The 352,048-nt window shown below is 65.7% G+C and carries 317 protein-coding genes, 6 tRNA genes, 3 pseudogenes, 1 CRISPR repeat array and 1 riboswitch; of the genes and pseudogenes, 170 read left to right on the top strand and 156 right to left on the bottom strand.

What is annotated here, in order from left to right; all coding sequences use genetic code 11:
- Nucleotides 1–381: MBL fold metallo-hydrolase (locus DES52_RS05810; RefSeq protein ID WP_146237199.1), on the top strand; the 381-nt coding region annotated here is incomplete at its 5' end.
- Between the two features lie 158 nt (nucleotides 382–539).
- Entirely contained in the window at nucleotides 540–1,328 is a 789-nt protein-coding gene (locus DES52_RS05805; RefSeq protein WP_110885819.1) for an IS5 family transposase, read from the top strand.
- Nucleotides 1,329–1,656: 328 nt separating this feature from the next.
- Here the strand turns inward: DES52_RS05805 and DES52_RS05800 are convergent, their stop codons facing one another.
- From DES52_RS05800 to DES52_RS05790, 3 genes are read right to left on the bottom strand one after another with little or no spacing between them, the layout of a single operon-like run.
- Nucleotides 1,657–2,628 (bottom strand): hypothetical protein, encoded by a 972-nt coding sequence (locus DES52_RS05800; protein ID WP_110885818.1) that lies wholly within the window; start codon nucleotides 2,626–2,628, stop codon nucleotides 1,657–1,659.
- A 44-nt stretch (nucleotides 2,629–2,672) separates the two neighbouring features.
- Entirely contained in the window at nucleotides 2,673–3,917 is a 1,245-nt protein-coding gene (locus DES52_RS05795; RefSeq protein WP_110885817.1) for a vWA domain-containing protein, read from the bottom strand.
- 17 nt (nucleotides 3,918–3,934) lie between these two features.
- The gene (locus DES52_RS05790; protein ID WP_110885816.1) at nucleotides 3,935–4,609 is read right to left on the bottom strand and encodes a MerR family transcriptional regulator; all 675 of its coding nucleotides are present in this window, start codon (nucleotides 4,607–4,609) and stop codon (nucleotides 3,935–3,937) included.
- A gap of 230 nt (nucleotides 4,610–4,839) precedes the next feature.
- Between DES52_RS05790 and DES52_RS05785 the strand changes: the two genes are divergently transcribed.
- A complete protein-coding gene (locus tag DES52_RS05785) occupies nucleotides 4,840–5,028 on the top strand; it encodes a MazG-like family protein (RefSeq protein ID WP_110885815.1) in 189 nt (62 codons plus the stop codon).
- Nucleotides 5,029–5,168: 140 nt separating this feature from the next.
- Here DES52_RS05785 and DES52_RS22505 read toward each other — a convergent pair whose 3' ends face one another.
- Complete coding sequence (locus DES52_RS22505) at nucleotides 5,169–5,993, bottom strand: hypothetical protein (protein WP_146237198.1); 825 nt, start codon at nucleotides 5,991–5,993, stop codon at nucleotides 5,169–5,171.
- A 1,402-nt stretch (nucleotides 5,994–7,395) separates the two neighbouring features.
- On the opposite strand from DES52_RS22505, the gene DES52_RS05780 reads away from it, so the two are divergent.
- The 13 genes from DES52_RS05780 (at nucleotide 7,396) to DES52_RS05720 (ending at nucleotide 25,666) form a co-directional block, all read left to right on the top strand.
- Nucleotides 7,396–7,581 (top strand): helix-turn-helix domain-containing protein, encoded by a 186-nt coding sequence (locus tag DES52_RS05780; protein WP_170130912.1) that lies wholly within the window; start codon nucleotides 7,396–7,398, stop codon nucleotides 7,579–7,581.
- Entirely contained in the window at nucleotides 7,578–7,781 is a 204-nt protein-coding gene (locus DES52_RS05775) for a helix-turn-helix domain-containing protein (RefSeq protein ID WP_245900739.1), read from the top strand. The genes DES52_RS05780 and DES52_RS05775 overlap by 4 nt, the downstream gene beginning before the upstream one ends.
- Before the next feature lie 133 nt (nucleotides 7,782–7,914).
- Nucleotides 7,915–9,117, top strand: a complete 1,203-nt coding sequence (locus tag DES52_RS05770; protein ID WP_110885813.1) for a hypothetical protein — start codon at nucleotides 7,915–7,917, stop codon at nucleotides 9,115–9,117.
- Nucleotides 9,107–10,180, top strand: coding sequence for an AAA family ATPase (locus DES52_RS05765; protein WP_110885812.1), 1,074 nt, complete (start codon nucleotides 9,107–9,109; stop codon nucleotides 10,178–10,180). Before DES52_RS05770 ends, DES52_RS05765 begins: the two co-directional genes overlap by 11 nt.
- A gap of 395 nt (nucleotides 10,181–10,575) precedes the next feature.
- Complete coding sequence (locus tag DES52_RS05760; protein WP_110885811.1) at nucleotides 10,576–10,821, top strand: hypothetical protein; 246 nt, start codon at nucleotides 10,576–10,578, stop codon at nucleotides 10,819–10,821.
- Nucleotides 10,822–10,824: 3 nt separating this feature from the next.
- Nucleotides 10,825–12,009: a tyrosine-type recombinase/integrase gene (locus DES52_RS05755; protein WP_110885810.1), complete on the top strand. Its 1,185-nt coding sequence runs from the start codon at nucleotides 10,825–10,827 to the stop codon at nucleotides 12,007–12,009.
- Between the two features lie 190 nt (nucleotides 12,010–12,199).
- Complete coding sequence (locus tag DES52_RS05750) at nucleotides 12,200–14,410, top strand: CRISPR-associated endonuclease Cas3'' (RefSeq protein ID WP_110885809.1); 2,211 nt, start codon at nucleotides 12,200–12,202, stop codon at nucleotides 14,408–14,410.
- Between the two features lie 7 nt (nucleotides 14,411–14,417).
- Nucleotides 14,418–15,083 (top strand): type I-C CRISPR-associated protein Cas5c, encoded by a 666-nt coding sequence (gene cas5c / locus DES52_RS05745; RefSeq protein WP_110885808.1) that lies wholly within the window; start codon nucleotides 14,418–14,420, stop codon nucleotides 15,081–15,083.
- Nucleotides 15,067–16,743 (top strand): type I-C CRISPR-associated protein Cas8c/Csd1, encoded by a 1,677-nt coding sequence (locus DES52_RS05740; protein ID WP_110885807.1) that lies wholly within the window; start codon nucleotides 15,067–15,069, stop codon nucleotides 16,741–16,743. The genes cas5c and DES52_RS05740 overlap by 17 nt, the downstream gene beginning before the upstream one ends.
- A complete protein-coding gene (locus DES52_RS05735) occupies nucleotides 16,740–17,885 on the top strand; it encodes a type I CRISPR-associated protein Cas7 (protein ID WP_110885806.1) in 1,146 nt (381 codons plus the stop codon). The genes DES52_RS05740 and DES52_RS05735 overlap by 4 nt, the downstream gene beginning before the upstream one ends.
- Nucleotides 17,886–18,052: 167 nt before the next feature.
- Nucleotides 18,053–18,730: direct repeats of the CRISPR family, unit length 36 nt; unit sequence CTTGCATCCCCCTTCGAGGGGGATGAGCATTGAAAC.
- A gap of 1,065 nt (nucleotides 18,731–19,795) precedes the next feature.
- Nucleotides 19,796–22,768: an ATP-binding protein gene (locus DES52_RS05730; RefSeq protein ID WP_170130910.1), complete on the top strand. Its 2,973-nt coding sequence runs from the start codon at nucleotides 19,796–19,798 to the stop codon at nucleotides 22,766–22,768.
- A 436-nt stretch (nucleotides 22,769–23,204) separates the two neighbouring features.
- The gene (locus DES52_RS05725; RefSeq protein WP_110885804.1) at nucleotides 23,205–24,581 is read left to right on the top strand and encodes an aminotransferase class I/II-fold pyridoxal phosphate-dependent enzyme; all 1,377 of its coding nucleotides are present in this window, start codon (nucleotides 23,205–23,207) and stop codon (nucleotides 24,579–24,581) included.
- A gap of 224 nt (nucleotides 24,582–24,805) precedes the next feature.
- Nucleotides 24,806–25,666 (top strand): IS5 family transposase, encoded by an 861-nt coding sequence (locus DES52_RS05720; protein WP_110885803.1) that lies wholly within the window; start codon nucleotides 24,806–24,808, stop codon nucleotides 25,664–25,666.
- 37 nt (nucleotides 25,667–25,703) lie between these two features.
- Here the strand turns inward: DES52_RS05720 and DES52_RS05715 are convergent, their stop codons facing one another.
- The 4 genes from DES52_RS05715 to DES52_RS05700 form a co-directional block, all read right to left on the bottom strand.
- Nucleotides 25,704–26,285 carry an IS630 family transposase gene (locus tag DES52_RS05715; protein ID WP_110885802.1) on the bottom strand — a complete coding sequence of 194 codons (582 nt, stop codon included), beginning with the start codon at nucleotides 26,283–26,285 and terminating at the stop codon, nucleotides 25,704–25,706.
- Nucleotides 26,206–26,670, bottom strand: a complete 465-nt coding sequence (locus tag DES52_RS05710; protein ID WP_170130908.1) for a winged helix-turn-helix domain-containing protein — start codon at nucleotides 26,668–26,670, stop codon at nucleotides 26,206–26,208. The genes DES52_RS05715 and DES52_RS05710 overlap by 80 nt, the downstream gene beginning before the upstream one ends.
- 277 nt (nucleotides 26,671–26,947) lie before the next feature.
- A tRNA-Val gene (locus DES52_RS05705) sits at nucleotides 26,948–27,022 on the bottom strand.
- A 14-nt stretch (nucleotides 27,023–27,036) separates the two neighbouring features.
- A tRNA-Cys gene (locus tag DES52_RS05700) sits at nucleotides 27,037–27,111 on the bottom strand.
- A gap of 98 nt (nucleotides 27,112–27,209) precedes the next feature.
- On the opposite strand from DES52_RS05700, the gene DES52_RS05695 reads away from it, so the two are divergent.
- The 6 genes and pseudogenes from DES52_RS05695 to DES52_RS05675 all read left to right on the top strand — a co-directional run bounded on the left by DES52_RS05695 (nucleotide 27,210) and on the right by DES52_RS05675 (nucleotide 31,310).
- Nucleotides 27,210–28,106, top strand: coding sequence for a glycerophosphodiester phosphodiesterase family protein (locus DES52_RS05695; RefSeq protein ID WP_245900735.1), 897 nt, complete (start codon nucleotides 27,210–27,212; stop codon nucleotides 28,104–28,106).
- A gap of 15 nt (nucleotides 28,107–28,121) precedes the next feature.
- Nucleotides 28,122–28,436 carry a GNAT family N-acetyltransferase gene (locus DES52_RS05690; RefSeq protein ID WP_110885799.1) on the top strand — a complete coding sequence of 105 codons (315 nt, stop codon included), beginning with the start codon at nucleotides 28,122–28,124 and terminating at the stop codon, nucleotides 28,434–28,436.
- Between the two features lie 359 nt (nucleotides 28,437–28,795).
- Nucleotides 28,796–28,903 (top strand): annotated as a pseudogene (locus DES52_RS23690) (IS4 family transposase); the annotation flags it as partial.
- 296 nt (nucleotides 28,904–29,199) lie between these two features.
- Entirely contained in the window at nucleotides 29,200–29,547 is a 348-nt protein-coding gene (locus DES52_RS05685) for an ArsR/SmtB family transcription factor (RefSeq protein WP_110885798.1), read from the top strand.
- Between the two features lie 25 nt (nucleotides 29,548–29,572).
- Complete coding sequence (locus DES52_RS05680; RefSeq protein ID WP_110885797.1) at nucleotides 29,573–30,013, top strand: SRPBCC family protein; 441 nt, start codon at nucleotides 29,573–29,575, stop codon at nucleotides 30,011–30,013.
- 154 nt (nucleotides 30,014–30,167) lie between these two features.
- On the top strand, nucleotides 30,168–31,310 hold the full coding sequence (locus DES52_RS05675; protein ID WP_170130907.1) for a radical SAM protein: 1,143 nt from the start codon (nucleotides 30,168–30,170) through the stop codon (nucleotides 31,308–31,310).
- Between the two features lie 13 nt (nucleotides 31,311–31,323).
- On the opposite strand, the gene DES52_RS05670 is transcribed toward DES52_RS05675, so the two are convergent.
- The 5 genes from DES52_RS05670 to DES52_RS05655 all read right to left on the bottom strand — a co-directional run bounded on the left by DES52_RS05670 (nucleotide 31,324) and on the right by DES52_RS05655 (nucleotide 36,000).
- Nucleotides 31,324–32,688, bottom strand: coding sequence for an MFS transporter (locus tag DES52_RS05670; protein WP_110885796.1), 1,365 nt, complete (start codon nucleotides 32,686–32,688; stop codon nucleotides 31,324–31,326).
- A 37-nt stretch (nucleotides 32,689–32,725) separates the two neighbouring features.
- Complete coding sequence (locus DES52_RS22835; protein WP_211317866.1) at nucleotides 32,726–32,881, bottom strand: hypothetical protein; 156 nt, start codon at nucleotides 32,879–32,881, stop codon at nucleotides 32,726–32,728.
- 49 nt (nucleotides 32,882–32,930) lie between these two features.
- Complete coding sequence (locus DES52_RS05665) at nucleotides 32,931–33,647, bottom strand: GNAT family protein (protein ID WP_110885795.1); 717 nt, start codon at nucleotides 33,645–33,647, stop codon at nucleotides 32,931–32,933.
- A 368-nt stretch (nucleotides 33,648–34,015) separates the two neighbouring features.
- Nucleotides 34,016–34,981: a MerR family transcriptional regulator gene (locus tag DES52_RS05660; RefSeq protein WP_170130905.1), complete on the bottom strand. Its 966-nt coding sequence runs from the start codon at nucleotides 34,979–34,981 to the stop codon at nucleotides 34,016–34,018.
- A 59-nt stretch (nucleotides 34,982–35,040) separates the two neighbouring features.
- On the bottom strand, nucleotides 35,041–36,000 hold the full coding sequence (locus tag DES52_RS05655; RefSeq protein ID WP_110885793.1) for a substrate-binding domain-containing protein: 960 nt from the start codon (nucleotides 35,998–36,000) through the stop codon (nucleotides 35,041–35,043).
- Between the two features lie 367 nt (nucleotides 36,001–36,367).
- On the opposite strand from DES52_RS05655, the gene paaZ reads away from it, so the two are divergent.
- The 3 genes from paaZ to DES52_RS05640 all read left to right on the top strand — a co-directional run bounded on the left by paaZ (nucleotide 36,368) and on the right by DES52_RS05640 (nucleotide 40,672).
- Nucleotides 36,368–38,425, top strand: a complete 2,058-nt coding sequence (gene paaZ / locus DES52_RS05650; RefSeq protein ID WP_110885792.1) for a phenylacetic acid degradation bifunctional protein PaaZ — start codon at nucleotides 36,368–36,370, stop codon at nucleotides 38,423–38,425.
- Nucleotides 38,426–38,441: 16 nt separating this feature from the next.
- Entirely contained in the window at nucleotides 38,442–39,284 is an 843-nt protein-coding gene (locus tag DES52_RS05645) for an SMP-30/gluconolactonase/LRE family protein (protein ID WP_110885791.1), read from the top strand.
- A gap of 203 nt (nucleotides 39,285–39,487) precedes the next feature.
- Nucleotides 39,488–40,672: a carboxypeptidase-like regulatory domain-containing protein gene (locus DES52_RS05640; protein ID WP_170130904.1), complete on the top strand. Its 1,185-nt coding sequence runs from the start codon at nucleotides 39,488–39,490 to the stop codon at nucleotides 40,670–40,672.
- Between the two features lie 123 nt (nucleotides 40,673–40,795).
- Here DES52_RS05640 and DES52_RS05635 read toward each other — a convergent pair whose 3' ends face one another.
- Complete coding sequence (locus DES52_RS05635) at nucleotides 40,796–42,019, bottom strand: MFS transporter (protein WP_110885789.1); 1,224 nt, start codon at nucleotides 42,017–42,019, stop codon at nucleotides 40,796–40,798.
- Between the two features lie 149 nt (nucleotides 42,020–42,168).
- A complete protein-coding gene (locus tag DES52_RS05630; protein ID WP_211317865.1) occupies nucleotides 42,169–43,152 on the bottom strand; it encodes a quinone oxidoreductase family protein in 984 nt (327 codons plus the stop codon).
- A 303-nt stretch (nucleotides 43,153–43,455) separates the two neighbouring features.
- On the opposite strand from DES52_RS05630, the gene DES52_RS05625 reads away from it, so the two are divergent.
- The 3 genes from DES52_RS05625 (at nucleotide 43,456) to DES52_RS05615 (ending at nucleotide 46,898) form a co-directional block, all read left to right on the top strand.
- Nucleotides 43,456–44,640 (top strand): sensor histidine kinase, encoded by a 1,185-nt coding sequence (locus DES52_RS05625; RefSeq protein WP_170130903.1) that lies wholly within the window; start codon nucleotides 43,456–43,458, stop codon nucleotides 44,638–44,640.
- The gene (locus tag DES52_RS05620) at nucleotides 44,601–45,284 is read left to right on the top strand and encodes a response regulator (RefSeq protein WP_110885787.1); all 684 of its coding nucleotides are present in this window, start codon (nucleotides 44,601–44,603) and stop codon (nucleotides 45,282–45,284) included. Before DES52_RS05625 ends, DES52_RS05620 begins: the two co-directional genes overlap by 40 nt.
- A gap of 78 nt (nucleotides 45,285–45,362) precedes the next feature.
- Nucleotides 45,363–46,898: a DUF4153 domain-containing protein gene (locus DES52_RS05615; RefSeq protein ID WP_110885786.1), complete on the top strand. Its 1,536-nt coding sequence runs from the start codon at nucleotides 45,363–45,365 to the stop codon at nucleotides 46,896–46,898.
- 36 nt (nucleotides 46,899–46,934) lie between these two features.
- Here the strand turns inward: DES52_RS05615 and pdxR are convergent, their stop codons facing one another.
- Nucleotides 46,935–48,428 (bottom strand): MocR-like pyridoxine biosynthesis transcription factor PdxR, encoded by a 1,494-nt coding sequence (pdxR, locus tag DES52_RS05610; RefSeq protein ID WP_170130902.1) that lies wholly within the window; start codon nucleotides 48,426–48,428, stop codon nucleotides 46,935–46,937.
- 79 nt (nucleotides 48,429–48,507) lie between these two features.
- On the opposite strand from pdxR, the gene DES52_RS05605 reads away from it, so the two are divergent.
- The 3 genes from DES52_RS05605 (at nucleotide 48,508) to DES52_RS05595 (ending at nucleotide 50,187) form a co-directional block, all read left to right on the top strand.
- A complete protein-coding gene (locus DES52_RS05605) occupies nucleotides 48,508–49,008 on the top strand; it encodes a GNAT family N-acetyltransferase (protein ID WP_110885785.1) in 501 nt (166 codons plus the stop codon).
- Between the two features lie 8 nt (nucleotides 49,009–49,016).
- The gene (locus tag DES52_RS05600; protein ID WP_245900733.1) at nucleotides 49,017–49,709 is read left to right on the top strand and encodes a B3/B4 domain-containing protein; all 693 of its coding nucleotides are present in this window, start codon (nucleotides 49,017–49,019) and stop codon (nucleotides 49,707–49,709) included.
- Nucleotides 49,710–49,899: 190 nt separating this feature from the next.
- Nucleotides 49,900–50,187, top strand: coding sequence for a KGG domain-containing protein (locus DES52_RS05595; protein ID WP_110885783.1), 288 nt, complete (start codon nucleotides 49,900–49,902; stop codon nucleotides 50,185–50,187).
- 64 nt (nucleotides 50,188–50,251) lie between these two features.
- Here the strand turns inward: DES52_RS05595 and DES52_RS22830 are convergent, their stop codons facing one another.
- The 4 genes from DES52_RS22830 to DES52_RS05580 form a co-directional block, all read right to left on the bottom strand.
- A complete protein-coding gene (locus DES52_RS22830; protein ID WP_170130901.1) occupies nucleotides 50,252–50,422 on the bottom strand; it encodes a hypothetical protein in 171 nt (56 codons plus the stop codon).
- A 57-nt stretch (nucleotides 50,423–50,479) separates the two neighbouring features.
- Nucleotides 50,480–50,962 (bottom strand): hypothetical protein, encoded by a 483-nt coding sequence (locus tag DES52_RS05590; RefSeq protein ID WP_146237197.1) that lies wholly within the window; start codon nucleotides 50,960–50,962, stop codon nucleotides 50,480–50,482.
- Nucleotides 50,963–51,037: 75 nt separating this feature from the next.
- Nucleotides 51,038–52,375, bottom strand: coding sequence for a multicopper oxidase family protein (locus DES52_RS05585; RefSeq protein WP_110885781.1), 1,338 nt, complete (start codon nucleotides 52,373–52,375; stop codon nucleotides 51,038–51,040).
- A gap of 17 nt (nucleotides 52,376–52,392) precedes the next feature.
- Nucleotides 52,393–53,844, bottom strand: coding sequence for an FAD-binding oxidoreductase (locus DES52_RS05580; RefSeq protein WP_170130900.1), 1,452 nt, complete (start codon nucleotides 53,842–53,844; stop codon nucleotides 52,393–52,395).
- A gap of 260 nt (nucleotides 53,845–54,104) precedes the next feature.
- On the opposite strand from DES52_RS05580, the gene DES52_RS05575 reads away from it, so the two are divergent.
- From DES52_RS05575 to DES52_RS05565, 3 genes are all read left to right on the top strand, one after another.
- On the top strand, nucleotides 54,105–54,962 hold the full coding sequence (locus DES52_RS05575; RefSeq protein ID WP_110885779.1) for a hypothetical protein: 858 nt from the start codon (nucleotides 54,105–54,107) through the stop codon (nucleotides 54,960–54,962).
- A gap of 95 nt (nucleotides 54,963–55,057) precedes the next feature.
- The gene (locus tag DES52_RS05570) at nucleotides 55,058–58,426 is read left to right on the top strand and encodes an ATP-binding protein (RefSeq protein ID WP_110885778.1); all 3,369 of its coding nucleotides are present in this window, start codon (nucleotides 55,058–55,060) and stop codon (nucleotides 58,424–58,426) included.
- A gap of 242 nt (nucleotides 58,427–58,668) precedes the next feature.
- The gene (locus DES52_RS05565; protein ID WP_110885777.1) at nucleotides 58,669–58,878 is read left to right on the top strand and encodes a hypothetical protein; all 210 of its coding nucleotides are present in this window, start codon (nucleotides 58,669–58,671) and stop codon (nucleotides 58,876–58,878) included.
- A 14-nt stretch (nucleotides 58,879–58,892) separates the two neighbouring features.
- Here DES52_RS05565 and DES52_RS05560 read toward each other — a convergent pair whose 3' ends face one another.
- Entirely contained in the window at nucleotides 58,893–60,116 is a 1,224-nt protein-coding gene (locus DES52_RS05560; RefSeq protein WP_110885776.1) for an MFS transporter, read from the bottom strand.
- A 341-nt stretch (nucleotides 60,117–60,457) separates the two neighbouring features.
- On the opposite strand from DES52_RS05560, the gene DES52_RS05555 reads away from it, so the two are divergent.
- Both DES52_RS05555 and DES52_RS05550 read left to right on the top strand, forming a co-directional pair.
- Complete coding sequence (locus DES52_RS05555) at nucleotides 60,458–61,456, top strand: DUF4352 domain-containing protein (protein ID WP_110885775.1); 999 nt, start codon at nucleotides 60,458–60,460, stop codon at nucleotides 61,454–61,456.
- 161 nt (nucleotides 61,457–61,617) lie between these two features.
- Nucleotides 61,618–62,610 (top strand): DUF4352 domain-containing protein, encoded by a 993-nt coding sequence (locus tag DES52_RS05550; RefSeq protein ID WP_110885774.1) that lies wholly within the window; start codon nucleotides 61,618–61,620, stop codon nucleotides 62,608–62,610.
- Between the two features lie 177 nt (nucleotides 62,611–62,787).
- Here the strand turns inward: DES52_RS05550 and DES52_RS05545 are convergent, their stop codons facing one another.
- Both DES52_RS05545 and DES52_RS05540 read right to left on the bottom strand, forming a co-directional pair.
- On the bottom strand, nucleotides 62,788–63,849 hold the full coding sequence (locus DES52_RS05545) for a dipeptidase (RefSeq protein WP_110885773.1): 1,062 nt from the start codon (nucleotides 63,847–63,849) through the stop codon (nucleotides 62,788–62,790).
- Between the two features lie 121 nt (nucleotides 63,850–63,970).
- The gene (locus DES52_RS05540) at nucleotides 63,971–64,567 is read right to left on the bottom strand and encodes a cupin domain-containing protein (RefSeq protein WP_146237196.1); all 597 of its coding nucleotides are present in this window, start codon (nucleotides 64,565–64,567) and stop codon (nucleotides 63,971–63,973) included.
- A gap of 129 nt (nucleotides 64,568–64,696) precedes the next feature.
- Between DES52_RS05540 and DES52_RS05535 the strand changes: the two genes are divergently transcribed.
- Nucleotides 64,697–68,023, top strand: a complete 3,327-nt coding sequence (locus DES52_RS05535) for an ATP-binding protein (protein ID WP_110885771.1) — start codon at nucleotides 64,697–64,699, stop codon at nucleotides 68,021–68,023.
- Nucleotides 68,024–68,041: 18 nt separating this feature from the next.
- The gene (locus DES52_RS05530) at nucleotides 68,042–70,111 is read left to right on the top strand and encodes an ATP-binding protein (RefSeq protein WP_110885770.1); all 2,070 of its coding nucleotides are present in this window, start codon (nucleotides 68,042–68,044) and stop codon (nucleotides 70,109–70,111) included.
- Between the two features lie 35 nt (nucleotides 70,112–70,146).
- Here the strand turns inward: DES52_RS05530 and DES52_RS05525 are convergent, their stop codons facing one another.
- Nucleotides 70,147–70,953, bottom strand: a complete 807-nt coding sequence (locus DES52_RS05525) for an alpha/beta fold hydrolase (protein ID WP_110885769.1) — start codon at nucleotides 70,951–70,953, stop codon at nucleotides 70,147–70,149.
- A gap of 101 nt (nucleotides 70,954–71,054) precedes the next feature.
- Between DES52_RS05525 and DES52_RS05520 the strand changes: the two genes are divergently transcribed.
- Nucleotides 71,055–71,771 carry a hypothetical protein gene (locus DES52_RS05520; RefSeq protein ID WP_110885768.1) on the top strand — a complete coding sequence of 239 codons (717 nt, stop codon included), beginning with the start codon at nucleotides 71,055–71,057 and terminating at the stop codon, nucleotides 71,769–71,771.
- Nucleotides 71,772–71,798: 27 nt separating this feature from the next.
- Here DES52_RS05520 and DES52_RS05515 read toward each other — a convergent pair whose 3' ends face one another.
- Entirely contained in the window at nucleotides 71,799–72,428 is a 630-nt protein-coding gene (locus DES52_RS05515) for a TetR/AcrR family transcriptional regulator (protein ID WP_211317864.1), read from the bottom strand.
- 73 nt (nucleotides 72,429–72,501) lie between these two features.
- Here DES52_RS05515 and DES52_RS05510 point away from each other — a divergent pair, with 73 nt between their 5' ends.
- The 3 genes from DES52_RS05510 to DES52_RS05500 all read left to right on the top strand — a co-directional run bounded on the left by DES52_RS05510 (nucleotide 72,502) and on the right by DES52_RS05500 (nucleotide 76,543).
- Nucleotides 72,502–73,413 (top strand): ABC transporter ATP-binding protein, encoded by a 912-nt coding sequence (locus tag DES52_RS05510; protein ID WP_110885766.1) that lies wholly within the window; start codon nucleotides 72,502–72,504, stop codon nucleotides 73,411–73,413.
- On the top strand, nucleotides 73,410–74,537 hold the full coding sequence (locus DES52_RS05505; RefSeq protein ID WP_110885765.1) for an ABC transporter permease: 1,128 nt from the start codon (nucleotides 73,410–73,412) through the stop codon (nucleotides 74,535–74,537). Before DES52_RS05510 ends, DES52_RS05505 begins: the two co-directional genes overlap by 4 nt.
- A 140-nt stretch (nucleotides 74,538–74,677) precedes the next feature.
- Nucleotides 74,678–76,543: a glycoside hydrolase family 43 protein gene (locus DES52_RS05500; protein WP_110885764.1), complete on the top strand. Its 1,866-nt coding sequence runs from the start codon at nucleotides 74,678–74,680 to the stop codon at nucleotides 76,541–76,543.
- Nucleotides 76,544–76,650: 107 nt separating this feature from the next.
- On the opposite strand, the gene DES52_RS05495 is transcribed toward DES52_RS05500, so the two are convergent.
- Nucleotides 76,651–78,003: a hypothetical protein gene (locus DES52_RS05495; protein ID WP_110885763.1), complete on the bottom strand. Its 1,353-nt coding sequence runs from the start codon at nucleotides 78,001–78,003 to the stop codon at nucleotides 76,651–76,653.
- A gap of 172 nt (nucleotides 78,004–78,175) precedes the next feature.
- Between DES52_RS05495 and DES52_RS05490 the strand changes: the two genes are divergently transcribed.
- The gene (locus DES52_RS05490) at nucleotides 78,176–79,030 is read left to right on the top strand and encodes a hypothetical protein (RefSeq protein ID WP_110885762.1); all 855 of its coding nucleotides are present in this window, start codon (nucleotides 78,176–78,178) and stop codon (nucleotides 79,028–79,030) included.
- Nucleotides 79,031–79,232: 202 nt separating this feature from the next.
- Nucleotides 79,233–80,543 (top strand): multicopper oxidase domain-containing protein, encoded by a 1,311-nt coding sequence (locus DES52_RS05485; protein WP_146237195.1) that lies wholly within the window; start codon nucleotides 79,233–79,235, stop codon nucleotides 80,541–80,543.
- Nucleotides 80,544–80,555: 12 nt separating this feature from the next.
- Here the strand turns inward: DES52_RS05485 and DES52_RS05480 are convergent, their stop codons facing one another.
- Nucleotides 80,556–81,350, bottom strand: coding sequence for a hypothetical protein (locus DES52_RS05480; RefSeq protein WP_170130899.1), 795 nt, complete (start codon nucleotides 81,348–81,350; stop codon nucleotides 80,556–80,558).
- A 73-nt stretch (nucleotides 81,351–81,423) separates the two neighbouring features.
- Between DES52_RS05480 and DES52_RS05475 the strand changes: the two genes are divergently transcribed.
- From DES52_RS05475 to DES52_RS05420, 11 genes are all read left to right on the top strand, one after another.
- Nucleotides 81,424–81,714 (top strand): hypothetical protein, encoded by a 291-nt coding sequence (locus DES52_RS05475; protein WP_146237194.1) that lies wholly within the window; start codon nucleotides 81,424–81,426, stop codon nucleotides 81,712–81,714.
- Nucleotides 81,715–82,176: 462 nt separating this feature from the next.
- A complete protein-coding gene (locus DES52_RS05470) occupies nucleotides 82,177–83,649 on the top strand; it encodes a glycosyl hydrolase family 18 protein (RefSeq protein ID WP_146237193.1) in 1,473 nt (490 codons plus the stop codon).
- Between the two features lie 49 nt (nucleotides 83,650–83,698).
- Nucleotides 83,699–84,169, top strand: a complete 471-nt coding sequence (locus DES52_RS05465; protein ID WP_170130898.1) for a YbjN domain-containing protein — start codon at nucleotides 83,699–83,701, stop codon at nucleotides 84,167–84,169.
- Between the two features lie 99 nt (nucleotides 84,170–84,268).
- Entirely contained in the window at nucleotides 84,269–84,964 is a 696-nt protein-coding gene (locus tag DES52_RS22825) for a hypothetical protein (RefSeq protein WP_170130897.1), read from the top strand.
- 98 nt (nucleotides 84,965–85,062) lie between these two features.
- Nucleotides 85,063–86,148, top strand: a complete 1,086-nt coding sequence (locus DES52_RS05450; protein WP_110885756.1) for a carboxypeptidase-like regulatory domain-containing protein — start codon at nucleotides 85,063–85,065, stop codon at nucleotides 86,146–86,148.
- A gap of 22 nt (nucleotides 86,149–86,170) precedes the next feature.
- Complete coding sequence (locus DES52_RS05445; protein WP_110885755.1) at nucleotides 86,171–86,749, top strand: hypothetical protein; 579 nt, start codon at nucleotides 86,171–86,173, stop codon at nucleotides 86,747–86,749.
- Nucleotides 86,750–86,895: 146 nt separating this feature from the next.
- Nucleotides 86,896–89,001, top strand: a complete 2,106-nt coding sequence (locus DES52_RS05440) for a tetratricopeptide repeat protein (RefSeq protein ID WP_170130896.1) — start codon at nucleotides 86,896–86,898, stop codon at nucleotides 88,999–89,001.
- A 375-nt stretch (nucleotides 89,002–89,376) separates the two neighbouring features.
- Nucleotides 89,377–91,149 (top strand): tetratricopeptide repeat protein, encoded by a 1,773-nt coding sequence (locus DES52_RS05435; RefSeq protein WP_146237191.1) that lies wholly within the window; start codon nucleotides 89,377–89,379, stop codon nucleotides 91,147–91,149.
- A gap of 104 nt (nucleotides 91,150–91,253) precedes the next feature.
- Nucleotides 91,254–91,991: a hypothetical protein gene (locus DES52_RS05430; RefSeq protein WP_146237190.1), complete on the top strand. Its 738-nt coding sequence runs from the start codon at nucleotides 91,254–91,256 to the stop codon at nucleotides 91,989–91,991.
- 20 nt (nucleotides 91,992–92,011) lie between these two features.
- Entirely contained in the window at nucleotides 92,012–92,848 is an 837-nt protein-coding gene (locus DES52_RS05425) for a GNAT family N-acetyltransferase (RefSeq protein WP_245900731.1), read from the top strand.
- Between the two features lie 2 nt (nucleotides 92,849–92,850).
- Complete coding sequence (locus tag DES52_RS05420; RefSeq protein WP_110885751.1) at nucleotides 92,851–93,498, top strand: PD40 domain-containing protein; 648 nt, start codon at nucleotides 92,851–92,853, stop codon at nucleotides 93,496–93,498.
- A gap of 51 nt (nucleotides 93,499–93,549) precedes the next feature.
- On the opposite strand, the gene DES52_RS05415 is transcribed toward DES52_RS05420, so the two are convergent.
- The 3 genes from DES52_RS05415 to DES52_RS05405 form a co-directional block, all read right to left on the bottom strand.
- A complete protein-coding gene (locus DES52_RS05415) occupies nucleotides 93,550–94,056 on the bottom strand; it encodes a PsbP-related protein (RefSeq protein ID WP_146237189.1) in 507 nt (168 codons plus the stop codon).
- Nucleotides 94,057–94,090: 34 nt separating this feature from the next.
- Complete coding sequence (locus DES52_RS05410; RefSeq protein WP_110885858.1) at nucleotides 94,091–95,092, bottom strand: hypothetical protein; 1,002 nt, start codon at nucleotides 95,090–95,092, stop codon at nucleotides 94,091–94,093.
- 84 nt (nucleotides 95,093–95,176) lie between these two features.
- A complete protein-coding gene (locus DES52_RS05405; RefSeq protein ID WP_146237188.1) occupies nucleotides 95,177–96,589 on the bottom strand; it encodes a hypothetical protein in 1,413 nt (470 codons plus the stop codon).
- A gap of 137 nt (nucleotides 96,590–96,726) precedes the next feature.
- Between DES52_RS05405 and DES52_RS05400 the strand changes: the two genes are divergently transcribed.
- Both DES52_RS05400 and DES52_RS05395 read left to right on the top strand, forming a co-directional pair.
- Nucleotides 96,727–97,455: a hypothetical protein gene (locus DES52_RS05400; RefSeq protein WP_110885748.1), complete on the top strand. Its 729-nt coding sequence runs from the start codon at nucleotides 96,727–96,729 to the stop codon at nucleotides 97,453–97,455.
- 401 nt (nucleotides 97,456–97,856) lie between these two features.
- Nucleotides 97,857–98,582, top strand: a complete 726-nt coding sequence (locus DES52_RS05395; protein WP_245900728.1) for a carboxypeptidase-like regulatory domain-containing protein — start codon at nucleotides 97,857–97,859, stop codon at nucleotides 98,580–98,582.
- 56 nt (nucleotides 98,583–98,638) lie between these two features.
- On the opposite strand, the gene DES52_RS05390 is transcribed toward DES52_RS05395, so the two are convergent.
- Together DES52_RS05390 and DES52_RS05385 are read right to left on the bottom strand one after the other, a co-directional pair.
- Nucleotides 98,639–99,361, bottom strand: a complete 723-nt coding sequence (locus DES52_RS05390) for a peptidase associated/transthyretin-like domain-containing protein (RefSeq protein ID WP_110885747.1) — start codon at nucleotides 99,359–99,361, stop codon at nucleotides 98,639–98,641.
- A 56-nt stretch (nucleotides 99,362–99,417) separates the two neighbouring features.
- A complete protein-coding gene (locus DES52_RS05385; protein ID WP_110885746.1) occupies nucleotides 99,418–100,545 on the bottom strand; it encodes a TolB family protein in 1,128 nt (375 codons plus the stop codon).
- Between the two features lie 95 nt (nucleotides 100,546–100,640).
- Here DES52_RS05385 and DES52_RS05380 point away from each other — a divergent pair, with 95 nt between their 5' ends.
- Complete coding sequence (locus tag DES52_RS05380; RefSeq protein ID WP_110885745.1) at nucleotides 100,641–101,495, top strand: DUF1517 domain-containing protein; 855 nt, start codon at nucleotides 100,641–100,643, stop codon at nucleotides 101,493–101,495.
- 7 nt (nucleotides 101,496–101,502) lie between these two features.
- On the opposite strand, the gene DES52_RS05375 is transcribed toward DES52_RS05380, so the two are convergent.
- On the bottom strand, nucleotides 101,503–101,790 hold the full coding sequence (locus DES52_RS05375; RefSeq protein ID WP_110885856.1) for a DUF1905 domain-containing protein: 288 nt from the start codon (nucleotides 101,788–101,790) through the stop codon (nucleotides 101,503–101,505).
- 212 nt (nucleotides 101,791–102,002) lie between these two features.
- Between DES52_RS05375 and DES52_RS05370 the strand changes: the two genes are divergently transcribed.
- The 5 genes from DES52_RS05370 (at nucleotide 102,003) to DES52_RS05350 (ending at nucleotide 108,121) form a co-directional block, all read left to right on the top strand.
- A complete protein-coding gene (locus DES52_RS05370) occupies nucleotides 102,003–102,197 on the top strand; it encodes a hypothetical protein (RefSeq protein ID WP_110885744.1) in 195 nt (64 codons plus the stop codon).
- Nucleotides 102,198–102,294: 97 nt separating this feature from the next.
- Nucleotides 102,295–103,137 carry a hypothetical protein gene (locus DES52_RS05365; RefSeq protein ID WP_110885743.1) on the top strand — a complete coding sequence of 281 codons (843 nt, stop codon included), beginning with the start codon at nucleotides 102,295–102,297 and terminating at the stop codon, nucleotides 103,135–103,137.
- A complete protein-coding gene (locus tag DES52_RS05360; RefSeq protein WP_110885742.1) occupies nucleotides 103,137–103,973 on the top strand; it encodes a hypothetical protein in 837 nt (278 codons plus the stop codon). Before DES52_RS05365 ends, DES52_RS05360 begins: the two co-directional genes overlap by 1 nt.
- Before the next feature lie 85 nt (nucleotides 103,974–104,058).
- Nucleotides 104,059–106,095 carry an ATP-binding protein gene (locus DES52_RS05355; RefSeq protein ID WP_110885741.1) on the top strand — a complete coding sequence of 679 codons (2,037 nt, stop codon included), beginning with the start codon at nucleotides 104,059–104,061 and terminating at the stop codon, nucleotides 106,093–106,095.
- Nucleotides 106,096–106,132: 37 nt separating this feature from the next.
- A complete protein-coding gene (locus DES52_RS05350; protein WP_110885740.1) occupies nucleotides 106,133–108,121 on the top strand; it encodes a BTAD domain-containing putative transcriptional regulator in 1,989 nt (662 codons plus the stop codon).
- Between the two features lie 3 nt (nucleotides 108,122–108,124).
- Here DES52_RS05350 and DES52_RS05345 read toward each other — a convergent pair whose 3' ends face one another.
- On the bottom strand, nucleotides 108,125–108,871 hold the full coding sequence (locus DES52_RS05345) for a hypothetical protein (protein ID WP_110885739.1): 747 nt from the start codon (nucleotides 108,869–108,871) through the stop codon (nucleotides 108,125–108,127).
- Nucleotides 108,872–108,980: 109 nt separating this feature from the next.
- On the opposite strand from DES52_RS05345, the gene DES52_RS05340 reads away from it, so the two are divergent.
- The 8 genes from DES52_RS05340 (at nucleotide 108,981) to DES52_RS05305 (ending at nucleotide 119,057) form a co-directional block, all read left to right on the top strand.
- Nucleotides 108,981–111,962, top strand: a complete 2,982-nt coding sequence (locus DES52_RS05340; protein ID WP_110885738.1) for an alpha-mannosidase — start codon at nucleotides 108,981–108,983, stop codon at nucleotides 111,960–111,962.
- A gap of 76 nt (nucleotides 111,963–112,038) precedes the next feature.
- Complete coding sequence (locus DES52_RS05335; protein ID WP_110885737.1) at nucleotides 112,039–112,728, top strand: N-acetylmannosamine-6-phosphate 2-epimerase; 690 nt, start codon at nucleotides 112,039–112,041, stop codon at nucleotides 112,726–112,728.
- 2 nt (nucleotides 112,729–112,730) lie between these two features.
- Nucleotides 112,731–113,570: a MurR/RpiR family transcriptional regulator gene (locus tag DES52_RS05330; RefSeq protein ID WP_110885736.1), complete on the top strand. Its 840-nt coding sequence runs from the start codon at nucleotides 112,731–112,733 to the stop codon at nucleotides 113,568–113,570.
- Nucleotides 113,571–113,617: 47 nt separating this feature from the next.
- On the top strand, nucleotides 113,618–114,889 hold the full coding sequence (locus tag DES52_RS05325) for an ABC transporter substrate-binding protein (protein WP_110885735.1): 1,272 nt from the start codon (nucleotides 113,618–113,620) through the stop codon (nucleotides 114,887–114,889).
- 72 nt (nucleotides 114,890–114,961) lie between these two features.
- Nucleotides 114,962–115,855, top strand: a complete 894-nt coding sequence (locus DES52_RS05320; RefSeq protein WP_110885734.1) for a carbohydrate ABC transporter permease — start codon at nucleotides 114,962–114,964, stop codon at nucleotides 115,853–115,855.
- On the top strand, nucleotides 115,852–116,742 hold the full coding sequence (locus DES52_RS05315; protein WP_110885733.1) for a carbohydrate ABC transporter permease: 891 nt from the start codon (nucleotides 115,852–115,854) through the stop codon (nucleotides 116,740–116,742). Before DES52_RS05320 ends, DES52_RS05315 begins: the two co-directional genes overlap by 4 nt.
- Before the next feature lie 13 nt (nucleotides 116,743–116,755).
- The gene (locus DES52_RS05310) at nucleotides 116,756–118,261 is read left to right on the top strand and encodes a DUF4127 family protein (RefSeq protein WP_110885732.1); all 1,506 of its coding nucleotides are present in this window, start codon (nucleotides 116,756–116,758) and stop codon (nucleotides 118,259–118,261) included.
- A complete protein-coding gene (locus DES52_RS05305; protein ID WP_110885731.1) occupies nucleotides 118,254–119,057 on the top strand; it encodes an ROK family protein in 804 nt (267 codons plus the stop codon). The genes DES52_RS05310 and DES52_RS05305 overlap by 8 nt, the downstream gene beginning before the upstream one ends.
- A 6-nt stretch (nucleotides 119,058–119,063) precedes the next feature.
- Here the strand turns inward: DES52_RS05305 and DES52_RS05300 are convergent, their stop codons facing one another.
- The 4 genes from DES52_RS05300 to DES52_RS05280 form a co-directional block, all read right to left on the bottom strand.
- Nucleotides 119,064–119,246 (bottom strand): hypothetical protein, encoded by a 183-nt coding sequence (locus tag DES52_RS05300; protein ID WP_146237187.1) that lies wholly within the window; start codon nucleotides 119,244–119,246, stop codon nucleotides 119,064–119,066.
- A 156-nt stretch (nucleotides 119,247–119,402) separates the two neighbouring features.
- Nucleotides 119,403–119,591 carry a hypothetical protein gene (locus tag DES52_RS05295; protein ID WP_110885729.1) on the bottom strand — a complete coding sequence of 63 codons (189 nt, stop codon included), beginning with the start codon at nucleotides 119,589–119,591 and terminating at the stop codon, nucleotides 119,403–119,405.
- A gap of 309 nt (nucleotides 119,592–119,900) precedes the next feature.
- Entirely contained in the window at nucleotides 119,901–120,608 is a 708-nt protein-coding gene (locus DES52_RS05285; protein ID WP_110885727.1) for a DUF6683 family protein, read from the bottom strand.
- A 156-nt stretch (nucleotides 120,609–120,764) separates the two neighbouring features.
- The gene (locus DES52_RS05280) at nucleotides 120,765–121,907 is read right to left on the bottom strand and encodes a peptidase associated/transthyretin-like domain-containing protein (protein WP_110885726.1); all 1,143 of its coding nucleotides are present in this window, start codon (nucleotides 121,905–121,907) and stop codon (nucleotides 120,765–120,767) included.
- Between the two features lie 208 nt (nucleotides 121,908–122,115).
- Here DES52_RS05280 and DES52_RS05275 point away from each other — a divergent pair, with 208 nt between their 5' ends.
- Nucleotides 122,116–124,281, top strand: coding sequence for a tetratricopeptide repeat protein (locus DES52_RS05275; RefSeq protein ID WP_211317863.1), 2,166 nt, complete (start codon nucleotides 122,116–122,118; stop codon nucleotides 124,279–124,281).
- 476 nt (nucleotides 124,282–124,757) lie between these two features.
- Here DES52_RS05275 and DES52_RS05265 read toward each other — a convergent pair whose 3' ends face one another.
- From DES52_RS05265 to DES52_RS05240, 6 genes are all read right to left on the bottom strand, one after another.
- The gene (locus DES52_RS05265) at nucleotides 124,758–125,882 is read right to left on the bottom strand and encodes a hypothetical protein (protein WP_146237186.1); all 1,125 of its coding nucleotides are present in this window, start codon (nucleotides 125,880–125,882) and stop codon (nucleotides 124,758–124,760) included.
- 51 nt (nucleotides 125,883–125,933) lie between these two features.
- Entirely contained in the window at nucleotides 125,934–126,392 is a 459-nt protein-coding gene (locus tag DES52_RS05260) for a GNAT family N-acetyltransferase (protein WP_110885854.1), read from the bottom strand.
- Between the two features lie 13 nt (nucleotides 126,393–126,405).
- Nucleotides 126,406–126,597 carry a hypothetical protein gene (locus tag DES52_RS05255; RefSeq protein ID WP_110885853.1) on the bottom strand — a complete coding sequence of 64 codons (192 nt, stop codon included), beginning with the start codon at nucleotides 126,595–126,597 and terminating at the stop codon, nucleotides 126,406–126,408.
- A 106-nt stretch (nucleotides 126,598–126,703) separates the two neighbouring features.
- Complete coding sequence (locus tag DES52_RS05250) at nucleotides 126,704–128,749, bottom strand: ATP-binding protein (RefSeq protein ID WP_110885852.1); 2,046 nt, start codon at nucleotides 128,747–128,749, stop codon at nucleotides 126,704–126,706.
- A gap of 62 nt (nucleotides 128,750–128,811) precedes the next feature.
- Complete coding sequence (locus DES52_RS05245) at nucleotides 128,812–132,123, bottom strand: ATP-binding protein (RefSeq protein WP_110885723.1); 3,312 nt, start codon at nucleotides 132,121–132,123, stop codon at nucleotides 128,812–128,814.
- A 53-nt stretch (nucleotides 132,124–132,176) separates the two neighbouring features.
- A complete protein-coding gene (locus DES52_RS05240) occupies nucleotides 132,177–132,452 on the bottom strand; it encodes a hypothetical protein (RefSeq protein ID WP_110885722.1) in 276 nt (91 codons plus the stop codon).
- Nucleotides 132,453–132,635: 183 nt separating this feature from the next.
- On the opposite strand from DES52_RS05240, the gene DES52_RS05235 reads away from it, so the two are divergent.
- Nucleotides 132,636–133,463, top strand: a complete 828-nt coding sequence (locus DES52_RS05235; protein ID WP_110885721.1) for an SDR family NAD(P)-dependent oxidoreductase — start codon at nucleotides 132,636–132,638, stop codon at nucleotides 133,461–133,463.
- A 187-nt stretch (nucleotides 133,464–133,650) separates the two neighbouring features.
- Here DES52_RS05235 and glmS read toward each other — a convergent pair whose 3' ends face one another.
- Entirely contained in the window at nucleotides 133,651–135,471 is a 1,821-nt protein-coding gene (gene glmS / locus DES52_RS05230; RefSeq protein ID WP_110885720.1) for a glutamine--fructose-6-phosphate transaminase (isomerizing), read from the bottom strand.
- Between the two features lie 398 nt (nucleotides 135,472–135,869).
- On the bottom strand, nucleotides 135,870–137,177 hold the full coding sequence (locus DES52_RS05225) for an MFS transporter (RefSeq protein ID WP_245900726.1): 1,308 nt from the start codon (nucleotides 137,175–137,177) through the stop codon (nucleotides 135,870–135,872).
- A gap of 140 nt (nucleotides 137,178–137,317) precedes the next feature.
- Between DES52_RS05225 and DES52_RS05220 the strand changes: the two genes are divergently transcribed.
- Nucleotides 137,318–138,490, top strand: coding sequence for a VLRF1 family aeRF1-type release factor (locus DES52_RS05220; RefSeq protein ID WP_110885719.1), 1,173 nt, complete (start codon nucleotides 137,318–137,320; stop codon nucleotides 138,488–138,490).
- 109 nt (nucleotides 138,491–138,599) lie between these two features.
- Here the strand turns inward: DES52_RS05220 and DES52_RS05215 are convergent, their stop codons facing one another.
- Complete coding sequence (locus DES52_RS05215) at nucleotides 138,600–139,781, bottom strand: acyl-CoA dehydrogenase family protein (protein WP_110885718.1); 1,182 nt, start codon at nucleotides 139,779–139,781, stop codon at nucleotides 138,600–138,602.
- Between the two features lie 116 nt (nucleotides 139,782–139,897).
- Here DES52_RS05215 and DES52_RS05210 point away from each other — a divergent pair, with 116 nt between their 5' ends.
- Nucleotides 139,898–141,628: a VanW family protein gene (locus DES52_RS05210; RefSeq protein WP_110885717.1), complete on the top strand. Its 1,731-nt coding sequence runs from the start codon at nucleotides 139,898–139,900 to the stop codon at nucleotides 141,626–141,628.
- Between the two features lie 57 nt (nucleotides 141,629–141,685).
- Here the strand turns inward: DES52_RS05210 and DES52_RS05205 are convergent, their stop codons facing one another.
- Nucleotides 141,686–143,041 (bottom strand): acyl-CoA dehydrogenase family protein, encoded by a 1,356-nt coding sequence (locus DES52_RS05205; RefSeq protein WP_110885716.1) that lies wholly within the window; start codon nucleotides 143,039–143,041, stop codon nucleotides 141,686–141,688.
- Nucleotides 143,042–143,141: 100 nt separating this feature from the next.
- Here DES52_RS05205 and DES52_RS05200 point away from each other — a divergent pair, with 100 nt between their 5' ends.
- The 4 genes from DES52_RS05200 (at nucleotide 143,142) to DES52_RS05185 (ending at nucleotide 148,152) form a co-directional block, all read left to right on the top strand.
- On the top strand, nucleotides 143,142–143,651 hold the full coding sequence (locus tag DES52_RS05200) for a hypothetical protein (protein WP_110885850.1): 510 nt from the start codon (nucleotides 143,142–143,144) through the stop codon (nucleotides 143,649–143,651).
- Nucleotides 143,652–143,739: 88 nt separating this feature from the next.
- Nucleotides 143,740–146,415, top strand: coding sequence for a cyanophycin synthetase (gene cphA / locus DES52_RS05195; RefSeq protein ID WP_245900724.1), 2,676 nt, complete (start codon nucleotides 143,740–143,742; stop codon nucleotides 146,413–146,415).
- 1 nt (nucleotide 146,416) lies between these two features.
- On the top strand, nucleotides 146,417–147,304 hold the full coding sequence (locus DES52_RS05190) for an isoaspartyl peptidase/L-asparaginase family protein (protein ID WP_110885715.1): 888 nt from the start codon (nucleotides 146,417–146,419) through the stop codon (nucleotides 147,302–147,304).
- The gene (locus DES52_RS05185) at nucleotides 147,301–148,152 is read left to right on the top strand and encodes a cyanophycinase (protein WP_110885714.1); all 852 of its coding nucleotides are present in this window, start codon (nucleotides 147,301–147,303) and stop codon (nucleotides 148,150–148,152) included. The genes DES52_RS05190 and DES52_RS05185 overlap by 4 nt, the downstream gene beginning before the upstream one ends.
- Nucleotides 148,153–148,210: 58 nt before the next feature.
- Here the strand turns inward: DES52_RS05185 and cphA (DES52_RS05180) are convergent, their stop codons facing one another.
- Both cphA (DES52_RS05180) and DES52_RS22820 read right to left on the bottom strand, forming a co-directional pair.
- The gene (gene cphA / locus DES52_RS05180; protein ID WP_110885713.1) at nucleotides 148,211–151,021 is read right to left on the bottom strand and encodes a cyanophycin synthetase; all 2,811 of its coding nucleotides are present in this window, start codon (nucleotides 151,019–151,021) and stop codon (nucleotides 148,211–148,213) included.
- 810 nt (nucleotides 151,022–151,831) lie between these two features.
- Nucleotides 151,832–151,996, bottom strand: a complete 165-nt coding sequence (locus tag DES52_RS22820; protein ID WP_170130895.1) for a hypothetical protein — start codon at nucleotides 151,994–151,996, stop codon at nucleotides 151,832–151,834.
- A 125-nt stretch (nucleotides 151,997–152,121) separates the two neighbouring features.
- On the opposite strand from DES52_RS22820, the gene acnA reads away from it, so the two are divergent.
- The 3 genes from acnA (at nucleotide 152,122) to DES52_RS05160 (ending at nucleotide 157,120) form a co-directional block, all read left to right on the top strand.
- A complete protein-coding gene (gene acnA, locus DES52_RS05170) occupies nucleotides 152,122–154,884 on the top strand; it encodes an aconitate hydratase AcnA (RefSeq protein ID WP_110885711.1) in 2,763 nt (920 codons plus the stop codon).
- A 245-nt stretch (nucleotides 154,885–155,129) separates the two neighbouring features.
- The gene (locus DES52_RS05165; protein WP_110885710.1) at nucleotides 155,130–155,810 is read left to right on the top strand and encodes a TMEM175 family protein; all 681 of its coding nucleotides are present in this window, start codon (nucleotides 155,130–155,132) and stop codon (nucleotides 155,808–155,810) included.
- A 164-nt stretch (nucleotides 155,811–155,974) separates the two neighbouring features.
- Entirely contained in the window at nucleotides 155,975–157,120 is a 1,146-nt protein-coding gene (locus DES52_RS05160) for a prepilin peptidase (RefSeq protein WP_110885709.1), read from the top strand.
- A gap of 115 nt (nucleotides 157,121–157,235) precedes the next feature.
- Here DES52_RS05160 and DES52_RS05155 read toward each other — a convergent pair whose 3' ends face one another.
- Nucleotides 157,236–158,231 (bottom strand): malate dehydrogenase, encoded by a 996-nt coding sequence (locus DES52_RS05155; protein WP_110885708.1) that lies wholly within the window; start codon nucleotides 158,229–158,231, stop codon nucleotides 157,236–157,238.
- A gap of 104 nt (nucleotides 158,232–158,335) precedes the next feature.
- Nucleotides 158,336–158,788, bottom strand: a complete 453-nt coding sequence (rplS, locus tag DES52_RS05150; RefSeq protein WP_110885707.1) for a 50S ribosomal protein L19 — start codon at nucleotides 158,786–158,788, stop codon at nucleotides 158,336–158,338.
- A 235-nt stretch (nucleotides 158,789–159,023) separates the two neighbouring features.
- Here rplS and lipB point away from each other — a divergent pair, with 235 nt between their 5' ends.
- The 5 genes from lipB (at nucleotide 159,024) to DES52_RS05125 (ending at nucleotide 164,642) form a co-directional block, all read left to right on the top strand.
- The gene (gene lipB / locus DES52_RS05145) at nucleotides 159,024–159,737 is read left to right on the top strand and encodes a lipoyl(octanoyl) transferase LipB (protein ID WP_170130894.1); all 714 of its coding nucleotides are present in this window, start codon (nucleotides 159,024–159,026) and stop codon (nucleotides 159,735–159,737) included.
- Nucleotides 159,734–160,711 (top strand): lipoyl synthase, encoded by a 978-nt coding sequence (gene lipA / locus DES52_RS05140; RefSeq protein WP_110885706.1) that lies wholly within the window; start codon nucleotides 159,734–159,736, stop codon nucleotides 160,709–160,711. The genes lipB and lipA overlap by 4 nt, the downstream gene beginning before the upstream one ends.
- A 158-nt stretch (nucleotides 160,712–160,869) precedes the next feature.
- Nucleotides 160,870–162,783, top strand: coding sequence for a heavy metal translocating P-type ATPase (locus DES52_RS05135; RefSeq protein ID WP_170130893.1), 1,914 nt, complete (start codon nucleotides 160,870–160,872; stop codon nucleotides 162,781–162,783).
- A 59-nt stretch (nucleotides 162,784–162,842) separates the two neighbouring features.
- A complete protein-coding gene (locus DES52_RS05130) occupies nucleotides 162,843–163,328 on the top strand; it encodes a cation:proton antiporter regulatory subunit (protein WP_110885705.1) in 486 nt (161 codons plus the stop codon).
- Nucleotides 163,329–163,424: 96 nt separating this feature from the next.
- A complete protein-coding gene (locus DES52_RS05125) occupies nucleotides 163,425–164,642 on the top strand; it encodes a cation:proton antiporter (RefSeq protein ID WP_110885704.1) in 1,218 nt (405 codons plus the stop codon).
- A gap of 103 nt (nucleotides 164,643–164,745) precedes the next feature.
- Here DES52_RS05125 and groL read toward each other — a convergent pair whose 3' ends face one another.
- The 3 genes from groL to DES52_RS05110 all read right to left on the bottom strand — a co-directional run bounded on the left by groL (nucleotide 164,746) and on the right by DES52_RS05110 (nucleotide 167,492).
- Nucleotides 164,746–166,386: a chaperonin GroEL gene (groL, locus tag DES52_RS05120; RefSeq protein WP_110885703.1), complete on the bottom strand. Its 1,641-nt coding sequence runs from the start codon at nucleotides 166,384–166,386 to the stop codon at nucleotides 164,746–164,748.
- 53 nt (nucleotides 166,387–166,439) lie between these two features.
- The gene (gene groES, locus DES52_RS05115) at nucleotides 166,440–166,745 is read right to left on the bottom strand and encodes a co-chaperone GroES (RefSeq protein ID WP_110885702.1); all 306 of its coding nucleotides are present in this window, start codon (nucleotides 166,743–166,745) and stop codon (nucleotides 166,440–166,442) included.
- 129 nt (nucleotides 166,746–166,874) lie between these two features.
- Complete coding sequence (locus tag DES52_RS05110) at nucleotides 166,875–167,492, bottom strand: methyltransferase domain-containing protein (protein ID WP_110885847.1); 618 nt, start codon at nucleotides 167,490–167,492, stop codon at nucleotides 166,875–166,877.
- Between DES52_RS05110 and DES52_RS05105 the strand changes: the two genes are divergently transcribed.
- Together DES52_RS05105 and DES52_RS05100 are read left to right on the top strand one after the other, a co-directional pair.
- Nucleotides 167,491–168,213, top strand: a complete 723-nt coding sequence (locus DES52_RS05105) for a GGDEF domain-containing protein (RefSeq protein WP_425451115.1) — start codon at nucleotides 167,491–167,493, stop codon at nucleotides 168,211–168,213. The genes DES52_RS05110 and DES52_RS05105 overlap by 2 nt on opposite strands.
- 67 nt (nucleotides 168,214–168,280) lie before the next feature.
- Nucleotides 168,281–168,724, top strand: coding sequence for a type III secretion system chaperone family protein (locus tag DES52_RS05100; protein ID WP_110885846.1), 444 nt, complete (start codon nucleotides 168,281–168,283; stop codon nucleotides 168,722–168,724).
- Nucleotides 168,725–168,789: 65 nt separating this feature from the next.
- On the opposite strand, the gene DES52_RS05095 is transcribed toward DES52_RS05100, so the two are convergent.
- Nucleotides 168,790–170,625, bottom strand: coding sequence for a S8 family peptidase (locus tag DES52_RS05095; RefSeq protein WP_170130892.1), 1,836 nt, complete (start codon nucleotides 170,623–170,625; stop codon nucleotides 168,790–168,792).
- A gap of 142 nt (nucleotides 170,626–170,767) precedes the next feature.
- Between DES52_RS05095 and DES52_RS05090 the strand changes: the two genes are divergently transcribed.
- The 4 genes from DES52_RS05090 (at nucleotide 170,768) to DES52_RS05075 (ending at nucleotide 175,257) form a co-directional block, all read left to right on the top strand.
- Nucleotides 170,768–171,499, top strand: coding sequence for a MerR family transcriptional regulator (locus DES52_RS05090; RefSeq protein ID WP_110885699.1), 732 nt, complete (start codon nucleotides 170,768–170,770; stop codon nucleotides 171,497–171,499).
- 76 nt (nucleotides 171,500–171,575) lie between these two features.
- Nucleotides 171,576–172,223: a helix-turn-helix domain-containing protein gene (locus tag DES52_RS05085; protein WP_110885698.1), complete on the top strand. Its 648-nt coding sequence runs from the start codon at nucleotides 171,576–171,578 to the stop codon at nucleotides 172,221–172,223.
- Between the two features lie 290 nt (nucleotides 172,224–172,513).
- Complete coding sequence (locus DES52_RS05080; RefSeq protein WP_110885697.1) at nucleotides 172,514–173,905, top strand: TldD/PmbA family protein; 1,392 nt, start codon at nucleotides 172,514–172,516, stop codon at nucleotides 173,903–173,905.
- Complete coding sequence (locus DES52_RS05075) at nucleotides 173,902–175,257, top strand: TldD/PmbA family protein (RefSeq protein WP_110885696.1); 1,356 nt, start codon at nucleotides 173,902–173,904, stop codon at nucleotides 175,255–175,257. Before DES52_RS05080 ends, DES52_RS05075 begins: the two co-directional genes overlap by 4 nt.
- Before the next feature lie 64 nt (nucleotides 175,258–175,321).
- On the opposite strand, the gene DES52_RS05070 is transcribed toward DES52_RS05075, so the two are convergent.
- Complete coding sequence (locus tag DES52_RS05070) at nucleotides 175,322–175,789, bottom strand: cupredoxin domain-containing protein (RefSeq protein ID WP_110885695.1); 468 nt, start codon at nucleotides 175,787–175,789, stop codon at nucleotides 175,322–175,324.
- 102 nt (nucleotides 175,790–175,891) lie between these two features.
- On the opposite strand from DES52_RS05070, the gene mqnE reads away from it, so the two are divergent.
- The 4 genes from mqnE (at nucleotide 175,892) to DES52_RS05050 (ending at nucleotide 178,843) form a co-directional block, all read left to right on the top strand.
- Entirely contained in the window at nucleotides 175,892–177,016 is a 1,125-nt protein-coding gene (gene mqnE / locus DES52_RS05065; protein ID WP_110885694.1) for an aminofutalosine synthase MqnE, read from the top strand.
- Between the two features lie 97 nt (nucleotides 177,017–177,113).
- On the top strand, nucleotides 177,114–177,944 hold the full coding sequence (locus DES52_RS05060; protein ID WP_110885693.1) for a menaquinone biosynthetic enzyme MqnA/MqnD family protein: 831 nt from the start codon (nucleotides 177,114–177,116) through the stop codon (nucleotides 177,942–177,944).
- 49 nt (nucleotides 177,945–177,993) lie between these two features.
- Nucleotides 177,994–178,500, top strand: a complete 507-nt coding sequence (locus DES52_RS05055) for a DinB family protein (protein WP_245900720.1) — start codon at nucleotides 177,994–177,996, stop codon at nucleotides 178,498–178,500.
- 10 nt (nucleotides 178,501–178,510) lie between these two features.
- Nucleotides 178,511–178,843, top strand: a complete 333-nt coding sequence (locus DES52_RS05050) for an MGMT family protein (RefSeq protein ID WP_281268558.1) — start codon at nucleotides 178,511–178,513, stop codon at nucleotides 178,841–178,843.
- Here DES52_RS05050 and prmC read toward each other — a convergent pair.
- The 7 genes from prmC to yedA all read right to left on the bottom strand — a co-directional run bounded on the left by prmC (nucleotide 178,835) and on the right by yedA (nucleotide 183,868).
- On the bottom strand, nucleotides 178,835–179,641 hold the full coding sequence (gene prmC / locus DES52_RS05045) for a peptide chain release factor N(5)-glutamine methyltransferase (RefSeq protein WP_110885692.1): 807 nt from the start codon (nucleotides 179,639–179,641) through the stop codon (nucleotides 178,835–178,837). The two genes, DES52_RS05050 and prmC, sit on opposite strands and share 9 nt — an antisense overlap.
- Nucleotides 179,642–179,645: 4 nt before the next feature.
- Nucleotides 179,646–180,227 (bottom strand): Jag family protein, encoded by a 582-nt coding sequence (locus DES52_RS05040; RefSeq protein WP_110885843.1) that lies wholly within the window; start codon nucleotides 180,225–180,227, stop codon nucleotides 179,646–179,648.
- Nucleotides 180,228–180,341: 114 nt separating this feature from the next.
- Entirely contained in the window at nucleotides 180,342–181,919 is a 1,578-nt protein-coding gene (locus DES52_RS05035; protein WP_110885691.1) for a YidC/Oxa1 family membrane protein insertase, read from the bottom strand.
- Between the two features lie 18 nt (nucleotides 181,920–181,937).
- Nucleotides 181,938–182,159 (bottom strand): membrane protein insertion efficiency factor YidD, encoded by a 222-nt coding sequence (yidD, locus tag DES52_RS05030; protein ID WP_211317862.1) that lies wholly within the window; start codon nucleotides 182,157–182,159, stop codon nucleotides 181,938–181,940.
- A gap of 132 nt (nucleotides 182,160–182,291) precedes the next feature.
- Nucleotides 182,292–182,669 (bottom strand): ribonuclease P protein component, encoded by a 378-nt coding sequence (rnpA, locus tag DES52_RS05025; protein ID WP_110885690.1) that lies wholly within the window; start codon nucleotides 182,667–182,669, stop codon nucleotides 182,292–182,294.
- A gap of 49 nt (nucleotides 182,670–182,718) precedes the next feature.
- Nucleotides 182,719–182,862: a 50S ribosomal protein L34 gene (gene rpmH / locus DES52_RS05020; RefSeq protein ID WP_110885689.1), complete on the bottom strand. Its 144-nt coding sequence runs from the start codon at nucleotides 182,860–182,862 to the stop codon at nucleotides 182,719–182,721.
- 103 nt (nucleotides 182,863–182,965) lie between these two features.
- The gene (gene yedA, locus DES52_RS05015; RefSeq protein WP_110885841.1) at nucleotides 182,966–183,868 is read right to left on the bottom strand and encodes a drug/metabolite exporter YedA; all 903 of its coding nucleotides are present in this window, start codon (nucleotides 183,866–183,868) and stop codon (nucleotides 182,966–182,968) included.
- Nucleotides 183,869–183,966: 98 nt separating this feature from the next.
- On the opposite strand from yedA, the gene DES52_RS05010 reads away from it, so the two are divergent.
- The gene (locus tag DES52_RS05010) at nucleotides 183,967–184,425 is read left to right on the top strand and encodes an Lrp/AsnC family transcriptional regulator (RefSeq protein WP_110885688.1); all 459 of its coding nucleotides are present in this window, start codon (nucleotides 183,967–183,969) and stop codon (nucleotides 184,423–184,425) included.
- A 15-nt stretch (nucleotides 184,426–184,440) separates the two neighbouring features.
- Here DES52_RS05010 and rlmB read toward each other — a convergent pair whose 3' ends face one another.
- Entirely contained in the window at nucleotides 184,441–185,151 is a 711-nt protein-coding gene (gene rlmB / locus DES52_RS05005; RefSeq protein ID WP_110885687.1) for a 23S rRNA (guanosine(2251)-2'-O)-methyltransferase RlmB, read from the bottom strand.
- 18 nt (nucleotides 185,152–185,169) lie between these two features.
- Between rlmB and DES52_RS05000 the strand changes: the two genes are divergently transcribed.
- A complete protein-coding gene (locus tag DES52_RS05000; RefSeq protein WP_110885686.1) occupies nucleotides 185,170–185,808 on the top strand; it encodes a DNA-3-methyladenine glycosylase in 639 nt (212 codons plus the stop codon).
- Between the two features lie 150 nt (nucleotides 185,809–185,958).
- A complete protein-coding gene (locus tag DES52_RS04995; protein ID WP_110885685.1) occupies nucleotides 185,959–187,110 on the top strand; it encodes a coiled-coil domain-containing protein in 1,152 nt (383 codons plus the stop codon).
- Nucleotides 187,111–187,179: 69 nt separating this feature from the next.
- Here DES52_RS04995 and DES52_RS04990 read toward each other — a convergent pair whose 3' ends face one another.
- A complete protein-coding gene (locus tag DES52_RS04990) occupies nucleotides 187,180–188,982 on the bottom strand; it encodes an ABC transporter ATP-binding protein (RefSeq protein WP_110885684.1) in 1,803 nt (600 codons plus the stop codon).
- A 117-nt stretch (nucleotides 188,983–189,099) separates the two neighbouring features.
- On the opposite strand from DES52_RS04990, the gene DES52_RS04985 reads away from it, so the two are divergent.
- On the top strand, nucleotides 189,100–189,324 hold the full coding sequence (locus DES52_RS04985; RefSeq protein WP_146237185.1) for a hypothetical protein: 225 nt from the start codon (nucleotides 189,100–189,102) through the stop codon (nucleotides 189,322–189,324).
- A gap of 83 nt (nucleotides 189,325–189,407) precedes the next feature.
- Here the strand turns inward: DES52_RS04985 and DES52_RS04980 are convergent, their stop codons facing one another.
- Complete coding sequence (locus DES52_RS04980; RefSeq protein ID WP_110885682.1) at nucleotides 189,408–190,724, bottom strand: ammonium transporter; 1,317 nt, start codon at nucleotides 190,722–190,724, stop codon at nucleotides 189,408–189,410.
- Nucleotides 190,725–190,748: 24 nt separating this feature from the next.
- On the bottom strand, nucleotides 190,749–191,126 hold the full coding sequence (locus tag DES52_RS04975) for a P-II family nitrogen regulator (RefSeq protein WP_110885681.1): 378 nt from the start codon (nucleotides 191,124–191,126) through the stop codon (nucleotides 190,749–190,751).
- 221 nt (nucleotides 191,127–191,347) lie between these two features.
- On the opposite strand from DES52_RS04975, the gene DES52_RS04970 reads away from it, so the two are divergent.
- Nucleotides 191,348–192,199, top strand: coding sequence for a M55 family metallopeptidase (locus DES52_RS04970; RefSeq protein WP_110885680.1), 852 nt, complete (start codon nucleotides 191,348–191,350; stop codon nucleotides 192,197–192,199).
- A 3-nt stretch (nucleotides 192,200–192,202) separates the two neighbouring features.
- Here the strand turns inward: DES52_RS04970 and DES52_RS04965 are convergent, their stop codons facing one another.
- From DES52_RS04965 to DES52_RS04955, 3 genes are read right to left on the bottom strand one after another with little or no spacing between them, the layout of a single operon-like run.
- Entirely contained in the window at nucleotides 192,203–193,846 is a 1,644-nt protein-coding gene (locus DES52_RS04965) for an FAD-binding dehydrogenase (RefSeq protein ID WP_110885679.1), read from the bottom strand.
- Nucleotides 193,847–193,882: 36 nt separating this feature from the next.
- The gene (locus DES52_RS04960; RefSeq protein ID WP_110885678.1) at nucleotides 193,883–194,449 is read right to left on the bottom strand and encodes a DUF4126 domain-containing protein; all 567 of its coding nucleotides are present in this window, start codon (nucleotides 194,447–194,449) and stop codon (nucleotides 193,883–193,885) included.
- 52 nt (nucleotides 194,450–194,501) lie between these two features.
- Nucleotides 194,502–195,548: a M42 family metallopeptidase gene (locus DES52_RS04955; RefSeq protein ID WP_245900718.1), complete on the bottom strand. Its 1,047-nt coding sequence runs from the start codon at nucleotides 195,546–195,548 to the stop codon at nucleotides 194,502–194,504.
- Between the two features lie 70 nt (nucleotides 195,549–195,618).
- Between DES52_RS04955 and DES52_RS04950 the strand changes: the two genes are divergently transcribed.
- The gene (locus tag DES52_RS04950) at nucleotides 195,619–196,518 is read left to right on the top strand and encodes a hypothetical protein (RefSeq protein ID WP_110885676.1); all 900 of its coding nucleotides are present in this window, start codon (nucleotides 195,619–195,621) and stop codon (nucleotides 196,516–196,518) included.
- Here the strand turns inward: DES52_RS04950 and pth are convergent.
- Both pth and DES52_RS04940 read right to left on the bottom strand, forming a co-directional pair.
- Nucleotides 196,489–197,109 (bottom strand): aminoacyl-tRNA hydrolase, encoded by a 621-nt coding sequence (gene pth / locus DES52_RS04945; protein ID WP_110885675.1) that lies wholly within the window; start codon nucleotides 197,107–197,109, stop codon nucleotides 196,489–196,491. The genes DES52_RS04950 and pth overlap by 30 nt on opposite strands.
- Nucleotides 197,106–197,507 (bottom strand): hypothetical protein, encoded by a 402-nt coding sequence (locus DES52_RS04940; RefSeq protein ID WP_110885674.1) that lies wholly within the window; start codon nucleotides 197,505–197,507, stop codon nucleotides 197,106–197,108. Before DES52_RS04940 ends, pth begins: the two co-directional genes overlap by 4 nt.
- 40 nt (nucleotides 197,508–197,547) lie before the next feature.
- Here DES52_RS04940 and DES52_RS04935 point away from each other — a divergent pair, with 40 nt between their 5' ends.
- The 3 genes from DES52_RS04935 (at nucleotide 197,548) to DES52_RS04925 (ending at nucleotide 198,695) form a co-directional block, all read left to right on the top strand.
- Entirely contained in the window at nucleotides 197,548–198,024 is a 477-nt protein-coding gene (locus DES52_RS04935; RefSeq protein ID WP_110885840.1) for a DUF1999 domain-containing protein, read from the top strand.
- Nucleotides 198,025–198,053: 29 nt separating this feature from the next.
- The gene (locus tag DES52_RS04930; RefSeq protein WP_110885673.1) at nucleotides 198,054–198,260 is read left to right on the top strand and encodes a heavy-metal-associated domain-containing protein; all 207 of its coding nucleotides are present in this window, start codon (nucleotides 198,054–198,056) and stop codon (nucleotides 198,258–198,260) included.
- Nucleotides 198,261–198,398: 138 nt separating this feature from the next.
- Entirely contained in the window at nucleotides 198,399–198,695 is a 297-nt protein-coding gene (locus tag DES52_RS04925; protein ID WP_110885839.1) for a DUF503 domain-containing protein, read from the top strand.
- A 269-nt stretch (nucleotides 198,696–198,964) separates the two neighbouring features.
- Here the strand turns inward: DES52_RS04925 and lepB (DES52_RS04920) are convergent, their stop codons facing one another.
- Together lepB (DES52_RS04920) and DES52_RS04915 are read right to left on the bottom strand one after the other, a co-directional pair.
- Complete coding sequence (gene lepB / locus DES52_RS04920) at nucleotides 198,965–199,729, bottom strand: signal peptidase I (protein WP_110885672.1); 765 nt, start codon at nucleotides 199,727–199,729, stop codon at nucleotides 198,965–198,967.
- Complete coding sequence (locus tag DES52_RS04915) at nucleotides 199,726–200,604, bottom strand: patatin-like phospholipase family protein (protein ID WP_110885671.1); 879 nt, start codon at nucleotides 200,602–200,604, stop codon at nucleotides 199,726–199,728. The genes lepB (DES52_RS04920) and DES52_RS04915 overlap by 4 nt, the downstream gene beginning before the upstream one ends.
- 100 nt (nucleotides 200,605–200,704) lie before the next feature.
- Here DES52_RS04915 and DES52_RS04910 point away from each other — a divergent pair, with 100 nt between their 5' ends.
- The 4 genes from DES52_RS04910 (at nucleotide 200,705) to DES52_RS04890 (ending at nucleotide 206,022) form a co-directional block, all read left to right on the top strand.
- On the top strand, nucleotides 200,705–201,457 hold the full coding sequence (locus DES52_RS04910; protein WP_110885670.1) for a serine/threonine-protein kinase: 753 nt from the start codon (nucleotides 200,705–200,707) through the stop codon (nucleotides 201,455–201,457).
- A gap of 709 nt (nucleotides 201,458–202,166) precedes the next feature.
- Nucleotides 202,167–203,609 carry an FAD-binding oxidoreductase gene (locus DES52_RS04900; RefSeq protein ID WP_170130891.1) on the top strand — a complete coding sequence of 481 codons (1,443 nt, stop codon included), beginning with the start codon at nucleotides 202,167–202,169 and terminating at the stop codon, nucleotides 203,607–203,609.
- 157 nt (nucleotides 203,610–203,766) lie between these two features.
- Nucleotides 203,767–204,627 carry a hypothetical protein gene (locus DES52_RS04895; RefSeq protein WP_245900716.1) on the top strand — a complete coding sequence of 287 codons (861 nt, stop codon included), beginning with the start codon at nucleotides 203,767–203,769 and terminating at the stop codon, nucleotides 204,625–204,627.
- 51 nt (nucleotides 204,628–204,678) lie between these two features.
- Nucleotides 204,679–206,022 (top strand): multicopper oxidase family protein, encoded by a 1,344-nt coding sequence (locus DES52_RS04890; protein WP_110885667.1) that lies wholly within the window; start codon nucleotides 204,679–204,681, stop codon nucleotides 206,020–206,022.
- A 4-nt stretch (nucleotides 206,023–206,026) separates the two neighbouring features.
- Here DES52_RS04890 and DES52_RS04885 read toward each other — a convergent pair whose 3' ends face one another.
- The 4 genes from DES52_RS04885 to DES52_RS04870 all read right to left on the bottom strand — a co-directional run bounded on the left by DES52_RS04885 (nucleotide 206,027) and on the right by DES52_RS04870 (nucleotide 209,863).
- The gene (locus DES52_RS04885) at nucleotides 206,027–206,485 is read right to left on the bottom strand and encodes a single-stranded DNA-binding protein (protein ID WP_110885666.1); all 459 of its coding nucleotides are present in this window, start codon (nucleotides 206,483–206,485) and stop codon (nucleotides 206,027–206,029) included.
- A gap of 126 nt (nucleotides 206,486–206,611) precedes the next feature.
- Nucleotides 206,612–207,508 (bottom strand): SDR family oxidoreductase, encoded by an 897-nt coding sequence (locus DES52_RS04880; RefSeq protein ID WP_110885665.1) that lies wholly within the window; start codon nucleotides 207,506–207,508, stop codon nucleotides 206,612–206,614.
- A 154-nt stretch (nucleotides 207,509–207,662) separates the two neighbouring features.
- Nucleotides 207,663–209,210 (bottom strand): DUF945 family protein, encoded by a 1,548-nt coding sequence (locus tag DES52_RS04875; protein WP_110885664.1) that lies wholly within the window; start codon nucleotides 209,208–209,210, stop codon nucleotides 207,663–207,665.
- Nucleotides 209,210–209,863 carry a GNAT family N-acetyltransferase gene (locus tag DES52_RS04870; RefSeq protein WP_170130890.1) on the bottom strand — a complete coding sequence of 218 codons (654 nt, stop codon included), beginning with the start codon at nucleotides 209,861–209,863 and terminating at the stop codon, nucleotides 209,210–209,212. Before DES52_RS04870 ends, DES52_RS04875 begins: the two co-directional genes overlap by 1 nt.
- Nucleotides 209,864–209,984: 121 nt before the next feature.
- On the opposite strand from DES52_RS04870, the gene DES52_RS04865 reads away from it, so the two are divergent.
- On the top strand, nucleotides 209,985–210,851 hold the full coding sequence (locus DES52_RS04865) for a DUF4384 domain-containing protein (RefSeq protein ID WP_110885662.1): 867 nt from the start codon (nucleotides 209,985–209,987) through the stop codon (nucleotides 210,849–210,851).
- Nucleotides 210,852–210,940: 89 nt separating this feature from the next.
- Nucleotides 210,941–211,723: an aminoglycoside adenylyltransferase domain-containing protein gene (locus tag DES52_RS04860; protein WP_245900715.1), complete on the top strand. Its 783-nt coding sequence runs from the start codon at nucleotides 210,941–210,943 to the stop codon at nucleotides 211,721–211,723.
- Between the two features lie 139 nt (nucleotides 211,724–211,862).
- On the opposite strand, the gene DES52_RS04855 is transcribed toward DES52_RS04860, so the two are convergent.
- Nucleotides 211,863–211,931 (bottom strand) — tRNA-OTHER (locus DES52_RS04855).
- A gap of 144 nt (nucleotides 211,932–212,075) precedes the next feature.
- Here DES52_RS04855 and DES52_RS23685 point away from each other — a divergent pair.
- The 6 genes and pseudogenes from DES52_RS23685 to DES52_RS04830 all read left to right on the top strand — a co-directional run bounded on the left by DES52_RS23685 (nucleotide 212,076) and on the right by DES52_RS04830 (nucleotide 216,112).
- Complete coding sequence (locus tag DES52_RS23685; RefSeq protein ID WP_110885660.1) at nucleotides 212,076–212,483, top strand: DUF7662 domain-containing protein; 408 nt, start codon at nucleotides 212,076–212,078, stop codon at nucleotides 212,481–212,483.
- Nucleotides 212,480–212,875: a DUF6979 family protein gene (locus DES52_RS22500; protein WP_146237184.1), complete on the top strand. Its 396-nt coding sequence runs from the start codon at nucleotides 212,480–212,482 to the stop codon at nucleotides 212,873–212,875. Before DES52_RS23685 ends, DES52_RS22500 begins: the two co-directional genes overlap by 4 nt.
- An 87-nt stretch (nucleotides 212,876–212,962) precedes the next feature.
- A complete protein-coding gene (locus tag DES52_RS04845; protein ID WP_110885659.1) occupies nucleotides 212,963–214,177 on the top strand; it encodes an EVE domain-containing protein in 1,215 nt (404 codons plus the stop codon).
- A 26-nt stretch (nucleotides 214,178–214,203) separates the two neighbouring features.
- A pseudogene (locus DES52_RS04840) lies at nucleotides 214,204–214,998 on the top strand (IS5 family transposase); the annotation flags it as partial.
- 127 nt (nucleotides 214,999–215,125) lie between these two features.
- Complete coding sequence (locus tag DES52_RS23680; RefSeq protein WP_110885657.1) at nucleotides 215,126–215,434, top strand: GNAT family N-acetyltransferase; 309 nt, start codon at nucleotides 215,126–215,128, stop codon at nucleotides 215,432–215,434.
- A 177-nt stretch (nucleotides 215,435–215,611) separates the two neighbouring features.
- Entirely contained in the window at nucleotides 215,612–216,112 is a 501-nt protein-coding gene (locus DES52_RS04830) for a GNAT family N-acetyltransferase (RefSeq protein WP_245900713.1), read from the top strand.
- 884 nt (nucleotides 216,113–216,996) lie between these two features.
- Here the strand turns inward: DES52_RS04830 and DES52_RS04825 are convergent.
- The 10 genes from DES52_RS04825 to DES52_RS04780 all read right to left on the bottom strand — a co-directional run bounded on the left by DES52_RS04825 (nucleotide 216,997) and on the right by DES52_RS04780 (nucleotide 228,583).
- A complete protein-coding gene (locus tag DES52_RS04825; RefSeq protein WP_110885655.1) occupies nucleotides 216,997–217,689 on the bottom strand; it encodes a helix-turn-helix domain-containing protein in 693 nt (230 codons plus the stop codon).
- A gap of 512 nt (nucleotides 217,690–218,201) precedes the next feature.
- On the bottom strand, nucleotides 218,202–219,095 hold the full coding sequence (locus DES52_RS04820) for a tyrosine-type recombinase/integrase (protein WP_110885654.1): 894 nt from the start codon (nucleotides 219,093–219,095) through the stop codon (nucleotides 218,202–218,204).
- Nucleotides 219,096–219,217: 122 nt separating this feature from the next.
- Nucleotides 219,218–219,294, bottom strand: a tRNA-Met gene (locus DES52_RS04815).
- A gap of 54 nt (nucleotides 219,295–219,348) precedes the next feature.
- Nucleotides 219,349–219,424 (bottom strand) — tRNA-Ala (locus tag DES52_RS04810).
- A gap of 47 nt (nucleotides 219,425–219,471) precedes the next feature.
- The gene (locus DES52_RS04805) at nucleotides 219,472–221,076 is read right to left on the bottom strand and encodes a glycerol-3-phosphate dehydrogenase/oxidase (RefSeq protein WP_110885653.1); all 1,605 of its coding nucleotides are present in this window, start codon (nucleotides 221,074–221,076) and stop codon (nucleotides 219,472–219,474) included.
- A 42-nt stretch (nucleotides 221,077–221,118) separates the two neighbouring features.
- Nucleotides 221,119–222,642, bottom strand: coding sequence for a glycerol kinase GlpK (glpK, locus tag DES52_RS04800; RefSeq protein WP_110885652.1), 1,524 nt, complete (start codon nucleotides 222,640–222,642; stop codon nucleotides 221,119–221,121).
- 268 nt (nucleotides 222,643–222,910) lie between these two features.
- Nucleotides 222,911–224,311 carry a class II fumarate hydratase gene (gene fumC, locus DES52_RS04795; protein ID WP_110885651.1) on the bottom strand — a complete coding sequence of 467 codons (1,401 nt, stop codon included), beginning with the start codon at nucleotides 224,309–224,311 and terminating at the stop codon, nucleotides 222,911–222,913.
- Nucleotides 224,312–224,341: 30 nt separating this feature from the next.
- Nucleotides 224,342–225,445 carry a hypothetical protein gene (locus DES52_RS04790; protein WP_110885650.1) on the bottom strand — a complete coding sequence of 368 codons (1,104 nt, stop codon included), beginning with the start codon at nucleotides 225,443–225,445 and terminating at the stop codon, nucleotides 224,342–224,344.
- A gap of 126 nt (nucleotides 225,446–225,571) precedes the next feature.
- A complete protein-coding gene (gene recQ / locus DES52_RS04785; RefSeq protein WP_110885649.1) occupies nucleotides 225,572–227,773 on the bottom strand; it encodes a DNA helicase RecQ in 2,202 nt (733 codons plus the stop codon).
- Between the two features lie 483 nt (nucleotides 227,774–228,256).
- Nucleotides 228,257–228,583, bottom strand: coding sequence for a hypothetical protein (locus DES52_RS04780; protein WP_110885648.1), 327 nt, complete (start codon nucleotides 228,581–228,583; stop codon nucleotides 228,257–228,259).
- Nucleotides 228,584–228,914: 331 nt separating this feature from the next.
- On the opposite strand from DES52_RS04780, the gene DES52_RS04775 reads away from it, so the two are divergent.
- On the top strand, nucleotides 228,915–229,280 hold the full coding sequence (locus DES52_RS04775; RefSeq protein WP_110885647.1) for a DUF3060 domain-containing protein: 366 nt from the start codon (nucleotides 228,915–228,917) through the stop codon (nucleotides 229,278–229,280).
- Nucleotides 229,281–229,305: 25 nt separating this feature from the next.
- Here DES52_RS04775 and DES52_RS04770 read toward each other — a convergent pair whose 3' ends face one another.
- From DES52_RS04770 to DES52_RS04740, 7 genes are all read right to left on the bottom strand, one after another.
- The gene (locus DES52_RS04770) at nucleotides 229,306–230,478 is read right to left on the bottom strand and encodes a pyridoxal-phosphate-dependent aminotransferase family protein (protein WP_110885646.1); all 1,173 of its coding nucleotides are present in this window, start codon (nucleotides 230,476–230,478) and stop codon (nucleotides 229,306–229,308) included.
- The gene (gene serA / locus DES52_RS04765) at nucleotides 230,475–232,076 is read right to left on the bottom strand and encodes a phosphoglycerate dehydrogenase (RefSeq protein WP_110885645.1); all 1,602 of its coding nucleotides are present in this window, start codon (nucleotides 232,074–232,076) and stop codon (nucleotides 230,475–230,477) included. The genes DES52_RS04770 and serA overlap by 4 nt, the downstream gene beginning before the upstream one ends.
- Nucleotides 232,077–232,119: 43 nt before the next feature.
- Nucleotides 232,120–232,707 carry a leucyl/phenylalanyl-tRNA--protein transferase gene (gene aat, locus DES52_RS04760; protein WP_245900711.1) on the bottom strand — a complete coding sequence of 196 codons (588 nt, stop codon included), beginning with the start codon at nucleotides 232,705–232,707 and terminating at the stop codon, nucleotides 232,120–232,122.
- Nucleotides 232,704–233,735 carry a peptidoglycan DD-metalloendopeptidase family protein gene (locus tag DES52_RS04755; protein ID WP_110885644.1) on the bottom strand — a complete coding sequence of 344 codons (1,032 nt, stop codon included), beginning with the start codon at nucleotides 233,733–233,735 and terminating at the stop codon, nucleotides 232,704–232,706. The genes aat and DES52_RS04755 overlap by 4 nt, the downstream gene beginning before the upstream one ends.
- A gap of 35 nt (nucleotides 233,736–233,770) precedes the next feature.
- Complete coding sequence (dtd, locus tag DES52_RS04750) at nucleotides 233,771–234,208, bottom strand: D-aminoacyl-tRNA deacylase (protein ID WP_110885643.1); 438 nt, start codon at nucleotides 234,206–234,208, stop codon at nucleotides 233,771–233,773.
- Complete coding sequence (locus tag DES52_RS04745; RefSeq protein ID WP_110885642.1) at nucleotides 234,205–234,474, bottom strand: DUF1844 domain-containing protein; 270 nt, start codon at nucleotides 234,472–234,474, stop codon at nucleotides 234,205–234,207. The genes dtd and DES52_RS04745 overlap by 4 nt, the downstream gene beginning before the upstream one ends.
- Nucleotides 234,475–234,597: 123 nt before the next feature.
- The gene (locus DES52_RS04740) at nucleotides 234,598–234,969 is read right to left on the bottom strand and encodes a hypothetical protein (protein ID WP_110885641.1); all 372 of its coding nucleotides are present in this window, start codon (nucleotides 234,967–234,969) and stop codon (nucleotides 234,598–234,600) included.
- A 219-nt stretch (nucleotides 234,970–235,188) separates the two neighbouring features.
- Between DES52_RS04740 and DES52_RS04735 the strand changes: the two genes are divergently transcribed.
- Nucleotides 235,189–235,824, top strand: a complete 636-nt coding sequence (locus DES52_RS04735; RefSeq protein WP_110885640.1) for a C40 family peptidase — start codon at nucleotides 235,189–235,191, stop codon at nucleotides 235,822–235,824.
- A gap of 29 nt (nucleotides 235,825–235,853) precedes the next feature.
- On the opposite strand, the gene chrA is transcribed toward DES52_RS04735, so the two are convergent.
- On the bottom strand, nucleotides 235,854–236,972 hold the full coding sequence (gene chrA / locus DES52_RS04730; RefSeq protein WP_110885639.1) for a chromate efflux transporter: 1,119 nt from the start codon (nucleotides 236,970–236,972) through the stop codon (nucleotides 235,854–235,856).
- 18 nt (nucleotides 236,973–236,990) lie between these two features.
- Nucleotides 236,991–238,127 (bottom strand): glycoside hydrolase family 10-like protein, encoded by a 1,137-nt coding sequence (locus DES52_RS22815; RefSeq protein ID WP_170130888.1) that lies wholly within the window; start codon nucleotides 238,125–238,127, stop codon nucleotides 236,991–236,993.
- Between the two features lie 295 nt (nucleotides 238,128–238,422).
- Between DES52_RS22815 and DES52_RS22810 the strand changes: the two genes are divergently transcribed.
- From DES52_RS22810 to DES52_RS04695, 5 genes are all read left to right on the top strand, one after another.
- Complete coding sequence (locus DES52_RS22810) at nucleotides 238,423–239,400, top strand: hypothetical protein (RefSeq protein ID WP_170130887.1); 978 nt, start codon at nucleotides 238,423–238,425, stop codon at nucleotides 239,398–239,400.
- A gap of 708 nt (nucleotides 239,401–240,108) precedes the next feature.
- Nucleotides 240,109–240,474 (top strand): fluoride efflux transporter CrcB, encoded by a 366-nt coding sequence (gene crcB, locus DES52_RS04710; RefSeq protein ID WP_110885635.1) that lies wholly within the window; start codon nucleotides 240,109–240,111, stop codon nucleotides 240,472–240,474.
- Nucleotides 240,471–241,658 (top strand): exodeoxyribonuclease VII large subunit, encoded by a 1,188-nt coding sequence (xseA, locus tag DES52_RS04705; protein ID WP_110885634.1) that lies wholly within the window; start codon nucleotides 240,471–240,473, stop codon nucleotides 241,656–241,658. The genes crcB and xseA overlap by 4 nt, the downstream gene beginning before the upstream one ends.
- Nucleotides 241,655–241,870 carry an exodeoxyribonuclease VII small subunit gene (xseB, locus tag DES52_RS04700; RefSeq protein ID WP_110885633.1) on the top strand — a complete coding sequence of 72 codons (216 nt, stop codon included), beginning with the start codon at nucleotides 241,655–241,657 and terminating at the stop codon, nucleotides 241,868–241,870. The genes xseA and xseB overlap by 4 nt, the downstream gene beginning before the upstream one ends.
- Nucleotides 241,871–242,184: 314 nt before the next feature.
- The gene (locus tag DES52_RS04695; RefSeq protein ID WP_110885632.1) at nucleotides 242,185–244,170 is read left to right on the top strand and encodes a carbohydrate binding domain-containing protein; all 1,986 of its coding nucleotides are present in this window, start codon (nucleotides 242,185–242,187) and stop codon (nucleotides 244,168–244,170) included.
- Between the two features lie 43 nt (nucleotides 244,171–244,213).
- On the opposite strand, the gene DES52_RS04690 is transcribed toward DES52_RS04695, so the two are convergent.
- Nucleotides 244,214–245,428 carry an MFS transporter gene (locus tag DES52_RS04690; RefSeq protein WP_170130886.1) on the bottom strand — a complete coding sequence of 405 codons (1,215 nt, stop codon included), beginning with the start codon at nucleotides 245,426–245,428 and terminating at the stop codon, nucleotides 244,214–244,216.
- Between the two features lie 47 nt (nucleotides 245,429–245,475).
- Here DES52_RS04690 and DES52_RS04685 point away from each other — a divergent pair, with 47 nt between their 5' ends.
- Entirely contained in the window at nucleotides 245,476–246,159 is a 684-nt protein-coding gene (locus DES52_RS04685; RefSeq protein WP_110885836.1) for a glycosyltransferase family 2 protein, read from the top strand.
- Here the strand turns inward: DES52_RS04685 and DES52_RS04680 are convergent.
- Nucleotides 246,098–247,315 (bottom strand): glycosyltransferase family 4 protein, encoded by a 1,218-nt coding sequence (locus DES52_RS04680; protein ID WP_110885630.1) that lies wholly within the window; start codon nucleotides 247,313–247,315, stop codon nucleotides 246,098–246,100. The genes DES52_RS04685 and DES52_RS04680 overlap by 62 nt on opposite strands.
- A 182-nt stretch (nucleotides 247,316–247,497) precedes the next feature.
- On the opposite strand from DES52_RS04680, the gene DES52_RS04675 reads away from it, so the two are divergent.
- The 3 genes from DES52_RS04675 to DES52_RS04665 all read left to right on the top strand — a co-directional run bounded on the left by DES52_RS04675 (nucleotide 247,498) and on the right by DES52_RS04665 (nucleotide 250,876).
- Nucleotides 247,498–248,706, top strand: coding sequence for a polysaccharide deacetylase family protein (locus DES52_RS04675; protein ID WP_211317861.1), 1,209 nt, complete (start codon nucleotides 247,498–247,500; stop codon nucleotides 248,704–248,706).
- Nucleotides 248,707–248,724: 18 nt separating this feature from the next.
- Nucleotides 248,725–249,330 carry a TetR/AcrR family transcriptional regulator gene (locus DES52_RS04670; protein ID WP_110885628.1) on the top strand — a complete coding sequence of 202 codons (606 nt, stop codon included), beginning with the start codon at nucleotides 248,725–248,727 and terminating at the stop codon, nucleotides 249,328–249,330.
- Between the two features lie 85 nt (nucleotides 249,331–249,415).
- Complete coding sequence (locus DES52_RS04665; protein WP_110885627.1) at nucleotides 249,416–250,876, top strand: ATP cone domain-containing protein; 1,461 nt, start codon at nucleotides 249,416–249,418, stop codon at nucleotides 250,874–250,876.
- Nucleotides 250,877–250,888: 12 nt separating this feature from the next.
- Here the strand turns inward: DES52_RS04665 and DES52_RS04660 are convergent, their stop codons facing one another.
- Together DES52_RS04660 and DES52_RS04655 are read right to left on the bottom strand one after the other, a co-directional pair.
- Entirely contained in the window at nucleotides 250,889–251,548 is a 660-nt protein-coding gene (locus DES52_RS04660; protein WP_110885626.1) for a potassium channel family protein, read from the bottom strand.
- Between the two features lie 124 nt (nucleotides 251,549–251,672).
- Nucleotides 251,673–253,022: a TrkH family potassium uptake protein gene (locus tag DES52_RS04655; protein WP_110885835.1), complete on the bottom strand. Its 1,350-nt coding sequence runs from the start codon at nucleotides 253,020–253,022 to the stop codon at nucleotides 251,673–251,675.
- Between the two features lie 46 nt (nucleotides 253,023–253,068).
- Between DES52_RS04655 and DES52_RS04650 the strand changes: the two genes are divergently transcribed.
- Entirely contained in the window at nucleotides 253,069–254,061 is a 993-nt protein-coding gene (locus tag DES52_RS04650) for a methyltransferase domain-containing protein (protein ID WP_110885625.1), read from the top strand.
- 3 nt (nucleotides 254,062–254,064) lie between these two features.
- Here DES52_RS04650 and ppgK read toward each other — a convergent pair whose 3' ends face one another.
- Nucleotides 254,065–254,802, bottom strand: a complete 738-nt coding sequence (ppgK, locus tag DES52_RS04645) for a polyphosphate--glucose phosphotransferase (protein WP_110885834.1) — start codon at nucleotides 254,800–254,802, stop codon at nucleotides 254,065–254,067.
- Nucleotides 254,803–254,880: 78 nt separating this feature from the next.
- Here ppgK and DES52_RS04640 point away from each other — a divergent pair, with 78 nt between their 5' ends.
- Genes DES52_RS04640 through lepB (DES52_RS04635) form a run of 3 tightly spaced genes read left to right on the top strand, consistent with a single transcriptional unit; the run spans nucleotide 254,881 to nucleotide 256,282 of the window.
- A complete protein-coding gene (locus DES52_RS04640; RefSeq protein ID WP_110885624.1) occupies nucleotides 254,881–255,207 on the top strand; it encodes a PadR family transcriptional regulator in 327 nt (108 codons plus the stop codon).
- Nucleotides 255,204–255,542, top strand: a complete 339-nt coding sequence (locus tag DES52_RS23390; RefSeq protein ID WP_245900709.1) for a permease prefix domain 1-containing protein — start codon at nucleotides 255,204–255,206, stop codon at nucleotides 255,540–255,542. The genes DES52_RS04640 and DES52_RS23390 overlap by 4 nt, the downstream gene beginning before the upstream one ends.
- Nucleotides 255,539–256,282 (top strand): signal peptidase I, encoded by a 744-nt coding sequence (gene lepB / locus DES52_RS04635; RefSeq protein ID WP_245900707.1) that lies wholly within the window; start codon nucleotides 255,539–255,541, stop codon nucleotides 256,280–256,282. Before DES52_RS23390 ends, lepB (DES52_RS04635) begins: the two co-directional genes overlap by 4 nt.
- A gap of 3 nt (nucleotides 256,283–256,285) precedes the next feature.
- Here lepB (DES52_RS04635) and DES52_RS04630 read toward each other — a convergent pair whose 3' ends face one another.
- Together DES52_RS04630 and DES52_RS04625 are read right to left on the bottom strand one after the other, a co-directional pair.
- Complete coding sequence (locus tag DES52_RS04630) at nucleotides 256,286–257,467, bottom strand: acyltransferase family protein (protein ID WP_110885622.1); 1,182 nt, start codon at nucleotides 257,465–257,467, stop codon at nucleotides 256,286–256,288.
- A complete protein-coding gene (locus DES52_RS04625; protein ID WP_110885621.1) occupies nucleotides 257,464–259,800 on the bottom strand; it encodes a glycosyltransferase family 2 protein in 2,337 nt (778 codons plus the stop codon). Before DES52_RS04625 ends, DES52_RS04630 begins: the two co-directional genes overlap by 4 nt.
- A 201-nt stretch (nucleotides 259,801–260,001) precedes the next feature.
- A riboswitch (cyclic di-GMP riboswitch) is annotated at nucleotides 260,002–260,076 on the top strand.
- A gap of 9 nt (nucleotides 260,077–260,085) precedes the next feature.
- Between DES52_RS04625 and DES52_RS04620 the strand changes: the two genes are divergently transcribed.
- Nucleotides 260,086–261,567 carry a glycoside hydrolase family 30 protein gene (locus tag DES52_RS04620; RefSeq protein ID WP_110885620.1) on the top strand — a complete coding sequence of 494 codons (1,482 nt, stop codon included), beginning with the start codon at nucleotides 260,086–260,088 and terminating at the stop codon, nucleotides 261,565–261,567.
- A 68-nt stretch (nucleotides 261,568–261,635) separates the two neighbouring features.
- Here DES52_RS04620 and rplT read toward each other — a convergent pair whose 3' ends face one another.
- The 3 genes from rplT to infC form a co-directional block, all read right to left on the bottom strand.
- Entirely contained in the window at nucleotides 261,636–262,007 is a 372-nt protein-coding gene (gene rplT, locus DES52_RS04615) for a 50S ribosomal protein L20 (protein WP_110885619.1), read from the bottom strand.
- A gap of 3 nt (nucleotides 262,008–262,010) precedes the next feature.
- Complete coding sequence (gene rpmI / locus DES52_RS04610; RefSeq protein WP_110885618.1) at nucleotides 262,011–262,211, bottom strand: 50S ribosomal protein L35; 201 nt, start codon at nucleotides 262,209–262,211, stop codon at nucleotides 262,011–262,013.
- A gap of 179 nt (nucleotides 262,212–262,390) precedes the next feature.
- Nucleotides 262,391–262,978 (bottom strand): translation initiation factor IF-3, encoded by a 588-nt coding sequence (gene infC / locus DES52_RS04605; protein WP_110885617.1) that lies wholly within the window; start codon nucleotides 262,976–262,978, stop codon nucleotides 262,391–262,393.
- Nucleotides 262,979–263,108: 130 nt separating this feature from the next.
- Here infC and DES52_RS04600 point away from each other — a divergent pair, with 130 nt between their 5' ends.
- Nucleotides 263,109–265,013: an amylo-alpha-1,6-glucosidase gene (locus DES52_RS04600; RefSeq protein ID WP_110885616.1), complete on the top strand. Its 1,905-nt coding sequence runs from the start codon at nucleotides 263,109–263,111 to the stop codon at nucleotides 265,011–265,013.
- Here DES52_RS04600 and DES52_RS04595 read toward each other — a convergent pair.
- Complete coding sequence (locus tag DES52_RS04595; protein ID WP_245900704.1) at nucleotides 265,008–266,144, bottom strand: acyl-CoA dehydrogenase family protein; 1,137 nt, start codon at nucleotides 266,142–266,144, stop codon at nucleotides 265,008–265,010. The genes DES52_RS04600 and DES52_RS04595 overlap by 6 nt on opposite strands.
- 117 nt (nucleotides 266,145–266,261) lie before the next feature.
- Between DES52_RS04595 and DES52_RS04590 the strand changes: the two genes are divergently transcribed.
- Together DES52_RS04590 and DES52_RS04585 are read left to right on the top strand one after the other, a co-directional pair.
- Nucleotides 266,262–266,948 (top strand): NUDIX hydrolase, encoded by a 687-nt coding sequence (locus tag DES52_RS04590; RefSeq protein ID WP_110885615.1) that lies wholly within the window; start codon nucleotides 266,262–266,264, stop codon nucleotides 266,946–266,948.
- The gene (locus tag DES52_RS04585; protein WP_110885614.1) at nucleotides 266,945–267,268 is read left to right on the top strand and encodes a hypothetical protein; all 324 of its coding nucleotides are present in this window, start codon (nucleotides 266,945–266,947) and stop codon (nucleotides 267,266–267,268) included. The genes DES52_RS04590 and DES52_RS04585 overlap by 4 nt, the downstream gene beginning before the upstream one ends.
- Nucleotides 267,269–267,307: 39 nt before the next feature.
- On the opposite strand, the gene DES52_RS04580 is transcribed toward DES52_RS04585, so the two are convergent.
- Nucleotides 267,308–267,769, bottom strand: a complete 462-nt coding sequence (locus tag DES52_RS04580; RefSeq protein WP_110885613.1) for a peroxiredoxin — start codon at nucleotides 267,767–267,769, stop codon at nucleotides 267,308–267,310.
- 325 nt (nucleotides 267,770–268,094) lie between these two features.
- Between DES52_RS04580 and DES52_RS04570 the strand changes: the two genes are divergently transcribed.
- The 7 genes from DES52_RS04570 (at nucleotide 268,095) to DES52_RS04540 (ending at nucleotide 272,981) form a co-directional block, all read left to right on the top strand.
- Entirely contained in the window at nucleotides 268,095–268,394 is a 300-nt protein-coding gene (locus DES52_RS04570) for a YbaB/EbfC family nucleoid-associated protein (protein ID WP_110885611.1), read from the top strand.
- On the top strand, nucleotides 268,391–269,005 hold the full coding sequence (gene recR / locus DES52_RS04565; RefSeq protein ID WP_110885610.1) for a recombination mediator RecR: 615 nt from the start codon (nucleotides 268,391–268,393) through the stop codon (nucleotides 269,003–269,005). Before DES52_RS04570 ends, recR begins: the two co-directional genes overlap by 4 nt.
- Nucleotides 269,006–269,069: 64 nt before the next feature.
- Nucleotides 269,070–269,426, top strand: coding sequence for a roadblock/LC7 domain-containing protein (locus tag DES52_RS04560; RefSeq protein WP_110885609.1), 357 nt, complete (start codon nucleotides 269,070–269,072; stop codon nucleotides 269,424–269,426).
- Nucleotides 269,423–269,764: a roadblock/LC7 domain-containing protein gene (locus tag DES52_RS04555; RefSeq protein WP_110885608.1), complete on the top strand. Its 342-nt coding sequence runs from the start codon at nucleotides 269,423–269,425 to the stop codon at nucleotides 269,762–269,764. Before DES52_RS04560 ends, DES52_RS04555 begins: the two co-directional genes overlap by 4 nt.
- A 3-nt stretch (nucleotides 269,765–269,767) precedes the next feature.
- The gene (locus DES52_RS04550) at nucleotides 269,768–270,076 is read left to right on the top strand and encodes a roadblock/LC7 domain-containing protein (RefSeq protein ID WP_110885607.1); all 309 of its coding nucleotides are present in this window, start codon (nucleotides 269,768–269,770) and stop codon (nucleotides 270,074–270,076) included.
- 88 nt (nucleotides 270,077–270,164) lie between these two features.
- On the top strand, nucleotides 270,165–271,814 hold the full coding sequence (locus tag DES52_RS04545; RefSeq protein ID WP_110885606.1) for a methylmalonyl-CoA mutase family protein: 1,650 nt from the start codon (nucleotides 270,165–270,167) through the stop codon (nucleotides 271,812–271,814).
- Between the two features lie 90 nt (nucleotides 271,815–271,904).
- Entirely contained in the window at nucleotides 271,905–272,981 is a 1,077-nt protein-coding gene (locus DES52_RS04540) for a M36 family metallopeptidase (protein WP_110885832.1), read from the top strand.
- Nucleotides 272,982–273,003: 22 nt separating this feature from the next.
- Here the strand turns inward: DES52_RS04540 and DES52_RS04535 are convergent, their stop codons facing one another.
- Nucleotides 273,004–274,110 carry a GTP pyrophosphokinase gene (locus DES52_RS04535; RefSeq protein ID WP_110885605.1) on the bottom strand — a complete coding sequence of 369 codons (1,107 nt, stop codon included), beginning with the start codon at nucleotides 274,108–274,110 and terminating at the stop codon, nucleotides 273,004–273,006.
- 204 nt (nucleotides 274,111–274,314) lie between these two features.
- Here DES52_RS04535 and cysS point away from each other — a divergent pair, with 204 nt between their 5' ends.
- Both cysS and DES52_RS04525 read left to right on the top strand, forming a co-directional pair.
- Nucleotides 274,315–275,754: a cysteine--tRNA ligase gene (cysS, locus tag DES52_RS04530; RefSeq protein ID WP_110885604.1), complete on the top strand. Its 1,440-nt coding sequence runs from the start codon at nucleotides 274,315–274,317 to the stop codon at nucleotides 275,752–275,754.
- Nucleotides 275,755–275,822: 68 nt separating this feature from the next.
- Nucleotides 275,823–276,530: a CHAD domain-containing protein gene (locus DES52_RS04525; RefSeq protein WP_110885603.1), complete on the top strand. Its 708-nt coding sequence runs from the start codon at nucleotides 275,823–275,825 to the stop codon at nucleotides 276,528–276,530.
- Between the two features lies 1 nt (nucleotide 276,531).
- On the opposite strand, the gene DES52_RS04520 is transcribed toward DES52_RS04525, so the two are convergent.
- A complete protein-coding gene (locus DES52_RS04520; protein ID WP_110885602.1) occupies nucleotides 276,532–277,014 on the bottom strand; it encodes a hypothetical protein in 483 nt (160 codons plus the stop codon).
- A gap of 69 nt (nucleotides 277,015–277,083) precedes the next feature.
- Nucleotides 277,084–278,391 (bottom strand): superantigen-like protein SSL4, encoded by a 1,308-nt coding sequence (locus DES52_RS04515; protein ID WP_110885601.1) that lies wholly within the window; start codon nucleotides 278,389–278,391, stop codon nucleotides 277,084–277,086.
- 203 nt (nucleotides 278,392–278,594) lie between these two features.
- On the opposite strand from DES52_RS04515, the gene DES52_RS04510 reads away from it, so the two are divergent.
- Entirely contained in the window at nucleotides 278,595–280,559 is a 1,965-nt protein-coding gene (locus tag DES52_RS04510) for a DNA gyrase subunit B (protein ID WP_110885600.1), read from the top strand.
- Between the two features lie 243 nt (nucleotides 280,560–280,802).
- On the opposite strand, the gene DES52_RS04505 is transcribed toward DES52_RS04510, so the two are convergent.
- Genes DES52_RS04505 through DES52_RS04495 form a run of 3 tightly spaced genes read right to left on the bottom strand, consistent with a single transcriptional unit; the run spans nucleotide 280,803 to nucleotide 282,189 of the window.
- Complete coding sequence (locus tag DES52_RS04505) at nucleotides 280,803–281,306, bottom strand: MarR family winged helix-turn-helix transcriptional regulator (RefSeq protein ID WP_110885599.1); 504 nt, start codon at nucleotides 281,304–281,306, stop codon at nucleotides 280,803–280,805.
- Nucleotides 281,303–281,746, bottom strand: a complete 444-nt coding sequence (locus DES52_RS04500) for a DMT family transporter (RefSeq protein ID WP_110885598.1) — start codon at nucleotides 281,744–281,746, stop codon at nucleotides 281,303–281,305. The genes DES52_RS04505 and DES52_RS04500 overlap by 4 nt, the downstream gene beginning before the upstream one ends.
- Nucleotides 281,746–282,189, bottom strand: a complete 444-nt coding sequence (locus DES52_RS04495) for a DMT family transporter (protein WP_110885597.1) — start codon at nucleotides 282,187–282,189, stop codon at nucleotides 281,746–281,748. Before DES52_RS04495 ends, DES52_RS04500 begins: the two co-directional genes overlap by 1 nt.
- Nucleotides 282,190–282,308: 119 nt before the next feature.
- On the opposite strand from DES52_RS04495, the gene DES52_RS04490 reads away from it, so the two are divergent.
- The gene (locus tag DES52_RS04490) at nucleotides 282,309–282,683 is read left to right on the top strand and encodes a DUF1622 domain-containing protein (protein WP_110885831.1); all 375 of its coding nucleotides are present in this window, start codon (nucleotides 282,309–282,311) and stop codon (nucleotides 282,681–282,683) included.
- 296 nt (nucleotides 282,684–282,979) lie between these two features.
- Here DES52_RS04490 and DES52_RS04485 read toward each other — a convergent pair whose 3' ends face one another.
- The 3 genes from DES52_RS04485 to DES52_RS04475 are packed head-to-tail and all read right to left on the bottom strand — an operon-like array spanning nucleotide 282,980 to nucleotide 284,839.
- Nucleotides 282,980–283,459 (bottom strand): NUDIX domain-containing protein, encoded by a 480-nt coding sequence (locus DES52_RS04485; protein WP_110885596.1) that lies wholly within the window; start codon nucleotides 283,457–283,459, stop codon nucleotides 282,980–282,982.
- A gap of 26 nt (nucleotides 283,460–283,485) precedes the next feature.
- Nucleotides 283,486–284,031, bottom strand: a complete 546-nt coding sequence (gene msrA, locus DES52_RS04480) for a peptide-methionine (S)-S-oxide reductase MsrA (protein ID WP_110885595.1) — start codon at nucleotides 284,029–284,031, stop codon at nucleotides 283,486–283,488.
- 49 nt (nucleotides 284,032–284,080) lie between these two features.
- On the bottom strand, nucleotides 284,081–284,839 hold the full coding sequence (locus tag DES52_RS04475) for a TSUP family transporter (RefSeq protein ID WP_110885594.1): 759 nt from the start codon (nucleotides 284,837–284,839) through the stop codon (nucleotides 284,081–284,083).
- 80 nt (nucleotides 284,840–284,919) lie between these two features.
- Here DES52_RS04475 and DES52_RS04470 point away from each other — a divergent pair, with 80 nt between their 5' ends.
- Nucleotides 284,920–285,324, top strand: coding sequence for a hypothetical protein (locus DES52_RS04470; RefSeq protein ID WP_110885593.1), 405 nt, complete (start codon nucleotides 284,920–284,922; stop codon nucleotides 285,322–285,324).
- 10 nt (nucleotides 285,325–285,334) lie between these two features.
- Here the strand turns inward: DES52_RS04470 and DES52_RS04465 are convergent, their stop codons facing one another.
- Complete coding sequence (locus DES52_RS04465; RefSeq protein WP_245900702.1) at nucleotides 285,335–286,423, bottom strand: S8 family serine peptidase; 1,089 nt, start codon at nucleotides 286,421–286,423, stop codon at nucleotides 285,335–285,337.
- Between the two features lie 377 nt (nucleotides 286,424–286,800).
- Between DES52_RS04465 and DES52_RS04460 the strand changes: the two genes are divergently transcribed.
- A complete protein-coding gene (locus DES52_RS04460; RefSeq protein ID WP_110885829.1) occupies nucleotides 286,801–287,871 on the top strand; it encodes an App1 family protein phosphatidate phosphatase in 1,071 nt (356 codons plus the stop codon).
- Between the two features lie 55 nt (nucleotides 287,872–287,926).
- On the opposite strand, the gene DES52_RS04455 is transcribed toward DES52_RS04460, so the two are convergent.
- Entirely contained in the window at nucleotides 287,927–288,220 is a 294-nt protein-coding gene (locus tag DES52_RS04455) for a hypothetical protein (protein ID WP_110885592.1), read from the bottom strand.
- Nucleotides 288,221–288,320: 100 nt separating this feature from the next.
- On the opposite strand from DES52_RS04455, the gene DES52_RS04450 reads away from it, so the two are divergent.
- Both DES52_RS04450 and rnr read left to right on the top strand, forming a co-directional pair.
- Nucleotides 288,321–289,118 (top strand): exodeoxyribonuclease III, encoded by a 798-nt coding sequence (locus DES52_RS04450; protein WP_245900700.1) that lies wholly within the window; start codon nucleotides 288,321–288,323, stop codon nucleotides 289,116–289,118.
- 183 nt (nucleotides 289,119–289,301) lie between these two features.
- Nucleotides 289,302–293,228 (top strand): ribonuclease R, encoded by a 3,927-nt coding sequence (gene rnr, locus DES52_RS04445; protein WP_110885591.1) that lies wholly within the window; start codon nucleotides 289,302–289,304, stop codon nucleotides 293,226–293,228.
- Nucleotides 293,229–293,304: 76 nt separating this feature from the next.
- On the opposite strand, the gene accC is transcribed toward rnr, so the two are convergent.
- The 10 genes from accC to DES52_RS04395 form a co-directional block, all read right to left on the bottom strand.
- Complete coding sequence (gene accC / locus DES52_RS04440) at nucleotides 293,305–294,642, bottom strand: acetyl-CoA carboxylase biotin carboxylase subunit (RefSeq protein ID WP_110885590.1); 1,338 nt, start codon at nucleotides 294,640–294,642, stop codon at nucleotides 293,305–293,307.
- Nucleotides 294,643–294,710: 68 nt separating this feature from the next.
- Nucleotides 294,711–295,196, bottom strand: a complete 486-nt coding sequence (gene accB, locus DES52_RS04435) for an acetyl-CoA carboxylase biotin carboxyl carrier protein (protein WP_110885589.1) — start codon at nucleotides 295,194–295,196, stop codon at nucleotides 294,711–294,713.
- Entirely contained in the window at nucleotides 295,196–295,753 is a 558-nt protein-coding gene (gene efp, locus DES52_RS04430; protein ID WP_110885588.1) for an elongation factor P, read from the bottom strand. The genes accB and efp overlap by 1 nt, the downstream gene beginning before the upstream one ends.
- Before the next feature lie 26 nt (nucleotides 295,754–295,779).
- Complete coding sequence (locus DES52_RS04425) at nucleotides 295,780–296,736, bottom strand: quinate 5-dehydrogenase (protein WP_110885587.1); 957 nt, start codon at nucleotides 296,734–296,736, stop codon at nucleotides 295,780–295,782.
- A 44-nt stretch (nucleotides 296,737–296,780) separates the two neighbouring features.
- Complete coding sequence (locus DES52_RS04420; RefSeq protein ID WP_110885586.1) at nucleotides 296,781–297,536, bottom strand: SDR family NAD(P)-dependent oxidoreductase; 756 nt, start codon at nucleotides 297,534–297,536, stop codon at nucleotides 296,781–296,783.
- Nucleotides 297,533–298,462 (bottom strand): alpha/beta hydrolase, encoded by a 930-nt coding sequence (locus tag DES52_RS04415; protein ID WP_110885585.1) that lies wholly within the window; start codon nucleotides 298,460–298,462, stop codon nucleotides 297,533–297,535. The genes DES52_RS04420 and DES52_RS04415 overlap by 4 nt, the downstream gene beginning before the upstream one ends.
- A gap of 98 nt (nucleotides 298,463–298,560) precedes the next feature.
- Entirely contained in the window at nucleotides 298,561–299,874 is a 1,314-nt protein-coding gene (locus DES52_RS04410; RefSeq protein WP_110885584.1) for a Glu/Leu/Phe/Val family dehydrogenase, read from the bottom strand.
- Nucleotides 299,871–301,103 carry a Glu/Leu/Phe/Val family dehydrogenase gene (locus DES52_RS04405; RefSeq protein ID WP_110885583.1) on the bottom strand — a complete coding sequence of 411 codons (1,233 nt, stop codon included), beginning with the start codon at nucleotides 301,101–301,103 and terminating at the stop codon, nucleotides 299,871–299,873. Before DES52_RS04405 ends, DES52_RS04410 begins: the two co-directional genes overlap by 4 nt.
- 96 nt (nucleotides 301,104–301,199) lie before the next feature.
- The gene (locus DES52_RS04400) at nucleotides 301,200–302,132 is read right to left on the bottom strand and encodes a polyprenyl synthetase family protein (RefSeq protein ID WP_110885582.1); all 933 of its coding nucleotides are present in this window, start codon (nucleotides 302,130–302,132) and stop codon (nucleotides 301,200–301,202) included.
- 170 nt (nucleotides 302,133–302,302) lie between these two features.
- Complete coding sequence (locus DES52_RS04395) at nucleotides 302,303–304,243, bottom strand: phage tail protein (RefSeq protein ID WP_245900698.1); 1,941 nt, start codon at nucleotides 304,241–304,243, stop codon at nucleotides 302,303–302,305.
- 83 nt (nucleotides 304,244–304,326) lie between these two features.
- On the opposite strand from DES52_RS04395, the gene alr reads away from it, so the two are divergent.
- Nucleotides 304,327–305,406 carry an alanine racemase gene (alr, locus tag DES52_RS04390; protein ID WP_110885581.1) on the top strand — a complete coding sequence of 360 codons (1,080 nt, stop codon included), beginning with the start codon at nucleotides 304,327–304,329 and terminating at the stop codon, nucleotides 305,404–305,406.
- A 3-nt stretch (nucleotides 305,407–305,409) separates the two neighbouring features.
- Here alr and trpD read toward each other — a convergent pair whose 3' ends face one another.
- From trpD to trpE, 3 genes are all read right to left on the bottom strand, one after another.
- Entirely contained in the window at nucleotides 305,410–306,441 is a 1,032-nt protein-coding gene (gene trpD, locus DES52_RS04385) for an anthranilate phosphoribosyltransferase (RefSeq protein WP_281268557.1), read from the bottom strand.
- 67 nt (nucleotides 306,442–306,508) lie between these two features.
- Nucleotides 306,509–307,123: an anthranilate synthase component II gene (locus tag DES52_RS04380; RefSeq protein WP_110885825.1), complete on the bottom strand. Its 615-nt coding sequence runs from the start codon at nucleotides 307,121–307,123 to the stop codon at nucleotides 306,509–306,511.
- 12 nt (nucleotides 307,124–307,135) lie between these two features.
- On the bottom strand, nucleotides 307,136–308,542 hold the full coding sequence (trpE, locus tag DES52_RS04375; RefSeq protein WP_110885580.1) for an anthranilate synthase component I: 1,407 nt from the start codon (nucleotides 308,540–308,542) through the stop codon (nucleotides 307,136–307,138).
- A 238-nt stretch (nucleotides 308,543–308,780) separates the two neighbouring features.
- On the opposite strand from trpE, the gene DES52_RS04370 reads away from it, so the two are divergent.
- From DES52_RS04370 to DES52_RS04360, 3 genes are all read left to right on the top strand, one after another.
- Nucleotides 308,781–309,245: an 8-oxo-dGTP diphosphatase gene (locus DES52_RS04370; RefSeq protein WP_110885579.1), complete on the top strand. Its 465-nt coding sequence runs from the start codon at nucleotides 308,781–308,783 to the stop codon at nucleotides 309,243–309,245.
- The gene (locus DES52_RS04365; protein WP_110885578.1) at nucleotides 309,242–310,303 is read left to right on the top strand and encodes an NADH:flavin oxidoreductase/NADH oxidase; all 1,062 of its coding nucleotides are present in this window, start codon (nucleotides 309,242–309,244) and stop codon (nucleotides 310,301–310,303) included. The genes DES52_RS04370 and DES52_RS04365 overlap by 4 nt, the downstream gene beginning before the upstream one ends.
- A 102-nt stretch (nucleotides 310,304–310,405) precedes the next feature.
- A complete protein-coding gene (locus tag DES52_RS04360; RefSeq protein WP_110885577.1) occupies nucleotides 310,406–310,633 on the top strand; it encodes a hypothetical protein in 228 nt (75 codons plus the stop codon).
- A 50-nt stretch (nucleotides 310,634–310,683) separates the two neighbouring features.
- On the opposite strand, the gene DES52_RS04355 is transcribed toward DES52_RS04360, so the two are convergent.
- The 4 genes from DES52_RS04355 to DES52_RS04340 all read right to left on the bottom strand — a co-directional run bounded on the left by DES52_RS04355 (nucleotide 310,684) and on the right by DES52_RS04340 (nucleotide 315,645).
- Nucleotides 310,684–311,328 (bottom strand): phospholipase A2, encoded by a 645-nt coding sequence (locus DES52_RS04355; protein WP_110885824.1) that lies wholly within the window; start codon nucleotides 311,326–311,328, stop codon nucleotides 310,684–310,686.
- A gap of 346 nt (nucleotides 311,329–311,674) precedes the next feature.
- On the bottom strand, nucleotides 311,675–312,481 hold the full coding sequence (locus tag DES52_RS04350; protein ID WP_110885576.1) for a hypothetical protein: 807 nt from the start codon (nucleotides 312,479–312,481) through the stop codon (nucleotides 311,675–311,677).
- 307 nt (nucleotides 312,482–312,788) lie between these two features.
- The gene (thrS, locus tag DES52_RS04345) at nucleotides 312,789–314,735 is read right to left on the bottom strand and encodes a threonine--tRNA ligase (RefSeq protein WP_110885575.1); all 1,947 of its coding nucleotides are present in this window, start codon (nucleotides 314,733–314,735) and stop codon (nucleotides 312,789–312,791) included.
- 277 nt (nucleotides 314,736–315,012) lie between these two features.
- Complete coding sequence (locus DES52_RS04340; protein WP_211317860.1) at nucleotides 315,013–315,645, bottom strand: YbhB/YbcL family Raf kinase inhibitor-like protein; 633 nt, start codon at nucleotides 315,643–315,645, stop codon at nucleotides 315,013–315,015.
- A gap of 449 nt (nucleotides 315,646–316,094) precedes the next feature.
- Between DES52_RS04340 and DES52_RS04335 the strand changes: the two genes are divergently transcribed.
- From DES52_RS04335 to DES52_RS04320, 4 genes are all read left to right on the top strand, one after another.
- A complete protein-coding gene (locus DES52_RS04335) occupies nucleotides 316,095–317,390 on the top strand; it encodes a thymidine phosphorylase (protein ID WP_110885574.1) in 1,296 nt (431 codons plus the stop codon).
- 121 nt (nucleotides 317,391–317,511) lie between these two features.
- Nucleotides 317,512–318,393, top strand: a complete 882-nt coding sequence (accD, locus tag DES52_RS04330; protein ID WP_110885573.1) for an acetyl-CoA carboxylase, carboxyltransferase subunit beta — start codon at nucleotides 317,512–317,514, stop codon at nucleotides 318,391–318,393.
- A complete protein-coding gene (locus DES52_RS04325; protein ID WP_110885572.1) occupies nucleotides 318,393–319,331 on the top strand; it encodes an acetyl-CoA carboxylase carboxyltransferase subunit alpha in 939 nt (312 codons plus the stop codon). Before accD ends, DES52_RS04325 begins: the two co-directional genes overlap by 1 nt.
- Before the next feature lie 73 nt (nucleotides 319,332–319,404).
- Nucleotides 319,405–319,479, top strand: a tRNA-Asn gene (locus tag DES52_RS04320).
- 78 nt (nucleotides 319,480–319,557) lie between these two features.
- On the opposite strand, the gene DES52_RS04315 is transcribed toward DES52_RS04320, so the two are convergent.
- The 4 genes from DES52_RS04315 to DES52_RS04300 form a co-directional block, all read right to left on the bottom strand.
- On the bottom strand, nucleotides 319,558–320,235 hold the full coding sequence (locus DES52_RS04315) for a 4'-phosphopantetheinyl transferase family protein (protein ID WP_110885571.1): 678 nt from the start codon (nucleotides 320,233–320,235) through the stop codon (nucleotides 319,558–319,560).
- Entirely contained in the window at nucleotides 320,235–320,972 is a 738-nt protein-coding gene (locus tag DES52_RS04310) for a lysoplasmalogenase family protein (protein ID WP_110885570.1), read from the bottom strand. Before DES52_RS04310 ends, DES52_RS04315 begins: the two co-directional genes overlap by 1 nt.
- Nucleotides 320,969–326,320, bottom strand: coding sequence for a thioester reductase domain-containing protein (locus tag DES52_RS04305; RefSeq protein WP_110885569.1), 5,352 nt, complete (start codon nucleotides 326,318–326,320; stop codon nucleotides 320,969–320,971). Before DES52_RS04305 ends, DES52_RS04310 begins: the two co-directional genes overlap by 4 nt.
- 246 nt (nucleotides 326,321–326,566) lie before the next feature.
- Nucleotides 326,567–327,469, bottom strand: coding sequence for a hypothetical protein (locus DES52_RS04300; RefSeq protein ID WP_110885568.1), 903 nt, complete (start codon nucleotides 327,467–327,469; stop codon nucleotides 326,567–326,569).
- Nucleotides 327,470–327,923: 454 nt separating this feature from the next.
- Between DES52_RS04300 and DES52_RS04295 the strand changes: the two genes are divergently transcribed.
- On the top strand, nucleotides 327,924–328,412 hold the full coding sequence (locus DES52_RS04295) for a cupin domain-containing protein (RefSeq protein WP_110885567.1): 489 nt from the start codon (nucleotides 327,924–327,926) through the stop codon (nucleotides 328,410–328,412).
- Between the two features lie 9 nt (nucleotides 328,413–328,421).
- Here DES52_RS04295 and DES52_RS04290 read toward each other — a convergent pair whose 3' ends face one another.
- The 3 genes from DES52_RS04290 to DES52_RS04280 form a co-directional block, all read right to left on the bottom strand.
- On the bottom strand, nucleotides 328,422–330,743 hold the full coding sequence (locus tag DES52_RS04290; protein ID WP_110885566.1) for an ATP-binding protein: 2,322 nt from the start codon (nucleotides 330,741–330,743) through the stop codon (nucleotides 328,422–328,424).
- A gap of 62 nt (nucleotides 330,744–330,805) precedes the next feature.
- Entirely contained in the window at nucleotides 330,806–333,184 is a 2,379-nt protein-coding gene (locus DES52_RS04285) for an ATP-binding protein (protein ID WP_110885565.1), read from the bottom strand.
- Between the two features lie 210 nt (nucleotides 333,185–333,394).
- Complete coding sequence (locus DES52_RS04280; RefSeq protein WP_110885564.1) at nucleotides 333,395–333,895, bottom strand: hypothetical protein; 501 nt, start codon at nucleotides 333,893–333,895, stop codon at nucleotides 333,395–333,397.
- 169 nt (nucleotides 333,896–334,064) lie between these two features.
- On the opposite strand from DES52_RS04280, the gene DES52_RS04275 reads away from it, so the two are divergent.
- A complete protein-coding gene (locus tag DES52_RS04275; RefSeq protein ID WP_110885563.1) occupies nucleotides 334,065–335,027 on the top strand; it encodes an SDR family oxidoreductase in 963 nt (320 codons plus the stop codon).
- On the opposite strand, the gene DES52_RS04270 is transcribed toward DES52_RS04275, so the two are convergent.
- From DES52_RS04270 to DES52_RS04255, 4 genes are all read right to left on the bottom strand, one after another.
- Nucleotides 335,014–337,452 (bottom strand): HD domain-containing phosphohydrolase, encoded by a 2,439-nt coding sequence (locus DES52_RS04270; protein ID WP_146237182.1) that lies wholly within the window; start codon nucleotides 337,450–337,452, stop codon nucleotides 335,014–335,016. The two genes, DES52_RS04275 and DES52_RS04270, sit on opposite strands and share 14 nt — an antisense overlap.
- Before the next feature lie 134 nt (nucleotides 337,453–337,586).
- Entirely contained in the window at nucleotides 337,587–339,104 is a 1,518-nt protein-coding gene (locus DES52_RS04265; RefSeq protein WP_110885561.1) for a class I adenylate-forming enzyme family protein, read from the bottom strand.
- The gene (locus DES52_RS04260) at nucleotides 339,101–339,973 is read right to left on the bottom strand and encodes an SDR family NAD(P)-dependent oxidoreductase (RefSeq protein ID WP_110885560.1); all 873 of its coding nucleotides are present in this window, start codon (nucleotides 339,971–339,973) and stop codon (nucleotides 339,101–339,103) included. The genes DES52_RS04265 and DES52_RS04260 overlap by 4 nt, the downstream gene beginning before the upstream one ends.
- A 1-nt stretch (nucleotide 339,974) precedes the next feature.
- Nucleotides 339,975–341,132 carry an ABC transporter permease gene (locus tag DES52_RS04255; RefSeq protein WP_245900695.1) on the bottom strand — a complete coding sequence of 386 codons (1,158 nt, stop codon included), beginning with the start codon at nucleotides 341,130–341,132 and terminating at the stop codon, nucleotides 339,975–339,977.
- A 200-nt stretch (nucleotides 341,133–341,332) separates the two neighbouring features.
- Between DES52_RS04255 and DES52_RS04250 the strand changes: the two genes are divergently transcribed.
- From DES52_RS04250 to DES52_RS04220, 7 genes are all read left to right on the top strand, one after another.
- Nucleotides 341,333–341,989, top strand: coding sequence for a PIG-L deacetylase family protein (locus DES52_RS04250; protein ID WP_110885559.1), 657 nt, complete (start codon nucleotides 341,333–341,335; stop codon nucleotides 341,987–341,989).
- Between the two features lie 69 nt (nucleotides 341,990–342,058).
- Nucleotides 342,059–343,018 carry an ABC transporter ATP-binding protein gene (locus DES52_RS04245; protein ID WP_245900693.1) on the top strand — a complete coding sequence of 320 codons (960 nt, stop codon included), beginning with the start codon at nucleotides 342,059–342,061 and terminating at the stop codon, nucleotides 343,016–343,018.
- 36 nt (nucleotides 343,019–343,054) lie between these two features.
- Nucleotides 343,055–343,834 (top strand): ABC transporter permease, encoded by a 780-nt coding sequence (locus DES52_RS04240; protein WP_110885558.1) that lies wholly within the window; start codon nucleotides 343,055–343,057, stop codon nucleotides 343,832–343,834.
- A gap of 72 nt (nucleotides 343,835–343,906) precedes the next feature.
- Nucleotides 343,907–344,587 carry an HAD family hydrolase gene (locus tag DES52_RS04235; RefSeq protein ID WP_245900691.1) on the top strand — a complete coding sequence of 227 codons (681 nt, stop codon included), beginning with the start codon at nucleotides 343,907–343,909 and terminating at the stop codon, nucleotides 344,585–344,587.
- On the top strand, nucleotides 344,584–344,925 hold the full coding sequence (locus tag DES52_RS04230; protein ID WP_110885557.1) for a YraN family protein: 342 nt from the start codon (nucleotides 344,584–344,586) through the stop codon (nucleotides 344,923–344,925). Before DES52_RS04235 ends, DES52_RS04230 begins: the two co-directional genes overlap by 4 nt.
- A 28-nt stretch (nucleotides 344,926–344,953) precedes the next feature.
- On the top strand, nucleotides 344,954–345,415 hold the full coding sequence (locus DES52_RS04225; RefSeq protein ID WP_110885556.1) for a DinB family protein: 462 nt from the start codon (nucleotides 344,954–344,956) through the stop codon (nucleotides 345,413–345,415).
- 31 nt (nucleotides 345,416–345,446) lie between these two features.
- Nucleotides 345,447–346,688: an MFS transporter gene (locus tag DES52_RS04220; RefSeq protein ID WP_110885555.1), complete on the top strand. Its 1,242-nt coding sequence runs from the start codon at nucleotides 345,447–345,449 to the stop codon at nucleotides 346,686–346,688.
- Here DES52_RS04220 and DES52_RS04215 read toward each other — a convergent pair.
- The 6 genes from DES52_RS04215 to DES52_RS04190 all read right to left on the bottom strand — a co-directional run bounded on the left by DES52_RS04215 (nucleotide 346,672) and on the right by DES52_RS04190 (nucleotide 351,395).
- Complete coding sequence (locus DES52_RS04215) at nucleotides 346,672–347,349, bottom strand: arginase (RefSeq protein WP_110885554.1); 678 nt, start codon at nucleotides 347,347–347,349, stop codon at nucleotides 346,672–346,674. The genes DES52_RS04220 and DES52_RS04215 overlap by 17 nt on opposite strands.
- A 1-nt stretch (nucleotide 347,350) precedes the next feature.
- On the bottom strand, nucleotides 347,351–348,406 hold the full coding sequence (locus DES52_RS04210; RefSeq protein WP_110885553.1) for a hypothetical protein: 1,056 nt from the start codon (nucleotides 348,404–348,406) through the stop codon (nucleotides 347,351–347,353).
- 77 nt (nucleotides 348,407–348,483) lie between these two features.
- On the bottom strand, nucleotides 348,484–349,917 hold the full coding sequence (gene rimO / locus DES52_RS04205; protein WP_110885552.1) for a 30S ribosomal protein S12 methylthiotransferase RimO: 1,434 nt from the start codon (nucleotides 349,915–349,917) through the stop codon (nucleotides 348,484–348,486).
- Nucleotides 349,918–349,996: 79 nt separating this feature from the next.
- Complete coding sequence (locus tag DES52_RS04200) at nucleotides 349,997–350,521, bottom strand: YfiT family bacillithiol transferase (protein ID WP_110885551.1); 525 nt, start codon at nucleotides 350,519–350,521, stop codon at nucleotides 349,997–349,999.
- Entirely contained in the window at nucleotides 350,514–350,843 is a 330-nt protein-coding gene (locus DES52_RS04195; protein WP_110885550.1) for a nucleotide pyrophosphohydrolase, read from the bottom strand. Before DES52_RS04195 ends, DES52_RS04200 begins: the two co-directional genes overlap by 8 nt.
- 60 nt (nucleotides 350,844–350,903) lie before the next feature.
- Nucleotides 350,904–351,395, bottom strand: a complete 492-nt coding sequence (locus DES52_RS04190) for a DUF4384 domain-containing protein (protein ID WP_110885549.1) — start codon at nucleotides 351,393–351,395, stop codon at nucleotides 350,904–350,906.
- 126 nt (nucleotides 351,396–351,521) lie between these two features.
- On the opposite strand from DES52_RS04190, the pseudogene DES52_RS04185 reads away from it, so the two are divergent.
- A pseudogene (locus DES52_RS04185) lies at nucleotides 351,522–352,048 on the top strand (ATP-dependent zinc metalloprotease FtsH); the annotation flags it as partial.

Raw genomic sequence — 352,048 nt, 5'->3', positions numbered from 1 at the left:
TTCGAGTTGCGCTTTTTCGAGGTGCAGCACCGCGTGCCGACGCTGGCAGTGCGGGTGGAGGGCGGCGGCAAGGTGCTGGCGTACAGTGCGGACAGTGTGCCGTGCGACGCGCTCGTGGCGTGCGCGCGCGAAGCGGATCTGTTCGTATGCGACGCCCTGGTCGCGGAGTCCGACGGGAAGGACGCGGCGCGTCGGGCGGCGGCCCTGATGCACCCGACGGCGAGGGAAGCGGGTGAGATGGCGAGGGCGGCAGGGGCGAAGTCTTTGGCGCTGGTGCATCTGGCCCGCTTTGCCACGCGTGACCGTGTGCTCGCCGAGGGGCAGGCCGCGTTCGAAGGCCAGACGGCGGTTCCGGATGATGGGACAGTACTCCCGGTCTAAGGTGACAAATTAAAGCTTTCGAAGGCCAGACGGCGGTTCCGGATGATGGGACAGTCCTTCCGGTGTAAGGTGACAAATTAAAGCTGACGTGCCATTAGAGGGTGCCAAGAAGGGGATCGTAACGAGGTGTGGTCATTCTGATCAGTCCACACTGAGGGATGACGCGCCGTGCCTACCCCAGCGACCTCGACGACGACACGTACCACTTCGTGCTTCCGTACCTGCTCCTCACTCCTGAGCATGCCGCCCAGCGCAAACACCCGTTGCGTGACGTCCTCAACGCCCTCTTCTGGATGACTCGCACAGGAGCGCAATGGGATTACCTTCCGCATGACTTCCCGCCACCCGAAGTCGTGCGGCAACAAGCGGCCCGATGGTTCGAAGCAGCCTGCTTCGAGAACATGCTGCACGACCTGCGCATCCTGTCACGAGTTCAGCAAGCTCGAGGCGCCGAACCCACCGCGGTGATCATTGACAGCCGTACCCTGCAAAGTACCCCCGAGAGCGGTGCACGTGCCGGGTACGACGGCGCGAAGAAACGCAAGGGGACCAAGGTGCACATCGTGGTGGACACCCTCGGTCACCTACTGGCCTTGATGACCACGCCAGCGAACGAGCAGGACCGCGCTCAAGTGCACGAGTTGTGCGTGCAGGTGCAGGAAGTGACGGGCGTCAAGGTGGAAGTAGCCTTCGTGGATCAGGGGTACACCGGGCAGCAGACAGCGTTGGACGCCGCGAACGGTGGAGTGGAACTGCTGGTGGTGAAGCGACCGGAAGCCAGCAAGGGCTTCATTTTGGTACCTCGTCGTTGGGTGGTCGAACGGTCTTTCGGCTGGTTGTCGAGGTTCAGGCGGTTGGGACGGGATTTGGAGCGGTTGTCTTCGACCTTGCTTGGCTTTCACACCGTGGCGTTTTGCCTTCTGTTGGCGAACAAACTCTTTGCCTGAACTTCAAACCCCTCCTTGGCACCCTCTAGGGCTACTCGAGGGACGTGAAAACTTGATCATGGCCCACAAGTGACGGATTATTGATAATGGCTCGTCAGCTTTGGTCTGTCACCCAGCTCAAGGGCTCTGTTCGCACCGGACGCCTCTTGTTCTGCAGACATCGCTGACAAACCTTTCCTGACACACCAATAACTGCAAAAGTAAGATAAATGATGTCGCACGGCAACTCCGGATGCAGTCGTGCAGGCACTTGCGCGCTGATGACGAGGGCAATCGGACTACGAGCGGAGGGCGGTTGTTACACCTCCCTCCCCACACTCGCACCCGGTCAAGCCGCGTCTTCTATTTTGGTTCCGTGTTTCTTCAAACAGGCATGCATCCTGTTGAGCGCGCGCTGCATGATGCCTTTCGTTGCCTCGAGATCCCTAACTCTCCTCGCGCCTTTGTCATTCAACCGTTTTTCCTCCTCGATCTCGATTTCCAAAGCATTCAGTTGGGCCTCGAGGTTCGTGATGTACTCCTTGGCTGCAGCGTTGCCAAGGAGATCCCGTTGAAGTAGGAGGCTGAAGGTGGTCACGAGCTTCGCCAGTTCGATCAGGGCGCCCGACGGACCCAAGTGTCGAAGCACCTTCAAAATCGTCATTCCCCCTGCCCATGCCACCGCTCCCGTCACGGCCGAGGCAGTCGAGACCAACCAAAGCCCCCCGGTCATGCCCATCCCACCCAACGCCATGCTGCCCCCTCCGAGAAAGGCTAGCCCGCTTGTGACGGCCGCCGCTCCGGACATTCCCGCACCAACGAGCCCGACCAGCACCGGGCCATAGAAGATTCCCAGTGCCGCCATGATCGCCATGCCACCCACGTAAAGAAGTGGAATCCAATTGGGTCCGGCAAGGGCCTTCAAGGCCTCGTTCCTCTCGGCGATGGCTCTTTGTGCGTCTCCACCAAGGAGCGTGAGGGGGGGCGCGACGTCTCGCAGGGCATCCTCGAATACCTTCTGGGAGAACGACAGTTCGTACGGGGAAAACGGATTGCTGAAGGCGAGGTCCACCATCAACCGGAGAGCCTCCGCTGGGGTGAGCTTCGAGCTCAGCTCCCGCAGGCGTTTCTGCACTCGGTAGATATCGGCGGGCTCCGACAGTTCGGCGAGGGCCTCGCGCTTCAACTTCAAGACCGCTTCCATCTTCTGCTTCTGCCCCTTGTCCTTTTCTCGGGCCGCGATTTCGTGCGCGAGGAGGTACAGGGCGAGGATGTAACGGAGGGCGTCATCATTCCGGTTGGGCAAGTTCGACTGTTGCATGCAGTTCGCCTTTCGTGAACGAGGATGTTCATTGCTTCGAGCGCTTACTTGCTGCGGCGGCGCAAGTACGCCTCGGAATCCGCCTTCTTGCGCGCCTTCTCGTACTGCCGGTTGCCCAACGCGTCATGCAGATCCTGGATGGCTGCTTGTTCTCGATCTCGCAAGGCTGGGTCCATGAAGTACGCTGTGATGCCGACCATCGCGCCCATCGTGCTCGACGCGCCCGCGTAGTCACCACGGTCGATTTGCGTCACGGCGAGCGCGCGTTGCCGCGCGAGTTCAAGGTGCGTCACGCGATCCCGAACGTCCGGATCCTCGGGTTGCGCACGTGCGACGTCGGCGGGCAAAACGGGCAACTCCAGCGTCGCGCGCCGCGTCGTCCTCACGCCAGTTTCCGGGTCCGTCCAGGCCAATCGCACGGTCAACGGCTGGACGACGTTCGCCTGCATCCCGGCTTCCGATGGAACGTGCAAACGAACCACGGTGTCGACGCTGCCTCCAGCAAGGAGGTTCGGGAGCATGAAGCGTCCTGTCGGGGTTTTCGGCAGGTCGTTGAGAACATCGACGACCGTCACGTCTTGTGCGCTGTTCGGTTCGAAGCCGAGGCTGACGAGGCGGCCACGCGAGGAGGTGAGTTCGCCCAGCTCCAAGCGCAGGACGGGCTCGAGTTGGTCGAGGTGTTCGACGAAGTGGTAGTTGCCGTCCCCGGCGGTGCTGATGGCGGCGAGCAGTGTCTCGTCGTAGTAATCGCCGATGCCGATGGTGCTCGTGCTGACACCTCGTTCGTTCAAGCCACGCATGGCGGGCGCGATGTCTTCGGCCGTTCGTAGGCCGACGTTCGCGTGTCCGTCGCTGAGGAGGATCACGCGGTTGATGACGCCGTCCTGCTGGTGCAGGGCGACTTGCTGCGCGCCCTCGAGCCACCCGGCGTAGAGTGCAGTGCTTCCCCGCGTGCGGATTGCATCGATGGCCGCGCAGATGCGGTCCGGCTCGTCGACGAACGTGCTTGGAACGGTGAGTTCGACGGTGCTGTCGAACGCGACGACGGCGACGCGGTCGTTCGGCCCGAGTTCCCGCACGAAAGCCTTGGCGGCCTCCCGGGCCGTGTGCATGGGCGTGCCGGCCATGCTGCCGCTCCGGTCGATGACGAGGGCGACATTCAAAGGAGGCCGTTCGATGACCCGTTCCACCGGTGCTGTGGAAATGCGGACGAGCACCTCAAGGGTGACGTCCTCCCCGGACGGGATGGAAGGGCGGAGCGGCTTGAAGGTGATGATCGGTTCGTTCATACGGCCTCCTTGGCGGGTCACTTGCGTTTGTGTTGGGCGAGCAGATCCATGATCAGCTTCGCGATGCGTTCGCGTTCAGCGGGCGTTTTCGGCGATTGGTAGTCGTCTCGAAGGTGCACTTCGAAGCCGGGTTCCAGCTCAACGTGAGTCCAGCGGTGACGTTGGACGGACTCGTCATGGGTGGATTTGGACTTGTTGGCTAGAGCGGCGGCCTTCAAACGGGCTGTTGTTGGGACGGCAAGAGCGCCCACCACGCTGTTCAGACCAACAGCCCCAGCTATCAAGGCGAACCGGCGGTCGTGGTTGGGAGAACTGCCGCCCTGGTGGGTTTTCGGGTCAGGGGTGACGTTGAGCTTCCAGCCGCTTTGCAGAATCATTTCGAGCTCCAGGTCGGATCGGTTGCGCAGCACGTCGCCTGCCGAGCCGGCGGACAATCCGCCAGTCATCAACTTGCGAAGGGTGAGAAGCTGGAGGAGGTGACGTCGGGTATAGCGGGCCTCCCGACCTTCCTTCTGGGGAGGGTCGATCAGGTTTTCGCTCGTGTAGTGCCGGACGAGGCGTGGGTTCACGAGATCGGTGACGCGGGCGTCACGATCGATGTCTGGCATGAAGCGAGGAAGAAGTTGATTGGCTGTGTTGACGAGGTCGTCGAGACTGCCGTAGAAGTCAGGGAAAGAGGTGGGTTCTGACACGCACCATAGTGACAGCGATCATTGAAAATGTCAATAAGTACCTTGGTCTTTTATTCTGATGTACGAGAACAAGCGTAAGTAACGTTGTTTGCCCTCAACCGGTCTCGGATGGAACGCTAGAGGTCCGCTGCTACCCTGCTGTGATGGACTTCCCAGCTCTCCAGTAACGCCTCCTCGAATTTGCACACGAGCGACAATGGAAGGCGTACCACGCGCCGAAGAACCTCGTCATGGCGCTTTTGGTGGAGGTGGCCAAGTTGATGGAGCACTTTCAATGGCTGACCGAAGAGCAATCCCACCAGCCTGAAGCGGCGGGTGCCTCCCTGGAAGCGCTCAAGGAGGAAGTCATGGACGTCCTGATCTACTTCGTGCAGCTCTCCAAGAAGTTGAACATCGACTTGGAGGAGCTGGGACGGTAATGGTTCGAGGCGTAATCATTGCGCATCTGTGATTTCTTCTGGGCACAGCGTAAAAAGATAACGACCCTTCGCAAGCTACTCCCTTTGGACGATACGGCCCAAAAGTTGCTACGCATTGAGTGACATATTTAGCAACATTTTTAGCTTCGTAGGCTTAATTCAATCGAGCAATAGGCCTTCGAAAGCTGCGCCGCATCCAGACTCCCCGAAGGCATATTTTTTAAGCTACGTCGAAAAGTCATTTCAGCATATCTTTCATCGTGAAAATCTGCGTCGTGCAATAAGTCATAAATGTCGCTATAACTAATACCGATACTCGATCTGCTTGAATTAAAGCCGTCACATAGGGCATCAAGAATGTAATTAGCGGATATTTCTACCGCCTCTTCAAATAGATCATCTATAGATTCATCGTCAAAATCAGAATCTTTACGAACATAGTACCAGTATATGCCCAAGTGGGCCTTACTAGGTTCACTGCTTGACAAAAGCTTCTTCCCCTCTAGATCCGTAAGACTTTCTGCGCTTTTTACTTCTAATTTGCCATTTTCCTGTGGGGCTACTCCTACATCTATCGCAGAAATTGATGCAATAGCGGATAAGAATGCATCTCTCAGCTTTCTTTTATTTCCATATTTATGAGCGTAGTGATCTACTATCGCCTTTACTGATCCCGGATCATTCAAATCTACATTGTATAAAACCATAAATACCCAATCGCTGTCAGGGCATCTTACGTCATCCAAACCATCTAGAATCTCTCTCATTAACTTTGCAATGGAATCTGCTGACTTTCTCACTGCTTCCTGGTACGCAAATGAAAGCTCAATACCAGCATCAACAACTTTGACATGATTTTTAAACCAAAGCAGCGCCCCGTTAGAAGTAGCGAGATCGTCACTCCTTAGGGCGTTAATAAGCTGTTGCGACGTGGCGCAGTTGTCCTTCTTAGAGTTTTTTCCCATGGCTTCACCTAAACCTTACTGATTTACAAGAACGAGGACATTCTCCAGCGTTTGCGAGGTCAGAATTTTATCCTTAATAGTATAAATCCACAGCCCTTTTTACTGTACAATCCTATTTGCAGCAGGAAGGCTTAGATGAGTGCGACTATAACATAATCGCATTAATACTACAGCCGCAATATTAGATTTCAGGCAGCCCTATTTCTCGAGAACGACTAGGTAGTTTTTAGGGCAACTTCTAATTCTTTGACTTTGTGTAACAGTTGCTGCGGTATTCAAGTTCGTCAAAGCACAATCGACCATTCTTCAACGTCATTGTTGTAGCTACCGGATTATCAATACCGAAGCCAACCATGCGGTACATCAATAACACTCGTTTACTTGAAATTGCTTCATATTCTCCTATAGGCATCGAAAGTCCACCGGACACGACGAGCAACCTCCCCTTCGACAAGAATTCAAACGTGTTCTGGGGTACCTGAGGATTCACCCACTTACCCGTAAAAGGCGATGACGCAGCACTCGCCATACTCAGCACGGCCAAGACAGTAGGAATCAGTAGCTTGAAGGCTTTCATAACCCCACCTTACGTTGCGCACAAGATGTTGTGGGCGCAAATGCCAGCTCCTCGGACCTTAGGCCTTTGCTGGATAAAATCTGCGACATCGACACTACGTCCATCGCTCTAAAAAATGTGCGTGATCACGGCGTGTACATTGTCGAACGCGCATCTATTGATGACCATGGGGATGGTTCGGAGGTTCTACCTTCGTTACACAAGGACGGGCACGCTGCCTCCCGCTCCACTTCGACCGATGCTATTGATAACCGCGAAAGTCACATGGGTGGCGCGAAAGTCCAGCGGTCCTTGTGAAAGCGCGGGGAGAGGGTGTCTTCCCACGCGACTTCAACCGATGCCAATAATAGGAGCCATCGCCTCCAACGAGGGCTTCAAGGTACAGCTCGGTTTACGACTTCAGAGTTACAAGAGAACGAGGAGTGTCGGTTGTCCATCGACGACGTTCACTTGCAAGTTCGACTCGCTCTCAGAGCGGTTTTTAGCTCCAACAGGTCGCACGCGTATGATTTAGCCCTCAACGCATAATTTGTCGCTCTAGGTGCAGGAAAAACTCGTGTGTAGTCGTTGTTGGACCATAAGTCACGTCCTCCCCACAGCTTCTACCCTGAAGGCGTGAGCGAGAGCTTCATAACGAGCCAACCATCTGCCAATTGGCCCGCCGTCTGCTCACAAGGATACAGCCCACGTTCAGGATTGAGCTGTCGACAACACGACCCAGGCGGGACACGCGACTGGCAGGCGCACCCCACCGCATTTCAGCCGTGGCCCAGCGCATTCAGCCTACCTGCTCGATGCGCTCCTACGATGGAGAAGGAGTACGAGATGGACGAAGTCAGAGAGTTGCTGCTGGTCGGTCAAGCCGCACGAGAAGCAGGCGTCAGCGAGCAGACGATGCGGCGCTGGGTGGACGCAGGTCTCGTGAAGGCCGCTCGCCTTCACCACGTGCGCGTCGTGGATCAACGCGATCTGCGACGATTCCTTCGTGATCGCTCGGAGGCACGCGCATGACGCTCGCGCCCTTCTCCCACCTGATGGTTCTGGATCGAGCGGCGTATGAAGTCAAAGAGCTTCCCGCAGTTCTGCGGTTGGGGAAGAACGCCGTGTACGAACTGCTGCGTTCCGGTCAACTCCGCTCGATTCGGTACGGCAAGAAGTACATCATTCCACGAGAAGCCATCGTGGAATTCCTCAACGGGCGTAAGGCGTGACTCGCGCCTCTCGCCGCCGATGGCAAACCCTCGAGCAGTATCTCCTGTCCGAAATCGCTCGAGGGCGGAAGACCGAAGCCGCGTGGAAGTTACTGACGGACTTGCGACGCATGGGTTACCGAGGCGTTCAGGCATGACGCGCATTCGTGACGCGGTCGAGCAGATCAGCTTGCCTGACTTGATCGAGGACGTGTGCGGCCCGCAACTTGCCTCCGGATGGAGCGTAGAACGAGGCGGCGTGATTCGCGATCCGCGTCCAGGTCACGAGGAGCGTCATCCGAGTTTCAGTGTCTTCCGATCCAAGCATGGATGCTGGCGCTGGAAGCGCTTTGGTGGGGACGACGCGGGCGGGGACGCGTACGACTTCCTCCTGCAATGCGGCTACTCGCCTGCCGAAGCTCGGCGAGAATTGGAAACGCGAGCGAACTTGCCAGGGGCGAGCACGCCCCTCCAGCGAATCGTCAAGCCGCCTTCAATCCACGCCCTGCCCACAGGAGGAGGAAACTTCTCGCCTCTATCCGAGGACGAGCGCCACCGCCTCACGCGTCTGGTCTCGCCGCTTGACGAGAACGACCCAGGCGCCCGCGAACTCGCACGTCGAGGGTTGTGGGGAGAGAGCGCCCTCGACGCTGGGAAGCTCACGCGGCCCTTCCGCACTCGGGCGGGGAAGGTTCTCGCGCATCGAGGCGCGCTCGCGCTGACGGTAGGCGGCCCGGACGGACGTCCATGGGGATTGAAGGTCCGCAATGCCGGCACCGCCGAGGAATTGCGGACGCGGAGCCTGGAGCGTTACGTGTACCGCCTCAAAGGGCACGGCTCGCCCGCGTGGTGCTCCCCCAGGTACGGTCAAGGAAGCGCGTTGCTGCTCGTGGAAGGCGAGCTCAACGCGGTCGCCGCCCACCGAGCCTTACGAGCAGCCGCGCAGTTCGACGTGCAAGGCTTGGCGGGCGCGAGCGCTTGGCCGCACGTCTCGGGGCTCGCGTCGCGGGTCGTGTACCTCTACACCGACGACGACCGAGCGGGGCGGGACGCCCAGGAGCGCCTGGCTCGACTCGCGTACCAAGAGGGTGCTTCGGACGTCCGGAGTCTCCCCTTCCTACCCGTCGGGCGAGACTTTTGCGACCTCCTCGGAAAGGACGGGGTGTCCGTTTTGCGAGCGTGGCTGTTGGAAGCGATCGACGCGTCGGCATCCAGGCAGCCCGGTTCAGAGAGGCACCCCGAGACTGCCTCGAAACGAGCGGCGCCCAGCGGGCAAGACTGGGGTTTGAGGCAGTGGGGCAAACCCGCGCGAGACTGGAGCGTGCGTTCCTGGGAGGCGTTCGACCGTGACGCTTGACCACTTCCGGGACGTGGATCTTCACGCGCCTCTCCAACGGATCGAGTTCCTCGACGAGGACTTGTTCCCCATGCGCAACGTCAGTTTGGTCGCCGCGCGGGAAGGCGTGGGAAAGACGACCCTGCTCACACACCTTCTTTGGCAGGTGACGCGTCCGCCCGGCATCGGTCGCTTCATGGGGCGCGCGGTGCGGCACGGGGGCGTGCTGTACATCAACACCGACGCCCCGGACGACGGTGAGTCGCGCGGCGTGCGCTATTGGCTGGAGCAGCACCGTAACGCCTTTCCCGACGGTCGCATGGAACTCGTTCGTGTGTTGGAGCCGAACGAGCACGGCTTGCTTCAGAACAGTTTCGACGAACTGATTCCCTTCGTGCTGGAACGCGACATCATCGCGGTCGTGCTCGACTCGTTCATGGCAAGCTTCCCGGGGGTGAATCCGAACAAGCAAAGCGCCGTCATGGGACCGATGGTGGCGCTTCGTGAATTGGCGACGGCGACGGGAGCGGCCGTGATCGTGACCGATCACCTGCCGAAAGCCCAAGCGGGCGAGCGGGACGGTGCGCGGGGTGTGACGGGCAGCGTCGCCAAGATGGCACAGGTTCGCGCCGTGCACATCTTGACGGTCGAGGACGCGAGCGTCGAAGGGCATGACGTCTTGCGCTGGCAAGTTCAAAAGGCGAGTTACGCGCCTTCCCGCTACGCCTTCGGGGTGGAAGTCGTCCGCGAAGGCGGGGGCGACGTCGACATTCTCAGCATCGAACTTCACGACTTGCCAGATGGCAAGTCCTCAACGCGAACGTCCCTCGCGTCTATGGCAGTGATGCGGCACGTGGAGCGGAGCGCTGGGCATTGGGTGCGTTACGGTGACTTGGTGAAGGTCGCGATGCAGGCGGGCGCCCTGAAGGAGCGGGCCGCGAAAGACGCGGTGAGATCGGCCGTTCAAACCCTCCTCGTGGAGGGGAAGGTCGAAGAGTCGACGCTGAGCGAACGAGGCGCTCCGAAAGCATACCGTGTCACATCAGCATTGCCCGAGTGCCTCGAATTGCTGGAGTCCGTGTAGGACGAGCTGGAATTCGAGGCAAGCGCTCTTGCCCGACTTCCCTGTTTCGCGTGTGGCACCGGAGGGGTGGGACGACCCCTCCGGTTTGAGTCGGGTCCGCGCAAGTTCGAGTGCATCGGCGAAAGGAGCGACATGGCGCCTGCGGCAGGAGGAATCAGGCGCGTTTCCACCCTCGCGCTCGTTCGCCGTCGACGCAGCATGAACCCGCACGGAGACGAAAGAATGGTGAAGTCGGAAAAAATACACGCGGCACGATTCATCCGAGTGTGGCCGCCTTGGTCCCCCCTACCCCGGTGCTTCTTGTGTTGTTTGCGCATGTGCGCGTTGGCTTGAAGCCAGGGTTCTGATCATGACGATGCCTAGTACTTCTGCTAGAGAAAGGAGTATGGTGAAGCATGGGGAAGCTCGTGTGGAAGCTCGGGAACGTGTTGAAGGCGAACGGTCTGACGGCACGGCAAGTCGAAGTCGAAGCCATCAAGCGCGGGCATCGGCTGGGAGAGAACACGATCTACCGAGTCAATCGAGGTGACGGACCGAAGCGCTTCGATCGCGCCACCCTTGAAGCGTTGATCGACGCCCTCCGCACCTTGACGGGCAAACCCCTCGGAATGAACGACTTGCTGGAGTACCGCGAGGAGTAACACATGACAGACCAGGCAGACAGGAAGAGGCGGGAACGTGAACGCGGCAACGGCTTGGGCAGCGTCCGCAAGTTACCGAGCGGCAAGTGGCAGTGGTCGCTCACCGTCGGGTTCGACGAGCGAGGCAAGCAACGCCGCAAGTCAGGCACGGCCCCCAACGAAACGGCCGCCAAGAAAGCACTTGCCACTGCGATGGCCGCACAAGCCAAGGGTCTGCTGGCCTCTCCCGACCGCATCACCCTCGGGGAATGGCTGGGTCGCTGGCTCGAAGGACGCAAACCGCACGTCAGCGAAACCACGTACGAGTTGTACGCCACGCGCCTCCGCTTGTACGTCCCCGAGAACTTGAAGATGCTGCGCTTGCAAACCGTCAAGCGCACGCACCTCAGGGACCTCGAGACCTTCCTGGCGAGCAAGAACCTCGCGGCGAGCGGCCGAGCGAAAGTCTTCGAGCACTTGCGGGCCGCCTTCGACGAGGCCATCGAGCAGGAACTCCTCGCCGTCAATCCCGCCCGCGGCATTCGCGTGAAGGCGACTGAAGCCGAGAAAAGCGTGAAGAGCGAACGGCGTAAAGCCCTCACGGACGACGAGCTGGACCGCTTTCTGACCGCCGCCGAAGACGACGCCTTGTACCCGCTGTTCTACACCCTCTTCAGCCTCGGCTTGCGGCGAGGTGAAGCGCTCGGCTTGCGTTGGCAGGACGTCAACTTCCACACGGGCGCGATCCGCGTGGAACAGCAAGTGAAGCTCCTTCGCAATAAGCCCGTCATCGGTCCCTTAAAGACTGCCGGCTCCCGCCGGACCTTGTACGGCAGCGCCGACCTCCTCGACGTCCTTGGCGAGCGCCAAGCGAAACAGCAACACGACCGCGCGGCACTCGGTGAAGCGTGGCAGGAGTGCGGTCTGATCTTCACGACGGCGCTCGGCACCCTCATGCACCCACGCAACGTCAATCGAAGCATCGACCGCCTCTGCAAGCGAGCGGGCATTCGCCACTTCGGTTCGCACGCGGGGCGATACACGAACATCACCCACCGGTTGCGCGGCGGAGAAAAACTCGAAGTCGTGTCGGCCATTGCAGGTCACGCTCGCCCGTCCATCACCAGCGATTTGTACCGGGACGTGATGGAAGACGAGAAGCGCCTGTCCGTGTACAGCCTTAAGAATCAACGGCAACAATCCCGCTGAGGCGTTGAACGCACCGAATACAAGTCAAGTCGGCCTGTTGCCGTACTTGGCTCCGATCTGGCGGCGCGCCTTTCACGGGTGAACCAAGCCATAGTGAAGCCTCCTGAAAGCAAACATGCCGATGCTGCTCACGCTCGGGAGTGGGCACCCACATTTGCTGTTGGCGACGCTTATATGAGTGTTAACCTGAATGCAATTTCAATCACGGCAAGCACTCAGGCCATTCACGGGGAACCCCAGTATGTACGCGCACACACCTCGCCCAGGTGAGTCCACCTTCCACAAGCTCACAGAGCACGTAGCGGAAGTCTGCCGCTTGGCCGAATCCTTCGCCGACCGGTTCGACGCACGACAGCACGCTCGAGCGCTTGCCATTTTGCATGATGCCGGGAAGCTCAACCCTGCCTTCCAACGTTACCTTCAAGCGCTGTTCGAAGATCGAGACCCTGACGTTCATCCTTCGCACGCCCGGTACGGTGCGCTGCTCGCCGCCGAACTTAACGCTCAGCACCTCGTGAACGCCTTGCGCGGTCATCACAGCGGCTTGATCAACAAGAGCGCCCTGAACAGCTTCCTGACAGCTGTCCAGCAGGATCCCGCGTATCAAGACATCCGGCAAGCCACTCTGGCCTTGTGGCCCGAACTGCAAACCTTGGCACTCTCGTACCCGCTTCCCAAAGCGCCCACGAACACCCCACAGGGCCGAAGCGCCGAGTTACTCCGCCGCGAACTATGGCAGCGCATGCTCTTCAGCACTTTGGTCGATGCCGACTACCTCGACACGGAAGCGCACTTCCAACCCCACCGCGCTCAACAACGCGACGTCACTCTCCAACCCAACCTCTCCGACCTCCTGACCGTCCTGCAACGCGATCAGGACGCGTTGCAACGCGACGCCGTCGACTCCCCGGTGAACGCCACGCGCAAGGAAATCTACGAGCGATGCCAAGCGAGCGCCCGTTCCGACCGCGGCGTCTTTCGGCTCACCACCCCGACAGGTGGTGGAAAGACACGCAGTGGGCTTGCCTTCGCTCTCGAACATGCCGTGCAGCAAGAGTTGAAGCGCGTCATCATCGCGGTGCCGTACACCTCCATCACAACGCAAACGGCAGAAGTGTACCGGGGCTTGTTCGGTCCTACCAGCGTCGTCGAGCATCACTCCGCCTCACCGGCCGAAACTCCGTTCAGTCGACTTCGCCTTGCGAGCGAAAACTGGGATGCGCCGCTTATCGTCACGACAACCGTGCAACTCCTCGAGAGTTTGCATACCGCTCGGCCAGGCCGAGCACGAAAGCTTCACAACATCGCCAAGAGCGTCATCGTGATCGACGAAGTGCAAACGCTGCCCGTCGCCCTCACCCAACCGACGGTCACCATGCTGCAAGCCCTCGTGGACGACTACCAATGCAGCGTCGTCTTGTGTACCGCCACTCAGCCCGCGCTCGAAGGCACCTCGCCGTACCTCGCCGGCTTTCGATCCGTCACGGACATCGTGCCCGTCAAGGAGGCCGAGCGGCACTTTGAGTTGCTGCGACGCGTCACGTACCACTACCATCCGAACCCCCGCTCATGGCGGGACCTCGCCGATGAAGTGCTGTCCGAACGTCAAGCATTGGCCGTCCTGAACACACGGCGTGACGCCATCGCTCTTCACGACGCGCTGCAAGATCCGGACGCACTCCACCTCAGCACCTTGCAATGCGGAGCTCACCGAGCGGACGTCCTACGGACAGTTCGAGCACGCCTGGATCCTCGCCTCCCCTTTCCGGCAAGGGCACCTTGCCGCCTCACCAGCACCCAAGTCATCGAAGCTGGCGTGGACGTCGACTTCCCGTTCGTGATGCGAGCCCTCGGTCCCCTCGACCGCATCATTCAATCCGGAGGGCGCTGCAACCGCGAAGGCCGTCTCCACTCACCCGGCCGCGTCAGCATCGTGATTCCCGACGAAGGAACGCTGCCTCCCACCGGCGGGTACGGCCTGCTCACGAGGCACGCGCAACGCCACCTGGAACGCGGAGCGAATTTGAACGACCGGGAAACGGCGCCCCGATACTTCGCTGACGTGTACCGCTCGATCGATACCGACGCGAATTGTGTGCTGCAAGCGCGATTGGATCACGCGTTCGCGGACACCGAGGAACGGTACCGCTTGATTCCCGAGGACACCACGAGCGTGTACGTTCCGTACCGAGCGGATATTCACGCGCGTCTCGCCGAACTCGAACGCCATCCCTCTCGCAGGTTGCTTCGGACGCTCGCGCCTTACGCCATCTCCCTCCGAGAAGGCGAGTACCGCAAAGCACAAGCCGCTGGGCTCATCGAGGAACTGCCCTCGGGCCTCGCCGTCTGGATCGGCCCGTATCATCCCGTCTTCGGCGCTCGAGCGCTCCTCGACCTCTAGGAGGACCATGAATCTCGTTCACGTGAAAGTCTGGGGTCCCCTGGCGTGTTTCACTCGCCCCGAATTGAAGGTGGAACGCGTCACGTATGACGTGATGACTCCGTCGGCCGCCCACAACCTTCTCAAAGCCATCTTCTGGAAGCCCGAGTTCGACTACCAAATCACGGAAATTCACGTTCTCAACCCGATCGAGTACGTCAGCATCACCCGCAACGAAATCAAAGACCGGCAGACGCCACGGCAGTCGTACATCGCCGCGAGCGAACGGCGCACACAACGCACGACCCTCGCGCTCAAGGACGTAGCGTACGTCATCAAAGCTCGGATTCACCTTGAATCCCACGCGACCGCGCCCGTGCAGAAGTACACGGGGATGTTCATGGATCGCGTGGAACGTGGCCGCAACTTCCACAGTCCATACCTCGGTCTGCGCGAGTTCCACGCATACTTCACTCGACCCACCGGCAGCGAACGCCCCATTGACGTCACCCGCGACCTAGGGATGATGCTGCTGCGACTCAATTACCAAGAAGACGAGCGGGGACCGTTTACCTTCACGCGTCACGGAAGTGATGGCGCGCGAACAGTGAAAGGCCGTGCCGTACCCGAGTACTTCGGAGCGCACCTCGACAACGGAATCCTCCGCGTACCGGGGCATGACCATGTTCGCTGAACTCCTCGAGTACTACGCGCGGAACGTGGCCGGACAAGACGTGGCTGGCTACCAGCTCGGGCGTCCTGACATCATCGCGCACATCGAAAACGACGAACTTCGCCTTCCCCTGATCGCAGCCGACGAGACGATTCGACCCGTGCTCTTCCCCAAGTTGGCAGCGTCAAGGACAAACCGATCCGTAGCCGCCTTAGCCTGTGATACCGCCGAGTACTCGCTGGGCATTCCACGGGATGCGAAGTCCCCGGACCGGCACCGAGCGTTCCTCGAAAGCCTCGAGCAAGCCGTGCGGGACACGAACCACCCCGCGTTGACCAGTCTCCTCACGGCCCTTCGAAAATTGGAGACGCCGCCGGAACTCCCACAGGGTAGGAAGGCGCAGCAGATGCTGGTGTTCCTGGTTGATGGAAACCACGTGCATGACGACCCCGCGTTGCAAGCGTACTGGCAGCAGACCTTGCAAACGAACGCGCGTCAATTGCCGGACGCCGTGACCGGACAAAACGCCCCCTTCACGCAACGACTTCCAGCGACAACCAAAATACGAGGCGTCCCAGGTGCTCGAGGGAACGGCAAGCGTGAGTCGCCCTTGCTGGCCAGTGCGAACGAGAAAGCTTTCGACTCGTATGGCCTCGAGAACTCCTTCGGAACTGGCTTGAGCACTGTCACGGCCGAACGCCTCGCGAAAGCCATTCAAGGTCTCCTCGACGACACCAAACACCGCGTCTACCTTCGGAATGCGTCCTTCGTTTACTGGACGAACGAGGCCGACGAGCTCTCCCTCGAGGAAGACTTGTTCGCCCCATCCCCGGAGCATGCCCGCCAACTCCTCGCCGCGCCCATCTCCGGGCACCACCCGCCCACCCTGGACGCGGCGGTCTTCCAAGGGCTCTTGTTGGCCAGCAACACGGGTCGCTTGATCGTACGAGGCCGAGTGCAAGAGCATCTTCCCGTGATTCAAGCTCGTGTGCGAACCTTCCTCCGCCGGACAACCGTGCCGTACGCGGGCACCACGATCACGTACGGAATCCGCGGCATGCTCGAGTCCGCCACGCACCAGCCTTCACCTGCCACGGGAAGAAAGTCGTCGCAAGGAAAAGAAATCAAAGGAAGCAAGCTTCCACCACATATGGACGAAGACTTGCTGTCCCACGTCCTGCAAAACACCTTGCTTTCTGCGAGCCTTCCAATCTTCATCTCGACTCGCGCGAAAACTCCGAAGCACATCACGCCGGGCCTCGCGGCCCTCGCTCAACTCACCTTGTTCGCGACCCACGTTCTTTCAGAAGGAGACGCCATGACCGAACCTCCATCCCCTGCGGATCTCGCGTACCGAACAGGGCAACTGCTCGCAGTCGCCGAGTACGCGCAACGGCGAGCCCTCGGCAAGGTAGGCACCACCGTCGCGGACCGCATGTTCGGACTGGCCGCGCAAAACCCAGCGCAAGCCATCGGTTTGATCGTGACGGCCACGCGTCCCCACCTCGCTAAACTGCGCCGCACTTCGCCTGGGCTCGCTTATACCCTGTCACGACGGATTGCCGAGCTTACCGCCGAGTTGACGCCGGACAACGTACCGAGTGCGCTTTCACCAGAGCAGAAGACGGCTTTCGTCCTCGGGTACTACAAGGAAACTCATTCCTCAGGAGGAATCAAATGACCCTGACTTCCAGCTCCACGTTGCCGTTCGAGGACGCCCTTCGTCCTGGTAGCCCACTTCTCGATCCTGGCAAGCGGCACGACTTCGTCCTCGTCTTCCAAGTAAAGGACGGCAATCCGAACGGTGACCCTGATGCCGCCAACCGCCCTCGCATGGACGCGCGGACTGGGTTGGGGCGCGTCACGGATGCCAGTGTCAAGCGGAAGGTGCGGGACTTCGTCAAGCTCGTCAAACAGGATGCCGACAGGTACAGGATTTTCATCGAAAGGGACGCCCCTCTCAACGCGACGCTCCGACGGAATTACGAAGCCAACGGTCTCATGGCCACGCAAGAAGCCGATCAAGTCGTCACCGACGCTCAATTGAACGCACTGACCGAGCTCGTCGAGGAGCTTCCACCTGCATTTAGCCTCGACGAGGACACCCGGAAGCTCACGTATGACGGCTCGCTGGACTCAGAGGAATTGAAGGCATTGTGGTCTGATTTAAAGGGGAAGGCGACGCGTGACACGCTCGACTTGTTGAAGAACCTCGTCAAGCGGGTCGGGAAGAGCAGCAAGAACCGCGAGAGCGAGGAGAAAGCGCGCGAGCACATGCTGCAGCAGTACTTCGACGTACGGATGTTCGGGGCCACCATGGACACGGGAAGTCACAAGGCCGGCAAGGTCAAAGGCGCCCTACAAATCCACATGGGGAACAGTGTTCATCCGATTGAAGCCGTATCCGACAGTTTGGCGCGCGTAGTGGTGACGAAAGAAGAAGACGCTCATAAGCGCACCACGTTCGGGGAACGCTGGAGCGTTCCCTACGGGGCCTACGTCGTAACCGGTCAGTATTCACCTCATAGTGACGCCGCGCCGTTCGTCACAGAGGATGACCTGTCCCTCTTTTGGACCGCCCTCGTGCGAATGTACGACAACCACCGCTCGCACTCGACGGGCACCACAAGTACCCTTCGCGTCGTTGTCTTTACACACGACGACCCACTCGGGAACGCCCCCTCCTTCCTCTTGCACGAAAGTGTTCGAGTCGAAGCGCGAACCGAAACGCCACGAAGCAGAAGGGACATTGAAATTCGTCATCCAGAACCGGGAGCATGGCGGCGCGGCATTACAGTCACCGTGTTTGATCCGGCAAGCTAGTCGCGCGAACCGAGCGTGACGAGCACTTACGGGAAGGTTCGCGCAGTGCTAGATGTGCGCCAGCACGAGTATCATGACAACGAGTCCGGTTTATTGACCTCTCACAGGGAAGGTTCGCGAAAAACACTACGAATACTGTCTGCACAACGAAGTTTTTCGTTGACCCCCTTGCATCCCCCTTCGAGGGGGATGAGCATTGAAACACATCCTCGCCACGCTCGAACACGTCATCCAAAGCCTTGCATCCCCCTTCGAGGGGGATGAGCATTGAAACCGTTCGAGGAGCCGTCCGAGGAATCGTACGAGCGGCCTTGCATCCCCCTTCGAGGGGGATGAGCATTGAAACTTGCAGCAGCGTGTCGACGTACGACAACGCGGAGACTTGCATCCCCCTTCGAGGGGGATGAGCATTGAAACTTCGTGGTGAGGAGGTTCAAAGCGCGATGCACGGCGCTTGCATCCCCCTTCGAGGGGGATGAGCATTGAAACGGGAGCTTATCGAGGATCACGCCGAGCGCCGTCTGCTTGCATCCCCCTTCGAGGGGGATGAGCATTGAAACATTACGCGTCCAGATTGTCTTAAGTTTCCCGCTCGCCTTGCATCCCCCTTCGAGGGGGATGAGCATTGAAACGATGTCCACGCCGCTCGGCACGAGGCCCTCGCTCACTTGCATCCCCCTTCGAGGGGGATGAGCATTGAAACTTCGACGAGCAAGGGTACGACGGGGCGTCGGTGGACTTGCATCCCCCTTCGAGGGGGATGAGCATTGAAACACGCGACCCAAGTGCACCCACATGCCGCGACGCCGCTTGCATCCCCCTTCGAGGGGGATGAGCATTGAAACAAGCACTTCGCCATCGCGTGCGGGCTGGGCTTCCTTGCATCCCCCTTCGAGGGGATGAGCATTGAAACAAGCGCAGGAACGCTGCGTCCGCGACCCGCTCCCCCTTGCATCCCCCTTCGAGGGGGATGAGCATTGAAACAACCACATGGAAGAAGTGTGGGGACCAACCCCGGCCTTGCATCCCCCTTCGAGGGGGATGAGCATTGAAACCACGGCGAGCAGGGTCTGCTGCGCGGCGAGGCGTTCTTGCATCCCCCTTCGAGGGGGATGAGCATTGAAACAAGCACTTCGCCATCGCGTGCGGGCTGGGCTTCCTTGCATCCCCCTTCGAGGGGATGAGCATTGAAACAAGCGCAGGAACGCTGCGTCCGCGACCCGCTCCCCCTTGCATCCCCCTTCGAGGGGGATGAGCATTGAAACGGCTTCAATTACAACAAGATTTTCCCCGTCAAGACCTTGCATCCCCCTTCGAGGGGGGATGAGCATTGAAACCTCGGCGCCGCGCAAAGTATCGCCGGCATCAAAGACTTGCATCCCCCTTCGAGGGAGATGAGCATTGAAACGTCATGGGTTACCTCGAAGGTCATCCGACCGTTGTACTTGCATCCCCTTCGAGGGGGATGAGCATTGAAACTGCTGGATGCGCTCGTCGAGGCTCATGTTGCTGCTTGCATCCCCCTCGAAGGGGGATGAGCATTGAAACAAGACGAACAAACGCACACTTCCATCACGCTGCTCTCTTGCATCCCTCTCGAAGGGGGATGAGCATTGAAACGAACCGAACACCGAAGAGGAAGCGCCCGAGTTATTGATAACCGCAGAAGTTACGCGGGCGGCAGGAGACTGAGGCTGCTGTTATCGCGGAGCAAGTATGCGGTCGGCTCCCGCTTCACTTCAACCGATGTCAATAGCTTCCACTCGCCTTCTCGTGCGCCGCTTGGATGACTGAGCCCCTTCTCAGACGGTCTCTTGGATTTCTACCCCGCTTACAGTGCGGAGCAACCACAAGTCAAATGTGCAGCTCGTTTTTCCGTTTCATGCCACGCTTTTCCCAGCATGTCATCGGTGAACCTGTTCGTTCTCGGCCCACCAGTCGTGCAAGCGCACCCCCCTATTCACGTTACGTCCCGTAAAGCGCTCGCGCTGCTAATCATCCTCGCTCTTGACGGACCTCGGTCACGAGAAGAACTCGCGCACTTGCTGTGGCCCCGCTCGCGCTCCCTCGCTTTGCAAAGTTTACGTGCCAGCCTCATCAAGCTCCGCGGCGCATTGGGAGAGCACGCGCACCTCCTTCACGTCGACCGTGAACACGTCGCCCTCCAAGGCACGTACTTTGAGGTTGACGCGCATCAACTGGACGCCGCCGACGAGCACGAGTTGCTGACGTTGTGGCGAGGGCCCTTTCTCCACGGGTTACGCGTCCACGACAGCGTCGAATGGGACGACTGGGTGAACGACTGGAACGCACGCCTCTTGTCACGCTTTCGATCGCGCGTCGAGGAACTCACCCGTCACCTTCTCCGTCAAGAGCGCTTCGAGGACGCGATTCGCCTCGCTCGGCATAACGTGGACCTCGACCCGTTGTCCGAACCCAACATGGCGTTGCTCCTCAACGTGCTCGTTCACGTGGGTCGCGTCAACGATGCCCAGCAAGCCGCCGTTGCGTTCACCGAACGCTTCACCCAAGAACTCAGCGTGCCGCCCACCTTGCCTCCCCTTCCGGAACTCCCATCCCCTACCTTTTCCGCGAGGACGCGCAGCAACTTGGAGTTCGAGCGTACGAACTTCATCGGCCGCGACGCAGAGCGAGCAACTGTGCGCGCCGCGTTGCAGCACGCGCGCCTCGTGACGCTGCACGGCCCGGGCGGGCTCGGCAAAACCCGCCTTGCGCGCACAGTCGGTCACGTCCTCGCGGACGAAGGCTCGTTCGAGTTCGTCGCGTTCGTTCCCGTGGAAACCCTGCAGAGTGCCGTCGACCTTCCAGTCCGGATGGCTGCCGCCCTCGGCCGCACCGTGATGAGCGTTGACAACGGTCTCGAGGAGCTTGCCAGCGTTATCGGGCACGCCCATGTGCTCTTAATCCTCGACAATTTCGAGCATCTCACGAGTGAAGCGTGGATCATCGACGATCTGCTCGGTCGTTGCCCACACGTGCGCGTCCTCGTGACGTCCCGCGAGCGCTTAAGCCTCAAAGCGGAAACGGTCGTGCCGCTGCTCTCCCTGGCCGTACCGAACGAGTTCACGCCTCTCGACGTGGTTCAACAAGCGGACGCGGTGCGTCTCTTCGTGGACCGCGCGAAAAGCGCGCGCTTCGACTTCACGCCTTCCGAGGAATCGTGGACGCTCGTGCGACGCGCATGCGAACTCGTCGAAGGCTTGCCGCTTGGCATTGAACTCGCCGCTGCGTGGACGAGCACGTGGCCGCTCGCGTTCATCGTGCAGGAACTGGAACGCGACCCGTTGTCGCTCTCCCACCCCTTGCGGGACGCGCCCAGTCGACACGGAAGCCTCCGGACGTCCTTCGACGTGTCATGGCGCTTCCTACAAGAAGAGGAACGTCGTGTGCTCGCGCGCTTGTCCGTCTTCCACGGCGGCTTCTCGTTGGAGGCCGCCCGTCAAGTGGCAGAGGCCACGCCAGAAGTGCTCGCGCAACTCACAAGCAAAGCCCTCGTGAATTTCGACGGCGCGCAGCGGTACGCATTTCACCCGCTCGTGCGCGAGTACGCGCGGGCGCACCTCGACGAGCAACTGGAGGAGCGCGACGTCGTCCTCGCCGCGCACGCCTCGTACTTTCTCGGCGCGCTGCGCAATGAGCGCATGTCGATCGGTGGGGCGGCCTCACCGGAGTTGCTGACGTTCGTGCGGACCGAGGAAGCGAACTTGCTCGCGCTCCTGACCTACTTGCAGGAAGCGCGGCAGTATGCGGCGCTCGCAGCGCTCGCCGAGCCGCTACTGTGGCACTTCCCGGCGTCGACCGGACCGAACGGCTTCACGTTCGCGTTGCGGCTCGCGCAGCGCCTACTCGACGCGCTGCCCGAAGACGAAGCGGACGCAAAATCGGCGCGGTTGGCTGTCATGTCAAGTTACGCGTGGCTGCTGCTGTTCGTAGGAAGCTTGAAGGCATCCGTCTGTATGTACGAAGACGCCGTGCGTTTGGCAAGAACGCTTGGTAACGACGAGGCGTTACAACGCGCGCTTGATGGTCTCGGGCAGGCGTTGTACCGATCGGGGCGGTCCGAAGAAGCGGCCGTGGCGTTGGAGGACGCAGTTCGCCTCGCACAAAGGCAGGAGGATCCGTACCGCTTGTTTCGCGCGTTGAACAACTTGATGATGGCCGCCGGGATGTCCGATGACTTTGAACGCGCGGCGTCCGCCGCCTCGCACGCGGAAGCGTTGCGAACGAACGATGACGTTGCCGACGGCATGGACGTCGTATGGTTCCTGACGAACGAGGGCGCCGTGCACTTGCTGCAAGGGCGCTACGAGTCCGCGCTGTCGTTATGGCAAGAAGGCCTCGACGTGGCAGCGGACACGGGCATGACCGGTCAACGCACGATTATGCACGCCTTGCGCGCGTGGGCGTTCTTGGAACGTGGCTTGCGCTTCGAACGAGCGCAAGACTTGAGCGACGCGGCCGACGCGGCGCGTGAAGCGGAGGTCGTGGCGCGTCACACGGGGGAGCCATTCGCGCTCAATTTGACCATCATGGTGCTGGCACGCTTGCAACTGCACGCGGGTGATGCGGATGGAGCGCTTCAAAACATGCGCGAGGCGCTGCTCGGGTGTTGGCGCAGCGAGAACATTATGCTGCTGGTATGGCTACTGCCTTACTTGGCGGAAGCACTTGACGCGCGTGGCGATGCGACGGCTGTTGATCTGGCCACATTTCTTAGCAAATCACCGCTCGCGAAACAGCATGTCAAGGAGCGAACACGAACGGTACTTGAACGCACCTATCGACACGTGAACTCTTCGAAGGAGCAGCGTGACACTTCCATAATGACGCTTGAGGAAATCGTTACGCATTGCCTGGCTTGAGGCAAGACGGGAAACTGCTAGCGCATGGCATGTCCATTTCGAAGAACTTGGGCGCAACGATCAACAGTCCTTGCTCTAAAGCAGCTGGGTGTAAGGTCGAGCCCGAGCGACGGCGCTGCTTCTATCAAGTAGGAGCTGCAGCAGTAATGCCTCCTGTAGTCCTACGTCAATTTATGAGTGCGCCAGATATGTCTGCATGCTCATAAATTGACGGTCCTTTGACGGCTTCAATGAAAACATAAGCACAGTTCGATAGGAAGCTCGTGCCGCACGGAAGGGGTCGAACAACTCGGGCAGCTTTTCCGTTGAACGAAGGTCGTTTCTCTCTGCCTTCGCATCGTAGGCATCCCTTTTATAGACGTACAGCAGAACATCGTGTACGGCTTGGTGAGCAAACGGGCATGAGCGTTCGCGGTGCCGGCGCACTTTCCGAGTGATGGGAGAGCATCCCTGGTCGACCGCACGACGACTCGAACGATACACAGGAGGTGTCAACATGACCATTGACGAAGGAACGCAAGACCGCGCGCTGAGTGGAAGTGTCGCGTCTTACCGCCGCACGACGGGACGTGATCTGTTGGAGCGCTGGACCGAGCATTACGAGTGGCTTGAAGCTCGCTCGGACTTCGGTGTGGAGCCGTACTCGAAGTACACGGCCAGCCGAATCGCGCCGATCACCGAGGCTTACAACCGACGCGGTGACCTGCTTGGTGGAGGGCCAGCCATCAACTTCGCGTCTCAAGATTACTTGAGCTTGTCCGCGCATCCTCACGTGCTCGAAGCAGCGAAGACTGCCGTCGATTTGTACGGCGTGCACAGCGCGGGGTCCGCCGCGTTGATGGGGGGAACGCACCTCACGCAAATACTTGAGCGCCGTCTTGCACAGCATTTGAGGGTTACGGACTGCACGGTTTTCCCGACTGGCTGGGGCGCCGGATACGGCGTCGTTCGGACGCTCGTGTCGCCGCAAGATCACGTGGTGATGGACGCGATCGCACACGCGTGTTTGCAGGAAGGCGCGCGCGCAGCAACGAAGAATGTGCACTTGTTCTCGAACAACAGTTTCGAGGAAGCTGCGAGAGTGCTGGAACACGTTCGATCGCAGCATCCGGACGCTGGTATCCTGTTGGTGACGGAAGGCGTGTTCAGCATGGACAGCACCGTACCGAACGTGAAAGCGTTTCAAGCGCTCGCACGGCAGCACGGCGCGACTTTGGTCGTCGACGTCGCCCACGACCTCGGCTGCCTAGGAACGCATGGTGGCGGTGTGTTGGAGTTGCAAGACATGCTCGGCGAGGTGGACGTTGTGATGGGCAGCTTCTCGAAAACCTTCGCATCGAACGGCGGCTTCGTCGCAACGAATCACAAGGCCCTCAAGCTGGCGTTGCGGTACAACTGCGGACCGTTGACCTTCACAAACGCGCTGTCACCCGTTCAAGCGGCGTGTGTGCTTGCAGCGCTCGACGTGGTGCAAAGCGATGAAGGCCACGAGCGTCGTGAGCGCTTGATGCACAACAGTCTGCACTTGAGGGAGGCGTTGACCTCATCTGGCTTCGAAGTGATGGGTGAACCTAGCGCGATCGTGCCGGTTGTCTTGGGTTCACCAGCGCAAGCCCGCCTGATGACCCGAGAAGTGGTGAGCCTAGGCTTCCTCGTGAATCTCGTGGAGTACCCTGCCGTTGCAAAGAACGCCTCGCGATGGCGTCTTCAAGTGATGGCAGATCACGAGCAGCAACACGTCGACGCGCTCGTAAAAGCGCTTGGGACCGTACGTGCTGCTTTGCATGAGCAGAGGGCAACATCCTCCGCTTGAACTCGCTGTATTACATATAAGTGTTGCCAAAGCGCGTACTCAACGCAACGCTCGGCACGCTTCAGGCTGTCGGAAACATACGGCAGTACGAGATTCCAGCCGATGCGTTGACGCCTCTTGTCGACCCGCTGCATCGAGAAGGCCCGCGAACGAGATGCTCCATGGCTTTAGAGGGTGTTTGAAAAGGCTGTGCTGGACGATGTAAAAGCACCGTACCATCGTTTATGACACGCTACCCTAGCGACCTCACGGACGCCGAGTGGGTCATCCTCGCACCCCTCCTTCCCCTCCCAGAACACCCCGGACGACCACGTAAGTGGTCCTTGCGCCTCATCCTTGACGGCATCTTCTATTCCTTGCGCACCGGTTGCGCCTGGCGGTACTTACCTGACCACTACCCGCCCTGGCAAACCGTTTTCTACTACTTCCGTGTCTGGCGCATCTCCGGGCTGTGGGAAGCGCTCAACGCGCAACTTCGCGAGCAAGTTCGAGAAGCGGCAGGTCGGCTTGCACAGCCCTCGGCTTGTATCCTCGACAGCCAAACCGTAAAAACCACCGAGCAAGGCGGCGTGCGAGGCTACGACGGCGGGAAGAAAATCAAGGGCCGTAAGCGCCACATGCTTGTCGACACGCAAGGGCTGCTCTTGAAGGTCAAGATCCTGGCGGCCAACGTCACGGACCGACTTGGCGGTGAACTCTTACTTCCGCTCGCCAAGCCGCTCTTCGTCCGGTTGTCACATCTATTCGTGGATGGTGGGTACAAGGGCAAGTGGGTCGAGTGGGTCAAGCAAACGCTGCACTGGACCGTAGAGGTGGTGCAGCGCTCGGATGCCAATATCCGCGCATATTGGTTGCCAGAAGGGCAGGAATTGACGCTCGAGCAGATCAAGACCTTCCGGGGCTTTCGAGACTTCAAGGTCATTCCGAGACGATGGGTGGTGGAGCGGACCTTCGCCTGGACTTCGAGAAATCGCCGATTGGCGAAGGACTACGAGCGCTTACCGGAAACAGGCGAGGCATTGATGTACGCGGCAATGGTCCGCTTGATGCTTGCTCGACTCGCAAACGAGAGAAATGCGTCCTGAACGCATTCAAACACCCTCTTATTGATAACGGTGGAAGTTAGGCGGGCGCATGCTGGAAGAAGGCAGGCACGAGGTTTCGACGACGCACCAACGCGAAGCCCTGCGTCCACCGCCGCTTGAGGTCCTGCAAGTCCTTCGCCACGAAGTTCGCCAGCACGTTCCGCTTGACGTACGCCCACAGCAACTCCACCGGGTTCAGCTCTGGGGCATACGGCGGCAAGTACACCACCCGAAGACGAGGCTGCGCCACCACGAATGCTTGCACCACCTTCGCTCGATGAATGCCCGCACGGTCCAAGATCACCGTGATCGGCCCTGGCACGAAGAACAGCAGATGCTCCAAGAACGCCACGACTTGCACGGCTCGAATCGCATGCGGGTACGTGTTCTGAAACACGCGCCCATCCGACGTGATCGCCCCGATGATGGACAGGCTGTGCCACTTGAGGTGCGTCTTGATGATCGGCGTCTTGCCTCTCGGTGCCCACGTGCTCTTGAGGCTGCTGCCCGTCTCGTCGACGAAGACGAGCGTGCCGCCCTCAAGAGCGACTTTTTTTGATCTCCGGCAGCGTTTCTTTTGCGAAGGTCTCGATCTGCTCGTCGTCGCGTTCGATCGCACGCTTGGTAGGTTTCTGCGGGGTCAGACCCAAGGCGCGCATCTTGGGTCGAAGGCCGTCGACGTGGTACTTGACGCCGAACAGACGCTCGACGACGACGCACACGCGTTTCATCGTCCACTGCTCGGCCGGGAAGCCGTGATGCGCGCAGCCCAAGGCGAGCGCGTCGAGCAATTGTTGTTCTTGCTCGGGGGTGAGTCGCGGAGGACGGCCGCTGGACACGGTGCGCTTGAGGGCGTCGGGACCGCCGTGGTTGTATTTCATGGACCACTTCTCGACGGTGTGACGGTGCACGCCGAGTTCAGCAGCGATTTCAGGTAGGGGGCGTCGGGCTTCGAGCATGGGAACGGCGGCCAGGCGGCGTTCTTCGAGTTGCGGTCGGGTCAAGCGTCGAGGGCGCCACATCGCCTCTCTAACTTACAACGTTGCCAATAGCTTGCATCCCCCTTCGAGGGGGATGCACATTGATGCTGACTTGGCTCGCCCTCCATTGAACTAACAAGTCCAAGTAAGCAGAACAAATCGAGAAAGAGGGGAGCAACTGGAAAGCATGCAATTTAAGGAGGTTTAAACAGCTATAGCGCATGCGTAGCGCATGGAGGCACGACGCAAGCTGGATTGCCTGTACCAATAGAAGAAAAGCCCGTCTAGGACGGGCTTTGCTTGGTAGACTCGAGCGGATTTGAACCGCTGACCCCTACCGTGTCAAGGTAGTGCTCTACCCCTGAGCTACGAGTCTGTGGGGGTACTGCTTGGAGGCGCCGACCGGATTCGAACCGGTGCATAAAGGTTTTGCAGACCTTCGCCTTACCACTTGGCTACGGCGCCGAACTCAGTCGCTTGGAGGTCTGCCTCCCAGCGGAAGTGATAGTAGCACGGGCTCTGAAGTCTGTCAAAGGTCACGAAATCACACGTAGACTGAGCCCATGAGAAAGCGGTGGTGGGTCCTCGGGGGCTTGATGGTCCTCGCGGGCGGGGTATTCGTAGCGTCGGCACTCAACGCGGGAGGCAGCGTGCGCGCCAACGAGTTCGCACGGCGCGGCAAGGTATGGAACATCGCCCATCAGGGGGGCGAAGGGTTGTGGCCGAGCAACACCATGCTGGCTTTCTCGAACGCCGTCAGCTTGGGTGCCGACATGCTGGAGACGGACATTCACGCGACGAAGGACGGCGTCCTCGTCACCATTCACGACGCCTCGGTGAACCGCACGACGAACGGGCGCGGTCTCGTGAAGGACATGACGCTCGCGCAACTCAAGGCGCTCGACGCGGGCTATCAGTGGACGAGCGACGGTGGGAAGACTTTTCCGTTTCGCGGCAAGGGCGTGACGGTCGCGACGCTCGACGAGCTCTTCACGGCTTTTCCGAACATGCCGATGACCGTCGAGATCAAGCAGGACGACCCGCCCATCGCGGCGAAGTTGTGCGAGACCTTGAAGCAACATCGCATGACGGACAAGGTCATCGTCGCGTCGTTCAAGGACAGCGCTTTGAAGGAATTCCGTGCCGCCTGCCCGGACGTCCTCACGAGCATGACGGAAAGCGAGGTGCGTCCGATCGTCTTCCTCAGTCTCGTGAACTTGGCGGGTCTCGCGCGGCCCGCCGGGGAGTCGTTGCAAGTTCCCGTCTCGGCGGGCGGCATCCCGGTCGTGACGAAGCGCCTCGTACGCGAAGCGATTCGCAAGAACGTCTCGGTGCAAGTGTGGACGATCAACGACGAGGTCGAGATGCGGCGTCTCGTCGGCCTCGGAGTGAACGGCATCATGACGGACCGCCCGGACGTTCTCAAACGTGTGCTTCAGAGCTCCACACCTCCTCGCTGAGTGTCAAGATGGCGCATGAGCGAAACGACGCTTCACGTCATCGACAACACCGAAGGTAAACGCTACGAGGCCGCCTTGCCCCAAGGCACTGCCTACATCGAGTATCGCCCGGTCGGAAACGCCCTCATGCTGACGCACACGGAAGTGCCCGAGGCGATGGAAGGGCAGGGGGTGGGCAGCACCCTCGTGAAGTTCGCCCTCGACGACATTCGAGAGCGAAGCATGATGGTCATTCCGATGTGTCCGTTCGTGGCTGCTTACATGCAGCGCCACCTCGAGTACGCGGATCTCGTGCATCCACAGCAGCGCGGCCTGTTCGGCTTGCACTGAGTTTCGTGGGCGCGAAGGGCGGAGCGACCTCCCGCCCTTCGCGGTGTTTCGAGGTGGATGAGCGGGTGCTTCTCGCGCTCGACGAGGTTCCACGTGCTTGCGAACATGCCCCGTCCATCGATCGAACGCCGAGGAAGGGCGGCAAGCTGGGCAGGAACTCGTGGCGACATTTCAAAACGCCGATGCCGGTGGATTCGAGCATCGTGTGGCGGTCGAGGGCGTGCGCGAGATTAGCGTCGTTCAGCGGCTCCGTCATCCTCGACACGTGCCGAACGAAGGCGCGCGGCTCTATAGGACAACGCGAGCTCCTCCCTATATCTACAAAACGAAGAATAGAGCGTCTGGGACATACTGTTCGGGATGCCCGCCGCCTCGCCGTCCTCGCGATGATCCAAGCGCGAAGCGTCGTGCTCTACACCCACAAGAACCATGTGGTGCTCCCCGGCACTCGAACGGTGCGGGACCAAGCACAAAAAGCACGGGGACAGGGAAAGCAGCTACTTTCGCCTCGGCCTCGACGCTCCTCGGGGCCTCCTTACAGCATCTCCTGGCGAGCGCTCGCGGCGCTGATGCCCTCTGCAGGAGGGCAGAGAGGAGCGTGCGTCGTTTCGACGGGATGCCTACGGGAGGGAAATCGAGACGCTGACCTTGTGTGATGGTGCGCCCACTCGTAGCGGCTATAGATCACCTGCCGACCAAACGGGATTGACTTCGTTCTGTCACAGGCGTACTTTACATATATGTTAATTAACAAGGAGTTGAAGTGCCGAGGCCCGACCCGCTGAGCGAAACCTTCGCCGCCCTCGCCGACCCGACGCGGCGCGCCATCCTCGCCCGCCTCCGACTCGGCCAAGCCACCGTGACCGAACTCGCCGAGCCCTTCGACTTCAGCCTTCCCGCCATTTCGCGCCACCTCAAGGTCTTGGAACAGGCCGGGCTCATCACGCGGGGCCGCGACGCTCAGTGGCGCCCATGCCGCCTCGCCGCCGACCCCCTGCGCGAGGCCGCCGAGTGGATGGAGCCTTACCGCCGCTTCTGGAACGACCGCTTCGACGGCCTCGACGACCGCTTGCTCGCCATACGAGACAACCCGCAGGACACCGAATTCTAACGGCACTCGAAACACAGGAGACCTCATGTTCGACGGACTGACGATCACCCGCACATTCAACGCTTCCCGCGAGCGCGTCTACGCGATGTGGACGACGCCCGAGGACTTCGCCGCCTGGTTCGGCACCGAGGCCGTGGAGGTGCCGCTCGACTCGGTTTCGATGGACGTCCGCGTCGGCGGAACGTGGCGCGCCACCATGCGACTTCCCGGCGGTCACGAAATCCAGTGGGGCGGAAAGTACACCGAAGTGGATCCTCCTGGCCGCCTCGCGTTCACCTTGACCGACGACCCGACCACACCTGAAATCGAGCCGGTGGTCGTGGTGCTTCGAGAGGTGGCGGGGGGCACCGAGATGACCTTCACCCAGCCGCGCCACGGCTTCAGCGACGAGCACCTCGAACGGACGCGAGAGGGATACAACAGCTTTTTCGACGCCCTGGAGAAGCGGCTCTCCGCCGTGGCGTAGATTCCTTCGGTAAGACGCCTCACACCGCGAAAAACTCGAGCCCGTGGTTTGACGAGCTCAAGAACGCCCGGATGACCGCGTTCCTCGGTATCCTGGAAGTCCACGGGCGAAGCACCCTCGCGCGACTGTGCGATCATCCTTCGAGCGACCTCTTATGACGACGTCCATATCCGACGCTTACCGCCTCCAGCCCCAAGGTGCCTCGTTCACGCTCAGTCGAGGCGGACGATTCGTGCTGAGCTGCGACGCCGAGGGGCGAATGCTGACGTGGTTCGAGGACGGCACGCTCTACAAGCGCTCGCTCGACTCGCGCGTCCTCGCGCGGCGAGCGGCGCACGGGCGGCGCGAGCGGTGGGCGCTCGACGATCACGAGGCGGCGGACATGTTCGAACGGGTTCGAACCTTCGTGGCGCGAGCCCTCGACGAGCCTCTTCAAAAAACGCTCCTCGAGCGGACGGTGGCGTGGACGCCCGACCGCCTCCTCGCCGAACGAGCCAAGTTCGCCCGCGCGTACGCGCCCGTCGGCATCCTCCCGCCCGACCAGTACTTCAGCGTCGTTCTGCAAGCCACCTTGGGCTGCTCGTGGAACAAGTGCACCTTCTGCACCTTCTACGAGGGACGCCCGTTCACCGTGAAGACGCAAGGCGCGTTCGAAGTGCACCTCACCGATGTGCGCGACTTCCTCGGCGAAGGCGCGACCTTGCGAAGAAGCCTCTTCCTCGCCGACGGCAACGCCCTGATGGTCGCCAACGCCAAGCTCCTGCCGATGATGAACGCCGCGAAGCGCACGTTTCCGAATCGAGACTTCTACGGCTTCGTGGACGTGTTCACGGGACAGCGCAAAACCGTGGAGCAGTGGGCAGAGTTGAGAGAGGCGGGCTTGAGGCGAGTGTACCTCGGCTTGGAGACGGGCCACGATCCCCTGCTGGCGTGGGTGAACAAGCCCGGCGGGCGAGCCGAGTCGGTCGAGCTCGTGACGACGTTGAAGGCGGCGGGCCTGAACGTCGCGCCCATCGTGATGCTGGGCGTCGGTGGAAGGACGTTCGCCGAGGCGCACGTGCGCGACACCCTCGCCCTCCTCGAAGCGTTGCCGCTCGCGCCCGGCGACCTCGTGTACCTCTCCCCCTTCGTGCAGCACGACGGCGGTGAGTACGCGCGACGTGCCGACGCGGACGGCCTCGAGCCGTTGAGCGAACCGGAGAGCGAGCTTCAGTTCGACGTGTTGCGAGACGCCGTGAAGCGCGCCCATCCTTTCGTGCGGGCGGCGCGTTACGACATTCGAGAATTCTTGTACTGAATCAAGCCCTACGTCACGAAGAACGCCGCAGCCGCGATGCGCCCAGCCACGTCATGAGGGACGCGGCGAGCGTCGCGGCGAACGCGAGGACGAACGACGTCCCGAGCGGCGACACGCGGGCGATGAACGCGCCGACGAGCCCCGCCGCGATCGCCGTCATGAGCACCTCGATGTTCGCGAGTTGACCCGACAAGCGGCCCGCCTGCTGCTCGTTCACGCTGCCGAGCGCGAACAAGCTGTTCGCGTTGTAGCCCACGCCCATCGAAAAGCCGCTCAATGCCCACCCCGCGTACGCCGTCCAAAGCGGCGTCACGCCGAACACCGCGAGCGCCGTGAAGGCGAGACCGACCGTGACGCCCGCCATCCCCAACCGGACGCGCCCGATCCGCGACGCTTCCACGGCGCTCGCGTCGAGACGCGACTGCACGAACGACCCCGCGCTCCACGTGACGCCTCCGACGCTGAGCAGCCATCCCGCTTGCGTCAGCGTCAGGCCGCGCAGTTCGTTGAGCGCGAGCGGAAGGAAGCTGCTCGCCCCCAGCACCGCGAACGCTGCGAAGCCGCGCGTCACGAGCGCCGCCGGAAGGCCGGGCAGCAAGCGCCACATGCCGCGCGGAAAGAGGACGCGAACCGACCAGACCACGCCGCCGCCGCCGAGCAACATCAAGACCGCGCCCAGCCCGTCTGCACGGCGAAAGCCCTCGATGAGCGCCCCGGCGGACGCAGCGAGCACGAAGGCGAACCGCAAGCCCGCCGACGCTCGTGACGTCGGCACGGTCGGGCGTTCCTCTCGCAGCGGAAGGACGCACAAAGGCGCGACGAGCAGCACGAGCGGCGCGAGGCCCCAGAACACCGCCCGCCACGACCAAGCGTCCGCCACGAGACTCGCGAGAAGCGGTCCGACGAGCGCGGGCAGCAGCCACGCGCTCGACACGGCGGCGAGCATCGACGCGCGCGCCTCCTCGGGGTAACGCGCGCGAATCACCGCGAACGGCAAGGCGCCCAATCCACCCGCCCCGAGACCTTGCACGAAGCGGCTCAAGACGAACACCGTCATGCTCGGCGCCGCCCCCGCGACGCTCAGCCCGACCGCGAACACCCCGATGCCGAGCGCGGCGGACACGGCGACGCCTCGCCGATCGGTCACGAACCCGGCGAGGACCGCGCCGAACAAGCTCGCGAGCAGAAACGCGCTCGACGCCCAGCCGTACAATTCGAGGCCGCGCAGGTCGGCAGCGACACGCGGCAGCACGGTCGAGACGGCCATGGATTCGAACGCGACGGCGAGAATGACGAGCAGCAATCCGGCGGTGAGGGTTCGGGGCGGACGAGCCTGAGGGCGGGACGAAGACGAGGGCGCGTCGATCACGCGGATCATGCTGCCACGTTTTCGCGCGCCCGTTCGGTCAGGCGCTTCAGGTCAGCGGGTGAAGCGGCGTGACGAGCGCGCCGACACCGAGCAGGCCCATCGCGACGTTCGCGGCGCGCTTCGTGTCCATGTCCTGAAGCGAAGGTATCTTCTCGCGGCTCGCCCGTGGTGCGTAACAGTGCAGTCGCACCAAGAAGGGCACGATTTCGGGCCGGGACGGGTGGAGGTGTCGCTCGAGGCGAGCCGAGCGTTCAATCGATCCACCAATCCTCGCCGTACATCGCCGCGCCGACCTTGCGGGCCACGCCTTGCGAGGCGACGTTCGACCACGACGTGCTGTAGAGCGGCGTTCGCCCGCCTTCACGCACGGCCCTCGCCCACAAGGCGACGGCGGCGCTCGCGTTTCCTCGGCCGCGCGCCGCCTCCACCGTCTCCACGCCCGCTTCCGCCGCGTCCGGCGCGAAGCGGGCGCAGTAGCACAAGGACACGGCCACGCCGCCCTCGAGAGCCGCGACGACCGGACCGAAGCGAAAGCCCGCCCGGGAGTGGCGACGCCTCGGAAAGTGCGCTTCGAGCAGGTGCGCATTGTCGTCGTTCACGAGCACCGCCTCGCCGAGCAACGGCGGATCTTCGGGAATCCAGTACGCGGGCCCACGTTCCTCGGCCGTGACGGGCGCGTGCGACGACAACACCGCGCGCACGGCGGTCGCGCGCACGGGCGTCCTCGTGAAGTCCGACGTGGCGGGCTCGGCGAGGCACAACTCGTCGAGTGTCCGCACCAAGTCGTCGGGAACGTCGTGACGAACACGCCACACGTTGCCTTCGCTCGTGCGCCCCATGAAAAAGCGTGGCGCGGGGTCGCGCTCGCCCGCGAGGTAGCCGGGCTCGGCGACCGTTCGGAGTCGACCGTCGGCGTCCACGTCGAACAAGACCGGAAGTTGTCGCTGCATGAGGTGCAGGGCGTTCATGTCGTGCGTCACCTCCTCTGAAGCCAACCTACAGGACGTACGTGCTCGCCGCGTGTGTCGAATGACGTAGTTCGCTCGACCCCTCGATTCCCTCCCCGCGGGGTGCGCCTCTCGCGGTCGCGGACGGAAATCGAGTCATGTCGGAACTCGCGCTTCCTTCGAAGGCTTCACGGAGGCGCTCGACGGTTGAGCGACCGCCCATTTGCACGAAGGCGGCGTGCCCGACCGAGTTCGCGAGTGCCTCGCGCGCTCTTGCAGTCCGAGGCGATTTCGATTGTCGGCTTCCCGAACACGGCATGACGCGCTGGGGAAGCCAGGGTGAACGCGGGGTTATACCGCGTCATCACATTCGCTTCGCCGAATCTCGGTCACGAACCGACGACGAATCCGCGCTGCTTGTCCCAGGTGAGGATGGGCACCGATTCGTTCTGTCGCAGCGAGCCTGCCGTCTCGCCTCGAATCAGCCAGCGCACGGTCGTCTCGAGAGTGCCCAACTCGTCGGTATCCCATGGGCCGCGCGTGTACACCTCGGCCACGAGGAAGTCGCCGTGTCCTCGTCGAAGCTCGACGCCGTCCGTTCGAAGCCGCTCGCTCATGAAGTAGTCCATGGGGCCCATGCACCCCAGGTAATCGTGCAGGCCTCGGTGCCGCGTCACGTACCACGTTCCTCCCGGCGTGAAGCCCGCGAGAATCCGCCCATGGCTCGGCACGATCTCGTTCACTTCGAAGCCAGCGTACACGGTGCGGATCTTCTCGAGGTCGTGGCGTCGTTGTTCCGCCGAGTCCGTCGGGCGTGGCGGAAAGAAGCAAACAGGCGGGCTGGCGGGCTGCACATCGTGACGTGCCAAGTGTGCCTGGACGTGCTCGAAAGCCTGTTCTCGCGCCGTCTCGATGTGGGCGAGGGTCACTCGGTGAGGCAAGAAGACGAAGGGAGCCGACGAATGGCGCTCCACAGTCACTTGGTATGCCTGCTCGTGCCAAGGGTACGCGAGGCGACGTTCCAAGACGCGAAGTCGGGCGTTCAAGTCGTCCAAGTCGTGCCGAAGTTGCTGAAGTTGCTCGCCGTGCAAGCGGCGCACGCACTCTTCCGTGGGTGCGTACGTGAATTCACGCAAGGCGTCCAAAGGCAGCTGTGCTTGGCGCAGTCGGTGGAGACTTCGGGCGAACGGCAGCTGGTCGGCCGTGTAGTAGCGGTAGCCGGTCTTGTCGTCCACGGCGGTGGGTTTCAAGATGCCTTGCGCGTCGTAGAAGCGCAACGTCGTCGCGCTCATGCGGCTCAGAAGTGCGAATCGGCCGATGCTGTAGAGCGCTCCCGCCGTTTCCTTGCTTCCCATGCGATCCTCCATGCTGTCGGTTCGGCGCGGTCAGCCTTCGAGCAGGCCGCGGACTGGCGCTACCATGCGTCGTCGAGAAGTTGCTCTGCGTTTCGTCGATCGTACACCCGACCCGTGACCTTGATCCAGGAAGCGACGGGTCGGCGGGCGTTGAGATCGTCGAGCACTTTGAACGCCGCCGGCCCGAGATTAGGAGTTTCTTCCGCGACCGCGCCGAGCAGACCCTCTATGACGTCTCGCAAGTTGTGCTTCTCGCCGCCCATGGTGACCACGGTGATTCCTTTGCCCGGCAGCTGACCTCCGGCTATTTGCGCGTAGGCCAATCCGACGCCATTCCACTCAGGCGCGCCGAACGCGGCGTCGATCTCCGGATGCTGCCGAAGAACGGCGGCCACGGCGTTGAACTTGCTCACCTCGTCGAGCAGGAGCCCTGACTTCGTCAATACGATTTTCATCCCGGGCGCCGCTTTCAAGGCATTGCGAAATCCTTGTCGGTACAGGCGCGTCACCGGACGCATCGAATCGTCGAGAACTTCGAGAATGTGCGCCTTGCCGTGCATCTCGCGAATCAACCACTCGCCCAGTACGCGACCCTCCGCCTCGAAGTCGGGGGTCACGAGGCTCGAGTAGTCCCGACCCGGTTTGAGGATGTCGGCGTCGACCAGGGTGTCGAGCAGGATCACGGGGACTCGCTGTGAGCGCGCTTGAGCGAGGACGGGCTTCAACACGTCGGCATTCAGGGGCGCGACGAACAGCACGTCGATGTGCCGAGCGAGCAAGTCTCGCACGTCCTTCGCCTGCTGTCGCGCATCGCCTTTCGCGTTGAGGGTCGTCCAGCGGTACCCGCGTCGTTCGGCTTCGCGTTGCAAGCTGGTCGTTTCCGACCATCGCCATGTCGTCACGTCTGCTTGGGAAAAACCGACGTTCAAGCTTGAGCGCGCCTGGATGGCAGGGCCGCCCAGGGCGAGGACGAGTGTTGCAGCGGCGCAAAGGCGAACGGGCAACTTCGAGTCGAACATCGTGACCTCCTGGCCGGAGCGCTGAGTGAACTGGAACGTAGGCGGTGCGGCACGAGCGCCGAGGCCGATTCGGCCGGGCGCCGCCCTGCGGACGCGGAAACGACGAGCACGGGGCGACCTCACCGTAGAGCTTCGCGTAACTCGAAGGTCAAGTGGTCAGTGCCGTGACTCTCGGAGCGTCGAGCGTGCCCCTCCTCGACTTGGTGGATCCCCCGACGAGGAGGAGAGGTCGCCGATGCCGAGCGTTCCGCGCAAGGACCGCCTTCACGGAGTCGACGGCCTTCCAGTCGTTTGGATCGTTGACCCGTCACAGCGCGCGCGCTACAGTGGCCTAACGAATGTTAGGCAGCCTTCAGGAGGACTCGGAATGACCAGCATGACGACGGAAGTGCGCGCGCTCGGAAGCTACGTGCGAGGCCAGTGGGTCACCGACCCGAACGGCACGGTGATCGTGGACGCCGTGTACGGCCAGCCCGTCGCCACGGTCGGAAGCGGCGGCGTGGACTTCGCGGGCACGCTCGCCTACGCCCGCGAGCGAGGCGCGATCCTGCGAGAATTCACCTTCCACGAGCGCGCCGCGATGCTGCGCTCGCTCGCCGTGTACCTCACGGAGCGCAAGGAAGCCTTCTACGAGTTGTCGTTCAAGACGGGAACGACGCGGCGCGACGCCGTCATCGACATCGACGGCGGCATCGGCACCTTGTTCAGTTACTCCAGCCTCGTGCGCCGAGAGTTGCCGAACGAGACCTTCGTCGTGGAGGACGACGTCAATCCGCTCGGCAAGGGCGGCACCTTCTACGGACGGCACGTTCTCACGCCGCGCGAAGGCGTCGCGCTTCACATCAACGCGTACAACTTCCCCGTGTGGGGGATGCTGGAGAAGTTCGCGCCGAACTTCGTCGCCGGGATGCCCGCCATCGTGAAGCCCGCGTCACAGACGGCCTTCCTCACCGAGGCGGTCGTGCAGGCCATCGTCGAGTCGGGCATCTTGCCCGAAGGTTCGCTGCAACTCATCTGCGGTTCGACCGGCGACCTCTTCGATCACTTGCGCGAGCAGGACGTCGTGACCTTCACGGGTTCGGCGGCGACGGCGGCGAAGCTCAAGACTCATCCGAACATCGTCGCGCGCTCCATTCCCTTCAACACCGAGGCCGACTCTCTCAACTGCATCATCCTCGGTCGGAGCGTGCGACCGGACGAACCCGAGTTCGACTTGTTCGTGCGCGAAGTCGTGACCGAGATGACGGCGAAGGCGGGCCAGAAGTGCACCGCCATTCGCCGCGCGATCCTTCCGAGAGAGCGCGTGGACGACGTCGTCGAAGCGATTCGCGCGAGGCTGTCGAAGGTGACGCTGGGCGATCCCAGCCGCGACGACGTGCGCATGGGCCCGCTCGTGAGCGCCACGCAGCGCGACGGCACCGTGCAGGTCGTGCAGGAACTCAGCCGTGAGGCGCGCGTCGTCATCGGGCACGAACGCCCCGAGATTCTCGGAGGCGACTTCGAGAAGGGCGGGTTCATGGCGCCGACCCTGCTCGTGTGCGACGAGCCTCTGAGCGCGAAGGGACCGCACGAACTCGAAGCCTTCGGGCCCGTGGCGACGCTCATGCCGTACGACACCCTGCAAGACGCGGTGAAGCTCGCGCGAATGGGCGCGGGCAGTCTCGTCGGCAGCATCGTCACGTACGACCGGGCGGAGGCGAAGACGTTGTTCTTCGGCATGGCGAGCGCGCACGGACGCGTGCTGATCCTCAACCGTGACGACGCGAAGGAAAGCACCGGGCACGGCTCTCCCCTGCCGACCCTCGTGCACGGCGGTCCGGGTCGCGCGGGCGGCGGCGAGGAACTCGGAGGACTGCGCGCCGTGACGCACTACATGCAGCGCACGGCCGTGCAAGCCGACCCAACGACGATGATGGTCCTCACGGGCGAGTACGTGCGCGGCGCGTCGGTCGTGGAGGACGTCGTGCATCCCTTCCGCAAAAACTTCGACGAGCTTCGGGTCGGCGACTCGCTCCTCACGCATCGCCGCACGGTCACCGAGGCGGACATCGTGAACTTCGCCAACGTCACGGGCGACTACTTCTACGCGCACGTCGACGACATCGCCGCCAAAGAGTCCCCCATCTTCGGCAAGCGCGTCGCGCACGGGTACTTCCTGATCTCGGCGGCGGCGGGCTTGTTCGTGAGCCCCGCGCCCGGACCGGTCCTCGCGAACTACGGCCTCGAAGACTTGCGCTTCGTCGAACCCGTCGGCATCGGCGACACCATCCGGGCGCGCCTCACCGTGAAGAGCAAGACCGCGAAGGACCCGAAGCCGGGCGAGCCGCACACGGGCGTCGTGGAGTGGGCGGTGGACATCACCAACCAGCACGACCAACTCGTGGCGACGTACTCGATCCTGACGCTCGTGGAACGCGCGAAGTAAGGAGGCGAACGCCAAGGTGAGAGCCGAACAGATCAGCGATCCCGTGATGTTCCACGGAGAAGGACCGGTGTGGTGGCCGAGTTGGGGCGGTCTGCGATGCGTGGACATGCTCGCCGGAGACGTGCTGACGCTTCGGCCCGACGGGACGGTCGCACGGCAAAACGTGGGACGCGTCGCCGCCGCCCTGAGGCCCCGGAGAGGCGGAGGCGCGGTCATCGCCGTGGAACGCGGCTTCACTTTGGAAGACGCCGACGGCACCTTGACGCATCTTCCAGACCTTTGGGACGACGCGGGGATTCGCATGAACGACGGGGGATGCGATCCTCACGGCCGGTTCTACTGTGGCACCATGGCGTACGATCAGCGTGCCGGAGCGGGAACGCTGTACCGCCTCGACGCGGACGGCAAGGGAAGCGTCGTGCACGAAGGCGTGACGATCTCGAACGGGCTGGAGTGGTCGCCCGACGGAACGCGGGCGTACTACAACGACACTCCCACCAACCGCGTAGACGTCTTCGACTACGACTTCACGCGTGGCCTCGTCGGACGCCGGACGTTCGTCGAGGTGCCCGGCAAGTTCCCCGACGGCCTCACGGTGGACGCGGAGGGCGGCGTGTGGATCGCCTTGTTCGGCGAAGGGGAAGTGCGGCGGTACACGCCGAGCGGGAAACTCGACGAGGTGATCGAGGTGCCCGCTCGGCAAGTCACGGCGTGCACTTTCGGTGGAGAGTTCCTCACGGAGTTGTACGTCACGACGTCTCGTGAAGGCTTGAAAGCCGGAGACGACCCGCTCGCGGGCGCGTTGTTTCGCGTCTCCGTGGGCGTACGGGGCCTTCCCGCGCGGACCTTCGGCGGCTGATCCTCACCTCGGTCCTCGACGGCTCGACTTCGAACTCGTCTGGCGCGTTCCGAGCGGCACAACTCAAGGTGGGCGCGGCATCGCACCATGGTGCCGACGCCCTTCGAGACGTGATCACCCGGCAACACCGGCCAGCCATCGTCCTCCGCGTACCTTCGAGGCACGAACGAAGCAACTCGGAGAAGTTGCTCAAGGAGAACGACGTGAACAAACTCCGCCTCATCACCCTCCTGGTCCTGACGACCGCCCTGAGCGCGGCCACCCTCGCCGCGCCCGCCTCCACGACCGCGCCGTCCGCCGCGACGACCTCGGCGACCGCACAACCCGGGTACATCACGGGCGTCGTGACGGACGAGCAGGGAAAGCCCATTCCGAACGTGGAGATCGTCGCGGACAACACGCTGGCGTATGACAGCAACCTCAAGGCGCGCACCGACGCGCAAGGCCGCTACAAAATCGACGTTCGCAAAGCCCCCGTCACCTTCAAGGTCTTCGCGTACCTCTCTCTCTCGCACGACGGCTACTCGGCGACCGTCGACCTCGTACCGGAAAATCCCGACGTCGTGCCCGGCGGCGTGGGCGGGGTGCGCAACTTCGTCTACAAACCCAAGCCCACCACGCGCGACGACCCGTTCGGGAACCTCGGGCTGGTGTACGTGGAGCGCACGGTCGGCGAATACGACGTGGACCCCACGAAAGTCGTCGTGACCCTCACGCCGGTCGGCAAGCTCGCCGACGGCACGACGCCCAAACCGCGTTCGGCGACGCCGCTTCCCAGCGGTGGAGGTCCGGTCATCGGGAACGTCATGTGGGGCACGTACAAAGTCACGGCGACGCTGAACGGTCAGCCCCTCGAAATTCGACGTCGCATCGGCGGATTCGAGCAGTTCGAATGGGGCATGAGCTACACGGGCGGCTTCACGAAGGATTACTACGCCGTCAGACCGAGCATGTTCCTAGAGGTGCGCTCGATGCGCCCCGGTCGCGCGGCGAGCCAAAGCGCGCCGACCCAGAGCACGCAAGCCCAGCTTCCGCCCGCTCGAAGCACGGCGACCCAAAGCGTACCGTCCTCGTCGATCTCCGGTACCTTGCGCGCCGACGTCGACCTCAAGGGCACCGTGGTCTTGGCGTGCGTCGAGAAGAACGGCGAATGCGACGAGACCATGGCGGGCGAGACGACCATCACGACGTCGGGACGAAGCGCTCGGTACGAGATCGAGGGCTTGCAGGCGGGGGTCGCGTACAGCTTGGTCGCGTGGAAGGACATGAACGGCGACGGCGAGGTCAACCCGGGCGACCTCATCGGCATGTTCGGAGCGGACAGCGGCGGGCAAGCCGTCACGGCTCCAGCCTCGGGGCTGGAACTCACCCTCGTCGCGATGCCGTGAGAAACGCTGGCTCGAGCGGTCCGTCCGAGTCGTTCTCGCGCTCGCGTGGAACTCCGCGAGGCGCGCTGCAACGATGAAGAAAGAAGAGGCGTCCTTCGTACGGACGCCTCTTCTTTTGTCGATTCATGCCGGGCTCGGCTCGGGAGTCGTGCGGCGGGCGGTCGCGAGGTACACGGCGAGGCTCGCGAACAGAAGGGCGCCGGTGATGAAAAAGGCGATGCCGGGCACGGACAGGGCGGCGTTCGGTGCGGCGAAGCGCGAGAAGAGGGTCGTGGCGGCGAGCGGGCCGACGATAGCGCACAGAGAGTTCAAGCCGCCTAGGGCGCCTTGCACCGCGCCTTGCGCTTCGGGCGAGGCCCGTCCGGCGACGAGCGCTTGCAAGGGAGGCATTCCCAACCCGCCGAGCGCGGCGAGCGGCATGACGGCGAACAGCATCCAGCCTTGGGCGGCGAAGCCGTACAAGACGCTTCCACTGGCGCCGAGGACGATGCCGAGAATCAAGGTGCGCTCGTTGCCGAGGCGCTCCAGGACGCGCGGCAGCAGCGCGACTTGCACGAAGACGCCGAGCAGTCCGGCGAGTGTGAGCGACAAGCCGTTGGCCTCGGGCGTCCAGCCGTAGCGGACGGTGCCGTGCAGCACCCAGGTGCTCGTCAGGAATTGCTGCGAGAGGAAGGCCAGGACGCACACGGCGGCGAGGGCGGCGAGACCCGGGAAGCGTCCGAGGACGCCGAGGGCGCGCAAGGGCACGAAGGCGCGCGGATCGAGGGGCGCGTCCACGGCGCGGCGCGATTCGGGAAGGACGAGCAGGCCGTACAGGAAGTTCACGAGGGCGAGCGAGGCGGACACGACGAAGGGCAGGTGCAAGTCTCGCCCGCCGAGCAGACCGCCGAGCGCGGGACCGACGATGAGGCCGAGGCCGAAGGCGGCGCCCGCGAGGCCGAAGTTGCGCGCGCGGGTCGCGGGCGTGGACACGTCGGCGACGTAGGCGTGGGCGACGCCGACCGTGGCCCCGCCGATGCCGCCGAGCGCTCGGGCGAGGAAGAGCCAGCCGAGGGTGGGAGCGAGCGACGCGAGAGCGTAGGAGGCCGCGGTGAGGAGCGTGCCGACGAGCAGGATCGGGCGGCGTCCGAAGCGGTCGGACAGCGCGCCGAGGGTGGGCGCGGCGAGGAGTTGCGCGAGCGCGAAGGACGCGACGAGCCACCCGAGGGCGCGGGCGGGATCGACCGTGTGGTCCGCGAGCTTCGCGACGAGGGCGGGCACGACGGGAATGACGACGCCGAGGCCGATCATGTCGATCACGAGGGTCACGAAGATGAAGGGCAGGCCGGGCGGGCGAGGGTGAGTCATGAAGCCTCCGGGAAGCGAGAGGGGGCGGCCTCGGCCGAGCGAGGTCGGCGCGAGTGGAAGTGGGCGGGGGCGTCCCGAAGATCTTTCTTCAGGGCTTCCCGATATTACCCAGGGTAAAACAAGGCGTCAATATCACCCGGGTATTTTGCTTAGTCGGCGCTAGGCATCAACACCAACTTGCCGACATGCTCGGCCCGCTCCATCAAGGCGTGCGCCTCTGGCCCACGCTCCAGCGCGAAACGCTCGAACACGCTCGGCGTCACGTCCCCCCGCCTCAACAGTTCGAACGCCGCGTCCACGGCGCTCCCGACCGCGTGCGGTCGAACTCGCCGCAAATGACCGCTGCTGTAGCCCACCACCGCGCGGCTTCCACGATGCAGAGGCGACGTCCCGACGTTCGCGGACCGCCCACCCGTCTGACCGAAGGTCACGAGTCGGCCGAACTCGGCGAGACAGGTCACGCCGCGCTCCAACGTCTCGCCGCCCACCGAGTCGAGAATCACGTCCGCGCCACGACCGCCCGTCGCTTCCAAGGTGCGAGCCGCGAAGTCCTCGGCGCCTCGGTCCACGACGACGTCCGCGCCGAGCCCGCGTACGAAGGCCGCTTTCGAGCCGCTCGTCACGCCGATCACCGGCGAGGCTCCGAGCGCCCGCGCGATCTGCACGGCCAAGCCGCCCACTCCGCCGCTCGCCGCGTGCACGAGAACGCTCTCGCCTTTTCGCGACCGACCCGCCAGCGTCAGCACGTTGTACGCGGTGACAAGAGCCGTGAGTCCGCAGACCGCCTCGTCGGGAAGGTCGTTTGGAACGGGGTACGTCAAGACGGCGGAAGCGAGCGCGAACTCCGCGTACGACCCGCTCTTCGCGAAGGCCGCCACCCGTTGGCCCACCCGCGACGCCTCCACGCCCTCCCCCACCGCGTCCACGATTCCGACGCAGTCGAGGCCCGGCACGAACGGCACGCTCCGCCCCGCGTCGTAGCCCCCGCGCCGCGAAAGGACGTCGGCGTAGTTCACGCTCGCCAGGGACACCCGAATACGGACCTCGCCCGGACCGGGGTGAGGCGCGGGCCATGCCCGAACCCGAAGGACGTCGCTGCTGCCGAAGTCTTCGACGACCACCGCTCGCATCATGAATCCAGCCTAAGCGACGCGGCGAGGCCGCCCCCGTTACCTCGCGGGAAACAGACGCCCCTTCATGTGCACTGTCACCGGACACAGCGCGAGTCGGCGCACGTCCATTCGCGAACCCGCCTTCTCGGCAGGGGACCGAAACACCCGAACACCTCGGCCTGCACCTCCTTGGCGCCCGAGAAGTCGAGGCGAAGCCGCGAGCCCATGAAGGACGACGGTGCGGGCTCGCTCGGGGCGCGCAGATCGGAGGCGCGAGGCGCCTCGTGCCTTCCGAAGCGGGCGGGTGCGACAATACCGCCAGGCATGCAGTGGTTTCATCGGCTCAGTCCCGCCTCGAAGATCGTGGTGCTGTTCGCGTCCCTCAACGTCGCGCTCGTCTTGCTGTTCACCCTCACCGTCGCGCCCTTCTCGAATCCCGGCGCGCGACTGCCCCTCCTCGATCCGCTTCAAGCGTCGGTGCGCGTCGGGCTCGCGGTCCTCGTGGTGCTGGCAGTGCTGCGCGTCGTGGACCTCGTGCGGCCCTCGTGGCGCTCGGTCGGCGTGTCGGCGAGCGTCCTGACGGTCGCGACGGCCCTGCTGACCTTTCACTACACGCCGATTCTCGCCCTCGCGTACTTGCCGCTCGTGCTGCGCGTTCGCTGGACGTTGCCGAAGACGATTCTCGCGTGCGCGCTCGGCTTGACGGTGCTGCTGCCCGTGTCGTTTCGGGCGCGCGGCATGGACTGGTGGGGCATCGGTCGGCGTGACGTGCTCGACGTCCTCACCCTCACGCTCGCCGTCGGGGCGCTCGGCGCGTACCTGCTGCTGACGTTCGAGCTCGCCCTGCGCGAAGCGCGCGCGCGTCAGGAGATCACGGCCTCGCACCGCGAGGTGAGCCGTCTGCGCGACCTCGCCGTGGACCGCGCGTCACGCGACGAGCGGGCGCGCATGGCGCGCGAGCTTCACGACACGCTCGGCCATCACCTCACCGCGCAGTGGTTCGATCTGCAACTCCTGAAGGAAGATCCGCGCCTTGGCGAAGCCCTCGACCGCGCCTTGCAGCGCAACGCGGACGCCATCGCGGACTTGCGCCGCGCGGTCCACGCCCTTCGCGAAAGCTCGGCGGACGAGAACGTGACGCGCGCCCTCTCCCGACTCGTCGCCGTCTGGGCGCCCGCCGCGAACGTCGAGCTGGCCTTGGACGACGTGTCGGACGCTCTGGACGAGGAAGGCCGCGTCACCGTGTACCGAGCGGCGCAAGAAGCCTTGACGAACGCGCTGAAGCACGCGCCGAGCGAGCGCGTCACGTTGACCTTGAAGCGTGACGGCAACGCGGTTCGCTTCGAAGCGCGCAACGCCCGAGGGGCGCCGCCTTCGCGCGAAGGACAAGGCGTGCGAGGCCTTCGCGAGCGGGCGAACAGTCTCGGAGGTGACGCGGGCCTCGCGTATCATGACGGGCAGGTGCGCTTGTGGATGATCCTGCCCACTCCTTCCAACAAGACGTCGTGACGGTCCTCGTCGTGGACGACCAGCCGTGGGTGCGCGTCGGCCTCGCCACGTTGTTGGAGCGCGACGCACGCTTGAAGGTGATCGGGGACGTCGAGAGCGGCGAGGCGGCCCTCGCGTTCTTCGAAGCTTCACGGGCCGACGTCGTCCTGATGGACGTTCGCATGCCCGGCATGGGCGGCGTGCGCGCCGCGAGCGAGTTGAGACAGCGGCACGGCGCGCGCGTGATCTTGCTGACGACCTTCGAGGAGGAGGACGACATGATCGCGGGTCTCACGGCGGGCGTGGCCGGCTACCTTCTGAAGGACGTGCCGATCGAGACGCTGCGCGACACGGTCGTGCGCGTCGCCGGGGGCGAGCGTTACGTGCAGCCGAGCGTCGCCGAGAAGCTGGCGCTCGCGCTCGCGCGCCGCTCGGAGCCCACGCCGACCCACGCTCCCGAATTGCTCACGCGGAGAGAGCGCGACGTCCTCGCGCTCGTCGCGCGCGGCCTCGCGAACAAGCGCATCGCCTCGGCCTTGGGCTTGTCGGAAAGCACCGTGAAGGTTCACGTGTCGAACGTCCTCGCCAAACTCGGAGCGCGAGACCGCCTCGAAGCGGTGCAACTCGCGCTCTCCTCGGGCTTGCTGAGCAGAAGCGAGGGGTGAGCTCGGACCCGGGCCTAAGCCTCGGGCTAATCCTCCTCGGCGATGCGCTTCAGGCGAGCGCCGCCGCACGATGCGGTCATGTCGGACGCGCCTCCTACCCAACCACCGCTCGCCGCCGTGCCCCTTCCCCGCCCGCGCCTGCCCGTCCGAACGGCGATGCTGCTGTTGTTCGCCGCCCTCGTCCTCGGCGTGGGCGGACGCTTCCTGTTCGACGCGCCGACCTTGGGCCTCAACGTCTTGGCTTGGTGCGGCGCCCTCGTTCTGGTGGCGCTGCTGCTCGCGCGAGCGTGGCGAGCCACCGTGGGCCTCGAAGGGCGCGTGCTGCTCGGAAGCGGGCTCTTGCTCGCGGCGATGTTCGCGTGGCGCGACTCGCCGCTCTTGACCTTCGTGAATTTCCTGGCGGTCGTCACGGCCTTCGCGCTCGCCGCGTCGCATCTGCGCGGCGAAGGCTTGCGAGGCGCGTCCGTCGCGCAGCACACCCTGAGCTTGGTGCGCGGACACCTCATGGGACTCACGGGGCCGTTCAGCGTCGCCTTTCTCGCGCCGTGGAAAGCGATGGGCCGACGATCCTTCCACCCGTCCGTCGCGCCGCTCGCGCGCGGCCTGGTGATCGCCTCGCCGATCCTGAGCGTGTTCGCGCTGCTTCTGACGTCGGCCGACGCGGCCTTCGCGCGCCTTTTCGGCGAGGCGCTTCGCTTCGACGTGACCGCCCTCGCGGCGAGCACCTTCGCGGTCCTCTCTTGGACTTGGCTGGCGCTCGGCTGGCTGTACGGGGCCCTGATCGCCGAACCGTGGACGATCTCGGCGGGGGGCGCGAGCGCGCCGAAGCTCGGCCTCACGGAAGTCGCGGTCGTCTTGGGAAGCGTCGCCTCGCTGTTCGGGGCGTTCATCGGCGTGCAAGCCGCGTACTTCTTCGGCGGCACCTCGCAAATCACGGCGTTGACGGGCTTGACGTACGCGGAGTACGCCCGCAAAGGGTTCTTCGAACTCGTGACCGTCGCCGCGCTCGTCTTGCCGATGCTGGTGGGCCTCGCGGGCCTCGTGCGTGACCACGAACGGCGAAGCGTCGTGTTCCGCGGGTTGTGCGTCACGATCGCCGTGCTCGTCGGCGTGATGCTGCTGTCCGCCACGACCCGCATGCGGTTGTACGTCGACGCGTACGGTTTGACGCTCGACCGTCTGCTCGCGACGACCTTCATGACCTGGGTGGCCCTCACGCTCGTGCTGTTCGTCGTGACACTCCTGACGGACACGCTGCGGCGCTTCGCGTTTCTCGCCGTGCTGTTGGGCTTCGCCACCACCATCGCCCTCAACGCCGCGAATCCGGCGGCGCTCGTCGCGAACGTGAACTTGCCGCGCGCCCTGCGAACTCCGAGCGTCACGGTGAACGGGCGGTCTTTCGCGTCGCCCGACCTCGTGCACCTCACGACCGTCGGTGCAGACGCGATTCGGGCGCTCGTTCCGCACTTGGCGGCCCTTGCGCCCACCGTTCGCGCCGAAATGCAAGGGCGCGTCGAAGCGGCCCTGGGCGCGACGCGGGATCCACGCGCGTGGAACTGGAGTCGTTGGGCGGCGAAGGTGGCGTTCGAGCGAACTTCGCGGGGGCGTGAATAGCCGACACGCCGACGCTTCTCGGCGCGACGACCGACGTCATCCCCCGTCGGCCGTCGCCACCTCGCGAATCACGTCCACGAGCACCCGGGCGCCCGCCTCGATTCGGTCCACGCTCAAGCCGCCGTAGCCCAGCAGCAATCCGTTCATGGCCTCGCCCGCGCTGTAAAACGGCGCGAGCGTGCTCACGCTGACGCCGCGCTCGGCGGCTCGGTGGGCCACCGCCGACGCGTCCACGGCGTCGTCGAGTTCGAGGTGCACGTGGAATCCGGCCTCCAAGCCTCGCACGCGCGCCAAGGACTTCACGTTCGCCAAGGCCCGCACGAGCACGCCACGCTTCTTGGCGTACGAGCGTCGCATGCGCCGCAAGTGCCGCTCCAAGTCTCCCGACGCCAGGAAGTGCGCCAAGGCCCGCTGCACCGGCCAGGACGTGTGGTAATCGGCGATCGTCTTGAGCTCCACGATGCGATCTCGAAGCGGGGGTGGCGCGACGACGTACCCGACGCGCAACGATGGCGAGAGCACCTTCGAGAACGTTCCGAAGTACGCCACGCGCCCTCGGTCCATCGACGCGAGGGCGGGCAGGGGCGGCGCGTCGTATCGAAACTCTCCGTCGTAGTCGTCTTCCAAGACGAGCGCGTCGTGCTCGCGCGCCCACGCCAGCAGCGCGGCGCGGCGCGGCAACGCCAAGCGTGCGCCGAGGGGGAATTGATGCGACGGCGTCGTGTACACGAGAATCGGCGCGTCCGCGCTTCCCGGCAAGTCGGCCACGCGCAGGCCGTCATCGTCCACGGGCACGGGCACGACCTTCGCGCCGCGCTCCAAGAACACTTGGCGACCCAGACGATAGCCCGGCTCCTCGAACGCGACGACGTCGTTCTCGCGCAGAGTCGCGCGGGCCACGAGATGCAGTCCCTGGATGGTGCCCGACGTGATCACGACGTCCTCGGCGCTGCACGAAACGCCTCGGGCGCGACTCAGGTACGCGGCGAGTTGAGCGCGCAGCGCGAGGTCTCCGGCCGCCTGCGCGTACTCGCCCGGCAACGCTTCGGCGGCGACGCGGCGCCACGCGCGCTTCCACGCTTCGTTCGACACGGGCGCCACCTCCGGTTGCCCCGCGCGAAACTCGATGACGTCGTCACGAGCGGCCTCGCTGACATGCGCCGTGACGAACGCGCCGCGAAGCCACCGCGGAGGCGAGACGGAGGCGGGCTCCGCGCCTCGGGTTCGACGGGGCGCGGCCTCGCTCACGAACGTGCCGGACCCGACGCGCCCTTCGAGCAAACCGTGGCTCAGCAACTCGTCGTAGGCGATCAACACCGTGTGTCGGCTCACCTGGAGGGCGCGGGCGAGGATGCGGCTCGCGGGCAGGCGCGTTCCGCTCGGCAAGCGTCCGTCCGTGATGGCGCGCCGCAACTCGCAGACGAGTTGATGAGCGAGCGGAACCCTCGACGTTCGATCGAGGTGCACGGCGACGTCGACGTCGCGGGCGAACGCGTCGTCACCCTTCGTGAATTGGTCGAGTGTTTTCAAGTCGTATTGGTCCTTCCTTCGGTGCCAATTTCACGGCACGATACCAAGACCGAGGTTCACGCCTCGACTCTGGAGCCACATGACCACGATCGTTCGACACGCCAACGAAGCCGACGTTCCGCACCTTCTCCCACTCATGCGCGGTCTCGCCGCCTTCGAGCACTACCTCGACTCTTTCGCCGTGACGGAGGACGTCCTCGTACGGCGAGGCTTTCACAGCGATCCGCCCGACTTTCACGCGCTCGTCGCCGAGAAGGCAGGCGAAGTCGTCGGGACGCTGGTGTACTACTTCGTGCCGTTCACCGCGACGGCCCGGCCGACGCTGTACATCAAAGAACTCTACGTCGCCGAGCAAGCGCGCGGCGAAGGTGTCGGTGAGGCCCTCATGCGGGCGGCCGCCCGGGAAGCGGTGAGGCACGCGTGCGGCGCGATGCGTTGGGCGGTGGCGGAGTGGAACGCGGGTGGGCGGCGCTTCTACGAGCGCCTCGGCGCCAAGGCCAATCCCGTGTGGATCGATTACGGCCTGAGCGGCGACGCCTTGACGACGCTGGCGGCGAGTTCCGGCGAGGAACGCGCGTGAGCGAGTCGATGTCGATCGATCCGCGCGTCGCCGACCGCTTTCCGACGTACCACGCGCTCGTCCTGACCGCTCGCGACCTCACGAACGGCCCGAGCGACGCGCGAAGCGACGCCCTGCTTCGAGAAGCCGAGGAGCACGTCCGGCGGATCTTCACGAGCCTCGCCCTGCCCGAACATCCGCACATCGCCGCGTGGCGCGAGGCGTACCGCGCGTTCGGCGTGAAGCCGCAGCGCACCCTCAACTCGGCCGAGGCGCTCATCTCGCGCGTTCTCAAGGGCGGCGAGTTGCCGAGGGTGAACCGTCTCGTGGACGCGTACAATGCCGCGAGCGTGCGCTTCGTGGTGCCGTGCGGCGGCGAGGATCTCGACCGCGTCGTCGGGCGCGTGACGTTGAAGTTCGCGAGCGGCGCCGAGCCGTTCGACTCCACGAAAGACGGAGCGCCGTTCGTCGATCGTCCCGCTCAGGGCGAGGTGGTCTGGGCGGACGAGCGTGGCGTGACGTGTCGCGCGTGGAATTGGCGGCAAGGCACGCGCACTCGACTCACCGAGGAAACGACGCGCGCGTACTTTCTGTTCGACGCCCTCGCCCCGATGACGCGCGAGGAGTCGGGCGCGGCGGGCGACGCGTTGGAGGAAATGTTGCACGCACTTTCTTCGGGCTGCCGTGTCGAGCGGACGTGGCTCGAGGCGCGCAAAGCGTGACGGCACGGCCAGCGCTCGCGGCGCCATGACAGTTTTGCCATAGGCAAGTGCACAACGGACGAGCGGTGCACTGATGTGCATTTGCACAAACAGGCTTGAATTGTCTCGACAACCGTATTCACGCGCGAAGTTCACACTGACGTCGTGCCCGAGCGGCATGAACGACCAAATCCCCAAGAGGAGGAAGAACATGACGAACCAGGACAAGAACGACGACAAGCGCGGATTCGCCTCCATGGACCCCGAGAAGCAACGCGAAATCGCCAGCCAAGGTGGGCGCGCGTCGCACGAACGCGGAAACGCGCACGAGTTCACCTCGGAAGAAGCGCGCGAAGCGGGCCGCAAGGGCGGCGAGGCCGTCAGCCAAGATCGTCAGCACATGGCCGAGATCGGACGCAAGGGCGGCGAGAATTCGCACAACCACGGCAACGACGGCAACCGTGGCAACGACGACAAGGGCAACAATCGCAACGACTGAGCACGACCACGAAAAGCGAACGCCGCCGGAATTCCGGCGGCGTTCGCTTCTGCCAATCGTCCGTTCAAGCGCCCACGCGCGGCGAGCCTTGCCAGCGAACCGAGGCGAGGGCCGGAAACAACGACGGGCGAAGCGACGAGCTCGCCGAGGCGAGACGGGCAGATGGAGTCGGCGTGGGCCAGACCACGAGGGCGAGGGTCGGAAAAAGGCGGGCGTCGGGACGAGCGGTGTTCATGTCGGTCTCCTCGAGGAAAGAAGTGGGTGCCGAAAACCGGGATGGGTCGTGATCGCTTCAAGCCAGAACGAGGCGTTCCAAGCGGCCTTGGGGGTCGAGTCGGTGCAGGTGGGCGCTCACACCCCTGGCGCCACGCGACCAGTCGAGTTCGAAGCGGTCCGCGTCGTCGGACAAGTCGAGGCGACGCGACACCCGTCCTTCATGCACGAGAAACGCGATGCCGCGCGACCACGTGGACGGTTCGTCGCACGACGAACGCGTGACGCAGGTCGAGTCGAAGCCGAGCGCGTACTCCAAGGCGCCGAGCGACCAGCCTTCGAACATCGCGTGGCGCGCGGCGGTACGTCCGGGCGTCCCGACGTGAGACCCCACGACGAGGTGGGCTTGCTGCAAGTCGGCGCTGTCTTGCACGACGTGATCCAAAACGCCGCGGGCGCGCAAGCGGGCGAGGTGCGTGAAGCGGGCGTCCTTGCGGACGAGGGTGTCGAACGGCAAGTCGAGCGTGAATTCGGGCGGGACGGGCGCGAAACGGATGTGCACGAGCAGAACCTCCGGATTCGAGGGAAACAAAAGTGGGGTGGCTTCAGCATGACAGAAATGAAAGGCAACACACGGTCAGCGAACGTCGACGCTCCCGGTCATGAACGGATGCGGCAGGCAGTGGTAGGCGACGCGACCCGCCGCCGGAAACGTGATGGTGACGTGGCCGTGCGCGGGCAAGTCGAGGCGTTGCTCGGCGCCGTTCAGGCTCACGACGAGGACGTGCGCCACCTCGTCGTCGTTTTGCCACGTGACGCGTCCCCCCGTGGAGACGACGACGTCCTCGGGCCCGAACTCGAAGTTCGAGATGGTAACGGTCGCGCTCGAAGGCGCGGAGTCGCTCGACGAGGCCGCCGAGGTCGCGACGGTCGCGCTCGTCATGCCGTGGCCCGCGTGCGGATTTGTCGTGGCGGGCGTGCCGTCGGCACGAAGAGCGGGGCTTCCGACGACGTCGAAGTGCATGCCGCCCGGGTACACGCCCGCGTTCGTGTTGGCGTTCGCGTTGTGGTCGTGCCAAGGAAAGGTGCCGTCGCGGCCCTTCACGAGGAGGTCGTACCGTTCGCCGGGCAGGATCGGCAAGGTGTCGGCGACGTACGGCAGGGGCAGGTCGTGCCCGTCCTTGGCGATCACGAGGAAGGACGTGCCGTGCAGGTGGAGGCTGTGCGGCTCGCTTCCCATAGCGATGAAGCGCACGAGGTGCGTCTCGCCCGCCGGAATCGCGAGGTCGGGAATGAGCGGGAAGGACTTGCCGTTGACGAGGAAGGTGTCGTATCGGGGCGTGTACCCAGCGCGGGCGGGATCGTCGTGGTGGCTGTCCCACTCGTCGAGGATGAGGGTGTGCTCGGCCGTCCACGGATGGGGATGATCGGGGTCCTCGACGACGAGGGCGCCGTACATGCCCATGTCGAGGTGAACGTTCGTCTGTTCGTGGCAGTGGTACGCGAAGGTTCCCGCCTCGGTCGCGACGAACTCGTACGTGTACGATCCATTGGGCATCACGCGGCCCGAGAGGTGCGGCACGCCGTCCATCTCCTGCGCGAGGGACGTGATGCCGTGCAGGTGAACGGCGTGCGGTTGGTCGTGCGTGTTCTTGAGGGTGATGCGGACGCGCTCACCGAGCTTCACGCGAAGTTCCGGGCCGGGCACGCTGGGCGCTTGCCCCGGAAAGGAGAAGGCCCACTGCTCGACCGTCTCGCCGGGCGCGATCTCGGTCTTGATCCGGTGCACTTCCAAGGTGAACTCGCGCACGCCGCGCGTCGCCTCCGCCAGGGGAACGGTGCCTTCGCGGCGCGACAGGAACGACGAGATAAGGCTGTCACGCGTCGGCACGGCGTCGGAGGCGAAGGTCGAGCCGAGCGTGAGGACGCCCAGCAGGGCGGCTCGCAGGAAGGGACGGACGGTCGAGCGCAGCATTCGAGGTTCCTCCGGACTCAGCGCAGCCACGCGGGCGAGAGCGGCTTCACGTTGGCGTTGCGCGAGAAGACGTTGTCGGGATCGAGGCGGTCTTTGAGGCGCGCGAGGCGGTCGTAGATCTCGGCGCGGAAGGCGAGTTTCGCGCGCGCCTCCTCGCCGCGCCCGAGGAAGTTGGCGTACAAGCCTTGCGAGAAGGGAAGCAAGGCGTTCCATACCGCTTCCGTCGCGGCGAGCGCTTCGGTGGCCGCTGCGGCGGGCACGTCGAGCGGGCACAGGTGCTCGATCATCAGCAACCCTTGGGCCTCGCGGTGCGAGAAGGCCGTCGAGGACGTCGGAATGCGCGCGATCTCACCGCCCAGGACGCGCAGTTGCACGACCGTGCCGGGATTGAAGACGTTCGTCGTGGCGTTCACGAGCGAGTCGAGGAACGCGTCGTCGACGGCCTTGACGAAGTGGGAGCGCACGAAGTGCCGCATGCCGAGCTCGCCGGCTTGTACGTACAGCGGCGAGTTCACGAGTTCCGCGTACGGCACGACACCGGTCATGTCGAACAAAGGCTGCCCCATCGCGCGGAACGCTTGGACGAGGCGTTCGCCTTCGGCCACGTCACCGCTGTGGCACAGCGCCACGATGAACAGCGGCTTGCCGATCATCTCGGCGGGTAAGAAAGGAAGGGGCGGCGCGGCCATCAGGATGCCTTGCGTGGACAAGTCGTCGGGCGCCGTTTTGGCGAGGCGAGCGTACTCGCCGAACAAGTGGCGGGCGTTCGTGCCGTCGAAGGCGATGACACCGCCCGTGACGAGCCCGCCCGGATGCGCTTCGAATTCCAGCGCGGTGATCACGCCGAAGTTCGCGCCGCCGCCACGCACGCCCCAGAACAACTCTCGGTTCTCGGTGTCGGTGGCGCGCAGGATCTCGCCGGTGGCCGTCACGAGTTCCACGGCCCGCAGGCGGTCCACGGCGAGGCCGTGCTTGCGCACGAACCAGCCGACGCCGCCGCCTTGCGTGAGGCCCGCCACGCCGACGCTCGGCACGTCGCCCGCCGTGATGGCGAGGTCGTATGGTTGCAGGAAGCGGGCGACTTCGCCCCACGTCAAGCCGCTTTCCAAGCGAACGCGTCGCGTCGCGGGATTCACGACGATCGACTTCATAAGGCGCGTGTCGATCACGAGGCCGCCTTCGAGGGTGGAGAAGCCCGCGGGGCTGTGACCTCCGCCGCGCACGGTGAGCCGCAGGCCCCGAGCCCGAGCGAAGCGCACGGCGCGTGACACGTCCACCGCGGAGCGCGGACGGACGATCAAGGCGGGGCGGTCGGCGGCGTCGGCGTTCCAAACGGCGCGCAGCTCGTCGTAGGTCGCGTCGGACGGCGTCACGACTTCTCCTTCGAGGGCGACGCGCAAGGTGCTGACTTCCTCGAAGGTCGGGAAGGTCGGCGTGGAGATCGGAGCGGCTTCGTTCGTTCGCATCATGAAAGTTCCTCCTGGGGGTGGCGCTCGTTCGGCCTGGTTCAAGGTGCGCGACGATCCGTGATTCACCCATGATCCGTTCATGTTCGCGCCGGGCACGCGCCGAGAAAGCCGTTCACGGCGCTCCGAAGCCCGCACGCCGCTCACGAAGGCCTCGAAGTTCCGCGTGACGCCGATCCCAGGTGAATCACGGATCGATCACGACCGCCTTCGTAAGGTCAGCCCAGATCGAACGAAGCGAGTTCGATTCAGGAGGAACTCACATGAACCAGACGAAGAAGACGATGCGTACCCGCCTCACGACCTTGCTCGCCGCCGCCATGCTCGCCACGCCGAGCCTCGCGTTCGCCCACGACGGCCACCCCATGACGGTCGACGTTCAAAGCAGCGAGTACAAGTTCACGTCGCCCGACTCCATCCCGGCGGGCTGGACGACCTTGACGCTCACGAACACCGGCAAGGAAGCACACCACGTGCAAGTCGTGCGTCTGCCCGACGGCATGAACCTCCAAGGCTTCCTCGCTAAGCTCAAGGAGAACGAAGGCGCCGCCTTGGCGATGGTCGACATGATCGGCGGCGTCGGAATGCTGTTGCCCGGGCAGTCGCAGAAGACGACGGTGAACTTCACGAAGCCCGGCACGTACGCCGAACTGTGCTTCGTGCCCGACGAGAAGGGCGTGCCGCACCTCGCGATCGGCATGACGAAGGCCTTGACCGTCACGGCGGCTCAAACGGCCGCGGCGACCGAGCCCACGGCGAGCTTCACCGTGCGCCTCCTCGATTACGGAATCGAGCTTCCCAAGGGCGTCACCGTGAAGGCGGGCGTGCAGACGTGGAAGATCGTGAACGCCGGCCCCGAGGCGCACGAGATGGCCATCATGCGCATGGCGCCGGGCAAGACGATGGCCGACGTCGAAGCGTTCTTCAAGAACCCGGTGGGGCCGATGCCCTTCATCCCGGCGGGCGGCGCGCAAGGCATGTCGGCGGGCCGTCAGCAGTACGCCGAGTTCAACCTCACCGAAGGGCAGTACATTCTGCTGTGCTTCATTCCCAGCCCGACGCATCAAGGCGCGCCGCACGCCATGCTCGGCATGGTTCGCCCGTTCACCGTCGTGAAGTGAGCATCTTCGGCGGGGCCGCCCTTCGTTCGTGAGGGGCGGCCCTCGTCCATGTCACTTGTGTAACGCTTCTTACGTTGGTGGTACCATAGAGCATCATGAACAGCGTGCCGTGGCGGTTTCACCTGTTCGAGCCGGTCGTCCTCGAAGGTCCGGACGGCGCGCGCCTCGCCGTGGAGCGCAAGACGGCCGCGTGCCTGGCGTACCTCGCCCTCGAAGGCCCGACGACGCGCGCGCGCCTCGTCGGATTGCTGTGGCCCACCTCGCCCGAAGCGACGGCGAGGAACAATCTCTCGCAACTTCTACGCAAGCTTCGCCTCGCCACGGGGCAGGAGTGGGTCGCGGGCGCCGACATCCTGACCTTGTCGGCCGATCTCGTCGTGGACGCGCTCGAAGCGCGCGACCTCTACACGCGTGGACGTCACGCGGAGTTCCTCGACCGCGCGGGCGGCCTTCTCGGCGGGCTCGTCTACGACGATTGCCCTGAACTTGAAGACTGGCTGCTGTCCGAGCAGGAACGCTGGGCAGAGTGGCGCGCGCACGCGAGCCGCGCGGAAGCCGACCGCCTCGAACGTGACGGAGCGCTCGACGACGCGGCTGTGCTCGTGCGCGCCCTGCTGGACCTCGACCCGATTTCCGAAGAGGCTTGGCGACGCCTCATGCGCCTGCACTACCTGCGCGGCGACCGCGCCGCCGCCCTCAAGGCGTACCACAAGTGCCGCGAGGTGCTGCGGCGCGAATTCGGCGCCGATCCCTTGCCGGAGACCGCCGCGCTCGCCGCGCAGATCGAGCGGGGCACCGTGCCGAGCGTGCACGTCGTGAAGCCGAGCGCCTTGCCGCTCGCCGTGCAGCGCCCTCCGAACTTGGTGGGACGTGAGGCGGAGTGGGCGAGCTTGGAAGCCGCGTGGGGCACCGTGCCGTACATCTACCTGCGAGGCGCTCCCGGCGCGGGCAAGACGCGCCTCGCGCAGGAATTCGCGGCCAGCAAAGGGGAGTTCTTCACGTACGCGGGCCGTCCTGGCGACGCGCACGTTCCGTTCGCGTCCTCCGCCCGCAACGTCAGGCTGGTGCTGGAACGCTGGCCGGACGTGCCGATCGCGGAGTGGGTGCGCAAGGAACTGTCGCGCGTCGTGCCCGAGCTCGCCCGTCCCGACGAGACGCTGCAACCGCTGCGTGACGAGGCCGACGTGTTGCGCCTGCGCCAAGCCATGCAAGTGTTCTTCTTGGAGCGCACGCGGCACCTCGCGTGCGTGCTCGTGGACGACTGGCAGTTCTACGACTACCACTCGAATCAAGACGGCGTGTTCATGTGGACGCAGCCGCCTCCGGCGGGCAGCCAGGGCCGGATGCCGCCGATGCTCGTCACCTACCGCCGAGACGAGGTCGCGCCGGAGAGCGAGGCGCTCATCTTGCGGATCGTGGAAGAAGGGCTGGGCGTGCTGATCGACGTCGAACCGCTCGGCGAGGACGGCCTCGACGCGCTCATGGCGGACGTCGGCGTGCCGAGCCGCGCCGACGTTCGCGCCCGCTTGCGCGCGCACAGCGGCGGCAACCCGCTCTTCTTGCTGGAAACGATTCGCCACCTCATACAGACCAACCAGCTCACCGAGGACCTGCCCGAACGGCTGCCGTTGCCTCCGAAAGTCGGTCAGCTCGTCGAGCGGCGCCTCGGGCTGGTATCGACGCCCGCGCTACAAGCAGCGCGGGCCGCCGCCGTGCTGCAACGCGACTTCGACGTGGAACTCATCGCCGAGACGCTCGGCGCGCCCGTGCTGGACCTCTTGAGCGCGTGGGAGGAGCTGGAGGGAGCGCAGATCGTGCGCGGCGACGGCTTCTCGCACGACCTCGTCGCCGAGGCGGTGCGTCAAAGCGTGCCGTCGTCCGTGCGGCCCTTGCTGCACCGCGGCGCCGCCCGCGCATTGGAGCGGCACGGCGCGCACCCCGCGCGCATCGCCCGCCACTGGCTCGAAGGCGGCAAGCCCGCCCTCGCCGCGCCGCTGCTCTTGAAGGCCGCCGAAGTCGCCGCCGCGCGCTTTCTGCGCGACACGGCCGCCGAGAACCTCGGAGAAGCCGCCGACGCCTTTTGGGCGGCGGGCGAGTTGGACGCGGCCTTCGACGCGTGGAACCGCCAAGGCGAGGCGTTGTTTTACCTGGAGCGCGCCGAGGACCTCGGCGCACTCGCTCGCCGCCTGCACGAATGGGCCGTCACGCCGAGACGTCGCGCGATCGCGCATCGCCTGGAAAGCGCGGCCCTCACCATGGCGGGCGAAGCGGACCGTGCCGCCGAACTCGCCGAGCAGGGCTTGGCGTGGGCGGAGCAGACTGCCGACCCGCGCTTGGAAGCGGACTTGCTGGAAGTGCTGGTGTTCGCTAGCTACCTGCGGCGCTTCGTTCCGAATCCCACCGCGTGGCTCGACCGCATGCTGGCCATTGGCGAGACGCACGGCAACACGTCCTTGCGCGCCAAGACGCACGAACTCTACGGGCTGTACCTCGTTCGCCATCAACCGCGCGAAGCGCTGCAGCACGTCGAGACCGCCGAGAGGCTGTTTCGCAGCTCGGGCGACGTGCAGTCGGCGGTCAGTTGCGCGCAAAAGTCGGCGAGCGTGCAGGTCATGCTCGGTGACGTGCGCGCCGCGCGCGGCGCGCTGGACCGCATGCGCACGGACGTGCGCGCGGGCGCGGACTACGCGACGCAACGCGTCTTCATGCGGCTGACGGAGGCGCACTGCGATCACGCCGAGGGTCGCTTCGCGCACGCGCTTCGCCTGCTGGACGAAGCGAAGGGGATCGAGATCATGCACGCGGCGCTGTGGCAACCGGAGATCGACGCGTGGCGCGCCGTGCTCCTCGCCGAGCTCGGCGCCTTCGACGAGGCGCTCTCGCTCGCGCGCGCCCTGCTGGCGTCGCTGCCCGCATCGGCGAATCAATTGCCCGAGCCGCGCGTGCTCGTCGCGCACCTGTTCACCGACCTCGGCTGCGTCGAAGAAGCGCGCGCCGCCATTCGAGAGGCGGCGCGCGTCGGAGACGTGTCGGTGTGGTGGACGGCGCGGCTCGATCTCGTGCGCGCGGCGCACCTGCCGCCGCGAGATCGCCTCAGCCTCTTGGAAGACACGCGAGCGAAGGCGCGCGAGCACGGCTTGCGCGGCGTGGCCGTGGCGGCCGAGGTGCGCCTCAACGCCGCTCGCCTCGCCCTCGACTTGCCTGCGACTTCCTGGTCGAACGGCGACGAGATCGGCGCGGCGGGCACCATCTCGCTCGCCGAGGAACTCGACGTGCGCGCCCGAGTCGCGGCCGCCACATCACCCGAACTCGGCGCGGCGGCGCGCGACGCCTTCCACGCCTGGGTGCAACGAGCGGCCCGTGAAGACGTGCCGCCCGCCTATCTCGCGTCGTTCTTGAACCAGCCTCGCCTGCGACCGCTCGCCGTCGAGGATCTCGCGGCGCCTCCCGCGTCGACTCGCTGAAGACGCCGCGCGCCGACTTCGTTCGAGCGTCACGGACCACGGGGACATGAAGCGCGAGGACGAAATCGTTTCGTCCTCGCGCTTCGCAAGTTTGGTTGGAGGCGCGCCAGGACACGTTCCACCCGTCCGCCGCGTGGAGCTGGACCTCGGCGGTCGAGTCCGAGCGGCGCCGATCAGGCTGGAATCACGCGAGGCGCGCTACGGTCGCGTCAAGCGAGTTCGCCCGCTGCCGGAGGTCTCTCATGAACGAATACGGTTTCCCCCTCGCGTCCACCACGCACGACATCTACCTGCTGCGCGTCTGGTACGAGTTCGACGGCCCACGCCCCGTGTGGCGCGCGTCCGTCCTGCTGCCGAACGATCCTCGGCGGCGCTACTTCTCGGAACCCGACGCGCTGCTGCACTTCCTCGGCCGACACTTCCAGGAAAGCTCGACCGACGCCATCACGTAGCGGAAACGACGCCGTCAACGGGCGACGGGCTCGTCCACTGCCCGCAAGCCGCCGTCGAACGTCGCGCTCAGCACGCCGAGCGCGAACACGATTGCCATGCCGAGGAGCGTGGCGGAGAAAGACCAGCGCTCCAAGGCGGCGCCTCCGAGCAGCACGCCGAGCGGCGACGCGACGAGCGTCAACGCGCTCGACGCCGCCACGACCCTCGCCCGCAACGCGTCGGGCGTGCGCTCTTGCAGCACCGTCGGAATGAGCGGGCCGTTCGGTCCGGCGATCAACCCGCCGAGGAAGCAAGCTGCGACGACGACCCTCGGGTCGGCGAAGCACGCGAGCGCCACGAAAATGCCGCACAAGCCCCACACGCTCACGAGGAAGGTCGTTCGCCTCGACCAAGCGTGCCCGAACCGTCCGAACGCCACGGAGCCCAGCACCGAACCGAGCCCGAACGCGGACACGACCGCGCCCAATCCGACCGCGCCGCCCGCCCCGCGTGCGAAGACCGGCAGCACCACCGCGAACAAGGCGGCCATGAGCGCGCTGAACACGACGCTCGATCCGAAGATGACGCGCAGAGGACCGTCGGCCCACAAGAAGCGCCAACCTCCCCAGAAATCGGCGGCGGCGCTCCTCGAACCGACGAGGAAAGGCGAGCGGTTCGAGGGAACGGCGAAGGCGACGAGCGCCGCCGACACGACGAAGGACGCCGCGTCGATCCACAGCACCGCGTGCGCGCCGAGCGAGGCGATCAACACGCCGCCCAGCAGCGGACCCGTCCAGCCCGCGCCGCTTTCCGCGATTTCGCCGAGGGTGTTGGCGCGCTCCAACTCCAAGCCGCCCTGACGCGCCAAGTCGGGCAGCAAGCTCGCGCGCGCCGTGTTGCCTGGGCCGTCGAGCACGGCGCGCGCGAACGTCAAGGCGGCGAGCAGCGGAAACGACAAGTGCCCCGAAGCGTACAGCGCGGGCATCGCCGCGACGGCGGCGGCGCTCAGCAAGTCGGCGAGCACGCTGGCCTCACGGTGACCGAGTCGGTCGACGAGGGGGCCGCCGAGCGCGAAGGACGCCGCGCTTCCGAGCAGGCCGCACAACGCGACGACGCCGGTCAAGGTCGGGCTGTTCGTGCCTTGCAGAACGAACCAAGGCACGGCGAGCGACGTGACGGCCGAGCCGTGCCAGGACAAGGCGTTGGCGACGAGCAAGGCGAAGAAGGGACGGCGATCGAACGAACGGGACATCGACATGAAACACTCCACGGCGAAACGTGCCACGAAGGCACGACGAGCAACGGCAGGCGACGGGCCAGCGCGTTCCCCACGAGTTCACCGTGCGCTCGCGAACCGAGGCGTTCGCGGCGAATGAATTGTTCACGGACTCGAGGGGAACTCAGTCCCCGAGGCCGAAGACGGCGCCGCGCGCAGTGCCAGGCATAGATCCCTCCTTCCCGTCGAGCGTACCGAGACTCTCGCCGCGCCGCATCCGTCGAGCGGCTTAGACGCCGAGTTCGGCGCGCAACATCGTGCAGCCACCCTGAGGCCACTAAGGTTGCGTCATCACGACCGAAGAGGTCGCCAGGAGGAATCCCATGCGTGTTCGAATCATTCTGCCCGCCTTGACGCTCGCACTCGCCACCACCGCCTTCGCCGCCAACCCCCCCGCCAAGACCACCACGCCCGCCGTGATGGGCACGACGCAGCTCGACGGGCAAAACGCCAAGATCGGCCAGACCTTCACCATCGGCAAGCAAAGCCCGATCAACATCACGCTGCAACGCGCGAGCTTCACGACGACGCGCTTCGTGATGGGCACGACCACCATCGTGCCGAAGGCGGACGAGAAGCTTCTCGTGCTGCGCTTCACCGCGCACAACCCCAACAAGCAAGACACCGACCTCTACGGCCTGAAGTTCACGGCGGTCGACGTCAAGGACGTCAACCACGTCAGCGAAGGCACTTTCGTCCGCGCCGACACGAACGAGCCGTACAACGCGCGCCTCAAGCCCGCGCAGAAGATCGACGTGGTCGCCGTGATTCGCGTGCCCGCGACGGGCGTCGTGCCGAAACTCATCGTGCAACGCGGCGACGGCCTCGTGCTGCGCTACGACCTGCGCGGTCAAGCGACCGCCGTGCCCGCCCCGTTCACCGATCCGAAGGACACGAGCGGCGCCACGGCCCTCGGAGACGCGCCCGGCGCGCTCGGCAAGACCTACCCGGTCGGGCGTTACGACATGACGCTCGAAAGCGTCGCGTTCTCGACCGAGGCCATGCTGGGCCGCACGCCGCCCTCGGGCAAGCGCTACGTCCTCGCGACGGTCGTCATGAAGAATCTCGGCGCGGACGCCGACAGCCCGTCGCACTACAGCTTCCGCTCCGAACTGCTCGACGCGGACGGCGAACCCGTCGAGTTCTGGCTGCTCGCGAAGGGCAGCCGCCCCGAGGAAGCCATCAACCGCGCCGTGAAGCCCGGCGAGGAGTACCGCGTGCGGCTCGTGTTCGTCGCGCCGGAAGGCGTCGGGCTGAAGTCGCTCGTGCTGCGCGAGCCGAACAGCCACGGCCTCGTGTTCGACCTCAGCGCCGTGAAGTGATTTCGAAAGCGAGAAGCGCCGAGCGATGACGCTCGGCGCTTCTCGCTTTCGAGGATCCGAACGACGCGAGGCGAGACGCCTCCTCGCGCCACACTCGCCAGCCATGCTCGGATCGCTAAGGTTTCGTCATCGCGGCCGACGAGGTCGCCCGGAGGAATTCCATGCGTGTCCCAATCATCCTGCCCGCCTTGACGCTCGCACTCGCCACCACCGCCTTCGCCGCCAATCCGCCCGCCACCGCGCCCGCCGTGATGGGCACGACGCAACTCGACGGGCAAAACGCCAAGATCGGTCAGACCTTCACCATCGGCAAGCGCGACCCGATCAACATCACGCTGGTGAGCGCGTCGTACACGACCACGCGCGCGTTGCTCGGCACGCTCACGATCGTGCCGAAGGCCAACGAGAAGCTCTTGGTGCTGCGCTTCACGGCGCACAATCCTCAAAAGCAGGACACCGATCTCTACGGCCTGTCGTTCACGGCGGTCGACGCGCTCGACGTCAACTTCAGCAACGAGCAGACCTTCGTGCGCGCCGGGACGAGCACGCCGTTCACGGGCAGCATCAAGCCCGCGCAAAAAGTCGAGGTCACGGCGGTCATTCGCGTGCCTGCCAGCGGCGTGGTTCCCAAGCTCATCGTGCAGCGCGACGCCGACCCCGTCCTGCGCTACGACTTGCGCGGCGTCGTGCAGAAGTTGCCCGTTCCGTTCGCCGACCCCAAGGACGCGAGCGGCGCCACGGCGCTCGCCGACGGCCCCGCGAAGATGAACGTCTTCTACCCCGTCGGGCGTTACGACGTCAAGCTGGAGGACGTCACCTTCTCGGGCGAGGCGATGAACGGGCGCGACGCGCCGTCGGGCAAGCGCCTCGTGCTCGCCACGCTGACGATCAAGAACGCCGGGGCCGACGAGGACACGCCGGGCAGCGGCCGATTCTGGCCGGAGCTCGTGGACGCGGACGGCGAGCCCGTCAAGTACTGGCTGCTCGCGAAGGGCAGCCGTCCCGAGGAAGCGACGGGCCGCAGCCTCAAGCCCGGCGAGGAGTACCGCGTGCGGCTCGTGTTCGTCGCGCCGCAAGGCGTCGGGCTGAAGTCGCTCGTGCTGCGCGAACCGAACAGCCACGGCCTCGTGTTCGACCTCGGCGGGGTGAAGTGACAGGAGACGCGTGGGCGGATCTCGGCGGGTGGAACGCTAGAGGGGCGCGGATGAAGCGCGACGTGTGATCCTCGGGCCTTCGTGCGCCGACGTGGTGTTCACGGCAGGCGGATTCAAGAAGGAGTGACTCGAACGAGCGAAGAGAAGCAGCGATGGCCACGCTTCTCTTCGCTCGTTTCACGCTTCGTCACGCCACGTGCGCCGCAACACCCGCCGCCAGTTGCCGCTCGCGAGCTTGCCGAGCGTGTCCTCGTCGTACCCGAACGTCCTCAGGGCGTTCAGCAGCGTCGGCAGGTGGCTCGCGTCGGCGACGGCGCGCGGCATCACCGCGCCGTCGAAGTCCGAGCCGAGCGCCACGCCATCCACGCCAAGGCGCGACAGCAGGTAGTCCACGTGGCGCACCAGCACCTCCACGTTGGTGTCCGGGTCGAGGTGCGCGTCGGGACGCACGTCGTTCACGGCGAAGTTGAATCCCACGACGCCTTCCGATTCACGCACCGCGCCGAGCTGATCGTCGGTGAGGTTGCGCGTCGAGGGGCACACCGCGTGCGCGTTGGAGTGCGTCGCGACGAGCGGAGCGTCCGACAGCCGCGCGACGTCCCAGAAGCCGCGCTCGTTGAGGTGCGACACGTCGATCATCACACCCAGACGGTTGCAGGCCCGCACGAGCGCCTTCCCGTCGGGCGTGAGGCCGGGCCCGGTGTCCGGCGAGCGAGGGTACGCGAAGGGAACGCCGTGCCCGAAGCGGTTCGGGCGGCTCCACACCAAGCCCAGCGACCGCAGTCCTCGCGCGTGCAGGTCGTACAGCAAGGCGAAGTCGGCGTCGATCGCGTCCGCTCCTTCGAGGTGCACCACCATGCCGAGGGGGCCATCCGCGTCGAGGGCGGCGAGTTGCTCGCTCGTGCGCACGATGCGCAGTTGTCCCTCGGCGCGGCGTTCGAGGTGTTCGAGGGCGGCGAGTTGTGCGAGCACTTGCGCGCGGGCACCTCCAGGATCGAGGGGTGGCGCGAGCCGAACCTCGTACCCGCTGGAAGTGATCGTCAAGTCGTCTTCTGGGGGACGCGGCGGAAGGGCCATGAGCGCGAACAAGCCGCCGATGAGGCCGCCTTCTCGGGCGCGGGGCAAGTCGAGGTGCCCTTCGGGGTTGCGAAGCAGGAAGTCCCGTCCGCCCTCGCGGTACTCCAAGAGGTGCTGAACGACATCGTTGTGACCGTCGAAGACGGGCGGCGAGGTTGGCATCAAGACGCATCATGCCTCATCGGTGACGCGCCAAGAGCCGACGTCGCGTTCGTACGCCGAGAGCGACCCGAAGGCCGAGCAGGACTGTTCGTCTGCTCGGCCTTCGGGTCGCTCGGGACGGTCAATCGTGCGCGGAGATCGGGGGGGTGCGGCGAATGCGCTCGACGTACTCGGGATAGCTGCCTTTGTAGCCGAGCGACCGTGCGATCGGGCCGAGCACGGCGCCCATGAGCTTCAAGACGGGTTTGGGCGGACCGCCGACGAAGGAGACGACGTCTTGGAATTCCTCTCCGAACACCACGAGTTGCAGCAAGTTCGGCATGCCCTTCTTGTTCGTCTTGCCGTCCTGCGCGAGCGAGAAGAGGTTGATGACCATCTCCAGGAAGCGGTCGCCCGGCGTGATCTCGGCGCGGATGACCGCGTCCTCGTCGCCCGCGTTCCACCAGTCGTGCACGGTACCCGCCGGGCAGTGGACGGCCTCACCGAGCGGCGCGACCATCTTCTTGTCGCCGATCAGCATGCCGACGTGGCCGCGCAAGACCGTGAAGGTCTCGTCGATGGCGGGGTGAACGTGCGCGCCCGCCACGGCCCCGCCGGGCCGCACGAGAATCTCGACGATCAGCCGTCTGCCGTTCGTGTCGCTCGGCGCTTCGATCACGACGCCACGTTCGCCTGTCACGGGATTGTCCAGCCGGTCTCCTGCTTGCACTCGAATCATTTGGGTTCCTCCTCGTCGAACCTTCAACTGCTCGGAAGGTACCGACTCGCTGGTGATCGTGAGATGTTGCCTGGCAAGCAAGAGATTTTCGCGCGCCTTCACGGTGAATTCTGCTAGCTTGAAGGCGTCATGACCTCATCGCCAACGTGGCGCCTGCAACTCGTGGGGGCGCCGAGACTGACGTCGTCCGACGGGCTGGAACGGGATTTGGACGGCAAGCCGCTCGCGGTGCTCGCGTACCTCGCGCTGGAGAGCAACGTCACGCGCTCGCGCCTCGCGGGGTTGCTGTGGCCCGACCGAGTGGAATCCGCGGCGAGAAACAACCTCGTGCAACTCTTGCGGCGCATGAAAAGCTCGTTCAAGACTTCGCTGGTGCTGGAAAACGATCCCCTGACGCTCGCGCCGAACGTTCGGGTGGACGTGCACGAACCGGTTCACGTCGAGTACGACGCGGAACTGCTCGAACGGGTCACCTTCGAGGAGCTCGACCTCGCCGATTGGCTGGCGGTGCAGCGCGAGCGCTTCGACGCGCGGCGCGCCCGTCTCTTGGCGCAGGCCGCCGACGCGCACGAGGCGAGCGGTGAGTTCGCCCGCGCCGAGGAACTCGCGCGGCGTGTCCTCGATCTCGACGCGTTGTCGGAAGGCGCGCACCGCCGTGTGATGAGGCTGGCGTACCTGCAAGGCAACGTCGAGGAGGCGCGCGCGCAGTACGAGCGTCTGCGCGCGATGCTGCACGACACCCTGAGAACCGAGCCGATGCCCGAGACGCTGGAACTCGCCAAGCTCGTCGAGCGCGGAGACGTCACGCCGAACGTTCCGGCCGTCACGGCGGACGCCGCGCCGCGTCCGCGTCTGCTCGTCGGTCGTTCGAGGGAGTGGACGGCCATGGAAGCGGCGTGGCAGCGCGGGCAGTTCATCATCTTGTACGGTCAGCCTGGCATGGGCAAGTCGGCGCTCGCCGAGCACTTCACCGCCAGCAAGGGACGCGTGCTGTGGCTCGAAGGGCGCCCGGGCGACGCGCTCGTTCCGTACACGGCCGCCGTTCGCAACCTGCGGCGCGTCCTGACGCGCATCGAAGCGCCTTTGCCGCTCGACGCGCGGCGAACTTTGAGTTTCCTGCTGCCCGAACTCGCGCCGCCGGGCGAGACGCCCGCGTCGAGCGCGGCGGCGAACTTGCAGGACACCATCCGCTTCGTGTTCGCGCTCGGTCTGCACGACGTCGACGTGTGCTTGTTCGACGACATCCAGTACGTGGACCAAGCGAGCATCGAAGTGGGCTTCGACCTCATCGGCGTGGCTTTTCCGCTGGGACGTCCCGGGACGTTGCCGCACTTCGTGGCCGTGCACCGTGAAGACGGCCTTCCGGCGGCGACGCGAGCGATCTTCGAGCGGCTCGTGACGGACGGGCAGGCAGCGTGGATTCACGTGCCGCCCCTCGACGCGCGGGAGACGCGCGAGCTTCTCGCGGCGCTCGACGTGCCCGAGGAGGTGGCGCAGGGGTTGGCGGACGCGTCGCACGGGCATCCGCTGTTCGTGCTCGAAGGCGCGAACGCCTTGCGGCAAGGCAGCGACTTCTCGGCGTCCGGCGTTCCTCCCAAGCTCGGTCAACTTCTGGGAGACCGACTCGGACGCTTGCCGAAGGTCGCGTTGCAAGTCGCGCGCGCGTGCGCCGCGTTGAAGCGCGACTTCACGCCGGAGCTCGTCTCGAGCGTCTTGTCGGCGCCCGTGCTCGACGTGGCGAGCGCGTGGAGCGTCTTGGAGGACGCCGGGGTGCTGCGAGACGACCGCTTTCACCACGACCTCGTGGCCGAGGCGGTCTTGACGGGAACGCCCGCCTCGATTCGGCGCCTGTTGCACCGCGGAGCGGCGCGCGCGCTCGAATTTGAAGGTGCGCCGCCGGCGCGCGTCGCGTGGCACTGGCAAGAAGGCGGGCAAACGTTGCAGGCCGCGCCGTGGTGGTCGCGGGCGGGCGAGGCGGCGCGGGCGTCGTTGCGCTTTCGCGAAGCGGCCGCGCATTACGAGGCGGCGGCGCGCGCGTACGAAGCGTCGGGGGACGCCAAAGCGTTCGCGGAGTGGCTCGGACGTGCCGAGGCGATCGGCATGACCGACGACGCCTCGGCGCGGCAAGAAGCGGTGAACGACGTTTTGGAGCGCGCGGGAACGCCGTTGGAGCGCGCGCGTGGCTGGCATCTGCAAAGCGAGCTGTACGCGTCGGTCAGCGAGGGCCGCCGAGCGGAGACGGCGGCTCGGCGGGGTCTGCGCGCGCTCGACGAGCAGGCCGAGCACGCGGTGGTTGACGCCGGACCCGAGGAGATCTCGCTGCGGGCGAACTTGCTGGCGGACCTCGGAGCGGCGCTGTGGGTGCAAGAGCGTCTGCGGGACGCGGAGGACGCCCTGCGCGAAGCGGTGGCACGGCTGGAACCGCTCGGTGACAGGGGCGATCTCGGCGCGAACCTCAGCAGCCTCGCCGTGATCCTCGACCACCAGGATCGTCACCGCGAGGCGCGCGGCGTGCACGAGCGCGCTTGCGCCCTGCTCGAACGGCTCGGGGAGTACGGGCACCTCGCCGTGGCCCTGCGAAACTTGTCGGTGTGCCTCAGCGAGCTCGGGGACGCGCGCGCCGCCTTGAACGCCTTGCGGCGAGTGGAAGCTTTGCGCGAAAGCAGTTCGGGTGAGGACGCGGCGTTCACGCTCGTCCTCGGGTTGGCGTGCGCCGACGTCGGGGAGTACGACGAGGCGGTGCGCTACTTGGAGCGGGTGGAGGCGTTCGAGCTCGACCCGACGGGCTGGCTGCGCGATTACACGCGCGGCTGTCTCGGCGAGGTACTCACGTTTCTCGGGGCGTTCGAGCAAGCCGAGGCGTACTTGGAGCGAGCGCTGGGCGCGTGCGTGCCCGACGTGTACCGCGTCAGGCTGCTCGCCGCTCGGGCCCGCCTCGCGTTCGAGCGGGGCGAGCCGAGCGCGCCTCACCTCGAGCGGGCGAGGACGGCGCTCGGAGAGGCGCCGCGGCCGTTGTCGCTCGGGCGCGTTCGGCTCGTGGAGGCGCTCGACGCGGATTCGGCCTTCGCGCGCGTCGCGGCCGAGGAAGCTTTGCGCGTCGCGCGGCAGCACGAACTCGGCGGCTTGGAGATCGCGGCCCTTTCACGTCTCGCCTCGGCGTTGGTGCGCCTCGGGCGCTTCGAGGAGGCCGCGGCGTGCGCGCGGGAAGCCGAGGAGCGCCTCGAGACGTTGGAGCCGAGCGACGTGACGCGCGGTGAAGTGTTCTTCACGGCGTTCGAGGCGCGGAGCGGCGCGGGCGAGCGCGACGCGTGGCGCTCGCTGGAGCGGGCCGAGCGGTGGCTGGACGACGCTGCCTCGCGCGTTCCGCCCGAACTGCGCGAATCGTTTCGTACGCGACCGCGCGTTCACGGTCGAATGCTGGCCGCGCGCCGATCCGGGGTCACGAGCGAACAGTGACTCGTGCTACGATCGAGCATGCTCGATTCCCGGTTCGCTTGGCGACTCGCCCTGCTCGGCACGCCGAGCCTCTCGTCGCTCACCATGCCGGAAAGTCGCGTTTCGCTCGAACGCAAGACGGCCACCCTGCTCGCTTACCTCGCCATGGAAGGCCCCACGTCTCGCGCCAGGCTCGTGGAGTTGCTGTGGCCCGAAACTCCGGCGGGAGCGGCTCGCAACAACCTCGTTCACCTGCTGCGCCGTCTGCGCGACGCGGTCGGGGCGGAACTCGTGGAGGGCGGCGAGGTCTTGTCGCTGCACGAAAGCGTCTCGGTGGACGCGCGCAGCGAGCTCGACCCCGCCGAGGCGCCCCGCGCGTTCGCCGGGGGACTGTTGGAGACCGTGGATCTCGACGATCTCCCCGAGTTGAGCGAGTGGATTCTCGCGAAGCGCGAGCAGATCGCGGTCGCGCGGGCTCGCCAGTACGAAGCGGCGCTCGCGCGGGCGCGGGCCTCGGGCGACGCGGCCGAGGCGGTGTCGCTCGCCGAGCGCTGGGTGGACCTCGATCCCCTGCACGAAGTCGCGTACCGCGCGCTCATGCAAGCTTACTACGATCTCGGCGACCGACCCGCCGCGCTTCGCGCCTACCACCGCTGCAAAGCCGTGCTGGCGCGCGAGCTCGGCACGGACCCTTCTCCCGAGACGCACGCGCTCGCCCGTGACATCGACCGTGGAACGCTCGGGCGCGTCACGTCCGGTCGCGCGGGGCACGGGCGGGGCCGTCTTCCCCTCACGGTGCTGCGACCGCCGACGCTGGTGGGCCGCGAGGACGTGTGGGCGAAAATGGAGGAAGCGTGGGCGAACGGCTTGGGCATCATGCTTCAAGGCGACCCGGGCTCGGGCAAGTCACGCCTCGCGCAGGACTTTCTGCGGTCGCGCGAAGGACACCAGATCTTGCTCTTCCAGGGACGCCCTGGCGACGTGGACGTGCCGTACGCCACGCACGCGCGCAACTACCGTCAGACGCTGGAGGCGAATCCGGACTTGGAGTTGCCCGAATGGGTCGTGCGCGAGCTCGCACGCATGATTCCGGAACTCGGCGAGGCTCCGCCGCCCATGGCGACGGAAGCCGACAAGCGCCGCTTCTACGAGGCGCAGTACGAGGTCGTGCGTCTCGTGGCGGAGCGCGGGCCGCTCATCATCTGCACAGACGACGTGCAGTTCATGGACGAGCCGAGCATCGAGGCGGGTGCGTACGTCGGGTCGCGCTTCTGGGGTGATACGAACACGTTGCTGCGCTGCTTGTACTGCCATCGCACGAACGCGCTTCCACCGTACTCGGCGGCGTTGCTCGACTCGATGTACGCGGCGGGCGTGATGGTGCCGATCGAGTTGCCGCCTCTCAGCGACGCCGCGGTGTCCACGCTCATCGGCGAGTTGGACGTCGCGAGCGCAGTGAGCGCCGCGAGCGAGATCGCGCGCGTCACGCGAGGCAACGTGCAGTTCGTGCTGGAGACCGTGAAGAACATGGTCGAGCGAGGTGACGGCGACGTGCGGCCGATCGCGGGACCGGACGAGGGCGTGAGCGCCATGATTCAAGAGCGCCTCACGCGCCTGTCGCAAGGCGCGTTGCAAGCGGCGCGGGCCGCGGCCGTCCTGCGCCGCGAGTTCAGCCTCGAGCTCGTCGCGCAAACGCTGGGCATCGGCTTGCTCGACACGGCGAACGCGTGGGAGGAGTTGGAGGACGCGCAAGTCGTGTCGGGCGAGGCCTTCAGCCACGACCTCGTGCTGGAGACGGTCTTGTCGAGCATGCCCGCTTCGGTGCGCCGCGTGCTGCACCGAAGCGCGGCGCGCGTGCTCGCGTCGGCGGGCGCTCCGCCCGCGCGCGTCGCCGCGCAGTACCAGGAAGGCGAGGACGCGCGACAAGCCGCGCCTTGGCTCGTGAAGGCGGCCGAGTCCGCCTTGGCGAACTTGCGATTCGCCGAGGCGCACGAAGCGTACACGGCGGCGGCGCGAACGTACGCGGCGCTCGGTGACGCGGTCGGCGAGGCGAGCGTTCGCCGAGCTTTGGAGGCGCTCGCGAAGCGCGTCGAGCAGACGGCGTCTTGAAGCACGCGGCGAGAAGCGCCGCGTGCTCCTCTAGGTCAGCGAGAAGAAGAGGCCAAGAAGGCGTCGAGGTGCCCTTGGAAGGCCTCGGGGTGTTCGAAGCTCGGAAGGTGCGCGGCGCGCGGCATGACGACGAGGCGAGCGTCGCGCACGAGCGAAGCAAGGCGCGAGCAGCGCTCCTGCGCGTGAGGAAAGTCGAGGTCGCCCACCACGATCAAGGTTGGCGCCGTGATGTCGGCGAGGCGAGGCCAAGCCGGATCGGCGGGCCGTTCCTCGCCGAGTTGGGAAGCGCGCAGGGCGACGCCGTTCATGTCTAGGAACAACGCGCGGAGTTCGCCCGACACGCGCCCCTCTTCTCCGAGCACGCCGTCGAGCCACACCCGAGCTTCCATCTCGTTGAGGCGATCGACGTCTCCTGACTCCTCGGCCACCTCGAGGTCCTCCAGCAGGGCTTCGACTGCTGGGGGAAACGTCTCGGGAGCCGGAGCGCCGCCGATGGAGGGCGCGATCAGCACGAGTCCCTCCACCCGCTCGGAGTGGGCGAGCGCGAAGTCCAGCGCGATCTTTCCGCCTTGTGAGCAGCCCACGAGGGTCGCGCGCTCGGCGCCGACGTGATTCAGCACCGCGAGCAGATCGTCGATGTGAGCGTACGGCTCGTCTTGCGGGCGCGTGTCGCCGAAGCCTCGTCGGTCGTACGTCACCGTGCGCGCCTCGGTCGCCGCGACTTGCGCGCGCCACATTCGTCGGTCGGCGACGCCCGCGTGCAAAAACACCACGGTTCGTCCCTCGCCGCTCACCTCGCCGATCAATTCGGCCTCACCACTCTTGACTCGGATGTCGGTCATGTTCTCAGCTCCATTTCGAGTCGAAGCGTACCGTGGCGGGCATGACCGAGTGATGTCGCGCAACACGCGGGAATCATGCTGCGGCGCCTACGGTGAAGCGCATGAAGACCTTCGCTCGATTCACCTTGCTCGCCCTGATCCTCTCGTCTTCCGCCGGAGCGCTCGACTATCGATTCTTCCTCGACGGCGTTCACACCGACTTGAGCACGGTCGAGGAGGGCGGCAAGGTGTTCGTCGAGGCGAACCGGTTCGGCAAGTACCTCGGGCCGATTCTCGACCGCGTCATCGACGTGAACGCCTTGGTAGGCTCGGTGACGAGCAAAGTCGACTTGGGGCCGCTGAACGGCTTGTTCGGCGGCTTGCTGAACCGCGCGGCGAGCGACGTGAAGTACGAGGTGATTCGCCGCGCCGAGGAGCCGTACGTGGACGTTCAGGCGTTCGCGCGCGGGCAAGGCGCGCAACTCGTGTTCCACCCGTTCGACAAGACGTTCGTGATCGCGCGTGACGCCGCCGGTTTGCAGCGGGGAGAGGAAGCTCGCTTCGTGGCGCTCGGAGAGGTGACCGTGAAGTTGGAGGAGGCGCGCTTGCAAAACGGTCGGCTGGCGTTGCGCTTCACGACGCGTGGAGAGCGTGAGGAGGACGTGCGCGCTTGGAGCTTCGTCGGGAACGGCAAGGTGCTCTCGTCCGAGGTCACGCTCGTGCAAGCGGGCCGCGTGGACGTCACGCTGAGCCTTGCCGACGGCGCCATTCCCGAGGAGCTCGGCGTGCACGGCGCGAACGGCGAGCGCGTCGCGTACAGTTTGAGCTCGCTGCGCTGACGCCTTGACGCCGCTGCCTTCGCGACGTCAGGAACGCGAAGGCAGCGGCGCCGTCAGGTAGTGCTGAATCGTCGGGGCGAGGATGGCGACGAGTTCCTCGCGGTCGAGACTCGCCAGAGGCTCGACGTGCAGAACGAAGCGGGCGATCGCGATGCCGAGCAGGTGCGTGCTCGCGAGGATGGCGCGCATTTCCGGCCGGTCGGTTCCGAGCGCGGGCGCGACTTCGCGCAGAACGCGGCTTTGCAGAAATTCGCGCAGAAGGTCGGCGGCCTTGTCGGTCGTGACGGCCGTTCGGAAGATCGCGCGCACCGGGGCGGCAGTGACGGGGTCTTCCCAAATGCCGAGGTAGGCGCGCGCGAAGCGTTCGCCGATTGTGGCGGGATCTCCGGCGAGCACGGCGGTGGCCGTTTGCACCAAGTCGGGCGGAATGTGCAAGGTGGCGGCGAAGAGGTCGTCCTTGCTGCCGAAGTAGTGGCGAATGAGGGCGGGATCGACGCGCGCGGCGGCGGCGATGTCGCGCACGGTGGCGGCGGTGTAGCCCTTGGCGGCGAACTGCTCGCGGGCGGCGTCGAGAATCGCTTGGCGCGCGCCGCTGTCACCGCGGCGCCGTCCGGTGGGCCGCTTGGAGGGAAGATCGTCGTTCGGAGGCAAACTCACGAGCGCATTGTATCTCCACGTCCGTTGACTTCCTCGCGCGTAGAATTCTACACTTGTAGAAAAAGGAGTCGCCATGCAGGACACGGTCGCCATCCACACCGAGCATCTCTCCAAGCGCTACGGACGCACGGAAGTCATCGCGCCCCTGTCCCTCACCGTCGCGTCCGGCATCGTCTTCGGTTACCTCGGGCCCAACGGCGCGGGCAAGACCACCACCATCCGCATGCTGAGCGGCGTTCTGCCACCCTCGAGCGGCACGGGCACCGTCGCGGGCGCCTCGCTGTCCGACCCCGAGGCCGTCAAGGCCCGCATCGGGTACGCCAACCAAGCGGCGAGCGTGTACGGCGACCTCACCGTCGAGGAAAACGTGCGCTTCAAAGCCGCCCTGTACCTGCGGCCGCGCGACGTCGGCCCCGCCGTGAACGCCACGCTGGAACGCCTCGGACTCGCGCGTTGGCGCGCCCACAAGGCAGCGCAGCTCTCGGGTGGATGGCGCCAGCGGCTGTGCATCGGCACCGCCGTCGTGCACGAACCGCGCGTGCTTTTCCTCGACGAGCCGACCGCCGGCCTCGATCCGGTCGCGCGACGCGACCTGTGGGACGTCATCTACGACCTCACCGCCAGCGGCACCACCGTGTTCGTCACGACGCACTACATGGACGAAGCCGAACGCTGCCAGGAACTCGCCCTGCTCGCCGACGGCCACCTGCTCGCTCAAGGCACGCCGCAGCAACTGCGCGCGCAACTGCCGGGCGTGCGCTACGCCCTCAGGACGCCGCACCTCGCCGAGACGCTGCACGCCGCGCGCGCCCTCGACGGCGTCACCGGCGCGTGGATCATCGGCGACGAGGTGCGCGTCGTCGCCGACGACGCCCGGACCGCCACGGTCCTCGCGCGCCTCGGCGAACTGCGAGAAGTCACGCCGAGCCTCGAGGACGTCTTCGTCGCGTATGCCGGACCCACCCGCTCGGAGGTGAGAGCGTGAACACCTCGAGTTCGCTCGACCGCGTCCTCGCCGTCGCCCGCAAGGAGTTCTTGCACGTGCGCCGCGACGCCGTGCTGCCAAGACTCATCGTGCTGCTGCCGATCGTGATGCTGCTGCTGTTCGGCTACGCCCTCAACACGAACGTCAAGAACATCAAGCTCGGTGTGGTCGACGCGTCGCGCGACCGTGTCAGCGAGCGCATCCTCGCCTCGTACGCCGCCGACGACCGCTTCGAGTTGATTTCCATGCCTTCGCGCAGAGCCGCGCTCGACGCGGCACGGGCGGGACGCGTGCGCGCCGTCCTGGAAATTTCCGAGGGAGCGCTGGCAGCCGCGCGCAAGCAAGAGGCCGTGCCGATTACCCTCGCCGTGGACGGCAGCGATCCGGCGTTCTCCGCGCAGATTCGCGCCGCCTCGGCGTCCGCCATGCAAGACGTCATGGCCGCCCTCGGCGCGGTGCGCGCCGCCACCGGCACCCTCAGCTTGCCCGCGCGCCTCACGTCCGAGATTCTTTACAATCCTGACAACCGCAGCGCGGTGTACATGGTTCCCGGCCTCTCGGGCCTGATTCTGACGCTGATCTGCGTGATGCTGACGGCGCTCGCCATCGTGCGCGAGCGCGAGGCGGGCACCATGGAGGCTCTTATCGTCACGACGGTGCGGCCCGCCGAAGTCGTCCTCGGCAAGTTGCTGCCGTACTTCGCCTTCGGCGCGACCGACGCGGCGCTCGTCCTTGGCATCGGCCACTGGCTGTTCGGCGTGCCGCTCGTCGGAAGCGTGTGGCTGCTCGTGCTGGCCGCGCTGCTGTTCGTGCTCGGCAGCCTCGGGCTCGGCATCCTCATCTCGACCGTGGCGCGCACGCAACCTCAAGCGATGTTCGCCACGATCGCCTTCATCATCCCCAGCATCTTCCTCAGCGGCTTCCTGCTGCCCCTCGAAGGCTTCAACCGCTTCTTCACGGCGCTCTCCACGCTCGTGCCGTTGAAGTACTACCTGTCGGCCGTGCGAGGCATCATGCTGCGCGGCGCGGAATTGAGCGACCTCATGAGCGCCTTCGTCGGGTTGGCGGTCTTCGCGGCGATCACCTTGCTGCTCGCGAGCTTGACGTTCAAAAAGACGTTGTGACGCCAAGTGGACGCGCGATCGTGTCCCCAAGCGGCACCCTTTCTTGGTGAGGATACGCTAAAGGATTGGCGGGCCGTCGGCGATGCCCCGCGTGCACGCGGCCCTGTACAGTTAAAGGAAATCACAACAAGGAGTCCCTCATGCCCAATCTTGCGGCGTCCTTTCGATCACTCAGAACGTCCGTCGGTTTTCTCGGCGCGCTCGCGTTCGGAGTCACCCTGTCGGCTTGTCAGCAGCAGGCTTCTCCCGGCTCGCAGCTCGCCGCGCCTCCCGCTTCCCTGAGCGCGCTCGGCGCCGACGCAGTCGGCAAGTACCGAAATCCGCTGCGCGCCAGCGTGCCCAACGGCACCACCGTCGACACTTGCGCCGACCCGTCCATCATTCAAGGTCAGACGCTCGGCGACACCGCGTGGTACCTGTACTGCACCACCGATCCCCTGAACGGTCAGGACACCAACGCCAACGGAGACTTCAACTTCCGGCTGATGCCCACCCTCAAGTCCACCGACCTCGTGAACTGGACGTACGTCGGCGACGCCTTCACGCAGCGGCCCGCCTGGGTCGACGCGAACGCGGGTTTGTGGGCGCCCGACATCGAGTACGTCAACGGCAAGTACCACCTGTATTACACGGCCAGCAACACGAACGAGGGCGGCAGCGCCATCGGCGTGGCCGTCAGCGACAGCCCGACCGGACCGTGGGTGGACAGCGGCGCGCCCGTCGTCGAACCGCACCCTGCTCCGTGTTGCTCGAACAGCCGCCGCTGGACGTTCGACCCCGACGTGATCCGGGACGCGGACGGACAATTGTGGATTTACTACGGCAGTTACTTCGGTGGGCTCTCCGTACGCAAACTCTCGCCCGACGGTCTCAAGAGCGATCCTGCCACGCAGGTGCAGGTCGCCATCGCCAACCGTTACGAAGGAAGCCAAGTGGTGTACCGCAACGGCTTCTACTATCTCATGGCGTCGGCGAGCGACTGCTGCCGTGGACCGCTCACCGGGTACAGCGTCTTCGTGGGCCGCTCACCGAATCCCACCGGACCCTTCGTCGATCGTGACGGCGTGAGCTTGCTGAGCGGCCGAGTGGGCGGCACGCCCGTACTCGGCATGAACGGCAACCGTTGGGTTGGCACCGGACACAACGCCGTGTTCACCGACGCCTCCGGGCAGGACTGGACGGTGTACCACGCCGTTGACCGCAACGACGCGTATCTCACGAGCGCGAGCGGCCTCACCAAACGCCCCTTGATGCTCGACCCACTCGACTGGGTGGATGGCTGGCCCGTCGTGCGCGGCGGACTGTGGGCCTCCGATCAGGCGATGCCCGCGCCCAGCAGCCTGCGCGGACAGCCGAGCGCCTACCGTCCGCGGCTCGCCACGAACCAGCGTACCGGTACGCTCCTGAACCGCGAGGACTTCGACGGCGACCTGAGCCAGTGGACGTGGGTGCGCCCACCCGACGGCGGCAGCTTCCGCGTCGTGAACGGCGCCTTCCAGTTCGACACGCAAGCCGCCGACTTGTTCGAGGGCAGCAACACGGCTTCCGTGCTCACGCGCCCCGCGCCCAGCGGTGACTACGTCGTGGACGTGAAGCTCAGCATCAACCTTCCCCCGGAAGGCTGCTGCTTCAATTACGTCCAAGCGGGCCTCGTGATCTACGCGGACGACGACCGCTACGTCAAGCTCACGCACGCCTCCATCTGGGAGACACGTCAAATCGAGTTCGCCAAAGAGCAGCCCGCGACGACATCCACCGCTCCCCGCTACGGCAGCACCGTCCTCGGGGCTCCCGCCGACACGCTGTGGTTGCGCATCGTCAAATCCACCGACGACGCCGAGCAGCGCTACACCGCGTACTCCAGCACGAACGGCACGACTTGGACGCGCGGGGGCACGTGGACGAACCAATTGGGTGACAACGCCCGCATCGGACTCGTCTCGATGGGCGGCTCGGGCTTCACGGCGACTTTCGATGAAGTGCGCGTTTCGCGCCTCAAGCCCTGACCCACCGGAGTGCGGTCCGAAGTCGGCGGAGGGCCCGTGGGCCCTCCGCCGACTTCACGGCGTTCTATCGCCTTGCGCGGGTGGGGTGACGCGCCGCTCGTCGCCCCTCACTCCTTGCGGAAGAAAAGATCGCCAGACGACCCGCCGGGACGCAAGACCAACTCCAGCCCGCCGTTCGGGCCTTTCTGAACGCCCGCGAGGTCCGTTTCCGTGGACGGCTTCAGCGCGCCCCAGCGGTTGAAGCTCGGCTGGCAGGTGTCCACCTCGCGAAAAGCGGCGCGCGTCACTTGGAAGCTGAGCTTCGCGCCCGTCACGACGACCTTGCCGACGCGCTCCACCGTCGTGAGGGTCGCACAACTCTCGCTTTGGAAGTCCTGCGTGAACGTCACGGAGCGAAACGACCCGTCGGGCCGGATGAGCAAATCCACGTCCTGCTTGAGCTGCGTCGGCGTCCAATCCCAGCCCGCTTGAACGGTCGCACCTCCGAACACGACACCGCTCGTGAAGCCTTGCGAGAGGCGCGAGACGCGGTTGCGTGTCGTCCAACGACCCGCGAGGTTCGCGACGCTCGTGTTTTTGAAGATGGCGTCGGACGCGGCCGGACGTTTCGCCGATGGCTTGCTCGCGGCGGCGAGTTCCGCCATCGGCGCGAGCGACAAGGTGATGTTGCCCGCGCCGGGCTTCACGAGCTGGAAGTCGTCGCGCGCCGAGTTGAGGTACGTGCCCATGAGGTCGGCCTCGTCCACTTCCCCGTTGCCGTTGATGTCCGCCCACGCGAGAAGTTGATGCCCCTCGTCCGCGAGGCCGTCGACACGCCAGCGGGCGTGCCGACCCGCGAGGTTCACGCGCGACGCGGCGTAGCAATCGTCCGTCTTGAAGCGGCACGCCAAGACGACGACGCCCTTCACGTCGTACCCGAGCGGCGCGATCACCGTGCCGGTGAGGCGTCCGGCGCCGCGCGGCGTGACGTCGAGGTCGCCCGAAGCGCGCGCGAACTTCGCGGGCGCGTTCGGAGCCGCGCTCGCCTCACCCGAAAGGAACGGATCGGCCACGCCGTCCATCTCGCGCATCCAGATCACCGCTCCCTCGTACGGCGCGCGCACCTTCGCCAAGGTCGTTCCGTCGATCGTGTAAGCGCCGTACAAGTCGCCGACGTCCAAGGTGGCGTTGCCGTTCACGTCCTTCCAAGCGACGAGGCCGCGCGGCGCGGTCGGCGCGTTCTCGAACTTGAACCACGCCGAGCTGCCGTCTTGACGCGTGATCTGCTGCGTGACCTGCGAGCCCGACACGCAGTCTCCGCGCGCGTCGAGATCGCACGAAACGACCCACGTTCCACGCACGTCGTGCTTTCCCGGGACGTGCACGGAGCCTTCGAGCGTGGCGGCGTTCGCGCTCGCACAAAGAGCGGCCGTCAAGAAGGTCGGAAGAAGCGAGCGGATGATAGTACGATCCTCGTTCATGCCTTCACGCTAAATGGACGGCCATGACTGCAGGGTGTCGGTCGCCGAACGCCAATCGTTCGTCGATTCGCGCGAGCCTGACACCTCGTCATCCTCCTGCCATCGTACCCTTCTTACACTCCTCCCCAGATCGAGCGGTCCACAGCTTCGGACCTCGACAAGGAGACCCCCCATGAACAGCAAGAAGATCCTGACGACCCTCGCCCTCGCCCTCACCGCCGCCTCCCTCGCGCAGCACAGCCACACCGCCCAAGTCTTCACGCTCGGCGCCAAGGGTGACGCGTTCACGCTGCAAGGACCCGCGAGCTTTGCCAGCGGCTTCGTGACCTTCAACCTCGCCAACACCACCCAAGCACCCTTCACCCCGGTCGTCGCCAAGCTGAAGTCCGGCACGACCGACGCGCAAGTCAAGGCGGCCCTCGGCGCCCTGATGGCATCGCACGGCGAGGACATGAGCGCCATCGCCAACGTCGCGACCTTCGTGGGCGGCAGCGGCGGCGTGATGCCGGGCGCCACCTTCGAGTTCGGCGCGAACCTCGACAGCGGCAAGTACGTCGTGTTCGGCTTCGGCGCTTCCGAGGAAGGCAAACCGCTGTACGACCTCGGCCAATACAAGACCTTCAACGTCACGACCGCCAAGAACGGCCTCGCCTTGCCCAAGGCGGACGTGCAAGCGACGCTGCGCGACTTCAAGGTGGAACTGCCCACGACCGTCAAGGCAGGCAAGTCCACGTGGCAAGTGTCGAACGCCGGCCAGGAAACCCACCACCTCATGCTGATGCGCATCAAGCCCGGCAAGACCATGAAGGACGTCGAAGCCTTCTTCAAGGCGGCCGATCCCAGCCAAGCGGGCGAGCCTCCGTTCGAGGACGCGGGCGGGTTGGAGACGATCTCCAAGGGCCGCAGCGCCTTCGTGACCTTCGATCTCGCCGCCGGTGACTACGTCGTCGCGTGCTTCTTGCCGAGCGCCACGAAACACGCTCCGCACTTCATGCTCGGCATGATGACGAACCTCAGCGTGAAGTAACGCCGACGGGGGTCGGGCGTCCACGCGTGGACGCCCGACCCCCTTGCCGAATGCGCCGCCGACCGTCCTGCTCGCCCGCGAGCCTTTTTTCAAGCGCCTCTCGGCCCGGAACGGGTTCTTCGATTCGCGGAACCCGCTCGGTGACGTCGCGAGCCTTTCGATCCACGCGCTCGACCGCGCCGTCTTTTCGAGGAACACATTCATGAACATCCGCGCCTTGCTGCCTTTCACGAAATGCTTCGCGCTCGCCTCGCTTCTGCTGGCTCCCGCTCCGCTCGCCGCCGACGTTCCCTCGCGAGACGAGATCGTCAAGCGCTTCGTGAACGCGGCGAACGGAACGGTGCCCACGACGAAATTCACGGGCGAGGTGCGCGCCTATACCCTCGAAGTGCACGAAATCGAAACGGAGATCGCGCCGGGCGTGAAGGTCAAGCAGTGGGCCTTCGGCGTTCCGGGCGGCGCGCCGAGCGTGCCCGGCCCGGAGATTCGCGCGAAGGTCGGCGACCTCGTGCGCATCACCTTGCGCAACACCACGGGTCGCGCGCACACCATCCACCTGCACGGCATCAACTCGCTCGCGCAGGAGATGGACGGCGTGCCGCACACGTCGCACGCCGTGCTGCCCGGCGAATCGTTCACGTACGAGTTCGTGGCGACCGAGGCGGGCTCGTTCATGTATCACTGCCACGTCGAGACGAACTTGCACCTCGACATGGGCATGTACGGCGCGGTCGTCATCGAGCCGCGCGAACCGCAAGCGTGGTCGAAAGATCACGTCCTGATGCTCGACGAGTGGGACAGCCGCCAAGATCCCGACGTGACGCCGCACCGCGCCACGCCGAACTACTTTCTCGTGAACGGGCGCGCGTACCCGTTCATCGCGGACTTGGCGATTCCGAACGGCGAGGTGCACTTGCTGCGCTTCATGAACATCGGGTCGGAGGTGCACTCGATGCACTTGCACGGCATGACCTTCCTCGTCGTCGCCAAAGACGGACAGGACTTGGCGGCGCCGTACCAAGCCGACACCTTGCTGCTCGGTCCGGGCGAACGTTACGACGTCCTCGTGAAGGGCCGCGACGGCACCTTCCCGCTGCACGATCACATTCCGCCGCACGGCACGAACGACGGCGTGGATCCGGGCGGCATGCACTTCATGGTGGTGGGCGGCCCCGCCTTGGACGCGCGCGGGCAAGTGGCGCCCACGCACGACCACGACCACGCGGCGGCCGAGACCTCGCTTCCCGAAGTGCAAAGCGGCACCGTGGACGTCGCGATCTCGGGCTTCAAGTTCTCCGCGCCGATTTTGCGGGTGAAGCGAGGCACGAAGGTCGTGTGGACGAACATGGATCTCGCCGCGCACGCGCTTGGCGTGAAAGGCCCGAAGGAAGCGAGTTCGTGGTCGCTTGGCAAAGGCGGACGCTTCGCCGTGACCTTCGACGCGGTCGGGACGTACGACGTGCAGTGTGGTCCGCACCCGTTCATGACGATGAAGATCCTCGTCGAGAATTGACGAGGTCCGAGTTCAAGACGGCGCGGAGACGGCCAAGCGGCGAATTTCTCGCGCCATGGAGTTGGGAACGTCCGCGTGCGCTTCCAACCACGCCAAGATCGCCAGAGCCGAGGCGGCGTTGCCGTCGTAGCCTCGCATCATGTCCGGTAAGGCGGACGCCACGCTCGGAAAGCGCCGCTCGAAGCGCCGCTCGGGTGAAAAGACGTCCGCCGCGCCGTCCACGGGCGGCTGAAGAATCGCCGCGATCGCCAAGACGCGGTCCACGGCGTACTGCTGCACGAAGCGTGTCGCGACGAGGCGTTCTCCGCGCGCGTCGCGGTGCAAGCCCACCAAGAGATTCGTGAGCGCCTCCCCCACCTGCCATGCCAAGGGAGGCGCTTCACGCACGGGCGGCACGGCCGCCGTCGCCCACCGAGCCGACAAGTCGTCGCGCTTCCACACGAAGCGACCCGAGGCGTACTCGGCTCGCGTCAGTTCCTGCGGCTCGAACACCGCGTACTCCACGAACACGCCGTCCTCGAAGAGCGCCTTGCGTCCCACGGAAGTGTTCGGAAAGCTGAACGCGAGCGTGGACACGCCTTCGAGCCAAGCGATGTCGTCCAGCCAAGCCTTCTTCGCGCCCGTCTCGACGATCACGAAGAAGTCCAAGTCGGAATGTTCGTCCAAGCGGTCGGTTTCCGAGCCGCACGACCCGAGCGCGAGCAAGGCCAGCGCGGTGGAACGCGCGCTCACCGCGCGGGCGATGGCGTCGAGGCGGGACAGCAGGCGTTCGGGCGTCGGCAAGAGTTCCTCCGTGGACCGCAGCATGACGCCGCTCGGCGGCGCATGTCAAACCCGGGCGGCGTGGTGCCTAGGCCGCTCGGCCTACATCTTTGGCATCATGCGCCGATCATCCTTTCCCGAGTACCGTGTCAGCATGAACAACCAACTCGCCGAATCGCTCGACGTCCAGTCGCAAGACGTGTACGAAACGCTGTGCGCCAAAGCGCGCGCCCTTTCGCTCGACGCCGAGTTGCAGGCGGTCGCGCGCCGCCCGCGCTTCGACATGGGCGAGGTGCTGCGCTGCGCCCTCGACTTGCTGCCCGCGCTGGAAGTCCTGCCTCTCGACTTGCTCGCGCGTGAACTCGAAACCGTGCTGCGCGGCCCGAAGCGTGGAGCGCGCTTCGCGTGAAACGCCTTCTCGACGTTCGCCGCGACCGCGCCCTTCCCGGCGCGGTCGCCGTCTTTTCGTCGAAAGTCATCCTCGGATCACTGCGACTTTGCTTTCTTAAAGTGGCGTGAACGACGATGCCTGCCAGCCCAGTCGTTCACGCCCTTCGGCGGCGGCTTGCTCGGTCCTCGAAGCCGCGATTTCATCCTAAATCTCCGTCACCCGTCGCGCCGGATCGAGGACCCCGGCGCGTCGAATTTTTCGCAGACCGCGATCCTCTTTCTCATGAAAGATGTAAGCGGTGACACGAAAGGAGTTCGACCCGGAAGAGTGACGATCCCGACCGGACGACCGCTCGTCGTGCCGTGTCCTCTCGGCGATTCATCGAACGCCACGGCGCGCGGTTCGTCGACGAACGCCGCGCCCGCGTTCCTTCCCTTCGTTTCAGCGGCGCCCTTTGCGGGGCGAACCGCCAGGAGTTTCATGTCCCGATTCCGCTTCCTGGGCCTCACGCCCGTCCTGCTCGTGGCGCTCGCCGCGTGCGGCAGTGAGCCGACGACGCTCGCCCCGAGCGCCGCCAAGGCCACGAACACCGCCCCGACCATCACGACCTTCACCGCCTCGAAGACGAGCGGTTCCGCACCGCTCACCACGACCTTCACCGTGCAGGCGTCCGACCGCGAACGAGACGCCCTCACGTGCGTCCTCGACGTCAACGGCGACGGCTACGGCGACCTCAACTTCGGCGACTGCAAGACCTCGAGGACGCAGACGTACAGCTTCACGACGGCCGGCACGACGAACGTCAAGTTGCTCGTCACGGATTCGAAGGGCGCGTCGACGTCGCGCGTCCTCACCATCACCGTGACCGACCCCGTGCCGCCGCCGCCCACGCCGAGCGGCAACGCCTGGGTGATGGGCTACTACGTCGGCTATCTGCGCGACGCGTACCCGCTGGACGCCGTGAATTGGACGGCGATGACGCACATCGTCGTCGGTCGCGCCACTCCGAACGCGGACGGCACGATCAACACCCACTTCGACATCGACACGGTGAACGGCCCGATCTGGGCGAAGTCCGTGGTGAGCCGAGCGCACGCCAACAACCGCAAGGCCATCTTGATGCTGGGCGGCGCGGGCGAGTACTCGGGCTTCGTGGGCGCGGCGAGCGACGCGAACCGCGCGAAGTTCATCGACAACCTCCTCGCCCTCGTCGACTCGTACGGCTTCGACGGCATCGACCTCGACTGGGAGCCCATCCAAGCCACGGATCAAGCTCCACTCAAAGCGCTCGCGGCGGGCCTCAAGGCCAAACGCCCCGGCCTCATCCTGACGCTGCCGATCGGCTGGGTGAACTCCACGTATCCGCAGTGGAACGCCACGCCGTACTACGCCGACATCGCGCCGCTCTTCGACCGACTCAACATCATGAGCTACGCCATGAACGGCGTGTACGACGGTTGGCAGTCTTGGCACTCCAGCGCCTTGAGCGGCCACTCCGCCACGACGCCCAGCAGCGTCGAGTCGAGCGTGAACGCCTACCTCAACGTCGGCGTGCCCGCCGCGAAGCTCGGCGTCGGCATCGGCTTCTTCGGATCGTGCTACACGGGCGTCACCGGGCCGAAGCAGTCGTCGAGCATCATGAAGCTCGTCGCGGACGACAACGTCATGAGCTACACGAACATCATGACGCAGTACTACAACGCGAACGTCAAGCTGTGGGACGATGGCGCCAAGGTGCCGTACCTGTCGTCGCAGACGGGACTCGGCCCGAAGGCGTGCAACTTCGTGTCGTACGAGGATCCCCAAAGCATCGCGCTCAAAGGGCAGTTCGCGCAGTCCAAGGGCCTCGGCGGCGCGATCGTCTGGAACATCAACCAGGGCTACCTTCCCAACGCGCCGATCGGCAGCCGCGATCCGCTGATGGACGCCGTTCGCTCGGCCTTCCTGCCTTGACTAAGCCGAAGTCATCCACGAATCATCCTTCTTCATGCACACTATAGGTATGAAGAAGACGTTGATGTTGGTGACGCTCTCCGCCCTCTCCGCGACGCCCGCGTTCGCCGCCGCCACGGTGTACGAAGCGAAGCCCGAGTCGATCATGACGATTCTCAAGGCCGAAGGCTACAAGCCCGAGTACAAGGCGGGCGACGAGAAGACCAAGCCCTCGATCACCGTGAAGCTCGCGGGAGACAACTACTACTTCTACTTCACGGGCTGCAAGAACGGCGTGTGCCAACGCATCAACGCCGACAACGGCTTCGAGAAGCCCGACAAGGCCGACGGCCTCGCCGAGAAGCTCGCGAAGTGGAACGCCGAGTGGTACAGCCAGGCGTACCAGGAAAAAGACGGCACGATCTACCTCGACTCGTCGTACATCATCACGGGCGGCTTCACCGCCGAGAACTTCCTCGCGTGGCTCGACTCGTACACCAATGACTTCGACGAGTTCTACAAGAACTTGTACGCGAAGTAAGCACGGCGAGAACCACCCCCTCGAGAACGGGCGCTCCTGATGGAGCGCCCGTTCTTCGTTGACACGCCGCGGCCACCGAGCCGCTCGTACCGTGAAGGCATGCCTCGATTCCTGCCTTTGCTGCTGGCTTGTTCGAGCGGCGCACTCGCCGCGCCCCTCGCGACTTTGAGCTTCGACGCCGCCATCCTCGCTCGGCCCGTCCGAGTCGTCGAGCGAACGCTCGCTCGGGACGAATGGACGGGCGCCGTCCTCCCGCCGCACGCGGCCCTCGCGTTCGGCCCACCCGCGAGGCCCTCGGGCGACCTCGACGTGTTCGACGTCGCCGAGCTTCTACAGGCCAACGGCGCCGACGACGGTCACCTTCACTGGTTGGACGTTCCGTGGAATGTGAAGCAACTTCACAAGATGCTGGAGCAACGCGCCGCGACGTCGTCGACTCCCGGTCCCTTTCCCTTCGTGCCCCTCGTGGTCGGTGACCAAGCGGTGCACGCCGCCGTGAAGTACCTCGACTTCGGAGGCCTGCACGGCGTTCGCTACGTCACGGCCTTTACCACCCGCTTCGATCGACCGCTCGACGATCGAGCGCTGCTGTACACCTTTCAAGGCTTCACGAGCGACGGGACGTTCCTCGTGTCGTGGCGGCAACCGCTCGAGCTTCCCGACGTCCTTGCGACCGGCCCCGTCGCGCAATGGGACGCTTACAAGACGGCGACCACGAAACTTCTCGACGCGTTCACGAACGACACGCGCCTCACGATCCTCGACCGCTTCCTGGCGACGCTGCACGTTCGTTGACGGTCGTTGACGGTCACCTTCGCGTCATCGTCGTGTCATCGTCCTCCTCGTACGCTTCGGACACGTTCGCCTCGCTTCGGGGCGCCAGGAGAACCACGATGAAGAACAAGAACACGCTCGCGATCAGTTTGCTCGGCATCCTTTCCCTCGGAGGTCTCGGCCCCGCGACCTTCGGCGCCGCCCTCGCCGCGCCCGTCACGACGACCGCCGCCACGGCCGACGTCGTGAGCGGCGCGTGGTCGGGCCGCTTCGACGACATGATCGACTTCACCGCGCAGCTCAAGTTGCAAGGCGCGAACGTCGCGGGCACCATCACGTACTTGAAGGAGACGTACCAAGTCGGCGGGCGGTGGGACGCCGCCGCCCAACGCCTCAAGCTGACGTACAAGCATCGCAACGGCCTCGTGACGATCGCGGGGGTCGTCAAGAACGGCGCGCTGATCGGCGCGTACGACCTCAAAGGGCCGGGCGCGCTCACCATGAAGCGCGCGGGAAGCGCGGCGAGCACGACCGCGGGCGCCACGGCCACAAACGACTTCACGAAGGCGACGCCGTACGTCCTCAAGGGCACGGTGAAAAATCCCGCCGGGCAACCCGTGGCGGGCGTGGAAGTCTGGGCGGACAACACGCTGTACTACAACATGAACGCCCTCGGCAAGACCGACGCGAGCGGGCACTTCGTGATCCAACTGCCGCAAGGGCAACTCGGCACTTGGCAAGCGGGCGGACGCCTGCGCACGGTGTACCAAGGCGAGTCGATCGAGCTCGACTTGCAAATCGACAAGGACGACGCCTTCACGGCGGACAAGGGCGCGGTGCGCAACTTCACCTTGCTGACGTCGGGACCTCGCGGCAACAGGTACTGGGGCGGCACGATCTGGCCGAACGACGGCAGCGGGTACGTCTACGAGCGCGTCGAGTACACCCTCACGCCCGTCGGACCGCTCGTGGACGGCACCGCCGGACAAATTCTGAAGCGCTTCGCCAAGGGCAACATCATCCCCGACGTGCCCCTCGGCAAGTACAAGGTGACGGCCCGTTACCTTCCGACGGACGGCCCCGAACGGGACATGCAGCTCAAGTCTCGCGACGCGGACGAGTGGGATTCGAGCGTCGTCATCACCTTCCGCCGCGAACCGCAATACGGCCTCATGGCCGACTTCGACATTCGCCTTCCCAAGTAATTTCTCTTTCAGGAGGACTTCCATGAACGTACGCACCCTCGGTTTCGTCACGATGATCTGCGCGCCCGCCATGCTCGCGAACGCCTTTCGACACGACTTTCAGCGCGTCCTCAACGGCCAAGACGACGTGATCGGCAACCTCACGTACCTCGTCTTCGCGATCGGCTGGTTCTGCTCCATGCTGGCCCTGAGGCAGTTGCACGCGACGGGCCACGGCAAGCTCGGGAGCTTCGTCGTGACGCTGCCGCTCGTGACCATCGCGCTCGCCGCGCTGCAAGGTCCGTTCGACATCCTGCACGTCGACATGAACTCGCCTTTGTACGCCGTCACGGACCTCACGTGGCCGCTGAGCATGCTGCTGACGTTCGTCGTGAGCGTCGCCGCGCTGTTCGCGCGCGTGCTGCCGATGCCTCATCGGCTCGCGCCGCTCGCGTGCGGCATCTCGCTGCCCGTCGGCTTCGCGTACATGGCGTTCGCTCGCCTCGAGGACTTGCCGCAAGCGGAGTTCGCGTGGCACACCGCCATCGGTTGGTTCCTGCTGGGCCTCGCGCTCGTGACGCTCGGCGCTCGCCGCTCGGCGGTGCAGGCGCGTCCGGCCTGAGAACACGGCGAGAGAACGGGAAGCGGGAGGGCAAGGCCCTCCCGCTTCCCGTTCCCCGTTCTCTCGTGGAAACGTCTCGCATGGCGGGCGTCCTCTCGCCGCGACCCGACATTCTGCCGCCACCATCGTCTTCGTACCGTACGAGCATGAAAAGAGCTTTGCCGTTATTGGTCTTGTGTTCGGCCGCGCTGTGCTCGACCGCGTTGGCCGAGTCCGCATCCTTGCGCGCGTGGAGTGACGCGCGATCCTTGCCGCCCGAAGCGAGCTTCGCGGCGAAGTTGCCCAGTTTCGCCGCTTGTGAAGGTGCGGACTTCGATCGATCGAAAGTCTCCACGGATGCGTTGAGCGCCTACGACAACATGGTCAAGCTCGTGACGTCCATGAAGGCCGACGACCCCACGCGCCTCAGCTTGGAACCGACGCTCGCTCAGATGCGCGTGAACTACGCGAAAGCCGCTCCGCTCCCGGCCGTGCAAATTCCAGCCACTCTCGCCGAGGCGCTCAAGAACGCTCAAGCGTGGCTGGAGAAGAACGAAGCGGCAGGATGGAGGGCCTTCTCGGCCAGCGAGGACGCCAAAGACGCGAAGAAAGCTTCGCAAGCGGCCCTCGCGGCGGCGATGCTCGGCAAGCCCAACGCGGCCCTGGCGGCCCTTCTGACCGCGCAAAAGCTCGATCCGCAAAACGCGCAGCACCTCGTGAATCTCGGCGGCGTGCTGAACACGCTGGGATTGACCGGCGAAGCGCTCGTCGTGCTCGACGCGGCGGCCAAGGTCTCGAAGAACGACTCGGGCGCGTTGGGTTGGTCGAGCGCCGCGACCCTGAACGCCAACCGGGGCCTCACCCTCGCCGATTTGCGTCGCTGGCCGGACGCCGAGAAGGCCTTGACGAGCGCCGTCGACAGCGAGCCGATGCTCGCCGAAGCGCGGCTCGGACTCGCGCGCGTCCTCACGTGCCAAGGCAAGACCGCGCAAGCCGCGAAGTTCGCGCGCGCCGGACTCCGCCGCTCGCCGAGCGTGACGCCGCCGCCCGCCAAGACGACGGACCCGCAAGCGACCGAACCGGCGACGGTCGAGGTGAGCGAAGCGGCCTCCGCGAAGGACGTCAACGCCTCGGCCCACCTGCCCGCGTCGTTCACGTTCGACCTTTCTCGCGGCCAGGACTTCACGATGCCCAACCTCAAGTTGCCGCAAACGCCCGGCGACGCGCTCGCGCTGCTCGACAAGTACCAAAAGCTCCACGACGATCTTCACGCGCGTTGGGAAAGCTTGCGCAAGCGCAGCGAGGACGTCGAGGCGCGGTTTCGCCGCCAACCCGCCGCGTCGCCGCTCGTGCAAGCCCGCCGGGAAGCGCTTTGGCAAGCATTCCTTCACGTGAACGACGAGCCGACCGTCAAACGTCTCTACGACTCTCATCACAAGTCCGATTGGGAAGTCTCGAAGGCCGACATGGACTTCTCGCACTGCGAGAGCGGCTGCATCATGCCCGAAATCTCGATCAAGGCGGCCACGGCCGAAGTCAAGCGCGCGCTGTGCGTCCCGGCGATGCTGTCACAAAACGACAAGTGGCGAAGCGCCATGCACGCCCACGCCGAGAACCTCGGCGCGTACCTCAAAGCCTCGTACAAGCTTCACACGGCCCTCGCGGCGAACTTCAGCGATCCCCTGTGGCACGAGCGGGCGTCCTTGACCGCCGAGTTTCTCGTGACGACCGAGTTCATGGGGTACGTGGGTGAAGCTCTGCACTGGGCGAAGGACATCCGAAGCTATCAGGATTGCGTGGCGAGCGCCGCGTCGAGCGTGCCCGACAAGGTGGCCGAAGACCTGTTGACGCCTCGCGCCGATCCTTGCAAGGCGGTATTCGACAACATGAGCCTGGCGTTTTCCGTGCACGTCGTGAGCTTCCGCATCTCGTGCGACTCCATGAACGTCACGGCGGTCACGCCCGGCTGGATCGGCGCGTTCGGATCGATCTCGGAAAAGTTCGCCACGAAGGAATACACGGTCACGGTCGGCATTCAAGAAGGCGCGAGCGTCGGGGTGGGTCCCGCCACGGTCGGCGTGAAGTCGCAGCAAGGTGCGTACGTGTCGTGGGGCGCGTCGGGCATCACGGACGCGGGCGTTTCGATCACCACGTCGGCCAAGGCGAACGTGAAGGACGGCGCCACGAGCGGCGCGCAAGACGTGCTGAAGGACGTGTCGGGCGCGTTGAGCGACAAGTGGAGCTTCATCGCCAGTCCCGGCGGCGTCAAGTAATTCGAGCGGCGCGGGCGCAACATTCGCGGGCCATCACCCTTCTCGTACCGTGTGAGCATGAAGCGACCCTTCCTCCTGCTGCTTGCCCTTTCGTCGACGGCATTGAGCGCCTCCGTTCCCTTTCGTGCTTGGAGTGACGCGCGCTCCTTGGCCTCCGAAGCAAGCTTCGAGGCGAAGCTGCCGAACTTCGCTTTGTGTGGTTCCAGCGACTTTGACCGCTCGAAGGCTCCACGGAACTTACTCACGGGCTACGACAACCTGACGAAGGTGGTCTCGGGTTTGCCTGGAGACAGTCCTGTGCGCGCCGAGCTCGAATTGACCCTCGCGCAAATGCGAATGAACCTCGCCAAGGTAGCTCCTGGCACGCCTCGCGCCATGCCAACATCGCTTACCGAAGCGCTCAAGAACGCGCAGGCGTGGCTGGAGAACAACGAAGCCAAAGGCTGGCAAGCCTTCACCGCCAGCCTCGACGCCAAAACTCCCAAGAGCGCCTCGCAAGCTGCCCTCGCCGCCGCCATGCTCGGCAAGCCCAACGCCGCCCTCGCCGCCCTCCTCGTCGCCCACCGCCTCGAGCCGCAAAATCCTCAAACCCTCACCAATCTCGGCGGCGTCCTCCAAACCCTCGGCTTGTCCGGCGAGGCTCTCGTCGTCCTCGACGCCGCCGCGAAACTCACCAAGAACGACGCGGGCGCCTTCGGCTGGTCGAGTACCGCCACCCTGAACGCCAACCGCGGCTTGGCGTTGGCCGACTTGCACCGCTGGAACGAAGCTGAAGGGGCCCTTTCGAGCGCGTTGAAAGGCGAGCCGATGCTGGCCGAAGCGCGCTTGGGCTTGGCGCGCGTGTTGACGTGCCAAGGCAAGACCGCGCAAGCCGCCAAATTCGCACGAGCGGGACGTCGCCGCACCCCGCCTGCCCAAGCAGCGAACGCGACTAGTCCCAGTGTGGCAGACGCCACCTTGCCGACCAACGAGATCAGCGGGGCGACTTCCGGCAACAACGCGAACGCTTCGGCCCACCTGCCCGCGTCGTTCACGTTCGATCTTTCGCGCGGCCAGGACTTCAACTTGCCCAACCTCAAGTTGCCCCAGACCCTCAAGGACGCCGTTGTGCTGCTCGACAAGTACCAGAAGCTCCGCGACGATCTTCACGCGCGTTGGGAGGCGATCCGCAAGCGTAGAGAGGACATCGAGGCTCAGCTTCGCCATCGACCCCAGGCGTCCCCGCTCGTCGAGGCGCGCCGCGCGGCCCTTTGGCAGGCGCGCTTGCATGTCAGCAGCGAGCCGACCGTGAGCCGCCTCTACGAAGCTCAGCGCAAGTCGGGCTTGGAAGTCGCCAAGGTCGACGGGGACTTCTCGCACTGCTCGAGCGGCTGTATCGCTCCCGAGTTCATCAAGAAGGCGCGCACGCCCGAGGAACTCTACGCGCTGTGCAACGCTGCGATGTCCACGCAGAACGACAAGTGGCGAAGCGCCATGCACGCCCACGCGCAAAATCTCGGCACGTACCTCAAGGCGGCGTACAAGCTCGAGACGGCCTTGGCGGCGAACTACAGCGATTCCTTGTTGCACGAGCAGACGTCCTTGGACGCCGAGTTCCTCGTCGTGTCCGAATTCATGGGCTACGTGACCGACGCGTGGCACTGGGCGCACGACGTCAAAGCCTTCGCTTGCTACGAAGGCCCCACGACCGACACGAGCGACCCGATCGCGGGGCAACTCGTGACGCCTCGCGCCGATCCTTGCAAGGCGGTGTACGACGGCATGAGCCTCTCGTTCTCGGTAAGCGTCGTCGGCTTCTCGATTTCGTGCGACGCCATGAGCGTCTCGGCAGCCACCCCCGGCTGGATCGGCGCGTTCGGTTCCTTCTCGCAAAGCTTCGGCAACAAGGAATACACCGTCACGGTCGGCATCCAAGAAGGCGTGAGCGTCGGGGTGGGCAACGTCTCGGCGGGCGCGACGTCGCAGCAAGGTGCGTACGTGTCGTGGGGCGCGTCGGGCATCACGGACGCGGGCGTTTCGATCACCACGGGCGCGTCGGTCGGCGCGACACGCGGCTCGATCGGCGGATCGAAGGACGTCATCACGGACGTCACGGGCGCGTTGAGCGGCAAGTGGAGTTTCATCGCCAGTCCCGGCGGCGTCAAGTGAGCTGAACGCGCCACGCGTCGAAGACAAGCGTGGGACCGCACTCCCGGGAGTGTGGTCCCACGCTGTTCATCCTCGAGTCACCCTGCGGCGCGTACCCTCGCTTCATGCACGCGACCTTGCCGCTCGCCCTGCTTCTCACGACCGCCCTCGCCGCTCCGTCCGCCTCGCCGCGCGTCACGTTCGACGCGCGGCACCTCGGCGTCAAGGCCGTCGTGCGCGACGTGCCCGCCGAACGCACCGTGGACGACCCCCTCGTCTTCCCGGCGCCGCGCCACGTAGAAGCGACCTTCGGTCCGCGCGACGGCGGCGACACGCGCGAACTCGACGTGTACGGCGTCGCGGACCTTCTCGCGCTTCGAGCGAACGTCGCCCGAAGTGAAATCGAGGCGCTGCGAGCCTTGCTCAAGCCGCGCGCCGCCTTGCCGTCGAAACCGGGCGCTTTGCCGTTCCTACCTCGTGTTCCCGCCGCGCAACTCTTGAACGGCGCGGCGAAGATCGTGACCTTCACCGGGGGAAGCGGCGTGCGCTACCTCACGGCTTTCAGCCAGGAACTCGCGCCCGTGACGCGCGCGCAAGTCTTCTACACCTTTCAAGGACTGACGGCGGACGGGAAGTACTACGTGTCGCTGCAATGGCCGGTGTCCCTGACGGAATTGCCGACCGGGTACGACGCGCCCGACACGAAGAAGGTGCTCGCCGAGCTCGCATCCGCTGACGAGACGCGCGCCAACGCCGCGTGGACTGCTTACGTGACGCGCACGAAGCGGGAGCTCGATCGCTTGACGAACGACGCGCGTCTCACGAAGCTCGACGCGTTCGTCAAGTCCATCCGCGTTCGTTGAGACCTTTCCAGGAGAACATCATGACCACCATGTCGACTTCGCCTCTTCGCTCGCTCGGCTACCGCACGGACCTCATCTTCTCGCGCTTCCACGGTGAAGTCGTGGACGTCGAAGGCGCGCTGTGCATACGCAACCCGCGCAGTCCCGCCCACTACTTCGGCAACCTGCTGGTGTTCCGGGAACCCCCGGCGAGAGGCGACCGACCGCGCTGGGAAGCCCTGTTCGCCGAGCACATCGGTCGCCCGCCCGTCACGCCGCACCGCCTGTTCGGTTGGGACGTGCCGCCCACCCGCCAGCCCGACTTCGACGAGTTCTTGGAGGCAGGCTACCACCTGGAGGACAACGTCGTGATGGCCGCGCCGCGCTTGCACGCGCCGCCGCACGTCAACGCGGAGGCCGAGTACCGAGCGCTTCCCGACACGGACGACGCGTGGCGCGAAGCGCTCGACACTCAAGTCGCGAGCCGCGAGGACGGTTACGACGAAGAACCGTACCGCCGCTTCAAGGAATCGCACTTGAACGGCTTGCGGGCGATGACGCGGGCGGGCCTCGGCTTTTGGTACGGCGCCTTCGTGGAAGGACGTCTCGTCGCGGACCTCGGGGTGTTTCACGACGGGGCGGGCCTCCTGCGCTTCCAGAGTGTCGGAACGCACCCGGACTTTCGGCGGCGCGGGCTGTGCGGCTCGCTCGTGCACTTCGCGGGCGAGCACGCCCGCACGCACTTCGGCGCGTCGACGCTCGTGATCGTCGCGGACGACCACGCGTCGGCCAAGCGCGTGTACGCGTCGGTCGGCTTCGACATCGTCGAGCGTCAGCAACTCCTGCTTAGAAGACCGGCGGCGGGCGAGGAGGGCTGATCGTGCGGCGCTTCGCGTTGCCGGGCGTGTTGGCCGCCGCGCTGATGCTGACGGCGGCGGCCACCGCACCTTCACCGACGGTCGTGGAGAAGAACGGCGACCTCTACCTCGGAGGCACTCGCCTCACGACGTACGGACGGAACTTCGAGCCAGTGGTCGCGCCGAACGGGCCGTGGGTGGCGTACCTTTCCTTCCCGGCGTGGGTGGAGGGCGGCGGGTACCTCGCCACGAACGTTTGGCTGCTGAACTTGCGGACGAGAGAGGCGCGCCGTCTCGCCGACCAACCGCTCGGCGCGTCGAACGAAGGGCCGTACGTGTGCCGCGATTTGCTGACGTGGTCGAAGGACGGGCGGACCGTGGCGTGGCTGGAGTGGCGCCTCGCGAGCGACTCCGCGCGGTTCCGTCCGACCTACCTCGTGACCCGCTCCGCCTTCGGAGACGCCCGCCGGGAGGTGCGCGTTCGCCTCGCGCCGAACACGACGGGTTGGAGTGACGACGGCATCTTCCCGGAGTTGCTCGGCGTCGCCTACGCGGCCCGCCTCGAAGGCGATACCTTCTCGCTCACCGTGACGCGCGACCGCACGGACAAAACGCCCGCACTGCGCGTGACCGTGGACGTCCGAACGGGCCTGCTGAGAGAAGTTCGCTAGACGGAAAGGAGCGGCGCGCCGCTCCTTCTTCTCGCCTTCTTTCGCCGAACGTCACCGAGTGGTCTTGAAGCTGGCGAGGACCGCGTCGATCGCTTTCTTGGCGGCGGCGTCCTTCGGCGCGGCGCCGAGGTAGCTCACGGTGTACCCGACCGAGCCCTTCACGATCAGCAGGACGTGGCCGTACATGGCGCGGCCGTTGCGGTGGCCGCCGAAGACGAAGTCGCGCGCGAGGACGCCGTTCACCTTGAGGGTCTTGTCGGAGGTGAGCGTGAAGCGTTGCAGCATGCGCGGCAAGGACTCGGCGGTCGCAGCGGCGTACGCGGCGAGGTTCATGCCGTCGGGCAGGGCTTGCGTCACGACCGAGATTTGGCTGGGCGCGCCCGCGGCGCTCGGCACGGCGATGGTGAGGTCCGTTCCCGCGAAGTTCGCTTGGGCGCTCCAAGCGTCGGGATACGAGAGGGTGTACCCGTTCGTCGGATGAGAGAAGGTCTTGGCGTGGGCGGCGCCCGCGAGCAGCAGGGCCAAAGCCGTCATGGAAAGCTTGTTCATTCGTGTCACGTTCCTCTCGAATTCGTTTCGGTCTTCCGCGCCGTCACTTCGCGTTCTTCACGTCGAAGACGAGGGTGTGCGCGCCGCCGTCCGTGAACGACACGTTGTCCATCGTGGCGTCCGCGGGCACTTCGAACACGTAGCGCACCTTCAGCGTGTCGCTCGGCGCGACTTGCGTGCCGACGAGTTCGTCGCGGCTGGCCTTGAGCACCGTCTTGAACATCGTGCGCTCGCCGTCCGCGTCGCGAGCTTCGGGTCGCAGGGTCTGCAAGCCCACGTACGCGTCTTGCGCGGTCATGTTGCGCAGCGAGACGTTCACGACGAGGTAGCGCTTGCCGCGTCCGGGCGCGTTGCCTTGCATGGCGTCGGTCGTGAAGCGCGCGCCTTCGAAGGTGACGTCGAGGTGCTTCAGCGGGTACGCGACGCCTTGAGCGGCGGTGAGCACGGCGAGGCTCGTCGCGCCCGACGTGTCGGCGGAATCGGCGAACGGCGCGGGCAAGGGCTTGACGCCGCCCGCGAAGTCGTAGCGCAGCACGGGCGCGCTCGCTTCGCGCTGCACGATGAGTTTCGGCACGACGCCTTTGGCGGGCACCTTCAGAACGGCGAGCACCGCGAGTTTCTGCGCGGGCTTGAGGTTCACCGCGACTTCCTCCGCCGTGCCGTCGCGGGCGACGAAGCGTTCGGCGACGTGGTTGACGTCCTGCGCGTCGACCGCCGTGAAGGTGAAGGCGTTGGCGTCGAACCTCACGTCCTTGGGTTGAGGATTGTGCACGGTGAAGCGCACGATCAACAACTTCTCGTCCTTGCCGGGCGCGATCGTCGTCTTGCCGATCGTGACGCGTGACGCGCTGAACTCGGCGCTCGTGAGCGTGAAGTTGAGCGGGCTTTGCTTGCCGACGGTGAACGTCTGGCCGACCTTGGCGTTTTGCCCGTCGAGTTGCGTCGTGCCCAGTACGACGGGCGAGGCGGTGTTGGAGTTGGGCGCGGCGAGAGCGGCGGGGCAAAGGGCGAGCAGCAGGGCGGTCAGCAGGGGGATGGTTCGCATGTCGTTCTCCTCTTCGTCACCTTGCCTCACGCGTGATGGCCGGACGATGGCGCTCGGCAGGGACGGTCGTTCGGCCGCTCGAATTCAGCGTCTCGTCAACGTGAGGGTGCCCGCGCCGACGTCCGCGAACTTGCCGCGCACGGAGCCCGCGTAGCGATCGCCGTCGAAGCGGCCTTGCGCGACGAGTTCGACGGTGTCGTCGCCGTCGGTGAAGTTGATTTGGAAGCCGCCGGTGCCGCTGTCGCCCACGAGGGCTTCGATGCGTGACGTCTTGTACCCGATCGCGCCCAGCAGGCGCGTGCCTTCCTCGTCGAAGGTGACCCGGGCGCGGTACGTCTGGCCGCCGAGCGTCAACGTGGCGTCCCAATCGCCCGCCGCCGTCCACTTCGTCGGGGTGGGCGTCGCCGCGGGGCGCGTCGGCGCGGCGACGCTCGGCTGGGCGGCGCCCGAGCTCGCGGGGGCGGGCGGCGTGACCGCGCCTCGATTCGCGCTCGGGGCGCTTTCGGGCGCCGTGCCGAGCGGACGGTTGAACACCGTGTCGCCGTCCGTGTCGGCGAGCGTGAGAACGTGACGACCGTCGGCTTCGACGCGCACGATCGCGCGCGCGGAGTAAGGCTTCACGGCGTCCGTCTTCGTGTAGATCTTGCTGGGCGTGCAGGTGTAGCCCGTCGAGGAGCTCGTCGTCGGGGTGAAGGTGAGGGTCGCGCCGTTCTGCGCGATCTTGCCCTGCTCGTGCACGAGCAGCTTCGAGGTGCAGCCGTACGTCGTGACGACCAGCAGGCCGGTACGCTCGTACGTCATGTTCGCGTTCATCTTCAAGATGACGCTCGTGCCGCTCGCCTCCGCCCACTTGCCCGTCGCCGTGTTGTAGTACTCGATCGGCGAGATGCGCCCGTTGTTCCACTCGCCGCGCAACTCGCCGGGCAAGGCGCCCGACGGCGTGGAGGTCGGCGCGGACGCCGAGGCCGCGCGGCGCGCCCAGACCGAGACGTCCCCGCCGCTTCCGAACGTCAACTTCGTTCCCGAAACGTGCCACACGTCGTTCGTGACGTCGGCGGCGTTCGGCGCGCGCGTCCTCGTCACGCCCGAGGACCGCTTGCAGCCCGAGTTCAAGGCCGCGGGCGACAAGCCCGTGATGCTGCGGATGGTTTTCGGCTTGAGGGTGATCTTGTCGCCCTGCACCGTGAACGTGCCCTGCTCGGTCGTGACGTCGAGCGACTCGCAAGCGATCAGCAACGTTCCGAAGTAACCGGGCTCGTGACTCAACTTCAGGCCGCGGTACTCGTACGTGCCGTCCTTGCCGAATACGAAGCGCGCGGAGCTCGCGGTCGCCTTCGAAGGTTCGTCGTACGCTTCGTCGGGCAGGGAGGCGCCGCTGAACCACGCGCCGACGAGACCGGCAGGCACCGACGCGCTCGACGCGCCGCAGGAAGCGAGGACGATCGCGGTCGGCAAGGCGAGCGCGCGCAAGTTTCGAATCGAGGTGGATGTCGTCATGAAGTCCTCCGTTCTGAAGTGCAAGGTAAAGGTCCGGCCGTGGCTGACCGATGTCGCTTCGAGACATGCGGCGATCATCGTGGAGCGGGCATTGTGGAAGCGTACGATCGCGCGAAGCTCGCGCGGAAAGGACCTTCATGCCCAACGTCTCGATCCGACCGCTTCTCTTCGCCTTCTTGGCGAGCTCCACCGTCCTCGCCGCGACCCTGCCGCGCCTCACCTTCGACGCGCGCCTTCTCGCCACTCGGGTGGACGTCGTCTCCATCAATGCGGACGAGGCGATGCCCGAGGTCTTCACGCCGCGTCACACGGCCCTCTCGATTGGCCCGAAGGACGACCGCACCGGCTTCCTGGAAGTCTTCGAGATCGCCGAGGTGTTGAAGGCCAACACGAAGAATCCGCAGGTGGGCCGCGAAATCGCGAAGTTGCGCTCGGTGCTCACCGCGAAGACGGCGACGTCGAAGACGACGGACGACTTGCCGTTCTTTCCGCCGCATCCCGCCGACCAAACGGTTCACGCGGCGGTGAAGTACGTGAACTTTCCGGGTGGACGCGGCATTCGGTACGTCGTGGCGCGCGCCTTCGACGTCTCGGTCATTCCTCGCAGCGAACTCGTATTCACGTTCCAAGGGCTCACGAACGACGGCAAGTACCTCGTGTCGTGGTGGCAGCACGTTCCCTTGCCGGAAATTCCGCAGGAGTACGACACGCCCGAGCAGCTTCGTCTCGTGCGCGACGTGGAAAGCAACGTGAACGGCGCGTGGGAGAAACATCGCGCGAACATCACTCGGATTCTCGACGGCCTCACGAACGATGCGCGCCTCACGAAGCTCGACGCGTTCGTCGGCACGCTTCGCATTCGCTGAGACAAGTCCTCGACGTGGCGTGGAAGAACGGCTCGGACGACGTCTCACGTTCCCTGCCGCTTGCCTCCGCGCGTTTGACGCTGTTCCCGAACGTGAACCGGGACGTACGGCGAAGTCTCCCCCACCGCCGTCACGGAGCGCCTCGGACGCGTTCGGGCCGTACGTGGATGCCAACGGCGACCCGAGATGGCTTGGGCAGTTCGACTCGAAGCAGCAGGAGGCGCACTCCAACGGCGTTTTCGTCACGAGAACCTCGAAGCTGCCTCCTGGCGGAAGGGAGTCCGTTTCCCCACCTTGGACGGCGAATTCGTCACGCTTGCGTCTCACGCTCGGCACCTTCCGCGGACGCGCCATCCGCTCGCCATGCGTTCCCGCCTACCTTACACGGCAAGGAGACGCCCATGAACACCGGAAAGACCAAGACGATGTTGCCTTTGCTGTTCGCCGCCCTGCTCGCCGGAGGCACCCTCGCCGCCTCGAACGTGAAGCCCACGCCTTGGGTGATGCAGGGGGTCGTGCGCAACGCGGCGGGCCAGCCGATTCCCGGCGTGAGCGTCGGCGCGGACAACACGTACTTCGACGGCAGCGAGATGTGGACCGTCACCGACGCGCAGGGCCGCTACAAGCTGGACCTCAAGAACACCATGGGAGCGTGGCAGGCGGTCGCGCGCATCAAGCGCAAGTACGCGGACCGGCAAATCGACATGACCCTCGAGCCTGACGACACCCGTCCGTTCGGCGGCAAAGACGGCGCGATTCGCAACTTCACGTGGCGCGTCTCGGGCAAGACGCCCGGCGGCGGGTTGTACGGCGCGAGCTTCTACGCGATGAATGGATTCGAAAGCGAAGGGGATCTCGTCGAGTACGGCGATCTCGAAGTGACGCTCACGCCCGTCGGTGCGCTGCTCGACGGAAGCAAGGGCAAGGCGATCACCGTGAAGTACACGGCGCCCCTGCGAGACGTCCCGCTCGGAACGTACCGCGTGACGGCCCGCTCGCTGTCGGGGGCCGGTTCCGTGTGGGTGCGGGCGCGAGGCGGCGAGTACGCGCCGAGCGCCGTCGTGACGCTGCGCTATGAAGCGGGCACGGGCGAAGTCCTGAGCGTGGACGTCATCCGACCGCGGTGAAGGCGCGTCAAGGCAGGAGGGGGAAGCCCGCGGGCTTCCCCCTCCTGCCTTACACCTCACTTTTGCGGCGTGCGGTACGAGAGTTCCATGCGAATGCCGTACATCGTTTCGCGAAACGTCCCGACCGCTTGCGAACCGTACTCGTCTTGCCCTTCGGCGCGCACTTCGAGCGCCTCGCGCACGCCGTTCGGCGCATGAGACGCCGTGACCTTGTACCTTCCCACCGGCACGTCCTCCATGGTGCTGCCTCTCGGTTTGCGGGTGAACGGCTTGACGGTGCTGCCGTCGATGAGCGTCCCGAGCGGCGTGAACGTGAACTCCAGCGTGTCGGCGTCGACCTTCTCGTCGCCGGAGTAGGCGTTGACCTTCTGGCCCAGCACCCCGCCGTCGAACCGTCCTTGAATGCGCCACACGAAGTCCCTGACCGCTCCGTCGCGCGCCGCGAAGGCCGAGTCGTCGTTGGGGTAGACCGTGAACTTGAAGACTTGGTCGCCCCACGGGCGCCGGATGGTGGCGTACGGCGCCCACGTGCCGATCTCGTGCGGCAACTCGAGGCGGTAGCGGCCCTGCTTGTCGGTCTTGGCGAGGACGTTCATGTTGTAGTAGACGGTGTTGTGCGCCGAGACCTCGACGCCTTCGATCGGTTGACCCGCCGCGTTGCGCACGACGCCTTGCATGATCCAAGGCGTGGCTTTCGAGGCGGCTTGTCCGGCGAGGCTTCCCCCGGCGGCGAGAAGCGAGGCGAGCAGCAAGGCGGTTTTGACGTTGTGTTCGTTCATGGGAACTCCTTCGTGGACTCGATGATCGGCCATGCGGCGTGGCTCGAGGATGGCCTTCACGGCACGCGAAATTCGACGGGCCCCCAGACGAGGCCGTACACGCCGCGGCCCCGCAAATCGAGAATCCGGCGTTCGGTGCGGCCGTCGTGAACGTACACGCCGTCGGCGCGCACGTACGCCGCCGTTCCGTCGGGCGAGAGGGTAACGGTGAGGGCCGTGTCGAAGTCCTCGCCGTAGATTTCGTGCCCGAGGGCGCGGACGTTTTGGCATGACCACTCGCGCACGACGCGGCCCCCGCCGAGCAGTTGGCACCGCAACTCCTTCTCGCGAACGACGAAGCGAATCGACAAGGCGTTCGGAGCACGCGCCGCGACGAGGCGTTCGGGCACGGAAGTCGCCTCGCGTCGAGGCACGAGGCGGAGGTCGGCACGACCGTCGAGGCCGTAGAGCGTGGCGCCGTCGAATCCGGCGAGGTACACCGCGCCGCCTTTGCGGACGAGGTGGCCCGCGCCGTTGGGACTACTCGTGAACGAGACGCGGCGACGAACGCGCCCCGACGTGTCGAGGACGTACGCGCCGACCTCCACGTCACGCCCGGAGCCGATCGCCTGCGCCGAGTCTTGCCGGTACGCGCCGGGAACGCGTTCGATCGGCCCGGGCACCACCAGTCCCGCCGGACTCCACAGCACGCCCGCCGCGACCGGGACGCCGACGTAGTCGAGCGCGTTCGTCGGGGTGACGCGAGTGGTGCCGCTCGCGAGCGAGTACAAGGCGACCGTGTGCGTCGTGGCGGTCGAACTCGTGCTTTTTTGCGTCCACGCGAGGAACTGCCCGTCGGGCGACCACGCGGGCGTCGAGCGAATGAAGCCCTCGGCGGGCGTGGACGTCGTCGGTTGGGCCGTGAGGCGTGCGGCTTTGCGAGAAGCGAGGTCGAGCGTCCAGATGTTCGTGGGGCTCCAGCCCGTGTGGAATGTCTCGGCGGCGCCCGCCGCGACGGACGCGTACGCGACCGTTCGTCCGTCGGGCGAGAGGATCGGCGGGCCGTTGTGCCCCCACGAGGTGAGGCGCGACCACGTTCCGGCCGTCCACGCCCAGAAATCGCCGTCGATGTTCACGACGAGCGGCGTCGCGCGAGCGGCGGACAGCAAGAGCAGTACGAGCAACGAGAGCAGACGCGTCGGCATGACCGCACGATGCCGCGAGGAGGGTGGCGGGCGAATGTCGAGTCATCATCGCTTTACCATGCCGACGCGCGTAAGGTAGCGGACGAGGTGAGGTTATGCCGTTCAAGTTCGTTCGCTCGATTCTCCGCTCTCTGCCCCTCGTCGGCGTTCTCGTGCTCGGAGGCGCGCTCGGCGTGACGGGCGGAGGCTTCGGCGGTCGCTCGCAGTCCGAGCCTCCGCCTTCGTCCTCCAGCACGCCGAGTCCGTCCACGACGGTCGTCTCCCCGACCCCGTCGACATCGAGCGACGAGCCTTGGACCTGGGAAGGCGTGCTGATCGTCGTGGCGGTCGTGGGCGGCCTCGTCGTGTTCGGCGCGTTGTCGGAAGCGCGCGAGGAGCGGCGCCGTGACTCGAAGGCGGTGCGCGTCCAACTTCTGCTGTCGAACGGAGCCGACGTGAAGCGCGCCTTGCGCGACCTCGCCGCTTCGCACGATCCCGACGCGCCGGGCGCCCTCGCGAAGTTGCTGCACGAAACGGCTTCGCTGCTGTTGAGCCGCCGCGCGACTTTCGAGTACGGCGCGTCGAGCGTGGAAAGCGGGAAGTCGACGAGCGACGCGGACGGCCTCGTGGGACGCTGGGCGATCGAGGCGCGCGCGGCCTTCGAAACGCAGACGACGAGTTCGTATCAAGACGGCAAGGTGCGAAGCGGCTTCGTGCACTCGGCGAGCAAGGCGTCCACGCCGCGCGGCGTATGGCTCGCCGTGACGCTCGCGGTTGCCACGAGCGAAGCTTCTCTTCCCGCCGCGGCGGGTGACGTGACGCGGGACGTGGAGGCGTTGCTTCGGTCCTTGTCGGCGTTGGACCCCGCGCGCCTCGAGCGGTTGGAGGTCGTGTGGAGCCCCGACGGGGACGGCGAGTTCCTCGACGAGGACGAGGCGCTGGCGCGGTACAAGACGCTCGCGCCGTTGTGAAGGCGCCTCAGACGCGAAGTTCGAGCCGCACCGTCACGTCGTCGCCTTCCGACAGTCCCTCGGCTTTCCGGACGCTCGCTTTGATGGGCACGAGGTAGCGCCCCTCTTTGGGAAACAACGACGTGGAGAACTCGGTGCCGCCGATGCGCACCCGAGCCGGGATCATGCCCCAGCCGTACGTCACGAGCTTCGACGCGGCCCGCAAGTCCCGGCACGTCTCTTCGGGGACGATGACGAAGAAGTGGGGCGCCGGGCCTGCCCAATGCCAAATGGAACCGCTGAATTCGAAGTGCATCGAGTTCACTGTAACGAAGCGAAGGGTCGCGGGTTCCGGCGTTCCACAGGTACGGCTCAAGGCGCGAAGATGCGAAAGCACGAGGGAGTTCGACGAAGGCCAAGGCGGCGCCGTGGCGACTCGGCGAGGCGCGTCACACCGCGTCATGTTCGGGCCATCGTCGCCGGGCTACCGTACGGCACCGTGATGAGAGGCGGCGAAAGGAGGAAAGCATGGAAGAGGATTCGGGGGCGCAGTTGATCGGCTCGGACGGACGCGTGTACGTGCTGCGCGTGTGGTACGAAGGCCAGACGGGCGTGCGGCAATGGCGGGCGTCGATACGCATCGGCACGAACGGTGAGCGTCGGCACTTCGCGACGATCGACGATTGTATCGAGCACCTGTACGGCGAGTTGTCGAAAAGGTGAAGGGCTTGGCGAGCGGGCACTCCGAATCGGAGTGCCCGCTTCTCATCATCCTTCAACCACGCCCCGCCGCGTACCTTGCGAGCACGGAGGAAGAACCATGCACACGACACGAATCATCATCCAAGCTTTGATCGGACTCGGCCTCACCCTCGGCGCGGCGAGCGCGGCGAGCGTGCCCGCGAATCTCGTGGGAGAGTGGCGGGCGGGCGACACGTCCACCTCGGGGTACGAGAACCTCTCGACGGGGCAGTGGCGCAGCGCGCGCAGCGAAAGCTACCGCCTCAGGCTCGCCGCCGACGGATCGTACGAGTACGTCGGCATCATGCTGATGCAGTCGGCGGGCTGCGAAAGCCGGATCTTCGACACCGAGAAGGGCCAGGCGGTGTTCTCGGGCGGCAAGTTGACGTTGAAGCCGACGTCGGGCGACGTGCAGTATTACCTCTGCGACCCGAAGAACGTCAAGAAGGGCACGTTGAAGGCGTCCGACTGGTCGTGGAAGCTCGGCAAGGACTCGGCGGGCAAGGAGGCGTTGCTGCTCGGAAGCGCGGACGGCAAGGGCAATCCGACGCCGTACTACCGCGCGGCGGCAAGCGCGGCGGCGACCTCGGCGAGCGCCGCGCCCCGCACCATCAGCGGGTCGATCACGGCGGCGGGCGGCCACTCGTTGAAGAACACGGTGATCGTCGCGTGTCCGAAGGGCGACTGCGAATCCGACGGGGTCAAGGGCGTCGCCATCTCGGCGGCGGGCTCGTCGACGACGTTCGTCCTGTCGGGCCTCGACGACGTGCCGTACGCGATTTACGCGCTGCAGGACAACGACGGCAACGAGGACGTGAACGCGGGCGACTGGGTGAACCGCGAGTTTCTCGCCGACGGCGACGTGCCCCTCGTGAAGATCGGCGCGAAGAACGTCAAGCTCGAACTCGTGGCGGTGAAGTGATGCGCCGCGCGCTCGCCGCCTTGCTCGCGTTGAGTGCCTGCTCGCCCGCGTTCGCGGCGGGCGGCACCGTCACGGGCCGCGTGCTGGGCCAAGACGGGAAGCCCGCCGCGAACGCCGAAGTCGGCTTCTTCGACGCCGACCACAGCTGGTACGAGTTCGTCACGTCCGTTCGCACGGGCGGCGACGGTCGCTACACCTTCACCCTCCCGACGCCCGAGGACCAGCCCGCGTGCACGCCGAAGGAAGTCACGATCGGCGGGATGACGTACACGGACTCGAGCGACTGCAAGAAACTCGCGGGGCAGAACACGAAGACGTGGCTTGCGGCGGCCTTCTTGCCCTTCACCTACAAGGGCGCGAAGTTGTGTTTGGAGCTCGACGGGGTGACTGAAACGAAGTTCGGGCAGCGCGAAAATGTCGTGCGCGACTTCAAGTGGCCCAAGGAAGTGTGGGGCGCCGTGAACCTCAACCTCGCCACGGCGGGCCTCGCGCCGCGCGCGAAGTGGACCGTGAAAGTGCGCCTTACGCCCAAGGGGCCGACGTGGAGCGGGTCGAAGAAGGTCGTGGAGGAAACGCTTTCCACCGACGACGTTCGCGGCGGACTCGCGTTGTTCGACGGCATTTGGGTGCCGCTCGGCGAGTACGACGTGCAAACGTGGCTGGTCGAGGCGAACGGCTCGTCGCGCAGCGTCGCCGTGGCGGCGCGCACGGACACGCAGACGAGCTTGTCGAAGCAGACGTACGGGCCTTTCGGCGACTCGATCGTCACGAAGTTCTTTCAGCGCGGCTCGTGCCACGACTCCATCGTGTTCTGGTTCGGAGCGCGCGCGAAGTAAGCCGCCTTTTTCCTCGAACCTTTTCCTTCGAGCTCCTCGCCTCTCGTGGGCGGGGAGCCGCTCTTTTTGCTAGCCTGAACCGAGCATGCAGACGTGGAATTTGCGGCTGCTGGGTTCGCCCAGCTTGACCGCGCCGGACGGACGCGACCTTCGCTTGGAGCGCAAGACGGTGGGGCTGCTCGCCTACCTCGCGCTGGAAGGCGCGACGTCTCGCGCGGCGCTCGCCGAGTTGCTGTGGCCCGACACCGTCGCGTCCTCGGGACGCAACAACCTCGTGCACGTGTTGCGCCGCGCCAAAAGCGCCTTCGGAACGGCGCTCGTCGAAGGCGCGGACGAGCTCGTCTTGGCCGAGGCGGTGCGAGTGGACGCCCGCGAGCTTCTCGGCGAGCGCTTCGCGGGAGACGTGCCGCTCGGAGAGTTCCTGAGCGGCGTGGAGTTCGACGACTTGCCCGAACTGTCCGATTGGCTGTTGGCGTGGCGCGAGGAACTCGGCGCGCGGCGCGTGTCGCTGCTGAGCGCCCGCGCGAGCGAGGCCGAGCGCGAGGGACGCGTCGCGGACGCCCTTTCGTACGCGACGCGCCTCGTGGACCTCGATCCTCTCGCGGAAAGCGCGTACCGCCTCGTGATGCGTCTGCACGCCGCCGCCGGAGACCGGCCCGCCGCGCTTCGCGTCTACCACCGCTGCAAGGACGTGTTGGAGCGCGAGCTCGGCGTGCGCCCCAGCGAGGAAACGGCCCGCCTCGCCCGGGCGATCGACCAAGGAGAGTTGCCGCGAGCGCCCTCGGTGTCGACGTCGCGTCCGCTACCGCTCGCCGTGCTTCGCCCGCCCGTCTTGGTGGGACGCGAGGCGGCGTGGGCGCAGTTGGAGGCGGCGTGGCAGCGCGGACAGACGATTTACGTGACGGGCGACCCGGGCGTCGGCAAGACACGCTTCGTGCAGGACTTCGTGACTTCGAAAGGACGCGCGCTGTACTTGCCGGGGCGTCCCGGCGCGCAGGACGTGCCGTTCGCGGCGGCGGCGCACAATGCCCGCGCGCGCCTCACCGCCGCGCCCGACGTGACGTTGCCGCCGTGGGTGCGGCGCGAGCTCGCCCGCGTGCTGCCGGAGTTTCGCGGTTCGGACGCGCCCGCGCCCATCGACTCGCCCGAAGCGCGCTTGAATTACTTCTTGGCGCACTTGGAGGTCGTACGCCGCACGTCTCAGGGTTTCGCGGCGATCATCAACGACGACGTGCAGTACTACGACGCGGCGTCGGTGGAGCTCGGCGCCTTCTTCTTGACGCAAAGCCGCGAACTTGGCGTGGAAGGCGACGTGCCGAGGCACATTCTGATCTACCGTCGCGGCTCGCTGCCCGAAGCGACGCGGGCGCGGCAAGACGCGCTGGCCAAGGCGGGCGTGGCGGCCGTCATCGAGCTCGAGCCGCTCGGAGAGCACGACGTCGAAGCTTTGCTGGACGAGATTCGCGCCTCGACGACGTTCGAGGCGCCGCAAGGATTGGCGCGCGAACTGCACGGGCTCACGAACGGAAATCCGCAGTTTCTGCTCGAGACGCTCAAGCACATGTTCCAGTCGGGTGACTTTCGCGTGTCGGACGCGCTGCGCGAGCGGGCGAGCGGCGCGACTCGCCTGATCGCCGAGCGCGCCTCGCGCCTTTCGGAGCCCGCGCTTCAAGCGGCGAGGGCGGCGGCGGTGCTGCGCGACGACTTCACGTTGGAGGTCGTCGCGGAGGTGCTGGGCGTCGGCTTGCTGGACTTGGCGAGCGCATGGGAGGAGTTGGAGGGCGCGCACGTCATGCTGGGCGAGCGCTTCAGTCACGACCTCGTGCACGAAGCGGTGCTGAGCGGGACGCCGGACGCGATTCGCACTTTGCTGCACCGCAGCGCGGCGCGCGTGCTGCCGAAGTACGACGCGCATCCGGGCCGCGTGGCGCAGCACTGGCTGAACGCCCGCGATCTCCGTCAGGCGGCGCCGTGGCTCGTGAAGGCGGGCGAGGCGGCCGAGGCGACGTCACGTCCCACGGACGCGGCGGCCTTTTACGCGCGCGCCGCGCAAGTCTTCCGCGAACTCGGCGACGTCGAAGGTGAGCGGGCGGCGGCGGCTCGAGAGCGAACGGTCGGCTGATCTCACCACCCGCGCGAACGCGTTGCTAGATTGAAGCATGCCTTCATCTTCATCTTCCTGGCAGCTCACGCTGCTCGGTCCGCCTCGCCTCGTGGACGGTCGGGGAAACGTCGTGCGATGCGAAGGCAAGGTGCTCGCTCTCCTCGCGTACCTCGCCTTGGAAGGCGCCGCGCCGAGGTCGCGCGTCGCGGGACTTTTGTGGCCCGACACCGTCGAGGGAAGTGCGCGCAACAACCTCGTGCATTTGCTGCGGCGCACCGCCAAGGGATACGAAGCGGACCTCGTGCAGGCGGGCGAGACGCTGTCGCTGGCCGAGTTCGTGCAAGTGGACGTGCACGGCGAGCGCGGCCCGGGCGAGTTGCTGGAGGGCGCCACGTGGCCCGACTTGCCCGAGTTCACCGATTGGCTGCTGGCATGGCGGGGCCGCCTCGACAGCGAGCGGACGAGCGCGTGGCGCGCGCAGGCGCAGGCGCTGGAAGACGACGGTTCGTACGACGAGGCGCTGAGCGTGACGCGGCGTTTGCGTGAAGTCGATTCGCTGTCCGAGGACGCCTTGCGGCGGGAAATGCGCTTGCTGTACCTGCTCGGGAACGCCGCCGAGGCGCTGGGCGTCTACGAAGCGGCGGCGACGGCGCTGCACGAAACGCTCGGCACCCAACCGCTGCCCGAAACGCGGCAGTTGGCGCGCGACATCGGACGCAGCGCCGAGGTGCGCGCTTCGGCGTCCGGCGAAACGCCCTTGCCGGTGAGCGTCGCCAGGCCGCCGACCCTCGTGGGGCGCGCGGACGCGTGGGCCAAGATGGAAGCCGCGTGGGCCAACGGGCAAGGCATCGTCTTGACGGGCGAGCCGGGCGTCGGCAAGACGCGCCTCGCCCTCGACTTCTTGGGAGCGCACGGCGGCGGCATGCGCTTCGAGGGACGGCCCGGCGACGCGGGGTTGCTGTACGCGACGCACGCGCGCACGTACCGTCAAGTGCTCGACGCGTATCCCGACCTCGCGTTGGAGCCGTGGGTGCGCGACGAGCTCACGCGCATCCTGCCGTACCTCGGCGGCCACCCGGCGCCCATCGAGAACGAGGAGCAGAAGCTGCGCTTTTGGCAAGCGAAGGTCGAGTCGCTCGGCGCGGCGATCGCGCGTGGCTTGCGCTACCTGGTGTTCGACGACGTGCAGTTCATGGACGTCGCGAGCGTCGAGGCGGGCGGCTTCGTGTTCGCGAACCTCGGGTGGGGACGGCCCGACGCGCCGTACCGCACCATCCACATCTTCCGAAAAGGAGAGCTCGACGAAACGAAGGCGGCGATGCTGGAGATGATGGTGGCCGCGCAACTCGTGGTGCTCGTGGACGTCGACCCGCTCGGCTCGGACGCCGTGGAGGAGCTCGTGCGGCAACTCGACCTTCCGGGCGGCGGGCAAGTCGCGCGTGAACTCGGCCAGTTCACAGGCGGCAATCCGCTGCTGCTGCTGGAGACGGCGCGCAGCCTGCACGAGACGCACGCCCGCACGGGCGAATTGCCGGACGTGCTGCCGCTGCCCGACAAGGCCACGACCGTGATCGCGTCGCGTTTGGCGCGCCTCTCGCCGAGCGCTTTGCACGCCGCTCGGGCCGCGGCCGTGTTGGAAAGCGACTTCGACCTCGAGATCGTCGCGCAGACGCTCGGCGCGCCGTTGCTCGACACGGCGAGCGCGTGGGAGGAGTTGGAGCGCGCCCACATCGTGCGCGGCTCGCGCTTCGAGCACGACCTCGTCGCCGAGGCCGTGCGGCGCGGCTTGCCGAGCGCCGTGCGGCGATTGCTGCACCGCAGCGCGGCGCGCACCCTGGCGGGGTTGGGCGCGCAACCGGGACGCGTCGCTCGCCATTGGCGCGAAGGCGGCGACGCGCGCTCGGCCGCTCCGTGGTTCGTGAAGGCGGGCCAGGAAGCCGTGCGCGCCTTTCGCGAGCGCGAGGCGGACACGTACTTCCGAGAAGCGCAGCGCGCCTTCGAAGAGGCGGGCTTGGTCGACGAAGCGGCTCGGCTGCGCGCCTGACGTTCAGCGAACTTGCAGCGACTTCACGAAGGCGTCGATCTTCGTGAGTCGCGCGTCGTTCGTGAGGCCGTTCAGAAGCTTCTTCGTGCGCGCCACGTGCGACTCGTAGGCGTCCATGGAACGCTTCGAGTCGCCGGAGTTGAGGGCGTCCGTCACGGCCTTGTTGGTGCCCGAGAAGGCGTCTTTGGGAAGTTCGGCGAGATTCACGGGAAATTGCAGCGACACGTAGTACTTGCCGTCGTTCGTGAGTCCTTGGTAGGTGTAGAAGACTTGAGCGCGCGTGACGGGCGAGACGTCGGACGCGAACGCCACGAGAAAGCGCACGCCGCGACCGCCGCCGAAGTCGAGGTACTTCACGGCGGCGTTGAGCACCTGCCCGGCGTTCGGCAAGGGCAGGAAGGGCATCTCGCCGCGAATCTCGCTCGGCGCGGGGCGCTCCTTGAGGAGGGCGCGCAACGAGCCGATTTCGGTGCGAACGCCGTAGCGCGTCTCGGGGTACTGCGCGATGAGTCCCGCGACAGGATAGACGTTGAGCTCGCGCAGATCGTCCGTTTGAGGCCCGAAGGTCACGGTGACGCGGCGCGGCGGGAAGAACTCCGGCACGTCCTCGCGCTTCACGGCGTTCATGATCTTCTTCGTGGCGGGCAGGCCGAGCGTCTTCGCGTCGAAGGTGACGCTCGGCAAGGTGGGCGCGGCGGCGGAGACGGCGAAGGTGGACACGAGCAGGGCGGTCGGCAGCAGGTATTTCATGCGTCGAGGGTACGCTCGCGAGGGTGATTCGGGCGTGACAGCGCGAGCGCGTGACGGGAGTCGGTGCGGCGTGTTAATGATGAAGCCGTTTCGACTCGAAAGGAGCGCTATGACCCTCGACGTCTCTCAACGCATTCACGCCCTCTCGCGCCTCGTCGCCGTGCTTTCGGCGTGGGAGGTGCGCGACGAGCTTTCCGTGACCGGCTGGTCGATTCGCCTCGGCGACACTCCGGAGGCCGCCATCGCGCACGGCGATTCTTGGACGCCGACGATCGACGACCGTCCGGCGGTCTTTCACGTCTCGTTTCGATTGCCGCGCGAGGTGGAGGACGCGCAGTTGGACCTCGACCTCGGCGGTGAGGGCGACGTGCGCGTCGTCGTGGACGGCCGACTCGCGGCGTCGGGCGGGCTCAATCCGTACCACCGCCGCTTTCCGCTCGGCACGCTTCGCGAAGGGCAAGTGCTGGACGTCACCGTGGAGGTCGTCGCGCGCTCGTTCTTCGGTCGTCCCACGCCGAGGCCCGCTTTGAACGAGGCGCGGCTCGTGCGGATCGAGCGCGAACTGCACGACTTCTTGCTGGACTTGCGGGTGTTCGCGGAGGTGTCGGCGGTCCTCAAGGAGCACGACGTCGCGCCGCACTTGCTGGGGGCCGCCGAGGAGGCGATCGGGCGGGTGGCTTGGCCGAGCGACACGCGCGGCGTGCTGAGCCGAGGCGTGCCCGCCATCGGCGAGTGGTACGCGACGGGCATTTGGCGTCTTCCGCCGTTTCCGTCGCCCGCGCCCCTTTCGGACGAGGCGCGGGCGGCTCTGCCGGGGGCGCGGGCGCACTTGAGCGCGGAGTTGGACCGCTTGCGGCCCCTCTACCCGCCGATCGGGCGGATCGCCGCGAGCGGGCACGCGCACCTCGATCTGGCGTGGTTGTGGCCGGTGCACGAGACGCGCCGCAAGTTGCGCCGGACCTTCCGCACGGTTCTCGCGTTGATGGACGAGTACGAGGCGTTCACCTTCAACCAATCGTCCGCGCAGGTGTATGCGTGGCTCGAAGAGGACGAGCCGGAGCTGTTCGAGCGCGTCAAGGCGCGCGTGCTCGAAGGGCGCATCGAGACGGTCGGCGGCAGTTGGGTGGAGCCCGACGGGCAGATGCCGTCGGGCGAGTCGTGGGCGCGGCAGTTGCTGTACGGTCAGCGGTACTTTCAAGCGAAGTTCGGGCGCCGCTCGCGCGTGCTGTGGTTGCCCGACACCTTCGGTTACACGCCCGCGTTGCCGCAGATCCTGAAGCTCGCCGGAATCGGCGGTTTTTTCACGACGAAGCTGTCGTGGAGCGAGACGAATCGGTTTCCGCACGATCTGTTCGCGTGGGAAGGCATCGACGGGACGCGCGTGACGGCGCACATGTTCCACAATCCGGGCAGTTCGGGCGACGCGACGGGCGGGTACAACGGCGAGTTCAAGGCCCGAGATCTGCACGGCACGTGGGCGAACTTTCGCGGCAAGAACGCGCGCGCGTGGCGAACCGCGCCGCCCTCGACCTTGTTCTCGTACGGTTACGGCGACGGTGGAGGCGGCCCGTCGAGAGAGCATCTGGAGCGCTTCGCGCGCCTGCGCGACTTCCCGGCGATGCCGCGCCTCGCGCACTCGCGCGTCGACGACTTCTTCGAGGGCTTGCCGAAAGAAGGTCTTCCCGTGTGGGTGGGCGAGCTGTACTTGGAGTTGCACCGCGCGACCCTGACGACGCAGGGCCGCGTGAAGAAGCTGCACCGCGAAGCCGAGCATCGCCTGCGGGAAGCGGAGGTCGCGGCGAGCGCCGCGTGGCTGCGAGGGCGGCCGTATCCGCGCGAGCGCTTGGAGCGCTCGTGGAAGACGTTGCTGCTCAACGAGTTTCACGACATCTTGCCGGGGTCGAGCATCAAGGAGGTCTACGACACGGCGCTTCCCGAGTTGCAAGGCGTGGTGGACGAGGCGCGGGCGATCGCGCGAGAAGCGGGCGGCGGAGACGTTTCGCTGAGCGCGGCCACGTTGGCGGTCGTGCACGAGGCGCCGCGCGGTCCGGCGAGCGTGACGGAGATCGGCGACGGATTCACGCTCAGCAACGACTTCCTGACGATCGAGGTGGCGCCCGACGGAACGCTTCGCAGCGTCGTGGAGCGTGCCTCGGGACGCGAGGCGTTGCGAGGAGACGGGAACGTCCTCATGGCGTACGTGGACGTCCCGCGCGAGTGGGAAGCGTGGGACACGAGCACGAAGGTGGGCGACGACGGCGAGGAAGTGCGAGGCGGCGAGAGCGTGCGCGTCGTGGAGGACGGCCCGGGGGAAGTCGCGGTGGAGGTCGCGCGGTCGTGGCGGTCGAGCCGTATCGTGCAGACGTACCGATTGGGCGCGTCGTCGAAGCGTCTCGACGTCGAGACGTTCTTGGATTGGCACGAGCGCCGCGTCCTGCTGCGGGCGCTGTTCGACCTCGACGTGCACGCGTCCTTCGCGACGTTCGAGACGGCGTTCGGCGCGGTGTCGAGACCGACGCATCGCAACACGTCGTGGGACGCGGCGCGCTTCGAGGTGTGCGGACATCGCTGGGCGGACGTATCGCAGCCCGACTTCGGCGTGGCGCTTTTGAACGACGGCAAGTACGGCCACTCGGTTCTCGGAAGCACCCTGGGCTTGAGCCTCGTGCGTGGAGCGATGTTTCCCGACGTGCTCGCCGACGAGGGCGAGCACCGCTTCCGGTACGCGTTGTATCCACATTCGGGAAGCGCCCGGGACGGTCGCGTGGCGCACGAGGCGAGCGACTTCAACGGCGAGCGGCTGAGAATGCCTGCCGCGCCGAGCTTGCGCCTCCTGAACGACTCGGTGTTGGTGTCGGCCTTGAAGAAGGCGGAGGAGGGCGACGCGCTGATTTTGCGCGTCTACGAGCCGTACGGCGCGAACGCCACGCTGGCGCTCGAGGCGCCACGACTGCGCCGGGCGGCGCGCGTGAATTTGTTGGAGGAGCCGCTCGAAGACGTCGCCGTCGAGCCGTCGGGCTTGACGTTGGCTTTGAAGCCGTTCGAGATCGTGTCGCTGCATTTGGAGTTCGAAGAGAACAAATTGGCGTAGTATTTCACCACTTTGGAGCTTGACAAAATAACATTTCAGCCGTACGCTGGCCTCACATCAAGGAATTGAGGTCGAGATGACTGTTGCACACATCCTCGAGAGCCTTCGAGGGGGACTCGTCGCGTCGTGCCAACCGGTGCGAGGAGGGCCGCTCGATCAACCCGCCCACGTCGCCGCGCTCGCCTTGGCGACCCTCGCCGGAGGCGCCGTCGCCCTGCGTCTCGAAGGCCTTCCCGACTTGAAGGCCACCCGCCCGCTGACGTCCGCGCCCATCGTCGGCCTCGTGAAGCGCGACGAGCCCGGCACGAACGTCTACATCACGCCGCTCTTGTCGGACGTGCGCGACCTCGCGCTCGCGGGCGCCGACATCATCGCCTTCGACGCCACCATCCGCGAGCGGCCCGTACCCGTCGAGCGCCTCGTGGCCGCGGTGCACGAGCACGGCAAGCTCGTCATGGCCGACTGCTCCACCTTCGAAGAAGGACTCGCCGCTTGGAAAGCGGGCGCGGACTTCGTCGGCAGCACCCTCAGCGGGTACACGCCGCACTCTCCCGCCCTCGACGGCCCCGACCTCGACCTCGTGCGCGCGCTCGGCAAGGCGGGCGTGCGCGTCATCGCCGAGGGCCGCCTCCACACGCCCGAGGACGCGCGCGCCGCCCTGCACGCCGGAGCTTACGCCGTCACCGTCGGCAGCGCCCTCACCCGCCTGGAGCTCATGACGAAGCGCTTCGTGGACGTCCTGCGCGACGCGCCCGTGGAGGCTTGAGCGTGCCGACGAGCGCCCTCGCGTCCCTGCGCGCCCTCGGGCCGGGCCTTTCGCCCGCCTTGAGGCGCGTCGCCGACTACGCGCTCGCCGAACCCGAGAAGGTCTTGTACCAAACCGTCATGGAAGTCGCAGAGGGCGCCAACACCTCCGAGGCGAGTGTCATCCGCTTTTGCCGAGACCTCGGCTTCTCGGGCTTTCAGGACTTCAAGCTCGCCCTCGCCTCCGAACTCGCCGTGAACCCCACCGAGTCCTTGCCCGTCGGCACGCCGCACACGCCCGAGGACGCCATGGAGCACATGCTGCACCACGCGCGCACCTCGCTGGAGGACACCTCGAAACTTCTCGATCCGCAAGCGGTCGGGCGGGTCGTGGACGTCTTGCTCGGCGCGCAAGTCGTGGACTTCTACGGAGTGGGCGCCTCGGGCGTCACCGCCCAAGACTTCGCGTACAAGTTCTTGCGCCTCGGATACTCCGCGCGCGCCCACCCCGATCCTCACCTCGCGGCGATGTCCGCCGCGACCCTCGGCCCCGGCATGGTCGCCGTCGCGATCAGCCGATCGGGCACCACCCTCGACGTCGTTCGCTCGCTCGAACAAGCCCGCTTGCACGGCGCCTTCACCGTCGCCCTCACGCAGCGCCACAAGAGTCCCCTCGGTCAAGTCGCCCACGAGACCCTCGTCACGTCCGTCATCGAAAATCCCCTTTCGGGCGGGTCCATCAGCGCGAAACTCGGCCAGTTGCTCGTCCTCGACGTCCTTTACTGCCTTCTTCTTCTCAAACGTCCGGGCGCCAGCGAATTCATTCGGCGCACGGCCGCCGCCGTCGCCGACCGTAACGTCTGACCGCCGCCCCGCTTCCAAGCGCCATTTCATGTTCTGGAGGAACAGTTATGAAGAAGAGTGTCAAGAAGGTCGCCCTCGTCAGCCTCGCCCTGATCTCGACCGGCCTCACGTCCAGCGCCTTCGCGCAGCAAAAGACGCAGATCGAGTTCTGGACGTGGTACCTCAGCCCGAAGTTCGACAACTTCATTAAGGGCGTCATCGCCGACTTCGAAAAGCAAAACCCGAACATCACCGTGAAGTGGCTCGACAAGCAAGACACCATCGAGCGTGACTTCCAAGCCACCATCGCCCTCGGGCAAGCGCCCGACGTCGTGAACCTTTGGAACGACTCGACGGCCGCCGCCGTGCAGAACAACCTGCTCGTGCCCATCACGGACCTCACGCCGCTCTCCACCCTCAACCGCCTGTACTACTCCAACGTCTTGAACATCTTCAAGCACGACAGCAAGTTCTACGGCTACCCCTGGTACGGCTACGTCGATCAAGGCGTCATGATGTACAACTCCGAGTTGCTGCAAAAGGCGGGCGTGAGCATCTCGCGCATCCGCACCCTCGACGACTTGCTCAACGCCTCGAAGACCATCAAGGACAAGACGGGCGCGTACGGTTGGCTGCCGCCCGTGTCCGACCCCAACGGCGCGTCCTTCCTCGCGTACTTCTACCTCGACGGCCTGCCCATCACGAACGCGAGCGGCCAAGCGGTCTTCAACTCGCCGACCCACGCCGCGTTGCTGCAAAAGTACGTCGACCTCATGAAAGGCGACTACATTCCGCAAGACCTGCTGCGCAAGGAAGCCTTCCAAGTCACCAACGAGCTGTACAGCCAAGGCAAGGTCGCGTTCATGGTGGGCGGTCCGCAATCGCTCAACCGCGTGCGCGACAGCAACAAGGACATCTACTCCAAGACCAAGATCACGAGCGCTCCGCTCGGCAAGGCGAAGGTGCAGACGGGCGGCGCGTTCAGCCTCGTCATTCCGCGCGCCTCGAAGCACCAGAAGGAAGCCGCGCTGTTCGCGCTGTTCATGACGAACAACGTCAACCAAGTGAAGTTCGCCAACGTCGTGCCGATCGTTCCGACCACGAAGGCCGCCAAGAACGACCCGTCGTTCAAGACGACGTCGCAAGATCCCATCGAAATCGCCACGGCGCGCGTCGCCGGCACGGGCGGCCTCATCAACCCCGGCTTCGCCTCTCCGAAGAACACCGACGTCGTCTACAAGAACTTCAACGACAACATCCAAGCGGCGTTCCTCGGTCGCAAGACCGCTCAGCAAGCCCTCAACGACGCCGTGACCTTCTGGAACGCGAACGCGAAGTAAAGCCTCCCCCTGCAATCCCTCTCCCACGACAGGAGAGGGATTGCAGGTGAGGGGTGACGAGGGATTCCACCCATGAACAAGACCCGAACCACTTTGACCGCTTACGCGATGCTGCTGCCCGCCCTCGTTCTGCTGGGCGTGTTCACGCTGTATCCCGTGCTGTACAACGTCGTCTTGAGCTTCTCGAAGTACACGGCGCTGGAACTCGGCGCGGGCAAGGGGCCGTCGTGGGTGGGACTCGAGAACTACCAGAAGGTGTTCTCCGATCCGCTGTACCAGACGGGCATCGTGAACTCGCTGAAGTACCTCGTCGTCGTGCCGATCTTGCAAATCTTCTCGCTGCTCGTGGCGGTGCTCGTCAATCGCAGCCTTCCGGCCATCGCGTTCTTCCGCGCGGGGTACTACATCCCCGTCATCACGAGCATCTCGCTCGCCGCCGTGATGTGGGAGTGGGTGTACGCGAAGGACGGCATGATCAACGCGGCGCTCCAAGGCCTCGGGGTGCTGTCGAAGACGAGCGCGTTCGGATGGCTCATCAACGAGAACACGGCGTTGTGGGCGATCATGTTCGTGACGTTCTGGCAAGGCTTCGGGTACTACATGGTGCTGTACCTCGCGGGCTTGCAGTCGATTCCGACGGAACTCGACGAAGCGGCGCGGCTCGACGGCGCGACGAAGACGCAAGTCTTCTGGAAGATCACCGTGCCCCTCATGAAGCCGACGCTGATGATCTGCTCGCTGCTCTCGACGCTCGCCGCGCTTCGCGTGCTGCAAGAAATCATGGTGTTCACCGGCGGCGGTCCCGTCAACTCGACGTACACGGCGCTCTTCTACGTGTACAGCAAGGCCTTCAAGGAATTCGACTACGGGCAGGGCGCGGCCGCCGGGATGGGCGTGGCCCTCATCGGCTTTCTGCTGAGCTACGTCAACTACCGCCTCACGCGCGATCAGCAGGTGACCGGATGATCGCCAAGACCCGCGCTCCCGAGCGCACGCGGCCCGCTCCACGGGTGCGCGCGCTGTCCGTGCTGGGCAAGGTCGGTACGTACGCCTTGCTGACGGTCATCCTCGTCTTCGCGGTGTTTCCGTTTCTTTGGACGCTCGCGATCTCGCTGACGGACAAGACCGTGTCGAACGGAGTGTCCATCTACGACTTCCCGGCGAGCCTCTTTCCACGGCACCTCACGCTGAACAACTTCACCGACGTCTACAAGACCTTCAGCCTCGGCAAGTACGTGTGGAACTCCGTCGTGATCTCCACGCTCACGGTGATCGGAACGCTGTTCGTCGCGTCGCTCGCCGCGTACCCCTTGGCGCGCATTCGCTTTCCGGGCCGCGCGATCATCCTGGGAATCATCTTGTCGACTCTCGTGCTGCCGTCCGAGACGAGCTTCATCGTGAACGTCCTGACACTGCGCAACCTCGGCATCCTCGGCACGTACGCGGGCGTCGTGCTGCCCGTCCTCGCGACGGCCTTCGGCATCTTCGTGATGAGAAGCGCGTACCTCGCCATTCCCGAGACGTTGCTGGAAGCGGCGCGGCTCGACGGCGCGACAGAACTGCAGATCTGGTGGCGCATCATGCTGCCGCTGTCCGTCCCGACCCTCACGGCCCTGGCGATCTTCACGCTCGTCGGCAGTTGGAACGACTACTTCTGGCCCAGCCTCGCGCTTATTACCAACGAAGACTTGCAACCTCTCGCCGTGGCCGTCTTGAAGCTCAGAGGCCAATTCAACTACGACCCGTTCAACATCGCCGCGGGCGCCATGATCATGATGCTGCCCGTCCTCGTCGTGTTCCTCGCCGCCCAGAAGTTCTTCATGCGCGGACTCGACGGCGCGGTGAAAGGCTGACCGAACTTCATCCATGCACATCTTGCTGCTTCCCTGCGATTCGCGCCCGCCCACCCTCGACTTGCCACACCAGTTGGCGGAGGCGGCGGGCGTCTCCCTGCTCTCCCCTCCCAAGAATCTTCTCAACGACTGCGCCCGACCCGCCGACACGAGGACGCTGCACGCTTGGCTGCTCGAACACGCGCCGTCGGCCGACGTCCTCGTCGTGAGCCTGGAGATGCTGACGCTCGGCGGTCTCGTGCCCGCGCGCCGCGAATCGACACCGCTGACCGACGTGCTCGAACGCTTGGCAACTTTGCGCGAACTCAAGGCCTCGCATCCTTCCCTGCGCATCCTCGCGCACGGCATCGTCGTCCGCGTGGCGCACGACGACGACCCGCTGGAGGAAAAGCCGTACTACGGCGAGTGGGGCGCACGCCTTCGCGCGGTGTCCGAATGGACGGACCGAAACGAGCGCGCCAACTTCTCCGCCGAGACGAGCGCGCGCCTTCAAGAAGCCCGGAACGCCGTTCCGACGCACGTCCTGACCGACTGGCTGGCGACGCGCGAGCGCAATCACGCGATGCACGAGGCGGCCATCGACTTGCTGCACGAAGGCGTGCTGGAGCGTCTCCACCTCACCTTGGACGACACGACGCCGTACGGTCTCGCCGCCCGCGACCGCCGCGAGTTGGAAGCGAAGCTCGACGCGCTGGACTTGTGGGACAAGGCGGAGGTGTATCCGGGCGCGGACGAAGTGTCGTCGGTCCTGCTCGCCCGCGCCTTGCTCGGCGAGCGGCGCTTGAAGGTCAAGGTCGTGTATCCTTCTCCCCTCTCGGTCGCCGCGACGACGCTGTACGAGGACCGACCGCTCGGACCGCTCGTGCACGATCACCTCAAGGCGTGCGGCTGCGAGGAGGTCACGTCAGGCGAAGCCTTCACCCTCTTCGTGAGCGCGCCCGCCGTGCGGCAAGGACACGCGCAGCCCGACTTCGAGTCGGTGGACACGCCCGCGAGGAACCTCCCGGCGTTCGCCTCGAAGCTCCGAGAAGCCCTGAGCCGCGGCGAGAAGGTCGTGCTGGCCGACGTCGCGTACCCCAACGGCGCCGAGCGACGCCTCATGACTCTGCTGGGAAGCGCGCCCCTCGCCAACCTCACGGGGTACGCCGCGTGGAACACCGCCGGGAACACCCTCGGCGGAGCCATCGCGACGGGCGTGTGCGTCCTGCACGGCCAAGGGCGCGAGCGCGCGCGCGTCGAAGCGCTCTTCTCCCGCCTCGTGGACGACTGGCTGTATCAAGCGGACGTGCGCGCCGAAGTGTGGAACGTCCTGCCCGCTCCGAACATCTTCGATCTCGGCGATCAGATGCCGCTGGCGACGACGGAAGTCGACGCGCGTCTGGCGGTTCGCGCGCGGGAACTTTGGCAGACGGCGTTCGCGCCGCGCTTCGCGAACTTCGCCTTCGAGTGGCACGGCGCGAGCCTCGCTTGGCCGCGCCTCTTCACGGGCGTCTTCCCGTTGACGGTGCGAGATGCCTGAGCGCGTTCTTGCGTTCGACATGGGCGGCACGAAACTCGCCGCCGCCCTCGTCGAGGACGCGCGGGTGGTAGAGCGGCGCGAAGTCGCCATGCCGAAGGACCGCTCGCCATGGCGCGTCGTTCAGGCGTTCGTGGACCTCGGCAGCGAGTGGGCGCGCTTCGCGCCGCGCGTGGCGGTCGCCGCGACGGGACACGTGCGGCGCGGACGCGTGTCGGCCTTGAACCTCGAAACGTTGCCGTGGACGGACGTGGACTTGCAAAGCTTGCTGCGCGGCGCCTTCGCGAAGCCGACGGTCGTCTTGAACGACGCGGACGCCGCCGCGTGGGGCGAGTTCCGGTTCGGCGCGGGGCACGGCACCGAGCGCTTCTTGTTCGTCACGGTGTCCACGGGCGTCGGGGCGGGCATGGTCCTCGACGGACGCCTCGTGGAAGGCGCCGAGATCGGCTTCACGCGCCTCGCCGACGGCACGCCCCTCGAGCTCGCCGCGAGCGGAACCGCCCTCGATCGTTACGCCAAAGCGAGAGGTTGGACCGGCGCGCGCGACGTCGTGCGTCACGCCGCCTCGGACGAGGATGCCGAGGCCGCCCTCGCCCACGCCGCGCGCCTCATCGCCGGAAAGCTGTGGGACGCCGCGAAGCTGCTCGACCTCGAACGCGTCGCAGTCGGAGGCGGCTTGGGGCTCGCAAGCGACTTTCGCGCGAAGCTCGAAGCGCACGTCGGCGTGCCCGGCCTGCTCGCCCCCGCCAAGCTCGGGGTGGACGCCGGACTCGTGGGCGCCGCCCACTGGACGAGCTGAGCGACGTCAAGGCCGCAAGTTGCGGCCGCACTTGCAGCGAAACTTCTGAATCGTCGACGACCACTTGCCCCAAGGCCGCCACGCGGGGCGGCTCCACGGCCAGCGTTTCTCCAGCACCACGACGCCGTGCCCCGACGGAATCCTTTGAAAGCGGTAGGAGCGACCACACGCGCAATGCACGACGTTCACGCTTCGATTTTGCAACGGCGCGCCTCCAGGCGCGACCGAACGACGAATGACACGGCGGTCCGCGCAAACGGGAAACGGGCAAGAAGTTTCACGGCGCGGCGAGAACGCCCCCTCCTGGCATCAGGAGGGGGCGTTCGAGAATCGATTCGGAACGGGTCAGCGGGCGCGGGAATATCTCAGCCGGTCGTACGCGGAGACGCGGTCGTGCGCTTCTTGCTGCGTCACCTTGCCTCGCTCGAGCGCCAAGAGACGCTCCCTCGCTTCCAAGAGCGTCATGCGCCCGTGTTCGTGCGCGCTGAGAATGGCTTCGCGAGCTTCCAGGTACTTCTGCCTTGCGACGGTCATGAGGAGCCTCCAGACCGAACGCGGCTTCACAGTCCTGATAAGCGAAGGCGTTCGAGACGAAGGCAGGATACAAAAGAGAGTCTTACACGGACCTTACGAACCGCACTTCGCGCGAACGTGACGGCGACGGGCAAGCCGCGCGTGAAGTTCGTAGAGGTCCAAGCGGCCCACGCGAAGAACGCCACGCCGAGATCGTCGGGGACCGGGCCGCCTCGATGAGCGTCATCCCCGCCGAAGAAATCGACACCGTCGCGCCCGTGGCGGCGACCGCGAGGGCGGCGCGGCGAAGCCACGCTCGCATGACGTCGTTCACTTGAACTTCAAGCCGCTTGTCGTGAACGTCACGTCGTCGTGGCTGCGGGCGAGCACCTGGTGGTACAGCAGTTCGGCGAGGTCCTTGGCCTGCTGCTCGTACTCGGGGTGGTCGGCCGCTTCCCGCTGAAGGCCAAGGGCGAGGTTCGCCGCGATGACGAGCGATTCGTACAACTCCTGCTTGCGCGCGTCGGGCAAGCCCTTGAAAGTCTGCACCTTCGCGAGCGCTTGCGTGACGCTGCCCAGCACGCCTTCTTGCTGCCCCTCGCTCAACTCCTCGCCCGTCAGCACGAGGTGTCCGACCGTCAGGGCGTACAAGATCGCTCCGGCGACGTTGTTCTTCAGGCGAGCTTCCTGATTTTGCTCGAGCAGCGTGTCGTATCCGTCGAGCAGTTGCTCGTACAACTCGCGCGCCTGTTTCCGCTGCGCGTCGCTGACGTCGGCGAGCCCGCTCGCCATCCGACTCGGCAGGATTCGGGCGCCCGACTTGAACACGCCGATCGTGAGGTCGGCCTTCGCGGCGGCGCTCGACGAGGAGACGGTGCGGCCGAACGCGGAGAGCACTCCTTGGCTGGCAGTCGAAAGCAGGCCGCTCGGCAAGGCTTGAGCGTGAACTCGAGGAGCGAAGGTGAAGCTCGCCAAGCCGATCAGCGCGTACAAGGCGAAGCGGCGAGCGTGAACTCGAAGGAAACGAACGTCGGACATGATGACCTCCTAGCAAGCCGTGGTCGGCGAGCTCGTCGAACGTACAGGCGCGAACGTGACATCAGGATGACAACGGGCCGGGACGGACGACAAGACGAGGAGCGCGGGCAGCACGAAGCGTTCGAGCAGCGACGTCGACACGTTCTCGCCCGACCTTCAACGTGGAAATTGGTACTCGACTTCGCCGAGGGCGCCGCAACCGATGATTCGGTCGAAGTCGACGGTCGTCGTGCGCGCGAAGGCCGAGTTCGCCTTGCCGGTGTCGTGGACCAGCAAAGGCGTCAACGATCCGTCGCTTTCCACGTACGCCAGCGACAGCTCGTACCTACCGAGGGGCAGCTTGCGCAGCGAAATTGTCGTGCTGTCGACGCCGCCCGACTTCGAAGCGACGACGGTGGCTTCGGATGCCGAGGTCGTCGTGCCGTCCACGAGGCGCCCGAGGGGCTTCAAGGACAACTTGAAGCGGTTGACGTTGTTGCCCCCGATGAAGCGAGGACGTTCGGCGGGATTGGTGGAAACGACGAATTCCTGGCGAAGGGTCAAGTCGGCGACGTTCACGTCGATTCTGAAGTGCCGCACCGCGCCGTCCCGATCGAAGAAGAATCCGCCGTTGCCGAAGGGCGCGCCCGGCAAGCACATCGGCTGGTCTCGCCACGTCATGTTCGCGCTCACGACCGCCTTCCACGACACCTCGGGCGTGAGCCTCACCTTGTACGCGCCGTTCGCGTCCGTCTCGAAGGTGCCGAGGGTATTGACGAAGTAGCCGTTGACCGCCGGGTCGATCGTGACGAACGCGCCTCGAAGTGGGCGCCCCAGCGAGTCGAATACTTGACCCGTGACGTAGCCGGGCGAGCCCTTCGTGACGATCGGCTTCGGAGTGACGGCCTTTTGGGAAGGCGCGGGCGAGGTGGAGTCGGGCGCCGCGCCGAGCTTGCCGATCGAGAGGCGCACGTTCGCGCGGGGCGCCTGCACCTTCAACGCCGCGCCGTCGGCACCGGACAGGCGCGCAAAGTAGTCACCGTCGTCGATGTCGCCGTTGCCGTTCACGTCCTTCCAAGCGAGCAGATAGTAGCCGACGTTCGGCTGAACGGCCAATTGAAAGTTCGCTTCGGCGCCCGAGGTGGAAACGGTGGTCAAGACGCTGGCGTCCTCGTCGCACCCGCCGTCCTTGGCGGCACACGCGACGATCGTCGCGCCCTTGAGGTCCACGCCCTTCGGCGCTTGCACGGTGCCCGAGAACGACGCGGCGAGGGCGGTGGAGGTGAGAACGAGGGCGGTCGACAAGGCGATTTTTCGCATGGGAACTTCCTTTCGCGGTCATGAACTGCCGTGCCCGTACCTTGCCGCGAGGCAGGTGATATCCGAGTGACAAGCCGCCGCTCGCCGGGAATGGGAATCGTCCTCGGCAAGCGGCTCGCTCCTCGCGTGAAGCGGGCCGCGCGCTCCGCTCGCCTTGTCACCGTGAAGCCATCGTGCCGACCGTAGCGTGGCGGGCAGGAGGATCACCATGAACACCCTCATTTCCGGCGTGCTGACCGCGTTGCTCGTATCGGGCGCCGCCCTCGCCGCTTCCCCGAGCGAATTCGTCGCTTGGTCGGACGCCGCCCTCGGCCAAGCGGAAAGCGCGCTGCGCTCGCGGCTCGACGTCGAGTACCGGTCCTTGTACGGACCTCCGCCCAGCCTTTCCGTTCGGGCCGAGGCGAGCGCGGCGACGCAAAAAGCCTTGGAGCAGCTTCGCGCCACCCTCGCGGGCATGCCCCCGAACGATCCGAACCGCAAGATCTTCGAGGAAACCCTCGCCGCGCTGAGCGCCCAGCAGACGCGCGCCGCGACCACGCCCGCGGCGGCACCGGTCTCGGCGCCGACGTGTCCTGCTTCCTTGTCGCTCGCGACGGCGTTGAAGAACACGCGCGACTTCGTGGCCAAACACCTCGGCGCGTCGGACGCCGCGAAGTTGCACGCCGCGGTCACCACGCCCGAGCAAGCCGACCGAATCGCCGCGCAGGCCGTGGCCGCGAACCGTCCGCACGTGGCGCTCGCGGCGCTCCTCGAAGGGTACGCGCGTGACGAGCGCGACGCGTCCCAGCTCGTGAACACGGCGGGCCTCGCGGGCGTGCTCGGCTTTCCATGCGAAGCGCTCGCGTTGCTCGACGCGGCGGGCAAGCTTCCGAAGCCGACCGACGACTTGTTCGGAGCGGACGCGCTCGCGCTCAACGCGCGCGGATACGCCCTGCTCAAGCTCGGCCGCGCACAGGAGGCGGAAAGCGTCTTGCGCCGCGCGGTGACGCTCGATCCGTCGCTTTCCGAAGCGCAACGCAACCTCGCCATGGCCCTCAAGGCGCAACGCAAGGACGACGAGGCCATGCGCTTCTACCGTCTTTCCATGCGCCGCGCCGCCGCCTTGAAAGACGGCGCGGCCACGACGAACCCGCCCCCCTCCCAAGCGAGCGGCGAGGGCCACGCCGCGCCCACGCCGACGTGGCCCGCCGCGAAGGACGTGTACGACTTGTCGGGCGGCGTCGGTTGGAAGTTGCCTCAACTCCCGTACCCGAAGCACGTCGGCGAAGGCCTCGTGTTCGAAGCGCGCGTGAAGGAAGTCCAAGGCATCATCGACGCGCGCATGCGCGCTCGCGCGAAGCGACTCGGCGAGTTGGTCGTGACGCTTCGCACGCGCGCGCGGCACGATCCCGGCTCGCTGCTGACGAGCGCGCGCGTTTCCGACATCACCGCGCGCATCGACGCGGCGGAGTTCGACCCCGACGTCCGCGCCGGGTGGGCGCTCGTGAACGAGGAGATGGAACGCGAGGACCGCGCGGTGATGTTCAACGCCTTTCGCGCCGACGCGCCTCACACCCAAGCCCAGGTGTACTACAGCGCCGTCACGCCCGCCGGGATCTACGAGCAGACCATGAAGCTCATCGCGGACGCCCAGACGAGCGCGTGCGCCACGCGGTGCACGGAACTGCAATTGCAAGAATTCGACGGGCAGCGTTGCGACGCCATGGAAACCGCGACGAACGCGTGGCGCACGCGCATGCTGCGCCTCGACGGCGCGGTCGCCGAGGTATTCGACCGCACCTTCCGGCTCATGACGGGCCTCGCCGGAAACATCGAGGATCCCGCCACCTTCGAATTCGCCCGCTTGTCCGCCGAGCAGCACGCCGACATCCTCGTCAGCGGCACGCTCCTACAAGCGGCCGCCGCGCCGAGCGCCTTGTGGCATCAACACGGCAGCCGCGATTGGCACGTCCGCTGCGGCGAGCGCGCCGACGTGGCGTCCGTGAAGTTCGATCCGCCGCCGTCGTTCGCGTGCACCGCCAAGAACCCGAAGCTCAAGTTCGACCTCGTGCTCGTCAAGCTCAACTTGAGCTGCGAGAAGGTCGCGGTGGAGGTCACGCCGCTCAAGACCGGAGTTCTCATCTTCGACGTGGGCGTGTACGGCGAGCTCGAGTACGCGTGGAGTGGACGCATCACCGTGGGCGTGGGCGTCAAGGGTGGCACGAGCGGCTCTCCACTCAGCGTCGGCGTGAAAGGCGGGGTGTACTTCACGGGAGACACGAGCGGGCAACTCATCGACGTGGGCGTGAAGGGCGGCGTGTCTTCAGGCGTGATGATCGGCTCGGCGGGCGGCGACATCTCGGCGACCGGCAAAATCAGCTTCATTCCGAGCTGAGTCTCCTCGAAAGGCGAATTCAGGCGTTCCAAACTAGCCTCGTCGCGTGCCTCGTTCCTTTCGGGCACGCACGAAGCCGCTCGCGGCGAACGCGAAGGGAGAATCCATGAAAAGCGTCATTGTCACGACCCTGCTCCTCTCGACCGTCGTCTTGAGGGCGAAGGTGGAGCGCGGCTTCATCGCGGGCGTCGTCACGACGATGAGGTGACCCGCCGCTTCAAGGGGCAGCACGCTTTCAGCACGCAAAGTCTCCAACGCCTCCGCGTGACCTCGGCCGTTCATGCGAAGGCGTTTCGATTCACCTTGATTCGGCGTGCGCTCGCTTCCATGTCGTCTTCGCTCCTCCTCTCGAAGTTCGGGGCCGCGCCATCGCGGAAGCGCTCGGCGACGTTCGCCGAGCGCTTCGAGTTGTCCTGATGCCGTCGATCGCAACGGCCTCGTACGACGCCTCCTGGGCGCCACTCGGTCGCGGGGGCTCAGCGAACAGGTTTATGGTGCAAGATGAACACCGTGTCCTCGACGTTGCCTTCGATCGTGCGGCGGTAACGCTTCGTGAGTTCGCCGCCTTCCAAGGTGAAGTCGGTGATGGCGAGACCTTCGGTCGCGGGGTTGAAGAACCGGACCTTCTCGTCGTCGTGCATGTCGTCGAAGAACCACTGGTTGTCGGTGGACGTGTGCCCGTTGTACAGCGGGCACAGCATCTTGATCGTCTTCTCGACGAAAGGTTCCACGATGAACAAGACGGGATCGAGGTGCGTCGGCGCGGAACGATTCACGTGGGTGTTGAGTTGCACGTTCATGACCCACATCTCCTGCGCTTCGAGCTTCACGACGGCCATGCCGCACTCGTCGGGCTCGGGCGTGTGCTGCACGTACTGCGCCTGCGCCTTGCCCCACGGGCGAAGCCTCGGGGCGGCCGAGTACATCTTGAACGGAACGACGGCGCGCACGTGGTCCGAAGCGCCGTGTCCCCAGGTGATGCGCGAATCGAACTCCAACTCGTACGTTCCGCAGTTTTCCGCCTTGCGCTCCATCGCCTCGACCTTGCCCGCGAAGTACGGCGAGAGGGCTTGGTTCTTCTCGATCCACGCGAGCCACGTCACCATGGTGCGCAGTTGCACGGCCTCCCCCGCCGAGCATCTCGTGGAGGCGCGGTTCACGCTGGCTTCCACCGCCTTGGCGATGAGGCTCCAGCCTTCGAAGATCTCCGCTTTGAACTTCGCGTCGAGTTTCATGGCGCGAACGCGTCCGCGCCACGCCGAGAATTCGCTCAAAGCCGCGTCCAAGCGAGCTTCGCTCGCGGAAGCGTCCTTCAAGCCGGGATACTGGCGGTCGTAGTCGGCGCGCAGTTGGGGTTCCGTGAATACCAAGGGAGCGGGCTCGACAGGCGGCGGAACGAGCGGCGTGATGAGGTCGTCGTCTCCGGGCGGCAAGACGAGCGGCGCGATGAGGTCGTCGTCGGTCGGCGTGGGCGGCTTGTCGAGTCCGTTTTGACGAATGAGGTCGTTGAGGTGCTGCTGCACGCTCTCGGTGCTTTGGGCGGCGAAGGCGGAGGCGGACACGAGGGACGCGAGGAGGCAGGCTCGCAGGGCGGTCTTCATGCCGGGCACTGTAGAAAAGCGGGCATGGCTGAGGCATGTGGCGCCTCGCCTTCACCCCCGCGTCTTCTCGAATTCGGTGATCGTCAGGCCGGGCGCGACTTCGCGCTCTCCCATCTCGCGAAAGCCGAGGTGGGCGTACAAGCGCTTGGCGGGCGCGTTGAGGCTCCCGGTGGACACGACGAACCGTCGAGCGTCCTCCTCGCACGTTTCGACGAACGTGACGAGCGTGCGGGCGACGCCTCGACGAAAGTACGCGGGCCGCACCATCACGCGGTGCACGTCCACGGTGTCACCGAGACGCTTGTAAGAGACGGCGCCCGCCAACTGCTCGCGCTCGAACACACCGAAAAACGTTTCGCCGCACGCACGCAAGTCCTCCAGCGTCTCGTGGAGCGGCGGCAAGTCCCGCCGCCCGATGAGGGCCGCCTCGACTTCGTACGACTGGCGTTGCAAGTCGAGAACGCGCGCCGCGACGTCCGCCCGGGTGATGTCGAGCGAGCACACGGTCATGCCGACCATCTCTTCAAAAGCGCATGAATTCGCTGTAGAGGTGATCGATGCAATCGTCGACGCTGTCGAAGACGCGGCGTTGACCGTTGGTTCCTTCGCGGACGGTCATGTGGTGCGCGTCTCGTTCTTCTTCTCGCCAGACGCGCAGCACGTACACGCGCCCTCCCTCGGACACACTCGGCGTATCGGACTGTTCTCGTTCCATGATGCCTCCTTCACTTCGGCCGCGTTTCCACGGGCCTTCACCGTAACGCTTCGAGCGTGACTGTCGAATGACGGTCCGACGGTCCACGCTTCAGGGGACGCGGCGTTCAGGAAGCTTGCTCGACGCGGGCGGCCAGGATCGCGAGCGCTTCTCGCGCGCTCGCCGCCGTGCTTTCATCGCCGGTTTCGAGGGCGGCGGCGAGCGCGCGGGTGTACGCCTCGTGCGCCTCGCCGAGCCTCAAGGCCCGCTGCGCCGCTTCACCCGCCTGCACGAGCCACCGAGCGGCTTGACGCGGGTCTTCGCCTGCCTGCCAGTGACCCGCGATGCGCGCGGGAGGCGCGCCTTGCGTCATGAGGACGCGCGCGGCACTGCGGTGCAGGATGCGGCGCACGCCGGGCGGCATCGTGGTGAGCACGCTTTCTTGCACGAGGTCGTGGCTGAACGCTTCGCCCGACACGACTTGCGCGTCCTCCAATTCCTCCCAGGCGGTCGCCGTTTCGAGCAAGCCGATGCCGAGGGTTTGCGAAACGAGTTCCAAGGTGAAGTCGAGGCGCAGCACGGCCGCCGCTCTCGCCGCTTGCAACGCCGAGGGCGAGAGACGCGCGAGCCGTTGCTCGACCATCGCCGTGATGTCGTCGCTCTTGGAGGTGGGCGACTCGGCGACGGTCGAGTCCTCGAACAAGTTCTTGACGGTCTCGAGGACGAACTGGACGTTGCCGCGCGTCGTACGCGCGATCTTCGTTCGGTGCGTCGCGTCGGGCACGTCGAGGTCGGCGAGCAAGGTCGTCACCGCCTGCTCGCTGAGAGGCGTCAGGTGCATCGGGACGATCACGCCCGCCGCCGTCATCTGCGCGACGAGCGACGCTCCGTAAGGCGGAAGGGCCCCGGTGCGGTAGGTGTACAAGGCGCGCAGCGTCGTACTCGGATCGCCCCAGAAGCGCGACCCGACGTACGCGCCCGCCTCGATGCTCGGCTCGTCCATGAACTGCACGTCGTCGGTGCAGATGACGACGGGACCGCGCTCGGCGACGCGCCGCAACACCTCGTACTTCGCTTCGTAGAAGCGCCGCTTGTCGAGTTCCGTCTGCAGAGGCGGCGGGGCCTCGCCAAGTTCGGGCAGCATGCGCGCCAACTCGGCGATCACCCACTCGGGCAACTCCAAGTCCGGATTCGCCTCCAGCGTCTGACGGTAGTTGCGCGCGTGCGTGGCGTACGGCACGTCGGCGTCGCCCGGGCGTCCTTGGAAGAACAGGATCTGGTAGCCTTCGCGCGACCGCAGGAAGTCGCGCGCGAGACGAGACTTGCCCGAACCCGGATCGCCTTCGATGACGATGCCGAGCCCCTTGGCCCACGCTTCCTCCATTCTCGCCCACACGTCCTCGCGGCCCACCAACGTCGGCGGGCGCAACACCGTGAGGGGAATGCGCCTCGGTCGTGGCGCGGCCGCGCTCTCGACCGTGCCGAGGTCGATGGCGCGCGCGAGCCGTTGCGTCTCGGGCGAGGGATCCACGCCGAGTTCGCGGCGAAGCAGCATCTTGCAGCGGTGGTAGGCGCGCAGGGCGGCGGGACGATCGCCGAGGTCGTAGTGGGCGCGCATCAGGGCGCGGTGCGCGTCCTCGGCGAGAGGATCGGCGTCCATCCAGCGTTCGGCGAGCTCGACGGCCTCGCTCGTCTCTCCGCGCGCCAACAACGCCTCGACGGTCTCTTGACGCATCCGCGTCCGCACGACGTCGAGTTCCTCGCGCTTGGCGAGCAGCCACTCGCTGAAGTCGGGCAGGTCGTCGAGCGCGGCCCCGTCGAGGAGACCGCCGCCCTCGACGTGCTCACCGCCCGAGGAAAGCACGTCCAGCACGTCCACACGGACGTCCGCACCCAACGAGAGCACCTCGCCTGCCTCCACGAGATCCACGCCGCTCGCTTCCTTCAAGCGGCGCAGCACGTGCACGAGGTTGTTGCGGGCGGCGCCCGACGGCGTGTCGGGCCACAGAAGCTCCGCCAGAAGAGCGCGTGACGCGCGTCCTTCGAGGGCGAGGTACGCGAGAAGCGCGGCCGTCTTGCGCTCCAACGGCACGGCTCGCTCGGGAGACGTCGCCGACACCAAGCGGGGCGTTCCGAGTACCTCGACTCGCCAGTCCAGACCACGTTGTGGCATGAGAAAGTGTAGCACCGCGTTCACGCGTCGCGGGTAAAACACCTCCACGTCCGAAAGGTGGGTCAATCCGTGGAAGGAACGCGCGGCGTCGAGGCCGCCAAAGCCCGGCCGATGAAGCTGCGCGCCTCGAAGTCCGCGCTCGCCTCGCGCGGCACGTGCCGCAGCGACGTCTCGGTGAACCATTCGCGCGCACGGCGCAGCGTCTCTTCGGCTTCGGCGGCGTTCGTGAGCGCTTGCACTTCGAACGCGGCGAGCAGCACCTCCCCCTTCGACAAATCGGCGGGCTCGTACGCCCGCGCGAGCCGCAGGGCCCGCTCGGCGTGCTCCGCTGCCTCTGGCGGATCGACGCGCCTCAGCAGGGTCGCCAAGCGCGTGTGCGCGCCGAGTCGCAGGCCGGGCAGATCGAACTTCGAGCCCAGCTCGAGCGCTTCTCGCGCCGCGTCCAGCGAGCCGTGCGCCGCCTGCAAGAGGCGCACTCGCCCCAGCAGCAGTGGACGCGGCGTGGCGCCCAGCAAGCGTTCGGCCTCGGCGAGGTCGCGTCCGGGCTCTTCGCCGCGCGCCACTCGTAACCGAGCGGCCCAGAGGTGCACGCGCGCCAAGAACGAGTCCGGCATGCCCTCGCTCAAGGCCCGCTTCAACAGCGTCTCGGCGCGCTCGTAGCTTCCGAGCGTCGTGAAGACGTTCGCGAGCAAGCCGCGAACGTAGTCGTGCATCCAACCGCTCGGGTCGAGGTCGTGCTGAAGCACGCGCTCGAAGAGCTCGATGGCCGACGCGTATTGTCCGAGGTCGGCGTGCGCGGACCCGAGCGAAACGCGCAGCAACGCCGATCCCTCTGCCGCGCTCGCTTCGTGCAGGGCCGCCGCGCGTTGAAGCGCCGTCAAGGACTCGCGCCCGTTTCCGAGCTCGCCGAGGCACACGGCGAGGTTGCACAAGATGACGGCGAGCAGGCTGTGATCGCCGAGACCTTCGAGCAGTTGCGCCGCGCGGCGATGCAGCGGCTCGGCTTCGTGATGGCGGTCTTGGTGATCGAGAAGCACGGCGAGGTTGCTGAGCGCCTCGGCCAGACCGCTGGAGGGCCCGAGCGGTTCGAGCAGCGCCAAGGCCTCACGCACAGCCACCTCGGCGTCGTCGAGACGGCCTTGCGTCCACAACGCCGCGCTGAGGTCGCTGAGCAGACTCGCCCGCAAGTTGGGCGCTTCCTCGTCGCCCAACGCCTCCAGGCCGCGCCGCACCGAGGCCTCGGCCCGGGGGCCCGCGTTCGTCGCCGCGAACAAGCCCGCTTGCAGCAGCCAACCTTCGGCGACTTCTCGCGGACTCACGGCGCGTTCGAGCACGTCGTTCACCGACGCTTGCCGCGCTTCCAAGTCGTCGGCGAGCGCCAAGGTGCGCGCGCGCCGAAGCCACGCGTCGAACGCCCTCGAATCCTCGTGCGCTTCGAAGAGCCGCGCGGCGTCTTCGAAGTGCGCCGCCGCTTCGCGCAAACGCAGCGTCGTTCGCGCCGCGTCTCCGGCTCGCACCAGCCACGTCGCCGCCTCGAGGTCCTGCCCGCCTTCACGCCAGTGCCACGCCACGCGGGCGGCGGGCGCCGCGTCGGCCGTGAGTGCCCGCGCGGCCGCGCGGTGCAGCAAGCGCCGCACCGACGCCGGAATCCCGGCGCTCACGGCTTCCGCGACGAGGTCGTGGTGAAAGCGTTCGCCCGACAGGACCTGCGCTTCCTCCAGCTCGCTCCAAGCGTCGGCGACGTCGAGCAGGGGTGCCGTGAGCATGCGAGAGACGAGTTCCGGCGTGAAGTCTCGGCGCAGCACGGCGCTCGCACGCGCGACGTGGAGGGCAGTCTTGGAAAGTCGCGACACACGGTCGAGAATGAGCTGCCCGAGCTTGGGGGGAACGCTCGGTGAGGTGCTCAACTCCCGTCCGGACGCGATGGCCTTGACGCCTTCGAGCAAGAAGAGGGGGTGACCGTTCGACGCGTCCGCCAATCCTTGCGCGTCACCGACCCCGACGCTTTCGAGCAGCGCCCGCGCCGCTTGGGAATCCAAGGGAGGCAGATGAAGCCACGCCGCCTGCCCCGCGCGTTCCAAGCGCTCGAAAATGACCCTTGTGAACTCGGGCAATTCGTGAGAGCGGTGCACGGCCACGAAGTGCGGAACACCGCCCGCCCGTCCCATCGGGAAGAACGCGTCGATGAACTCGAAGCCGACGTCGATGCTCGCTTGATCGGCGAACTGCATGTCGTCGAACACGCACACGTCCACGTTGGCGAGCGTGAGCGCGAGCGCGCGTTGCAGCGCTCGGCGCAAGACGTCGTCGGGAACGTCGGGCGGAGACTCGCCGGGAGGCGCGAGGTCGGGCATCAAGGAGCTCAGCGGACCGCGCAAATCGGGCGGCAAATCCAGCCCCGACGTCTTCAAGGCGCCGCGCATGCTGCGCGTCGTCGTCGTGTACGGCACGAGCGAATCGCCGGGACGCGCCTCGACGAACAGCACGCGCCCCTTGCTGGCAGCGAAATCCGTCGCGAGGCGCGTCTTTCCCATTCCCGGGTCGCCCGCCACGATGATGAACTGCCCGGCCTGCCACGCTCGCTCCATTTCCTGCCACTGGACTTCGCGGCCCACGAGGCGAGGCGCGTGAATGGCGGGCGACTTGACGGGCGACGACGCCGGGCGAGCGACGGGCAAGGCTCCTCCCCGCTCGATAAGCGCGGCGAGGGCGCCCGTCTCGGGCATCGGCTGGACGCGCAGTTCACGGGTCAGCACGTCCTGGAGGCGCGCGTACACCTCCAAGGCGCGGCGCGGCTCGCCTTGCAAGTACAGCAGGCGCATCAAGCGACGGTGGGCGTCTTCCGAGAGCGGGTCGGTGTCGAGCACACGCCGCGCGAGTTCGAGCGCGGTCGCGAAGTCCTCGCGCTCTTCGGCGTTCGCGGCGGCGAGCGCGAGGACGCGGGCGCGGCGCAAGTCCACGCGTTCACGCTGAACGGTCAACCAATCGGCGAGATCGAGCGAGTCGTCGAACACGACGTCGGCGAGCAGCGTCCCTTCGGGCAGATCGGCGGCGGACGAGGAGGAATCGAACACCCGGCGAACATCGACGTCCACGAGCGGCGCGAGCGACAAGGTCTCCATTCCCTCGAAGAGGTTTTCCTCCAAGGTCGTGCGCGTCCGCTTGACGAGCTGCGCCAAGTTGTTGCGCGCCGCCGCCTCCGTCCGGTCGGGCCACAAGGCGCCCGCCACTTGCGAGCGCGTCGCGGAACCTTCCACGGCGAGGTAGGACAGCAAGGCCACTTGCTTGTCTCCCAGCGAGATTTTCCGGCCGTCCGGAGCGACGAGCTTGAACCCGCCGAGCACGAACAGCCGCCACGTCGGCGCGCTCTTCATCGTTGCCCTCAATGTATCAAAGCGTCCGAGCGCGGCGGATGAAGCGTCGGCCGCTACGACTTCCGGCTCGGCCGGCGCTTCCTCGCGTTCCCCGCGCCTTTGGCTCGGCGCGGCGTCGAGGTGCGCGCCACGTCGCTCGCGCCGGGAAGCTCGATGCGGTCGCGGTCGCTCGGCAAGGCGTCGAGCAGCAGTTCCAGCACGACGAACACTTTCAACGCGGACCATCCCGGTCCCCGCCTGCCTCGTCGCTCGCCCCAGCGAGCGAGCGACGCTCCACCGATCACCAACGCGGCCACTCCGATTGCGAACACGAACAGCGTCCACTCCATGCGATCCTCCCCTCGAGGCTCGACCTCGAAACGCCCTCAGGGTAAGCGTCGCCGGGTGATTCGGGCATGACGCCTCTCGCGCCAGCGCACGTTTCCCAGACTTGAAGAATTCAAGACGACGCACAGCCGTCGTGTCGCCGGGCGAGTACACTGCCCGTACACCACACGCCTCGAAGGAGTTTCATGCCGCAAGTCATGGTCATCACAGGAGCGACGGGCGCCATCGCGAGCGCGACTGCCAAGGCGCTCGCCCGACAAGGGCACGACTTGGCGCTGCTGGGCCGCAGCCAGGACAAGCTCTCGGCGCTGCGCCAGCAAATTCTTCAGGAGGCTCCGGCGACCCGAGTCCAGCTCTATCCCGTGGACTTCTCGGACTTGCCTCGCGTGCGCCGAGCGGCCCTGGAGCTTCGGGAAGCGCACGAGCACATCCACGCCTTGCTTCACGTCGCGGCGGTGTTCAAGCAGACGCGGACGGTGACGTCGGCGGGATTGGAGACGATGTTCACCGTGAACCATCTCGCCCCGCTCCTGCTCACCCGTGAACTCACCGAGACGTTGCAGCGAACGGCGAAGTCGCGAATCCTGACGGTGACCGCGCCGTCCACGACCCGCATCGACTTTCAGGACGTCATGGGCCTTGAGCGCTTCCAAGCCCTACGGGCGTTCGGTGCGTCCAAGATGGCCAATTTGCTGTTCGCGTTCAAATTGGCGAGAAGTGGTCTCGTCTCGCACGCTTTTTATCCGGGGTTGGTACGTTCGGAATTGATGAACGAGGCGTCGCCGTTGGTTCGCGTCATCAGCGGCTGGGTGTCTCGCCCGCCCGCCCGAGCAGGGCACGCCCTCGGCGAACTCGCGACGAGCGACCGATTCCTGCAGCCCAACGGGCAGTTCTTCAACCTGACGCGTCCGATTCGAGCGTCGCCGTACGCGTACGACGTTGGCCCTCAGGACCGACTTTGGGAGGCGTCCCTCGAACTTCTCGACGGAGTCGAGACGGCCGGACAGCCTTGAAACCGTCGGGGTCGCAGCGGGAGAGCGCCTGAAAAGGCGGCGAGGCCGTACAGCAGGTCCGGTCATACGGTTTGACAGCGTCGCCGCTTCAGGAAAGCAAGGACGCGCCGACTCGAGAATCGGCGCGTCCTTCAGGCGTGCGGGAAGTCGTTCGAAGGCTCCCCGCGTCGAGTGCTTTTTAGGGGTGTTACTCGACGGTGACGCTCTTGGCGAGGTTGCGAGGCTTGTCGACGTCCTTGCCGAGCAGCGTCGCCGTGTAGTAGGAGAGAAGTTGCAAGGCGACGACGTTCACGACGGGACTGACGTACTCGTCGGCTTGCGGCACGAAGATCACGTCGTCGGCGTGACGTGACGCCTCGGTGTCGCCGTCGGACACGAGGGCGATCACGCGGCCTTTGCGGGCGCGAACTTCTTGGATGTTGCTAACGGTCTTCTCCAGCAAAAAGCTCTTCGTGGCGACCACGACGACGGGCAAGTTCTCGTCGATGAGGGCGATCGGGCCGTGCTTCATCTCGCCGGCGGCGTACGCCTCGGCGTGGATGTAGCTGATCTCCTTGAGCTTGAGCGCGCCTTCGAACGCGGTCGGGGCGTTCACGCCGCGCCCGAGGAAGAGGTAGTCGCGCGCGTCCTTGTACTTCTCGGCGATCCGCTCGATGTTCGCGAGTCGCTCGGGCGAGAGGGCCTCCTCGACGAGGCGCGGAAGCTCGCGCGCGCCGTGCAGAAGCTCCGCGCCCTTCTCGGCGTTCAAGGTGCCGCGCGCACGACCGAGCCACAAGGCGAGCAGCAGCATCGCGCCGACCATGCTCGTGTACGCCTTCGTGCTCGCCACGCCGATCTCGGGACCCGCGTGAATGTACAGCACGTCGTCGACTTCGCGCGTCATCGAGGAGCCCTTGGCGTTGATGACTCCGAGGGTCTTCGCGCCGAACTTCTTCGCTTCACGAAGCGCTTCGAGGGTGTCGATCGTCTCGCCGGATTGCGACACGACGATCACGAGGGTCTTCTCGTCGACGATGGGCGCGCGGTAACGATATTCGGAAGCCACGTCCACCTCGACGGGCACGCGGGCGAGTTGCTCGATGAGGTACTCGCCCACCAAGCCCGCGTAGAAGGCGGTGCCGCACGCGACGATCTGGATGCGCTCGAAGCACGCCGGATCGAGGGCGATGTCGAGGTCGACTTCGCCCGTCTCGTCGTGCAGACGGCCCATCAAGGTGTTCGTGAGGGCTTGGGGTTGCTCGTGGATCTCCTTGAGCATGTACGTGTCGAAGCCGCCCTTCTCGGCCGCTTCCGCGTCCCAGTCGATGTGCACGACGTCACGCGACTGTCGTTCGCCCGAGAGGTTCGTGATGCGGTAGCCGTCTTCGGACAGCACGACCATGTCGCCGTCGTGGAGGTACACCATGCGGCGCGTGTACGGCAGCAAGGCGGGCACGTCGCTGGCGAGGAACATCTCGCCGTCCCCGACGCCCATCACGAGCGGGCTCACGGTCCTCGCCGCCACGATTTCACGGTGGTCGACGTGCGTCACGACGATGCCGTACGCACCGCGCACTTCGGCGAGGGCCGCGCGGACGGCGGTTTCGAGGTCGCCTTCGTACTTCTCTTCGATGAGGTGCGCGAGGACTTCGGAGTCCGTCTCGGACTTGAAGGAGTGGCCGCGCTCGGTGAGGCCTTCTTTGAGCGTCAGGTAGTTCTCGATGATGCCGTTGTGGATGATGACGATGCGTCCGTCTTCCGTGGCGTGCGGGTGCGCGTTGCGGTCGTTCGGAAGGCCGTGCGTCGCCCAGCGGGTGTGCCCGATGCCGAGCGTTCCGGAAACGGGTTCTTGCGCGAGTTCCTCGACGAGGAAGGCGAGCTTGCCCGCCTTTTTGCGGACGGTGAGGCCCGCGTCCGTTCGCACGGCGACGCCAGCGCTGTCGTAGCCGCGGTATTCGAGTTTGGCGAGCCCGTCGATCAAGACGTCACGGGCGTTGCGGAAGCCGACGTAACCTACAATTCCACACATGTTGTTGCTCCAGATCCCTCTGATCTCGCGGCGTCCGTGCTGACGACAGGCGTGATCGAGGAGATGAAAGAAGAAAGGCTCCCCCGAGGGGGATTCGTTGAATTGGCTCGCGGACCGCCAGTCCGTTCTGTTCGCATCGTGCCGAGCTTTATCGGAGCGTTGCCGCTCGACGCTTATGGCTGGGCTTGCACGAGTCTTCGTGCGGGGAGGGTCCGATGCGACCCTGGAGGCATCCGCAGATGCTCGATCACCTCCACCTCGTCATCCAGCGAGGAGCTGGACCTTGCGCTTCCCCTGAGAATTGTGTAAGCGGAAGACCTCCTTCGGGCGCAAGTGTAGCACATGTTTTACAGGAGTCACAGGTTCATGAAGAGCATGAATCCTTGAAGAAAACGGCGTCACGAGGGAACCAACCCGCGCAGAAAGTCGCGCGTGCGCCACGCCTTTTCCTCGTGAACGCGGCGAAGCAGCAGCCAAGCGCCCGCGCGCAGCAAGGCCGACAGCGAGAACAACCAGTGATACGGGGTCCACACGAACGACCCGGCGTCGAACGTGAGTTGCTCGAACAAGGACAGCAACGGTCCCGCGAGCACCCCGCCGAGAAAGCCCGCGAGCCCCATCACGGCGACGAGCACGCCCACGAAAGACGTGCGCGTGGCGGGCGGCACCGACGCGAACAGCAAGTTGAACACGCCCGGCCCGATCGCGCTCCACACGAGGGCGTTGAGGACCGCCGAGAGCCAGATCGGCCAGATGTGCTGCGGTGAGGCGAGCATCCACGACAAGGGCAGCAACGTGCCCGCCAGAAAGGTCGTGAAAGCGAGCACGGGTCGGTGGCCCACGCGGTCGGCGACGCGTCCCCACCACGGACCGATCGCGAGCGTCGCGAAGGCCGAGATCGCTTCCCACACGGCGATTTGCGTGAAGGTCATGCGCAGGTGCGACAGAAAGTACGGCACGACGAACGCTCCGCCGAGCAGAACACTGAACTGCCAGTACCCCGCGAAGGCCAGCAAGCGGCGGAAGTTGCGGTCTCGAAGCGGCTCGGCGAACGCGGCGCGCATCTTGAGCGCCTCGCGGTCGCTTCTCGGATGCGCGTGAAAGCTCAAGACGATGCTCGCGACGACGCCCATCACGACGGCGAGGCTCAGCAGCACCGTGAAGTCCAGCGGCGACGGGACGCGGTCGAGCCAAGTGCCTCCGAGGAAGCTCACGGCGACGCCGACCACGCCCATGAGGGCGTTGCGCGTTCCGAAGTATCGGCCGCGCACGCCTTCGGGAACGACGTCGCCCATCCACGCGAGCCACAAGGTGCCGTTCCCGGCGATGAAGACGTTCGACACGGCGAGCACGCCGAGGATCGCGGCGAGTTTCGCCTCCTTCGGCATCGGGGCGAGCAGCAAGAGCGGCACGAGCAACCACAAACCGCGCCCGAACGCGGCGAGGGCGACCGCCACGCGGCGGCGTCCGAGCTTCCCGGCAAGCCACGCGAAAAGCGGCGCGGCGCCTTGCGCGAGTTGCGGCAAACTCGCGACGAGCGCGAGGGCCAGCGGGCCCGCCCCGAGGTACAGCGCGCAACCGGTGAGAACGCTGCCGGACGTCCAGTTGATGAAAAACATCGCGAAGGCGCCTTCGAAGATCGAGAGGCGCATCGTGCGGCGAGCGTCACGAAGGGGCAGCGCGGTCGGGGACGGCTCGGCGTTCACGCGTCCAGCCTACGCCGGAGGCGAGCGAAGGTCGAGCGGCCCCTTCGACGCCGTACCCTCAACGACACTTCACTCAAAGCTGTGCCGTATCGGGAAGTCGCGTTTCAAGAATGAGAGCACATTCGATCAGGAGGACGAGCATGCTGAGCCAACAAGACATCGAACGTATCAAGAACCTTCCTCAAGACAAGATGGTCCTGATGGCCGTCGTGAACGACAACCCCGCCGTCGTCGACAACGAGGGCAGCGGCCTGATGGTGCGCGCCAAGGTCATGATGAACGACGCGGGCGTGCCGCCGACCATCGCGAGCCGCGTTCTCGACGACTTGCAGGAATCACGGCAGGCGTACGGCAAGAGCGCTTTGTACGTCGTCGCCGAGGACATGTTCGAGCGGTACGACGTGCAAGTCGATTTGCCCGAGCGCTTCCACTACGGTCGGCCCTTGAAGTCGATGATCGCGAACATCTTGGAGATGATGCCGTCGGTCGGAGTGCTGTGCGTGGACCGAGAGTGGGCGCGTTTCTTCGTGTGGGAGCAAGGCGAACTCAGCGAAATTCGCCGTCGTGAGAACGTTCGCCTGACGGACACGGACAACTGGGACACGTTGACGTCCTCCACGCGGCACGTGCCGGGCGTGCAAGGCTCGGGCGGCGCGGGCCGTGGCCAACCGGGCAGCGGGCCGCGCAGCGATTCGGGCGTGGACCTCTTCGAAGCGCGCGAGGACGCGATCGCGCAGCGCTTTTACAAGGAGACCGCCGAGCAACTCGTGAAGCTCATGCAACGCCGCGGTCTGAAGCACCTCGTCCTCGTGGGACCCGTGCACCGCCTCGCCGAGTTCAAGGGTGAAGTGCCCGAGAAGGCGCCGATCGAAATCATCGGCGAGACGAACGTCAGCGCGGGCGCGGGCTGGGCGGACCCGGCACAGATCCTGGAGCGCGTCACGCCGATGGTGGAGGAACTGCGCGAACGCGAAGAGCGCGAGTTGCTCGACCGCATTCAGGAAAAGGGCGTGATGGAAGTCGAGCGGGTGCTGGAGATGATTCAGCAAAACCAGATCTATCTGCTGGTGATTCCCGAGGACGGCTCGAACATGCACATCTACAAGAGCCACAACCGCGACGTGCCGTACTACACCAGCAAGAACATCGCGCACAGCCCGCTCGACGACTCTTTGATGGAACGCGTGGCCCTCGACGAGTGCCTGCCCGAGTTCGTCGACATGTTCGGCGTGGACGTGCGGCGCGTGCGCGGCGAACACGCGCAAAAGCTCGTCAAGGAGATGGGCGGTCTCGCGGGCTTGACGCGGTACTGAGAACTCACCCCAGGCTCCCTTTCCCATGGCGGGAAAGGGGGCGGGCGAAGAACGAACAAAAATCGCCCTCGTCGTTGCAGACGAGGGCGAGGCGGATGGAGCGACGGCGTTACGCCGTCGCCATTTCCTGCTGGTACTTCGCGACGATCGCGCGCGAGATGATGAGGCGCTGCACTTCCGAGGTGCCTTCGCCGATGCGCGTGAGGCGGTTGTCGCGCCAGAAGCGTTCGACGGGGTACTCCTTGACGTAACCGTAGCCGCCGAGGATCTGGATGGCTTCGTCGCAGGCGTGCACGCCGACTTCGGTCGCGAAGAGCTTGGCGCGCGCGGCGGCGACCGTGAAGTCCTTCCCGGCGTCCTTGAGGTCGGCGGCCTTGCCGATGAGCAGGCGCGCCGCTTCGAGTTTCGTGTCCATGTCGGCGAGCTTGAAGCCGATGCCTTGGTTCAGCGCGATGGGCTGGCCGAACTGCACGCGCTCGGTGGCGTACTTGGCGGCGAACTCGAAGGCGGCGCGTCCGAGGCCGAGACCCATCGCACCGATGCCGATTCGGCCGCCGTCGAGGACTTTCATGACGTCCTTGAAGGCGCGGCCTCGCTGGCCGAGCAAGGCGTCCGCCGGAAGGCGCATGTCCTCGAAAATGAGCTGCGCGGTGTCCGAGGAGCGCAAGCCGAGCTTGTCTTCCTTGCGGCCGATGGAGAAGCCTTCGACTTCGTCACGGTTGAAGACGAAGGCGGAGATGCCGTCGTTCTTTGAGCGGCCTGGGCGGGCGGGGTCGGTGCGGGCGAGGATGACGTAGGTGCCGCCGACGGAGCCTTGCGTGATGAAGTTCTTCGCGCCGTTGAGCACCCACGAGCCGTCGGCCTGCTCGACGGCCTTCGTGGCGAGGCCGCCCGAGTCGGAACCGCTGCCGGGCTCGGTGAGCCCCCACGCGCCGAGCTTCTTGGCGACGGCGAGGTCGGGCAGGTACTTCGCTTTTTGGGCGTCGGTGCCCCCGATCAGGATGTGACCTTGGCACAGCGAGTTGTGCGAGGCGACCGTGAGGCACAAGCTTCCGTCGACGGCGGCGATCTCTTCGACGATCATCGCGAAGGTCGCGGTGTCGAGCTCGCTTCCGCCGTACTCGGCGGGCGTCTGGGCGCCCATGACGCCCATCTCTCCGAGCTCGCGGACGATGTCGAGGGGAAACTCGCCGGTTTGATCGCGCTCGGCGGCGCCGGGCGCGACTTTGTTTTTGAGGAAGCTCTTGAGGGCGTCGAGGATGACGCGTTGATCGGCGGTGAGTTCGTACATGAGGCACCTCGGACGAGCAAACGTTCGTTCTGCTTATGGTAACGCATCCGCCCCCGTGAGGTGTCATCCCCGCAACACTCAGGAACGCGAGCGGTCGGGACGCTAGAGTAGGCGTGATGGACGTTCGCTTTCCCGAGCCTCAAGGCCGCCGCCGCCGCACGGCGCTTTTCCTCGTCCCGATCCTGTTGGCTGGCAGCGCCTTGGGCCTCGTCGCCTCGCAACCGAGCGGTTCTCTCGTGGCGGGCACGGCCGTCGCGGGCGTCGACCTCGGCGGCTTGACGTTGGATCAAGCTCGCGCCCGCCTGAAAAGCGCAATTATCGCCGCTCCCCTCGTCACCGTGCGAGCGGGCAGCCGAACCACCACGGTGTCCGCCGACGTCCTGGGTTGGAGCGTGGACGTCGACGGCACCCTCAAGAACGTGCAAGACGTGCAAGGAACGTTGCTGACGCGCGTCCTCGACGCCGTCACGAATCAGAAGGCCAAGACGCCGAAGCTCGCCGCGACGATCGACGATCGCGCCGCCCGGGCGTACCTCGCCGACTTCACCGCCGACCTCGCCAAAAGCCCGAAGGACGCCGCCATCGTCTTCGACAAGGCGCGCTACGCCGTGCGTCCCGACGAATCGGGCGTGAAGCCCGACGTGAACTCCGCCGTGGGCACGTACGCCAAGAATCCGGACGCCACCGAAGTCAGCGTGCCGCTCGCACCGCTTCCGGCCAGCGTTCGCGCGAGCGCTCTGCAACCGCGCGTCGACGAGGGCAACCTCTTGATGCGGCCGCTCACGCTGAAGCTCGAAGGTGCCAAGAACAGCCTCACGCTCTCGCCCTTGCAAGTCGCCAACCTCTACTGGGTGCGCCGCGCGGGCATCGAGCTGGACGCCAAGACCATCGAGGACGCCGTGAAGCGCGCCGACCTCGAAGTCGGCACGCCCGTCCAGGAGGCGCGCTACAGCGCCAAGAACGGCAAGCTCGTCAAGGTGCCCGAGCGCGAGGGGCTCTCGGCGTTGCACGACGAGTCCGTTCGACTTCTCTCCGACGCGGTGCTCGACGCCGCGGTTCGCAGCGTCACCTTTCCCAGCGAGGTCACGAAGCCCTCGCTCAAGGCCGCGTCGCTGCCCGACCCGAAGAAGCTCACCCTCGTCGCCGTCGGGAAATCCACGTACTACGGCTCGAGTCGCGCGCGCCGCACGAACGTCGCCGTCGCGGCGGGCAAGCTCGACGGCCTCGTCGTGCCGACGGGCGGCGAGTTCAGCTTCCTCAATGCCGTGGGGCACATCACGGACGACGCGGGCTTCGTCTCCGGTCTCGTCATCAGCGGCGGGCGCACCGTCGCGGGTCTCGGCGGCGGCGTGTGTCAAGTCAGCACGACGGCCTTCCGCGCGTTGTACACGGCAGGTCTGCCGATCGTGGAGCGCAATCAGCACGCGTACCGCGTCGGGTACTACGAGCCGAACGTCGGCTTCGAGGCGGCGGTGTACGACCCCGGCGTGGACTTGCGCATGACCAACGACACGGGCGGCCCCCTGCTCATCCGCACCGTCAACGACGACCAGAAGAGCACCCTGGAAGTACGGCTGTACGGAGTGCCGCAAACGCGCACGGTGAGCGTCTCCCCCGCCGTGATCCTTTCGCGCACGCCCGCCCCGGCGCCGCAGTACATCGTCAATCCCTCGCTCGCTCCCGGCGTGCGCCGTCAAGTCGATTGGGCGCAAGACGGCTACAACCTCTACATCACCCGAACCATCAACGACGTCACGGGAACGCGCACCGACAAGGTCAGCACGGCTTACCGAGCGTGGCGCGCGGTGTACGAAGTCGGCGCGGCGAGAACGACCTCGAACAACTGACCTCCGAATTCCAAGCGAAGGAAGGAAGGGCGACTGGCCCTTCCTTCCTTCGCGCGTTCACACGAACGCGCTGAATCCCGTGATCGCTCGTCCCACGACGAGGGTGTTGATTTCGTTCGTGCCTTCGTAAGAGTAGATCGCCTCGGTGTCCATGAAGAAACGAATGACGTGGTGTTCGAGCAGGATGCCGTTGCCGCCGTGTACTTCTCGGGCGAGGGCGACGGTCGCGCGGCACGTGGCGGCGGTGTAGACCTTGGCGAGCGAGGCGTGCTCGTCGCGCATCTGTCCCGCGTCTTGCAGTTGCGAAAGGCGCAGGCACATCGTCTGCATGGCGGTCACGTTGGCGAGCATGTGCACGAGGAGGTTTTGCACGAGTTGGAAGTTCGCGATCTTCTTGCCGAACTGGTCGCGGGTCTGCGCGTACTTCAAGCTTTTCTCGTACGCGCCCATCGCGCAGCCCACGCCTTGCCACGCGACGCCCGCGCGGGTCGCGCGAAGCACGTCGGCGGTGAGGCGAAAGTTGTTCGCCTGCTGCAAGCGGTCCGATTCCGGGACGCGGCAGCCTCGCAAGGTGATCAAGCCGTTCTCGACCATGCGAAGGGCGACCTTGCCTTGAATCTTTTCCACGTGGTACGCCGGGTTGTCGGTGCGTAAGATGAACCCCTTGACTTGATCGTCGTCGACGTCACGCGCCCAAATCACGACGAAGTCCGCGAACGTCGCGTTGCCGATCCACTTCTTCTGGCCGTCGAGGATCCACGTGTCGCCTTCTCGCCTGCAAGTCGTGGTGAGGCCGCCCGCCGCCGCGCTGCCCACGTCGGGCTCGGTGAGGCCGAAGGCGCCGATGACGCTCATATCGAGAATCTTGGGAATCCACTCGCGCTTTTGCTCTTCGCTGCCGCCGAGCGCGATGCTGACGAGAGCGAGTCCGGAATGCACGCCGAAGAAGGTGGCGGTGGAAACGTCGACGCGCGCCATCTCCATCGTCACGATGCCCTCCACGACCGACGCGTCTTCTCGGCGACTTCCCGTCTCGTCGTAGATCTCGCGAATGAGATTCAGCTCTTGGAACTTCGGGATGAGCTGCTTCGGGAATTCGTCGCGGCTCCAGTACTCGTTGGCGATCGGCGCGACTTCCGTTTCCATGAAGTGCCGCACGCGCCTTTGAATGTCTCGCTGACGCTCGGTGAGCGTCCCGGCGATGTCGAAGAAGTCGCCGTTCGGCTCGGGCAGCTTCGCCGCCTTGCGATTCCCACCGCCTTGCAGCAGCTTCGTGAGCTGCTTGAGCTGCGACTCGTCGAGGTTCGCCGCCGCCTCCAGAAGAGCGGGCAAGTCCACCTTCGAAGCGACTTGAGCGAGCTTTTGCATGTCGAGACGTGACATGAGCGACATGAGGTCGTGCGGCTGGGTCATGCTTCTTGATACGCGCGAAGAGACGCTTCGTCTGAGCGCCAAGGAACCGAATGATTGTCGTGTAAAGACGAAATCCGATCGCCATGAGTACACTCGAAGCGTGCGCCCGTCGAAGCCGCTGCCCTTCAAGCCCGCAGGGTACGTCACGCTGGAAGGCTACTCGTCCTTGAAGCGCTTCTGGTCGTACCTCGACTTCGCCGAGCGCGCGGGGCGGCGCGTCACCGTGCCGCGCGGTGACGACGAGGAAACATGCCGGCGGCGCATCGAGGGCTACGAGTTGCGCGGCGCGGGCGGTCTTCTCGACGTCGACAAGGCGAGGTTGGAAGTCGACGAGGGCATGGTGGCGCACTCGGCGCTCGTGGCCCTCGCGGCGGGCGACTCGGAGCTTCTCAAGGCCTTGCTCAGCGAGATGTACACGCTGCGCGTCACGTTCACGTTGGGCTTCACGAAGACGCGTGACCTCGTCTTGAAGTCCGACTTCGGCTTCAAGCCTCTTCGAGAAGACGTCCTGAGCGTGAAGCTCGTTCCGAAGCGCTTCAGCAAAGATGAACTTCGCTTCATGCTCGACAAGGCCTGTACCTCCGAACCCATGAAGCCCACCTTGCATTAAGGATCGCGCAAACAGCGTTTTCGTGCGGTTCGAGCGGCGCTCCTTCTATCCTCGGTGCAATGTTCTCGTTCGAACTCGGAGGTTTTCGATGATGCGCGTTTTGGAGCGCGGCGTGTACCGTGGCCCGAACATCTACAGCTTGCGTCCCATGGTGCGCTTCATGCTCGACCTCGGGCCGCTGGAGCAACGACCGTCGAACACCATCGACGGTTTCACGGAACGCCTGTTGACCTTGCTGCCGAGCGTCGGACAGCATCACTGCTCGCTCGGCGTGCCGGGCGGCTTCGAGCGACGCTTGCGGGACGGAACTTGGCTCGGGCACGTCACGGAGCACGTCGCGCTGGAGTTGCAGACGCTCGCGGGCGAAACGACAGTGCACAAAGGCAAGACGCGAAGCGTGCCCAAACGACCCGGCGTGTACAACGTCATGTTCGAGTACCGAGACGAGCGCGTGGGCCTCATGGCGGGCCGTCTCGCGTTGCAACTCGTGAACAGCCTCTTGCCGAGCGACCTCGCGGGCGTGCGCGGCCTCGACATGATTTGCAAGGACGACGCGCTCTCCGCCGAGTTCGACTTCGAGTCGGGCTTGACGGCTTTGAGGAAGCTCGTGCGCCGCACGAGCCTCGGCCCGACGACGATGTCGTTCGTGGAGGAAGCGCGGCGGCGCGGTCTGCCCGTAATGCGCCTCGACGAGTTCAGCCTCGTGCAAATCGGGTACGGCAGGGCCGCGAAGCGCATTCGCGCGAGCATCACCGAGGGCACGTCGCACCTCGGCGTGACGGCGGCGGGCGACAAAAACCTCACCAAGAGCTTGCTGGCCGACATTGGCGTGCCCGTTCCGAGAGGAGTCGTCGTCAAGGACGTCGAGGAAGCCGTGCGGGCCGCGAGTCGCCTCGGATTCCCGGTCGTGACGAAGCCGCTCGACGGCAACCACGGCCGGGGCGTCTCGGTGAATCTCAAGGACGCCTCGGAAGTGCGCGCGGGCTTCGAGCTCGCCGCGAGCGTCTCGCCGAGCGTCATCGTGGAGCAGTTCTTCGTGGGCGACGACCACCGCATCCTCGTCGTGGGCGGTCAAGTTATCGCGGCGGCACGGCGCGTCCCGGCGCACGTCGTCGGCGACGGAACGCGCACGGTCCAAGAACTCGTGGACGAAGTCAACCGTGATCCTCGGCGCGGCGACGGGCACGAACAGGTCATGACGAAAATCAAGATCGACCGCTCGGTACGCGAGTTGCTGCGCGAGCAGGGCCTGAGCCTTCGAGACGTGCCCGAGGCGGGACGGCACGTGCGTCTGCGCGGCACGGCGAACCTCTCGACGGGCGGCACGGCGATCGACGTGACGGACGCCATGCATCCCGAGAACGCCATGATGGCGCGCCGCGCGGCCCTCGCGGTGGGGCTCGACGTCGCGGGCATCGACTTCCTCGCGCCCGACATCACGCGCAGCGTACGCGAGACGGGGGGCGGCATCGTGGAAGTGAACGCCGCGCCGGGCTTTCGCATGCACCTGCAGCCCAGCGAGGGCACGCCCAGAAACGTCGCGAAGCCCGTCTTGGACCTCCTGAAGCCCGGCCGCATCCCGATCTTGGCCGTGACGGGCACGAACGGCAAGAGCACGACCGCTCGGATGATCGCGCACGTGTACGCGTCGAGCGGCAAGATCGTGGGCTTCACGAGCACGACCGGCGTGTACGTGGGCGGCGAGCGCGTCACGACCGGGGACGCCACGGGGCCGAAAAGCGCGCGAATCGTCTTGCGCGATCCTCTCGTGGAAGTGGCGGTGCTGGAAACGGCGCGCGGCGGCATGCTGCGCGAAGGCCTGGGATACGATTTCGCCGACGTCGGAGGAGTCCTCAACGTCTCGGCCGATCACCTTGGTCTGGGCGGCATCCTGACGCTCGAGCAACTCGCGTGGGCCAAGAGCCTCGTGGCTCGGGCGGTGCGGCGACGCGGCTGCACGGTTCTCAACGCCGACGATCCTCACACGGTGAGAATGGCGCGGCGAGCGGGCGGACGCGTGGCGTTCTTCTCGCAGCGGCCCGACGCGAACATCGTGCGCGGCCACATCGAGCAAGGAGGCCTCGCCGTGGTGCGCGAAGGCGAGGACATCGTCGTGTACCGACACGGAGAGCGCGAAGTCCTGATGAGCGTGTGCGACATCCCGGCGACCCTCGCGGGCCTCGCGCGCTTCAACGTCGAAAACGCCCTCGCCGCGACCGCGATGTGCGTCGGGCAAGGCCTCGCGCTCGACGTCGTGCGGCGCGGCCTGTCGACGTTCACGTCGTCGTTCGAGCAGAACCCGGGCCGCCTGAACTTTTTCGACGAGTTGCCTTTCCGCGTGCTGCTCGACTACGCCCACAACCCGGCGAGCCTCGAAGCGCAGCGCGAGTTGCTGCACAGCCTGCGCACGCCGGGAGGTCGTCTCATCGGCATGGTGAGCGTGCCGGGCGATCGCCGAGACGACGACATTCGGGAAGTCGGCACGATCGCCGCGCGAACCTTCGACGAGATCGTCTTTCGCGAAGGGCCCGACGGACGCGGTCGCCCGAGAGGCGAAGTGATGGACTTGCTGCGCGAAGGAGCGCTCTCGGCGGGCAGCGAGCAAGAGCACCTACGCCTCGTGCTGGAGGAGCAAGACGCCGTCGAGGAGACGCTGCGCCTCGGTCGCCCGGGCGACCTCGTGGTGATCATGCCCACGAAAGTCGACGAGGTGTGGGCACAAATTCGAAGCTTTCGACCGAACGTGGAGGTTCACGGTGACTGACATGAAAACTTGGGGCATCATCTTGCACGGCGGCGCGGGCAACATCGCCGACGAATGGAAAGACCGCGCGCGTGAAGGCTGCCTCGCCGCGCTCGAAGCGGGTCGGACCATCCTCCTGAGCGGCGGAAGCGCCCTCGACGCGGCGGAAGCGGCCGTTCGCGCCTTGGAGGACGACGACGCCTTCAACGCGGGGTACGGATCGGTGTTGAACACGGACGGCGACGCCGAGATGGACGCCGCCGTGATGGACGGCGAGACGTTGAACATCGGCGCCGTGGGCGCCGTCATGGGCGTGCGTCATCCCGTGTCGGTCGCGCGCCTCATGCTGACCGAGCGACCCACCCTGCTCGTCGCCGGAGGCGCTCGCCGCTTCGCCGAGGCGAAAGGCGCGGAGTTGTGCGATCCCGCCGAGATGGTCGCACCGCGCCGCAAGGAAAGCTTCGAGCGCGACGTGCAGGCCAACGCGCACGACACGGTTGGATGCGTCGCGCTCGACATGAACGGCCACGTCGCCGTGGCGACGTCCACAGGAGGTCTCAGCGGCAAGATGCCAGGCCGGGTGGGAGACGCGCCCCTGCCAGGCTGCGGCTTCCTGGCCGACGACCAGATTGGCGGCCTCGCGTTCAGCGGGCACGGCGAGTTCATCTCGCGCACCGCGCTCGCCGCGCGGCTGCTCACGAACATTCCCGTCATGGGACCTCAGCGCGCGTGCGATGAAGCGACGAAATACATGACCTCGCGCGTCGGCGGAGAAGTCGGCGGAATCGTCCTCGACAAGAGCGGACGGGTCGGGTGGTCGCACGAAAGCCGCGACTTCGCCGTGGCCTTCGCGACGTCGCGCGATCCCGAGCCGAAAGCGTACATGACGAAATCGGAGGAAGCATCATGACGACCGATTCATCCACGCCGCCCAAAGGCACCCTCATCATCATCGGCGGTCACGAAGACAAGGAGGGGCGACGCGGCATCTTGAAGGAAGTCGCGCGGCACTTGCACGGCGGCAAGCTCGTCGTGGCGACCGTCGCGTCCCACGAGCCGGAAGGGTACTTCGAGTCGTACCAAAAGGCGTTCGAGCCGCTCGGCGTGACGGACTTGACGGAGCTTTACGTCGAGAACCGCGCGGACACCCTCAACGAGGAGAAGCTGCAGTCCCTCGACGAAGCGACGGGCGTGTTCTTCTCGGGCGGAGACCAGCTTCGGATCACATCGCAAATCGCGAACACGCCCGTCGAGGCGAAGATTCGCGCATTGTACGAGAAGGGAGGCGTCATCGCGGGAACGTCGGCGGGCGCGTCGGTGATGTGCGAGACGATGCTCGTGAAGGGCGCGAGCGGCGAGTCGTACCGCATCGGGGACTTGCGGATGGCGCCCGGCTTGGGGCTCATTCGCGGCGTGATCATCGATCAGCACTTCGGGGAGCGCGGACGAATCGGTCGTCTGCTGGGAGCGGTAGCGCACAATCCGCGCGTGCTCGGCATCGGCATCGACGAGAACACCGCCATCGTCGTGCAAGGCGACACGTTCAGCGTGATCGGCGAGGGCGCCGTGTACATCGCCGACGCGTCGGGCGTCACGTACTCGAACCTCGTGGAAGCTCGGCGCGACCGTCCTCTTTCCTTGTACGACGTTCGCCTGCATGTCCTGAGCCACGGAGACACGTTCGACCTCGTGAAGCGGCGGCCTCACGAAGCGGGCGACTTGGAGACGAGCCAAGCGCTCGAAGCCGCCGAATGCTGAATTGAAGCCGAGAAGAGGACGCGCCAAGTTCGACTTGGCGCGTCCTCTTCCAAGGTCTTCAGGCGCGGTGAGATTCGTTCTTCGCGCGCGCCGGATCTTGCGGGAGGCGCGGCGGCGTGTTCGAACTGTCGAACGTGCGAATCCGCTCCCAGACGTTCTCGACTTCCGTGACGAGGATGATGACCAAGTCTCCTTGCCTCGCCAAGCGCAAGGCGGCGTCCACCGCTTCGTGCTCGGGCAGGATGACGTGTAGGTGCTCTTGCGCGAATCCCGCGCCGAGGGCGCCTTCCATGACGAGGCGCGCGCCTTCGCCGACACGCCGCCCCCGGCGGTAATCGTCTTCGCGCACGATCAACTCGTCGAAGGCAGTGGCGGCGAGTTCGCCCATGCGCGTCATGTCCTCGTCGCGCCGATCTCCGGCCACGCCGACGACCCCGATCACACGGCCGTGAGGTGGACGCAAGTGCGCCACGAGGTCCGCGAGGTACTCCAAGCCCGTCGGGTTGTGAGCGTAGTCGAGCAGCACCCGGAACGGATGACCTTCGTAGAGGTTGAGGCGACCCGGGCTTTGCTCGAAGGACGTCGTGAACGTCGTCAAAGCCGTCCGAAGGACCGGAAGCGGCACGTTCTGCGCGAGGGCGATGACGCTCGCCGCGAGGGCGTTCTGGACGTTCACGGTCGCGAATCCACCGAGGGTCGCGGGAATGTCACGGGCCCGCACGATCGGCAGTCGCTGACCGCCGTCGTACATCACGAGTTCGTCGCCGAGTAGGGTTGTCTCGCGTACGACCGCCAGGCCGCCCGAAGCGATGTGCGCCTTGAGGTGCGTCGGGGCACGCTCGCCTCCGTGCATCGAGAAGAGCGCGAGCTGCCCGCCCGCTCGCTCTCGCATTTCCAGCGTGAGGGGATCGTCGGCGTTGAGGATGCTCGTGCCAGTGTCCGTCACGACTTCCACCACGAGCGACTTCACCCAAGCGAGATCCTCGATCGTCTCGATGCCCTTGAGACCGAGGTGATCGGGTTGGATGTTCAGGACCGCTCCGACGTCGCAGCGATCGAACGCGAGCCCTTCGCGCAAGATGCCGCCGCGCGCCGTCTCCAGCACGGCCACTTCGACATTCGGGTCCATGAGCACGACCTTCGCGCTTTTCGGTCCGGTCGTGTCGCCACTCACGACGAGCTCGCCGTCAATGTAGATGCCGGTGGACGTCGTGAGGCCCACCGTCTTCCCGGCTTGCTTGAAGATGTGCGCAACCATGCGCGACGTCGTCGTCTTGCCGTTCGTGCCCGTGATGGCGACGATCGGCATGCGACACGGCGTGCCCTTCGGAAAGAGCATGTCGAGGACGGGACCGGCGACGTTTCGCGCCTTGCCTTCGCTGGGCTGCAGGTGCATGCGAAAGCCCGGCGCGGCGTTCACTTCCACGATTGCGCCGCCGACTTCGTGCACGCTGCGCGTGATGTCGGGCGTGATGAGGTCGATGCCCGCGACGTCCAGACCGATGACTTGCGCCGCGCGCCGCGCGATCGTCACGTTTTCCGGGTGGGTAACGTCCGTGCGGTCCACGGCGGTGCCCCCTGTCGATATGTTCGCCGTGTCTCGCAGGAATATGATCTCGCCCGCCTCGGGAACGCTGACGGGCGAACGGCCCGCGCGAGCGAGGAGGTCGACGACGTGCGAATCGATGTTGATCCTCGTCATGACGTTCTCGTGGCCGTTACCACGCCGAGGATCACGGTTGACTTCGTCCACGAGTTCTTGGATGGTGTGCTTGCCGTCGCCCACAACGTGGGCCGGCACGCGCTCGGCGACGGCGATGACCTCGCCGTTCACGACGAGGACGCGATGGTCGTTGCCTACGAAGTACCGTTCGACGACGACGCGGCGACCGTGCGTGCGAGCTTCGTCGAAGCCGTGACGCACCTGTTCTTCCGAGCGCAAGTCGAGCGATACGCCACGCCCGTGATTGCCGTCGAGCGGCTTGGTGACGACCGGGTATCCAATGCGCTTGGCGGCGCGCACAGCCTCATCGGCGTCTCGCACGACCACGCCTTTCGGGACGGGCAGGCCGACGCGGTCGAGCAGCTTCTTCGTGAGGTCCTTGTCACTCGCCGTCTCGGTGGCAATGTGGGGAGTCATGCTCGTGAGACTCGCGCGAATTTGACGCTGGTACTTGCCGTACCCGAGTTGCACGAGCGACGCGTCGTCGATCCGCAAGTACGGAATACCGCGACGCTCGGCCTCGTTGACGAGCGAGTCAGTCGTCGGGCCGAGGGTGTGCTGCCTCGCCAAGCGTCGCAACTCGCCGAGTTCCGCTTCCAAGTCGAACGGCGCCTCGGGATCGAGGCGCGTGTCTACGTCGCTCGGCAGCAGGCGCGCCGCGCCCTGAAGGCCGCGTAAGTCGGCTGGCAGCAGGCTTTCTACAAGTCGCAACGCGACGAAGCCCGCGAGGCGTCCGAGGCGTTCCTCGCGGTAGGTGTACAACACGTTGTACACGCCGGGCCGGTTCTTCACCGACCGCGTCTTGCCGTGGTCCACGCGTGTTCCAGCGAGCGTTTGGAGTTCGAGGGCGACGTGCTCGGTGACGTGTCCGATCCACGTGCCTTCCCGCAGGCGCTCGACGAATCCGCCCGGGCGACCGAGGCTGCACTCGTGCTCGTGCAAGCTCGGCAGGAGGGCCAGCAGGCCATCCGTGAAGTCCGGCAAGGTGTTCGAGGGCCGGTCCTCCAAGGCTCCGAGGTCGAGTTGAAAGCGCACCATCGGGTCGTATCCATAGACGTTCGGACCGCGGTACACCTGCGTTTCGAGGACGACGAGTGGCGTGGACGACCGAGCGGCCTTCGATGCCGCTCCGGAAATGTGAGTCATAATTGTTCTCCTGAATGCAACAGTGCCGCTGGATCAGCGCTACATCATCGTAGAAGCCGATTGGGGAGCTCGGCTGCAATCGAACTTCGGGGGAGTTCACCAATTCTCCCCTCTTGCTCGAGAAAGCGCTCAAGAAAGCCCTAAGCCAACATAACGACCGCGCCATCCGCGAGGCAGAAGCCGACGGAGAGGAGGAATGCGCTCGGGCGCCACCTCAGTTGTGAAGTGGCTGCGTGAAGTTCACCTAACCGTTCGTGGGTTGGGTTTCTTGCGTCGCAGTCCGCCTGCTTCGGCTTTTCGATTGGAAGTTACGTAAGCCGCACGAGACCGCCGTACCGATTCTCGTTGTTTCCGCGTTGCTGCTCTTCCGCCTCCGAGCGAGCAATTACGGCGTTCGGCCGAGACTGACGGACCTGCTGTTTGTACAGGTTGGAATGCGGGGGCAACGGTCTCAGTCGCATGCTCTTCAAGGTGCCGTGCGAACGAACGCGCCTCGAAGCTCAAACGGGGCGTATAACCACGGTTGAAGTTCGAGGCGGAGGTAAACGTCCTTTGGAGGTCTTCTTCGTGCTCGAGTTCACGACGCTCGCCGTCGAGCCGAAGGCGAACGTCATGAGCATCGTCCCGATGGTCCGCCGTCAGGAGTTGACAGAGCTACTCGGTCGGCTGTCGGTGTTCGCCTTCGAGCGCTTGCTGTTCGTAGGCCGCCCGTCCATCGTGATCACGGAAGCGGTGGACGGACGCGCCGACCGCCCTGTAAAGACGGCATTCTCGCCGTCTTTACAGGGCAGCCGATTCAGGGAGTTGACGTCAGGAAGGTCGATCTTCGGGAGGTTCGCGGTTCTCGTCCGTCACGTCCTCCCAGTACTCCTGGCCGTCCTGCTCGGGCAACTTCTTGTCACCGCCCCAGTTCGGGTTGTCCTGCACCTGCTCTTGCGGGACGTTGTCTTCGCTGCGGTCTTGCGGCTCGGTCATACGCTCCTCCCGTTTCCCAAGGTTGTTCCCGTTCCAGTAACAATACGCCTCCGAATTCGAGGGGTACACTCTTACCAAGGCTTTCTCAAGCCCGTTCGCTTGAGGTCATTCCAAGGAGATACGAGATGGCGAAAGATCTGTTCGGTGCGCGCGAAGTACTGATGGAGCGCGCGGATGGCAAGCTGTACTACTACCGCCTCGGCAAGCTGGGCGAGCTCGGCTACAACGTCGACCGATTGCCGTTCAGCATCAAGGTGCTGCTCGAAAGCGTCTTGCGCGAAGCCAACGATTACGACGTGACGCAAAACGACGTCAAAAACCTCGCCCAGTGGGGCGGCGAAGGCGTCGACATGAACGCGGAGGTGCCCTTCAAGCCCGGACGCGTCATCCTGCAGGACTTCACGGGCGTGCCCGCCGTCGTGGACCTCGCGTCGATGCGCGACGCGATGGTGAAGCTCGGCGGCGATCCCAAGAAGATCAACCCGCTCATTCCCGTGGACCTCGTCATCGACCACTCGGTGCAAGTCGACGAGTTCGGCACGGAGTTCGCCCTCGCCAACAACGTCGCCATCGAGTTCGAGCGTAACCGCGAGCGTTACGAGTTCCTGCGCTGGGGACAGCAGGCGTTCGACAACTTCGGCGTCGTGCCGCCCGCGTCGGGCATCATTCACCAAGTCAACATCGAGTATCTCGCCAAGGGCGTCATGACGCGGCCCGAGGACGACGGCTTCGTCGCGTTCCCCGACTCTCTGGTCGGCACGGACTCGCACACCACGATGATCAACGGCCTCGGCGTGGTCGGGTGGGGCGTCGGCGGCATCGAGGCGGAAGCCGTCATGCTCGGCCAGCCCATCTACATGCTCGTGCCCGAAGTCATCGGCTTCAAGGTGACGGGCGAACTGCCCGAGGGCGCGACTGCCACGGACCTCGCCCTCACCGTGACGCAAATTCTGCGTTCCAACGACGTCGTCGGGAAGTTCGTGGAGTTCTACGGTCCGGGCTTGTCGAACATGACGTTGCCCGACCGCGCGACGATCGCGAACATGGCGCCCGAGTACGGCGCGACGATGGGTTTCTTCCCCGTCGACGATGAAACGCTGCGTTACCTGCGCCGCACGGGCCGCTTGGACGTCGAGATCGAACTCGTCGAGCAGTACGCCAAGGCGCAAGGCATGTTCCGCACGGACGCCACGCCCGACCCGGTCTTCACGAAGACGCTCGAACTCGACCTTTCGTCGGTCGTTCCGAGCCTCGCGGGTCCCAAGCGTCCGCAAGACCGCGTGGCCTTGAGCGACATGAAGCCGGTCTTCGAGGAAGCGCTCACGGCGTCCGTGAAGCAACGCGGGTTCGAACTCGCGCAAGATCAACTCGGCGCGACGGGCACCGTCGTCAATGCCAAGGGTGAAAGCGAGATCGGCCACGGCTCCGTCGTGCTCGCCTCCATCACGTCCTGCACGAACACCTCGAACCCCAGCGTGCTCATCGCGGCGGGTCTCGTGGCGAAGAAGGCCGTCGAGAAGGGACTGACGAGCAAGCCGTACGTCAAGACGTCGCTCGCGCCCGGTTCGAAGGTCGTCACGGAATACCTCGAAGCGGCCGGTCTGCAAGAGTACCTCGACCAAATCGGCTTCAACACCGTCGGCTACGGCTGCATGACCTGCATCGGCAACTCGGGCCCGTTGCCCGACGAAGTCGTGAAGCCCATCGTCGACAACGACCTCGTCGTCGCGTCGGTCCTTTCGGGCAACCGCAACTTCGAAGGGCGCATCAATCCGTACATCAAGGCGAACTACCTCGCCTCGCCGCCCCTCGTCGTCGCGTACGCCCTCGCGGGCCGCGTCGATATGGACCTCGTGAACGACCCGATCGGAACGGGCAGCGACGGTCAGCCCGTCTACCTGCGCGACATCTGGCCCTCGAACGCGGAAATCCAGACGATCATGGACCAAGCGATCAACGCCGAGATGTTCAAGAAGGTCTACGACGGCATCGAGCACTCGAACCAGATGTGGAACGAGATTCCCGTCGCGGGCGGCGAACTCTTCGCGTGGAAGGAAGAGTCCACGTACATCCAGAACCCGCCGTTCTTCGAGAGCCTCGGCGGTGAAATCAAGCCGATCTCCAGCATCACGGGCGCGCGCGTCCTCGTGAAGGTCGGCGATTCCGTCACGACCGACCACATCTCCCCCGCCGGTTCCTTCAAGGCCGACACGCCCGCCGGGAAGTTCCTCGTGGAGCGCGGCGTGCAAGCGCGCGACTTCAACTCGTACGGCTCGCGTCGCGGCAACGACCGCATCATGACGCGCGGCACCTTCGCGAACATCCGCCTCAAGAACCAACTCGCGCCGGGCACGGAAGGCGGCTTCACCACCAACTTCCTCACGAACTCGGTCACGACGATCTACGAGGCGAGCGAAGCGTACAAGGCGGCGGGCACGCCCCTCATGGTCATCGCGGGCAAGGATTACGGCATGGGTTCCAGCCGTGACTGGGCCGCCAAGGGCACGTTCCTGCTCGGCGTGAAGGCGGTCCTGGCGGAAAGCTTCGAGCGCATCCACCGCTCCAACCTCGTCGGCATGGGCGTCTTGCCCCTGCAGTTCATCGCGGGTGACAACGCGGAGACGTTGGGCCTCACGGGCCGCGAGACGTTCTCCATCGAAATCGGCGACGACGTCAAGCCGCGCCAACTTCTGGCCGTCACCATGACGAACGAGAACGGCGAGACGAAGACCTTCCAAGTGCGCTGCCGCATCGACACTCCCGTCGAAATCGACTACTACCGCAACGGCGGCATTCTGCAGACGGTGCTGCTGCAACTCCTCAAGAGCGAGCCCATCCGCGAGCAAAGCGCGGAAAGTGGCGACAACGGCAACATCGTTTCGGCCTGATTCGATTGAATTCAGGACCGAAGCACGGCTGAAGCAAGCGCAAAGGCAAGCCCTCCGATCCCTGGGATCGGAGGGCTTGCCTTTGCGCCGCCTCCCTTCCCGAAGATCGAATGCCACCGCGATCTTCGGCTCTCGGTCGCACGAAGTGGTCGGGTCTCAGCAGCCTTACCGGGCTTTGCCGTACGTGGATACCGGCGCCTCGACAAGGTGCTTCACCGATCGGAACGGTTCGTTAGACTTCTTTTATGAAAAACGTGCGGCTGGGAATGCCGAAAGATCGGGTGGACACCGTGATCGACGGTGTCTTTGCCATCGTCCTGACCTTGCTGGTCCTCGAACTCAAAGTTCCCGAAGGTCTCTCGCTGCAACAACTTCCCGGCCACCTCCTCGAGCTCGCTCCCAAATTCGAGGTATACGCCGCGGCTTTCACTTGTGTCGCGATCGGTTGGATGTCTCATTACTTTTTCGCCAGCGTCATCATCCGCACGGACTTCACGCACGTCGCCTTGAACATGCTGCAGCTCCTTTTCATCAGCCTGGTGCCTTTCACAGCGGCCCTCCTGGGCTCCTACATCGATTCGCCTGTCGCGCTGGCCTTCTTCGGGCTCAGCGCGGCCGCCTACGCGCTCGTCGGCACGTTGAATTGGTGGCACTGCACGCGCGGCCACCACTTGACCCACCACGCGCTCAGCGACACGCTCGTCCGTGACTTGACGGTCGCGTTGTGCGCGTACACGGGAGGCTGGTTTCTCACGGTGGCGTTGGGATTCGTGTCTCCGCGCGTGGGCTTGGGAAGCGCCATCGTGGTCTTGATCGTGTCGTTCATGCTGATGCTGGTGATGCAACCGAGGATCGCCGCCGCTCAGGCGGAAGCAGAGTCGGCTCCGGACTTCGAGGCCGAGCAGGACGCCTTGCAAGTCGCGTGAGCGATGCCGGGGAAGCGGCATCCTCGCCTGCCAATCACAGGTGTCTTCGTGAGGCGCTACTGTCGTCCGAGGAGGCTTCGGTGCGGCCGTGAAGTTCGGGCCTCGTCGCGACTATCCCAACTTCTCTACAGCCTGCCTTCTTCATCCATCGTTAAACTGTCACGGTGACCCTCGACCTCTACGTCGCCATCATCTTGGCGGTTCTCGGGGCCCTCATCGGCTCCTTCTCCAACGTCCTCATCCACCGCCTCCCCAGGAAGCAGAGCGTCGCCTTTCCGCCGTCCGCCTGCCCGAACTGCGGCCACCGCCTCGCGCCTCTCGATCTCGTGCCGATCTTGTCGTGGGTGGCGCTCGGGCGGAAGTGTCGATACTGCGGCGCGCCCATCAACGGTCGCTACCCGCTCGTGGAACTTCTCACGGCGGGCGGCTACGCGCTTCTCGGCGTGCTGTTCCCGTTCTCGCAGGTCGGCGCGTCCGTGCTGCTGTTGTGCGCGTTGTTCACGCTGCTGCTGGTGATCTCGTTCATCGACGCGGAGACGTTCACGGTGCCGGACGAACTCGTGCTGCCGGGCGTGGCCCTCGGAATGCTGACGGGGTACGTCAATGACGCGGCGGGCGCGACGACGTCGGGGCTCCCGAGCTTTCAGGGAGCGTGGCAAGGAGCGTTGTTGGGAGCGGGGGTGTTGGCGGTGATCAGCTTGTACGGAGAGTTGGTGCTGCGCCGCTTTCGAGAACGGCGGCACCCGGAGTACCCGGTGAGCTATCAAAACGTGGCGCTCGCGCTTCTCGTGGGCGCGTGGGTGGGACCTTGGTGGGGCATCGCGGCGGGCGTGGCGAGCGTGCTGTTGAACCTCGTCGTGCGCCGCCCCGTGAGCTTGCCGGAAAGCCTCGTGCTGCTGGGCTTCCTCGTGTCGATGGCATTGTCGGTCTCGGGCTTCGGGCCGAGCATCATCGACATGTGCCGAGACGCGCTTCTCGCCGCGGGCGGCATGAGCCTGCTCGCGGCGGTGTACTGGTGGGCGCGTTCGCCCAAGGAGGACGACGTTCCCGAGGAGGAGCTCGATCCGGTGGCGATGGGCTTCGGGGACGTGAAGCTCGCGGCGATGATCGGGGCGTTCGTGGGCTGGGCGTCCATGCTCGTGACGCTGGGATTCGCGGTCGTGGCGGGAGCGGTGCTCGGCGTGATCTTCGCGGCGCTCGGCCGTGGAAACAAGTTGCCGTTCGCGCCGTACCTCGCCGTGGGGGCGCTCTTGACGCTCTTCTTCGGCGAGGAAGTGCTGCGGGCGTACTTGAATTATGTGGGCGGTTGAGGAGCCGCGAAGGCAGCTTTCTTGCAGGCGCTTGAGTCGGGGTGAAAGCCGTCTCGTCGAGGGCAGTACACGAAAGCCGTCCGCCCTTTCGGGCGGACGGCTTTCGTCGCTCGGCTTACTTGCCGAGGAGGGACTCGACGGCCGAGCGCTCCTCTTGAAGCTCCTGGTACGTCTCTTGCATCTTGCGGCGTTGGAATTCGCCGATTTCGAGGCCTTGCACGATCTGGTAGTCGCCGCCCGAGCAGGTGCAGGGAAAGCCGTACACGACGCCTTCGGGAATGCCGTACGAGCCGTCGGACGGCACGGCCATGGACACCCAGTCGCCTTCTTGCGTGCCGAGCGCCCAGTCGCGCATGTGGTCGATGGCGGCGTTGGCGGCGCTCGCCGCGCTGCTCGCGCCACGGGCCTTGATGATGGCGGCGCCGCGCTGCGCGACGGTGGGGATGTACTCGCCTTCGTACCACGCTTGATCGACGAGTTCGAGGGCGGGCGTGCCGTCCACGGTGGCGTGCGTGAGGTCGGGAAACTGCGTGCTGGAGTGGTTGCCCCAGATGGTGAGGTGACGAATGTCCGTGACCTTCTTGTCCGTCTTCGCGGCGAGTTGCGACAGCGCGCGGTTGTGGTCGAGGCGAACCATCGCGTGGAATTGGCGGGGGCTCAAGTCCGGGGCGCTCGAGGCGGCGATGAGGGCGTTCGTGTTGGCGGGGTTGCCGACAACGAGCACCTTGACGTTCCGGGCGGCGTGGTCATTGATGGCCTTGCCTTGCGGTCCGAAGATCCCGCCGTTGGCCGACAAGAGGTCCTTGCGCTCCATGCCTTGCTTGCGGGGCATCGCGCCGACCAGCAGGGCGTACTCGACGTCTTTGAAGGCGACGTTGAGGTCGTCCGTGGCGACGATGCCGTGCAGGAGGGGAAAGGCGCAGTCGTCGAGTTCCATCACGACGCCGCCGAGCGCGCCGAGGGCGGGCGTGATCTCGAGGAGGTGCAAGATGACGGGCCGATCGGGGCCGAGCATCTCGCCGGACGCGATGCGAAACAGGAGGCTGTAGCCGATCTGGCCTGCCGCGCCGGTGACGGCCACGCGGACGGGTTGCTTGGAGGATTGAGTCATGGAAAAACTCCTTTCTTGCGGCCCTATCCTAACGCACTTCGGGGGAGGGGCGACAACAAAAAGGCTCCCCTCGAGGGGGAGCCTTGAGCGCCGCGAAGGCGAATTCAGGTGTTGGGTTCTTGCGTGTTGTTCGAGGCGGGCTGTTCGGCGGCGGGCGCACCCTTGGCAGGCTTGGTGACGCCACTGTCACGCATCATGCGGCCACGGTCGACCTTGATGCGGGCGGCCTTGCCGCGCAGTTCGCGCAGGTAGTACAGCTTGGCGCGGCGAACCTTACCGCGTTCCAGAACCGCCACCTTGTCGATGTTGGGGCTGTTGTACGGGAAGACGCGCTCGACGCCTTCGCCGAAGGAGATCTTGCGGACCGTGAAGCTTTTGCGGGTGCCGCTGTTGTTGATGGCGATCACGACGCCTTCGAAGGCTTGAACGCGCGTGCGGGTGCCTTCGGTGACTTTCGTGTCGACTCGGACGGTGTCGCCCGCTTGGAAGTCGGGCAGGCCCGTCTTGAGGTGGGGTTGCTCGATCGAGCGGAGGATCGCGCCACGGTTGATCTTCATAATTCTCTCCCTTCGCGGCAGGCGGACCGCACCCGGAACGCTTGGCGGTTCGTCAGGTGCGTTCACTGTCACTTCGCCCGGCCTTCGCGCCGGGGCACAGTCGAGCAGTATACAGGGCGCGGCGGTTCCCCGGCAAGACTTACCACTGCCGCTGGTCGGTCCCTCCAAAACGAGTGTTCGGAAAGTGTGCCGCCCGTGTTCATCGACGCGATCGGCGGGCACTACAATACTCGCCGTGACTGGATTCGCCGTTCTCGATTTGGGCCTCGTTCCTTACGAGGAGGCGTGGGCACGTCAGAAGGCCGAGCACGCTCGCGTCGCCGAGGGAAGCACGCCGACCTTGATTCTCGTGGAGCACCCGCCCGTCTTGACGCTGGGCCGCAAGGCGCGTGAGGGCGGCAACATCGTCGCGCCTCGCGAGCTTCTCGCCGCGCACGGCATCGAGGTGTTCGAGGTGGAGCGCGGCGGGGACGTGACGTATCACGGGCCGGGTCAACTCGTCGCCTACACGATCTTCCCGGTGGGGCGGCGCGTGCGCGATTTCCTGCGATTGCTCGAAGCGTCGTTCGTGAGCGTCGTGGACGCGTACGGCATCGCCGCTCGGGCGAACCCGGGCTACGCGGGCGTGTACGTCGATCCTCGTGACGAGAACGGACGCAAGGTCGATCAGAAGATCGCGTCCATCGGCGTGGCGGTGCAGAGGAACGTGGCGCTTCACGGCGTGGCACTCAATGTCGCCACGAACTTGCAGCACTTCGATTTGATTTTGCCGTGCGGGCTTCAGGACACGCGCATGACGTCGCTGGAACGCGAATTCGACTTGCGCGGCTTGGGCCGCCCGCCGAGCATGACCGACGTGAAGGACCGGACCGTGCGGGCCTTCGAAGAGACGTTTTCGACTTACGATTGGGCGCTGCCGATGGGGGCGTTGGAGGAGCACACCGCATGACGACCGAGCCTAGATACATCAAAAACGGCATCTACCGCAAGAACGCCGAGAAGACGCGCGAACCCAAGCCGTCGTGGCTGAAGGTCAGCATTCCGACGGGCGAGGTGTTCGGCCAAGTGAAGCAGATCGTGCGCGAACACAAGCTGCACACGGTGTGCGAGGAGGCGATGTGCCCGAACATCGCCGAGTGCTGGTCGCGCGGCACGGCGACCTTTATGTTGATGGGCCACATCTGCACGCGGGCGTGCCGCTTTTGCGCCGTGGACACGGGCAACCCGATGGGCCGTCTGGACGCGATGGAGCCGTTCAGCGTCGCGGAGAGCGTGCAGCTCATGCGCCTTCAGTACGTGGTGTTGACGTCGGTGGACCGCGACGATCTGCCCGACGGCGGCGCGTATCACTTCGCGCGAACGGTGGAGCAGATCAAGAAGACGTCGCCGGGCACCCGGGTCGAGGCGCTCACGCCTGACTTCGGCGGCAACACGAATTGTGTGGACCTCGTGTTGGCGGCAGGAGTGGACGTGTACGCGCAGAACGTCGAGACGGTTCGGCGCCTCACGCATCCCGTGCGCGACATTCGCGCGAGCTACGACCAGACGTTGAAGGTGCTCGCGCACGCCAAGGCCGCGCGACCCGACGTGTACACGAAGACGAGCTTGATGTTGGGCCTCGGGGAAACGCGCGAGGAAGTCATCGAGACGATGCGCGATTTGCGAGCGGCGAACGTCGACATCGTGACCTTCGGCCAGTACTTGCGGCCGACGCATCACCACCTGCCCGTGGAGCGGTACGTGACGCCCGAAGAGTTCGCGCAGTTGCGCGAGATCGGCTTGGAAATGGGCTTCGTGGAGGTCGTGTCGGGGCCGCTCGTGCGTTCGAGCTACAAAGCCGAGCAGCTTTTCACGGACAAGCCGGGCGATTTTCCCGAGCACCTCGCGCACCTCGAAGGCGACGCGAAGCTCACGTTGATCTGATTTCAATTTGCGCGGCGCACGGACGAGGAGCCAACTCGTTCGTGCGCCGCGTCCTTCTTCAAAGGACGGGCAAGGTCGAGTTCGCGTGGAGAGGGGTACACTGCTGTTATTGAGAATCATTCCTATTTACGCTTCTCGAACAACATCAGGAGTTGCCCATGACCGTCACCGCAGGACGTGAAGTCCGCTCCACCCCACTCGCCTTCCACCTCTCCCCCGCCCTGAAAACCGCCATCACCCTCACCGCGCTCACCCTGCTCGGCTTGCTCGTCGGTCTGCTCGGCGAGTACGTCCTTCGTCACGACGTCATCGGAACCTTGGGCTTCGCGCTCGCCTACCTCACGGGAGGCATTCCCGCCGGTCGTGAAGCGCTGCACAGCCTGAGCGAGGAGCGCAAGCTCGACGTGGACTTGTTGATGGTCCTCGCCGCGCTCGGCGCCCTCTCGATCGGTCAGGCGGCCGACGGCGCCGTCCTGCTCTTTTTGTTCAGCCTCTCCAACACCTTGCAAGACTGGGCGATGGGACGCACCAAGAGCGCCATCCAAGCCTTGATGAACCTCAATCCCGAAGGTGCGACCGTGCGGCGCGGCGACGTGGAGAAGTGGTGCGAGCTGAGCGACGTTCGCGTCGGTGACTTGCTGATCGTCAAGCCTGGCGAACGCATCGCCGCCGACGCCCGCGTCACCAACGGCCGAACGAGCGTCGACGAGAGCCCGATCACCGGAGAAAGCCGACCCGTCGACAAGGAAGTCGGCTCGACGCTCGCGAGCGGCACGGTGAACCTCGGCGGCAGCGTCGAAGCGACCGTGCTGCGGCCCGCCGGACAAAGCACCCTCGCGCGCATCGTCGCCCTCATGGAAACGGCGCAGTCGCAGAAGAGCCGCACGGAAACGCTCAGCGAGCGCCTCGAGAGTCCGTACGCCACCCTCGTGTTGCTGTGCGTTCCCCTCGTGTTCGTGCTGCTGAGATACGGCTTCGGTCTTTCCGTCGACGACTCCTGGTACCGCGCGATGACGTTCATGGTCGTCGCGAGTCCGTGCGCGGTCGTCATCTCGACGCCCGCCGTGATGTTGAGCGCCATGGCGGCGGCGGCGCGCGGCGGCGTCCTGTTCAAGAGCAGCGCGGCCCTCGACGCCTTGGCGGGCGTGCAGACCGTCGCCTTCGACAAGACGGGCACCCTCACGAACGCGAAGATGACCCTTACGGACTTCGAGGCCGACGACGGGCGCGTCCTCTTCGAAGTCGCCGCGAGTCTCGAGGCCCACTCCGAACATCCCATCGCGGCCGCCATCGTAGAGGCGGCGAGGGCGCGTGGCGTGAGGCCCGTCGCCGTGTCGAACGCCCGGGCGGTGCCCGGACACGGCATCGAGGCGACCTTGCCGAGCGGCGCCCTCGCTTGGGCGGGCAACGAACGGCTCGCCACGAGGCAGGCAGCGATCCTCGCACTCGCCCAACGGCGGGCCCTGAGCGCCCTGGAAGCGCGCGGCAGCAGCACCGTCACCGTGGGAATCGAAGACCGCGTGCTCGGCGTGCTCGGCGTCGCCGACACCTTGCGCCCCGACGTTGCCCGGTCGCTCGCGGCGCTGCGGGAAAGCGGCGTTCGGCACCGCGTCATGCTCACGGGCGACAAGGAGGTCATCGCGAAGTCGGTCGCCGCCGAAGTGGGCCTCGGCGAGTACCACGCCGAGCTTCTGCCCGAAGACAAGTTGCGGCTCATCGGCGAGTTGCCAGCGCCCGTCGCGATGGTCGGGGACGGCGTGAACGACGCGCCCGCCCTCGCCCGCGCCGACCTCGGCATCGCCGTCGCGAGCGGCACGGACGTCGCCATCGAAAGCGCGGACGTCGTCTTGATGCAAAGCGACCTCGGCAAGCTCGCCGGGGCGGTCAAGCTCGCCAAGGACGCGCGCCGCACGGTCGCCTTGAACCTCACGTTCGCCTTCGGCGTCATCTTGATCGTCGCGCCGCTCGCCGTGACGGGTCACGTTCCGTTGCCCCTCGGGGTCGTCGCGCACGAAGGCGGCACGGTGTTCGTGGTGTTCATGGGGCTTCGCTTGCTGCGCTCCCGCCTTTGAACGGACGCGACGTGACTCACGCGACCTTCCGGCGCGTCCGTTCATGGTAGCTTCACGACATGGTGCTCCTCGAAGAGACCAAATTGCCCGGCGTCGGTGTGCGGCACGACTTCGAAACGAAGTACGGCAAGCGCGTCGGCGTCATCACCCACCGCGACGGACGCCGCGAAATCTACGTGACGCGCGCCGACGACCCGGACGCGTGCGGCCAAAGCATCACCTTGAGCGAAGAGGAAGCGGAAGTCGTCGCCGATCTTCTCGGCGGCAGCACCATCACGCGCCGCCTCGACTCCATGACTCAGCATGTCGAGGGACTCGCGATGGATTGGTTGGCGATGCCGCCGTCTTCGCCGTTCGCGGGTCTCACGCTGGGTGACACGGACATGCGGTCGCGCACGGGCGCGAGCATCGTCGCCGTGATGCGCGGCACCCAAGCCTTTCCCGCGCCCGATCCGCAGTTTTTGCTGCAAGCGGGCGACACCGTCGTCGTCGTCGGCACGCCCGAAGGTGTGCTCGCCGCTTCTCGCCTTCTGGGAGGTGCGTAAAGCTTTCCCTTCCCGACGCTCGGGCCGAACGGTGATGCTGCCGTTCGGCCCGTTTCCACCTCGCCAGCATCCCCACCCAACCCCAGGAGGCACCACATGGATCTTGGTCGCATCTTTCTGGAGCTGGGCGCGGTCATCCTCGCGCTCGCCTTCGTCGGTCGTGCCGCCGGACGCATCGGCATCACCCCCATTCCGCTCTACCTCATCGCGGGTCTCGCACTCGGCACGCTCTTCCACCTTGGAAGCGAAGCCGAAGAGTTCGTGCACGTCGGCGCCGAGATCGGCGCGGTGCTGCTGCTGTTCGCGCTGGGGCTGGAGTACACCTCGGACGAACTGCGCAGCAACCTCAAGACGAACGCGCCCATCGGCGTGATGGACCTCGCCTTGAACTTCACGCCGGGCGTGCTCGCCGGATTCATGCTCGGCTTTCCACCGCTCGCGGCGATTCTGCTGGGCGGCGTGACGTACTTGACGTCGTCGGGCATCGCGTCGAAAGTGCTGTCGGACCTCGGTCGTCTCGGCAACCGCGAAACGCCGATCGTGCTCGCCGTGTGCGTGCTCGAAGACATCGCCATGGCCGTCTACCTGCCCGTCATCGCCGCGCTCCTCGTCGGCGGGACCCTCTTGGCGATCGGGGTGAGCCTTGGCGTGGCCCTCCTCGCGTTCGGGGCCGCGTTCGCGAGCGCCTTGCGCTTCGGTCCCGCCTTGAGCCGCGTGATCGACGTGACGTCCAGCGAGGCCTTGCTGCTCAGCGTGTTCGGGCTCGTCCTCGTCGTGGCGGGCCTCGCAGACGTCCTCAACGTCTCGGCGGCCATCGGCGCCTTCCTCGTGGGCATCGCTTTGTCCGGAGAAGTCGCGCACCGCGCGCGTCTGCTGATCGAACCGTTGCGCGACCTGTTCGCCGCCATCTTCTTCGTGTTCTTCGGGCTGCAACTCGATCTCACGACTGTGCCGGGCGTGCTGCTGCCCGCCATCCTCCTCGCGTTGCTCACGACCGCCACGAAGATGATCGTCGGTTGGTTCGGCGCCGCTCGCCTGGGCGTACGGACACGCGGTCGCTTGCGGGCGGGCGCGACGCTCGTCCCACGCGGCGAGTTCAGCATTCTGATCGCGGGTCTCGGCGTCACGGCGGGACTCGCTCCGCAACTCGGGCCGCTCGCCGCCGTGTACGTGCTGCTCACCGCCCTCATCGGCCCGATCCTCGCGCGATTCGACGAGCAACTCGCGCCGCTCGTGCAGCGATTCGAGCGTCCTAAAGCGGCGGTGAAGGAAAACGTCGGGCGCGGACGTTCGGAAAACAAAGGCGCGGACTGAGCTTTGGATCGAGCGGCTTCCAGAGCGCTTCGAGCGTCCGAGGACAAAGAAGAACACCCCGCCGAACGGCGGGGTGTTCTTCGAAGCTGGATTCGAGCGGACTTTAGAAGTCCATGTCTCCACCCATGCCGCCGGGAGCGCCGGCGGGGGCGGGAGCGTTCTTCTCGGGCTTGTCGGAGACGATCGCTTCGGTCGTGAGGATCAGACCGCCGATGGACGCGGCGTTCTGAAGCGCGGTGCGCGTGACCTTGGCAGGATCGACGATGCCGGCGGCGATCATGTCCTCGACGAACTCGCCCGTGGCGGCGTTGTAGCCGTAGCGAGGCTTGTCGGAGTTCACGATGGCGTTCACGGCGACGCTGCCTTCGAAGCCGGCGTTCGCGGCGATTTGGCGGGCGGGCTCTTCGAGGGCGCGGATGAGGATGCGCGCGCCGGTCGCTTCGTCACCTTCGAGGGTGACGGCGAAGTCGCGGAGCTTGGGGATGACGCGCAGAAGCGTCGTGCCGCCACCGGCGACGATGCCTTCCTCGACGGCGGAGCGAGCCGTCGAGAGGGCGTCTTCGTAGCGGTGCTTCTTCTCCTTGAGCTCGGTTTCCGTGGCCGCGCCGACGCGGATCACGGCGACGCCGCCCGCGAGCTTCGCGAGGCGCTCTTGGAGCTTTTCACGCGCGTAGTCGGAGTCGGTCGTTTCGAGTTCGGCCTTGATGGCGCCGACGCGCGCGTCGATTTCGGCTTGGTCGCCCGCGCCGTCGATGATCGTCGTTTCGTCCTTCGTGATGCGGATGCGCTTCGCGCGGCCCAGCATGTTGAGGGTCGTGTTCTCGAGCTTGTAGCCGAGGTCTTCCGTGACGACTTGGCCACCGGTAACGGCGGCGATGTCGCGCAGCATTTCCTTGCGGCGGTCACCGAAGCCGGGAGCCTTGACGGCGGCGATGTTGAGGGTGCCGCGCAGCTTGTTCACGACGAGCGTCGCGAGGGCTTCGCCTTCGACGTCTTCGGCGATGATCAGCAACGGACGGCCGGTTTGCGCGACCTTTTCGAGGACGGGCAGCAGGTCCTTGAGGGCGCCGATCTTCTTCTCGTAGATGAGGATATAGGGATCTTCGAGTTGGGCTTCCATCTTGTCCGTGTTCGTGACGAAGTATGGGTTGATGTAGCCCTTGTCGAATTGCATGCCTTCCACGACGTCGACTTCCGTGTCGAAGCCCTTGGACTCTTCGATCGTGATGACGCCTTCCTTGCCGACCTTGTCCATCGCCGAGGCGATTTCGATGCCGACTTGCTCGTCGTTCGCCGAGATCCCGGCGACCTTCTTGATCGCTTCGGAGTCTTCGACGGGCTGCGCCATGGAGCGGATCGCTTCGACGGCGACGGCGACGGACTTGTCGATGCCGCGCTTCAAGGCGAGCGGGTTGGCGCCCGCGGCGACGTTGCGAAGGCCTTCCTTGACGATCGCTTGGCCGAGCACCGTGGCGGTCGTGGTGCCGTCACCGGTGATGTCGTTGGTCTTCGACGCGATTTCCTTGAGGAGTTGCGCGCCGATGTTCTCGAGCTTGTCTTCGAGTTCGACTTCCTTGGCGACCGTCACGCCGTCCTTCGTGATGGTGGGGCTGCCGAACTTCTTTTCGATGACGACGTTGCGACCGCGCGGGCCGAGCGTGACCTTGACGGCGTTGGCGACGGCGTTGACGCCGCGCTCGAGGCTACGACGGGCGTTCTCTTCGAACACGAGTTGTTTGGCCATGGTGTTGTCTCCTTATGAGATCAGATGCAGTGTGATTCGGTTGAGGAATTGATTTACGCGCCGACGGCGGCTTGCTCCAGCACGCCGAGAATGTCGCGCTCGGACAAGATGGAGTAGTTGTTGCCTTCGAGTTGCACTTCGTTGCCGCCGTACTTCGCGAAGTACACGATGTCACCGACGTTCACTTCGACGGGCACGCGGGTGCCGTTGTCGAGCATCTTTCCGGTGCCGACGGCGACGACGCGGCCACGCTGGCTCTTTTCCTTGGCGGTGTCGGGAACGTACAGGCCCCCAGCGGTCTTTTGCTCGGCTTCCTCGACAATTTCGACCAGCACACGATCGCCCAACGGTTTCAGCATGACTGTACCTCCGATAGAAAGATTCTTGAGTGATCAGCAAGCGGTCAGCTTGCTAACTCCAAACGCAATGGTAACAACTCGCTCAGCCTTGTGTCAATGGGGTGAACACAAGATGTGAGTGCGCCACACTCACATTGGCAAGCGTCGTAGAGCCACGACAGCGTAGAGCGGATCGGAACGACGCGGATGAGGAGTTCGGTCGAGCCCGATCGGCTTCTCGAACATGGCCGAACTCCGCACGAACGACTTCACGAGTTCGACGTGTCCGGCGTCGTCGAGCGCGTGCCACGCGAGGACCGCCTTGGTGGGAAAGCAGCGGTTGGAAAAGGTGATCACGAGAGGTGCGTTCGGCTTCAAGACTCGCCCCACCTCACGCAGCACCTCCACCGGCCGCGTGAGGTAGTCGATCGAAACGCAGACGCCGCATCCGTCGAACTCGCAGTCGCCGTAAGGCAGCGTCGGGAACGCGTTGAGATTCCGCACGACGTACTCGGTCGCCCGCTCGTTGCGGGCGAGTTCGCGCTCGTTCATGCCGAGGATCGCCACGCGGCGGTAAGCCACGCCGGGCGGCAGGTGACTCACCCACGAGCTCATGAGGTCGAGAATCGCGCCGTCCGCCGGAAGGTACTCGCGGTAAAGCCGTGTCACGGCGGCGATGGCTTCGTCGTCGATGTGGGTGACGAAGCGTGGCTGGGCGTAGAACTCTTCGTCGGGCGATTCGTCGAGGCGGCGCAAAGAATCGGGCATGCGTTCAGCTTGCGCCCTTTGCGCGTTCACCACAGCGAGGATCACCTCTATATGGCTTACATATATACAAGATATGATATATATAAGGAATAGGAGAACGAAGATGAAGACGTTGGAGTTGCTCAACCGCGCGAATTTCGAGACCGCCGTGAACACCGTCGACGCGACGTTGCCCCTCACCCTCGGGCTGGTCGACCTCGATCACTTCAAGACGCTCAACGACGAGCTCGGCCAAGAGGCCGGCGACGACATGCTGCGCTTCGTGGAGCGTGTCTTGACGGGCAGCTTGCCGAGCGGCAGCCTCGTCGCGCGTCTCGGAGGAGACGAGTACGCCGTCGCCCTCCCCGACACGCCCACCGAGACGGCGCTGATCTTGCTGAACGAAGTTCTTCACCACATTCGGGAAGTGGGACCGGGGCTCGACATTCCGAAGCATCTCCTGCCGAGCCTCTCGATCGGCCTCGCCCAACGACCCGCGCACGCGAGTGACTTTCCCGGCTTGCTGCGCGCCGCCGACGAGGCGTTGCTGCGCGCCAAGCGTGAAGGGCGCGGACGCATCGCCATCTACGTCGAAAGCAAGATGGTCCTCAAGAGCAACTACTACCCCAAGGCGAGCTTGGAGCGTCTCGTGAAGTTGTCGGGCAACCTCGGGCGGACCGAGGCGAGCTTGCTGCGCGAAGCGCTCGACGACCTCGTGGAGAAGTACCGCGAGCGACTGTGAAGCTTCTCGGCAGGCTTGACGTGAAGTTCACTTCACGTGCGAGTCTGTGCGGCAGGAGGAACTCAACATGACCGACACCGCACTGCTGACCCTGGATACGATCGCCAAGTACCTTCGCGACAAAGAAGTCATCCTCGACATGGAAGACCAAAACGGCCAGCGCTTCATCCGCATGGGCTGGAAGTTCGACATGGGCGACGCCGCCGTCCTCGTGAGCGTCAACGACGGCCCGAACAACACCAGCCGTCTCGAAATCACCTGCGTCACGCAAAAGTCGTACTCGAACCGCAAGCAGGAAGTCCTCACGATCCTCAACGGCCGGAACCGCGAGCGCGCCTTCAACCGCTCGATCGACGACGAAGGCAACATGTGGCTCGAGTACGTCGGCTTCTACCCGACGCTGATGGAATTCCCGCAAGACACCTTCGACACGCTGTTCGGCGGCGTCCTGATGCACTTCCAAGACGACTACGCCTTCCTCGAAGGCTTCCAACCCGCGACCCAAGCATAATCGGCGCGACGCGAGCAAAGAAAGGGAGGGGCTCCGCGCCCCTCCCTTTGCCTTTGCCACGAGCTTCAGGGCGTGGCGCGCGTGAGAAGGGCGCGCATGGCCGACTTCGCGAGCGACACGTTCAAGTCAGACACGGCGGCCGCCTCGAAAGGCTCCAAATCGATGTCGACGTTGCTGCGATCCCCGCCTGTGAGGTTGACGGTCGTCGGGTACATGCCGATGGGCTCCGCGTCGTCGATGGTGAGGTCTCCGTCGAGGTCTTGCCACGCGACCGCCGCGTACACGCCCGGTTGCAAGTCGCGCACCTTGTAAAGCGAGCGTAGCTTGTCCCCGGAGACTTCCTCCCACGTGCTCTTGTTGTAGTCCACGTCGTTCAGCGTGCGACCGTCGCGCAGGTACAGCGCGAACACGAGGGTCTTGAGCGCGCTCGTCGGAGGCGTCGGAATCGGCGTGGGAGAAGGTTGCGCCGCTCCGCCCAAAAACGCCGCCGCGTCCACGATGCCCGCGCCGCAGCCGTTCGTGACGCCGCACGCCGCGCTCGACAAGGAATGCGACGTGGCCTTCAAGCGCGCGAAAATCTGGCTCGGCGTGAGGTTCGGCTGCACGCTCTTGAGGAGCGCCACGAGGCCCGCCACTTGCGGCGCCGCCATGCTCGTGCCGTTGTACGGAGCGTACACCGGCTCTCCGTCCTCGTCGAGAATCGTGGAGTACACGCCGCCCGGCAAAATCTTGCCGCCGACGTTGATGCCGAGGTCCATGTTGCCGCCGGGCGCCATCACGTCGACGTACGAGCCGAAGTTCGAGTACGGCGCTCGCGCTCCGTCGGGACCGACCGCGCCGACCGTGATCACGTTCGCGCAGTTCGCCGGAAAGGAGGTGCTGGCGTCCACGTCCTCGTTGCCCGCCGCCACGACGACCGTCACGCCGTTCGCCGCCAGATCGTCGAAGGCGCTTTGCAAGGGGGGCTCGCACGGCGCGGTACCGCCGAGGCTGAGGTTGATGACCTTCGCCGGATTCGGGTTGAGCGGCGCGCCGTCCACGTCTTCGCCCGCCGCCCACGCGATTCCGTTCATGATGTCGTTCAAGCTGCCGCCGCTCGCGCCGAGGACGCGCACCGGCACGATCTTCGCGCCCCAACTGGCACCGGCGATTCCCTCGCCGTTGTTCGTGCTCGCGGCGATGATTCCGGCGACGTGCGAGCCGTGGTAATCCGATCCGTTGCCCTCGTCGGTCGGATCGTCGTCGATTCCGTCCCAGTCGCCCGCGTTGTCGGCGTCCGCCACGAAGTCGAAGCCCGGCAGAAGCTTGGCGCGCAAATCCGGGTGGTCCACGATGCCCGTGTCGACGACGGCGACGGGAATCGAGCGGCCCGTCGTGACGTTCCAGGCGGCCTCGAGGCGCGTCATGCCCTGGTCCCACTGAACGGCGTGGAGCGGGTCGCTCGGGACGGCGTACGCGTGCAACACGTAATTCGGCACGACACCCTCGACGTCGGCGCGAGCGGACAGGGCCGCCACGACGTTCGTCTGGCTCGCCGCGCGCAGCGAGTCGGACGACGCGCGGTACAGCGTGAAGCCGAACGCGCCGCGCCGCGCGCGGGAGAGCGTCACGCCCGCCGCGTTGAGGGTCGCCGCCTGGGCGCTGACGCTCGGCTTGAATTTCACGAGGTACTCGCCGGGCACGACCTCCTTTGCGTGCGGTTGCAGCCACGGCTGCGAGCGCACGCGGGTGTCGAGTCGCGTCAGTGACGCTTGTGCGGACGCCACGGTCGCACCCGGGGTGCTGAGCACGCCCGACATGACGCGCCGCTCGATGATCGGCGCGGACGTCGCGCCGTCGCCGCAGGAAGCCAGCAAGCTCGCGCCGAACGCGGCGAGCAAAGCGAATTTCAAGTTCTTCATGTTCATCCTCCGGCCGCTCGAAGCGGCCCTTCGTGCTCGTTCTTGCCGAGATATCCCTCGGCTGTGAAGGCACGGTAAAGAACGCAGGATGATTCGAGAATGACGCACTGATGGCGGGCGTCAAGCGGTAGGCTGAGCGGCGATGACCGCCATTCGCAAAACGCCCGAAGAATTCGGGCGCATCGTGAAGGAGTACGCCGACCGGCTCGCGAGCGACGCGGCCTTCGCCGACATCATGGCCGTCTTGTGCGGCTCGCCCGACGTCGCCGCCCGCTTCGCCGAGGCGCGCGGCGTCTCGATGGGTTCGTTCGCCGGCATGGTGAACTTGCCCGACTCGACCGTGCGGCACTATCAACGCCTCGGGCTCATCACTCCCTACGAAGTCAACGGCAAGTTCCGCTTCTGGGTGCACAACCTCGCTCAAGCCGAGTCGGTGCGGCAGTGGCAAAGCCTCGGGCTGAGCTTGGAAGAGATCTTGGAGCAGCGCGATCAAGAACGAGTCGGCGGCCAAGCGGCTTTGCTGAACTGGAAGAACGCCACGAAGAGCGCGTCGGTCCTCATCGCTTCGGGCGGAGCGTTTCCGAGCGGCGCGCACCGACTCGGAGATTGGGAAGTGTACGTCGAACGTACGCGCCCCGCGCGGCCCTTCCTCGCCGGAACCACGAAGAACAGCGGGGTCTTCGTCACGCCGGAAAATGTCAGCGCCCGCGAAGGCGAAGACCTCGGTGATTGGCGGCGCGCCATGCAACGCGCCCAATCCGAGGTGCACGCCGCCCGCAAGCGGTTGGAGGAGAAGCTCGCCGCCTTGCAAGAGCAGTTGCAGCGCGCCCAAGAACTCGAGGCGGCGCTCGAACGCCACAGCCGACGCGGATGAACCCGCCAAGAAAAGCGCGTTGAAGTTTTCAAATTGTCATCTCGATTTTGAAATTTGAAAGTCGCACACTCTCGTCATGACCGAGACGAGATTCGAGCAGGTGGACAGGTACGACGTCGAGAACGCCGAGCAGGCCAAGCTCGTGTACGACCCGGAGTACGGAATTCGCCTGCTCGGTTTTTTCATCGAGCCGCGCTTGGCCTCCGAAGCGGCCAAACGGCTTGGCGAACCCGCCAACCGCATCGCGTACCACGTCGGCAAGCTCGCGAACGCGGGCCTTCTGAAAGTCGTCGCGACAAAAGGCAAGCGCTCGCTGTACCAAACGGTCGCGCGCGAGTTCATGGTGCCGAAAATGCTTCTTCCGATGCACCTGCTCGACACCGGCAAGGCGATCGAACCCATGCTGCGCGGCCTGCTGGAAGGCATGACGAACTCCAACGCGGCGGCGCGCGACGCGCAAGGCGTCGTCGTTCGCCTGACGAGCGACGACCATGACCGCGAGCGGGCCGAACACCTCGTGGAGGACGTCAAGCAGAAAACGGACTTCGTCGCGCAACTCGTGATCGCGCCCCTCAAGGTCACGCCCGAACGCTTTCGCGAAGTGCAAGCGGCGCTCGCCGCCGTCATCGAGCAGTTTCGCGCGCAGCCCGACGACGAGCGCGCGCAGGACTGCACGTTCGGCTTGATTTCCTTTCGTGGCCGCTTTCGTCCGGGCAGCCAGTGAGTTCCGCCCGCCTCGAAGCTTCGAGCACCTTCCCTCGACCAGGAGAGCCATCATGAACACCCCGGAATCGACAGTTCAATTCGCACAAGAACGCCTCGCCACCTTGCGCGCGGAAGCGTCCGTTCGGCGCCTCACCGCTCGCCCGCGCTTCACGTGACGCTTCGAGTTTCCGGGCATGGCCTTGCCGGTGGCCTTCCGCCCGCTCCGCCAAACAGCTTAGTCGCCTTGTTCGCGCTCACACGCGCCCGGAACACGGTAGGCTGAACGCCGCAAGACAACGAGGAGGACGCATGTTGGATCGGGAATTGGTCTCGGAAGTGCTGAGCGTCGCGCGAGCAGGCGGCGCCGACTTCGCGGAGTTGTTCATGGAGGACACCGTCACGACGAACTTGCACTTGCTGCAAGGCAAGGTGAAGGACGCGGGCGGAGGAAACATCTACGGAGCGGGCCTGCGCTTGTTCTACGGAACGAACGTCGTGTACGCGTACACGAACGACTGCACACGCGAAGGCCTCTTGGAAGTCGCGCGGGCCATGGCCAGGGCGCGCGGCCAAGGCGGCGAGGTGGACGCGCGCGGCGCGGGCGGCCTGGACTTTCGCAGCCTGGACGCTCAGAAGCTGTGGAACGTGCGCGAGCACCCGCTGCGGACGAGCAAGCAGGCGAAGTTGGAGATCGCGCGCCGCGCGTACGGCGCCGCTCGCGTCGGGCACGTCAAGACGGTGGACGTGACGTACATCGACGTGGCGCAGCGCATCCTCGTCGCGAACTCGCTCGGTGACTGGAGCGAGGACGAGCGCGTGCGAAGCCGCCTCATGGTGTCGGCGATCGCCGAGGACGGTTCGGACCGCGCGACAGGCTACAACGGGCCGGGCGCGGCGCTCGGCATGGAGTTCTTCGACGGCGACCTGCCCGAGCGGGCGGGCGCGGAAGCGGCGCGCATCGCCAACGCCATGCTGCGCGCGGGCTACGCTCCGGCGGGCAAGTTGCCCGTCGTGATCGGCAACGCCTTCGGCGGCGTGATCTTCCACGAGGCGTGCGGGCACATCTTGGAGACGACGTCGGTCGCGAAGAAGGCCAGCGTGTTCGCCGACAAGCTCGGCGAAAAGATCGCGCACGAAAGCGTGTCGGCGGTGGACGACGGCACGATTCCCGGCGCGTGGGGCTCGATCAACGTCGACGACGAGGCGACGCCGAGCGAGCGAACCGTCCTCATCGAGAACGGCGTGCTGAAGTCGTTCATGGTCGACCGCCTCGGCGAACTCCAAACCGGCTATCGCCGCACGGGCTCGGGGCGTCGCCAGGACTACACGTTCGCGCCGACCTCGCGCATGCGCAACACCTTCATCCTCGAGGGAGACAAGACCCCCGAGGAGCTCATCGCGGGCGTGGAGTTCGGCTTGTACGCCCGCACGATGGGCGGCGGCAGCGTCTCGCCGGGCACCGGGGACTACAACTTCAGCGTGAACGAAGGCTACCTGATTCGCAACGGCGAGATCGCCGAGCCGGTGCGCGGCGCCGCCCTCGTCGGAAACGGCGCGCAGGACCTGTTGAACATCGTCGGGGTCGCCAAGGACTTGTCGCGCGGGCAAGGCATGTGCGGCTCGCTTTCCGGCTCCATCCCGACCGACGTCGGGCAACCTCACATCCTCGTTTCCGAGATCACCGTGGGAGGACGCGCGTGACCGCCAACACTCAACTGAAGTTCGAGGAGGCGCGCAGCTTCCTCTTGAGCCTCGCCAAGGAGCGGGGCGTGCAGCTCGAGGTGTTCGCGCAGCGCGGAACGGAGACGACCGTGCAGGCCTTCGGCGGGCAAGTCAGCGAATTCAAGCTGTCGAGCAAGCAAGGCGTGGGCTTGCGCGCGCTCTCGAACGGAGCGTGGGGCTACGCGTACACCGAGAACCTTTCGCGTGACGCGTTGTCGCGCGCCTTTCGAAGCGCCGTGGAGAACGCAGAGCTCGTCGAGCCCGCTCCGCACGCCGTCCTCGCCGCGCACGCCGAACCGCCCGCCATGGATCTGTTCGGTGAAGGGCTGAGCGGCGTGACGGTCGAACGCAAGGTCGCCGTGGCGTTGCGCTTGGAGCAAGCCGCCAAGGAGAGCGACGCGCGCGTCGTGACAGTGCCGTACGCCGAGTACAGCGACGGCGAAAGCGAGACGGCCGTCGCGAACACCGAGGGGCTCGACCGGGCGTTCAAAGAACTGCACGCCTACCAGTACCTCGGGCCGCTCGTCGCCGAGGACGGGCAGAACAAGATGAAGATGGCGTTCCAAGTGACGCGCGAATTCGAGGAGCTCGATCCGACGGCGACGGCCCTCGAAGCGACACGCAAGGCGCTCGCCTTGCTCGGCGCGAGGCCCGCGCCGAGCGGCGTCTTTCCCGCCGTGATCGAAAACGAGTGCATGGCCCTTCTGCTCGCCGTGTTCTCGGGCATCTTCAGCGGAAAGATGGTCGAGGAAGGCAAGAGCCCGCTCGCGTCGAAGCTCGGTGAGCGGATCGGAAGTGACCTCGTCACGATTCTCGACGACGCCACGCTGGAGCGCGGCCTCTCGTCGCGGCCCTTCGACGCGGAAGGTTATCCGAGCGCGCCCGTCACGCTCGTGCAAGGCGGCGAACTTCGCGGCTTTCTGCACAACACCGAGACGGCGGCGAAGGCTGGCGTGTCCAGCACCGGGCACGCCAGCCGACCGTCGTACAAAGGCACGGTCGGCGTCTCCCCCACCAACTTCGTCCTCGCGTCCGGCGAAGGCACGCGCGACGACTTGCTGACGCAACTCGGGACGGGCTTGCTGCTCACCGACGTGCAAGGCGTCCACGCGGGCGCCAACCCGATCACCGGCGAGTTCAGCTTGCAAGCCGAAGGATTCTGGGTCGAGAACGGCGTCGTCGCTTACCCTCTCGACGTCTTCACGGTGGCCGGGAACTTCCTCGATTTGCTTAGGAGCGTGGAAGCGGTCGGAAGCGACACGAAGATGAGCATTTACGGCGCGATCGCGCCGAGCGTGCGCATTTCGAGCATCAACGTCGGCGGGCAATAAGACCGTCGAGAGCGAGCAAACGAGAAGGGCGGGTCGATACGACCCGCCCTTCTCGTTTGCTCGCTCACTTCACGGTGACGGCGCCCTTCATGCCCGACTCGTAGTGTCCCGGGTAGTGGCACGCCATCTCGAACGTGCCCTTCTTGGTGGGCGTGAACGTCAAGACGGCCTTCTCGCCCGGCTTGAGGTTCACTTCCATGAACGATCCCGCCTTGGCCTTGCCGTTCACGGTGAGCTTCACGTCCTTCGCGCCGAGCCACCAAGCGTGCTTCTCGATGTAGGCGTCCCACGCTTCCTCGCCGCTCGGCGAGTTCTTCGGCACGTCGTACGCTTGGAATTCGTGCGGTGCTCGGCCGCCGTCCACGATGGTGAGCTCGACTTTACGGCCCGCTTGAAACGAGAGCTTCATCGGCATGAACATCATCTCCGACATCGTCACGGTGACTTTTTGCGTCGTGCCCGCTTGGGCAGCGTACGCGAAGGGCGCGGCGACGAGGAGCGCGGCGGCCGGCAAGAAGCGCTTCGAGTTCATGCCCTCACCCTGCGCGCCGAACCTAACGGAAACGTCAAACCGAAACGATACGGTCCGAGCCGGGGTACGTTTGCCCCCCGCTATGCGTTCTAAACTGAGGGCATGAAGTGGATTCGCGACCCTCAGCTCGTGTCCATCGCCGAGAAAGTCGAGGCGGGCGAGCGCCTCACCTTCGAGGAGGGACTGCTGCTGTACCACACGCCCGACCTCAACACCCTCATGCGTCTGGCGAACCTCGCGCGCGAGCGCCTGCACGGCGACAAGGTGTACTTCGTGCACTCCATGCGCCTCGAATTCACGAACATCTGCTACGTCGGCTGCACCTTCTGCGCCTTCGCCGCTCGCAAAGGCGAGGAGCGCGCGTGGGACTACGATGTCGACGATGTCGTCGCGAAAGTTCGTGAACGTTGGGAGCCCGGCATCACGGAACTCCACATGTCGTCGGGTCACCACCCCAACCGTCCGTGGAGCTACTACCCCGAAATGGTCCGGGCCCTCAACGCCAACTTTCCCGGCTTGCAAGTCAAGGCGTTCACGGCCGCCGAAATCGAGCACCTTTCGAAGATCAGCAAGAAGCCGACGTTGGAAGTTCTGCGTGAACTCAAGGAGGCGGGCCTCGCCGCGCTTCCGGGCGGGGGCGCCGAGATCTTCGCGGACCGTGTGCGCAAGCAAGTCGCCAAGAACAAGGTCAAGGCGGAAAAGTGGCTGCAGATTCACCGGGAGGCGCACTCGCTGGGCCTGCGGACGAATGCCACGATGCTGTACGGGCACATCGAGACCCTCGAGGAGCGCCTCGATCACATCGACCGTCTTCGCACCTTGCAAGACGAGACGGGCGGCTTCCACTCGTTCATTCCGCTCGCCTTTCAGCCGATGGGCAACACCCTCGCGCAAAATCTCGGCAAGACCGAGTACACGACGGGCCTCGACGATCTTCGTAACCTCGCCGTGGCGCGCGTCTACCTCGACAACTTCGCGCACGTCAAAGGCTACTGGGTCATGATCGGCTCGGAACTCGTGCAAGTCAGCCTCGATTGGGGCGTCTCGGACATCGACGGGACGATTCAAGAAGAGCACATCGCGCACGCGGCGGGCGCGACGAGCCCCATGAAGATCAGCAAGGACAAGCTCATCTCCATGATCCGGTCGGCAGGTCGCGTGCCCGTGCTGCGCGACGCCTTCTACAACGAGCTCGAGATCTTCGGCGAAAAGGAAGCGGCGGATTGAGCGCGGGCGACGAGGCTCGCGCCTTCGAGCGGCGGGCGGTTCACGTGCTCGGGCGTGACTCGGGAACAGGGCGCGCGGTGAGCGTGTCGGTGGCGCCGTGACGTACCACGTCGGTCTGATTCATTACACGAACGTCGCGCCGCTCACGGACCGCCTCGAGTTTCCAGAGGGCGTGCAGTTCGTGAGCGGCGTTCCGACCGCCATGAACGCCGCCCTGCTCGACGGGCGGGTGGACCTCGCCAACATCAGCGTCTTCGAGTTCATCCGCCACGCCGACCACCTCGCCGCTCTGCACGACTTCAGCGTGGCAGTGCTGGGCGCCGTGTACAGCGTGAACCTCTTTCACGTCAAGCCGTGGGAGGAGCTCTCGGACGTCAAGATCGCCCTCACGAGTCAAAGCGCGACGTCCGTGGAGTTGCTGCGGGTGCTGCTGCAGAAAAGCGGCATCGACGCCCACTTGATTCGCGCGGAGGGCACGGCGCTCGAACTGCTTTCCCAAGGGTACGACGGCGTGCTGCGCATCGGCGACTCGGCCTTGCGCGAGTGGTACGAGGTCGTCGGGCCGATTTCCGAGGACGTTTCGATGCTGGACTTGCCGCACACGGGGCGCGGAGTGATCGTCACGGATCTCGCGCAGAAGTGGTACGAGCTGACCGGGCATCCGTTCGTGTTCGCCGTGTGGGCCCATCGCAAGGACAATCCGCCGCCGCGAGACTTGCAACTCGCGATGCGCAACGCGCGCCGCTGGGGCGTCGGGCACCTCGGCGAGATCTCGCAGGCGCACGCCAGCAAGCTGGGCTTGCCGTGGCGAGTCGTGCAGCACTACCTGTGGAACTTCCGCTACCACCTCGAACCGCCCGACCGCGCGGGCTTGAAGGTGTTCGCGGACCTCGCCTCGCCCGGTCACGCCGAGTTGACGTTTTCCTAAGCGGACTCGTCCTTTCGCTCGAAAGAGTATGCTACGAGCGGAGGCGAGCATGAACGAAATGTCGGGAACAGAAGACGGACTTCGCGACCTCTCGGCGGTATGGCGAGCGAACGCCGAGGTGAACGCGGCGTTACTGAAGCACCTCACGCCCGAGATGCTCTCGGCGGTGACGCCCGGCGGCGGCTTCACGGTCGCCGAGCACCTCGCTCACATGGTCGGCACGACGAAGTACTGGGGAAGCTTGCGAAGCGAGGACGCCATGCGTGGCGTGCCGACCTTGTACGACGAGAACGCGCGCCTCGCCGAGACGGACATAACGCGCGTTCGGGACGCCTTCGAGCGGACGCGCGACGACGCTTGGCAAGCCGCCTTCATGCTCGGCGGTCAGCCGAACGAATGGGGCGAGGGTCCGCACGCTTCACCGACGGCGTTTCTCGCCCACATGCTGATTCACGACGCGCACCACCGCGGGCAGATTCTCTTGGCCCTGAAGACGAACGGCTTTCCCCTTCCCGGTGAGGACGCCTTGTGGGCGCCGCTGCGGGAAGCGCGGTAGAATCAGCGCCGTGCAAGGCTTTCGTGACAGCGTCCTCGGCTTCGTCGCGCGCATTCCCACGGGCCGCGTGATGACGTACGGTCAACTCGCCTTGCTCGCGGGCGGGCCGGGCAACGCTCGCCAAGTCGGGTTCATCATGCAGGGACTCGCCGATTCGGACTTGCCGTGGCACCGCGTCATCAACTCGCAAGGCGCGATCAGCACGTACAAAGTCGGCTTCGGCGAGGCGCAACGCGCCTTGCTGGAAGCCGAAGGTGTCACCTTCGACGACGCGGGCAAGTGCGATTTGAAGAAGCTGCAATGGTGGCCGGACCGCGAAGACGAGCAGCCGAGCTTACTTTGACGCGAGCAGGAAGCGGTCCCTTCCCGTCAAGTCGGGATGGACGGTGACCGTCCATCCCGTCATCTCCGACGCCAAGACGCGCACGTTGCGAGGATCGAGTTCGAGGGCCAGACGCGTCGTGAGACGCTCGGCTTCGAGCACGAGGCGTCGCGCGAGCGCGAGACCGTCCGGACCCCCGTACAACGCGAGGCTCGGATCGTGGCGCACCTCGGGCTGAGCTCGCGCGGCGTCCGCGTCGGGCAGGTAGGGCGGGTTGGACACGACCGCGTTGAAAGGCCCGGCCAAGTTCGCCGTGAGGTCGCCGAGGACGAATTCGACGTCGAGTTCGAGCCGAGCGGCGTTCTCCCGCGCGAGTTCGAGCGCGTCCTCGCTGACGTCCGTCGCGAGGACGACCGCGTCGGGGCGAGCGGCCTTGACGCCCAAGGCGAGCACGCCCGTTCCGGTGCCGACGTCGAGCACTCTCGGGGCGGCGACGCCACGCAGGCACTGCAAAACGAGTTCCAGCAGCACTTCCGTTTCGGGACGCGGAATCAGCGCGGCGGGCGACACCTTCAAAGTCAACTCGCCCCACTCGACCTCGCCGAGGAGGTGCTGCAAGGGTTCGCGCGCTTCGCGGCGCCGCGCGAGCGGTTCGAGAATTTCGAGCGGCACGTCAAGGTCGCGCCGCGTCACGAGGTCCGCGCGCGACCACCCGAGCGCGTGCATCACGAGAGCGTCCGCGTCGAAGCGAGGCGAAGGAACACCCGCCGCTTCGAAGCGACGGGTGAGTTCCCGAAGGTACTCGGCGAGCGTCGACAATCGGTCAGCTCGCGTGACGCGGCTTGATGACGAGGTGACGGCCCGATCCTTCCCCGACGGATTCCGTCATGACGTCCGGATGGTCCTTGAGGGTGATGTGCATGATGCGCCGATCGGCGGGCGGCATGGGTTGCAGTTCGTGAGGCTCGCCGCTCTTGGCGACTTGCACGGCGAGGCGCTCGGCGAGCTTGGCGAGCGTCTCGGCGTGACGCCGCCGGAAACCGCCCGCGTCTATGCGCACACGCACGTCGCTGCGGCCCGTGTGCTTCGTCAAGACGGCGTACGCGAGCGTCTCGACGGCGCTCAACGTGCGGCCCTCACGGCCCGCGAAGCGCGCGGCGCGCTCTCCGACGACTTCCGCTTCGATACCGTCCTCGACTTCCGAGGCGCGCACGTCGAGTCCTTCGTCGAGGCGCGTCACGAGACCGTGCAGGAAGCGCTCCACGATGACGAGCGGCTCTTCGGGCGCGGCGGTCTTGCCGATCGCTTCAGGCCGGCTCGGCGCCTTGCGGGTGGGCGCCTCGTCCTCGGCTTCACTGATGCCGAGGTCGGCGAGATAATCGTCGAGGTTCGTCTTCTTGTCCATGATGTTCTTCATTGTACGTCAAACCCCACGCGCCTCGGTCCCTCGGCCTTCGCCTCGCGGCGAAGGCCACAAACCAAAAGCCCCCCTCGAAGGGGGGCGGAGCCTCGGGAGAGGTCACTCTTTCTGGCGCTTGTTCTTCGCTTGCCCGCCTTGGTTGGCGTTCGGCAGCGGCTTGCTCGACTTGGGAGCGCTCGGAGAAACGCTCGGGCCGCCCGCTGGCGCGACGCGGCTCACGTTGAGGGACGCCATGGTGCGTTCCATCTGACGATTGATGAGGATCTGCTGGACGATGCCGACGAGGGACGACAAGATCCAGTACAGCGTCACGCCCGCAGGGAAGGTGATGGCGAAGTACGCGAAGATGACGTAGATGAACGCCTGCTGCTTGAACATCTGCGGCGCCTTGCGCGTTCCGATGTAGATGCTCAGCAAGTTCGCGGCGACGTACAGCACCGCCAAGATGTACAGCGGATCGGGAATCGAAAGGTCGGGCAGCCAGAACAAGCCGCTGTTGAACTCGAAGTTACGCATCGTGTTCCACAGCACAGCCAAGATCGGAATCTGGATGAACACCGGGAGACAACCTGCCGGGTTGACGTTGTGCTCCTTGTACAGAGCCATCGTCGCTTCCATGCGCTTTTGCTGATCGTCGGCGTACTTCTCGTTGATCTTTTGAAGCTCGGGTTGAACGAACTGCAACTTCGTCGTGTAGCGCATCTGGTTTTGCATGATCGGCCAGATGGCGAGGCGAATCAGGACGGTGATCGCGACGATCACGAGACCCCAGTTGCCGACGAAGCGGTACAAAATGTCCATCAGTTGCGCGATCAGCAGCGACAAGTCGCCGAAGACGTTCGGGCGAAAGAGGCCCGGCTCGCGCAGAAAGTCCTCTTTGTACAAGCGGATGAGCTCGTTCTTGCCGCCGTACACTTCGAGGCGGGCGTTTCCGGTGAGGCCCGTCAGGGTGAGGCGGGCGTTCTCGCCGCCTTGCAGCGTGGCGCCGAAACGCGTGTCGCCGATGGGCCGCACGATGAGAGCCGTCTTGAATTGCGATTGCGGATCGAAGAAGGGATTGATGGCTTCTTGCAAGGCGGCGTAGCGGACGTTGTCGACGCTTCCGGAGGTACGGACGTCGGCGGCGCCTTGCTGCACGGCCTTCGTGGAAGGATTGTTGTTGCGCGCGAGCCCCGAGAAGTTCAGGTCGTACCGATCGGCGCCCGTGACGTTCGTTTCGACGTCGAAGCCGAACTGACGGGGTTGCAGCACGACGCTCTTCGTGACGGAGACGTCGCCTTGCTGGTAGTTGAACGTCGCCGTGAGCTGGCCCTTGGCGTTCTTACCGACTCGCGGCGGTTGCACGGTCGACGGCTTGGCCGTGTTGCCGGGAAGCACGACTTGCAAGCCGCTGCCCGAGCGCACGAGGTTCACTTGGCTCTTGAGACGGTTGAAGTCGTAGGTGGTGTTTTGACCTTCACCCTTCGCTTGGATGAAGCGGGTGCCCGCCGTGGCCTTGACGTGGTAGAAGATGATTTCGCCGCGGTCGTTGAAGACGACGTCCTTGAGGTTGGTCGTGGCGATGACGTCTTGTCGGCCGTCGCCGTTGAAGTCCGCTTTGATCCACTCGGGATTGACGTTCGCGCTGGCGGTACCGAGGCCAATGGCGGCCAGAAGGGGCAAAAGGAATCGTTTCATGTTTCTACGCTGCGCTCCTCACGCGTCGGGCACGTTCGGCTCGGGAACCGGATCGTACCCGCCCGGATGCCACGGATGACATCGCAGGATGCGCCTCACGCTCATCGAACCGCCCCGCCAAGCGCCGAACCGCTCGATGGCGGTCACCGCGTACGCGGAGCAGGTGGGCGTGAAGCGGCAGGTACCCGCTCCCTTCAAGGAAGACAGGTGCCGCCGATAGAAGCGCACGAGCATCAGCATACCCCGAGCGAGCGGGCTCTTTGCCCCGCTGGGAGAAGTGTCGGAAGCGCACGCCTGGCACATCGCATCAGTGTACGGTGTCATCGAGCGCGAAGTTCCGAGTTGGGTGACAAAGGACTTCGAGCGCGAAGATCACGTCGCTTTGTCGAACGCTTCTCGCAGTTGCGCCCGAAGCTCTTCGAAGTTCGCCGTGAGCACGTCGGGCGTCGGCTGGAGAATCACGCGGCACGCGGGCAGTTGCAATCGGCGCAGCGCTTCGCGCACGCGGCGGCGCGCACGGTTACGGTCCACGGCGAGCTTGAGGGTCTTCTTGCTCACGACGATGCCGACGACCGTCATGGGCTTCCACGCTTCGCCATGCCGAGGGCGGTACGGCAAGGCGCGCAACGTGAACAAGCGTGTGCGAACGGTCTTGCCTTTGCGCACTTGGCGAAACTCGCGCTCGCCCTTAAGGGACGTGAGGCCGCCACTGCGTCGGCGCTTGGGTTTCTTGGCCTCGGGCGTCGTCATCGAAAGAAAGATGGCGGGCCGAAGCCCGCCGTGTCAAGGAAAAAGCCGCTTACTCGTCCGAAACGGTGAGGCGGGTGCGGCCCTTGGCGCGGCGACGCGCGAGGACGCGGCGGCCTGCCTTCGTGGCCATGCGAGAGCGGAAGCCGTGGGTCTTGGCGCGCTTGCGGTTGTTGGGTTGGTAGGTACGCTTCATGCTGAGTCCTCCTTCGCGGCGCGGCCGTATCGCGGCGCCATGCGAGACACCCCCACAGAGCAGGGGCAAACTTGCTCATGCTAGCACGGCGCCGAAGGTCGGTCTAGCGGCGGCGTGGCCACATCACGAGGACCACTCCGCCGATGATCACCGCGAGGGCCGCCCAGCCCAGGCTCGTCAAGGCCTCGCCGCCGAAGCCCACTCCGAGGATGACGGCGACGACGGGATTCACGTAGGCGTAGCTCGTGGCGACGGCAGGTCGCGTGTTCTCCAGCAAGTACAAGTACGCGGAGTACGCCACGATCGAGCCGAACACGACGAGGTACGCGAGGGCGACGAGGCTCGCGGTCGTGGGAGCGTGCCACTGCTCGCGAAACAAGACGCTCAACGCGAGGATGAGCGCGCCGCCCGTCAGCATCTCCGCCGCCGAGCCCATCAAGCCTTTGGGAAGGGTCAGACGCCTGCTCCACATGCTGCCGAACGTCCAGCACAGCGGCGCGAGAATCAGCAGGAACGCGCCGAGCGGCGTGGCGCGAAGATCGCCGAGGTTGAGCAGCACGATGCCGAGCAATCCGACGGCGATGCCGAGCCACTCTCGACCGGTGGTTCGCTCGCCGAACAGGCGGGCGAACAGCGACGCGAACAACGGCGACACCGCGATCACCATGGCGGCGACGCTGGAGGACACGTCACGCTCGGCGAGGGTCACGAAGCCCGTTCCGCCCAGCAGCAGCAGCGCTCCGACGATGGCGGACGAGCGCCACTCCTCACGCGTGGGGTTCGGCACGCCGCGCAGACGCAAAAACCCGTAGAGAATCGCTCCGGCGAGCAGGAAGCGCACGCCGAGCATTCCGAGGGGCGGCAGCGACTCGATGGCGACCTTGATGCCGAAGTACGTGCTGCCCCACACGATGTACACGAGGCCGAGGGCGACGAGGACGAGCGGTTTGTAGGCGAGACTTGGAGAACGACGTGCGGCAGGTGCGGTCGCGGCCTCTTCGATCATGCCCCAGGGTACGAGGGCGAAGAAGGAAAGTACAGTCGAAGTCGAAAGTGTTTCGCGCATTTTGCCTTCGATTTTTCGCCTTCGTGGTATGGTAAGCCATGACGCTTACCGACGCGAAAGTGCTCGACGACGTGAGTTGGGCGATCTTGACGGAGCTTCAAAACGACGCTCGCGTGCCCTTCAGCGAACTCGGACGCAAAGTGGGATTGTCGGCGCCGGCCGTCGCGGAGCGCGTGCGCCGCTTGGAAGACGCGGGCGTGATTCGCGGCTACCGAGCGGAACTCGACCTTTCGAAGCTCGGATACACCTTGCTGGCCGTCATTCGCATCTCGGTCGACAATCCCCGCGAAGACGCCTTCGTGGGCCGCGTGCGGGACATGCGCGAAGTGCTGTCGTGCGACCGCGTCACGGGCACCGACTGCTCGGTGTTGCGCGTCGCCGTGACGGGCGTGCCGCACCTCGACGAGGTCATCCGCACCCTCAAAGCGTACGGATCGCCCGTCACGAGCATCGTGCTGTCCTCTCCGGTGCAGTCGAGGCTCGTCGGCAAACCGTGACGTTTCGAGAAGATGTCAATCGCGGCTCGTGACCGCGTGGTAGATCAAGATGCTCGCGGCGACGGACGCGTTGAGGCTTTGCACTTCGCCTTTCATGGGAATGGAGGCCAATTCGTCGCACTTGTCGCGCACGAGACGCCTCAGGCCCTCACCTTCCGCGCCGATCACGAGGGCGAGCTTGCGCTTGAAGTCGAGCTTGCGAAGATCCTTCGCGCTCTCGCCCGCCGCGCCGTACACCCACACGCCGTCCTCCTTGAGCTGGTCGATGAAGCGCGGAAGGTTCTTCACCCGCGCGACCGGCAGAAAACTCGTGGCGCCCGCCGCCGTCTTAGCGACCACCGCCGACAAAGGCGGGCTGCGGCGCTCCTCCACGACGACGCCGTGCGCGCCGAGCACCTCGGCGCTTCGGATGATCGCGCCGAAGTTGCGCGGATCGGTGATTCCGTCGAGCAGGATCACCAGCAAGTCCTCGCCTTTGGCTTCCGCGCGGTCGAGAATGTCATCGACGTTGGACCAGTCGAGATCTTCGACTTCGGCGACGACGCCTTGATGCTGGGTGGTCCCGACGAGTTGATCGAGTTCGATGCGCGGCGCGAACTTCAACCGCACGTCGAAGCGTTCGAGGTCGCGCACGAAGCTTTGCTCGACGCCCCTCGCGACGAGCAGATCACGCACGCGCCCGTCGCGCAGCGCTTCGAGAACGGGATTGCGGCCATACAGAAGCATTGGAGTAGTGTATCAAGCATGCTCGCCCCCCGCCTCGAGGACGCGCTGCACCCCGATTTCTTCGACCGCGACCCGTTGCAGGTGGCGCGCGACCTCCTTGGCTGCTCGATCGTACGGCGCGAGGAGCGAGACGGCGACTTGCACGTCGTGGCCGTCACGCGCATCGTGGAGACCGAATCGTACGACTGCCCGATAGACCCGAGCTGCTACGTCATCGAGCGGCTTCCGGGGGCGAAGCCTGCTTTGGCGGGACCGCCCGGACGCTACTACTTGCACCGCAGTTACGACCACCGCCTGTTGAACGTCGTGTGCAAGGAAGTCGGGTACGAGGCAGCGATTCTCGTGCGGGCTGTGGAAGTGCTGTCGGGCGAAACGTGGCTGCGCGAACGGCGCTTCGTGAAGCGCGCGCGCGACCTCACGAACGGCCCCGGCAAGCTCGTGACGGCCCTCGCGTTGAACGCCGCCTTCGAAGGGCAGCCCGTGAACCACCCGCTCGTGTTCTTCACGAAAGAGCGCGACGTTCCGAACGAGGACGTGCGGATCACGACGCGAATCGGCTTGTCGCGCGGCGCGGACTTGCCGTGGCGTTTCGTCCTCGCCGGAAATCCCTGGGTCTCGAAAGCGCTTCCGTCTCCTCGGGACGGTCAGGCGACGTAGAAGGTTCGCCGCCGCGTTCCTCCACGCCGTTCGGGCCGCCGAATCGTACGTCACGCTCTCGGTGGGCGAAGAAGAGAGACGCGTCGATTGCCGAACCGCGACGAACGGAATGCTTTAAGCTACGAGTATGCGCCAAGGGGCGGCGTTGGCATGACGAAACAGGAATCTTCGCACTACGATTGGTTGCTGGAAAAGTTGGCGGACATCCTTGGCCGTGAAGTGGCGCGCGGCACCCTCGACTCGCTCTTGGCTTCGCTCGGGCACGACATGACGAGCGCGACCGAGCAAAATTACCGCGCGTTGCTGCGCGGGCCGCTGCAAGAGCGGTTGCGGCTTCGCCTCGGAGGTCAGTCGGCGAGCGCGTGGGTGACGCGCACGGAACGCGAGCGCTTCGGGCCCGAACGTTCCGGGAGCGCGGCCGCCACCCGAATCTCGCCGTTGGGGCGGCGCGGCAGCGACGCCGCGCTCGCACTCGCGCTGCTGCGTGTCGAGATCGCCGAGCAGCAGCGGCGTCGCGCGGAACTCGCCGAGCATCTCGGCGCCGCCGAGCGCCTCGCCGTGAGGCACGAGGAGGCGCTCGCACGCTTGGAGGTGCGGCAACTGCAAACGCAGGACGCGCTGTCGAGGCAACGCGACGCGCACGCGCGCCAAACCGCTTGGCTGAGCCTCAACGTGGTTCGCGCCCGAAAGCGCCTGCTGGCCCTGCAGCTCAAGACGGCCACGACGCGCGGCGTCGCCGAGCAGGAAGTCGAGGCGATCAAGCTCGCGTGGCGTGGCGCCCGAGAGCATGCCTCCGCGTTGGAAGCGCTCGGCGTGCCCGAGGTGACGATCGACGACTGGCCGAAGGTCACGCTGAGCGCCGACGTCTGGCTCGCGCACCTCGACGAGCAACCGTCCGTCCTGCACGCCCGTCAAACGGCCGAGCGAGCGAGCGCGCACTTGCAGGCGGCTTCGGCCCACACGCGCGCCACGCTCGAGAGCGTGACGCGACGCGCGGAAGGCGAGTTGGAGGCGGCGCGGGCGAGCGTGATGAGGGAGGCGCGCGGGCGACTCGCGAACGTGCGCGCGGCGTTCGACGAGGCCGAGCGGCTGCGGGCGGCTCACGCACGCGCCCAAGAGCGCGTACGTGAACTCGAACAGGCCTTGGCGTCGGGTCCCGTGGACGAGCTCGCCTTCGAAGAAGCCCAGCACGACGCGGTGCTCGCGTGGTCGGCCGCCGTACAGGCGAGCCATACGCTGGCCCGCCTGGCGCTCGAGCTTCGGGCTTTTCTCGGCTTGGCGCCCGAAGGCGCGGGCGCGTAACGCGAGGGTGGCGGTGCGAGCTTTCGAAGCCGCCCTACACGAAGCCGTCGCGGCGCATGGCAGCGGCGCTCAATCCGCGGCGCCTTCACGAAACTGCAAGTCGTAGAGATCCCGGTACAAGCCCCCGCTCGCGATGAGCTCGTCATGCGTGCCGACTTCGCGCACGCGCCCACCGTCGAGAACGACGATACGGCTGGCATTGCGGACGGTGCTGAGGCGGTGCGCGATCACGAAGGTCGTGCGGCCGTGCATGAGGCGGTCGAGGGCGTCTTGCACGAGCGCCTCGGATTCCGAGTCGAGCGCGGACGTCGCCTCGTCGAGAATCAGGACGCGCGGATTCTTGAGGAGCGCGCGCGCGATCGCCACGCGTTGGCGCTGCCCGCCCGACAACTTCACGCCGCGCTCGCCCACGATCGTGTCGAATCCGTCGGGAAAGGCCGTGACGAAGTCGAACGCGTTCGCGGCCCGCGCGGCCTCCTCGACGTTCGCGTTCGTGGCGTCCGGACGTCCGTAGCGAATGTTCTCGCGAATGGTGCCGGAAAAGAGCTGGGTCTCCTGCGGCACGATGCCGACGTGCGAGCGAAGCTCGTGCAGCGAGACGTCGCGGACGTCCACGCCGTCCACGAGAATGCGGCCGCTCGTGACATCGTAAAAGCGCGGAATCAAGGTCACGAGGGTGCTCTTGCCCGCCCCGCTGGGTCCGACGAGCGCGACGATCTCGCCGGGCGGCACGTCGAGGTCGATGCGTGACAGGATGTCCGCGTCGCCGCGATCTCCGTAGCGAAAAGAGACGTCCTCGAACGTCACGTGGCCCCGCACGGTTCCGAGGGGAACGGGCGCGGCCTGCTCGACGAGGTCGCTGCGCTCGTCGAGCAGTTCGAAGATGCGGCTCGAGGCGCCGAGGGCTTCTTGGAATTGGCTGACGAGGCCCGTGAACGCGCCGATGGACGTCGCGACGGTGATGGTGTAGAAGAGAAACGCGATGAGCTGGCCGGGCGTGAGCTGGCCCGCGATCACGAGGCGTCCGCCGTACCACAACACGACGCCGAGCGCCGAGAACATCGCGAAGACCACGGACGGCACGAAGGCCGCGCGAACTCGGGCGCGGCGCAACGCCACGCGGAAGCTCTCGGTGATGAGATCCGAGTAGCGCCTGCTCTCCAGCGCCTCGGCCGTGAACGACTGCACGACGCGCACGCCGCTGATGGCCTCCTCGGCACTGCCGTTGGCGGCCGCGACCTTGTCTTGGAATTCGCGGCTGACCTTGCGCAGCATCCGGCCGAAGAACACGGCGGCGAGCACGACGATCGGCACGATGGCCAGCATCACCAGGCTGAGCCGCAAGTTCGTCACGAGCAGGATCACGACCGCGCCGACGAGCGTGATCGTCTGGCTGAACAACTGCGCGAGGGCCGTACTGACCGCGCCCTGCACCGTGGACACGTCCGACGTGAGGCGCGACGTGAGCTCGCCCGTCTTGCGCGCCTCGAAGAACTTCGGGCTGAGGGTCAGCAAGTGCCCGTAGAGCGCGCGGCGCAAGTCCGCGACGACGCCCTCGCCCGCCCGTGACAGCAGGTACGTCTGGAGCGCCGTGAACAGCGATTGCGCGGCGAACACCACGATCAGGAAGATCACCGTGCGGTCCAAGACGCGCGTGTCCGCCGAGCCGATGCGCAGGAAGGAAGCGTCGATGAGGCGTCCGACGACTTGCGGAAAGACGAGGTTGAACGCGGCGGCGATGAGGGTCGCGACGGCCGCGACCCCGATCGAGCGTCGGTAAGGCCGCGTGTAGCCGAGCAGACGGCGAAGCTGCCCGAGGTCGCGCGACTTCGGGCGCTCCGTGGTGGACGCGGGACGGCGGGCGAAGGTCATGCGGTCAGCCTACGCTTCCATGTTCGAAGCGTCCACGTGCGTGCACAACTTTGGGATGAGCCGCTCCTCGGCCATGCGGCGCATGTGTCGGCGCGTACCGAAGCGTACCGTGAACGCATGAACACGATCGCCCGCTTTCAAGGCCAATTCGCCCTTCTGCCCGCGCCGCTCAAAGTCGTCACGATCGTCCTCGCCGTCCTCGTCGGCGTGAAGTTCGTGCTGCCGCTCGCCTTGCACCTCGTCGGCGTTCTGCTGGGATTCACGGTGAGCGCGGTCCTCATCGGGTTGCCGCTCGCGTTTCTGGGCTGGCTCGCTTGGCAGTTCTTCGCGCCGCGCCGATAAAACGGCAAGAGACGAGCTCCCTTTCGGGAGCTCGTCCTCGCTTGCGAGGCGGTGGGGTGTGAACCGCCGGAAAGCGCTGCGTGTCAGTCGCCGCCGAGCAGGACGGGCGCGCCGAGGGGACCTTCCTCTTCCGTGTAGCCTTTTTCGCGGTGGGCGCTGAGGTCCGTGCCGAGGGCTTCTTCGGTCGTGGTGAGGCGAAGCGGCGTGATGAAGCCGACGAGTTTGAGGAGCGCGAAGGTGCCGACCGCGCACAGCAGGACCGTGGCGAGTACGCCGACGACTTGGATGCCGAGCTGGGCGAGGTTTCCGTCGAGGACGCCCGATCCGAGCGAGTTGTAGGCTTTTTGCGCGAAGACACCCGTGAGGATGGCGCCCGTGATGCCGCCGACGCCGTGGCAGGCGAACACGTCGAGGGCGTCGTCGGTGGTGAGGCGGTGCTTGAGTTGCACGGCCCAGTACGCGGCGGTCGCGCCGATCAAGCCGATGGCGATGGAAGCGATCGGCGAGACGAATCCGGCGCCGGGCGTGATGGCGACCAAGCCGACGACGGCGCCCGTGGCGGCCCCGACGGCGGTTGGTTTGCCGCCCCGCACGGCTTCCCAGGTGAGCCACGCGATCATGGCGGCGGCGGTGGCGGTGTTCGTCGTGAGGAAGGCGAGGGCGGCCGTGCCGTTGGCGGCGAGCGCCGAGCCCGCGTTGAAGCCGAACCAGCCGAACCACAGCAAGCCCGCACCGAGCAAGACGAAGGGCACGTTGTGCGGAATGGCGGCGCGTTTGGAAGTCGCGAGGCGCGGACCGATGACGAGCGCGGCGACGAGGGCCGAGACGCCGGCGCTGATGTGCACGACCGTTCCGCCCGCGAAGTCGAGGGCGCCGAGTTTGAACAGCCAGCCGTCACTGCTCCACACCCAGTGCGCGAGCGGCGCGTAGATCAAGAGGCTCCACAAGGCGACGAAGAGCGCGAAGGCGGGAAAGCGCATGCGGTCCACGACGGCGCCCGAGATGAGCGCGGGCGTGATGATCGCGAACATCGCTTGGAACATCACGAAGACGTACGCGGGAATCGTGCCGCTGAGTTCGCCGTTGAGGCCCGCCAAGCCGAGATTTTGCAAGCTGCCGACGATGGCGTTGCCGCTCGGTCCGAACGCGAGGGTGTATCCCAGCAAGACCCACAGCACGCCGACGATGCCCAGGGCCACAAAGCTCATCAGCATCGTGTTGAGAACGGCTTTGCCGCGCACGAGCCCGCCGTAGAAGAAGGCGAGGCCGGGCGTCATGAGCATCACGAGGGCCGTCGCAGCGAGCATCCAGGCGGTGTCGCCCGTGTCGAGCTTCGGCGTGGCGGCCATCGCGCTGGAGACCAGCGCGAGTCCGCTCAAGGGCAAGAGATATCTCTTCATCGCATTCCTCCTGAAGTCACGTCCTCAGACGGGTTCGGGCTTGAGCTTCTTCTCGGTGACGGGCGTGAGGGCGTCGTTGTCGCGCTCTCCGGTGCGGATGCGCACGACGCGTTCGAGCGGTTGCACGAAGATCTTGCCGTCGCCGACATCTCCCGTGTACGCCGAGCGGCGAATCGCTTCGATGGCGATCTCCACGAAGGGTTCGGAGACGGCCATCTTGAACTCGACCTTTTCGCGAAACTCCACGAGGACGCGGCTGCCGCGGTACTGCTCGATGATCTCCTGTTCGCCGCCGTGTCCGCTGACGCGCATCAGGGTCACGCCGCTGATGCCCGCGTTGAACAACGCTTCCTTGACCTGCTGGACCCGTTCGGGTCGCACGATCGCCGTGATCAACTTCATACACCCCTCCTGCACGTCAGGGTACGGGGTGAGATTGCGTATTGTCAACGCTAAACCTGCTTCTTGTACATATTTGACGCGACAAGCCGCAGAATGAAGTGACAGTAATTCATTTGCAGCGGTCTCTCGGTGCAGTTTGTCATTCATTTGCTGAACGCCCAGGTTCCGCTGGAGAGTACGCCGAGTTGTCATGCTGCCAGCAGACGGGTACGCTGACGCGCGTGAAGATCCTGATCAGCGCGGACATGGAAGGCGTGTGCGGCGTGACGAGTTGGGCGCAAGTGACGCCCGTGGAGTACGGCGGACGCGCTTCGGGCGAGTACGAGCGAGCGCGCTTGCAAATGACGCGCGAAGTGGCCGCCGCCGCTCAAGGCGCCCTCGCGGCGGGCGCGAGCGAGGTGATCGTCGCCGACAGCCACCACGGCATGCGCAACATCCTCGGCGAGCTCCTGCCCAGTGGCACGCGACTCGTGAGCGGCAACGAGCGCCCACTCGGCATGATGCAAGGCGTCGACGAGCAAGGCGTCACCGCCGCGTTCTTCGTCGGCTACCACGCGCGGGCGGGCACGCCGCGCGCCGTTCTCGCTCACACTTGGAACGGACTCGTGCAAGACGTTCGCTTGAACGGGCGGTCCACCGGCGAGTTCGGCCTCAACGCCTGGATCGCCGCGCACTTCCGCGTGCCCGTCGCGCTCGTCACGGGAGACGACATCGCCGTGGCACAAGTGCGCGCGGAGCTCGGCGAGCACGTCGAGGGCGTGTCCGTGAAGACGTCGCTCAGCAGGTACGCCGCGACGAACCTGCATCCGGGCGACGCCTGCGAGCGCATCGAAATCGCCGCGAGGATCGCCACCGGACACGCGCCGACCCTTCCCGCCTACGAGGTCAACGCGCCGACCCGCGTCGAGATCGACCTCGCCGGGTCCGCGCGCCTCGACCTCGTGACGCACCTTCTGCCGAACGTCGAGCGCCTCGGGAACTTCACGGTCGCGTACACGGCCGCCGACGCCCTCGACGGCTTCCGGATGTTCCGCCTCGTGAACAAGCTCGCCGAGGTCGACCAGGACTTCTGAGCGTTATCCCAGCGCCCTTCCCACGGTCCGCCCCGAGAAGATGCACCCGCCGAGGAACGTGCCTTCCAACGAGCGGTAGCCGTGCATTCCGCCGCCACCGAAACCCGCCGCTTCTCCGGCGGCGAAGAGGCCCGGAAGCGGTGAGCCGTCGCTTCCGAGCACCCGCCCCGACAAGTCCGTCTCCACGCCGCCGAGCGTCTTGCGCGTCAAGATCCACAAGCGCACGGCGATCAACGGCCCCGCCGACGAGTCGAGCAGGGCGTGCGGCTTCGTAACGCGCGTAAGCTTGTCACCGAGGTAGGCCCGCGCGCCGCGAATTGCCGTGAGCTGGGGGTCCTTGCCGAAATCGTTGACCACTTGGGCGTCGCGAAGTTTCACGGTGCGTTCGAGTTCGGCGGCGTCGATCAAGTCCTCGCCGATCAAGTCGTTCATGCCGCGCACGAGGGAGGCGAGGTCGTCGCGCACGACGAAGTCCTCGCCCTTCGTCTTGAACGCCTCCACGGGCGGCGTCGCGCCGGGAAGCGCGCGGCCGAGCGACTTCAAAACGCTCTTTTCCGTGAAGTCCGGATTCTGCTCCGAACCCGAGAGGGCGAACTCACGCTCGATGATCTTCTGATTGAGCACGAACCACGAGTGGTCGAACCCCGAAGCATTGATGTGCGCGAGCGCCCCGAGCGAGTCGAAGCCCGGAAAGAGCGGCGGCGGCAAGCGACGACCGCGCGCGTCCAACCACAGCGGACTCGGACCCGCCAAGACTCGGATGCCGTGACGCGACCAGATAGGCGCGTAATTCTTGAGGCCTTCCGGGTAGTGCCACATGCGGTCCTCGTTCACGAGCCGCCCGCCCGCGTCACGCACCACGCTCAGCATCCGTCCGTCCACGTGATCCGGCACGCCCGACACCATCTTCTTCGGCGGCTCGCCGAGACGGCGCGGCCAGTGGCGCCGCACGAGATCGTGGTTTGCGCCGATGCCGCCGCTCGTCACGACGACCGCCGGAGCGTGCAACTCGAAGTCGTCCACGATGACCCTCGAACTGCGCTCGCCGCGCTGAACGTCACACCGCTCCAGCACGTCGCCGCGCACGCCGTCCACCGCGCCCGCCGTCGTCGTGAGGCTCGTCACGCGATGCCGAAAGAGGAACTTCAGCAAGCCGCGCCGCTCGCCTTCGCGCGTGCGGCGCACGAAAGGCTCCAGCACGCCCGGCCCCGTTCCCCACGTCACGTGAAAACGCGGCACGGAGTTGCCGTGTCCACCCGCGAAGTACCCGCCACGCTCCGCCCACTGCACGACCGGGAAGAATCGCACGCCTTGCGCGTGCAGCCACGCGTACTTCTCGCCCGCCGCGAAGTCCACGTAGGCCTCGGCCCACTTCCTCGGCCAGAAGTCCTCCTCGCGGTCGAAGCCCGCGCTGCCCATCCAGTCCGACAAGGCGAGGTCGCGCGAATCCTTGATGCCGAGCCGCCGCTGCTCGGGCGAGTCCACGAAGAACAGCCCGCCGAACGACCAAAAGGCTTGCCCGCCGAGGCTCGCCTCGGGCTCTTGATCCAGCACCAGCACCCTTTTGCCCGCGTCCACGAGTTCCGCTGCCGTCACGAGCCCTGCCAGGCCCGCTCCGACGATGATGACGTCCGCGTCGTGAGTCATGCTTTGTCTCCTTGAGACAGCATGACACGCGGCAAGTCAAAGCGCCCAGCGCCGCCCCCTCCACCTTCGCCATGCCGAGAAGATCACGAGCGCGATCAAGACGAGCAGCAGCACCGCCACGATCGGCGCGAAAATCGCCAAGAAGGTCAGCACGCCCGACGACACGTCCTCCAACAAGGACAGGACGGGGTTGCCGATGCCGCCCGTCGTGGCCGTTGCGACCGGCCGTACCGCCGCGCGAGACGCGTGGAAGGCCCCGCCGACGAGGGCGCCCGCGACGAGGGCGAGGGTGGGGTTCACGTCGTGAAACACGCCCGAGTTCGCCGCGAACACCACGGCGCCCGCCAACGGGTTGATCCATCCGCCGACCGTGTGCAGCACGTGATCCACCCCCGGCACCTTGTCGCCGATGAAGTCCAGCACGGCGATCGCGCCGACGATCAGGAGCGTCCAAGGACTCGAAATCCAGTCGTACTGCGGCGCGAGGTTCGTCCATCCCAATCGGTCCAGGACGCCCAACGTCAGCAGCGGAATGTACGCGTTGAGTCCCGCCGCACCCGACAAGCCCAGCGAGGACAGGAGGTTCGAAAAAAGGCTTTCCATGCCTCATGGTGAGGCACGGAAAGCCCGGGGAGCGGAGCGCGGACTTGAGGAATTACTTCGTGAGGTACGCGACCAGAAGGTCGATCTCGGCCTGCGTGTCCGTCGCGTGAATGCTTTCGACGATCGTGTGGATGTACCGCGTCGGCAAGCTCAACGTGAGGGTCGGAACGCCGCCCCTCGTGCGCTGGATGGCCGCGCCGTCCGTACCGCCGAGCGGAAGGATCTCGAGTTGATACGGAATGCGCTTGTCCTCGGCGAGCGCGACGAACTCGTCGACGAGCCAGCGCGTCGAGATCATCGTGGAATCGTAGAGCTTCACGGCCACGCCCTCGCCCATCTTCGTGACGGCCTCGTCGGGGCCGACGCCGGGAGTGTCCACGGCGAGGGTCACGTCGAGTCCGATGCCGATGTCGGGCTCGACGGAGTACGCGGCGACGATCGCGCCGCGCAAGCCCACTTCCTCCTGGGTGCTGAAGACGGCGTACACGTCGTGCGTCGGCGCGGCGTTCTGAAGCGCGCGCAGCACTTCGATCTGCACGAACACGCTCGCACGATCGTCCATCGCCTTGCCGCACAACAAGTCGCCGATTTCTCGGAAGGCTTGGTCGAGCGTCACCGGGTCCCCGACGCGCACCTTCGCCTTGACGTCCTCGCCCGAACGCCCGAGGTCCACGAAGAACTCCTTGATCTCGGGCACCTTCTTGCGGTCCTCGGGCGTCGCGATGTGCACCGGTCGTCCGCCCGGCGAGAGGATGCCCGGCAGGGGACCGTCCTTCGTCCAGACGGTGACGTTGCGCGCGAACAAGTTGCGCGTGTCGAAGCCGCCGAGGTTTTGCAACCGCAAGTAACCCTTGTCGTCGACGAACTTCACGATGAAGCCGATCTCGTCCATGTGGGCCGACAGCATGATCTTCTTGCGCTCGCCGTCGGGCGCCGTGCCACGCTTCAGGGCGACGACGTTTCCGAGGGCGTCCTCGCGAATCTCGTCCACGAGTCCTTGAATCTCGGCGACGACGAGGTCGCGCACGTGCTCTTCACGGCCGGGCACACCATCGATTTCCGAAAGACGACGTAACAGTTCGACGTTGAGTTGTGTCACGGGGGGCATAATACCCCGCCGCGAGCGCTTTGCAAGCCGCCGTTGCTTCTTGCGCCCGTATGCTGAGTCCATGCTGCCCGACGTCTTGCGGACGTTGTCGGGCGTATGGCTCGCGCCGACGGGCGAGCGCCGCGTACGCCCCGACGACGTGCCCCACGCGGCACGTCCCGACGACGTGCTCGTGCCGCGCGCCGCGTACCTCGAAGCGACCGAGCGACCTCTCGCCGACGGGTTCTTCGCCGCTCCCGACGCGAGTCGGCCCTTGACGTACGCCCTCTTGGCGAGCACCGCGTGCGCGACGCTCGCGGACGGCCGGTTGCGCGCGGACGAGGCGTGGGCGCTCGTGCGTCCGGTTCTGGAACGTTTCGGGACGACGCTGCGCCTCACGTCGGCCGCTTCGACTCCGGGCGGCATCTACGACGACGGCGCGTGCGGCACGTGGCACTTCTTCGTGGACTTCGTGGAGGCGCGCCTGGAAACAACCGTGCAAGTCTCGGTCCTCTCGCCCCGGGACGTCACGCGCCCGCCCGACGCCACGTCGTGGGTGGCGTGGTGCGAAGTGCGGGCCCACACTTGGCCGAGACCCGGCAGCGTCGCCGAGACGCTCTTGAACGGCGGGCGGGTGTCGTCCGACTTGCTCGCGACGATGAACCGCGCGCTTCCCGGATTCGGCGCGGCGGTGAGCAAGTTGCAGAACGAGGGCGGCGTGACGCCGAGGACGCTCGCTCGGCAGTGGAGCGAGCGTCCCGCCTTTCCGGAGGACGCGCTCGATTCGCAGGCGGTCTACGAGCTTCTGACGGCGCTCGGCGTGGACTTCACGTCGGACGCGGAAGACAAGAGCGAGTTGCGAGCGCGTGTCGGCCAGGACGGAGCGTGCGGCTGGGAAGCCGTTCCGTCTGGAACTCGTCGGAGCGTGAGCGCGCAAGAAGTGCGCGGCCGTTCAAGCGTCGGGCGTGGCGGGCATCGGTGACGGCGCCTGGGCTTCCCTAGGGCGCAGATCGGTGCCGTTGAAGTCCTTCTGCGCGTCCAGCAATCCCTTCTCGCCCCAGGTTCGCACGGCCTTCACCCCGATCGCCACGAGGTCTCGCAAGGTCGCTTCCTCTTCGGGACGCCACTTCGACAGCACCCACCCCGCCGGATCCCAGCCGCTCGGAGGGCGGGAAATGCCGATCTTGAGGCGAGCGAAGTCCTCGGTGGCGAGCTTGGCGATGATGTCCTTCACGCCGTTCTGCCCGCCCGACCGCCCCCCTTTGCGCAAGCGCAGCAACCCGAACGGCGAGTCGAGGTCGTCTTGCGCCACGAGAAGGTCCGTACTCGGTTCGAGCTTGTAGAAGCGCGCGAAGGGGGCGACGGCGCGGCCCGAGGCGTTCATGAACGTCTGCGGCTTGACGAGCAACGCCTTTTCACGCCCGAGACGCACCTCGGCGACTTCCGCGTCGCCGTCTTTGCGCCACACCGCGTTTTCTTGGCGCGCGAGCTCGTCCACGACGAGCCAGCCGACGTTATGACGCGTGGCCGCGTACATCGCGCCAGGATTGCCGAGACCCACGATCAGCTTCAAGCTTCCAACCCCCGCACGAGGTCGCGCCAGCGCTTCTCGGTGTCCTGCACGCGCTTGTCGTTCTTGGCGCGTTCGTAGCCCGCGCGGAAATCGGCGAAGTTCGTGTCGGCGGGACTGAACAGCAAACCGAGCGCGCCGCGTACGTCCTGCACGTTACGGTCCGAGAGGCGCTCTTTGGAATCGATGACTTCGTCGAGGGTCGCCATGAGGCCCGACAAGGGACGCAGCCACTGAAAGGACGCGTCGTTCAAGACGAGGTTGTAAAGAGTGAACGGCCCGTCGATCGTGCCGCCCTTCGATTCGTACTCACGCTTGGCGACGTCGAGCAGAGCCGAGTGAAAGTGCCGCAGCGCCGTGGCGAGGGCTTTGAGGTGGTTGCGTGTCTCGGTGTCCGTCATGCACGGATTGTATGCCCGCGCGTTCGTTAGTCTGTACGCCATGATGTACCGAGCCTTCACGTCCGCCGACTTCGACGCCTTGCGCGCCCTCGACCTCGCCGTGCAGCGCCGTGAGGACCTCGCCTTCGACACGCTGTCCGAGCGCGAGCGCGAAGGACGCCTTCGCACCTCCGAGGCGGCATTGCGCTTCTTCGAGCGCTCGGAGCACTCGTTCGTGGCGGACGACGACGGCGAGCTTCGCGGCGCGATCTTCGCGCAGAGCGTGTGGCAAGGCGACCGCCCCATCGTGCTGATCGTGCGCCTCTGGACGGCGCAAGGCGCGCCGGAAGACACGGCGCGCGGCCTGCTGAAAGTGTGCAGCAAGAGCGCGTACGACGCCGCCGTGTACGAGGTGCACGGCCCCGTCCCGGCCGACCTCGTGGACGCGGCGCGCGAGGAAGGCTTCGTGCGAATCGGCGCGTACGGCGTGCGGCACATGGGCACGCGGCGCGAAACCGCGCCGGGCGAAGCGCTTTGAACCGTGAGACGACACGTTAGACTGCTGGCATGAACTCTCGCATCCTGATCGGCGTTCGCGGCATGACGAAGGAGGCGGGCGACAAGATCGCCCGTCTGCTGGAAGACACGGAAGGCATCAAGAAGGCCATTCCGGACGAAGGGCAGATCGAAGTCCACTACGACGCGTCCCTGCTGACCGTCATGGACATTCTGCGCGTCGTGCGCTCGCAAGGCTTCCTCGCCGGGATGCTGTGACACGGTTGGCGCTCATCTCTCGAAGCTTCGAAAAAGCGTCGACTCGGCGCCGCGTGTCCGTGTACGACCCGTCGCTCCTTCCAGCCGGGTCGCATCCCAAGCAGCGCCGCATTCGACCGGAAAGGCTATGACGTGGCGATCCTCGGATACGTCGGCACGTACACGTGCCGCTTGGAAATGAACTGGGTGACGAACCTCAAGGAGAAACGCGCCCTCGTGCGGCCCGTCGTGGAGCGCCTCAAGGCCCGCTTCCCGGTGTCCGTCGCGAGGCTCGACGGGCTCGACAGCCACACTTGGGAAGTCATCGGCGTCGTCACGATCTCCAACGACGCCGCGTGGGTCGAGGAGACGCTGCAAAAGGTCGCGGAGTTCGTCGCTGGAAACGGCGAGTACCGAGTCACCGAGGAGAACACCGACATCGTCGAGTTGGAGTGAACTTCATCTCGGCGCGAACCGAAGCGGCGCGTTCCTTCGGTTCGCATTTCTTTTCGGGACGCCGCTCGGTGATGGCATGACGATGAACCGCTGGTTTTCCCGTCTGCTCGGCACGATCGACGTGCCTGGCGAGTTCCATGGGCCTTCTCGCCGCGCGGTTCTTCCGCGTCCGGTCTCGCCGTCGACGAAGGCGTGAACCTCTGCGCGCTCGAACGACGAACGACCCCTCGCTCGAGGGGTCGTTGGAATTCGCGTCGGTTCGCGTGACGTCAGGGCGTGACCGCTTGAAATCCGCTCGGACGGCCCAGCATCCGCCAGTTGAGCTGGCTCGGGCCGTCGAACGTGATGATCTGGTCGGGCGAGCCGCCTTGCTGGTTGCAGTCGTACTTGGCGTTGGCCTTGCGTTGAATGGGCCACACGACGAGCGCGGCACGACCGGCGATGTCGCGCATGGGAATCGGGCCGAAGAGACGAGAGTCTTCGCTGCCGCTCGCGGTGCGGTTGTCTCCCATCAGGAAGTACTGACCCGCCGGAACGGTGAACGTCTGCTGCGTCTCGTTCACGCCGCGTCCTCCCGCGTACTGAATGTTGTTCGCCAGCTCGCTCGTCGTGTCCCAGCAGCCTTGCGCCTTCCAGAAGTTCGTGGTGAATCCTTGATCGAGGAGCTTGTCGTTCACGTACACATTGCCGCTCTCGATGCGCACGCGGTCGCCCGGCAAGCCGATGAGGCGTTTGATGAGGTACGGACGGTAGTCCCAAACGCCGAGAAAAGAGCGCGACTCGGCGGCGCCGGGCGGTTTGAAGATCAGAATGTCGCCGCGTGAGAACTGCCCGACGCCGAGTCGGTGCAGCCACGTTTCGTACTTCGGCACGACGACGCGCTCGCCGTTTCGCAAGTTCGGCATCATGCTCGCGCCGTCCACGCCCACGAGCGTCACGAGAAACTGCGTGATGACGACGGCGAACAAAATCGGTTCGAGCAATTCTCGCCACAAGCGCTGCCAGGGCGTGAGGACAGGTTTGGGTTTGGTCATGCGTCTCCTTCTTCCTGAGGCAGCATAGCAGGGGCGCGGCGAGGCATTCCTGCGAGGGCAATCAGGTCGTCGCGGTGCGCGAAGGCTTCATGCTCGCCCGCCTTGATCGCCGTGTCCACGCGACGAAACGACATCAGCTCGATGCCTTCCAGGGAAGGCCGCAACAGCAAGTCGGGCTTGTACAACGAAAGACGCGTGTCGGTGAGCTGCGCCTGCATGATGTCGAGGGCGCGCGTGAGGGCCCGAATGGGAGACAAGCCGGACGACGCGTCGGATCGAGGACGCTCCTCGCCCGCGCGGCGCCACAGCAAAAAGCGCCGCCGAGCGGGCATGTCGAGCGGAGCGGGCGTCGTGACGTCCACGGCGATCACCTTCGCCGCCCCGAGGAAGAGCGCCGCGTCCACGGGCACTTGATTGAGGATGCCGCCGTCGGCGAGCAAGCGCCCTTCACGGTGAACGGGATCGACCGCGCCCGGATAGGCGCTCGTGGCACGCAAAGCGGACAGCAAGTCTCCCTTGTACAGGTACACGAGCCGACCCGTGAGGACGTCCGTGGCCGTCACGATGAGCGGAATGCTCAACTCCTCGAAGGTGCGCGGCAGGTGCTGCGCGAGCATCGCCTCGAACGCCGAGCCTCGCAGCAGGCCGCTGCCCGGGCGAAGTTCGAGCAAGCTGCGCCACGACACGTGCGACGCGATGTTCTCGATGGCGTCGGCGGAGAGGCCGGCGGCGAAGAACGCGCCGATCAATCCGCCCATGCTCGTCCCGGCGATCACGCCGGGTCGGACGCCGTCTGTCTCGAGGACGCGGAGCACGCCGATGTGCGCCAAGCCGCGCGCGCCGCCACCGCCGAGCGCGAGTCCGAGGGTCGTCACGAGAGCGTCCTGTTCTTGAAGTGCATGCGAGGTCCTTTCACGCGCCGTTGTCGAGGGCGGAGAAGCGCGAGGGGCGCTTCTTCTGGTATACCGTGAAGTGATGCCGCTCGCGGGAACGTTGGTCGAAGGACGCTACCGATTGGTGCGGCCCGTCGGGCACGGCGCGAGCAGCGTGGTGTACTTCGCGGTCGGCGTGGACGGCTTGCCGTACGCCGTGAAGATCTTTCCGCCCGAACTGGAGGCGCGGGCGCAACGTGAAATGACGAGCGCGGGGCGCTTGTCCCACCCGCGCCTCGGTCAGGTGATGCAACGCGTGAACGTGGAGGGCCAGCCCGCCCTCATCTTGAGCTTCGCGCGCGGGCGCGTGCTGTTCGAACGCTACTCGGCGCGGCCCGCGCTGGCGCACGAGCGCAAGGCGTACCTGCTGACGCTCGCGCACGTTCTCGAAGCGTTGACGTACATGCACGACAACGGCATCATCCACCGCGACCTCAAGCCCGAGAACATCATCGTGGACACCGATGGCAGCGCGAAACTCGTGGACTTCGACCTTTCGGGGCCGAATCGGGAAGCGTTCGGAACGGCGCTGCGCATCGGAACGGCGGCCTTCTTGTCGCCGGAAGCGGCGCGTGGCGAGCCCTTGTCGACGGAAAGCGACTTGTACGGCGTGGGCATCTTGCTGTACTGGGGCTTGCACGGCGAGTTGCCGCTGGCGGACGCCGACGTGCGCGTCACGCGCGACCCGCTGGAGTCGCTGCGCGTCGCTTTGATGCAGCCCTCGCGTTCCGAACGCCTCTCTGACGCCCGCGAAGCGCGCCGCCGCCTGCTGGAGTTGGCGGCCTTGCCTTACTGATCGGTCCTGTTCGCGTGGACGCCCGGGATTCGCGACAGCGTGGAATCCCGCGAGGGCATGGGCGAGGCGCGAACGTTCGGGAACGCGCCCTGCGGAGCGCGGGTCGTCACGAGCAGTTTCACGCGCGGTTGCGCCGCGCGCCACTCCGAAACGACGTGTGACGTGTGACGTGTCGAGCAGGTGTTCGAAGTTGTCGAGGATCAGCGGCATGTCACGCCGTTCCAGCGCGTTCCGCAGGACGTCGCGCGTGGTCGTGAACGCCGAGGAAGCGCCCCTCACGGAGGCGAGGGGCGCGAAGGTCACGCCGTTACGAAACGTTGGGTCGATTCCCGGTTCCTGCCGAGCGGCGAGGGTGAGGCGGGTCTTGCCGACACCGCCCCCGTCGCGGTGATCGTCACGAGCGCGACCTCGCTTCGCGCGAGCGTGTCGAGGACGGCCTTCAAGTCCTGTTCGCGGCCCAGCAAGGGTGTGGCGCCTGGAAGCCGTGTCGAGGCGCGCAACGCGTTTTCTCCTTCATGCGCCGACGCCATCCTTCAACACCGTGAACTCGACTTCATCGTGCTCGAGACTCGCGCGGTGGATGAAGGCCTCCCTCATTCGTGCAAGTCCTCGCCGAGGGTGCCATCACTCGATCGAGCGATGTGCGGCGAGGGCGCTCGGTCCTACCTTCGGTGCAAGCTTCTCGCCATCGAGAGCCTTAGGAGGACGTATGAACGAACAACCGCTGCCCGTCGATGCCGCCGCTCTCGCTCGATTCCATGCCGATCTCGGCGGCCACGTGCTGCTGCCCGGAGACGCCGCGTACGAGGCGCGGCGCGGCGTGTGGAACGCGGCCGTTCGAAGCTCGCCTCGCCTGATCGCGCGGCCCGCCGATGCCCGCGAAGTCGCGTCGTGCGTTCGCTTCGCTCGGGCGCACGGCCTTCCCGTCGTCGTGCGAAGCGGCGGCCATAGTCCCGCCGGGTACGGAACGGGCGACGGTCTCGTCATCGACCTTTCACGCTTGAACGCCGTGCAAGTCGATCCGTTGTCGCGCACGGCGCGCTTGCAGCCCGGCGCGACGTGGGGTGAAGTCGCGGTGGCGTTGCATCGCTTCGGACTCGCCCTCACCGCTGGGGATACCGCGACGGTCGGCGTGGGCGGCTTGCTGCAAGGCGGCGGCATCGGTTGGTTCGTGCGCAAGCACGGCCTCGCCATCGACCGCGTCACCGCCGTGGAAGTCGTCACGTCCGACGGGGAAGTTCGGCGAGCAAGCGCCACCGTCGATTCCGAGTTGTTCTGGGCGGTGCGAGGAGGCGGCGCGAACGTCGGAATCGTGACGACGTTCGACGTGAAGGTGCACGAAGGCGGCACGGTCGTCGGCGGCGCCGTGTTCTACGACGCTGCGGACGCGAACGTCGCGCGAAGCTTGTTGCGCCGCTACGCGGACTACGCTCGCTCGGCACCCGACGAGTTGACGACCCAAGCGATCCTGATCGCCGCGCCTCCCGCGCCGTTCGTGCCCGCCGAGTTGATCGGAAAGCCGATTCTCGGCGTGATGGTGTGCTACTCGGGAAACCTCGCCGAAGGCGAGCGAATCGTCGAGCCGCTTCGACGACTCGCCGAGCCGCTGATGGACTCCGTTGGTCCGACGCCGTACCCGGACTTGTTCCGACTGCACGAGGTGGGCGGACGGCTCGGCTTTCGGCACCACGCGCGTTCGCAGTTCATGGCCGACCTCGGCGACGAGGCGATCGAGGCGCTCGTCACGCGCATCTTGTCGGTCGTGCAGCCTGGAACGCTCGTGCAACTTCGCGCGTTGGGCGGCGCGATGAGTCGCGTGGCAGCTTCGGACACGGCGTTCGCGCACCGTGACGCCGCGTTTCTGCTGCTCGTCGATCACATGAGCCCGGACGACGCGGGCGACGCCGCCGAGCGTCAGGCGCGCGACGCGACCGAGTTCGTCTTCGAAGGCGTGCGCGCCTTCGGAAGCGGCGCCTACGGAAATTTCGTGGGTCTCGCCGACGCTGGGCGGGCCCGAGCGGTGTTTCCGGACGTCACCTTCGACCGCTTGGCCGCCGTGAAGACCAGGGTCGATCCCGACAACGTCTTGCGGCGCAACGTGAACGTCACGCTCGCTTCTGCGAACGTGGCGCTCGTGAGCGCCGACGACTGAGGAGTCGCCTCGTTCATTCGAACGAGGCGACGAAGCGAGCCGACACATTCATTTCGACGATGTGGACGCGCGCCTCCTCGACGTACCTTTCTCTTGGCCGTCCGCGATGAACGTCCGACGCGCTCGAAGCCCTCTCCCCTTCCCTAGGAGGAATCTTATGCAACGAAAGACCTTCCTGTCCGCCACCGCCGCCCTCTCGTTCGCCTTGCTCGGCGGCGCCCTCGCCGCGTCTCCCGTGACCGTCACGGCGACTTCGAGCGCTTACAAGGTGCCCGCTCAAGTCTCGGCCGGTTACGTTCGTTTCGAGCTCAAGAACACCGACAAGACGCCGCACGACCTGCAAATCTTCAAGCTCAACGCCGGTGTCGGCAAGGCGGCCCTTGTCAAAGCCATCTCGGACTTTGCCATGAACGGCGACGCGGCCGCCGAGCCTCTCATGAAGGCCGCTTCGTTCTTCGGCGGCGTGATGTCCGTGGATCCCGGCAAGTCGGGCAGTGTCGGCGTGACCCTGGAGCCGGGCACGTACGCCGTGTCCAGCTTGTCCATGAACGGCGACGAGAAGAACCCGAAGGCGCTCGCCGCGCAAGGCTTCTTGGAAGTGTTCACGGTCGTGAAGGGCGCTTCGGCCGACGCCGCTCCCAAAACGGACTACCAGGTGGGTCTCGCCGACTTCGCGGTCGCGCTGCCCGCCACGCAGATCAAAGCGGGCGCGCAAACGTGGAACGTCACGAATCAGGGAACGCAGCCGCACTTCCTGTTGGTGGCGCGCCTGCAACCCGGCAAGACCCAGGACGACGTGATGCGCTTCTTGATGGCGCCGCCCGAGCAGCAGACGGGCGCTCCGCCCCTGGACATGCTGGGCGACCAAGGCGCGCAGGTGCTGTCGCCCGGCAAGAGCAACGTCGTCACGATGAACCTCGCGCCCGGCACGTACTTCCTGGCGTGCTTCATCGGGGATCCCAAGACGCAGATGCCGCACGCGATGCTCGGCATGACGCAGTTCTTCACGGTGAAGTAAGCACGTGCGGAGCGGAGGCAAACCTTCGCTCCGCTTTCTTTCGGGAGGATCATGGCTCGCTTTTCCCTTCGACTCGGTCTGGTCGGCGTCTTGCTCGCCGGGGCGACGCTCGCCCCGATGCCCGTGCGTGCGGGTGAAGGCGCCGTGCCGACCGACCGTACAAGTCTCATCGATCGCTTTCTTCACGCGCCCGTCGGCACGATTCCCGTCGAGCAGTTCACGGGACGCGTGCGCGAATTCACGTTGGAAGTGCACCGCGTTCAAGCCGAGATCGCCCCGGGCGTGAAGGTCGAGCAGTGGGCCTTCGGCTTTCCCGGGCAGACGCCGACCGTTCCGGGACCGGAGTTGCGCGTGCAGCAAGGCGATCTCGTGCGGCTCACGTTTCGCAACACCTTCGACCAGCCGCACAGCATTCACCTGCATGGCATCGTGAGCCTCGCCGAGCGGATGGACGGCCTCAAGGAGGTGCTGCCGGGCGAGTCGTTCACGTACGAGTTCGTCGCGACGGATGCCGGCACCTTCGCGTATCACTGTCACGTCCAGACGAACTTGCACCTCGACATGGGCATGTACGGCGCGCTCGTCGTCGAACCGAGGGTCGACGCGCCGAAAGTTTGGAACTCCGAGCACACCCTCATCCTCGACGAGTGGGACAGCCGTCAGGATCCGAACGCGCTCGTGCATCACGCCACGCCGAACTACTTTCTCGTGAACGGGCGCGCGTCGCCGCTCATTCCCGATCTCGCCGTCGCGCCCGGCGAAACGAGTCTGCTTCGCATGATCAACTTGGGCTCGCAGGTGCATTCCATGCACTTGCACGGCGTGACCTTCCTCGTGATCGCCAAAGATGGGCACGATTTGCCCGCACCGTACGAGGCCGACACGCTCCTCATCGCTCCGGGCGAGCGGTACGACTTGTTGGTGCGCGGGCGCGACGGGACCTTCGTCTTTCACGATCACATCGGAGAGCACGCGACCAACGACGGCGTGTATCCGGGCGGCATCCACTTCATGGTGCGCGGCGGCGCGGCGCTCGACGAACACGGTCGCCTCGACTTGCAGCAGGGCGCGCCCGCGCACGGGCACGACATGGGGGCCGCCGCTTCCGCGCAAAGCGCCGCGACTCTCCTGACGAACGCGGACGCGCCTTCGGTGAAGGCGAGCGGTTTTCGCTTCGCTCCGAGCGACGTGCGCGTTCGAGCGGGCACGACGGTGACGTGGTCGAACGCGGACCTCGTAGCGCACGCGGTGGTCGTGCGCGCGCCGGACGGAACGGAGACGACGCGCCCGCTCGCGAGGGGCGGGCGCGTGAGCTTCACGTTCGATCGGCCGGGCACGTACACGTTCCACTGCTTGCCGCACCCGTTCATGACGGGCAAGGTCGTCGTGGAGTGAACCCTTACTTCTCTTGCAGGGTGCGCGCGGCTGGGTCGACGTACGCGTCGACGACCTTGCCGCCACCGCGGAAGGTGATGAGGGTGATGTATTGCACGCCGCCCTCGTCGCCTTCCTTGAGGTGCGGTAAGTCGGTCGGGCGCGCGCCGCGCGAGTACTTCACGATCTTGGGAAGCTTGAGCTTCTTCGTGTCGACTTCCTCGAGTTCGCGCCGCTTGTACGTCTGTCCTTTGTACAAGACGCACGATTCACCGTCGTTGTTGACGTAGGGCCGCGCGCCGATGAGCGACCAGTCGAAGAGGTCGGCCATGGAGAGGGGCAGCACGAGGCCTCCGGCGGGAAGGTCGCCGCTCGTCCAACCGCTCTTGCCGTACTTGCGCAAGGTCGTGAGGATTTCTCGTTCGTCTTGCACTTCGACGCTGATGCTCGTTCCGAGGGGGCCCGTCAGGTGTAGTTGAGGCATGCTTCTCCTTTACGTAAATAGCATAACACATCCGCGATTCGAAGGTGCACACCGAACCTTACAGCACGTTGCTGAAGGCAGCAAAAGACGAGCCGCACGGTTCGGCTCGTCTTGCAACCGAAGTCCTCAGGAAGTCGCGATGGGCGTCACCGAGCGCCGAGCGTACTCTTCCACCGTCGCGCATTCAATGCCGAAGGCCGCTTGCCGTTCGTCCATCTGCTGCGCCGCGCCCCTCGCCACGCCCAGCATCAACGTGCCGAAGCTTTGCTCCAAGGGCGAGCGCGCCGCCGCCAGCTGCTGCTCTAGCGCCTCGATCGGAACGCGGCGCACGGCGAACGTCCGTCCGCTCACCGCTTCGAAAGTCCGCACCGCCTCGTTCATCGATACGTTCTGCGCCACGAGCGGCAACGTGACGTTTCGAGCCGCCGGATGGTCCAAGCTCGCCACGACGAAACGCGCGACGTCCACCAAGCTGATGTACGCCACCGGCGCGTCTCCCGAACCAAAGACCTGCGCCGACCCACCGGCGTAATCGAAGCCTATGGCGGGACCCAGCCAAACTTCCATGAAGCACGCGGGCTGTAAAATCGTGAAGGTCATCGCGCTCGACCGGAGTGCGTTCTCCACCGCCCGCTTCGCCTTCGCCAAAGGCGACGGCACATCTCCGTCCAAGTCGCTCGGAAACGACACGTACACGAAATGCCGCACGCCGCCTTCGCGCGCCGCCTCCACGAGGTGCAACTGCCCCGACTCGTCCACGTCCGGAATAGAGTCCACGCCTTGATCTCGCAGCGTCGTGGTCGCCGTGCTCACGACCGTGTCCACGCCCGCGCACGCGAGCTTCAGGGACGCCGGTTCCTTCAAGTCCGCCTCCACGAGGTCGCAGCCGAGGTCGCGCAACGCCTGCACCTTCACCGGATCGGACGAAGAGCGAACCACCGCTCGTACCGAGCGCCCCTGCCGAGCGAGCATGCCGCAGATGGTGCTGCCCAAAAAGCCTGTCGCGCCGACGACGAGAATCATGTCAACCTCCTCGAGAGAACCGGAGACCGTGCAACCACCGACACCGAGCGTGACGCGAGAGCAGCGCGACGAGAAGACGACGTGTGAATCCTTTTCATCGTACCGTTCGCCTTGACGCGGCGGATAAGAGGGCCGCGTCAAGGCGAACGTATTCCTACTCGCCCAAGCCCTCGTTCGACACCCGCACGACCGAACCGCCCGACCGAGCGCGCACCCCGCCCGCCCACCCGTTCGCGTTCGCCGCGTCGATCACGACCTCCACCGTTCCCTCGCATGCCTCGTCGAACTCCAAGTCCTCTGCCTTCGAAGCGTACGACTCGTGCGTTCGGCGGTACAACTCCTGCGCCAAGAACAAGTCCTTCGCGCACGTCGTCGCCAAGTCCTCGTCGTCCGACGACGTTGGCGCGTCGTCGTTCTCACGGAAGAACTCGGGCGGCAACGCCTCCCCGTTGACGCGCACCCCCTTCGCGTCCACCTCCACCGTGGCGCGCAGTTTCCCGTTCTCGCGAATCAGCAGCCCGGCGTCCACGATGGACGACACCGCTCCCTCCTCGCCGACCTCCGCCTCCAACGCGCGCAGCACCGCCTCGTCCGCCTCGAAGCGCGCGCCCGCCGTCAAGCGCTCCAACAGCGCCGACGGGTCGTCCACGAGGCGCTCCAAATCGAGCTTCGCCCCGCTCGTAAACGCGACGTTCGCACTCAGGCGCACGCTGCCCTGCGGCATCGAAAACGACACCTCGTCCAACGACAGCACCGGGCCTCCGTTCAAAAGGCGCGACACCGCGCTCGAGAGGTTTCTCGTGACGACAGGATCGTCCTCGGCGAGCGTCCCGGCGAAGTCGCTCGCCGCTCGCACGAGCGTCACCAAGCCCACGCGGTCCAACGACCGAAGAGACCCGGCGAGGCGGACGTTTCGCACGTCCATTTCCGGCCCGTCGATCTCACCGATCGCCGTCTCGGCGCTCACGTTCACCTTGCCGTCGTCGCCGTCCACCGACGATTTCAGCGTGAAGTCACGCACTCCCACGCTCTCACCCTCCGCCTTCACGGTCGCGCGCGCCACCGAGAACGCCGACGATCCGAAGCTCAACCCTGCGCCCACCTCGCGCGCGTCATTCGAAAACCGCACGTTCTCCAACGAAAACGCGACGTCCTCGTCCTCGAGCGACACGCGGTCCAAGGTCAACTCGGACGACGACCGAGGGCCGCTCGAACGCAAGGTGCCGCGCGAGGCGGACCACGACACCCGCATCCCGTCCGCCTCGAACGACGCGGCGGGCAAGTCGATCGACGTCGTGGTGCGCCCTCCGAACGACACGAGCGTCTCCAACGTCACGTGCTTGCCGTTCGTTCCCGCGTCGAGCACGCGCTGCAACTTCGGCGAGAACGTCACGTCCGTCGACACGAGCGACGCCCCGAAGCGCCCGCCCGGCAGCCACGGCCCGTTGCGGTACGAACTCGTCAGCTCGACCTCCACGTCCTGCCCGAACTGCAAGACCGTCACCTGCCGCCCGCCGAACGCCGTTTGCTCGTTCGACTTCACCACGACGCGCCCTCCGAGCGCCTCCACCGTCTTCGCCCACCCCTCCAGCTGGGCGTTCACGGCCTCGCTCGACGCCACGACGCTCGCCGTGAACGCTCCGCCGCTCAACAGCAGCGCCCCGCCGACCAGCCATCCCGCCTTCTTCACCGCGTTCTTCATCACGCCTCCCCCGAGCGCGCGAGGCGCTCCAGCAAAGGCGCAGCTGCCTTCACCGTCAAGTCGAGTTCCATTCGACGCTGCCCCGGCACGTTCCCTCGATGAGCCCACGCTCGCTGCCGCGCCACCCGAAAGCCCAGCCGCTCGTACAAACGCCGCGCGTCGTCGTTCGTCACGGCAACGTCCAGCGCCACCTTCGCGTACCCCTCGGCGTGCGCACGCTCCACCACGCCACGAATCAGCCGCGTCCCGACGCTGCGCCCACGAACGTCCTCGCTCACACCGAGCAGCGACAAAAACAACGTTTCCTTCGAAGGCGGCGGCATGAGGCGCGACAACCGCAAGCCGCGCGTCACCACGCCGAACGCCCCGAGCTTGCAAAAGCGCAGCAACGACCACACCAATCCCACGTCTCGTCGCAACGTGTCCTGCGCGCTCGCCACCGCCACGACCCCCACGACGCGACCTTCGCGCTCCGCCACCGTGAAGCACGCGTGGCCGAACGCGCCGCGACCGCTCTCGAACGCGAAGCGCAAGAACTCGGGCGCCTTTCCGAACAAGTAATCGAGTTCGCGTGGACCGCTGCAATACACCAGCGGGGCCGCCGCGGCGGCGTCCGAGGAACGAGCGGGACGAAGAACGATCGAGAAGGTCACGCTTCGTTGTACCAGTTCGAGCGAAGGTCGGCCTAGCCTGACGCGACGTGAGCAAAACTTACACCCTTCCCATTAGTGTCCTTTCAGCCCTCGTCACGTCTGCTGGTGCACCTTGGAAAGCATGAAACACGTTTTGACGACTCTCGGCCTCGCCGCCACCCTCGGCCTCGCCCACGCCCAAACCGCGCCTCGCATCACCTCGCAAAGCATCATCGTCAATCCTGTCGAGTCGCCTCTCAAGGTCAGCGTCTGGACGGCCAAGGACCCCTCGGGCAACGCCGTTCCCACGTACGTCGCGGGCGACCGCATCACCCTCAACGTCAAGGCGACGCAAGACGCGTACGTGTACCTCTTCAACCTCGACGAGAAGGGCACCATCGACCTCATCTTGCCGAACAAGTTCGCGAGCGGCGGCAACTTCGTCAAGGCCAACACCACCAAGTCGTTCCCCGACAAGAACGACAAGTTCACTTTCGACATCGCCGGACCCGCCGGCCTCAACAAGGTCCTGGCGCTCGCCAGCAAGACGGAACTCGACCTCGACGAAATCGCGCAATTCAAGGCCGATCAGCAAACGGGCTTCGCCACCGTCACCGTGAAGGGCGGCCAAGCGGGCCTCGCGCAAGCCTTGTCCATCGTCGTCAAGCCCCTGCCCTCCAAAGACTGGGTGACGGACGTCGCGCAATATCAAATCTCCGCCAAGGTCGCCACGCCGCCCGTCCCGACCACGACCACGACCACGACCACGACCACCACCACCACGTCCACCTGGAAATCCAGCTTCACGTCCACCCTCGGCTTGGCTCGCATCTACGACTTCTACGCCAACCAGCTCAAAGCGCAAGGCTACGAAATCGCCGAGACCACGGCCGCCCGCGCCCAAATCGTCGGCAAGTTCAGCATGACGAACGACACGAACGCCACGCTCACCGTGAAGCAACGCGCCGACAAGAAGACGTACGACGTCGTCATCGTGCGCAAGCAGTAAGGCGATGAATTTTCGAGGTACGGCCGCCCGACACGGCGGCCGTACCTCTTTGCATGAACGGCGCGCGTGACGCTCGTACACTGAACAAGGTGAATCACCTTCGAAACGCGGAGGTCCAAGCGGTCCTGCACCGCTTGACGCATGACGTGCGAATCGTGCTCGTCGACGAGCTCGTGGCGCTGTACGTGTACGGATCGCTCCTCACCCCGGACTTCGATTCCTCGCGGAGCGACGTCGACGTGTGCGCCATCGTCAAGCACGACCTGGGTGACGCGCACGTCGACCTCCTGCGTGTCATGCACGCCCGTCTGGTGCAGGACTTTCCCGCGTGGCGTGACCGCGTCGAAGTCGATTACGTCTCTGCCGCCGCGATACGCGACTCTCGAACGACGGCGCGCTCCATGATCCGCATCAGTCCCGGTGAGCCCATCCACCTCGTCGAAGCGAACGCGCACTACGTCCTCAACTGGTACATGGCGAGGCGAGGCGAGACGCTTCACGGCCCGCCACCTCTCGACGTCATCCCGGCCATCTCCCAAGCTGAATTCCTGGACGTCGTCGCGCGGCATGCCCGCGCTTGGCCCGAGTGGGCGCTCGAAATGCACCACGCGGGCGGCCAGGCGTACGCGGTGCTGTCCTTGTGCCGCGCGCTGTACGCGATGCAGTTCGGCGAGCAAGCGACCAAGAAGGCTGCCGCTCGGTTCGCCGAAACAGAGCTGCCCGAGTGGTCCGAGCTCATCGTGTGGGCCGCTCGCGCCCGCTACGACCCGGACTTCCGAGCATCGGCTCGCTTCGAGGACGTCATACGGTTCGTGCGAGACGTCAGCGACCGCGTGGCTCGTCACGCCAAGGCGCGAGGTCTTCGCGGCTGAGCGAAAGACCCGGACTCTCAACCAGCGCACGACTGGGGTGTCGCAGGAGAAAATTCCAAACTTATGCACCCGGTTATTCGCACGACTTCCAGTTCACTTCAAAAAGAAAGACTTCGACCGGGTCGAAGTCTTTCCTTGCTGGTGGCGATGGGCGGACTTGAACCGCCGACACCACGATTATGAGGAGCGGGGGACCACTCCCACAGCCATAAACACTGTCCAGTACAGCATATTTCAGCACTTACCACTTTGCAAGGCTGCCGGAAACCACACGTCTCAGCTTCAGGCAGGATGAAGGAGACCCGATTCTATTGGTACTATTTTTTCTCTCGAACACTTAGTAACATTTCGTATGCGAGTACTGAAAGTGCAACTTCAAGACGGTGAGCGAACGCTCCTAACAACCGAAGTTGCGACCACGCTTACCCCTGAGGAGTTGCTCAGGCTCTTGCCACAGCTCCTCGGCCCCACCCCCACTCCTCCCCAAGTCGTTTCTGAGCCCCGGCAGAGCCGCAAGTACGCAGGCCTCGCTCACCATTTGGAGACCTTGACGGAGACCACGATCCGTCTCTCCTACCAAGACATCGAAACATTAATCGGCGGAGAGCTCCCCTCCTCAGCGAGGAAGCACCGAGCGTGGTGGAGCAACACCAACGTCGGACACTCTCAAGCTGCAGCGTGGATGAACGTCGGTTGGCGCGTCAACAACGTCGACGAAGAAGGAATCACGTTCCGTAAGCACGGAGGAGGGAAAGTATGACGGTGTTCGAGGAAATCACCACGAAAGCAGTGCAGTACCTTCAACAAGGCTGGGAGCCTGCTCAGGCCTGGTCCAAAGCAGCAGACGACGTTGAATGCGCTCCATCTGTACGTTCCAAAGGTTGTCCTCGTAGCGCCTTCGTCGGCTTAGCACAAGCAGGGTATATCCGTGGCTATCAACCGCAGAGAGTAGCGGCTTCGCTGTCGCAGAACGCGTCGTACTGCGTTACAGGAGCTCGTATCCTTGCTGACAAGCCCGCGCTAGGAAACAACAGGTTTCAACTATGGAACGCCATTCGTGAGCAGGAAGGTGTCGACCGCCAAAGCCAAAACGGTGTGGTTGACGTCCTGCTCGCCTTACGACGACTTGATGTGTATGCACCAAAACTCTGAGCTGAGCTATCAGGCAGCAGCACAGCAAAACGTAGTTACGACGTCATCTGCGCTCAATAAGAAGAAGCAAAGCCGTATCGTTGGCGTATGCCTGGGGATTTCCCGTTGCCCGTCAAACACTGGATCTTCCAAGCCAACCCCAAATACTTCGATCTGGCAAGTCACGTCCAGACTATGAAGCTTGAAGATGTCAGCGAATGGGCAGTGTATCAGTACGCCAGCGAAATGTCCCCAGGGGACAAAATTGCACTTTGGCAAAGTGGGAGGCAGGGGGGCATATATGCTTTCGGCGAGCTCATTGGCTTACCACACCGTAAGGAAACTCTCGCTGACTGGCAGAAGGCTGCTGGACGTCAAGACCCTGGCTCAGTAGTCAAATTTCGTATCACCCATCACTTACGCGTCCACCTCAGGCGCAGTGATTTGAAAGCTGATCCTCGCCTAGCTCAGCTCAGCATCCTCCGCATGGCTAGTGGAACCAACTTCAAAGTTCGTCCTCAAGAGTGGGAGGCATTTGAGGATTTGGCGGAGCGTAGTTCGGCCGCCGCCGATGAACAATCACAAGCCCCTGAACAACAGGCCAACCATCTGCGCCAAAATCCGCCATGGGCGCGTGATGAGCTCATTTTGGTTCTGGATCTATACCTTCGGAGTGGACGCATCCAGCTTGGGACGAAGCATCCCGAAGTTATAGCGCTCAGCAAACTTCTGAATGACCTACCAATTCATCCACCGGAACGCAGGGACGGCACCTTTCGCAATGTGAATGGCGTCAACAAAAAGATGGGCAACATTTGGTTTCTTGATCCAAAAAGACCCGGAGGTCTTCCTGGAGGAGGGCGAGGTGACCGCGAGGTTTGGGACGAGTTCGCACATCGTCCTGAGCATCTACACGAGCTGGCAACTGCTATCCGAACAGGCGTGGCAGAGCTATCCACCTCTGTCGAGGACATCGACGAGGAGGGCTTTCCAGAAGGCAAACTCATTGAGCGGCTTCACAAGCGTAGGGAGCGAAATCGAAAGCTCGTCAAGCAAAAGCTACTGCAAGTGCAGCTGCTACAAGGCCACTTGGAGTGTGAGGTGTGTGGCTTTGATTTTCGAGCCACCTATGGCCCGCGAGGGGAAGGGTTTGCAGAGTGTCACCATCGACTCCCCTTGAGCGAGGTGGGCGAGAGGGTCGCCTTACTCACCGATCTTGCTGTTGTTTGCGCGAACTGCCACCGTATGATCCACCGCATCCGTCCCTACCTGAGCATTGAGGGGCTGCAAGCCCTCTTATCAGATCGAGCTAGGTCGCGTTGACGAAAGGACTGCGATAACCTGCTCGGCTGTGCCGTTACGACCTCACTGACATGCAATGGAGCAACATCGTTGCCTTCCTTCCACCACAGCGCTCATTCAAAGGCAGGCCACCACACGACCACCGACGCATCCTCAATGGCATCCTCTGGGTCCTACGCACGGGCGCTCCCTGGCGAGACTTACCTGAGCGATACGGAAAGTGGAACAGCGTCTACGTGCGCTTTCGACGCTGGACACAGTGCGGCATTTGGCAGAGGCTCCTCCACGCTTTACAGCGAGACGCCGATCTGCAAGGACGCCTCGACTGGAAGACGCATTTTGTGGACGGCACCGTCATTCGTGCTCACCCCTGTGCAGCGGGAGCGCACGGTGAGCAAGCGCTTGGACGCTCCCGAGGTGGCTTCTCGACCAAGCTGCATCTTCGTGCCGAAGGCAACGGCAAGCCCATGGCGTTCGTACTGTCTGGAGGCGAGCGACACGAGGCGAAGTTCCTCGAATCGCTCCTCGACCTTGGCAAAGTGAAGCGCGCTGGGCGAGGACGGCCGCGCTCGAAATCAGCCGTGCTGGTCGGTGACCGAGGGTACAGCTACCCAAGTTTGCGCCGCTTGCTGAGCAAGCGGAACATCAAAGCCGTGATTCCGACTCGCCGCGACCAGCCTTGCTCTTTCACCTTCGATGCGTTCGTGTATCGAGAGCGCAACAAGATCGAACGCTTGGTTGGACGACTGAAACGGCATCGCCGCATTGCCACCCGCTACGACAAGCTCGCCGTAATATTCGAAGCTTGGGTAACCATCGCATGTATCCTGGAATGGCTGCTTGACGTCGTGGCGTTCCATATCTCAAACCACAGGTGCGGTCCGGTCACCTCGACCACCGCATGAACAGCACTGTTCCACGCGGCCTTCAACGACGAGCTTCGTTGTTCACGCGCTTGAAAGAAGTGCCATGCTATCTGACGTGGACGCCTACAGGGTCATACGAACGACGAACGACACGTACGCTGGTGTTGCCGCCTTCGTGTGCCACGTGTGCCCGGACGAGCCTGTCAATCCAGCGGCGCTGCAGGCTGCGGACGAGGCGTTGCGAGCAGCGAACGTGCCGCCCGCGAGCTGGGTCGCGGTGGTCGGTGAAGAGATCGTCGGGTACACGCGAGGCTGGCGCGTTCAAGAAGATCGATTCCGATTGCGCGTGCTCGTCGCGCCACGGCATCGGGGTCGTGGGATTGGTAACGCGCTCCTCGAGTTTGCGGAATGAGATCTTCGCGCAGCCGGAGCAGTGACCGCTCAAGTGCGCGCTCGAGAGGACCGCCCGGCGACCCTGACGTTCTTCGAACGGCGCGGCTACCGTGAAGTGCAGCGCATGCGCGAGCTTCACCTGGATCTCCGAACCGCGAATCACGCCGATCATTGGATGCAGGCCGTTGAGGCGGACGTGGCGACGCGCGTTCGCTTGACGACGCTGGCCGCTGAGATCGAACGTCTTGGCTTCACGGCTTGGGAACGCCTTGTCGCGCTGCACAATGACGCGTTACACGGTTGGCCGGATCCGGATCCGAGTCCGAACGCCAACGCTTCAAGGAGTGCGGTCGCATTTCGGGAGACCTTGCACGGCTATGGCTGCCTTCTCGATGGGTTCGTGGTGGCCGTGTTGAGGGACGAGTACGTCGCCTACAGCGGTTTCGGGCAGCGTGAAGGGGATGCCCGGCTGCTGTCAGCAGGAACGGCAGTGCGTCCCACGTACCGAGGGTTGGGGCTAGCGACCGCTGTGAAAGCGAAGGCGTTGCTGTGGGCGCGCGGTGGAGGGTACGAGCTGGTGTTCACGTCTTCAGCGAATCCTGCCATGGTGCGTGTGAACGAGAAGCTGGGTTTCGTACCTGGATTGGCCGAGGTGCGTCTCGTCAAAGACCTGCACGTGGCGGTTGATGGGTCGTGATGGCGCACACGGCACCGCGTTGCGGTTGGTTGAGCGTTATGGTTCTCGTTCCAGAGTCGTTGTCGGACGCTTATAAAGTCAACTTTTGTCAACCAGCCCTAGCACAACAGTTCACTGAGACTGGCTGCCAAGCTCCTAGGTACGTTCGACGGTGGAAGGGCTCAATTGAAGCACACGATTCCTCGGCATGTGCTCTTGCTTAGGTCGGCAAACTTCGTGCCAGACGCACTCCACCTTAGATTTCGCCTCCAGAAGGCTTCTGAAGAGCACACGATTCGGGCCATGGACAGGATCAAGCAGACCACTTCAACCTGTGCTCTCGCTTGTGCTACAGCGAAGGGGGGCCTTTTTTTCCTGGCTCCTCCTTCTTCCGTGGTAGGTGGTTCTCGTGTATTTGGGCTGCTTCTCCATGCACTAAGGTGGACGACCCAGGAACACGCTCCAAGGTCTGACATGGAGGCATGTCGCGGTGCCCACTGCTCACGCAGCAGGCCACATCTCCCCTATGTGGAAATTGCATGTATAGCGCTACGCCCTATAACAAGAACATCGATCCACACAGCATTTCGTACGACTCCCCTCTTGAGTCCTGGAGAAGGACGTTAGGGGGCAGGGGGTAGAGAGGATCGATTTGACCCCAAGCCACTCCCCTACAGGTCCTTTTAAGGACAGGAGCGAAGCGGGCAGGTAGTTTCTATGCTCATCCACTTCGTTTCCTCGCATGCTCGCTCCGCGAGGTAGACAACAAGGACAACTTGGAGCGAAGCGACACAAGGAGCGGCAACGAAGTGGAAGCGACTTTCTGTCTTTCTTCGTTCAAGTCTCCCATCCCCCTGCACCCCCTTCCCTCGCCGGAAAGGGGGAGGAGCGATGTTCTACTGCTTCTACGCAGCCGGAGCGAGAGCTTGCAGCTCTTTCCAAAGCTTCTGAAGCAAGCGTTCCTTCCCTTTGGGGTCTTGCTGCGATTGCATGTCAAGCCAGCCCTCGAAGTCGTTCCAATCGCTGTGACAGCTGACGTCAGGATGCTTCAGATGACTTCCCGCGAGGTACACCGTGATTGAATCCCCTTGCGCTTGCTTGAGCGATCGAGCAATGGAGGCTCCATATGGATCAGCAGCCTTGGAAGGCTGTGCTACCGGACTGGGCTGGGGAGTTGTGACAGCAGATGGTCCTGCTGATGCCCCCGTGTTCTGCTGAGAAGGTGCCGACACTGAGGTATTGGGAGGAGTCACGATGGGAGATGCTGGAGCACTACTCGTCGTACTCGAAGCATTTGCAGCAGGAATTCCAAGGTGAGCGACTTTGTACCGGTTGCTCTTGCCCTTGAGATTGTTGCCTTTGGCAATCTTCGTGACGAAGCCATGCTGCTGCAGGGTGTTCAAGGCGGTCTTCACGCCTGATGCTGATGCGTTGCATTCTTGGGCGAGGAGGGAAATGCTTGGGTAGCACACGCTTTTCCCGCTGTTGCTGTAGCGCAAGAGTGCCACCATGACTCGGAATTCCAAATGGGTAAGTGTTGTGGCGGCTGGGTGTCCAATGAAGTTGTTGCTGATCATGAAATAGTTCGTGCTCGTCATATTGTTTCCTATATCTTCTTTATCGTATTTCTTTTTCTTATTTCTTTTTAGGGGCCAATGAATGGCTGGGTTGAGGCCAATAAGTGGCCATCCTAGGGTAGTCAGTAGCTACATCAAGCAGCATTGAGTCACCGCTTGAACTGCTCGCGGTGCGCTAAAACGTGGCGAGAGGTAGAGCTACGCCATGGGGTCCCTTCTATAGGAAAGGGAAGTTGACTTGTAGAAGCATGATGCCTTTCGTGATCCCGGTGAGACAAAAGGAGGGTTGCGACCGGGACGGCCTTTGATGCTGTTTTGATTTCATTCCCGCTGAATGCAGAGGTGACTGGTATTGAGGCGATTTAATTTCAATGGGGTACTGCGATGAAGTTGGAATGCTCAGCATCTGCTGAGGCCACATGTAGTGTACAACATCGTATCCTCACATTGAAGTCTGACCTCGGCAAGCAGGGAACACCGAAGGCCGCCGCGCTTCCCTCGGTGCTCCGCATGCAATATCCCCTTGACGCGCTTCAGAGGTTGTCTACCGGCGAGAAGCGGGGGTGTGCCGCTTTGAGATCGTCATCCAAGAAGGTGACGTATCGGCGGGTCATGTCGAGACTGCTGTGCCCCATGATCTGCTGCAACGTGAACACGTCTCCCCCATTGCGCAGGAACTCCACCGCGAAGCCTCGGCGGAAGGCATGAGGAGCACACACCTCTCGATTCACATCGATGCATTTTGCAAGCTTCGCCAATCGGATACTGACGCCTGCTCGCGTCAGAGGCTCGCCAGAACGGCCAAGGAAGACGTTGAACACGCCTGCATGCCTTTGATGCCGCTCCCGCCGGATGTAGGCACTGACAGCGCTCATGGCGCGACTTCCAATCGGCACGTAGCGCTCCTTGGCTCCCTTGCCCATGACGCGCACTAAGCCTCGTTCAAACTGCAAGTCTTCGAGTTTCAAGCCGATGAGCTCATGGACTCGGACCCCCGTATCGAATAGGGTCAAGACGATGGCGACATCTCGAAGGGGTTGCTCGGTCTTCTTGCAAGCTTTCTGCAAGGCTTGTGCCACGGCGGTGGTGACCGTTGGTTGCCGCTCTTTGGGGAGTGAGGGCAGCTCCAGACGCTTCGCGGGATTGCGAGTGAGGAGCTCTTCCTTCTCCGCCCAGTTGAAGACAGCCTTGATGCCTCGGGCATGGGCGTGGATGCCTCCCGGCCCCAATCCTTGCTCCTCCAGCCACAGCAGGTAAGCGCGAAGGTGGCTGACGGTCAACGTCGCGGTATCAGGCTCAATGCCTTGCTCTTCCAGGAACCGAGCGAGGGTGCGTCTGGAAACGTCGTAGAAAGCAAGGGTGTTCTTGCTGCGGCGTTTGATGCGAAGGTGGTAGGTGAACTGCTGCCAGAGGGTATCGATGCGCATGCACGTACGTCCTTTCTGACAGTGTTTCTGGGAGGCTAGAGAGCGCACGACTCCGGCGAAGCCGCTGCAAAATCGTGAAGACACCAAAAGGAAAAACCCCGTCGTAGACAGGGTTTCCTTGCTGGTGGCGATGGGCGGACTTGAACCGCCGACACCACGATTATGAGTCGTGTGCTCTAACCAGCTGAGCTACATCGCCTTTCACGTGCCTTGGATCGCAGAAAGCCCCCGTTGTCGGGGGCCTCCGGTCTCCTGGTGGAGCTGAGGGGATTCGAACCCCTGACCTTCTGAATGCCATTCAGACGCGCTCCCAACTGCGCCACAGCCCCAAAGGCTCAGTTAGGTTAGCAGCGCTCACGAAGCTTGTCAACGGGGCTCAGTCCGCCGGGGCCGATGCCTCCGGATGTGCAGCGGGCGGCGAAGCGAGCAGATAGCCCGACGCGAGGGCCGTGTACGCCTCGACCTGATCGATTTGCCACGCCGCGTCATGATGCAATTCCTCGGCGAGGAGCTCGGCAACGCGGGGCGCCGCTTCGATGCTGGCGCGGGCGTGCAGCAGCAGTGCGCGCGTCCGCCGAGCGAGCACGTCCTCCACGGTCCGCGCGAGTTCGAACCGCGCGGCGTGCCGAACTTGCGCCTCCACGTACGGAAGTTCGGCGTGGAGCTTGGTCGTTCCACCCGGCAGGCCGAGGATGCTCGGCGCGTCGCTGCCGTACACGCTTAGCGGGCCTTCGGGCGGCACGTCCATCCAACCGCGAAGGTGCAGGCCTCGGGTGAGCGACAAACGCTCTGGCAGGCCCGCCACTTCGGCGATCTTGTTCGTCGCGTCTTCGCCCATCTTGCGGTACGTGGTCCACTTGCCGCCCGTGAGGGTGGCGAGGCCCGACGGGGAAACGCGCAGAACATGATCGCGCGACAAGACCGACGTTTGAGCCGTCCCGCCCGCGCCGTCCGTCGTTTGCGCTTTCACGAGCGGACGAAGGCCCACGTACACGCTTCGCACGTCTTCTCGTGTCGGCGCGGGGTCCATGTACTGCGCGGCCGTGCGCAGGATGAAGTCGATTTCGTCGGGCAGGGCGCGCGGTTCGAGGAGCGCCGTCTCGACGGGCGTGTCGGTCGTGCCAATCACGACGTGATCGTGCCAAGGCACGGCGAACAGCACGCGGCCGTCCTCGGTCTTCGGAATCATGATGGCGCTGTCGCCCGGCAGGAACTTCTTCTCCACGACGACGTGTACGCCTTGGCTGGGAGACAGCATGGGCGTCACGCCGGGATCGTCCATGCGGCGCACGTCGTCCACCCACACGCCCGTGGCGTTCACGACGCCTTTGGCCAGTACCTCGAACGACTCGCCCGTCTCCTCGTCTCGGAAGGTCACGCCCGCGATCTTCTCGCCTTCTTTGAGCAACCCCGTCACGGGCGCGTAATTCAAGGCGACGCCGCCGTGATCGAGGAAGGTTCGCAGCAGCGTCACGGCGAGGCGCGCGTCGTCGAACTGGCCGTCGTGGTACAGGACGCCGCCGCGCAGCCCATCGCGCTTCAAGGTCGGGGTACGTTCCAAGGCGGCGTCGTGATCGAGGAGCTTGCTCGTGCCGAGGTTGAGCTTCCCGGCGAGCACGTCGTAGAGCTTGAGGCCGATTCCGTAATACGGGCCCGCCCACCAATCGTAAGCGGGCACCACGAAGGCGAGATCATGCACGAGGTGAGGCGCGTTGCGACGCAGCAAGCCGCGCTCTCTGAGAGCTTCGCGCACGAGACCGACGTTGCCTTGAGCGAGGTAGCGCACGCCGCCGTGCACGAGCTTCGTCGAGCGGCTCGACGTTCCCTTGGCGAAATCGTGCGCTTCGAGCAGCAATGTCTTGTAGCCGCGCGTCGCCGCCTCGAGGGCCGTGCCGAGCCCGGACGCGCCTCCACCGACTACGACGACGTCGAAGCGGGGCGTTCCGGTCAAGGCGGACCGAAGTGAAGAGCGGGTGTGCATCGAGACCTCCTGAAGGTAGCTTCGAGCTTCACTTCTCGGGGGTCAAGAGGTGGACGGCTGCGAACCGTGCGCCGACTCACCGTCTTCCCAGGCGGCGGCGCGCGTCACGGCCTTACGCCATCCCGCCAGCAGACGCTCACGCTGCGCCTCGGGCATCCTCGCTTCGAAGCGGCGCTCCACCTGCCACTGCGCCCGAAGTTCCTCCTTGCCACTCCAAAAGCCCACGGCGAGGCCCGCGAGGTAGGCCGCGCCGAGCGCCGTCGTCTCGGTCACGCGCGGCCTCACGACGGGCACGCCCAGCACGTCCGCCTGGAACTGCATCAGGAGATCGTTGCGGGCCGCGCCACCGTCGACGCGAAGCTCCGAGATACGAACGCCCGCGTCGCGCTCCATCGCCTCCAGCACGTCCACCGTCTGGAACGCGATGCTTTCCAGCGCGGCGCGCGCCACGTGCGCCCGCGTCGCGCCACGCGTGAGGCCGAAGATGCCGCCCCGCGCGTAGCTGTCCCAATGCGGCGCTCCGAGCCCCACGAAGGCCGGAACGACGTACACGCCGCCATTGTCGGGCACGCTCGACGCGAGCGGCTCCACTTCCGACGACTCGCGGATGATCCCGAGGCCGTCGCGGAGCCACTGCACGACCGCCCCCGCCACGAACACGCTGCCTTCCAAGGCGTACTCCAGCGTTCCCCCCACCTGCCAGGCCACGGTCGTCAAAAGCTTGTTCGTGCTCGGCACGGCCCGCGCGCCGGTGTTCAGAAGCATGAAGCAGCCTGTTCCGTACGTGTTCTTCGCCATTCCGACGTCGAGGCACGCCTGCCCGAACGTCGCCGCCTGCTGATCTCCCGCGATGCCCGCGATTCGGACGCGTGACCCCAGCAAGCCCGGGGCCGTCTCTCCGTACACCTCGCTCGACGACCGTACCTCGGGCAGCACCGAGCGAGGCACGTTCAAGAGGCTCAGCAACTCTTCGTCCCAAGCGCAAGCGTGAATGTCGAACAGCAACGTTCGCGACGCGTTCGACGGGTCGGTCACGTGAAGCGCCCCACCGGTGAGGTTGAACACCAACCACGAATCGATCGTTCCGAACGCGAGCTCGCCGCGTTCCGCGCGTTCCCGCGCGCCCGGCACGTGATCCAGCAACCAGCGCACTTTCGTTCCGCTGAAGTACGCGTCCAGCAGCAATCCGGTCTTGCGCTGAAACGTTTCGTCGTGTCCCGCCGCCCGAAGTTCGTCGCACATCGGCGCCGTGCGGCGATCTTGCCACACGATCGCGTTGTGGATCGGCTTTCCCGTCGCGCGGTCCCACAGCACCGTCGTCTCCCGCTGATTCGTGATGCCGATCGCGGCGATGTCACTCGCGCGCACGCCCGCACGGGCGAGCGCTTCTTGCGCCACGCCCATTTGAGACGCCCAGATTTCCTCGGCGTCGTGCTCGACGAGGCCAGGTTGCGGAAAGATCTGGCGAAACTCTTTTTGCGCGGCGGCGACGATGTCGCCGCTTTGGTCGAAGATGATGGCGCGAGAGGACGTGGTGCCTTGGTCGAGGGCCAGGATGAAGTTCATTCGGGTACCTCCAGGTGAGCTGATTGTGGCATGAGACGGTGGGTGTACCGAAGGTGGGTGGACACCCCTCGTCCGCGGTCCGTCCGGCCCGAGACCCGCATGGCTCCTCTTGCCGCGGCTCGCACCGAGGCCGTGTCGCTCGCTCTCGGCGAAGCGGCGAAGAATTCCGGCGCTTCAAACAACGCTCCCTACCTTCGTCGAGGTAGGGAGCTGAGGGCGGGGACTGGGCCATCCCCCTCTTCAAAAATGTTCTCGCGCCGAACTTCCTTCAGCTCGGGCGCGTCATCTCCATAGGCACGACGTACTTGTCGAACTCCTCTTCCGTCAGGTACTCCAGCGAAAGCGCCGCTTGCTTCAAGCTCGTTCCTTCCTTGTGCGCCTTCTTCGCGATCGCCGCCGCCTTGTCGTACCCGATGTGCCGATTGAGCGCCGTCACCTGCATGAGGTTCTTGGCGAGGTTCTCTTGGATGCGCGCAGGGTTCGGCTCGATGCCCACGGCGCAGTTGTCGTTGAACGCTTCGCACGCGTCGCCCAGCAGTAGGATGCTTTCGAGGACGTTGTGAACCATGACGGGCTTGAAGACGTTGAGCTGGAAGTTGCCTTGCGAGCCCGCGAAGGCAACCGCCGCGTCGTTGCCGAAGACTTGCACGCACACCATCGTGATGGCTTCGGACTGCGTGGGATTGACCTTGCCGGGCATGATGGAGCTTCCCGGTTCGTTCTCGGGAATAACGAGTTCGCCGATGCCGTTTCTCGGGCCGGACGCGAGCCAGCGAACGTCGTTCGCCATCTTCATGAGGGCTCCGGCGAGGGTGCGCAGGGCGGCCGACGTCTGCACGAGGGCGTCGTGCGCCGAGAGTGCGGCGAACTTGTTCGGGGCGGACACGAAGGGGTGACCGGTTTCCTGCGCGAACTTGCTCGCGGCGAGGTCACCGAACCGCGGATGGGCGTTGAGGCCCGTACCGACAGCGGTCCCGCCGATGGCGAGTTCGTACAGACCGGTGAGCGCGTGACGAACTTCGCCGAGGCAGTAGTCGATTTGCGCGACCCAGCCGCCGATCTCCTGGCCGAGAGTGATGGGCGTGGCGTCTTGCAGGTGCGTGCGCCCGACCTTCACGACGTCCGCGTACTGCTCGGCTTTGGAAGCGAGGGTGTCACGAAGCTTCGTGACCTTCGGAAAGAGTTGGACGTGGAGTTCTTCGACGACGGCGATGTGCATGGCGGTCGGGAAGGTATCGTTGCTGCTTTGACCGCGGTTGACGTGGTCGTTGGGGTGAACGGGCTTCTTGCTGCCAAGTTCCCCGCCCGCGAGTTGGATGGCGCGGTTGGAGATGACCTCGTTGGCGTTCATGTTGCTTTGCGTGCCCGAGCCCGTTTGGAAGACGACGAGGGGAAAGTGTTCGTCGAGTTGGCCGGAGATGACCTCGTCGGCGGCGCGCACGATGAGGTCGGCGATGTCTTGCGGCAACTCGCCGAGTTCCGCGTTCGCTTGCGCCGCGCCCTTCTTCAGGACGCCGAGGGCGCGAATGATGGGCCGCGTGAAGCGGAAGCGGTCGATGCCGATCGGGAAATTCTGGATGGAACGTTGCGTCTGCGCACCCCACAAGCGGGAGTTGTCGACTTGCAGGGCGCCCATCGTGTCGGTTTCGGTGCGGGTGGTCTGAGTCATGGCACAGCGATTCTATGCCGTGTGAGGCGCTCAACGCACGCGTAAGGTTCGCACGATGGCGTCGAGGATCGCGGTGTGTTGCGAATCGCCTTGAACGATCCACAGGGCGCCGCCGCCGAACAGGACGTAGATAGGCCGGTCGCCGTTCTCGCCGCGCACGAGCACGCGCCAGGCGTGGGCACCGGGTGTGTCGACCTGACCTTCCACGGAAGCGTCTCCGGTGAAGAAAGGCCGTAAGGCGTCGGGGTGGAGCGTGAGGAGTTGTCGCACGTAAGCGCTCTCGTCGGCTGGGCCGGTCGCGACTCGGTTCAGGCGGCGCGCTTCGAGGACGGTGATGGCGTCGAGCGGCGCGAGTTCGAGGACTTGCACGACCTCCCCTTCCTCGCGCACGGTCTCGCCGTAAAGGTGGCGAAAGGCGAGCCGACCTTCGTGCGCCTCGCTCAGGTCACGCTCGGCGAGGCGTGCGCGAAACGGCAGGGTGACGGAGCGGGCGACTTCACGGTTCGCGGCGTCCAAGAGGGTGATGACGAGTTCGGCGGGCAGGAGGGCGTCACGGGCGGGCGCGGTGAGGACGGCGCCGCTCGCGCTCGTCTCGCGCTGCTCGGGCAGGCGACGAACGCTTGGAGTGACGAAGGCGAGTTCCAAGGTGCCGTCCGCGCGAGCGACGCCGCTCGCGACGGGCAGGGAGGCGGTCTCGTTCGGAGCGCCGAGGCGCAAGCTGTAGCGGGCGCCGGAAGTGAGGCCCGAGGCGCGCACGACGGCCGAGGCGTTTCCGACGAAGGCCCCGGAGGGCACGAAGACGCGTGGCTCGGCGCGGCGGGCGACGCGCGCGACTTGCCATGGTCCGTCTCCACCGCGTGCCAGCGTGACGTAGAGGGTGCCGCTTGGCGAGACGAGTTTGTACTCGCGCCAATTCGCGGCCCACAGCGGTTGACGGAACGCGAGGACGCGCGGCGTTCCCGCGGCCTTCAGGAGGCGGCGGTCGGCGTCGGGCAGGCTCGGCGCGAGGCAGATGGAGTTCGGGGTGGCGCTCGTAGCGCACTTCAAGACGTCCTCGGGTTCAGCTTGCGGCAGGATGGCGAGGGCGGTGGAGGCGGCGAGCAGCACGACGAGCGAGGCGAAGCGGGACTTCATGAGACCATTGTCGCGTTGTCGTCGTGATCGGCGCCTGACGAAAGGACGAGCCTGGGCGGCGCCATTTGGCGCCGCCCAGGCTCGTCGTGACAGTTCCGTTCGATTTCGCTTCCAGGGAAGCGACCGTCAGCTGAAGCCGTGCACAACGGCGTGAGCGACGCGCAGTCGGTCGTAGTCGTAGCGTCCGTGCAGCGCTTCGAAGAGAGGCTTGAGGCGTGGGCGCTCGTCTTCGGGCAGCGACCGGTACGCGGCTTCGATGGCGGCGAGATCTCGCTCCGAGAGGCCGCACGCCTCTTCGGGCGTGCAGTGTCCGGCTTTGACGAGGTCGGCGAGATGCCCGCTGATCGTCATGGGCTTGAGGCCACGCGCGTTCACGATCGAGACGAAGTCGTGCCCTTCGCGCAGGAGACGCAAGGTGACAAGGGCGGTGTCTTCCTTCTCGGGCTTTTCGGGCCTCGAGGGCTTCGAGGCTTTCTCGAGTTTGGAAGGCGCGGGCGTGGTAATCGGCGTTTTGGAGGCGAAGTCGCGCAGAACGCCCAAGAAGGCGTCGCCGTAGCGTTCGAGTTTGCTGGCGCCGACTCCGCTGACGCTTCCGAGGGCATCTTTGGTGTGCGGTCGCGCTTCCGCCATGGCCTTGAGGGTCGCGTCGTGGAAGATGACGTACGGCGGCACGCCCTGCTCTTTGGCAAGCTTGAGGCGCACTCCGCGCAACGCGTCGAAGACGGCGCCGTCTTCGCCCGTGAGGGTGCTGGCGGCAGACGTCGCTTTGACTTTTTGCGGTTTGGGCGGCTTCTCGGTTTCACGGCGCAGGTGCAGCGTCTGCTCGCCTTTCAAAATCGCGCGGGCGCTCGGCGTGGCGATGAGGCTGCCGTGGCCGAAGGCGTCCGTCGTGAGGTGCCCGAGGGCAACGAGTTGCCGCAGCACGCCGCGCCACGTCCGCTCGGGCAAGTCCGAGCCGACACCGTACACGCTGAGCTGGTGATGCCCGAGCGCGCGAATGCGAGGATTCTCGCGTCCCAGCAGAACATCGACGACGTGCGCGGCGCCGAAACGGTTTCCGGTGCGCACGACCGTCGAGAGAACTTTTTGTGCGGCGACCGTCGCGTCCCACGTGTCGGGTGCGGCGAGGCAGTTGTCGCAGTTGCCGCACCCCGACGGGTACTCCTCGCCGAAGTAGCCCAAGATGGCGCGGCGGCGGCATCCGGACGTCTCGGCGTAGGCGAGCAGGGCGTCGAGCTTTCTCGCTTCGAGGCGGCGGATGTGTTCGGGCGCCGCGCTTTGCGCGAGCATCTTGCGCACGGCGACGACGTCGGCGAGGCCGTACGTCATCCACGCGGTGGAGGGCAGACCGTCGCGGCCCGCGCGGCCCGTCTCCTGGTAGTAGCCTTCCATGCTCTTGGGCAGATCGAGGTGCGCGACGAAGCGCACGTCGGGCTTGTCGATGCCCATGCCGAAAGCGACCGTGGCGACCATGACCACGCCTTCCTCACGCTGAAAAACTTCTTGGTGCTTTTCACGCAAGGCTTGCGAGAGGCCCGCGTGGTAAGGCAAGGCCTTCAAGCCGGACGCTTCGAGAAACGCGGCGACTTCCTCGACGGATTTGCGCGACAAGCAATACACGATGCCCGCGTCGTTCGGGTGCTCGGTTTGGATGAAGGCGAGGAGTTGCTTGAGGGCGTTGTTCTTTTCGATCACTCGGTACTGGATGTTGGGGCGGTCGAAGCTGGAGACGAATTGCCGCGCGTCTTCGAGGGCGAGCTTGTCGATCATCTCGCGGCGTGTGTGCTCGTCGGCGGTCGCGGTGAGGGCGATTCTGGGAACGTTGGGAAAACGCTCGTGCAGAACCGCGAGTTGCAGGTACTCGGGACGGAAGTCGTGGCCCCACTGCGAGACGCAGTGCGCCTCGTCGATCGCGAAGAGCGAAACGTTGGCGCGGTCGAGCAAGGTCAGCATCCGGTCGGTGACGAGGCGTTCGGGCGCGACGTAGAGAAGTTTGAGGTCGCCTCGCACGAAGGCGTTTTCGACGCTCCTCGCCGCCTCGGCGCTCAAGGTGGAGTTGAGGTACGCCGCCCTCACGCCAAGTTGCGTCAGGGCGTCCACCTGGTCCTTCATCAAGGCGATGAGAGGCGACACGACGACGGTGACGCCGTCGAGCAGCAGGGCGGGCACTTGGTAGCACAAGCTCTTGCCGCCCCCGGTGGGCATCAGGACGAGGGCGTCACTTCCGCTCGCGACGTGCGAGACGATGTCGGCTTGCGCGCCTCGGAAGGCGTCGTAGCCGAACACGGACTTCAGGATGGATCGGGCGGAGGGCGCGGCGGTCGTCACCTCAACAGTGTGCCACTACGTTGTTAACAGAACAAGGAATCGGCTCCCGTTCGTTTCCGCCGATTCGGTTCGTCACCGATCTTCGGGCGTATGGGACACGTTCTTCCATCGCTCGGCCTTCCCGACCTGATGAGGCGGACCTTCGCAGCGACGCTATAGGGTGCTGAACGAGGTTGGCCCGAGCGCCGAAAAGCTCGCGAACGCGCTCATGGATCAAGGCCAGCGCTATGGACCCCCGAAGGGTCGAGCCTGACTTCTTCGCCTATCGAGGAGGCGGGTCTTGCACGCTCGTCGAGCGATGGGGCGAGCACCGGACGGAGAAGCGGTGCTCGCCCAGAAGGCACGCCTTCGCGTTGGCGTGCCTGCGGAAGCAAATTCTGGAGTCGGAAGGGGACGCTACGAACGGGATCGTGCTGGGACGCGGCGAAACTCGGGCAGTCTCGTCGGCTGCTCCGCGGTGGGCGCGACGTGGGAAGGGGCGGGTCAGGCCCACATCAAGCCGTGGTCTCGAACTTCATCGGCGTGAGCGTCACGCCAAGGAGGCGACAGCTCGTCGAGGTGTTCTTGCTCCACCCAACGGTAGCGGCGCTCGCCGAGATCGCACAGCAGCAAGCGGGCGCGCGCGTCGGGCACGACGGTGTTCAGGACGCTCTTGGCGAGGTCCCACGCTTCCGTGCAGGCCTCCGGCGTTTCGCGCACGCTCGGCACGAGCACGACGACTGCCTCGTTCAGTTCGTCGTTCGCGTACACCTCCAGCGTGTGACTTCGGTTGGCGATGGTGACGTCGTTGTCGTAAATAAGATCCAGCATCCCGCCCTTCTTTCCCTGTCGTCATGCCTCCCGTACGGAGCGCTTCGCCACGACGGCCGAGCGCCCGACCGTCGTCGGGAGCGTTTCCAGAATGCGTTCTCACAGAGTCACAGGAAACGCGGCTCGCATTGGCGGGCTGTCTTACACTTTGGGGAGGGCGTGAAGCGCAGGCGCGCGACGTTGGAACTTCGTGTGAACTTCGAGCGACCCTTGTCAAAAGGATTCGAGCGGCGAGGCGGGCGTTTTGCGAGAGAACCCGGAAGGAGCCTTGAGCGCGCCCTCGTCTCACATCAGTCGCTCGGTGCGAGGCTGCTCGGCAAGGGAGGCGCGCATGTCACGACCTTTGATTCTCGCCTTGCTGCTGAGCAGCTCGGCCTTCGCCATCAACAGCACCATTCGAGACAACAACAAGTCGTTTCGGCTCGACTGCAATGAAGCGAACGACGTCGTCACCGTTCGGGGCAACAAGAACACCGTCGTCCTGACGGGAACGTGCGAAAGCGTGACCGTCGACGGCAACAACAACACGCTTCAGGCGGCCACGATCCGAACGCTGTCGATGCGGGGAAACAACAACCGCGTGACCGTCAAGCAAGGATCCACGAACTTCAGTAACACCGGCAAGAACAACCAGTTCGTGCGCCCCGCTCCCACGACCGCCCCGGCGACTCCACCGAACGTGGCCACGCCGCTTTGAAACGAGCGTCCGTATCCGGATTTCCTCAGGCGTTCAGCGCCTTCCAAGCGGCGGCGACGGCCACGCCGCGCTCCACGGGACGCCCGAGATTCGCGAAGGCGTCCTCCAGCAATCCCGCCATGCCGAGCGTGTCGTAGCGATCGAAGTAACCCATCGTGGAGACACGGAAGAGAGCGTCCTGATGAGGCGCTTGTCCTGCCACGGCCCGCGCTCCGAGCGCTTTGAGGGCGCCCACGACGTCCTTCACGGCGACGGGCGGAACGAGAGCGGCGACGGCGGGACTGACGCGCGACGCGAACGGACGGCAACCCAGCGCGTTCCCGGCGGCGAGCAGAGCGGCGTTGAGCTTCGCCTTCTCCGCCCACAGCGTTTCGAGCGGCACGGCGACGAGACGCTCGGTGCTCGTCAGCAGACCTTCGACGAGGTTGATGGCAGGCGTCTGCGCGGTCTCCCCTTTGCGCTGGCTGGCGACTTCCTTCTTGAGGTCGAAGTAGTAGCGGCGCGGATTCGCGCCGAGGCGCTCGACGCTCGACGGCGAGAGGAAGACGAAGCCGAGGCCGGGCGGTCCCCCGACACCCTTCTGAGAGCCGGAGATCACCGCGTCGAGTTGCCACTCGGCGGGGCGAAGCTCGGCGACCGCGTAGCTCGTGACGGCGTCCACGAGGATCAGGAGGTCGGGATTCGCGCGCTTGGCTTGCTCCGCGATGCGCGCGAGGTCGTGCAGGGCGCCCGTGCTCGTCTCGGAGTGCGTGATGAGAAGGGCGGCCTGTCCGCGCGCCGCGTCGGCGACCTCGGCAGGATCGAGCGCCTCGCCCCACGGCTTCTCCAAGCGTGTCACCGCGTACCCGAGGCTGTGGGCCATGTCCGCCCAACGCTCTCCGAACTTCCCGGCGCTCGCCGAGAGGACGTTCGCGCCGTCGGGCACGAGGCTCACGAGGGCCGCCTCGAACGCTCCCGTGCCGCTGCTCGTGAGGATCAGGGGTTCCCACTCCGGCGCGCCCAGCAAAGCCGAGAGGCGCGCGCGCGCTTCGAGGACGATTTCTCGCGCTTCGGGCGTTCGGTGGTGGATTTGCGGCTTGGCCAGCGTCAGCATCGTGCGCGGATCGGTCTCGACCGGGCCGGGTGCGAGCAGGCGCGGACGCAGCAGGGCGTTTGCCGACGTGACGAGCGAAGCGGGTTTCGCTTCGAGCTTCGTCATACTCGCACCAGGTAGGCGGACTCGATGACGTCGAGCGCACGGATCTGTTCGAGTTGCTCGGGCGTGAGGGCGTCGTCGAGGGTGAGGGTGAACAAAGCCTGCCCGCCCTTCTCGGCCCGTCCGAGACTCATCCCGGCGATGTTCACGCCCCAATTGCCGAGCAGCGTGGAGAGCTTGGCGACGGCGCCCGGACGGTCCTCGTTCGAGAGGATCAGGATGTGGCCCTCGGGTTCGAGTTCCACGCGGAAGTTGCGCAGACGCGTGATGCGCGGCAAGCGACCGAAGACCGTGCCGCCGACCGTGCGCGTTCGCTGACCTTGACGCGTCACGACGAGCACTTCGCTTTGGTAGAGCTCGGCGTCCTCGCTTTCACGCGTCACGATCTTGAGGCCGCGCTCCTTGGCGATCGCGCGGGCGTTCACGAGGTTCGGCGTCTCGTCGGTGAAGCCGCTGAGATACCCGACGAGCACGGACGTCACGATGGGCGCGGCGTCTGCCGGGAAGGCTCCGCGCAGTTGCACTTCGAGTTCCGAGGCGCCCGGCAGCAGTTGCCCTTGGATCTTGCCGAGCTTCTCGCCGAGGTCGAGGTACGCGCCGAGCGCCAACATCGTCTTGCCGTCGAGGGCGGGCGCGTTCACGGCGCCGCGCGACACGTCGCCACGCAAGGCGGCGAGCACGCGGTCCACGATTTCCGCGCCGACCCGCTCTTGAGCCTCGAACGTGTTCGCGCCGAGGTGCGCGGTGATGCCGAGGTTCGGGGCGGTGAGCAGCGGATGGTCCTTCGCGGGCGGTTCCTCGGCGAACACGTCGATTCCGGCGGCGAACAAGTGGCCGGAGTGCAACGCTTCGGCGAGCGCGGCCTCATCGACGATGCCGCCACGCGCCGCGTTCACGACGATCGCGCCCGGTCGCAGCATCGCGAGTTCGTCACGGCCGATCATGGCGCTGGTCTCTTCCGTGAGGGGCGTGTGCACCGTCAGGAAGTCCACGCTCGTCAGCAGTTCGGCGAGGCTGGAGGCGCGCTGCACTTCGAGGCGCGCGAAGTTGGCGTCGCCGATGTACGGGTCGTACGCGACGACCTTCATGCGCAGCCCTTGGGCGCGCGTCGCGACGATGCTTCCGATGCGCCCGAGGCCCACGATGCCGAGGGTCTTGTCCTTGAGTTCGATGCCCAAGAACTTGCGGTCCCACTTCCCGGTTCGCGTCGACGCGTCGCTGCGCGTGAGGCCGCGCGCCGCCGCCATGAGGTGCGTCACGGCGAGTTCCGCCGCCGACACGTTGTTGCTTTCAGGGGCGTTGAGAACCAGGATGCCGCGCCGGGAAGCCGCGTCGAGGTCGATGTTGTCCACGCCCACGCCGCCACGTCCGACGACCCGGAGATTGGGGCCCGCGTTGAGAAGCTCGGGGTCCACCCGAGTGCGCGAACGGGTGATGAGCGCGTCGAACTCCGGCAGGCGCCGTAAGATCTCCTCTCGCGGCATGTTCGGAACGTACTCGATGGAAAAGCCCTCGAAGTCGAGCGGTCCGGGATTCATCTCGTCGCAGATGAGAACGCGCAGCACGGACTTCGCGGAAGCGGTCGGCACGGCAGTCAACATGAGCGCATTGAATCACGTTGACGTCGACAGGACACGAAGGCAGCTAAACAAACGTCGCCGCGCTCGTGAGCGCTTCGCGCAGCGTTCGCAGGTACTCTTTCTCGCTCACCTCGAAGGTGCCGAAGCGCGCGAGGTGAGGATTTTGGATCTGCGCGTCGAACACCGTGAAGCTTCTGGCACGCAGGTGCTCCACGAGACGCACGAGCGCGACTTTCGAGGCGTCGGTGCGGGCGTGGAACATGCTTTCACCGATGAACGCCCCGCCGAGCGCGAGGCCGAGGACGCCTCCGGCGAGTTCGCCGTCTCGCCACGTCTCGTAGGAGTGCGCGACGCCCGCCGCGTGCAAGAGGCGGTAGATGCCTCGCAACTCGTCCGAGATCCACGTTTCCTCGCGCCGAGCGCAGCCTTCCACGACTCCTTCGAAGTCCGCGTCGATGCGCACCTCGAACTTCGGCAGGGCGCGGCGCAGCGACGTCGGAGCGTGAAAGCGGTCGTCGAGCGGCACGAGGGCGCGGCGGCGCGACGTGTACCACCGCAAGCCGTCGCCGTTGTCCATCAGGAAGGCGCCCGCCGCGTAACCTCGCACGAGCTCGGCGACGAGAGGATCGACGTTCGGGTCGAAGAGGGTCACGGCAACAGCTTGCCGAACCAATCGGCGGGATCGGTGGCCTCGCCGCGCACGCGCACTTCCAAGTGGAGGTGCGGCCCGCTGGAAAAGCCGGTCGTGCCGATCTCGCCGAGCTTTTGGCCGCGCGTCACCTTCTGCCCGATCTTGACGGCGAGCTTGCTTTGATGAAAGTACAGGCTGACGACGCCGAGGCCGTGATCCACGACGACGAGTCCGCCGCGCACGGGGTAGGTTCCGGCGATGACGACCGTGCCGTCGTTGATCGCGAGGACGGGCGTTCCGACCTTGCCGGGAAAGTCCACGCCGTAGTGGTACGTGATCTTGGCGTCCTTGTTGTAACGCCGAGGCTGCCCGAAGCCGCTGGAAATCACTTTGATGGCGTTGCCGAAGGCGAACGGCTTCGTCCAAGCTTGCGGCGTGCGGCGCGCGTACGCCTTCTCGACGAGGGCGTCCTCGGCGGCACGACCGGGATCTTGCAGCAACTCGGTCGTGGAGGACGGCAAGTTGAGATTCTGGACTCGACCGAGGGTGTTCTTGACGGGGACGGAGCCCGTGATCCGCTCGGAGCCGAGCCGCACTTCGTACACGAGCGGCTTCGTCTGCCCCAGGACGACGCGGCCGAGCACGGCGTACTCGCCGCCCGCTCCGAACGGCGCGAGGTCCTCGGCGGGCGAGCGAACGTCCTCGGAGGTTTCGCTCAGGAAGCGCACGCGCGCCTCGGCGGCACGCGCACCGCGCAGACGAACGCTGAACGCTTCGCCCTGCCGCACGACGCTCGGCGCCTCGACTTCAAGGCCCGAGAGCTTGACGACCTTCGCCGCCTCACTCGGCAACTTGAGGTTCTGGCCGACGCTGAGGGATTCGGACGACAGGTTGTTGAGACGCTTGAGCTCGTCGACGGTGACGCTTTCACGCGCCGCGATGCGGTAGAGGGTGTCTCCCTTCTGAACGACGTACGCGGACGCGAGAGACGCGAGCGCGAAGCACCCCAGCGAGAGCAGCAAGGTGGGCAGGGCGACACGGCGCAACATGAGCGCAGTGTAGCGAGCGCGGCGAGGCGCGCGCTTTAGAGTTCCACCATGAGCGTCACGGGACCGTCGTTGACGAGTTCGACCGCCATGTGCGCGCCGAACACACCGACCTCGACGCAAAGGTTCAAGGCGCGCAAAGCGTCGTTGAAGGCTTCGTACAGTACTTGCCCTCGCGGCGCGGGGGCGCTCGCGGTGAAGCTCGGGCGATTGCCACCGCGCGCGTCGCCGTACAGCGTGAACTGCGAGACGGACAGTACGGCGCCGCCGACATCGAGCACCGAGCGGTTCATCTTGCCCGCGTCGTCCGCGAAGACGCGCATCTTCGCGAGCTTCTCGGCCATCTTGCGCGCCGTGTCGACGGTGTCGTCGTGCCCGACGCCCAGCAGGACGAGCAGACCGCCCGCGATCTGTCCGACGACGGTTCCGTCGACGGTGACGCTCGCCCGGGTGACGCGTTGAACAAGCGCCCTCAATTGCTGGTCTCCGCGAGGCGCTCGCGAATCGAGGCGATGGCGTGCGTCAACAAGTCGGCTTCTTGAAAGTCGAGGTTGCCGCGCGTCTTCTCGGCGAGCATCACCAGCAAGGTCAGCGATCGCTCGGCCGTTTGCCGAGCGCGGTCGGGCGTGGCGAGCAGTCCGTCATTGCGGGCGCGGGCGGTCGTGGCGGTGTTCTCGCCGAACGCCGCCTCGGCGGTGGCGAGCAGGCTCTGCACGAGCCCGACGAAATCCGGGTGAGGCATGGAAGAGAGTGTAACCTCCGCGTCCTTGCAGAGCACCTCCCCGCTTCGAGGGGAGGTGTCTGCGTGCATCCGCCTACCCGCGAGGCTTCCAAGGGGAATGCCCGGCCGAAGGCGGAAGGAAGGTTACATCGTGGCTTCGAGCTTGCTGCGCTGGCTTCGAGCTTCGCGGCGAGACTTCGGATCGAGACCGACGAGCAGAAAGAAGTTTTCGAGGCCGTTTTCCTTGCCCTTGAGCTCGGGGTGTTCGTGCTCGGCGCTTCCCGTGACGAAGGGCAGTTCGCGGTAGAGGTTCAGGGCGTGCTCGACGACGTCTTCGCTGCTGCCTTCCTCGGCCGTCTTGGTGAGTGCCGCGTACACTTCACGGCGAGCTTCGGCGTGCTTCAGGAAGGCTTCCGGATGCGGCGTCTCGGGCGCGCGGAGCATGTCTTGACGTGCGATGCGGCGGTAATGCTTGAGGCCTTGGAGGATCTGCTCGGTCGTGATCGTTCCCTTCATTCGCACCTCCGGCGGTGTCGGTGTTCTTGAGGGCAGTATAAACTTTCGCGACAAGCACCGTGCGAACGAAATGCGTGAGAAAAGCCCTGAGAAGCGTGAAAGTTGACCGTTGAGTCAATCAATGAGCAGTCGCATAGAGTACGCATAGGCGCATAAAAAGTGGCGTTTCGCCCATCTATGAAGGACAATTAAATAAAGAGCTGATAAACTTCCCGAGTCATGCAAGCCATCCGGGTACTCTTCCTCGCTCTCGGCCTTCTGGGTGTCAGCGCCTCCGCCGAGACGTATGTCGTGAAAGCGGGTGACACGCTCTCCAACGTCGCTCGGAAGTTCAACACCGATCCCGTGCAGCTCATGCGCACGAACGGACTCTCCTCCTCCACCATCCAAATCGGTCAAAAACTTCAAGTTCCCGGCGCCGCCAAGAGCACCCAGCCCGCCAATACGATCCCGATGGCAAGCAAATCCGGCACGAGCGACCGCACTGGCGTGGTCCGCGCCGCCGCGATGCGCTTCATGGGCATTCGCTACCGCCTCGGCGCACTCGGCGCGGGCGGAATCGACTGCAGCGCCTTCACGCAAGCTGTCCTGCGTCAAATGGGCGTGCAACTGCCTCGCACCGCCCGTCAGCAATTCGCCGTCGGCACGCCCGTCACGAAGAGTGATCTTCGCGCCGGCGACCTCGTGTTTTTCAACACGCTCGGCAACGGCGTCTCACACGTCGGCGTGTACCTCGGCGGCGGCCAATTCGCGCACGCCAACTCGTACCAAGGGCGCACGGTCGTCGAGGACATCAACCAGATGTACTACCGCTACCGTTACGTCGGCGCCCGTCGCGTGCTACCTGGAAGCTGACGGAGCTCTGACGGCGCCTGAAGCGCCCTTCAGAAAACGCTGCGAAGAAGCAGGCCGATCAAACCGCCCGCCAGCACCAGCCACGCCGAGTTAACCGTCGCGCGCAGCATCAAAGCGGCGCTTCCCAAGGCCAGCAGCCCCGTCGGGACATCCACGACGGCCGCTCGCCCCAACTGCAAGGTCACGGCCGCCATGAGGCCCAACGCGGCGACGTTGACTCCGTCGAGAAAAGCGCTCATGAACACCGAGGACCGCAGCTTCGGTACGAGCGGCCCCGACAGGGCCACGAGCACGAACGACGGCAAAAAGATTCCGAGCGTCGCCACGAGCGCGCCCGGAACGCCCGCCACGAGGTAACCCACGAAGGTCGCCGTCGTGAAGACGGGACCGGGCGTGAACTGCCCGACGGCCACCGCGTCCAGCAACTGATCGCGCGTCAGCCAACCCAGGCGATCGACGAAGTCTCCTTGCAAAAACGCCAAGAGGACGTATCCGCTGCCGTACAGCACCGACCCGGTCTTCAAGAACGTCCAAAAGAGGGTGCCGAGATTCACGGCCTTCGCGGTCGCGCCCACGAAGGACAGCAACCCCAGAGGCGCGATCGAAGCGAGGCGCGGCGGCTCGAAGCGAAGGCGAACGAGCGCCACCAGCACGCCCACGCCGAACAGAAGGGCGAGCTCGTTGACGCCCAGCAGCGACCCCACGAGGGTCACCACACCTGCCACGAGGAGCAGGCGGCCCCTCAGCGCTGTCTTCGACAGCGCCCACAGCGCGTGCAGCACCACGGCGACGATGACGGGCTTCACGCCGTACAGCAACCCCTCGGCGCTCGGCGTCGCGCCGTAACGGACATACGCCCACGCGAGGCCCAGCACGATCAACACCGCAGGCACGATGAACGCCGCACCGGCCAAGAGCAGGCCCCACGCGCCCGCGCGGCGATAACCGATGTGAATCGCCATTTCCGTGGAGTTCGGCCCGGGAATGAGATTCGTCGCGCCGAGCAAATCCAAGAACTCCTCGTTCGTGAACCAACCTCGGCGCTTCACGACCTCGTCGTGCATCATCGCGATGTGCGCGGCGGGACCGCCGAAAGCCGTGAAACCGAGGCGCAAGAACAGCAGGGTGACGTCACGCAGGGCCGACATGACGAGAGCTTACGTCCTTCAGGGCGTTCCCCACGACGGGCTGCCCGTCAGCGGACCGCCCGTGAGCTTGGAGCCCAAGCTCGACCAGACGCTGTCCGCGGAGCGCCGCCCTGCCTCGACAGCCGCGTCGGGCGTGCGGTACGAGTAGCCGACCCACCCGTCGACGTTCGAGGACAAGGCGCGCCGCGCCTGCGCCACGTTCGCCCGCTCGTCGTTGAGGTACAGCGCCGTTCCGGCGGCGACCTTCCCGCTCCCCTTCACGCTCGCCGCGAACCGATTCCAGCCGTCGAACCACCCGGCTTGCGCGCCCGAATCACGCTTGTAATTCATCGTCACGATCAAGTCGACCGAGCCGCTCGCGAGCCATGACGGCCAGTCCTGCAAGACCTCCACGTACGCCCGCGTCGCCTTGAAATCCGCCACGGAGCGCGGACCAGGCCCGTACGTCACGACCGCCGCGCTTACCCAAGCGTTCGGTCGCACGGCCTTCACGCCGTCATGAATGGCGCGCACGAGGTCGTCTACGCGCGCACGCCGCCACGCCGTCCAGCGAGGATCGGCCGGAGCGGGCACGTCGGTCGCGCCCGTTTCCTGCTGGTAGCGCGCCACCGACACGGGATTGTAGCCCCAGTCCTGGAGGCCCGCCGCCGGATCGGGGTAGCGCACTCGGTCGAGTTGCACGCCGTCCACGTCGTACTCACGGGCGACGCTGACGTACATCTCGCGAATGTACTGGGCGGCATCGGGATGGCCGGGATCCAGAAAGTAATCGTTGCCCGCGCGAGCCTCGCCGTCAACGCGCGTCATCAGCCAATTCTCGTCGCCCGACGCGGTCAAGCCGTGCGTGTTGAACACGTGGTCGGGCTGACTCGGCTCCGGGTTCTCGGGAACGTTCACCACCGACGTCGTCGTGATCCACGCGTGGACCTGAATGCCGACCGCGTGCGCCTTGTCGATCACGTCCTGCAAGGGGTCGAATCCGGCGGACACCTCGGGGTCGTCGGTTCGCGGCATGGACGCCCGGTCGCAGTAGCAGTCACCACGCTTGCCCGCCTGCACGAACAAGGCGTTCACGCCAAGCTTCCTGGCGTCCGCCACGAGACGCGACACCTGCTCGGGCGTCTTGAATCCTGGACCGAAGGCGTCCACCCACAAGCCACGCAGCTGAACGGCGGGCGCGACCGTCTGCGGCTCGGGTTTCGACGCGGCGGGCGGCGTGATAGGCGTGACGGCTGCCGCCGGAGGATCGACGACCCGCGGTTGCTCTGCTGGCGTGGTCTTCGCGGGGGGCGTAAGCGTCGCGGACGTCGAGGTGACCTGAGGGGGAGGCGTACGAGTGGCCGTACCGGAGGCAGCCGGGGTGGACGGACGAGTGGCCGTACCGGAGGCAGCCGGGGTGGACGGACGAGTGGCCGTACCGGAGGCAGCCGGGGTGGACGGACGAGCAGCCGTGCTCGAAGCAGCCGGAGCCGTCGCGCGAGGAGGCGCACTCGAAGCAGGCGACGTCGACGCACGAGCAACCGCACTCGAAGCAGGCGACGTCGGCGCTGGACTCGAAGTGGTCGGACGAGCAGCCGTGTTCGAAGCAGGCGACGTGGTTCGACGCGCGGTACGAGCAGTCGTACTCGAAGCAGATGGAGTCGGCGTAGCAGCAGCCGTACTCGAAGCAGGCGGAGTGGACGCCCGAGGAGTCGTGTTTGAAGGCGCACGAGTGGCCGTACTGGGTGTAGGCGAAGTGGACGCACGAGCAGCCGTACTCGAAGCAGCCGGAGTCGTCGCACGAGTAACGGTACTCGAAGCAGGCGAAGTAGACGCACGAGGAGCCGTGCTGGGAGCAGGCGATGTGGACGCCCGAGGAGCTGTGGACGGACGAGCAGCCGTGCTCGAAGCAGCCGGAGTCGTCGCGCGAGGAGGCGCACTCGAAACAGGCGGCGTGGACGCACGAGCAGGCGCACTCGAAACAGACGCGGTGGTTCGACGCGCCGTACGAGCGGTGGTGTTCGAGTCAGGCGGCGTGGACGTACCCGTCGAGGCAGGGGCCGTCTGTCGAGTCGCTGGCGGCTTTGAAGTCACGGGCGTTACGGATCGCTCCACGTTCGACGGCGCCTCCGCGGACGCTGATGCCACGGCAGGCTCGATTGAGCGAGGTGCGTCGCGCTTGACACGTACGGGTGTGGAGGGAGGCGGCGCGGAAGCCTTGGCCGGAGAACTGGAAGGAGCCGAGCGAACTGCGGCAGGCTTCGTAGCGTTCGTTGCGCGAGACACGGGCTTCACCGGAGATGAGGCGTTGGTCTGCGTCGTTTCGGTTTTAGCGGATTGCTCGGGCTTCACGGCCCGCTCTGGGGTTGCCGCTTGCTCGGACTTCAAAGGCTGCTTGGGCTTCACAGCCTGCTCGGGCTTTGCCGTTGACTCGGTCTTTCCGGCCTGATCGAGGTCCTCGTCTGCATCGGGCTTCACGGCCTGCTCGGGTTTTACCGATGGCTCGGTCTTTCCAGTCTGCTCGGCCTGCTTGGACTCGATGGGGGCCGTCGGCGCAGCGGAAACGTCGGGTGTCGTGCTTGGCACGGTCACTTCGGCGGCGGACGTGGACGTGGATCGCTCCACTTTCGCCGAGCGGTCCACGCACGACGACAAGGAGAGCAGGGCGGTCAGCAAGGCGAGCAGAGAGCGCTTCATGGAGGTTCCTTTAGTATGGCGCATCACCAAGGGTCGCGCCGCTTGATTTTCACGTCGCGGCGAGCAAGGCCGCCACACCATGACGGAGCCGTAACGCCACGAAAGTCCGGCCAGCACCGGAAGCTCGTCGCTATACACGGCGGCCAGGAAGCTGGGCGGCGAGAAGATGGTGGCGACGGTCGTGAGGACTCGCGTCGCTCGTTCACGGAGCCTTTTACACGCTGAGATCGACGCCCGGCATGCTCGTCAAGCCTTCGTGCACCAAATGGAGCGAGTTCGCATCGTCGTGGTAGGACGACGCGACTTCCTGAGCGTTGCATCGAAGCGCAAGGCGAGTTCGCCTTCGAGTTGGCGCCGTGAGTTCAGGAGGGGAGGAAGTGGCAGGCGAATCCTCCAACGCTTTTTCGGGGCGTACGCCCGACGAGGTTCATCGTGCGAAACCAGGCGCTATTGTGGACGAATGTGGTGGGGCATCGCGCTCGGTGGAGCGCTCGGCGCGGTCGCGCGCTTCGCGTTGGGAGCGTTCGTCGCCGCTCGGTCGCCACTCGGGACGTTTCCGCTTTCGACCTTGGTGATCAACGTGCTCGGCAGCTTCGCCCTCGGTCTGCTGCTCGCCCTCGTAGGGCGCGGGACGTTGAGCGACGCGTGGCGCTTGTGGATCGGCGTGGGTTTCCTGGGAGCCTTCACGACCTTCTCGACGTTCAGCGTGGAAGTCGACGGATTGCTGCGGCGCGGCGCGTGGACGCAGGCGTTCGCGTACGTGAGCCTCAGCGTCGGGTTGGGCTTCGGAGCGGCGGTGTTGGGGCGCATGGCAGGAGAGCGATGACGCGCGGACCGCAAACGTCGTTGAACCTCGACGAGCTTCTCGGGTACGTCGGCATGGTAATCGAACGAGGCATACCCGGCTCGGTGTGGGTGCGCGCGGAAATCGCGTCCGTGACGGATCGTCGCCACTTGTATCTCGATCTCGTGCAGCATGACGCGGGCGGGCGGGAAGTCGCGAAGTGCCGAGCGAACCTCTGGGCGCGGGAACGCTTCGCCATCGAGGGCAAGTTTCGCCGGGCGGTGGGGGGTGGCATCGTAGCGGGCATCGCTGTTTTGCTGAGCGTCGTTCCGGAGTTCCATCCGCAGTTCGGCTTCAGCCTCACGGTGCTCGACGTCGCGCCCGAGTTCACGATCGGCGACATGGCGCGGAAACTCGACGCCATCCGGGACACGCTGACGCGCGAAGGGCTCTACGAGCGGAACAAGGCCTTCGAGGTGCCGCGCGACTTCACACGTGTGGCGGTGATGTCACCGAGGAACGCGGCAGGCCTCGGCGACTTTAGGCGCGAAGCGGATCGCTTGGCGGCGGCCCGAGCGTGCGACTTCGTGTACTTCGAGGCGACGTTCCAAGGACGCGAAGCGCCGAAGTCGCTGCTGCGGGCTTTGGCCGACGTGACGTTGGAGCACGCCCGCGAACCGTTCGACGCCCTCGTGGTCGTGCGCGGAGGTGGCGCGACGACGGATCTCGCGTGGCTCAACGACCTCGACCTCGCGCGGGCGGCGTGCACGTTGCCGATGCCGCTCGTGACGGGCATCGGGCACGCGCGGGACGACACCATCTTGGACGAGGTGGCGCTCGTGCGGCGCGATACTCCGTCCAAGGCGGCGGCGTTCATTCTCCGGAAAATCGCCGAGGCGGCCGGCGAGGCGGCGGCGAACTTCGCGGCGATCGCGTCGGTGGGGCGAGAAGTGCTGGGGCGGGCCGAGCGCGAAACCGACGAGATTCACGGGCGGGTGAGGCGGGCGGCGCGGCGACTCGTGGACCGGGAGGAGGCGAGCGTGGACGCCTTCATGCGTCAAGCGTTGGGCCTCTCGCCCCAGCGGACGTTGAGGCGCGGCTACGCGTTGGTGAGGCGCGGGGCACACGTCGTCACGACGGCCGAGGACGCCCGATCGGGCGGTGCGCTCTTCGTGCAGTTTCGAGACGGCGACGTGCCCGTCACGCTAGACTCTCGAGGCTCATGAGCGACTACCGCCGACACTACGACACCTTGGCGCGGATCGCCGCCGAACTCGAAAGCGGTGACGCCGACCTCGACCGCGTCCTGCCCTTGCTGGAGGAGGCGAAGGCGGCGTACGAGGCGTGCAAGACTCGCATCGAAGCGGTGCGGCGCGCACTCGGTGAGGATTTCGACGAGGTCGAGGCCCTCACCGAGGAAGACGAAGACGAGGAGTAATTCGTTCGAGGTTACGTGAAGCGCGGGGGCGTCGCTATCGTCGCTTTTGTATCTTCTTGAAAGCGCTTTCAGTCCAGAGGTCAATTTCATCTCGAACGATGCGCACGTTCTCCCGCTGTTTTCGATCCCCCAAGTGGACCCAGTGGGCTTTCCCGACCGTCGCCGAGCACTTCTGCGTAATAGGTGCTTGAAAACGCTTTCACCTCCGTGTTACGCTCCCTTCGACTTCAAATCCAGAGCAAGCCGGCGGTCTCCCGAAGGTTCCTGCTCGAAAAGGCAGGCAGTTCTCGGCCTGCCAAGACCGGAGGTTCAACATGTCGAAGGCACGCGTCCTCCTCGTCACCCTCACCTTCATGCTCGCCGCGAGCGGCACCCCGACCCTCGCGAATTCCCAGGAAGCGAGTTCGCAACTCGTCTGGAGCGACGAGTTCTCCAGCCCGAGCCTCGACCTCGGGAAGTGGAGCTATCAACTCGGCAACGGCTTCATGTCGGGCAACCAGTACGTGGCGGGATGGGGCAACAACGAGCTCGAGTACTACACGGACCGTTCCCAGAACGTCAGCGTCGAAGACGGCCACCTCGTCATCACTGCGAGGCGAGAAGCGTACACGGGACAAGCGGGCGCGGCGCAAGCGACCTTCGACTGGACGTCGGGTCGCCTTCGCACGGCGGGCAAGTTCAGTCGCGCGTACGGCAAGTTCGAGATTCGCGCGAAACTTCCCACCGGCAAAGGCTTGTGGCCCGCCATCTGGATGCTGCCCGAAGAGCCCAATCCTTACGGAGGCTGGGCGGCCTCCGGCGAAATCGACATCATCGAGGGTTGGGGCAGCAAGCCCAACCGCCTCGGGCACACCATTCACTACGGGGGCATCTGGCCCGGCAACATCTACTCCAGCGAAGAGTTCACCTTCCCGGCGAGCGGCACCGTGGCCGATTGGCACACGTACACCTTGGAGTGGCGTCCCGGCGAAATTCGCTGGTACGTCGACGGGCAGTTGACGTCCACGCGGACACGCTGGTGGAGTTCGTCCAAGACCGCTCCGCAAAGCGAAGCGGACCTCAACGCTTGGCCCGCGCCCTTCGACCGTCCCTTCCACCTACTGCTCAACCTCGCCGTCGGCGGAAACTTCGACGGCAACCCGGACGCTTCCACGCCGAACGAAGCGCGAATGCTGGTGGACTACGTGCGCGTCTCCTCGCTGCCCGACGAAGGACGCGCCGCCGGACAGCGACCCGACATGACGTACCCGTGGACGCCGAGCACCACACCGGCACGGCCCGCGTTGCCCGACGGCAACCTCGTCTACAACGGCGGCTTCGACTGGACAGACCGCGACGCCCGCGTCACACCGTCGACGACCGTGCTGACCGGCACGCCCCAGTCGTACTTCTGGACGCTGTTCAAGAGCGACGGCGAGGCGACTCTCGGCAACGACGGCGGAGCACTCAAAGTGGACGTCACGAATCCCGGCAGCGTCAATTACGCGATCCAAGTTCGGCAAGACGGCTTGAACATCGAGCGTGGCCAGCGGTACGAAGTGAGTTTCGACGCCTGGGCCGCCACGCCTCGCTCGGCGATGATCAAAGTTGGCGGGGACGCGAACCGCGGCTACGCGGCGTACTCGGGCGAGCAGCAAGTCAAGATCGGCACGACCCGCGCGACGCAGACCCTCTTCTTCCCGATGACGGCCACTACCGACGCCCAAGCGCGCTTGGAGTTCAACTTGGGCGCCGCGGGCGCGGGTCCCGTCTGGATCGACAACGTACGCGTTCGGTCGGTCGGAACCGTCGACCTCTCCGGTCGTCCGCCCGCAAGCGACGGCAACCTCGTGTACAACGGCGCCTTCACTCAGGACGCCACGAGCGACGAGGGCGTCGCGGGCGTCGCTCGCACCGCGTACTGGCGAACGTGGAACAACCCGGCGACCGGTCTGAACGTTTCGGTCGACGGAGGGTGGTTGCACGTGGCGGTCGCGCACGTCGACCCGACGAACAACTGGCACGTTCAGGTCAATCAACCGGGGGTGCCCCTCGTGCAGGGCCGCAGCTACACGCTGACGTTCAAGGGCCGAGCCGACTCGCTCCGCAAGCTCGGGGTCGTCGTCGGCGAGAACGGAGGCAGCTACGCCCGTTACCTCGATCAGTCGGCCGAGGTGGACACGACGGAACGAACCTACTCCTACACGTTCACCGCCCCCACGACGAATCCGGCGGCCATTTTGCAGATCCTGGCTGCCGACGGACGGCGCGGAGACGATTACCAGCTGTACTTGCGCGATTTCCGGCTGACGCAGAATTGAAGGAAGAGGGCGCTCGACGAGCGCCCTCTTCCCTGCCGCGCGATCAGACGCGCGGTTTCCAAAACAGGTAGACGATCGTCATGACCGTGAAGAGGCCTGCTCCGACGAGGAACGGACCGCGCATTCCGAAGGCGTCCCACGCGAAACCGCCGATGAGCGGCCCGACCGTCGTGCCGACGTTCTCGGCGGTCATGATGACGCCCCAACGCGTCGCGCGTTCCTTCTCGGGCAGCATCTTGGCGACCAATCCCAGCCAGCCCGGCATCATCAGCGAGTAGCCGACGCCGACGAGCGCGGCGATGGCGAAGTAAGCCCACAACGGCGGCAAGGTCGCGATGAAGGCGAAGCCCAAGCCGATCAGCACGAGGCCGAGCACCAAGACGGGACGCGCGCCGCGTCGATCGGCGAGTCTTCCCGACGCGCTGAGCAGCAGGTAGGCCGTGCCCGCCCCGATGCCAATCACGATGGCCAAGCCGAGCGTGCCAAGTCCGGCGTTCACGGCGAACTTCAAGAGGATGGGGCTGAGGAGCGTCAAGCCGAGCGTCTGCATCACGGCGACAGGCAGCAGCACGGCGAGCGCGCGCTTCGTTCGGGGCGGCGTGGGCGGCGCGGCCTCGCGAACGCTCGTCGCCGTGGACGCTCGGCGAACGCTCGCGATTTCCCACTTTCGGCCGAGCAGGAACAGCACGGGCAGAAATCCCGCGAGGACCAGCGTCAGCCACGCCACGGACGTCTGCCCGAGGCGCATTCCAAGGGAGGCGAGTTCGCCGATACCGAGAAAACTGATGCCGATGAACGGAAAGATCGCCATCTGCGTGAAGCTCGTGGCGCGCGCTTGCTCATCCGGAGCGGCGTTCGAACTCGCCAAGGTCATGACGCCCGGCCAGAGTGGACTGAATGCGACGCCGTGAACCGCGGCGAGCAGCATGAGCTCCCAGGCGGTCGCGACGTGCGGCAGCGTCAACAGGACGCCCAGCGTCACGAGCGTCCCGACGACGGCGAGCGGCCGCAAGCCGAAGCGTCCCACGAGATGTCCGCCGAGACTGCGCGCGACCGTATCGGCGCCGAAGTGCACGCTGAACGCGAGGGCGACCGCCGTGGCGTTCAATCCGAGGACCTTCGGACCGAACAGCGGCAGAAACGCGCCGTAGACGCCCGTGCGTACGAACTCGGCGAAGCACAGCACGGCGACGGCGCGCCACACGACGCTCACCGTGGCGCGCGGCCAAGGCAAGGAGCGCAAGACGCGCGACGTCACCGCGCCTCCGAGCACGCCGTCCGCGCGCCTTGCTTTACACTCTGAACGTGCGAATAAGCGTGGTGGTGCCCGCGTACGACGAGGCGGCGTACTTGCCTCGATTGCTGAGCGCGCTCGAACGGCAAACGCGTCTTCCCGACGAGGTGATCGTCGTGGACAACCGCAGCACGGACGACACGGCGAGCGTCGCCCGCGCGTGGGGCGCCACGGTGGTCGCGTGCGACACGCCTGGCGTGGCGTACGCGCGTCAAGCGGGCCTCTTGGCGGCGAGCGGCGATTGGGTGGCGTCCACCGACGCCGATTCGAAACCCTCGCGCCAGTGGCTCGAACACCTTCACGGCGGCGCGCCGAACGCGGTCGCGCTGTACGGCCCGATGCGATTCGACGAGGTGAGCCCGTTGGCGAGCGTCGCCTCCGAGCTCGGCTACAGGGCGTTTCTCAACGTCATGGCGGCCGTGAAGCGACCGAACCTCGCCGGAGCGAACATGGCCTTCTCGCGCTCTGCCGCCCTGCTCGCGGGCGGCTACCCCTTGGTGGAGGCGCGCGAGGACGTTTTGCTGGGCTTCGCGCTCGCGCGGCTCGGCGAGGTTCGCTACGTGCCCCACGCGCTCGTCGAAACGTCGGCGCGACGCGTCAAGGGCGGGTTCGGTCGCTTTCTGTGGCAGCACGTCAAGAACCTCGGCGGTCGTACGACAGGTTACTTCGAGCGCCGTCCACAAGACGGTTCGTGAAGGCGCCCGCTTCGAAGGCGACGAGGGCTTCCAAGTACACTTCGAGCATGCGGTCCGTCACGACGGGCAGGCTCGATGACGCCGCGAAGGCGTGTGCGCCGCGCGACAAGTGCTCGTGCAAAGCGGCGTCCGCGAGGATCTTCGCCGAGAGCCGCGCGATGGCGGACGTGTCGCCGGGCGCGACGAGGTAACCGCTTTCGCCGTTCTTCACGCCGTCGAGCGTGCCGCCCGCTCCGACCGCGACCACGGGCAAGCCCGTCATCTGCGCCTCGGTGAGAACGAGGCCTTGCGTCTCGGTGTCCGACGCGAAGACGAACAGTTCCGCCATGCGGTAGTACGCGCCGATGTGCTGCACCGGAACGCGGCCGAGGAAGGTCACGTGCGCTTGCAAGTCGAGCGACGCGGCGAGTTCGCGTAACTCCTCGCCTTGCGGTCCCTCGCCGATGTGCACGAGGTGCGCGTCCACGGGCGCGCCGTGCGCGCCGCGCCGCAGTTGCGCGAGCGCTTCGAGCACGACGTCGAAGCGCTTCTCGTGTCCGAGGCGACCGATGGTGAGAAGCCGCCGCTTGCCTTCGGGCCACGGCGAGGGGCAGACGGGCGCGCGCAGCAACAGATCCTCGTCGATGCCCGTCGGAACGATGCGCACGGGTTGCAAGGCGCCGTAGCCCTGCACGATCTCGGCGCTGGCGACGGTGGGCGCGACGATGAAGTCCGCGCGGTTGTAGAAGCGGCGCGCGATGCGCGACACGGCTTTCGTGCGGCGATCGATGCGCGACAAGCCGGGAATGTAGTGCGTGTAGCGCTCGAGGTGCGTGTGGAAGGTCGTGATGTGCGGCGCGTTCCACTTGCGCGCGAGACGCGCGCCCCACCACCCGATGACCCAAGGGGTGTGCGTGTGCACGAGGTCGAATTGGCAAGGAAGGCGGCGCTTGCGTGGAAACGCGAGGCGTTGACGTCGCAAGACGGGGTTCGTGATGGAGCGCAGGCGCACCACCGTGGACTCGTCGTCAAGGTGATCGGGAAAGGCGGGCGCGATGATCCAAGCGTCGTGGCCGCGACGTCGCAGTTCGGCGTGCAGCAGCAGGATGCTGGTCGAGACGCCGTTTTGGTCGGGCAGGAACACGTCTGTGAACAGACCGATTCTCAAGGGGCGCAAGGGGATTCTCCTCTCGGGGACGGCTTCATGACAGCGGGGAGCCCGAACGCGAAGCGAGACTCGAAAGTTCGCGGCGCCGAGATCGGGCGCGCGACGGTCAAGTCCCGGTGGTAGTCTACTCGGACATGAGGAAATCGCGCGTCGGAAGGGTGAAGTGCCATGCGTCTGAACCTTATGATACTTTGTCGATCCTTAAGTTGCCTCCTCCCAAAGTCTTGAAGCGTTCACGCGGCGCGCACGAACGCGTGGCGGCGCGCGCGACCCTTCGGCTGGCGCTGCTCGGCGCGCTCTTGGCGTGGGGCGTTCCGTGGCTGGCGATGCGCCGCGCGAACTTCGGTGTGCTGCGCGAAGGGCACGGCGGCCATCCCGAACTCGCCCTCACCTTCGAAGGCGGGCCGGACGACATGACGGCGCGCGTCCTCGACGTGCTCGCCGAGAAAGGCGCGAAGGCGACGTTCTTGTTCGACCCCGCTCGAGCGGTCGCTCGTCCCGAGCTCGTGCGCCGCGCGGTAGGCGAAGGGCACGAAGTCGGCGGGTCGGGCTCCCTCGGTTTGCGCCGAGGTCGAGCGGGCCTCGCCACGCTTGGCGCGACGGTGGCCGTTTGGCGCCCGACCGTGTACGACGCGACCACCGCGTGGCGCCTCGAGCGAGCGAACGTACGCGCCGTGGGTTGGAGCCTTCGTGGAACGCCGAAGGCGGTGGAAGACCGTCTGGAGCCGGGAAACATCGTCGCCCTCACGAGCGACGACGGGCTCGGCGAGTGGCTGGACAGCGTCGGCGACCGAGGATACACCTTCGTCACGGTGTCGCATTTGCAAGGCGCGAGAACGGAAGCGACGCGCGGTCTGCTCGTGCGGATGTGGCGACGCGTCGTCGACGAGCGATTCGATCGCGCCGGTCACCTCGACCTTCTGACGCGGCGAGCGCGTGGCTTGACGCGTCTCGGCCTCGCGCCGTACGAGGGTCCGCCCCTCACCCTGCCGAACGGCGACGTCGTGCAGCCGGGCGAGCCCGCCGCCGAAATCCACGTGCACAGCAAGCGCCTCGTCACCCTCGTCGACGTCGGCACCTTCGTCGCGCTGCGCGCCTTTCGCGACTCGCTGAGAGACGTCGCCGAGCAGCTGCAAACCAATCCGAAGTACGAGGAAGTTCGGCTCGTCTTCGCGTTCTCGCTTTTCCACGAGGTCCTCGAACCGCTCGGCTTTCAAAGCGCCCGACTCGAAAGCGAGACGAAAGAGCGCGTGCTGTCGATGGGCATGAACGCGCTTCGGCGTCTGTACGGTACCCGCACCGACCGCCGCGTGCTTCGACCGCGCATCTCGTGGGTGGATCGTGAGGCGTTTTTGCGAAAGTACGGAGCGAAAGCGAAGCGTCGGGACGAAACGGTTTGAACTCGGTATAATGAAGCGATGGATTCCACGTCGTTGCGCGAACGCCAGAAGGAGCGGCGGCGCGCACGCATCTATACCGTCGCCATTGATCTGTTCAAGCGCTCGGGCTTTCAAGAGACCACGGCGACCGACATCGCGAAGGCCGCCAACGTCTCACGCGGCACGTTCTTCAACTACTACCCCTACAAGGAAGCGGTGCTGCTCGATTACGGCTCCGAAATCGTCGAGCGTCTGCAAGACCACGCCGTCGCGCGCATGCGTGAAGGCGCCGAGCCCCTCACGGTCCTGCACGAAGTTTGGGACCGTCTCGCCGAGGAGAGCGTGAAGGAGCGAGACCTCATTCCGCCCCTCGCGCACGAACTGCTCAACCCCGATCCCGAGCGTGCCCGCACCGCCTACCAAGCGTTGCCGCTCGCGAAGGTCGTGGAGCTCATCTTGCGCCCTTTGCACGTGACGGGCAGGCTGCGCACGGATCTCAGCTTGGAGCGGATGACGAACCTCATCGCCGACACGTACCTCATGACGGCCCTGCGTTGGAGCGCGTACGCGCACGACCGTCCGCTGCGCGAAGAAATGCGAGTGGCCCTCAACTTGCTGCTCGGCGGAATCTTCCGAAGCGGCTGAGCGACCCTCAAGACTCGATCAAACCGCGAAGTCCGTCCGAACGCGCACACGTCGAGCGTTCCAGCCTCTAAACTGTGGCCCGACGATGCGTGAGATCTACGTGGGGCGCGACGGGCACCGCTGGCCTTTTTCCAAAGGCCTCGTGATCGAGTCGCTCCTGAACGCCGACATCGCTCCAGAGCCGGGCGCGGCCGTCGCTCGCTCGGTCGAGCAGCACCTGCTCGACCACGATTTGCGCCTCGTCTCCCCGGAGCAACTGCAAGGTATTCTCGTGACCTTCGTGCGCGAAGAGCTCGGCGACGTGTACGCCGATCGCGTCGCGGCGCAAACCCCGACCTTTCATGACATCGCCGTGACGGGCGGCGCGGGCACGCTGCCCTTTTCGCGCGGCGTGCTCGCGCGCAGTCTGGAGGACGTCGGCCTCGCGCCGAGGGAAGCGTTCGCCGTCGCGAGCCGCGTCGACCGCGTGCTGCGGCAAGGCGGAGTGCGGCACGTCACGGCCGACGAGCTCGGGACGATCACCGAGGAGACCCTCGCCAACACATTGGGAGAGTCGTGGCGGCACACCTACCGCTTCTTGCGTCACCACCGAGGACGACTCGGAGTCGTGGACGAAGGCGGCGTCATCGTGCCCTTCAGCAAGGGCATCCTCGCGCAGTCCCTGCTCGCGGCGGGCTTGTCGCACGACCACGCCCGCAAGGTGGCGCGCGAAACGCAGCAACGACTGCGCGCCAAAGATCCTGGCGATCGCCGCACGGTGACGCGTGAACACCTCACGAACGTCGTCGAGGACATTCTGCGGCGCGAAGTCGGCGAGGACGCCGCCGTGCGCTATCACCTCCTGCGCGCCTTGCGCCGCCCCGGCCGTCCCATCGTGCTGCTGCTCGGCGGCGTCAGCGGTACGGGCAAAAGCTTCCTCGCGTCGGAAATCGCGTACCGCCTCGGCATCCCGAGGATCGTCTCAACGGACTCCGTGCGGCAGGTGATGCGCGCCATGGTCCCGCCGAGCTTGCTGCCCACGCTGCATGCCAGCACCTTCAACGCGTGGGAGGCCTTGTTGGAGCCGGGCGAACCGACACCCGCGCACCCTACGCGCGACCTGCTCATCGCGGGTTTCCGCGAGCAGGTCGCGCAAGTCAGCGTCGGCCTCAAGGCTGTCATCGAGCGCAGCATCGAGGAAGGCATGTCGGTCGTGGTGGAAGGCGTGCACGTCGCGCCGGGCTACCTCATGGCCGAGCCCTTCCCGGGGGCCCTCGTCGTGCCGATCCTCGTGACCGTTCCCGACGTGGACGAGCACCACCGCCACTTCGAAGCGCGAGACGCGGCACCCGGAGCGCGGCGCATGTCGCGCTACGTGCGCTACTTCGAGGAGATTCGCATGCTGCAGGCGTACCTCCTCGACCTCGCCGCGCGCACGGACGTTCCCACCTTGCCCTCGGCGTCTCTCGACGTGGCCGCCGATCATGCGGTGGATATTGTCACTCAGCGCGTGCTGACGATGCTGGAGGAAGACCCCCTGCCGTCCGCGGCGGAACCTTCTGCTTGAACGACGAGGACGTCACTCTCCCGAGAACCTTCTCAGAGCGTCGATCGCGTGGTTGTCACCGACCACCACGAGGAGATCGTGCGGACGCAGCAGTTCGTCGGCGCGCGGCGTGACTTCCACCTTGCCCGCCCGATTGATCGCGATGACTTGCACGCCGAAGCGATTGGAGAGGTTGAGTTCCTTGAGGGTGCCGCGCAGTCGCTCGTTCACCTCGATTTCGACGATGGAGATGTTGCCGCCGAGGTCGGGCGCATCCTTGCGCTTGACGCCCGCGAGGCGTTGGGCGACGCGCACGCCCATGTCGTGCTCGGGACGAATGACTTCGTCCGCCCCGATCTTCTCCAAGACGCGCGCGGAGATCTCGTCCGTCGCCTTGCACACGACGTGCGTCGCCCCGAGCCCCTTGGCGCCCATCGTAGCGAGGATGTTCGCGCGGATGTCCGTGCCGATCGCGATGACGACCTCGTCGAAGTCGCCCGCGCCGATAGAGCGCAGAGCGCGTTCGTCGGTCGCGTCGAGAATCGCGGCGTGCGTCACGAGGTTCGTGACGGCTTGGACGTGCTCCTCTTCGATGTCGACGGCGACGACTTCGTGCCCGAGTTCGTAGAGGGTCGTCGCCACGGCCGTGCCGAAACGCCCGAGGCCGATGACGAGGCATTGCTTGACTTTCATGGAGAAACGCTATCAGCTTTCCGCGCCCGCCTTTCGGGAAAGACGGGGAGGGCAGCGAGGAGCCTCTCTCCTTGAGGTGGCGGCGCCTCTCGCGCCCACGGTTCTCGGCGCGAAGGCGAGCTGGCTATCCCACCAAAATGCTTTTCTCGGCAGGGTACGTCACGGCGGAGCGCTCGGAGCGCAAGCTCAAGGCGACGGCGAACGTGAGCGGCCCGATGCGCCCGAGGTACATCAGCACGATGAGCAGCAGGTGGCCTGCCGGACTGAGAATCGGCGTAGTGTTCATCGACAAGCCCACCGTGCCGAAGGCGCTCACCGTCTCGAAGAGCAAGTTGATCAGCGGCACCTTCGGGTTCGTGAGGACGAGGACGAGAACGGCGCCGTTCACGAGCGCGAAGCTCACGACGGTCACCACGAGGGCGCGCAGAATCGTGTCCGCGTCGATGCGGCGCGAAAACGCGATCGGCTCGCCGCGACCGCGCAGGAAACTCCACGCGGCGATGACGATCACGAAGAAGGTCGTCATCTTGATGCCGCCCGCCGTGGAGCCCGGCCCGCCTCCGATGAACATGAGGAAGATCGTGATGAGGAGCGTCGCGGGATGCAGCGCCGAGTAATCGATGGAGTTGAAGCCCGCCGTGCGCGGCGACGTGCCTTGAAAGACGATCGCGACGATCTTCTCGGTGGCAGGCAGCGAGCCGAGCGTGCGCGGGTTGTTCCACTCGAAGAGGGCGACGGACGCCACGCCGAGCGCGAACAGCGTCGCCGTCATCAGCAGCATGATCTTCGTCTGCGTCGTGAGAGGATTCTTGCGGCGGTCGCGGCGCCACGCGACGAGGTTGAACATCACGAGAAAGCCCAAGCTGCCGAGCAAGATGAGGGCGCACATGACGGTGTTGATCCACGCGTCGCCGCGAAAGCGCGTGAACGAATCGGTGTAGAGCGAGAAGCCCGCGTTGTTGAACGCGCTCACGGCATGAAAAATCGAGTGGTACAAGCCGCGCAGCCAGCCTTCCTCGGGGCCGAGGCGCACGTACAGCAGCAAGGCTCCGATGCCCTCGATCACGAAGATGTACTTCACGATGGAGCTCAGGAGCGGTACGACGCCGCCCACCTGGCCCGCGCTGAGTTGTTCGGCGAGTCGGGCGCGTTGCCCGAAGCCGAGGCGTTGCCCGGCGAGAAACGCGAAGAGCGTTCCGAGGGTGATGATGCCGAGCCCGCCCGCCTGCATCAGCAGCAAGATCACGAATTGACCCGCCACGTTGAACGCCTTGCCGATGTCCACGACGCTCAGTCCCGTGACGCACAGCGCGCTCGTCGCCGTGAAAAGGGCTTGCAACGGCGTGACGCGCGCCCCGGGCGCCTGCACGAACGGCAAGGCGAGCAACGCACCGCCCGCGAGGATGCCGAGGGCGAACGACGCCGCGATGAGTTGGGGAGCGTTGAGCCGGGACAAGAAGGTGCGCCGTCGCATGAAGTGATTCGCATCGTAGCGCAAGGGCCCTCTATACTGGAGCGCTATGAAGCCGCGACTGTACGAAATCGAAGTTCTGGGCGGCCTGGAAGAGTTCGCTTTGCAGGAACTGCAGGGCGTGAAGGGCGTGAAGGGGCTCGACGGCCCGAGGTTTTTGTACGCGGGTGATACGCGCACCCTCAAGCGCCTCAAGTCCGTCGTCGCCGTGTACGTGGTCGAGTCGTTCTTCGTGCCGCGACCGAAAGCCCTGCTGGGCCATCAGCATCTGCTGCACCTCGTGGCGTTCGTGCGCGACGTCACCTCGCAAGATTCGTTCTCGTCGTTCCGCTTCAGCGCGGCGGGACGCGACTCGGCGGTGTTCGAGCGTCTCGCGCTGGAGTTGGAAAGCGCCACGGGCCTCAAGCACCTCCCCGAGGAAGGCGAGTTGCTGCTGCGCGTCGTTCCGGGCGACGAAGGGTGGGACGTGCTCGCGCGTATCACGCCGAAGCCGCTCTCGGCGCGCGCTTGGCGGGTGTGCAACATGTCGGGCGGTCTCAACGCGACCGTGGCGCACGCCATGCTGCGCTTCGGCGGCATTCGCGAGAACGACCGGGTCTTCAATCCGATGTGCGGCAGCGGCACCTTGCTCATCGAACGTTCGCTCATCGGTCCGGTCGAGACGCTCGTCGGGGTCGACAAGGATCCCGACGCGCTGACGTGCGCGCGGGAAAACGTCGCCGCCAGCAAACGCGGAGGCATCGAACTGCACCAGGTGGACATCACGACGGCCGACATGCCGACGCGCGCCTTCGATCTCATCGTCGCCGACTTGCCGTGGGGCGACGCGATCGGCTCGCACGACGACAACGCCATCCTCTACCCCGCGTTCCTCAAGGCGATGGGCCGCGCGGTGTCGAAGCGCGGCCGCATGGTCGTCCTCACGCACGAGGTGAGGCTGTTTCAGGAAGTGCTGGAAGAAGACGGGCGTTGGAAGTTGCTGAGCGAGGTGAAGGTGTACCACGGCGGGCACTACCCGAGGATGTACTTGCTGGGTCGCTGACCGTTACTCGCCGCTGGCGTACAACGCCGCGCCGACGAAGCCCGCGTTGTTGCGAAGCTGCGCGGGCACGACGGGCGTTTGAAGCTTGAGGTGCGGCAAGAACTTATCGCTTTTCTTACTGACGCCGCCTCCGATGATGATGAGGTCGGGCCACAACAAGCGCTCCAGGTACGCGACGCCGTCGGACAAAACGGTCGCCCACTCCTTCCAACCCAGATCTCGGTCTTCGCGGACTTTGTCAGACGCGATGTGCTCGAATTCCTTGCCGCCGAGTTCGATGTGCCCGAACTCGGTGTTCGGCACGAGCTTCCCGTCCATGATAAGGGCGCTTCCGATGCCCGTTCCGAGCGTCAGCAGCAAAATCGTGCCCGAGACGCCCTTGCCTGCCCCGAAACGCGCCTCGGCCAGCCCGGCGGCGTCCGCGTCGTTGAGCAGCACGACGTCACGCCCCGTCACTTCCGTCAGGAGGTGTTGGGCGGGCGCGTTGATCCATGTCTTGTCGACGTTCGCGGCCGTGAGGGTCGTGCCGTGGCGAACGACCGCCGGGAAGGTACAGCCGACCTTGCCATGGTACTCGAAGTGTTCACACAGTTGCTTGACGACTTCGGCGACGGCTTGAGGCGTCGACGGTTGCGGCGTCGGAATGCGGTGCCGCTCGGCGAGGAGTTCTCCGGTGACCGTGTCCACGGGCGCCCCCTTGATGCCGCTCCCGCCAATGTCGATGCCCAAAACGCGTGTCATGGTCGACATCATAAACGGTTCGACCCTTGACAATCCACGGATATCGGAGTCTGATATCATTATCTGATAAGGAGGCGTATGGACCTCAACCTGCTCAAAGGAAATCTCGACCTCATCCTCCTCTCGATTCTGGAGGAAGGCGAACGCTACGGTTTGGAGATCACGAAAGAAGCCAACGTTCGCACGAACGGCTACTTCAAACTCAACGCGGGCAGCCTGTACCCCGCCCTGCACCGACTGGAAAGCGCGGGCTGGATCACGAGCGACAGCCGACAACCACCGCGCGGCGGGCCGAGCGTGAAGTACTACCACCTCACGCCCTCGGGGCGCGAAGCCTTGCAGGCCAAACGCGACACCTACGCCAGCTTCGACTCGGCGTTGCGGGCGCTGTGGAGCGCGAAGTGAACGCCGAGGTGGAGCGCTACCTCGACGACGCCTGCCGAGGTCTCGTGGGCACGCGGCGGGCGGACGTGCGGGCCGAACTTTACGCTAACATCGTGCAATGCGCGCTCGACTTCCGCGTCGGCGGGATGAGCGAGTCGGAGGCGGTGCGCGAGGCGCTACGAGAGTTCGGGTGCGCGCGGCAAGCGAACAGCGGCTTGTTGCGCGTCCACCTCTTGCCGCGCGTCCTCCACTGGCTGCTGCTCGTCTTCGCCCTCTCCAGCATCGGGTTCGGCACCGTCTCGCTTGCCCGCGCCGCTTCGCACGCCGCGCCTCCCGCGCACGAGGAGCGCCCGTGACGACGCGCCCGCTCGCCCGCCTTTGGAAGAACTGGCTGGAGCCGATCGTCTTCGCCGTCGCCTTCACGACCTTCGGCGCGAGCGCCGTGAGGGTCGACGGCGCGAGCATGATGCCGAGTTTGCGACACGGCGAGCGCATCGTCGTGCCGAAGTACGAAACGTGGCTGCACCGCCTCGGCGTCGGGCAGTTCTCGCGCGGCGACATCCTGATCTTCAAGCCGCCCGCCGGAGCCGTCACGAAAAACTTCTACGGCCTTTGGAACTATCGTCCGTACCTCGTCAAGCGCCTGATCGGCTTGCCGGGCGACCGCGTGCGCATCGCGGGCGGCGACGTCTACGTCAACGGCGCGAAGCTCGACCAGACGTTCGTCACGAACTACTGGAAGGCGCAAGGCTGCTGGGACACCACGAGCGAACTCGCCAACCGCGCCCAGAGCAACCTCGGAGGCATGGTCGCGACGACACGCGAAGTGACGGTGCCCGACGGGCACTACTTCGTGATGGGAGACAACCGCACCGCGAGCGGCAGCGAAGACTCGCGAATGTTCGGCGCCGTGCCGCTAGGAAACGTCGCGGGCCGCGCCGTGTTCTCCGCGTGGCCCTTGACGCGCAAGGCCGACGCCACGTACCCCTGCTCGTACGAAGGCGCCCGCCCGCAGGACTTCGTGAAGTTCGGCGGGCCGAGCGTCCTCAATTCGCGCGTCCTCGGTCGCCCCGCCGCGTTCTCCCGCTTGAAGTGAAGCTCACTTGCGCCGCGCCTGCTCGTACGGATCGATGAAGCGGCCGCGCGAATCGAAGGCGCGCCGCAAGAACGTCGCGGGGTACTCGATGAGCCAGTACGTGACGTTCGCGACGAGGATCGCGAGGATCGCGAGGACGAGCGCGTTGCGCCAAAACGCGCTCGGGGCGGGATCGACGAGCAAGCCTCGCTTGGCGAGTTCGAGCATGATCGGCTCGTGCCACAAGTACACGCCGTACGAGATGAGGCCGACGTGGGCCCACACGGGATGCGCGAGGCGGCGTGCCATGCGCGACGCGCTCGGCGCGAGGACCGTGGAGGCGAGCCAAAGGGCGAACGCGAGGCCCGAGAGGCTGTAGGCGAAGGTGCGAACGAGGTCCACTTGAAAGCGCAGGCCGAACGTGAACGCGACGAGGGCGAGCGCGACGAGACGCACGGCGAGACGCGCGGTCGCGCCGAGCGGCGCCTGTTCGCGGCGAGTGACGACGATCACGGCGAGCAGCATCCCGAGCGCGAACGAGTCGAGGTGTGCGATCGGGCCGAACGTGAAGGCGCGCGGAACGGTCGGCATGAACGCGTGAACGGCGAACTTCGCGAGGAGGCTCAAGGCGATGAGACCGCTGCACCATGCCAGCAGCAAGCGAACGCGGGCGGGCGCCGCTCGATTCGTGGCGCGTGCGTGCAGCCACGGTCCGAGAAGTGCCAGCAGCAAGTAGAACATCACCTCCACGCCGAGCGACCACGCGGGCCCCACCGTGTAGAAGATGAAGTGCGAATCGAAGACGTGCGTGAAGGTGAGGTGCTCGAAAAGGTCCGTCCAGTTTTCGGGGGAACCGGTGTAGCGCAGCGTCCACACCACCAAGATGACGACGTAGTACAGCGGAACGATGCGAATGGCGCGCCTCAGCAGGAACGCGCCCGGATGCAGGGCCGATCCGCTCGAGAGGAGGGAGGTCGCGATCGGCAGGAAGATCAAAAAGCCCGAGAGCGTGAAAAACCACGCGACGGGCGTGTCGAGGTTGACGAAGAGGGTGTGCAGCGGCGTGCCTTCGTACAGATACGTCTGCGCGGCCGTGCCTTCGCGCGTGAATTGATACGCGTGGAACAGCACGACGAGCAGGGCGGCCACACCGCGGTACGCTTCGAGTTCCTCGTATCGAGCGGAGGCGCGCGGAGCTTGCGTCATTTGGCGTCTCCCCCGCCTGAGTCGCTCGGGCTCTTGGTCGTGCGCGGCGTGACTTTCCAGGCGCGCTCGTGACGCAGCTCTTTGAGTTGCGCGACGACGGCGAGCAAGTTCTTGTACGGCGTGTAGAACACGCTCGACACGAAGAGGTAGAACCAGAACCACGAGGCGCGGCGGCGAATTTGCGGTTCGGCGCGTAGGTAGGCGAACAACGCTTGCCACGGGCCGACGCTGAGGGTGAACAAGCTCGTGAGCACGAAGATCGGCACGAACCAGTCCACGGAGCGCGCGGTCGGGCCGTACAGCCAAAACAGCACGATTGGAAAGATCTGCAGCGACAAGATCGGGTAGAACTCGCGCCACGCGAGCAGGTGCACGAAGCCGAGTTTTTGTCGCCAAGAAAGATTCTTGGACAGCAAGGCGCGCAAGGTGTGCATCAGCGACACTTGGAACCATCCTTGCGCCCAGCGCAGCCGCTGGTTCGTGAGCGCCTTCAGGGTCGTGGGCGCGAGTTCGCGCGACACGAGGAACGGATCGGACCCGATCTTGTACCCCGCCTCGACGGTGCGCAGCGCCGAGTCGATGTCCTCGGTGAGCATCGAGCCGCGCATGCGAATGAGGCGCAGCAGCGAGGTTTTCCAAAAGCCGTTGGAACCGCCGAAAATGCCGAAGTCGTGCATGCGCGCCCGACCGGGATGCGACACGGCGTAGATGCTTTCGAATTCCACGGCGACCATTCGCGACACCCAGCTTTCGTCGCCGTTACGAATGAAGCAGTGGCCTTGCACGACATCCCAACCGTTCGACAGCCAACGCCACGCGCGTTCGAAGCAGTCCGGGTCGGGGTGGTGGTCGGCGTCGTACACGGCGGTGAACTCGCCCGTGACGTGCGCGAGGGCGGCGTTCACGTTTTGCGCTTTGGACGTACTGCCTTCGACGCGCAACGGCACGAAGCGGCGGTCACGCCGAGCGAGGTCACGAAGCGTCGCTTCGATGGGCAGGTCGCGCGGCGTGTTGTACGCCAAGATAACTTGCAAACCCGCCGGGTAGTCGACGCGAAGGAACGCTTCGATCGTCTCTTGGACGGTCGCCGCCTCGTTCGGAAGGTACGCGGCGATGATGGCGCTCGCGGGTGGGGCAGGCGCGCCAGGCTGCTGAGGCGGCTGGATGGGGTCGAAGGCCAAGAAGCCTTCCACGAGAATCAGGGCCGCCGTGAGGAGCAGCGCGACCACGACGAGGATGTAGACGTAGGGCGTGACATCGAATCCGGCGAGGGCGAGGCCGCAGTAGATCAGGAAGGGCACGCCTATGAGGGCGAGCCCGACGACGAGGATCTGGACGGGCAGCCGAAGCGTTTCGCGCAAGTCCGCCGCGAACTTGCGCTTTTGCACACGCGCGCGTCCGTGAACGGCGGGGTCGTACAAGACGGGCAGCAGATCGAGGTGGGACGCCGAGTATTCCAGCGCGGTTCTCGCCTGCGCGCGAAGTGTCGCCGCGTCCGTGCCTCGACGGTAGAGGGTGACGCCGATGGAGGGGGTGAGGCGCAGGCGGTCGCCGTGGATCGTGAAGGTATGCGACACGATTCTCGCGGCGGCTTTCCGAGCGCGCTCCATCGCTTCGTCGGGCTGCGTTTCGGGCATCAGCACCGTGAACGTGCCGCTGGAATCGTGCGTCACGACGTCGAGGCGGCGCAGATGGTCTCGCAGCAACGCCGTCATTTGACGAGCGACCGACGCGTCGAGCTCCGAGCCGTATCGGTCGCGCAGGCGGACGAGCTCCTCGATTCGGATTTCTGCGACACACAAGGAGTGCCCCGTGATGACGGCGCGCTCCATTTCACGGGTCATGGCACCTTCGAAGGTCGTGGTGGTCAGCAGGCCGGTTCGGCGGTTGCGCGCGACGCGCGAGCGTGGCGTGGGCGGACGCGCGAGTTTGGCGCGAATGCGGGCGTGCAGTTCCTCGGCGTTCACCGGCCTCGAAACGAAGTCGTCGGCGCCCGCCTCGAGCGAGTCGATGACGTCGCGCATGCTTTCCTTGTGCGTCAAGACGATGATGGGGAGGTCTTCGAGCGTCGAGTCGGAGCGCACTTGCTGAATGAAGCGCACGCTGTCTATGTGCTCGGACGTGGACGCGGTAATGAGGATGTCGGGTTGCACTTCTCGCAGCAAGGGAAGCGCGCCGTCATCGGAAGGAGCCGTGACGACTTCATACCCGTGACCGACGAGTTCCAAGACGAGTTCTCCTGCACGGTGATCGTCCGGTTCGACAAGGAACACCGTCGGTTGCGTGCTGAGCGGCAGTCGAGGTACTTGGGAATCGAGGGGGGTTTGCTGCATGGCTCTACTCCGGCAATCCCGAGCGTAAGGTTCGACGCCCGATATTTGCTGGGTCGATCAGGGGGGCGTCTTCATAGAAAAAGAAGGAGACAAGAGTCGTGACGGCGAATAGAAGGTCGGCCTTCTATCCACATCTGCAGTTTTTCACTCACACCTCAGCAGTTTCACACTAAAATAGAGCGGTTCAGGCGCCGAAGCTCTCGAACGAAACGGCAAACCTTCCGCGAGGAAGAGACGCAAAGCCACGGGACTCTCGAAGTCGGCCGGGTTACCGAAACGAGGACCATGAAGCACGTACCGACACGCTTGTTCATCGGGCTCACCCTTCTGCTTTCCGCGTGCGGAGCGCCACTTTCGACGCTCGACGCGACGTCGTCGGATCTGCAAGCGCTGGGTGGAGGCACGAAAACCACCGCGCCCGCGGCGCAAATGGTACTGACGACCGCCGACGCGAAGAATCTGCTCGCCCGGCAAAGCGACTTGAGCTTCCGAGCGGACGCAGGAAGCACCACGTACACCATCGACGTCGACACGACGCGGACCTACCAGGAGATCGCGGGCTTCGGCGCGGCGCTCACCGAGTCGAGCGCGTGGCTTCTCAACTCGAAGCTCGACGCCACGCGACGCTCGGAGGTCTTGCGCAAGCTTTTCGATCCAGCGCTCGGCATCGGCCTCAGTTACCTGCGCGTGCCCATGGGCGCGTCGGACTTCGCGCTCGGCAGTTACACCTACGACGACGTGCCCGCCGGCCAAACGGACGAGACGCTGGCGAACTTCTCGGTGGCCCGCGACGAGCAGGACGTACTGCCGACGGCCCGCGCGATTCGCGCGGTCAGTGCGCGCGTGCGCTTCATGGCGTCCCCGTGGAGCGCGCCCGCTTGGATGAAGACGAGCGGCACGTTGAGCGGCGGCAGCTTGAAGCCTGAAACGTACGACGCGTACGCGCGTTACTTCCTGAAGTTCGTGCGCGCCTACGAAGCGTCGGGCGTGCCGATCGACGCGGTGACGTTACAAAACGAACCGCACCACGAGACGACCGCGTACCCGTCGATGCGCTTCGAAGCTTCGGACGCCGCACGCTTCGTGGGACAGCACCTCGGGCCGACCTTCCAAGCGGCGGGCTTGCAAACGAAGCTTCTCGGTTGGGATCACAACTGGGACGAGCCGAGCTACGCCCAAACGTTGCTGAGCGACGCGGCCGCCTCGAGTTACCTCGCCGGAAGCGCCTTTCACTGCTACGCGGGCGACGTGAGCGCCCAGTCGACCGTGCAAGCCGCGTGGCCCACGAAGGACGTGTACTTCACGGAATGCTCGGGCGGCGGGTGGGCCACGAACTTCGGAGACAATCTGAAGTGGAACGTCGAGAACCTCGTGATCGGCGCGACGAGAAACTGGGCGAAGACGGTGTTGCTGTGGAACCTCGCGCTCGACGACGTCGGCGGTCCCACGAACGGCGGTTGCGGGAACTGCCGAGGCGTCGTCACCATTCCGAGCGACGGAAGCGCCATTCGGTACAACGTCGAGTACTACGCGCTCGGACACGCCGCCAAGTTCGTTTCGCCCGGCGCGCGGCGCGTCGCCTCCACGACCTTCGGAGTCGGCAACGTCCAAAGCGTCGCCTTCCGCAACCCCAACGGCACGCGCGCCTTGATCGTGTTGAACGGCGCGAGCGAAAGTCGCAGCGTGAAAGTACGCGAAGCGGGCAAGTCCTTCACGGTGATGCTCGTGCCGGGTGCCGTGGCGACCTTCACCTGGGCGCCCTTGTAACGGACCCACGAAGAGAGAAGCGCTCCCCGATCGGGGAGCGCTTCTCTCTTCGTGAATTCTTCGGGGGCTTACGCTTGAACGTTATTCGTGCGAGCGTTCTTCGACGCTTCCACGAGGGCCGCGAAGGCTTGCGGTTCGCGCGCGGCGATGTCGGCAAGCACCTTGCGGTCCAAGCCGACGCCCGAGAGCTTCAGTCCGTGCATGAACGTCGAGTAGTTCATGCCGTGCAGACGCGCGCCCGCGTTGATGCGCTGAATCCACAGGCGGCGGAAGTCACGCTTCTTGTTGCGACGGTCGCGGTACTCGTACGTGGCGGCGTTGAGAAGCGTCTGGAAGGCGTTCTTGTACTGCTTGGAACGCGAACCCCAGAAGCCCTTGGCGCGCTTGAGGACCTTCTTGTGACGGCGGCGACGAACGATGCCGGTCTTTGCGCGTGGCATGGTTTATTTCCCTCCCGGCAGCATGGCCTTCATGCGTGCCCACTCGCTCTTGGCCAGGACGAAGCCCTTGCCCTTGCCGCGAATATCGTCGCCGGACTTCCCGGTGTTCTGGTGGCGTTTGCCACTCTTGAACGCCATGACCTTACCGGTCGCCGTGATCTTGATTCGGCGCTTGGCGCTCTTCTTGGTCTTTTGCTTCGGCATGTTGCTCCTTGGAGACGAACGACACTGACGGCCGTCGCCTGAGAGTCAGGCCGCGCCGTGTCGTTTCGAGACGGCAGCGTTGATCGCCTGAGCTCTGCTTGTGCTCCCTGAAAGGCAGCCTTGACAGTGTACGGCAAACGAACAGGAGAGGCAAGCGCCTCTCCTGTTTCGTCGCCGGGTTACGCGCTCGCCGCCGGGGGTTGCTGATCGAGTTGATCGTCCGGGCGCTTTTCGGACTTTTTGACCACGCCAGGCTTGGGAGCCATGATCATGTTCATGTCCATGCCCATCATGCTCGGGTTGCTTTCGGGCGTGCCGATATCGGCGAGCGTGTCGGCGACGCGGTGGAGAATCTTCTCGCCGAGTTCGGGGTGCGTACGCTCGCGACCGCGGAACATGATCGTGACCTTGACCTTGTGGCCTTCTTCCAGGAAGCGGCGCACGTGGTTGGTCTTCGTGGTGAAGTCGTTGTCGTCGATCTTGACGCGGAACTTGATCGACTTGACTTCCTGAGCACGGGCTCGCTTCCGGTTTTCCTTTTCGTTCTGCTGCTGTTCGTACCGGAAACGACCGTAGTCCATCAGCTTGCAGACAGGCGGAACCGCCGTCGGGCCGACCATCACCAAGTCGAGGTTCTTTTGACGCGCCATGGCGATCGCTTCCCTCGTGTCGATGATGCCGACTTGCCCGCCTTCGTCGTCGATCAGGCGAACTTGACGGACCCGAATCTGCTCGTTGACTTTGTGCTCTTTGGCTATGTTTATCACCTCTCGTGGAGCGAGCCCTCGGGCCCGCCGCAGGCCTACCGTTCTGGCAGTGACCTTCATCTTACATCAAAGCTCACGAAAACACCCGTCCGAAAGGCTGCTCGGCTTAAGCACGCCTTACGATTGAGCGGTGCGAACGCTTTCGTTTGGAAGTTCGGCCGTGCGCGACTTCTCGCGTGAGGTGCTGCTGACCGACGGCTTGGGCGGCTTCTCGCTCTCGACGCTTCATGGCGTGCCGACCCGGTCGTACTCGGGCCTCGCCGTGAGCTTCACCCCGCCCGTGGAGCGGCACGTGATGTGGATCGCCGCGCGCGAGACCCTCGCCGTGGAAGGTCGGCGCACGACGCTGCACGCCTTCGAGGTCGCGCCCCTCGCCTTCGAAGGTGAAGGGCTCGGATGCGTGGAGCGCGTGAACTTGACGGACTTGCTGCCCGAGCGCGTCCAATTCGCGCTCGGCACCCGGGTGCGGCGACGGGCCTTCATGCCGAGGCATTCGGGCGCGCTCGTGTTGCTGTACGAGGTGGAGGCGAGCGAGACGGGCAGCTTGACGCTCGGCGGGCTGTTCACCGACCGCGACATGCACGCCGTTCGCGACGAACTGCCCGCGTTGACGTTCGAGCGGGACGCGGACAGCGTGACGATTCGAGGCGGCCGCTTCCTGCGCGTGCGGCTGCGATGCGAAGCCGACGTCACGCCCCTCGAACCGCACGCCTCTCCGCAGCGGCTTCACCTTCGCGCGGAGGCCGAGCGTGGCGAGGCGAGCACGGACGTCGCGGCGAGCGTGGACTTGTGGCGCGTCACGTTCGAAGCGGGCACGCACCGCTTCGCTCTCGTGATCGACGGCCTCGGCGACGCGTCCTTCGATCCGTGGCAAGCGTGGCAAGACGAGACGGCAAGACGGCGCGACCTCGTCGAGCGGGCGTGGAGCGCGACGGGCGTGCGCGACGAGGTCGTGGCGACCTTGGCCGTCGCGGCGGACGCTTTCCTCGTGCGCCGGGAAAGCACGAACTCGACGTCGGTGATCGCGGGGTACCCGTGGTTCGCGGACTGGGGGCGAGACGCGATGATCGCCTTGCGCGGCCTCACGCTCGTCACGGGCCGATTCGAGGAGGCGCGCGAACTCCTGGAGACGTTCTTGCGGTACGAGCAGGAAGGCCTCGTGCCGAACAACTTCTTCGACGACGGTTCGGGCGCGGGGTACAACACGGTGGACGGCAGCTTGTGGTTGTTCGTGGCGTTCGAGGCGTACGTGCACGCCACGGGGGACGAGGCGTTCGCGCGGCGGCATTTGCCGCAGTTGCGCCGCATGATCGACGATCTGGCGCGAGGCACGCGGTTCTCGATTCGCCTGCATGACAGCGGCTTGCTGCGCGCGGGCGAGAAGGGCGTTCAATTGACGTGGATGGACGTCAAGATCCACGACTGGGTGGTGACGCCGCGTCACGGTCGCCCGATCGAGATCGCGGCGCTGTGGCTGTCCGCCCTCGACGTTCACGACCGCCTCGCCGCGCGGTTGGGGGAGGCGCCCGCCTTCGAGGCGTTACGGGCCAAAGGTCGCGCGGCCATGAGCGCTTTTTGGCGAAATCGCTCCTTCCCGGCGGACGTCCTCTCCGACGACGGCTCGCTCGACACGTCGATTCGGCCCAACGCGCTGCTGGCCTTGTCTCACTTGGACGCGGCGGACGTGACCGCTCGCGCGCTCCTCACCGCTCGGCGCGACCTTCTCACGCCCGTCGGCTTGCGCACCCTCTCCCCCACCGACGAGCGCTACCGTCCGACGTTCGGCGGGCACCGCTTCGTGCGTGACTCGGCGTACCATCAAGGCACGGTGTGGCCGTGGCTGATCGGCGCGTACACGGACCTCGCGCGCGATCCGAGCGCCTTGTCGGGCCTCGTCGCGCACTTGAGCGAGGCGGGCGTCGGTTCGGTGTCGGAGGTGTTCGGCGGCTCCGACCTCGTGCCGGGCGGCTGTCCGTTTCAAGCGTGGAGCGTGGCGGAGTTGTTGCGCGCGTACGTCCAGACGCGCTCGTCATAACCCCAGGCGTTGCTTGCCGAGCAGCGTCAAGGCGAGGTCGTCGCTCGGCGGGTGCGTGAGGCCCGCGCGAGCGTCACGGAAGAAGCGTTCGAGCGGCAAGGCGGGCGTGAGGGCCGCGCCGCCCGCCGCTCGAAGCGCGATGTCCGTGGCGCTCACGGCGGCGTTCGTCGCGAGGCTCTTGGCGGCGGCGAAAGACGGCACGAGACTCGCCTTTTCCTGGGAGTCCTCGCTGGCGTCCCAGCGTCGCGCGACGTCGTGCAGAAACGTGCGCGCCGCGCCGAGTTCGAGCGTCGCGCGTCCCACCGCCTCTTGCACCTTCGGCAAGGTCGCGATGGGCTCGCCGAGGGCCGTCGGAACGCGCTGCTTCGCGTAGGCGATCAGGGCGTCCACCGCGCCGACTCCCACCCCGAGGTACGTCGCGGCGACGGCCGTCCAGAACCACGCGCTCGACGAGGGCGAGTTCTTGGAGGGAATCACGTTCTTGTGCGGAACGAAGACCTGCTCGAAGACGATGTCGTGAGAACCGCTCGCGCGAAGAGACAAGGCGCCGCGCCACGTCGGGTCGACGCGCACGCCGTCGGAGGACGTCGGCACGACGAAGCGCCGCACGTCCCCGCTGGGCGTGGCGGCGCTCACGACGAGGAAGTCGAGGGCTTCGGCGCCCGTTCCCCACGTCTTGCGGCCCGTGATCTTCCAGCCGCCGTGCGTCGGCGCGGCGCTCGTGGCGGGCAGCCCGCCGCGTGACGGACTGCCGAGCTCCGGCTCGGACGCGACGGCGTTGCCGAGCCAACCGTCTTCCACGCTGCGGCGCGCGACGCGGGCGAGCAAATCGGACGGCCACGTGTCACGTGCGCTTCCCATGAGGTGCGCGTGCATCGCCGCGATCAACGCGAGGCTGGCGTCGCCGCTGCCGAGGAGTTCTTGAGCGACCGCGAACTCCGCGAGGGCCGCGCCGTCGCCGCCGTAGGCGGCGGGGATGGTGAAGGCGGTGTGCCCGCTGCGCTTGAGCTCCAACACGGCGCCTCGGGCGAGTTCGCCGGTCGCGTCGGCTTGCGAGGCCGCGTTCGCGAACACGCGCGCGAGCCGCTCGGCGCGCTCGAGCCACAAAAAGCGAGGAACGGAGGTCGTCACACCTCACAGGATACGGGTCGCTGCCCGCCCGAAACGTGCCTGACCTCGACGACCTTGGCGACGTCTTCACTCGTTTTCTCCTTGACAGGCTCGAGCGTCGTCTCTAGGCTAAACGTCATGGATACACTAATGCTGCCGCCACGGGCCGCCACGGTCGGCCTCGCGGTGGACGTGGCGGCCTTCGCGATGCACGAAGGCGAACTGCAAGTGCTGCTCGTCAAGCGCGGCACGCGGCCACATCAGCAAGTGTGGGCCTTGCCGGGCGGCTTCGTGCAAGAAGGCGAGGAGCTTCACGAAGCCGCCTTGCGCGAGTTGCGCGACGAAACCACCTTGACGCTCGAGCCACGCCATCTGGAGCAGTTCTATACTTTCGGCGCCCCGAACCGCGATCCGCGCGGACGCGTCGTGAGCGTCGCGCACCTCGCCGTCTTGCCGCACGGCCACGCCCACTTGCGCGAAGAGCGCAGCATCAACGGCGCCCGCTGGTTTCCCGCACACCAACCGCCCCTCTTGGCGTTCGATCACGCCGAGATTCTCGAGCGGGCGATCAAGCGGCTTCAAACCCGCTTGGAGTACCAGGGGCTCGCGCTGGAGTTCCTGCCCGACACCTTCACCTTGCCGGAATTGCAGGAAGTGCACGAGGCGATCTTGTCGCGTAAGCTCGACAAGCGGAACTTTCGCAAGCGTCTCTTGTCGCAAGGCTTGCTCGCCGCGTCGGGCGAGCGTCGCAGCGGCGTCGGGCGGCCCGCGCAGCTTTACCGTCGGGCGCGGACGACCCGTCGGCGCGTGAGCGCCGAGCCGTGAAGCCTTTCGGGATCGTCGTGGAGATGCGGCACGGCAAGTTGGTCACCGCTCGGGTCGTCGCTCGGGGCGTTGACGGGCGCGAAGTCGTCCTGCACCTCTCGCCGAAGTTCGCGCCACGCGTGGAGGGCGCCGAGCCGTCCCTCCCGCTCGCCCTCGATCTCGCGGGCCTCGCGACGAGTGTCTCGCTGCGCTTGGAGCCACCCGACGAAGGTTTCGTGCGCCTGTACGTGGACGGGCGCGAGCAGAAGGTCATCAAGCGCTACGGCGACGTGCTCAAGGAAGTCGCCCGCCTCGCCGACGCGTACGTCGACACCCTGTGACCCTCTCGCCGCGAGGCGGCGGCAAAGTCGGCGAGCGCGTCACCGCGGCGGAGACCGAAGCAACGACTGCAGGTCTTCCAGCACGATGCTCGCGTGCGCGTCCGGGTCTACGTCGTCGTACCGTTTGACGACGCGATGGTCCGGGGAAAGCACGAACGTGACGCGTTTGGCCCGCAAGTTGTTCTCGCCGTCCACCACCTCGTCCTCCAGCACTCCGAACGCGCGTCCCAGCTCGCCGGAAGGATCGGCCACGAGCGGGTACGTCACGCGGCACAAATCGCGAAACGACGAGTGCTGCGGTCGAGTGTCGCTGCTCGCCCCGACGATTTGCACGCCGAGCGCTTGAAAGTCGGGATTCAAGGATTCGAAGCGCCGCGCTTGCATTTGGCAATGCGTGGTGGCCGCGCGAGGAAAGAAGAACAAGACGCGCCACGTGCGCGACGCGAGTTCGGGCACGAACGACAGCGACTCGGTCGGCACCGTGTCTTCGACATTCAACATGCCTCACCATACCCATTGCTCCTCGACGCTACCAACTGCCGCCTCACACCTCGTCAGGTCCGAGAAGGTGTCCCTGCGAATCGTGACAGGCGCTTGGAAGGCGAAGGCCGAGCGGCTTGAAGCGTTCGTGACGTCGAACCTCACGGCCATCACGGACGGCGAGGCGCGGGCGGGTAGAATAAGAAGGTCACTGCCGACCTTGAAGGATTCGAGCGCCCGGCGGGAACTTTTAGAAAGCTCGGCGCTCGCGTCCTCAAGGATCGGCCAGGTCTAAGAATCATCGTGCTTTCGCGCAGCGGAGGCGGTTGGTGCAAGGAGTACGGACATGGACATGAAGAAGCTCATGAAGCAGATGCAGCAGGCGCAAGTCGCCGCCGCGAAAATCCAAGAAGACCTCGCCAAGCAGACGGTGACGGGCACGGCGAGCGGCATGGTCACGGTCACGATGAACGGGCAGGGCAAGGTGCAAAGCATCCGAATCGATCCGCAAGCGGTCGACCCCGAGGACGTCGAAGCGCTGGAGGACTTGCTGCTGGTCGCGATTCAGGACGCCTCGAACCAGGCGGACGAGTTGCAGCAGCGAGAGACGCAGCGCAGCCTCGGCATGTTCGGCGGCATGCTTTGAAGTACCCGCCGAGCCTCATCAACTTGATTCGTGAGTTGTCGCGCTTGCCGGGAGTCGGACCGAAGTCGGCCCAGCGGCTCGCGTACCACCTGTTCGAACAGCCGCGCGAGGACATCGAGCGGCTCGCGTCGGCGATCTTGGAGGCCAAGCGCGATCTCACGATGTGCCAGGAGTGCTTCAACATCACCGATCAAGAGTTGTGTGACGTGTGCACCGACGCTTCGCGTGACCGTTCGCAGATTTGCGTCGTGGAAGAGCCCGGGGACGTGAACGCCATCGAGCGCAGCGGCGAGTACCGCGGGCTGTACCACGTTCTGCACGGCAACATCAATCCAATGCACGGCGTGAGCGCCGAGAAGCTGTACATCAAGCCGTTGCTGGCCCGGTTGCAAAAGGACGGGGAACGGCCCGAGAGCTTCGAGGTGATCTTGGCGACGTCCACGACGGTGGAAGGCGAAGCGACGAGCATGTATCTGCAGCGCCTCGTGGAGCCGCTCGGTGTGACGGTGTCGCGCATCGCGTACGGTCTGCCCGTCGGAGGCGCCTTGGAGTACGCCGACGAGGTCACGCTGGGCCGAGCCCTCGCGGGACGGCGCCGCGTCACGAGCTAAGGCTCGACGCGAACACCTTACGCTTTTTTACACGGTTCTCTCACCGCTTCTTATACTGTAAGGCGTGCTCGACGAACATCTTTCCCAACTCGTCGCTGACGTCGATGGCGCCTGGGGTGCGGCGATCGGCGGTTACGACGGCCTTCTGATCGAGGGCTACGGCAGCAACGGCAGCATGGACCTGAGCCTTCTCGTGGCCGAGCACGCGGGCCTTTTGCGGGCGGCGTTCACCGCCTACGAATCTACCCTCACGGGCGGCAAGGTTCGCGAGTTCTACGTGCGGGGCGACTTTCTGAGCGCCTACAGCCTGCCCATCGGCGAGGAGCTTTTCTTGATGGTCCTGCTGGAAAACAAATCCAACCTCGGTCAGGCTCGCTTGTACGGGCTGGACGCCGCCAAGAAACTCAAGGAGTTGCTGTGAAGCTGCGCTCTCTTCTCACGGCCCCGGGCGTGCGCGCGGCGGCCCTCGTCGGCCGAGACGGCCTCGCGCTCGAAGCGTACGGCGAGGAAGGCGATCATCTCGCGGCGGAACTCGCCGCGCTTCGCGCGGGCATGGAGCGCGCGTCGCGTCGCCTCAACGGCGGGCCCCTCACGCGCTTGGCGTTCACGTCCGAGCGGTTCGAGATCGTGGCGGTCGCCGTGGGTGAGTTCACGGCGGCGGTCGCCGTGACGCGCGGTCAGGACACGCGGCCCGCGCAGATGGAACTCGCGCGCGTCGCCGTCGAGTTGCAAGGCCGCTTGCCGGGCAGGAAGGAGTAAGGCGTGCTGGAAGGCATTCTGAGCGTGAAGGGCGTGCGCAAGGCCGCGCTGTTCGACCCGAACGGCGTGATGCTGGAGCGCGTGGGCGGTCCGTCCACACCGGAAATCGTCATGATGGGGCGCGAAGTCGCCGATCACTTCAAGTCCGTCCTCGGCGGTGGAGAGCTCAAGGACATGGTGCTGGACTTCGAGGACGGCCCGGTCCTGCTGACGGCGATCGGCGACCGTGTGCTGCTGACGGCGTTCGACGACGTCGCCAACCTCGGTCGGCTGCGCTTCGGATTGAAGAAGATCGTCGCGTCGCTGCGCTGACGCTTCTCGGCGATCGCCCCCTTTCCGGAAAGGAAAGGGGGTTTCGTGCTACCCTGGTGCCTAACGGACGTTTGGCAGGAGGGCGACGATGAAGACGAAGAATCAGTGGATGACGAGCGTGTACGCGCCCGCGACGAGCAAGCTCCCCGAGCGCAAGTACAACTTCAAGAACCTCTCGGACATGGACCCCGAGCCGATCTACACCCGAGACGACCTCGACGACTTCGACGCGGCGCGCGACCTCGGCCACCCTGGCGAATACCCGTACACGCGCGGCGTCCAGACCACGATGTACCGCGGAAAGCTGTGGACGATGCGGATGTTCGCGGGCTTCGGCAGCGCCGAGCAGACGAACGAGCGCTTCCACGCCTTGCTGCGCGCGGGTCAAACCGGCCTCTCCACTGCCTTCGACTTGCCGACCCTCATGGGCTACGACGCCGACCATCCGTTCAGCAAAGGCGAAGTCGGCAAGTGTGGCGTCGCCGTCTCCTGCCTCGCCGACATGGAAGTCTTGTTCCAAGGCATCGATCCCGAGGCGGTCACGACGTCCATGACGATCAACTCGCCCGCCAACGCGATTTGGGCGATGTACATCGCCAACGCCCAAAAGCAGGGCAAGGATCTCTCGAAGGTCGGCGGAACGATCCAAAACGACATCCTCAAAGAGTTCATCGCGCAAAAGGAATACATCTACCCGCCGGCGCCGTCGGTGAAGCTCGTGATCGACACCTTCGAATGGGGTCCTCGGAACTTGCCGAAGTGGAACTTCATTTCGGTGTCGGGCTATCACATTCGGGAAGCGGGCGCGACGGGCGTGCAAGAGCTCGCGTTCACGCTCGCCGACGGCTTCCACTACGTCGAAAAGGCGTTGGAGCGCGGCCTCGACATCGACGAGTTCGCGCCGCGCATCTCGTTCTTCTGGGACATCCACAACGACTTTTTCGAGGAAATCGCCAAGCTTCGCGCCGCCCGCCGTATCTGGGCTCGGCAGATGAAAGAGCGTTACGGCGCGAAGAATTCCAAGAGCCTCATGCTGCGCGCCCACGCGCAAACGGCGGGCGTGAGCCTTCCGGCTCAGCAACCCCTCAACAACATCGCCCGCGTCGCGATTCAGGCGCTCGCAGCCGTCTTGGGCGGCACGAACTCGTTGCACACCGACTCGTACGACGAGGCCCTCGCCTTGCCGACCGAGGAGGCCGCCACGATCGCGTTGCGCACCCAGCAGATCATCGCGTACGAAACGGGCGTCGCGGGCGTGATCGATCCTTTGGCGGGCTCGTACTACATCGAGAAGCTCACGAACGACATCGAGGCGGCCGCGTTGGGCTACATCGAGCAGATTCGCGCGCTCGGCGGCGTCGAGAAGTGCATCGACCTCGGCTTCTTCGCGAGCGAGATCGGCGAAGCCGCCTACCGCTATCAACGCGAGGTGGACACGAAAGATCGCCTGATCGTGGGCGTCAACGAGTTCACGGACGAGCGCCCCCTGGAAGTGCCGATTCAACTCATCGACCCCGAGGTGGAGCGCGTGCAAGCCGAGCGCCTCGCGCGCGTTCGGCGCGAACGCGATCCGAGGCGTGCGTCCGACGCCCTCGAAGCGTTGCGAAGCGCCGCCGTGCAAGGCCTCAACACCATGCCTGCCTTCTTGGAGTGCGCGCACGCGTACTGCACGCTCGGCGAGCAGATGGACACGTTGCGCAAAGTCTACGGCGAGTACGTCGAACCCGTCACGGTGTGACCGTCGGACACGAGCTCCCTCGCGAAGCGGCGGGGGAGCTCCTTGCTTCTCATCACACGTTTCGCCTTGCACGCGTTAGACTTGGTGTCAATGAACAATTCGAAGCGTCCGTTGGGGCTGGTCCTCTTGTGTTTCTCGCTGCTCGCCGCGTGCGGTCAAACACCTTCTTCGCCGTCGCATGCGACGCTCGGCGCTCTTGGCAAGACGCCGACGGGCCTCTCGTCGGCGACGGGCAGCGTCTTCTTGCCGAATCCGTTGCAGACGACGGGGAATCAGGCCCTCACCGATCAAGACGACGCGGACGCCGCCGTGCCGACGAGCGCGTACTACCAAGTGGCATTGACGAACCTCGACGGCAGCGGATACCTGCGCGGCGACTTCGCCAACGTCTTGAGCGAGACGGGCGATCCCGCGTACGCGCCCAACGGAGCTTTCTCGTACACGCGGCACGACGACCGCTTCGAGCAAGTCATGGCCTACTTCTGGATCACCGAGGCGCAAAAGTACCTGCAAAGCCTCGGGTTCGGCTCGGGCGAGTTGCCGGCGGTGAACAAGGAATCGCAAGACGTCCGCATCAACCAGTGGGGCCAGGACAACTCGTTCTCGTGGGACAAGCACGACGTCATCAAGCTCGGCAAAGGCGGCGTGGACGACGGCGAGGACGCCGAGGTCATCGTGCACGAGTACGGGCACGCGGTGCACGACGCGCAAGTCGCCGGCTTCGGCAGCTCATTGGAAGCGGGGTCGATCGGCGAGGCGTTCGGCGATTACCTCGCCGTGACCGTGACGACGGCCGTCGCGCAGAAGTACGGCGCGCCGATCAAGACGGACTTGCCGTGCGTCGCGGATTGGGACGCCACGTCGTACACGAGCAAGGTGCCGCACTGCCTGCGGCGCATCGACAAGAACAAGACGGTCGCCGACATGGTCGGCGAAGTGCACGCGGACGGCGAAATCTGGTCGCGCGCTTTATGGGACATTCGCGTGGGTCTCGGCGCCCGCGTCGCCGACCGCGTCATCGTGAACGCGCAGTTCGGCTTCGCGCCCGACACGAGCTTCGCCGCCGCCGCGCAACAGACGGTGAACACGGCGGCTCTCATGTACGGCCCGAACGCCGCGAAGGTGGTCAAGGCGGCGTTCGCAGCGCGAGGCATCCTCGCGCCTTGACCTTCTCGGCAACCGGCGGCGCTCAGTCCGCCGCCGGTCGGTCGTGACCGAGGGTGGCGAACACCTGCTCGACGAGACTCGAGAGGCGTTCTGCACTGCCAAGTTCCGTACGCAAGTCGAGGAGGTCCACGATCTCCTCGGCTTGGCAGTCTTCTCCCTGGCAGCTTTTCCACAGCGCGAGATGCACGAGGCTCACGCCGGGCCGCAGGCCCACGGCGGGTGACCACGCTTCGGGCACGAGCGGCATGAGGGCTGCCGCGAAGCGCAACACCTCTCGTTCGCGCCGCTCCAGTTCGCGCAGCAGTTGCCCCGCCGTCTTGACGCCGACGCGCCCCAGCGCGGCCGTGAGGCGCAGCAAGCGCTCGTCGTCGGGAACGCGACGATCGACTTTCACGCCGAGGTCGTACGCGATGCGCTCGTCGAAATCGGCGACGACGCCTTCCATGACGAGGTGCCGCACGGACTGCGCGTCGAGAAAGACGTCGTCGGGATTCGCCGCGAGGCGCGTCGGGAGGGTCCTCGCGTAGCTTTCCTTGAGCGCGCGAATCGCCATGAACTCCTCGTCGGCCATTTCGAAAAGCCCGGCGAGGCGGTAGAAGCGACGGCGGATGTCGCGCGGCACGGCCTCGGTGCTTTTGTAGCCGAGGTCGTGCTCGATTTCCGCCCAGGCGTGCTGCAAGATGGAGCGAATCTGCACTTCGAAGCCGATGTTCGCGAACGGCGCGAGTTCGGGCCGCGCGAGCAATTCCGGTGGAAAGCGCACCACGTAGTGCACGCCCATATAGCCGAAACGGTCGGGGTCGTGAAGCTGCGACTTGTTGACGCTCTTGTCCCAGTCGATGACGAAGGCGCGTTCGAGTTCGCGCGCCACGACGTTCACGTCGCTCTGAAAGTACGTGATGACGCGCACGGCGACGATGTCCGTGACGTCTTCGACGCTCGTGTACCGCCCCGGCTTGCGGTGAATCTTCTCCGCGAGGCTCGAGTACTTCTTGACGCGGCCCGTGACGTGATGGATGTTGAGGCCCGCGCCCGCGAGCAGCATCGACAGCACCGCGATCGCTTCCGCCTTGAGCGCTTCGTATTGCCCGAGCCGCTCACGATACGCGGCGAGAATGCTGGATTCCATCTGCGACCCCATCGACACCAACGTAGAACTATACACGCTTCGGCTTAGCCGGTGAAAGGGCTGGTCACAAAGTGCCCGCGACGGCGTATAGTGGGCGTCATGTTCGCCGTCGTGTGTTGCCACCTTTCGCGGGGTTAAGCGACGCACGTTCGCCTTGCCGCCGCGCTCGAAGTTCAGGGCGCGGCGCTTTCGTTTGGGAGGTTCATGGACATCTACCTGTACGACACGAAGCAACGCCAAAAAGTCAAGTTCGAGCCGTCCGTGCCCGGCCGCGTCGGGATGTACTTGTGCGGTCCGACGGTGTACAGCGAGGCGCACCTCGGGCACGGGAAGAAGGAGGTGGCGTTCGACGTCATCCGGCGCTTTTTGATGCACGCGGGCTACGCGGTGCGGTACGTCAGCAACATCACCGACGTCGGGCACCTTCAAGGCGACGCGGACGAAGGCGAAGACAAGATCGCGCGGCGCGCCGCCCTGGAGAAGCTCGAGCCGATGGAAGTCGCCGACAAGTACTTCTGGAGCTTCGTGGACGACATGGGGAAGCTGAACGTTTTGCGTCCGTCCATCAATCCGCGCGCCACGGGACACATTCCCGAGCAGATCGAGTTGATCGAGGAGCTCATCGAGCGAGGCCACGCGTACGAGGTGAACGGCAGCGTGTACTTCGACGTGCGAAGCTGGCCGAGGTACGGCGAGCTCACGGGCCGCAAGCTCGACGAGCAAGAAGAAGGCACGCGCGAGGACGTGCGCGAGGAGAAGCGCGATCCTCGCGACTTCGCCCTTTGGAAGAAGGCGGAACCCAGCCACCTCATGCGCTGGGACAGTCCGTGGGGCGTCGGATTTCCCGGATGGCACATCGAATGCTCGGCGATGAGCTTGAAGTACCTCGGCGAGGACTTCGACATTCACGGAGGCGGCCTGGATTTGCAGTTTCCGCACCACGAGGCGGAAATCGCGCAGGCGGAAGCGGCGGGACACGGCTTCGCGCGCTACTGGATGCACAACAACATGCTGACGATCGGCGGCGAGAAGATGAGCAAGTCCAAGGGCAACTTCACGACCCTCAAGGAACTGTTCGAGCGCGTCGATCCGATGGTCGTGCGCTTCCTGCTGGTGTCGAGCCACTACCGCTCGGTGACGGAGATGAACGACGAGGCGTTCAAGAGCGCGGCGAGCGGTTACCGTCGTCTCACGGACGCTTTGCACGAAGTCGAGCGCCACTTGGAGACGGCGCGCGAAGGGCGCGACGCGGTGCTGGAGGGCAAGATCAACGCGAACGTGCGCGACTTCGAGGCGGCGATGAGCGACGACTTCAACACGCCCGAGGCCGTCGCGGCCCTGTTCAACCTCACGCGGGACGTCAACGCGGCCCTGGCGGGGGACGTGCCGAAGGAAACGCTGGAAAAGGCGCGCGCCGCTTACCGAGAGCTCGGCGGCAACGTGCTGGGACTGTTCGAAGACGCCGGAAGCGAGCGTCAGGACGATTCGCAGTTGCTGAACACCTTGATGGACCTCGTGCTGGAGGCGCGGCAGAGTTACCGTCTCGGCAAGCAGTTCCAGAAGGCGGACGAGTTGCGCGCGAAGCTCACCGAGGCGGGCGTGACGATCGAGGACACCTCGACGGGCACACGGTGGAAGCGCTGACTTGACCCGGTCCACGAAACGCCGGACAGGTGACATTTTCCCGGCGTCGTTTGAAGTGTGATGCCGTCATGTCGAAGCGGCACAAGGAGCTGGAACGGCTGTGGCCGGACCTCGTGAAGGGCGACGAGAAAGCAATTCACGAGGTCCGCAAGCTGTCACGCAAAGTCGGCGCGGAGCTTCGCGCGGCGGGAGCGCCGAACAAGGTGCGCCGCGCGTGGCGCGATTTGCGCCGCGCGATCGCCTCGGTACGAGACCGCGACGCCGTGGTGCCGCACCTAGTGGAGGGCTTGCGGGCGCTCGGCGCGAGCGAGGAGGACGTGCGGTCGTTCGGAACGGCGTGGAAAGCCAAACGCGAGGAAGCCTTTCGATCGGTGACGTTGCCCGAACCGCCGCCGGAGTTCAAGGTCGACGTGGACCTCGCGAAGCGGGCGCGCAAGAAGTTGCCGGGCGACTTGGACAAGGTGCGAGAAGACGCCGTGCACGTCCTCGTGTCGGATGACGCCGACACGTGGCACGAGTGGCGCAAGGACCTCAAGAGGTTGAGGCACACGCTGGAACTCGTGGCCGAGCCGCCACGGTCCATGCTGGACTTGCTTCAAGCCCTGGGCCGCTTGCAAGACGCCGAGGTGACGAAGGCGTTGCTGAGTGAATTCGATGGCTTGCCCGGTTACAAGGAAGCGCTGCTGCGCCGGGAGGACGAGGCGGCGAGCGAAAGCAAGCGGGCCGCCCGCGAAGCGTGGGCGACCTTGGAAGACGATTTGGCGCAGTTCGATTGAATCAGGTGCCGGGCGTCGCGCCGGGAAGGTAAGCGACTTGCACGGCGCGGTAGGCGACGGCGGCCAGCAGCAACGTCGCGACGGGCACGAAGCGTACCCAACGCGTCATGCCGTACTTGCGCCCGTTCAAGATCAGCTCGGTACCGCCGAGGCTGAGGATGGCGATGAGGCCGTACATGAGGTGCTCCCAGTGGCGTGACGGATCGGGCAGGTACCCGAGGATCGTCCGGCCGTCACCGCGAGCGGCGTCGGCGACGGCGCTCGGAACGTGCCGCCCGCTGAATTGCAGAGCGAGCCCCGCGACGGTATTGAGGGCGTACGCGAGCCAGTTGAGGCGCAAGACGAGCAAGAAGCCGCGAGACGGCGTGGGATTTCGAATGAGCGCGAGGCTCCACACGAACAGAATCGCCGACAACAAGACGAGGTAGTGTCCGACGATCGGGATGGGAAGAGCGAAGTTGTGAAGAGCTTCCCAGAAGTTCATGCCTTCGAGCGTACCCGAAAAGAAGCTCGGCGCGTCCTCGTGGCGCGCCGAGCTTCGAAGTCGCTCGGGTCAGCCGTGCCACTCCAAGGTGTAGCCATCGAGACCCGCGCCCGAGAGGCGGTACGACGTACCTTTCTCCAGCGTGTGCCCGAGGTTGAGCTGCGACGTGCCTTGCCACAGCGCGACGCCGGTCGGCAGCGCGTGCAGGTGAGCGGCCTCGTCTTGCTGATCGATGAGAAGGCCGCCGAGCGAGGAGATGCCGTACGCTTGGCCCACGTCGAGCTTGTCGTCTATGAAGATGAGGTGGGCGCGCGCCGGATCGAGGTTGGGCGTGAGGCGGCGCCCGTTTTGCAGCAGCTTGACGTCGATGCCGCCCGACGTGAACTGCTCGACGTTCGGGGCTCCGAGGACGCTGCCGAAGGTGAAGCTGCTCGCCGCCGCGATCGGGGGCGTGCCGACGCCAAGCCCGTACAACACGCCGGGCTTGAGGTACGAGCCCGCTGCGAGGGGCGTGCCGCCTTGCACGAGGTACACGCCGTTCGGCAAGGCGACGACGCGCGCTCCTTGATCCGAGACGGAGAGGCGAAGGCCGCGCAGCGCGGGCACGTCGAGCACTTCTCCGACGTCCGCGCCGAGCGGTACGGCGGCGTTGTTGCCAGCGTCGTCGTGCACGAGCGCGAGGCCGCCTTCGAGGCTGAGACCGCGCACGCGCTCCGGGTGGGTCTTGAGGGAGCTCAGCCAACCGCTGGCAGGCGCGAGCGTACCGCCGAAGTCACCGAGCCCGAGAAAAGCGAATCCGTCCATGAGGTCGTCACTTTTGGCGGGAGCGGGCGCCGCCGCGGCGACCGGAGCGACCGTGGATTGCGGCGCGGGCCGAGGAGCTTCGGCTGGCGGCACGGAACGGGCAGGCGCCGATTCGACGGGTTGCTCGACGGGCTTGGGCGTGATGACGGTACGTTCTTGCACCGTGGTGGGCGCGGGCTTGGGTTGAGCGGGCGGCGCGGCTTGTGCGGGCGCAGGCTTGGGTTGGGAAGGAGGCGTGGCCTGGGCAGGCGTGGGCGCGGGTTGCGAGGCGCGCTGAGACACCGGGACTTCGGCGGGCGGTGCGGACGGCGCGACGCGCACCCCGGTGACGCCGCTCGGCGCGCTCGGAGCTTTGTCGGAGGCTTGCTGGCTGGGAAGCTTTCCGGTTCGCTTTCGAAGTTCGCGTCGCACGGCGAGCGCGGCGACGACGAGCGCGAGCACGATGAGAATCCAAACGAACGGAGACGATCCGGAGCGAGAGACGTTCGTCGTCGGCGTGGTGGCGGAAGCGAGGGTGAACGCCATGCTCATCGTCAAAACGAAGGCGTGGGCCGAAAACGAAGTCAGACGCATACATCAAGATTATGAATTGTTCAAGGGGTAACGTTCAAGCGATATTCTGTACAGCCGAGTTCTGCCCGGACCCGACTCCCCGGAGTCACTACGCCATGAACATATTTTTCTTGACCGCTTTCAACTTCTTCTGATACAATGAGAAGTGCTTTTTGGGCGCCTGACGCGGATTTTCTCGCTTTAGGCATCCTACAAGGAGGGCCATGACTCAGCAGGAATACAACGCCTCCAGCATCACCGTGCTCAAAGGTCTCGAAGCCGTGCGCAAGCGTCCCGGCATGTACGTGCAGGGCGGCACCGGCATCGACGGCTACCACCAGCTTCTCACCGAGATCATCGACAACGCGATCGACGAGGGCCTCGGGGGCTTTGCCTCCGAAGTCACCGTCACGATGCATCCCGACGGTAGCGCCACCGTCACCGACAACGGGCGCGGCATTCCGGTTGACATGATGAAGACCGAGGGCCGCAGCGCCATCGAAGTCATCTTCACCGAGCTTCACGCCGGCGGCAAATTCGGCGGCGGCGCGTACAAGGTGTCAGGCGGTCTGCACGGCGTCGGGTCGAGCGTCGTGAACGCCCTCAGCGACTTCCTTGACGTCACCGTCAACAAAGGCGGTCAACTCCATAACATCCGCTTCGAGCGCGGCCCGGTCGTGACGCCCCTGCGCGTCCTCGGCAAGACGCCGTCCGACGTCGAGTGGAGCACGAAGGTCACCTTCCTGCCCGACCCGAAGGTCTTCCACGAGTTCGCGAACGTCTTCGACTACGAGCGCATTCGCCGCCGTCTGCGCGAACTCGCGTACCTCACGGGCCTCAAGATCGTCCTGACCGACGAGCGCACCGATCTGCACGGCGGCGAGCTCAAGCAAGAGATCTTCCACGAGCAGGGCGGCATCTCCACGCTCGCGCGACACCTCGTCGCCGACGGATCGAAGCTGCTGTACGAGGATCCCATCACCATCAAGGGTTCGCACTCCGACGTCGAAGTCGAAGTGGCGTTCGTGCACTCCGGCTCGTACTCCAAGGACAACATCCTCACCTTCGCGAACATGATCCGCACGCGCGAAGGCGGCACGCAGCTCACGGGCTTCAAGACGGCCTACACGCGCGTTTTGAACAAGTACGCCAACGAAAAGAAGCTCATCAAGTCGGGCAACCCCACGCCCACGGGCGACGACTTGCTCGAAGGCATCCACTGCGTCATCTCCGTCAAGCTTCCCGAGCCGCAGTTCGAGTCGCAAGCGAAGGTCAAGCTGCTCAACTCGGAAGCGCAGACGGCGGTGAACGCCATCGTCGGCGAGAAGTTCGCCGAGTACCTCGAAGAGAATCCCAAGGTCGGCAGGATCATCGTCGAGAAGGCCGCCGAAGCGGCCCGCGCCCGTGAAGCCGCCCGTAAGGCCCGCGATCTCGTGCGCCGCTCCAATCCCTTGGAGAACGACGACTTGCCCGGCAAGCTCGCCGACTGCACCTCGCAAGACCCCGCTGAATCCGAGCTGTTCATCGTGGAAGGCATCTCGGCAGGCGGCTCGGCCAAAGGCGGGCGCGAGCGCCGCTTCCAAGCGATCCTGCCGCTTCGCGGCAAGATTCTCAACGTCGAGAAGGCCGAGCTCAACAAGATTCTCAAGAACGCCGAAATTCGCGCCCTCATCGGAGCGATCGGCGCGGGCGTCGAAGGCACGGGCGACAAGATGCACTTCGACTTGTCGCAGCTTCGCTACCACAAGATCGTCATCATGACCGACGCCGACCAAGACGGCGGGCACATCGCGACGCTCTTGCTGACCTTCTTCTTCCGCTACATGCGGCCCGTCGTGGAGCAAGGCTACCTCTACATGGCCCAGCCGCCCTTGTTCAAGCTGTCGTGGGGACGCGGCAAGGGCAACGAGGTCTACTTGTACTCCAATGACGAGTTGCGCGAGCGCACCGCCAAGCTGCAAAAAGAAGGCCGGAAGTACGAGATTCAGCGTTACAAGGGTCTCGGCGAGATGAACGCCGAGCAACTCTGGGAAACGACGATGAATCCCGAGACGAGAGTGCTCAAGCGCGTCGACATCGAGGACCTCATCGCGGCGAACGAAGTCTTCGAGGACCTGATGGGCACCGAAGTCACGCCGCGCAAGGCGTTCATCCAAGAGAACGCGCGTTACGCCGACATCAGCGTGTAACCCTCTCTTACCCTCGGCGCCTTCCCATGTTGGGAAGGCGCCTCTTCATTTCCGCCTCGCGTCGTCCACGGCCGCCCTCTTCGCGTGTGCCAAGAACACGTGGCGCGGCGGGTGCCGATCCGAGCGCGCTGCAAGATCACGGCGGTGGAGACCGGGAAGCGGCGCTCCGCTTGGCCGCAACTCCGTGAATCGAGATCGACTTCGGGCTTGTCGATCAGGATTCGAGCCTCCTCGTCTTGCCGTTCAAGCCTCGGACGGTTCGAAGGACGCCGCGAGCTTGACGAGCAGAGCGCGCAGTTGGGCGCGTTCGGCGTCGTCGAGCCCCGACAGCAATCGGCGTTCGTTCTCGACGTGGCGCGGCAGCAAGGCGTCGACGAGCGCGCGGCCTTCGTCGGTGAGTTGCACGAGCAGGGCGCGGCGGTCCGCCTCGTGCGGATGGCGCTTCACGAGGCCGCGCGCCTCCAGGGCGTCGATACGTTTCGTCACGGCGGGCGGCGTGATCGCCATGAGGGTGCCGAGGCGCGAAAGCAGCAGGCCTTGAGGCGGCGCGGAGCGGCGCAGGGTGGCGAGCACGTCGAAGTTCGGCGGCGTGAGGTCGACGCTCGCGAAGAACGCTTGAAGTTCACGCTCCAGAAGGGCGCTCGTTCGCTGCACGGCGATGACGGTCAGCATCGGCGTGGCGTCGATGTCGGGCCGAGCGGCGCGCCAATCGGCCTGCACGCGAGCGAGCAGATCGCCGGTCTTCATCGCGATCGTTCTCGCGCGAGCAGCACGACGGCGCCGAGCAGCAATGCCGCGCCGATCATGTCGGGAATCGAGACGGCGCGCACGCTTTGACCGAGCAGACCGAAAGCGTCGATGAGCCGGGCGCCGAGAATCTGACCCAGGGTGACGCCCGCCGTGCTGGCAGCCACGCCGAGCGCCCGCGCCGTGAAGAGGGTGGCCGTGACGTAGCCCGCGCCGACCGCGCCGCCGAGGAACATCCACAGCGGCGCCTCGAACGGCGCCGACGCGAGTCCGCCGACGCCGAGCAAGGCCAGCAGGCCGGTGAGGGCGAAGCCGACGGCGAAATTCACGAGGCTGGCGAGAACGGCGTGGCGAGCGTGCGCGGCGAGGCGGACGTTGAAGGCGAGGCCGACGGAGAGGCCGAGGCCCGCGCCGAGGGTTCCGAGCAGGGCGGCGACCATCACAGCACCTGCAGGGTCAACGCGGCGAGGACGAGAACGAGGACGAAAACGCGTGTCGTGTTCATCGGTCGGCGTGGCAAGCCCAGCGCGCCGAAGTGATCGAGGGCGAGCGACGTGAGGGTTTGTGCGACGATCACGAGGGTGACGGCGAGGGCGGCGCCCAAAGTTCGCGTCAGGACGACGCTGCCCACGACGTACGCGCTGCCGATCACGCCGCCGAAGTAGCTCCACGCGGGCGCGCCCGACAGTTGCCTGAGGGGCACGCGGCCACGATGCGCGACGACGAGGCCCAGCAGCAACGCGGCCGTTCCGACGCCGTACGAGATGGCGGCCGTGGCGACCGGTGAGTTCGTTCGCGTCGTGAGGGCGCTGTTGACGGCGAACTGAACGGGAAGAAGCAAGCCGACAAGCACGGCGGCGGACAACGACCATCGTGAGGACATAGGATACTTTACCGGTTAAATATATCGCCGTGAATAAGTAGAATGACCGGGTCGCCAGGCCAAGAATGCATCAAGAAGCGGCCGAACGACGGCAAATCGCCCTCTCCTACCATGCGGCCATGAGCTTGTTCGAGACGATCGAGAACACCGTGCGGGCGTTGACGCTGTACGTCTCGGCGGGCGTCGAGGGCATCGCCGGCATCGTCGTGGCTTTGGGAATCCTGGAAGCGACCCTGAGGGCCGGCCACGCGTTTTTGCGGTCGTCGCGCTTGGAATCGGCCGACACCCTCGTGCTGCGCCTTCGACTCGGACGGTGGCTGGCGATCGCGCTGGAATTCCTGCTGGCGGCGGACATTCTGCGCACGGCGGTGGCGCCGACTTGGAACGACATCGGGCAACTCGCGGCCATCGCCACGATTCGGACGCTGCTGAACTACTTTCTGGAGCGCGAGATCGAAAGTGGAGAACGGCAAGCCAAGAGTGCGACTGCGTGACGTCTACGTAGTCGCAACTCGGACTGCTCGCGTTCGTGGCCGTGTCGCGCCTCGCCCTGAAGCACTTCGTCCCGTGGGACCGGCAGCATGTCGGCGCGCGACTTCACGAAGCTCGAAGGCCGAACTTCACTCGAGACACTTCGCGCATCGCGAAGGTGTCCTCTCACCGAAGATCCCACGTTATGTGGCAGCGGACCCGTGAACCCCGAGTCGGTCCTGTCGTACGGCGACGCAAAGAACGTCAGCGAATGCCCCGCGAGTTCAAGGCGCCGTACGGTCCCAGGGCCGCGCCGAAGCTACCGAATGAACGGCCTGGCCTCGCTCGACAGCGCGTCGAGGATCGGTTGACGATCGGCGCGCTGCACCTCGTCGATGATCGCGGGAATCTCGTCGGGCGTGAAGAAGCGCACCTCCAAGGTCTCGTCGTCGAAGCCACCCACTTGTCGCACCACGCGCGCCTCGAAGATCGTGTTCACGAACTCCGCCTGGTCGCCGTTGGGGTACGTGCCGCGCGTGATGTCCGGGTGCGAGTACACGCCGAGAAGCCTCACGATCTCGACTTCGTGCCCCGTCTCCTCCATCGCCTCTCGCACCGCCGTCTCCGCAACGCTCTCCCCGGGACTCACCCAGCCCCCGACGACCCCCCACAAGCCGTTGTCCGATCGGCGGACGAGCATCACGCGGCCATCCTCCGTTCGAGCGACGACGCCGCTGCCAGGCGCTTTGATGAGGTCGTGGCCGATCTTGGCCCGTAGACCGCGAATATAAGCATCCATGCGCGGCAGTCTACCCAATCCTCTTCTCAGCGCGTCGGCACGGCCACGAGCTTGTCGGCGAACGACGCGCGCAGCTTCGCGACCTTCGGCGAGACGACCGCGCGGCAGTAACCGTAGTTCGGATTGTTCTTGTAGAAGTCTTGGTGGTAGCCTTCCGCTTCGTAGAACGCCTCGAACGGCGCGACATGCGTGACGAGCCGCGCGCCGAACACGCCTTCGTGGTCGAGCTTGGCGATGACGTCCAAAGCCTCGCCTCGCTGCCGCTCGTCGTGATGGAAGATCACGCTGCGGTACTGCGTGCCGACGTCGGCGCCCTGACGATCGGGCGTCGTGGGGTCGTGCGTGCCGAAAAAGATCATCAACAAGTCGCGGTACGAGATGACTTCGTCGTCGAACTCGACTTGCACGACTTCCGCGTGACCCGTGCGGCCCGTGACCACCTGCTCGTACGTCGGGCGCGGCACGTGCCCGCCGCTGTACCCGCTCGTGACGCGCGTGACGCCGCGCACTTGCTGAAAGACCGCCTCCGTACACCAAAAGCACCCGCCGCCGAGCGTCGCGAGATTCATCATGTCGGTATTGTCGCGTGAAGCGGCGCGCTCAACTGAGCTGCTTCGCCCTTTACGAGAAGAACAGCAATCTTCCCACGACGGCAAGGACGATTCCGACGTAGATCACGCGAATGAAGGCGCTTCCGCGAAGCATCGCCAAGTGGGCGCCGAGGGTCGCGCCGAGAGCGTTCGCGACTCCCATGGGGAGGCCAAGCCAAAACACCATCTTCCCGCCGATCAGGAAGGCCACGAACGCCCCGAGGTTCGTGAGGAAGTTGACGACGCGGGCGTTGCCGCTGCCCTTCACGAAGTCGAAGTGCAAGAAGCGCACGAACACGAACATCAAAAAAGTTCCGGTGCCCGGCCCAAAGAATCCGTCGTACACGCCGATCGCGAGGGCGGCGGGCAAAGCGATCGAAAGCGTACGTCCCGTCAGCCCTTCGTAGCGGTTTTCCAAGCCGAGCTTCTTGTTCGTCACGACGAGGACGCCCACGAGCAAGATCAGCCCCGCGATGAGGTTGCGAAACAAATCGTCGTTCTTGAGGTTGGAGACGAGCACCGCGCCGACCGCGCTTCCGAAAAGCGCGAGGGGCGCCATGCGCAGCAGCAACGCCTTGTCGACGCCGCCCTTGCGCCAGAATTGAAAGCTGGAACTCGCCGAGCCGAAGATGGCGAGCAGCTTGTTCGTCGCGACGACTTGCCCTGGCGACAATCCCATGAAGTACAGCGTGGGAATGGTGATGACGCCGCCACCACCAGCGATCGCGTCGATGAATCCGGCAAGAAACGCGAGAGGCAGGCCGTACAGCAAGACGTCGGGACTCGGCACCGCGTCACCCTATCAGGTCGCGTGCGGACTCGCAAAGTTCGGCGGCGGCGACTGGTATTCTGTGCGTCGGAGGATTCTTGATGGCTACTTCCGTTCCTGCTCGTCGTGGCGCCAGCGCGTCCCGAGTGTTCCTTTGGCTCGTCCTCGTCGCTTTGCTCGCCCTGGGTACGCTGCTCACGGGCCTGGCCATTCGCAACAACCCCTTGGAGTCCGACGCTGCACAAGGCGGCGTCAGCAAGTGGCTGTTCCTTCAGCAGTGCCAAGAAAAGCTCGCCGAGCAGCTTCCGAAAGGCTTCACCCTCGTTTTCGCGCCGCCGGTGGAGCGCGTCAACGGCACGCGTCTGCAAACCGGCGGCGGCTGGGTTCACGAAAGCGTCATCACGGTGCGCGGCCCCGACGGGGACGCTCGCGCTCGCTACCAGTGCCTGTACGACAAGACGAAGAAGGCGACGGAGATCACCGGTCTCGCGCCGATCACCCAGTAACGACCAGGCTTCAAGGACGAGCGGGCATTCGGGCGGCACTCGAACGCCCGCTCGTCTTCGCGGCGGTCGCCACGCGGGCCAAGGCCGCCTCGGCATTCAGCAGGCCCGCGCCGCACGTCTTCAAGGGCGAGCGGACGTCGCACGCTCCGCCTTCGAACTTCGTCGCGGTGTCCTTGAGAATCGCCGTGACTTCGGCGGGCCTCAGGGTCGGCTTGGCCCGCAGCAGCAGACTCACGACGCCCGTGACGTGCGGCGCCGCGATGCTGGTGCCCATCTGACGCTCCGTTCCGTTCGGGGTGGACACATCGATCAGCGAAGCGGCCGTGCCGCCCGGCGCGGCAAGCGTGATCGTGGGACCGTAGTTGGCGTAGTTCGCACGCCGATCGGTCGCGTCCGTCGCCGTCACGGTGATGACGTCTCGGCAACCCGCGGGCGAATACCCGCTCGCGTCGCGGTCGTCGTTGCCCGCGCCCGCCACGACGATCACGCCGCGCGCCGCGACGGCACTCAAAGCGCTTTGCACCCGCGCGTCGCAGCGCGTGAGGGGAATGAAGTCGACGAAGAGGCTGAGGTTCACGATCTTCGCGGGTTTCGTGTTGAGAGGCACGCCCGTCACGGGCAAGCCAGCCGCCCAGCGCAAGCCGTCCACGAGGTCGTTGACCCGAATGTGGCCGTCGTCGTCGGCGACGCGAACGTGCACGAACGTCGCCGTGGGGTCGATGCTGGCGACGATGCCCGCCACCATGGACGCGTGATAGCTCGTCGCGCCGGTGTCGGTCGCGTCGGCGTCGCGGCCGTCGCCGTCGCCGGACGTGGCGGCGTCCGAAACGAAGTCGTAGCCGTTGACGACCGTTCCACGAATCGAGGGAACGGTCGCGTAGCCGGTGTCGAGGATGGCGATGGTGTTCGAAGTGGAGGCGGTGGTCGACATGGCGCCGAGCGAGACGGTCGAAATCGGCAGGTGAATGGCCGCCAAGTTCCACGGCAGGGAGGGTGGGACCACGGGAGATTGGGTCACGACGGGCGTGGCGCGAATGGCAGGCGCGACGCCCGCCAAGAAGGCGGCGGTCAAAAGCGAGAATGAGGCAAAGCGGCGCACGCGTCAGGATCGCACGAGGACCTGACGGGCGCCTGAGCACTTCTCTCGGTGCGCATGAGCGCGTCCTCGGCGGTCATCTCGGCGAACGGTCGTCCTCTTGTAAGTCGCGTCGTCCAAGTCGTTTCGCGAGCAGTGAATCGGCGGCGCTCGGTCAACCATGAGACTTGTACGGTCGATGTTGGTGGCATGCCCGCGAACACCTCGTCACCGTCGAAAATGCGCCGACCTCGTGGCGTCGACGAGCGTCGCCGGGCTGCGTGAGAAGCGGTCGTCCTCTCGCTTCCACGTTTCCGGCGAGCGACCGTTTTGCCGTGAGGTCACCTGAGCCGTTCTTGAAGCGCCGCCTCCCGTCAGGGCCGCTGTCGTACACTGACCGCGTGAGTCGTCTCCTCGACTTTCTCAACATCGCCAACACGACCCTCGACAAGCGCTTCGGTCGTTTCGTCCAGCAGCGCCGCAAAACGGGTCGTCTCGTGATCGTGGCGTTTTGCGGTTACGGCACCCCGACTCACGCGACTTTGCGCGGACGTGTCCTACGTCCGCGCACCCTCACGGAGGCGACCGAGCGAGATCCTCGCTGGCGCAACGCCCTCAACGTGGCTCGCCGCTTCTTGAGCCGCGAGGTGCACGGCGTCGCCGTGCACGGCACCTTGGCTGGCGTGCGCGCGACCGCCACGACGGACCAGGAAGGCTACTTCGACCTCACGTTCGCCTTCGACGCGCCCCTGAGCGGCGAGTGGCACGAGGCGGCCTTGACGCTCGGCTCGCCGGACTCTGCGGTGACGGCGCCCGTGCACGTCGTGCAAAGCGCGGCGTTCGGCGTGATCTCCGACCTCGACGATACGGTCGTGGAGTCGAAGGTGACGCGCCGCTGGCGCATGCTCACCACGGTGATGCTCGGCAACGCCCGCACGCGTCTTCCCTTTCCAGGCGTCAGCGCTTTGTACCGCGCGCTCGTCGGCGGTCCGAGCGGTTCGGCGTCCAACCCGGTCTTCTACGTGTCGAGCAGCCCGTGGAATCTCTTCGACATGCTGTGGGCCTTCTTGGAATACCGTCACATTCCCCTCGGGCCGATCTTCCTGCGCGACTGGAGCTTGTCGACGCTGCATCCCGTGCACGGCGACCACAAACTCGAGGCGATCGCACGCATCGTCGGGATGTACCCGACGTTGAAGTTCGTGCTCGTCGGTGACAGCGGCGAGCAGGACCCCGAAATCTACCGCGAGGTGGTGAGGGCGCACCCTGATCGGGTCTTGGCGGTGTACATCCGCGAAGTGACGGGCGCGCGGCGGCGGAGCGAGGTGATGGCGCTACGTCACGAGCTTCGCGCGGCGAACGTGGACCTCGTGCTCGCCACGGACTCGCTCGCGGCGGCGCACCACGCGTACGCGCTCGGCCTCATTCCCGCGTCGAGCGTTCGCGAAGTGGGCGAATCGGCGAGCCGCTGAGGGAAGGCGAGCGGCGCTTTGAAGCGCCGCTCGCCTTCCCTCGGTGTTCGGGCCCTTACCGGTCGAACTTTTCGTACCCGGCGGCTTCACGGCGTTGAGCGCCTCGCGCGAAGTCGAGTTGCATCTCGATGTCGTCGCTGCTGCCGTTCTTCAACGCCTGATGCGGCATCCAGTAGTTGAGCTTGTGCTCTCCGAGCTGGACCCACAGCTTGTCGCCCTCCTGATGAAACACGACGCGCTCGAAGTCGTTGCGTTCGGCCCACACTTTCACGATCTTCTCGGCGTTCGCGAAGTCCGCCGCGTTCTCGAGCAGCTGCCCGCGCTCGTCATGAAATTCGACTGTACTCATGAAAGGACCCCCTTTCCTTTTCTTAGCGTAGCGTAAGTGCCGAAGACCGGACCGTCAACGAGCCCGTGAAGTGAAGGGACGCTCAAGCTATGCTGTGTGCGTGTCCATCGAAGTCGCACCTCCTATTGCTCGCGTCGCCACCTTCAACGTGAACGGCTTGCGCTCCGCGTTGCGAAAGGGCCTCATCGAGTGGCTGGCACGCGAGCGTCCGCACGTGCTGCTTTTGCAGGAGGTACGCGCCGACCCGCATCCCGAGGTGTTCGCCGAGCTCGGCTACCACAGCGTGTGGGCGCCCGCCGTGAAAGCGGGTTACAGCGGCGTGGCGATCTTGTCGCGGCGCGCTCCGGACGAGGTACGAATCGGGCTCGGACACGAAGGCCACGACGCCGAGGGACGCGTGATCCTCGCGCGGTTCGCGGGCGCCTCCTTCGCGAGCGTCTACGTTCCCAGCGGAAGCAGCGGCGAGACTCGGCAAGCCGTGAAGGACGACTTCCTGTCGAAGTTCGAGTCGTGGACGCGCGCGCGACTTGCCGAGGGACCGGTGCTGCTGGGCGGCGACTTCAACGTGGCGCACCGCGAGATCGACCTCAAGAATTGGCGGTCGAACACCAAGAATTCGGGCTTCTTGCCGCACGAGCGCCTGTGGATGACGAACATGCTGCAATTGGGCCTCGCCGACACCCACCGCGAGACGCTCGGCGAGCGTGCGGAGTACTCGTGGTGGTCGAACCGTGGACGCGCTTATGAAAACGACGTCGGGTGGCGGCTCGACTACCTGCTGGCGTCGGGCCTCGTCGTGCGTCACGTGAGCGCGGCGCGGAGCGCCCGTTTGAGCGACCACGCCCCGATCGTCGGCGAGATCGTAGGGCCGTCTGAGATCGTACGCGCCCTCGTGTAGGGCTTTTCTTCACGTGCCACCACGAGTTCGGCTCGCCCGATGGTATACTGAACTCGCCACGAGAACGCGGCGCACGAGTGAGTCGCGTTCCGGCCAGAGCGGTCACGGTGCGATCGCACGAACGCGCGCCCACAAGGAACCCGAGGAGCGCGCCGTTCACCGTTCATGACATCAAGGTGCTGAATGCCGAAAAAGAAAGAGGACACCGCGGTCGCCGCGCAGAACACGAGCGACGAGACGACCGCCCCGACCTCGAGAAAGCAAAGCCGCAAGGCCGCCTCTCAGGTCAGCAACCCACCTCCGAAGGCGACGAAGGCGCGCAAGACACGTGCCAAGTCAGCCGAAGTCGCCGAGACGGCGTCCGACGTGCCCGCCTCGACGAACACGCCCACTGAAATTCAAGCGACGTCGCAGTCCGAAGACACCACGACGAAGACTCCAGCTGCGAAGAAGAGCGCGCGCAAGCCGTCTCGCCGTCAGAACCCCGAGGCGTCCGTCGACTCGGAGGTTACGGCGCAGGCGAGCGGGAACACGCCTACGGACGTGCCTTCCGCAGCGGAGGCGCCGGCCCTCGCCCTCGTGCCCGCGCAAGACGCGGACAACGCCACGTTCGAACCCACCCCTACCCCAGAAACGCCCCGCGACGCCGCCCTCCTGAGCGAGGAAACGGGCGTGACCATCCGCCCGAAGGCGAAGCGTGAACGCAAAGCCAAGGGCGCGGCGCCCGTCGCGCCCGCTGAAGAAGCGCCGCCCGCCGAACCTAAGCGCACGAACCGCCGCAAGAAGACGGCCGCGACTTCCGAGGCGACCTCGCCGAACGAAGGCGAGGTCTCGGCTTCCTCACCCGTCGACGGCGCGCCGAGCCAACTGCTCGAAGGGCTCGACGCGGACGAGACGGAATTGCAACCTCAACCGCGCGACGTGCCGCAAGCGCCGAGCGATCCGGTCGACGGCGTTCCCGCCCAGTTGCTGGAAGAGGCCGCCCCCGACCCCGTCGCTTCGGCGGACGCGAGCATGATCGAAGAAGTGCCGTCCGCGAAGCCGAAGCGGCCCCGCCGAGGCAAGAAAGCCGAGGTAACCCCCGCCGAAGCGCCTGCCGAGGTGTCACCCGTCGAGACGACGAGCGCCGCCGAAACGCCAACCGAAGTCGCTCCGCCCGCCAAGAAGCCTCGGCGCGGCAAGAAGGCCGCCCAGACCGAGGAAGACGCCCTGCCGGTGCCCATCGCGGAAGTCGTTACCACCGAGCCTGCCGCGCCCGAAGCGGCACCCAAGAAGCCCAAGCGCGGCAAGAACAAGAAGAGTACGGTCGAGGCGACCGAGGTGGTGTCGATGGGCGACGCCACGCAGGAAGTCGAAGCGCTCGCTCGGGAAGCCGATGAGGCGCTCGAACCCGTCGCGCCGTCGTCCGAGGCGGGCGCGTTCCTCGTGTCGTTCCTGCAACGACTCGGCCGCCCCGTGCACGTTCGAGACTTGGAGCGCCAGCTCACGCGCAAGGACCGCGAGAAGCTCGGAGCGCGAGGCAAGATCGAAGACTTGCTCGAAGAACTCGTGGAGCGAGGCAGCGTCGTTCGGACGCGCAAGCGCACGTACGGTCTGCCGGAAGCCATGAACCTCGTGCGTGGCCGCTTCCAGGCGACGCAAGGCGGGTACGGCTTCGTGATTCCCGACGCGGGCGGCGACGATTACTACATCGCGCCGGAAGCGACGATGGAAGCTTGGAACGGCGACACCGTCTTCGTGCGCGTCGAGGAACGCCCCGCCGAAGGGCGAGGCCGAGATCGAGAGCGGCGCGGCGAGTCGACCCGTGCGACTGTCGTGCGCATCGTCGCGCGCGCCTACCATCAACTCGTCGGCACCTTGGAGCACTCCAAGGGATACACGTTGCTGAAAGCGGACGATTCCCGCGCTCGGCACCGCATCCTGCTGCTGCCTGACGGCACCGAGAACGTCCCGACGGGCGCCCGCGTCGTCGTGGAGCTCTTCTGGCCGGAAGACACCGGTGAAGACGAAGTCTTCGGCCGCGTCACGCGCGTCTTGGGCGACACCGACGATCCCGAAACCGAAACGCAAGCCGTCATCGTGAAGTTCGGCTTGCGCGACGAGTTTCCCGAGGAAGTGCTGCGGGAAGCCGAAGCGATTCCGACGTCGATTCCCGAGGAGGCGTTCGAAGGTCGCCTCGACCTTCGCCACCTGAACATCTTCACGGTGGACGGACGCGACGCGAAGGACTTCGACGACGCCATTCACATCGAGAATGCCGACAACGGCAACTTCTTGATCGGCGTGCACATCGCCGACGTGTCCGCGTACGTGCGCGCGGGCACCGACCTCGACAAGGAAGCCTTGGCGCGCGCGACGAGCGTGTACCTGCCGGGCCGCGTTCTGCCGATGCTGCCCGAACGCCTCTCGAACGGCGTGTGCAGCTTGGTTCCCAACGAGGACCGCTTGTCGCTGTCCGCGCTCATCGAAGTGAACTCGGACGGAGACGCGCTGCGCGTGGAACTCACGCCGTCCGTCATCCGCTCGAAGGCCCGCCTCACCTACGACGAAGTGCAAGCCTACTCCGAGGCGAGCGCGGCCCTACCGGACTTCGCGCGCTTTTTGGAAGGCGACTTGCACCGCCTGCTCAAGATCACGTCGCGCATGCGCCAAAAGAGGTTGCGCAACGGCAGCCTCGACTTCAAGTTGCGCGAAGTCAAAGTGGACATCGACAAGGAAGGCAACCTCCAGCTCATCCCGATTCGCGAGGAAACGGCGCGCGGCATGATCGAAGACCTCATGCTGCTCGCCAACAAGGTCGTCGCGCGGCACATGCTGGAAAAGAACGTGCCCGCCTTGTACCGCGTGCACGAGGAGCCCACCCAGGGGCGCTTCGCGGAGGTCAGCGCGGCCCTCGCGAAGATGGGCGTGACGCTCGGCGACGAGCCGACGCCGCAAGCGTACCAAGCGGCCCTCAAGAAGGTGCGCGGTACGCCTCAGGAAACGGTCGCCAACACGTTGCTGTTGCGCTCGCTGAAGCAAGCGCGGTACGCCGGGGAGAACTTGGGGCACTTCGGCCTCGCGTTCGAGGAGTACTTGCACTTCACGTCCCCCATTCGTCGCTACCCGGATCTCATCGTGCATCGTGCCTTGCGCGCCCACCTCACGGGCGAAGGTGCGGGAAGCCTCGAAGCGCTGAGGGCCGAGTTGCCGAAGATGGGCGAGCACACGTCGGAGCGCGAGCGTGCCGCCGCCGAGGCGGAGCGCGAACTCACGAAGTACTACCAAGCGAAGTGGGCTCAGGCGCACCTCGGCGAGGACTTCGACGGAACGGTTTCGGGCGTCACGTCCTTCGGCGTGTTCGTCGTGCTGGAGAACGGCGTGGAAGGTCTGTTGCACATCAGCAACCTCGACGACGACTACTACTTCTTCATCGAGGACGCCCTGATGCTGCGGGGTCGCTCTTCGGGCCGCACCTTCCGCATGGGCGACTTCGTTCGCGTGCAAATCGCACAAGTCAATCCCATCGCCCGCAGCATCGACTTCACGCAGGAGACCGACATGACCGACCCCAACTCCAGACCGCGCGCGCGCCGCCGAGGCGAGCGCGATCAAGAACGCGACACGAAAACGACGCTCGCGCCGCGCACTCCGACGAGCGACGGTGGTGACGCCGGGCGCGTCGACGGCCGTCAAGAGAACCGTGAGGGTCGCGGCGATCGCGGGCGCGTCGGCAACCGCCACACGCCCACCGAACGCCTCGCGCCGCCTGCCTCGCGAGGCGGAAACGGGCCGAAGCGCCGCATCGTCACCATGGAACGCCCCCGAAACGAGCACAACCGTCCTATCGCCGTGACCGTGCAACGCATGTACTTCGGCGACTGGAGCTCGGAGAATCTGCGCGAAGACGAGGCCTCGGGCGGCAATCCCGGCTACAAGCAACCTCGTCCGTCAAGCCAGCAAAACGGCCGTGGCGCTTCCCAAAGCGAACGCCGCCCTCGCCCGCAGCCTCAGCAGGCGGCGGCTCAGCCCGCCGCACCGCAGCAGCAAGGCGACGCCAATGGAGGCGGCAACCGCCGTCGCCGTCGCCGCCGTGGACGCGGCAAGCCGAACGGCACGAGCGAAAGCTGATCGCGCCTCTCAAAAAAGCCCCTCTCCCTTGGTGGGAGAGGGGCTTTTGCTAAGTTCGGGCCCTCCGGGCTCTGCCTTAGGCTTCCATGCGCGTCTTCAGGAAGTTCGTCATGACGGCGCCGCGTTTGTAGAACGGGTTGTCCATGATCTTGACGTACAGCGGCACCGTCGTCTTCGGGCCTTGAATGACGGTCTCTTCGAGGGCGCGCTTCATTCGGCGTATGGCGTGATCGCGCGTTTCGCCGTGCACGATGAGCTTGCCGATGAGACTGTCGTAGTGCGGAGGGATGGTGTAGCCGCTGTACGCGTGGGAGTCGACGCGCACGCCCGGCCCGCCCGCGAAGTGGATGTTGTCGATCTTGCCCGCTGCCGGACGGAAGTCCTTATCGGGGTCTTCGGCGTTGATGCGGCATTCGATGGCGTGACCGCTCAAGACGACGTCTTCTTGCGCGAGGGTGAGGGGCATCCCGGAGGCGATTTCGAGTTGAAGTTTCACGAAGTCGAGTCCGCTGATTTCCTCGGAGACGCAGTGCTCGACTTGGATGCGGGTGTTCATCTCCATGAAGTAGAAGTTGCCGTCGCGGTCGACGATGAACTCCAAAGTCCCGGCGCCCGCGTAGTTCACGAATTTCGCGAGGCGCACGCCCGCCGAGAGGATCTCCTCGCGCAAGCTTTGCGGCAGCGTGGAAGGCGCTTCCTCGATGAGCTTCTGGTTGCGGCGCTGAATGGAGCAGTCCCGCTCGCCGATGTGAATGACGTGGCCGTTGCCGTCCCCGATCACCTGCACTTCGACGTGACGAAATTCTTCGAGGAACTTCTCCATGATGATGGCGGGATCGCCGAAGTAAAGGCGCGCTTCCTCTTGCGCTTGGCTGAAGGCCGTCCTGAGCTCCTCTTGGGTACGCACGACTTTCTGGCCGCGTCCCCCACCGCCCGCCGACGCCTTGAGAAGAACGGGATAGCCGATCTGCTTGGCGGCGAGCAGAGCGTCGTCGACGCTGTCCAGAACGCCCGTGCCCGGCACGACGGGGACGTCGGACTGCGCGGCGATTTCACGTCCGCCCGCCTTGGAACCGAGCGCGCGCATGCTTTCGGGGGTCGGGCCGATGAAGACGATGCCGTGATCGCGGCACATCTCGGCGAAGTCGGGGTTCTCGGCGAGAAAGCCGTAGCCGGGGTGGATGCCCTCCGCGCCCGTCATGAGGGCGGCCGAGAGGATGTTTTGCACGTTGAGGTAACTCTTGTTGCTGGGATACGGCCCCACGCAGACGCTTTCGTCGGCGAGCAGGACGGGGAGGCTGCCTTCGTCGGCTTCGGAGTACACGACGACCGTCTTGACGCCCATCTCCTTGGCCGTGCGGATGACGCGCAGCGCGATCTCGCCTCGGTTCGCGATCAAAATCTTCTTGAACACGGTTCAAATTCCCTTTCTACAAAAGAGCCCGACCGTTTCGGTCGGGCGTCGAGGCGGGCACGTTCGCCTCACTCGATGACGAAGAGCGTCTGGCCGTACTCGACGGGCTCGGCGTTCTTCACGAGAACTTCGCGCACGATTCCGGCGACGTCACTCTCGATCTCGTTCATGAGCTTCATCGCCTCGATGATGCACAGCACCTGCCCGACTTCAACGCGGTCCCCGACCTTGACGTACGGCGGGTTGTCCGGCGAGGGCGCCGAGTAGAAGGTCCCGACGATCGGGGCTTTCACGGGCGTCCCGGCGGTCTTGGCGGGCGCGGCAGGTTCGGGCGTGGACGCGGGCGCTTCCACTTGCGGCGCGGACGCGGCGGGAGCCGAGGCGGCCACGGGGGCAGACGCGGGTGGCGCCACGGTCACGGCGGGGGCGGCGATCGTCACGACTTCCGCGCCGCGCTTCACGGCGAGCTTGTACTCACCCGTTTCGAGGCTGAACTCGCGCACGTCCGCCGCCGCGAGGGCCTCCAGAATCTTCGCGAGCGCCTCGGGGTTCATCAGGCCCGCCCGAGGTACTCGCCGGTGCGCGTGTCCACGCGGACGTTCGTGCCTTGCTCGACGAACAGCGGCACTTGCACGACCGCGCCCGTCTCCAGCTTGGCGGGCTTCGTTCCGCCCGAGACAGTGTCACCGCGCACGCCGGGGTCCGTCTCCACGATCTGAAGCACGAGTTGGTTCGGCAACGTGATCTTGAGGGGCTTTTCGCGGAACATCTGCACTTCGACCTCGAGGTTCTCCTTGAGGAACTTCACCGCGTCACCCGCGAGGACGGGCGGCAGGGAGAGTTGGTCGAACGTTTCCATGTCCATGAAGATGTAGTCGTCGCCGTCCTTGTACAGAAACTGCATCGGCTTCGTCTCGACGAAGATGTCTTGCAGCTTTTCGCCGGAGTTGAAGGTGCGGTCCACGATCGAACCCGACTCCATGTTGCGGAACTTCGTGACGACCTTCGCGCCACCGCGTCCCATCTTGAGGTGAGAGTACTCGAGGCACTCCCAGAGGCCTCCGTCCATCTCGACTTTCGTTCCGTTGCGCAATTCCGTCACGCTGATCATCAGTTGTCTCCTGTGCAGCAGGGGCCTCAAGCCGAGCTGGGCGCGTCCTGCAATTCGGTGATCTCGGGTTTGAAACCCACCAAATGAATGTACCGCAGATACTCGTCTTCTGTCAGCGGTCGCCCCTCGCCGCTCAAAGCCACGAAGAATGCCTCCATGACGTTCGTGCCGAACGAGCGCCCGCCGATGCGCGGCGTCGTCGTGATCAGACGCGCGGCTCCCGCACCGCGCGCCCACTCGACGTCCTGCTTCGTGGTGGTGTTCGTCAAGATCGTCTTGCCGTCGAGGCGGCTGGGAGCGTAGCGGCGAATGTACAAGAAATCCCCGGCGATGACGTCGGCCTCGTCGTAGTACTTCGTGCCCGCTCCCTGCACGGTCTTCTCCTGCTTCTCGCCCGTGGGGTAGAACCACTGGAAAGGAAGGCGCGTGATGACGGGCAAGGAGAGGTACGCGGTGCGGCGAAGCGTGTCGAGGCTGCGAATCGGAATGGGAATGCCGAGGCCGAACACGAGATCGCCGAACATCACGCGCGCGCCCGCCTCGCTCAACGCCTCGGCCATCCCGAAGCGGTCCACGGCGTTCACCATCAAGGTCCTCCGGCCCTTCCAGCCCACGACCGGATCGAGCAGGCGAATCGCTTCGCGCTCCAAGGTGTGCTTGAGGCCCGATCCGTCGAGCAACGGAGTCGTCCTCGCGTTCGCCGCGAGCTTGGCGATATCGCGGAAGGTGTAGCGACGATCCCCGGCGACGATGTAGAGATCGGTGCCGCCGAGCCCGAACGCGTCGACTCGGCCGTCGAGCGCGCCGAGGAGGTCGCCTGCCTTGCGCATGTCGCCGTCCGTTCCGAGGCGTTCGAGAACGAACTTCTGCCCGAGCACCTCGGTCTCCTCGCGGGCGTCACGCTTGCTCGACCCGATGGAGACGCTCACGACGTGCTTGTATCCACTTGGCGCGGGCGTCCAGTTCGACAGCAGTTGTGTCATAACTCAGGATTCTAACGAGTCGAGTGACGAAGCGGTGAAACTCCTCACCGCTTGCCAAGCCGCAAACTTTCCCAGCTCGCGTCCGCGTACCAGCCGCCGTCCACGCTGAGCGCCACGCCGTTCACGAACGCGCTCTTGTCGGCGTCCGCGAGAAAAGCGATGGCCTCGGCGACGTCTCGCGGCGTCGCGAAGCGGCCCATGGGAACGCGGCGCTCGATGTCGGCGGACGTGTAGGCGCCGCTTCCGGCGTCCTTCTCGTCCATCTCAGTCTTCACCCAGCCGGGACACACGGCGTTGACGCGCACGCCCCGCCCGCCCCACTCGCCCGCGAGGGTGCGCGTCAAGCCGATCAGGCCGTGCTTGCTGGCGTTGTAGGCGGAGCGGTCCGACACGCCCGCGAGACCGGCGACGGACGCGACGTTGACGATGGCGCCTTCTCCACGCTCCAGCATGACGCGGCCGAATTCGCGCGAAAGCAGGAACGGCCCGAGAAGGTTCACGTCGAGCACGCGCCGAAACTGCTCGGTGGTGGTGTCCTCGGCGGGCACGATGCACGAGATGCCCGCGTTGTTGACGAGGACGTCCACCCGGCCGAACTTCTCGGTCGTGCGCGTGACGAAGCGCTTCACGTCCTCCTCGCTCGACACGTCTCCCGTGAGCTTCAAGGTGGACGCGCCGAAGTCGCCTTCGACTTCTCTCAAGTCGAGCAGGACGAGGGCGAAGCCTCGCTCGGCGAGCACGCGCGCCGTTTCGCGCCCGATGCCTTGCGCGGCGCCCGTGATGACGGCGACGCGCGTCACGCCGACAGTTCCTGGCGCAGCCACGAGCCCGCCTGATCCATGAGGGACGCCGCGGCGGGCGACAAGCCCGTCATGTTCGCGAAGCCGTGAATCATGCCCGGGCCGGGCAGCAAGGCGGCGCGCCCGCCCTCCTCGTTGATGGCGTCGACGAGCGCCGCGCCTTCGTCACGCAAGGGATCGAACTCGGCAGTCATCACGAGGGTCGGGGGAAAGCCTCGGAAATTCGCCGCGTGCAAAGCCGAAACGTGCGGATGCGAGCCGTGCGTGGGGTCGGCGAGATAGGCGCCCGCGAAGAAATGCATGCGCTCCTCGGTGAGGAAGAAGCCGTCGGCGTTTTCGCGGCGCGACGCGTAGCGCTCGGTGTTCACGAAGTCGGCGGCGGGGTAGATCAGGAGTTGCGCGGCGAGGTTCGGCCCGCCTTCGTCGCGCACGCGCTGAGCGACGGCGAGACAAAGGTTGCCGCCCGCGCTGTCGCCCGCCAGGGCGAAGCGCCGTCCGTCCGCGCCGAGTTCGGTCGCGTGTTCGGCGGCCCACAGCACGGCGGCGTAGGCGTCGTCCACGGCGGCCGGGTACTTGTGTTCGGGTGACAAGCGGTAGTCGACGCTGAGCACGGCCGTGTTCGCGTTCGCGCACAGTTCGCGCGTGACGTGATCGTGCGTTTCGAGGCTGTACGCGACGAAGCCCCCACCGTGAAAGAACAGGGTGAGGGGAAACGGGCCCGCTCCCGTTGGCGTGTACAGCCTTGCGGGTAACTCGGACGCCGGCCCGGGGATGGTCAAGTCACGCGTCCGGGCGACCTCCACGGACCGCTTGGGCGTACGCGCCGCGCTCGCGTGGACTGCGGCGCGCATTTCTTCGAGGCCGTTCGGTTGGGGAGCGGCGGCCATTTGCAGCAGGACTTCCTTGAGGTGCGGATCGAGCGGCATGAAATCGAGCCTCCTGAGCTTGGAATGCGAGCAGCGTACTTCATAAGGGGCCGAACGAAAAAACGCGCTCCCGGTCGGGAGCGCGTGCGAAAAGGTGCTTACGGGTACAGACCGCGCAGGGCGCGCGCCTCGAGGACGCGCGTGCACGCCACGATGTACGCGGCGGTGCGCAACGTGACCTTGTGACGCTCGGTGACGTCCCACAAGCCATTGAACGCCTCTTTCATGACGCGCTCCAAACGCGCGTTGATTTCTTCTTCCGTCCAGAAGAACGACGAGAAGTCCTGAACCCACTCGAAGTACGAAACGGTCACGCCGCCCGCGTTCGCGAGCACGTCGGGCACGACGAGGACGCCCTTTTCGCGTAGGATGTCGTCGGCGATCGGAGTGGTCGGGCCGTTGGCGCCTTCCACGATGACCTTCGCGGTGATCTTGGAGGCGTTCGCCTCGGTGATCTGGTTTTCGAGGGCGGCGGGAATGAGGACGTCACACGGCAAGCTCCAGAAGTCGTTGCGTGAGATTTCCTGCGCGCCTTCGAGGCCCGCGAGCGTGCCGTGGGCGCGCAAGTACTCCTGCGCTTTGTACGGATCGATGCCTGCCTCGTCGTACAAGGTGGCCGTCACGTCCTGAATCGCGACGATTTTCGCGCCGTGATCGAAGAAGATGCGGGCGGCGGCGTTTCCGACGTTTCCGAAGCCTTGCACGGCGACGCGGGCGCCTTCGAGCGGCAAGTCGATCTTCTGCATCGCCTGCGCGCCCGTCACGAACACGCCGCGTCCCGTCGCGTCGCTGCGCCCGAGCGATCCGCCGAGGCTGATGGGCTTGCCCGTCACGACGCCCGTGGCAGTCTTGCCGACGTTCATGGAGTAGGTGTCCATCATCCACGCCATGGTCTGCGGATTGGTGTTGACGTCGGGCGCGGGAATGTCCTTGTCGGGGCCGATGATGAGGCCGATTTCGGAGGTGTAGCGGCGCGTGAGGCGCTCGAGTTCCGACATCGACAAGGTGCGCGGATCGACGCGGATGCCGCCCTTGCCGCCGCCGTAGGGAAGGTTCACGGCCGCGTTCTTGACCGTCATCCAAGCCGACAAGGCCATGACTTCGCTCAGCGTCACGTCTTGGTGATAGCGAACGCCGCCCTTGGCGGGACCGCGCGAGGTGTTGTGCTGCACGCGGTAGCCTTCGAAGTGCGCGACAGAGCCGTCGTCGAGGTGAATGGGCACGTCCACCACGAGAATGCGCTTGGGCCGCTTGAGGGTCTCGACCCAGTAGGCGAGCTTGCCGAGGTAAGGCGTGACGCGCTCGACTTGCTCCAGATAGATTTCCCACGGCCCGAGGTGATTCGGGTCGAGGTACGAGGGCACGTCGTGGCGACGGGTGGTGGCGGGCAAGCTGGATTCGAGTTTCGTCATGGGTAGACTCCCCTGAGGGTCGTGGCTTCGTGCAGGCGGTTGAGGGCGAGGGCGTAGGCGGCCGTTCGAAGGTCCGTCCTCAGCGTACGTCTCGCCGTCAGGACTTGGTCGAGCATCTGGGCCGTGCGGCGCGAAAGGGCGCCGGAGATCTCGTCTTCCGCCCAGAAGAACGAGTTGGCGTCTTGCACCCACTCCAGGTAGCTCAGCGTGACGCCGCCGCCGGAGGCGACGAGGTCGGGAATGACGATTCCGGCGAGGTGCTCTTCGGCGTCGGGCAGCACGGCGCGGTTGGCGGCTTCCAGGATGTACTTGGCACGCACGCCGGGCGCGATGCCTTCGTGGATGACGCCCCAATCGGCGCTGAGGGCCAGCACGGTCACGTCGAGGGTCAAGAGGTGTCCGCTCTTGATTTCGGGCGCGAAGCCGAGGACGCTGCCCGTGAAGTCGCGGTGCGCGCTGAGAGACTCGACGTCGAGGCCCGAGGAGTCGTAAATGGCGCCGCCTTGATCGGCGACCGCCACGATCTTGGCGCCTTGCAGATGCAGACGTCGGGCGAGTTCGCGCCCGACGTTTCCGAAGCCGTGAATAGCGACGGTGACTTCGCCGTCGACGCCGTCCTCCTTGAGAACCCGCTCGGTGACTTGCGCGGCGGCGCGACCACGCGCTTCCTTCGAGCCGAAGGACCCGCCGAGGCCGAGGGGTTTGCCGGTCACGACGCCCGTGGTGGTCGTGCCAGTTTGTTCGGAGTACGTGTCCATCATCCACGCCATGACTTGATCGTCGGTGCCGATGTCGGGCGCGAGGATGTCCTCGCCCGGCCCGATGAAGTCGACGAGTTCGGACGTGAAGCGGCGCGTGAGGCGTTCGAGTTCCTTCTTCGAGAGCTTCTCGGCGTCGACGTCGACGCCGCCCTTCGCGCCGCCCAAGGGAAGCTCCATCACGGCGCACTTCAAGGTCATGATGCCCGCGAGCACTTCGCACTCGTGCGCGGTGAGACCTTCTTTGAAGCGCACGCCGCCCGTGGCGGGTCCGCGCGCGATGGAGTGGACGGTGCGGTATCCCGTGAAGACGTCGACGCCCCCGTCGTCCATTCGCACGGGCAGCGAGAAGCGCACCGTTCGCTTCGGGTACTTGAAATAGGCCAGCGAGTGTTCGCTGGCCTGGGTAAACGGCAAGGCACGCTCCATCTGGCGCATCAGACCTTGCCACGTGAGGGTTGTCGGTTGCATGTTCGACCTCCGGACTGAAAAGCATCCAGATTATACACACTGCAACCTAACTAACGTGCATTAGTTCGAAGATGCGTCGACGTGCAAGCTTAAGCGTCACTTCACGCGCTCAGCCGCGTTCATCGCGAGATCCTCGAGGGTGAGGCGTGCCGGAGAAGGCGCAAGAACATGCAGGGCGCCCACCGCCGTGCGCGAGCGAGACAAGATCTCTTCGCGCGTCCGCTCGAACGCGCCACTTTGAACGGCGAGGTCACGAACGCGCTCGACGTCTCCTTCCTGGCCCGCTCGGCGCTCCAGGATGTCGCGCACTTCCCGCGCGTGCTGCGACTCGAGCAAGTGCAGAATCGGAAGCGTCGCCTTGCCCTCGCGCAAGTCTCCTCCGATCGGCTTGCCGAGCGTTCCCACGTCCGACGCCAAATCCAAGAGGTCGTCTTGCATCTGGAACGCCAAGCCGAACTCCAAGCCGTACGTCGAAAGCGCCGCGAGCTCCTCGGGCGGCGCGTCGACGAGCAGCGCGGGCGCCCGCGCCGCCGTGCGCAGCAGCGCCGCCGTCTTGCCCGTGATGATGTCGAGGTAGTTCTCGTACGAGTAATCTCCGTACGCCGCCACTTGGAACTGCAACACCTCGCCTTCGCATACCAAGGACGCCGTCTCGCCGAATTCGCGCGTCAGCGTCGAGGGCATGCCTGCCAGCAACGACAGCAGTCGAGACAGCATGAAGTCGCCCGACATCACGCTCACCACGTTGCCGTAGCGACGATATGCCGCCGCCTTGCCGCGCCGCGTGTCGGCGTCGTCGATGAGGTCGTCGTGCAGAAGCGACGCGCTGTGCAGCAACTCCACGGCGACGGCGAGGTCCGTCTCGCGTGCGTCGACGCGACCGAGCGCCCTCATCGCCAGGTACACCATGTGCGGACGGAAGCGCTTTCCACCTGCCGTCACGAGGTCGTCACCGATCAGCTCGATGAACTCCACGCGCGAACGCAGCACCTCGCGCAGCCGGGCCTCGAACGCATCCATGGGAGTCATGAGCAGTGATTTCACAAGCACAGTATAGAGGCTGTAGTACGGCACACACTTGTGAAAAAACCCGCGCTGGCACAAGCGCGGCGCGCTCACTGCCGATCGGGGACAATTATCCCCGATCGGCAGTGGGCCAGGGCGTGCGTTGTCTCAGACGAAGGCGGCCGCGTTCCGCTTCACCAAGTGAGGTCGGGCGTGGTGGTGGCGCGGTCAGGCGGAAGGTCGGTAAAAAGGGTGTACGTGAGGGTGTACGTGCCCGCCTCCAAGCGGCCCAGCAAAAGCGTGTCGCCGTCGGCGCGAGGCGTGAGCGATTGACCGCCCGGGCCGCCGAGACTCAGAGGACCGCGCACCGCGGGACTGGTGCCGCCGCTCGGCAGGGGATCGACCACGCGAAGGTTGTCGATCACGCCTTCCGTCGTGATCTGCAGCGTCACGGCGTATCCGCCGTCCACGGCGACGAGCGTCTTCGCGAGGCGAGCTCGCGCGCCGAGGGCGGCGCGCGTGACGTTGGCTCCCGTGGGATTGCGCACGCGGGCGTTTCCCTTGGCGCTCAGGGCCGTGCCTTCGAGAGTCGCCTCAGCTTCGTCGCTGCGGCACACCCGGGCGGGAACGCGCAGACGAAGCGGGGTGGCGGCGCTGAGGTCACCGCGCAAGTTGAGCGGGTAATCCGTTTCCCAACCGACCGGCAAGGTCATCACGACGCTGGCGGGCAAGCGGAAGGGGAACTCCGTGCGCGCGAGCGCCGTCAGCTGCGTGACGTCGCACGCCTCGACGACGTCCGGAGCGGTCAGCAAGGTGACGTCGGCCCGCACGGCGTACTCGATGGTGACGCGGCTGTTGCCGCTGTCCGTGACGCGCGTCGGTCGCGCGGCGACGTTGGAGCCCGGCAAGGGCGTGGGATTCACCGTGTAGTCACCCGGAGCCAAGGGCAGCGTGAAGGGCGCGTTCTGCACGCGTCCACCCACCTCGATGGGAACGCCCGTCAAGGGAACGCGGGACGTTCCGAACGTCGCGACGACGTCCACGCTCAGCGTGCCCGAGGGTTGCCGCGCGACGAAGCGGACGCGTCCCGCGGGGTCACGCAACCGCACCTCTGTGCTGGACGTGACGTCGCCGCGCCCTTCGAGGACGCTGCTGCTGACCGGCACGAAGCCTTCGGGAAGGCGCGGGCGAACGACGTTGTCGTTGCCGACGGAGTAGGACGCGCCGGGAATGGGGCGGCCTTGCGGATCGACCACGTCCACGATCAGCGAGCGCGTGAGCGGCACGCCCGCCGGAGGGCTGAAGGTCGGGATGCGGGCGAGGGCCGACTCGGTTCCCTGCCGCAAGCGCAAGGTGACGGCGTTGGAGTACTGCTTGGTGGCAGGTTGCACGAAGGCGTACACGACCCACTCGCCGACGAGTTCCGGCGTCACTTGGATGCTGTCCGTGGCGAGCGCGAGGTCGCCGGAAACCGAGAGGGCTCGCTTCGTTCCGTTGGGCAAGTTGAGCTCGAGTTTGAGCTCGCTCGCTCCATCCCCGTCGTAATTCGACAGTTGAACGGTGCGTCCGACCCAATCGGACGAAACGGTGAGGCGAGCGGCGAGCAAGGGCGTGCCCACGCCACGGGCGTTCACAGTGAAGTCCGACGCCTGCAAGGAAAAACCGGGCGCGGTCCGCAAGGCGAAGGCGTTCTTGCCGTTGCCTTTCGACGTCACGCTCAAGGTGTACGTTCCCGCCGGGAGAGCGGTGGCAACGAAGCTTTCCCAGGCGTGCTCGCGCGAGGTGCCGTACGTGCGCTGCAGTACGACGCCGTTGGGACCGCTGAGGGTGAAGGTCGTCTCGAAGGCGGCGCTGCGGTCGTAAAGTTCGTCGCCGTAATAGCCGGTCGTGGCGCGACCGTCGGCGTAGTCGGCGAGGTCGAGGGCGGGGCTGTAAACTTGCAAGTTCACGGGCGTGTTGGCCGCTTCGGGCGGCACGACGAGCGTGTACACTTCCTGCGGCTGATTCCAGCGAAGTCCGTCGCCGACGGACACGAGGGGAAGCTCTCCGCCCGCTTGCGCGAGTGCCAATCCGCAAGAGACGGCGAGGAAAGCGATGGAGGCGGTGGCAAGGCGACGCGCGAGCATCATGTTCATGATCGAGCTGAATTGTAGGTGAAGCGTCATGAGAACTCGCCTCAAGGATGTCACGGCCAAGGGCTCGGCTTTATGCTGCTTCTATGTTGCCTCGCGCCGTCGCCGAACTGCTTCCCCATCACTTGCGGGCGAACATCCTCGCCTTGTCCCGCTTCGCGCACGCTCCCGTGCTGCTACCCGTGAAAGCCAACGGGTACGGGCACGGTCTGCGCCTCGCGGTGGAGGCGACGCGCGACCTCGCGTGCGTGTGGGGATTCGCGGTCGCGACCCCGACGGAAGCCGTGGACGCCGTCGAGGCGTCCGGTGGCAAGCCCGTCGTGCTGCTCACGCCGTTCGCCGCCGAGGAAGGAGCGGAACTCGCCGCCCTCGGCGTGCGCCTCACGGTGAGTTCACTGCAAGACGCCGCCTCGCTGCCTGAAGGCGCCCGAGTGCACCTCAAGGTGAACACCGGCATGAACCGCCTCGGCGTGTGGTGGGAGGACGCGGCGGACGTCGTCGCGGCGCTCGCGGAGTCGGGACGCTTGGAAGGCGTGATGACGCACTTCTCACGCGCCGACGAGCCCGACCTCTCGCATGCCCGCGAGCAGCTGCGGCGCTTTCAAGCGGTCGTGGCGGACGTGCCGACCGGCGTACTAAGGCACGCGAGCAACTCGGGCGCCTTGCTGAGCTTCGGACCGAGCGCGGCTTTCGACCTCGTGCGGCCCGGCATCGCGTCCTACGGCTTTCCGGCAGAGACGCACCTGAGCAACGTCGTGCCTCTGCGTCCCGCGTTGCGCGTTCGGGCGCGCGTGACGCACGTTCAGACCGTTCGGGCGGGCGAAGAGGTGAGCTACGGCGGGTTGTGGCGAGCGCCGCGCGAAACTCGGGTCGCCACCGTCGGCATGGGGTACGCGGACGGCTTGCCGAGGCGCGCTTCCCTGAAAGCGCGCGTGATCGTTCGCGGGGAGCCACGAACGGTTCTGGGACGTATTTGCATGGATCAGTGCATGGTGGACGTGGACGGCCTCGACGTACGGCCGGGCGAGTGGGTGGAGGTTTTCGGAAGCGACCTCCTCACCGCCGAGGCGTGGGCGGAGGCGGCGGGCACGAACGTGTACGAGGTGTTGACGCGCCTCGGGGAGCGCGTGCGCCGCGAGGTGGCTCCTTTGCCTGTACGCCCCTGATTTTCAGTGCGTAGCTCGGGCGGGCACCTCGCCGCGCGTCCACGCGGCGTAGCGTTCCAGCTTCTCCCACGCGGCCCCGCTCGACAAGACGTCGAGCGCCAACGTCACGCCGCCGCGCAAGTCGCTGGCCTTGCCCGCCAAGTACAATCCCGCGCCCGCGTTCAAAGCGACGACGTCGCGTTGGGCGGGCGTGCCGTGCCCTTGCAAGATCGCCTTCGTGATTCGGGCGTTCTCGTCGGGACCGTTTCCAGCGAGCAAAGCGGCGTCGTGCTGCGGAAGGCCCACGTCCTCGGGGTGCAGCAGAAAGTCGCGGACGACGCCGCCACGCAATTCGGACACCGTCGTGGGCCCGCACACGGTGAGCTCGTCGAGCCCCGCGCCGTGCACGACCATCGCGCCCGACGTGCCGAGCAAAGCGAGCACCTCGGCGAGCTTGCGCGTGAGACTCGGCGAAAAGACCCCCACGACTTGATGCGTGGCGCCTGCGGGATTGGTGATCGGTCCGAGGACGTTGAACACCGTGCGCGTCGCGAGTTCCGCGCGTACGGGCGCCGCGAAGCGCATGGCGGGGTGGTAGTTGCGCGCGAACATGAAGCCGATGCCGAGCTCGTTCACGGCGGACGCGATGACCTCGGGCGTCGCCTCAATGTTCACGCCGAGCGCCTCCAGGAGGTCGGCGCTGCCCGCCCGCGAGGACGCGGCGCGGTTTCCGTGCTTGGCGACGCGCACGCCGCCCGCCGAGACGACGAAGGCGGCGGTCGTGGAGATGTTGAAGGTATGGGCGCCGTCACCGCCCGTTCCGCAGGTGTCGAGCAGGACGCCGCCGCGCCGAACGGGAAGCTTCACGGCGAATTCGCGCATGGCGGTCGCGAAGCCTGCAATCTCCTCGGGCGTCTCTCCGCGCACGCGCAAGGCGGCCAGGGCGGCCGAGAGACGCACGGACGTCACCTCGCCCGCCATGACGGACCGCATGAAATCCGCCGCCTCGCTTTGCGAGAGGGTGTCGCCGTTCATCAACTTGCCGAGGATCGTCAAGATACCGCTCCTTGCGCCGTGGTCTTCGAGGGGGAAAATGGTGCGAGAACGAGTTCTTGGTGTGATATCACACGGGCGCGGCCTTGGGAAGCAACGCCCGTTCGGTCGTGAGGCGCAGGAAGTTCGAGAGCAGATCCATGCCCGCCTCGCTCGCGACGCTCTCGGGGTGAAACTGCACGCCGAAGGTCGGGAAGTCGCGGTGCCTCAGCGCCATGAGGGTGCGTGACCCGTCCGCCTCGGTCGCCCACGCCGTCGGCACGAGGACGTTCGGAAGATCCTCGACGACGAGGCTGTGGTAGCGCGTGACGCGAAGGTCGTTCGAAAGGTTCGCGAAGACGCCCGAGCCGTCGTGCTCGATGACGCTCGTCTTGCCGTGCATCGGCGTGCGGGCCCGAACCACGCGCGCTCCGAAGGCTTGACCCATGCTTTGGTGTCCGAGGCACACGCCGAGCATGGGAACGTCGGGCGCGAAGGCCTCGATCACGGCGATAGAGCGGCCCGCCTCCGTGGGCGTGCAAGGCCCGGGCGAGATCACGATGCCGTCGGGCGCGAGCCGCGCCACGTCGGCGAGTTCGAAGGCGTCGTTGCGCCATACCGTGAGGTCCGCGCCGAGCTCACCGAGGTACTGCACGAGGTTGTACGTGAACGAGTCGTAGTTGTCGACGACGAGGATCCGGGTCATGACGTCCACCTTTCAAAGCCCTTCGCAGGCGAGTTCGACGGCTTTGATGAGGGCGGCCGCCTTGTTCTTCGTTTCCTGGTACTCGCTGTCCGGATCGGAATCCGCGACGATGCCCGCGCCCGCTTGGATGTGGACGTGTCCGTTCGTGATCACCATCGTACGCAGCGTGAGGGCCATGTCGAGCGCGCCCGTGAAAGAGATGTAGCCGAAGGCGCCGCCGTAAGGACCGCGCCGCGTCGGCTCGACTTCCTCGATGATCTCCATCGCGCGGATCTTCGGCGCGCCCGACACGGTGCCCATCGGCAGAACGCTCGCCAAAGCGTGCAACGGCGTCTTGCCGGAAGCGAGCGTCGCCTTCACGGTCGAGACGAGGTGCATGACGTGGCTGTACCGCTCGACGCTGAAGGCGTTCTCGACACGAACCGAGCCGTACTTCGCGACCCGCCCGAGGTCGTTGCGTCCCAAGTCGACGAGCATGAGGTGCTCGGCGCGTTCCTTCTCGTCGTTGAGCAGTTCGTCGGCGAGCGCGTCGTCCTGCGACGCGCTCGCGCCGCGCCGTCTCGTTCCGGCGATGGGTTTCGTGACGATCTCCGCGCCGTCGGATTTCAAGAGGCTCTCGGGGCTGCTCGCCACGAGAGTGACGTCTCCGAAGTCCAGGAAGCCGAGGTACGGGCTGGGGTTGAGCGAGCGAAGCGCGCGGTACAAGGCGAAGGGGTGCGCCGTGAGCTTGGCGGTGAAACGTTGGCTCGGCACGACTTGGAAGACGTCGCCCGCGCGGATGTACTCCAAGCACGTCTCGACCGCCGCCGAGAAGCTCTCGGGCGTGAAGTTGCTCGTGAAGATCGGCTTCGAGGTGGGACGGTCGCCCGGCACGCCGGGCAGCGGGCCGCGCAATTCGCGCGAAAGGCGCTCCACGACCTTGTCGGCTCGTTCGGGGTCCTCGTCGACGGCCACGACGAACAGGCGGTGCGCGAGGTGGTCGAAGATCACGAGTCCCTCGGGCGCGACGAACAAGGCGTCGGGAAGGTTCAACTCGTCGGGGTTGAGGCTCGGAAGGTCTTCGTACGAGCGAATGAGGTCGTACGCCGTGAACCCGACGGCGCCGCCCACGAAGGCGGGCAGACCGGCCGGAACGTCCACGGGCCGCACGATTCGGTCGTACAGGGCGGCGAGCGGATCACCGCTGTCGAACGCGCCTTCCCCGAAGGAGCCCGAAAGGGTCACGCGTCCACCTCGGTACTCGAAGCGGCCTCTCTCCCCTACCCCGATGAACGAGTAGCGCCCGAGCTTCTCGCCCGCCTCGACGCTTTCGAGCAGGAAGGATGGAGATCGCGCGACTTTCAGGTAGGCGCTCACGGGCGTGTCGAGGTCCGCGAAGAGTTCTCGCACGCGAACAGTCGGTTTCGTCAAGGTCGTCATGGATCCTCCGGGGAAACGAGAAAGCGCCCAGGCCTCTCGGCCTGGGCTGCGAAAATACGACGCGGCGATCCCAGGCTTAGCTGGGCCACCACCACGTCGCGATGAAGCGCATGAATTCAAGATAGGCGGGCGGCGAATGAGGAGCAAGACGACTTGTCTAGGAAGCTGTCGAGCCGTCGTGACCGTCCGGCGTCCTGCACGCTTCTTGCGCTCCTTCGATCGCTGATAGCTTGACGTCATGAAACGCTGCTCGGTCGCCTTGCCGTTCTCGGACGGTCGCGTGTTGCTTGGCCTCAAGAAGACGGGGTTCGGCGCGGGAAAGCTCGTGGACGTCGGGGGAAAGATCGAAGTCGGCGAGACGCCGAGGGAAGCCGCCATTCGGGAACTGTTCGAGGAGACGGGTCTGCGCGCCTTGGAGTTGCGCGACGCGGGCGTCGTCATGCACGAGTTCGCGGGGCGGCCGTCGTGGAGTTTGTGGGTGCACGTGTTCGTCGTGACGCGCTGGGAAGGCGAGGCGACCGAAAGCGACGAGGTCACGCCCGAATGGCACGCCGTGGACGCCTTGCCCTACGATCGGATGTGGGCGGACGCTCCTCACTGGGTGCCAAGCGTGCTGCGCGGCGAGACGGCGGCGCTCCACTTTCAATTCGGTGAAGACGGAGAGAGCCTTCAAAGCGTGCGGGCGCTTAAACTCGACTCGTGAGCCAACTCTTCTCGCCCCTTGCCCTGCGTTCCCTCACGTTGCAAAACCGCCTCGTGGTGTCGCCGATGTGCATGTACTCGTCACGCGACGGCTTCGCGAACAACTTCCATCTCGTGCACCTCGGCCAGTTCGCGCTCGGCCGAGCAGGCTTGATCTTCACGGAGGCGACGGCCGTGAATCCCGAGGGGCGCATCTCGCCCGACGACCTCGGCTTGTGGAAGGACGAGCACGTCACGAACATCGCCGAGATCTGCGATTTCGTGCATCAATTCGACGGATTGATCGGCGTGCAGCTCGCCCACGCGGGTCGCAAGGCCAGCACCGCTTCTCCGTTCAAAGGGCGGGGCGGCGTGCCCGACGAAGCGGGCGGTTGGCAGCCTCTCGGCCCGTCCGACGAGCCGTACCACGGCACGTACCGAACGCCGTGCGCGATGACCCGCAACGACATCTCGGACGTCATCGACGACTTTCGGGCGGCGACGAAGCGCGCGATCTTGGCGGGATTCGACGTCGTGGAAGTTCACGCGGCGCACGGTTATCTGCTGCACGAGTTCCTGTCGCCCTTGTCGAACACGCGCGAGGACGAGTACGGCGGCTCGTTCGAGAACCGAACGCGGCTGCTTTTGGAAGTGACGAGGGCCGTTCGAAGCGCGTGGCCCGACCACCTGCCGCTCTTCGTACGGCTCTCGGCGTCCGATTGGGTGGAAGGCGGGTGGGACGTCGAGGAGACGGTCGCCGTGAGCCAGTTGCTGCGAGACGAGGGCGTCGACGTCGTGGACGTCTCCTCGGGCGGCCTTTCGCCTCTGCAGAACATCCACGTCGCCGCCGGGTATCAAGTTCCGTTCGCGGCGCGCGTCAAGGCGGAAGCGAACGTGGCGACGATGGCCGTGGGACTCCTGACGGACCCCGCGCAGTGCGAGGAAGTGCTCACGTCCGGCGCGGCGGACCTCGTGGCGGTCGCACGGGAATTCTTGCGAGATCCACACTTTCCCCTGCGGGCCGCTCGAATGCTCGGGGACGACCTTTCCTGGCCGTTGCAGTACGACCGCGCGAAGTGACGATGAGAAGGATCAAGCGAGTGTGAAATAGGTCGCGCAAAAACCTCATGACTGGGAAGTTTCATGCAGCGTCATTCAATCTTGAAGCTTTATGCTTTTCACATGACGGTCGTTTTTCTGGTACAACGTGACGGCGAGCCGGAGCGTGTCACGCACGACATCGAAGAAGCCGCGCAAGCCATGCGTCAAGGCAACCGCGTGACGTTTCGCGTGCCGGGCAACGGCACTTTGTCGAACGCCCGCACGATCCTCACGCCCGCGTGGGTGACGTCACTGCGCGACCTGACGCGCCGTTCGCCCGCCTTCGTCGCGACCGCCGACGCCGTGTAACGCCCCGAGAAGAGGGCGGAGCGACACGCCGCTCCGCCCTCTTCTCGTCTTCAGAAGCTGTCGGCGCCGCCGACGCGAACCGCCTCGTAGTACGCGTACGCCGCCGAGTAGCACGCGGGGCGCGCGTACCAAGACTTCGCCGCGCAAATCGCGTTCATGTTGACGCGAAACACGTCGTCCGTCGTCTTGCGATTGGCTTCCGTCCGCTCGTACACCTTCAAGTTGCGGTAGCCGAAGTCGTGGACGTTGCACGCGGGCCGGAAGTCCTCGCGGTACCCGAGTCCGAGTCCGCTCGGCGCCGAACAACCGTCGCGCGTCCAGTCGAGGCCGGGATAGCGGACGTTCACGGCCGCTTGATTCGCGTACTGCGCGTCGTAATTGACGACCGTGCCCCACGCGACGCTCTTGATGTACGCGAGCCGATCCGACGCGAGGTCTCGCGCCCGCACTCGAGGTTGAGCGGGCAGCGTGGCCGTGACGCGCGCCCCGCCGTACGCCTGCTCGACGTTGGCGAGGAACTCGGGGTCGTGGCCGTACATCCTGATGAACGCCTGCGACGTCGCGTCCTCCAATTCGGGCTGAGCGGCGAGAAACGCCGCTCGCTCCGACGGCGTCGCGGACGCGATGGGCGACTGCCCGCAAGCGGCAAGAAGGGACGCGAGCCCAAGGGCGGACATCAAGAGACGCTTGTGCATGAACACACCTCAATTTCAAAGTCGAGCGACTCCCGCAGTCTACAGGGCGCCTCCTCAGAACATCATTCAAACCTTAAGAATTTCTTAACTACATGACAAGCGGTCCAGTCTCCTCGAAGTCGCTGTTCTTGAGGCACGCTCTTTTGATCTGGCGGCGCTCGAACGCCCATGGACCGCCCCGACCATTCGATCTCCGTCCTCGCCCCTGACTCCTGGCCTGCCAACGCCTTAAGTGTGCGAATCGGGCGTGCCCGATTCGCACCCGTGAGAGTACGTCCACGTTGAATGGGATGCCGACCTTCTCGAACAGCCGATCTCGCGCGGCGAGCCCCGCCGTCCGTCCTCGTTACTTGCCGCCGATGCCGATACCGATGCCGATTCCCACGCCAATACCGACGCTCACCCCGCCCCCCGCACTGCCGGTCGCCGGAGGGCCGCTCGGTTCACTCGCCGCAGGTGCAGTCGCGTCGCTACTGCCTTGCACTTGCACACCCTGACTCAAGTTCACGAGAACGCTCAAGAGGGGGGTCGCGCCATCCGTTCCTCGGACGTCGAGGCGTTCCACGTTCAAGCGGCCGTCGGCAGCGAACGCGACGCCCGACGCGAGATCGTAACGAAGCCGCTGGCCGCTCTCGAGAAGCACGACGACCGCCGTCGCTTGCCGCAGGTCGGCGGAAGCTCGCACGTCGCCGTTCGCTTGGATCGAGCCGACGACTTGACCTGTGGCGTCGACGAACGAAACGAGCTTGCCGCGCAGTGCCTGCGCCACGTCCACGCTCGTTTGCACGCTCGCCCCCAGCTCGCTTTGGATGGCTTGACGCAAGGACGTTTGCACCCCGGCTCCTTGGACCAAGATGGTGTCGAGGCTGGCGCGGCTTTGCGCTTCGAGGCGCTGTGCGAGTTGGAAGGTCTTGCTCGCGCCGTTGGTGAACGTCACGCGAACTTGCGTCGCCGCGCTCACGGTGGTCGACGTGACGACACGTCCCGCTTGGTCGATCGTGCCGACGAGGTGGCCTTGGGCGTCGAGCAAAACGGCGGCGCTCAGTTCGGCGCGCGCTTGAGAAGTGACGGACGTGGTGTTCGAGACGCCACCCTGGGCGAAGGCGGAACCGAGAAGCAGCACGCCGATGATGCAAGTCGCCTTGAAGTTCATAATTATTTTCCTCCAGTTTGCCGCGTATATTGAGCGGTCAACAAAAAGTTAATCTCGCAAGCTTATTTGTTTATGACGTCTCGATATTTAAAACGCGAGCCAATTTTATATCGTGACTCGTTTCCGATCCGATGTGCTTCGACGATGTAAATGCCACGAGCAAAGCCCGGCCTCGCTTCACAAACGATGTACGCGGGGCGGACGTGATCGGATTGCAGCACGCGATCCTCAAAAAAAACACAAATGCCTTCGATAAAACCAAAAAAAGGGACCGGGTTCGCCCGGTCCCCATGCTCCCTTCGACGTCTCAAGCTTCGCGAAGCTTGTAGCGGCGTTCGAGTTCGCCCGCCAATTCGTCGAGCGGCGCGCCCTTGCGCTCGCCCTTGCCGCGCTCGCGCACGGAGAGTTGGCGCGCCTCCTGCTCCTTGTCGCCCACCACGAGGATCACGGGAATCTTGGCGAGTTCGGCGGTGCGGATCTTGGCGTTCATGCGATCGTTCCCGTCGTCCGTTTCGGCGCGCAGTCCTCTCGACTTCAACGCGCCTTCGACTTCACGCGCGTAATCGAGGTGACGGTCGGCGATGGGCACCACGACGACTTGACGCGGCGCGAGCCAGAACGGAAAGTCTCCGGCGGTGTTCTCGATCAGGAAGGCGGTCATGCGCTCCATGGTCGAAATGACACCACGGTGAATCATGATGGGGCGTTGACGCGAGCCGTCCTCGGCGACGTACTCGAGGTCGAACTTCTGCGGCAGCAGGAAGTCGAGCTGCACGGTCGAGATCGTCTCGTCCTTGCCGAGAGCGCTGCGCACCTGCACGTCGAGCTTCGGACCGTAGAAGGCCGCGTCGCCGGGCGATTCGTAGTAGGCGAGGCCCATGTCGTCGAGCGCTTGACGCAGTTGGTTCTCGGCGCTTTCCCACATCGCGTCGTCGGGGTAGTACTTCTCCTTGTCGTTCGGGTCACGCAAGCTCAGGCGGTACAGGTACTGCTCGAAGCCGAGGACGTCGTACGCGCCGCGAATGAGGTCCACGACCCGCTTGAACTCCTCTTGCACTTGATCGGGACGGCAAAAGATGTGCGCGTCGTTGAGCGTCATGGCGCGCACGCGCGACAAACCCGTCAGTTGGCCGCTCTGCTCGAAGCGGTACATGGTGCCGAGCTCGGCGATCTTGATGGGCAGCTCACGGTATGAGTGCGGCTTGTGCGCGTAGATCTGGATGTGGTGCGGGCAGTTCATGGGCCGCAAGACGAGTTCTTCTTGGTCGATTTTCATGACCGGGAACATGTCGTCCTTGTAGTGATCCCAGTGCCCGCTGATTTTGTACAGCTCGCTCTTGGCCATCGCGGGGCTGTACACGTGCTGGTAGCCTTGCGCGAGTTCGAGGTCCACGATGAAGCGCTCGAGTTCGCGGCGAATCGTCGCTCCGTTGGGAAGCCACACGGGCAAGCCCGGCCCGATGACTTCCGAGGTGAAGAACAAGTCGAGGTCCTTGCCGATGCGGCGGTGATCGCGGCGCTTGGCTTCCTCCAAGAGGTGCAGGTACTCGTCGAGTTCCTTTTGGGTAGCGAAGGCGACGCCGTACACGCGTTGCAGCATGGGGTTCTTTTCCGAGCCGCGCCAGTACGCGCCGGAGGTGCTCATGAGCTTGAACGACTTCGGCAAGACGCCCGTGCGAGGCACGTGCGGCCCGCGGCACAAATCGGTGTAGTCTCCTTGGCTGTAGAGGGTGATGGGCGCGGAGTCGGGCAGTTCGGAGATCAATTCGACCTTGTAAGGATCGTACGAGAAGAACTTTAGGCCCTCTTCCCTACTGACTTCCCGCCGAGTCACGTCGAGGTTCGCGTCGAGGATGGCGGCCATGCGCCGCTCGATTTCGGGCAGGTCCTCTTCGCGCAGCGGCTCGGGAAGGTCGAAGTCCTGGTAGAAGCCGTTCTCGATGACGGGGCCGACGCCACGCTTGACGCTTTCGGGCGCGTGGCCTTTTTCCTTGTAGTACTGGCCGACCGCTTGGCTCATGACGTGGCCGAGGGTATGCCGCCAGACTTCCTCGGCGTCGTTCATGTTCTTTTTCGTGACGATGCCGATCTGCGCGCCTGAAGGCAGCGGGGTCATCAAGTCGTGCAGGATACCGTCGACGCGGGCGGCGATCGCGTCTTGGGCGAGGCGCGGACCGATGGAGCGCGCGACGTCCATCGCGGTCGCGTTGTCGGCGAGGTCGAGCTGTTTACCGTCGGGCAAGGTGACTTGCATAAGCTGAAGTATAGCCTCCGTTTCTTTTCGCTCCGCACGCGGAGCGGTCGAGCGTTCACGACACGGCAAAAGCCAGACGAACGGCACCATCGCCGCGTCTGGCTTCAGAACGTTCGCGTGACTTGCTCGAAAGCAGCGCCGAGCCTCACCAACGGTTGTCGGGGCATCAGGCGCTTCATGACAAGGAGTGTAGCGGCTGCGATCGGGAATGCCAATAGGCGAAATGGAGAAGAGGCGAGCCCCTCCACTGAGGCTCGCCTCTTCGTATCAACGGCTCTTACCGTCCGAAGAACCCGGTGAGGGTGGTCCTGGCGATGGTCGACCCGTCGAGGTTGAACCCGACGATGGCGGGCGCCGAGTTGGCAGGAATGTCGAGCGTGCGGTTCAGCGCGTACAGAGTGAAGACGTAGCGGTGCGGCGGATCGCCCACGGACGGGCACGGGCCAAGGTAGCCCACCGTACCCGCGTCTCCCGCGCCTTGACGAGTCCCGGCGGGCAGGGCCGTGCCTGAAGCGGCGCCCGCACCGAGCGACAAACTCGTGGCCGTCGCGGGAATGTTGTACACGATCCAGTGCCAAAAGCCACTGCCGGTGGGCGCGTCGGGGTCGTACATCGTCAAGGCGAAACTTTGCGTGCCTGCCGGAGCGCCGCTCCACGTCAAGGTAGGCGAGACGTTGCCGCCCGTGCATCCGAAGACGTTGGCGGATTGCTCGTTCGCGATGCGGCCGCCGTTCGCGAACTGCGGGCTACTGAGGGTCAACGTGCCCGCCGAGACCGTTCCGCCGGGTTGCGCCACGCTGAGGCGCGCGCCAGCAGGATTGCCGCCAAGGGTGAGCGTCGGGGCACAAGCGGACAGCAAGGCCGCGAGCGTGGCGGCGGGCAGGACACGGTGGGTGAGAGCGTTCGACATAAAGTTCCTCCCTTTCATCTCGTCCTCTTTCATCACGTGCCGAGGACGTGGTCGTCATGACCGACCGGTGGCTTGCTCGACGGCCCGAATCCGTGGCGGTCGTCCGTGATCACGCGGTATTCGGCCTGCAAAAGGGTGCTTCCTGGCGCTCCCAAGCGGTTCGTCGAGGGGGAAGCCGTGCATCGGGGCCGTGGGCGGTCCACGAACGTGGTCCAAGAAGTACACCTCGATGTCCTGCCCGTTCTCCCGGCCGACCTTGACGTACGACATGGCGCTCCTTCCGAGGCAAATGTCTTCGCTTCCCCCGGAGCGTATGAGGCGAAGACCCCAAGCACGTGAGGCGAGCGTACAGAGACCTTTCTCTCTTCGATACTCTCTTCGGCGAGCATCACGATTTTCCTTCTCGGAGCGCTTGTGCCCAGATCGAGAAACGTGCGGTAACGTACGTCATGACCATTCCGGAACTCATCGAAAAGAAGCGGAACGGCGGTGAGCACTCGCGCGAAGAATTGAACGCGCTTGTCGGCGGGTTCGCTCGCGCGCAAGTGCCCGATTACCAAGTGGCGGCCTGGCTGATGGCGGTCTTCTTGCGCGGCATGACGCCCAGGGAAACGACGGACCTCACGCTCGTCATGGCCGAAAGCGGCGACGTGCTGGACCTCGCGGGGCTCCGCGACACCGTGGACAAGCACTCGACGGGCGGCGTGGGCGACAAGACGAGCCTCGTCCTCGCGCCGATGCTCGCCGCCCTGAACCTCACCGTCGCGAAGATGAGCGGACGTGGCCTCGCGCACACGGGCGGCACGATCGACAAGCTCGAAAGCATCCCCGGCTGGCGCGATCAGCTCAGCGACGAGGAATTTCTGAGTCAGGCGCGCGAAGTGGGCATCGCGCTCGTCGGGCAAAGCAAGAATCTCGCGCCCGCCGACGGGCTGCTGTACGCGCTGCGCGACGTCACGGCGACGGTGGAGAGCGTGCCCCTCATCGCGTCGAGCATCATGAGCAAGAAGATCGCGGCGGGCGCCAAGACGATCGTGCTCGACGTGAAGGTCGGCGCGGGCGCGTTCATGAAGACGCCCGAGGACGCCGAGAAGCTCGCGCAGGCGATGGTGGAGATCGGAACGCTGGCGGGCCGAAACGTCCGCGCCCTGCTGACCGACATGAGCGCGCCGCTCGGCCACATGGCGGGCAACAGCCTCGAGGTGATCGAGGCGATTTGGACGCTGCGCGGCGAGGGGCCACGCGACCTGCTCGATCTGTGCCTCGCGCTCGCGGAAGAAGCGCTCGTCGCGCACGGCGAGACTCCGCGTCGAGCCGAGGAGCGGGCGCGGAACGTGATTCGCGACGGATCGGCGCTCGCGAAGTTGCGGGCGTTCGTGGCGGCGCAAGGCGGTGACGCCAGCTACATCGACGATCCCTCGAAGTTCGACGTGGCGCCCGGACGCGCCGAGGTGACGGCCGAGTCGAGCGGCTTTTTGAGCGAGGTGGACGCCCTTGCCGTGGGACGCGCGGTTCTCGCGCTCGGAGGCGGACGCGAGCGCAAGGACGAGGCGATCGATCACGGCGTCGGCGTGGAAGTGCTGCACAAGCCGGGCGACGAGGTCGAGGCCGGTGAGGTCATCGCGCGCGTCTACCACCGCGAGCGCGGCGTGGAGCGCGCCTTGACGCTCCTGCGAGAAGGGCTCGGGGTGGCGAACGAGCCGCCGAGCGTGCCGCCGCTCGTCCTGAAGCGCGTCGGCGCTTGAACCCGGTTCAATCCCACGTGATCGAGACGGCTAGAATGCCGAGATGAAGTGAAGCGGTCGTTCGTTCGAGTCGCTCGACGAATCGTTCGGCGCGACGACCGCTCACAAAGGAGACACCGCTTTGGCCCTCGACAAGTTCTTTCGACGGAAGAAACCCGTGCAGGCCGCCGAGAACGACGTCCCGGAGTTGTGGACGAAGTGCGGCGCGTGCAAGACGAACATCTACAACAAGGACTACGAGGCGAACGCCTTCGTGTGCCCGACGTGCGGCAACCACTCGCGGCTCGGCGCCGACGTGCGCGCGCGCGTCCTGCTCGACGAGGGCAGCTTCGTGCAGTTCAGCGGGCACGTGCGGCCCCTCGATCCCCTGAATTTCGTGGACACCGAGCCTTACACGGCTCGACTCGCCCGCGCGCAGCAGAAGACGGGACGTCCCGACGCGATTCTCACCGGGACGGGCCGCGTGGAAGGCATCTCGGTCGCCGTGGCCCTGATGGACTTCGAGTTCTCGGGCGGATCCATGGGCAGCGTCGTCGGCGAGGAAATCGCGCGAATCACCGAGCACGCCGCGCGTGAAGGACTGCCGTTGATCCTCGTCGCCGCGTCCGGCGGGGCGCGCATGCAAGAAAGCGCGCTGAGCCTCATGCAAATGGCGAAGACGACGGTCGCCCTCGAGCACCTCTCCGAGAAGGGCCTGCCCTACGTCTCGATTCTCACGGATCCGACGACAGGCGGCGTCACGGCGAGCTTCGCGACGATCGCGGACGTCATTCTGGCCGAGCCGGGCGCACTCATCGGCTTCGCGGGGCCACGTGTCATTCAACAGACGATTCGTCAAAGTCTGCCCGAAGGGTTTCAACGCTCGGAGTTCTTGTTGGAGCACGGCATGGTCGATCTCGTCGTGGATCGCCGCGAGCAACGCGCCCTTCTCGTGAAGCTGCTCGAAAGCTTCACGAGCGCCCGAACCGAGACGCCGAGTCCGGTCGCCGCCGGAGGCGCGTGATGGCCGACATCCGCCGCAATCTGGAACGTCAAATCGGCGACTTGGAAAAGCTCGCGCGGGAAACGGGCGAGAATTTCGAGACGGAACTCAAGGTCCTGCGCGACCGGCTGCTGCGCGTCGACCGCGAGCGCGAACCGGACTCGCCGCGCTGGGCGCGCGTGCAACTCGCGCGCACGCCCGGACGACCGACGGCGCTCGACTACGTCGAACGCCTCGTCACGAACTTCGTGGAGCTTCACGGCGACCGCACCTTCGGAGACGACACCGCGTTGATCGGCGGGCCCGCCAAGCTCGGCGAGCGGCACGTCATGCTGCTGCTGCAGCAAAAGGGACGCGACACGAAGGGGCGCGTGAAGCGCCGGTTCGGCATGAGCAACCCCGAGGGGTACCGCAAGGCGATTCGCCTCATGGACCTCGCCGACAAGTTCCGTCTGCCCGTCGTGGCCCTCATCGACACGCCGGGCGCCTACCCCGGCATCGACGCCGAGGAGCGCGGCCAAGCGTGGGCGATCGCTCAAAGCATTCAACGCATGGCGCGCCTCACGGTACCCGCCGTGTGCGCCGTCATCGGTGAAGGTGGATCGGGCGGCGCGCTCGCCATCGGCGTCGGGAACCGCGTCTTGATTCAGGAGAACGCGTGGTACAGCGTGATCTCGCCCGAGTCGTGCGCTGCGATCTTGTGGCGTGACTCCGCGCAAGCGCCGAAGGCGGCCGAAGCGCTTCAGCTCACGGCGCCCGATCTCCTGCGCCTCGGCATCGTCGACGAGGTCGTGCGCGAACCCGACGGCGGCGCCCACACGAACGCGGACGAGGCATCGAGGCTCCTTGGGGCGTCTCTGGAGCGCCACTTGAGCGAGTTGAGCGCCCTGAAGCCCGAAGAGCTGCGCGCCGGCCGTGCGCGGCGCTTTCGTGAACTTGGCGTGTTCGAGCTCGTCTAAGCAAGACTTCGTAGCACTTGCACGAATCGCGACCCCATGCTAACCTTCTTCTCGCTGTGAGCAACAGCGATATTCGGCAGTAGCTCAGCGGTAGAGCGTCCGACTGTTAATCGGATGGTCGTAGGTTCGATCCCTACCTGCCGAGCCAACAGAGAACCCCGTCTAGGACGGGGTTCTTGCTTTTGCCGAACGAAGCGCCATCGGCGTAGACCTTGCCCCCGATGGCTCAAATGCTCGCGGGCAAGCGGCCAAAAGGTGGCACGTCAGCGTCAAACTCGCCGACCGAAAGGCGACTTCGCGTTTCGCAGACGAGCGAGGCGACGAAGCCCTCGGCGGGCGTCCAAGTCACGCTGGGCCACGTGTGCTCCTCGGGCGACGCCTGCCCTCCCACCAATCCTCGCCCCGTCGCCTTGACGCGCGCTTCGTGCTGCGTCCACAGCTCGAAAAACACTCGCTCTCGATCGCGTGCGTCGGTGGCCCTCAGGAGGGCCGACGCCTCCTTCGTGAACAACGAGGACGCCACCGCCAAGGCGTCCGGAAAGGGGCGGACGCCCTCCAAGTCGATCCCGACGGGTTGGGTCGATACGGCCACGAGCGCGAGGTTCGCGCAGTGCGAAGCGTTGAATTGCACGCCTCGCACTGTCGGCTTTCCGGCGGCGCCGTACTCGAAGGACACTTCCCGCGGTGAGAGGTGCAGGTAGGCCGCAAGAATGCGGCGCAGCGCGGCGCGGGCGACGACGAAGCGACGGCGGTCGTCGGAAAACGCGTACGACGCCGCGCGGACTTGCTCGTCGGAACTCAGCAAAAATCGAAGGTCGCGCGCCTCCACGTCGAGGTTCACGCGCCACACGTGGACGTCGCCGAGTTGGAGGGGCGAAACGGTCGGGGCCGTGCAAAGCGTCATCACATCCGCTCCTTTCTGGGCGGCAGGCCCGCGATCAACAGCCACAAGCCCACGAGGTACGTGCCCTGCACCAAGACGGACTGGTGCGCGAGGCCCGAGAGGGGAACGGGCAGGACCCAGCGGTTGAGGGCGAGGAGCGTGTCGGACAGCATGAACAGTCCCGACCCGGCCAGCATGACGTATGACCAGGGATCCCGCCGAGTGACGAGCGCGCGAACGCTCGCGCAAGCGAAGACCGTCGGATGTACCAGGGAGTAGATGACGACCGTCCAGTACAGCGACGGCTCCAGGCGCGGCGCGACGAGGTGAAGCATGCCGAGCGCCACGAGCAGGGACGGCAGCGCCACGAGCAGTTGCCGCGCGGGATGGGCGCGCGTCACACCCATCGCGGCGATTATCGCCGCGTGCGTTCCCAGCCACAAGGCCGTGCCGAGGTGAAAATCGACGACGATCACGGCGCCCGCGACGAGCGCGAAGGCCAAGGCGACCGTCGCGCATGCCGCCGTGAACCGGGAGAGGCGCGGCGCCCGAGCGAGGGCGACATCGGCGAGCAGGACGAGCACCGGGAGGCTTTTCAGCAGCATGAACACGCCGGGCCCGGCCGCCTGCGCCGACCAGAGCGCGGCGGCGGCGGCCAGGATGTACGCGCCCGTCCAACCGTTCGCGTGAAGCCGCAGGACGCTTCGCATGGTCGGGCGCTTCGAAGGAAGGCGCGGGGCGAGCGCGGCGCGCGTCATGCCAGCACCGCCTCGGGACGCGCCGCCGGAAGGAATCCGGAGTGAACGAAGTACCGGAAGTACGCGCTCAGCAACGCCTGTGGGTTGGGGCACGCGATGCCCGAGTCGGCGAGAAAGGTGGAGGTGTTCGCGGTGTCGAGGTCGGGCATGCGGCACTGCTGCTCGTGTAGGGCCTTGAGAAAGTCGCTGTACGGGTACAGGGCGTTGTCGCGCCGACCCAACCCCGCGAGCAATTCCTGCTTCCAGTCGTCGAATGAAACGACACGCAGCGGGTATCCGGCCTGACGAATGAAGCGCGTGATCTCGGCGGCGCGCACTTCGTCCGGATGCTTGATGTGAAAGGCCTTGCCGAGCGCGCCGGGCTGTTTGGAAATGTGCACCACGGCGCGGCTCACGTAATCGATCGGCACCAGTTCGACTTCCGTGTCCAAATCTGGAATGGCTTGCAGTTGAATGCAGCCCTTGATCATCGCCGTCAAAAACTCGTCCGTCTTGTTGTACACCCCGGTGCGGCTGTCACCCGTCAGCATTCCGACGCGGTAGATGGCAGTCGGGATGCCACGCTCTCGGGCGTGCTGCACCATCCGGTCCGCGACCCACTTGCTTTGTTCGTATCCGTTGGCGAGCCACGTGCAGTGCTCGAGCGGCGCGTCCTCGGACACGCGCTGTCCGGCGGGGTACGCGCTCGACATCAACGCGCCGAGGGTGGAGATGAAGTGCACGGGCTTCACGTGGCCGTGGGCGGCGAGCCGCAAGACTTCCTCGGTGCCGCGAACGTTCGCGCCGCGAAGAACCTCGTAGGGGTACACGAAGTTCACCCACGCGCCGTTGTGGTAGATGACGTCGATCTCTTTGGCGAGGGCCTCGAAGCGTTTCACGCCCACGCCGAGGTGAGGTTGCGCGAGGTCGCCGGGAACGGCGCGGATTCGAGCGGCGTCCTCGTGCTGCCACAAGCCGTGCGTTTCGAGGTTGCGCCGAACGCGCCGCAGCCCTTCAGCTTCGCTGTCGGCGCGAACGAGGCAGGACACGGTGAGCGACGTCCCGTCGAGGAGTTCGCGCAGCAGGAACGCTCCGAAGTACCCGGTGGCGCCGGTGAGAAGCGCGTGGCGAGCGTCGCCGAGGCGAGGCGGCGCGTCGGGCCGCGCCACGATGGCGGGGTCGAGCGTCACTTCCCCTTCGAGGGACGCGAGCGCCGCGCTCGGCGTGAGGCTTCGTCCGGCTTGCAAATCCGTGATCGCGCGGGCGAGTTCCGCGACCGTGGGGCTGGCGAGTTGCGCCAAGGACAAGTCCACGCCGTGATCGCGGGAGATCCTGGCGCTGAGGGCGGCGCTGCGCAACGAATCTCCTCCCAAGTCGAAGAAGCTGTCGTACAGCCCGACGGGCTCCACGCGCAGCAATTCGCTCCATCCCGCCGTCAGGTCCTGCTGAAGAGGTGACCGCGGCGCGACGTACGGAGACGACAAGGCGGGGCGGGCGCGCTTTCGCGTTCCGATCGCGGCGAGAATGCTTTGCGCGCTTCGCGTGTGTCGGGCCACATCGGTCCACAGCCCCGCGTCGCCCGTGCGAACGTGACGCGTGCGAACGGGCGGTCGCGCCTCGGGCGACGGCGACGGCGTCTCCCCTTCGGGGGCGGCGAGGCGCGCCTCGACTTCGTGGACCGGAAGGGTGAGCGTGAAGCCGTCGCCGTTCTCGTCACGACCGGCGGCGCCGAGACTCTCGAGAAAGGCCCGAGCGGGAGTGTTGCGGTCGGAGGCGCGGAACTCCAAGCGAAGGGCTTGGTGACCGTGGCGCGCGGCGTACTCGGCGAGGTGCTGCACCAGCGCGTGTTCGACGCGCTTGCCAAGCACGCGGCAACTCAGGAGCAGCGAGTCGACGGTGAGGCACGGTCCTTCGGCGTGCACGGTTGCGGCGCCAACCAAGCCGTAATCGCCGAAGCGGTCGCTCACGTGAACGGAGAAGCATTGCCAACCGCCGTCCAGCAAGGCTTGCAAGTCGGGGAGGCGCCGACGCCGCGTCGTGGTGTTGAACTGGTTGGTCTTCTGGGTGAGTTGCGCGACGCGTTCGAGCTCGCCCGCGACGACGGGAGCGACGCGCACGCGCAAGTCGAGGGCGGCGAGGAAGTCGTCGAGCGTGACCGAGCGCGCTTCGACGGCCGCTCGCTGGCGGTTTTGGCGATACGACTCGGTGCGGGCGCGGTCCTCCGCCGTGACGGTGACGCGGTCGAAGGCCCAGTGGTGTTCGAGGAAGGCGGGAATGTCGTGCGGGCGCGAGGGAAGCGTCACGCACAAGACGTCCGGAAGGGCCGCCTGCACTTCCGCCACTTCCAGCGGATTGTCGTCGATGAAGACGAAGCTGTCCAGCCCCAAGTTCAGCTCCGCCGCGAGCGACTCCAGGTTCTCGGACTTCCGCTGCCAATTCACGCGGTGCGCGACGACGTGACGCAACGCCAAGGGCATCTCGTCGGCACGCTCGCGGAAGACGGCGAGCACGTCGGCCTCGGCATTCTTGCTGCACAGCGCCACCAGCGCCCCGCGCGCCTGCTGCTCCACCAAGAAGCGCTGCAGGGCCAAGTACGGCTCGGCGAATTGAACGCCACGCGGACCGTCTTCTCCCACGACGCCGCTCCACAAGGTGTTGTCGCAGTCCACGACGATCACCTTGCACGCTTCGCGCTGCGTGGCGCTCACCGTTCGCGCGAGTTGCGTTCCCAAGGCGGCGTAGTACTCGCGGGTGAACGGCATGTGCCCCAGCGTGTCGCCGCGCTCGTCGTACACGTCCCGGACGCCGTACCGCCGAGCGGCCTGAACGGCGGGCACGGCGATCACACCGGGAATCGCGTCTATTTCATGGCCGAGTTGCTCGGTCACGCTTTCGAGGAAGGCGAGGTGCTCGGGCGTTTCGTCACCCGCGACCGACGGGCACAAGCCGACGAGGAAGCGGGCGTTCACGCGCGTCGTGGCGACACGCAAGGCGCGGACGAACTCGGCGGTGGCGTCCCGAACGCGGTCACGGCCCTCTCGAGTGAATTCTTCGCCGCGCATCCAGTCGGCGACACGAACGAGCACGATGTTCACACCGCCCGCGTTGCGTCCCAACGTGCCGCGAGGATCGAGGAGTTCCTGAAACACCTGCCCGTACGGCGCGAAGCGGACTTCGGTCGGCATGCCGACGTGCGAAAGCCAGTGGGTGAAGGCGTCCGAGACGGGCTCGGCGGTGAACGTCGCCGCGAGCGCCACCTGCAACTTCGGGCGGCGCTCGGCTTGCGTCCGCTCGCGTTCGAGCAAGATCACCTCCCGCAACCCCGCGATCGTCGGGCCGTCCACGAAGGCCTCCAGGGAGAACGTCACGCCGAAGGTTCGCTCCAACTTGGCCTTGAGCTCCATGGACTGCAGCGAGTCCAACCCCAGCGCCGTCAGCGGTTCCGTGACGGTCACGCGGTGAGCGGGCGTATTCAGAAGCCGCGCGATGGTCGAGCGCAGCGCCTCGTCCACGAGAGCGCGCGCTTCGGCGAGGTCGGCTTGCTCCAAGCGCGCGAGGAAGGCGGTGTCGGATTCGTCGCTCGGAGCGTCCGGCGCGGGCGTCGCCGCTTCGCGCGGTCCGTCCTCCGGTCCGCCAGGATCGTTTTCCAGCCACTGCTCGACCACCCGCAAGCGTGCGTCTTGGAAAGCCGCCTTGCACGCGTGCCGCTGAATCTTTCCGCTCGACGTCTTGGGAACGCTGCCGAACGCGACGAGGGTCACGGCGTACACTGGCAGGCCGTGCTCTTCGGCGATGGCGCGCCGCACGCGCGCGATGACGTCGCCGAGCTCGCCGCGCGGCGCGTGGCGGTCCACTTCTGCGATCACGGCGAGGCGTTCTTCGCCGCGCACGTCGAGCGAGAACGCCGCGCTGCATCCGGGTCGAACGTGCTTGCCGGCGTGTTCGACGGTCTGCTCGATGTCCTGCGGGTAGTGGTTGCGGCCCCGAATGATGACGACGTCCTTCATGCGGCCCGTGACGAACAATTGCCCGTCCTGCACGAAGCCGAGGTCGCCCGTGCGGAGGAAGGGGGTGTGCGGGTCGTTCGCGAGGTGCGCTCGAAAGGTGGACTCGGTGAGGGCGGGGTTGTTCCAATAGCCTTGCGCGACGGAGCCGCCCGAAACCCAGATCTCCCCGATCTCGTCGTTCGCACACACCTCGCCCGTTTGGGGACGAACGATCTCGACTCGCTGCTCGGGGCTCGGAACGCCGCAGCCCGTCAGCACCCGCGCTCCGTCCTCCCCGGGAAAGGCGGAGCTCACGCGCCCGTGCTGCAACGCGTCCGCTTGCACGCTGCGCACCGCCGGAAGGGAGCGGGCGGGACCGCCGGACACGAACAGCGTGCCTTCCGCCAAGCCGTAGCAGGGAAAGAAGGCTTCGCGGCGAAATCCGCACGGCGCGAAGGCTTTCGCGAAGCGGGCCAGCGTGTCCGCGCGAATCGGCTCCGCGCCCGTGAAGGCCACTTCCCACGTGCTGAGGTCGAGCGTGGCCTTCATCTCGTCGGTGACTTTTTGCGCGCACAAGTCGAACGCGAAGTTCGGTCCGCCCGCCGAGCGCCCGCCCAATCGGGAAATCGCGTCCAGCCACCGCAGCGGACGCTGCAGGAAGTCCGTGGGAGACATCAAGGTCGCGCAGAACCCGGAGTACAAAGGTTGCAGCACGCCGCCGATCAAACCCATGTCGTGGTAGAGCGGCAGCCACAAGACCGTGTGGCGGTCCTCGTGGTTGCCGAAGCCCCGGTGAATCAAGCGGGAGTTGTGCAGCAAGTTTCCGTGCGTGAGCATCACGCCTTTGGGAGCCGCGGTGGAGCCCGAGGTGTACTGCAAGAACGCCAAGCTGTCCTCGCTGACGCGCGGCGCCGCCCAGCCCGACGCCCCGTCCGGCGCGTCGGCGGCTTCCCACTGCATCCGCGCGAACTCGGGCGCGTCGGCGAAGAGGATCGGTGTGGCCCCGAGCAGCGTGCGCGTCGTGAGCGCCACCTTGGGCTTGGCGTCCGCGACGATGGTGCGCAATCGGCCCAGGCGTCGCTCGCCTCGTCCCGGCGCGGGCGGATAGGCGGGCACCGCGACCGCCCCGGCGTAGAGGCAGCCGAAGAACGCGGCGATGTAGTCCAGGCCCGGCGGAAACAGCAGCAGGACGCGCTCTCCCGTCGCCCCCAGTTCTTGCAGGCGCGACGCGACGGCGCGGGCGCGCTCGTCGAGTTGCGCGTACGTGAACGTGGCCTCCTGCCGTTCCCCGTCGATCAGGAAGCGGTACGCGACACGGTCGGGCGTGCGCTCGGCACGGGCGTGCAGAAGTTCGACGAGGGTGCGGGCAACGAGCTGAGTCATAAGGAAACCTCCGAGGCGTGAAAACCACGCGCCGACGAGACCGTGGCGGTGCAGAGGGGGAAGGGCCGACCGAAGCACGTCCGTCGAGTCGAATGACCGTACCGAAGCAGTCGGGAGCGCCTTCTTGGCGGGGCGGCCCCTGCGGAGCGAGCGGGCCGAAGGAGGCTCGGCGCTCGTGCGCGGCAGGGGACGCACGCAAGGGAGAGGCGGAGGGTCAAGTCATGCCCGAGGCCGAGGTGCGGAGCGTCAAGGCACGAGGTCGAGCTTGATGGCGAGGCCTTGAGCCGGGGCGGTGACGGTCGAGACGTTCTGCCCGTCCTTGGTGTACCCGCCCGCCAAGTCGCCCGAACCGTACTGTCCGTCGCCGTCCAAATCCTTCCAGGCCAAGAGGTTGTACTGTCCGCCGCCCAATTCCTCCAGCCGGAAGTTCGCCTTCGCGCCTTCGGTGGTGATGACGACGTACCGCACGCTCGCCGTGTTCTCGCAGCCACCGTCCACGGGGCACGCCAAGACCACCACGCCCTTCGCCGACTGCCCGTTCGGCAAGCTCACGGTGCCGCTCACCGCTTGGCCCGCGCGAGGGTCGCTTTGCGGACGGCTCGCCGTCGTCGTGCTCGCCGTGGTGGCGGGCGCGCCGCCATTGGAGCGCAAGGTCGCGTAGGGTTGCCCGTTGGCTTGCGTCAGCGTCAGCACCTTGCCGCCGGGCGTGGTGTCGCTGGCGGCCACGCGGTAATCGAGGGTCTTGACCTTCATGATGTTCGGGTCGTCGCTCACGTCCTCCTTGGTGTCTTTCCCCGAGCAGGTCGCCCACTGGCGAAGGCTGGCTTTCAACGGCTTGAAGGTCAGCTTGCCGTTGGCCGCCGTGACGGTTCCTTCCGTGAAGCCGAAAAAGCCGGTGTTGCAGTTGTACATGGCGACGTTGTGGTAGGCGCCCTCGGAGTAATGACCGTCCGTCGTGAAGGTGAAGGTGACGCCGGTGCCGCTGGGCCCGTTGGTTTGTCCTCCGGACGTGACGTAGTACGTGTCTCCGACGCTGGTGGTCATCCACTGGCCCAGCAGAGGAGCGGGCAGGGTCGCGGCGGCTTGCACGAACGGCGAGAGGGCGAGCGCGGCGGTGGTGGCGAGAACGGCAGGCAGTGTCTTTTTCATCTCGGTCTCCTTAGTCCTGCGGCGTCGACGCCGGGCAGGTTCGTACGATCCGCGCGGTTGGCGCGAACGGGCCAGCGGGGTCGCGCCCCGCGTGGAAAGAATCGATGCGTGCACCTCGTCTCCAGGAACCGGCAGGTCACCCGAAGGCTCGTCTCGGGGTTTTGCTTCCCGGGGTGACGGCCTTCACGGTAGGCCCTGTTCGTTCGCTGCACATCGTCAGGGTGGAGGAGGTGCCGTCGCGCACGATTCCCCGGCGCCTCGTCAAGTCGAACCAACGCGTCCACGACGCGGCCGACAAGGCGTGAATTCCTTCGGCGCGTCGCCGAGAGCGGGCGGCGCGCGCAAGGGCGGGCGTGAGGAGGCGCGGGGGTCCTTCGATTTAACGATGCCAAGTGATCGTTCGGGCCGCTAGCTTGAGGCCATCTTTCCAGCGAGGAAAGCAAGGAGTGACGCCATGTCCGAAGCCGGTCCGCCTTCACAACTCAACCATTCCGACGAGTGCCTCACGCTCACCTTGGGAAGATGCACGCTCACGTTTCGCGGCACGGCAGAAATGACGCGGGGCGCGTGGTCACTCTTGGAAATCGGCTTGCCGGGCGGCGAGTCGCTCGCCGGTCCGCATCGGCACGCGGGAACGCTGGAAGCCTGCTTCGTGCTGGAAGGCGCGCCGACCGTGCAATTGGACGGGCAAGCGCGGCAATTGCGGCCCGGCGGCCTGCTGGTCATTCCTCCGGGCGTGCACCACGCGTACCGAAACGAGACGGCGCAAGCCGCCCGCTTCCTGCTGCTGCTGACACCGCCAGGTCACGAGCGGTCGTACGAGGAGTTGGCGAGCCTGCTCGTCCGCTCACCCGACGGGCGAACGCTCACCGCCGAGCAGCACGCTCACTTGCAGACCTTGTTCGACTTGAGCGTCGCGTTGACGCCGGGCGTTTCGAGTTGATCCACGCGTTCAGACGAGGCCGTGATCGAAGGCCCAGCGGGCGGCGGCGGTGCGAGAAGGGACGTTCAGCTTGTGCAGGATGGAGCGAACGTGCGTCGCGACCGTGACGGGCTTCACGTCCAGCTCGCGCGCGATTTGCGGATTGGTCTGCCCCGCCGCGATCAGACGCAGCACGTCCAGTTCGCGCGGTGACAGTTCGACGGGCGGCCCCGAGACTTCGGGCGCCGCGCGAACCTCGCCGCTTTCCGCGAAAGGCGCGGCGCCGCTTCGAAGACGCTCGGCCGCGCGAGCGCCCGACGACAAGCGGCCGCGGGCCTGCGCTTGCTCGAAGGCGCTGGCGAAGGACGCGCGAAGCGGCGCGAACAGTTGCGCGTACAACGCGTCCTCGGTGGGCGTGACCGCCACGAAGCTCTCGGCGCGGACCGTCTGCGCCGAGCCCAGCCACTCTCCGGCCGCGGCCACGTGGCCGCGGCCCGCTTCCAGCACGGCGAAGCCCTCCAGCACGTACGCCAAGCTGCCTTGGTCTCCGGTTTCCAAGGCGAAGCCCAGAGCTTCTCGCAAAGCTTCCTCGGCCTCGTCGTGACGACCTTGAACGCTGCGCACGAGGGCGAGGCACTGCAAGCTGAACGTCAGGTAGTACCGTTCGCCCGATTCTCGGGTAAACGCCACGGCCCGCTCGGCGAACGAGGAGGCCCGTTCGATCTCACCGTGCAAGAGTGCCATGCGCGCTCGGCCCAATTCCACGTAGCCGACGCCCCACGCCGAACCGAACGCCTCGTACGCCTCGGCCGCTTCCCGAAGCATCTGCTCGGCCGCGTCGAACGCGCCTTGGTACATCGCCATGGTGCCTTGCGCGGCGAGGTAATGCCCGATGCCCAGCAAGTCCCCGGAGCGGCGCATGGCGGGCAAGCCGCGCTCGGCGCACCAAGTCGCCCATTCGAAATCGCCGAGCAGGTACGCCATGCCGCCCGCCGCGAACAGGGCGCGCGCCCATTGGAACTCCGACTCGAACTCCTGTTCGAGCGCGGCACGCAAATCCTGCAGTCCTTGAACGTGACGGTTGCGCTGCCACCAGTAGTACCAAAGCCCCCACGCGAGGCGTCCCACCACGTCGGGCGTCCGCGCCTCCAGCGCCCGCGAGATGACGGCTTGGGTGTTGTCGTGCTCGGCGTCGAGCAGCGGCAGCCACGCCATCTGGGTGTGTCCTCGCAAGTGGGGCTCGGCCCGTTCCGCCAGCGAGACGTAGTACTCGGCGTGGCGTTGCAGCGCGGCCTGCTCTTCCCCACTCGCCGCGAGTTTCTCGCGCGCGTACTCGCGAATGGTCTCGAGAAGCGCGAAGCGTGACGTGGCGTCCGGCGTTCGCAGGGAGCGCACCAGGCTTTGCTCGCTGAGCGCGGAAATCTCGTCGAGCACATCCGAGGAGCCGCTCACGACCTCGGCGGCGTCCACGGTGAAACTTCCGGCGAAGACGCTCAAGTGCGCCAACAAGCGCTGTTGCGAAGCGGTGAGCAGGTGAAAGCTCCAGTCGAGCGTCGCTCGCAACGTCTTTTGTCGTTCGGGCGCGTCCCGAGGCCCTCCGCGAAGCAGCGGCAAGGGCCGCGCGAGGCGCGTGAGCATCTCTGCCGGAGGCATGAGCCGGACACGGGCCGCGGCAAGCTCCAAGGCCAAGGGCAGGCCGTCGAGTTGCCGCGTGATCGCGGCGATTTCTCGCGCGTTCTGATCGGTGAGTTCGAATTCGGGCGCCACGGCACGCGCGCGGTCGACGAACAACTGAACGGCCTCCACGTCACGCAGCGTCTCGGCTTGCCAGGCGGCGTCCTTGTCGGGCAGCGCGAGAGGCTCGAGCGCGTACTCCCACTCGGACGTCAGCCGCAAAGGCGCGCGGCTCGTCGCGAGGAACTTCACGCTTGGAGCTTGCGCCGTCAGGTGCGCGATGAGCGGCGCGGCGCCCAGCAAGTGTTCGAAGTTGTCCAGGACCAGCAGCAGTTGCCGCTCTTTGAGAAAGGCGGCGAGGGCCGAGGCGGGATCGTTGCCCAAGTGCTCCACGCCCAGCGCGGACGTCAACGCGAACAGCACTTGAGCCTCGGCGCCCACCGCCGCCAAGGGCACGATGATCGCCGGCCACGGCGCCCGTGCGGCGACGGCGGCGGCCAAGCGCGTCTTGCCCACGCCGCCCGGGCCCGTCACGGTGACCAGCGAGACGTCGGGGCGTTCCAGTAGGGACCGCACATCGTCGACTTCCGCCGCTCGGCCGACCAGGGGCGTGTTGGCGACCGGCCACGAGGACGGCGGTGAGGAAGGAAGGTTGGTCGCGAAGTCGGAAGAAGTCATGGAGGCCTCGGCTTGAACGGTGGGGAGAGTCGTGAGAAGCGCCGGGTGGACGTCGGGCGATGCTAGGAAGCGTCGTGCGTGACGGCCCAACGAGCGGCGGCCGTGCGAGTCGTGACGTTCAACTTCGAGAAGATGGTTCGCAGGTGGGCGTTCACGGTGACCGTGCGGATCCCGAGCCTCGAGGCGATCTGGGCGTTGGACAAGCCGGTGGCGACCAAGCGCACAACGTCCCATTCGCGCGGCGAGAGGTCCGTCAAGTCGTCACGCGACCGCGCCGAGGAAGCTTGAACCGAGGAGGGCGCCGCGCCGCGAGCAGGTGCCTCGCGCGCCTCGTCCAGCCACGCCGAAACGATCGGCACGGCCGCTTCCAAAGACGCGTTTTGCAAGGGCCCCGCGCCGTCCCCCGAAACGCTCGGCTCGAAAAGGAAGCGTCGGTAGATGCACGCTTCGATCGGCGTGACCGCCGTGCGGTGATCGTCACGCCAACGCTTCACGTGCTCCATGACCGTTCGGCTCAAGGAGTTCGAGCGCGCCGAGGCGAGGACGGCGGCGGTCTCCAAGCCGTACGCCAAGTGCAGCGTGTTGCCCGACGAGGCGGAGAGTTCCAAGCCTTCTTTCAAGGCCGTTCGTGCGGTGACGGCGTCGCCTCGCGCGTGGGCGCACAAGGCCTGCGTGTACAAGGCGAAGTCGAGCGTGTTCACGTCGTCCTGTTGACGGCCCGCTTTCACCGCTTGCTCCATCACTCGCCAAGCGGCTTCGTCCTCGCCCAAGGCGAGGTGCAGACGTCCTTGGGCGTGCAGCGTGATGGTGCGGTACGACAGATTGGGAGCCTCGAGGCTCCACGTCAACGCCGCCGCGAACGCTTGTCGCGCCTCGTCGGCCTTGAGCAAATTCATCGTTGCCGTGCCGATTCCGAAGCGCAGCAAGAACTCCACGGCTTGAAGTGCGGGCGCGAGAGGCGGCGCGAGGTGGCGCAAGGCTTGCAAACCGCGAATCCCGGCGTTCCAGGCGTCTTCGTAGTGGCCGAGGCGGCACTTCACGCTGCAGTCGGTGAGCAAGGTGCCGGCCAGAAGCGGCGGCGGCAAGGTCTCGGCGTGCCGAAGCGCGGCTTGCACCCATTGCTGCGCCTCTTGGTGAGCGCCCCGCATCCACCAGAAGTACCAAAGCGCGCCGCACGCACGAGCGAGCGTGACGCCGTCCGCGCGCGCTTGAGCGCCCGAGAGAAGCGCGTGGACGTTTCCAGCCTCCTGCTCGAGTCGCGCCATCCAGCGGGTTTGATCACGCCCCGTCAAGTGGGGCGCCGCCGCTTCCAACAGCTGAAGCGTGTACGCGTCTCGGGCCGCGGCGGCTTCGATGGCGCTTCCTTCCAAGCGTTCGAGCGCGTACTCGCGGATGGTCTCCAACATGCCGAACCGCGCTTCGAAGTCGTTTTGACGGCGTACCAGCAAGCTTTTTTCCAGCAGGGACGCGAGAAGGTCCAAGACGTCTTCTCGGCCCGCGATGGCTTCCGCCGCGTCGAGCGAGAACCCTCCGACGAACGGTGAAAGTCTCAAGAGCACATCCTGCTCGTCGGCGTCGAGCAGACCGAAGCTCCAGTCGAGGGTGGCGCGCAGCGTCCGCTGCCGAGCCGGAAGGTCGCGCGGTCCGCCTCCCAACAAGGCGAGCTTTTGTCCGAGGCGCGCGTGCAGGGCCTCCAGAGAGAAGATCCTGAGACGGGCCGCGGCCAGTTCCAAGGCCAAGGGCAGGCCCTCGAGTTGCCGTACGATGTCGCACACGGTGTCCACGTTGCCCGCGTCGAGTTCGAAGGCGCGGTTCACCGCCTTGGCGCGCAGCGTGAACAGTTCGACCGCCTCGGATGCCCGCGCGGCGTCCAAGCTGGCGCCTTGTGCCGGAAGGCCGAGCGGAGACAGCGGATACTCGTGTTCGCCCGTGAGGCGGATGGGCGCGCGGCTCGTGGCGAGCAGGCGAACTCGCGGCGCGTGCTGCAGCAGGTGACGCAGCAGCGGCGCGACGGCGGGCAGGTGTTCCAAGTTGTCGAGCACCAGCAGCATGTCGCGGTCGCGCAACGCGCCCGTCAAGGCCACGAGAGGGTCCTTGCCGTCCGGCTCGATGCCCAACGCCTCGTTCATGGTCGGAACGATCTGCTCGAGGGTTTGAACGGCCGCCAGCGGAATGAAGGCGGCACCGTCCGAAAACGAGGCGTGTACGAGTTGCGCCAAGGCGAGCGCCAAGCGCGTCTTGCCCACCCCGCCGGGCCCCGTCAGGGTCAACAGGGGCACGGATGGACGCCGCAGCAAGACGCTGCAGGCGTTCAGCTCGTGCTCACGGCCCACCAACGCCGCACTCGGTAGGCCGGTAGGACTTCCCGCCGCGCTGAATGGTTGTACGTAGGCCATCGTCTCCAGCATCGCCCCGGCTTCCTTTCCTAAAGGTCGCTTCATTATAGCGCCGCCTTCGCGACGCGCGGTGACCGAATCGAGCGCTCGGCGGCCCGAACGCCGACGTCGCGGAGGCGCAAGGCCATCGTGAAGGAGCAGCCCCGGAGGTTGCCGCTCGCTTTGACGCGGGCTCGTGCGAGAACGGTCGATCGACCCTCGAGTGAGAGGAGGCCCACGCTTTGCGCGTGGGCCTCCTCTCACTCGTCATGCACGTCAACGGTCGTAGCGGCCGTAGTGCGCTTCGGACTCCTTGCCTCGCAGTACCATCACGTCCTTCCCGACCGTGTTCTTTTCGAAGTGCAGCGTGTACGTTTCCGGGTTGATCTGCGTGGTGTTCCAACTGTTCGACGGCTTGCAGGTGTAGCCCTTGTTCACGCCTTCGCGTGGCTGGTACGTGAGGCGGTCGCCGTCGATCTTCACGGTGCCCTTTTCGTAGATGAAGAGCTTGGACGTGCAGTTGAACGTCGTCAGTGACAGCAGGCGGGTTCGCTCGTACGTGCCGTCGGCGCGGTACGTGACGATCTCGGACGCGCCGCTGGCGTCTTGCCATTTGTTCGTGCCCCGGTCGTAGTACTCGATCGGCGAGAGTCGGCCGTACAACCAGCTTCCGACCATGACGGACGGGACGGCGGGCGCGGCCGAAGCCGCTCCGATCAGCGAGACGGGCGTGACGAGCGAGGCGAGAAGGAAGAAGCGGCGCAGGGAAGGTTTCATGAGGGCCTCCTTTCGAGGTGATCCGAAGGTACGACCACGGCCCTGATCGGCCCGTGATCGCCGAACGCGGCATCAGGCCCTTGGTCCGGGCCTCGGCTCGCTTTACCGATCACGCCCCGATCAGGGCGAGCTTCGTACCGTACGAACGCCAAGAGGCAAGGAGGTCGTCATGAACGCCAGGAATCAACTTCAGGAATCCGATGCGCAACGCCCCGTTCTCGTCGCGGGAGCGACGGGCGCCGTCGGCTCGCAAGTCGTGCGGGCCTTGTTGGAACGCGGCGCGTCCGTGCGCGTCTTCGTCCGCTCGCTCGACAAGGTCGACGCGTTGCCCGCGCACGTCGATCGCGTCGTCGGAACGCTGGAAGACCGTGACGCGGTCGCCCGCGCACTTCGGGGCGTGCGGTCCGCGTTCTTCGTGGCACCGCACGACGCCGACGAGGAGCAACTCGCCGAGAACTTCGTCGCCGCTTGCGAGCGCGAGCAGACCCGTCTCGTCTTCTCGGGCGTGCATGCGGGCGGCGCCAACCGCTTCACGCGTCTCGCCATGCGAACGCTGTTCGGGCGCATGATGCCGCATTACATTCCGAAGCTTCGAATCGCCGAACGCGTGCGAACGTCACGTACGACTTCCGTCGTGCTGACTCCCGGCAACTACTTTCAGATGGACGAGCTGATTCGCGAGGAGTTGCTCGCGGGCCGCTTCATCCTGCCCATGGGGCTCGTGCCGCGCGTAGACACCCGCGACATCGGCGACGCGGCGGCGAGGGCCCTGCTGGACGGCTCGGTGGCGTCGGGCGCGTACTCGCTCGTCGGCCCGACGTCCCTCACGGGCGAGGAGTCGGCGGCCGCTTGGAGCGTGGCCCTCGGGCGTTCCGTGGCGTACGCGCCGGATTTCGAAGCCGCCGCCCTTCTCTTCGAGCGGTTGTACGGCGGGCGTAAAGCCGTGGATTTTCGCGAAAGCTACCGTTTGCTGGGCGGGGTGAAGGTGAAGACGTCGCCGCGTGAAGTCCAAGAGACGACGTTCCTGCTGGGCCGTCCGCCGCGCCCGTTCGCTCGGTACGCTCTCGAAACCGCGGCGCGCTGGCAAGCGCCCGCGATGCCGACGGGGGCGAATCTCGTCACGAGTCGTTGAGCGGTTCGGCGGTTGGCGTGGAACGCTCGGGGTCGGCCGAGGGAACTTGGAAAGCTTCCTGGCGCATGAGGTGCAAAAATGCCTCGGCGACGCGCGGATCGAAATGCGTTCCGGTCGTGCGTTCGATCTCGGCGAGCGCTTCCTCGTGCGTCCACGGGCGTTTGTACGGGCGCTTGTCCGTCAGGGCGTCGTACACGTCCACGAGGGCGAAAGCTCTTGCCGCGAGCGGAATGGCTTGACCGCTCAAGGCGGCGGGGTAGCCGGTGCCGTCCCAGCGTTCGTGGTGGTACAGCACGATGTCGAGCGTCTCGCGCGGCAACGTCGGAATGTGCCGAAGCAAGTCGAAGCCGAGTCTTGAGTGGCGCTTCATGACGTCCCACTCGTGCGCGTCGAGCTTGCCGGGCTTGAGGAGGATCGCGTCGGGAATGGCGATCTTGCCCGCGTCGTGCAAGTACGCGCCCCACCTCAACGCCTCCAAGTCGCTCGGACTGAAATCCAGAGCGCGACCGAGGCGGTCGGCGAGCCTGACGACGCGGTCCGTGTGGCCCGCCGTCTCGTAATCGCGGTACTCCAGCACGAGGCCGATGGCGCGCAGCGTTTCTTCGCGCGAGCGCTGCAGTTCGTGCAGGTGGTCGTTGCGTTCGATCGCTCGACTCATCTGCTCGGCGACGCTGGCGAGCAGGCGGCGCGTCTCCTGGCTGACCTTCACGGCCTCGTTCGTTCCGAAGGCGAGGAAGCCTTGCGCCACGTCCTTCACGACGACCGGCAGGAAGGCGAGCGAGGTCCATACGGCGCGCGGCAGGGATTCGGGCGGCGTCAGGACGGGCACGTCGTGATCCAAGAAGATCGCCTCGTGCGTTCTGGAAGCGTGTCCGATCACGCCTTGGCGGTGCCGATGAACGAGCGGCAAGGTGTAACTGAGCATACGCTCGGCTTGCTCTCCGACGAACATCGGTTCGGCCAAGGCGTCGCCGAGTTTCGGAAAGTAAACGCCGTACTGGTACTCGGTGAGGTCCAGGCAGCGCCGTAAAGCTTTTTGAACGATGGAGGTCGTGGAGTGTTGATCGGCGAACTCGCTCGTGAGCGCGACGAGTTGCTGAAAGCGGCGCAGTTGGGCGTGCACGGCTTCCTCGGCGAGTTTGCGGGGCGTGACGTCGCGCGAGTGGATGATCATGCCGTCGACGTCGGGGTCGTGCAGCGAGTTCGTGCACGTCGACTCCAGCCACACCCAGCGGCCGTCCTTGTGGCGAAAGCGGTACGTCGCGAGAATCGTCGCTCTCGGCTCGGCGCAGACTTCGCGGAACAGGTGAGCGATTTCCTCGACGTCGTCGGCATGGATGCCTTCCAAGGCGTCGTGACCGAGGCGCTCGTTGGCGGTGTACCCGAGGATGCGTTCGATGGACGGACTTTGGTACACGATCGTGCCGTCGGCGTCCACGAGGGTCAAGATGTCCGAGCTGAACTCGGCGAGTTTGCGGTAGCGGCGTTCATGTCGTTGCAAGCGGGCGTTGAGCTCGGCGCGGTGCAGCGCTTGCGCACATTGAGCGGCGACGACCCCGAGGAAGCGCCGCCGCGTTTCGCTGAACGCTCGGTCTTCGTGAAAGGTCAAGGTGAGCGCGCCGATGACCTTGCCTTCCGTCTTCAAGGAAAGCACGGCGTTGCTGCCGGTGCCGTTGGAGCGCGCGTGACGCAAGTGCGGATACTGCACGTTCCAGTCCTCGACCGTGAGGAAGAGGTCGCTTCCCGTACGAACGGCGTCCGCGACGGGAATGGCCGCTTGAAGACTGAACCTCCGAAAGGGACGTTCGATTCGCTCGGGGTACCCGACCGTTCCGAGGACTTCGCCGCGCGACTCGTCGTCCATGCTCACGAGGGTGACGCCGCCCGCGCGCGCGCCGATCGCTTCCAAGCCTTCGTGCAAGATGGTGTGCACGACCTCCTCGGTGTCACGGGCGCGGGTGAGGGCGTTCGTGAAGTGCTCCAAGGCCTTCGACCGCTGTTCGGACTGCACGCGTTCCGTGACGTCGTGCCCGCTGAGCAGCAAGCCACGCACGGCGGGCTCGTTCAGCAGATTCACGACGGTGCCCTCGAACCAACGCCAGTGGCCGCCGCCGTCTTGCACGCGAAAGGGCGACAGGGGTGTGGTGACGCCGAGCAGCAAGTTGCGCAAGGTGGGTTGCAACCGAACGCTGTCGTCGGGATGCACGAGGTCCAAGACCGATATCCCATCGTCTTGCCCTGGTCGAAGGCGGGCGAGGTTCGCGTCGCCGAAGAAGCAGCGCGCGGCCGCGTTGAAGTACCGCACGTGGCGGTGCTCGTCGATTAAGGCGTACATCTCGGCGCTGCGTTCGATCAGGACCTTGTACAGCGGGTCATCGAGCGCGGGCGGCGTGACGAGTGAATTCGGTTGAGGAGGGTGAGTCACGAAAGCCTCGGGAAAACGAAGGGCGGGAGATGAGGAGCGCGGCGCGCTTGCCAAACGTGGGTACGGCGAATTCACACCATTCTTACTTCAAGGGTCTATGAAGCCCCGTACAGTGTACCGAAGATCGAGGACGATCACACACGGTCGCCCAAACGTCGCACTCGTGCGCGGTCGAGTTTGCCGGAAGCGGTGCGCGGCAACTCGGCAACGAACGTGACCTCTTTTGGCCGAAGGGCCTTCGGCAAGAGGCGGGCGAGGTCGCTTCGCAAGCGAACGGCGGCCTCGGGAACTTCCGGGGCGGACACCACCAGCATCCCGAGCACTTGGCCGTACTCCTCGTCGGGCAAACCGAACACGGCGCACGCCCGCACGTACGTCAAGGTCTCGACGCGAACTTCGACGGCCTCGGGCGAGACGTTCTCCCCGCCGCAAATCAGCAGGTCGTCGAGGCGTCCCTCCAAATGCAACCAGCCCGACGTGTCGAGCCGACCGATATCGCCGGTAGCGACTTCTCCCCCTGAAAGCGAGGACACGACGAGCGGGCTTCGCACGACGACTTCACCGAGTTCGCTCGGCGGGGCGCACGCTCCGTCGCGCCGCCGAACCGACACACGCACCCCCGGCAAGACGCGACCGACCGAATCGGGCGCGGCGAGCAGCCGCGAAGGCGTGGCGAGGGAAACGAGGCCCGCCTCGCTCGAGCCGTACAAATTGAACAAGACCGGGCCGAAGTGTGACAGGGCGCGCCGCGCGAGGGCGGCGCGCAACGGCGCCGATCCGCACACGATCGCGCGCAGTTCGGGAGCCCGCGCGTCCACGTCGATCAGACGGTGCAGGATCGTCGGAACGAGGACGAGCACCTCGATGTCGCGCTCGGCGAGCACCCGGGCGAACGCCTCGGTCGCGCCGCGCTCGAAGACGTGCAAGGGAGCGGCGAGCGCGAGGGCGCAGGCGAGCGCCGCGAGACCGTGCCCGTGGAACATCGGGAGGGTCAGCAGGGTCGGCGCGTGCATTCTCAGCGGCAGGTGAGACGCGAGGTGCGCGAGGATCGGGAGGACGAGCAACGACTTCGAGCGTCGCTCGACCGCCTTGGGAGGTCCCGTGCTGCCCGACGTGAGAACGACGAGGCCGCTCTTCGCGCGCCGCGCGGCGCGGCGCGGCGTATCGTCGCGTCGCAGGGCACGCATCTCGGAAGTGGACCAAGCGGGCGTGTCGTCTTCGCGGCGCTCGCCCGTGAACTCGTCGTCGGCGAGCAGCAGTCGAACGTCGTGCCGCTCGCACGCCTCGCGCACCTCGCGGGCGGACCACGTCGTGTTGAGAAGCACGACGCGCCGCCCGTCGCGCTCGCAAGCCAAAAGGGCCTCCACGAACGTCGCGTGGTTACGCATCAGCAACCCGACCGTTCCGTTCCCGGAAAGGCGGGCGGTCAGCGCGTCGGCGAGCACGTTCGCTCTCGCGACGAGGGCTCGGTACGACGTCGATCCGTCGAGCTCGACGAGCGCGGTTCGGTCGGGAAAGCGCGCGGCCGTCCAGGCAGCGAGAGCGTACAAGTTCGGGCCGTGCCGAAGCGCGACCCTGACGGCTTGACGCACCGCGCTCACGGGCCGGCTTCTCAACAGACCCGTCGAAGCGAGCGCCGCCAGCACGCTCACGGCGTCTTCCCCGATCCGCCGCTCGCTTCACGGCGCCGCTCGTACGCCTCGGCGCGGCTCAGCGCCGCGTTCACGACGCCGGGCAGCAGCAGCGAGACGAGTTCCTGCGCGCCCAGCCACCACGGGGCGACGCGGCGACGCGGCGTCACGACGGCGCCCGCGACGACCCAGGCGGCGTCGAGCGGCGTGAGGGCGGGCAGTCGGTCGTACAGACCGCTCGCGGCGCTCATGCGCGTTCTCACGAGCGGCAAGTACACGCTGGCAACGCGCACCCCGAGCGGTTCGATCTCCCCGGCGACGCTGCCGAGCCACACGTCGAAGCCCGCCTTGCTGCCTTGATACGACGCCCATCTCGGCGCGGCGGGAGGCTTGGCGGACACCGTCGAGACGTTCACGATCCGCCCGCCGCCCGCCGCGATCATGCTCGGCAGCAAGGCGAGGAGCAGCGCGGCGGGACTCGTGAAGTTCACGGCGAGCGAGCGTTCGAGGTCGCGCCGTTCACGGGCGAGGAGGGCCGAGCGCCGAATGGACTTCCCGGCGTTGCTGATCACGACGTCCACCCGTGGATGCAGTCGCAGCAACGTCTCGACGAAGGCGTCGACGTCGTGCGGACGCGAAAGGTCGAGCGGCAAGACGGTCGCGCGTCCGCCCGCCGCTTCCACGGCGCGCGCCACCTCGCGCAGCCTGTCTTGCGTGCGCGCCGTGAGGACGACGTGCGCGCCCGCCGCGCCGAACAGCTTGGCGGTGGCTTCGCCGATGCCGAAGGACGCGCCCGTGATCAGCACCGTCTTTCCGCGCACGACCCGCCGCAACGACGTCAAGTCGCGGCAGCGCGGCGGGGACAACAAGAAGCGTGCGAAGGTCGACACGTCAGCTCGCCCTCAAGCCGTCGGGAATGCCTCGCCGACTCGCCGCCCACGCGCCCGGCAAGGCCGCGAAACCGCCGATCAGGACGCTGACGACCGAGACCGACGAGACGACGCTCCAAGTCGTCACGGTGGCTCGCACGCCGAGCGTGACCTCCGTGACGAGGCCGAGCGCGAAACTCAGCAGACAACCGGCCAGCAAGCCCGCCGCGCCGCCCGCGCACGCGAGCAGCACGCCGTCCAAGACGATCAGCCCTGCCGCTTGGGCGGGCCGCAAGCCGAGGGCGCGAAGCACGGCGAGCTCGACGCGGCGTTCGAAGCTCGCCATCGTGATCGTCGTGAGGACGCTCAGGAAGCCGACCAGCAGGGCGACGCTCGCGAGCGCCCACTGCGAGGCGTCCACGCCTCGCAGCAGCCGAGCGACGACTTCACGTGCGGCGCGCTGCGTGTGCACCTCGGCGTCGACTCGCTCCGTCAGCTTTCGCGCGACGAAGGGCACGTCCGCGTCGCGGGCGACTTCCACGGCGACGAGCGACACGAAACCCGGAACGTCCAAGGCGCGTTGCAGAGTGCCGAGCGGCGCGATCACGAAGGCGTCCGTGAGGGTGGAAGTACGCTCCATCACGCCGACGACGTTCACGCGCTCGCGCACCGTGAGATCCACGGCGTCCCCGACGCGCACCCCGAGGCGGCGAGCGACGGCGTCGCCGAGCACGACGACCGAGGCGTCTTCGTCTTCCGGCCGCATCATTCGGCCGCTCGCCGCCCGGACGTAAGGATAGACGCGCTGAAACCCTGCCGACGCCGGAATCCCGTAAAGGGTGACGTGAAGCCCGCCGCGCTCCTGAGGCGCCAAGATGACGGGCGTGACGTGCGTGAGCTGCAACGACGCTCGTTGCGCCTCGACTTGCCGCACCACGCTCTCGCTCATGTCGGGCGGCGGCGCGAGGGACTGCAACAGTCCCGCCCGCGAGACTTGCAGTTGCGGACGGATGCTGTTCACTTGCGCGTTCACGGCGGCGCGCAAACCGACGGCGAGCGACAAGAAGACCGTGAGGCCCGCCGTGGCGACGGCCACGGCGACCATCGTGAGGATCGAACGCACTCGCCGCGCCCGCAAGCCGCGCCACGACAAGTGCACGAAGTCTGCCGCGCTCGCCACGATCACCTCACCGCGGCGAGCGCGCCCACCGCGAAGCGAGTTCGGGCTGGGCGCGCTCGCCGCGGTGAAGGAATGGAAAGGCGGAGCATCCCCATCATTATAAAGGTTAGATGAAGCCTGACATTCGAGATGCTTCTCCTGACGCGCGCAGGTCGTTCACCTTCAGGCGAATGGCGCGCGGAAGTGGTACGTTGCCGCCTATGACGACTTCGGCTTCTACGAACCTGTTGTTGATCGTGCCGCACCCGGACGACGAGGTATACGGCGCGGCGGGCCTCATCATGCGCGCGACGGACGCGGGCGAGCGCGTCGCGCTCGTGACCCTCACGCGCGGCGAGAAAGGTCGCACGCTCGGCCTCGCCAACTCGCCCCAGGAACTCGCCGAGCTTCGCGAAGCCGAGCTTCGCGCATGTCTCGGCGTGCTCGGCGTGCAGGAACACCGTCACCTGACGTACCCGGACGGTGGCCTGAAGGACGTGGACGTCTCGGAGCTCGCGGGCGTCGCGGCGAACGCCATTGGCGAGTTGCGGCCACACGTCGTCCTGACCTTTCCTCCCAACGGCAGCAACGGCCACCCCGATCACGTCGCGACGTCCGCCGCCGTGCGGCGAGCCTTCGAATCGCTCGACGAGCGGCCCGAGTTGTGGTTCTACGCGGGCCCGCCGCCCGAGGATCCCAAGCTTTTGGAGGCGTACCTGCCGCCGAACGTCGAGATGGACGCGTCGCCGTACTTGGAACGCAAGCTCAAGGCGATCGCGCAGCACCGCACGCAAGCGTTGTCCACCGTGGACTTCATGCGCAAGTTCCCGGGCCGCATCCTGCGCGAGACGTTCCACCGCGTCGAACGGCCGAGCTGATCGGCTCGAATTCTCGACGGCCGTGAAGTTTCCCGGTCGAGGCGCCTCAAGACTTTGTTAAGCTGAATTGTGATCCAAGAACGAGGAGTGCTTTCGTCCGGCGTGCGCGGCGACGGGCAACCGGCCGTTGTCGTGCGCGGACTCAGTAAACGTTACGGGCGCGTTCCCATTCTCGACTCCATCGACCTCACGGTGAGCAGCGGAGAAGTCTTCGCGCTCACCGGACCCAACGGCGCGGGCAAGACGACGCTCATTCGCTGCATCACGGGCCTCGCGTTTCCCTCCAGCGGCGAAGTCACCCTCATGGGACGCAACGTCCACGAGGAAGGCAGCCGGGCGCGCGCCACGCTCGGAGCGGTCGTGGAAGCGCCCGCGAAGTTCTACACGCGCTTCACGGGGGCCGAGAACTTGCGACTTCACGCGCGTCTCGCTTCGCAAGGTGCGCGCGGCGCGCGCGTGAACGACGCGCGCATTCGTGAAGTGCTCGCGCTCGTGGAGCTCACGCGCATGGCGGACCGCCGGGTCGGCGAGTACTCGCTGGGGCAGCGGCAGCGGCTGGGCGTGGCGAGCGCCATTCTCGCGCAGCCGGAAGTGCTGATCCTCGACGAGCCGACGTCGGGACTCGACCCGCTCGGAATCGGCCTCATTCACCGCATCGTGTCGGACCATGCCGCGTCGGGCGGCGCCGTCATCTTGTCGTCGCACCACTTGAGGGAAATCGCGGCGTACGCGCACACCGTCGGCATCCTGGCGGGCGGGCGTCTCGTGGACACCGTGGACTTGAGCGCGCGCCACAGCGCCTTCCGCTTTCGTGTCGACGATCCGAGCCGCGCGGCGTCGATCATGAGCACCCTCGATTTCGTCAACCGCGCGACCGTTCGCACTCCGTACGCCGTCGCGGAGCTTCGCGACGAAGCGTTCGTGCCCGACGTTCTCGCGCGGCTCGCGTTCGAGGGCGTGCGCGTGCTGGAAGCCGCGCCCGACTTGTTCGACCTCTACGAGTACTACCGCGAGCGGCTGGAAAAGTGACCCGGGGAAAGGTGACGTTCAAAAGGTGAAATTCGTATGCTGAGCTTGATCGCGTTGGAGTACCGCAAGCTGATCGGCTTTCGCTCCGTTCGGCTCGCGCTGATCGTGGCGGTGCTTCTGCCGTGGATTTGGAGTTTCGCGCCGAGGTTGCAAGACGTGTACAACCTCATTCTCGTGAGCGGCTGGCAAGTACCCGCCCTCGCCCTCATCACCGCCGCGCAATTCCTGCTGCCGATCTTCGTGGCCGTCACGAGCGCCGAACTGATCGGCTCGGAAATCAGCAGCGGCACCCTCGCGCCGCTGCTGCTGCGTCCCTTGAGCCGCAGCAAGCTGCTCGCCGCGAAGCTGCTCACCGCCCTCACGTATCCGCTGCTGCTCGTCGGCGTGCTGCTGCTGGCCAGCCTGCTCGCCGGGGCTCGCTTCGGTTTCGCCGAGTTCGCGGGTGGAACGGGCTTCGGTGCGACCGGGTTCGTGGGGCAAGGTCTGTTGTCTCCGAGCGCCGCCCTCGGCGACATCGTGCGCGGCTTCCTGCTCGCCGCGGCGACCTTGATGCCGATCGCGGCCCTCGCCTTGCTGTTCGGCGTGCTGTACCTCAACACGGCGGCGGCGGCCCTCGCGACCATCGCGACGCTGCTGCTCATGCGGCTGCTGGTGGTGTTCCCCATCAACTTCCAGCAACTGCTGCTCACGACGCACCTCGACGCGTACGTGCAGCCCGACCCCAGCGCAGTCACGCGCTCGCTCATCCTGCTCGCCATCTACACGGTCGGCTTCGGCCTGCTGTCCGTGTTCACCTTCGAGCGCAAGGACGTCTGACATCTCCTCGCAAGCGGGAGGCCCGACTTGGGCCTCCCGCTTGCGTTCAGACAAGCTGTTTATAGTGTCCTCGTGACGACGTTCCTTCCTTGGCCGCGCGGCGTGCTGTTCGATATGGACGGCGTGCTGACACACAACAACGCGTTTCATCGCCTGGCGTGGCGCGAGGTGGCGCGCGAACTTTTGAAGCTCGACCTCAGCGATCACGACCTCGACACGAAAGTCGACGGGGGCCGCAATCCCGAGATCATGGAGCGCCTCACGGGACGCGCGCCGTCGGCGGCCGAGGCGCTCGCCCTGCACGTCGCGAAAGAGGAGCGCTACCGAGACCTCGCCCTGGGCGCCCTGCGTGAAGTGACGGGCCTCGGCGCGTACCTCGACTTGCTCGACGACCGAGGCATTCCGTACGCCCTCGTGACGAGCGCCGACGAGCAAAACGTCGAGTTCGGTCTCGACGCCCTCGGCCTCACGGGACGCTTCGAGGCGCGCGTGCTCGGATCGGACGTCGAGCGGGGCAAGCCGCACCCCGAGCCGTACTTGAAGGGCGCGGACCTGCTGGGCTTGCCGCCGACCGTGTGCCTCGCGCACGAGGACGCCATCAGCGGAGTGAGAAGCGCGGCGCAGGCGGGTTGCTTCGTGTGCGGCATCACGACGACGCAAAGCGCGGACGCTCTCGTGGACGCCGGCGCGACATGGGCAGTGCCCGACTTCGCGACATGGCTCGCCGTCCTTCCCTTTCGAGACGACGCTTGAAAGGTGCGGACGCCGAGGACCTCGCCTTGAAGCACCTGCTGGACGAGGGACACGAGTTGCTCGCCCGCAACTTTCGCGTGCCTGGCGGTGAGCTGGACCTCGTCACACGGCAAAAGGGCGTGGTCGTGTTCACGGAAGTCAAGCACCGCCACGCCACGTCGCACGGCGCGGCCGCCGAGATGCTCACGGCGCGCAAACTCGCCTTGCTGCGTCGCACCGCCGCCTTCTTTCTCCACAAGACCTTCGGGCGCGACGACGTGCCGTGTCGTTTCGACTTCGTCGCCATTCAAGGCGACGTGTCGCGAGGAACGCTGCTTCACTTGGAGAACGTGGAGTGAAGAGCGCTCTGAAGCGTATGCTGCGGCCATGAGCCAACCCTCGGCTGTGCTGGACCGATTCGAAGCGAACCTCGCGCTCGTCCACAACTTGTTCGACGACGTGACCGAAGAGCGCCTCAAGGAAGAGCGCGTGCCCGGCAAGTGGAGCGCGCACGCGAACCTCGCGCACCTCGGGCAGTTCCACGACGCGATGCGCGAGCGCGTCGGGTGGATTCTTTCGCAGGACGACCCGAAGTTCACGCGCTTCAACCCGGACACGCATCCCGACACGGCGGTGTGGACGGCGAAGTCGAAGGCGCAGTTGCTGCAGGATTTCGAGGCGGAGCGCCGCAAGCTTCTCGCGGAACTGCGCGCCTTGCCGCCCGAAGCTTGGCAGCGAATCGGCACGCACGGCGTGTTCGGTACGAAGACGCTGGCGGGCTGGCTGGAGTTCTGGCTGCAGCACGAAGGGCACCACCTCTACACCGCGCTCGTGCGCGCCAAGACCTGAGCGGCCACGCCGCACGATACAGTGGCCTCACATGAGCACCCCGAGCGCCGAAATTCCGACGCGTGCCGTCAACCACTTCGCCTTGTCGGCTTTCTGGTTCGGCACGAGCTTCCACTGGCTGTTGCTGCTGCTCATCTTGATTCCCGCCAACGTCTCGCATTTCGTCGGTGACGCCGCCAAAGGCTCGTACCTCGGCTTGCTGCTCGGCACGGGCGCCATCGTCGCGCTCGTCTTGCCGCCCATCGTCGGAGCGTACTCCGACCGCGTCGGCAAGCGCATGGCTTTGCTGCGCGCCGGCATGCTGATCAATGTGCTCGGGCTCGCCGTCATGGGCGGCGCGTCCATACTGCTGGATAGCTTCACGGGCTACGTCGTGTACTTTCTCGGGTACATGATCGTTCAGTTCGGCAACAACCTCGCGACGGCGCCGTACACCGCCCTCATTCCGCAACTCGTCGCGCCCGAGCAGCGCGGACGAGCGAGCGGCGCGATGGCGTTCTTGCAGGCGAGCGGGCAACTGCTCGGAGCGATCGCGTTCCTCGTCGTGAGCGCCTTGAAGCTTCCGGCGCTCGCGTCGTTCGCTTTGGTCGCCGTCGTGCTGTTCGTGGCGGCGAGCATCACCGTGCGCTTCGTGCCGGAACCGCCTCCCGTGCAGCGCGAACAAGGCGAGAAGTTGTCGGTGTGGCAATTGTTCACCTTCAACGCCTTCTTGTGGGTGTTCGTCACGCGCGTCTTCTTCAGCCTCGGGCAGTACAGCGTCCAGCCGTTCATCCAGTTCTACATGGGTGACGTCCTCGGACAGCGGGCGAACGCGGCGACGCTCACGAGCGTCATGCTGGTGTGCATCATCGCCGGAAGCGTCACGACCGCCCTCACGGCAGGCCGTTTCGCCGACCGTTTCGGCCGCAAGCCCGTCATCTACGTCGCGGGCACCCTCATGGCGACGTGCGCCTTGCTGTTCTTGGTCGCGCCGAACCTTCCCGTCGCCCTCGCGCTCGCCGTCGTGTTCGGCTTCGGCTTCGGGGCGTTCAACTCCGTCGATTGGGCGCTCGGCGCGGACGCCTTGCCGAGCGCGAAGAGTTACGCACGCGACATGGGCGTGTGGCACGTGGCGGCGGTCGCGCCGCAACTGTCGAGCGCGCCGCAAGGATTCTTGCTCGATTGGGGGAACGGGCGCGGCGACAACCTCGGCTACGTCCTCGTGTTCGGCTTGGCGGCGGCGTTCTTCATGCTCGGCGTGATCCTCGTGCGCAACATCAGAAACGTTCGTTGAAGGAACGGCGATAAGGCGCGGTCAGCTCCTCGGCGTCCAAGCGGGAGGCGAGATCGAGAAATACATCGTCATGCGCGGGATTCGTCCAAGACGGCGACTGCACGAGCAGCACGGCCTCGACGCTCTCGGCGGGCGGCAGGGCGTCTCCTCTGCTCAAGGCCACGAAAGGCGCGACGTCGGGCCGAGCCTGCTCGATCTCGCCGCGCGTGCGACCGAGGTCGAAGCCCTCGGCGACCCGCACGTTCTCGTGCCACGCCGGGTAGACGCACGTGTAGCGCGTGACGAGCTGGCGCTTCAGGGCGAGGCCCGCCCAGTTGCCGGGCCGCACGCGCTCGGGATCGCCCGAAGAGCTGTACAAGTCGTGGTGACTGTCGAAGTTCACGACCTCGCGCCGCGGAAAGCGTTCGAGCCACGCCCAAGCGGAAGCGTGACTCCACGCCACGAAGGTCGGTCTTCCCATGTACCGCGAGAGTCCGGTGGGATCGCCGTGCAAAGGGAAGTCTTCGGCGAGCACCTCCCAGTCTGCCCCGCCCCGCTTGCGCGCCCGCGCTCGCCACGCCTCGACGCGGTCCTCCTCGCGGTCGCGCGAACCCCAAATCGGCGCGTCGAACGTGTGTTCGACGGTGCCGCTGTAGTAATCCCAGTCGACCGACAGCAGCATCTCAGCGCGGAGCGAGGCTGCCGCCTCGCCCGAGACGCGCGAAGGGAATCGTCACTTCGACCGCGCACGGAGCGGCGACGTGCGGCACGTACGTCGGCCACAGAGTCACGCCGTCCTTCGTCAGGAAGGCGCGGTAATCCTCGAAGGTCACGGCGGCTCGATTCGAGAGCGTCTCTTCGCACGGCGGCTCGCCCTCTTGCTTGAAGCCGCGCCTGTACTCCGCGTCGAGCGACTTCGCGGTGAGCGTCGGCCACAAGTCGGTGAGTTTCAAGGCGCGGCCCGTCCGCACGTTCAGCGTCAACCCGTCGATGTAGGCGTCGGGGTGGGCGCCGCCGCAGTAATAACCGACGTCCGAGCGTACGCTCAGCAAGGTGGCCGAGCGGTAGGTGATGGTGACGTCTTGCTCCCAACCTTCCTGCAAGTCGATGTCGCTGCGCTGGCTCAAGTCAGACAGGCACGACAACGCGTATTGCACGTCCTGCAGTTGCCGGTCCTGCAAAGCCGCGTTCACGGCCGCGCCGCTCGGCAAGCGCGGGTACGTTACCCCGGAGCGAGGCTCGCGCAGCCACGTCACGTCGCCCGCACGCTTGGCGACGACGAACGCGCGGTTCACTTTGACGAAGTTGTACGGATCCTTCGCTCGCAAGGCCAACAAGCCCGGCGAGGACGGCAGCGCGAGGGGAAGCGTCGCGACGTTCACGCGCTTCAAGGTGAACGGCAAGGTCCGCTTTCCGTCCGTCGTGCTCCACGTTCCCCGAAACGAATCGCCGCTCAAGGTGCCTCGAAAGGTCGCCGTGGCCTTGCGCTCGTCCGCCCCGAGTTCGAAGGCGGCATATTCGTTCACGGTGACGTTCGAGCCGCTTCGCCGGTACGCGAGGGGAACGTCGAGTCCCTTGGAGGTGTAGAAGTACGTGCTGTTCGACACGCTCCAATCGGACGTCGGCTCGTCGAGCTTCATCACGACGTCGAACGAGCCGACTCTGCCCGAGAAGACGCCCAAGGGGGCCGCGAGCGACGTGCCGACGAGGAGGACCGAGCTCAAGGCGAGAAAGCGCATGATTCAGTGTAGCGGCGAAGCGAAAAGCGAGCGCGGAGCGACTCGTACTCTCGCTCCGCGCTCGCTTTTCGCTCTTCTCAGTGCTTGCCGAAGTGACCGAGTTGCGGCACGTTCGGACGCCAATCGACGAGGCTCGTCACCTCGCCGTAGAGGTCGTACTCGTCGGCGTCCTCCACGCGAACCTTCACGATGTCGCCGATCTTGACCTGCCCGGCGAACTCGCCCGCGTACACGTACACTTGCCCGTCGATGCCGGGCGCGTCACCCTTCGTGCGACCCACGAGCTTCGTGCCGGGAAGCTCGTCGTCCTCGTCGTCGTTGAACTCGTCGACGATGACGTCCAGCTCACGGCCGACCTTCTCCTGCAGCTTTTCGGCGGAGATACGCTGAGCGACTTCCATGAACCTCGCGAGGCGCGCTTCCTTGACGGCCTCGGGCACGCGGCCTTCGAAGCGCGTCGCGTCGGCCTCCTCGACTTCGGAGTAGGTGAAGGCGCCCACGCGGTCGAGGCGCGCTTCCTCCAAAAAGTCGAGCAGCATCTGGAAGTCCTCCTCGGTCTCGCCGGGAAACCCCACGATGAACGTCGAGCGGATGACGAGGTCCGGGCAGATGTCGCGCCAGCGCTTGATGGTCTCGAGTTGCTTGCCCGCGCCCGGACGGCGCATCGCGCGCAAGACGTTCGGCGAAGCGTGCTGAAGGGGCACGTCGAGGTACGGCAAGATCTTGCCCTGCGCCATGAGCTCCACGATCTTGTCGACGTGCGGATACGGGTAGACGTAGTGCATGCGCACCCACGCGCCCATCTCGCCGAGCTTCACGGCGAGGTCCGTGAGGTGCGCCCGCACCTGCTCGCCTTGGAATTCGCTGTCACGGTGACGAATGTCCACGCCGTACGCGGACGTGTCCTGGGAGATCACCATGATCTCCTTCGTTCCCGCGGCGATCAAGCGAAACGCCTCGTACAAGACTTCGCCCGCGTCACGCGACACTTGCAGGCCGCGCAGCTTGGGGATGATGCAAAACGCGCACTTGTGGTTGCAGCCTTCGGCGATCTTGAGGTACGCGTAGTGGCGCGGCGTGAGCTTCACGTCGCCGGGAATGAGGCTCGTGAAAGGATTCGTGTCGGGCGGAATGAGATCGTGAATGGCGCTCATGACGCCCTCCACGTCCTGAGAACCCGTGATGGCCGCGACCTTCGGGTGACGCTCCAAGATCTGCTCGGGCCGCTCGCCGAGGCAGCCCGTGACGATGACTTTCCCCGTCGCGTCGAGCGCTTCGCCGATCGCACTGAGCGACTCTTCCACGGCGGGCGTGATGAAACCGCAGGTGTTCACGATGACGGTGTCGGCGTCCTCGTATGTCGGCGCGATTTGGTACCCTTCCGCGCGCAGTTGCGTGAGGATGCGCTCCGAGTCCACGAGGGCCTTCGGGCACCCGAGGCTGATGAAGCCCACCTTCTTGATGTCGTTGTTCGTCTCGAAAGAGGCTGGAACCTCGGGAATCGCCGTCATAACCAAAGGAGGATTGTACTAAGGTGAAGGCACGGCAAAGGGCGTTTCGGACACCTTACGCCGCCAAGCCAAACGGCCTTCACCATTGGCGCGCGGTCCTCAACGTCGAGGCGTGGGCCAAGTGGTGCTCGCCGTGCCAAGCGTACAGTTGCACCAACTCGTCGAGCGTGTACGAGCGGCGCGACTCGGGGTGAACGAACGTGCGCGCCCAAGCCTCGTCGGGAAGCGACCTCAGCAAGGAGGTCCAACGCTCGTGCAGCGCTTCGAGCAGTTGCAAGGAGGGCTCGATGGGTTTCACGCTGTCGGGCAAGTTCGCCCAGGCTTCCTCGTTGTACGGCTTGATGGTCGGAGCGTCCTCGGTGAGGGCGAGCTTCGTGCGGACGTACGCGTTGAGGTGACTGTCGGGCACGTGATGCGCGAGCTGCCGCAGCGTCCAGCCGCCCTCGCGGTAAGGCGCGTCGAGTTGCTCGTCGCTCAAGTCACCCAGCGCGGCTCGAAAACGGCCGGGAAGCTCGGCGATCCGGTCGATGCAGGCCGTTCGCCCTCGAGGCGTCAACGCGCTCGTCAAGTTCGGTCGGCCGATAGGATAGCGAGGATCACTCATCGGCGTCCTTGCGCGTCCAGCGGTCCTTGTCGCGCGTCTCGAACTTCGTCATGACGCGGTCGAATCCACGCTCCAGGCTCAAGCCGCGCTCGTTGGCCATGCAGATCATCACGAACAGCAAGTCGGCGAGCTCGGCTTCCAAGTCGCCCTCGTCCTCGCCGGGCTTCGGTGTCTTGCCGCTGAAGTGCGACACGACGCGCGCGACCTCGCCGACTTCCTCGGTGAGGCGCGCCAGCATGAGGAGCGGCGGAAAGTATCCTTCCTTGAACTGCGAGATGTACGCGTCGACGCGCTCGCCGGCATCGCGGAACGTGAGGCTCATGCCAGCGAGTGTAACGCGAACGACGACCGCCTCGTCGGGCGGTCGTCGTCGAACGTACGGTCAGCGGATGGTGAAGAACGTCTCGGCGACGTCGCGCTGCGACGCGCCGACGGGTTGCAGGTACGTGTCGGTGTACGTCCGCCAGCCGTTCTGGTCGTAGCGCCCGCTGAACACGATCTGCGCGGTGGCACGATTCGTGGTGAAGATCGCGCGCACGCGTTGAACGCCGCGCGGCGGCGTGAGGTCGAAGGTGAAGGCGTCGCTCGGGCGAGGAAACAAGGTCGTGCCCGCCGGAACGTACGTGTCGCGCACGAGGACGTTGCCGTACCCGTCGGGATCCAGGGACACGAGCGTGACGTAGCCGGACGCGCGCGTCGTGAAGCGGAAGCGAACACGCTCCCCGACGAAGTAGGTGCTGCCCTCGCCGCGGTCCGGTTGCAGATCGGCGATGAGGTTGCTGCTCGAAGCGGTCACGGACACGCCGGGCCGCACGGCGACGGTACACGCGCTGAGAGCCAGCGCGCCAAGGGTGAGAAGCATAACGTTCTTCATACGGTCAGCGTACGAATGAGGTCTGACGCGTGACTGACCACTTTCTGAAGTGTTCTTCGCCGGAACGTTCACCTAAATGCAAGAGGTACGAGTTTCACCTCGCGCGGCGCGTACTAGCATGAAGGCATGCGTGAAACGCTGAGATGCGTCTTTTTCTTCCTGCTGCTTTTGGGCGCGGCGACGGCGCAGGCACCGTACACGGTCGGCGACTTCCTACGCGACTTGGACGCGGGCCGTGTCCAATCCGTCACCCTGGACGCGCTCGGCAACGCCAACGTGCGAATTCGGGGCGCCGACCGCGAGGAGAACATCGCGGTGCAGGCGACGCCCAACTTGCTGCAGCGAATGCGCGCGGCGGGCGCGGACGTCGTCGTTCGGCGCACGGGCAATTCCCTTTCGTGGTTGACGTCTTTGTTGCCAATCGTCCTGCTCGGCCTCATCCTCTTCGTGTTTTGGCGCTCCATGCGCGGCGGCGCGGGCGGCGGCGCCAACAACAACTTCGGTCGCTCTCGCGCCCACGTTTTCACCGAAGGGCAAGTCAAGGTGACGTTTTCAGAGGTGGCGGGATGCGACGAAGCCAAAGCGGACTTGGTGGAAGTCGTGGAGTTCCTCAAAAACCCCGAACGCTTCCACTCGCTCGGCGCCCGCATTCC

The organism is Deinococcus yavapaiensis KR-236 (assembly GCF_003217515.1).
GTDB classification, from domain to species: domain Bacteria; phylum Deinococcota; class Deinococci; order Deinococcales; family Deinococcaceae; genus Deinococcus_A; species Deinococcus_A yavapaiensis.
The sequence above is the reverse complement of the archived record's forward strand: the minus strand, read 5'-3'. Positions and strand labels throughout refer to the sequence as shown.

Bases quoted from the DNA above. Each gene is read 5' to 3' on its own strand.
- DES52_RS05805 (WP_110885819.1), top strand. From the start codon at position 540: ATGACGCGCCGTGCCTACCCCAGCGACCTCGACGACGACACGTACCAC.
- DES52_RS05800 (WP_110885818.1), bottom strand. From the start codon at position 2,628: ATGCAACAGTCGAACTTGCCCAACCGGAATGATGACGCCCTCCGTTAC.
- DES52_RS05795 (WP_110885817.1), bottom strand. From the start codon at position 3,917: ATGAACGAACCGATCATCACCTTCAAGCCGCTCCGCCCTTCCATCCCG.
- DES52_RS05785 (WP_110885815.1), top strand. From the start codon at position 4,840: ATGGCGCTTTTGGTGGAGGTGGCCAAGTTGATGGAGCACTTTCAATGG.
- DES52_RS22505 (WP_146237198.1), bottom strand. From the start codon at position 5,993: ATGGGAAAAAACTCTAAGAAGGACAACTGCGCCACGTCGCAACAGCTT.
- DES52_RS05780 (WP_170130912.1), top strand. From the start codon at position 7,396: ATGGACGAAGTCAGAGAGTTGCTGCTGGTCGGTCAAGCCGCACGAGAA.
- DES52_RS05775 (WP_245900739.1), top strand. From the start codon at position 7,578: ATGACGCTCGCGCCCTTCTCCCACCTGATGGTTCTGGATCGAGCGGCG.
- DES52_RS05770 (WP_110885813.1), top strand. From the start codon at position 7,915: ATGACGCGCATTCGTGACGCGGTCGAGCAGATCAGCTTGCCTGACTTG.
- DES52_RS05760 (WP_110885811.1), top strand. From the start codon at position 10,576: ATGGGGAAGCTCGTGTGGAAGCTCGGGAACGTGTTGAAGGCGAACGGT.
- DES52_RS05755 (WP_110885810.1), top strand. From the start codon at position 10,825: ATGACAGACCAGGCAGACAGGAAGAGGCGGGAACGTGAACGCGGCAAC.
- DES52_RS05750 (WP_110885809.1), top strand. From the start codon at position 12,200: ATGCAATTTCAATCACGGCAAGCACTCAGGCCATTCACGGGGAACCCC.
- cas5c (WP_110885808.1), top strand. From the start codon at position 14,418: ATGAATCTCGTTCACGTGAAAGTCTGGGGTCCCCTGGCGTGTTTCACT.
- DES52_RS05740 (WP_110885807.1), top strand. From the start codon at position 15,067: ATGACCATGTTCGCTGAACTCCTCGAGTACTACGCGCGGAACGTGGCC.
- DES52_RS05735 (WP_110885806.1), top strand. From the start codon at position 16,740: ATGACCCTGACTTCCAGCTCCACGTTGCCGTTCGAGGACGCCCTTCGT.
- DES52_RS05725 (WP_110885804.1), top strand. From the start codon at position 23,205: ATGGGAGAGCATCCCTGGTCGACCGCACGACGACTCGAACGATACACA.
- DES52_RS05720 (WP_110885803.1), top strand. From the start codon at position 24,806: ATGACACGCTACCCTAGCGACCTCACGGACGCCGAGTGGGTCATCCTC.
- DES52_RS05695 (WP_245900735.1), top strand. From the start codon at position 27,210: ATGAGAAAGCGGTGGTGGGTCCTCGGGGGCTTGATGGTCCTCGCGGGC.
- DES52_RS05690 (WP_110885799.1), top strand. From the start codon at position 28,122: ATGAGCGAAACGACGCTTCACGTCATCGACAACACCGAAGGTAAACGC.
- DES52_RS05680 (WP_110885797.1), top strand. From the start codon at position 29,573: ATGTTCGACGGACTGACGATCACCCGCACATTCAACGCTTCCCGCGAG.
- DES52_RS05675 (WP_170130907.1), top strand. From the start codon at position 30,168: ATGACGACGTCCATATCCGACGCTTACCGCCTCCAGCCCCAAGGTGCC.
- DES52_RS05670 (WP_110885796.1), bottom strand. From the start codon at position 32,688: ATGATCCGCGTGATCGACGCGCCCTCGTCTTCGTCCCGCCCTCAGGCT.
- DES52_RS05665 (WP_110885795.1), bottom strand. From the start codon at position 33,647: ATGAACGCCCTGCACCTCATGCAGCGACAACTTCCGGTCTTGTTCGAC.
- DES52_RS05660 (WP_170130905.1), bottom strand. From the start codon at position 34,981: ATGGGAAGCAAGGAAACGGCGGGAGCGCTCTACAGCATCGGCCGATTC.
- DES52_RS05655 (WP_110885793.1), bottom strand. From the start codon at position 36,000: ATGTTCGACTCGAAGTTGCCCGTTCGCCTTTGCGCCGCTGCAACACTC.
- paaZ (WP_110885792.1), top strand. From the start codon at position 36,368: ATGACCAGCATGACGACGGAAGTGCGCGCGCTCGGAAGCTACGTGCGA.
- DES52_RS05635 (WP_110885789.1), bottom strand. From the start codon at position 42,019: ATGACTCACCCTCGCCCGCCCGGCCTGCCCTTCATCTTCGTGACCCTC.
- DES52_RS05630 (WP_211317865.1), bottom strand. From the start codon at position 43,152: ATGATGCGAGCGGTGGTCGTCGAAGACTTCGGCAGCAGCGACGTCCTT.
- DES52_RS05625 (WP_170130903.1), top strand. From the start codon at position 43,456: ATGCAGTGGTTTCATCGGCTCAGTCCCGCCTCGAAGATCGTGGTGCTG.
- DES52_RS05615 (WP_110885786.1), top strand. From the start codon at position 45,363: ATGTCGGACGCGCCTCCTACCCAACCACCGCTCGCCGCCGTGCCCCTT.
- DES52_RS05605 (WP_110885785.1), top strand. From the start codon at position 48,508: ATGACCACGATCGTTCGACACGCCAACGAAGCCGACGTTCCGCACCTT.
- DES52_RS05600 (WP_245900733.1), top strand. From the start codon at position 49,017: ATGTCGATCGATCCGCGCGTCGCCGACCGCTTTCCGACGTACCACGCG.
- DES52_RS05595 (WP_110885783.1), top strand. From the start codon at position 49,900: ATGACGAACCAGGACAAGAACGACGACAAGCGCGGATTCGCCTCCATG.
- DES52_RS22830 (WP_170130901.1), bottom strand. From the start codon at position 50,422: ATGAACACCGCTCGTCCCGACGCCCGCCTTTTTCCGACCCTCGCCCTC.
- DES52_RS05585 (WP_110885781.1), bottom strand. From the start codon at position 52,375: ATGCTGCGCTCGACCGTCCGTCCCTTCCTGCGAGCCGCCCTGCTGGGC.
- DES52_RS05580 (WP_170130900.1), bottom strand. From the start codon at position 53,844: ATGATGCGAACGAACGAAGCCGCTCCGATCTCCACGCCGACCTTCCCG.
- DES52_RS05575 (WP_110885779.1), top strand. From the start codon at position 54,105: ATGAACCAGACGAAGAAGACGATGCGTACCCGCCTCACGACCTTGCTC.
- DES52_RS05570 (WP_110885778.1), top strand. From the start codon at position 55,058: ATGAACAGCGTGCCGTGGCGGTTTCACCTGTTCGAGCCGGTCGTCCTC.
- DES52_RS05565 (WP_110885777.1), top strand. From the start codon at position 58,669: ATGAACGAATACGGTTTCCCCCTCGCGTCCACCACGCACGACATCTAC.
- DES52_RS05560 (WP_110885776.1), bottom strand. From the start codon at position 60,116: ATGTCGATGTCCCGTTCGTTCGATCGCCGTCCCTTCTTCGCCTTGCTC.
- DES52_RS05555 (WP_110885775.1), top strand. From the start codon at position 60,458: ATGCGTGTTCGAATCATTCTGCCCGCCTTGACGCTCGCACTCGCCACC.
- DES52_RS05550 (WP_110885774.1), top strand. From the start codon at position 61,618: ATGCGTGTCCCAATCATCCTGCCCGCCTTGACGCTCGCACTCGCCACC.
- DES52_RS05545 (WP_110885773.1), bottom strand. From the start codon at position 63,849: ATGCCAACCTCGCCGCCCGTCTTCGACGGTCACAACGATGTCGTTCAG.
- DES52_RS05540 (WP_146237196.1), bottom strand. From the start codon at position 64,567: ATGATTCGAGTGCAAGCAGGAGACCGGCTGGACAATCCCGTGACAGGC.
- DES52_RS05535 (WP_110885771.1), top strand. From the start codon at position 64,697: ATGACCTCATCGCCAACGTGGCGCCTGCAACTCGTGGGGGCGCCGAGA.
- DES52_RS05530 (WP_110885770.1), top strand. From the start codon at position 68,042: ATGCTCGATTCCCGGTTCGCTTGGCGACTCGCCCTGCTCGGCACGCCG.
- DES52_RS05525 (WP_110885769.1), bottom strand. From the start codon at position 70,953: ATGACCGACATCCGAGTCAAGAGTGGTGAGGCCGAATTGATCGGCGAG.
- DES52_RS05520 (WP_110885768.1), top strand. From the start codon at position 71,055: ATGAAGACCTTCGCTCGATTCACCTTGCTCGCCCTGATCCTCTCGTCT.
- DES52_RS05510 (WP_110885766.1), top strand. From the start codon at position 72,502: ATGCAGGACACGGTCGCCATCCACACCGAGCATCTCTCCAAGCGCTAC.
- DES52_RS05500 (WP_110885764.1), top strand. From the start codon at position 74,678: ATGCCCAATCTTGCGGCGTCCTTTCGATCACTCAGAACGTCCGTCGGT.
- DES52_RS05495 (WP_110885763.1), bottom strand. From the start codon at position 78,003: ATGAACGAGGATCGTACTATCATCCGCTCGCTTCTTCCGACCTTCTTG.
- DES52_RS05490 (WP_110885762.1), top strand. From the start codon at position 78,176: ATGAACAGCAAGAAGATCCTGACGACCCTCGCCCTCGCCCTCACCGCC.
- DES52_RS05485 (WP_146237195.1), top strand. From the start codon at position 79,233: ATGAACATCCGCGCCTTGCTGCCTTTCACGAAATGCTTCGCGCTCGCC.
- DES52_RS05480 (WP_170130899.1), bottom strand. From the start codon at position 81,350: ATGCTGCGGTCCACGGAGGAACTCTTGCCGACGCCCGAACGCCTGCTG.
- DES52_RS05475 (WP_146237194.1), top strand. From the start codon at position 81,424: ATGCGCCGATCATCCTTTCCCGAGTACCGTGTCAGCATGAACAACCAA.
- DES52_RS05470 (WP_146237193.1), top strand. From the start codon at position 82,177: ATGTCCCGATTCCGCTTCCTGGGCCTCACGCCCGTCCTGCTCGTGGCG.
- DES52_RS05465 (WP_170130898.1), top strand. From the start codon at position 83,699: ATGAAGAAGACGTTGATGTTGGTGACGCTCTCCGCCCTCTCCGCGACG.
- DES52_RS22825 (WP_170130897.1), top strand. From the start codon at position 84,269: ATGCCTCGATTCCTGCCTTTGCTGCTGGCTTGTTCGAGCGGCGCACTC.
- DES52_RS05450 (WP_110885756.1), top strand. From the start codon at position 85,063: ATGAAGAACAAGAACACGCTCGCGATCAGTTTGCTCGGCATCCTTTCC.
- DES52_RS05445 (WP_110885755.1), top strand. From the start codon at position 86,171: ATGAACGTACGCACCCTCGGTTTCGTCACGATGATCTGCGCGCCCGCC.
- DES52_RS05440 (WP_170130896.1), top strand. From the start codon at position 86,896: ATGAAAAGAGCTTTGCCGTTATTGGTCTTGTGTTCGGCCGCGCTGTGC.
- DES52_RS05435 (WP_146237191.1), top strand. From the start codon at position 89,377: ATGCCAACATCGCTTACCGAAGCGCTCAAGAACGCGCAGGCGTGGCTG.
- DES52_RS05430 (WP_146237190.1), top strand. From the start codon at position 91,254: ATGCACGCGACCTTGCCGCTCGCCCTGCTTCTCACGACCGCCCTCGCC.
- DES52_RS05425 (WP_245900731.1), top strand. From the start codon at position 92,012: ATGACCACCATGTCGACTTCGCCTCTTCGCTCGCTCGGCTACCGCACG.
- DES52_RS05410 (WP_110885858.1), bottom strand. From the start codon at position 95,092: ATGCGAACCATCCCCCTGCTGACCGCCCTGCTGCTCGCCCTTTGCCCC.
- DES52_RS05405 (WP_146237188.1), bottom strand. From the start codon at position 96,589: ATGACGACATCCACCTCGATTCGAAACTTGCGCGCGCTCGCCTTGCCG.
- DES52_RS05400 (WP_110885748.1), top strand. From the start codon at position 96,727: ATGCCCAACGTCTCGATCCGACCGCTTCTCTTCGCCTTCTTGGCGAGC.
- DES52_RS05395 (WP_245900728.1), top strand. From the start codon at position 97,857: ATGAACACCGGAAAGACCAAGACGATGTTGCCTTTGCTGTTCGCCGCC.
- DES52_RS05390 (WP_110885747.1), bottom strand. From the start codon at position 99,361: ATGAACGAACACAACGTCAAAACCGCCTTGCTGCTCGCCTCGCTTCTC.
- DES52_RS05385 (WP_110885746.1), bottom strand. From the start codon at position 100,545: ATGCCGACGCGTCTGCTCTCGTTGCTCGTACTGCTCTTGCTGTCCGCC.
- DES52_RS05380 (WP_110885745.1), top strand. From the start codon at position 100,641: ATGCCGTTCAAGTTCGTTCGCTCGATTCTCCGCTCTCTGCCCCTCGTC.
- DES52_RS05375 (WP_110885856.1), bottom strand. From the start codon at position 101,790: ATGCACTTCGAATTCAGCGGTTCCATTTGGCATTGGGCAGGCCCGGCG.
- DES52_RS05370 (WP_110885744.1), top strand. From the start codon at position 102,003: ATGGAAGAGGATTCGGGGGCGCAGTTGATCGGCTCGGACGGACGCGTG.
- DES52_RS05365 (WP_110885743.1), top strand. From the start codon at position 102,295: ATGCACACGACACGAATCATCATCCAAGCTTTGATCGGACTCGGCCTC.
- DES52_RS05360 (WP_110885742.1), top strand. From the start codon at position 103,137: ATGCGCCGCGCGCTCGCCGCCTTGCTCGCGTTGAGTGCCTGCTCGCCC.
- DES52_RS05355 (WP_110885741.1), top strand. From the start codon at position 104,059: ATGCAGACGTGGAATTTGCGGCTGCTGGGTTCGCCCAGCTTGACCGCG.
- DES52_RS05350 (WP_110885740.1), top strand. From the start codon at position 106,133: ATGCCTTCATCTTCATCTTCCTGGCAGCTCACGCTGCTCGGTCCGCCT.
- DES52_RS05345 (WP_110885739.1), bottom strand. From the start codon at position 108,871: ATGAAATACCTGCTGCCGACCGCCCTGCTCGTGTCCACCTTCGCCGTC.
- DES52_RS05340 (WP_110885738.1), top strand. From the start codon at position 108,981: ATGACCCTCGACGTCTCTCAACGCATTCACGCCCTCTCGCGCCTCGTC.
- DES52_RS05335 (WP_110885737.1), top strand. From the start codon at position 112,039: ATGACTGTTGCACACATCCTCGAGAGCCTTCGAGGGGGACTCGTCGCG.
- DES52_RS05325 (WP_110885735.1), top strand. From the start codon at position 113,618: ATGAAGAAGAGTGTCAAGAAGGTCGCCCTCGTCAGCCTCGCCCTGATC.
- DES52_RS05320 (WP_110885734.1), top strand. From the start codon at position 114,962: ATGAACAAGACCCGAACCACTTTGACCGCTTACGCGATGCTGCTGCCC.
- DES52_RS05315 (WP_110885733.1), top strand. From the start codon at position 115,852: ATGATCGCCAAGACCCGCGCTCCCGAGCGCACGCGGCCCGCTCCACGG.
- DES52_RS05310 (WP_110885732.1), top strand. From the start codon at position 116,756: ATGCACATCTTGCTGCTTCCCTGCGATTCGCGCCCGCCCACCCTCGAC.
- DES52_RS05305 (WP_110885731.1), top strand. From the start codon at position 118,254: ATGCCTGAGCGCGTTCTTGCGTTCGACATGGGCGGCACGAAACTCGCC.
- DES52_RS05295 (WP_110885729.1), bottom strand. From the start codon at position 119,591: ATGACCGTCGCAAGGCAGAAGTACCTGGAAGCTCGCGAAGCCATTCTC.
- DES52_RS05285 (WP_110885727.1), bottom strand. From the start codon at position 120,608: ATGTCCGACGTTCGTTTCCTTCGAGTTCACGCTCGCCGCTTCGCCTTG.
- DES52_RS05280 (WP_110885726.1), bottom strand. From the start codon at position 121,907: ATGCGAAAAATCGCCTTGTCGACCGCCCTCGTTCTCACCTCCACCGCC.
- DES52_RS05275 (WP_211317863.1), top strand. From the start codon at position 122,116: ATGAACACCCTCATTTCCGGCGTGCTGACCGCGTTGCTCGTATCGGGC.
- DES52_RS05265 (WP_146237186.1), bottom strand. From the start codon at position 125,882: ATGAAGACCGCCCTGCGAGCCTGCCTCCTCGCGTCCCTCGTGTCCGCC.
- DES52_RS05260 (WP_110885854.1), bottom strand. From the start codon at position 126,392: ATGACCGTGTGCTCGCTCGACATCACCCGGGCGGACGTCGCGGCGCGC.
- DES52_RS05255 (WP_110885853.1), bottom strand. From the start codon at position 126,597: ATGGAACGAGAACAGTCCGATACGCCGAGTGTGTCCGAGGGAGGGCGC.
- DES52_RS05250 (WP_110885852.1), bottom strand. From the start codon at position 128,749: ATGCCACAACGTGGTCTGGACTGGCGAGTCGAGGTACTCGGAACGCCC.
- DES52_RS05245 (WP_110885723.1), bottom strand. From the start codon at position 132,123: ATGAAGAGCGCGCCGACGTGGCGGCTGTTCGTGCTCGGCGGGTTCAAG.
- DES52_RS05240 (WP_110885722.1), bottom strand. From the start codon at position 132,452: ATGGAGTGGACGCTGTTCGTGTTCGCAATCGGAGTGGCCGCGTTGGTG.
- DES52_RS05235 (WP_110885721.1), top strand. From the start codon at position 132,636: ATGCCGCAAGTCATGGTCATCACAGGAGCGACGGGCGCCATCGCGAGC.
- glmS (WP_110885720.1), bottom strand. From the start codon at position 135,471: ATGTGTGGAATTGTAGGTTACGTCGGCTTCCGCAACGCCCGTGACGTC.
- DES52_RS05220 (WP_110885719.1), top strand. From the start codon at position 137,318: ATGCTGAGCCAACAAGACATCGAACGTATCAAGAACCTTCCTCAAGAC.
- DES52_RS05215 (WP_110885718.1), bottom strand. From the start codon at position 139,781: ATGTACGAACTCACCGCCGATCAACGCGTCATCCTCGACGCCCTCAAG.
- DES52_RS05210 (WP_110885717.1), top strand. From the start codon at position 139,898: ATGGACGTTCGCTTTCCCGAGCCTCAAGGCCGCCGCCGCCGCACGGCG.
- DES52_RS05205 (WP_110885716.1), bottom strand. From the start codon at position 143,041: ATGACCCAGCCGCACGACCTCATGTCGCTCATGTCACGTCTCGACATG.
- cphA (WP_245900724.1), top strand. From the start codon at position 143,740: ATGATGCGCGTTTTGGAGCGCGGCGTGTACCGTGGCCCGAACATCTAC.
- DES52_RS05190 (WP_110885715.1), top strand. From the start codon at position 146,417: ATGAAAACTTGGGGCATCATCTTGCACGGCGGCGCGGGCAACATCGCC.
- DES52_RS05185 (WP_110885714.1), top strand. From the start codon at position 147,301: ATGACGACCGATTCATCCACGCCGCCCAAAGGCACCCTCATCATCATC.
- cphA (WP_110885713.1), bottom strand. From the start codon at position 151,021: ATGACTCACATTTCCGGAGCGGCATCGAAGGCCGCTCGGTCGTCCACG.
- DES52_RS22820 (WP_170130895.1), bottom strand. From the start codon at position 151,996: ATGACCGAGCCGCAAGACCGCAGCGAAGACAACGTCCCGCAAGAGCAG.
- acnA (WP_110885711.1), top strand. From the start codon at position 152,122: ATGGCGAAAGATCTGTTCGGTGCGCGCGAAGTACTGATGGAGCGCGCG.
- DES52_RS05165 (WP_110885710.1), top strand. From the start codon at position 155,130: ATGAAAAACGTGCGGCTGGGAATGCCGAAAGATCGGGTGGACACCGTG.
- DES52_RS05155 (WP_110885708.1), bottom strand. From the start codon at position 158,231: ATGACTCAATCCTCCAAGCAACCCGTCCGCGTGGCCGTCACCGGCGCG.
- rplS (WP_110885707.1), bottom strand. From the start codon at position 158,788: ATGAAGATCAACCGTGGCGCGATCCTCCGCTCGATCGAGCAACCCCAC.
- lipA (WP_110885706.1), top strand. From the start codon at position 159,734: ATGACGACCGAGCCTAGATACATCAAAAACGGCATCTACCGCAAGAAC.
- DES52_RS05135 (WP_170130893.1), top strand. From the start codon at position 160,870: ATGACCGTCACCGCAGGACGTGAAGTCCGCTCCACCCCACTCGCCTTC.
- DES52_RS05130 (WP_110885705.1), top strand. From the start codon at position 162,843: ATGGTGCTCCTCGAAGAGACCAAATTGCCCGGCGTCGGTGTGCGGCAC.
- DES52_RS05125 (WP_110885704.1), top strand. From the start codon at position 163,425: ATGGATCTTGGTCGCATCTTTCTGGAGCTGGGCGCGGTCATCCTCGCG.
- groL (WP_110885703.1), bottom strand. From the start codon at position 166,386: ATGGCCAAACAACTCGTGTTCGAAGAGAACGCCCGTCGTAGCCTCGAG.
- groES (WP_110885702.1), bottom strand. From the start codon at position 166,745: ATGCTGAAACCGTTGGGCGATCGTGTGCTGGTCGAAATTGTCGAGGAA.
- DES52_RS05105 (WP_425451115.1), top strand. From the start codon at position 167,491: ATGCGTTCAGCTTGCGCCCTTTGCGCGTTCACCACAGCGAGGATCACC.
- DES52_RS05110 (WP_110885847.1), bottom strand. From the start codon at position 167,492: ATGCCCGATTCTTTGCGCCGCCTCGACGAATCGCCCGACGAAGAGTTC.
- DES52_RS05100 (WP_110885846.1), top strand. From the start codon at position 168,281: ATGACCGACACCGCACTGCTGACCCTGGATACGATCGCCAAGTACCTT.
- DES52_RS05095 (WP_170130892.1), bottom strand. From the start codon at position 170,625: ATGAAGAACTTGAAATTCGCTTTGCTCGCCGCGTTCGGCGCGAGCTTG.
- DES52_RS05090 (WP_110885699.1), top strand. From the start codon at position 170,768: ATGACCGCCATTCGCAAAACGCCCGAAGAATTCGGGCGCATCGTGAAG.
- DES52_RS05085 (WP_110885698.1), top strand. From the start codon at position 171,576: ATGACCGAGACGAGATTCGAGCAGGTGGACAGGTACGACGTCGAGAAC.
- DES52_RS05080 (WP_110885697.1), top strand. From the start codon at position 172,514: ATGTTGGATCGGGAATTGGTCTCGGAAGTGCTGAGCGTCGCGCGAGCA.
- DES52_RS05070 (WP_110885695.1), bottom strand. From the start codon at position 175,789: ATGAACTCGAAGCGCTTCTTGCCGGCCGCCGCGCTCCTCGTCGCCGCG.
- mqnE (WP_110885694.1), top strand. From the start codon at position 175,892: ATGAAGTGGATTCGCGACCCTCAGCTCGTGTCCATCGCCGAGAAAGTC.
- DES52_RS05055 (WP_245900720.1), top strand. From the start codon at position 177,994: ATGAACGAAATGTCGGGAACAGAAGACGGACTTCGCGACCTCTCGGCG.
- DES52_RS05040 (WP_110885843.1), bottom strand. From the start codon at position 180,227: ATGGACAAGAAGACGAACCTCGACGATTATCTCGCCGACCTCGGCATC.
- DES52_RS05035 (WP_110885691.1), bottom strand. From the start codon at position 181,919: ATGAAACGATTCCTTTTGCCCCTTCTGGCCGCCATTGGCCTCGGTACC.
- yidD (WP_211317862.1), bottom strand. From the start codon at position 182,159: ATGCTGATGCTCGTGCGCTTCTATCGGCGGCACCTGTCTTCCTTGAAG.
- rnpA (WP_110885690.1), bottom strand. From the start codon at position 182,669: ATGACGACGCCCGAGGCCAAGAAACCCAAGCGCCGACGCAGTGGCGGC.
- rpmH (WP_110885689.1), bottom strand. From the start codon at position 182,862: ATGAAGCGTACCTACCAACCCAACAACCGCAAGCGCGCCAAGACCCAC.
- yedA (WP_110885841.1), bottom strand. From the start codon at position 183,868: ATGATCGAAGAGGCCGCGACCGCACCTGCCGCACGTCGTTCTCCAAGT.
- DES52_RS05010 (WP_110885688.1), top strand. From the start codon at position 183,967: ATGACGCTTACCGACGCGAAAGTGCTCGACGACGTGAGTTGGGCGATC.
- rlmB (WP_110885687.1), bottom strand. From the start codon at position 185,151: ATGCTTCTGTATGGCCGCAATCCCGTTCTCGAAGCGCTGCGCGACGGG.
- DES52_RS05000 (WP_110885686.1), top strand. From the start codon at position 185,170: ATGCTCGCCCCCCGCCTCGAGGACGCGCTGCACCCCGATTTCTTCGAC.
- DES52_RS04995 (WP_110885685.1), top strand. From the start codon at position 185,959: ATGACGAAACAGGAATCTTCGCACTACGATTGGTTGCTGGAAAAGTTG.
- DES52_RS04990 (WP_110885684.1), bottom strand. From the start codon at position 188,982: ATGACCTTCGCCCGCCGTCCCGCGTCCACCACGGAGCGCCCGAAGTCG.
- DES52_RS04985 (WP_146237185.1), top strand. From the start codon at position 189,100: ATGAACACGATCGCCCGCTTTCAAGGCCAATTCGCCCTTCTGCCCGCG.
- DES52_RS04980 (WP_110885682.1), bottom strand. From the start codon at position 190,724: ATGAAGAGATATCTCTTGCCCTTGAGCGGACTCGCGCTGGTCTCCAGC.
- DES52_RS04975 (WP_110885681.1), bottom strand. From the start codon at position 191,126: ATGAAGTTGATCACGGCGATCGTGCGACCCGAACGGGTCCAGCAGGTC.
- DES52_RS04965 (WP_110885679.1), bottom strand. From the start codon at position 193,846: ATGACTCACGACGCGGACGTCATCATCGTCGGAGCGGGCCTGGCAGGG.
- DES52_RS04960 (WP_110885678.1), bottom strand. From the start codon at position 194,449: ATGGAAAGCCTTTTTTCGAACCTCCTGTCCTCGCTGGGCTTGTCGGGT.
- DES52_RS04950 (WP_110885676.1), top strand. From the start codon at position 195,619: ATGCTGCCCGACGTCTTGCGGACGTTGTCGGGCGTATGGCTCGCGCCG.
- DES52_RS04940 (WP_110885674.1), bottom strand. From the start codon at position 197,507: ATGACGGACACCGAGACACGCAACCACCTCAAAGCCCTCGCCACGGCG.
- DES52_RS04935 (WP_110885840.1), top strand. From the start codon at position 197,548: ATGATGTACCGAGCCTTCACGTCCGCCGACTTCGACGCCTTGCGCGCC.
- DES52_RS04930 (WP_110885673.1), top strand. From the start codon at position 198,054: ATGAACTCTCGCATCCTGATCGGCGTTCGCGGCATGACGAAGGAGGCG.
- lepB (WP_110885672.1), bottom strand. From the start codon at position 199,729: ATGACCAAACCCAAACCTGTCCTCACGCCCTGGCAGCGCTTGTGGCGA.
- DES52_RS04910 (WP_110885670.1), top strand. From the start codon at position 200,705: ATGCCGCTCGCGGGAACGTTGGTCGAAGGACGCTACCGATTGGTGCGG.
- DES52_RS04900 (WP_170130891.1), top strand. From the start codon at position 202,167: ATGAACGAACAACCGCTGCCCGTCGATGCCGCCGCTCTCGCTCGATTC.
- DES52_RS04895 (WP_245900716.1), top strand. From the start codon at position 203,767: ATGCAACGAAAGACCTTCCTGTCCGCCACCGCCGCCCTCTCGTTCGCC.
- DES52_RS04890 (WP_110885667.1), top strand. From the start codon at position 204,679: ATGGCTCGCTTTTCCCTTCGACTCGGTCTGGTCGGCGTCTTGCTCGCC.
- DES52_RS04885 (WP_110885666.1), bottom strand. From the start codon at position 206,485: ATGCCTCAACTACACCTGACGGGCCCCCTCGGAACGAGCATCAGCGTC.
- DES52_RS04880 (WP_110885665.1), bottom strand. From the start codon at position 207,508: ATGATTCTCGTCGTCGGCGCGACAGGCTTTTTGGGCAGCACCATCTGC.
- DES52_RS04875 (WP_110885664.1), bottom strand. From the start codon at position 209,210: ATGAAGAACGCGGTGAAGAAGGCGGGATGGCTGGTCGGCGGGGCGCTG.
- DES52_RS04865 (WP_110885662.1), top strand. From the start codon at position 209,985: ATGAAACACGTTTTGACGACTCTCGGCCTCGCCGCCACCCTCGGCCTC.
- DES52_RS23685 (WP_110885660.1), top strand. From the start codon at position 212,076: ATGCGAGTACTGAAAGTGCAACTTCAAGACGGTGAGCGAACGCTCCTA.
- DES52_RS22500 (WP_146237184.1), top strand. From the start codon at position 212,480: ATGACGGTGTTCGAGGAAATCACCACGAAAGCAGTGCAGTACCTTCAA.
- DES52_RS04845 (WP_110885659.1), top strand. From the start codon at position 212,963: ATGCCTGGGGATTTCCCGTTGCCCGTCAAACACTGGATCTTCCAAGCC.
- DES52_RS23680 (WP_110885657.1), top strand. From the start codon at position 215,126: ATGCTATCTGACGTGGACGCCTACAGGGTCATACGAACGACGAACGAC.
- DES52_RS04825 (WP_110885655.1), bottom strand. From the start codon at position 217,689: ATGACGAGCACGAACTATTTCATGATCAGCAACAACTTCATTGGACAC.
- DES52_RS04820 (WP_110885654.1), bottom strand. From the start codon at position 219,095: ATGCGCATCGATACCCTCTGGCAGCAGTTCACCTACCACCTTCGCATC.
- DES52_RS04805 (WP_110885653.1), bottom strand. From the start codon at position 221,076: ATGCACACCCGCTCTTCACTTCGGTCCGCCTTGACCGGAACGCCCCGC.
- glpK (WP_110885652.1), bottom strand. From the start codon at position 222,642: ATGAACTTCATCCTGGCCCTCGACCAAGGCACCACGTCCTCTCGCGCC.
- fumC (WP_110885651.1), bottom strand. From the start codon at position 224,311: ATGACTCAGACCACCCGCACCGAAACCGACACGATGGGCGCCCTGCAA.
- DES52_RS04790 (WP_110885650.1), bottom strand. From the start codon at position 225,445: ATGAAGTCCCGCTTCGCCTCGCTCGTCGTGCTGCTCGCCGCCTCCACC.
- DES52_RS04780 (WP_110885648.1), bottom strand. From the start codon at position 228,583: ATGCTGGATCTTATTTACGACAACGACGTCACCATCGCCAACCGAAGT.
- DES52_RS04775 (WP_110885647.1), top strand. From the start codon at position 228,915: ATGTCACGACCTTTGATTCTCGCCTTGCTGCTGAGCAGCTCGGCCTTC.
- DES52_RS04770 (WP_110885646.1), bottom strand. From the start codon at position 230,478: ATGACGAAGCTCGAAGCGAAACCCGCTTCGCTCGTCACGTCGGCAAAC.
- serA (WP_110885645.1), bottom strand. From the start codon at position 232,076: ATGTTGACTGCCGTGCCGACCGCTTCCGCGAAGTCCGTGCTGCGCGTT.
- DES52_RS04755 (WP_110885644.1), bottom strand. From the start codon at position 233,735: ATGTTGCGCCGTGTCGCCCTGCCCACCTTGCTGCTCTCGCTGGGGTGC.
- DES52_RS04745 (WP_110885642.1), bottom strand. From the start codon at position 234,474: ATGCCTCACCCGGATTTCGTCGGGCTCGTGCAGAGCCTGCTCGCCACC.
- DES52_RS04740 (WP_110885641.1), bottom strand. From the start codon at position 234,969: ATGAAGGGAACGATCACGACCGAGCAGATCCTCCAAGGCCTCAAGCAT.
- DES52_RS04735 (WP_110885640.1), top strand. From the start codon at position 235,189: ATGCAAGCCATCCGGGTACTCTTCCTCGCTCTCGGCCTTCTGGGTGTC.
- chrA (WP_110885639.1), bottom strand. From the start codon at position 236,972: ATGTCGGCCCTGCGTGACGTCACCCTGCTGTTCTTGCGCCTCGGTTTC.
- crcB (WP_110885635.1), top strand. From the start codon at position 240,109: ATGTGGTGGGGCATCGCGCTCGGTGGAGCGCTCGGCGCGGTCGCGCGC.
- xseA (WP_110885634.1), top strand. From the start codon at position 240,471: ATGACGCGCGGACCGCAAACGTCGTTGAACCTCGACGAGCTTCTCGGG.
- xseB (WP_110885633.1), top strand. From the start codon at position 241,655: ATGAGCGACTACCGCCGACACTACGACACCTTGGCGCGGATCGCCGCC.
- DES52_RS04695 (WP_110885632.1), top strand. From the start codon at position 242,185: ATGTCGAAGGCACGCGTCCTCCTCGTCACCCTCACCTTCATGCTCGCC.
- DES52_RS04670 (WP_110885628.1), top strand. From the start codon at position 248,725: ATGGATTCCACGTCGTTGCGCGAACGCCAGAAGGAGCGGCGGCGCGCA.
- DES52_RS04665 (WP_110885627.1), top strand. From the start codon at position 249,416: ATGCGTGAGATCTACGTGGGGCGCGACGGGCACCGCTGGCCTTTTTCC.
- DES52_RS04660 (WP_110885626.1), bottom strand. From the start codon at position 251,548: ATGAAAGTCAAGCAATGCCTCGTCATCGGCCTCGGGCGTTTCGGCACG.
- DES52_RS04655 (WP_110885835.1), bottom strand. From the start codon at position 253,022: ATGCGACGGCGCACCTTCTTGTCCCGGCTCAACGCTCCCCAACTCATC.
- DES52_RS04650 (WP_110885625.1), top strand. From the start codon at position 253,069: ATGAAGCCGCGACTGTACGAAATCGAAGTTCTGGGCGGCCTGGAAGAG.
- ppgK (WP_110885834.1), bottom strand. From the start codon at position 254,802: ATGACACGCGTTTTGGGCATCGACATTGGCGGGAGCGGCATCAAGGGG.
- DES52_RS04640 (WP_110885624.1), top strand. From the start codon at position 254,881: ATGGACCTCAACCTGCTCAAAGGAAATCTCGACCTCATCCTCCTCTCG.
- DES52_RS04630 (WP_110885622.1), bottom strand. From the start codon at position 257,467: ATGACGCAAGCTCCGCGCGCCTCCGCTCGATACGAGGAACTCGAAGCG.
- DES52_RS04625 (WP_110885621.1), bottom strand. From the start codon at position 259,800: ATGCAGCAAACCCCCCTCGATTCCCAAGTACCTCGACTGCCGCTCAGC.
- DES52_RS04620 (WP_110885620.1), top strand. From the start codon at position 260,086: ATGAAGCACGTACCGACACGCTTGTTCATCGGGCTCACCCTTCTGCTT.
- rplT (WP_110885619.1), bottom strand. From the start codon at position 262,007: ATGCCACGCGCAAAGACCGGCATCGTTCGTCGCCGCCGTCACAAGAAG.
- rpmI (WP_110885618.1), bottom strand. From the start codon at position 262,211: ATGCCGAAGCAAAAGACCAAGAAGAGCGCCAAGCGCCGAATCAAGATC.
- DES52_RS04590 (WP_110885615.1), top strand. From the start codon at position 266,262: ATGGATACACTAATGCTGCCGCCACGGGCCGCCACGGTCGGCCTCGCG.
- DES52_RS04580 (WP_110885613.1), bottom strand. From the start codon at position 267,769: ATGTTGAATGTCGAAGACACGGTGCCGACCGAGTCGCTGTCGTTCGTG.
- DES52_RS04570 (WP_110885611.1), top strand. From the start codon at position 268,095: ATGGACATGAAGAAGCTCATGAAGCAGATGCAGCAGGCGCAAGTCGCC.
- DES52_RS04545 (WP_110885606.1), top strand. From the start codon at position 270,165: ATGAAGACGAAGAATCAGTGGATGACGAGCGTGTACGCGCCCGCGACG.
- DES52_RS04540 (WP_110885832.1), top strand. From the start codon at position 271,905: ATGAACAATTCGAAGCGTCCGTTGGGGCTGGTCCTCTTGTGTTTCTCG.
- DES52_RS04535 (WP_110885605.1), bottom strand. From the start codon at position 274,110: ATGGAATCCAGCATTCTCGCCGCGTATCGTGAGCGGCTCGGGCAATAC.
- cysS (WP_110885604.1), top strand. From the start codon at position 274,315: ATGGACATCTACCTGTACGACACGAAGCAACGCCAAAAAGTCAAGTTC.
- DES52_RS04525 (WP_110885603.1), top strand. From the start codon at position 275,823: ATGTCGAAGCGGCACAAGGAGCTGGAACGGCTGTGGCCGGACCTCGTG.
- DES52_RS04520 (WP_110885602.1), bottom strand. From the start codon at position 277,014: ATGAACTTCTGGGAAGCTCTTCACAACTTCGCTCTTCCCATCCCGATC.
- DES52_RS04515 (WP_110885601.1), bottom strand. From the start codon at position 278,391: ATGCGTCTGACTTCGTTTTCGGCCCACGCCTTCGTTTTGACGATGAGC.
- DES52_RS04510 (WP_110885600.1), top strand. From the start codon at position 278,595: ATGACTCAGCAGGAATACAACGCCTCCAGCATCACCGTGCTCAAAGGT.
- DES52_RS04505 (WP_110885599.1), bottom strand. From the start codon at position 281,306: ATGAAGACCGGCGATCTGCTCGCTCGCGTGCAGGCCGATTGGCGCGCC.
- DES52_RS04500 (WP_110885598.1), bottom strand. From the start codon at position 281,746: ATGGTCGCCGCCCTGCTCGGAACCCTCGGCGCGGGCCTCGGCCTCTCC.
- DES52_RS04495 (WP_110885597.1), bottom strand. From the start codon at position 282,189: ATGTCCTCACGATGGTCGTTGTCCGCCGCCGTGCTTGTCGGCTTGCTT.
- DES52_RS04490 (WP_110885831.1), top strand. From the start codon at position 282,309: ATGAGCTTGTTCGAGACGATCGAGAACACCGTGCGGGCGTTGACGCTG.
- DES52_RS04485 (WP_110885596.1), bottom strand. From the start codon at position 283,459: ATGGATGCTTATATTCGCGGTCTACGGGCCAAGATCGGCCACGACCTC.
- msrA (WP_110885595.1), bottom strand. From the start codon at position 284,031: ATGATGAATCTCGCGACGCTCGGCGGCGGGTGCTTTTGGTGTACGGAG.
- DES52_RS04470 (WP_110885593.1), top strand. From the start codon at position 284,920: ATGGCTACTTCCGTTCCTGCTCGTCGTGGCGCCAGCGCGTCCCGAGTG.
- DES52_RS04455 (WP_110885592.1), bottom strand. From the start codon at position 288,220: ATGAGTACAGTCGAATTTCATGACGAGCGCGGGCAGCTGCTCGAGAAC.
- rnr (WP_110885591.1), top strand. From the start codon at position 289,302: ATGCCGAAAAAGAAAGAGGACACCGCGGTCGCCGCGCAGAACACGAGC.
- accB (WP_110885589.1), bottom strand. From the start codon at position 295,196: ATGAACCCCGAGGCGCTCGCGAAGATTCTGGAGGCCCTCGCGGCGGCG.
- efp (WP_110885588.1), bottom strand. From the start codon at position 295,753: ATGATCAGCGTGACGGAATTGCGCAACGGAACGAAAGTCGAGATGGAC.
- DES52_RS04425 (WP_110885587.1), bottom strand. From the start codon at position 296,736: ATGACACAACTGCTGTCGAACTGGACGCCCGCGCCAAGTGGATACAAG.
- DES52_RS04415 (WP_110885585.1), bottom strand. From the start codon at position 298,462: ATGCCGCTCGATCCGCACCTCAAGGAAGTCCTGCTGCAAATGGCCGCC.
- DES52_RS04410 (WP_110885584.1), bottom strand. From the start codon at position 299,874: ATGACGAAACTCGAATCCAGCTTGCCCGCCACCACCCGTCGCCACGAC.
- DES52_RS04405 (WP_110885583.1), bottom strand. From the start codon at position 301,103: ATGCAACCGACAACCCTCACGTGGCAAGGTCTGATGCGCCAGATGGAG.
- DES52_RS04400 (WP_110885582.1), bottom strand. From the start codon at position 302,132: ATGACTCCCATGGATGCGTTCGAGGCCCGGCTGCGCGAGGTGCTGCGT.
- DES52_RS04395 (WP_245900698.1), bottom strand. From the start codon at position 304,243: ATGAACATGATGCTCGCGCGTCGCCTTGCCACCGCCTCCATCGCTTTC.
- alr (WP_110885581.1), top strand. From the start codon at position 304,327: ATGTTGCCTCGCGCCGTCGCCGAACTGCTTCCCCATCACTTGCGGGCG.
- DES52_RS04380 (WP_110885825.1), bottom strand. From the start codon at position 307,123: ATGACCCGGATCCTCGTCGTCGACAACTACGACTCGTTCACGTACAAC.
- trpE (WP_110885580.1), bottom strand. From the start codon at position 308,542: ATGACGACCTTGACGAAACCGACTGTTCGCGTGCGAGAACTCTTCGCG.
- DES52_RS04370 (WP_110885579.1), top strand. From the start codon at position 308,781: ATGAAACGCTGCTCGGTCGCCTTGCCGTTCTCGGACGGTCGCGTGTTG.
- DES52_RS04360 (WP_110885577.1), top strand. From the start codon at position 310,406: ATGACGGTCGTTTTTCTGGTACAACGTGACGGCGAGCCGGAGCGTGTC.
- DES52_RS04355 (WP_110885824.1), bottom strand. From the start codon at position 311,328: ATGCACAAGCGTCTCTTGATGTCCGCCCTTGGGCTCGCGTCCCTTCTT.
- DES52_RS04350 (WP_110885576.1), bottom strand. From the start codon at position 312,481: ATGAACTTCAAGGCGACTTGCATCATCGGCGTGCTGCTTCTCGGTTCC.
- thrS (WP_110885575.1), bottom strand. From the start codon at position 314,735: ATGCAAGTCACCTTGCCCGACGGTAAACAGCTCGACCTCGCCGACAAC.
- DES52_RS04340 (WP_211317860.1), bottom strand. From the start codon at position 315,645: ATGTCGAACGCTCTCACCCACCGTGTCCTGCCCGCCGCCACGCTCGCG.
- DES52_RS04335 (WP_110885574.1), top strand. From the start codon at position 316,095: ATGACCATTCCGGAACTCATCGAAAAGAAGCGGAACGGCGGTGAGCAC.
- DES52_RS04325 (WP_110885572.1), top strand. From the start codon at position 318,393: ATGGCCGACATCCGCCGCAATCTGGAACGTCAAATCGGCGACTTGGAA.
- DES52_RS04315 (WP_110885571.1), bottom strand. From the start codon at position 320,235: ATGACGCTTTGCACGGCCCCGACCGTTTCGCCCCTCCAACTCGGCGAC.
- DES52_RS04310 (WP_110885570.1), bottom strand. From the start codon at position 320,972: ATGACGCGCGCCGCGCTCGCCCCGCGCCTTCCTTCGAAGCGCCCGACC.
- DES52_RS04305 (WP_110885569.1), bottom strand. From the start codon at position 326,320: ATGACTCAGCTCGTTGCCCGCACCCTCGTCGAACTTCTGCACGCCCGT.
- DES52_RS04300 (WP_110885568.1), bottom strand. From the start codon at position 327,469: ATGAAAAAGACACTGCCTGCCGTTCTCGCCACCACCGCCGCGCTCGCC.
- DES52_RS04295 (WP_110885567.1), top strand. From the start codon at position 327,924: ATGTCCGAAGCCGGTCCGCCTTCACAACTCAACCATTCCGACGAGTGC.
- DES52_RS04290 (WP_110885566.1), bottom strand. From the start codon at position 330,743: ATGACTTCTTCCGACTTCGCGACCAACCTTCCTTCCTCACCGCCGTCC.
- DES52_RS04285 (WP_110885565.1), bottom strand. From the start codon at position 333,184: ATGAAGCGACCTTTAGGAAAGGAAGCCGGGGCGATGCTGGAGACGATG.
- DES52_RS04280 (WP_110885564.1), bottom strand. From the start codon at position 333,895: ATGAAACCTTCCCTGCGCCGCTTCTTCCTTCTCGCCTCGCTCGTCACG.
- DES52_RS04275 (WP_110885563.1), top strand. From the start codon at position 334,065: ATGAACGCCAGGAATCAACTTCAGGAATCCGATGCGCAACGCCCCGTT.
- DES52_RS04250 (WP_110885559.1), top strand. From the start codon at position 341,333: ATGACGACTTCGGCTTCTACGAACCTGTTGTTGATCGTGCCGCACCCG.
- DES52_RS04240 (WP_110885558.1), top strand. From the start codon at position 343,055: ATGCTGAGCTTGATCGCGTTGGAGTACCGCAAGCTGATCGGCTTTCGC.
- DES52_RS04225 (WP_110885556.1), top strand. From the start codon at position 344,954: ATGAGCCAACCCTCGGCTGTGCTGGACCGATTCGAAGCGAACCTCGCG.
- DES52_RS04220 (WP_110885555.1), top strand. From the start codon at position 345,447: ATGAGCACCCCGAGCGCCGAAATTCCGACGCGTGCCGTCAACCACTTC.
- DES52_RS04215 (WP_110885554.1), bottom strand. From the start codon at position 347,349: ATGCTGCTGTCGGTCGACTGGGATTACTACAGCGGCACCGTCGAACAC.
- DES52_RS04210 (WP_110885553.1), bottom strand. From the start codon at position 348,406: ATGCGCTTTCTCGCCTTGAGCTCGGTCCTCCTCGTCGGCACGTCGCTC.
- rimO (WP_110885552.1), bottom strand. From the start codon at position 349,917: ATGACGGCGATTCCCGAGGTTCCAGCCTCTTTCGAGACGAACAACGAC.
- DES52_RS04200 (WP_110885551.1), bottom strand. From the start codon at position 350,521: ATGAGTGATCCTCGCTATCCTATCGGCCGACCGAACTTGACGAGCGCG.
- DES52_RS04195 (WP_110885550.1), bottom strand. From the start codon at position 350,843: ATGAGCCTCACGTTCCGCGATGCCGGCGAGCGCGTCGACGCGTACATC.
- DES52_RS04190 (WP_110885549.1), bottom strand. From the start codon at position 351,395: ATGAAGAACGTTATGCTTCTCACCCTTGGCGCGCTGGCTCTCAGCGCG.